A 461,373-nucleotide genomic window follows, 5' to 3' on the forward strand; every position below is an offset into this window, starting at 1 on the left:
TCTCTCCCCAGCAGAATTCAGCAAGTAGCCCCCTTCACCACGGCAGCCTTCTGTCATCAAGCACCCAGAACCATATATGCCCGTAGGGTGAAATTGCACAAATTCCATATCCTCAAGCGGAATACCAGCCCTTGCCGCCATTCCACCACCATCTCCAGTACATGTATGTGCGCTAGTTGCAGAAAAATATACACGCCCATACCCACCAGTAGCTAAAACTACTGCATGAGCACGAAATCTATGTAAAACACCATCGCACAAAGACCATGCCAACACCCCACAACATGACCGATTATCTTCACTCATTATCAAGTCTATTGCGAAGTACTCGACGAAAAACTTCGCATCAAACCTCAAAGACTGCTGATACAAAGCATGCAATATAGCATGTCCTGTTTTATCTGATGCAGCACATGTACGTACTGCAGGCTTACCCTTGCCGTATTCAGTTGTCATCCCACCAAAAGGACGCTGATATATCTTACCTTCCTTAGTTCTAGAGAAAGGCACTCCACAATGCTCAAGCTCCACAACGGACTGCATAGCATTCTTACACATGTACTCAATCGCATCCTGATCACCTAGCCAATCAGAACCCTTGACTGTATCGAACATGTGCCATCGCCAATCATCTTCTGCTATATTACCCAACGCAGCGCTAATACCACCTTGTGCAGCAACAGTGTGGCTCCGTGTTGGAAATACTTTAGTAACGCACGCAACCGAAAGACCCGCTGCCGTCATACCCACTACAGCGCGCAATCCTGCACCACCCGCACCAACAACAACCACGTCATACTCATGGTCCACAACTTCGTATGCGGATCTAGACACTTCAATCACACTGATAACTTAACTGGAACTACTTTTAGGCTACCACAATCCCCTATGGAGTCAACACAACTTTGAACTCGTTTAGAACTTAAGAAACGTTAGTCAAGCCCTTATACATAATATATAGCGTATTTTTCAATTCTGCGCATATGCAACTAAAATCGTGCTTCAGTAACAAAACAATATTCACCCATCTATCATGTAACCACCAATACCGTAATTGCACTAAGACTTGTCCCAAGGATCTGAATCCTGCTAAGGCGATAGCGAAAATAAAGCAGATAATAATAAAAGGATTGGAGCTCTAGATGGCGGATAAGGCTACGGGATATACGAAGCGTTTGGTAGTGCCAGTACTGTCACAAGGTGGTAATCCTATTATCCGACCTTACACGTAAATGTGCTTCTACTTTGTCAAAAGCTCAGCAGACATGCATTTACTCTATGGCATAACCCAAGATACCGAAGAGTATAGGCAACCTTATATTGATGTACTGCCTGCCCCTACTTTACACTGGAGTTTAAATAACCTAGCGTACAGGCTATCATCATCCTGCATAAGCGTAGCGTGTGTTCCTACTTCCTGTATAACACCGTCATGAAGAACGACAATTTTATCAGAATCTACAATAGTCGCGAGCCTATGCGCAACTGTTATCGTCAACTTATCCCGCATTAACTCACGTAATGCCCTATATACTTTGTCTTCATTATCAGAATCTAGCGCTGAAGTTGCCTCATCCAAAATAAGCACCTCAGGACGCCGAAGTATAGTACGAGCCACAACAATTCTCTGTTTTTGCCCCTCAGATAGGCATACTCCCTTTTCACCAACAAAAGTATGAATTTTATTAGGTAGCTCATTAATAAAATCTGCGATACTTGCACCTTCTATAGCATGGTTCAATTGCTCTTCAGTGTAATCATGGATTCCGTAAGTTATATTGTCCAAAATAGTGCCCGAGAATATAACAGGACTTTGCGACACAACACAAAAAAGCGTCCTCAAGCTTCTCAAGGAGATTTGCCTGATATCTACTCCGTCAATAGTGATGCTACCACTGCCAACATCGTAGAACCTCAATAATAGGTCGACTATAGTACTCTTCCCACTCCCTGAATATCCTACTATAGCTATTTTTTCTCCCTTCTTCATCGATAGGCTAATTCCCTTGAGAACAGGAATCTCCTTCTTACCTGCATAGGCAAAAGTTACATCGTTTATGTCAACTGATTCCTTGATTTCATAAACATCCTTACATTCCGACGCATCATTTATAGATGAGGGCATATTAAGCAGTGCATCAATATCCTCCGAAATCCCTACTGCTTTCTGAAGATCATGCATATTATCCCCCAAGCCATTGACTGAACCAGCCGCCAAGGCCGAATAGAAAACAAATGACAATAAGGCACCTCCACTCATATCATGCTCAGCTACTGCCTTAATTCCAATCCATAGAACAACCCCCACAGATCCAGCAACAGAAGCAATTATTAATGTGACTAACAGCGCCCTCAAGACCACATATTTACTCTCAGAATCAGAAACTTCTTCCAATAAACAAGAAAATTTCTGCTGAACCCTTTTCTCAGCCACCAAAGACTGAATAACCTTCAGACCTCTGCATGTCTCCTCACTAAAATGTGCCAGTGCGTCCTTCCTCATCCGCGAAAACACCCCTGCACGCTTAACGCGCTTACCCAAAAAAGCAACTATCAGGAGCAATAAAGGCACTACCCAAACAATACGCACAGTTAAAAGAAAATTTGTATAGATTAGCATGCCTACACTGCTGAGAAACACAGTAATGTTACGAAATATAAACAAAACACTACCGCTTAGAATAGAATGCAATGCCGCAGTATCCGCCATAAGACGCGACATCAATAATGAAGTACTAGTTGTCTCGAGTGCGCTAGGTGATAGACTAACTATCTTATCGTATAACCGACGCCTCAAATCCCGTATAACAAATTCTGCCCCCATTCCACAGAGCCAAAGACGTAAATACGAGCCTGTAGCAATTACTAAAGTAAGCAAAAAAACCCAAATCAGAGGCCAAACCCCTGCATCTCCGCCGAACAAGCCATCATCTATTAAAGCACTCAAACCACGTCCAAAAGCCAGTATCGCTCCCGAACTGATGATTACAACAGCCGCCGCAGATAAGAAATACTTCTTATAAGGCTTAATATAGGAAAGAAGCAGCCTCATCTAATACCTACTTCCCTAACAAAAAATCTCGCAAATCTCCTGCCTCACGAAAGCGAACAACTCACGTCCACTCCTTTGTTCACACCACAGACCTTGATCCGCATCATATACAAAGCGCACGGACCCACTTACCGGTGACGCCACCCATATCTGCTGGGTCTGCGCATGCCAGCTGATCAAATAATCCGAATCCCCATCAGAGATTTCAACAACATCCCCATTACTGTCACAAGAAAGCAAAGACCCCGCAGACGAGCTTTTCTCCTCTACCATCGACACCAAGGAATCCAACGCCCCACGAGCTAGATCTAGATAACTAACGCCCGAACCTTTATCTACCATTAACAATGCCCTGATTGCAAAATCCTTACTGCTACTAGCAAAGCAACCCAACGACCTAGGCACTCCCAGATAAGCTACAACAAATCTATGTAAAAACTACAACCAATTGCGTACAAACATGCGCTAGAACGCAATCTAACCGCAGAGAACTAACATCCGACAAACAAGCGCATACCCAAAACCAACAATACTTAAGCTCACGCCAACAACAGCTAAAACACCTAGCAAGCCAAAGTATCGTACGGCACTACCCTAACAAGAGTAGCAACCTCTTCTCTAACCCCCGACTCCACTACGGACATATCCGCTCCAGCCCTCATAGAGTCCACAATCTTCAATACAAGCTGCCCTATCTTCTCAAAATCCTTGACCACCAACCCTCTAGAAGTTTCAGCAGCAGCACCTAACCTAATACCAGAGGTTACCCACGGCTTTTCAGTATCAAATGGAACAGCATTTTTATTACATACAATCCCAGCTCTCTCCAACGAAGACGAAACATCCCTGCCAGTGAGCCCCTTGGAGCGCAAATCAACAACCACCATATGGCTATCAGTCCCACCAGTTACTACATCCAACCCTCCAGTAGCTAAAACTGCTGCTAAAGCACGAGAATTATCAAGAATCTGGCTAACATATACCTTAAAATCCGGACTCATTGCCTCACGAAAAGCAACCGCTTTCGCCGCTATTACATGCATCAGAGCCCCTCCCTGCATGCCAGGAAATACCGCCGACCTTAACTTTTTGTGTATTTCCTCATCATCTGTCATTATCACGCCTCCGCGAGGACCACGTAGCGTCTTGTGCGTAGTCGACGTCACTACATGCGCATAGCCAAATGGCGTCGGATACTGACCTCCTGCTATTAACCCTGAGTAATGCGCTATATCCGCTAGGAAATATGCCCCCACCTTATCAGCTATAGCCCTGAAGGCCTTGAAGTCTATTCGTCTAGGATACGAGGAAGCACCTGCTATGATCAAATTAGGCTTCACCCTCAAAGCAATCTCTTCTATCTCATCCATATCCAGAAGGTTTGTGTCACGCCTAACATTATAGGGCACAGCATTAAACCACTTCCCCGATACATTAGGCCCCGCTCCATGCGTTAAGTGCCCTCCCGAGTCCAATGACATCCCTAGCACGGTGTCTCCGGGCTTTAATAACGCCATGTACACTTGCTGATTCGCCTGCGACCCTGAGTGCGGCTGAACATTAGCGTACTTACAGCCAAATAACTTACATAGACGCTCCACAGCCAAAGTCTCCGCAACGTCTACCTCAGAACAACCACAGTAATACCTACTACCGGGATAACCCTCCGCATATTTGTTGGTTAGGACCGATCCTTGAGCCTGCAGAACAGCACGGCTAACAAAATTCTCCGAAGCTATCATCTGCAGAGACGTATTCTGCCGCTTATACTCAGCAGATAAACACTCAGCAACCTCAGCATCACTCTCACTTATATGGATGTCCCCAATGTACCCAACCATAGACAAATTCCCTCAAAATAACCTAAGCAGTACCACCGCTAGCATCGGCACCACCATCTTCAGCAGCAACCGAATCAACAGACACAACCTCATCTCCCCCGTCTTCCACAGGCGCATCTTGCACCTCTGAAGCGGCAGCAGCATTTCTACTTTTCCTATCCCGAGCAACCTGCAACCTTGTCCGCTCAGCCTCTGCCTCATTCCTCACAACGTACAGCTTAACTACCGCTACCAGATCAGCGTGTAACTCGACATTAATCTCGTACTCGCCTATGCGCTTGATCACCTCACTGAAGAACACTTCCTTAGGCTGCACATTGTAACCAAGACTACCAAGCAACTTCGCAACATCTCGCACAGCAACAGAACCAAAAAGCTTCCCATCATCCGAAGCCTGCCTAATCATAACAAAGCACTCTCCCGCAAGAGCCTCCGCCACCTTTTCAGCCTCCCTCAGCTTCTGATTACTCTCCTCTTCCATGACAGCAAGCTTCTCCGCCAAGAGCTCCATGTTCCTCTTCGTAGCCCGCATTGCCTTTCCATCTGCCAAAAGATACCTAGCATACCCAGGCCTAACTTTAGCAACTTCACCAGCCTTGCCCAGCCCTCTTATGCTAGACTTAAGAATTACCGATAACATCAAAGACCCACATTTCACTTAATTTAGCAATAAGGCAGCAAAGCAAGATATCTAGCTCTCTTGATAGCACGCGCCAGCAACTTCTGCTTCCTAGCAGATACAGACGTTATCCTACTTGGAAGAATCCTGCCGTACTCAGAGACAAACTTCGAAAGCAATACCTTATTCTTGTAATCTATATCCTCATCAGGACACTGCGCTAAAGGACACGATCTAGATTTCCTAAAATATGGCCTCTTCAAGTACACTAAAGGAGAATATGAACTCCCTTCAGAACCCCCATCTCCACTACGTCTTTTACCCCCATGCGACACAGAAAACCTCCTAATCCTGATCCGAACCCATCATAGCAGAACGCCCCTCAGGGACCTTATCCACCTTTAAACACAAAAATCTCAGTACATCCTCGTTCAGCTTCACCTTGCGCTTAAATTCATCCATAGCAGCAGGCTCAGCCCGTATGTACATCATACAATAATGCCCCTTATTATTCTTGGCGATACTGTATACAAAATCCAGAAGCCCCCAGTACTCATATTTAACGAGCTCAGCCCCCATCTTCACCAACAAAGCGGTCAATCCCTTTGAAAGCCCTTCCAACTCATACTGCGTAAGACCTTGCTGCGCTATAAAAGCAAACTCGTAAAAAGGCACTATAAAACCTCTCATGAACAAAAAAATCACTCAGGTATTATATACCAGAGCAAGACACAATCAAGAACTATAACATCTAGATTTCATCCGAATATTCGTATTTACCAGGCCTATGACTGGCACGCTTTTTATCCAGAAAACTCCGTACAATCAGAGTAATCTTTTCATACGTATCATCAGATACCACATTGCCTACGTATTCACTAGCTACAGAAAAGACGTTATACGAATACGTCTCCACAAACCAGCCAGGCAACTCAATACGAGTGTCTAGATCATGCTTGGGATACGGAGCAAAAATGTACAAAAAGGTCTCCATGGCCAAAAACAGAAAGTACGATAAAACAAGCCCTTTAGCCATCCCCAAAATAGATCCCGAAACCCTATCCAATAAACTGTGCCTCAAGGGAGACAATATTCGAATTATTATTCCATTTACAAGAATTACACAGGCCATAGAACCAATGAATACAGTAACTCTGGAAAACACCTCAGCTAGAGTCTCAGAACGTACCCGCGCTCCATACATTTCAGAAAAATAATCACCGTGAGATATGGTAACGAAGATAACCGCAACCAACCCCGCAATTCCCAAGGCCTCCTTTACAAACCCCCTTACACAACCCAGAACCATTAAAAGCAACGCAAGAAGCAGCACTGTAATGTCTAAAACCATAGACGCCCTTCACCGCCCAATGTTATCCCTAGTACGCGCCTGGAAAAATGCCAACAGCACCAACATTAAAATAGCCGCCATGCTTACATAATCACCATTTTCATTCTTTCTAGATATCACCAATCCAGTTATTACATCACCACTCTCGATATCTTCCGCAACGTAACTGCCTTGGTAAACACTCTGCACGACCATTGCTCCGTCAATACGCTCTACTACCAGCCCTACCCTGTCTTTGAGCATCCTAAATACACTACCCTCAAAGCCATCACGCACCGGCACCACAACGTACCCACTCTTCACCTTTTCACCTATGGTCCTATCAAAATTCACCGTAATAGCATCACCCTTACCCATATGCATAGTACTCTGCTCAAACGTAACATCAGTACGATTACTAGATATCACCCCAGCAATATAGTTAGGAGCCATCAGCGCAAATGCCAAAACAAGCAAGATCATAGATTCATAAAACCTATTACGCCTTAGGAAAAACCCCTGCATACCTGCAGAAAGCACGATAATACTAAGCAGCGCCTGCGCTATAGCTAAGGCCGCTCTCCACACATTTTCTACACCATACAGAATGAGGTCATTATTGAACACAAACATGAATGGGATAACCATAGTCTTGATGTTATACAAGAACGACTGCACCCCCGTTTTAAAAGCATTAGCCTTAGCTATAGCCGCCGCAGCATACGACGCTATCCCCACAGGAGGTGTTACATCAGCCATAAGACCAAAGTAAAACACAAACAAATGCAATGCTATTGGAGCCGTAGATAACCCATTCTTATGAGCCATAATTCCCAAAACAGGAACAACTAGCGTTGAAACTATTATATAACATCCAGTCGTAGGCATTCCCATACCTAAAACTATGCAGATAGCCGCAGTGATCAATAGAGCTACAAATACGCTATTACCCGCCAAAACATCGACAAAAGAACCCATTGCCAAGCCAAAGCCAGTCAAGCCTACAACTCCAACAACTATACCAGCCGTCGCAGTAGCAACCGCTATGGGCAGCATATTTCTTGCGCTATTCAACATAGCAGCACATATCTTCTTCGAAGCATCAATAAATGCAGGTGCCATGCCTGAAAAATCACGTCTACGCACCGCTGCAACAACACCATCTACCAGTAACATGTACATAAGAAAGATGTTAGTCCAAAAACATGCTAATGAAGACGAAACCCTCTCTACCACCAATGACCACACCAGTATCACTACCGGAATAAAATAGTGTAACCCCTGTTGGAAGATGCTCCACACACTCTCAGTGCCATCCCCATATACATCATCGTCATCCTTGGCAGTACTTGCAGGCTTATAAAGAAGGACTGCAACGTAAACTATCGCCAAAATAACTGCAATGGCATATATGCTCGCACCCTGAAAGATATCCTTAATTCCCGCAATATGGAAATTAGCTATAGACACCCCATCAATGACGATATGAACGAAGCCAAAAAGGAGAACAACAGAAACCGAGGTTATCAAGAGTCTAAGTATAACTCCTCGAATTCCTACACCGGGTGCGCGCACACCGGGAGTACTACCTTCTAACCTCCGTGCCTCAAAATGCACGATGACAAGCAACCCTATATATACCATTAGCGCCGGCACAAACGCATGCTTAACTATACTGGAGTATGAAAGCGCTAAAAACTCGGCCATCAAAAACGCTGCTGCTCCCATGACTGGCGGGGTTATCTGACCATTTATTCCCGCTGATACCTCTATTGCTGCTGCCTTTTCGGGTGTCATCCCCATCTTCTTCATTAGCGGTATGGTGAAGGAACCGACAGTTATGGTATTGGCCACCGAAGACCCTGACATCATACCCATAAATCCCGAGCCTATTACGGCCGCTTTCGCTGGTCCGCCCACTGAACCTCTGAGCAGCGCAAACGACAATCTCATAAAAAAGCTACCTGCACCAGCCTGCTCCAGTAGAGCTCCAAAAAGCACGTATAAGAATACAAAATTACACGACACACCTAGTGCTACACCAAACACGCCTTCGGAAGTCAACCACTCATGCGAGACTATAGACGCAATATCGTGTCCCTTATGAGCAATCACTTCAGGCATAAAGTAGCCAAAAGCAGCATATAGCAGAAAAACACTGGCCACTACTACTATGGGAAATCCTATGGCGCGCCTTGCAGCTTCTAGCAACAGAAGCATGCCTATTACTGCTGCAATTATATCCATCCCGTTGGGGACAGCGACTCTTGCAGCCAAAGCATCATAAAATATCAATACATAGGAAACAGCCCCCATACCTGAAATAGCTAATATCCAGTCAAGAGTGCTACGATACTTTGCTGCCTTACTAAAAGAAGGCATAACCAAATACAGCAAGAATAATGCGAATGACAAATGTACTGCCCTTGCCTTCAAGCCTGTGAGCACCACCCACCCGATGCCATATTGCGCCGCCAACCAAAACGGTAGCGGTGATGCTATGAATAACTGAAATAGAGTCCACATAAACTCCGCGCACCCTACTACTCTCCCGCGGATCGTGGACTCTGTACCGTATTCTAAATTATCTCTATCCTGATGCAGTTTCATACCCTCAGCATTTTGCAATTTCATCAATACTTTAACCAAATAGCTACGTGCCCAAATAACATCCCCGAGTCTCACAGTCAATGAAAATGACCCAAAGGACGCTACTTCTCCATGACATATCGCATATCAATAGCACGTTATTGATAATAGCCACGAATGTCATACAATTACAAATATCTTCCGTACTATAGCAATTATGACAACATATAAAGCCACCTAACTACTCAATATAGTATGCGTTGAAGTGCTGATTACATTGCGTCGTCACAAATAATTACATGAATGTATGATACCTCAGTAATGACGGTATCAAGATATTACTTCTCACAATCTCCATAAAATGTACATGCGCGGTAACGTGTCATTATTTCAAGATAAGTAAGAAAGGCTGTATACTTGCCTCTAAAGCGGTGTTTAGTTTGCCTACTCACCATACTACCAGCGCACAACATCTGTAGCAATGTTGTACAAATATAGCTGCTGATGTGTAGCATAATTTAAAAGAGTAGTTTTCGAAACAACAGGCACTAAAAATGTAACTCAATAGCTGCGCACTACTGCTCTACTATCTTGTTTTGCCGCACATAACTGTAGCTTGAGATCGCATTATAAATGCATGCATAGAGCATACGCACACCCATCAATATAGTAATTCCATCACAACCCGAGCAGCAAGGAAAGGAGAGAAAGAAGGGAAAGACTACTATTTTGTAGATCGGGAAGAATTTTTAAGACTATGCAGCAACGGGGAGATAATAGAACATGCAGAAGTATTTGGTAATTTCTACGGTGTTCCCCGCAAGAATCTAGAAGACAATGTAGATAAGGGAGTCAGCACGTTACTAGTAATTGACTGGCAAGGAGCTTTCAAGTTCATGGAGATGATGAGAGAGCACGTAGTGAGCATATTCATAATGCCCCCTTCTATGGAAGAACTGCGTAGGAGATTATGTGGTAGAAGAGCTGATGATTCAGAGGTTGTGGAAGCAAGGCTAAAAGGAGCAGCGTTTGAGATCAGTCACTGCGAAGCTTACGACTACGTAATAGTAAACGAAGATATAGAGGAAACAGCAGACAGAATTAGCAATATCCTGAGGGCAGAACAGATGAAAACTTGCAGGCAAGTTGGGCTGAGGGAATTATTAGAGAGTAGGTTCCCTATAGAAGATTAAGCAATCTGTAGAATAGAATGCTGGTTGCACATTAACTGATATGTAGAACTCTATATTATTGGTCTCTGTGTTTTGCTTTTAGTATCATAAAATGCGTATATAGAGGCTCTGGGGGTTCTAGTATTCTTTAGAGTCTTTGGTGTATCTCATCTTCTTCTGGAAACATGGAGGGGGTTATATTTGTATGAATATGGAACCCAAGAACCAGGAAATCCGCAGGGATCCAGTGTAGGAATGGTGATATCACCTATCCTCTTACACAGCTTGCTGCTTTGGTGCCGGGGTTTATGGCATTCTGTCCATACCATTCTGAGAAAATTAGCATCTTATGGGGGAGAGCAGCTTCATGTATTTCTAATACGGGTCACAGTTTTGAAGCATAAAAAGCAATTATGGAGATAGAAGCTAATATCGTACAACACGTATTACGGTATACCGCCTAATAACAATTGCCTAAAAGGTTTGCAGAAATTACAGCTCTCTTAAAAGGGAACACTTAGATGTACTAACTTGTTCTCGCAAGTAAATGTGTAACTGTTCTTAATTAATAATTTATATCCTTAGAACCATAACCATATAAGCCTATTTAGTTGTGCATTCGGTGTTAGGCTCACGTTTTGAGGTAGTCCGTGGTAAGCTGGTATAGAAGATCTGGAAGTAAGCTATTTTTAGGGAGCGTGATGTCATTAGCCATAGTAATGGCGGGACAAGATGCTAAGGCTCATGGTGATGGTAGTGCTTCAGGGGTCTGGTAGAGCGGGATATTTCTATGTTGGCTTGGATTACAGTCCAGCGTTTAGCAAGATAAGAGATTTTAGTATAAGGGAGAGTAACGGAGAGACTAAGGCAGTATATCCATACTTAAAGGATGGAAAGAGTGTAAAGCTAGAGTCTAACAAGTTTGACTGGAACACACCTGATCCTCGGATTGGGTTTAAGGACAACATGCTTGTAGCTATGGAAGGTAGTGTTGGTTATGGTATTGGTGGTGCCAGGGTTGAGCTTGAGATTGGTTACGAGCGCTTCAAGACCAAGGGTATTAGAGATAGTGGTAGTAAGGAAGATGAAGCTGATACAGTATATCTACTAGCTAAGGAGTTAGCTTATGATGTTGTTACTGGACAGACTGATAACCTTGCTGCTGCTCTTGCCAAAACTTCGGGTAAAGACTTTGTTCAGTTTGCTAAGGCGGTTGTGGTTTCTCATCCCGGTATTGATAAGAAGGTTTGTGCGACGAAAGCCCAAAGTTCTGGAAAGTATGGTAAGTATGCTGATAAAACCGGTACGAAGAGCAGTGACAACAATACATCGTTATGTAGTGATGATGGGGGAAGTCATAGCGGTAGTAGTAACAACGCAGAGGTTTTCGAGCATTTTATAAAGAAAACTCTTTTGGAAAATGGTAGTAAGAATTGGCCGACATCTACGAAAAATGATGGAGCGCCATCTGATAATAAAAACGACAATGCAGACGCCGTAGCGAAAGATCTAACAAAACTCACTTCCGAAGAAAAAACCATAGTAGCAGGGTTACTAGCTAAGACTATTGAAGGGGGTGAAGTTGTTGAGATCAGGGCGGTTTCTTCTACTTCTGTAATGGTCAATGCTTGTTATGATCTTCTTAGTGAAGGTTTAGGTGTTGTTCCTTATGCTTGTGTTGGTTTAGGGGGTAACTTCGTGGGTGTTGTTGATGGCTCACGTCGCACAATACGTTTTTGATCCTAAATACCCGAGGCAAGTGACTAGACAAAATTAGTGCCGTATCACTCACGAAACAAACTACGATCAGCGATTCTCCATACTTAGCAGGTCCGTACAGTGGCTTTACACTCTTACCCAGCATGAAATTACATGCCATCTAGGAATCTTCACTGCGGACTTTATAAAGGCTATCTACACTTCGAGAGCAACCTAATATGGAGACAATCAGTATGGTGTTTGGCATATCACTCCTAAACTTGCTTATAGGTTAAAGGCTGGGTTGAGTTATCAGCTCTCTCCTGAAATCTCTGCTTTTGCGGGTGGCTTCTACCATAGGGTTGTTGGAGATGGTGTTTATGATGATCTGCCTGCTCAACGTCTTGTAGATGATACTAGTCCGGCAGGTCGCTCTAAGGATACTGCTATTGCTAATTTCTCCATGGCTTATGTCGGTGGGGAATTTGGTGTTAGGTTCGCTTTTTAAGGTGGTTTTATACTCTTACCCAGCATGAAATTACTTGCTATCTATGAATCTCCCCACGGACTTTATAAAGGTTATCTGTACTCGAGAGAAAGCTAATCTGTGACTAATAAGGATGGTGTTTAGAATATGACACCTAAGCTTGCTTATAGGTTAAAGGCTGGGTTGAGTTTCAGCTCTCTCCTGAAATCTCGGCTTTTGCGGGTGGTTTCTATCACCGTGTTGTTGGTGATGGTGTTTATGATGATCTTCCGGCTCAACTACCTTGAATCGCCAGGTATATCAAGATCCTATGCAATAACTCTTATTATTAAGATGCAAGACCAAGGGTATTAGAGATAGTGGAAGAGTATTATTAGAGAGTATGAAGTAGATACAGTATATCTACTAGCTAAGGAGTTAGCTTATGATGTTGTTACTGGACAGACTGATAACCTTGCCGCTGCTCTTGCCAAAACCTCCGGTAAGGATATTGTTCAGTTTGCTAAGGCGGTGGAGATTTCTCATTCCGAGATTGATGGCAAGGTTTGTAAGACGAAGTCGGCGGGAACTGGAAAAAATCCGTGTGATCATAGCCAAAAGCCGTGTAGTACGAATGCGTATTATGCGAGGAGAACGCAGAAGAGTAGGAGTTCGGGAAAAACGTCTTTATGCGGGGACAGTGGGTATAGCGGGCAGGAGCTAATAACGGGTGGGCATTATAGCAGTCCAAGCGTATTCCGGAATTTTGTCAAAGACACACTACAAGGAAATGGTAGTGAGAACTGGCCTACATCTACTGGAGAAGGAAGTGAGAGTAACGACAACGCCATAGCCGTTGCTAAGGACCTAGTAAATGAACTTACTCCTGAAGAACGAACCATAGTGGCTGGGTTACTTGCTAAAATTATTGAAGGAAGCGAGGTTATTGAGATTAGGGCCATCTCTTCGACTTCAGTTACAATGAATATTTGCTCAGATATCACGATAAGTAATATCTTAATGCCGTATGTTTGTGTTGGTCCAGGGATGAGCTTTGTTAGTGTTGTTGATGGTCACACTGCTGCAAAGTTTGCATATCGGTTAAAGGCAGGTCTGAGTTATAAATTTTCGAAAGAAGTTACAGCTTTTGCAGGTGGTTTTTACCATCACGTTATAGGAGATGGTGTTTATGATGATCTGCCATTGCGGCATTTATCTGATGATATTAGTCCTGTGAAACATGCTAAGGAAACCGCCATTGCTAGATTCGTCATGAGGTACTTTGGCGGGGAATTTGGTGTTAGGCTCGCTTTTTAAGGTTGCGACCTAAAAGCACTTAGCTCGCCTTCACTCCCCCTTAAGCAATATGATGCACATTTGTTGCCCTACAAATCTAATATAAGGTTTGTTGCCTATAAGAGGGGCACTCAACGTTCCCTATAACTTACTTTCCACTAGGTTCTATACTTATTTTGCCCGTCTTTGTCCTGGCTTCGATCACTTGTGGGTGTCGCGCTACATAAGGGGAACTTTATCCCCTTATAATATTAATTACACAATACCGAGATACATGCCATCCCTTTGATAGGGCAAGGTGTGAACTGTATCCCGCTCCGCCGTCTAAGATTGTATATGACATATAATTAATGACCATGTAGCAAAATTAAGCTTTCCCTAGTGATCTGTTGCGAAAACTATAAAGTCAATGCACACTGCATGCACTATCCCGTAACATGATCAACTTAGGGAGTATTACATGCGCATAGTAGTAATAAGCGTGCTGTGTTTATTTTGCGCTTTTTCAGCCATCGTATTTTTTACTTACTACAGGCGCAACAGTGCCACATTTTCTTACGATATAGTATTGCCTACCATATTCGGTAACAGTACAGAATTTAACACCTCAGAGATCAAGAAAAAAAGACGTGCGTTTGTGGTGAATGTGTTTGCTTCCTGGTGTACTGTTTGTATGCAGGAGCACCAAACATGGAAAGAAATCTCTAAAAGAACCCCCATCGATCTTTATGGCATAGACTACATAGATATAGAGGATAACGCACTGGCTTGGCTGCAGGAACCTGATAACCCTTATATTGCAATTGCGGCCGATTACTCCGGAAAAGCAGCAAAGGCATTTGGGGTTACGGGAGTACCTGAAACTTTTATTTTCAACAAAAAAGGTGAATTAGTGCTCCATATAAAGGGTTCTATAACCTGGGAACTATGGCAAGAACGTGTCGCAAAACTCATCTCATAAACGTATACATACAAAGCCTCGGTAAGTAAGAGTTTTGTGCTGCTAGCATAAACAATAACCATTCAAATAAGACAGGCAGTTCAACTTATGCAATTAACTGCTACACGCACCCATTGCCGGTAATCGCTTATGCAGACTCGACAATGTTATGAGACAACTACTGTTGTACCGTCATTGTTTACCAAATCTATAAAAAGTGTTATACATCTGGTCTCTTTTAGGGGCTTTGGTAATGGCTGTAGATCTTTTAAAGCTGAGAGAATTGTTGTGTAACTCCTTTCCTGATGGAATTGTTGATGTAACTAGCTTAGCTGATGACAATGATCACTATTCCGTGCGAATTGTTTCCAAAAGATTTGCTGGTAAGTCAAAACTTGAGCAGCACAGAATGGTTTATGACGCACTCTCAGGAGTGGTTGTGCACGCATTACAAATACAAACAAGTGTGGGTAGTAAGCAAGATGGATAACAACCTCGTGAACAGAATTAAACATGATATAGAGAACAATGATGTTGTGTTGTACATGAAGGGTACTGCTACAGCACCTCAGTGTGGGTTCTCGAGTGTGGTGGCATCCGTATTGGTTCATCTGGGTATAGCATTTAAAGATGTAGATGTTTTGAGAGACCCAGAGTTGAGAGAGGGCATTAAGGAGTTCTCCAATTGGCCTACAATTCCTCAGCTATATGTGAAAGGCGAGTTCATCGGAGGATGTGACATAGTACGTGAAATGTACCAAAGCGGTGAACTACAAGAGCTTTTGAAAAAGAAGGGCGTGATAACTGGATAGGTCACATGTCTGACAACGACAGTCGGCGGCGTCTTGCTGATCTAAATGCGCAGCTGAAGCTTCACGATGTTCTATATCATGAACATGATGCACCGGAGATCTCAGATGCTCAGTATGATGCGCTCGTGCAGGAGAAACGTGAGTTATTGGAAAAGTTCCCCGAGCTTAGCGCCTATAATGATTATGAAGGAGTAATTGGTGCACTCACAGTAGATGCCAGATTGCCCAAGATTGCCCATCGTGAACCCATGTTATCTCTGGAAAATTCCTTTACTATACAGGACGTAGAAAAGTTTATCTCCAGGGTAAAGCGTTCACTTAATATGGATCCTGAAGTCTCTATCACCATAGCTTGTGAACCTAAAATTGATGGTTTGTCATTTGCTGCATTATACGAAAAGGGCTCTCTTATACGGGTTGCAACTAGAGGAAATGGCCATTTAGGGGAAGATATTACGAACACCGCAAAAGTAATACGTAAGCTCCCTCACAAAATCGCAAATGCTCCTGAAGTTCTGGAAGTCCGAGGTGAAATATACATGCACCACAGCGACTTTGAAAAACTGAAGGACGTATGTAACTTTGCGAATCCACGCAATGCCGCAGCTGGCTCTATCCGTCAACTAAATCCTAAAATTGCAGAAGAGCGGAATCTTCGCTATGTGGCATATTGTATAGTCAATAGCGCCTTAGCTTCTCAAGAAGCAATATTAAAACAGCTTGCCGAATGGGGGTTTTGCACTCATACAGAGGTACTTTTCGCTGATAATATGGACGACGCGCTGTCGTTCCATACCAGAATGTATAATACACGCAGTACTCTAGGGTATGACATTGATGGAATAGTGTATAAAGTAAATGATACGCACCTACAAAAACTGCTTGGCTCCACAAGTAAGTATCCTAGATGGGCCACAGCTCATAAGTTTCCTTCAACTGAGGCCATCACTAAATTGCGTGATATTTCTGTGCAGGTTGGAAGAACAGGAGTTATAACGCCCATAGCGGAATTGGAGCCCATAAATATAGGGGGCACCCTGGTATCGCGGGCAAGTCTTCATAACCTTAACGAGATTGCCCGTAAAGATATACGTATTGGCGACAGTGTTATAGTAAAAAGGGCTGGCGAGGTCATACCACAGGTAGTAGGCGTAGACCATACCGCACGTTGTAATTCTGCTGTGCCTGAAGAGTATGTATTCCCCTCGCATTGTCCATCATGTGGAAGTACACTTAGTAGAGCACCTGGAGAAGTAGCGATGCGCTGCACGGCTGAATTATCATGTCAAGCGCAGGTGCTGGAGCGAGTGAAGCACTTTGTATCTCGGGATGGGCTAAATATAGTAGGTCTAGGAGAAAAACAAATAGAGTTTTTCTGCAATGCATCATACATCAGCAACGTTGCTGACATTTTTTCGCTCAGAGAAAAGATAAGTCACATGAACTTAAGCGCTGAACATGGATGGGGAGAGAAGTCTATAGCCCTGCTCATTAACGCTATCAATGCCAGTACCACTGTGAAACTGAGTAATTTCATTTTTGCCTTGGGAATCAGGTTCATAGGAAAGGGTGCCGCAAAGCTGATCGCGGAACACTATAGATCTTATAGCGCCTGGGTACGTGCCATGACATCACTGGCGAATGGAGAAGATCCTGATAATATACATGGTATTGGCCTCAAAAGTATTGAGTCCTTACGTGCGTTTTTCTCAAGTGAAGACAATTTGAGAGTACTCCAAACGCTTGAAGAAAAACTCAATATCTTGAATGAAATCGCAAATACAGAGACTGCGTCTCCCATTTCTGGAAAGACTATTGTATTCACTGGCGTGTTGGAAGATATGTCCCGTAACGAAGCTGCGAAATATGCGGAAACTCTAGGGGCTAAAGTTGGGAATACTGTAACTACTAAAACTGACATACTTGTTGCTGGAAGCAACTCAGGAAGTAAGCTAGACACTGCTAGAAAACTCGGTATTCAGGTTATGAATGAGTCGGAGTGGAAAGATCTACTGAAAACTGTATCTAACTCCGAGTAATAGCCTACTTTCGTAATGTCTTCTTATTTACTATGGAGCATATGGTGCTGTGTGCATCTAAAAAATCCGCAAATCAAGAGCCGTCGCTTACGTTAGCCGCTTAATCTACAGGCAAATTAATGACTGTCTACAAGAAGCTGTACATCGCCTCCATTGGTATCGACAGAAAACACCAACTTGGCTTGTCCTTCGATAAAAGCTTTAACCTTATGGCCAAAAAACTCATATCTCCACCCACGCATTATGTTGCTAGGAAGGCGACTTATGGCTCTAACCAAATCTCTCTTAGATGCTACTAATTTCTGTGACACACCATCTTCTATGCACACGCTATGCAGCAATATAGACAGTAAACTTAGAGTATCACGTTCTTGACTCGCTTTATTATACACATCTTGCTTTATATGCTTGTTATTCTCCACTATCTCAGTCAAACTGAATGGAAGGTCTTGTAGATATAGCTCGCGCACGTATTTTCTGAGGGTACTGTCGCTGCCATCCGCTATAAAGTCTTTTGTAATATTCAAGACATCTCTGGCATTCATGATAATATTTCGATTTATATTTAGTAGACGTGCTACACGCTCTCTCCACTCTACCACCGATCTTGCTATATTAGCTTCTTGCTCAGTTAAGTCTGCATAACACTCCATACTCTCTAAAATCGTAGTGTAGTTATCGGATACCGAATCTACAATGCAATCCATCTCCTCCATATACCACGATAACCTACCCTTGGACGTCAAAATATCCCGAAGGATTCCGTACAGCTTATATAGATAAATAACATCATCAAGTGCGTAACGTACCTCACTTTCCGTTAAAGGCCTTTTTGACCAATCCACACGCTTGAAGGGCATCTTATTCAGTTTCACGCCTAGAAACTGCTCAACTAATTTAGAGTATCCCACTGAATTTTCGTGATACTCACACAGCATAGCCGCTATTTGCGTATCAAATATAGGCCTAGGGAGAGACTCAAATAACAGGGATAACGCGTCAAGATCCTGCCTACAATCGTGAAAAACCTTGAAAATCTGTGTGTTATCAAAAATTTCCTGCAGAGGAGTAAGATCAATACCCTCTGCTAAAGCATCAATTACACACTGCTTATTCTCATAAGCTATCTGCAGTAAACACAATTTTGGGTAATAGTCGTTGAAGCTACGCAAAAACTCCGTGTCTATTGCCACACTTTCGGGGTTATCACGTAATAACTCCGTACAAAACCTAGATAGATCATTTGTTGAACAAATAAACACATTTTTCTCATTTCAAAAAAGTAATCCGTACCACACCACCTTCCTCTGAGTTACGGAAACCTATAGATGCGCCATGCTCTTGCAGGATCTTCTCTACTATCGCTAACCCTAACCCAGTACCCTTTTCACGTGTAGTAACATAGGGTTCTGTAAGCCTTCCTATAATATCCTCCGAAAACCCTATACCGTTATCTCTCACTTCAACCAAAACACTCTTTTCTTCCTTTGTTACAGTAACAACGATGCGCCCCCTATCAGCATTAGGACTTGCGTTTATCGACTCGCAAGCATTCTTAAATATGTTCACGAATACTTGAGAAATCTGTTCCTGATCTATAAAAACAAGGACCTCTTCCTCAGGAAAGTGCAAATCGTAAGAAACAAAGGCTTTACCGAACTGTCCCAGAAAACTTATGTCCCTAATAATAACAGAAATGTAACACATTTTAAAGGTCGGGCTGGGCATTCGCGCGAATTGTGCAAACTCGTCCACTATACAGCTAATATTTGATACGTGCTTAATTATGGTATCTGTGTACCGCAAAAAGGTCTCTCTTCCTGATACTATCTGCTCAGCATACTTGCTCCCAAGGCGCTCTGCTGCCAGGTAAATGGGCGTAATAGGATTTTTTATTTCGTGAGCTATCCTCCTAGCTACATCTGACCACGCTGCCTTCCTTTGAGCTTCTACCAAACCAGAAATATCGTCAAATGTAATAATCAGTCCCTGAGACTTCAACCGTTCTATATTCACCGATAAGGTAAGTAACTTATGATTACGAATAATAGTGATATCACCCTTACATTTGACCATGTTTACCAGCTCCAAAACTTCTGGCAACACTTCTTCTATTGGTTTGTTGAGCTCATAGCATGACAAAAGCTCCATTGCCCTATCATTCATCAAAGTTACAGATTTTAACGGGGATAAAGCCATAACCCCCGACGATACTCCTGACAAAACAGTTTCGACGAACACTTTTCTAACATTTATTTCTCTATATGCATTTTCTAACTGCATACGTTGCTCACTTAGCCGTTCCACCATTTGATTGAATGCCTTGATCACCGTAGCGATCTCTTCACCCATAATTTTTCCTTTGTACTCTATCCTACAATCAAAATCCCCATCTTGAACCCGCTTAGTGGCTGCAAATAACTCAGATAAACGCCCCACTATACCTTTGGCAAAACCTACCCCTAACCACACCGACACAAACAACACAACCAAAAATAACAAAAGAAATGCCAGTGAAAATTGGATTTGTAATGCAGACATCTGCGTTCGCAGATTATTTAGATGCTCATGCATCTCTTCAAAGCGCAGCATATTATGCTCCAAAGCGTCGTCTGGAGGCCGAACTGCTATAAGATAAATACCAGACAAAGAATCTAACAATTGCACAGTATAGTCCTTCTGTCCTTTAGAAAAAACTACTGGCTTGTCATTAATTTCATAAAGCTCATCTTCAGTTACGTAATTAGTCCAAGATGTAGAACTAGGGTTTGCGCTAGCCAAAATCTCTCTATGACTGATAAGTAGAATTTCCGAAAAACTAAATAGCTCAGCCCCTAATGAGATCTTTTCTGACGTCCACTGCGCAGAATCTGTACCCAAATAGTTGGCAAGATGCACAGCATCCGAAACCATGACAGCAGTACTGCATTCGTCTGCACACTTCAAAGTCTCTTCAATATACCGAGTGAACGCAGGCCGTATGTTATTGTAATACCAGGCCCTCACACCATAATCAAAGAAAAGATATGCAAACCCCGAAGCAACTACAGCCGGGATCATCCCCACCAGGGTGAACACTATAACAGCCCTGGCTTGCAGCTTAAAACCTAGCTCTCCCCTATTGCACTTTATCCAAGCATGCATCGTCCAACAAGACAACGAAGCTATGCAAAGCAAGAACACTAACAGCACCCATAGGAGCAATTGTATATTCTCCTCAGTCGCAATGTTCCATGATTCCTGAACATCTAACAACGACAAAATGAGGGAAAAATCAAGAGACGCCAATCCCACAGAGCAAAATCCGGACGATAATAAGTCAACCAGAATACCCCATAGACGACGCCTCTTTCTAGCGCCTAGCCATACCATACATCCTGACAAGGCCCAAACATAGTGTTACTCCGAAAGCACCTCTAGGTTCACAGCAGAAACCTTTCCGTTATTTTCATCCAACTGGTACCTAACCTTCTGTCCTTCTCTGAGGTTATCTATTCTGCTCCTCTGCAGCGATGTAATATGTACGAAGACATCCTTCTCACCATGCCCCATAGCAGAACCCTTACTGCCTTCGGAGCTGTCCTTACAAATAAAACCATAACCCTTCTCTACGCTAAACCACTTAACATGACCGGTGTAGAACGCCTTCCCATCCACTAACTGAGACATCAAAAAACCCTAAATATTCAGACAACAAACCGCTACTCTCAAGTACCCAAGCTATCGCCTGAGTTGTAAGATACACGGCGCTTTGAGCCTATATTTTAATGTTTTACATTGCAAGAGAAATATTCTTAAAGGAGCACTTTGCCCATTAAGTTACTCACACACTAATAATATGTAGCAATTCATCAATTATACTCCCAACCACAGGGATTTACTGCCCTCTATTCATTATGTCTATGCCTAAACAGGTATAATTTATAACATACCATATACAGTATGCAAAATAATAAAAACAGAAAAAGCCCCGTATAATGAATTAATTCCCCTACTATATTAGATATCAGAGAATCTCAGGCCTATATTAAGTTAGAGGGCATAGCCTAGCATGTAAGGTAATATTTTTTCATGAATTTCTGTAATATTTTAGGATATTACCAATTATATATGCGAGAAAAAAATATTATGAACCATCAATGTAATATTTTCATATACTGTATATGCACATAGCACATCCCTCAACGGGAGTATACGTCAACTTTGAAGTGCAAACGAAATGTCACTCACGTTCTGTCCCGCGGGGCAGCTTTAGTACCATATAAAATGGAGTAGGCAGTATGCTAATCCTGCACCTTCGCACTGATATATGCTCGCTCGTACGTGTTTAAGTACACCTACAGTGCCATTAACCTTTTCTGACCTACTATAATGCGCACTACATAAATGGAACATTGAACTGCCACTAAATCAAGTAACAGCAAATGTAAAATACAACCGTATCCCCTGTTCAGATGGGATATGCATGGCATATGGTTTTAGCATGCCATATAAATCTCTCTTATTAGATCAGGGAAGGACATTGTTCACTTTGCTAAGGCGGTTGAGATTTCTCATTCCGATATTGATGGAAAGGTTTGTAGGACGAAGAAAGGCGGCTCGAGTAGCGCACCGTATGGAAAGTATGCTGAGAAAACTAATAATGGTTCGGACGGAAGTGGTAAAAATGAAGTAACAGTTTGTGGGGCTACGGCGAGGGCAAGTGGTGGTTCGTCTGGTGCAGGCGCTGCAGAGACTTTAAGAACTTTGTCGCTGGAGCTCTCATAGATGGTAGTAAGAACTGGCCTACTTCTACAGCTATTGACGGTAATAGCAATACGGCAAGAACTCCTGCACCTGACAGTAACGACAACGCCAAAGCTGTAGCCACAGACCTAGTACAGGAGCTAACCCCTGAAGAAAAAACCATAGTAGCTGGGTTACTAGCTAAAACTATTGAAGGGGGTGAGGTTGTTGAGATATGCGTATCTCCATAACGAGCATGGTTAGCTCAGGAGTAGTAGATTGTACATATAGTCTGTGCTGTGGAGGTTCGTTACAGCAATCTGAGACTTTTGGTGCTATTATCAGACACTTGGTTTATACCAGGGTAAGTAAGCTGTTTAAGATATTATCTCAGATGTGAGAGAGGTTACATGTTGCTCATGTCGGTGAGATTAGGGCAGTTTCTTCTACCTTCATAAGAATATGAGATGAGTTACTATCACCATTTCCACGGTTAGCTTTGGATGTGAGGGTTGTTTTCTAAGATATTTGGAAGTTGCAGCAACAGAATCTCATATCGAAGGCATTATCCCAATATGCACTATGAAGATCTCTTCCAGTTTCAAAAACACTGGTAAGTATGCCCATTACCTATGAATCTCTATGTAGATGTAATAAGAGCATACACAGTAACTCTTATTATTAAAAGGAAGACCAAGGGTATTAGAGATAGTGGTAGTAAGGAAGATGAAGCTGATACAGTATATCTACTAGCTAAGGAGTTAGCTTATGATGTTGTTACTGGACAGACTGATAACCTTGCTGCTGCTCTTGCCAAAACTTCGGGTAAAGACTTTGTTCAGTTTGCGAACGCTGTGGAAATCTCTCATTCCGAGATTGGTAAGAAGGTTTGTGTGACGAAGAATTACGACAGTGGGAGCAACTTTGCGAAGTACGGGACAGAATCGAATGGACAAAGTACCACAAGTCACAGGGTTGCTTTGTGTGGTGGAAAGGGTGTAGCAAGCACAGGTTTCGGAACGGCAGAGGTTTTAAGAGACTTTGTTAGAGAAACGCTACTGAGTAATGGTAGTAAGAACTGGCCAACATCTACAGGAACCGGATCTTCTAGCAACGATAATGCCACAGCTGTAGCGGGAGACCTAACAAAACTGACTCCTGAGGAAAAAACCATAGTAGCAGGGTTGCTAGCTAAAACTATTGAAGGTGGTGAGGTTGTTGAGATTAGGGCGGTTTCTTCTACCTTCAGCATGGTTAACCTTGGGTATAGAAATTGGGGTTTTATAGTTATAGGGAGCCTCACCATGCAGAGTTCGGAAGTTACTTTCGAATACTCTGTGAAGTATAAGTATGCGTATTACATATAGATCTCTAGGTAGACAAAAAGCCTGCACAATAAACCTTACTTTTAGCATAAGACTAAGAAATTAGGAAAAAGCTCAAGTGTTCTTCCTTTAGCAAAGAATATCGAATGGGGAGATTAAGCGTTGCGGAAGTGCATTACACAAACCATCTTTCACTCTGAGTACCCTAGTTAAGGTAAGTTACTAGGCAAAATTAGTGCCGTATCACTCACGAACAAACTACGATCAGCTATTTTCCATACTGAGCAGGTACGTACAGCGGCTTTATAATCTTACCTACCTTGTAATAACATTCTACCTCATGAACTCCCCACAGACTTTATAAAGGTTATCTGTACTTCGAGAGGAAGCTAATCTGTGACTAATACGGATGGTGTTTAGTACATCACTCCTAAACTAGCTTATAGGTTAAAGGCTGGTTTGAGTTATCAGCTTCTCCTGAAATCTCTGCTTTCGCGGGGGTTTCTACCACCGCGTTGTTGGAGATGGTGTCTATGATGATCTGCCTGCTCAACGTCTTGTAGATGATACTAGTCCGGCGGGCCAGCGAAAGCGGCCGTAATAGGCTCGGGATTTATGGGTATGATGTCAGGGTCTTCGGTGGCCAATACCATAACTGTCGGTTCCTTCACCATACCGCTAATGAAGAAGATGGGGATGACACCCGAAAAGGCAGCAGCAATAGAGGTATCAGCGGGAATAAATGGTCAGATAACCCCGCCAGTCATGGGAGCAGCAGCGTTTTTGATGGCCGAGTTTTTAGCGCTTTCATACTCCAGTATAGTTAAGCATGCGTTTGTGCCGGCGCTAATGGTATATATAGGGTTGCTTGTCATCGTGCATTTTGAGGCACGGAGGTTAGAAGGTAGTACTCCCGGTGTGCGCGCACCCGGTGTAGGAATTCGAGGAGTTATACTTAGACTCTTGATAACCTCGGTTTCTGTTGTTCTCCTTTTTGGCTTCGTTCATATCGTCATTGATGGGGTGTCTAGAGGCTGCAATACGCCGTATGCTCGCGTATAACCATCTCCAGTTGTATCATGTTCCTCATGCGTACTGTGAGAGTTTCTACTTGAAGGAATGTAAAATTGGGTATAGGGTTGGAGGTTAGTTTGTTCTTTATTATTGCATAGGGGTTTGCTTATGTCAGTCATGCCTGATCACTGGATCAAGGAAAGGGCCCTAAAAGATGGTATGATCTCCCCGTTCGTAGACCACAAAGAAGGCACGGGTGTTTTGTCGTATGGTTTGTCTTCCTATGGCTATGATGCTCGGCTGGATAATAAGTTCAAGATTTTTGCCAATACACACTCAGTGGTAGTGGATCCTAAGAACTTTTCGCAAGATAGCTTTGTTGATCGTGAAGGAGATTTCTGCATCATTCCACCAAACAGCTTTATGCTAGCCAAGACTGTAGAGTACTTTAACATCCCACGAGACGTTATGGTTGTTTGTGTTGGAAAGTCAACATACGCTCGCTGTGGCATCGTAGTTAATGTGACGCCTCTTGAACCAGGGTGGTCAGGCTACGTAACTCTGGAATTCTCTAATACATCTCCGTTACCTGTGAAGGTATATGCGTTTGAGGGCGCATGCCAGTTCCTCTTTTTTTCAGGCAAGGAACGTTGCAGCAAGTCTTACGACGAAGCTGGGGGCAAGTATATGGGGCAAAGTGACGTAACATTGCCAATTATTAGTTAGAGAACTTTGTAATTTACCGTCATCGATCCTTAATGCGCGCAGTTTTGCTGTGGCTTCAACAGGTGGTAATATATCGAATTTTAGAATAGATAGCGCGGGAGATTGCTCTTCACTTGTTATGGTGTGACGCCAACCTTACAGTACGGACTCTTAAGAACACAGTACAGTATACGGGCGTGCGTGGTATCACAGACTTAATGGTTATGCCAGGGTTGATAAACCTAGACTTCGCTGACGTTAAGGTTGTCATGAGTGAGATGGGCAAGGCCATGATGGGTACGGGAGAGGCAGAGGGTGAGCATAGAGCAGTTGCTGCTGCCGAAGCTGCTATCTCTAATCCTTTGCTGGACAATATATCTATGAAGGGTGCGCGGGGTATTCTCATAAATATAACCGGTGGAATGGATATGACGCTGTTTGAGGTTGATGCTGCCGCAAACCGGATACGGGAGGAAGTTGATGAGGAGGCGAATATAATCTTCGGATCTACCTTCGATGAGAATAGTGCTGGTAGAATTAGGGTATCTGTTCTGGCTACGGGTATAGATAGTACTCATACTTCAAATCCCAAGGGTAGAATGACTAGGGGCTCGGAAAGTGATCTGGGTGTCTCGGATGTTGGGGGAGATTCCGCAAGAGTTGGGGTCTCTGGTTATGCTAGGGCTGGACAAGAGAGTAGTGGTGCTCCGGCAGAGGCTGATTTGTTTTCTCGTGGCTCTGGAAATCGCAATTCCTCTTTAAACTGGAATAGTAAGTCGTTTGATGTCCCTGCGTTTTTAAGAAAGAAGTAGTGCAAGAGAGAAGGTTTTGGCTCCTAAAATCTGAGCCAGCAGATTTTGCCTGGGGTGCTCGCTACTGTTGGATTCGGTGTCAGGGAAGGCCATAATATAGAGCTAACGCTCTTCCTACGGTGCGTGGACATCTATAAATCGGTGCCTATCTACACTCATGCTCCTACTTATTTCATACTGCTTTTTCTTCAATCTCCCATCCCTGGTTTTTATAGACCCTATCACAACATATTTGTCTCCTTGATTCGCGAAATCCTGCTCACTTTTTTGCATCACAGAATATTAGTACTTAAAATCTGGAGCACTCAGAGCTATAAATGCCTCACGGTAGACATAAAGGCTCCTATGGATTCGCTGACGTTCATGGCACTAATAATGCCTTTCCACTACGAGCGACACGCAAATGAATGAAGAAGCAGTATATGGGCTAACAACTTCACTATATCACGCAGCACTCATGCTCTATAGGGGCACAGATACCTATACTGTCTTATCTATGTATAAAGCGGTACATATGGATACATAGTGTTGGAAAACGGGCTGGATAGTGAACTTTTTTCCGTTTCAAAGGATAGTTATGCAAACGTAACTCGCTTCATGTCGTGTTGCACTACGGCTTTAGATCGTAATGCGATATGTACAGCAATGAGAGTCATCCCGACGGGCAGTATACTGGCTATAAGGGGGCCACCAGTTCCGCATAATTCTATGGTGCTTTGTTTCTTCGTTAACTAAAAATGTGAGCTAGAACTCCTTCCTAAACATTTACTGACTCTGCGTAATAATGTCTACAAATTGCTATAGCCGCCGCCATAGCGCTGCTATCTTTATCTAGCGCCTATAATGGAGCGGTGACTCTGTGTCTGCTTTCGTCATGACTCGTATTCCATTAGTACTGCCACTACTATATAGCTTCAAATAACTTAAACCTGCACGGTTAAAGCAAGACTTAGGCGCATATATTGACATAACGGCCCCTATATGCACTAACATATGGCCTGGAACTTGCCATTTGTTTGGAAGGATGCTAGCAAAGTACTCAGGTTGACAGCTATCAGTGTTTGTGGTGCTTTAAATGATAGAGTGCTCTAATGTAACGTGTGTAAGGGGAGAGCGTGTTCTGTTTCGGAATCTCAGTTTTATCGCTAATCAAGGATCGATAACGGTTATTGCGGGAAAAAACGGGAGCGGGAAAACCTCGTTACTGCGCTCTATGGTAGGTTTAGTTCCCGTAAGATTTGGGAAAATAACTCTGAATGGCGAGGCTATAACAATATCTAGCACGTGTATTTCTGACATAACGTACATAGGCCATAAGAATGCATGCCACGAGCATCTGATGGTGGTTGATATCCTTGAATTTTGGGCCAATACACGGGGTAATGATAACCTCATCCTTGCCGCAGTAAACTTCTTTGAGTTGCACCGCGTATTGCACACCAAGTTTAGGCACTTATCTTCAGGTTGGAAGAGAAAAGTGGCTTTGTCTAGACTATTGATATTCAATACACACGTTTGGATGCTGGACGAGCCTTTTGCAAATTTAGACTCTGCATCTGTAGCAATGCTAAAGGAGCTCATTCTGACACGGGCAGAGCGAGGTGGCACCATAATACTTGCAGACCATAACCATGAGAACACATTTTCACAAGCACAAGTAGTAAACTTAGCGCCAGAGCCTCAGACACAACCGTAAAAGACAGGTAAATCCGCAAGAGGAAAGTTATGGTTCCTTCAGATAGATATGAGCAGGTGCAGAAGGAGGCAAAGAAAGCGTGTTCAACAAGGCTTTTGCGTATCACAATGAGGGCAACCAAAGGAAGCTAAGTATGTGGATCCGCAGCTTATAAAAGTGAGAGTATCAGGGGGAATTCCTATAAGTTTCGGGCTAGATTATAAAGCATGTATCAATCAACAAAGATATTGCGTATTAGAGTGTGTACCAGATGTCTTTTCAGCTTATACCTTCTTAGAAAACACCAATGCAATCCGCATGTGAGAAGTCATATTTATGCAGGATAAGGATTGTCAAACACGGAGAAGAGCACAGCAACTGATGATATGCCTGCAGCACTGCCTTAGATAAGAGAGTGAACACGTGAGTTTTTTGCATCTTCCTGAGCAAGACTCTAGCCCTAGTGGACGCTAAACATTTGTGAATCCACCTTCTATCTAATACTAGCCTCTATCGGGTACAAACGACGTGAGTGTTAGGAACGCGTTATACCATTAGTACGGCTACACTTTTCTGATCACTTTCAGTATATAAACCTCCAAAGCCACTACTACAAAACTCCATATTTGATGCAAAGACGCCAGATACAGTGGTACTCCATGAACCAAAGTTGCCACGCCAAACAAAAATTGCAATACGATACCAAAACACAGCATCCACGACTCTTTGAATCGCATCAGTAGGGGTATAGCCACCGCTCCCACCAGCACAACAGTAGCAAAAAACCGGTGCAGAAACTGTACAACAACTGCATTGTATAGAAATTTACCGGTTAATAGCTCTCCAGAAAGTATTTGGCTCGGAATTATGTCTCCATCCATTAGAGGAAAAGTGTTGAAGATAAGACCAGCGTCCAAGCCAGCTACCAACGCACCTAATACCATCTGCAACACTGTTATCACAAGCATAAATATCGCAAAAATATATTTGCCATGTGTAACTTTATGTACTGCAACTACACCTCTACTTTCTAAAAAGCTATGCCATAGCAGAGAAAACAGCAAAATTGTTAGAAATAAGTGTGCGGCGAGCCTGAAATGGCTTACATAAGGTACATCTACCAGACCACTCTTCACCATAAACCATCCCATTGCACCCTGTAATGCGCCCAATAATGCTACTATACCAAGTCGTGCAGCCAGGGCTCCTTTGATTTGCCTTTTTACTGCAAAATAAAGCATAGGTACGAAGAATATAATGCCGAGAATCCTGCCCAGTAATCTATGCACATATTCTGTCATGTATATGCGCTTGAAGTCACTCAGTGAGATTCCAGAATTAATGTAGAGATACTCAGGGGTCTTTGCGTATTTCTCGTGTTCTTTCGCCCAATCGGCGTCACTGATTGGGGGCAGCACACCAGTTACAGGGCGCCATTCAGTAATAGATAATCCAGAATTTGTCAGACGCGTCACACCACCAACAAAAACCATAAGAAGGACCATGATGCAACAAGTACCTAACCATGTTGCAATGTGTGATGTGCGCATATCTCTGCCTTTAAAACCGGAATTATAACGCCGTCCCTATATCTCTCACAATAAAACAGTCGTTTAACCTAGTAAACCATGTCCATAAAATGCAGTCACACATTCCCTTTGGACCAACATATATGCGCTACGATCCGAGTTTATATAACTGCAAGATTAGAGCCCATGGTTTTTAAATTACTCAATTTTGTACCTACAACGTGGGCATGTAATAGGCGCATCAAGCTGCCTGTATTTGAGGAAATTGTTATTGACATTTTCATACACTAGTGTTAGCTGTGGTGGTTGCATGAGTGGTCTGGAGTTTAAGATGGGGAGAGTGTTCTGCCTGTTGAGTCTGGTGGTTTTGGTAGCAAGTTTCCCGCTAATAAGTCGCTGGGTCTCTGGAGTTAAAAACCAAAATCAGCAGGAAATCGAGGCCATGATAGAGGAGTATATATATAAAAATCCTCATAAGGTCGTGAGCGCTTTGAGCAAAGGACAGGTTGCACTAAATAAAGCCGAGATGCGTAAGAGGGTGTTGGAGAACAAGGATCTTCTTGAGGATACCTCTTATCCACTGTTTGGTAATAAGAAGGGGGAAGTGTTCTTAGTAGAGTTCTTCGATTATTCGTGTGGATATTGTCGCACGATGCTTCCTCAAATTAAGGAAATTTTGGCTGATGGTAGGGTAGGAGTGATGCTTAGGGACCTTCCTTTGTTGGGAGAAGCCTCTATGCTTGCGGCGCGTGCTGCGCTTGCCGTGCATTTTATCAACCCTGAAAAGTACATCGACTTTTACTATGCTGCTCTGGTACACAATAAGATGTTTAGCGAGACTGAGATAGCAGATATTGCGGAGTCTATTGGGATATCATGGGAAGAGTTGGAAAGGTCTTTGGTGCAGAATGACGAAAGAATTTCTAAAATGCTGGCAGATACCAAGACTCTAGCTGCGAACCTCAATGTCAGCGGTACGCCTACTATTGTTGTTGGTGATTCTGTATTTGTAGGAGCAAGTGATCTTCAGTCACTTCGTGACATGATTCAAAGTGCAATTGATGCAAAGAATAAATAGCTTGTAGGGCTGCTGTTGTGTCAAGATCAGTAATCTGTGGTTACTTTGTAGCTTGGTCACAAGTACTATGGACGAGAAAAACTGGTAAAGTTGTTCTTGTATCAAAGCCCAAGGAATCTACAGTCACCTCGTAGCATGATCCAAAGTGCAATGGGTATACAGAAATGCCGTTAGGGTTGATCTAGAGGAATCAAAGTTAAATGATATTCAGTCACACTTCGTGACATGACCCAAATTTATACAGATAAGTAACTGGCGAAGTTGTTTCCTGAGCCAAAGTTGTCTTCAGTTACATATCCAGAGTGTGAAGAAGAGGCATGAAAATGGACCACTGCTAGAATTTTTCCACGAGCAAAATGCGGAATTAGCAGGTTTTTATAGAACATACTCAAATCTTTGGCGTAGCTTCAACACATAGCGCGCGTTCCCCAAAGACCATACCCGTGGCCTTTTTCTGGTTCGTACATGGTGAACTACTGTCTCTCTGCCATCATCGCTTTAAGATATTCCGTAATGTTGCTTATGCTGATTTCTTCTTGTTTTCCTGTCAGCATGTTCTTGCATGATACTGCGTTACGGTTTACCTCTTCATCTCCTAGAATCAGTGCAATATCAGCTTTCTGTCTATCTGCCCGTTTGATGCCCGTTTTTAATCTGGTCACTATGTCGCAGATCACTTGGACGCCGGATAAAGTCCGTCTAATCTCATAGGTGATACGCATTGCATGACTTACGACTTCCTCAGAAATCGGTAAAATAAATACACAGAACTTTCGTGTCCTAGAATAGCTCATCAATGCCGCAAGTCTTTCCACCCCACCAGCAAATCCTATTGCGGGTACATTTTCACCGCCCATAGCTGCTACAAGATTGTCGTATCTACCACCAGCAATTATCGCATCCTGTGCCCCCAGGCTCGATGTTTTATACTCAAAAACGGTGCCGGTATAGTAGTCCAACCCCCTCACCAATCTTCGATTCACTGCATATGGTATACCCAAATTCGTGAGATGGTCCTTCAATCCTTCAAAGGAAGCTCTAGTCTCAGCATCGTAAAAATCCTCGATTGAAGGCGCAGTACTGAGTATTTCTTTATCAGTAGCATCTTTCGAATCTAGAATTCTCAGAGGATTAGTCTGCAACCTTCTCCTGCTATCCTCAGAAAGCTCAGAGCGATACTTCTCAAAAAAACTAAGTAAGCTAGCCCTGTAGGCGTTCATGCACTCGCTACTTCCCAGGGAATTTATTTCTAGCGTGACATCACAGTGCAACCCAAACACTTCCAGAACACAATATGCTAGAGAGATAATTTCAGCGTCAGCTTGGCTTCCACCTGCGCCAAAGCATTCATAATTTATTTGGTGAAACTGTCTCTGCCGACATTTCTGCGGTCGCTCATAGCGAAACACTGGGCCTGCCGTGAATAGTCGTGCCGGTGGCTGCATTTTTTCGCTCAACAATAACCGCACGATTGCAGCAGTAAATTCCGGACGCAACGCAAGTACATCCCCACCACGATCCGCAAAAGTATACATTTCCTTGCCGATAACGTCTGTAGAGTCCCCCAGAGTTTTGCAAAAAACCTCTTGGAATTCAAATATAGGGGTTTGCACAGGCATAAAACCAAAGCGCTCTCCTATTTCTTGAGCAACATTTTGTATATGGAATAATTTGTAATATTCTTCAGAAAGTAAGTCCTTTGTACCTCGCACCGGTTGAAATCCACCTACTTTCATATTCCCCTATCCCTAAACTTGTTTTTATGGTGTCCCGAAGACAGCAAATGTGTACATTTTTTTTGCAAAATTATCTACCAAATTGGTACAATGCTGCAAAGTAAGAGGAACACAATGGAAAATACACGAGAAGTTCTATATGAGGGTAAGGCCAAGATTATTCTGCGCCACCCGGAAAATGAAAGGGCGGTGATACAGCATTTTAAAGATACTCTTACAGCGTTCAATGCACAAAGAAAGAGTGAGATACAGGGAAAAGGTGCATTAACTAACAGAATAAGTTCTCTTCTGATGGAACACCTTGAAGCGAGTGGCATACGTACACACTTTTTGTCATTTTTGAATGACAAAGAACAGTTGGTCAGCAAGTTGAACATGATTCCTCTAGAAGTGGTAGTTAGAAATATCGCAGCTGGAAGCATGTGTAAAAAGTTCGGAATTCCTAAGGGTAAGGTTCTGGCTGAACCCATAGTGGAGTTCTATTATAAAAACGACGAACTGTCAGACCCGATGATAGCAGAGGATCATGCAACTTGCTTTGGTCTTGCTTCAAAAAGCGAGCTCGCACGCATGCGGGAAATAGCACTGCAAGCTAATAATATTCTGAGTGCACTCTTTTCCGAAGTTAAGATCTTACTCGTGGATTTTAAGCTGGAATTTGGTAAAGATTCGCATTCTGAGCAGGAAATTGTTCTAGGAGACGAAATTAGCCCTGATACTTGTAGGCTTTGGGATACATCTACCCTTACGGTGCTGGATAAAGATCTGTACAGGTTCGACATAGGCAACATAGAAGATGGGTACAAAGAAGTTTTACAAAGGCTAGAACAGCACTTTAAAAACAAATAAAAGACCAACCTGCGCTAAGTTTTGTAAGGCGGTATTGCGTGATAACCCGGAAGGTCTAGCAATAGACGTGGAGTTTTCATGTACCGCATCTAACATACTGATACTGGATGCAACGGTGGCGCATCACAACGGCTTACTCAGCAGGCAGAAAACCCCCGTGCTCTAACCTTGCAACAAGGAAGCTCGAGCCTACTCATGCACTACGGCACGATATGGCCTACAACAGCATACATTCCTCGGTAAAACACTATTACATACACCCTCGTTAGAATTGTGGGACTCCAAACACCTCTCACGTAGCACGAGCATCTGTGTATCATGCTCATCATGTTTTGGTAAACTTTTTTATAAATTTAGTAAATTTTTTAAAATTTATTGACTTTTATTCAAAATGCAGTGCCTATTCTGAGTAATACGTAAAGATTTTTACCAATATAGTGCGTATTGTTTTGAGTTGAGGGATGATATGGGACAAGCTGAAGCAACGCGTATCAGTATACTAGAGCATGCACGCCTTTTAAATTTTTATATGTTAGAGGAAGTCTTTAAGCTTTCTCGGCATTTATCAGCAACCTGCACAGAGGAGACTATACTATCCGTAAAAGAAGAAATAGAGAGTGTATATTCTGCTTTAAGTGTCGAAGTGGCATGTCATGAGAAGGAATATTACCATGGAGCTCTCAAAGCATTAGAAGCTATTAGAGTACTCATTTGCCTCAGTAAGCTAAGAATGCATGAGAACGATGTGTACACATCCACGTATAGTGATCTGAATGCTATAGCTTCCTCTCAATTGCTAATCACAACCGAGAAACTTCGCGACGTGCTGTACATACTAATGGAGACTCTAAAACCGGTTAGAAAAAGGTTTTTTACTAACAGCGATCTCGAAGAGTGCGTAGGAAGAGTGAGAAAAACCGTGCTCAGCAACCTGACAAAAATTTGTCTTCCTAACATGGCTGTGTATTATCCCCTTATGACGCTTTTGGAGAAGATCCCATACGTTCTAACTGTTGGTGAACGTGCGATATGGTTGCGGATCTTAATAAAGTTCTCACATGAAGCCGTGGTGACACGTGAATTATTCAACGATAGTCATGTGCTACACAAGTGTCTCACACTCTTAAAGAACGTAAGAAACGCCTTACTGAAGAGAAGTCGTATAGCCGCTGCTGGGAGCGTACTGGAACCGGAAATGAACCCAGAATACATCAATATTCTACACACTGAAATCTTACGAATCACATCGAAAGCACTTCATTTCCATAAATTGTACTATCCAACCTTATCCAATAAGGTAAAACGTCTTGTAGTCTTAGGAGAGGAAATTGAGCACTTTGAGTGTTATCAAAACCACCAGCTTCTTATATTCCAAACTACACAGCATCGCCTTGTTTCACTACTTGATGAATTCCTGACTCAGAGTGCTCACTACGAAACTCAGCGTACCTACAACTCTATCGCTACTCCGAGCGAGCTACCAGCAATCTTGCATGATGTTTTATGTAGAATATCGCAAGCTGCATGTTCAATCCAAGAACTACAAAATACTGCTGATATTCCTAAACAACTCAAATTACTTGGAATAACACGTCCTTTACAAATTGATCTAATAAACAGACGCATAGGTCCCGCTATGCTGCCTGAAGCGCTAGCTGTTACTCAGGAGTTTCATGATGGTCTGAAATACATCATAGACAATGTTCATTACTTGGACCGACTAGTGCTACGTGATTTCAAAAGAATCATAACAAGAACAACCGGAAGACAAACAAAAACACCTGAGGTGTGGCATATGAAAACTGAAAAAAAATCATCTACAGCAACCTTGGTTGAGGAATATGTAAATATTGTACTTAGCTCGATGCGTTATATCTTTTTACCACGTCGTGTAGGTGATCCTCCTCAAGACACTATGCTAAACGTCTACGTATCCCTACTCACGAATGCTTTAGCATTTAACAGCAGGTATTTTGGCGTAGAAAATACTCATGTGAACAGTAAAAATATATTTGAGTTTCAGTCATACTTTGCAACAAAGAAATTGAGTTCCAGGGGAGAATTTTTGCATTTCTATGATGAACTGGAGCTCATCATAGTACAGAATGTTTTAACAGCGCCTGCCATAACTGAAAGTGCTGCCTTTATATCTTCGGAGGTGGAACCTAGTGGGGCCAATATGCCTGTACCCGTGCACTCAGATGCAGCATGGACAAACAATACATCTAGTATCAGTGTAATTGCGGAAAACAGCCGGAAAGACATCCCAAAACCTCACGCTAAAATGGTATATGAATCATCTAGTGAGGCTGGCAGTACCAAAGGATTGCAGCAGCGCCAGAGCACACTTACTAATAGCACAGAAACAGCACTAACAATGGAAAAAAATTGCACATTACTTCAAAAGCAGTACATGATGGATACAGGTAAGAGCAATGTGGGCATACGTGCACTTGAAAACTTCATCCATAGCTTTTTTGCGCACGTACCTGACGCAACAATACACAATACTCCTCATAGCACCAGTAGTGCATTAACAAGAAGTATGGCGTCTCTTGTGTCTCCGCCGCTAATTCTAAGAGCGCCCACCGTAATAACCTCTAATTACCTGTCACAAAGCCAGAATTCATTTCTACAACATTACCGTGGCCCTACTTTATCCACACCTACAAACCATGGTTATTGTCCTGTACATCTTACAGATAGGCTTTCTGCCGTGCACTTAATGCAGAATTATAACATGTCATATATAGTCAAGCATCCAAGTACGCACGCGTGCCCTACATGGTCATTACAACATGCACCCAGCGGGAATAGTTTGCAGCAAAATAAGGCTACTACTTTGGCATCCGAACAAGGGGTTAGAATGCCGCTACCCAGTGTCTTACAATCATTGCTGGCACCTAGTAGTGGTCATAGACCAATCGCAACGCATACTCATTATACGTATGGGGTTAATGCTTACAGACCTCATTTTCTCGCTTCGCCATACAATAGCAGTAATTTATACCCAGGCTATCATGGTACATATGTTCGCTATGCTGCACCAAGCCCTATGTACATGGGGCATTCAGTAAAATGCAATGAGTCTGTGGCCCGAAATATTGAACACGTAAGCAGCAATGTGGGATGTGGGCACAACTCGACTGCAGGGGAAAAAACGCTCAAAAAAGAACAGAAAAAAAGGGAAATCAAAACTAACACATCACCTTATGAACGCAATTTTTTTAGAAATCCGCGTACTACTATGGTTCCTAAACCTTTTTCTAACCAAAAGGACACATATACCTCTTGCTTGCCCCTTCTAGATTCAGCAACATCTGTCTCTATTGAGACTATAGCTAACCGCTCGTTTGCTGGCATACAACCCGCAACCAACACTACTTCTTGCTATCTTGGAGAGAACCTATTTGCCAAAAGAGGTACTTTAGCTGAGAAAAGATATAGCAAACGCGGACGTGGTAATGCTCTACACCTTGAAAAAACACAAGATACAGCACACTCACCACTACATTATGTCAGCAATGCACAAGAATGCGACATAAAGAAACCGTATCAGGGCGACACTCCTGCGACAGTAGCACATACTTCTCTGCCTTCTTCTCTAGTACATGATGCGTCCACGCAATGCATGGCGATGACAGAATGGAACACTAAGATCTGCATAGATAGCTCCTGTCAAAAAATTTCCGAACTTGTTTTAGCTAATAAACATGTGTCAGATGATATAATTTCAGAAATCCTCGAGGACGAGCCAGATCAACTTCTTGATCTTAGTGTAAGGACAAAAAGTTACTTAACAGGCAGCTTGCAAGCGACAAATCTTGAGGCATCTACCAGCGCTACTTCATTATTAGAACCTTCGGCAGATACTGTGAGCAGTGATCTTAATCAATGTGTTACCACTGGCCCAGAGGCTATAGAAGGAGCAGGACAGAAACAACATGGTACTTAATTTATATGGATCGTTGTTTCTGTGTGTCTCGCTACAAGAGATGCCTATAGCAAGATTCTCAATGCACAGTGTGTTCGGGGACCCCATCATAAACGGACCTGTGCTTTTGCTTAGGGCTACAAGATAAAGAAATTACATCTTGTATGTGGCGTGTTTTGAGCATTTTTACTAACGTCTTAGACTAGACAGCTGTGATAAGTCTCCACCCATATCTGTTGCGTTTTTGAATTCTGATGCATTTATTAGCGGTATAGTTATCGGGTGTCAGAACAAGGGCAAATACTTGTTACGGGCTTTAGTTTTGTGTGCAACGCTTAGACTGCAAGATATTCTGCAGAATAGGCTATTACATAGATTTGATATACAACGCTTGGTAACATATGCATAACACCAAAAGTTGACCAAGCACGCGCGGTAGAAACGCACCTGGAAGTACTTGTGAAGTCAAAAGAAAGCGCACACTAACTTCTCAACAACATAATTCATTACCCTTATCCTGAAATGATATCCTAGATAACTTATCCTGGTATCAACCAAGTGCCTGATAATAGCACCAAAAATCTTAGATATTAGATGTCTGTAACGTAAACGTATTCACGCAACCCTGAACTAATTCCATACATGAAACTCCTGAGTAACAGCACCTCAAATCCAGCACTAATTTCGCCGTTACTTAGCTAGGGTATTCAGGATAAAAGACGGATTGGATTGCGTTGTGCTTACTCAACACTTAATCTCTCCGTTCTTAATAATTGAATCCTAAGCAACCCATCACAGAAGTGGAAGATACCGCCCCAATCTCAACAACCCCAGCAATGATCTAAAATAGGGTCCTAGTTATAAACCTTTAACACTATAATAGAGGACTAGGAGGCTGCACGTTATGCTACTGTAACGTACCTACACAGCACATACTCTATGCATAATCATCATAATACCCAAAGTGGACCACGACGGAAGCGTTAGCAACTATTTTTAGGTTTTTGCGAAAGTAGAAGAAACCGCCCTGATTTCCACAACCTCACCCCCTTCAATAGTTTTGGCTAATAACCCTGCTACTATGGTTTTTTCGTCAGAGTTGAGCTTTGTTAGGTCTCCAGCGACAGCTTTGGCGTTGTCATTAGTTTCTGGCTTTGGAGTTCCAGTGCCGCTTGATGTGGGCCAGTTCTTACTACCATCTCCTAACAGAGTTTTCTCCGCAAAGTCATGCAAAACCTGTGGAGTGCTTGGACTTCCACTCTGACTATTGTGCCCTGCAGCACCACATCGTGCCCTTGGATATGTTGATGAATCATCGGTAGTCGCTCCGTAAACACCGTATTTATTACCACTCCCACCTTCGCGATCTTTCGTCGCACAAACCTTCTCATCGATCTTAGGAGCAGAAATCTCCACCGCCTTAGCAAACTGAACGATGTCTTTACCGGAAGTCTTGGCAAGAGCAGCAGTAAGCTTATCAGTCTGTCCAGTAACAACATCATAAGCTAACTCCTTAGCTAGTAGATATTCTGCTCCATCTTTTTCTAATAATACTGCCGCAATGCAATAGATATCGGGGTTAAATAGCTAAAAACTATTGCAGCATTGTAATTAGTATTGGTTTAGATGAATAATTCACGACCAGACATACGATTAGTGCTCAAAGCAATGTGCACTATGTCTTACCTTAGAAATCCAATAATAGAATACTAGATAACCAATCTACAAAATTCCAAATTTATCTGTAATAGCGCCATGAATAGCTGCGATGATAGAACCTGAATATCAAGCCTACCCAATAATAAATCCCGGGGTAAACACAGTACAAGAGCTCCAAATATAAAAACCTGTACCCGATTACAAAACTCAAGGCATATACAGTATAAAGAGCCTTAGATATAAAAACACAAATTACGTACAGCGCTTCAAGTTAAACTCAACAGCCGCTACCAGACATATAAAAACTTGATACTGCATTCTAAGATCTAAGACTGCTAAACAAAACATGCATAGAGACTGCTTCTAGATATATGGAAAAGCGTGGTTACTTAGTCAACTCGTAAATTAAACCCGTTCCTAAACAATATCGGGCTAATAAAAAACGAGCTACCTAGCTAGTAAATACACTGCAGCTCACCAATCGTGCTTCCATAATTCAACACATCTTAGAGAAAAAGCAGCCGAAATTATCAAAGCCCCGGAATAAACTTTAGCATGAACTACCTACCCTACGTGCACCCGTTACCAAAGCAAAATGTACTATGTACTTGTTTCTCAATAGTAGAACTCTAGTGTATCAATATACGAAACTCCAAATTCACCTCACAATAAATTCCGGGGCAAGCTTGATAGGAGTATCTTAGATAAACTTAATACCTAGCTACAGCACTAAAAAGTAACTAATAATATCTCATATATGGCTCTAGATAGACGTAAATCACACTCTCGAAGTAAGTAGAAAAGCTGCACTAAGTAAACTAAAGCCCCCGGATAACCACCGCCAGGTCTTTAGATTCCAAATTGCAAAACGTCACCTTGTGATAAGGTTTGCAAGACGACGAATGGGCATTGCTTGATGCACCCCTCTCACTAAAAGACACTGCAAAATTATCATCACTACTCGCTTTAGGAAATCTACGAGCATTCCTAGAGCAGATTCTCAATGGCATCTCACAAATATAGTTCAATTAAAAACTTTGGAACACTGCTTAAATAAACAGGAACACTAAAAACCATACTACCAAACCGTATCTTTGCCCTGACAACAGTTTCAGATGTTTTGTGCATTGCACAGCAAACGCACATTTTACGTGCTACTCTCCCAAATGATCGGACGCAATACACACTTTAGAAAATTACTTTATCAAACCAACAGCTAAATCCCTATACCACCTAAGATGCTGTTGCTTTCTTGATCTTGTCTACACGCAGCAAGCAATGTCCTCCAACATCCCTGGGATTCAAAAGACCATGAGCCGACCATATACACATAAGAATCTCTCTCACACTATATGACCAACACCCGCACCCTTCGAGATGTAACAAAAACACCTACCGGCCTAATAAGCAAATGCCACTTAGCCTGCTTAACTATGTGAGAAGGATTTGATACCCATCATACCTATCCCACACCAGTGAATCACAATACACTAACCGATAAAGAACTTAGAAAAGTGCTTCACATAGTATGCCACAAGCGGCGCAGTGAATATGAACCCATCCATTCTATCCATCACCCCACCATGCCCCGGTACAATAAACCCACTATCCTTCACTTTACACATACGCTTCACGGCTGACTCTGTAACATCACCACACTGTGCCACTACCGCTATTACAGCTCCTATCAGAATTGAGTGCGGCACATAAAATATGCCAAAAATTACAGACATAACCAAAGTGCTCACCGCACTAAAAGCTATACCAGCCCATAAACCAACCCAGGTTTTACCAGGGCTAATAGCCGGAATGATCTTACGAGTGCCTAAGGTCCGCCCTAGAAAATACGCCGCAGTATCCGTGCTCCAAATACTCAGTATTAACCAGGACAATATTATAGTTCCATGAGGAAGAGTATATATATACGCCATAGAAGCATACGGCAAAGCTATCATTGCTACAGCAGGAATGTAAAACCACCTGTGACCACAAGTCATCTGATGCCACTCAAAAGACGATACCATCGCTAAAGAAAATAGCAAAAGGTAAAATAGTACCCCACCATAACTTAACCCAACTACGAACGCTCCTCCCCAAAATCCCGCAGTTACCAACCTTATAAGAAAGTTCCTATCTACTGCACGTACTTTACAACTCGACAAACGTGTCTTTAACTTTTCAATGCAACGCTTAGGCATTTCTCGAACTCCACTGACCTTCACCACACCCCCGAAACAAGTTTATCCCCAGCAAAGAACATCGCCTATGCCGCCGTATTAAATTTACTATCCGCACCTTGTCACACGCGCTCACCAGAGTACTATCTAGCACATTTCTCGTATCATACCAATAGCATCCTACATACTAGAACAGCTCCCTATTAAAATAATCTCCACAAAACGGCCATACAAGCTGCTGACAAGTTATCATCTCAAGACTTTTACAGCAAATGTTACACCCATGTTATTACATCTTGGTTACGTACCTGTCCTATGCAACAACTTCGCCCCTATACCACCGCTTCAATCCTTAACCACAACTTACACTTACCACTACTAATAACTGCGTCCTCCCGCAACCTACATAAAATAACACGCAACCCTGGCACAAAGAACTGTATATCACTTTTTCGAAGGATTCTGGCCAGCAACACCCGCGCGCTTTGAAGCCATATTGCAATGCAATACACCTAAGCAACCTATATAACCCAAGGATAAAGAATACTCCTCGCCCTTCTAACCTAGGATCTCACTTTCCTTGCTGGTATAAGCATCGGCAATTTTCTTGATAAAAGAATCGGTAATTTTCTGGATTTCCGCACTAACACCATGCATGTCATCTTCTGATATTTCTTTGTTATCTTGCAGAGACTTCAGCCTCTCTATGGCATCTCTCCTGATGTTACGTATAGAAACCTTGCTCTCCTCAGCGAGTTTGTTCAGCATTTTAACCAAGTTCTTCCGCACATCATTCGTGAGCTCAGGAACGACAAGCCTAACAGTACTTGACTCACACGTCATACCAAATCCCATGTTAGAAGCTTCAATAGCCGACTTCACCTCTCCTAGAATACTAGCATCCCAAAGAGAAACCAACAGCGTACGACCATTTACCGATATGCTAGAAACTGTGTTCAATTTCACCTTATTGCCGTAGTAACTGACAGAAATACCGTCCAACAACGACGCACTCACCCTTCCTGTCCGTATACCCGATATGTCATTCAAGAACATGGCATAAGTCTTGTCCATCCTCTCTTGAGCATATTGCCTAATCGCTCCAGTAGCCACTTCCCCTCCTATCCAGATATAGTAGTAAACGTACCCCTTCCCTTCATCACTTCCGAAAAAGCATTCTCTTTCCCTAGATCAAACACAATTATAGGAATAGAATTCTCCCTCGCGAGCGACACCGCGGCAGCATCCATTATCTTTAAATCTGACGCAAGTAAGTCATGGTAGGAGATTTTGTCGTATCTTGTAGCAGAACAATCCTTCTTTGGATCTGATGAATATACACCATCCACCTGTGTGCCCTTGAATATAGCATCACAACGCATCTCTATGCTTCTCAACACAGCAGCGGTATCCGTAGTAAAGAAAGGGCTACCAATCCCTGCAGCACATATAACCACTCTGCCCTTCTCTAGATGACGTATAGCACGCCTTCTAATGTACGTCTCACACACAGCAGTCATCGGAATAGCAGAAAGCACCCTACTCGCTATCCCCATATCCTCAAGTGAATTCTGCAACGCTAAGGCATTGATCATAGTAGCAAGCATACCTACATAATCATTACTAGCTCTTTCAAAGCCAAACGAGGTAGATGAGCCACGGAAGATATTGCCACCACCAACCACAATACACAGCTCCACCCCAGATTCTCTCACCTTCTTCAAGTCACACGACAACTTTCCTATGACATCCTGATCGAACCCAAAACCTCTCTCTCCGGCAAGTGCCTCTCCCGATACCTTCAGCAAAACCCTAGAATAACGCACATTCTCCACAACATTACAATCGATTGACATAATCCAAGCGTAAGTTCCACCCCCGTGGGCACAGTCAGCGTTGATTATACTACAATACACTAAATAATCAATCTAGCTAGATACGGAGCCCCCAAAGCGCAAATTGATACACAACACAAAGCACTATGCACACCGCAGGAGGAACAAAAAGTCAAAAATACCCAGCTATAACACCACATGCTCTTTCAAACAAAATTACATACCTAGGCAACTTTATCATGCTGATGTGAAGCAGAAGACTCGCTCTCCTGCTTCATCTTGTAATCTAAGACCTTTAACACTCTCTTGAGCAAATTCGGCGTTAAGATGGAGAGAAAGTTTACCGATATATCATGCTGCTTAGCAGTACCCTTCACTTTGTAGTCTATGGCAACTATACCACGACTGTAACCACCCGTAAGTATCTTGCCTATAATCGGAGCACTCCACACCATTTTGTTCACAGCATATGCAGGAACTATTTGACCTCTTATATCAAAGTCATTACCCACAAGGTCTATACTACCATCCAAGCTTATCCCAAGCTCAGCACCCTCCATCCAGGATTCGCCGAAGCTTATTACATTGTTTTTATAATTAAAAGGAACATTCAACTTACTGAAATGTATACCACTACCACTCAACGTATTGCTTATTCCTTTTAAAGAGGAGAGAGTCAATATCTGCGCAAGAATCGGCGCACCCACAATATTAAACCGCGTGATAGAAAACATGCCATTTGTCCTACCACTATGAGTATCTGGATACATGTATATCGACAAACGCCCGCCATCCACCGTATTTAGAACGTCTATGGCGCGTAGAAACTTGCCTGCGTTTCCCGTCACTACCTCCAACCCCATGGGACCGTAGTCTATACTAATGGGCATCATATCACCCGCGAAATACCCCCTCACCTTCGCATTTGTCCCACCTCGATCTCCAGTCGCTAGTTCAATATCCAACTTTTCTATAAGCACACCATTATTCATAAGCGCCTTGTCAGATTCTATACTGACAACAACATCACGGGACGCTGATTCTCCCTTCAGAAATGCACCTAGATTCGCCTTACTCAGATCTAAAAACTCCCCACGTAGCTTTAGATCTATGTTGCTACCATCAGATTTGACACGAGCCCAAGCATTCGTCTTCAAAAACTCTATTTTGTCAGCCACAAGGTCAATGTTACCATCTTTCACCTTCCCAGAAACACTAACATCCACCCCATCGCCTTTAACATCTACATAGGCAATATCTATATCACCACCAGAACCCATCTCCACAAGAAACGATAGCTCCCTATGTAGATCCCCAATATCAAAATAGCCCTTCTGATCGCCCCCTAAAGACAAATGCGTAATATCTACTTTACCCCCAATGGTAGTATTCTCAGCCGCAGAACCACTAATCCACTCTATCTCCGCCGGGGCATATCCGTTTACACCCAGCATCCTTGCCGTAGAACTTAAACCTTGCAAATTCTCACCCGAAACGTATCCATCAAATTTACAATGCAGCCCCTTGTCACCCTGCCAATCTTTAGTTACAGACAAAACCATATCGTGATCATTCAATGTGCCAGTTCCATCAACTCTAAGAACCCCACCACTAAAATTAACATTCATACTACCGTTCTTGACGTGCAAGCTGTTTAGTATTCCCTCAGCATCAAGATCCTCAACCTTTGATGCTATCGACACCTTGCTGTATACGTCAGCATCACCCAACAAATTGTACACTTCTATGTTAAAATCCGTAGTAGCCACTCCAGATATGCTCTCCCTACTCCCTCCTATGCTTAGCAGCGATTGCACCCCAGTAGCTTCGTATAACTTTTCCGCACCATCTACAGAATACCCCTGTACCTCTAATTTGGCAGCTCCACTGCTAATACCCTTGATGACAGCTTTTCCTTCCAAGGCATGAACACCACGGTAACTATAGTCACCCGACCTTATTATTAGATCACCCCTACTAAGCAGTAATCCACCATCGACAACATTTATCTCGCCTATGTCATCGTTTATAAAAACAACTGCATCCTTCAAATGAGAACTGACCCTATAATTTAACAAATTTGTAATATCACTAAAAGGGCCGTGATAGAATACTTGAGGTTCACGAAAGTACCCGCCCAATACGTGATTACAATACCACTCACGCGCACCTGCATACATCTGCTCTGGCCAATATGCACACACATTTTTTGCACTTATCTCATAGCCGACCACATTCACATCTAAGTAATCGGTGGAAGAATCAAAGGAAGCACGCAATCTCAGGGCTATGTCATCATCCGCCAATAAGTTAAAGTTTATAACCTGCAATTTACCGTCACTGTACTTAGCACGCACTTTAAAGCTCTGCACAACTAGCTCCTGCCCCGAACCATAAGGCATCACACCCTTAAGGTTTTGCAGGTTTATTTCCCCATAGTCGATACCATCGTGCGCATTCAACACAATATCAGCAGTACCAGAGAGTACAAAATTTTTGTACCTGGCAAGCCTTGCATCCAAAAACTCCAAATATCTTAGTAGATTTGTATTGAAGTTATCATACTCTACATGAAGAGAAAGCACCCCCTTATAGTGCTCCGATAGACGCACCCTCACTGCAGACTCGTCACTACTAAATTCCAGATTGAATACTCGCCCATCGTATTCGTTTTCCTTGCCAAAGCGTAAAGAATCAACAAATACCCTGCCCCCATTATCGTCTTGTAAAAGCAATTTTCCGATTTTTACCGGAATATTAGATCGAACAAAGACTAGAAGCTTCGAACGCAGCGCCTCTACGGAAAATGGAACTCCCTCCGTTTGCACCACCCCCTCAGAATGCAAAAAATCAACGCTGACCTTTTCTATCTCAAGACGACTGTCTCCCCAGTCACCCCATAGAAACAAAATACCGATTTTAGAATAAATCGATGCCTCAGGCGCCTCTACTTTCACACCTAAGTTTTTGTCAACTACAGTTACTCCCTGCGCTGACAAAACAAAATTTTCATCAGCCCGGCGCCACGTAAGCTTTACGTCCCGCATACTTACATCTGCCCCGAAGAAGAATTCAGATAACTTGTGCTCTAGATATAGATTTATAAGTTTTGAGCGGAACTCCAACGTGTCTTTAGTGCTGACATTATAGTACAATACCCCCCCAAACAGCAGTACTGCACCTATAAACAAAAACTTTATGCAAATCCACGCTATAGAATTCATCAATCTAATCAACACCTCAACGCTGGCAAAGTTCCCCCTCAACGCTTCATAACTTGGCGCTCTACTTCAGCTCTTGCCAGTGCATCAGCCTCAACATTATACCTGTTACCTGCATGAGCCTTAACCCATTCCCACGTCACATTATGCTTCAGCGTCAGTGCCTCAAGCTGCATCCACAAATCTACATTTTTTACAGCAGACTTACTCGCAGTTTGCCAGCCATTTGACTTCCACTTGTGTATCCACGTAGTAATACCATTCTTCACATAGACACTATCCGTACGCACACAAACGTTACATTGCCTATCTAAAGCACCTAAAGCTTCTATCACTGCAGAAAGCTCCATCCTGTTGTTTGTTGTATCGCTACAACCACCTGATATCCTACGCTCCTCACCACCCGAAAAAAGAAAGACCGCACCCCAGCCGCCAGGGCCAGGATTACCAGAACAAGCTCCATCAGTGTATATGACAACCTGCCCACTATCCATAAGTACCACAAATCCACCGTTTTTGATTGTATTCCAATACCCTGCATAATACAATGACATTCGTGTTGGTACCTACAGCCTTGCGTAGAGAGGCTATTCACATAAGCGTTGTTGATTCCTTGGTCATGCATCTTAAAGTACCATTGGCTAAGCTGCTTGGTTATGTAACCACCGAGTCAGCTTTCTGTATAATTTAGTATTTATGGATATGGGTTCCTCGGAAATAGTCACGGGCATAGCTCCGGAATTAGAAGATGCGCTGATCACTGAGATATGTCGCAATAATCCCAAAAAATCTTTTGTATGCGTGCTGCAGGATGATAAACCCCTGGAGCTTTTGGTAAAAACTCTAAAATTCTTCGATAGCACACACAATATACTATTATTTCCCGCATGGGATACGTGCACATATAAGCACACTTCCCCTAGCAGTTATGTGATGACTCATAGAGTAAAGTGCTTACTGGATTTGTTATCAGTAGGCTCCAAACCCTACATACTGCTAACAACTATCAGCGCTTTAATCCAAAAAGTATTACCGAAAAATGCCGTATCTTCTTCTACATTGCACATAGAAGCTGGAAAAAGCTTATCGATGGACGAGCTGACCCTACATTTGATAGAGCATGGGTACGTGAAGTCATCAACTGTAGTACAAGAAGTCGGTAGTTTTGCTGTGCGCGGAGATATAGTGGACATCTTCCAAGCAGTGAATGAAAACCCCGTCAGAATATACTTTGACTATGATATTGTAGAATCAATAAAGTTCTTCGATCCAGATACCCAGATTACATGCAGTGAACAAATTCTGGATATAGTGATCTTTTCCGCATCTGAATTGATAAAAAATGACGGAAACATTGCTAGATTCTCTGAGAAATGCTCCCATCTACGAAGCAACAACCCTCCACTTTACGAAGCCGTCGTACATCGGCAAAAATTCGAAGGTGAAGAACAATTACTACCGTTACTACAAGCTGATGCTTTAGTAACTCTTTTCGACTACATACAGGAAGCAGAGCTTGTTCTAAGTGAAGCAACATTTTCCAACATAAAACAGCGAATTGAGAACATTTGGGAACAAAATGATACGCAGGATTGCACAACTCACTGTACATCGCTGTTTCTTGATTTACAAAGCTACGAGCAAGTTCTAGCACGATTCCACAAAATACTATTATGTCGCTTTGATTCAGCACCACAAAGTATAGTACAAAACCCCGCTACAGTAGCGCTGACGAAGAGCACACTAGCGCTGTTACCTGACCTCAAATTACAAGCTCGCGAAAGAGGCTGTAATATTTTCTCGGTAACTGCAAACCATATGCAAGAAGCAAAAAAGCAAGTGCTATTGGCGTGCTATAGCGAAGAATCCATGCAGTATCTTGTTGAGAAGTTCAAACACTTCGACATGCATATATCGAGAGTATCAAGTTTCTCCGACATAACCAGTAAATATAGTACAGCTATACTGCCATTCCAACATGATGTCGAAACTGAAGATTTCATAATCATTACAGAACATAGTTTACTCGGTAGGCAATGCTCCATAAAAAAAGCGAGACGCACGGTTACAAATAATGCTTCTGAGCTTACTATTGGGGACGTTGTCGTACATAAAGACTACGGTGTAGGTATTTTCATCGCTCTCAGAACGTTAACCGTTTGTGGGAGCTGTCATGATTTCGTTGAGATTAAGTATCGTAACGATGACAAACTATTTGTTCCCGTAGAAGATACTGACCTTATAACAAAGTACGGAATTAATACGGATGTAGTCCTAGATAGACTGGGCAGCTCTGCATGGCACGACAAACAAAACAAGCTGAAAAAGCGCATAGATGATATCGCAAAGACCCTCTTACATGCAGAGGCCATGCGTAAATTAGCCGACGGAAGCAGATTTCTACCCAGCTCATTGTATATAGACTTCTGCAAAGAATGTCCTTATGTCGAAACAGAAGACCAACTAAAAGCTATAGCAGATGTTGAAAATGACCTTGCACGCGGCAAAGTCATGGACAGGCTAATATGCGGTGATGTTGGATTTGGTAAAACAGAAATTGCACTACGCGCTGCTTTTCTTGTAGTCAACGAAGATATAACATGCCAAGTGGCTGTGCTTGTACCGACAACTTTACTATGTCGCCAGCATTTTCTCGCCTTTAAAGAAAGATTCAAGAATTACAAAGTCAATATCCAACAGCTTTCAAAAGCAACTGCGAAAAAGAAGCAACAAATCCGGGAAGGACTTGAAGAAGGGAGTATCAACATCATTATAGGTACGAGTGCCCTACTATCGGATAGCATCCAGTTTTTAGACCTCAGATTACTGATTATTGATGAAGAACAACATTTTGGCGTACAACAAAAAGAAAAACTCCGGCTATTGAAGCATGACGTTCATGTACTATCGCTCTCAGCCACACCTATACCTAGGACGCTACATATGTCACTCTCCAATATAAAAGACCTGAGCATACTCCGCACACCCCCTATTGGGAGAACTACTGTAGAGATTTCTATAACACACTTCGATGAGAAGACAATAAAAACAGCCATACTTAACGAGGTCAACAGAGGTGGTAGGGTGTTTTTTACATGTCCTCTTATCGCCGATATTGAGCCAGTGCTAACGCGACTACAAAAGCTTGTTCCGGAAGTCAAAATAGCAGTAGCCCACGGAGGCACCGCACCCCTCGCGTTAGATAAAATTATGAATGATTTCTTTGATGGCAAATTCTCCCTTCTCCTGACAACGTCGATAATAGAGAGCGGAATAGATATTCCATTTGCTAATACCATAATTATATATAATGCCGATATGTTTGGCCTTGCGCAGCTATATCAATTAAAAGGACGCGTTGGCCGCAGCACCACACAAGGATATGCGTATTTGATACTCTCAAATAAAGCAACTTCTAATTCTCCCGGCATGAAGAGGTTAGAAGCACTGAAATCTCTAAACAGCGTTGGTTCAGGTTTTGCACTATCCCTACAGGATATGGACATGAGGGGATTTGGCAATTTAGTCGGAGAAGAACAATCTGGAAACATAAAAGAAGTTGGCATTGAGCTCTATCACCGCATGTTAGAAGAAGCCTTAGAAACATGCAAAATGACCACAGAAAGCTCTGCCGTAAGCTGCCATAATATAAAGGTGGATATAAATGCAAATGTACGAATTCCCGAGTCATACATACAAGAACTCGAACTCAGAATGCAGGTCTACAAAAAAATTAGTAGCTTAAAGACACCCGAAGAGATAAGTCGCTATTCTGAGGAACTAAAAGACAGATTTGGCATGCCCCCACGTGAGGTAATCAATCTACTGGATATAATACACATAAAACATCTCTGTGCCCGCATCGGCATTGCTGAAATCACCCATTTCAAAAATCACCTTACCCTACTATTTGGACGTAGTTTTACACCCCAAGAGTCACTCCTAAAATACTTTGTAAACAATGCCGGCATTTTCACCATGCAGGGGAACAGTGTGAATGTGCTAATATCCGCAGTACATGCCAATAATGTGACTAGATATCTGATAGCATGTCTAAGAAAAATAAACAGTTTACTTACTCATACACCCGTATCAAAAGAGACGAAAACAGACTAGATCACATGCACTGGAAAAGAACATAGCTGCAGTACACAAAAATACTCTGCCCTCAACATACGCACACCCTTATCTCTAGGCGGAAGCCATGGATATTTCATCTATACAAATGCATCACTGCCTGATGCGTATCTATCTTATAAAAATCCCCACACTTACACCTCATCAGTTTGCGCTTTGCCATTTTAGCCTAGTAACACACTTTATAGCACCACTACCCAGCTAACAGTGTACTGGTAGTTTTATTCTCATAGGGTGAGTAATATCACTACAATTGCCCTACGTTCTCATTTACATGATAGGGTCATAAGCTGTCTCCTCTTAACTTACTCTTGGCGCAAAATCACACTAAACATTCTCAGTAACCAGAATGATACTGGCAGCACACAATTGCTCGCATGCACTTACTGAAAGATGAAGAACATCTTTGAAATTCTGGTCTTTAATAAGCAAATTATATGAATCTATCTACTCACACCGCAGAAAATATGTAACAATCATAATGTTCGTGGATACATAGAAGCCTCATCAACCATCGAACTTGTAGTAAAAGGAGAAATGTATATGTTCAACGGCATAGTTACTCTAATTGGACGTGTGGAAGACATACAACACGACGGAGATACTGATGTTATTGCACGTATCAGTGTGCAAAGCGAAGAGTTCTTATCGCAAATTGTCATAGGAAGTTCAATCGCCTGCTCCGGAGTATGCCTGAGCGTAGTCGAAAAAGGAGCAACTCACTTTGTGACTAACATTTCAAAAGCCACTTTAGACATTACAAATTTGCGATTTTGGACCCTTGGCACCAAGGTGAATCTAGAACCTGCTTTAAGAGCAGGCGCTCCTTTGGATGGACATATGGTGCAAGGGCACGTTGATTGCATAGGTGAAATCCATTCCATAACACAGGTTGCTGGTTCGCACGTTATGGAGATATGCTGCGATAGCTCTACATCAAAGTACATAGCGAAAAAAAGTTCTATAGCTTTGGATGGAGTATCGCTCACGGTAAATTCTACAACACCTGGGCTGTTCAGCGTAAACTTGATACCGTATACCTGGAACAATACCACATTCCAATACAATACGGTGGGTGATTTTGTGAATATCGAAACAGATCTTATAGCGCGATATTTAGAAGCTCTGCTTGCCCATCGCACATATGGCCTATAGGCACTTGTGCCCATATACACCGTCTATTACCTCTAAGTATATCTGGATCTTCTGGTTCTATGTAGCTCGCCGGCTGCGTCAACGAGCATTATAAAAATGCCTTACATACAGGATATACAATGCCTTATATTACAAACTGTGAACGCTACACATCGTCTACAAGCTGACTACCGATTTGCTCATCGCGTTTCTCACTCACTAGCTTCCCCATACTTACGCCCATCTGCACTGTATAGTCCATACACGATATTTTGCTGGACCATAGCACAAAAGTATGCACCCCAAAGCATAAGACACGTCTAACCTATGCGGAGGTCATATACTATTGAGTTATGTACTAAAAATGCCTTTTCCCGCTCGTAAATGTGCTACGCGTAATCCGCCATATTACGTAACAGCTATACCCTTTATGAAACAAGGCATTTTTCTATACCGGCTCCAGTTAACTGCTCTCGTTGTAAGCACACAATATGTATAGCTGTTCTCTAGCTCTTGTTTACAGACATAAAATAAGCGCTTTTCCCCTTCCAGAGCATTCCCAGTGATGTAACTGATGATTCATTCCCCCCCCTGAAGGAAAACTCCTTACCAACATACAGAGAAATAAACCAACAGCAAACCCAATCCCTTTGTAGCAGCATGTAATTTCGTAGCGTATACATTTTGTCCGCTGCAAAAGAATCATTTCAGCACTTCACTGACGTCCACACACGATATTTTGCTAGATCACACAATATGAAGCACAAAACCCCAAGAATAAAACGCGTATAACCGGTTCGGGAGATCATGTACTACTAAGTCACACAGCATAAAGCAGCGCTCTTCCAAAGCAGTAATGTAGGTTGGGTCACGGAAAAGAAAATGCTATCTGTTTATTCTGGCATCCCACTCTCCACCAACTATTTTAGTGAACAAGGGATAGAAAGTTGTCCTAAAAAAGCTGACATCGCAGAGCAATACTCCGTAACTCCTATGTCTTGACTTTACAAGCTACTATCGCCAAACAATCGCATATACAGACACCTACAGAATCATTATATGCATATGGATCAACCGATTGTAATGTTGTGGAGAATGTGCGTTATTCTAGGGTTTTGCTGAAGGTATCGGGAGAGGCACTTGCTGGAGAGAGAGGCTTCGGGTTCGATCAGAATGTAATAGGAAAGTTATCGTGTGGCTTGAAGAATATGAGAGAGTCTGGAGTGAAGCTGTGCATTGTGGTTGGTGGTGGCAATATCTTCCGTACTAAACTAAAAAGCAGCGCTCATTGAAACCAAAACTATGAAAAACACCTGTCTCTACATATGGAACATATAGCAACTTGCTCCAACACATAGGCCGCAAAACAGCCATAATAGCGCTACTATCAGGTAAAAACAGTGTATATCACTTCCTCGATCAAGCAAGAATCCACGCACGAACCCAACACGCTACCGTAAAGCTCCGCCCTATGTGCCGTGAGCACTTTAAGTGATGCAAGATAAAAAATTACAAGCCTAGCTGTGAATAACAGAATCCCCCTGAACCGCAACTCAATTGATTGACATGACAAACCCAGGAAGCCCAACATTTACGTCCATAGCATGGAACTCGCGCCTGCCTACAAAAGAAATTACAAGCCTTGCTCGCGAGAACTAGTATCCCGTCAAGATTCTATTCACTAACTCTGCAACCGTAGGAATGTTACCATTACTATAAAATTCATCGCTACCAAACCTGTAGGCATTATGGCCAGAAAACATTAGCTCTCTTTCACAATCCCCACCATAAGCAATATTTTGCAAAGTCTTCTGAATACAGAAACTTCTAGGATCCGGCTTCTGCCCGGTGTTATAGTCATCGTGGTCCTTCCAGTTACTAAACTTACAGTGACTTAAACACCCCATGCAGGCTATCTGATCTGCACGAATTTCACGCGCTTTTTCTTCTGTAACAAAAATCGCAGTATTGTCTGGCGTCTTCATAAGCGTACTGTACCCAGATGCCATCCATGCGTCTACTCTCTCCTTATCAGCCGCCCTTACGTATACCTTGCGGCCTCTAGCCCCAAACGTAACTTCCGTATCAAAGTCACCCACACACTCCTCACTAAAAGGCACCTGACGTTCGCTTCTTCGCTGTAGCTCACATATGAACTCGTTTTTCACTGCTGAAGAATAAAACCCCGTAGGGCTAAACCTATTTAAAAACACATCACCCGTCTTGAGAGATAGGAGTTTCTTTTTCCAAGATGTAGATATAGGACTCTCTGCCGTTACCAAAGGACGTGTTCCAAACTGGAACGCTACTAGACCTATGCGATCATTATCGAGCCAGGATTCCCACTCCTTCAAATGCCATACCCCACCAGCCATTATGACAGCAATGTCGGACATGCCAACTTCATTCATAAACGCCCTAATCTCAGCCACCCTCTCAAATGGCGACTGCGGAACCTTAGGATCCTCACTGTTGCTAAGACCATTATGCCCCCCCGCTAGCCAAGGATCTTCGTATACAACTCCACCCAATAAATCTCGCGGAAATTTACGGTAAGAGCGATTCCATAAAATCCTAAAAGCTCGCGCAGATGACACTATCGGATAGTAGTATACACCATATTGCTGCGCTACCTCAGCCAGCCTATAAGGCATCCCAGCCCCACAAGTTATACCGTGTATCATGCCTTGAGTGGCGCCTAGCACCCCGTGCAATACTTCCTCAACGTTCCCCATCTCCCACAGGACGTTCATATGTATTCTACCGCGCCCCTTAGATATATCATGAGCTATACGTGCCTGGCTTATGGCAGCTTTTATACTGTATTCTATAAGCTCTCTATTACGTTCAAGTCTGGTCTTGCCCTTATACACCAAGGGAACATATTCACCATTTTCATCTATCAACCCAGGATTAGCACCAGAAAACGTTCCAATAGCGTCTGCGGCTGCAAACGCCCCGAACTCCTACCATCACTGACACTAATTCCCTTGCCACCTTCCACTATGGGCCACACATCACGACCCGACATATGAATTTTTCTAATTCCTTTAAGCAAAAACGCAATCCCCCCTTAACTAACTAGTATCCTAATAATTCGTGGGCTTTTCAACCACAGGACCACGACCTGTCCGAAAGTTTAGCACCCCTGTGGGATTTCCGTCAATTGAAATGCGGACACCTCCACTCTACATCTAGCATAGCTGCCATTATTCCCTGCACTATACCAAGTATAACAGCGGGCATACGTGCACGCTCTTCCAATTTCTTGATTCGCAGTAAAGTATCACTCCATGGGAACCCCTGCTAACCCCCATGAAGCACTCTCAGTGGTCGACTCAATGATAGCATTATACAATAATTAACAGAATAAACCATAATAATGGATAGCAAAATGTTCATTACCCGCTCTCAGAGAGCGAATAAATTGACGTGTTGTCGCATGGTAATATACATCACTCCCTATAGATCTAAGGTAACTAGTCAAATCAGCCGATGAAATTAATTTCTACTTTCACGGCACAGCATAATGCGGTACCATCGACTGCTTATAATCTGTCTGTAGATCGCGATGGTTACACTGCCTGTAGTTACGAAGCTGAAAAATAATCTTTCTGTTATTACTGAACACATTGGCGGGGTAAATTCGGTAGGAATCAATCTTTGGGTCAAGGTGGGAAGTAGACATGAAGTGCATGAGAAGATCGGGCTTGCACACTTCCTTGAACATATGGCTTTCAAGGGTACGACCACAAGATCTGCCTTAGACATAGCAAAAACTTTCGATGCGATCGGCGGAAACTTTAATGCTTACACAGATAAAGAACATACTGTGTATCACCTAAAAGTGATGAAAAAAGATGCACGTCTCGCCCTTGAGGTTCTCACTGATATAGTGCTAAGATCGTCATTTCCCGAAGAAGAAATGGAGAGGGAAAAAGACGTAGTACTGCAGGAGATTTACCAAACAAATGATTCTCCTAGCAGTATAATATTTGATAAGTACCTAGAAGCTGCATACGAAGGACAGATCTTCGGTAAATCTATTTTGGGCTCTGTGCATACGGTGCAAAACTTTTCTAAGGAAGACTTGGTCTCTCACATGGACAAGCATTATTACGGAAGTAATATGGTGCTCTCCTTGGCCGGAGATATAGTACATGATGAGGTTTTGGAAATGGCGCAAGGCTTGGAGCAGCTTAAAGATCGGCAACACTGCTCCCCTGTCCAAGTGCCACAGTATACAGGTGGGGAATATCTAGAAGAACGCAACCACCTAGAGCAGGTAAACATAATAATAGGTTTTCCCGGTGTACCTTACGGAGATGAACGTTTTCACGCAATGCAAGTGTTGGATACTATACTTGGCAGCGGGCTTTCTTCGCGGTTGTTTCAAGAAGTGCGCGAGAAGCTAGGTTTAGTGTACAGTATCTGCTCTTTCAATTATAGCTACTCTGATAGCGGCCTTTTCTCAGTGCATGCAGCGACTGACAGCACAAAGCTACCTATTCTGCTTCAAACCGTCACCACGGAGTTAAAGAAGCTTCCTGATACCATAGAAGATGAAGAGCTCCAACGCGCAAAGAGTAAATTGGAAGCTGAAATTTTAATGTCTCGAGAAAGTCCAGTAGCGAAGTCTGAAGCACTGGGCTATTACTACTCTCACTATGGCAGATACATACAAAAGCAAGAACTTATAGAAAAAATTCGCTCTATAGACGCACGCAATGTTCAAGACGTAGCGAACTTTTTACTGCAAAGCAGTTCTAATATAACACTAGCTGCAATAGGCAAACTTGACTCTTCTATAAGTCGGGTTGAAGTTGCTTCAATGCTTGCGTGAAGTACGTTGTCGTAATAGCCTACACGCTATCGTTGATACGCCAGTACGGGGAGCACAACATACTAGAAATAGAACTGCTGAAATAGCTCACCCTGTTGGGTATATAGCAGTATGCATCACACGCAGACAAACTTCCCGTACAAGTTCCCCACCTTTTTACTGCAAAGCAGTTCTAATATAACACTAGCTGCAATAGGCAACCTAATTTGCCCATAAATCGTGCTGAAGTCGCTACCACTCCCGCATGCACACGTTGCCTCAACGAGTGCTCTCCATGTTTTGCTATATCATTGGTGTGCAGCATAGAAAACTGCCACATTCTTGAAATCAACTGTTAGCGCAGCTTCGCTCTGAATAATAGCAGCACACATCATCACAGAAAACTTCCCCGATAAGTAAGTTGCTCGCAAACGTACAATAACTAGTGCTAGAAACCATACGCGCCACAATATCTCAGCAGTCGCTACGAGGAGAAGACGCCAAGTAAACCACAGCAGATCAGCACTCAGCACACGAATAACTCAACAAAAAGCGCTATTTACCAAACGAAACTCCTATGTTAGCGCACAACCTCACATACATGCGTCAAGCCATAACCTGGCCACACCCATAGACCCAACACACAGCACAAAATAACCCCGCTGGGGTTCACAAGCCCTTATCACTTAAGGGATATAAAGCAATACACACGTGCATCCAGCAATGAAGTATGATCACTATTCTCTCTTACCTATGAAGTTGCAGCGCAGTAACTCTGTCTATCTCTGCTGCAATACTATCAAAGTCATGGCCACCGGAATATCTCTCACCATTAATAAAGAACGATGGAGTAGCATTCACATCAAGCGTGTTAACCGCAAGAAACTTCTGCTGCACAACACGATCCATAAGCTCTTCATCCGTAGTACATCTCTTGAAATCTTCATCAGAGATATTGCTGATCTTCGCAATATTCACCAATAACCCAAGGTCTTTATAGGTAGCTATTAGGGTATCGTACGAGCCAAATACAGCCCGAACGTACGAAAAAAATGCTGTATTGTCCTTGTAACACGAGCCCAACATCGCCGCTGAAAGAGATAACCTGTCTAACGGAAAATCCCTGTATATGTACAGCAGCCTTCCCGTATCTATATACTCCTTCTTAATGCGCGGGAATACCTTGGTGATGAAATCCGCACAGTGGGCACATGAAAAGGAAGCATATTCTACCATGACAACTGGAGCATCCTCATTGCCAAGATACCTGTCTTCAGGTAGTCTCATCAAAAGCTGCTGCGCCGTTAGCTCAACAGCCTCGCCTCCAGAGAGCAGATCTCCACCCTTTGCCTCAAGCATCGTACTAGACACTGAGCAAACAAAAACCACAAGAACCGCGAAAATCCCCAAGCACAACCGCAAGAATCCCATAGCCCCCACCTAAATATGAAAGTCAACAAAAAACACCAATGTACTTCCCCACTTAAGCGAAACACATTAATTATTTCTCACCATCCGCATTCTCAGCGAGCTGCTTCTCATACATGGCTGAAAAATCTATGACCTCCAACATTAGCGGAGGAAAGCCCGCAGAAGAAGTAACCTTTGCGATTACTTCGCGCACAAATGGAAACAAGATACTAGGTGCATTTATTAAAAGCGCCCTCTTGACCTGCTCCTGTTCCAACTCCTCATCTTCCTCTATGGAAAACACACCACAGTATTTTATTTCACAGATAAATGCAGGAAGCTTCTCTACCACCGACTCTATGTTGATTTGCAAAGCCACCTCGTATAGCGCAACACTTGCTTGCTCCCCCTCTGGAGGCTTTACAGGTAACGCTGCAGAAGAAACATTAACCGAAATATTAATCTCAGGAGGTGTCTTACTCATCATGAGAAACACCTTAGGAGCATTAGGATTCTCAAAAGATAGATCCTTAATGTACTGCCCTCTTACTCTAATTTTTGGCTGCACTAAAACCTCCTCTGACGGAAATACCGCAATTAATTGTTGATTAACGCTGATCAAACTATAATATGGTTATGTATTCTTGTACATAGCCTTTGTGAAAAATTGTGGATAGGTATGGTTGAACTGGCAATATACGCATTCGTCGCGGCCTTCATTTTTTTCCGTCTCTATAGCTCCCTAGGTAGGGCGTCAAGTATAAATTTCCAAGGTGCCTGTGCTACTCCTGAAAAGCCTGGTGATGATAGAATTGCGCTGGATGCTAAGAATGATCAACAAGATATACCGCTTACATCGGTAACCGAAGAAGAGCATTTTGAAGAGGTCTCTCCCGGTATTGAGGTCATGCGTGCTAGAAGCATGGACTTCTCGTTGAGAAATTTCATGGCAGGGTCCGCCGCGGCTTTTGAAGTGATAATGAAGGCGCTGAATCGCGGGGATACTGAGTTATTGTCATCTTTGCTTAGTGACGACATATATAAGTCGTTCGAAAAAGAAATCATGCGCAGAAATAGCGAAGGACACATTCACGAAGATGTAGTTGTGTCTATAGTGTCTCAAAAGATAACGGCTGCTAAGGTAATTGGTGATGTTGCAGCAATCACGGTTAAATTTCTAACTGAACAAATAAATGTAGTACGCAACGCTGCAGGAGACGTCATTGCTGGAAGTACCTCTAAAATAAATGTCGTTGAAGACTTTTGGACTTTTGAGAAAAACGCTAATTCCCCTAGTAGGAAGTGGTACTTGTCTGCTACATGTTGACGCAATTAAGAGCAGTAACGTGTGGCTGTTGTTCGCTCGGTATCTCTTGAAAGAAAGCTTCTGTCGCTACTGCGGACTATTGCACAGCAGCTCGTGGTTCTACATCTAGTAGAGCTATATCTTGAACATTTTGTATCTTTCATGAAAGAAAAAGGCCTTGCACGTCGTGTATTCTCTAACACACTTGTATTCGCCTTAATAAACAGCAACACCTGCTCGGATAATCTAAATTAGTGCAGCAACTACTATTGCAAAGTAAGAATCCACACTAAAACAACACGAAATAGACGGTGAATACGCACTCAGGCACAGACCCCATAATACATATGTACACAACTATAATTACGATAATAGCATAAGATACACAACAGGATAGCACCCACTAACGACTCAACACGCAGCAAGTTCTCTCGCAGACGTCGCTGTAATATCTTCTATGTCAGCAAAAAACCCATTTCTCTTTCAAAGTAAACACTCCCACACTACTAGCGGATACTGCTTAGCATGATTACGCAGAGTACCCCTTGAGCGAACAAAGATACCGACCATTATACTACCCAAGAACTAACAGATACTAAGGCTGCAACCCATGACACCTAAATAAAAAACATACGTTTCTGCCACCCTACAAAAAGCCACGCTATGATAACGTGAACCTTCCTTATACTAAATCAGCCTGCGCCACGCCCTCATGTGTAGATTTGAAGTTCAAGCTAGGACTACATACTCCACTTACTCGGCCTGCTTTTCCCGTAATTTAAAAATCCATACGCCTAACATGCCTATCAAGGCCCCTAACGGTACTACGGCCATAGACTTAACTAACACATCACTACCGTATATCGCATGACCGTCGCTCGTAGCACCATCCCAGTATGCATTAACAATTGCTGCGATAGCCGTGTGGAAAAAGTACCCAAACACCATAATTATCATGTTAGATACTGCAGTTGCTAAGGCAACAGACTCGGGCCCTACGTAGCTTATAGCTTGGCATACTGTAACCAGTTGATATGCAGAAGAAATACCAATAATCAACAGCAATACAAATGCGCTGATTCCAGTACCGCAATGCCCCATTAACATTAATCCAAATGCCAGAACCGTAAAGCCTCCGCAGTAAATTATGATTTTGAAACCATCCACAGACCTGTTTAACATAAAGCTAAATGCTAACGATCCAAGACATGACCCAACAAATACCGTAGACGGTAAAATTGAGGCATACTGGTAGCTGATTCCACATACCTCCGTCAAAAACGCAGTAGCCCATCCATCAGCAAAGCCCTCCAATGAGCCTATCATGAATCCACCTAACAAGCTTATCACCAGTAGTTTTTTGTTGCAAAGTACCTGCTTTATCTGCTTTATAAAACCAGATTTCTCCTGAGAGCTTTGAGTATCATAAAACACGAAAGCTGAAAGCATTGCCAAGGCACATCCACTTCCAATAAGAAACAGTAATACTGTTTTCCATCCGTGCTCTTCTGTTAAAGACAGTACGGGCATGCCTCCATACATAGCACCCAAAAAACCTATAACCATAGCTATGGACGTCATTATGGCAAACCTTTTGCCAAAATACATGTTGGAAACCTTAAAGACCGACAGCGCAGCGGCGGCTGACCCCAATCCCGTAACAATTCTACCACATTGCACTAACTCCCATGAGTTAAACATCAGGGGTAGCACACCCAAAACAGTCAGGAACATACAAACTGGCACAATCCTCTTAGGACCATACCTATCTATCAGTATACCCAGAGGTATGTGAGCTGCTGTATATCCCAAATAGTAAAACGCTGAAAATTGGCCTAGAGAAAACGCACCTACACCATATTTTTCCATGATGATACCAGAAAAAGTGTTTGGCATCACCCGAAATACATACTGCAGAGCATAGAACATGGCTATCAAAAACCATGCAAAAAACCCCCTACTGGCTAAACCTGCACCCTCTCCTCTCACAGCCAATCTCCACCATCAAAAATAAACGTAGGGACATGGTAATTCATAACACCGCATTAGTACAGCGCATCTCTCTAAAAAACCCTTAGAAGCATTGTATGGATATACTAAACCTTTACACTAGAGGAGGCGGCATCCATCTTGTTATGAAGCACCCCCTGCAAAAGCCCCACTATTTTGTTGTGTACGGAATAAACATCACAGATACCATTCTCCTCGTAATCATCACAACGGAGCAATACACATCTATGTTTCTCTTCCTCAGCTATACGTTGAAAGCCCTTCCGCACCTTGTGATAAAAATCCATGCTATTGCTCTCATAGCCATTACGAGTAGCCCTTGATAAGGCCTTTTCTATATCGATGTCTATGATGAACGTCATATCTGGAACTATTCCCATAACCAGGGAATTAAGCTTGTATATTAGATCCAGGTCAATACCACAACCGTACCCTTGGTAAGCCACAGTAGAGTCTACACAGCGGTCACTAATTACTATCTTATTCGCTCTCAGAGCACTCTCTACCACCTTAACAAAGCTCTCTCTGCGCATTGCTAGAAATAGAAATAACTCTGTGAGCTTATCAACCTTGTAGTCTGAAACTGACAAAAACACGCTACGCAGCAGTTCATTAAAAGAAGTGCCCCCAGGTTCTCTAGTCAACACCACATTGTCTTCTCCGTACAGATCAGACATATACTTCGCTAGTAAAATAGACTGCGTGGTCTTACCACACCCATCTATTCCCTCAAAAGTTATGAACATATTACCCAAGGACACTCTAGCAAAACTCACGAACTTCAGCATATTGCGATAACTCTCGCATCGCATCTACTGCACAAACACTAACACAACGCACAGTCCTATCTATGCGACGTAACAAACCGGTTAAAACCTCGCCAGGACCCGCTTCTACAAATTCAGAACACCCATGCCCCAGAAGATACTCTATGCTCTCACGCCACCTAACCCTGCTAACCACTTGCCGTGCCATTAAATCTTTGATGACATCACAATCCTCATGCTCTGAGGCAGAAACATTATAAACTATACCAATCTTCGGTGCTTTGAGCTCCAACGTACTTACAAAATCCCTGAGCTCTTCATACGCAGGATGCATAAGAGAAGAATGAAACGGGCCACTCACACGCAGCCTTATTACACGCCTTACAGCAGTCCCTACAACAAGCTCCGGCAACGCTTCAAGAGCTTCATTCGTACCACTAACTACTATTTGCCCATTACAATTGTCATTTGCTATTTCACACACACCAAATTTAGAAGCAGCCTGCACAACAGCCTCAACGTCCTCTACACAACCACCTATGAGCGCAGACATTCCCCCCTGACACATTTCTGAAGCCTTGCCCATAGCCCTGCTACGAACGTCAAGAATCCTAACTGCAGTAGGTAAATCAATAACACCCGCAGCACACAGTGCCGTATACTCACCAACAGAGTGCCCTATAACATACCTAGCATACCTATCCAAAGGCATGCCAACAACATGTTCCACTGCACGTACCACCGCTATGGAAACAGTCATAAGTGCCAATTGTGCATTACAAGTTGATGTCAGAACCTCTTCTGGGCCATTGAAGATAATATCAGATAGATTCCGACCAAGAGTTTCATCAACTTCGTGAAACACTTCCCGCGCTACAGCAAAGTTCTCATATACCTCTTTTCCCATACCAACAAACTGTGAACCTTGTCCGGGAAACATAAACACAGTAGACACAACTCCACCCCCTAGAGGCTACATGCAATATGGCAATTATTACTCAACACAACCGTAGTAGTCAAAATTATTATAAAAGCTCAAGAAAAATGGCGCGGTATAATTTTCATGGATCGCCCTACTATTCTGCCTCGCACATTAAATCAAATATTCTCCCTCAAATACTACACCTGATTATGCTGCTGAATGCTGTAAGAAGCAGCTTCGATAGGAGAAAGGCCGTACCAATCATTTAAGGGGTGAAAGTTTTTGAGATGTAAGAGAGAATGGTGAAGTAGAGAAGTGTGGTTAGTGTGAAATTCATGAACTTCGTCATTAACGGAGTACTTGTAAAGCACGTAACCATTTTTAGAAGCTATTTCTACTCTATCAGGACGCAGAAGATGTAATTCCTGAATTACATCTTCGCTATTTTTAATGGATAAGATGTATGAATTACCACTGATAAGCCTATAGGTTATTATTCCCTCTATTAGTTCTGAGCGTGTCATGCTGCTGTTTGGCCTTGCAAGCAATTGCAATATCGGGTGGTTATTTATTTGAAACACTCCTCCTTTTGTTATTTTATTCAATGTCAATCTTACTGACCCTGCCGCTGTTGCTATCATGTGGATTGCTCGAAATGCTATTACATTTTTTATGTATCCATTTTGGGCAAAATTTTCGTAGTTCCTATCTTCCCATATTGCTCCTCTTATACTTTCCAAAAACGATAAATCTCCGCTGTTGGTGCTGCATAGGATTCCCTGTATAGCGCACAGGTTTGGGAGTGGCGTCAAGATTGACAGAATGCTCCTGAGATGGTAGGCTCGAGGCTGATTTCGTTTTTACAAAAGGGGCCTGAAAGCTATGAAGAAGGGTATACACCCTGGAGTCTATCCGATTACAGTAATTTTTACTAACGGGGAAGAAAGGGAAATGCTTTCCACTTCTGGAAAGTCTGAAGAAATGGTACGGGTGCATCTGGAAAGCGATAGGTTTAATCACCCTGCCTGGAATCCGGGTTTAAGAACAAGTGGTACCCGCAACAGTAGAGCTGCTAAGTTTGTTAGTAAGTTTGGTGATTTGTAAGGGCACCATATGCAGGACATTGCTTCCCCACGTGGTTGCAGATTTAAAACGGTTGGGTATGTAGCCGCTGCGGGAGGCGAAGCGAAGGTTGCTTGTCTTCGTAATTTTTATGGAGTCGTGAGGATGGAAGAGGCCTCATGCTCCGATATTGACTTGCTTGTTGTCGTCGGAGGCGATGGTCTGATGTTACATAGCCTCCATAATTATGTTATTAGTTCCGCAAAAAGTGTACCTGTATATGGCGTACGTTACGGTACAGTAGGTTTCTTGTTAAATGGCTGTGCTGAAGGGAGTTTGCCGTTCAAAATAGAGAATGCTGTTGCCACAGAATTGACGCTTTTACGCATGGAGGCCGTAGATGTATACGGTCGTAGCCATAGTGCCATAGCTGTAAACGAGGTTTCTTTATTCCGTGGAACTCACCAGGCAGCAAAACTCAAGATTTGTCTGGACGGGAAAACGGTCATGGAAGAGCTGGTTTCTGATGGAATCATAGTGGCGAGTCCAGCAGGTAGCACCGCATATAACTTCTCTGCAGGGGGGCCTATTCTTCCCTTTAACTCCAACGTTATAGCCTTAACATCGGTGAACTCTTTTCGGCCGCGAAGATGGCGTGGTGCTTTGTTGCCTAATAGTGTTGAAGTGGAAATAGAAGTACTGTCACCTGAGCTTCGCACGGTTAGTGCTGTGGCTGACTATACAGAATTTCGAGATATAAAAAGCATTAAAATCCGTCAAGACTGCAATGCTAAGGTCACGCTAATGTTTGACCCAGAACATAGGTTGGAAGAAAGAACCATTGCTGAACAATTCTTAGCATAGGGTCATGTTTACACTATTGCGCATTACTGCTAAAGAACCTATACTCTCCGCAGTGTGAAATCGGCGTAGACGGTTGTGGAGATTGCTTACTCATTTGACGATATCTTGATTATCCCCTCGTTTTCTGATGTCCTTCCCGCTGATACAGAGGTAAGTACATATGTTACGAAGAGCCTTCAGCTCAATATACCAATCATGTCAGCTGCTATGGATACGGTAACCGAGTCTAGGTTAGCCATATCTGTTGCACAACACGGTGGGATTGGGTGTATACACAAAAATATGTCCATAGAACGACAGGTAGCTGAGGTTCAGAAGGTAAAGAAATTTGAGAGCTGGATAGTTAGCAATCCAGTAACAGTGTCCCCGGATGCCACATTAAAGACTGCTCTTTCAATAATGCAGCAGCATAGTTACTCTGGAATCCCAGTAGTTGAGGAAAATAAGAAGCTTGTAGGTATCATTACAAACCGGGATGTGCGCTTCGTTGAAGACATGAACTGTCGCGTGTGCGACATAATGACAAAAGAGAATCTAGTCACCGTACGCGAGGGCGTCAGTCAATCTGAGGCAACCCGCCTCCTCCACAAACATAAGATTGAGAGACTGATCGTGACTGATGAGTATGGTTGTTGCATCGGGCTAATAACAGTCAAAGACATAGAAAAGTTCAATAAGTTTCCAAATTCATGCAAGGATAAGAAAGCTCGCCTTAGAGTAGCCGCGGCAGTGGGAGCAGGGCCACGGGAAGGTATAAAACGAGCAGAGGCATTGATCCACGCAGAAGCTGATGTAATAGTAGTTGATACTGCCCACGGTCACTCTGAAAGAGTAATAAATACTGTAAGAGAAATAAAAACTCTATACCCTGAGGCACAAGTCATCGGAGGCAACGTTGCCACTGCAGCAGGTGCATTAGCGCTTATAGAAGCAGGTGTTGATGCTGTAAAAGTTGGGATTGGACCGGGCTCGATATGCACAACTCGCATAGTAACCGGGGTCGGAGTGCCGCAATTTACTGCTATACGCAATGTTGCTGCTGTCTGTAAAGATGCCGGAGTCGGAGTAATAGCAGATGGTGGCATTAAACACTCTGGCGACATAGCAAAGTCCATTGCTGCCGGCGCGGATGTTGTGATGATAGGTTCCATTTTCGCTGGAACTGATGAAAGTCCTGGAAATACCGTCATATACAACGGAAGAGCATATAAATGCTATAGAGGCATGGGATCGGTAATGGCCATGAAGGAAGGTGCTAGTGATCGCTATTTCCAAGACACTAGTAGTAAATTCATTCCTGAAGGCGTTGAAGGCAGGGTACCGTTTAAAGGAGCTGCTTCAGAAGTAATTTATCAGCTTGTAGGCGGCCTGCGCTCCTCTATGGGTTATACTGGCAATCGTACTATCGCTGAGATGAAACAAAACTGTCAATTCACGGTGATTACTTCCGCGGGCCTGCAGGAAAGTCACGTACATGGCGTGACGATAACTCAGGAGACTCCTAACTATCACCCCCCATTTCAGCAATCACAGTAGCTAGAGTATCTGTTAGTACTGAACATGGTTTTTAGGAGAGCTTATAGAATCTCACGCAGATCTCTTGACCTTTGTTGTTAGGCGGAAACCGCTGGATATAGAGCACATCAGTACAGTACTAAGGGAGCACGATGTAGGTCTAGTGTGCCTTGCAGGATTCATGAGCATACTGCCTGAAAAGTTTGTCACAGATTGGCATCACAAGATAATTAACATTCACCCTTCACTTCTCCCATCTTTTAAGGGATTAAATGCTCAGGAACAAGCCTATAAAGCAGGTGTTAAAATAGCGGGGTGCACCCTACATTATGTATATCAAGAGCTTGATGCCGGTCCTATAATAATGCAGGCTGCAGTGCCTGTGCTTAGAGAAGACACTGCTGAGAGTTTAGCTAGTCGTATTCTAGCTGCTGAGCACGTATGTTATCCCAAGGGTGTGAAGCTCATTGCTCAGGATAAAATCAAGCTTTGCGATGATGGCACTGTGCAATGTACGGGCGAGGATGAGCTCTTCTTATTTCAGGAGAATTTCTAACAAAAAGTTGTGAAGGAACTCTTGCTCACCTTCTATGAACAAAAATCACACTATAAGTCGTCACATAGAATAGAAGGCAGTCAGCCTAGCTCATATAAGGCCTGAAGTTCTTCAATAGGAATCCCACCGTTATCTCGTGAGATCATAACAAAGCCTAGAGAAGGCTTCGGGAAAGGCCAAAAACGTACCGCAACAGCACAATATTTGCATCGGGCTAATAACAGTCAAAGACATAGAAAAGTTCAATAAGTTTCCAAATTCATGCAAGGATAAGAAAGCTCGTCTTAGAGTAGCCGCGGCAGTGGGAGCAGGGCCACGGGAAGGTATAAAACGAGCAGAGGCATTGGTCCACGCAGAAGCTGATGTAATAGTAGTTGATACTGCCCACGGTCACTCTGAAAGAGTAATAAATACTGTAAGAGAAATAAAAACTCTATACCTTGGCAGCACACATCGGAGGAAACGTTGCCACCGCACATGGGCATCAGCACTTATAGAAGCAAGTGTATGCAGAGTCTGTAAAAGTTGGAATCGGATCGTGCTCGATATGCACGACTCGCATAGTAACAGGAGTAGTAATACCATACCAACTGCTTGTCTTGATCGCAAATATCATAAAAACCTAGCAATAGCCTAGTCAAAAGCCGTTAACATGCTACCGCAACACAATATTGGTATCAGACAAAGAGTAAATTGCCCGAGGTGCACAAAAAGTATAGAAGAAAGCCTTCTAATCAGTAAAAGATCACAATTGCCCTAAGATACTCTGCTACTGTGAGAGAGGCTTACGAGAGGTAGAATAATTATTAAGATTTTCGATCTCAAAAACTCTGAAATGAAGCGTAGAATAGGCTAAATAAAAAGCCAAAACGCGCCTTAATAGCACAAAATTTGCATCAGGGAAAAGAGTATATTACTGCAGCATAATAAGAATAGTAGAGTGCAATAAGCTCGATCTGGGACACAAAGAAGTAGGCAAATACGATATCTCTTCCTTATTTCTCCTAAAGCAACTAGTTGTTGATGAGACGCGAGAAAAAGCTTTTAGCACGCTCATAAGATAAACACCATGGCCTGCATACATCCAAGATACAACGGCATTTACAAAGGAAATCACACTAAGGAAAATAAAATTGGCTGGCAGCGACCCTCTCTCCCATGTCTTAAGACAAAGTACCACAGGCGCTAGGAGGCTTAACTTCCGGGTTCGGAATGTTACCGGGTGTTTCACTCCTGCCATTACCACCAGCCAAATATTTCACGACAAGTATTGTAGAAAAACCAATAAAGTTCAATAGTGCAGCCTTAACACTGCACGCACACGCAATGAATAAACCAATCGGGCTATTAGTACCGGTTAGCTACGTGCGTTACCGCACTTACACACCCGGCCTATCAACGTGATAGTCTCTCACGGCCCTGATGGGGAAATCTAATCTTGAGGGAGGTTTCTCGCTTAGATGCTTTCAGCAATTATCCCGTCCATACGTAGCTACCCAGCTATGCCGTTGGCACGACAACTGGTACACCAGAGGTATGTCCAACTCGGTCCTCTCGTACTAGAGTCAGATCCTCTCAAATTTCCAACGCCCACGGAAGATAGAAACCGAACTGTCTCACGACGTTCTAAACCCAACTCACGTATCACTTTAATCGGCGAACAGCCGAACCCTTGGGACCTGCTCCAGCCCCAGGATGTGATGAGTCGACATCGAGGTGCCAAACGGTGTCGTCGATATGAACTCTTGGACACCATAAGCCTGTTATCCCCGGCGTACCTTTTATCCGTTGAGCGATGACCCTTCCATTCGGAATCACCGGATCACTATGACCGACTTTCGTCTCTGCTCGGCCCGTCGGCCTCGCAGTCAGGCAGGCTTCTGCCATTGTACTATAAAAGCTGATTTCCGACCAGCTCTAGCCTACCATCGCACGCCTCCGTTACTCTTTAGGAGGCGACCGCCCCAGTCAAACTACCCACCATACAATGTCCTAGCTCCAGAAAAATGGAGCCTAGTTAGATGTCAAAAACACAAAGGGTGGTATCTCAAGGACGACTCCCCTGGAGCTGGCGCCCCAGTTTCAAAGTCTCCCACCTATCCTGCACATCGCATCCCTAACACCAATGTAAAGCTATAGTAAAGGTGCACGGGGTCTCTTCGTCTACCCGCGGGTACCCCGCATCAGCACGGGGAATTCAATTTCGCTGAGGTGATGCTGGAGACAGCGGGGAAATCGTTACGCCATTCGTGCGGGTCGGAACTTACCCGACAAGGAATTTCGCTACCTTAGGACCGTCAGTTTTACGGCCGCCGTTTACTGGGGCTTCAACTCGGAGCTCTCACCCCTCATATTAACCTTCCAGCACCGGGCAGGCGTCAGGCCCTATACATCCACTTACGTGTTAGCAGAGCCCTGTGTTTTTAGTAAACAGTCGCTACCCCCTGGTTTGTGCCACCTACAAATGGTTACCCACCCATAGGCCACCCTTCTCCCTAAGTTACAGGTGCAATTTGCCGAGTTCCTTCAGCATCATTCTCTCAATCGCCTTAGTATTCTCTACTTACCTACCAGTGTCGGTTTACGGTACGGACTTATTAACTTAAGCGCTATTTCCTGGGACCTTTTTAAGGCATGCGTCAATCCGATAAGACACATACCGGCACAAGATCCGTCACGCTTAAAAGGTTCAGGAATATTAACCTGATTCCCATCGACTACTCCTTTACGGCCTCGCCTTAGGGTCCGACTAACCCTGCGCAGATTGACTTAACACAGGAAACCTTAGGTTTTCGGCGAGAGTGGTTTTCACACTCTTTTACGCTACTCATGTCAGCATTCTCACTTTCGATACCTCCAGCAATCCTCACGGATCACCTTCACAGGCTTACGAAACGCTCCGCTACCGCACCCGGTAAACCAGGTGCCCGCGTCTTCGGTGCATGGCTTTAGCCCCGTTACATCTTCGGCGCAAGAAAACTTATCTAGACAAGTGAGCTGTTACGCTTTCTTTAAAGGATGGCTGCTTCTAAGCCAACCTACTAGCTGTATTGGTCTTCTCACATCCTTCCACACTTAGCCATAACTTTGGGACCTTAGACGGCGATCTGGGCTCTTTCCCTCTCCACCACGGACTTAGCACCCGTAGTGTGTCTGCTGTAAAACTGCATACTGGTATTCGGAGTTTGATTGGATTTGGTAAGATGATGAGTCTCCCTAGTCCATTCAGTGCTCTACCCCCAGTAGCATATGATACAACGCTCTACCTAAATAGATTTCGCGGAGAACCAGCTATTTCCAAGTTTGATTGGCCTTTCACCCCTAGCCACAACTCATCCAATACTATTGCAACAGTAACAGGTTCGGTCCTCCAATGTACTTTACTACACCTTCAACCTGGCCATGGCTAGATCACTTGGTTTCGGGTCTAATCCGTTAAACTTAACGCCCTATTCAGACTCGCTTTCGCTACGCCTACACCTAACGGCTTAAGCTTGCTCAACAGATTAACTCGCTGACCCATTATGCAAAAGGTACGCTGTCACTCATAATCAAAGCTCCACGGCAAGCCGTAGCTCTCATTTTATAAGCTCCAACTGTTTGTAAGCACTCGATTTCAGGTTCTATTTCACTCCCCTCACCGGGGTTCTTTTCACCTTTCCCTCACGGTACTTGTTCACTATCGGTCGCTAAGGAGTACTTAGGTTTAGAGGATGGTCCCCCTATATTCAAGCAGGGTTTCACGTGCCCCGCCCTACTCAAGGATCTATAATCTTCTTACCTGTACGGGACTATCACCCACTATGGTTGCTTTTTCCACAGCATTCCAGTTTCTCAATCACAGACCACTGACCTGTTCCGCGTTCGCTCGTCACTACTAACGGAGTCTCATTTGATTTCCTTTCCTCCAGCTACTTAGATATTTCAGTTCACTGGGTTAGTTTTGCACACCTATGTATTCAGCGTACAATGACCAATAAATTGGCCGGGTTTCCCCATTCGGACATCTGCGGATCAAAACCTGTTGACAACTCCCCGCAGCTTATCGCAGCCTACCACGTCCTTCATCACCTCTTAGCGCCAAGGCATCCATCAAGTGCTCTTATTTATTTATTCATTCGCAGCGATACGTGCAGTATTAAAACCACACTATTTACACTTTATCAGCTAATTGAATCGAGACCATCCCGGAAATTTTTAAGGGACAATCTCTACACAATTGATCTTTCTACAAACTTGTCAACCATCGAACGCCAGACCTAAAATCTAACGCTCTACAGAGCCATAATTGTTAATCAATAATCTCATGCATGTCAACACATTACTTTAAATTTTCTATAACTTTTTTTTACATGCCTCAATTTATAACCAGTAACACCACATATTTTGCTCCAAAATGCCACAAACACTGAGAACATGTTGTGGTTGCGAGATACACTATAACCTAGTATAGGTATGGGGCTTGTAGATGCGAACATACTTTCCTGATTGGCCGTAGCAAAATGACACAGATTACAGAAGGCAGAATCACAATTCCTGCACACACAAAATTTGACCTCTATTATCGCGTGCATAATGTAGAACTCTTACATAAAGGCTTGCCCCTAGTCTGCGTACACGGCATCTCGGGCAACTGCATGGATTTTGAATACTTAGGAAAAGCGGTTTCGAATTTCGCGGTTATCACACCCGATATGCCTGGACGTGGTTACAGTGATTGGTTTGAAGAACCAGAAAACTACAATTACAACACGTATTGCACTAGCGTGCTGCATCTTATGCGACATCTTTGCATTCGTACTTTCAATTTTTTAGGCACATCCATGGGGGGAATTGTCGGTATGTTTCTTGCCGCCCGCTTCCCCAACATGTTAAACAGCTTGATCCTAAATGACGTAGGTCCTTGCATGAGAGAAAGACCATTACGGGGTATTGTGCAATTTCTGTTACAGCCGACGGTATTTAAAGATCTTTTAACCGCAAAGCAATACCTTAGAAGTTCTTTTGCTCATTTTGGGATAGAGAAAGAAGAGCATTGGGAACATCTCGAGCAGCACTGTATCATAGAGCGTGATGGAGATTACGCGTTGCGTTTTGACCCGAAAATCGGGATAGCCTTACAAGACGAAGCAGAACGCGTTGGGTACGTAATGAATCTTTGGGATGTGTGGGATAAACTCAAGTGCGCTATTCTAGTGTTGAGAGGAGAATGCTCCAACATTCTAACTGCAGATATCCTGCGCAAAATGCTCTCAAGTAAGGAAAATATAGACTATATCCTGTACAAAAATGTCGGTCATGCTCCCGCACTTTTTCAGCAAAACAGAATAGATGACGTTTTGCACTGGCTTAACAAAACGTCTACTATCCACAATATGTAGTATTAGAAAGCGTCGGGGTGGAATGCGCTTGAAAAGGGAAGCTTTGCAGAGTAGTATAGCAGGCACTAAAGACATCGGGCGTAAGGAGGTTTTGCACGTGAATTTGACTAACGAATCTGTACTGTCCGCCTATAAGCACATGCTATTTATGCGTCGACTGGAAGAGAAAGTTGGCCAATTGTACGGTATGGGCTTGATTCGAGGGTTCTGCCATCTATATATTGGCCAAGAAGCCGTCGCTGCTGGAATGTATAGCGTATTACAACCTTCGGATTCCGTAATCACAAGTTACAGAGAACATGGGTTTGCGTTATCATCTGGCGAAAGCCCAGGGAAGATAATCGCGGAACTACTGGGAAGAAGCGCAGGTTCTTCCAAAGGAAAGGGTGGTTCCATGCATATTTTCAACGTGCAGAAAAACTTCTACGGTGGCCATGGAATCGTGGGAGCCCAGGTTCCCATAGGTACAGGAATAGCATTCGCCAATAAGTATAAAGCGAACGGTGGAGTCGTGTTCACTTGCTTAGGTGACGGCGCTATAAACCAAGGACAAGTGTACGAGGCCTTTAACATGGCAGCACTGTGGAAATTGCCTGTTGTATACGTAGTAGAAAATAATGAATATGCCATGGGGACTTCAGTAGCCAGATCTTCCTATGTTTCTGATTTGTATAAACGTGGTGAAAGCTGTGGCGTACCGGGTCGCAGAGTTGATGGCATGGACTTGTTTGAAGTAATACGCGAGGTTTCGCAAGCTGCTGCGCATTGCCGTGAGGGCAATGGACCGATTTTACTGGAGATGAAAACCTACCGTTACAGGGGGCACTCTATGTCTGATCCTGCGAAGTATCGTACACGGGAAGAAGTGGAAGAGATACGAAATAATAGAGATCCCCTATGCATTGTAAAGAGCCACATATTAGAGCATAACATGGCTTCAGAAGAGGTTCTTACAACGTGGGAAAAGGAAATACGAGACGAGATAAAGAAGGCCGTTGAGTTTGCAGAGGGTTGCCCTGAACCCAGTGTAGAAGAGCTATATACCGACGTATACAAATAGCTGTAACTCTGAGCTCTACCTGTACGTGAAAGACATGTTCTTTACTCGCTGCGGGCAATCTTGATGCCCAGTTCAGTGCTGAGTGGTAGCTTTTTCTCACAATGAGGTTGTTGTCCACATTTGGTGCTCTTTGGAATTTTTACATACCACCTGAACAAAGCAAAAATACAGATGTATCCTATGGATTTATCCGTATTAATAGACAATGTGCGCAACAAAACAAAATGTACTTTACTGGGAAAGTTACCAAATCGTACATAACGGAAGTGCTCTGTTGCGTAATTTTTCATACTAACTAGTTTCCAGACGGATACATTAGTGTTAGACTGCGGTGTGCGAGTTTTGGATAAAGTGGTTTATGAGAAGTGCTTTACTGATTTTCGTTGTAGTGTTGCTCTACAGTTCGGCTGGACTTTCTAAACAAGAGCCACGTTCTATAGCGGCTGATGATCACATTAAGACCTTGAACTATAATCCCCAGTCTATTCACAAATACACCGGATTTTACGGGTATCAGTCTAGTATCTTATTTGAGGCAGGGGAAACGATTTCCACAGTGTCTATGGGTGATTCAACAGGTTGGCAGCTTGTACCACAGGGTAATAGGTTGTTTATCAAACCTGTCGCTGACAACGCAGATACAAACGTTACTATTCTGACCAATAGACGCGTTTATTATTTTGAGTTACACGCTGAAGAGGCTTCCGGGTTGGACGATCCTAGGCTGGCTTATGAAGTTCGCCTTGTATACCCTAGCTTGGAGGGAAGTATCGGCGGCAACGTCTCTGCTGTTGGTGGAGATGTATTATTTCCATCGTACCAAACTGATGTACCGGACTTAAGGAATCCAGACGTCGCGAGGAAGGGGCTGAATTTTAATTACACTGTATCTCATACTCCGGGCTCAGAGGATATTGTGCCCCTTAGGGTATTTGACGACGGTAAGTTTACGTATATGCAGTTTTCTGGCGTTAATGGTGATTTACCATCAGTCTTCAACGTAGATGCGCAAGGATATGAGTCCTTGATAAATTTTAGAATGGTCGGAGATTATGTGGTCATTGAACGTACATCTAGAGCATTTACTCTACGGTACGGCTCTAGCACAGCTTGTATATTCAATGAGAAAAGGGCATTCCCTGTAGTGAAGGGTGCTGAAAGACGCCGGAAATAAATTGGAGGTTTTATGGCTCATGTGACTGAGATTGGTGATTCTGATTTCGCTGACAAGGTTGAGCGGAAGAGCGGTATAGTGGTTGTTGACTTTTGGGCACCGTGGTGTGGCCCTTGCGTCGCGTTTGCTCCACAACTTGACAAAATTGCAGAGCGCTACTCTGGCAAGATAGATGTTTATAAGCTCAATGTACAAGATCATCAAGAGACACCCATAAAATTTGGTGTCAGTGCCGTACCAACATTGATTGTTTTCAAAAATGGCGTTGAATCAGCCCGTATAGTAGGCGTAAATCTGCAGCAGTTACTGAGTGCTATTGATGGTGCTATAGGTAGCCAGAATTAGTCTGAGAGAGGAGCTAGTTGTATTCGCGCGCGGCGGAAGTCTGATTTTTGTGTTTAAGTGGTGCTGTCATACACAGAGTTTAGGTGCGGTTCTTTGTGCATGTAGTGTGTGTTTGAGACACTAAAGTGCGATGGTGTGCCGCATTGTGTGCATACGCTTATTTTAAGTTTGGGACTGAATAACATGTAGTTTCACAAGTGTATGTTATGTAGTCAGTCGAGAATTTCTTGTTGCATGTGTGTTCTTGCCCTTATAGTTCTAGCCAGTTTGGGGAGCAGGTAGGTATTTAGGTTTTTTCCACATATTGTGTGCGTGTAGTTTCTTGTAAAAGGGTGAAAAGGTCGCTTTGTCAACGATCTAGACAATTTCACTACAATATACGGTTATTTACTGTTCTGGTATAGAATAGCGTAGACAAGAAAATAAAGGTTTGTTAGTCATCACTGAATTTTGCACTCAACTCTTTGTCATCAGGGTCAACAGATTCAATATGTAGTGAAATTTCTTTTATTACTTTATCACAATATTTATGGAGTTCTTTACCTTTATTGAAAAGCTCTACACTTCGTTCTAAGGGTACATTACCAGACTCCAACTCTGCCACTATATTTTCCAGTTCTTTCATCGCTTCTTCGAACTTACTACTGATATGAATGGACATTTAGGCAATACCTGTTACACTTAATGTATCGTACTCTGTTCGTAAATGATTACAAGTGAATAAGAATGGGTCACGTGCACTGGTCCATCGGCCTGCTAAAAACGCGATGCAGTCTGGCACGTTTCGTGGTGATCTTTGGTATGTAGAGTTTGAGCCATCACGCTCGCAGTATGTTGAGGGTTTGATGGGGTGGACAGGTTCAGAAGAAACATTGCAACAAGTACGCATGTGCTTTGGGAGCAAGGAAGATGCAATTGCTTATGTAGAAGCGCATGGTATACCCTATATTTTGCTGCAGGATGCTACTGCTTCGAGAGTTCCTAAGTCATATGCCACAAATTTCTTAAGAAAGAGGGGCTTATAGCCTATCTTCGGCGTTTAAGTTTATAACTAATGTGTTGTGAGAAGATTCTGACTTGTGGTAAAGTACCTCCGTAAATTGCTGTCCTAGTGGGTTTGAAGTTCAGTTATGTTCTTTACTTTGCTGTCCAAGGTCCTTCCTTTGTACACAACTATTCTACTGGGGTTTGTAGCCGGAAAGTTCATCAAGCTTGACAGTTCCACGCTCGGAAAATTGTTGTTCTATATTATAGGACCCTCTGTTGTATTCTTCGGGATTATAAAAACCAAAATCAGCCCGGAGTTTGCGTCCCTACCACTCATAACGTTTGTGATCTGTTGCATAATGTCCTTTGTGGTATACAAGGTCTCCGCACTCGTCTTCAGAGATCACACAAGGAACATGCTAGCTTTTAGTTCTGGAAGTTCTAGTATGGGCTTTTTTGGACTTCCCGTAGCTATAGCGTTGTTTGATGAGGAAACTGTATCTGTATATCTGTTGTGCTACATTGGAATGCTGTTTTTTGAAAATAGCTTTGGGTTTTATATTGTAACACAAAGACTATATTCTCCTCGTCAGTGCGCGAAAAGGCTAATCCTTCTTCCTGCTTTTCACGCGACTATTGCTGCTTTTTTATTAAACTACTTTCATGTGCCGATACCCACATTTTTGTTTGGCATAGCGAACAGTATGACCAACTCTTATATGGTTTTAGGCACGATTTTGCTGGGCATAGCTATAGCTAATATCAAAGATTTTGCGATAGATTTTAAACTTATCGTACTTACAGTATTGATAAAATACGTGGCTTGGCCTCTTGTTATACTTCTGCTAATTTTCCTCGATCAGATTGGACCGGGTTGGTACAACACGCAGGCTTACCAGGCGCTAATTCTGCTTGCGATTATACCAGTATCAAGCACGGGAGTGATACTTGCTTCAATGTTCAATTATCAGCCGGACAGAGCAGCAATGATTTTGCTCATAAGCACTGTAATTGGAATGTTCTACGTTCCTCTTATGATCTCGTTATTGTTGCACGTGCATCCGTAGAACATTGGCATAACTGTAAGATGTTCTTTTCTGGTATGAATGCTAGAGTCCTGCTATGGCGCGCGTGTCTGCTTTATTATGACGCCTGCTGTATAAAAATCGGAAGAAGACGCGCTCTATTTCTTTTATCGGCATAAAGGCCTTAGAAGAAAATAAAAATGCACTGCGCACAGTGTAAGATAAGATGACGTGTTTGTACTTACATAGGTAAGACGATCTACAGTATCAAGTTATAGGCACTGAGTGCCGCGTTGTCTACACAGCAAAATTACCATACTTACTATACGCTCCCGCAATCCTGAACAGCACGTGGGCAGTGTGAAGGTAATGGGATTTATCTTCCTTTGCAAAATCTACGTAGGGCTTCCGAATACTTCTCTGATGGGTATGGCACTTGAATATAAATATGGCATAGGAATCACAACCAAAAATCTAAAAACAGGGATTTTGACACGTAGGGTGAGGGTGCTATAAAACGGACCTATTCAAATGTAGGTAAAAAGAAACCGCCCTTATTTCAACAACCTCACCACCTTCAATAGTTTTAGCTAGTAGCCCAGCCATTATGGTTTTTTCGTCACGATTAAGAGCTACTAGGTCTTTAGCTACTGCGTTGGCGTTGTCGTTAATTTTCGGTGCCCTCGCATTATCTTTACTTCCTGATGATGTTGGCCAGTTCTTACTACCATCTTTTAGAGTTTCTCTAACAAAGTCCTTTAAAACCTGCTGCGTTGTACTTGAGGTGCTGTCGCTCGCGCCGGCTGCACCACCACACAATGCTGTGTCTCTAGAGCTAGCCGTTCCCGTCTCTCCAGCGTACTTCCCGTACGGATTGTTACTTCCGCTCCCCCTCTCCGTCTTACAAATCTTCCCATCAATACTAGAATGAGAAATCTCCACGGCCTTAGCAAACTGAACGATGTCTTTACCAGAGGTCTTGGCAAGAGCAGCGGAAAGCTTATCAGTCTGACCAGTAACAACATCATAAGCTAACTCCTTAGCTAGTAGATATACTGTATCTACTTCTTCCTCTCTAATAATACTCTTCCTCTATCCCTTATACCCTTGGTATTGCTTTTTAAGAGTTAGAGTTATAGCGTAGGCTCTTAGTATGCCTAGAGATCCATAGGTCATTTGGATGCTTGCAAGTGTATTCGAAAGTAACTTACTAATACTCAAATAGTACAGCTCTCTATAACTACAGAACCTTAATTTCCAAAAATCACTATCCTGTTCTGAAGCTACTTCACACTTAAATATATTCCCACAGTGCGGTATTGGGATAACGCCTTTGCCATTAGATTTATCGGTGTAACTTCCCAATATCTCAAAAACAAACCATCATACCTGCAAGAACATCAATTCTGAACATCCGTATACTCGCGTTTGCATCAGAGTATACTCTTGCGGAATCGCGAACTGCTTCTCGCCTTTTCTGATACGCAACACAACTATGCTGCCATCGACGCACCACATCTTCTCACTTAACGCTTTCAGAGTCACCTCTACCAACTCTGGCCTGCAATACGGAGGATCTACAAAAGCGAGATTATATTGCCGCTCAGCATAAGAAAGATACTGCACATCACAACATAAAATACTTAGTAACTTCTCTACTCCTAAACTTGTAGCAGTCCTTCTCACTAATTTCAAATTTGCAGCATTGATATCAACTAAACATGCATGTTTAGCACCCCTAGAAAGCGCTTCAAATGAAAGAGAACCGCTACCACAGAAGATATCACATACCTGCGCATCCTCTATGGAGATGTAAGCACGCAAAATATTAAATATTGCTTCGCGAATAATCGACATCGCAGGCCGGGCATCCAACGAATTTCCGGTGAATATCCGCCTCCCTCTATATTTTCCTGAAGTTATACGTATCATGAAAGCACAGCTAGAATCTCTTAATGAAATGACGCTTTCTCATATTTTCCATCAAACGCGTACTAGCAACAACTAACTTATTAGTGTAGGCAGCATGCTTGATTCTCGCTATTTCATCAGCAGTTAGCTCTCCACCCTCAGATATACCACACAACATGATCAGATCTACCCTGCCATCGCCGCTATCTGAGCGCAAAACCTGATCGGGCTTAGCACCTTCTAACATCAACTGAAGCTTCGATGAAAGATCCCTAACACGCACTACCACGTCCCCAGGTTCAAACCCTAAAGTCTTTACAACATCTGCAAAACTAGAACACCCAACACCGCGCACTCTAAGATCATCCAGTATACTCCCCGCCTCTTTTACCGGCACAGAAAGCTGCTTCATGCTAACGACGCTATTCATGAACCTCTTCTTCACCCGCACCTTACTTAGCAGCTTGAGTAATAAATGCCCCTTATCTATCCTAACAGGGCCAATTATAGACCCCTCTTTCGCGCGCAGCAGCGAGACTTTCACATCATGCACGAAGCCAACTGCAGATGCACCCATGGTACGATCTACGTATACACCGTGCTCCCGATACCTCTCCGCTATCTTGGTCAGCTCAACACCCTTGTGTAGCTCACTAGCCACTGAATCAAGTACCGCACCCGCCCTAAAAGGAACAAACACCTGCTCTAGGTCTAACACTGTTTCTAAAGCATCTGACTTCGCTTCAGCCACATATTGAGAAACCTCATCATCCGCAACAGACAAAAACGGCGCCACCCTAGTGGAAAGTATCTTGCTCCAAATTACCCTGGACCTAACATGTGATTCAATGGACGCAGCATCCAAACCGTTACCAGCAGCACATTCGTCCAAACTCAGCCCACTGCACAGACCTAGCACAGAAAACAACCGCTCCACCTCCTGCGCTACTTCTTGCTTTTCGACGGTAATGCCAAGTTGCTTCGCTTCAAGCTCGAGGATAACCTCATCTATCAGCAGCCCCAATACCTCCCTTCTGTTACCCTCAGCGTAAGCAGTCTTATAAAAAAAACCATTCGCATGCTCCCTCCTATCTACATCAAGACTAGTCAGGACTTTATCATCTACTACGGCCTCTATCTTTACGGAAGCACACCCCTTGCCACAAGGTATAACCAAACACAAGAAACACAGCCAGGGAAACCAGCGAGACATCATTACAAACTACACATAGGCTAGGGTAGGGATTCTACTAGTAAAACATCCCTGTGTCAAAACCCTAATTTTCCAGGAATACACCGCAAGGCACACATTATGTACCGGCAGCCAAACATACCACATACGCGTGGGGCGAACGACCAGGATCGAACTGGCGACCTTCAGTGCCACAAACTGACGCTCCACCGATTGAGCTACGTCCGCCGCAGGCTAAACAACTACCATATCTCTCCCATGGGAGTCAAGCAAGACATGTAAAGCTAAAGCATCTGAGATAATTGCTGTAAAACAATTTTACATGAAGGCTGAAACAATGGCACCCTACTCTCCTTCCAATACAGCTGCCACACTCACCATCAACATACCTAAACAACCAAAAGCCCCTGCAAAGCTCCCCTTCTGCAATATCACACCACTATACTCTCTTAAATTGCTATAGGATCTTACCCCATATCAATTGGCATTATGCCCTTTACTAGCACATTCAAGCCTTCTTACTACCTCTGCCCTGCCAATAAACGGTAACAGCTGAGCTAACCCCGGACCAGTAGTAACCCCAGTGGTGGCAAGTCTCAGTGGTAAAAGTACATCCCGCGTACTGCGATTAGACGTCTCCTTTATCCTCTGCAACCAAGCCTTACAAACTTCTTCATCAAGCTCAGTATCAGGTAAAAGTGCCTTGGCCTCAGAAATAAAAGTCCTATCTTTATCATCTATCGCAGTTGTGATTTGAGAATTACAGATGTTAATCCACTCTCTCACATCTTCTACTGTGTTAACATTATCTCGTATCAGGTACCAAAACTCCTCTGTGCACTCCAAACCTTGCTGCACAAACCTATCTTTCACTTTATCAAATGATAAACACTGTACTATTCTGCTGTTCAATCTGCTTATATCATCAAGCGAAAACTTAATTGGGGCTTGGTTGAACGTGCGTATATCGAACGACTCTACCAGAACATCATGATTCTCCTGTGGTTCCACTGGTAATGATGTCCCCATCCTAGCTAAGTAGCTTTTTATAGCCATAGGTTCCATACCAATATCCCTTAGGTGCCGTATTTCAATATCGTCACTACCTACTCTCTTAGAAATTTTTGCATCACGAAAATGGACAAGAGGTAAGTGCACAAATACGGGAACTTTTGCTTTTAAGATATCGAAAATACATATTTGTGTTGCCGTATTGCTTACGTGGTCTTCACCCCGAATAATATGTGTGATAGCAAAATCTATATCATCTACCACTGACGGAAACATGTATGTGTATGTACCATCTGTACGCTTAATTATCGGATCACTTATATTTTTCGCTTGAAATGATACCCTACCCCGCACTTCATCTTCCCAAGTGATTTCCCTGCTTTGATCAATCTTTAACCTAAAGTACGGCAATCTGCCACTGCAAGCTTGCATTTCCTGCTCCGTCATCTTGAGAGCACTTCTGTCGTATATAGGAGGTAATCCCATCTTCAACATCATACTTCTCTTCATATCCAATTCTTCCTGAGTTTCATAGCAGGGGTAGATGACACCCTGATCTAGCAACAAATCGAATACTTCTTGATATCGTTCAAGCCTCGTGCTCTGCTGAAAACAAGAATCCCAATCCAGCGCAAGCCAATCCAGATCCTGCTTTATTCCCTCAATGTATTTATGCTCAGATCTACTGGCATCCGTATCGTCAATGCGCAGCAGAAACTTCCCCGATTTACTTCTTGCATACAGCCAACATATCAAAGCCGTTCTAGCATTTCCCACATGCATGTATCCAGTGGGACTTGGAGCAAATCTTGTTATCATATCTAACCTCTATAGCAACACAGCAACGTCCGGCTGTAAATACCAGAATTTCATCCCGTAATCACAACAACCTGAAAAACCCTGGCATTTATATCACCCGTTCCTTTATCAAAGTGACTACATATAAGCAACTTGAATCTTTATGATTTACCGACATGTGTTTTCATTTTAGAATGCTTGCCTTGCAATGTCTTTGCGGTTATACGTGCGCTTTTTCAATGTTTACACTCATGAATCAAGAAAAGCTGAATACGCTGGTGAAGGGTTTTGCGTAAAAGCGTTTCTCTTTGCGTTTTTATTTGCTACCTGTAAGGGGCTGTGGCTCTTCTCGTGTATAGTCTTTCTAGCATCTAGCGTTGCCTATGCTTTATATGCTGCCAAAGTGCTTTCCTTTCCTTTTTACTTCATCACAGGGCTGGTGATTAAGCTGTATGCAGGATATTCATATAACGACTGGTTGCATAGAAAGCTAATACGAAAGAAATACGTTCTGGCAGATGTAGTGCTCGCGAACAACGTAATGCACGCTAAGTTAAAGTTCATGAAAAGACAGAATGCTTCAAACTGCAGTGCCGCTGATGCGCCGCGTAGCACAGGCTCATGAAGCCGATATGTTCTGCTTTTAGGCTGTTTTTTTTGGCTCCTTTGCCGTAACTTGCACGCTGGAATGGTAGTAAGCATGCATCCTCGTGCTTAACCTCCATACATAACTCGTAGCAAGCAAAAAATTCACACTAATGTGACGTATATGCGCACAACCTATACCTGAAGATTTGCCCCTGTGGTTTCGAACAGACCCTGCATAAGACAAGCGCCTCGCTCTCTCACTGCAAGTAGCAAAGCTCTATGATTTATTCCGGTGCCAAAAGGGCGTATCAACCAAATTTGTACTGGCTACTGCTAGATCCCGCTTGGTGATGATCCCAGCTTCATAACCAAGCCTACCGCATTCTATCGCATATCTGAATGCAGATGCCATTTTTGATGGATCAATGGCTCTTGCTACTGCACTATTGAGTAACACACCATCGATCCCCTGTTCCATCACTACAGACGCATCTGAAGGCCTTCCTATTCCAGCATCTACAATAAGAACTATATCCTTATACCTGTTACGCAATAATCGTAACCCATGCATATTCAGCACTCCCAAACCCGAACCTATGGGAGATATTCCCGGCATAATTACGCGACACCCACAATCAATCAGGCGTCTGCATACTGTGAGATCATCCGTGCAATAGGGGAAAACATCAAAACCCTGGGTAATAAGCTCCTTAGCAGCCTCACACAATGCCACAACATCAGGGTGTAGGGTATAGTCATCCCCAATAATTTCGAGTTTTATCCAAGTAGTATTAAAAATTTCTCTCGCCATTTGTGCCATGAGTACAGCATCCTTGACCGTGTAACAACCGGCAGTATTAGGTAAAACTCTGCACTTACTCTGCTTAATTATGTCCCAATAATCCTGCCCACCGCCGATTTCTGGCATCTGTCTCGATAATGACACAGTTACTACTTCTGCACCTGAATTATGCAAGGATCTTTGTAAAATCTCTGGAGACGCAAATTGCGCAGACCCCATAAGCAATCTACTCCTTAGTTGTACACCATATACATCCCACACAGTAATGCTCCTACAATACAAAACTTCGCTACATCATCCACCTTGCATAGGATACACTATATCTATAACATCGCCTTTCTTCAGCTTATGTTCTTTATAGTTTGCCTTTGTAACTAGTACCCTATTAACCGCCACTGCAAAAGGTTCTCGTACATTACACTGCGCTATAGCATCTGATAGCGTACACCCTGCGTTTAGTGTCTCACTTTTGCCATTTATCTGAACATCAATAAAATCTTCCATCGTTCTGTCAATAAAAATTCAATTTTGCAACACATAGCATGGTCTTATCAACCGATAATCCTTTCTCTAATAGCACATAGTAAAAAAGCCCGAAAGTTATTTATACCATACATGCGAGTCACGTATAGCAGAGCCCATTGCACACTTACAATATTATGTTTATCTTAGCATAAATTTGGTACTCAAGATGCCGCCGCAATACCAAAACTCAACAAAAAACGTCAGCTTTCTCAATGATAATACTCCCTTTTTCTCAACACCAGAATTCTATGACTTCGCTAAACACCTAGTATACAAGGGCTCTCTTTCCTCCTTGTTCGGATTCCTATTAAGCTCGTCAGGTACAAATTCTGCTATGATGGATACTCCATATATTGGCATACTTTACAGCAATTTAAAGCTCACTGAAGAAGCCAAAAGTATCCTCTTTCAACACCAAAACGAACATTATCTCAGTCTATGGAGCACTGAAATATTCACAAGGATATTATCTACCCTAGCGAGGGAGCTGCATACAGATATAGACCCATCAATTCCAAACCTTGTGCAACTTTTCTCATCACAACTTATGTCACATTTTAAAAAAGAGAAAGTTTGCTGCATATATCGCACACAGTACCTTTCTGATGTACAACAAATACTAGACCAATACTTCCAAAATTCACAGATCAAAATGCCTCTGATCGATGCTAATGTAATCGCTAAAACGCACCTAGACGTACTTGACGACTTGTTAAAGTATTATTCTTCTAGAGACAACAGAAGATGTTGTATATTACTAACGTTTTTCGGTGCAAATTTCGAAGAACTATCGCAATCACGTCCTTCGGATTCACTGCGGGAGATATTACTCTGCAAACAGAATGTTTCTTCCATATCTGAGTTTAGCATCAATGCTACAGAAGCAAAATGCAGGCAGGCAATTTCTTCTGCTATCCACGACGAAGTTTCACAAATCAACACCGAGTTAGAAAAAACCTTAGCTTTTGTACATGTACCGTCTCCATGGTACTGTCTTATAAGAAAGATAAAACAGCTCTTCCACCGCTTTTTTTCCATACCAAAACTTGAATGTCTATTAGATGCTTTTAAACAGATTGACGCAAGTTATAAAGCCAGTATCAGTTTTGGAGATTGCTCAGAATTTTTTTCCTCTTTGCATGATATCAGTAGCACTTTTAATAGTACTGGAAAGAAACGCACAGCGGGGCTTTTCTTGGCTTTAAAAGACATTCAACGCTCTTACCCCATACCCACTTGCAGCGAATACGTTTCTCATGTAAGGAATTGCGAATCTACCTACCATCCGGTAAACCTTAACGATGTGAGAGTACACTCTAGTAACAAATTACAACGCATAAAACAAAAGTTATGCGTGTACGTTAAGTCCATGAAAAATACTGTCATACAAAAGCGCTATATCCCCGCTTCAGATGCACGACCTACAGCATGTTCTGAAAAAACCACGGCTCAAGAATCGAACGTACTCACAAATCCTGCTGATGTACACGCTTCTATAAACGACACGTCTTCTTCAAGTATATCAATTGCATCCAGTAATGACAATGCAGCAGTACACACTAAAAAACACAAAAAGCGTACAACAACTAAAAAGCGGAGTTTATTCAAGAGTGTACACGATATTTTGCATAGATCCCGTTCAAGATCGTTACGCAACATATATCTCAAAAAATCACACAAAATGCACCACGCACTGTCGAAAAGCACCAAAAACATCTCACACACAGGCAAAACTCATCCCCTCCTTAATGTCCCAACTGAGCAATATGCTTCTTGTAGCAGCATAGGTGATGTCCTGGAGTCTCAAAATCTCCAACCCACACAAATACCCTCAACAAGAACTCCTGAATCTTCCGATCTCCCAGCGTCACTTCTCTCACAGGAGTTACCCAACCCCTTACCCGGCAATACCTCTAAAAAGACAAAATTTAAACTACGTTGGAGCTTTAAAAGCAAAAAAATTGCACAACCAAGTGCTAACGCTTCCCATACTGAGCATAAGGAGATCAGCCATAATCTAGTACCTAAACTAAATCGAGATGAAAAGAAAGCAGCACCCGCACTTCAAAGCGAGACATGCTCTGAACAAAATATGAAACCTAAAAAGAAAAAGACTTTTTTAAAATTGATTATGAGAAAAAAAGACACGAAAAAAGCATCCACTATAGCAATGTAACGCTAACAACTTTTATAAGAAAAAGAAGCCTCATTCACTTGAGGCTTTCGCCTCATCAAAAATTCTTTTTTCCGCATTAAACCCGAAAATACTCCTAATCTGCTCCTTGTAGTAAAAAGCAATCTGTCAAGCCTCACCGCTTAAAAAACAACCAAGGCTTAGAACAACTGTACCCCTACTAAAGATGCAAATTCTGCTCATGATACAAACAATCACTAGAGCTTTTATCACATGCACGTAGAAGCCTAAGCGTCCACGTCTTTACAGCACAAACAGTGTCATATAAACGTTACTTTTACAGCACAAATAGCCTAGATAACAGGATATACAGTACTTCTTAAGATCAGCAATTGCACTACTAGTTACTAGATCAATTGCTATCCAAACGATATATCTAGCAAAAGGTTGTCATATGCTTTCGACAGCCTTTATAGCGGGAATATAGTAACTCAGCATTCCATACACACCATCTTTGAGAGTCACTGCAGCACTAGGACATCCAGAACAAGCACCTCTGAGTTTGACAAACACAACCCCTTCTTTATATCCCCTAAACTTTATGTCACCACCATCCTGGGCGACCGCAGGTTTTACGTAATTCTCTATCAGCTCCTTGACCTGCTGCACTATTTCTGAGTCTTTCTCATCAAAAAACTCTTTTTCCTCATCTTCTGCACTAGCCTGAACGTGTTCCTTATCTGTCCCTTGCAGCAAGCAGTAATCTGTCATAACCACAAGCACTTCTGGTTTCAACACCTCCCACAATATGTTTTCTGCCTTTGTGATTGACACAAAATCTCCGCCAAAAAACACCTTTTCTACACCCTCAACTTCAAATAATAACCTTGCTAAAGGAGAGGCTTGCGCATCATCAGCACTTAAAAACTCAGCACCACTATTTATTCCCACTACTTCAGCGCTCAATAGAAACTTTAACGTATCTGGATTTGGAGTGCTCTCAATCTGTATAAACATAAACAAACCTTGCAATTATCTGAACCCTTAGGGTATAATTCCTGCTCCTGCGCAGGCTGAATAGTGCAGTATAGGCAGTGTAGTGTAGTATATAGCGCAAATCAAGTTTCTTAGTGGCATGCTTCTGGCATTTGTTGTTTTCATGTGTGTTCTCGGTGCGCTGTTGCTCGTACCAGTTTTGTTAGTGTTGGCGTTGTTTTTTTTCAACAAAAACGTGCTGATGCGCGCGAGTTTCGGCGAAGATTTCCGGGTAATTCTCAATAAATTCATGGCTGATATGCAAAGTAGAGCTTCGGCTCATACGCAGTCAAATTCCCGTGGAGGCATATCGCAAAAAGAGGCTTTGGAAATTCTCGGTCTAAGCCCTAACGCTTCTCGCGAGCAAATAATTGCAGCCTATCATAGACTGATGAAGAATTCTCACCCAGATAGAGGCGGGTCAGCATACTTTGCCCAAAAGTTGAATCAAGCTCGTGATAGTTTGCTTGGTAACAAGTAGTCCCTGCATTCTTCATGGTCCGGCTACTATTCGCGCCCCATGTCATTGTATTTATCCGTATCCACATGCAGTAAAACAAACCTGATTTACGTATAATTTCCTTTCCCTACTCACATGGACAAGTACGAAGTAGTAATAATCGGGAGTGGACCTGGAGGATATATAGCTGCTATTCGCGCAGCGCAGCTCGGATATAACGTGGCTATAGTGGAGCGTGAAGACAACCTGGGAGGCGTGTGCCTAAATTGGGGTTGCATTCCCACAAAGGCTTTGCTCAAATCTGCCCAACTGTACAAAAAGATCCTGTCTGCTAGTTCCTTTGGTATTAAAATTACGGGAGATGTAGAGGTAGACATTCAGTCAATCGTGGCACACTCTAGAGACGCTGTGGCTAAGCTGAGCTGCGGTGTATCTATGCTCATGAAAAAGAACGGCGTTAAGGTGTATAAAGGATGCGCGCGTATTGCCGGTAAAGGAGAGATTCATGTTGATAATGACGGAGTAAAAAGTGCCCTCTCGGCTAAACATATAATACTTGCCACCGGTGGAAGGCCAAGAATTGCTACCAATTTAGATACAAAATTGCTTTGGTCCTCCAAAGATGCCATGCTCCCTGAAACGTTGCCTAAATCTCTCTTGATCATTGGTAGTGGCGCAATTGGTATTGAGTTTGCCAGTTTCTACAGCACCCTTGGTAGTAAAGTTACCATTGTAGAAATGCAAGATAGAATTCTGCCATTGGAAGATCGTGACATATCGTTGTCTATGCATGAGATATTGAAAAACCAGGGAGTAGATATATTTACTGCTTGCTCAGTTATGGATTTAGTCCAGAGTGCTTCTTCCATTACAGCTCAGATCGTCAACAGTGGCACAAAAGATACTGTAACTTCTTCTTTTGAAAGGGTAATTTGCGCCATAGGTATTTTGCCTAATTCCGGAAACCTAGGCTTGGAGGATACTAAAGTACAGCTCGATAAGGGGGGCTTTATCATCACAGACGGTATGTGCCAAACATCAGAGCCCGGAATATACGCCATCGGAGATGTAGCAGGGCCTCCATGTTTAGCTCACAAAGCTAGTCACGAAGCTGTGATTTGTGTTGAGGGTATTGCTAAAAAAGACGGTCGTATATCAACAGCACCCTCCACTCTACATAAAAATAATATACCCAGCTGCATTTATTCGATTCCTCAGATCGCTAGCGTGGGATTGACTGAAGATGCCGCTAAAGCCCAAGGCCTAGAGATAAAAGTTGGTATCTCACGCGCTAGCTGCAACGGTAAAGCCATTGCCTCTGGGGAATCTGAGGGTTTCGTAAAGGTTATTCTGTGCTCCAAGACTGGAGAACTACTCGGAGCTCACATGCTCGGAAGTGAAGTTACAGAGATGATCAACGGATACATAGTAGGGCGTCAGCTTGAGGCTACAGATCTCGATATAGCTCATACCATATTCCCTCACCCCACACTCTCTGAAATGATGCACTCTGCCATACTCTCCGCTTGGAACGAACCTCTGGATAGTTAACCATACCCAGTCTTTCCTAGGTGTAGACACCAAACGATGCTGCAGCCATCGTTACGCCTAATCGTACCCGTACAGATAACCGTTAGCTATTCATCATTTCAAAAAAGTCGTTGTTATCCTTAGCCATGCTAAGCTTGTCTCTCAGAAACTCCATAGCCTCAACTGGACCCATGGCTGATAACAACCTTCTCAGTAACCATACCTTCTTCAGAAGCGCTGATTCTATCAGCATGTCTTCCTTTCTTGTTCCAGACTTAGATATATCTATCGCTGGGTAGATTCTCTTATCTGCTATCTTCCGATCAAGTATTATCTCGCAGTTTCCTGTACCCTTGAACTCCTCGAAAATCACTTCATCCATTTTCGATCCCGTCTCTATTAGAGCAGTCGCTATTATCGTGAGCGATCCCCCATTCTCTATATTCCTAGCTGCTCCAAAAAACCTCTTAGGCCTCTGTAGCGCATTAGAATCTACCCCACCTGTAAGCACCTTTCCTGATGATGGCATAACCTCATTATATGCCCTAGCTAATCTTGTTATAGAGTCTAAAAGGATTACCACCTCCTTCTTATGCTCTACCATCCTCTTAGCTCTTTCTATCACTATCTCTGCCAACTGTACGTGCCGGTACGCAGGCTCATCAAATGTAGAACTTACAACTTCTCCCTTTACTGACCTCAACATATCCGTGACTTCTTCTGGCCTTTCACCTATCAAAAGCACTATCAGTTCCATGTTGGGGTGGTTTACAGCTATAGAGTGCGCGATTTGCTGCAAGATTACAGTCTTACCAACCCTTGGAGGTGCTACTATTAGCGCACGTTGCCCCTTTCCTAGTGGCGCTATTATGTCTATAGCACGCATGCTTATATCTTTCTTCTCGTTCCCAGCACCCTTATTGCACTCGAGCAATATTCTATCTTCTGGGTATACTGGAATCAGATCGTCAAAGTGTACATACCTCTGTAGCTTACCTATCTCCGTGTAGTTTATGCTGTACGCCTTGACTAAGGTAAAATACCTTTCCTTATCTCCAGGTGCACGTATCTCACCACTTACTATGTCACCCGTTCTCAAGTTAAATTTCTTTATCTGACCAGCCGATATGTAGATGTCATCGCTACTTGCCGCGTAATTTGCTTCTGCTGATCTCAAAAATCCAAATCCATCCGGCAATGTTTCTACTACACCACCACCTATTGCCACTCCTCCTTCGCTGATTACTCTCTTCATCAGCTGGAATATTATCTCTTGCTTCAGCATCCTGCCGTTGCTTACTACACCTAGCTCCTCCGCTATTGCTAGTAGCTCCCCTGTGCTTTTTCTCTTCAGCTCACATAGGTTCAGGATTCTTCCTTCTTCGCTGCCACTCCCTGTCGCCTCTTCTGCTACTACAGCACTAGGAACAGCCTTTTTCCTTCTCCTAACCTTGCCACACACAAGACGACCTTCAAAAATTCACAATCAGAAGAAGCCAGATCCTGGATAGAACCCAGCATATAAACAAACCTGCACTGCGAAAGTATGCTTACTTCTAAAGATGCACCCCTCACACCTTCTGGCGCTGGAGGTCATCGTTCATGTTTTTGACTCTCCTTTCCCTTTCGGAGACAATCTGCGCACGCATTATAGCTTCGTCAAGATCAGCCTGCGTACATAGCCCCAACAACACGGGGTCACGCGGCTTAATATTGCTAGAGTTCCAATGCTCCTTGTTACGAACTGCAGCTATCGTAGCCTTGGTCGTGCCTATAAGCTTCGCTATCTGAGAATCGTGCATCTCTGAGCAGTACTTGAGAATCCAGCACACTGCATCGGGTTTATCACGGCGCCGCGCCACAGGCGTATAACGAACACTTCTCCTGCGCGCTACCTTGCCACCTATCCCCGTGCAAGAAACAAGCTTTGGAATCCTGTTGGAGTCATTCTGGCATGCCTCTATCTCTTCTTTTGTCACCTGCCCCATAGCTACAGGATTACAACCCACAACACCCTTTGCAACTTCTCCGTCAGCTATACCTTTGACTTCTAGTATGTGCAATCCGCAGAATTCAGCTATCTGCTTAAATGTCAAGGAAGTATTATCCACCAACCACACGGCAACCGCCCTAGGCATCAACGGAGCATCCTCATTGCTTGATGACATGTCTCAAGAATCCCCAAACTTAAAAAACCGCACAGACCCAAACACTAGGCTACAACCACTAAGATTCAGTTAACCCAGGAATATGATCATGGTCACGCATGGTAGCACACACACTATACGTGTCAAGAATTTTCAGGCCTGTTTAGACACTTCTAGTTGCATTGTAGGCACTTTTTATAACTTTCTAAATGACCAAATTTACAGAAGTCTAAGCACACAAATACGGAAGCACCATTCCCCTCACAAAGCATGCCGCATGTCTATTCCTTTGTGAAATGCACCAAGACTGCCCGATATGAGTTGACACTGTAGGCATAAGTATATAAGCTGAGAAGCTGTTGTTGTCGTTAGGCATGGGGTTGTATGCCAAAATTGAAGACTAAGTCTTCTGCTAAGAAGAGGTTCAAAATTACCGCTAGTGGGAAAGTGGTTGCTGCGCAATCCACTAAGCGTCATGGCATGACAAAACGGAGTAAGCGCAGTTTGCGGACTCGCAGGGGGACTGCTCTCATGAGTGCGGCTGATACACGTATCGTTGCTCCTTTTATGCCGTATGGTCTTTAGGTTGATTTGTATGCGAGGAATTAATGGCTAGGGTCAAACGTGGTGTCACTACTAGAGCTAGGCACAAAAAGGTTATAGCTCTTGCCAAAGGTTATAGAGGGCGTTCTAAAAATTGCTACAGGGCCGCGCTCCAGAGATTAGAGAAGGCTCTTGCTTATGCTTATCGTGATAGGCGTGCTCGTAAGCGTGATTTTAGGTCTCTGTGGATAGTGCGCATTAATGCTGCTGCTGGGTTGTATGGTCTTAGGTATTCTGAGTTCATGCACGGAGTTTCTCTGTGTGGCATTGGCTTAAACAGAAAGATGTTGGCGGAGATGGCTGTCAGAGACAAGGGAGCTTTTGAAAAGATTGCTCATGCTGCAGCACAAGCTTGTGGGCGAACCTGTGTCGTTGCTCAGTCAAATTCATGATCTAGGAAAGGAAGCGTTTGCTTCTGTTGCTGATTGTAGTTCTCGAGAAGAGCTTGATGAGGTGCGGGTAAAGTATCTTGGAAAGTCAGGCCTTCTTACTGCCCTTCTTAAGCAGATTTCCAAGATTGAAGATCTTGAAGAGCGGAAAAAAGTCGGAAGTGAGACTAATGTCTTGTGCTCAGAGTTCAAGGCGTTGCTGCATCAGAGAGAGGCAGAATTCGAGCGAGAGCTGCTGTATGCTAGGTTGCGTAAAGATAGCATAGATATTACTTTGCCGTCTAGGCCGCGTGTATATGGGAGGTTGCATCCTGTAACAAAGGTAGTCAAGGATATCGAAGATATTTTCATCGCGCTGGGGTTTGCTACTGTTCGTGGTCCAGATCTTGAAGATGAGTTTCACGTCTTTGACGCTTTAAACACACCTGTACATCATCCAGCCAGAGAAAAGAACGATACTTTCTATATGGCTCGTGATAATCAAGGCAAGCGTGTTGTCTTAAGGACGCACACGTCGTCGGTGCAGATTCGGACAATGGAAACTAGTTCTGAAATGCCTATCAAGATAATATCTTCGGGTAAGGTGTATAGAAATGACTGGGATGCTACGCACAGCCCGATGTTTCACCAGGTCGAGGGGTTATACGTTGGCAGCGATGTTACGATGGGGCACCTAAAGTATTGTATCAATCACTTTCTTGAGAAGTTTTTTGGACGCAAAATCAAAATGAGAATGCGCGCAAGCTTTTTTCCTTTTACGGAGCCATCTGCCGAGATAGACATAAGGGATAGTCGCGGTCAGTGGGTTGAGGTGCTAGGCTGCGGTATGGTGCATAACAGGGTATTGGAAAACGTAAATATAGATAGCTCTAAATACAGTGGTTTTGCTTTCGGAATGGGTGTTGAGAGAATGGCAATGCTTAAGTACGACATTGGAGACCTCAGGGATTTATATTGTAGTCGCATTGACTGGTTAGGGCATTACGGCTTTTGTTTTACAGATCTTGTATAGTATTTCTTTGTATTTTCTTCAAAATTTTGAGATAGCTTAAACTAGAAGAATATTCTGCAAAGTTAGTCTTGCATGCAAAGTCCTGCTTTTCACACCATTGAGCGCGGTGGAATATCGCTGATCTGCCCTAGGTTAACGGGTACACACACAATACTTAGTTGCTTCGTGTAATCCACTGTACCTACGCCATGAGTTTTATCTCCACCAAATTTCACGGCGTTTCTCTTACATTCATAGTATCTATTTGTTTTTCTCCTCAGCAGCGTTTTAACAGTACTGAACTTTGCAACAACGTACATTATTCACTACTTGACTCTCACAATCTGTTAGGGCCTTAGTGGGGCAGAATTAAACGCGCCTATAGTCATGAATACCTATGGTCGTGGATCCATTATGAGACTGCAGAATAGTCCTGTAGTAGATGTCGCGCGTGTTTTATGCACATACGAAGTTGTTTGCATGTGTAGTTCGTAGTTTCAATATCCTACTGATTGTTTAGTTATTTTTATACTTAATCCCGTCACAACAAAAAGCCCTGTGAATCGGCTTATTTTACTGTGGGTAGTTATATTACATTAATTACAAGAAAACTCTCTATTGAGAATTAGAGACAGGTCTAGCTTTTCCCATGAAAAACTATTCTCATGAGTCCTTCCAAAATGTCCATAACATGACGTAGGGCTATATATTTGTTCATATAGCGACAGCTTTTCACATATTCCTGAGACTGAAAGATCAATATTACTTATAATACACCTTTCTATCTCCTTTACATCAACCACGCTGGTTCCAAACGTATTGATTGCAAAAGTCAGTGGAGCTGGTACACCTATTGCATATGACATCTGTACCAAACATTCACTAGCTAGACCTGCATGTACTACATTTTTAGCTATGTATCTTGCCATATACGCTGCGGAACGATCTACCTTACTTGGATCCTTTCCTGAAAAAGCGCCTCCGCCGTGCGGTATGTGGCCTCCGTAGGTATCAACCATTATCTTTCTACCAGTGATTCCTGTATCACCCACTGGCCCTCCTACAACGAACCTTCCTGTAGGATTGACTAGAAAATTCTCTTCTTTACACATCCATCCTTCTGGTATCGATGATACGAAGTATGGATAGACAAGATCCCTGACGTCTTGTTGTGTTCTACTTTCATCATGCTGCACTGAAAGTACTGCTCTCAACACTTTTACGGGCTTATGGTCAACATACTGGAGGGTTATTTCTGTCTTTGCATCTGGTCCTATACCGGTAATGCTTCCTTGTTTCACTGCATCTGACAAATTTTTAAGAACACGGTGGGAGTAAAATATTGGAGACGGCATGTATGATTCTGTCTCGTTTATGGCATAGCCATACATTACTCCCTGATCTCCTGCTCCCTTCTTTTTACGACCACGATTCACTCCCAACATTATATCATGAGATTGTTCCTGGAGCATGATCCTCACTTTAACCTCTCTCCAGTGAAATCCTTCCTTTTCGTATCCTATTTCTCTCAGTGTCTTACGAACTACTCCGTCAACCTTTTCCTCCTCTACTATTACTCCGCTTACTTCTCCTGCTATAGTTGCTGCTTCACTTAGTGGCATGACAAAAGTGTAAGTGGGGCTTGGAGAAGATATAGACTCGTAATATCAAGGTGCGGTGAGGAACATGTTTTTTGCGCTACCGATGGCTATATGGCTGATATTGATTTTGCTGTGCTTTTCATTCTGCTTATATGCGTAAAGAGAGCTCATACAAATGAGTATTCTTGAAATGATTGCTGCTATCGTGGATCCTATTGAATAGACACGTCTTCTAGTAGCTGGTCGATCTGCTGTTACCATTGGTATGGATAAAGAACCATCATAGAATAAAGACATCTTATACTTACAGTACGCGTAGAGGTATAAGACTATGGTATTACGAATTCTTGAGGTTCACGATAGCTGCTCTAGATATGCACATTTGAAAAAGAATTCATATGACGGGGACAGTTATCTATTTTTGCAGTACGTGGTGTCAAAGACTTACACGTTTGTGCATCATCTGCGCTTCCTCTCCTATAAATACTCCACAGTGGCAAGCCTAAAGAAATGATTATGTTAAAACCAGCATAATGCGCTTCAGGCTTGGTTTTGAGCTCCAAAGTACCATATATTGACCTGCGAGATCATGTGATTTACAGTGCTATATCTAAAAACAAACGTATAATGTTTTTTACGAGATTCTGAAATGTCTAGGGGCCACGAGCGAAAAAAAGCTGTACTGATAACTGGTGCTGCTAACAGAATTGGCAGAGCTATAGCTGTTTTTCTAGCAGCTAGGCACGGGTACGATATTGCCGTTCACTACAACACCTCATATGAAAAAGCGCTAGAACTACAGGCCGCGATTCGCGAAGTATATGGAAAAAAATGCGAGCTCTTTCAAGCAGATCTAAGAAATTTCTCAGCTCTTGAGGCCTTGATGAAAGACGTCTTCGCCGTTTTACCGCACTGTAACGTCTTAATAAACAACGCTTCAGTGTTTTATACTGATAGTTTAAAGGAATGTAACATTCGAGATTTCGAAGAAAATTTCGATATCCATGTGAAGAGTCCCGTATTCTTAACTCAGTACTTCTCTAAAGGCTGTGTACATGGAGGCAAAGTAATAAACATTGCTGATGCTAGAATTACTAGAACTTCAACAAAGTACTTTTCATATTTGTTGTCAAAAAAATCGCTTATTGATTTCACAGAATTAGCCGCCACAGAATTAGCTCCTAATATATGTGTCAACGCTATCTGTCCAACAAAAGTCCCAGATGACGCAATTGATAACATAGAAGCATTAAATAATATTGAGGCACATCCTCAGCTATTAGAGCTCCTTAAATTAGTTGAACTTCTTTTGGACTTTGATGGTAACAGGACTGGAGAAATACATTTCATGAACTCCTAGATAAATTTTATACCTGACATATAGAACATGGAACTGCTAGTTATAGGCAATACAAGATAGTATCCGCACCTACAAAATTAACCTTACATAGTCAGTGCCACTGCAGCGCAGTGTTCAACCTATGATGATAAAGCAACGGGTACCGTCTTGCCAGATTCCCTACTCATCAGTTTGCACTTGCACACAATTATCACTTCTTCAAACTTTACTGTAGCAGAAGTTCTAAACTCCATCTTCATGCCCAAGATGCCCGATTAGATCGTCAGCACGCACCCGTTATACAAATTTCAGTTTTAACTTAGGATAAAGAGAATGCTCACACTATACCGCAACATAACACCTCTCACAACCCTGCGCGAACTCACACAAACTTCAAGAGTATACAAACAACAAGAGTCCTCTCTTGAATGAGAGGTCTTATAGAAGAATAAAGTTATACCTGCCAAAGAAAAAAAGAACACGAAAACAAGAAACTACACTTGTTCGCCATTACGACACAACGGTATTCCACCGTTGCAAAAAACTTGACCACTGGAAATGAACTAAAAAACGGCTACCACAGGGTAGCAGCACTACCCCGAATAACCGAATAAACAACACCTGCAATAGCAAAGCAGGCCCCATACCGATTGGTACATGCACAACTCAGAGTACTGAACAACGAACCAGCACCGCGCTGCAACATCCACTTAACAAAGAACCTGCACTGAAGCCGGCAACGCTCGAAAGAAGCGCGTTTCTCAAGCCTCTATTACGCTTCCTGCGCTGTAGAAGCCGCAGAACCGCTCTGAGCCTCTATGAAACCCTTTTTAATGAACCAAGACACCCTATCAGTCGGCTGCGCACCCACACCCAGCCAATAGCCAAGACGCTCAGCATTCACCTTCAAAAAACCAGGAGCGCCGCATTCAACCATAGGGTTGTAAAATCCGATCTGCTCTATGCACTTCCCATCCCTTTGTACCCTGGAATCAGCAACTACAATCCTATAGAACGGCTTCTTCTTCGCACCTAGTCTCATTAATCTTATTTTTACGGACATCCCTAACTCGAAGTCTCCCTGAACGAAAGAAGATTTGATTGTAGCACTACATATACCGGAGTCAATTCAATTTTTTTGTAACAGTTTGCTGACAAACGCGCTATTGTGACATAGAATTGCTCGCTTTGCGGTGCTTTTGGCGGTAGATGCGCTGTATCTGATATTTGTTGTTTGTGCTGTTTTTTGGTATGGTCTAGTAGTGCTTGCCGTCGCGTGCGTGCAATGGCCGTGTTTGTGAGCACCTAATTTGTCATGGAATGGGGGTGGCACTGTGGAAAAGCCTGAGTGTTATTAGCATTTAGCGTGACTACATAAGTTGGAGGTTTTATGAAGAAGGGAACAGTAAAACGCGCCGTGTTGTCTACTATCCTATGTAATACCTTAGTATGGTATGATTATATACTTTTTGGAAGCTTAGCCAGTACTATCGGCGACTTATTCTTCCCTCAAGAAGACAAATACTTGTCCTTGATGAGCAGTTTCTCTGTTTTTGCTGTTGGTTTTTGCATGCGCCCATTCGGTGCGAGCATATTTGGACATATCGGTGATAAATATGGTAGGAGGACAGCGCTCGTCATATCCATCATTGCGATGTCAGTGCCTATAGGATTCATGGCTGTAGTGCCGACCTATGCTAGTGTGGGGGTACTTGCCCCTATCTTACTCGTAATATGTAGATTGGTACAAGGTTTCTCCCTGGGAGGTGAGGCAGGAAATGCTACTTTCCTTATAGAACACTCAAAAGCAAATCAAGCTGGGCTCTTCGGGAGTTTCGAGGTTCTGAGTGCGGTTTTGGGATCTGTGTTTGCGTTAGCCGTTAAGATGGCATCATTTTATTTCACAGGCGACGAGTTCAAGGTCTGGGGATGGAGAATCCCGTTCATAGTGGGATTTGTTATTGGTATCATCAGCATATTCATAAGGGTTAGGGCCGGCGAAAGCCCTGCGTATACAGAGCATGCGTCTAAAGAGAGTGGCGTAGTGAAGTCACCTGTAAAACATCTGTTTAAGTACTACAGAAGGCCTTTGATACTAGCGATTTGCATAGACTGTATAGAGAACTGCTCTTTCCACATTTTTATGGTTTTCTTCATAAGCTTTGTAGGTAACTTTTCTCTATCATCTGCAGTAAATCCGCAAATTGGCGAATTTATAGAAATAGTAAACGTGATGATCAGTGGGGTGATGACTGTAGGGTTCGGTGCATTATCTGACGTGATTGGTCGAAAGAAGGTGATGGGTGGCGCATCTATTGCGCTCTTCTTCCTTGCTATACCTGTGTTCTGGCTATTGAGTCAGGAAAGTTTCTGGTATGTAGGGTTGGGTTACTTTCTGTTTGCGATTCCGTTTGCTGCTACACTTGGTCCATCCAGTGCTGCGATGTCTGAGCTATTCCCCACAAAAGTGCGTTATACTGGCTTTGGAATAGCCCGTAACATATCTTCAGCTCTTGGTGGAGGTATGGCTCCTGTGCTTTGTACATGGCTTATGCAAATTACAGGTTGGAAGGTTGCACCTGGTTTTTGTGTGATGTTCTGGGCGTTGATTGCATGTATTGCATTGAGTAGGATTACCCCAAAGGACATTCATAGAGACTGGGTCAAACAGTAGTACTCTACTGCTGGGGTTTCTTACTAAAGTCTAGCAGCCATTGTTAATGGCTGCTTGTTAGTTTCCTGAGTAATAAGTTATTGATTGTCCGATGATTGGAGCTCAGAGCCTTCTTTCGGCTCTTCTGGTTGTAACTTTCTTGCTTCATCAACAAGCATGATAGGAATGCCATCACGTACAGGATATGCAAGCCCTGCTTCATGGCTAATAAGTTCAGCACGTTCTGTATCATACGAAAGTTTACCCCCAGTGAGGGGGCAAACTAAAATTTCCAAGACCTTTTTATCTAACACCTATTTCCAACCTTCTTCATCAGCAATTTGTACAGATTCGCCAAGGTATTTTTCAAGTTCCTGCAAAGGCAATTCGCTCTCTTGAAACTCACCCCAAGATTGCAGTATCTTCGAACGAGCAGCACCTAAAACTATTGGATACTCTTGGTTTGAATTCGCATATATGCTTTGCGCCTCTTCACCAGACAAAAACTCCAATAATTTTAAAGCATTGTCTTTGTTTTTAGCACTTTTTGCTACGGCACCACCACTGATGTTTATCATGGCACCTGTGCTCCCTTGGTTCGGAAAGAAGATCGCAAGCTTAGCAGCTGCTTCCTTGTCTACTCTTCTCTCAGAAGAACAAACTCTACCCCAGTAATAGCTATTTACTATCGCTATACCACCTTCTCCAGCTGCAGCAGCATAAATTTGATCGGTATCACCCCCTGCAGGCTTCCTAGCAAAATTGCTCACCAACCCGCGAACCCACTCTCTTGTGGCTTCCATGCCATTATTGGCCACCATAAATGCAATCAATGACTGATTGTACGGGCTGTTAGAAGAACGCACTAGAATTTGATTTCTCCATTTTGAATCTGCTAAGTCTTCATATGTACTAAGCTGCGAAACGTCTACAAGATCTTTATTATATACTACAATACGGGCACGCTTCGTTAACCCAAACCAGTAGCCATCATTATCTCGATATCTCGCAGGAATTACTTGTTCTAATATTTCTGATCTAACTGGCTGCAGCAAACCCTTTTTCTTTGCTAGTATAAGATTTACAGCATCTGCAGTCAGAAATACATCTGCTTCACTGTATGCTCCTTCGCTTTCCATTCTAGCAATCAGCTGCGCAGCTTCATCATTTATATACCGTACTTGAATACCTGTATCAGCGGTAAACTTCTTGAACAAATCACGCAGCAACTCTTCCTTCCGAGAAGAGTAAACATTGACCACCTTTTCCTGAATAGAACTGTGCTTGTTGTATGCTATAACACCGAAGCATATAGCAAGTACCATAATAACTATTCCAAGAGCTTTCATATGAAACACCGAATACACACATGTATCCAATCATAGGAAAACTTCCTAACCAAGAAAAGACAATATTTCCTAAGGCCCTATGTAAGACGATACATTCAATTTTTGCTGTACGAGTTATAGTTTAGTAACAACTTTTGGTTTCTATGCACACATATGTGCCAATCACCGCGGCACATACGTTCGTACAAAGTTTGTGTACGCATCTAAATCTTGTAAAGCCTGCATCATCCGCAATGCGGATCGCACATGAGCCTGCTTGTATTCAGCCAACGTACACAAAACAACCACTGATCATGCTATTGAAGAGTGAGAAAAACCTAGAAGAATGGCAAATTAGAAAAACCGCCATTACACCTCAAGGAAACCATCTGCATTTCTCGCAGGGTAAGCATTAACACTGTAATCAATTACAACGTCACTAGAGAGCTCTTGGTCACCACCTGTCTTTCTATCATATACATATGCTTCAGAGCGTACACTTGGTGCTCCCATATCATTTTCCCCTTCATCATTCACACGATGCGCTCGTGCTTCGTTGTCAGTATCTTTGTACCGCATAATGGTACCAACATCTAATAGTCCACTGTCATCATCTTTGACGGGGTCATCGTCATCAACAAAACTCCTGCGTTCTTGTGCTTTATGTGCGACGATATTCACACTCCTACCAGACGCAGTGTAAGCAGAAAGGATACCAACTTCTTTACCGCTTCTATCATATAAGTGAGCATGAGTCGTAAGGCGAGCAGGTTTATCAGGCTCAGAAGCATTTGGGTACCTATCTCCGTACGTGAGAGTACTTGCATATGATAAACTGCCTCTGGGCCTTAATTCAAACATATACCCATCTTTATATGCATTTAAGTCCATAACTTCTAGTGCTGCTAGCACCTCATCATTAAAGGCACGCAAAGAGATGCCATGATGTACTAAAACAGGGTTGATGTACACTTGTTCAACTTTTCCATCATCAGATATGCCTTTCGGAGATATATCGCCATCTGCAGTACTAGGTACCAAATGCTTCTGTCCATTGTAGGTAACAACCTTTACGTGGGTAATAGATTTTGGAAACGAAATATGGTGCCCTGTTTCTACGTCAGTAATGCGAAACCCTACCTGATTCATGTACAAAAATTTACTATTTAACAAAGCGAGCTCAGCAGTATTTAGCGTTCTAACAACCGTAACATCTTCAGGCCGCACAGTATCCCCTGGCAAATCACCTGGTTTATTAGAAGAATTGTCGCCTCCATTTCGCGCGTTTCTTGTTGTATGGCGATGCATTTCCTCGGTAAATTCTTGAGTATCTTGCCTTGTTCTTTGATTGAAAGAAAAGTAATCACTAAAACCTCGATCAGTACCTAGGTCTGCTTCACCACTAAGAGATACTCGTTTTATACCATCTTTAGACTCCCCAACAGTTGTTACATCTACATCTTGCTGGTACATAGATGAAACAAAATCGCTATAACTGTAACTAGTATCTAATGAGATAAATACTTTACCTTGAAAAAACGATGCAGCACTCGCAAGTTCCCCAATTTTTTCCCCTGTAGGTGTAAATATACCAACCCTGCTTCTATATGACTGATCATTAACCCTGACAACGTTACCATATTCATCCTTAGGAATACTAGGATCATTTGGGTCATACCGCATCTCAAATAATGTTCCTGATGGATATCTACTCAAGTTAACCATATTGAATGGAGTATTGCTATTCACCCATTTGGATTCTACTCGATCATACACATGTATAGGGTCAATATAAGAGTATCCTTCCATATTCTTTGGCATACCTTCAGGATCTACTTCACCGGTACTGGTACAAGGTACTAATCTAATAGTACCACCAGAAGTTTTAACGAGCTTTAGGTGAGTTATACTCTCTGGAAACTGCAGCACTCTATCAGCCAGCATATCAACAATCATTAACTCAGAGCGGTCAATATAATTACCTGCAGCATCTTTCCTCCCCTCTGTAATATGAAACTGCAAACTAGACATTTTTTCTATTAGCAACTTGTTGCCAATAGTGACATTGGCTGCATATCTATCGTCATCTTCTCTGTCTGTACCACGGTTATCTACCTTTATACTCCTCTGTACCACAGCTTGATTACTGTCTTTGTTCTCCGGAACGTAGTGCACAATTCCAATACCTTTCGTAAGTGGATAACTTGCTCTTGCCTTAACTCCTGAAGACGCCATGCTTATGAACTGATTCACTGCAACTTCTACCTCGCTACTATGAACAGTTCCCGATTTAGTACTTGCAAAGAAGTTTGCGACTTTACTACCATAAGCATCTTCCGTCACAATGATTACTGGCGCAGAGCCATATGCAGTATGAACAGCCTTAAGTACATCATTGACATAGAACGTGCTAGTCGTTCTACCCAACTCGTCAGTGGATCTGGTAAACTCTTCTGTATTGGTTGGTAATTCCCCAATCTTGTGCCCCTTCATGTATATTGAAAGACCACTATAATCACCTTGACCCGTACCACGAATCTCCAAAATCTCTCCGGGATGATGCTCCGAAATTTTCGCGAAGCCTGCAGCGTCTATTGCTATAATCATATCCGGATTGATATAAATTAAAGTTTTGAGTATCCTACTCAGCATGGCCTCGTCCGAGGACCCAGTAGATGGACGACCAAGAAGGTACTGCGTTTTAGCTGTGACATAAGAACTATATACTTCTTGTATTTTATGTGCCACTTCGCGTGCATCTCGAGTGTCACTAATATGCATAGGTATTTTTTCAAGTTCCTTGATGACACCCTCACTGTAATGAGCCAATTCATCTTTATGTGTTAGGAAAACAAGTACACGCTCTACTGCCTTGACAAATTCCCCTTGAGTTTCCCGCGTTGTATTAAAGACATAACTCCGCAATTTTTCTTGCAGATTTTGTATAGAGGTATGTAAAAGAGTAAAATTCTTGTCGTACTTGGCAAATATTTTGGAAATGTGAGATACAGCAACCGCATTACCACTTGAAAAGTACTCCTTACCATCCGAATTACTGTATACATATCGCTTACCGTCTACAGTATTAATAAGCTTTAGGTTTTGATAATCCTTATCTATCATAATCTTGTCTGTAGTATGAGGATTCAGAACAGTAGGATTTCCATATGCTGAAACGTGCGCTGTAGCTGACAACTCACCAATAAGTTTATGATGGGCACCTTCTAGCTTAGCGGCATAGACCTCTGTCCGACCTACTTTTCCATTATGAATACTATCTCGAAATCCTAACTGCTCCCCACCGAAGACAGTGAGTGTATCGTGTTTTTCCATAAACTTCTGCAGGCTGTTTTTATGAAGCCACGTGTGAAATTTTGGAGAAATAAAACTTATGCTATGGGGTAGCTCATCAGGGATTTCTTCAATATACCCGAGGCTTGCAGCCCGAAAATAAGTCTTCAGGAGGCTTTTCTCCGTATCTTGTAAGTATTTAACGAACGCAACACCCATACTATATTTTAGGGATTCATAATCCCTATCTTGAGCATGTCCCTCCACAATACTTGCGACTTCCTTTAGAGTTTTTGCATTTCTCAACGCAGGATCACGCTCATATAGGTTCACAACTGAGCTTATTACACTACTCAATTCTAGTGTTACGCCTTTACCTCTCATAACTATATTTTGTACGTAGTCTGCTACACCTTCTCGAAGAAAATCCGATGCTTTTGCACGATTGAATTCTGCACCGGTAGTATAGTACATAAGCTGATGCGTTATCTCGTGGGGTAAATTCTCAATCTTATTTTTCCCCTGCTTAGCTACATATATCTTTCCTAATGAAGGCCATGCCATACCGCCGGCATTTTTATCCTCATTTATGGTTTCTAGTGCAGCAGAAAGAGTATTCTTATGGGAAAAAAGATATATGTCCAGCTTACGTTGCTCCTGCGGAGGGTGAAGATCCCCAAACTCTTCCTCGTATACACTTATGGTATTCTTTATGAGCTTCTTGATCTTCTTAACATATGATACTGATAGTGGTTCCTCGCTGTGCAAATTTATCTGCATACACCTATTTACATTTTCTAGAACCTGCAGTTTGATTTGATATGTATTATAAAAATTCTTTTCTACGGCATAAAATTTGTTCCTCTCATCATAGTCATGTTCTGGTTCTATCCATTCATCCTCACGTTCAAGATTTTGTGAAGAATTGGCACGACCCCGTGTAGCTACAGGCCCCAATCCTCTTGACTGTGTTACAGGAGACTGCATCTCTCCATCACCACTCGGAGCATCAAGATATGACGCTGTACTAAGCTGAGCACTCCTGTTCCCAGAATCAGAAATTATTGGCTCCTGCAAATCACCTATTACCGCATCAGTAGGAGATTCTAGATGAGAAATATCAGGCTCACTACGTCTGATTTGACCCTCTACTCCCCGCTGAGACAGACTACTATTATCGTTGAGTTTTTCGCCATTATCGTCACTACCCACGGACTCATGCTCCTTGGGTGCAGAATAACTTTTCTGGGCTAATCCCGAATAACCTCTTATACCATTCTGGTCCTGCGCATGTTGCTTAACACCGTTCTCCAGTACATAACCATGAATGTTTTCAGCAGAAGATACACGCTCTCCATGGTCTGGAGACCGAATAACACCTGTCGACCTATGCGGTAAATACGCTATTTTGAATGGCTTTTTCATAAAATGCGCTTTTTTTAGAGAAGGCGCGGAGTAAACCACAAATAGAACAGAAAAGTCAAAATTTAATTTTTCGGACCCACTACATAAAAGCCACAGTAGAAGCTTTTGATCCTATAATCTTTAGGACATATAAAATATGCATGCAACCACATAGGTGAACGATAACCAATACTTGCACGGAAAATGCAAAGGCAAATTCTGAATACCAAGAGCGCTTTATTAACTAGTACTTACATATTAGGAATCATTGCAGCAGACTTTACAACTTCTTAACAAATAGCACATATCAATTGCCGGCTTTATTTCCAGCTGCAGGTATAAAATGTCACATCAAGGTAAGCAACGCTCCACATCACTATATATTTCCCCGGGAAAACCAATTGGAAAATCGTTAGAAAATCAGCTGTTGTATTACGAAGCATTAGTTGGTGATGGAAAAAACGCAGATAGTGCTTTGCCAAGTGCTCAGTACTACTTCAGAAACAACACCCTGATATACGAGGACTTTAAAGTTATGATGGCGGTACCAAAGGAGTACCAATATCTAACGCGCTCATCAAGTGAAGCAGGTCCACATGCAGGAAAAAATCTCTTTTTATGCAATGCTGCAGGGGATCCGTTAGACATAAAATCCGCCATATTATTTGAAACCAAAGTTAAACCTGAAGATGGTCTGACCAGCAAGGATGCTTTTTTCGATCATGCTGAACACAGTAAAGCATTTGTAGTTAATAACAAAGAAGCTTTACTACGTGAGCCATATCCTGTAGCAACCGTAAATCAAGCATTACAAATTCCTGAAAATAGGACGTTAGAAGAGGCGTTTCCCGAAAAAGAAATTTTTAGAATAGAACCCGTAAGCACCCTTCTGTACCCTGAAAATGAGAACCCTGCACATCGCCCAACAATCAAAAGGGCTGGTATATTTGCTGAAGAAAATACATCACCAATAGCATGCCTATCCTCAGATAGTATGATATTTCGTCTAACAAACTCAGACTTGGAAATAGTATATTCACCACTCCCAACAGACATACAATTAGCGAAGTTACAGGAAGCACCTGGTGTAAAAATCGACTTACGCGAAATCTTCAATGGTCGAGATATTGAACAACTCTTAACCGATACGTTTAGTAAAAATCCTTCGTACTTACTAGTAAAAGGTGACAAGCACTATATAGCTAGCGCTGACCAATTAAACGATCATCATGAGATTAATGCAATAACGTATCCATCCGATACGCAGACTGTAGAACAGGTTCTAGCGCATGTAGGTCTTATACCTAAAAACGAATCACTATCCCCACCAAGTGATAAACTGTATGCGTTCAGAATACACGTAAGCGGAAAGCATCCTAACACTCTGCTCTCAATCGAGACTGATAGTTATTCTATCCCGTTAGTACAACACGCAAACAGCAAATTCCTTATAAAACTAGGAGAACCAGACTACTCAATAGGCACTCACGCTGTAGATGCCGAAGAGGACTCAACAAAGACATTATTCGATAAAATAACGCACTCTCACCAATCGCACTATTTTGAAATACTAAGAATGTTTGCAAAAGAAAATATTCAGTGTACCAACTCAATAAGCGATTCATCTCCTCTGCTACACGTACCTCAAGGTGAAAGTTATTCTACAAAGCATGCTCATTATTATAACAGGTCTGGAGTATTTTATCGTATATCTAATAACAGCCCCTTCATAGAAGGAATGAGAATTTTTCACGGTCCATCCTTACTGCACACCGTACACGCAAACCAAAATGGCTTTGTTCCCCTAGCTTTAGAAATAGCACCTAATGCAAGATCATATACCAACTGGATTATAAGCAAGTCATTTCTGGAGAAAAATCCCGCTACTGGAGATGGAAACCCTGATACACACACCACTCAAGAAGCTGAAGAAAAGTCTGACTCACACGGCTCAAATAATACTTCTGATAATAGCAACAAGACAAACGCTACTAAGAAAGATGCTGTAGACAAACCTTATGTCCACACCACTCAGAAAGCTGAAGAAAAGTCTGACTCAAGCGGCTCAAATAATACTTCTGAGAACAGAAACACGGTACACCTTTCTAAGAAAGATGCTGTAGACAAACCTCATGTCAACGTCACTCAGAAAGCCGAAGAAAAGTCTGACTCACACGGCTCAAATAATACTTCTGAGAACAGAAACACGGTACACCTTTCTAAGAAAGATGCTGTAGACAAACCTCATGTCAACGTCACTCAGAAAGCTGAAGAAAAGTCTAACTCACACGACTCAAATAATACTTCTGAGAACAGAAACACGGTACACCTTTCTAAGAAAGATGCTGTAGACGAACCTCACGTCCACGTCACTCAGAAAGCTGAACAGGAATCTGAAAAATTTTTACCCGGTCCAACAACCTTCATATTTCAATCTCCCAAAACTGATGCTGACGAAACATACCAAATCAGTAGCGTACACTCCTCTTTGCGGGAAAGCCCGTACGGAATTATCGGAGTGCCTATGCATGGATGCCATTTTACAACAGATAATAAGCTGCTCTGCGGGGATGATTTTGCTACCACACTCGTCATACCCCCAGAATATCATTTCCTAAAAGTTGTAAAGAACACTGATGATACTTATGGACTTACATTCTGCAATGCAACCAATCAAGCAATCTTACCCAGTCAACTAGAAAACTTTTCACCCAGACCGCCACTATTGGCAAAATTAAAGTCTCTAGTTGCTGCTGATGGTAAACACACTCACCCAACAACAAAAAACACCTTGGGAGCAAACTTAGAGATTGTGAATAATTTACTCTTACATCCCAATCATCCTGGACCAGCAGAGTTACAACAAATATTCCACACACAAAAAGGCAATAAACCAGCCTTCAAAATTGTTAATGAGGAGCACGCTGCGATCGTCTCTCCGCTAAACAGTATTAGCAGTGATGAAAAAAGGTGGCTAAGTGCAGGCACTGAATACTTTTATAAGAATCAAGATTATTACTACCTAGTCCAAAACGGAGTGCTTATTAAAAAAATACCTATAATCCACGAACCCCAATCAAATCCTGTCATAAAATATACAGGATTTATTATTGTAGACTCAAACGGTGTTTCACTACAACACTCACCTTCCAGTGACAAAGATGCACATCTAGTGCGTACAAACGCTGACATACAAATGCTTCAAAATACAATAATTAATATAGCGTATGGATCAAATTCCATGCAAACTAGAGCACCCATCATGGCAGAAGTGTTCCTTCCAAGCAATCTAGTCAATGCAGAAGGTCCATCAGGAATATACTTAATTCTTTCTGACAATAACCGCATAATATCTGCAAGTATGCCCCTAGAATATGTAAAATTCTTCCCTGAAATATTTACACTGGTATATCAACCTGGGGATGGCTCAGCATCGGTAGTACTCGCAACCGACACAAATTCTTTATTAAGAAGCGCGTCTGGCACCCCTATTCCGGTACGGGAAAGTGTAAGAACTATAGAGAAGTTACTAGCTCTAGAAATGCAAGATGTAGAGGCACCTACTACAACGACTGAGACCACCACACCTACCGATGATGGTGCTTCAGGTAAAAAACCTACATTCGTAGATCCAGACCAGCCCAAAGTTCCAGGAGAACCCACAGTTACAAAAGATACAAACGTGCCAGGAGTGCCCACAGTTACAAAAGATACAAACGTGCCAGGAGCGCCCACAGTTCCAAAAGATACAAACGTGCCAGGAGTGCCCACAGTTCCAAAAGGACCCACAGTTCCAGAAGAGCGCAAGGTTCCGGGCATACCTATCGAGCGCTCACTACCATTACACATGGGTGAAAAGGTATATACCGACCCAAAATCTGGTAAATCCCTTTTTACAGCTTATGCACGCATTGCACAAATATCCAAGGATGGAGAAGAAGATAGCACATATATACAACTGCCAGCTCCTAGGTATATTTCCACCTCGGATGGTATTTTACTTACTCACCCAGCATTTTCATATGTGTACAATCTTGCTCCTCATCATAGATTCGTCAAAGTAGTGCGTGACGCAGATACATACACATTGAAAGCATGCGATCAATTCGGAAATGATCTACAGGGATTGACGTTCTCGGATACCCAACAACGGTGTTATTCCTTAACCAAACCCTGTTCCATAGTTCACCCCAAAAGGCTATCGTTCTCTAAATTCCAAAGTGATATAAATAATACACTCTTTAACCTAGAACGTACAAAAATTGGTGATGCTACCGATGATTATGAAGTATTAAAAGCGCTATACAGAAAGCAAGCAAGTGGTCATGCATACGAGCTCAAATCATTAAATACTCTATCTTCTCATGTCAACTTAGTCATAGATAAACATCAAGTTGAGTCACCTACAGTCAAACTCATAACACCACATGTGTTATTTGAAGTTGATAGCAACCTTAAGACCCTAAAATTACTATGCCGCTCTGGTACAGGTGCAGAAGACTACATACAGTTCGATTTTGCAGATGAATGTAATACAGCGAAGTTAGATGATGCAAGAGCGAAAGTTTTAGAGAAGGTTCCGTTCTACATCATCACTGACGGCACATCGCTGTTTTTTTCGTCTGATAAAAATGGCGCTGAACTTATAGAAGACCAACAACAAGTGCGTGACATACTGACGATGGCTAGACTGGCTAGCGACGATCAATACATAACAGCAACAGCTGAGAAGAAGTTTTACGCCCTAAGAGTCAGTGCAATACCAGAACACGAAGATGGCATACAAGCAATAGGCGTGCGCACAAAAGATGGAATCCTTGCAATACCAACCCAAGACATCGCAGCATGCTCGACCTTGGGATTTCAACGTAATGAACTATTTACAATAAACCACACTGCCTTACTTGATGAAAGATCTCACAAGCAATTTCCATTATTGCAATATCGAGTACTCGCAGAATTCGTAAAAAACAATACTGAATTACATATAGAAGCGTCACCTTATTTCAGGGTTGTCTCCCCAAGCATTAGAGGAGACAATAAGATCATTAAGGCCTCTACATACCTTCTAAACGATATCATCGATATTAATCCAGCAGGTATTGTTGGAAATTCTAAAAAAGAGTTCATGAAGAAAGTACTAGAACATCATGTAAAAGTAGCAGTAGACGATCCTGCTGAGGCATACATTCCATACTTAAAGAAAGCTTTGTCAAACCCTGAACCTAGGGAAACAACTTCGGGCAATGCAGCACATGAACTTTTTTCTACCCTTCCAGTATATATGGGTGACAAAATAGAGGTCCCAAGCAATTACTATACGGTTGGCCATTCTGTGAAATCCAAAGTGAACGGAATAGATGTCGCATTACCCTATGCGAGCTATGGCCTCATTAATGAAAAAGATGTTGTTATCTATGATATTATTGCCGATAAGGAAGTAGCGCTACCACGTAACACTGAATATTTCTTAAAAATAGTGCGCGACCCTTCCAGTGACGGATACGTATTTAAAATATGCAACGCATCTGGAGAGATACCTAAAAATATACACCCTCATCTCTTAACCCCTGAAGTAATAGTCGATATTCCTATTAAAAACTGGGATCTAGAACGCATGTATGAAGAAACTGCGGATTACGTCGCTTTCAAACTATCGCCACAACACACAAAAGGATCTAGCTTCGTTAGTGGTATAAACATTATTCCTACACCAGACAATTACCTAAGTAACTCTTATGCCCCTGGACAACCTGTAGCACATTTAAGTACCTCCAGTATAGGGGTTTTACATGGCATCCCTGGCATAATACTAACCCATCACTCTTTTCTAAATGCGACCCCCGTGACAGATATTGTAATATCTAATAATGATGCCAAGAGTAGTTTCGACGCGCGTATGCTAACAGTTCAAACTGCAGCAAATCTGCACCCTTTATTCTTAGTAGTCTCTGGAGATAAAGTAGCCTTTACCGCTGATAAAAATGATAAAAACTTGCAATTTCAACCAGCTACAGAATATCCATACTCCCTACTCATGGAGTGGTTGCATAAAGTTGTAACCTTTCCGTACAACAATGAATTTAAGCTCATGCTTACCCTAGCAGATACACCAATAAACGGGTATGCGATACCGTTTAATATCACCCCCGTAGATGATTCTGTCCACCTCGTGACACAAAAAGTTATTCAAGAATCAAAATTGTTCTTCGATCTCAATGATTATTCAATCTTCTTTGCAGGCACAAATAACACGGTGTTAGTAGAAAATCTGCCATGGATGGAAGATTACATACTAAGTGCAATAGTACCCATGTTCTTCAAAATAGGGTTACAAGCCGATATTCAAGAATCCCAAACCACGTATCAATTTGCTGGTACTAACAAAAAACATATTGCAGCAGAAGAACTCGGAAAGGTAATCGAGCAACATCTAAGAAGTATAAAAGCTATACCAGATCTGCCAGAACCATCTTTCTCACCAGAGAAGGACCCTACTGAATGCTTAGTACCAGAGGTTGTACACGTAGATGATAAATCACATAGTGGCACGGTTGACCCTGTACAAGAAGGAAATAATATCTCTTCATCAAAGACTCCTAAAGATACCACATTATACCCTTTCCATACTCATGTAGAAGAAGAGAATCACAAGGATATTGTTGCTGACCCTGTGAAGAAAACTAACTCAGATGGCACATCATCTAACCCGCCTGCAATATTAACTACGAATGAAGAGCAAGATGCACCATTGGACCTCCGGGAACTGAATAGTCATGCAAACATAGCTTATTATCACCCTCTAGATCCCAATCATCCGGAAAATTACCCCCTCTGGATAAATGCAACATACGACGAAATGCAAAAGTTCTATACCAACGTTAATTCCAAATACATGAGTGGTGAAATCTCATATGAGAAAGCAATGATTCTATATGACAATATAGTCCTAGATTCATGCCAAAGAGAGGACTTCCAAGTACGTGACGGAACAGTATCACGCGAAGGATCAGTGGTGACGATAGGAGACCACAACTTCGGCAACATACAGCACCTAACCCAGATGTTCTCGTAGTAACCCTGTATGCCTTTGTGCAACGAATACAAACAACCAGCCTCGCTTCAGAGGCTGGGCACAACCTGTAAGAGAAACCGCAAAACCCCTACAGAGCCGGAAATGTGGAGGCAAGCGGGGTCGAACCGCTGACCTTCTGTGTGCAAAACAGATGCTCTACCAACTGAGCTATGCCCCCAAAACCACTCTTGAGGCTAACATAAGCTCCACACGAACTCAAGAAAAAATATCCGTACTTATGTCACTTATCGGATCCCTCTTTAATCTTTTCTACTAAACTACAGAAGTCATCCGCATCGCTAAAGTCCATATACACGGAAACAAACCTGATGTATGCAACCTTATCCAAAACCAAAAGGTTGTTTTTTACTATCTCTCCTATCACCCTAGCAGGAATAACATCCTCTTTCACCGACTCAAACTTATACAGTATCTTGCTTAGCACCATATTTATTTGTGCAGGGGTAACTGGACGCTTGTTTGTAGCCAACATAATAGATGTAAGTAACTTCTGCTTGTCAAAAGGCTCCATTCTTCCATCTTTTTTCAGAACCATGATAGGCTTAAGCAACAACTCCTCAAGAGTCGTGAACCTAGAGTTGCAAACTTCACACAACCTACGTCTTCTCACAGACATATTATCATCGGAGTGCCTAGAGTTCTTCACTCTTGTATCCGCACTGTTACAAAACGGACATTTCATAAAAGCTCAATTTTCACTAAGAATTTCTGCCAACTACCCACAGATAACCAGTTAGCAGTTGTGTTTCATATCATAGACCTTATAATTGGGCAACGTAGGATAGCTAGGATTTTATGGGAGTTCGCGCATTTTTCCTGAAAATGTTTAATTTTTTAACTAGAAAGCGAGCTTGCCTTGTGTATACCGATCACTTAGGCAATTCTTACTATTCCCGAGTTGTAAGGGGAAAAGAGCGTAGGTGGGTTGTATACGCTAGCAAAGCGGATCCTTCTACTGTTCCTGCAGGATGCCACCTTTGGCTCCACTACACCAGTGATCATATAGTGGCGGATCGCTCTAAGAGCGTGCATATACCCAATTTTACGGGTACTAATCATGCTTACCACCCGCACAAAACGTCGCCTATCAAGGTGTCCTAACAACATGTGTAAACTTGTCTTTAAATTATGTCGGTACACAATAGGGGTCGTGTGTTCGAGCTTGCGGTGTATATCAGCTTATGGCGATTGTTGTGTATCGTGGGGTTTGTAGCAGACGTGCACTTCACTTTATACAGATTTGTGTATCGCTTGTTAGTGCTTCGCTTTAACGGGTTTAGCAGATTAGGTAAATATGTCCAAATGCAGTATAATAGAGGTGCTCGTAGGGGTTTTTGTATCGGTTGTTGTAATAGCCCTGGGTAGCTTCATGCTCAACCGACTCTCCCATCAGGTACGCTTTTACAATAGGTGTAACCTCGTCACCGCCTCGTTCTCTGACGTCAATGGCTTGAGGGTGGGGAGCGATGTGCGTGTTTCTGGTGTCAATATCGGCAGCGTTACTGCCATGTCTTTGGACTCCGATAACCTTCCAGTAGTTACGTTGTGCATACATAAAGGCCTGCTGTTACCTGTAGACAGCTCCGCCTCCATTACTTATGCAGATCTACTAGGAAAGAGGTACATAGATATAATTCCTGGAGCTGACGACAATGTGTTAGAAGATGGTTCTTCACTTGCTCACACCAGTACAGTGGCTAGCCCAGGCATCATTATAAACAGCCTTATAAGTAATGCACTGAAGTAGTGCAAAACCTCAATATCAATCCTAATTTAGAAACATGAATTTCAGAAACTTATAAAAATATGAGAGAAGAGCATGCTCTTCTCTCAACAGCGCGGTGCCTGCCCAGGAATCAATAAACGGTCTTATAAGCAACGCTCTAGGTAGTGAGAAACCTCTCAAAACATCAACTCCATGTGTTGGTTTTATAATTGTTCTGTATCTTGTTTAAAATATGAAGCTACACCGGAAAAAGTAGTCCGTGATTCTAGTACGACATCCACAATAAACTTTACAGTCTTCTTAAAAGATGTAGGTGCTAAAAACCACTACTGCTGGTGAAACCATCACTCCCCCTGGCAGAATTGCTACAATCTTGCTATGAATGCACAATACGATTGCCATACATACTGCTTTAAATACCTGCTACAATTCCAGGCATGGCTATGCTGGTTTACACAAAATACTCCTTTTTTCCTATTGGCAACAAGAAAACTGGTAGTCTCCTTGCGATCTTTTTACCCACTGCTGTAATCGTGTAGATAGCAATAATTGCCATTTTCCTTTTACACACTAACCAGGGGATTCCTGTCCTATCCTATACTTATCATCGTGATCAATACATATGCTACTATTTACTTCCCGCGTACTTTGTTATAGAATGTACGTGTGGGGTGTTGTGTGGTGTCTTGCATTACTGGTTGTTTGGGGAACACTCAGCATTTTTCACCGTAGGTGTTAGTTTGTGATGTGGTGTTGTTATGCCCAGCATTTCCAGTGTTATTTTTACTGTAATATTTGGCATAGTTTTATACGTTCTTCTGAATAAAGCTATAGACTGGACATTGTCGCGGCTAAGAAGACGTCGTGGGGATTACAGTAGAAAAGCTGCTCCAGGTGCTTCTCCTATAACAAATTCATCTAGGGCTGCTCCCAGGGCGGCTTATGAGCTACCTAAGCGCTTCATGTCGGCATACGCTCAAAAGGATGCTCCAACAAGGATTTCCACTGTTGAATCAGTTTCTCAAGTGTTCCAGGAAAGGGGCAGAAGCAGATAACAAGGTTTGCTTTGAGAAGTTTGTCGTGTAAGCGTGTTGCCTCGTAATCTACGTAAATTCTGTTGTGTTACCCGCGCAGAATGGGTGTTTGCTGCTTTTTTTGCCTAGCTAATCTGACACAGAGTAATTGCTATTTGTTCTGATATGGCTGTTAGAGGTATAGGATATGCCCCTACGGCTAACCCAATACATGCCATTACCCACATACATAAGGTCATTGCCTTGGGGGTTTTTATCGCAATATCGTTAGCGCATTTCTCTACCATACGAGGGGTGAAATACAAGTATTCTATCACCTTCCATGTGTATATTACAGAACACACAGATCCAACAGACAATGCCAATATACCCTCCCATGCCCGTGCGCTGACAAACGAACTAAGCATATGCCACTTGGCTACAAACCCCATGGTAGGAGGCATCCCCACCAAACTAAGAGAAAGCAGCACATAAGCCGCAGTAATGCCCGGAAGCACTCGGCTCAAACTCAAACATTTCTCAACATTGCCCCGACCAAAGTGATAGGATATCCCTCCAGATACCATAAATAATGCCGACTTTGCCACGCTATGGCTAACCATATAAGTTACCGCAGCAGCTAACCCCGCATACGTATTTACGCTAATCGCAAATATGACACATGCTATATTCGCCACACTGGAATAAGACAACACATCACTTATGCCCTTGCTCATCGCTGCCAATACCGAGGCAACAATAATTGCCAACGCAGCAACAGCCAACAGCATCTTGCCAAAAGGTAACTCTGTAAATACCAGATTCGCTCCAAATACGCCGTATACTATCCTTATCATAAGGTAAATCATCACCTTTGTTGCAGTGCCTGATAAAAACACCGCAATAAATGCCGGTGATGATGAATATGCTCTAACCAACCAGCCGTGAAACGGATACAAAGCCGCCTTCATCACCAAGCCAAGCATCACGAAAAAAACACCAATATATACAGTCCTATCTACCGGTAACTCCTGCAGCATCATAAACATATTTCCCATGTTTAGCGTGCCGGTAGCTGCATACAAGAAGCCTATACCCAGTAGGTAAAAGGTTGCACCTACAGTTCCTATGATCAAGTACTCAAACGACGATACCAGAGACCCTTTGTGCACCCCCATTGCAACTAGTACGTACGCAGATATTGATGCTACCTCTAAAAACACATAGACATTAAAAGCATCATTGGAAACCAAAATGCCTAGTAGGCCGCCAAACGATAATAAAAAGGCTGCATAAAACTTTGAGACCTTTTCAGCCGGTATTTCTTTTCGGCTAGGATAAATACCGTAAATCGTGCTCATCACCCCTATAAAGGTAACTAACAACATCATAGTAGCGCTTAGTAAATCTACTCGAAGCTCTATGCCATAAGGCAAACCCCATCCCCCAACCTTATATACTATGGGTTGTCCCGAATAAACCTGGAAGAACAACAGAAGAGATATCAAAAAAGAGCCTGTAACCACCCCGCAAGTGAACATCTGTATAAGACTCACCCTGCAGCGTAACAAGGAGCACACAGTTGCGGATAATAACGGCAACAATACCTGTAATATCACCAAATGATCTTTCATAGCGTAAATCACACGTTCCTTTCACCTGATAACAACAAGCATCGCTGCAGTTATACTGAAAAAGAAAAGCTTCTACAATATATTACTTTTTGTACTTCTTTTGGTGGTAAATGTCTCTCGTAACACATCAAGCAGTTATTATGGTTTAAGTGTTGCGACTACGTTAATCGCGGTGAGCGAAACTACACTAACGAGAATATCTTAGCTACTCCCTATAGCAAACTTCTAATCAATCTATAACTTCAGAGTAAGTGATATGTAAAAACACACAGGATATCTTCTCGCCAACCCCGTTTAATAACATCACATACTAAACAACAGCCCTATCTCACAAAAGCGATAGATAATAAGCCTAATGTTTCCTATGCTATCTGCTGCTTTTTACAAGCTCAAATAGTCTATCAATATCGAAAGTAGGCTTAGGCTGCCATACATACCCCTGCAGCGACATGTCTATACTAGCAGGACTGTTTCCCCCAGGAGGTACAAATGCAAATCTGCAAAGCGACGTTACCGTAAACTGAGGGATCATGAAGTTAATGGACGCCGCTCCAACTGCATTGTTGAGCCTAAACTGCAAAGAAGACACAGCTGTTCCCCTTTCTATCTGCATTTCACCATCAAACTTCTCAAAAACTGTATTACCTCTGTATAGATAAACACGAGACAATGATGCTATGTCAGCCTTGCTTTCTGTATTGAAGAGATCCGTAATAAAGCCATCAAAATCCACACCACTCACGTCGAGACGCCTTGCAGCAAATTTTAGTTTACCCTTCACAGAATTCATCAGTTCAAGAACATTTCTTCCATACATTTGCAACGTTCCACTAACACTTATATTGCCCTTAGGATTCATACCCTTGGGCTCCTCTACATCTTCATCATCAGAATCCTCACTCCCTATCGCAACATTGGAAGCGGCAATCACAACTGACAGCGATGTTACATCTCCCATACCTACATTGCCACTAATCTTTACATTCCCTTCACCCTGATTGAAGTGAAGATCATCTATAGACATTACCCCTTCTTTAAATGTAGACGACATAACCAAGTCCGTTAGAGACCTCCCCAAAAAAGTCATGTTCTTTAATTTGACATTCACATTTCCGTCTATCCCCTCAAGACTTGAGAGATTTATAGGCTGGCTTGACCACACATATTTTGAATATCCTTCCTGGGAAACCCTCCTTCCTCCTTCAGCTGCTATGCTGTTGCGGGCAATCAATTTTGGTGCCCACAAAAACTCCGAACTATATTGATCCCCTACAAGATTTAAAAACACTTTCGGCCGCACTCCTTGACTACTCAACGTAACACTCGCGGAACCTCTTACGTCAGATACGTGACCCTTACTATCCTGTGCAGAAAAACGTATTTTTTCTATGCTCATACGACGACTTGATACGTCTGCTAGAAAACTTAGCTCGTCGATCGCTCGTCTTCCTATAGTGAAATCCCGAAATTTCACAGCCACTTGTACAGGAATCGCGATATTCCTGAGCCACATAAAACTTAAAATATCATTATCACTCTTTGAATCAAGGTGTACCATTTTATAGTCGCTAGAAGCAAAATTGCTGACTGTAATTCCACCTATAACAACACCACCCCCTCTACCGTATTTGTACTTAAGATTACCTGCAATATTAGCCCTGCGCGAATTCAGATTTATGTCAGGAAATGCAATAATGCGGGGCGCAACGTAAAACCCACTTTTTAGCACAAAACTTCCATCTCCTTTGTCATCACGTACCTCCTTGGCACTAAAAGGAAATAGCCAGCTAATGAGCGTATCTATATCTTCTCCTGCAACATTAATGGTCCCCATAAATCGAGGTATTGTATTCCCCTCAGTATTAACAGCAGTACCACTAACTTGCAGCACATTATTCTTACCAGGAAGATCAAGAAGCAGTCTATCAACAACTATCTTCCCGGCGCTTATGGTAGCGCTAGATGAAATGTTCCTAACAACACCACCTTTGTAACGCATTTCTTTTATGTCTAGTTCAGCCTGAGCATCCATCCCCAAAACTATCACTGGAAAGGAAATACTGCTACTTCCCCGCACCGGAGTATTGTATATATTCACATCAGGATCATCGTGCCTTACCAACGCATCTATATCCATGAAAGAAAAAGCCAACTGTGCATCACAGGACATCGATGCATTGCACTTGCCCTTAACATTCCCTGTAAGGCTACTACCCTCAATATCTAAGCGGTTAACCTCAAATCCATGACCAACATCGTGCTTGAACTCAGCAAGTAACGATAGTTCCTCTGTAGAGTGAATATGTTCTAACGCATCAATCCGGGTTACCACAGACAAAGCTTGAGAAAATTCACCAAGATTGCTAGTTTTAGCGTCTAACAACCACTCAAAGCCACCAAATACCTCTAAAAGAGTCCTATCACCCGCGCCAACATCGTATCGCCCCTTTCCTGAAAGCGATACCCTGGTATTCCCAGATGTGAGCTCTACAGTGGCAGTCTTATCCCCACTGTCTTGCAGTTCAACCTTTGCTACAAGACTATACTTTCCTCTGCCTATCCTAAACTCTGTGTTAGTCCTATATAAATTGCCACGCGACCTTATTTCGCTTTGCTTTACATGTACCGCATTGCGTGGTGATGGTTCAAAGGTTTGACCGGGCACTATAACCGAGTCGAATATACGTACTTTACCAACCCCAGCGCCAGCTTGCGTGGTTACAACATCACCCAAACTTTTTGCGTCAGTGCGTAGCCCATACAGATCGATATACTCGACCTTTCTTTCCCCTCTAAGCAGGAACCAGACAGATAAACCTATCTCCAGCCTGTCTACCGCAATAACTCCTGAACACCCCTTGGATTCTTCGTCACATCCCAAATACAAATTACGCACTATAAGCTTCGGAGGGAGAAATTTCCCACGAATATCACCAAGAACCTTTATAGAAACACCGCTGTTCTTGACGGCTACCCCGAGCTGCTCAAATGCATAATCACCGTAACGGGCATCCCAGTCAATTAAGTACGGCACACCAATTATTGCAGCCAGTGCTATAATTGCTGCCCCACACAAATATCCCAGAAACTTCATCGATACACCACGGACGTTCCCCTTCTAAAATCTATTCACCAAAAACTAAGAATATATAAAATAGTAGAGCAAAAACACTTGTTACTCCACAATATCCATATATTCTTACAAGCTAGAGTACACTCAACCTAACAGCTTTGATAAACCCCGTCATCCACGCTCGTAGGTTTCCCCCGACTTGTTCCAGGTGATAAGTGCAGAACCTCTTATGCAAAACGAGATATTCCTAACAATCCTCTACAACTGCGTAGGAGTGTCAAGCCCTTCCTCCGCTTATGGAAAGACTAACACCCCCATATCTTAACCCTACAATGCATTATATAGCGTTGAGAGCACCGCAAGATTCAATATCTCAGAGACAGATGCTGTCATTTGTACAATCTGCACCGGTTTTTCCATACCCATAAGAATAGGCCCTACAACTGCAACACCTCCTACCTCCTGTAGCAACTTGGAAGAGATGCTGGCACTGTACAGACTAGGCATTATCAAAACATTAGCAGGTCCACCCTTTATGCGGTTAAAGGGATATAATGCCAAAGACTCCTTCCTCAGTGCAACATCTATGGACATCTCTCCATCATACTCAAAGCCTACACCAAGGCGATCGAGAATCTCTATGCTCTCTCTTATCCTTTCAGTTCCCTCCTGCGCATGACTACCAAAATTAGAGCACGATACAAACGCCACCCTAGGTTCATGCCCCATCTTTTTCGCAGCAGCCGCTGCTGTTACAGCTATATCTGCCATCTGCTTAGATGTTGGAAATTCATTAATCGCAGTATCAGCAATAAACAATGTTCTATCTTCCATAACAATAACAGATAGCCCCATAATCTCACTACGCGCTCCTATCACCTTACTTACATCAGATAGCGATTCTCTATATCCTCGAGTTACACCTGTAACCAAAATATCCCCATCACCACACGCTAACATACACGCAGCAAAGACATTTCTATCTGTTTTCACATCCCTAACGCACCTGCGATGTAGGTATCCTTTTCTCTGGAGCTTACTGTACAGATAATCTATGTATACATCATTGCGAGTAGAAACCGCCGCATTGGCTATCTCTATACCATCCAGGCTATCAACTCCTATACGCTCCAATCCCTCCTTAATCTTATCAGCGCGCCCTACCAAAATAGGCACACCATATCCCTGACTCCTCCACTGCAAGGCAGCCTTAATGACCTTTATCTCCTCACCTTCAGAAAAGATAACCCTTTTAGGAGTCTGCTTTACGGAACCATAAATAAGATTAAGCACGTTCGAAGTAGGTGATATTCTAGAACCTAATGCACGCGCATACTTGTCCCAGTCATCTATTCCCTTCTGCGCTACCCCTGTTTCTATCGCAGCTCTTGCTACCGCTGGGGAGACTACCGATATGAGACGTGGATCAAACGGTGTAGGTATTATATAATCCCTTCCATACCTCATGCCTCGGCCACCATAAGCCTCCAACACTTCATCACTCACCACTTCTCTTGCCAGCATCGCTATGGCCTGCGCAACAGCTAATTTCATCTCATTGTTAACTCTCTTAGCTCGCACATCCAACGCTCCCCTAAATATGTAAGGGAAACCCATCACATTGTTTATCTGGTTGCTGTAATCTGATCTTCCAGTTGCTATGATCGCATCTCCCCTCACTTCTCTCGCAAACTCTGGATTAACCTCTGGATACGGATTAGCAAGAGCGAAAATTACAGGGTCTTTATTCATAGAAAGGAGCATTTCCCTGCTGAGAACATCCCGCACAGACAAACCTATGAAAATGTCTGCACCTTTTATCGCATCTTTCAAGTCTCTTGCGTCTGTCTCAACAGCATGCTTCAACTTCCACTCATTAACGCCAAGTTGGCGCCCCTTGTATATTACACCATTTTGGTCGCACAATATGATATTGTCGTTAGGTATCCCAACAAACTTAAGCATCTCAACACAAGCAATGCCTGCAGCACCTGCACCATTTACTACTATCTTAACGTTCTTGAGGACCTTTCCCGTAATATCAAGGGCATTTATTATACCGGCAAGCACAATAATCGCCGTTCCATGCTGATCATCATGGAACACCGGTATATCCATAAGTTCGCTCAGGCGTCTCTCTATAACAAAACATTCGGGCGCACGTATATCTTCTAGATTGATACCCCCCCAACTATGCCCCAGATATTTAACAGCATTAATGAACTCATCTACGTCTTCTGTGTTCACTTCAATATCCACTGCATCTATGTCAGCGAAGCGTTTAAACAGAACAGCTTTACCCTCCATAACCGGCTTAGCAGCCAAAGTGCCTATATTTCCTAAGCCCAAAACTGCTGTGCCATTTGATATCACAGCAACGTAATTACCTCTTGCCGTATATTCGTATACCAGATCGGGGTCCGACGCTATCTTGATACACGGTACAGCAACCCCCGGAGAGTATGCTAGAGACAGATCTCCCTGAGTCAACAAAGGCTTCGTTGGCAACAAGGCTACTTTACCCGGCCGTCCCCTGCTATGAAACTCAAGAGCCTCCATGTCTTTTTCTGAAAAATCGCTCATTGCACTCAGAGTCCCCCAAACTTAAATGATCCTGAAGGGTATACACATTGGTCTTTTTGCGCAACTGTTTCCTCCCCTACGACGGCTACAGTGCTCTAGCATGCTAATACGAATATCACTAGACTTTTCGAGGTAATGATTTTCAGCAATACTGGCAGTACTTTAAAATTCACAATGTATTTAATCCCCTTAAAACCCTACATCAATGATTAAGTATCACGTCTCTCTATTCGCTACACAGATTAAAATACTTGAAGTAAAACTTTTTTATTATCGCCATAACTATGGAATTGTGTTTTAAACAAACCTTAATAATGCACTTCCGTATTTACTGCTGCATATACGGAGCTATACTTGAACGCCAGTACCTACCCCAGGAGCTTCTGTGAGCACAGTATTAAAACTATGTAACGTGAGTAAGCGTTACTCAGAACAGCAGAATTGCGTCTTCTCAGATGTTAACTTAGAGATCTTCAAGGGGGAGTTTGTAGCCTTGATAGGCAATTCTGGTGCTGGAAAAAGCACATTGCTACATATTGCTGGGTTGTTAGAAGTGCCATCACAAGGCAAAGTCATAATAAACAATGTCCAATGCTCCCCTGAAAGCGATAAAGTCAGAACTAAAATGCGTCGCAGCTTCTTGGGTTTTGTATACCAATCTCCAAATTTGCTGCATGAGCTTACAGTTTTGGAAAATGTTATGCTCCCCTTGAGAATCGCTGGCAATAGTTTTAGTCAAGCAAAACATCAAGCAATGGTAACGTTATGCGAAGTGGGGTTAGAGGGCAAAGTGAACCAGCACATCTCAACTCTCTCAGGTGGGGAAAAGCAAAGAGTTGCTTTCGCTAGAGCCATGGTAAACCACCCTAATCTGTTATTGGCTGACGAACCCACGGGAAGTCTAGATCCCCAAATGTCAGAAACCATTTTTTCTATAATGTACCAAAACGTAAAATCCAAAAACCTAGCAGCACTTGTGGCAACACATAACCTAGCCCTCGCTAAAAAAGCTGATGCCGTAATAGAATTGCGTAATGGAATTCTCAGCAAGGTAGATCTATAAACTATATCGGAAGAGATGGTCTCCCACACATAGAATTCTAATTTCCGCCAGCTAATACCGTGGCTTAGAGCAAACGCTTCCTCGAGTTCCTAAGCGCTTTAAACAAATTTCATACTCCTCATATGACAAATACTAGAGCATGACTTGCCCCAACATCAGACACATTCAGATTACGCCCCATCTATACTATTTTCTCCAAGTTAGCCAATGATATAACTTTATTCCTAAACATAATTCACCATTTGGATTTTGCACATCCAGCGACTTATTCAGCATCTCAAAACTTATCACCTAGCAAGTACGGTAATTGAGAAAATTCTAAGCTGCGAAGCGTAATTCTGGACACCTCGCCATACACACATTTCAGTTTTTGGATTTAGACATAGGATGAAATCTACTCAACACATCCCTTAGCTGTTCACTAGCGACGTGCGTATATACCTGTGTGGTAGACAGATTAACATGCCCGAGCATCTTCTGTATAAAGACTATATTAGAGCCGTTATTGAGTAAATGTGTTGCGAACGAATGCCTAAACTTATGTGGCGAAACCTTTTCTGGATCTATTCCCGCAGAAATTGCAAGTTCCTTCAATAACTGCCCAACTCTCTGCCTGCTAATACACTGATCATACTTCGCCCCCGGAAATAACCACCTGGACTCCGTATTCTCTCCTGCAATGAAGCATTTTCGAACTTCTAGGTAGGCTCTTATGCTATCCATAGCCACCTCATTGAGTAGCACAAGTCTCTCACGGTTCCCCTTGCCTTTTATGATAATGTACCCGATATCGCCTACGTGCTCATGCAACATCGCATCAATTTCGAAAAAGCCCAAATGTATAAGTTCCGATATTCTTACCCCAGATGAGTATAATATATTTACAATGGCATATAAGCGCTTCCCCTCTGCTGAAAGGTCTGCCTTGGCAATATCTAATAACATGCCAATATCTGACTCACTTATCACCCTGGGCAAAGTGCGACCTAACCTACAAGATTCCAGACTGAGCGACAAATCACTATGAACAATGCGATCCTTGTATAGAAAGCTACACAATCCTTTAATTGCTGATACTCTTCTGGCAACGGTAGCAGCACTGTAAGCTCTTCCGTTTAGGTTTCGTATATACTCACATAGGTCACCATAGCTAGCATCAACAATTTTTAACCCATTACGCCTTAAAAACTGACTTAAATCTTCGAGATCACATTTGTAACTACAGACCGTATTCTCAGATACCCCCTTGCTAGAAACAAGAAACTCCAGAAACGAACGTATTATGTAGTCATCACCCACTTGAGCCTCTACCTTGAACGCAATAACGTATGTAGCTTAACAAATAACATTTAGGTATTCCCAAAATTGCACAGTTCATGAACAAACCACTACCCTACAGCGCATAATTTTACAATGGTATTAACACTCAGATTATTTCACAGAGAAAGCTACAATTACATATATGCACCTGCATAGGTACATTCAGGGACTAAATCCAGTAATGCTAATTAACGAATTCTTGACTCATTACTATAAATGTCATACCATTTAGCGGTATTATTTGTCCACTTGCCTTATGTTTTTGGTTACCGTACAAGTGTTGCTAGCGGTTCTGCTGGTGGTGCTAGTTTTGCTTCAGTCTCCAGAATCTGATAGTCTTGGCGGCTTTGGTGGGGCACAGTGTAATCTTGGAGCGATATTTAATCGGGGTTCTCCTTCCGGTTTGATGGCAAGGTTGACCGCAGTAGTCGCCACTGTTTTCATAGTAAATACTCTTCTGTTAGTGGGTACCGGGTCTCAGGGTGTGCCTGGGGTTGATTTTGCTGGAGAGTCCGAATTGGTTTCAGGCCAGGATGCTGGTATTGGTGAAGTTCCCTCTGAGTAGTAGCGTTTACATATGGTGGGTAAGTTAAATCCAACACGTTTTATATTTGTTACTGGTGGAGTGGTCTCTTCGCTAGGTAAGGGTCTTGCCGCAGCATCTATAGGTGCGCTGCTGCAGGCACGCGGGTTTAGTGTGCGCTTAAGAAAGCTCGATCCGTATTTAAACGTGGACCCTGGCACTATGAGTCCTGCCCAGCACGGTGAGGTATTTGTGACCTCTGATGGTGGCGAGACGGACTTAGACCTCGGACATTACGAACGTTTCACTGGCGTAATGAAGACAAGGGCAGATAACGTAACTGCTGGTAAAATATACCATGAGCTTATAGTAAAGGAACGTCGGGGAGATTATCTTGGGCAGACGGTACAGGTGATACCGCATGTGATAGATTTGATAATCTCATGTATCCTTCATAATGATGCAGGGGCTGACTTTGTTATATGTGAAATAGGCGGTACTGTTGGTGATATAGAAAGTCAACCGTTTCTGGAAGCGATACGTCAGGTCAGTTACAGGTTGAGTAAGAATCTAACGATTTTTGTACACCTAACGCTAGTGCCGTATATAGGTGCTGTCGGGGAGCTAAAAACAAAACCTACTCAGCACTCTGTAAAGGAGTTGAGTTCTTTGGGGATACAGCCAGATATTGTTTTGTATCGTAGTAGGGCGCAGTTGCCGCAGTACCAGTGTGCTAAAATAGCCAACTTCTGTAATGTGGCAGAGGACAACATCATAGCTGCTCTTGATGTTAGTAACATTTACATGTTGCCTGTGATGTATCATGAGCATAGGCTTGATACGCAAATTCTCAAACATTTTGATGTAGACAGTCCTGAACCTGATCTTACGCAGTGGGAAAATGTGCTAAGAATGTCTGAGACTGCGTCAGACAGGATTGTCATTGCTATAGTTGGTAAGTATGTTACCTCCTTGGATGCTTATACCTCTTTGGAGGAAGCTTTGCGTCATGCAGGGTTGCATAGTGGTATCCGTGTAGAGATAAAGTGGGTAGATGCGCGTTTGCCTGCTTCTGAAATTGATCTTACCGATGCGGATGCAATATTAATTCCTGGTGGATTTGGTGACAACGGTATAGGGACAAAGATTTGCGCTATAGAATACGCTCGCGTGAACAATATTCCGATGTTGGGAATATGTTTGGGGATGCAGTTAGCAGTAATTGAATTTGCCCTTAACGTTGCAGGAATTGAAGATGCGAATTCTACTGAATTCAAGTCTGATTGTAAAAACCCCGTGGTTTGTGAATTGCCGGGTTTGCAAGTGGGAGATGAGTATAAGATGGGCGGAAGTATGCGTCTGGGATCTTACACATGCAATTTAGCGCCGGGTTCTCGTATAATGTCTATATACGATTCTTCAACAGTTGTGGAGCGTCGTAGGCATAGGTATGGGATAAACCCTGAGTATAGGGATGTGCTTTCTAAGTGTGGCCTTGCGTTTACTGGTGCTGCCGAAGATCGAGATTTGCCTGAGGTACTTGAGTTGCCTGATCATCCTTGGTTTATTGGTGTACAGTTTCATCCGGAGTTTCAATCTACTCCTTTTAAATCTCATCCTCTGTTCCTTTCTTTTGTAACCAGCACTTTGCAGGTGAAAAAGGCTTCGTCCCGGAGTTAGGAAGTTCCTCAACGAACACAGGAGTTCTTGTGGCTATTCTTAATTTTTGTCATTTAGTGTCTCTTAGAGGTTGCTTCCTAATTGAGTGTATTTAACATCGAAAAGGTCCACTGTATCGTCAAAAAAAGATAGCGTATCTGTCTTTACAAACTTACAGCACTGGCCAAACTGCGCATCAATGTCGGTAATGGAATTCAATCCTTTACTGCCACTTATTTTATTTGCCCTAGTCCATATAAAACGGTCTATCAACTTTTTTTTTAGCAGCTCCGTGATCAAGATACCCCCTCCCTCAACAAACAGCCTAGTAATGCCTAACTGAGCGGTGAGAGCACGTACCATGTTTTCCAAAAATTCTGTTCCTCCATCAACTTTAATATATTTTACATTCTCGAAAACGCACTGAGGATCGTTATCCGTAACAATGTATGTGGGAATGGTACCTGCTGTACAAACTATTTTATGATGCGCCAACAATTTACCAGACCTATCAACGACTACCCGTATTGGAGAATGCTTTTCCAGCCCCGGTAACCTACAGTCTAGCATTGGATCATCGGCTACAACGGTATTGCTACCCACCAAGATAGCGTCATACATTGCACGCTGCTTATGCACCCATTTTCTGGTAAGATCGTTTGTTATCCAGCGATCACACCCTTCATCAAACGATATTTTCCCATCTAGAGTCGTTGCCAGCTTAGCCGTAATTAATGGTCTATGTAGTACTTTGCTGTAGAAAAAACCAGCATTTAAGGCCTCTGCTTGCTGCTGCAAAACCCCGTATTTAACCTCTATACCAGCAGCTTCTAGAGAACTAATTCCCTTGCCAGATACTCTGTAATCCGGATCCTGCACTCCTATAACAACTCTACTAACCCCAGCATTGATTAATGCCGAAGTACATGGCCCTGTTACACCATCATGACAACACGGCTCAAGTGTGACATATACCGTAGCTCCTATAGCACGATTCCCTGCATTTTGTAGTGCTACGATCTCAGCATGAGGTCTACCTCCCGCAACAGTCCACCCTCTGCCTACAACCACACCATCACGTATTACAACACATCCTACCGCAGGGTTTGGATAAACATTACCCAATCCTCTGCGCGCTAAGGTCAAGGCCATAGCCATGAATCTCTCGTCAGGCACCATCGGTAAATGCTTTTGCTCTTGAAATTTACTTATAAAGCTACTATATACCTAAATGTTCTTGTGTAGAAGTTTTTGTGCCATGACAGAAGAGAAACGCGTAAATTCTAAGCCTGAATCTGATGACGTGGTCGGCGCGTGTGCTGGCGCTGCGGAATCGCATAAGGAAAAGAGTTCAAAGGTTGAATCTGGTAAAAATGCAAAACCGGAAGTCGGTAAGTTTGCAGCTAGTGTTGGAAAGACACAGAGTAGGATAAGTGCAGACCTCGCTGAGGTAGAAAAGTTGCGTGCAGAGGCAGAGCTACTTCGCAATCAACTTCGCCTTGCAGTGGCAGATAGCAAAAACTTGGAGCGCTTAATGAACAGAGAGATTAGTGATGCTAAAGTTTTCTCAATCTCTGGTTTTGTACGCGATCTGGTACCTTCATTTGATAATCTAGAAGCATCTTTGAAGAATCTCAATGCTGATGATAGCATTCATGCTGGAATAGAGATGACATGGAATAGCTTAATGGCGGTGTTGAACAGCCATGGTGTCACGAGGATATGTCCTGTTGGTGAGGCGTTTGACACAAAGTTTCACACAGCCGTTACACAGGTTATAGATAATGATAAGCCTGCGGGTACTATAATTGAGGTGGTTCAAGCTGGCTATGTGCTTAATGGTAAAGTGTTAAGACCTGCTTCTGTTGTGGTATCAGCACAGGCTAATAACTAGTTCACCATGATTTTTTCTGCCGTACAGCCCAGTGGTGGCTCGTTACATCTGGGCAATTATCTTGGAGCAGTGAAGAAGTGGGTTGCGTTGCAGGACGCCGGCAAGTGCGTGTTTTGCATCGTGGACATGCATGCTTTAACCTCGGGAAGTGCAGAAACACTGAGTATACGGGCAAATACGCTCAGTTTATTAGCTTCTTATATCGCTTGTGGCATAGATCCTGCAAAAGCGGTAGTTTTTTTACAGTCGTCTGTTCCTGAACATGCAGAGCTCTGCTGGATACTAGGATGTTTGACGCCCGTGGGGTGGTTGAATAGGATGACACAGTTCAAGGACAAGAGCCGTTCAGATTCCTACCGGGCTAATTTGGGTCTATACAGTTACCCTGTGCTTATGGCTGCAGACATTCTTTTGTATAAAGCGGATTTGGTTCCTGTAGGAAATGATCAAAAACAACACTTGGAGCTTGCACAGAGTATTGCTAGGACGTTCAATACTATTTATGGAGTTGACTTTTTTTGCATTCCGGAAGCAATGCCTTTTGATTCCGCCGCTAGGATCATGAGCTTGAAAACGGGTACAAAGAAGATGAGCAAGTCCGACCCTTCTGACTTCTCTCGTATAAATTTGAGTGATGATAACGATGTTATAGCCTTGAAGATAAAAAAGGCTACAACCGATTCTGCAACTGGCTTTTGCTATGGAGGACTCAACCAGCGGCCAGAGGTGAACAATCTCGTAAACATATTTGCAGCACTATCTGATTCAGAACCCAGGGAGGTGTGTGTAAGGTTTACAAACAGTAGCAATAAAGATTTTAAAGATGCGTTAACGGAGTTACTGATCGAAAGAATATCGCCCATTAGAACCAAGACCAGGGAATTACTGGACGATCCTGGTTATCTCAACTCCATACTTTCCTCTGGAAATGAACAAGCTCGGTCAATCGCGGGTAAAAATCTGCGGGAAGTGAAGGAGATCATAGGTTTGTACAGTGTGTAGCACGCTCTGTTAGTGATGTCTCTAATAATGCTGTATTTTTCTGTGACATATTAGCTGCTGTGATACTTCGTAACCTACTTAATTCAGCAGCACAGTAATTTACTAACTTGTCTCAGTTTCGGGATTGAGTACGACGTGGCCAGGCCCGTCGTTTATATATTGCGACCGATAATACAGCGTATCAAAAACTCTTTTCTTCACGCAGCGCACAGCGCAAAAACTTTACTACAAGTGCACACGGTGGATTGAGTTACATACGAGCGGACGGAGTGGGATTCGAACCCACGGTACGTGTTAGCGTACGTCAGTTTTCAAGACTGGTGCCTTAAACCGCTCGGCCATCCGTCCGCATTACTTCTAACACAATAATTTTAAATTCGCAATTCGTATGTTGCTATATTGATGATTTTGCCATTTCTACGTTGTTTATTTTCTAACTTAGCTGCATGAATATCGTTAGTCGCTTATCGTGCACATACAATAATTAATGCTTAATTATTACCTCCCTATATTTCGTACAGGTTATTTCGCAGTCTAGCTATGATGCTTTACCAGGATACGTTAAACGTTGACGTTCTACGCTGTCATAGCCTTTTATTCTGCAAAAATAGCTTAACTGTGTCACTTCCTGAGAAAGTAAGATACATATTTAGTTTTTGCACAGCCAAAAAACTTCTAGTGAACTGTGGTTTCTCTGGAATCAATAACCTGTTTTATATTCGTGCGTTCTATAACAATCTACAGCTGTGGTTATTAGGCGTGGTTTCGCCTGATAATAAAGATACTTTAGAGGGTATAAACTTGGAAAAAATAATGAAAAACCCTCCTTAGTGCCTCCCCGTTTTTGACAACATACTCTTATGGAAAAGCGTTAGGGAGTTGCTTCGCTTGTCACGCGTGCGTTAGGTTTTACGTATACGTGTCTGGGACTTCACGAAAACTCGACGCAGGCGGATTTTGTACTATGTTTCACTTAACAAGGTATTATAAATGTTTGAACACAATATTCCTGATACATACACAGGAACAACTGCAGAAGGTTCTCCTGGCTTAGCAGGCGGGGATTTTAGCTTAAGTTCTATTGACTTTACAAGGGACTTTACAATTGAATCACATAGAGGAAGCTCAGCTGATGACCCAGGTTACATCAGCTTTAGGGATCAAGACGGAAACGTCATGTCACGTTTTCTTGATGTGTACGTAGCTAATTTCAGCTTGCGATGCAAGCATTCTCCCTATAACAACGACAGAATGGAAACAGCTGCGTTCTCTCTAACTCCCGACATAATAGAGCCTTCTGCTTTATTGCAAGAATCACATAGTACACAAAACAATGTAGAAGAGGCAGTACAAGTTACAGCTCTTGAGTGCCCTCCATGTAATCCAGTCCCTGCCGAGGAAGTAGCTCCTCAACCGTCTTTTCTAAGCAGAATAATTCAGGCGTTCTTGTGGTTATTCACGCCTTCTTCTACTACCGACACTGCTGAAGACAGCAAGTGTAATAGTAGCGATACTTCAAAATGTACCTCTGCTAGCAGTGAGTCATTAGAGCAGCAACAAGAATCAGTGGAAGTGCAACCATCTGTACTTATGTCTACTGCCCCTATAGCAACAGAGCCTCAAAATGCGGTTGTTAACCAAGTAAACACTACTGCAGTACAAGTAGAATCATCCATTATTGTGCCAGAATCGCAACACACTGACGTTACCGTGCTCGAAGATACTACTGAGACGATAACTGTTGATGGGGAATATGGACATTTTAGTGACATTGCTTCAGGTGAACACAATAACGATCTGCCTGCCATGTTGTTAGATGAAGCAGACTTCACTATGTTATTAGCGAACGAGGAGTCAAAGACCCTGGAGTCTATGCCTTCTGATAGCCTAGAAGACAATGTTCAAGAACTAGGTACATTGCCTTTACAAGAAGGTGAAACAGTTTCTGAGGGCAACACACGAGAGTCACTACCCACTGACGTTTCACAAGACTCAGTTGGTGTAAGTACAGATCTTGAAGCTCATTCTCAAGAAGTTGAAACAGTTTCTGAGGTCAGCACACAAGATTCACTATCCACTAACATTTCACAAGACTCAGTTGGTGTAAGTACAGATCTTGAAGCTCATTCTAAAGGAGTTGAAATAGTTTCTGAGGGCGGCACACAAGATTCACTATCCGCTGATTTTCCAATAAACACAGTTGAAAGTGAAAGTACAGATCTTGAAGCTCATTCTCAAGAAGTTGAAACTGTTTCTGAATTCACACAAGATTCACTATCCACTAACATTTCACAAGACTCAGTTGGTGTAAGTACAGATCTTGAAGTTCATTCTCAAGAAGTTGAAATAGTTTCTGAGGGCGGCACACAAGATTCACTATCCGCTGATTTTCCAATAAACACAGTTGAAAGTGAAAGTACAGATCTTGAAGCTCATTCTAAAGGAGTTGAAATAGTTTCTGAGGGCGGCACACAAGATTCACTATCCGCTGATTTTCCAATAAACACAGTTGAAAGTGAAAGTACAGATCTTGAAGCTCATTCTAAAGGAGTTGAAATAGTTTCTGAGGGCGGCACACAAGATTCACTATCCGCTGATTTTCCAATAAACACAGTTGAAAGTGAAAGTACAGATCTTGAAGCTCATTCCCCAGAAGGTGAAATAGTTTCTGAGGTCAGCACACAAGATGCGCCATCCACTGGAGTAGAGATCAGATTTATGGATCGTGATTCTGATGATGACGTGCTCGCGTTGTGAAGTGATCATGGTAGGGGAAACAGTTATGGCGTAAAGACATCTTTGATGACTTGTCTTGCGTGAATAAGTAGTGCAAGTTTTTTATGCATTGATGTGCATGATCATTGCCCCTAAGGAAAGCAGTACTAATGGTAGTCTAAGATCTTATACAGGGTTTCGGACTACCACTTTTGGTGTTTTAAAACGTCTTATTCGCGTTGGGTGCTTGCTTACAATGTACCTGTACGTGCCCAACACTAAAAATGGTCAGTATTACTTAGGGGAGTTCGTAGACGAGGCATCTCGATTTACTCTAAGTAAGCTACAAATAACTCAGTCATATCAAGGTAGTTCAAGATGAAAGCAGTGCTATGCTTATCATGGAGAATTCCTGCGGTTCTCTTCAAAATTCTCTTTTCCCGCAAGGGCAGACTCTTATTTGTTAAAATAACAAAATTTCTCTACAGGAAGCGACATTTCATATCAAAGCTGATTGTGAAATAATGGCATTGAGTATTTTTCTCGCCCTAGAAGATAATCATTTCGGCACTATCAAAGCATTTACGATATTCTCCATTATCTTGTAATCAGATGGCTATCTTGAAAGCAACCAAGGATATCCGTACATGGTAGCTTACATACTGCTATCAATCTCCTATACGACCTTCAATGAAACGGTAACTGTTGCTGACAGCTTGCACATGCTGTGACTCAATTCCTGGTTCCTAGATGTTCTACTACGTTTATCCGGTACTAATATTATTCTTTGGCGCTCTATTATCTAGCAACTCAGAGTCCATTATTGGATCTCTAATACCAAGGGTATAAGGGAAAGTGGAAGAGTATTATTAGAGAGAAGAAGCAAATACAGTATATCTACTAGCTAAGGAGTTAGCTTATGATGTTGTTACTGGGCAGACTGATAAGCTTGCTGCTGCTCTTGCCAAGACCTCCGGGAAAGATATCGTTCAGTTTGCTAAGGCAGTTGAGATTTCGGCTCCTAAGATCGATAAGCAAGTTTGTGTGACTAATAAGAATGGGGATAGCGGAACAAGATATGCTAAGTACCTCGAAGAAGCTGGAACGTCTAGCAATGCTGGCACGTCGTTGTGTGGTGGTAAAAACCTAAAGACGACTGACTCCAACACAGGAGTAGAGAAAGGACAGGTGTTACATGACTTTGTTTCTGGAACGTTGAGTGGGGGTACTAAGAACTGGCCGACATCTAGTGAAAGTACTAAAGAAAATAACGACAACGCAGGGAAGGTAGCTAAAGACCTGACAAAACTAACCCCTGAAGAAAAAACCATAGTAGCAGGGTTACTAGCTAAGACTATTGAAGGGGGTGAAGTTGTTGAGATCAGGGCGGTTTCTTCTACTTCTGTGATGGTTAATGCTTGTTATGATCTTCTTAGTGAAGGTTTAGGTGTCGTTCCTTACGCTTGTGTTGGTCTTGGGGGTAACTTCGTGGGGGGTTGTTGATGGCACGGCGCAGCGTTACACAATCCGTCCTTGACCTGAATACTCTAGTTAAGCACTAGGCAAAATTAGTGCTGGATCACTTACGCAACATACTACGGTCAGCGATTTTCCATACTGAGCAGGTACGTACAGTGGCTTTATACTCTTACCCAGCATGAAATTACTTGTTATCTAAGAATCTCCACAGCTGACCTTAGAAAGGTTATCTGTCCTTCGAGAGAAAGCTAATCTGTGTCTTATGCGGATGGCGTTGAACGTATTACAGGTCCCAAGCTGTCTTGCAAGTTTCTAAGGATATTATAAGGGCACACCTATAAAACTGCGCAATATATCACCTGCAATACGGTCCCGATTCGAAAACACTGGGAAGTGCGCTCATTATCTATGAATCGCTAGCTAGGCATAAATAAGAGTATACGCAATAACGCTTATTATTAAAAACAAGACCAAGGGTATTAGAGATAGTGGTAGTAAGGAAGATGAAGCTGATACAGTATATCTACTAGCTAAGGAGTTAGCTTATGATGTTGTTACTGGGCAGACTGATAACCTTGCCGCTGCTCTTGCCAAAACCTCCGGTAAAGACATCGTTCAGTTTGCTAAGGCGGTTGGGGTTTCCCACCCTAGCATTGATGGGAAGGTTTGTAGGACGAGATCAGGTAGCAGCGCCAGCGGGACGTATGGGGTGTATGCTGGTAAGACGGAAAACAAAAGTAGTGGAACAAAAGGGAACAAGGTAGCGGTATGTGGGGCTGAAGGTCTAGAAAACACTAGTAGCGCGACGAGCCCACAGGTATTAAGGGACTTTGTACGTGCAACACTGGGAGAGAATGGTAATGGGAATTGGCCGACGTCCACGGCAGATGGTAGTGGGTTACCACGACCTGTGACGAACGATAACGCCAAAGCTGTAGCTACAGACCTAACAAAACTCTCCTCTGATGAAAAAACCATAGTAGCAGGGCTACTAGCTAAAACTATTGAAGGTGGTGAGGTTGTTGAAATTAGGGCGGTTTCTTCTACTTCCGTGATGGTTAATGCTTGTTATGATCTTCTGAAGGGAAACCCATCACATTATTTATCTGGTTGCTGTAATCTGATCTTCCCGTTGCTATGATCGCATCTCCCCCTCACTTCTCTCGCAAACTCTGGATTAACCTCTGGATGCGAATAATGTTTATCAGCTTTGAGAAAAACATATTAGAGTTTTATACAGCACCAATGATAAGCGTGGGCACTTAAATAAAGGTTCATATCCCTAGAAATTTATCCCAGATCATTTAAAGAAAAAACTCCTCTTTGGGAAGATCAAAAACTTCCCTCCTACTCCGACTAACGGAAACCACAAGGAATACGCTATTCTCCTGCTCTTTATTAATATTTAGACTATTATCTTTGCTCCCAAAGCTCGAGTTAGGTATTATTACAATTGTATTGTTCGGCTTCTTTTGTATGACACACTTTGTTACCGACCGCTGCATTCGCTGTAAGTATACTGACTGTGTAGAAGTATGCCCTGTTGACTGCTTTTATGAAGGAAATAACATGCTAGTTATAGATCCTGATCAGTGTATTGACTGTGGTGTATGCGTTCCTGAATGCCCAGCCGACGCCATTGTGAGCGATGAGTTCATCGAAGACGTTCTTGCCTCTGATGATAGTGCATTAAATGATGAACAGAAGATGCTCAAAACTTTTTACAAGATCAACGAAGACTTTTCAAAAAAGTGGAAGAACATCACATCAGCACAGCCTCATCTTGAAGATGCCGATACATACAAGTCAATGGCAGGAAAGTATCAATTCTTCGACGAAAATCTTAAGGAAGAATAGATAACCTTCCCTACCTCATAGTTATACTTAACGATTATACAACCGCAGGCTCTCTCGCAAAGGAAAAGTCCATCATTGCATTTACTGATCTCCTTGCCGCAAATATTATGTCTTCATCTAATGTCACTTCAGGTAGTTCCTCAGCGATGCATTTGTAGAGCTTTTCCATGGTGTTTAATCGCATATAAGGACACTGGCTACAGTACTCACATCCAGAACTATGCTCAGCACCTACTACATAAAAGGTGCTGCCAGGAGAAGATTTCTTCATTTGGTATACTATGCCTTCTTCCGTCAACACAATGAACTTATTACCAGGCCTGTCTTTGACATATTGAAGAAGATTTTTCGTAGATCCAACACAGTGAGCATGCCTAAGCAAATTTCCAGGACATTCCGGATGGGCAACAACATGAGCATCTTTATGACGCACCATCAAGTTCACCAAAGCCTCTTCAGAAAACCTCTCATGAACTATACAGCTCCCATTCCATAAAAGCATATCCCTGCCTGTTTTCGAAATGAGAAACTCCCCAAGATAACGATCAGGCGCAAATAATATCTTTTTCTCCTTTGGTATTCTATTGATTATGCTTACCGCATTTGAAGAAGTACAAATTATATCTGAATAGCACTTAACTTCTGCTGAGGAGTTTATATATGTAACGGAAACATGGTCACTGTGAGCCTGTCTGAACTTCTTAAAATCCTCTCCTCGGCATGAATCCGCCAACGAACATCCTGCGTTTAAGTCAGGAAGTATGACCTTTTTGCTGGGGTTCAAAATCTTCGCCACTTCTGCCATAAAAAAAACACCACAGAACACTATAATGTCAGCGTCTGTAGTCGAAGCCTTTTGCGATAAATCAAGAGAATCCCCAACGAAATCTGCCACCTCTTGGATTTCATCCTCTTGATAATAATGGGCAAGGATCACAGCCTTCTTCTTCCTAGCTATATCCCTAATTTCGCGTAATAAATCGCGATGTTCCTGCAGCATGACAATTGCCTAAAACATCAGTATCAATGAAAAACTTATTAACAATATCAGTAAAATTATTTTTTGATAACTAAATAAGCTATATTCCATGAACTAACTACTGAATCTTCCCTAGAAAATAGCCTGTTATATACGCGACACACATCCATAATGCTAACTTTGCAGTCAGTACCATATTTGTGTGCAGAAGAACCCATTTTCACTAAGGAAGACAGCATGTCAAAAAAAGTTCTGTGGTGTATCTCTAACTTTTCACACTCTATATGCTCAACTTTACAACCTAGAGAAGTAATAGCATGAGTGATGTGAGACACGTCGTAATACTCAAATCTCCTATTTCTTCCGAGCAGTTTATTACAGATGCACAACTCTTCCAGAGTTCCAGTAACTGGAATACTAATGAAGATACCACGCCCTGATTTTTTTTGGACTCTGCATACGCTACGGAGGGCACCTAATAGATCTACTGCCCAATGCAGCGACATAGATAGTACTACAATATCAAAAGAGTCAGGGGCAAATGGAAGAAATTGCATATCGCAGTTGATAGTACTAATAGCCTTAACCTTTCTTGAGGCTGTGCAGCACATCTCGTGAGAAATATCAACCTGATATAGCTGGTCATCAACTCCTAATTGTTGGCCAACATAACCTGTTCCACAACCAACATCTAAAACTAGATTATTGTTCTCTATATCGCCAATAAAAGAACATATTTTCTTTGCTACTTTACTCTGTAAAGACGTGCTGTAATCATAGGTTAATGCGGCTTTGTTGAAACAAACCTTCACCCTTTTAACATATTCCTTTTCCATAGGATAAAAACACCTCTAGAAATTATCACATTGTCCCTTTATGCAAAAAATGCATAAAAAACCGTGTACTTTATTCTAGATCTTTATAGTGGTTATAACACAGGTAACTCCCTAGAGAATAATATTGCTTCCGATACCTTAAAGTCAACCGTTAGCATAGGGCTATCTTATGCAAATAAGGTCGCTAAATGAATGAATCTTTTAGCCTTTACTGCACCAACAGCGGAGATTTATCGTTTTTGGAAAGTATAAGAGGAGCAATATGGGAAGATAGGAACTACGAAAATTTTGCCCAAAATGGATACATAAAAAATGTAATAGCATTTCGAGCAATCCACATGATAGCAACAGCGGCAGGGTCAGTAAGATTGACATTGAATAAAATAACAAAAGGAGGAGTGTTTCAAATAAATAACCACCCGATATTGCAATTGCTTGCAAGGCCAAACAGCAGCATGACACGCTCAGAACTAATAGAGGGAATAATAACCTATAGGCTTATCAGTGGTAATTCATACATCTTATCCATTAAAAATAGCGAAGATGTAATTCAGGAATTACATCTTCTGCGTCCTGATAGAGTAGAAATAGCTTCTAAAAATGGTTACGTGCTTTACAAGTACTCCGTTAATGACGAAGTTCATGAATTTCACACTAACCACACTTCTCTACTTCACCATTCTCTCTTACATCTCAAAAACTTTCACCCCTTAAATGATTGGTACGGCCTTTCTCCTATCGAAGCTGCTTCTTACAGCATTCAGCAGCATAATCAGGCTGGTGCCTGGAATCAGGCGATGCTTCAAAATGGAGCTAGGCCCAGCGGAGCCTTAGTAGTAAATAACAAAGATGGTAGAAATAACTCTCTTTCCGCAGAACAATATCAGCGTCTAAAATCCCAAATTGAGACTTTCTACTCAGGACAAAAAAATTCTGGACGCCCCATTCTCCTTGAAGGCGGGCTTGAGTGGAAGGAAATGAGCCTTACGCCAAAAGACATGGACTTTATAGAATCCAAAAACATTTCCTCCCGAGAAATAGCATTGGCTTTCGGAGTTCCTCCGCAGCTAATAGGAATACCAGGCGACAACACATACAGCAATTTGTCAGAAGCGAGGTTATCGCTGTGGGAACAAACTGTTATCCCCCAGTTAGAGAGTATATTGTCCCATTTTAACTCATGGCTAGTTCCATGCTTTGGGAATAACTTGTTTCTGTCATATGACAAGGAATCAATAAGTGCTCTCACGGAAAAAAGACAGCGTTTATGGCAGTACGTTCAGAATGCCTCATTTATGACAATAAACGAAAAACGATCTGCGTTTGGATTACACCCTATAGAAGAGGGAAATACTATCCATAAGTAAAACAAACTTTTAAAAAAGCGGAAAAGTATATGTATTTAAAACAAGAAAAGAATAAAGGTACTGATGAAGGTGTATTCTGCGGCTATGCCAGCGTATTCAATAGACTAGATAACCAAAAAGATATAATAGCACCTGGTGCATTTACTGAATCTCTGAAGAGAAGAAAAGTCGCTCTTCTATGGCAGCACAATACCGTAGATCCAATAGGAAAAATTCTGAGACTTACAGAAAATTCATTCGGTCTCATGGCCACTGCGCAGTTGAATCTTGAACTGCAAAAAGCACGTGATATCTATTCCATGATAAGAAAGGGAATTATAAACTCTCTTTCCATAGGCTACAGAGTAGTAACATCAAGAAAAGATAAACGCTCTGGAATACGTATAATCACCAAAATAGACCTTTGGGAAATTAGCTTAGTAACCTTTCCAGCCAATAGGCATGCGCTAATATCTCGAATAAAGCAAGATTCCTGTAAAAAAGAGCACAACACAGCATAGATAAAAAGAACACTGCTGTCTTGACTTTACAATGTCGCAATCAGCAAGCAGTATTCCTATTCACGCCTGATAGATCAATAATAACCCTATATATGCAGCGATTATCAGCCTCTTTTATTGTAAAGACCGCACCACTTTTATGTTGGAAAACCTCATCTACAACTGGTACCCTGCCTACCATAGCGAAAATAAGCCCCCCTACAGTGTCATAATCTTCTTCAGCAGACGAGTCTCTTAACACCACTCCCAAAGTGCGCTCCAAGGTTCGAACCAAAACTCTGGCATTCACCTCAATTGTATTGTCTGAAATGTTTACAATATCAGGAATAGCAGTCTCATCGTTTTCGTATTCGATATCACCTACTATAGGTTCTATTATATCTTCCATTGTTACAAGACCATCAGTACTACCATACTCGTCAAGCACAATAGCCATGTGAACTCTAGAAGACTGCATTTTAACAAATAGGCTGACCGCCTTCATAGAATGTGGAACATAAATAACATCGCGTATAACGTCTTTCACATTAAAATCTGAACCACCCTTCATCAGAATATCTCTAATGTGAATAAACCCGACAATATTATCCAGATTGTCTTTATATACAGGGACTCTTGTATGTTGGCTTTTAAGGACACTATTAACTAAGTCACTGTCATCTATGGCAAAAGCCCTAATTTCCGACCTTTGCACCATTATTTCCTGAAGTGAGCAATCATCAAAACTTACCAAATTACCCATTATGTTGAAACAATTGAAGCCAAATATGTTTCTACGAAACACCGCATCTTTCGCAAAGTCTTTAAATCCAGGAAAGTTGTTAAAGATAAAAGAGTAGAGACGCGCTTTCCAGCGATTGAAGAAAGTCAGGTTACTTCCCTCATCTTCTTCAAAAACTCCAGCACCCATATTCTGTGCAACCGGTAAATCACTTGATCAGAACCAAGAGTATACGCAGCTAAATTTTATTTTCCATACAAAGTTACTGGATAACTGTGTGAATAAATGTGCAAACTATTAGTGAATAAAAGATATTCACACTGTCACCACATGTTATACACAGAGTTTTCACAAAAAAACATTCCTAGGATAATTTTTGTTACCGACCTATGTTGTAGTTATCAACATAATTAACAAACATTTTATACACATAAAATCCCCGAGAAAACCAGTATATTACATACTTTACTAACAAAATTATTCACAAAAAGAAAATTTATGAGTCATGTGTTTTTCAACACAGAAAAAGTTATCCACGCAATTAACAGGTATAAATTACTTATATTTATATATAATGAAGATTATTATATATAACAAAAAGACAATAACTGTGTTACGAGAGATACTGACCACCAGAAGAAGCACACAGCGCTTACCAATATGGTTCATGAGACAAGCTGGAAGGTATCTACCAGAATATCAAAAGGTTATGGCGCATGTACAAGACTTCCTAGAAGCGTGTTACACCCCAGAAATCGTTGAAGAGGTTACATTACAACCCATACAAAGATTCGACCTAGACGCAGCAATCATATTTTCAGATATTATGACTGTACCAGACGCGTTAGGATTCGAAGTAGTATTCAAAAGAGGCTATGGACCACAAATAAATGCTAAAACGAGAAGAGAAGTAACGCTAGAATGGTCACTAGAGAAGGTGTCTCCCGTCTTGGAAAGTATAAAAAGGGTGCGAAAATCTCTATCTCCTAACAAATCACTAATAGGGTTCGCAGGATCGCCTTGGACGGTAGCCACGTACATATTGGAGCAAGAAAAAAAGATAACTGACATATTCGCTCTACACCGTTCCGGAGATAATTCCGTGGCAAAACTTATCGATGAAATCGTATCTTTCACCACTGTTTACTTGAAAAAGCAGGTTGAATATGGAGTTGATATATTACAATTGTTCGACAGTAATGCTTCAGGGCTTCCTGTAGACTTGTTCGAGACATTCATTGTTGAACCAACTCAGAGAATAGTAAAAGAACTTAGAAAACACCATCCTTCAATACCTATTATAGGCTTTCCAAAAGGAGCAGGAGTTCTTTATACACATTATGCTTTAACTACAGGAATATCTGCAGTAAGCGTGGACTATAGTATCCCCTCTCAATGGATAAAGAACAATATTAGTGGAGTTGTTCAAGGAAATTTAGATCCATTTCTTTTAGCTTATGATGTAGAAGGTGCCCTTAAATGTGCCGGAGAAATCATCGCTGACTTACGCGATAAGCCACTAATCTTTAACTTAGGGCATGGCATAATACCGCCTACACCGGTCGATAACGTTTATAGATTGGTTGACTTTGTAAGAAGTTTTTAACCGCGTGTTTGCTTTATATTCACCATTAAAGCTTGACACTTTTACACCTTACTCTGTAAGTTTTGTCTACGCTCTTTGTATTATGCGCTTTTTTCGGGATGAAGAAACAACACGACCATCATATTCTGTCTAGTAGTCCTTGGCCCATATTTCTTTCTATATGTGCTTTCATCACTGCTTTTGGCCTTGTAGGTGTAATTCACAAAACTGTTACAGGATTGGTGCTTTTCTCCTGCGGTACAGCCGCAACAATTTGCGTTCTATATTGTTGGTGGAGAGATGTTGTTGTAGAAGCAATTAGAGACAAATGCTTCACTTTTATTGTAAAAAAGGGGCTTCGGATTGGGCTAAGTATGCTAATTTTATCCGAAACGATGTTCTTTTTTGCATTCTTTTGGTCTTTTTTCAAGGCTTGGCTATTTCCCGCATATCAACTAGTTGATTATTCACAAAAAGTAGCAACAGTATGGCCACCTGTAGGAATAGAGACGGTTTCTGCATGGTCCTTGCCATTTATGAATACGGTGACGTTATTACTATCAGGGTGTACCATAACTTGGTCACATCACTATCTTATGATAGACGACATAAAGTCTTCTCTGAAAATGCTTGCTTTTACTATTGGTCTTGGTCTTGTTTTCTCTACATTCCAACTTATAGAGTATTTACATGCTGGCTTTGCTTTTAGCGAAGAGGGACTGAAGGCTGTTTATTCTTCTAATTTCTATATGGCTACTGGATTCCATGGGCTTCACGTGCTTATGGGTATAGTCTTCTTGATTGTTTGTTGGATTAGGATGTTTAGAGGTCAAATGTCTTCGGACTGTCACATTGGCTTCGAATGCGCTGCCTGGTACTGGCACTTCGTTGACGTGGTCTGGTTGTTCTTATTCCTTTTCATGTACGTTATTAGTTCTTAGCATCATGCTTGTTTTTGGCCTTGATCCCGGTCTTAATTACACTGGTTGGGCTGTCGTACTCAAAGAACCGTCTGGTTCTCTTTCTCTCCTCGATACTGGTACTATTTGTACTACCTCCTGTTCTGATCTCAATGATAAGCTCTTTTGTATCTTTTCTGGCCTTTCGGCTATTATTCAGAAGTTTTCTGTATCTGTAGCTTCTATTGAAAATGTTTTTGTTAATTTAAACCCAAAGGCCTCTATGTTCCTTTGTTATGCTAGGGCTGCTTCATTGCTTGCTTGTCTTTCATCTAATGTCAAAATATTTGAGTACTCTCCTACTAAAATCAAAAAGTGTGTTTTCGGGAATGGTAGGGCTTCAAAGGAGCAGATTGCTTTTGTAGTTAGATCTTCTTTGGGTTTATCTGAAGACGCTTCTTTCAGCTCTCACGCTTCAGATGCTATTGCAGCAGCTCTATGCCATATCTTTTCAAGTGGGAATAGGTACGGCATCTGATCTATATAACTTTCTTTTCCTCTCTTTTTATAAGCCTAACAATGTTTTCTCTGTGTTTGAACAAAATCAATATACTTTGCACCGTGTATAAGAGCGCTACAACACCACTTTCTGTTAGATAACATACTATCATAGTGGCTATTATAGACACTATCGACGAGAGAGAAGCATAGCGTGTATTGTTAAATGTAAATAGCCAAGATATAAAAAACACGCACAGCATGAGTGGATTTAATGGGATAATTACTCCAATACCAGTAGCTACTCCCTTGCCGCCTTTAAACTTCAACCATATTGGGTATATATGACCCAAAACGGACAATAACCCTACTATACACAGCTCTTCTTTTGTACTTACGATATCATATTCCTTAAGCGAGTATATCAAAACTGCAGATTTTGCTATGTCTAACAGAAGCACTAATCCCGCTAGCCCTTTATTAACCCTAAAAACATTAGTAGCTCCAACATTCTTAGAACCTACTTCCCTTATATCTCTCTTTGCCATAAGCTTTGTAAGAATGTATGCAAAAGGAATCGATCCTAACAGATATGCTCCCATTAGTATTGCTATAAACACAGAGCCCCCATCACAAGCAAATTCACTAAATAGTACAAAGATGATACAATCTATATCGTGTTATTGTATACAATAGTTTGGAAAGTATACCATGTTCGAATATATTATTCAACGTGCATTAGAAGAGGACTTAGGCACCATTGGAGATATTACTACTGACTGTATTATTGGAGATCAAAGGATTAAGTTCGAGGTAAATGCTAGAGAAGAACTTATAGTTTCTGGCATGCTGTTTATTTCTGATTTGGCAAACGTTCTACACAAAGAAGATATCTCTTTTTATCCTATGGAAGTCGATGGAACTCCAGTAAAATCTGGTACCTGTTTGCTTAGAGGAGAAGGTAGTGCTTCGAAGATTTTATCTGTTGAGAGGGTTTTGCTTAACTTTATTCAACGTGCTTCAGGAATTTCCTCTTTGACTAGACAGTTTGTCGAAATCATACACGGTACCAATGCAATCATTCGCAGTACTCGAAAAACATGTCCTGGTTTGAGGAAGTTTGACCTGTATGCAGTGCATGTAGGGGGAGGAGAAAGTTTTAGGACTGGATTGTTTGATGGAGTATTGATAAAAGACAACCATATAGCAAGCTGTAGCGGTATATCTGAATGTGTTCACAAGGTTAGGGCAAAATTGGGTAACGTCGTTATTCTAGTTGAGTGTGATACTACAGAGCAAGTTGAGGAATCTATTCTAAACAACGTGGATACAGTAATGCTGGATAACATGTCTCTGGATAATATAAAAAAGTCAGTCAGCATCGTTAATTCACGTGCAAAAATAGAAGTTTCTGGTGGAATAAATCTGAACAACGTGCGACCTATTGCTGAATGCGGGGTAGACTATATATCCGTAGGCTGTATTACAAATGCAGTAAAATGCAAAGACATAGGCCTGGATGTTATAGAGCAGATATAGCTAAAAAGGATCGCAACCTTTCCTAAGAGCTTATATCCTTCCAAATTCCTTTTATCTTTTGAAAGAATCCTGAGAATTTTGGACTGCTATTCGCATTAGACTCATCTTCAAACTGCTTGAGAAGCTCTTCTTGTTTCTTTGTTAACTTTACAGGAGTCTCTACTGTCACCTGTACATACATATCTCCACGTCTTTCCCCACCTTGTATGTCAGGCATACCCTTACCACGCATACGCAGTTTATCATTACTCTGCGTCCCCTCAGGTATCTTGAGCTTCGTCCACGTTCCATCAATGGAAGGCATCTCAATTTCTCCACCTAAGGCAGCTAAAGTCATCTTAATTGGTACATTACAATACAAGTCCATTCCCCTTCTTGTAAAAAACTTGTGATCTTTTACCACAACGTAAACGTATAGATCTCCGCTTCTAGCTCCTCTATAACCAGCTTCTCCCTTACCGTTTACCCTTACTTTGTTTCCATTTTCTATTCCCCTCGGAACAGTAACTAGGATTCCAACTTCATTTCTAACTCTTCCACTTCCAGCGCAACGTTTGCACTTATTTTTTACTACCTCTCCTTCACCACTGCATGTGTGGCATAATTCTTCTATTGTAAGGAACCCTTTCCGTGTCCGTATCCTTCCAGCACCATTACATGTTCCACATTTAACAGACTTTGCAGTTCCCTCACCGCCACTACCACTACAATGGCTACACTGCACATGGGTTACATAGCTGATAGGAACCTTCACTCCCTTAAACGCATCTTCCAAGGTTACTTCAATATCGTATCTTAAATCAGAGCCACGCATATTCTCACGACTGCTCTGGCGTGAGGTTTTACCAAACCCTCCTCCGAAGAAGTCATTAAATATGTCAGAAAAATCAGTAGAGAACCCTCCGTCAAAGCCTCCAGTAAAACCCTGATTCCCACCCATACCGTTGGCAAAGGCATTGTGCCCATACCGATCATACGCTGCTCTCTTATCACTATCCGTTAGAACATCGTATGCTTCGCTAATCTTCTTAAACTTCTCCTCGGCTTCTTTATTTCCAGGATTTCTATCAGGATGGTACTCAAAAACTTTTTTTCTATAAGACTTCTTTATCTCTTCTTCACTAGCACCCCTACTTACTCCTAGTAAATCGTAATAGTCATTACTTCCCATCTTATTTTCTTCACACCATATAAAAAAGAAGCCAGTCTATATGTAGACATCAAAGTTGCGATATTCAATATCACAATTTAAGATTCCTTAGGTATTTTACTAAAATCTATAACAGAATTATACAAACTTACGACCCATAAACTCAAATTTACTCTATTCTTACGCGTCTCAATACTTCCATCATCGTGAACTCTAACCTTATCTAAAAAGTCGTTTACCACACTACTCATGTTAGCAAGACAATCCATGGCTTCCTTAAAACTATGAGCCTTAAGTACCGAGCTAATTACCCCATCGCAGTGTTTCGCCTTTCTATATAACTCTATTTCACAACTCTCAATACAAAGCTTCTCACTACACCACTTATACCATATCCTCTTTTCCTTTACAGGAACACTACTACCCTTCAATAGTACGTTTCTTATTCTCCTATAAGCGGCCAGTATGTTTTTACCATCCTCTGTTTTCAGATATTCACTCAATATAACTGCTTTTTTCTTTACCAATAATATATCATGAAACTCTCCCACAACGATATTTACGATATCTCTATCCAACCCTTCTTCCCGGAGAATTATCTTCAATCTTTCATAACAGAAATCTAATATTAAAGAAGTTATACAATCAACATCAACACTTCTGAATACTGACTTTAAATCCTTATTCTTCTTCGCATCGCAAAGATAAAAAGATACAGACTTCGATACCATCAGATCTAACGGTATCGATATACAGTTTTCCTTTATTACCCTCAGCAAAGCTATTGCAGTTCTACGTAGTGCAAAAGGATCACGAGAACCACTTATTCTCTCTGTAGCCATTAACCCCACTAAAGTGTCTACCTTATCCGCAATTGATAAAGCAATTCCTACCGGAGAAGAAGGACATCTATCCTGTTGACTACTAGGTAAATAGTGCTCTTCCAACGCATCACACACTGCACTTTCTTCACCAGCATGTTGCGCGTAATACCTCCCCATTTTTCCCTGTAATTCAGGGAACTCCTTCACCATCAGCGAAGCAAGATCAGCCTTAGAAAGCAAAGATGCTCTCTCAACTTCCAACATATGCGCCCTAGGTACCCATACTGAAGCGTATTTTGCAAGAGCAGATATTCTGTTAACTTTATCAAGTACCGAGCCCAAATCTCTCTTAAATACTATATTCGCAAGCTGCTCCCGATACCTATCCAAACCATACTGCTTATCCTTTTCTATTAAAAACATGGCATCTGAAAGCCTTGCTCTCAATACCATTTCATGAATTTTTATTACCCTTTCATTGATAACACTAGCTACAGAAGCGAATTTGACTATTCTTCCACTACTATCATAAATAGCCAAGCATCGTTGGTGTTTAGTTAGTACACATGCTACCACCTCTCTAGGTAGTGACATGAATTTTTCATCTACACTTCCTAGTAGTACCTTAGGATACTCAAGCATTCCATTGAGCTCCTCTATTATTTTATCGTGAACATCATACTTAAGAAGGGTACCAGCAATTTGCTCATCCAATTGCCTCAATATACTTCTTCTCCTTTCCTCATGGTCCAACATGACCATGTTCTCAGACAAGAATGATAAATAGCTATCCACTCCATTTATAGTATGAGGAGTCTTTGCAAACCTAATATTCCCGTAAGTTATATTATTAGCTTTACTTCCAGCTACCGTTACAGGGACTACTTCCCCACCAAGCACGCACGCGACGTTTAGAACAGGTCGCACCCATTCCCCTATACCGCACCCCCACTTCATTCTCTTATGTAGAGGAAAATTATCTACAGCATCCTGTAGTATTTCACATACCTTTTCATTGAGATTATTTACACCTACGGATTCCCGTACAGAATAATAAAACTCAACTCCACCTATATTACGTACCTCTAGCTCTCCAACTTCTGATTTTCCAACCTTTCTCAAGAATCCTGCTATAGATTCCTGAGAAGACGATACTCGCGGTCCTTTAATTTCCTTATTTTCAGTTGAATTCCCTTGTTCCAATCCTTCAGCAATGAAACATATGCGATTTGCCGAGACTAAAGTTCTAGAGTTACGACTCTCTATAGCAAACTTACTAAACCCAGAACAGATGGTATTTTTCAGATACCCCAATGCAATATCCATCATTTTAGATGGCATCTGTTCGCATAATATTTCAAAAACTAAATCAAGAGACATATCACGCTACTTTGTATAGCTTTACATAAGATTGGCAGCACATATTAGTCATTTTCCTAACTCTGAGTATGTAAGAGGCCCGTTCATTGACGCCAATAACCCCCCTAGCCTCAAGCAAGTTTAGAATATGACTAGCTTTAAGACATAAGTCATACCCAGCAATGGGTAGATCATTTTGTACCATCACGAGGCACATTTCTTCATTTTTCTCAAAGCTATGGACCAAGAAATCTGTATCATAATGTTCGAAAGAAAGAGCTGAAAATTCCCTCTCTCTATCTTTAAATATTTCCCCGTATTTAACGCCAGCACTATTCCAGACAATATCGTATACGTTATCTACCCCTTGGAGTACCATGGCAATTCTTTCAAGGCCATAAGCTATTTCTCCAGGAATGACAGAGCACTCTATTCCCCCGACTTGCTGCATATAAGTGAATTGAGTAATTTCCATACCATTACAAGAAACTTCCCACCCATAACCATATGCACCTATGCTAGGGTTTTCCCAGTCATCTTCAATGAACCGTATATCAAAGTCAGTAGTAGATATTCCTATTTTTTCCAGGCTCCGAAGATAATCATCCCGCAAGGTAGTCCTAGAAGGCTGTATTATAACTTGATACTGATGATGCTGGTACAATCTATTGGGGTTATCCCCATACCGTCCATCGCATGGACGGATAACAGGCTGTACATACGCTACCATGGTGTTCTTTCCAGAAAGAACCTCAAGAGAAGTTGCGGGGTGTAGAGTTCCTGCCCCGAGTTCTGTGGTATAAGGATGTACTATCGAGCACCCATAGTCCTCCCAGTATCTCTCCAAATTTCTTACTATGCTCTGGAAGTTCACAAGATAAGATAAAAATCATGACAACCGCCCAGATGATGCTACGAAAACAGAACTTTAACAAGATATTTTATTACTTAGTACGAAGTTCAAACCTTGAGTAGTTTTGTGTTTTTCATTGCATTTTTACTATTTTTTATTACTATCCTTCATGCGTGTACTTTATTACTTTTGGGATGTCGCCAAGCGGTAAGGCAACGGTTTTTGGTACCGTTATGCGGAGGTTCGATTCCTCCCATCCCAGCGCTTTTTTTGGGTTCTGAATTTTAGTGGTAAAATAGAGAAGTTATAAGCACATGCCGATATTCAGACTCATGATGCTTTCTTATTTTTTACTTAACTTCGATAAGATTTGTGCAAGAATATTTTATGTAGCGATTTACACCTACATAGTTTCCATTGCTCTAGTTTTGTGTCATGAGGGGGCAGCTAGCCTTGTGTATTCTAAAAATCCCCTTTATCTATATCCCAGGGTTTATCAAATACTAAAGTGGTACTATTTTAATAGGGATTTAATCACCACAGGTATGATAATCCGTGCGGTGATGATTATGTTTTGTACGCATCTTGTACAAAGTTACATATGGGGTTTGAAGTGGCGTTCATTACCTAATGTTGTTTTTCGTTACTTGTCTTCAAATATTTTTAATTCGAAAGGTGGTTTAGTTTCTAATAATACCAGAATGGTGTTTCCTGCAGAAATAGAGCATGAAAAAGACATATTTATAAAAGGAGTAGAAGAGAGTACAGAAGAGCTCATTGTTGATTTACTCAACTATCATGTTTCTGAGATTACTAGCGATGATCTGATAAATCTCAAGAAGGTTTGTGCTATAAAAATTGGATACGCAATGGAAGATATGATTAGGAATTTAGTCAAGATCAAGGCACAAACTAGTGATACAAAACCTAAGGATTAGAAGGTAGACTAAAGATTTATTATTACGGCAAATGAAGCTTTTAAAGTGAACTTCTGCTTATATGTAGACTATTGTTCAATGAAATTCCCGTTTATGTAAAACGAACCATTATATATCCTCGCAGCACCTACTGATATAGATAGCGCTATAGGTATCACTTCTATGGCATGCAAATGAATTGCAGCGCATATCCTAATGTAGGACTGCTTTTTATAGTACTATATCGCACGAATATCTAAGGGAGTATGAGAAATAGGCCCGTGAATGCTGCTCAATCTGTACGCATTGTTCATGTTTTTATACGGTATTCAATCAGGGAAAGTACTTCTTAAGATGGAGTCAATAGGCACTGACTCCGTTTTCAAAATAACGCTAGTTCTGTCTAATAATACATGCTGCATGAACGGTATGTCACCAGCAGTGTTGATATACTAGACACACTTTTCGCTATCATCTTGATGTATGCGGAATAACTATTGGTGAAGTAGATATTTTCAGCACTATGCTATGAGCAACTCTTCTTTTTATTCTTGTTTTGTCTTCAGATTTTAGAGATGCGACACTATACCTATGAGATTTTTTTCAATTAATGCATGTTACATTCTTGCATTCTATTTTGTTAATGATACCAGAATTTTGCTTTTTAATATCGTATTCTAAGATTTGTTATAGCTAATCAAACTCCTTTCATATTATGGGTTATTTCCCAGACGTTGATACTTTTTTGCCAAATGTCATATAAGTAAAAGCATTGGATTTTTATCATTATTTTGCGCTTATTTATGGATATATTTAAGTTTTTATCCACATATTGTAATTAGGTAATATGTGCTGCTATGCGACAATACATACTTTTTTCTCATTCAAAATGTAGAGTTTTAGGTATAGGAAAAGACAAAAAGAATTCAGCTTTCGTTATTTGTTAATGGTATAAAATCCATTACGTGTTTATTTGAATAAAAAGTACTCAACTTAAATATACACACCTACTTACAGATTGAGCTAATGCCCATAGCATGGCTCATAAGAATTTTTTTTAGTGTGGGCGACATTTCAACCACAGACATTGTTGCTCTTCTAGCGACTTTTAAAATCGCAGAATCATTTGAGAATATCGAATTTATTCCAGTGCACACAAATGACATAGAAACATTATCTAACAGCCTTCTGTTATCTATTTCCTGTAATATAAACCTCTGCCCTATATCCGAACCTAATTTGTGGTATTTTTCTATTATTTCTACCAAAATACCAACATCTCTTATACCTAGGTTCAATCCCTGACCAGCTACTGGATGTATTGCATGAGCTGCATCACCAATGATTATGGCTCTATTTATAAATATTTTTTTTAGGAGCGACATTGAGGTTTTATAGCAATTTATTTTGCTGTTTACCTCTATTTTGCCTAGGAAATCGCTGCATTTTTCCTGTAGTAGTTTTGTAAACTCTTCTATAGGTAGATTTTGTATTAGTTGTGCCATTTCATATTTTTCAGTCCAAACTATGGAAGAGGAATAACCTCCATACATTGGGAGAATAGCAAAAGGTCCATTTGTACAAAAATGCTCTATAGCCGTGTTTCTATGATGTTTTGAGTGGTTTATGTTACAAACTATGAATCCCTGTTCAAAAGCGTAGTTTATAGTCTTTAGAGATAAGCTATTTCTAAACCTAGAATTTTTTCCTTCGGCACACACTACAAGTTTAGTATAGATTTTTTTTCCACAGGACAGATATATTTCTGCAAATCCGTCTTTAACTGTAAATAACTTGCAGGAAGAGGATGTAATAACATCGAAATTTAGCTTTTGGTGCATGAATTTTGCGATCTCGCTTGCCTCAACCACGTACCCCATAGGTTGATCATCAACCAAGACACGATCATAATGCACAGAGGAGCAGCTATTTCCATCATAAATCATTATATGATCTATAGGAGATGATCTGATTTCATCATTCCATACAGAAAAATTTTCTAGTATTTCTTTTGAGCGTTTTGAAAAGGCGTACACCCTACCTTGATTACCATCAAGTATTGCGTCCCTTTCTTCAACTACTAACACTGATATATCTTTATGCGATAAACCTATCGCACACAAAACACCGTTTATCCCACCACCGAGAATTACAACATCGTAGTAATTAGACACTATATCAACCAATACTCAGTGCATGGTGTGCCCGAAGGGATTCGAACCCCTGACCCACAGCTTAGAAGGCTGTTGCTCTATCCAGCTGAGCTACGGACACAACATACTGAGAAAATTGCATATTTAATGGGTTTAGTCAATACGTCGATGGTTTAGGCCATGTAGTTTTACCAGCACTTAACTTATTGTAAGGAGTAAAATTTTTATGTATTATCGCATGTCTATTATATTCTATTATCCTTAATAATCCGTCATAAAAGTGTTTCATCTAGATAGATACTACAACAGCTATTTTATTACGAGTGAGTCAGTTGCTCATGGGCATCCAGATAAGGTTGCCGATAGGATATCTGATGATATTCTCGACTACTTTATGTCTATAAATCCTGAGGCTCATGTTGCGGTAGAAGCCCTTGTAACAAGGGATAATGTTATCATAGCAGGAGAAGTAAGCGGAGTAATAGTAGAGGAGGAAAAGGTTGACGGAGTAGTTCGTAAGACACTGAGAGAAATAGGATACGAAAAGGAAGGATTTCACTGGAGAGAGGTTAAAGTGAGGATCATGCTCCAGGAACAATCTCATGATATAATGTTGGGAGTGAATCGTGGTCGTAAAAAGAAGGGAGCAGGAGATCAGGGAGTAATGTATGGCTATGCCATAAACGAGACAGAATCATACATGCCGTCTCCAATATTTTACTCCCACCGTGTTCTTAAAAATTTGTCAGATGCAGTGAAACAAGGAAGCATTACCGGTATAGGACCAGATGCAAAGACAGAAATAACCCTCCAGTATGTTGACCATAAGCCCGTAAAAGTGTTGAGAGCAGTACTTTCAGTGCAGCATGATGAAAGTAGAACACAACAAGACGTCAGGGATCTTGTCTATCCATACTTCGTATCATCGATACCAGAAGGATGGATGTGTAAAGAAGAGAATTTTCTAGTCAATCCTACAGGAAGGTTCGTTGTAGGAGGGCCAGTGGGTGATACAGGAATCACTGGTAGAAAGATAATGGTTGATACCTACGGAGGCCACATACCGCACGGCGGAGGCGCTTTTTCAGGAAAGGATCCAAGTAAGGTAGATCGTTCCGCAGCGTATATGGCAAGATACATAGCTAAAAATGTAGTACATGCAGGTCTAGCTAGTGAATGTTTGGTACAGATGTCATATGCAATAGGTGTACCAGCTCCACTGACTTTTGCAATCAATACGTTTGGAACCAGCGTGGTTGATGTAAAGGAGATAGAAAGGTGTATTATAAGTAATATTGATCTTTCAGTCTCAGGAATATGTGAAAAGCTGTCGCTATATGAACAAATATATAGCCCTACGTCATGTTATGGACATTTTGGAAGGACTCATGAGAATAGTTTTTCATGGGAAAAGCTAGACCTGTCTCTAATTCTCAATAGAGAGTTTTCTTGTAATTAATGTAATATAACTACCCACAGTAAAATAAGCCGATTCACAGGGCTTTTTGTTGTGACGGGATTAAGTATAAAAATAACTAAACAATCAGTAGGGTATTGAAACTACGAACTACACATGCAAACAACTTCGTATGTGCATAAAACACGCGCGCAATGTTTTATGCACACTATATTAAGTATTGTTCTAAAGTTGCTCTTTCTTTTTAACAAAATCCACCATAGCTCCGACCATTTTATGTATTCCAACGTGAATTTTGTGTAAGCTGTCCTTACGCATATATGCTGGAGTGGAAAAAACACCCATATCAATATCAGCTACATAATCGTCCGTTTCGCAAAAAACATGCTCTCCGCCGCACCTTGATATTATAGAATCTATGTCTTCTCCAAGTGTCACTTTTACCTTTGACACACTACTAAGAGAAGCAGCAACGATAGCAGGAGCAATACATATAGCTCCGATGGCCTTCTTTTCCTTATGAAACTTTACGATTGTCTGCTTTACTTCCTCTAACACACTTACGGGACTTTCACCTTTCAAAATATCGGAATAATTTTTAGCAACTCCAAATCCACCAGGCAAAATTAGCATATCAAAATCATTAGGGGAAATATCCTTTGGGTCTACAACGTTTCCTCTAGCAATTCTTGCAGATTCCGACATTATATCCCTTTCTTCTTCAAGAGTAGAGCCACTCAAGTGGTCTACAACATCTACTTGCTTAATATTAGGAGCACAGCAAGTAACATTTATTCCATAGGAATCAAGCGCTAACAGAGCAAGCACAGCCTCTCTTATCTCTGAGCCGTCCATGTGCCCGCATCCACATAAAAGTACAGCGCAATTCATAACTCCTCATAAAAAATGCTAACAGTGATACATAATATCACAAACCATGTTCCATATAACCAAAACAAGACCTTACGTCATGAGTGCTTAGTCTGCTTACCACTTCATCAGCATGTTCGCCACTCTCTACGATACGAGTCAACTCATCACACTTTCTTGAGGTATTAGCCATTATCATGCACATACTTACAGCACATAATATTATCCCAACAGTTCTCGCTAACCAACCTAATGGCAGCGTTCCTCCGTTTGGCAAATATATAGTAGGAATTTTACCAATAGACTCTAATGCACATACTATCTTTCCACCCCATACTAACAAGTTACCGGCAAACATTAAGCACATTAGCTTAGTCTGGGAGGATAGATTTTTTGAAAAACTTTTCTCATTTCTATGAATAATACAGTGCGATATAGCAAACAAAGTTGCTGTCATGAAAAAAGCTGTATTAGTAAATAAATCTACGCAATGCGTTACTCCAAGATCTCCGACTTTGACAGATGATGACAGAGAAACTCCATTCAGAAAAAGGAACGTCAGGGCTGTCAGCTGTAATAGGGTGTTACCCAAAGTACCCAGAAAATCAATCTTATTGGCATTCCTTTCAATAAAATCACTGATTTTATCTAGCGTACCTTTCTTTTCCTTCAACTCCTTCAACCCACCACGGTACTTACCTAGTCTACGAGCGTGCTCAAGTTTTTTGTTAATATCCCTCTTCTCTCTTTCGATATAGAAAATCAATAACATTCCGCATACTAGAGACAACATGGCGAATATTACTGATACGAAATCACACGTAATCCAAAAATTACTTCTTCCTCCACCTAACCACTTCATCAATCCGCTTTGTGACAACGTGAACAAAACGAATAGAGTAAGGGTAAATGCCATCGAAGCCATTGAACAACATTGTCTTCTGTAGTTCAATTTTTCTATTGAAAGCATTCTTCTTGGGATGCTGTAGTTAAGCCTCATAAAACCATTACCGAATATGGATCAACAAGCACTCAGTTGTCATGCAAGCATGAAAAGCACTTAAAACATTGTAAACATTATTGATTGTAGAGTGTTAGTAAATATTTTTTAAAGGTAATTAATCAACACAATAGGCTTATTTTTTATTCCCCTTTCAAAAACAATACTATTACTTAATGTAAAGTGCTGTACCCTAGTTTATAACCTGATCTGCAGTAGATTAAAGAAATTTTAAATTTATTTTTACTCAACTAATTTTTCAAAAGTGGTACACGTGTCTACAACGTGTAATGCAACCTATTCTACTACATTAGAACGTATCTTATCATGAGCATAAGGCTCTATCGTGCTCTAACGATCTTCTTAATTTTAAGCAGTTATTTCCGCTATATCATTTTTCTTCCCGGCAGGAAGGCACGGCATAGATAGGAGAAAACTCCCTATTGAGATAGATGAGTTACGAGTATTTCCAAATAGCTATAACAAGTGATTACTCTAATACAGTGCCTTAGAAGAGCTAGAACCATAGCGTAATAGAAATCAGAATAAAGAAACATATAAGAAGAATGTGAAGTCCTGATAGAGGCAGGGTTAAAGTTCTAGAGGGCATGCCCATTCCAGTCTCCAAAGCGCTAACGTCATCATGAGCCCTGACATCATTCCCAGCCATGACTATAGCCATAGACATCATTACGCTTCCTAATAATAGCTTACTTCCAATAATAACCGCAGTGCTTAGATTTGGATGCCAACTTTGTAAGCACACTCACATGTATATTCAAATCTGGACGATACCCCTGACCGTTCAGCTAAGTTCTACATAAAGTACATACTTCGTCGTATTTTCTATGTAGTGCTGCCCAATGTAGAAAAAGGGAAAATTTTCACAGCTTAGATATGATCCAGGTGCCATACTTATACACAGCCACCCGTGTTTCTACAGTGCTTTCAGCATATTCCCATCATTGTAGAGACGTTACGTGTGCATTCCGAATTTCATAAACTTGGCTACATACGGATCAGTACTCTTTTTTATGTTCTCTACTCCATCACATGCAATGATTTTACCACCCCGTAATACAGCAATTTTGTTAGCAACGTGAAATGCACTGCTAAGATCATGCGTAATGGTAATAATAGTAAGGTTGAAATCCCTGTGACATCGCGCAATTATGTCACTAACCACTGAAGACATTATAGGATCCAATCCCGAAGTTGGCTCATCCAAAATTAGAATTTTGGGACTACCTATAATAGCTCTTGCCAAAGCTACGCGCTTTTTCATCCCGCCTGATAGCTCCACAGGATACACGTTCATTACACTGGCGTCCAATCCCACAAGCTCCAATCCCCGTAAAGCCAAAGCCTTGGCATTATCCTTATCTAAACGAAGCCTCCTACGGAAATTGAATACTACATTTTCCCAAATCGTAAGACTGTCAAATAACGCACAGTTTTGAAACAAAACACTAAAATTCTTGATGCCCTGCCTATTCTCAAGAATATTGGTGCCATCTACAGTAACACTTCCCTCTTGGGGCACTATTAGACCCAATACAACCTTTGTTAGTACAGACTTTCCACTACCAGATTCTCCCAGTATAACCAGGGAATCCCCCCATGCTATGTCCAAGTCAACACCTTTCAAAACCTCCTTGTTGTTGAAAGAGAGATGCAAATTTGAAAGAGATACAGCGTACATACTACACTACGCGTAAAAAACAGTAATTATATAGTTTAACAAAATTATGAGCATAGAAGCTGCTACCGAAGTTTTTGTTGTCGCTGTTCCTACACCCCTTGCGCCTATCTCACAGTGATACCCGTTGTAACACCCAACTAGCGAAATTACCAGCCCAAACGATACAGCTTTTACCAGACCCTCTATTACATCTTGCAGGAGTAAAAACTCCATTACTCCTCCCAGATACTCTTCCTGCCCATAGCCTAATCCCAAAGTACCTACAACAAAGCCTCCAAACACTCCTAAAATATCGGCATAAATCATGAGTACCGGCATAGCCAATACCAAAGCTATCACCCGCGGTGCAATAAGATAATGAAAAGGATCAGTATCTAACGTAGTCAACGCATCTATCTGTTCTGTAATGCGCATAGTGCCTATCTCCGCCGCAACAGCTGCCCCTATACGTCCAGCAACTATAAGGCCTAGCAGTACAGGTCCTAACTCCCTGACTATCGCCACAGTAACTATACCAGCCATGAAATTGCCTGATACTTTAGCGCTTCCCACGAGGGTATCCTGAAGGGCTAACGCGCCTCCCGTAAACAAAGATGTAACTGCTACTATAGGAAGAGAGAAAAACCACACCTCAAAAAACTGCTTTGTAGTTATCCATAGATAGTATGGCGGTACAAGACTATGAAAGACTGCCTTTACACAAAAAATAGCCACCCTGCCTACAGGGATGAGCAGTCCCACAAAATACCTGCCCACAGCAGCAAAAAAAAATAGGGGAATGTTCTTACACAATTCCATCCTCATAAGTTACTTCCTTTAAAATGATTTTAAAGTTCTTACAACTTTACTCATATCGTCAGCAGCAAACAGCGCCGTTCCAACAACGAGTATATTCGCACCTGCCTCGATAACAGCCCGGGCATTATCCGTTGAAACACCACCATCAACAGCGATTTTCGCGGTTGATGAGCTTTCCTCTATCATCTTGCGAATGTGCTCTATCTTTTTTAACTGTGGTTCCAAAAACGCCTGTCCTCCAAAACCAGGATCAACTGACATTACCAATACCACATCTAAATCATGTATAATGTACTCTAAGACGCTGTGGTGAGTCTTTGGAACTATGGATACCCCAACTTTTTTACCATAAAGCTTAATTTGCTTTATTAACCTGCATAGATGCACTTCTGACTCAGCATGCACTGTAATCATATCAGCTCCAGCATCTACCACACTCTTCAGATGATCGCCTGGGCGATTAATCATCAAATGCACATCAAGAAACATATTTGTACATTTCCTAATGCCGGAAATCACCACAGGACCCATAGTCAAACTGGGGACGAAGCACCCATCCATCACATCAATGTGTAACCAATCTGCACCAGCCGTACTAACCGCTGCTATCTCTTCTCTAAGATTTGAAAAATCCGCAGACAACATGGATGCAGAAACTACAACTCCACCTGTTCCTGCAGAGCCAACACCATTACCAAAGGTGTGAAAGTCTTCCTTTTTAGCTAACAATGTAACCAGTCACCAAACAAGAATTCACGTATTATATAGGCAGAACAAGAGGCTTTCAAGCTGCAACAGGTAAAACGCCAAAATTGTGCATACGCATTTAACTTATCGATTAAAAGTATAAATCTTAAAATCGCATGCACTTCGTGATACATCCTTATACCTCGATTTCAACCATGTCTCCCCAATTATCTCCAACGCTTATATTAACATCCAAAGGTAGAGAAAACACCACAGCACTCTCCATTACTTCTTTCATCAAACGTGCAACTGAGAGTACGTGCTCTTCTGGGACTTCTACCAATAATTCGTCATGGACTTGGAGAAGCATTGTTCCCTGCGTGAGTCGATCTTGCAACCTTACCATAGCCTTTTTTACAATATCAGCTGCAGTACCCTGGATTGGTGCGTTAATTGCAGCTCGTTCTGCAACACTACTTAAAGCTCGCTTTGGACTATTAATCCCTTCAATAAAGCACTTCCTCCCAAAAGCAGTAATAGTATATCCATGCTTTTTTGCATATGCCTTTGTTGTTTCCATATAACGCTTGATTTCAGGATAGTATTGAAAATACTGTTCCACGTACTCAGAAGCTTCCCTTCTGCTTATGCCTATATTTCTCGCTAATCCATAAGATCCCATACCATAGATTATCCCGAAATTGATAGATTTTGCCCTTCTTCTGAGCTCATAATCAATTTCATAATACTCACCAAAAATTTGCTGTGCTGTAACGACGTGAATGTCTAATCCCTCAGCAAAAGCCTGTCTAAAAGCTTTTACATCAGCAATATGTGCCAAGATTTTGAGTTCCATTTGTGAATAATCTGCTGCTATCAATTTATGGCCTTTCTCAGCAATAAATGCACTGCGAATTTTTTCCCCATCTTTGCTCCTGATAGGTATATTCTGCAAATTTGGGTTACTTGAACTGAGCCGTCCTGTCGCCGTAGCAGTCATGGAATATTTTGTATGCACCCTTCCAGTATTAGCATCAACCTGCCGGACTAAAGCGTCTGTGTACGTGCTCTTTAATTTAGTAAAGTGACGCCACTTCAGAATTTTATCAGCAACTTCAACTCCATCTAATGCCAGTGCAGTAAGAACTTCCGCATTGGTGCAGTAGCTGCCAGAAGGCATTTTTTTAGCTCCCCCAATACGCATATGCTCAAAGAGGACTTTACCCAACTGCTGTGAGGAAGCTATGTTAAATTTACATCCTGCAAGGCCGAATATTTCTTCTTCCAAATTACTTATGGATAGAGAAAACTCATCAGATAATTGCTTCAATAACTCAGTGTCTATTTTTATCCCTGTTTTTTCCAATTCGTATATTACAGGTACTAACGGCCTTTCGAGTGTGTAATAAACGGTGTACAGCTTAGCTGAGAATAATTTTCTCATTATAACTCGATGCAACCGTATCAATATGCACCCATTGGTAATACCAAAAATTTGACCAAGATGACGCTGCGACATGCTATCAAAGCCGTGATCGTGATGACCTGTATCAAGGCTGTACGACATAATCATAATATCGTCAAATGCCCGCAACTCAGGAAAAAACTGCATCATGGATTTGGCATCATAAACAACTTTGAGCACCGAATCTGAATGCAGAATTGGTGTTACTGCCGCCACAAACTTTTGCACCTTTTCAGGACTGCTGACAGTAAAAGATCTAGTCTCATCGCACGCAGCAAATATTGTACTGATAAAACCTTGCTCTACTTCTATGTATAACCCTAATAGCCCACTGCGCTGACATTGCTCCAGGAACTCCTCCAACTTGTCTATGCATTTTTCGTTTTCTTTCTTGACTACTTCACTGCTCTGGATGGGTGCAGCAACCATCTTGCAGTACTTTGCCACTTTGCCTTCTAGAGAAGTTAGTTCATACTTTTCTAAAAAGGCCATAAGCTTTACCGGATCTGGCACTCTTTTAGCATACTTCTCCAAATCACCCTCGACTTCTACATCATGACACAGAGATATCAAGTCACGTGATAAAATTGCTCGATCAGCGTACTCGGTTAGCATGTCGCGACACTTTTTCTGAGCCACCTGTTCTACAGAATTCAGCACATTGTCTAGTGATCCAAACTCGTTAATCAGCTTTGCAGCAGTTTTTACTCCTATGCTAGGCACGCCAGGAATATTATCCGATGCATCTCCTGTAAGAGCCATGGCATCAAGCAACTTATCTGATGAAACACCAAATTTTTCTAAAACGTATTCATTGGTGAGGTATCTGCTTTTTATAGGGTCGTAAACTTGAACATTATCATTTAGGAGTTGTAGTAAATCCTTATCTGCTGACAGTATTCTCACTCCAACATTACTAGATGCATATTTTGTACAGAGTGTAGCTATTACGTCATCTGCTTCGTAGTTAAGCACTTCTTCACTTACAATATTAAACGCTTCAACAGCCTCACGTAGCGGAGCACATTGTAGTGACAGATCCTCTGGTGCTTTAGGGCGATTAGTTTTGTATTCGGAATACATAGTGTGACGAAAATTTTTCGACCCCGAATCAAATACCACAACTAAATAATCTGCATCGTGGAAAGAGAGATGTTTCAAAAGTATGTTTATAAAACCATATACACCTCCTACAGGAAAATTGTATGAGGTGCTTAATCCAGGCAGCGCATAATACGCGCGAAAAAGAAACCCATATGCGTCGACGATAACAAAACTTTTCTTTTCCATCACACTGTTTTATGACTAAAACCCTAGGATATGGTAAAACTCAAAACTTCTCTAGTACGAAGAATTATTACTTACAACATTGAGAAAAAATTCCGCTGTAGGTACCATCATGAAAACTTATACTTCTGCCTTTATAATTTAATAATAAGATGTGATTACAATTCCGGGTTGTAAGTTAGTTAGTTCGGACCCATGCAGCAAAGTATAAGCACTGATACACTGGGCTCAAGCGAGGTCAGACAGCCTAAACCCAGAAAAATCGCTACAGGTGCCAGGGCAAGCAGAGCAACCACGGCAGCGCGCAAATCTGTATCATCAACTACAAATAAGAATGTAGCAGTAGATGTTCGTTCCCGGAGTTCAAAGTCACATAATGACGATAAAGTAGCTATCGATTCCCATGCTGAGGCAAGGCAATTGCCAGAAGAGGATCGCAAAGAATCCCTGAGTCCCGATGTATCCACTGTAAAAAGTGAACATGCATCTCGCTCTTCGGAAGACATTCAATCACCAGTTGATAACTCAGGTCCAGAGGTATCTGGTGGGCTTAAAACACGCTACAGTGCTTGGATCGCACTATTGTGCAAGCAGTACGGACGTTTTACGGCGTTTTTTAGCAAGAAAAGGGAGAGCTAATAGCGTTGTGCAGCTGACACCGTGTCTCATACATACACACACACTCACACACGGTGTCTCGTTGCCCCTGGTCTTATTTTCAATTGTGATAATGTCGCGTTATTAGGATAGTGTCTACCATACAGCGATACAACGCTGAGTGTGAATTGGCAATTGCTGAGTTTAGTCACACCTTTCCTAGGTTTGTGAGATTATTCCCTACTGCTAGAGCGTATTTTCGGTAGCCTCTTTAGTAAGAGCAGTTTTTGTCGCGAATGCTCTTTAATTCAGTATTCCAAATGGCTAAATACGCCCCATGTTGATTTACAATGTGGTGGGCTACTGTTTTTTATGCTTAGACCGCGTTAGAGCTTGCTGCTATTATGGCAGAAACTCAAAAACTTTAGCTATACAAGGTATAAAATTAGACTTGCGCTCGAATGCCGTAAAAGGTTGTACTGTAACAATGAGGTGTTCCAACTTTTTTTCCACCGGGGTTTTGTGTTCATGGAAGTGCATATTACGAGATGCAGCCTATATACTGCTATGACCTCTTGTCGTATCAATATGCGGGAATTAGAAATTTTCTGTTGTATTCAGCGTTAATTCAGATGATGCCTGTGATAAGCTTTACACTTTTGCTTATTACCCGAGAGCAAAAACTTGCTCCAAGAAAAGCTATTATGTCTTTTGTACGTGCTACACATCAAGACTACTGCTGGATTTCCGTAACAACATAATCTTGGTTTAACGTTTTATGTAAGTGGAACTTTCTGGCTGTGTTACAGTTTTAGTAGTCACACCTTTGCCTAGGATCAATCTTAATCATGAATTAAGCAAGACAACTTACTTGACTTACTGCAAGGAAGTAATCCAACGAAGGTAATTGCATTAAGTAGTCATCTTAGTATGTTGGATCAACATTTTAGAGGTGCTTTTCATGCACACTTCAATGCTACTGATGGTTTATATTTATGTATCTTGCTCATAATGCCCAGCTATTCCCTACATAATGACGTGTCTATTATGGAAACATCTTGATATTTTAGATACGACATGCTGAATAATTCCTAGTATACTCAGCAGATCTAAGTAAAGCTTTGGGGTATTATCTTGGTAGAAGAGTCTAAGTTTAAACGTGCGCGCAGAGGGAAAAATATATTTCTTTTCGTGTTGCTTCTCTTGCTTGTAGTGATGCTATTCTTTGTGGCCACTATAAAAACTAAGTTCTAGTGTGAATATTTGTGCAGGATGGTATCTAAGTCTTCGGGTACAATCTGTGTTTATATTCTCGTCATAACAAAAAAATTCACTATATTACACTTAGGTGGGGTATAACACCCTGTGGGTGAGGTAGATTTCTCTGTATGTCTTGCAAATTTCAGTCATACGTACAAGTTGTAAAACTTGTGAATTTCCGTAACTATTCCAAAGTAGAATTAGAAAGCAATGGCAAATCGGTTGTACTATTGGGAGAAAACGGTGTAGGAAAGACCAACATCCTAGAAGCAGTATCACTGTTATCAAAAGGCCCTGGTTTGCGCAATGTTAGTGCTGATTGCATGCAGAACAGCGGGACAACAATACCGTGGTTAGTGCATTACAACATAGTTGGCAATGGAGAGTTTTTCTCCGTAGACATAACTAAAAAAAACAATAAGCGTTCTGTTACTATAGATGAAAAGGCTAGTCTCTACAGTACATTACATAAGATCCTATGCATACTGTGGCTAGTGCCTCAATTGGACCATATTTTGTTGAAGGCACCTACTGAGCGTCTCAGGTTTTTTGACAGAATGGTTCATATATTTGACAAGGACTATTCACTTCATATGGTCAAGTATGAGAAGGCGAAACGTGACCGAAAAAAAATCTTACAGGAATCACCACATAATCACCATTGGCTTAGCAGTCTGGAGGAGATCATGAGCATCAGTGGTGTACATATCGCCAAAGTAAGACAGCATGTATTAGAAACATTGCATGCCACATTGGCAGAAAATTCTTCAAGGTCCACATTTTTCAAGTTCATTATACGCTTAGAGAGTAAAGTTTTTGAACTACTAGATAACCCTGATAAAGCAGTCGATGCATATGCAGAACGCTTGAGAAGTAATCGTAATATAGACGCTGCAAGACAATGTACTACCTTTGGTGTGCATAATGACAATTTTCAGGTTTTTAATGAAAAAAAAGACCTTGTTGCAAGTAGTTGCTCAACTGGTGAGCAAAAGATCTTACTGTTATCACTTTTGCTAACAGCTGCAACAGCGAAACATAAAATTGATGGCCAAGCACCTATAATGCTTCTAGACGATATAATGTCACACCTAGATCCACAGCATCGAAAGGAACTGATGTCTATTATTGAACACTTAGGTTGCCAAGTATGGATAACAGACGTGGACGAGAAAAATTTCGAGGGATTCCGGGAAAATTTTCAATACTTTCACGTTGCTAACAACAACGTTTGTAAAATGTAGAAATGCTGTTAATGGGTGTTTCTTCCAGCTCCTGCTATAGCTCAAGGTGCGGATTCTATGCAAAAAAGCAGTGTCCGTAGTACTATGATGCTTTCTTTATAGCTATCTGTAAGTATAAGTGCCCTACTTAGCCGCCATTGGCGATATAATTATGCACAGGGTTTATATCTATGGTTCATATAGTTACCCTAAGTTTTATAAGCGTGTATGTTCTGAGTTCAATTATCCTAGCCAACCATGGATTTAGATAAATTTGGAATTTTGGAGACCTGTTATCTAGGATTCTATTATTAGGAATCTATTATTTAGATATATAAGGATATAAGGGAGAGTAACGGAGAGACTAAGGCAGTATATCCATACTTAAAGGATGGAAAGAGTGTAAAGCTAGAGTCACACAAGTTTGACTGGAACACACCTGATCCTCGGATTGGGTTTAAGGACAACATGCTTGTAGCTATGGAAGGTAGTGTTGGTTATGGTATTGGTGGTGCCAGGGTTGAGCTTGAGATTGGTTACGAGCGCTTCAAGACCAAGGGTATTAGAGATAGTGGAAGTAAGGAAGATGAAGCTGATACAGTATATCTACTAGCTAAGGAGTTAGCTTATGATGTTGTTACTGGGCAGACTGATAACCTTGCCGCTGCTCTTGCCAAGACCTCGGGTAAGGACATCGTTCAGTTTGCTAAGGCGGTTGGGGTTGCTCATCCTAATATTGATGGGAAGGTTTGTAGGACGAAGGCGAACGGCAGCAAGTTTGCTACCTATGCAGTGAAGACGGAAAACAATAGTAAGACCGACGGTGACAAGCTTGATGTGGCTGTGTGTGGGGCAAAGGCTGGTTTTGGTTCGGGTACGGGGGGATCAGCTAAAGCGGAAGTATTAAAGGACTTTGTGGAGAAAACGCTAAAAGATGGTCGCCATAATTGGCCAACATCTACGGCTGTTGACGGTATTACGAAAGGAGAGAGGAATCCTGCGCCTGAAACAAACGACAACGCAACCGCCGTAGCTAGAGACCTAGTAGCTCTTAATAGTGACGAAAAAACCATAGTAGCTGGGCTACTAGCTAAAACTATTGAAGGTGGCGAGGTTGTTGAGATTAGGGCGGTTTCTTCTACCTTCATAAGGATCAGAGACGAATTGCCATCACTTCTGCCTTGTTAACTTGGGAATGGATGAAAGATTGTACATAGGATAAGTGCCGCGGGAGTACGTTACAGTAATCTGCAATATCTGAAGCGGTTCTGTTATCAGGCACTTGGTTTATTTCGGTGTAAGCTATTTAAGATATTATTTCGGATGTTATGGGAAATCACATAACTCTATGGAGATTAGCGTGCTTTCTTCTACCCCTAATTAGAACCTGAGACGAGTTGCTGTATCTTCCTATATGGTTCACTTTTGGGCGGTAGATTGTAAAGTCATTATCAATACTAGACGTAAGTTACAGTAGTCTAATGAGTTGCTTTATAATTCTCCATCATGGAGTGAAAGGTTCATATCTAGAACTTTACTATTAGACAAATAAGGAAAAGATTAAGAGTTGGCACTGACGATTGTACGTACTTTCAGAATCAACGATTGATGTTGATATATACACCCATGGGGATTATATGTGTGAAGATATAGTATAGCGTTGTTGCTGAATATCCTAATAATAGCTTTAAAAAAGATTTCTTTCTTACGAATCTTGCAAATCCTTCAGTAAAAGCCTCTATTCCGCGTTGTATGAACGATATAGCGTTACACAAAGACCGTAATGGAAAAGCTATACTAGACGTTGCTGTTGTGCTAATAAGAAGTGATTTTTGTGTTAACTTGATGTAAATAAAAGAATAGTAGGTTCTGATGATGTTTGGGCAGCCTTGCAATGGGGCTGGTTTCTCCACTGCTTGGTTTTGTTTCAACTAGTTGGTATTGGATATGTTTGGTCTTGGAAAGGAAAAAAAAAAGCCCGTGACAGGTTCTGAGCGCGATTGCGTGTCGGGAAAGATCGGAGATTGGTATCATGACAGATACGGTTCCGTGGTCGTGCAGCGCAATATACTCCTTCTTCTTGTAGTGTTGTCGGTATTTTGTATCGCTGTAAGTACTTTCGTCATTTTCAGAATAGGGAAAACAAGAACAATAGAACCCTTCGTTGTAGAAATAGAAAAGAAGTCAGGGATTACAACGCTAGTAAACCCGATGACTGTAAAACAGTATTCTGCCGACGAGGTATTAAGTAATTATTTTATAGTGGAGTACATAAAGGCTCGTGAGCTCTATGATCCCAACAATTTCCAGTATAACTACTATACGAGAGTACGTCTCCTTTCGTCCCAAGAAACCTATAGCGAGTTTCGTAGTTGGATACGTCCTAGTAACCCTTCTAGTCCTATGACGCTTTATTCGGATGTTGTATCAGGAGCTCTAAAAGTGCGCTCTCTGCAACATCTAGAAGGAGGGCAGGTTCAGGTGCGGTTTACTATGGAATTCGTTAATCATAGCGGCTCGATTGTAAAGAGAGATAGAATTGCTACTCTTTCCTTTAGGTATTCCTCTCTTGAGATGACTGAACAAGATAGACAGGTGAACCCTTTGGGCTTCCAGATCACTTACTATAGGGCGGATGATGAATTTCTATAAAAATTTTTATGTTGCTTTGGTAACGGCTTTCGCGCTGTTCTCTATGAGTAAAGCATGCTTTGCCAGCACAAATATTGGCGTACCAGTTTCTGTAGATAGTAGAATAAAGACATTTGTCTACAGTCAGAATGAGGTTTTTCCGGTTGTGTTCAACTATGGCTATCATTCCTACATAGAATTCTCGCAAGGTGAGACGGTGCGAGTTATGGCTTTAGGAGATAATGCAAATTGGAAGATAAGGCCGGTGGACAACAAGTTATACGTCATGCCCTTGGAAAAAGAGGGGCACACTAATATGCTCATAGAAACGAGTAAGGGGCGGAGTTACGCTTTTGATTTGATATCGACTGCGATTCCTCTGAGTGGAGGTGCTGCATCTAGTATTAACAAGTTGGGAAAGACTAATTCTGCATTAGCAGACTTAGCTTATGTAGTGCGTTTTTACTATCCGCAGAGTGATAGAAATTTTGATATCATGGGACAGAAACTTGAGATATCTCCTCCTAGCCTGGCTAGCAGTTTAGATGCTGATGATGTGGAAATAGAGCCAAATGCCACTAGAACCAACTATATGTTTACTGGTGGAAGTGCTCACGTTTCTCTAGCTCCTACGCAGGCTTTTGATGATGGATATCTGACATACTTTCAGTTTGGTAAAAATAACAAAGAAATTCCCAAAATCTACGTTGTGAAGAAGGATGGAAAAAAAGTTCCATGTAAAATGCTGCTTCTTAGGGACTATGTAATAGTTGAGGGGGTGCATGAGCTGTTTTACCTTGATTTTGGTGATGGCAGGAGTGTAGAAGTTGTGAATCAGGCTCTTAGTTAGAATTTGTCGATAGTAGGTGCAGGATGGCTGACGAAATAAGGGGTTCTAGCAGCGGGGAGAACATTGAGGATAATGTTAATGTAGTAGGTGTAGCAAAGAGTAAGAAGCTCTTTGTTATCATAGTGGTGCTGATTGCTACTGGACTTATGTACTATTTTTTCTTCTTCAATAAGGAGTCTTCGGATAATGAGGAAGATACTCAGATTCCTCGTGTTATCGAAGAGAAGGAAGTAGAAAAATTGAGGAAGGATGCGGGAAGGCCGGCTCAGGAGACTGCTCCTAGAATCTTGACGCCACCACCGAGGTTGCCTGAGTTGCCGCCGCTTGTAATGCCTACTGTACCTGATATTCCTGTGGTAACAAAATTGCTTAAGCCGCCTGTAGAGGAGGAGTTTGTTGAAGAGTATAACGTTCAAGAGGTTCCTTCACCAATGGGTAATATTGCTCCTCCTGAACGCGAGGAGATATCTTTACCTTTGCCGTATAAGACGATAACAACTGAGCAGCCGTCGTTTCTGGGGTATGATAAAGAAAAAAGAGGAGCCCCTATGATCGCATTTGGTGGCGGTGGTGGCGAAGCTGCTGGTAGTGAATCCGGTGATGGTTCTGTTGGCGGGAAGGAAGATGCTCGGTTTACTGCGTGGCAAGGGTTAGAGGGTACTCAATCTCCTAGTGTTAGAGCGACAAGAGTGGGGGATACGAGATATATAATACTGCAAGGTCACATGATTGATGCTGTTTTAGAGACAGCAATAAACTCGGATATTTCAGGGGTGCTCAGGGCTGTGGTATCCAGAGATGTATATGCTTCTTCTGGAGATGCGGTTGTAATACCGAAGGGGTCTAGGCTTATTGGTAGTTATTTCTTTGATTCTGCTGGTAACAATGTAAGGGTTGATGTTAATTGGTCCAGGGTCATTTTACCTCATGGCGTTGATATACAGATAGCGTCTAGTGGAACTGATGAACTAGGAAGAAATGGTATTTCTGGTGTTGTAGATAATAAAGTGGGCTCCATATTGACCTCTACTATCTTTTTGGCGGGTATATCTTTGGGGACAGCTTATGTGACCGAGCAGATACCGTCGTTGCGGACTGAGACTGTTAAGGTTGAGACTCCTGCGGATGGTAAAGACGGGAAGAAAACTACTTCATCATCTCTTTCAACAAAGATAGTTTCTGATGCTATTAAGGATTTCTCTGACTCTATGAAAGAGATTGTGAATAAGTATTCTAATAGGACTCCGACTGTCTATGTAGATCAGGGTACTGTGATGAAGGTATTTGTGAATCAGGACGTAGTATTTCCTCGTGATGCGGTGAGGTAGGTATGGAGGTGAAACGTTGTTTTGGTAGGGAGGATTTAGGTAGGATATGACTGGGGGTGGTGCAGCTTTAGAAACTTATCTTGAACCGCTTCGGGATATATTTGCTGAAGAAGGAGTAAATGAAATATCAATAAATAACTCATGTGAAGTATGGGTTGAAAATAGGGGAAATATTAGGTGCGAGCATATTGCAGCATTGACGACTTCTCATCTCAGGGGGTTAGGGCGTCTTATTGCTCAGGCTACGGAGCAAAAGTTAAGTGAGGAAACGCCACTGCTTTCTGCGTCTTTACCCAACGGGTTTCGTGTACAGGTAGTTTTTCCTCCGGCATGTGAGGGTGATAAGATAGTGATGTCGATTCGTAAGCCTTCTGCGATGCAGTTGTCGCTTGATGATTATGAAAAAATGGGGGCATTTTCTCATGTTGCTCAGCAGAATGACAAGCTCAGAGATGAAAATAGCGAATTAGGTGAGTTGCTATCTAAGGGTAAAATAAAGGAATTTTTAGAAACGGCGGTACAAAAAAAGAAGAATATAATTGTGAGTGGTGGTACCTCTACAGGGAAGACTACATTTACTAACGCTGCCTTGAGAGCTATACCTTTAGAAGAGAGGATTATTACTGTTGAAGACTCGAGGGAAATTGTCCTATCTCATCCAAATCGCGTACATTTACTTGCTTCTAAAGGTGGGCAAGGTAGAGCACGTGTTGGTACGCAAGATTTGATCGAAGCATGTCTTCGTCTTCGTCCGGATAGGATTATAGTGGGGGAGTTGAGGGGTGCTGAAGCCTTTAGTTTTTTGAGGGCTATTAATACTGGGCATCCTGGATCTATTTCTACGTTGCACGCTGATACTCCAAGGATGGCTATAGAGCAGTTAAAGCTTATGGTAATACAGGCAGGAACGGGATTACCAGCAGATCAGATTGTGAATTACATAATGAATATTGTGGATGTGATAGTGCAGCTGAAGAGGAGCTCTGGTGGAGTGCGCCATGTTTCAGACATTTTGTTCACTAAGTGTTCAGAGGGTAATAAGTAATCTGCGGTTATAATTACTTGTGAGCACTTTTGTTTTGTAGTAGCGCTAGATATGCATAGTTCCAATCATATACGAAATATTTTGGTATTCTTTTGTGGGCTGTTTTGCCTGTTGGAGTTTTGCTTTTATATTTCTGGCGTATTATTTGTGCTTCTTGTATGGGGAGTAGATTATTTAGATTTTAATGCAATAAACCCCAGTGTGTCAGATTTTCCCATGCGGCTGTGGCCGACTATTTTTCAGTATATTAGTAAATGGTGGGGGGATCCCAAGCTGTTTGGAATTGCTAATTCGCTAAAGTTGTGGGGTTCATTTTTTGCTCCTATTGGTCTTGTTTGTCTTGTGGCGTGGAATCTTCGACATGTTCTTATTGATTGGCGACCTTTTAAGAAGAAAGAATCTTTACACGGAGATTCTCGGTGGGCTTCAGAGCGGGATATTAGAAAAATAGGGTTACGCAGCAGACGTGGAATTTTATTAGGGAAAGATCAGAGGGGTTATTTGGTAGCAGATGGCTATCAACATGCTCTTCTTTTTGCTCCAACTGGGTCTGGTAAAGGTGTAGGGTTTGTAATTCCCAATCTTTTATTCTGGGAAGATTCTGTAATTGTGCATGATGTGAAGCTTGAAAACTACGACCTCACGAGTGGTTGGCGTAAGAAAATTGGGCAGGAAGTATATGTATGGAATCCTGCGCAGCCAGATGGTATCAGTCATTGTTATAATCCGCTGGATTGGATAAGCAAAAAACCTGGGCAGATGGTAGATGACGTACAGAAGATTGCTAACCTTATCATGCCGGAGCAAGACTTTTGGTACAACGAAGCAAGGAGTTTATTTGTTGGGGTGGTGCTCTATTTATTGGCAGTTCCGGAAAAGGTTAAGTCATTTGGCGAAGTTGTAAGAACAATGCGTAGCGATGACGTAGTATATAACCTTGCGGTTGTATTGGACACGATAGGTAAGAAAATACACCCTGTTGCGTACATGAACATTGCTGCATTCTTGCAGAAGGCGGATAAGGAACGTTCTGGTGTTATTTCTACCATGAACTCTTCTTTGGAATTGTGGGCTAACCCTCTTATTGATACTGCAACAGCTTCTAGTGATTTTAATATACAAGATTTCAAGAGGAAGCGTGTTTCTGTGTATGTTGGAGTTACACCTGATAATCTCACTAGGTTAAGGCCTTTGATGCAGGTTTTTTATCAACAGGCAACGGAGTTTTTATGTCGTACTCTACCTTCTGATGATGAACCTTATGGTGTATTGTTTTTGATGGATGAGTTTCCAACTCTTGGAAAGATGGAGCAGTTCCAGACGGGGATAGCTTACTTTCGTGGGTACAGGGTAAGATTATTTTTGATAATACAAGATACAGAACAGTTAAAGGGAATATACGAAGAAGCAGGGATGAACTCTTTCCTATCTAATTCTACTTACCGTATAACTTTTGCTGCAAACAACATAGAGACTGCAAACTTGATATCGCAACTTATTGGAAATAAGACCGTGAGTCAGGAGTCTCTAAATAGGCCTAAGTTTTTAGACCTTAATCCTGCTTCACGCTCACTGCATATTTCTGATACACAGCGGGCGTTGTTGTTGCCTCAGGAAGTTATAATGTTACCTAAGGATGAGCAAATTCTCTTAATTGAATCTACTTATCCGATAAAGTCTAGAAAAATAAAGTACTTTGAAGATAAAACGTTTACGCGTAGGCTATTGAAGAGCACGTTTATTCCTACGCAAGAGCCGTACGATCCTGAAAAGATTCGTGGTGGAGTCGAGGGGGAAGCAGGTATTGTGTCTGAGGCTTCGGAGAATAGTGAAGATCTAAAGGCGTTGATGGGTAGTTCTAGTGCAGAAAATCCTCCTGAGCGTGCTGAATATGGATATGAAGATGATGGTGATCTTGTGGACAGAGAAGAATTTGAAGACCTATACGGTATAGGTGAAGAACCTGAAGATGATTTAGAGGACTTGGATGAGTCTGATGATTACTTTCACGACGAAGATGATGTTCTTAATGATGAAGACTACGACGATCCTTATGAAGATGACATGGAGTTAGAAGGGGACGGAGATTGGGATGAGAATGAAGCTTTTGAGGATGAGCTTTTAGATGATGAGGTTGTTGACGACGAGTTTGATAGCTTAGAGCCAGAGGAGGACGAAGACTTTGAAGAAGATGATTCTTTAGAAGAAGAGGATGAATTTGGAGAAGATCGACCTACTGATGACAATGATAGCAGTAACGGAAGACTAAAGTAGATAGTTTTAGGTTTGTATTCTCTCAGTTATTTGATCAGGGTATGTGCTATTTGCAGTTTGTGAGTTAACGTGAGCACTTATTGTTTTTTAAGGATCTCTGAATGTCGGTAGGCGTTCATGAGTGCTAAATTGGGGACAGATGTAATGCAAATGTCCTCAGTTTGGTAGTTTTGAGAGTAGTATTTGTCTGAAAACCCTAGGTTTCTATTTAAGAGATTTTGGAATGCAATTTTCGACTGTGTGTGTTTGTCACTATGGTTTGAGTGCCAATCTGACAGCATGCTAGAGTACAGAAGCTTGGTGTATTTCTTTCCTTATTCCTTTGTTGAATAGCCTAAAACACTTTAAAGGACTACATATATGCTTCCATACGTTCAGTGATCTTGGAGCTTTGGCTAAGTACTAGGTTTTCATAGCATATGACTCATATAGTTACCCTAAGTTTTATAAGCGTGTATGTTCTGAGTTCCATTATCCTAGCCAACCATGGATTTAGATAAATTTGGAATTTTGGAGACCTGTTATCTAGGATTCTATTATTTGGATGTACAAGGGTATAAGGGAGAGTACTTAAAGGATGGAAAGAGTGTAAAGCTAGAGTCACACAAGTTTGACTGGAACACTCCTGATCCTCGGATTGGGTTTAAGGACAACATGCTTGTAGCTATGGAAGGCAGTGTTGGTTATGGTATTGGTGGTGCCAGGGTTGAGCTTGAGATTGGTTACGAGCGCTTCAAGACCAAGGGTATTAGAGATAGTGGTAGTAAGGAAGATGAAGCTGATACAGTATATCTACTAGCTAAGGAGTTAGCTTATGATGTTGTTACTGGGCAGACTGATAAGCTTACTGCTGCTCTTGCTAAAACCTCCGGTAAGGATATTGTTCAGTTTGCTAAGGCGGTGGAGATTTCTGCTCCTAAGATCGATAAGCAGGTTTGTGTGACGAAGAAGCATAGTGGTAATAGCGGGAATAAGTATGGAGCATACACGGACAAGGGGAGTACGAAGAGAAGTGATAATAACACGGCGTTGTGTGGTGACGACGGAGGGAGTACACATACGAGTGGTGCCAATGATAGTCCTCAGGTTTTTCGGGATTTTGTTTCTAAAACGCTGCTAGGTGATGGTAGTAAGAATTGGCCAACATCTACTAAAGGTGAAAGTGCGACTGAGCCTAAACAAAACGACAATGCCAAAGCTGTAGCGGGAGACCTAACAAAGCTCACCCCTGAAGAAAAAACCATAGTAGCATGGTTACTAGCTAAAACTATTGAAGGTGGGGAAGTTGTGGAAATCAGAGCAGTTTCTTCTACTTCTGTGATGGTCAATGCTGATTGAGATTATAAGGTTGTTCAGGAGAGAGAGCTAGTTCTAGAGTGTAATATTAGTGGAATGATCTAGGGATTTATAATCCAATACCTAGAGTTTTATATAAAGCTATTCAAAGATCTATTATTAGAGAGGAAGAAGTAGATACAGTATATCTACTAGCTAAGGAGTTAGCTTATGATGTTGTTACTGGACAGACTGATAAGCTTGCTGCTGCTCTTGCTAAAACCTCTGGTAAAGATATCGTTCAGTTTGCTAAGGCGGTGGAGATTTCTCATTCTGATATTGGTAAGAAGGTTTGTGAGACGAAGAAGGGGAAACAAGCCACCAATAAATGGGCACAGTATGCGGAAGCTACGGAGGGGGCTGCACTCAGTGCTAATACTTCAGTTTGTGGAGGTGAGAACTATAAATCCGACGACAACGGCGGTATGGGGCCTGAAGCTCTGAAGGAGTTTGTAGGAAAAACGCTCCAAAATAATGGTAATAAGAACTGGCCTACATCTACTGGAAGAACTCCCACAACTAACGACAACGCCAAAGCTGTAGCGGACGACCTCACTAAGAAACTCACCCCCGAAGAAAAAACCATAGTAGCTGGGTTATTAGCTAAAACTATTGAAGGGGGTGAAGTTGTTGAGATTAGAGCAGTTTCCTCTACCTCTGTGATGGTCAATGCTTGTTATGATCTTCTTAGTGAAGGCTTAGGCGTTGTTCCTTATGCTTGTGTTGGTCTGAGCGGTATAAAAGAAGCATAAAAAGTGCTGTAGCTCATAATTAAAATAGCACTTCGTTGGATGTAGGCTCTTTCATACTCGCCGATGAACTAAAATCTGTGCTCTGCTTCTCGAATAGGCACCTCTCCCGTGCTGTTACATTGTAGAGCAACCATCTAGCGTAGCAAATTTATCGAATGCCCTGCATTGGGTTGCTATCTTTCCATATAACTACGCAGCATAAGAGCTCTCTCCGAATAGAGCCATACGTTGGCGTGTATAGACCCTAGCAGCCATTGCTTTTATAAATCTTCGTCATACGGGTCACTGCTGTTGTATAGCTTTTGCTGTCTTTCTCGGCGTTCTTGTTCTTCTATGCAATACAAAGTTACAGGATTTGCCTTTAATCTTCCTAATCCTATTTTTTCTCCTGTCTCTTCGCAGTAGCCGTATAAACCCTCATCTATTCTCTGAAGCGCCTTGTCGATTTCCAAAGCAAGTTCGTCATTGCGATTACAAGCCTGTAATGTAAGATCAGTGTCGTATTCCCGTGTAGCCATATCGGTTAAGTCTGCGTCTACATGAGATTGTAACACTTCCCTAGTTTTTTCTTCCGACTCCTTTTTCAACGCCGCCTTCCACTGAATAAGCTTCTGCCTAAAGTAGTCTAATTGTCTATGGTTCATGTAATTTTCATCGTCTTCATCGTCGAAGACATAGTCTTTCGGTAACACCACTTCCGCCCTCGTTAATGCATAACTGAAACACAGATCCTAAGAATGCTTGATTAATATTTGGTGTATTACTATGCTGCAAAAAAGCAATATTGTGTTTCGCTAGAGTGTCATACTTAAAAGCATTTGTGCATGAACTACGAGTTATTGCCCGTCGAGGAGGGAGTTCAGCACATGTTGCAGTGTTGTTTGCTATTGTAGTAGGAACTGCACTATTTGTATTGCCACCGGAATGTATCGCAAGTGTTATGCCATCTCTTTTTTGGGTATGTGGTGTTTCGGTGATGCAAATCTCTATAAGGGCACTGTTTGAAGAGGATTATTACAGCGGAGTCCTGGAACAATTGCTAATACAAAACTTGCTTCCGGAGATTATTTTATTTTTCAAGATACTGGCAAATTGGTTTTGTGTCGCAATACCAATCAGTATCGTCGCAATGGTTATAGATTTTGTTGTCTTGGGAGATGGCTTTACACATGTGCTTGTATTTGGTGCAATATTGAGTGCAACGCTGCTGATAGTGAATTTTATCGCTGCTGTGGGGCATGCATTAGTTCTAGGTGGTGAAGGAGGATTGGTAATTGCGCAGGTCTTAATATTCCCTATAGTCGTTCCCGTAGTAGTGTACTTTAATCTCCTTCTTCAGGCATTGAAGGGTGTAGTATTTTATACGTACACTATGACGCTTCTTGGAGTGGGTATGATGTGCCTCATACCTATTAGCATATTTTTCGTTCTCTCAGCTATCAAGTTAGCTGTAGAGCAAAATTGACTTTTAGTTGATATATCCTATTATAGCAAATATTGGGTGATTAGCTCAGGTGGTAGAGCGTTTGCTTGACGTGCAAAAGGCCACTGGTTCGAGTCCAGTATCACCCACTCTTGATGTGGTGTGTAATGACAAGTTGCGATAGTCAGTATTCTCCTAGCATGCACAGACGGATGGTAATGGCCATTGTTGTAGTAGCGTGCACGTTGGTAGTCGAGACAATCGGTGGTTTTGTATCGCACTCATTGGTTCTTCTTTCTGATGCAGGACATGTATTTATTGATTTAGTGGCGCTTATCCTGAGCTTTGCGGCGTACAGGTTGGCCACTAAAGAGGCTGATGAACAGAGATCTTACGGTTATCATCGGTTTCAGGTTATGGCAGCATTCGTCAATGGAATATCCTGGTTCGTCATAGCTGCTCTAATAGTAATTGAGTCTATCAAACGTTTTGTGAACCCTGTGGAAGTGCACGGACATCTGATGCTACCCGTGGCTGTAGTAGGGTTTGCTGCAAATATCTTTGTATTTTGTATGATGTACAGAAGGGGGGAACATAATCTCAATATCCGCAGTGCTGTTCTGCATGTTATTGGAGATCTCCTTTGTTCTGTGGCTGCTATTGCTTCATCGATAATCATCAGGTTTAGCGGGTGGCAGATAATAGACCCAATGTTGTCTTTATTGGTCAGTACCGTGATGTTGATCAGCGCATTTAGTATTGTAAAAAACTCAAGTAACATTTTGCTCGAGGGCAAGCCGTATAATATCGACGTAGGTGAGCTGCAAAGGAATATCACAAGTGCAATACCGAATGTAATTGATGTGCACCATGTGCATCTTTGGTCATTAACTGCAGAGTATCCAATAATGACTATGCACGTGCGTATCGCCTGCGGTTCTTCTGACGTGGCAAGTTCTGTACAAGTAGTTAAATCGATCAAGAAGTTGTTACAGGAAAGGTTTAGTATCTCGCATGTTACGATAGAGATCGAACATGAAGAGTGTTCAGACGCTAATTAAGAAAAGTAGTCTAAAGGCGTATGTATTAATCTTACGATAATCACTACTGATTAGTATATTATACGTCGGTATTGTAATGGTAGAGATGTTCTGGAAGTGCAGGAAAACGTTTTGCCGTGTTGTGACGTTGTCTCTTTTTATGTTTGTGGCATTTTCTAATGCTAGTCACGCATGCGAGCAACAATATCGGCATATATGCCAATTTGTGGAAGAGTTGAAGACCAGAGTACGTGTCATTGTTTTAGAGGACAAGGCGGTTAGAGAATCTTTAGGACAAGCGGTGCAAGAGGTTCTTGATTTTCCTAGACTTTCTAAGTTTGCGATGGGGCAATACTGGAAAGATGCAGATATGCGTCAGAGAGATGAGTTTCAGGATGTATATAGTCAATACATAAAGAAAGTATACGTGACGCAGTTGAAGGAGTTTGCACATCACGGGATGAAGATTCTGTCTGTTCGCGAGCTTGGTGAAGGTAAGTACGCGGTTCGTGTTCGGTTAACCCATCCTGAACATAGGGATGATTTTATAGTGCTAGAATTTCATATTGTGGAAGCAAGCACTCTTAAGATCAGTGACATAAGAATCAACAATTCTTTGAGTATCTCTGTAAACCAGAGGACCATGGTGAACGAAGTAATTCAAAAATACGGTATTGACGGAGCAATATCTCATTTTAGACGATAGCTATGCTGTAAAAAAGACAAATAAATCAAGCTACTGTCCTTATTACGCTATTAGACATGATTATTGAGAGTTGCACCTCCTCAGAAGGTGAATAAAAAGACATACGGAGTTGCGTAATAGAAGAGATATTGTATTTTGAGCTGTTAATGCAAGACTTCGCAGAATGCGAAAAATAATTCCGTGCGTTACGATCAAAACTATTCGCTATAGAGCACTATATGGTTACACCTTATTGAATAAGGTACAGCCTGCAAGATAGTGGTCCCATATATCAAGTTGCTATAGCTAAAAGCCGCTATGTTCTGAAATCTGCAAACCAAATCTAAGCACCGCGGTTACTATTGGAAGTAAGCTATTATTAGGAAGCGTAATGATGTCGATGGCTATAGTTATGGCTGGGAATGATGTCAGGGCTCATGATGACGTTAGCGCTTTGGATACTGGTGGTGCGGGATATTTCTATGTTGGCTTGGATTACAGTCCAGCGTTTAGCAAGATAAGAGATTTTAGTATAAGGGAGAGTAACGGAGAGACTAAGGCAGTATATCCATACTTAAAGGATGGAAAGAGTGTAAAGCTAGAGTCACACAAGTTTGACTGGAACACTCCTGATCCTCGGATTGGGTTTAAGGACAACATGCTTGTAGCTATGGAAGGCAGTGTTGGTTATGGTATTGGTGGTGCTAGGGTTGAGCTTGAGATTGGTTACGAGCGCTTCAAGACCAAGGGTATTAGAGATAGTGGTAGTAAGGAAGATGAAGCTGATACAGTATATCTACTAGCTAAGGAGTTAGCTTATGATGTTGTTACTGGACAAACTGATAAACTTACTGCTGCTCTTGCCAAGACCTCTGGGAAAGATATCGTTCAGTTTGCTAAGACTCTTGGAATTTCTCATTCCGAGATTGATAAGAAGGTTTGTGCGACTAAGAGCGGTGGCAGCGGTAGTAAATACGGTGAGTATGCTATTGAGACGGACAACAATTCGACAGGTGGAAACGGTAAGGTAGCCGTTTGTGGAGGACAAAACACAAGCAACAGCAATGGAAGCACTGGGCAACAGTTTTTACGTGACTTTGTTAAAGGATCGCTGGAAGATGGTAGCAAGAACTGGCCAACATCGAAGCATAAGGCTGGTACACCGGCCTCTGAAACTAACGACAACGCCAAAGCTGTCGCTGGAGACCTAACAAAGCTCACTTCTGACGAAAAAACCATAGTAGCAGGGTTACTAGCTAAAACTATTGAAGGTGGGGAGGTTGTTGAAATCAGGGCAGTTTCTTCTACTTCTGTGATGGTTAATGCTTGTTATGATCTTCTTAGTGAAGGTTTAGGTGTTGTTCCTTATGCCTGTGTTGGGCTCGGTGGTAACTTCGTGGGTGTTGTTGATGGGCATATCACTCCTAAGCTTGCTTATAGGTTAAAGGCTGGCTTGAGTTATCAGCTCTCTCCTGAAATCTCTGCGTTTGCGGGTGGCTTTTACCATCGTGTTGTGGGAGATGGTGTTTAAGATGATCTTCCGGCTCAACTGCCTATAAATCGATAGGTATATCAATATCCTATGCAATAACTCTTATTATTAAAAGGAAGACCAAGGGTATTAGAGATAGTGGTAGTAAGGAAGATGAAGCTGATACAGTATATCTACTAGCTAAGGAGTTAGCTTATGATGTTGTTACTGGACAAACTGATAAACTTACTGCTGCTCTTGCCAAGACCTCTGGGAAAGATATCGTTCAGTTTGCCAATGCTGTGAAAATTTCCAGCCCTGAAATTGATGGGAAGGTTTGTAGTGGGGATCATGCTGCTATAACTAAGGCTAAGGGGAAGAAGTATGTTGCGGAGTTGTCGACGACACACGGCAACGAGGAGACAACACAGTGTAGCGGTTTGGGAAATACGACGGGGGCGACAGGACCAAAGACGTTGAGTGGTTTTGTTAATACTGTGAAAGTCGGTGAAGGTAAAAACTGGCCTAGGGGACGAGGTAGTAATGGCAGCAGTCAAAACGTCGAGGGAGAACCTAATAGTAATGCAAACGCTATGGCTAAAGACCTATTAGGTCTTAATCGTGATGAAAAAACCATAGTAGCAGGATTACTTGCTAAAACTATTGAAGGGGGAGAGGTTGTTGAGATCAGAGCTGTTTCTTCTACATCTGTAATGGTTAATGCTTGTTATGATCTTCTTAGTGAAGGTTTAGGTGTTGTTCCTTATGCTTGTGTTGGTTTAGGCGGTAACTTCGTTGGCGTGGTTGATGGCACGGAGCGGCGTTACACATTCCGTCCTTGACCTGAATACTCTAGTTAAGCACTAGGCGAAATTAGTGCTGGATCACTTACGCAACATACTACGATCAGCGATTCTCCATACTTAGTAGGTCCGTACAGTGGCTTTACGCTCTTACCCAGCATGAAAAATACTTGCTATCTAGGAATCCTCCTCTAAAACTTTACAGAGGTTATCTGTACTTCGAGAGGAAGCTAATCTGTGGCTAATGAGGAGGGTGTTTAGAACATCACTCCTAAGCTTGCTTATGGGTTAAAGGCTGGGTTGAGTTATCAGCTCTCTCCTGAAATCTCGGCTTTTGCTGGGGGATTCTATCATCGCGTTGTTGGAGATGGCGTTTATGATGATCTGCCGGCTCAACGTCTTGTAGATGATACTAGTCAGGCGGGTCGTACTAAGGATACTGCTATTGCTAACTTATCCATGGCTTATGTCGGTGGGGAATTTGGTGTTAGGTTCGCTTTTTAAGTAATGGCACCATTGAACCTAGATAAGCATTCCTTACTTTCCTTTAAGGTCTAAGGCTGGTTTAGTATACTTGAGTTTTAATGCTTCATGTTTTTATTGTGTTTAACTTTGAGTATAGTTCTCTAAGATGCTAGAAAGTTATACTCTTAAAATCTCTAAAATGTGAAAATATATAACCGCGATGCTATAAGACATCTTTCAGCATGCAACAGCTCCAAAACAGCATAGTTATTCTTAGGGATTGGGATAATAGATAGTTTCAGCATACGCTATTAGTACGTTACCTTCGAAATACGCAGGTAAGTACTCAAATTACACGTAAATCGCTAGGTATACCAATAGCTTGAGTAATAAATCTTTTATGAAAGCGGAGAACAAGGCTCGCGCATCACTGGTATATAAAACCGCTGGTATGCCAAGACACCATGACCATTGATAATGCTATGCATTACCCATGTCATGTAACAGCATTAGGACATATAGAGGAAGTTACTGCATCACTTTTGACAGATTGCAGCGCAATTAACAGCGTATAAGCCACAATTACTTCTATGTAATCTAAACACTGATTCGAAAAGTCGCCACATACACGATTTACCTGGCTTGCGTATAAAGAAAATAATCAGGAGCTCTATCAAGCATGGAAAGCACGTACCACAGACATGACAAGCACCACCTTCGTCCAATAATCAGAAGAAAAACTTCGTGATAATACGCAACGTACAACCCAGTTGCAGAGCTACAAGAAATTCCTTCTCACAAAAAACATAGGAGAGTTTTACCTCTTTTTGAAGAAATCTTAAAGAAAAAGCATGGGGCACGGTCCAACACATCGAACCTTCCCCATACTTTTCACGAGAAAGATATCCTAATAACTTAGAACATCTTCATCGTCAGGATCCTTTAACGGCAAAGCAGTCGGAACATCTACTAACTCTTGCTGCATACCAGCATCAGCTTCTACAGATACTTCAACCTTCTCAACTTCTTCAGTTGCTTGTGTCTCTTGATCAGAGATTCCTGCTTCTTGCTGCATACCAGCATCAGCTTCTACAGATACTTCAGACTTCAGATCACCTTCAGTAACACCAAGAACTGTAGACTCAGGTTGTACTGGCGCAGAAACTTCAGGAGCTGATTCTAGTTGTTGCGCTTCTGGAGCAACTACCACTTCTTGAAGCTTATTTTCTTCTAGTGATGGTACAATCGCTTCTGCAGCTTCAACACCAGGTAATTCTGCTTCAGCTACTACAGGTACTTGCGCTACAGGTTGCTCAAGATCTATCAAAGTACCTTCTTCTAGAATAACTTCTGGCTCTTCCGTTTTTGTTTCTACAGATACTTCAACCTTTTCAACTTCTTCAGTTGCTTGTGTCTCTTGATCAGAGATTCCTGCTTCTTGCTGCATACCAGCATCAGCTTCTACAGATACTTCAGACTTCAGATCACCTTCAGTAACACCAAGAACTGTAGACTCAGGTTGTGCTGGTGCAGAAACTTCAGGAGCTGATTCTAGTTGTTGCGCTTCTGGAGCAACTACCACTTCTTGAAGCTTATTTTCTTCTAGTGATGGTACAATCGCTTCTGCAGCTTCAACACCAGGTAATTCTGCTTCAGCTACTACAGGTACTTGTGCTACAGGTTGCTCAAGATCTATCAAAGTATCTTCCTTTAGAAGAACTTCTGTTTCTTCTTTTACTTCTACAGGAGCTTCAGTTCCCTCTAGTGCTTCTGCAATTTCTTGCTCTTGTTGACCAGAGATTACTTCTTTTTGCGCTACATCAGCATTAGCTTCTACAGATACTTCAGACTTTAGATCACCTTCAGCAACACCAAGAACTGTAGACTCAGGTTGTGCTGGCGCAGAAACTTCAGGAGCTGATTCTAGTTGTTGCGCTTCTGGAGCAACTACCACTTCTTGAAGCTTATTTTCTTCTAGTGATGGTACAATCGCTTCTGCAGCTTCAACACCAGGTAATTCTGCTTCAGCTACTACAGGTACTTGCGCTACAGGTTGCTCAAGATCTATCAAAGTACCTTCTTCCAGAATAACTTCTTGCTCTTCTGTCTCAACTTCTTCAATTGCTGGTGCTTCTTGATCTATTTCTTGTTCTTCTTGCGTATCTACACCCGACCCTGTTGCTGACTCAACTACACTAGGATCTACTGTTTGAGGTTCCTCTGCTGCACTCTTTTCTATCTTGAAAAACCTTACGACCGCTTTTTCTGGTGCGTTTATCAAGTACATACCTGTACCCTCTTCCTCTTGCACCAGCGATAATGCCTCCACAACGGTAGTATAAACACCACCTTCAGCAGTAGCAGCTCTGCCCGCTTCTGCCTCTATAAAATACACCTTCCCTGGCAAATTACCATGATGCATACCCGAAGCAACATCTCTACATGCCACATGCTCATCACCAACATATAAAACCAGTTCGCTCGGTCTCCACGTTCCCCGTACTACCCTACACTTGTCATACGAGTACGCATTAGTGCTGGCATCTTTGTCACAAGCACATCCTTCGTAGTAGCCATCATCTCCACTGGAAATGGTTTCACTACCAATTCTGTAATCACTTAGCTCTATATCTATACCATACATATACGCAAATCCTCCTTTAATCCCTCTACGTTCACCAGCATTTGTTTAAGTGCTACACGATACACCTAAAGAGATGATATCTTGCACACCTATACATACAATATGCATATTTTACAACAACTTGCACAAATATCCGACCAACTAAGCACAAATAAGGACGATGATAACAAGTATGCGAAGAAATCCCCTAAACCATATTGCCTACTATCCTCTAAAATACTATCAAGCTTTATCATGAGTGCTTTAGTTGCAAATTAGCAAATTGTTCAACGAAATCTAGCAATGCTGTTTCGCATTCGCAAACTTTCGTTTTTTTTCATCAGAGAGCTACATAGAGAAGTAATAGTTAATAAGCACATAACACCGTAGTTTTGAGAAAAATACTGGAAGCACAATTCTCGCGCTAGTTGGCGATATTACATATCTGGATATACAGTGATTAAGGTATAATTGCTTTGCAAAATTGGAATAATTATTATAAAGTTAAGGACTTTAAATCATGCACTGAAAAATCATACGTATGTTTGATATATTTACCAATCCTACAATAACAACTGTGACTATATCGTTTAATCCTGTGCTTTATCCTTATAGTGCCTTTTTTATGAATGATATATTGGTTGCTGTAGCTGAAATGTCAAACACATCCTGCAATTTAGGATTTGGTACCTTCTGTAATGACGTAGAACAACTCCGCACTTTCCGTCGCAATGTGTGCGTAGCAGTCACTAAGTATAGGACTAAAGCCTTAAACGCCGATAATGTAGCGCAATACCTTGAAGTTACAGAAACTGTTGAAGATGTTCATTCCCAAAACGCAAGTAAGCATATTTGTGATCTCATTGCTCATTTAGAGTTAAAGTCTGATGCTGGTAACTACAAGATAGTTCCGACTTCTACAAAATGCTTAGTAACACTGAAGAGATTTTCAGGGCATAATGTCAAATTATAACATACTCAAAGCGCAGCTTTTGCGCGCTGATTGGCGAAATCACGCCAGCACAACGTCTCTAGTATATTTCTTTCATACTAGGGTGGTTACCGCACAGCCCAATACCTGAAATTATACATTAAGAGGACGCATATGTTTGATATATTATTTAACGATACTGAAATCCCACCTGTTCCCAGGGAGTGTATCGAAAGATTTCAAGATGCACCAGGTTATTGTGAAGACATTCTGAAGGAAGATTATCCATGGGATGCATATGCTGTGACAGCATCTGTGACCGCGGTATGCACTGAAGAAAATACACCTTGTTCAAGAGCATGTAGCGACTTTTCTATGAAAAATTTGCCATTGTCTAGCGTGAAGAGTGATAAACAAGATGCACTCACGGGCTATGAATACTACACTTTAGTATTTGATGATTTCGAACAGGTAGGTCACGAACTGCATGATCGCTCTTTAGTAGCGAAAGTTCAGAAAAACTCTGATGGCACTGATGTCAGCTTATCTGGTGCAACTCTACATGAATTGATAGAAAGCGAGTCTATGCGATACGACGGATCTGCAAGAGTTGAAAATGCTTATTCAATGGAGAGGTACTTGCATATCGGTAAGCTCGAAGGTGATTTTAAACCTGTGCACGCCGGGGATGATAACAAGCTAGTGCTGACTTCTACCAGCGATTCTGCAAAATGTACAGTAACTGTAACATTAGAAAGGGTTCCTGCAGCCAAATAACCTGAGTGTTGAGATACATGTACAACGCAGTCTTCACGCTCGATTTTAATTAACACCTGAAATTATACATCGGAGAATTATACATATGTTTGATATATTTAATGATGCTGTAGTAGCATCCGTATCTACTGCACCTACCGGAACGCATTTATCTTTTCCAGGTGCTTGCGGCGACTTTTCCTTGGAGAATTTGCCACTTATTAAGTCTCATTCTTTTGAATACGACCTTGTAACGGGTTATGAATACACCGTTTTGAGATTTGGTAGTGAAAAACAAGAAGATCAAAATTCTTCAACATACATGCTAGATGTCTTCTTTCGGAGAGTACCAGATAGCAATGATATAAGCTTGTATAGCGTAGAATGGGGTGAAGTGTTATCTAATGCAAATACTGTGCACGAAAAACAGAGCGAGGATCTTCGTGAAAAAGGACGGAGCATGGCTATGTGTGGTCTCATGCCTGATTCAACAGTAGAACAAGATGGGGCACTAGTGCTCACTTCTACTGGCCATGCTGCAAAATGTAAAGTAACCGTAACACTAAAAGTAGCCTCTGCGTCCGAATAAACTGAGTGTTTAATTGTCGACACTTATAAGACAATTCTCGCGCTAGTAGGTGATGTTATGCTAGCGCGATGTGCAAATATTAGTATATTTACTTTGCAAAACTTGAGTGATTCTTATACAGTCTGGCACTTAAAATTATGCTCCGGAGAATCACATATATGTTCGATTCATTTAATGACTTTGCAACAGCATCTGTAACTATATCTTGTAATAAGGAACATTCGTCTTTTCCAAGTTCCTACTGCGACTTTTCTGTAGAAAATTTACCGTTTATTAGAGCTACTCCAGTTGAAGCACACAACCTCACTGGTAATGAATCTTATGCTTTAACATTTGCTAACTCTGATCCGGAAGCGCCAAAGGTTGATGATTACTTTTTAGAGACCATTCTTGTTGAGCGCAAGGTAGGTAGGTCAGATGTAAATTTCTATAGCGCAACCTTGCACGAAGTAACAGTAAGAGATTCTGAAGCACACCAAAGCGAAGATAATGGCAAGAATGACAATGATGTTCATGCACGAGCAAGACAAATGTTTATAGCTGAACTAAAAGCTAATACGACATCAGAAAATGACGATACGCTAGTGCTTACTTCTGCAGAAAACTCCTCAAAATGTTCAGTAACCATAACACTGAAAAAAGCTTCTACATCCGCCTAGATTTAGCAAAGTACCTACAACACAATTTCCGCGCTAGTAGGCAATGTTCTGCTAGCGCGATATTCAAATATTAGTATAAATTTACTTTGCAAAACCTGAGTGATTATTATACAGTCTGGCGCCTGAAATTATGTTCAGGAGAAACACACATATGTTTGATATATTTAATGACTTTGCAACGGCATCTGTGACTATAACATCCTGCAATGCAGAACTTGCATCTTGTGCAGGTAACTGTAGCGACTTTTCTTTAAATGATATGCGTTTTGCAACAGCTAATGCCATATCACGTGACGATACAACAGGAAGCATATCCTACGATTTAGAATTTGGTGATTCTCACAGTAGCGATGAACTAAACACTCTGGATCGCGATTTTCGCGTGGTAGTTATTAAACCCCAAAACGATAGCTCCGATATCAAACTGTCTCACATAACCCTGCGTGAAATTCTTACTAACAAACCAGCACTATACGTTTATAACGGGCCACCGGGAAGTATTAACGATGTTTGTGCACAGGAAAGACGGCAGTATGTTTCTGGTCTTATGGAGCAGTCGACATCAGAATACAATGAAAATGATGGTACGCTAGTGATCACTTCTACCAACACTCATTCAGGATGTGTAGTAAAAGTAACACTGCAAAAACCTAAATATCCAGACGACCATTGGTGGTGCCATTATTGTGAGGTGTAGTACTATACCCATAACACAATTTCCGCGCTAGTAGGCATTATCACGCTGGTGCAATACGCCTAAATTAGGTAGATTTATTTTGCAAAATCGTCATGATTATTATATAGTTGAGCACCTGAATTTATACACCGGAGAACGGTACATATGTTTGATATACTGAATGACTTTACAACAGCTTCTGTAGCTGCAACCTCGTGCACTACTTGTCCAAGCACATGTAACGACTTTTCTATGGAAAACTTGTCACTTGTTAGAGCTACTTTACTTGAAGAGCGCACTGACTTGGGAGGCGAGGTTTATGCTCTAGGATTTGCTCATTCCTCTCGAGACAGTGAGAGACATGATACGCAAGGAAGACTTTTCGAAGCAGTAGTTGTAAAAAAGAGTGGCAGTGATGACTCAGATATTGCTATAGCTAGTGCAAACTTGCAAGAAATGTTAACTAGTGAATCTCTACTGTACATTGAAGATGACAACGAAAATGCTTATGCACATGAAAGAGACCTTTATATTAGTGGGCTCAAGGATAGCTCGAAATCAGAGTACAACGACGGTGACGGGACATTAGTAATAACTGCTAAAAATGATGCTTCGGGATATACAATAAAGGTAACACTGAAAAAAGCTGCAGCAGAAAAATCAGTAGAAGCATAGTCTAAAACAGCTTGATTTAAGAAAGTTGCTTTAATACGTGGACGATAAGGGAAGTAAGAGGTGGTGTGTTGTGGCATGCTATCACCTCTTTCTCCTCAGCTCCTAGGTACGTCGTTATTTCAGTGCAGCTGTCTCTCTGCACAATTATCGATGCTCAAATCAGCCTCTCCTCTTCGCTAGTTACGTAGAGAATCGCTTTCAATGCTGCAATGAGCCGGTTTTATAGGTCACACACAAACACGTAATAGATAGCAAAGTACTTGAACTTTACTCAGCTAACTATATCTGGACTAAAATCTCTTCTGCCTTCTGCCTTCTGCCTTCTGCCTTCTGCCTTCTGCCTTCTGCCTTCTGCCTTCTGCCTTCTGCCTTCTGCCTTCTGCCTTCTGCCTTCTGCCTTCTGCCTTCTGCCTTCTGCCTTCTGCCTTCTGCCTTCTGCCTTCTGCCTTCTGCCTTCTGCCTTCTGCCTTCTGCCTTCTGCCTTCTGCCTTCTGCCTTCTGCCTTCTGCCTTCTGCCTTCTGCCTTCTGCCTTCTGCCTTCTGCCTTCAGGACGCGCATAGCAAAACAATCCTGCACCGCAAATAAGCCGTAAAAATGCTATTCTATGTTCAAATGTATAGCAAAGAGAGACACGCCGAGCTGGATGTACATCTGTGTTAAAATACGTTAGTCTCTCAAGTGAGATTGCACCCAAAAGACAAGTACCAGTCATGACCTGGAATACCGCATACAGAAGAAACCGTAAAGCTCCATAGCAGTGCTAGATATTATTGCGTTTCACATAACCGTATATGTACTTCTTAGACACGCACATTGCCCGCAACCGAGATACAGCTAGCGGCATGATGTTACGATACCACCGCTACGTATACTATACTGACTATAATATAATCACCCCGGTTACACGCAACGCCCCGTACTAGAGCTCTGTACTACTGTACACGCTTCTCAGAGCCAATTATATTCTCCAGCTGTCCATTGAAATCGCGGTTCAGCTTTACAAATCCCTTAGTCAAAACCGAAGGCAATGCAGAGAACTCACCCTTGCCCTCAAGTGCGTCTTCTAACTGCCCCAGTACCACAGCATCCAAAGTTTTGTTGCTCAAGCACGTCAAGATATTCTCAATAGTCCTCGCTACACCCTTGTACTTACTCAGAGGATGTGCCACAGAACAACTAGCGATGTTACGCACGCTCCTGATTTCATTACCCATCAAGTCAAGAAAGGCCAACCTCACCAACTTGACCAATACAGCACCCTTTTCTTTGGCCTCTATAGCGCCAATTGTAATCATAACATTACAAAGCGTACCGAGAGCATCACACACATTTCCTCTAACTAAAATAGTTATAGAACGATTTTGTGCATCTACATTCACACTACTGATTGCACTTTCCGTACGCAGTAACTTCACTAATCGCTGACTAGGGCCTGATTCCAAGTCCAAATACTCAGAGGTCAAAGGAGATACCGTGACTGTATCCTGATATACCCCTACAATATATGAAGACCTTTCCCCTGCTTTCAGCACCACAAAATTCTCAGTTGCAAGAGCGCTAGCCTGCTCCAAAATCGAAGAGAGGACTTCCTGTTTAAAGGTAAAACCATGACGAAGCATATGCCCTACCATAGTGTTGACATCACAGTACGTGAATTCTCCTTCAGGAATTAACTCCACAAGATTTTTATCACTATACTTAATGGCAACACTCATGGAAAAAATGGCTCTAGACGCTATGCCCGCATCCAAGGTTGTGAACTTCCCCTTGAAATCTTCAACGCATCTCGCATCAGAAAACGATATTACTATACTTTTACTACTAATAGTGGCGTATATTATCACAGTTGTACTTGTGTAGGTTGTGTTGCTGCATTGTGAACAATTTTTATTAAGAAAACAATAATTCCTCAGGTAAAATCGATGTACAAACCAACAAAATGTCCGCAACCCCTTGCTTTAGCAAGAGACACCTTCGCTATGTAAATGCTACATATCTCCAATAGAAACTTTCTGCTTAAATATGACACATAGAGTTCCAAGATAAACTGATATACCCGCAGCCATAAGGAGAATCAAAACTGGTATTTTCACTACAGGTCCCAAAAAGAAGTATGGCTCTAGTAAAGTCTTTCCCATGATCAATACCGCAACCATTGAGGTTGCAGAAAGAAACACATACCCTAGCTTTATTCTTAACGCTTCGCATCCAGCATACAAATTATTCACTTTAAGATACAGCAACAGCAACATAGCATTTGACCATGTGCCTATTGTTCCACCTATAGCTATTCCAACATGTCCGTAAACTTTCATCAACAGATAAGCACATAAAGCATTTGCTCCTAGAGACATTACAGAAAACAACGCTGGTATGGTGAATTCTCCTCTTGCATAAAAGAATAACAAAAGGATCTTACTTATCACAAATGCCGGAAGTGACACAGCCAATGCAGCTAACACAGGCACTGTATTGCCGATAGCCCAATAGTCAAATTGGCCATAATTCAGTAGAGCCATGAGAACTGGCTCAGGAGAAGCTATAAGAATCGCTGCAGATGGGATGATTAGCGTCATACCTAAGTCTAAGGCACTGTTTTGCTTCTCTATCATTTGGCAAGTATCACCGCTTCTAGCAAGTTTTGCGATTGTGGGCATTAACACAATGCTCATTGATATGCCCACCAACGCCTGCGGTAGTTGATTTACTCTATCAGCATAGTAAAAATACGATATTGCCCCAGGAATGTAACTAGCAAATATAGTATTAATCCATATACTGATCTGCTGCATACAACCGCTGAAGAACGACATACAAGACCTTTTAGCAAAGATCTTCATGTCCTTGTTCCTACGAGGAATAACCAATTTTACAGATAGCTTCTTGCGTGTTGCTATAAATACTGACAAACAAAACTGTATAATCGCTGCGGTAGATACGGCCACAGAAAAGTAATAAACTGGACTAAACCAGTGTGGAAGCAAAGCACTGATTATTATACATGAGTTCAGGATAACAGGTGCAGCTGCTGTCACATAAAAACACTGATGTGCCTGCAATATTCCACCTATTACAGACATCAACGACACAAATAGCAGGTAGGGTAGCATTATCCTTGTCAGTTCTACTGACAAACCAAACTTATAACTGCTCCCTAAAAATCCTGGGGCAAATGTACCTAGTACCTGTGGAGTGAAAATAGCGAGCGATAGACAAAAAAGCGTCAAAAACCAGAACAATAGCGAAAATATTTGATTAGCAAACTCCTGCGCTTCCTGCGGGTCGGATAGCTTCTGGGAGTATTGTGGTACAAAACTTACACTCAATGACCCTTCGGCAAAGTATGCTCTAAACAGGTTAGGTAGACGAAATGCAGCAAGAAATACGTCTGATAGCCCTTGAGCTCCCAGGTGATAAGCTACTAGCGCGTCTCTCACAAGCCCCAAAACCCGTGAAAAAAACGTTATAAAACTGAACGCAAAAATCTTCTTGAGCATAGTTTGACTTTGTTACTTAAAATCCCAACAATACGCTGAGACGGCCCCTAGGCCTATAGCGCGATTATAGAATAACAGGCCTTTATGTCAATTTGTTTCAAAATACACACAATAGTTGAGTGGATAGCCAATATTGATCCTGTCGCTTTTAGGTTGTGGTTTTTCAAGATACACTGGTATGCTCTTTCCTACATTGCTGGTATATCGTTCGTTTATTGGTACCTTGGTAAGGTGGGAAAGTACCTGCCTTCGCATAAGGAGCTATTGGAATCCCTTCTATCATGGGCAGTTTTGGGAGCCATCATAGGTGGAAGAGCTGTATATGTTTTGGTATACAACCCAGACTTTTACTTTCAATTTCCTCTTGAGATTATCAAAATCTGGCATGGCGGTATGTCCTTTCACGGAGGGTTTATAGGTTCAATCACTTGTACATTTGCTGTATGCAAGAAACGAAAAATAGCTTTTGCCCCGCTTTTAGACTTATGTGCGTGTTCTATACCACTGGGGCTTTTTTTAGGTAGATTGACTAACCTAATTAATGGTGAACTTTATGGTAGAGTCACTAACTCTTGCATAGGGATAGTATTTCCACGAAGTGGCGATATGCTCCCTAGGCATCCTTCGCAACTATATGAAGCCCTCTTTGAAGGACTGATACCCCTAATACTTTTTAATGCACTGCTACGTCTTACACACATAAAACAATATCCAGGTATGATCGCATGTGCTTTTTGTGTCTGGTATGGTACAGCAAGATGCGTAATTGAGTTTTTTAGGGAGCCAGATATTCAAATTGGATCCGTAGCATTTGGATGGGTAACTATGGGCATGCTTTTATCAGTACCCATGATATTGATCCCGTTGATAGTATTTATCGTACTCGTGTACAAAAACGTAAAATATAAAACTGCATAGGGATATGCTCATTATTGCAAACCAGATACTGTTTTTTTGGGTATAAAGAACACTAAATCCTTAGAGAGTTAGTAGAACCATCGCCGCTCACAGCATTTTATGCATTTATATCCTTTCTAGTACCTATTAAATAACTATACTAATACTAGTATGTGGTGTATAGTACACGCATCTCGGTTTTGCGTCTTTATCGTCATGAAATTGCAGAAGCCTAACTCTTATATTGAGGACACAGAAAAAGTTCGCTACACGCCTCAGCTGCAACAAAGTATATTTCTCAGTAAGTACAATAGTGCCAGGCGTCCTGATACCTACGTAAACGAAATATGTGCAGTGACGTGGTGCGCAATGCTAGGAGACACTGAAAATTTTGCGACAAAATTGAACTGAGAATCTGCTACAACTGTTCTCTTTGAGCTATGATATCTGAAATTCTGCAGTCCGTACACATGGAACCTAGGTGTTAGGTGTTGTAAAAGAGGCTTGCCAGGCAGAGGTCTTACATACGACGCAAGTTAAGTAAGCTTCTTACTTGTCATAACTGCCCTTCCACGCAAAGGTGACTTAAACGAATAATTCATTCTAGAGGGAACGCTGTTAGCCTTTGTTCTAGGTGTGGTCAGTTTGTATCATATATAAATGCTGTGGGGCCAAATCATAAGATCTTAACCCGTACTTTTGATAGAAATAATCCATGCGCACTTTCATCTGTACTACCCCGTCTTTATAGCGAAGCACATGTATTTGCCATTCTATTTCTGGGAGTTAGAGAATGATAAACTCCTTTGATCTGGTCTCCATGGAGGAAGGGTGCTTATCTGTGCCTAATCAGAGAGAGTTGGTTGTCCGTCCAGAGAGAGTCGTGATGCAGTACACTGACTTACACGGCAAGCGCAAGATCTTAAAGGCGCAGGGGTTACTTTCTAGATGCCTACAGCACGAGATCGACCACTTGAACGGTACCGTATTTATCAAGCACATCTCAAAGCTAAAACGCGATCTGGTGATGCAAAAAATGAGAAAGGCTGCTTCACTCAGGAAGAACTAATCATAACGCAACACGAATTTCTTTGAAGATCCTTAGTACAAATTACAATAATGGTGCTCTTTATGTAAGGCTAGTGATCTAATGTGGGTATAAACATACATTATTGCATTTTTGCCTGTAGCGGTTTTATAGTGCATGGGGTACAATCGTACGCTCAGAGGAGTGACAGTCTCATCAGGAAACGCTCTTACCAACCTGTTTTCGAGGGTACTTCTCCTGAGCCGAGGTGGTATCTTACAATCCGCACAGCCTGAGACCAAATAGCTGGTTTAATTGAAAATTTTTCTGCACATTTACTTTATACTACTGCAGCGGCTTCGACCAGGTAATGAGTTTCTTAATTACTGTGACTGCTTAGCATAGTGATTCGCACTAAAAAAACTAAAAAGTGGCACTTCGTTAATGTCGTTTAGTCAATCTTGTTCCTTTTTACCACTCTCAGTGCTAATTTTTCACCTCTGGTTCTAGATACCATCACTGGAACGGATGCCCAGTGGTAAGTGGTAGTAGTAATACCACCTTTCATACTTGGGGTAGATTCGCAGTTGTATGAGCCTTTAGTTATGCAGAGCTAGTGTGACGTACAGTGAATGCTTTTATGTTATAAGCATGATTTACATATACATAGATTTCCCACAGCTCGTCATTGAACTTAAATAATAAGCCTTTTCGCTATTACGGTACTATGTATTAGTCTCAATCACAGCTATTTCGTACTTGTCATTTGCTAAATATACTTGGGTAGTTTTGCTAAAAACACGACTGCATACTATCTGACCCATGTCTTGATTTGTGTTGTATGAGTCTTTAGTTATGTCAGAGCAGGTGTGATATACAGTAATGCTTTGTAGTAGTAGCATTATTTACTACATACATAGATTTCCCAAAGTTCATAGTTGAACTGAAATAATAAGCCTTTTCACTTCTACTGTATTGCGTATTAGTCTCAACCACAGCTATTTTTGTGCTTGCACTGGGCTAAACAATACCTGGAGCAGTTTTGCTAAAAATACAATGGCATACCACCTGATCCATGTCCGGATTTGTGTGTGCTGTATGAGTCTTTAGTTATGTCAGAACAGGTGTGATATACAGTAATGCTTTGTAGTAGTAGCATTATTTACTACATACATAGATTTCCCAAAGTTCATAGTTGAACTGAAATAATAAGCCTTTTCACTTCTACTGTATTGCGTATTAGTCTCAACCACAGCTATTTTTGTGCTTGCACTGGGCTAAACAATACCTGGGCAGTTTTGCTAAAAACACAATGGCATACTATCTGATCCATGTCCGGATTTGTGTGTGCTGTATGAGTCTTTAGTTATGCAGAGCTAGTGTGACGTACAGTGGCTGCGTTTATGGTAGAAGATTGGCGGGTATGACTTATGCGGGGCAGTTTTCAAAACACACTTGTATGTTTCGATTCTTAAGATACGTATACACGAGAGTTTTCTAGAAGCTAGCCGTACGCCCACATAACAGTACAAGCAATGCAGAATACATCTTTCCTCACTTACGCAGCAGCACTACAAAGTATCCCAGTTTACAGTCCTGTAGACGTCCTAATACCACTTCGGGAAACCCGCACCACTAACGCATCAACTCATACATTAAAATAGGGATAAAAGTACTCTCTCAACACCACCCAGAAAAAGCAAGAGAGACCACAAAATATAAAACCGGTGAGATACTGCACGACTATGTGAACGCTTATATCACATACACTTTAACCACGTATGCACCCCGAAAGAGCCGATACCAGAAAAGAAATCAAAAAATGCTGCAAGAGGTGTAAGCGCTAACCCCCTAAAGCAGCATCAACTCTCACACAAAACCCGAACTCTATGCGTTACTGCTCGTTTTGCAAGCGAGCGAGATCATAAGCCTTTAGCTTACCCGAGAGCGCACTAATCTTACGCGCCGCCGTATTTCTGTGAAATACACCCTTATTGACGCATTTGTGGATGTTAGACTCAGCCTTACGGAACGCAGCTATAGCATCTTCTATAGGAGAATTAGCCTCCAAAGCTGCCACAAACGCCTTTACGGAGTTACGAACCCTACTCTTGCGTACACGATTAGAAAGTGTGCGCTTCCCGATAACCCGTACCATCTTCTTTGCGCTAGCGTGATTTGGCATCCCGTCTCAATCCTCGTCTTACTACTACCACGGCACTCTACAGGAAATTCGTCAGAAATGCAAGTCAGTTTCTCCCCCTTGGACAAAAGACGGGAAAAGAAAGACCCCTGTTTATACCCTATATTCTACTCATTTCTCAACTGTCTACCGCCCTCTATCATACGGTTTTTCAACGTCTCCATGAACTCCTCTTTCCCCAAATCAGGCTCGATTGGAGAAAGAATTTTGATTGTGACTGTACCACGCTTCTTTTTAAATGATACAATGCCGGCTGGCCAATATTTTCCAGTATTCATTACCACAGGTACGACAGGTACCCGTAGCTTTTGATATACCATTGCTATTCCGACATGATAATCTTTACTACCGTTCTCACCGTACCGCACTCTAGTGCCCTCTGGGAAGATTAAAATGGTTCTTCCATTCTTAGAACATGCATCACACTCCCTGACCATTTTTCGTAACGCAGCAACTTTCTGATTTCGGTCTATAAATACCATCTTCAACAGGTTTAGATAGAGCCCTATAAATGGTATGAAACGCACCTCTTGCTTTAACACGTAAGAAACGTTGGGAAACTCTACAAACAATATGATAGTTTCAAGCGGAGATTGGTGTTCTGAAGCTACTATGTAGGGTTGTGACGGCATATTGTCCTTACCAACCACTTCATAAGTAATACCATCAAGCACTTTGCATAAAAATAATATCCCCTTACACCACTTAGTAGCCAAGACGATCCTTAACGAAACCGGAATAAAAAGAAGTACGGGAGCTGTTATTATGAAATAAAGAATTGTAAACAACGTAGAAAGAACATAGAATGACAAGGCTTTGCCCTCGCAGTACATTGTGATGTACAAGGGTACCAGCGCTCTTGATAATGTAAAGCTTTATCGGTTTGAGGAAAAAGGGTGTGTCCGTAAGACCTTTGGTTGTTTTGCCTGATAGCCGGTTGTTTCTGTGCTCTGAAGAGGTACGGGAGACTGACTTCTGTGAGAAGTTCAATTCATTAGTTGAAGACATGTTTGACACCATGTATGCCGAGCAGGGTATAGGTTTAGCCGCAGTTCAGGTAGGTGTCCATAAACGCATTTTTGTAATTGACTTGGGTCTTAAAACCGAGGAATCTAGCGAAACCGCTGATGACCCTGATGGTTATCATTCTACCTGTGGCCCTATGGTTGTTATCAACCCCGAAATTGTAGAAAAATCTGTTGATCTGGTCTCCATGGAGGAAGGGTGCTTATCTGTGCCTGATCAGAGAGAGTTGGTTGTCCGTCCAGAGCGAATCGTGATGCAGTACACTGACTTACACGGCAAGCGCAAGATCTTAAAGGCGCAGGGGTTACTTTCTAGATGCCTACAGCACGAGATCGACCACTTGAACGGTACCGTATTTCTCAAGCATATCTCAAAGCTAAAACGCGATCTGGTGATGCAAAAAATGAGAAAAGCTGCCTCGCTTAGGAAGAACTAGTAAATTTGAAATCATAACGCAGCACGAATTTCTCTGAAGATCTTTAGCGCAAATTACAGAGTATGTGATCTAATGTGGGTATAAACATACATTATTGCATTTTTGCCTGTAGCGGTTTTATAGTGCATGGGGTACAATCGTACGCTCAGAGGAGTGACAGTCTCATCAGGAAACGCTCTTACCAACCTGTTTTCTGGGGTATACCTCTACTGAGCCGAGGTGGTATCTTACAATCCGTGTACGGCTATGACAGACGAACATAATAAACCCAATGTCGAAGATATTAAAATGTTCGCGGAGGTCTTGAGGTTTTATCATGATAGCGGGGTAACACATACGCTAAACGATGACCTGCACCCAGATGATACTTTAAGTCCTGCAAATTTTGAAAAATCTCCCGTCGTACCTGACCGCGCAAAAACCCGTGAGTCTCAAGAGATCGTCCTGAATAAAACAAGTAACAAGAAGAGCTCTTCCAATGCCAATATGCTTCAATGGGTGGAAGAAGCAAGAAAGGCAGCTGCTAACTGTGTAGATTTGGCTGAGCTGAGAGCTGCTGTATGTGCATTTGAAGGATGTGAGATAAAAAAAGCAGCTGTGAACACCGTTTTCTCCGATGGTAACCCAAAATCTAAGATTATGTTGATAGGAGAAGCCCCTGGAAGTACGGAAGATAGAGAAGGTATACCATTTTGTGGAGCCAGTGGACAATTGCTTGATAAAATGTTTGCAGCCATTAATCTAAATCGCTCATCAAACATCTATATAAGTAATACTGTGTTCTGGCGCCCACCAGGCAATCGCAAACCCACAGATTTTGAGCTAGAAGTGTGTAGACCATTTGTGGAGAAACACATATCGTTAGTGGATCCAGATGTAGTCGTAATGGTAGGTAGCACAGCGTGTTATTCACTGCTGCAAACGCCTGACAATATTTCACGACTCAGAGGAAAGTTCTATGAATATACAAATAGCTTCCTCTCCCGTTCCATAACTGCAATGGTCATATTTCACCCGGCATATCTCCTGAGACAGCCTCAGCAAAAACGGCTTGCCTGGGAAGATTTGAAGATGTTGCGCGCCTATATCGAAACACACAAAATTCAGGTGAATACCTAGAGTACTTGTAGGGCGTTTCTTGTTGTTAAATATGCACTTACAAATTTAAGCAACAAGTTGTACCTTATAATACGCTACTGTTAAGGAGTTTATTGCTATCTATGCGTAGAAATAAGACGAATACACATGCTTTGTTGCTAAAGACAGGGGACGGTCAAATGAAGGCATGGTCTCGTTAGCAACACGTTAAAATCTGATGATCGTTAATTACGCGCTGACCGACTTTATGACAGCTTGTACTTATCTGAAGCGTTTTAATGCACCGTGCAATACCCATGAAGTTTGCTTCCCTACACAAGAAACTCACTTAAGATGCTCATATAGCTAATCTGATAACATGTTAAATCGTGTTGAAAGGCAAAACGCTGGATTTGAGTTAAGTAACCATAGCCATCTATAAAGCACACTATCTGTAGCAGTCCTTGAAACAGGAAACTCAAGAGTTGTACCCCTCATGCTTTACGCGCGTGTAGGAAAACAAGTTTCGATAACCTATAGCACGAGAGCGTTGGACGGTTACTACTCCAGCGCCCTGATCACATATTTGTAGTGGGTTGCGATACAATATCACTCATGGAATCACTCTTCTAACTTAAGTGGGGTAGCACCGCAACAGTATTGTAGTTGATAAGATATTCCTGGAGTTACTCTCTATAATTTCGATCTTTAGCAAACCGCAGTTGCTACAGGATTTTTATTTGCGGGACATTATACCTGCAAGTGGTCACGCGCACCTGTAACAACAAAAGCCTCTTCCATTTCCTGAATACTGCCTATAAAAACAGGAAATAATACGTTATGCAAATACGTATTTTGGTTGCAGTACATCATCTGCATATCTCCATGACGGTAACTATGATAATTTGAAAAATCATCATAGAATAAGCTCGTAGTATCTATATAATCTCCCATAGCATGTCCTCCATAGTTGCTTGATATAACATACTTGAGACCTCCTGCCTGACGCAATTTTGGCAACTTCACTGCGGTATTTCAAGGTGCCCATGTACACTCGGAGTCACAATAGCTATTGGTAAAATACTTGATGCATATTCATGCTTCGTGATTTCCCTCCTCTTTTCCGCTTTCGCTTGATGCGATTTCCATCACCATAGGACTGACACTCTGCAAGCAATGATCATTTTCATCTTTTGTACGCGAAGATTGTCCGTCGTTTGACGATATATCATTATCTTTCTTCTTATGGTTTATGTTTTCAAAAAATGCACAAATTTCTCTCAAAATTTTCATAAGTAAATCTCCAATCAATTTTCCAACATTGTCAAAACTCTCCGCATATAGCTAATGTTCCGACATTTAATAAATAAGTGTCGGAATAGAAAAACTCTATTAGGATGTAGAAGCATTATTAAAATGCTCTTCCCTAAGCATGAAACAATATATTAGTATTATATGCTAATATATTAATATTTAAGAACTAAAAAACTTGATGGATTTTAAAAATGCAAATCAGCATATTACATCACTGAAGACACAAAATCGCCATAGGATGCACTTACCCATTCCGTCATAATATTTTCTCTAGTAAGCAAAGGCACTTTCTTCACTCTTTCTACTACAACACTTATAAATTTTACCTTACCTACAAACCGCAATGACTAAGAAATTGCTCTAATATCCGCAATTTCATAATTATAAATAATTTAATAGCAATAATGATATGTTATATCCTATTCTTAATAATACATAGTCTTTCACTTGGTTATGATCGTGGCACTCAATCAAAAATAAATGCCGGTAAGATTTTACATATCTATCAAAGGACAATCATCCGGTTCATAACATACATATATGCGGTATTTTGTGAAAATGCGCTTACGTTACCGGCAAACTAATCTAATTATTAGGTAGCCCCCAGAGTGAATGTTATTCATAAAGGACTAGTAACTTTTAGAAGAAGGATAGAAACTGCCAGCAATGCCTGCTCCAACGTCTATATTTCTATGTGAAAGTTCCCATAATGGCCAATCGCACACGCCTTGTTCAGTATGTATAAAAAATAGTGAGATGACCATTTTGCATGGTCAATCTTAATCAACATACAGAGCAGTACATGTATACACGAAGAACGCATCATCAGTGCTACCGTATCCTCGTGGGGAAGCATAAGAGCATAAACTATATACTATGAGGTATTTGCAGCACCACAAATGGAAAAGGCTAAATAAGATAGCGGGGAGCCTAACTCTCTGTATGGCTATGTTAGACAAATGGAAAGGCAATTCAGTAGCATATATATAATACTCCAGCTCAAGATTCTAAAAAGGGAATGACAGAAATGACATACAAACACTGTGTTATTACTGTATCGTTCTAGGTACTTGTATACATAATGGTGTAAGCCGCCATAAAAGGGTTATGAAACTCTCCTATGGGATTTGATCATGCTGCTACAGCATCTCCTTACTCTGTCTACAATGGAGCTTAAGAGCCTTAAAATCTATTCGTGCACTTAATGCTACGTTTTGTGCTGAGAAAGTTTGTTTATCTGATTACGTATTTCCAGAGCTTTTTCGAATTCAAGATTCTCTGCATGCAGTAGCATTTCTTTTTGCAACTTTATTATGTCCTCTTCCGTAACTGCTGCACTCTTAGACTTACTGCCCTTTGTACCTTTTACGGTAATCCTATCCTTCAAACTTGTCGCAACAGATTTACTGATACTTTTTGGAGTTATACCGTGTGCTTTATTATAGGATTCTTGTACTGCTCTTCTACGATTTGTCTCATCTATAGCTGCTTTCATAGATTTAGTTACTCTATCTGCATATAGAATAACTCGCCCATTCATATTTCTAGCTGCACGGCCTATAGTTTGCACTAATGAGGTTTCGGAACGCAAAAATCCTTCTTTATCAGCATCTAAAATACATACCAACGCGCACTCCGGGATGTCTAACCCCTCACGCAAAAGGTTTACTCCTATAAGAACATCTATTTCTCCTGTGCGCAGTTGAGCAATTATGTCCATTCTCTCAAGGGTTTTAACATCAGAATGCAGATATGCAACCTTAATACCAATTTCCCGCATGTGCTCAGACAAATTTTCGGCCATCTTCTTGGTCAAAGCAGTCACAAGCACTCTATATCCTTCGGAGATTGTGGCTTGGCTTTCGTTTACAACATCTGCTATCTGTCCTGAAGCCTTTTTTACTATACAAATTGGATCAACCAACCCAGTGGGCCTTATTAACTGTTCAACTACAACACCGGAAGTTCTTTCTGTCTCGTATTTTCCAGGCGTTGCAGAAACGTACACTAATGTTGTCTTCCTACTTTCCCACTCTTCAAAAGTGAGAGGACGATTATCTAGAGCAGACGGCAACCTAAACCCATGCGTTATCAGGTTTGCCTTTCTCACCCTATCGCCATTGTACATAGATCGTATTTGTGGGATTGTGATGTGACTTTCGTCAATGAACATCAACGAATCCACTGGTAGATAGTCTAAGAGTGTATTAGGGGGTTCGCCAGCAGCCTTACCACATAGATACCGGGAGTAGTTCTCTATGCCCTTGCAGGTGCCTGTTTCCTTCATCATTTCAATGTCAAATTTTGTGCGCTCTAATATTCTCTCTGCCTCTATTATCTTGTTATTCTTGCGATAGTTGATAACGCATTCTTGCAGTTCCTCTTCTATTCTTGACAAAGCCTGCATAAGTGTGGGACGAGGAGTGACATAGTGGCTATTGGGAAAAACTTTTACTTTCTCAAGATTGGCAACTGCTATTCCGAGATTGTTATCTACTTCCTGTATTGATTCTATAACATCCCCAAACATTGAAATACGCCATACATGGTCTTCGTGGTGTGATGGAAAAATGGTAACAATATCTCCCTTGACGCTAAAAGTTCCCCGCTCGCACTGTGAGCCACTTTTGTATTGCAGTTCCACCAATTTCTCTTTCAACTGACACAGGTCTATCTGCATACCTACAGACAATGGGATTGTCATCTCTGAGTACAGTTCTGGGGAGCCTAAACCGTATATGCACGACACACTAGCTACAACTATAACATCTCTTCTTTCCAGTATTGACCTGGTTGCAGAATGCCGAAGCATATCTATTTTCTCGTTTATAAGGGCGTCTTTTTCGATATACACATCACTGTGCGGAATGTACGCCTCTGGCTGGTAGTAGTCATAGTAAGATACAAAATATTCAACTGCGTTATTAGGGAAAAATATGCGCATTTCTTCATAAAGCTGCGCTGCAAGCGTTTTATTATGAGCAACTATTAGTGCGGGACATTGTCTTTTTTCTATGACAGAAGCCATAGTGAACGTTTTTCCAGAACCCGTTACTCCTAGCAATACCTGCTCCCGAACACCTCGCTCAATACCCTCAGACAACTTACGAATTGCTTCTGGCTGATCGCCTGCTGCATCAAACTCAGAAGTAATTTTAAAATGTCGCATCAAATCACTATCCCGATTGTCCTGGATCGAATACAATGTACCTTATATTGTATAGTAGTGACATATGCAATTAGTAGGTAAGGCTGTAGCCACATTCTTGTTGTGTGCCCTCTCTATATACTTTGTGTTGCCCAATTTTGTGGACTCAAAGTTTTTTGTGTCTCAAAAGAAAGCCAATCTTGGATTAGATTTGCGGGGAGGCACGTATTTACTATTAGAAGTTGATTTTCAAGAATACCTCAAGGAGAGGTTGTATGGCTTGAGCGATGAGCTTCAGGATTTTCTGCAGAGAGAAAAAATACCGTATGATAAGCTGTACGTGAAAAATCGAACAGTAGTTTTGCATCTTGGCGATCCTGCAGATCTTGCTCGCGTGAAGGCATTTAACAAAAACGTGGACTTTACTGGCACATCACCGCACCTCCTGATTTCCTTCACAGAATCATATACAAAATCCTTGCTCAAAGGGGTTATCGACGACTCTACAAATAACATACTACGCAGGCTGGATAAGTCTGGAACGAAAGAAATCACGATAAAGAGCCAGGGTGAGAATAAAATATCACTACAGGTTCCAGGAGTGCACAATGTTGATAATATAAAGTCACTTATAGGTAAAACAGCTAAACTTACCTTTCACCTGCTAGAAGATGTTAAAAACCTAGCTGATATTAATCCTTTGACCACACGTCTGTTGTACGATGCATCAGGGAATGCTTTTCCTGTTATGAAGCGTGTGGAAATTAGTGGCGATTCCCTGGTGGATGCAAGCGCCGGGCTCAACAGCGTAGGAAGAGCAGTTGTGTATTTTAAGTTTGATAGTGCTGCCACTAAAAAATTCGCCGACATTACCAAGCAACATGCAGGCAAACCATTTGCTGCTGTTTTGGATAATGTTGTCCTCACTGCCCCTGTGATACGGGAACCCATTCTCGGGGGAAATGGAGAGATCACTGGTAGATTTGACTTGGAAACGGCTAAAGAGTTAGCCATTTTACTAAAGTCGGGAGCGCTTCCAGCCCCGTTGAACATTATTGAAGAAAGAGTTGTGGGTCCGAGTTTAGGAGCAAGATCTATAGAGAAAGGTCGGCTAGCGACAATATCGTCTATAGCTGTCGTTTCTATTTTCGTTATTATGTCTTACGGAGTACTAGGTCTTTTTGCTGTTATAGGTCTAGTTTTCAATATAGTGTTCGTCCTGCTGGCTATGACGTTTCTAGGCGCTACTCTAACCTTGCCTGGTATTGCAGGAATTACTCTAACGGTGGGTATGTCCATTGATGCTAATGTTCTCATTTTTGAGAGAATTAGGGAAGAAATGCGTGCTTCTGGTAAGCTCAGGTTAGCTGTGGAGCGTGGCTTTAAGAATGCCATGTCGACTATTTTTGACTCTAACATGACGACACTGATAGTGGCGGTTATCATGCTGGTATCTGGGAGTACTTCAGTTCAGGGGTTTGCTGCGACCTTAGGCATTGGTATACTATGCTCTATGCTTTCGGCAGTAGTCTTAACTAAGGTTTTGATAGACGTTGGTGTGCGTATGGGCTTGGTAAGCAATTTAGGGTTAAGAATGAACAGTGGTTTTTAGAGGTTGCCATTGATGAGTAGTGCTGAAGAAAAGGGAGAAAAAATATTATCGTGTAACGGGAATAATAGTGATGATAATTTCTTCGGGCATCCCAAAGTATACCTCAAGGTTGCTCCTGATGAAGAACGTCCCTGTCCGTACTGTGGAAAAATACTAAAGTAAAACCTGCTAATGTGCTTCACATTACATCTTTTATAGATGAAAGATAATCATGTGATATACGCCAGTGTAAGTAATATCACAGTGTAGAGGTGTGTATTTAGCTAAGGCTTCTCTAACGCGGGTGTGCTGCGTTACATTCACATATGGCGAACGCCATAACTTCACCGAAAAAAAGTTGTGTAGTCACTTTTAAATGTGAAAGTATAGTACATGGCTTTGCTCAGAGGAGCTGCTCCCATACAGTACAAAAGGGAATGTTTTATTATCCACCTTAAATTGGCACTTAATCTTTTAAATATAACCGTAGCTAGAGATTAGATATGCATCTATATGTGACATCTAAGTTCAACATCAAATCCCTTTTAAAAACCTGTATCCGCATTGTGCGAGGCAGTGTTACATGAGACTTATGAATTCTGACCATCGCGTACAGTCGTCTGTCCGGAGAGGTTAAGCTAATCGTGATGCAGTACGCCGAATAGTGCATGTCTTTCTAGATCACTGCCGGAGGTAGCGTTTACGTATTAAAGATGAGGGAGTGAATAATATTACTGGTCTATAGCTGCTTGATTATGTGATGCACAAAGCAGAATCCTGGGAAAATAACAATTCACGGCGCTAGAAATGAGTGTACGCTTAGTGCTATGGCATGCAGGATATGCTGCTATGCGCAGGACTGCTCTCTCAACAGAGTATAAAAAGTGTATGAACTCATCTAACGTAATCTAGACTGGCGTTTATCTCCATCATGATAAGTGCATAATATAACCGGACTATAGCCAGATATATCACAAACAGTAACTTCCGTTCCAGTACATGGTGTTGGCTCACATAAAAATTATGCTTATAGATGGGGCAGTGCGGTATAGGGCTGCTAAGAGGAACTACCCTCTCTCGATAAAGTATGGAAAGTTTATGGACGCATCTACCATAATCTAGACTAGCGTTTATCTCTATTATGATAAGGACATGATACAACTGGACTATAGCCTAATATATCACAAACAGTAACTTCCGTTCTAGTACATGGTTTTTACTCACATAAAAATTATGCTTATAGATGGGGCAGTGCGGTATAGGGCTGCCAAGGGGAACTGCTCTCTCGATAAAGTATGGAAAGTTTATGGACGCATCTACCATAATCTAGACTGGCGTTTATCTTCTAAATACGGTGTGGACGGGTATATAAACTGTATTACTCAATACTCTTGTCTAGGGCTCATGCTTGCGTACTTAACAGGCAAGCTTTGACGCAAAGCTAAGAACAGCACCGTTTATTAGAAAGTAACAGTCTTATTTATAAAAGATAACGTAGTCTACTTTGTTAGCACCATAAGCACTATTACAAACAAATTCTTTTAGCGCAGCAGTCAGTGAGCCATGTATAGTAACACACTAACTGCTATCTTCGGTGATCCACGCTCCATCACACCAAAAAACTTTGAAAACTTTTCAGAAAGATACACGTGCGCCCAATTCTAACCCAACGTACTGTAATCCAAACCCCACACTCGTTTTCTCTCTAACGCTGTTGGTTGGGCTGATATCGTCAACCAACCGCTTTAGTGGCACATTATAGTACTCCGACCCTAAAACTTTCTGATATGAAGTACCTATATATGCCACAGCATTTGAGAGGAAACGGTAATTTAAACCAAGTTTGAGCTTGTATGAAAGTTGTAAATTGGCGTGCCCTTTTGTAATACCTATAACGCTTCCACCTATTCCGGCGCATGTGTAAGGTGAAATGTTGAGTTTAACCAACTCCATGCTAGGAAAGTCATAACACAAATTCAACGTAGCAGTGGTATTCCTTATGGCCATAATCTCTATCACTTCAGCACCCTCAACCGTCAAAGCAAGAGCTTTTGTGAAAAGAACGCTTTGCACAATCATCAGATCCAGTAAATTAAAAAAATTATCGCTCCTATTTCTGGGAAAAGCCCCAACAACTTTCTTAGTTTTATTAACTCTCTTGAGTTCTTCTTCCTGCATTACCGAAAGTCTTCTCAGTTGATCATATCCTAGTTCTGCCACCATGTATTTTTCTATAGCGATAACATTTTCACGCGAAAGACTTCCGATTAAATCAATACGATCATAGCCCCTCTGTAAAGACACCATCGCTTTGTGTTTTCCTAATACAAAGGGCATAGCACCACCTTTGCGGCCCTTATGTAACCCAGATTTTAGAATTTCGGATCTTTCGTGTGTAAGATCAATTTCTAACCGTACAGCAGAGAATAAATATCCAGCACTCCCCCGAAAGTAGTGTTACCTCTCTGAAATCTTATCTCCGAAGCAACCTCTGGACCCCAATAGAAATTTGCAGAGTGCAATTCCTCTCTGTGCACTCGCTCATGAAAGGGAAACAGCCAACGCGTCTCTCCGCCATCATCGATTTTAAAATTATGTACCTGGCTCACGGATAGTCCATATCCCAAGCCCACAAAAAAGCCTGACTTGTCATTATCTGCATGTGCAGATGTTACCGCTGTACCAAGTAGTACAAATATAACAACTATTCCCATGCCCAAAGGCCTAATCATAAACTCCCCTCATTCCCGTAAAGATCGATAACACAATAGAAATATCTATCGCATGACCGAAAAATTGGCTTGAGAGTCGTGCATTATACTTAAAAAAATATTTAAACTACGGAAAAATCAAAATTATATTATGATGCAATAGAGAACATTGCAGGATCTACGCCACAAAACGCAATTCCCACAAAACAGCTAACCCAAGCTTAGAGCTTAATACACAAAAATATAGGCAACTATGTGGCCAACCGCCGCCCATAAGATGTCATACCACATCATACGCAAGACAATCTACTGGCTTTTTTCCTCAAAGCCATATTGTCCCCACCTTGAAGTGACTTTATCTATAATCTCCTTACTCATCTCAATTTTTACGCCCCACTCCCTCTTAGTTTCCGGATAAATCTTATTGGTAGCATCAAAACCCACTTTACTACCAAGACCCGTTTCCGAAGACGCAAAATCCAAATAGTCGATAGGAGCATCCTCAATGTACATCATGTCTCTCGAAGGATCCATTCTAGTGGAGATAGCCCATATTACATCCTTCCAATCTCGTACACATATATCATCGTCTACAACTATCACAAATTTCACGTACATAAACTGACGAAGGAATGACAATACACCCATGACAATCCTACGGGCATGCCCCGGATAAGCCTTCTTTATAGATACTATAGCAACACGATAAGAACACCCCTCAGGAGGTAACCAGAAATCCACAATCTCAGGATATTGAGAAATCATCATGGGAATTATAATCTCGTTAAGCGCTTCGCCTAACACAGAACATTCATCCGGCGGGCGGCCAGTGAACGTACTATGGTACATTGGTGAATTCCTCATAGTGATAGCCTTTATCACAAATTTCGGAAACTTTTCCACAGAATTATAGTACCCGGTATGATCGCCATACGGCCCCTCATCCAGTAACTCACTTGCACTAACGTACCCCTCCAGAACTATCTCTGCATTAGCAGGAACACGCAGCGGAACAGTAATACAATTCACCAATTCTGTCGGTCTCTTACGCAATATCCCCGCAAATTGATACTCGGATAAAGTTTCTGGAACTGGCGTCACAGCGGCTATAGTTGTAGCAGGATCAGCCCCCAACACTACCGCAACAGGAAAATCTCCCTTACCTTCTTTTTTCCATCTGAAATACTGCTGCGCTCCTCCTCTATGTCGCAACCACCTCATTATGGCGGTATTTTCGCTTACAACCTGCAGACGATATATACCCAAGTTGAAGTTATCCTCTCGTGTATTAGTAGGACCATGCGTTACAACTATCGGCCACGTTATTAAAGGAGCAACATCTCCAGGCCAACAAGTCTGTATCGGAAACTTACGTAAATCTACATCATCCCCTGTTAACACCACCTCCTGACATTTTGCTTTCTTGACTACAGTAGTTCTGGCAGAAACCACATTCCTGAGTATTGGGAACATACCCAGCAAGTCACGAAAGCTCTCAGGAGGAGTTGGCATCCTAAGAAAAGCTAGTAGCCTTCCAACATCACGTAATCCACATGACTCTATCCCCAAACCATAGGAAATCCTCTCTATAGTACCAAACAGATTAGCTACTACAGGTATACCAGAAGAGCCGTACTCATTAACTACATTCTCAAACACAACAGCAGGACCAGCCGATCTTATCAGCCTGCTATGTATTTCAGTTATTTCTAGAACAGGGGAAACCTCCTCCCCAACGCGTACTAGCTCCCCCTTCTTCTCAAGAAAATCTAAAAAGCCCCTAAGATCCCGAAACGACATATACTACAGTTCACCAGCAGAGCAACACGCAAAGCTAACACAAAAGCCACAGCACCACTAGAATCCTGTCCTCGATTACCAAAACTACCTACTCAACAAAGAGACTGGATAAATTCTAACACCCAACTCAAAACCAAGGTACGCCACATCTGTACGCAACACAGGATCTACAGGAACAACACTCTTCTTAGAAGTAACACGTTGTCCCTTTATTAAAACATCACGCTCCCTAGGAGCAGGAACCTTACCACTACCACCTAGATCATGATAATAGATGCCACAAAACCCCTCGAGGCCCCTACCTAACTTAAAACTAGCACCACCCTTTATTTGGTACGCAAAGCTATATACCTCAGCCCTAAATGTACGCAAACGCTCGATACCAAACCCTGCACATACATAAGGCCTCACTACAGTCCATTCAACGTCTTTACACATGCTCGCAACACTACCCACAAGCGACATCCCATCGTTACGCAGCACCAAGACATCACTATCCCCTGCATCCTTGTTTACCGCTATACGTGCCAACGAGTATCTAAACCTGTCCCCGTGCTGCTCACTAAAGAAACCTCTAGATATATCAAATTTCTCACGGAGAAACTCAAATTCTAGCCTCACACCATTGCCTGAGTAACCCGCAACAAAGGCATGACCCAGCATATTCTCATTGTAACTATTCGAACTAGCCACCAACGATAAATCATCAAACTTCCTGATATTGGCAGATAAATTACTATTCGCCACTTCCGAAGAAGAAAACCTCTCAAGAGGAGCAACTCTAACCGACGCCCCAAACGCCCCCTGCAACGTGACATCATCTAGAAGAGGTGAAGCAGGCTTATAAACACCTCCAAAGTACAAAGATCCCACTCCAGAAACAACATGCAACCCAGAAAAAGCTGCAAGTGGAAAGCACAAAAACAACGATGCCAAAAGAGTACCCACAAACCTCACGAGAGCCCCCAACGCTAAAGAAACCTTCAAGTACGCATTCTAGCGTGTATGCACTACAAGTCAAGCACTTAACTAAGCACTATTTGTGTATCATATTAGCGCACGGGCTCATGTTTTGAGAATATTGTTACCTTCACTACCTTAATTCTTTGTTTTTGAAACAACACAACCATGCATAGCACTCTAAAAAGAGTATCTGAGGCTCATTTCTACTCCAAGATATGCAATATCCATTTTAGCATGGGCTGAAGTAGGCGCAGGTCTCATCTCCCTTGCTGTTGCGGCCGGTATAAATAGTTTGAGTCCACTAAACTCATTAGCATGTAATCGATGATAATATCCTCCTACCGATAACAGAATATCTCGTGTAACCAGAAATCCTGCGCCTATTCTACCGTAATACCCGTGGGTTAGCTTCCGTGTTTCCAATAAATCAACAGCATTTCCACTCACACCAAAGCATAAGTACGAAATTACAATATCGCTTAGTGACTTAATGTCATAACATAGACTTAACGCCACAGAAGTCACAGCTACGCTCTTATTTTTTACCACGACGTAGTTATTATTTGAAATAGTTCTCTCGCGCACCAACGCGATGTAAAATGCATCGTCTTTATGAACGGAACCCTTGCCTGCCTTAATTTTGAACTCACTGTTCATTCCCTCTACTTCTATTCTGAAGTTATTTATTGCGTAACCAATGCTTCCAGAAAAACCAAAATAATCATTACTGTAAAATTCCTCTTTATAATACGCATCGAATGATTTATGTTTTCCGGTGTTCACTAGTACATTGCCCTTCATACTCTTTCTGAGAACTGTACCAACGTTAGGTACATGAGAATTGCTTTCCTCAACCTCTAAGCTACCAAAATTTGGAACACTAATCTTGTATGTTCCTGCAAAATATAGGCGATTTTTGGACTTAAAATTATCAGTAGATTCATGAGAAAATGCCTGGAATGGTACACATAAAATCGTACAAAAAATTACCAATGCCGAAACGCTCTTCCGTCCTACTATCCTCTCTACTAGCTTCATAAATTTACCACCTCAAATTAGCCTGCATCGTATATGAAGCTACGTATAGATTGGTATCTACCGTGCCCCCTAATCTGCAGGACAGCGTTTTTAAGGAATAAACATTAATTAATAACTAATGGAAAGGAAGTAATATATTCCAGAAATATCATGAAAATGACGTAAATATTGCTTTAATGCATAAAATAACAATGTATTTTATCTTTTATCATTATAGCATCTGATCATATCATTTGTAGCATTATGAAATTAGGGATAATCCCCCTTGGTTCAGCAATGCGAATGAAGGTTTGTAATTCTTTGTATAAAATACAAATAAAAATTCTACCACCACGAGCGTGTAGATCTACAACTTCTTCCCCGTAAAACTCCCAGGTTTTGGAAAGTATAAAACCGCAGCCTAATCTATTTACCTACCCCAACCATCGGCAGGAGCTTACAATATTTACATAGATTCCCGTGTACTACTATGAGGCTATGATACCCAACAATCTTGAGCCTTCTATGGGAAACCTTGGCTAAGATATTCTGATACCGGAGTTATCCTGTGTTGTTGACATGGCAAATAAATTATGAACATATGCGCCATGTAGAATGGCCTTCTTTATGCAAGGTGCGTACTTTGTGTTCATGAGTTGCCTTATTATCTAGACTACCATAAGCGCCTGGCACTGCATCTGGTACTTAAAGAAGACTATGTGAAAAAACTCTTAAACTGTACGCTCTGATATGCTTGATGCGCCTGAAATTCCCAAAGTTCCTCAAATACCAAGAATACCTGAAATACCGAGAATACCTGAAATTCCTGGGATACCCGAAATTTCTGAAATACCTGAAATGCCCGAGATGCCTAGAATTCCTGAAGCTCCCAAGATGCCGAAATTCCCGAGATCCCTGATAATGCCATCATTTGGTACTTTATGTTATAGTAGAAGGGTCAATGATGTTTGCACCTTTTACACTCTTAATAGTATTGAGATAGGCATCTTCTTGCATTACTGGTGCTGTGGTGCAGAACTATTTATCCACAACAAACTTTACATGTTTTGCACATTAAATTCTAACTAGGTTCTATGATATGCACTGCATGTCATGGATAAGGCATGGTTTGTTCTCTATAGAAAAAGCTAGCTCGTAATTTGTTATTTTCCGCATATCAGCTAGTAGATTTCACGGAGGAAGTATCCACAGTATGGTCACCTGTGGGAATAGAGTCCGCATGGTTTCTGCCATTTATGAACACGGTGACATTATTACTATTGGGGTGTACCATAACTTGGTCACATCACTATCTTATTATAGATGACATAAAGTCTTCGCTTGCTTTTACTATTGGTCTAATTTTCTCAACATTCCAACTTATGGAGTATTTACATGCTGACTTTGCTTTTAGCGAAGTGGGTTTGAAGGCTGTTTATTCTTCTCAAAAATCTCGATAATGTGCTCAATATCACTAGTATTACCGCGACCATAGCGCATAACTTATCGTTACCATTAAAAATAGGTTAATCTGTGAGTCACAACCACTGCTTGTATGTACGTGGTAATAGCAAAGCATTTTTTTTTGCCAATACCATGACAGCGTTTTGCATGCTGAGGCTTCTACAACAGGAGACATTGCTTTCTGGAGTGTGTACAAGATCTTGTAGTGGGTGCTTTTTGGTGCGTGCGGGGCTGAGGCGTATTACCTAGTGTACAGGTAATATCTCTTGTTGCTGTGAGGGAATTGCAGGCCTTAGAAGATGGGGGTATGTGAAGTGGTTCAGGTTGGGTAAGCCATAACCACGGGAAATGTACCCTGTGATGGGTTGAAGACGCGGGTTGGGCTGTTTATTGGGGTTTGATTTATGAAGGCTCTAAGTTATGGCAAGCTGTTTTGGCGAGTATGTGTGATCTTGTCGTTAGCTATGCTCATGACAGGTAATAGTGCATATGCCGAACAGGATTCTAAAATTAGTTCTCACTCTAATAGCAAAAGGGATGGTTATTTCTACGTGGGGTTAGATTACAGCCCTACATTTGTGAATATAAAAAATTTTAGTATAGGAGAAAGTAGCGGGGGAACTAAAGGTATATACCCATACCTGAGGGACGGAGATGTAGTCAAGCTGGAAGCTGGCAGATTTGATTGGAATAGACCTGATCCTTGGATTGGTTTTGATGACAACATGTTTGTTACCATGGGCGGAAGCGCTGGGTATGGCATGGGGAACACCAGAATAGAAGTAGAGATTGGTTACGAGCGCTTCAAGACTAAGGGTACTAAAGGTAGTAGAGATACAGAGGATTACGCTGATACAGTGTATTTATTAGCTAAAGATTTAGCATATAATGTCGCCTCAGGAAAGGCTAGCAATCTCGCGGTAGCCCTCGCCGGGGTTTCTGGAAAGGAAATAGTTGGTTTTGCTGACTCTCTAAAGGAAAAGCATCCTGGAATTGATAGGCAAATTTGTAAGGGAGTGAAAGGCGCTTTGCGCAGAGGGCTGCTACAAGGCGACGAAAAAGCAGGAAATTGTGATACTGGGGTGGGAACTCATACGGTAGTGATAAAAAAAACAGAAGGCGCACAACAACAGCAAAGAATATCACTACAGCCATATAGCGGGCCTTTAGGCCTTAGAGCTTCTTTAGGTGGTAGAGGCGTTGAGAAATGGCCGCGCATTAACAATCGTCATCCTGGTCATGTGTACTCAAGTTCCTTCCTAAAAAAAGCAGGGATTGTACAAAAGGACAGCAGCGGATATAGCTATCAACGAGATGCTTCAGGTACAGTTGCTAATGACATAAAAGAACTTTACAGCGAAGCTAGAGAGATAGTTGCTAAACTATTTCTGACAGCTATTGAAGGTGCAGAAGTTATAGAAATAAAAGGCATTTCTTCGACTTCCTTCATTGTTAATGTGTGCTCAGATATCGTTGCTGACGACTTTGTAGCAGTTCCATATGCTTGCTTGGGTTTAGGAGGCAACATAATTGAATTTGTAGAGGGGCGTAGTGACCTTAGACCCGCATACAAGCTGAAAGTGGGCCTAAGTTATCAGCTTTCACAGAAAGTTAATGCATTTGCTGATGTATTCTACCATAGAGTTTTAGGTAACGGGGAGTACTCGGATTTACCAGTAAGACACTTGGTTGATGATCACAGCCCCGAGGGAAGATCAAAAAACGCAGCCACTGCTAATTTTAGCATGAAATATACTGGCGCAGAACTTGGCATACAACTAAGGTTTTAATTTGCATCAGAACCCTTATATAAAGCGATTATACTAGAAAGATTCCTCTATTTCCTCGGAAGGCGCGCGTCCATCAGAACCAAAAACGTCGCTGCTACGCATGCTTTCCAATAATTTCGCCCTAATCAACCCTTCTAACTTATGAGAAAGATCAGCATTGTTCTTGAGATAACTTCTAGCTGTCTCCCGGCCTTGTCCAAGCTTGATACCTTCATGTGAATAATAAGAGCCAGCTTTTTCTATAAAGCCAAATCTTACACCCATATCCAGAATCTCCCCAACTTTGGAGATACCTTCACTATACATGATATCAAACTCAGCTTGCTTGAAAGGAGGCGCAACCTTATTCTTGACTACTTTTACGCGCGCCAAGTGTCCAGTAACATTTTCTTTTTCCTTCAGTGCACTAACCTTGCGAATATCAAGACGTATAGAGGTGTAAAACTTCAGCGCACTACCACCAGTAGTGACCTCAGGATTACCGTACACAACCCCTATTTTCATGCGAATTTGGTTAATAAACACGAGCAAGCAGTTGGCTTTAGAAACTATAGAAGTCAATTTCCGAAGCGCGTGACTCAATAGACGAGCCTGCAAACCCATGTGCTGATCTCCCATATCCCCTTCAATTTCAGCACGAGGAGTTAAAGCAGCAACAGAATCCACAACAATAACGTCCACCGCACCCGAGTTCACAAGATGCTCAACAATGTGCAACGCCTGTTCTCCGGTGTCAGGCTGAGATACGATCAAATCTCCTACAGATACCCCTAGCTTTCTCGCGTATAACGTATCCAAAGCATGTTCGGCATCAATAAAGGCGCAAGCTCCACCGTTTTTCTGAGCCTCAGCAATAACATGAAGAGCTAAGGTAGTCTTACCCGAGCTTTCAGGGCCAAAAATCTCAATGATACGGCCCCTAGGAAGCCCCCCAACACCTAGAGCTGCATCTAGAGCAATAGACCCAGTAGAAACACACTCAACAGCTTCTACAGGGCTATTCTGCAGCCTCATAATAGATCCACGCCCAAAAGCGCGTTCAATCTGACCAATAGCAGCATCAACAGCCCGCTGCTTATCAGAGGGGGAGTCCTTCATTTCAACCATGGGGTATCACAAGAATTTTAACTGCTCAACAATAGACATTGAAGCCAAAAGTGTCAAGATTTGTACAAATGGGAGCGATGCGATTTGCACTATAAAAACACGCCAAATCCCCATCAAGCACTGATAGAAACCTTCTAACCTGAGCAGCAAGAAAATAAATAATAGGAACGGTCACGGAGTAATAATTAATGGTAGCAGAACCAGAAGAAGTCAGGAAGAGGGTGAAGTACCGCAGGAAGTAGAATTAAAGTAGAAAAGGGGAGCCCTTAGCCCCCCTCTTTAGATAAGCAAGCTTAAAAAGCGAACCTAACACCAAATTCCCCACCGACATAAGCCATGGAGAAGTTAGCAATAGCAGTATCCTTAGTACGACCCGCCGGACTAGTATCATCTACAAGACGTTGAGCCGGCAGATCATCATAAACGCCATCTCCCACAACACGATGGTAGAATCCACCCGCAAAAGCGGAGATTTCAGGAGAGAGCTGATAACTCAACCCAGCCTTTAATCTATAAGCAAGCTTAGGAGTGATATGGCCATCAACCACGCCCACGAAGTTACCACCGAGCCCGACGCAAGCATAAGGAACAACACCTAAACCTTCACTAAGAAGATCATAACAAGCATTGACCATCACAGAAGTAGAAGAAACCGCCCTAATCTCAACCACTTCCCCACCTTCAATAGTTTTAGCTAGTAACCCAGCTACTATGGTTTTTTCGTCACGATTAAGGTTTACTAGGTCTTTGGCTACGGCGTTGGCGTTGCCATTCGGTGTACCATCCTTTGTATTGGTGCTATGTATGCGTCCCGTGGGCCAGTTCTTATTCTCCAGCTCTACATCCTTAACGAACTTACTAAAGGATTTCCCACTCTGCCCACTACTGGCTAGATTGCTGCACTGTGCCGTCTTTGTGTTTTCATCCGGCTCTGCCTTGTATTCCGTTACGCTTCCTCCCGTGGAGCCCGCGGCATGAGTCCCACTACAAACCTTCCCATCGATCTTAGAATGAGCAATTCCAAGAGCATTGGCAAACTGAACGATATCTTTCCCAGAGGTCTTGGCAAGAGCAGCGGCAAGGTTATCAGTCTGCCCAGTAACAACATCATAAGCTAACTCCTTAGCTAGTAGATATACTGTATCAGCTTCATCTTCCTTACTACCACTATCTCTAATACCCTTGGTCTTGAAGCGCTCGTAACCAATCTCAAGCTCAACCCTGGCACCACCAATACCATAACCAACACTGCCTTCCATAGCTACAAGCATGTTGTCCTTAAACCCAATCCGAGGATCAGGAGTGTTCCAGTCAAACTTGTTAGACTCTAGCTTTACACTCTTTCCATCCTTTAAGTATGGATATACTGCCTTAGTCTCTCCGTTACTCTCCCTTATACTAAAATCTCTTATCTTGCTAAACGCTGGACTGTAATCCAAACCAATATAGAAATATCCCGCACCACCAGTATCCAAAGCGCTAACGTCATCATGAGCCCTGACATCATTTCCAGCCATGACTATAGCCAACGACATCATTACGCTTCCTAATAATAGCTTACTTCTAGATCTCATATACTAACTCCCTAATAGAAGCGGGGTAAGTTTGACTTACCCCGCTTCCAACAAACCACCTTAAAAAGCAAACCTAACACCAAATTCCCCACCGACATAAGCCATGGAGAAGTTAGCAATAGCAGTATCCTTAGTACGACCCGCCGGACTAGTATCATCTACAAGACGTTGAGCCGGCAGATCATCATAAACGCCATCTCCCACAACACGATGGTAGAATCCACCCGCAAAAGCGGAGATTTCAGGAGAGAGCTGATAACTCAAGCCAGCCTTTAACCTATAAGCAAGCTTAGGAGTGATATGCCCATCAACAACACCCACGAAGTTACCACCGAGACCAACGCAAGCATAAGGAACAACGCCTAAACCTTCACTAAGAAGATCATAACAAGCATTTACCATCACAGAAGTAGAAGAAACCGCCCTGATTTCAACAACCTCACCACCTTCAATAGTTTTAGCTAGTAACCCTGCTACTATGGTTTTTTCTTCGGGGGTGAGCTCCTGTACTAGGTCTTTAGCTACCGCTGTGGCGTTGTCATTGTTAGAGGCTCCGGTTCCTGTCGACGTGGGCCAGTTTTTACTTCCATCTCCTAGAAGTGTTCCACGGACAAAGTCCTTTAGCACCTGTGGTATCGTTTGGCCCGCGGGCTTGGTTGTGGTATTCCCGTTAGTTCCAGCACACACAGCCACTTTTCCCTCCCCGCTCGTAGCTACGTTATCCGTCCTCTCAGCATAAACGGCATATAAATTGCTACTGTTTGTCCCCTTCTTCGTCACACAAACCTTCTTACCAATGCCGGAATGAGAAATCTCCACCGCCTTAGCAAACTGAACGATGTCCTTCCCGGAGGTCTTAGCAAGAGCAGCGGCAAGGTTATCAGTCTGCCCAGTAACAACATCATAAGCTAACTCCTTAGCTAATAGATATACTGTATCAGCTTCATCTTCCTTACTACCACTATCTCTAATACCCTTGGTCTTGTTTTTCAATAATGAGAATTATTGCATAGGCTTTTGGTATACCTGTGATTTAAAGTAGTTGAGCCGGAAGATCATCATAAACACCATCTCCAACAACACGATGGTAGAATCCACCTGCAAAAGCAGAGATTTCAGGAGAGAGCTGATAACTCAAGCCAGCCTTTAACCTATAAGCAAGTTTAGGAGTGATGTTCTAGACACCATCCGCATCAGACCACAGATTAGCTTTCCTTGAAGTACAGATAACCTCTGTAAAGTTTTAGAGGAGATTCCTAGATAGCAAGTATTTTTCATGATGGGTAAGAGCGTAAAGCCACTGTACGGACCTACTAAGTATGGTGAATCGCTGATCGTAGTTTGTTTCACGAGTGGTGCAGCACTAATTTTGCCTAGTTACTTTCTACGGGCATATAGGGTTAAAGACGGACGGATTGTGCTGTACTCGTCAACAACACCAACGAAGTTTCCACCGAGCCCAACACAAGCATAAGGAACAACGCCTAAACCTTCACTAAGAAGATCATAACAAGCATTGACCATTACAGAAGTAGAAGAAACCGCCCTAATCTCAACAACCTCACCACCTTCAATAGTTTTAGCTAGTAACCCTGCTACTATGGTTTTTTCTTCAGGGGTTAGCTCCTGTACTAGGTCTCTAGCTACAGCTGTGGCGTTGTCGTTTGGCGTAGCCTTTTGGACCGCATCAGCAGCAGCCGTTGATGTTGGCCAATTCTTACTACCATCTACCAACAGTGTTGCCTTCACAAAGTCTCTAAATACTTGTGGTGTGTTCTGCGCTTGTGTCTGTGCGCCGTTAGCTGTTGAACCGTGCCCACCACAAAGAGCAGTTTCCCCATGCCCTGCGCTGCTCTTCGCGTTCGTTTCGCCCGCATATATTCCATGTGTTGATATCTGACTCGTATGTCCCCGTTTTGTCCTACAAACCTTCCCATCGATATTAGGATGAGAAACCCCAACCGCCTTAGCAAACTGAACAATATCTTTACCGGAGGTCTTAGCAAGAGCGGCAGTAAGCTTATCAGTCTGCCCAGTAACAACATCATAAGCTAACTCCTTAGCTAGTAGATATACTGTATCAGCTTCATCTTCCTTACTACCACTATCTCTAATACCCTTGGTCTTGAAGCGCTCGTAACCAATCTCAAGCTCAACCCTGGCACCACCAATACCATAACCAACACTACCTTCCATAGCTACAAGCATGTTGTCCTTAAACCCAATCCGAGGATCAGGTGTGTTCCAGTCAAACTTGTGTGACTCTAGCTTTACACTCTTTCCATCCTTTAAGTATGGATATACTGCCTTAGTCTCTCCGTTACTCTCCCTTATACCCTTGTATATCTAAATAATAGATTCATAATAATAGAATCCTAGATAACAGGTCTCCAAAATTCCAACCACTGTTACTGCAAAAATTTACCCCGTGTTGAGATGTATAATTAGTTGCATAAACATTGTGTGAGTGGCAGACTAAAATGTTATCTAGTTGTTAATAATTTGTGATGATTAGAGTGGGAATAAATGGCCTTGGTAGGATAGGTCGCTGTTTGTTTAGGTTGTTATGCAGTTTAGATAGTTCTTCAAAGATTGAGCTTGCTGCAGTGAATGGTTCTTCAAGTATAGATTTGCATAGGCATTTGCTAAAAAATGACTCAGTGCATGGTGTATATGAGCACGCGATAGAAAAGATAGGAGAAGACTTTTTTTCGGTTAATGGGAAGAAAATAAAGTTTTTCTGCGAAAGAGACCCTGAAAATGTCCCTTGGGATTCATGTGGGGTGGATGTCGTTTTTGAGTGTACGGGTAAGTTTAATAAGAAGCCTCTCGCAGCAAAGCATATTAGGGGTACTGTAAAAAAGGTTATAGTTTCCGCTCCTGTGGATGGTGCTGATTTACAAGTGATCTATGGTATAAATGAGGGCAGTATCACCAACGATCATAAGGTTATTTCCGTAGGATCATGCACTACAAACTGTGCTGCTCATGTTGTGGGAGCTATTGATCGTGAATTTGGAATAGATGGTGGTTTTATAACCACTGTTCATGCGTACACTAATGACCAGAATCATGTAGATGGAAGCCATAAGGACTTCCGTAGAGCTAGAGCATGTGGTTTGTCCATGATACCTACTTCTACCGGTGCATCTAAGGCATTATCACTACTTTTCCCTCACTTAGATGGCAAAATTTCCGTTGCTGCGGTAAGGGTTCCTACTCCTAATGTATCTATGGTTGATTTCACTTTTGTTCCTTCTGTAAAAGTGCCACGCTCCTCCATAAATGATGCATTATCGAAAGCTGCTGATATTAGGAAAGATGTGCTCTTAGCCACTGAGGAGATGTTAGTGTCAGTGGATTTTAATCACACTACTTATAGTGCAATTTTTGATCTCTGCGAAACTCACGTAAATGATGCCAACTTCTCTCGCGTGGTTGCTTGGTATGATAACGAGTGGGCTTTTGCTAATAGAATGCTGGATGTCGCCCTAATAGCGCAGAAATTTTTATAAATTCCATATGTACTTTAAACATTGTTGGAATTTCTGAGCGAATTGTGCTAAAAGGTAGTGGGCAGTGCGAGCGGGTTTCGTGTGAAGTCGGTCAGGTTAGAAATAAAGCAGCCGTAGCATTGAGTATTCGGGTTGCACTGTCCACTGGGTTCTGCTAAGGGTGGTGCACTGGTGAATTTGGCGCTAAAGTACAGGCCGAGCAACTTTGATGATCTTGTTGGTCAGGATGTCTTGGTCCGGATACTGAGAAATTCTTTTTCCGTCGGAAATCTTAATACTCCTTTATTAATGGTGGGTGCTAGTGGCGTTGGTAAGACTACGTGCGCAAGGATAGTCTCGCTGTGTCTTAATTGTGAGAATGGGCCTACTTCGTCTCCCTGTGGGACATGCGCTACTTGTACTTCTATTAAAAACTCTCATAACCCAGATGTTGTGGAGATGGATGCTGCTAGTAATACCAGTGTGGATGATATTAGAGTGATCTTGGAGAGTTCCAACTATCTCCCGGTAAGCTCTAGGTTTAAAGTCTATATCATAGACGAAGTGCATATGCTCTCCACTAGCGCATTTAATGCGTTATTAAAGACTTTGGAAAGTCCAGCTCAGCATGCAAAGTTTATTATGGCTACTACGGAAGTTAGAAAGGTTCCTGTAACCGTAGCTTCTAGGTGTTTAAGATTGGATCTGGGTAAGCTACCGATAAAACAGTTATACGATCATCTTGTAAAAATATCGGCTAAGGAGAATATAGCTCATGATGAAAGTAGTCTGATGCTTATAGCTGAGAATTCTTCTGGTTCTGTTAGAAATTCTCTTTTCCTGCTAGAGCAGGCTCTTATTTATTCTAACAATAAAATTTCCCTGCAGGAAGTTAGGGAGTTGCTTGGTTGTGTTGATAAGAAGATTCTTGAGGGCATTGTAAGAGATATTATAAGTAGTGATGTCAAAAGCGCTATAGATGGCTTTAGAGAGTTATGTAATGCTAGTACGCCGGTCATAATTTTTGAGGGGATGCAGAAGGTCGTTTATGGGCTTTGTATGTATTCTATTGATAAGGATTTTCACCATGGTCTAGGGGAAGAGTTATTTACTGCTGAAAAGTCTGGTTCTACTCCTTTTCTTTCTAGATTGTGGCAGTTGGTTCTACATGGAATTCAGGAGATTAAGAGTTCTGAGAGTCCGGAGCAAGCTGGTGAGATGCTAATAGTTAGGTTATGTTACTTGAGTGATTTACCTTCTCCTCAAAAGATAGCTTCTTCTATATCTTCGAAGTATGGGGATATGCCTCCTTCTGGAGGGCAAGGAAGGAGTGAATCTTTAAATGCAGGAAGTATGTCTGCGCGCAGTAGACCTTGTTTTATGGGAGCTGCTAGTAGTCCTACAAATGCTGTAGGTGGTATTTCTGTTTTAGGAGATAAGAAAAATAATGATGTCAATGACCGGGGTAAGGTGTACAATCCGGATGATGATGAGGCTGTAGTTGATGTTGTGAAAAACTTCGATGGTGCTTCTGTTGTGAGCTTTAAGAGTTTTGATGTCTGAGGGGTATCTTTATGTCTTTTGATGATCAGAAATTTGCAGATTTGCAAGATGCTCTGAAGAAAAAGCTGTCTGAGCTAAAAGTGTATCAGGAGCCGAAGTCTTTTGAGGGGCAGTCTCTTGGTGGGAGGGTATCTGTTAAGATACTCTTGTCAAATCTTGTGGAGTATAAAGTACAAGAAGTAAAGGTGGATCCGGCGCTTCTTGGGGAAAAAGCTTTTGTGGTTGAGGACTTGATAAAGGCAGCCTTTGATGATGCTTTTAGAAAGTCTATGGACTACAACAAGGGCTTTATTAGTTCTTTGATGTCTTTTTATTTCTAGATATGGATCATATTATAGCTGTAGTTGGCGCTACCACTATGCTGGGGCGGGTGGTTTTGAATGCCCTTAGTGAGGCTGATTTTTCTTATAGTAATGTTGTTGCTCTTTCTTATTCTGACTCTGTTGGAAAGAGTGTTAGTTATGGAGAGAAATTTAATCTCACGTGTGAGAGTTTGGATAAGTATGACTTTTCTCAGGCTTCTATAGCTATATTTACTGCTACTGATGCGATATCTGAGAGGTATGTTAGAGAAGCAGCTGGTAGAGGGTGCGTTGTTATAGACAGCTCTTCTTTTTCGCGCATGGAAGCGGGGGTTCCGCTCATTGTTCCTGGGGTGAACAGTGCATGTATAGGCATGTATAAGGATGGAAATATCATAGCAACGCCATGTAGCATGGCATCTCAGTTGATAGAAGTGTTATTTCCTTTGCATAAATTGGTGAAGATAGAGCGGGTGGTTGTATCGACGTATCATTCTGTATCTCATGCGTGCAGGAGCGCAATGAATGAACTTTATGATCAGACCAAATCTATTTTCATGAATGGCAAGGTGAAGCCACGTGAGTTTCCTAGGCAGGTATCTTTTAATTGTATTCCCTGTGTTGGAGAATTTGCCGATGGTGATTTTACTCAAGAGGAAGTAAATATCTCTAATGAAACTGTAAAGGTCTTGGGTGGTGGAATAGGAGTAACTGCCACTTGCGTATTTGTTCCTGTTTTTGTAGCGCACTCTGCGGTTATTAACGTTGAATTTAGTGGCTATATATCTAAGGATGAGATATTGGAAGCCTGGGGTCAGGGGTCGGACGTTTTGGTGATAGAGAAAGATAGTGAAATGAGCTATACCACCCCTATAGAGTGTGTTAATGACAGTGAGGTTTACGTCTCTAGGTTTAGGGTAGATGACACGGTTCCTTATGGCTTTAGTATGTGGTTAGTTGCTGATAATATGAGTCGTACAGGGCGTGGTTTGGTGCAGATTGCCATGGTTCTCATTGAAGAGTATTTACTTTAGGGCCATTTTAAATTGTCTTTATTTATCTAAGTTGAGAAGGGAGAAGTTCTATTAGAGAGCTGATTATTCGTATCTCTTGTGGTTGCGGTATTCTGTAGTTATTTTCAAGTTCTTGGTATGTTAGCCATACCATATTAGTTGAGCAATAGTTAATGCTTTGAATGGGGGTGGGGGTGGATTGTTCCTATTTTCATTGCGTGCAAGGTGTGAGTATGTTAGAATCCCGGGTTATTGTCACTTAGGTAGGGGACTTTATGGATAGTTATAACGTTAGGTATGAGAGTGCCTATTATTGCGCGGGGCTGAGAAGCTACCTGGTGCGCGTTTATAACTATATGGCATTGGCTTTGGGGATTACTGGGGCTGTTGCATTTATAGCGTCGCTTTCCGGGGGATTAATGGCTGCGATATATGGAACTCCTTTGCATTGGGTGGTTTCATTAGCTCCTGTTATTACTGTTTTTGTTATGTCTGCTAGGGTTCATCAGATGAGCTATCAGACGATGATGATGGTGTTTCTGGGGTTCTCAGCGATGATGGGTTTATCGCTGTCGTACGTTTTCATGGTGTATACGTCTCATAGTATTGCCAGGGTTTTCTTCATTTCCTCTGCTATGTTTGGGACTATGGCCTGGTATGGTAATACTACTAAGAGAGATTTATCTAAGTTTAGCACATTTTTGACTATGGGTGTTGTGGGCTTGATAATAGCTTCAGTAGTTAACTTGTTTATGCGGAGTGGACCTCTTTATTTCGCTATTTCTGTTGTTGCTGTTCTTGTATTTACGGCTCTCACTGCAGTAAATGCACAGGAGATAAAGGATATGTATTACCGCTTTAATGATGGTGATAGTAACACTGTAGGGAAGATGTCTATTCTAGGTGCTACTAGCTTGTACTTCTCTTATATCAATATATTCGTCCATATGCTGCATCTTATGGGTGACCGCAGGTAGGGGTTTTCGATAGTAGGCGATGTTATCTTGCCGATACGAAGGTCTAGACCTGTTATCTCTTAGAAGGGTAGCCAGGGAATTGGCTGGAAGTCTTCGGGGAGGTATGGTTGTTGCCTTGAGGGGAAACCTTGGAGTTGGTAAGACGGCTTTTAGTAGGGAAATAATAGATTGCTTTTCGGGGGAGGATTTCCTCGGTAGTCCTACTTTTTCTTTGGTTCATGAGTATAGCACTCCTGCTTTTTCGCTGTATCATGTGGATTTATATAGGCTATCCACTTTGAAGGAAGTGCAAGAAGTGGGCTTTTTTGATTTTTGTGATAACAATCTTGTTCTAGTGGAATGGCCTGATATTTTGGATGGGGTGGTACCATTTGATGTGAATGTTCGGATTACGCACTCTTCGGATATTGAGGAGATGGTTAGGGATGTGGAGATTGAGTGGAGTAAAGCCTAGTTATATTTAAGTCCTTCCCAAGATACTGTAGAGCAATCTAAAAAATAGAAAAGTCAGCTGGTATGGTTGTAATGTTTCTGGAACTGAGACCGAGCGCCGAGGTGATTATGGGGTTTTATGAAACCACAAGACTGTAGCTAGCAGGGGCTAAGACAACATGTCATATTTGGGGATCTGCTGGTAATAGCTGAAGCGGAAGAACCTGTCAGAAGGAATTTTCTGGGGATCCGTTTGGTATGATAATAAGGATTGGCAAACGTCCACAGTGGTGGAGGACAGAAGAAGAAAGGGTTCCATAACCCATAGCTTACGACAAACACGACAGTTGTAGCTCAAGACAAGTGCAACAGCTGTTGCTGACGACCTAACTAAAAAACTCACTCCTGAAAAACCATAGTAGCAGGGCTACTAGCTAAAACTATTGAAGGTGGTGAGGTTGTTGAAATAAGGGCGGTTTCTTCTACTTCTGTGATGGTTAATGCTTGTTATGATCTTCTTAGTGAAGGCCTAGGCGTTGTTCCTTTATTAGAGAATATAGAATGGGGAGATTAAGTGTTGAGGGAGTACATTCCACAAACCACCTTTGACTCTGAATACCTTAGTTAAGTCACTACTCACGAAACAAACCACGATCAGCAATTCACCATACTGATAAGGTCCGTATAGTGGCTTTATGATCTTACCTAGCATGAAATTACTTGCTATCTAAGAATCTTCTCTAAAACTTTACAGAGGTTATCTGTACTCCGAGGAAAGCTAATCTGTGTCTGATGCGGATGGTATTGAACGCATTACAGGTCAAGCTGTCTTGCAGTTTCTGGGGATACGATAAGGTTGTACCTATAAAACTCTGAAACATATCACTGCAATACGACCCTAATTAGAAAACACTGGAAAGTATGACAACTGCCTACGGAGCGCTAGCTAGGTATAAACTAGGAGTATACGCAATAACTTTTATTATTAAAACAAGACCAAGGGTATTAGAGATAGTGGTAGTAAGGAAGATGAAGCTGATACAGTATATCTACTAGCTAAGGAGTTAGCTTATGATGTTGTTACTGGGCAGACTGATAAACTTACCGCTGCTCTTGCTAAGACCTCTGGGAAAGACTTTGTTCAGTTTGCTAAGGCAGTGGAGATTTCTAGCCCTGAAATTGATAAGAAGGTTTGTGCTGGGAGTCATGCTGCATTGTCGCAGTCGAAGAGCTCGGCGACGACTTATGTAAGTGAATACACAGGAAGTGGAAACGAGAATACTAAAACGTCTCAGTGTAGTGGTTTTAAAGACCTAACGACCGAGAAAGAGAATAGAGGTTTGTATAAGTTTGCGAGCATAACAAAGGTTGGGGAAGGTAAAAACTGGCCGACGGGGAAGGGGGGACATGGCAGTGCTAGTCCTGAAACCGGTGCTACTAATAGTAATGCTGCAGCCGTAGCCACAGACCTAGTAAACCTTAATCGTGACGAAAAAACCATAGTAGCAGGGCTACTAGCTAAAACTATTGAAGGTGGTGAGGTTGTTGAAATAAGGGCGGTTTCTTCTACTTCTGTGATGGTTAATGCTTGTTATGATCTTCTTAGTGAAGGCCTAGGCGTTGTTCCTTTATTAGAGAATATAGAATGGGGAGATTAAGTGTTGAGGGAGTACATTCCACAAACCACCTTTGACTCTGAATACCTTAGTTAAGTCACTACTCACAAACAAACTACGATAAGCTATTTTCCATACTGAGCAGGTACGTACAGTGGCTTTATACTCTTACCCAGCATGAAATTACTTGCCACCTAGAAATCTCCACCGCGGACTTTATAAAGGTTATTTGTACTTCGAGAGTGGATGGTATTGAACACATTACAGGTTAAGCTGTCTTGTAGTTTCTGGGGATATTATAAGGTTGTACCTATAAAACTCTGGAACATATCACTGCAATACGATCATGATTCGAATACACTGGGACTTACGAATCTATATAGGTATACCAAGATCCTATGCAATAACTCTTATTATTAAAAATAAGACCAAGGGTCTAAGGGATAGAGTAAGAGTATTATTAGAGAGTATGAAGTAGATACAGTATATCTACTAGCTAAGGAGTTAGCTTATGATGTTGTTACTGGGCAGACTGACAAGCTTACTGCTGCTCTGGCCAAAACCTCTGGGAAAGATATCGTTCAGTTTGCTAAGGCCGTGGAGATTTCTCATCCTACTATTGATGGGAAGATTTGTAAGACTAAGGATGGTGCTTCGAGCGGAGACAAGTATGGTAAATACGCTGCTGAGTCAGATAGGGATGGTTCAAGCAACTATGGTAATGTAGCGCTTTGCGGCGCTGCTGGTAATAGTAGTAATACTGGCGGATCTTCTCCTCAGTTTTTGAAGGACTTTGTTAAGGCCACGCTGCTAGGGGATGGTAGCAAAAATTGGCCTACGTCTACCGCAAAGAGCGGCACGGGGCAGCCGACTCCTAAACCTAACGACAACGCCAAAGCCGTAGCCAAAGACCTAGTCAAGGAATTAACCCCTGAAGAAAAAACCATAGTAGCAGGATTATTAGCTAAAACTATTGAAGGTGGTGAGGTTGTTGAGATGTGTCTATCTCCATCCACTTAGACATAGTGCACTTGGGGATAAGATTATGCATAGAGTATGTGCTGTGGAGGCGCGTTATAGTAGCATAACGTGCAGACGCCGAGTTCTCTACTATACTGTTCAAGGTTTATACCTAGGACCCTATTTAGATCATTGCTGGGGCTATTGAGATTAGGGCGGTTTCTTCTACCTTCATAAGGATCAGAGACGAATTGCCATCACTTCTGCCTTGTTAACTTGGGAATGGAAGATTGGACATATAGTTTGTGCTGTCTGTGAATACGTTTACGTTACAGCAATCTAATATCTGAGACTTTTGGTACTATTATCAGGCGCTTGGTTTATACTAGGAGAAACGCTCCAGGAGGTCATTTCAGATGTTACGGGAAATTACATAGTGCTATGGAAATTATGGCGGTTTCTTCTATCCCAAGCATGGTTGACTTTGGATATGCTGGTTATTTTCTAAGATGTTATAAAAGTTGACCTACCTACAGCAGGAGGCCTAACAAAGCTAATCTCCAAGAAAAAACATATACTCTTACGTGTCTTGTATGCTTCATAGTGTTTTTGGGAAGGTATCTGTAGTATTCGGATATACAGGGAAAATTGTAACCATACTGGAAGCATGATATAGATGGTTCTGCAATGTACAATAACAACGCCAATGGGTTTAGAGTGGTTACTCGCGCGTAGGTATCTGAGTTCTAAAAAAGGGCGATTCTTGTGTTCTCCCATGAGCGTATTTTCCATCCTGGGAATCTCTATAGGAGTAGCTACCCTAGTCTCAGTCATGGCAGTTATGAGCGGTTTCTCTGCTAAGTTATTGCATAACATTCTTGGGATGAATGGACACATTACTGTTCATTGTCAGGATGTGGATTATCACACAGTCATCCCTGAAGTAGAGAGCACAGCGGGTGTAGTGTCTGCCGTAGCTGTGTTGGAAGGACAGGTTATGGTGAAATCAGAACATGCAGCAGTCGGTGCAGTGCTTAGGGGCATGGAAATGCCTGATATTAGCGATAAACTGTCGCAATATGTAGTCAGTGGAGATACCGAAGAGTTAGAAGCAGGAATAATCATAGGCTCTAGACTAGCTGAAAGCTTAAATGTTTACTACGGTGATGAGGTGGTTGTGATTTCCTCGTCCAGCTTCTCGACTATGCCACGAACGCATGAGTATAAAGTTACGGGGATTTTCAATGTGGGTATGTACGAGTATGATAGCGCATTTGTGTATGTGCCCCTAGAAAGTGCTCAGACTCTCTTAGGATACGATGGCGGAATGCAATATGTAGAGGTTAGAGTAGATGATGCCTTGCACTCTTCTAATATCGTAAAAGAACTCATTGAGAAGACAAAGATGCGAGTGGAAGATTGGAAAGTCCAGCATGGACAGTACTTCTACGCATTGGAATTAGAGCGTGATGCCATGTTTTTTATTCTGACGTTAATTATTGTTGTGGCTGCCTTTAATATAATTTCAGGAATTTCTGTGTTAGTACAGGATAAGACAAAGGCTGTGGCTGTGATGCGTACTATGGGATTGAGTAAGTTTGCGGTGGCTAGGATATTCTGCATGTGTGGTGTGTGTATAGGTGCTATAGGCACTGGAATAGGATGTTGCTTGGGTGTCTTGTTTTCTTTAAACATGGAGAGGGTGAGTGACTTTTTGATGATGTTCGGCCAGGGTGCATTTTTTGAATCTATCGCATATTGTTTGGAAGGTATTCCGTCCAAGATGGTGTTCTTAGATGTTGTGCGAGTGGCATCTTTGTCGTTGTGTATTTCACTAATAGCAGCGTTGCTCCCAGCGCTTAGAGCAGCGTATCAAAATCCTGTAGATATTCTTAAATATGAGTAAGCAAATGCGAAGAGAAACATGTTGTTGGATGAGTATATTCTGTATTTTTGCGTTATGGATGGGAGGAATTGTATACTTTGTTCTTGATATGAGGCAAAATTTGTTGCTCGATATGAAGCAGGATTTAGCATCGGTGCTTCAGCATGTAGAGAAGCTTTCTAGTGCTGGTGCGTCCTTCAATAACAAGCTTTCTGACACTTCCATAAAAGCCGAGAAAGTTATTTCTCTTGTAGAACAGATGAAGGCTTCTATGCCTCCCAAGACAGTGATTGTCAATAAAGATGGTTGTATACCACAGGAGTGTTTGGCAAGGGTGTTGTTGATTGTATGGGATTTGCGGAGATCTTTTGCTTTAGGGGCGATGTCTAGTGACACTGTAAGGGCTGTAAAGCCTATGCTAGCAGAGCTGCGTGATCGGGAAATTGACGAAAGTTTGCAGGTTTTAGAGAATTTTACCCATCGTAAAGGTTATAGGGAGATAAAGGAAGAATTGCGCGCGATCAAAAAGTCGTTGCATTTCGGGCATAACGGACCTGTGATGAAGTATTTATCTAAGTGGATTTCCATCGAAAACCATAATGACCGGGTGTGGCAGGATTTTGCGAGTTTAGAGAATTTAGTGGATTCAGGGGCGTGGACCGATGCATTGGAGCTTATTGGTAATAGTGAGTTGAAGTCTGTTCCTAGGGTCCAGTTGTGGATGCGTGATCTAGAATTTGTTCTGAGTGTAGAAGGGCATCTTGCTCTGATATACAATAAACTGATTGAGCGTGTTAATAGAAATCCCGAGGGCATATGATTACGTATTTTCTGATTTTCATAGTTGTATCCCTAGCGTGTGGTTTTGCCGTTCAAGGATACGAAGGGCTAGCGCTGAAGCTGGAGGTATTAGGTTATAGCGTAGAGGCTAATGTTGTATTTGTAGTCTTCATGCTGTGTGTGCTTTTTCTCTTCATTGTACTGGTTGGACGTGCATGTTTTGCTTGTGCACTGTGTATGTATAGGGTTCGGCGCGGTAGTGTATCGAAAAAGTATGACGAAGTTGGAAAAAGCTTTGCATTTTTGAGTGTAGGTCACGTTGATAATGTAAGAAAAATTGTAGGAATATCTGAGAGATTTGCGAAGTTTGATAGCCCAGTATTACAACTTTTAGAGGGATGTGCTAGTTTTCGTATAGGGCAATATGAGATAGCTGAGAAGCATTTTTCTCTTATACCGTCAAAGGCCTTGCAGGAAGTAGATTTGGGTGCGTGGCTTGTTGGGATACTGGCAAACGAGAAGAGCAGAGATTGCAAGCTCAGAGTTCTAAGTAGGTTGTATGACGTTTTCCATTCAAGACGGTGGTCAGTATTGTTTAGGTTGGAAATTGCTCGTATGGAAGGTCAGTGGGACGAAGTGCTCACTGCGTTAAAGTTAATAGAGAAGTACGGTGTTTCTCATCCATATGACCTAAATGACTTGGAGTTGATTGCGCGTTGTAAGCTTGCGGAATTGCACTACATGCAAGGTGATTTTAAAGAAGGGTTGGGAGTAATTAAGGGGAGCTCAGGTCTCCAAGCAACATTATGGCGTGCAAAATTTAATGCAAAATTGAATAACGTAAAAAGGGCCATGGAGGAGTTGGAGGCATACTACAGGGTAGATCCGCATCCGGATGTAGCGTCTCTTTATCTATCTATGGTTCAAGATAAAAATCTTGCTGTAGAAAAACTTAATGCCTTAAATCCGGATAGCTACATGAGTTTCTTGCTGATGGTGAGGAAGTACATGGATCTAAAGCAATATAATGCTGCAGAGAAGCATCTGAAGCAGGCGCTAACGCAGTATAAGTATGCTGGGCTATATGGTATGATGCTTGAAATCATGGTGCGTTTGGGCAATCTAGACGAAATTGAGTATTGGATTGATATGATGCGCAGGGATTCAGTGCCTGATATGCACTGGGCATGTGAGAAGTGTTGTTATTCGCCCAAAGAATGGTGCCAGGAATGTGACGAATGTGAGGGATTCAACACGATAAAGTGGCGGGGATAGAGGATAGTTTAATAGCGACGGATGCTATTTTCGTGCAGATAGTGCTTAATCCTGAGGTTGCAGTACATAAAACGGGGTGATTGTGATAGCGGAGGCATTGCTTGTATTTACGGTGACGTGGTGGATAGCCTTATTTATTTCCCTGCCTATAAATGTTGAGATGAATGAGACTGAAGGTCCCGTAGTGGGATGTGCTAGTAGTGCACCAAAGCGCGCGCATTTGGCAATAAAGGCTCTTATTGTGACGGCTATAGCATCGCTTATGACGTGTTTGTACTGTTACTTCAAGTATAAGGGATACGTTGATAAGGTATTTGCCGTTCTGTATGACCTTGCTCCATGATCTTAGGAACACCCGCGGACTTTTATGATGTTTTTGTAGTATATAGCATAATAAATTTTATTAGTGTTAGCGTGTGCACATGGTGCATACATGCCAAATGGAAACTACTTGACTGGATATGAGGTGTGCGTAATAATACGGCTGGTTTTCCTTATTCGTTGTTTTGGGCGTTGTGAGGCAGCAAGTGAAAGGGCGCGCTGAGTATGTCTACGCGCGTGTCTTAGTGGATTTAGTTAAGGATAATTCGGAAGAAGTTTCCGCGGGGATCCGTTCGTTGCTTTGTGCATGTGAGGATCGTGACGTGCGTGCGTTTTTTGTAGATCCTACTGTGCCATTTGGGGTGAAGGTGGCAGCTTTGCGGGATGTTCAAAAGGCGTGTGCGTTGGATGATACTCTGGTGAGCTTTGTCTGTGTTGTGGTAGAGGACGGATTGTTTGCTAGTCTCGGTGGTATTTTTGAGAAGTTTTTTGCTCTTCTGAGGCGGAAGCTTGGGAAGTTTAATTTGGAAATAATTTCTGCCGCTCCTTTGACAGAGAAGGAAGAGAGTAAAATATTGCGTATGTTGCGGGCGCAGTATGGTGATCCTGAGGCCATTATTAGGCGTACGGATCCGGGAATTTTGGGTGGCTTTGTTGCTAAGGGTGACACTTTTACGGTGGATGCCTCTTACGTGGGGCAGTTACGTGAGCTAACAAGGATTAGTAAGGAAGCTGTTTTTAGTATCTAGTGATTTATTGGATGAAGCATGAGTGGTGTATCGTCGGGTGAGGTTCTCAAGATTCTTAGAGAGAGAATAGAGAACTTTGGTGGTCCTGTAAAAGCGGGTAGCGTAGGGGAGGTTCTTTCTGTAAAGGATGGGATTGCTGTAGTCTACGGGTTGCATGGAGCGGGATTTGGAGAGACTGTAGCTTTTGCTTCTGGTGTGCGCGGTGTGATATCTGGGCTGGAGAGTGATATTGCAAGCGTTGTTATCTTTGGTGAAGACAGAGAAGTAAAGGAAGGGGATTCTGTCGAGTGCACTGGTGAGTTGATGAAGGTGCCAGTGGGATTCTCGTTGTTGGGGCGCGTGGTAAGTCCTTTGGGTATGCCTTTGGACGGTGAAGGTGCGATATCGGGATGTGATGGTGAGAATCCGGTAGAAGTGAAGGCGCCGGGTATTATGGCTAGACAGCCTGTTAGTGAGCCTTTGCAGACGGGGATAAAAACGATAGATATGCTTATTCCTATCGGGCGTGGGCAGCGTGAGTTAATTATCGGTGATAGGAAGACGGGAAAAACTGCTATAGCGCTGGATACTATTATAAACCAAAAGCGGTATAATGACCGTGCGGCAAGTGAGAAGGATAAGGTATATTGCATATATGTTGCGATAGGGCAGAAGAATTCTTCTATTGCTAGAGTGGTGAGTAAGTTGTGTGAGGCTGGTGCGGCTGATTATACGATCGTTGTTGCTACTGGTGCGTCAGACTCTGTGCCGTTGCAGTATTTAGCTCCTTATGCTGCTTGTGCTATGGGGGAGTTTTTCCGTGATAACGGCATGCACTGTTTGATAGTATATGATGATCTTTCTAAGCATGCGGTGGCATACAGGCAGATGTCTCTATTGTTGAGGAGGCCACCTGGTCGGGAAGCTTATCCGGGTGATGTGTTTTATATACACTCTAGGCTTTTGGAGAGGGCGGCGAAGCTGTCGGATGCGCTTGGTGGTGGGTCTTTGACTGCTCTGCCTATTATAGAGACGCAAGCTGGGGATGTGTCTGCGTATATTCCTACCAACGTTATCTCCATAACTGATGGTCAGATTTTCTTGGAATCAGAGCTATTTCACAAGGGGTTTAGGCCTGCGATAAATGTAGGATTGTCGGTATCGCGTGTGGGTTCCGCTGCGCAGGTAAAGGCTGTAAAGAAGGTTGCGGGCTCTATGAAGCTGTCTCTGGCGCAGTACAGGGAGTTGGAGGATTTTGCTAGGTTTGGTTCGGATCTTGATGCAAGCTCTCAGGCTATGCTTGAGAAAGGTAGGAGGATGATAGAGCTGTTGAAACAGGGGCAGTATTCTCCTTTATCTGTTGAGGAGCAGGTAGCGGTGATGCTTGCGGGGTCTGACAGTTGTATTGATGCTATTCCTGTAGGTGATATGTGTCGATTTGAGAGGGGTCTGCTGGAGAAATTGCGGATTGACCATGGGGATCTCATGGCTTGCTTGTTGGAGGATGATGTACGAAGTAAGCTGTTGGAGGTTATCAGGGGGTTTGCGGTGAGTTTTTGACAGTGAATGTTAGAGATTAGGTACTGTATGAGCGACTATGTGACTACTAGGTTTCCTATTACGAAGGGGGGCTACCAGAAATTGGAGTCGGAGCTGGAAGCTCTAAAGAGTGAGAGACCGAAGATTATTAAATCTATTTCTGATGCTAGGGAGTTGGGTGATCTTTCGGAGAATGCTGAGTACCATGCTGCGAGAGAGCGTCAGGGTCTTGTAGAAAGCAAGATAATGGAGCTTGAGTCTAAGAAATCTAGGGCTGAAGTCATAGAAGTATCAGAATTATCGGGTGATACGGTTATGTTTGGGGCAACTGTTACTGTATCCGTGTATGATGAGCAGAGTGATACTACTAGCGAGGTTAAGTATCAGATAGTTGGGGAATATGAGGCGGATGTTTCGAAGAATATGATATCAATTAAGTCGCCGTTGGTCCTGGCTCTATTGGGCAAGCGAGAAGGTGACAGTGTTGAGCTGAAAACGCCGCGTGGAGACTATAAGGTATATCAAATTAACAAAGTTGAGTTCATATAGGTATTGGGTTTAGTATGAGTTTTGAGCCGAGTGCGGCTGTCTTTTCTTCCATTGAAGAAGTTGTTAGGGATGCTGCGGAAGGGAAGGTGTTTGTGCTTCTCGATGACGAGGAGAGGGAGAACGAGGGTGATTTGGTAGCTTTAGCGGATAGGGTGAGTCCTGAGGCTATCAATATGATGATCAGATATGGAAGTGGGATAGTGTGTCTTGCATTTTCTGAGTATCACGCTAAGAAGCTTGGTTTGGGTTTGATGTCTCGTAGGAATGCGAATGATGGTTGTCCTGCCTTTGCTGAATCTATTGATGCTAGGCATGGAATAACTACGGGTGTATCTGCGAGTGACAGGGCTGCTACTATATTGAAGGCTGTATCTGATGACAGTAGTGCTGATGATATAGTCACGCCTGGGCATGTCTTTCCTATAGTGGCGAATCCTGGTGGTGTTTTGAAGAGGGGTGGTCACACTGAGGCTGGTGTAGACATTGCCAAATTGGCAGGTGCGGCTCATGCCGCTGTTATCTGTGAGCTTATGAATCCGGATGGTACTATGGCGCGATTGCCTGAAATCATGGAGTTTGCAAGTGCAAATGGGATTAAGGTGACTACGATTAAGAAGCTGAGAGAATATCTTAGTAGCTCCTGACGCATGTATGGATATTGTAGCGGAAAATCGGAAGGTTAGGTTTAATTACACTATTCTCAGTGAGTATGATGCTGGTATTGTGTTGCTAGGTAGTGAGGTGAAGTCATTGCGGCAACACAAGGTTAGTATGGGTGATGCTTATGTGCTAGAAAGTGGTATGGAGTTATGGGTTCATAATCTACACATATCTGAATACAATAGGTCGAGTTATAAGAATCATAGCCCGTTGCGTGTGCGCAAGTTGCTGCTGAGAAGGCGTGAGATAAACAAGATTGCTGGTAGTGTTAAGGCTTCGGGTATTACGGTTGTTCCGAGATTGGTTTACTTCAACGAAAGGGGATTGGCTAAGGTAAGAATAGCGCTGGTAAAGGGCAAGAAGCTATATGACAAGCGAGAGGCTATTAAAGCTAGGGAGTGGGAGCGGGAGAAAGGCCGTACTATGAAACGCGATATATAGGGTAACGGTCGCTGGGCATGATTTGGCTCTGCTTTATATGGGTATAGTCTGTATATAAACATTGCTCCGCTGTTCCTAAGCGAGGTCAGCAAGCTTTTTCTAAGTATACATCAGGCGACTAATATAATATGGATATTTGGCTAAGGGCACGCTGTTGCTATGCGCTAGTGTTATGGGTTGCGATCATGTAATCGTGGTGCATCTAGATGTGGTAAATAGTAGAAAAATCGCTAATCGTTTTACTATCCGGTGAGCCAGGTTATGGGTTCGGTGATTGTGAAGTAATGTCCATAATTTTGGTACTCAGTATTGAGATGTTGCGCTGGTTACTCAAGATATGTGAGATTGCGCTTTTTCAGCGTCCGTCATTTGATGTCTGGAGTTCTCTGATAAGGCTTACCCAGAAATTTATTGTTAGATAGAGGAAGAGTATTATTAGAGAGAATGAAGTAGATACAGTATATCTACTAGCTAAGGAGTTAGCTTATGATGTTGTTACTGGGCAGACTGATAACCTTGCTGCTGCTCTTGCCAAGACTTCTGGTAAAGATATTGTTCAGTTTGCTAAGACTCTTAATATTTCTCACTCTAATATCGATGGGAAGGTTTGTAGGAGGGAAAAGCATGGGAGTCAAGGTTTGACTGGAACCAAAGCAGGTTCGTGTGATAGTCAGCCACAAACGGCGGGTTTCGATTCCATGAAACAAGGTTTGATGGCAGCTTTAGGCGAACAAGGCGCTGAAAAGTGGCCCAAAATTAACAATGGTGGCCACGCAACAATTTATAGTAGTAGCGCAGGTCCAGGAAATGCGTATGCTAGAGATGCATCTACTACGGTAGCTACAGACCTAACAAAGCTCACTACTGAAGAAAAAACCATAGTAGCAGGGTTACTAGCTAGAACTATTGAAGGGGGTGAAGTTGTTGAGATTAGGGCAGTTTCTTCTACTTCTGTGATGGTTAATGCTTGTTATGATCTTCTTAGTGAAGGTTTAGGTGTTGTACCTTATGCTTGTGTTGGTCTTAGTGGTAACTTCGTTGGTGTTGTTGATGGAATTCATTACACAAACCATCTTTTACTCTGAGTACCCTAGTTAAGGTAAGTTACTAGGCAAAATTAGTGCTGGAGCACTTACGAAGCCAACTATGATCAGCGATTCCCCGATTCCCAATACTGAGCGGGGCAGTCAGTGGCTTTACACTCTTACCAGTATGAAATTACTTGCTATCTAGGAATTTTCTCTAAAACTTTACAGAGGTTAGCTGTCTTTCAGTTTCTGGAGATATTATAAGGGTGCACCTATAAAACTCTGGAACATATCACCGCAATACGATTCCGATTCGAAAACACTTGAAAGTATTACAACTGCTTATGAAGGTACATCCATGGGAATATTAAGAGTCTAAATAATAAGCCTATTATTTAAACCAAGGGTATAAGGGATAGAAGAAGAGTATTATTAGAGAGGAAGAAGTAGATACAGTATATCTACTAGCTAAGGAGTTAGCTTATGATGTTGTTACTGGGCAGACTGATAAGCTTACTGCCGCTCTTGCTAAGACCTCCGGTAAAGATATTGTTCAGTTTGCTAAGGCTGTGGAGATTTCTGCTCCTAAGATTGATGGGCAGGTTTGTGTGACGAAGAAGGGGACTAGCGGGAGTAGCTACGCTGAGTATGACCTGGAGACGGATGTGCAAAGTGGTACGAAATTGAAGGTGGCGCTATGTGGAGGTGCCGGCGCGGGAACGGGCAATGGAGGGGCTTCTGCGCAAGTTCTACATGACTTTGTTTCTAACACGTTGAGTGGTGGTAGTAAGAACTGGCCTACATCCACGGTAGGTAGTGGAAACAGTACTGGTCCTGTACCGGTGCAAAACGACAATGCCGAAGCCGTAGCTAAAGACCTAACAAAACTCACCACCGAAGAAAAAAACATAGTAGCAGGGCTACTAGCTAAGACTATTGAAGGTGGTGAGGTTGTTAAATCAGGGCGGTTTCTTCTACTTCTGTGATGGTTAATGCTTCTTATGATCTTCTTAGTGAAGGTCTAGGTGTTGTTCCTTATGCTTGTGTTGGTCTTGGTGGTAACTTCGTTGGCGTGGTTGATGGGCATATCACTCCTAAGCTTGCTTATAGGTTAAAGGCTGAGTTGAGTTATCAGCTCTCTCCTGAAATCTCCGCCTTTGCTGGCAAGCATGCCAGTTACCTATTATAGATCGCTAGGTATACCAAGATCCTATGGTAAGTAATAAATCTCATTATTAGACCAAGGGTATTAGAGATAGAGGAAGAGTATTATTAGAGAGAATGAAGTAGATACAGTATATCTACTAGCTAAGGAGTTAGCTTATGATGTTGTTACTGGGCAGACTGATAACCTTGCCGCTGCTCTTGCCAAGACTTCTGGGAAGGACTTTGTTCAGTTTGCTAAGGCGGTTGGGGTTTCTCATCCTGATATTGATAACAAGGTTTGTGGGACGAAGCCCCATACAAATAAATATGCACAGTATGCGGGTAAAACAAATAACAAGAACAGCACGGATAATGATCTAAAGGTAGCTGTCTGCGGTGCGACAGCAACGTTTGCCGGAAGCAGTGGGCGGAGCACTGCTCACGTTCTGAAGGACTTTGTAAGAGAGACGCTGAAAGAGGATGGCAATGGGAATTGGCCTACATCTACAGCGGAGACAGATGGAACACCGCAGCCCAAAACTAACGACAACGCCAAAGCCGTAGCTGGAGACCTAACAAAGCTCACCACTGAAGAAAAAACCATAGTAGCAGGGCTACTAGCTAAAACTATTGAAGGGGGTGAAGTTGTTGAAATCAGGTCGGTTTCTTCTACTTCTGTGATGGTTAATGCTTGTTATGATCTTCTTAGTGAAGGTTTAGGCGTTGTTCCTTGACGTTCTGTAAGTCAATTGCCTGGCAGTAAATTTTCGGGCTTTTGAGACGAAAACAACTCTTACACCACTCTGAGAGTGCCTTTTATACTCCCACTAAACATGTTTCATGAAATCCGTGACTTTGTTGCTAAGTATGTAGTGTTACAACAGCACATGTACCGTCCGGTATGCAGCAAGAATCAACACCATCTAGAAAAATCTATATCGTTTATAAATCTGTAAAAATCTCATGGCGAATGTGCTCTATGTGTTTGCTAAGCGCATTTTTAGAAGTTGTGCTGTGTTTTAACATGTGTATTTTCGGGGTAGAGGTACGGAAAAAAGTTAGAATGTGTCCTCCCATGCGTTTTGGATTATAGTAATTCCATGTTTGATTGACAGACGATAGACCTCGAAACTCATTTGGTAATCAGCAAATTTTGGATGACGAACTAGGAAATATTTAGCAGCTCTCGTGATTGAACGGCGCTGCTTCGCACTTAACGGTATTTCGTTAAAACTATTTCTTATACTTGTCTTGACCTCTATAAAAAATAGCAGATTTCTCTTTTGTGCTATTATATCCACTTCGCCCACAGGTGTTCTATAACGGTGGTACAAGATCTTCTGTAAACGTATTTTAAGCAATAACATAACGAGTAACTCCCCAGTGTAGCCTATTAAGTTGCTAGAGAGTTTGAGCATTTATTCTCCTGACAAATTGCATATTCTTCGGCCATGGTACATGCTGCAGCGCACTATTATATAAGAACGTACTGAGATTTAGGGTATTATTATTTCTTGAACAGGTATACAAAACATCATAGACTCGCGAACAAGTTTCATATGGTCACTCGTGATTCTGCGCATTATTCCAGATGGAGTTAACTTTAATTTTGTTAAATGGGGCAAAGTTGCTCTTATTATGAGTGTATTGCTCACGTTGGGGTCGCTTGTATTGATTTATGTCAGGGGCATAAATCTGGGCACTGACTTTGCTGGAGGTGTAGTAGTAGATTTTCAGGTAGCGGATACCTCAGTGGATGCTGAGCGCATAAAGTGTGTGCTTGCAGGGGCTGGATTAGGAAGCGTTTCAGTGCAAAATTTTGGGGAAGATCCCCAGGAATTTATGGTAGTCTTCAAAGGAGGGGCCTCTTCCGGAAGCCATGTCGCTGTAGACAAGGTAAAAGGTGCACTAGGAGAGCTTGGTGAGATTAGCTACAAAAAGGTAGATTACGTAGGTGCTCAGATTGGGTTAGCTCAGGTAAAAGAGGGAATCATAGCCGTGTTGGGTTCTTTGCTCTGCATGTTTTTCTACCTGTGCTTAAGGTTTAGATGGCAGTTTGCAGTGGGGGGAGTTTCAGCTTTGGTGCATGATGTCATTATTACCATGGGTATGGTAAGTGCTACTGGTCTGGAATTTAGTCTGCCTGTTATGGCTGCTATTTTAATGGTTATAGGATATTCAGTTAACGACTCTGTGGTCATATACGACAGAGTACGGGAACTCATGGTGCGATCTGAAACTAAAGATATGGTGCAGATTGTCAATACAGGAATTAACACGACTTTATCTCGTACTCTTTTGACCTCTGGTACTACAATGCTCGCGGCTCTGCCGCTGATGTTATTATGTGAGGGTGCAGTACAGGATTTGGGCATCATTGCGTTTTTTGGGGTCGTAGTAGGAACATATTCTTCCATATTCGTGTCCACAATTCCGTTTATAGGAAGTATACAAAAAGCGCTAAAGTTGAGTAATCCCGCCTCTTAGATAAGTGTATATTCACCCGTAATTGCGGTTTTGTCCCGGCGTTTTTCCTCATGGGTGGTGTTATTTTATTGCTATGCACATTGTGTTCTAGTATTCTTCACTGTGCGCTATGGCTTTGGAGATGAAGCTTACTGTTTTAGGAGTTCGCACGGCGGTGATGCTGTAATAGTATGATATTTCCAGACTCGCAACTACACGTTTGTTTACCACTACGCCCTATGACAAAGTCTCTAACACAGTCTTATGCTTCCCCAGAACTTTTTACTGAATCATAGTAGACGCTGCATGCGTTGTATATGTCCGTAATTAACAGAAAGAAGAGACTACACACCTCAATCCCGGATCTTCAACAGCAGTACAGTCCTTCCACTATGTTTGTTTTTTCTTCACTGTCTGATCCTCTTCTTTAGAGAGCAGAGGACTCGCACGTATAAGCTTTTCTCACTCTGGAATGCTTAAGAGAAGATAGACAAAATCACCATGTCCGCACCATTTCCTACTTTTACTTAAAAGCTTATAAGATCAGACGTATGCCACACTCAGCGCCAATGTAATCTAAGCTCAGGTCTACTTTTCCAGTTTTCACAGGTCTTTCTCCTGTTTTTTCGTCAAGGAATACAGTGCGCATCGGAACCCTATCATACCAACTATCACCTATAATATGATGATAAAACCCCCCTACAAACGCGGTAACTCCTGAAGCAAAATTATAACTCAGACCAGCCTTTAATCTGTAGGCAAGTTTAGCTGCCCTATGTTCATCCACTATTTCAACAAACGTGCTACCTAAACCCACGCATGAATATGCGGATGCGCGCTTTCTTGTTAGAGAAACATTGTGATCATAACAAGCGTTAACCATTACTGAAGTTGCAGCAACAGATGGTATTTCCACAACTACACCATATCCTGTAGCAGCAGCAAGAATTCCTGCAAGTATTTTTCTTTCCTCTTTAGGGAGCTCTTTAATATCAGATACAATGTCCTTACTATTTACACTCCTGCCTCCACGCTCAAGACCATAACGATCACTACCTCCGTTATATCTCCACATCAAGTATGTCCCTATAGCTTTCCTCATGAAAGCTCCAAACCCTCCTACATCTGCTCCTTTGATGGAGTCTCTACATGCAGTTGGTGCAGCAGTCCCCCTCTCATCTCCACCGAGACGAGCCTTCTTGCAAATCTTTTTATCAAGATCAGGACGTTGATCAGCAACACCATTCGCAAAAGCCAAAATTTCATCTTCCGTCAGGTTAGCCAGTCCTGAAATCAATTTTTCATACTGAGCACTTACTAAATAATATGGTAATAATCTGGAGAAAAACACGTACGCAACATCAGAATTCTCCTCTCTATTTTCCCCAGAGCTTACTCTAGCACCGAATTTTTCATGTCCAACTTCTAGTTCCAACCTTCCGCCCATCATCTTATATCCGATACTTCCTACCCAAGACATGAGCACACTGTTCTTGAACTGCACACTGAGATTAGGAGCATCCCAATCTATAGCTTCTGCGTTGAACCGATCTTCCTGATCATTTTTTAAGTAAGGCAATGCTATATGTGTCTTTCCATCACCCACTATGTCGAACGTGCTTACCCTGCTTAATGCGGGAGCATAATCTAAGGCTACGTAGAACTTCTTAGAGTTAGGAGGTAGGTCATCTTTATAAATTGCGGCACTAGCATCTTCTCCCATAATCAACATGAGCAATATCACAGATGCTATGTATAATACTACCCTACTAACACAGCATACCATTAAGTGTTCTACCACATACCCTCCGTAGTTGTTATTTACAACACGTTCATAAGCTCACTCTAACCAAATACTGGAAAGGCACACTCATCAGAACAACACCAATCGCGTATGGTTCACAGCACTTTTATAAGCGCCCATTCCAAATACGTCGCAAGGTTATATGTATGATCATATTTTTCCACTAGATATTCATCCATATCTTCAGTTGCATAACTGCTGTTAATAACTACTTAATAGGATACATAACTACTATACTTGTGCCCAAAGCAAGCTATAAAAGCACTAAGAAATAAAGTATGTAGCATAAAGACTAAGAGGTCATTGTCGCAAGATCGCACCACCAGTCTCCAAAGCGCTAACGTCATCATGAGCCCTGACATCATTCCCAGCCATGACTATAGCCATAGACATCATTACGCTTCCTAATAATAGCTTACGTCCAATAATAACCGCGGTATCGAGATTTGGTTTGCAGCTTTTTGAGCTCCTTAGCAGTACTTTTGAAACTGCAAGACAGCTTGTGAACTTGTAATGCGTTCAATACCATCATTAAACACAGAACAGGTTAGATTGCTTGCTAAGCGTATTTGCAAGATGGGATTTTTGCTCTCTGTTATGTTCTGTATTCGAAAAACAGATGTTTCAGGGTTATGAAAATCGTTAACCTCCCTTTTAATAATTCCTTTTCCGACTTCTAATTTAAATTGATGTTGGAAGCGTAGAGCACAAAGAGAATATCTAAAATCGTCCACTATTTGGCTTCCAGTAAATACCTCAATCTGGACATGTAATAGAAAATACGGTATAACAGAACCTGTTTTTCTCCTGCATACTAATATGATTAGGGTCGTTTGCACAAATTGCAGTGCTGTGTATAGCGTAGCGGGTGCAAGAATTCCTAAGAAAGGGAAAGAGGTAAAGTGTTCTCACTGTCACCACACGTGGCTTTTTATGCCAGAAAATGTGAGTATACCTTCTAAAGGTCCGCCTGGTGGTAAAAAAGAACGGGTAGAGAAGTTCTTTTGGGGGAAGACTTTGATACAAATGATAATTTTATTTCCCCTTTTGTTCTTCTTTTCGTCCTCCTTTCAAGATCGTTTCTCATACACCTTTAGAAAGATTTATCGCTTAACCGAGATCTATGACACTTCTGACATTAAGTTGCGTAGCTCCGGGGTGGAAGTATTAGAAGTGCATGGTGATGGTACCATGCAAGTGAGAGTCAGGTGGATCATAATAAATAACGCGGACAAGGAACGATTTGTGCCTGATGTGCGCTTTACTTTCTATGATGAGAACCAAAAAAGTGTATTCTCAAAAAAAATAGAAGTAGATAAGTACAATGTGATAAAAAGCAAGACAGGTATGCATTTCGAAAGGGTCATTGAGGGAGTGCCCAGTTCAGCAAATACAGTTCAGGTTCGTGCAGGTAACGCTTTTGAGATCTTTTTCTAACGATATACCGGAGTTTACCGTAACAGAAATTACGGGTGTGCTGCAAAGATTCATGCAGGAAACGTTCTATAGCATAAAAGTTAGAGGGGAAATTAGTGGCTTATCTAGACCCAATTCGGGACACGTATACTTTACGCTAAAGGACAGCAACTCTGTAATCAACGCCGTATGTTGGAACGGCACAAGGCTCAAGGTACAGTTTTGCGATGGATTGGAAGTAGTGTGTACCGGTTATTTAAGCGTGTACCAATCAAAGTATCAGTTGATTGTAACCGATATGACATTGGCAGGTTATGGGAAATTGGCTGCCATGCTTGCAGAACTGAAGAAAAAGCTGGAACTCGAAGGGCTTTTTAGCCCTGCACGGAAGAAAAAGCTTCCGTTTTTACCGACAAAGATAGGAGTGATAACTTCTCCTACAGGTGCCGTTATTAGCGATATTATAAGTCGAGTAAAGCAAAGATTCCCGAGCAATGTTGTTGTATGGCCTGTACAAGTGCAAGGAGATAGAGCCAGCGCCATGGTTATTGAGGCCATTAAGGGATTTAATAGCTTTGCAGACCCTCCCCATGTGATAATTGTGGCGAGAGGTGGAGGAAGCTTCGAAGACTTATGGCCGTTTAATGATGAAGAACTAGCTAGAACTGTTGCGGCATCCAAAATCCCTATTGTCTCAGCCATAGGGCATGAAACAGATTTTACAATAATAGACTACGCAGCAGACTTGCGTGCTTCGACTCCAACAGCTGCTGTGGAGCTGGTGTTGCCGGAAAAAAGTAAACTAGTTGCTAGCATAAACGAAAAATTTGTTCGCACTAAAATCTCCTTTGAGCGAATAGTGAAAATGCAAGAATATCGCCTGTTGAGGCTACACGGTATTCTAACAGAGAAGAAAAATAGTCTACTACAAAAAAGTAGAGTTGCTTTGGAATATCAGCAAAAAATCCGATACCTTCTGCAGGTTTCCTTACTAAGGAAAAGACAATACCTAGAAAGTTTGATGCAGAGACTTTCCTACTATGACAGCAAACATATCTTGAGTGTTGGTTATGCTATAGTACGCGATGAACACGAAAAGCAGATAAGCTCCGTAGAAGCTCTTTCGACTAATGACACAATAACCATAGAGCTCAAGGATGGTAAACGCCGCGCTATCATCATATGAACCAACTTTTCTTCGTTCTCTCCGGTCTCGATTCCCTTTACGTAGTGCTAAAAATACGTGTACTACCTCTACAATGCAAGGAAGTGCAGAAGTGCTCCTCCGCCAGTAGAGACATATGAAAAATCTTGTTCACAATAACCAAACGATCGCATAGCGAATATACTATCGCCGCCCCCTATGATAGTTTTAGCTCCGTTTTCCTTATGGCAAGATACGAGTGCTTTGGTTAATCTCTCAGTTCCTCCCTTAAAAGACTCATGCTCGAAAACACCTAATGGCCCATTCCAAAATATGGTTTTACACTTCCTGATGGTTTCTTCTATGATGCGGGAAGTTTTCTCCCCAATATCAAATATTGAGTCTTCCATTGTTACATCGTTATTATCTTTTACCGTAACTGGACCTTCTAGGTTTTGCGCGACTGCGTGATCTACAGGTAATATGATCTTACAACCACTCTCTTTCGCAGCTTCTATAACTGCCAAGGCTTCTTCAACATTTTTCTCAAAAAACGAATTTCCAACCTTGAATCCCATGGCATCTAGAAACGTGGTGGATAAACTTCCTCCCAATATTAGAAAATCTAGCCTGCTTGCGAAATTTCGGAGCATAGGTATCTTTACAGAAGTTTTCGCTCCACCTATTATGGCAGCCCCGGGGCTTTCACTCACGATACCATCTAAGTAATTTAGTTCTTCTTGTAGATTGAACCCCGCAAATGATGGCAGTAGATTCATAATGGCATCTACGGAAGCATGCTTTCTATGGGAGCAAGAAAACGCATCATTAACATACATGTCTGCCAGAGATGCGAGCTGCCCGGCAAACCCTAAATCGTTCTCTACTTCACCAGTAAAAAATCTAAGGTTTTCCAGCAAAACTACAGAGCCCCAAGGTAGGGAATCTATCACGCTATCAACTTCTTCTCTGGTAATATCGGGAATGAAAGTAATTTCAACTCCTAAGACTTTGCTTACAACATCTACTACCTGCTTTAGAGAAAACTCCTCTTCTTGTGCCTTAGGTCTTCCAAGGTGGGAAATCATAACAACCTTTGCCTTAGCCTTTACCAGAAACTCAACTGTAGGTGCAATCCTCTCTATTCTGGTTTTATCATGAACCTCTCCATTGCTAATGGGAACATTGAGGTCAACACGCAACAGAACCCGACTGTTGCTTATATTAGCAGCATCTATTACTGGTAAATCCCGGATATCTCCCATACGCAAAAATCATCTCCCAAGTTTTGAAAAAAACGTGATATAGGCACATTAATGCCTCACCGCAGAAGTTTACACACGTGTAGTATACGATACAAGCAATAACTATACGTACATAGCAACATAAACGCTGCAGAAAATTAAGTGATTCTGGAGATACTTTTGGCCATGTGGTGTTAAACTGCATTTGTCACGTATGATCGCGACGCTACGAGGTTGTATTTATGCTCAAACTTTAACCCTTTCTTTCTAATGCGATGACAATTTGTGCAATCGCCGTTTTGATTCGTGCATGTTACCAATATGGGTAACATTTCCTTACAAGAAATGGGGTTTCATACTTAATGGAGTTTCTTATATTGTTATCAAATAGTTATCTGAGTTACACCAGAAACTAGAACAAATGCCGTCTAATTTCACCATTATTCATTATTTAACTATGCAGCATGTATAATTCAGCACTGCTAGTGTTACAGGGAGGATTGTATGGAGCAAGTGCCTGATGCCACACAGGGAAGTACCGGGCCTTCGGGAATACAGTGGGAGGTAGTCAAACACAAAAAATACGGCAGCCGTAGTTTATCCCGCGTATCCTGCTTATACTCCTTGAAGATATATGGTGTAAACGGTGTTCTTGCTTTTGATACTGAACCCATTAGGAATGTGTTACTAAGAATTAACCTATCGGTAGACTGTGTATTGTTGAACAAAGCCGTCAGCATAGAAATACTGGACGGTATATCTTTTGGAAAGTTTGCAAGTAAGAAGAAAAATTACTCTTCACGCCTACAAGATTTGTCTAAACACTTCGAAAGTGTGCTGGGTATTATCCTGCCAGAAAGCCTAAAGAAAAGCTTCTATGAAGAATTTGATGAAGCTGCAAAATTATTGAGAAGCTCATTCAGCATCTAGAATATTACAGTTTTTCCATCATCGCCGTTCTTGGTTTAGAGCTACATTTCCTCACACAGACAGCACTAGCAGATATGACAATTTCATGGTCTTTAGTACAAGTATTGTGCTAGCATTTTACTATGGGAGAGTCAAAAAGCTTCAGATGTTACAAGTGGTAAATCTCACGATATATTTGCTCACTTGTTACTCTACGAGAATCAGTCAGGAGATAGGTACCTAGTGGATCGGTGATGCGGCTTCAAGCAGGTAGTTTTTGTTTGAAGTTGCTAGAAAGAGAACACAATTCAAACCACTGCTGATAGGAATTACATCCTCTTGTTCACTGGTACAGTGCCCAGCAGCAAACTCATAGTTCTGGCGTAACTGTGCACTTATTAGTTGCCAACATGATAGAGCAGTACAGCTTGCTCGTAGAAATGCTAACCATTCCATCTCGCTTCAACAATGCGGAGGAGAACTACGCAAGATCCGCCGTCGATCCTAGTTTGTATGCCCCAAACGGGTCTGCTTGGTTTTAATATAATTTCCGTTATATTCGTTGATCTCCATGTGAAAAGGGATAGTTTTCGTCACATCAAATCCATACTTACCTATCTCCTGCACTTTGTGAGGATTATTGGTTAGCAACTGGAGACTCGATACTCCCAGGTTCCTTAAAATCATGGCTGCAGGTAAGAATATGCGTTCATCGTCATCAAATCCTAGAAACCTGTTAGCATCCACTGTATCTAGGGAATTCTGCATCTGCAAACTGTATGCCCTGATTTTGTTAGCAAGACCAATTCCGCGACCTTCTTGAGAAATGTAAAGAATGATACCCCCAGCCTGTTCAGCCAAAAGCTTTACTGCTGTGAGTAACTGACTGCGACAGTCACACGATAGACTCCCCAATAGGTCTCCTGTGTAACACGAAGAGTGCAGCCTCACTACAATGTTTTCAATTGCTGGCTCACCTATAACTATTGCGTAATGTTCTGGCTCACCAATTTTAGACCGATACACTATGATCTTTGATTTAAGTGAATCCTGGAGATATAGATCAGATCGACACACTTCTTGTAAGACGTACTCCTGTGTGTAGTCTGTTAGCGCCTTTCCGGCTAAATGCAATATTCCATTACATTTGCACCAATCGTACATCTCTTCTATGTTCCCAAATCCCATATCTATCACTAGCGCTGATGGTAGCAATTTTGCCATCTTTACTAGGTCTATTGCTAGACTATCTAGTGGACTCAAGCTCTCTTCGACAGGTACACTACGTGTCTCTTCTGGTAAACCACTCATAAGAGTTCTTATATCTGCGAGTGACAGGGTGTTAGCTCCTACTCGTGATAACTTATCGTTCGTTGTTACATACGATGCTCGCTGTGCCGTGAGGAGGATATATAAAGAGGTTATATAAATCAGTGGAAGAGTTTCCAAAGTGATGCGCCATCTATATGCACTCTCACAAACGTATATCCTGAAAAACTGAACACAATTGTCTGCCAAGGTCCTTCTTGGAAACTGTGTTGCTAAATAGATATTTGCATCGTGTAAGTGGTAGCTATGTTACTAGGTCTTATACTGTATTTTCACATTTGAGATTGCAACGTAGCGTGAATGTTTCCAGAACGCGTAATACATGAAGGAATCTCCTTCATGGTAGCACTGGAGTGAAACATACCATAGCGTTTCCATCCACAAACGAGAAGTTTAGTTACACTTGATGTAGTGCATCTTATAATTTTAGGCACAACCAACGTGAAAATCATTCATGGATACTCTCGTAATATAAAATTGGGATTTCATTGAAGTTAACAACAGTTTTTGTCAAAGCATTACACATGTACATGTGTTCTATTAAGTAAACCTCTTATGGAAGCGGTGTTTTATAGTGTGCTTATAAACTTGGATTGCTTATATCTCACGCGCCATCTTCTAAACAATGAGAATATCTGCAAACTGGGAAAAACAATCGACCATATTCGATAGGAAGAACGCTCCTATATGAAGTAAGTGAAATTATTCTTCAAAATTGTGAGTATATAGAGTGTATTCTCTCGAAAAGTTGTAACGGTTGTGCTACAAGGTAGGGGGGGTTTGTCTTTATAGGGAAGAGTAGCACCACGTAAACAGTAGTTAATACAAAGTAAACGGTGAGCTGCTACCGTGTCGAGGCTTAAGCTTGACTAGTGCTTCGTCTGCTAAGTTTTGGGTTACTACTCGTAATGAATGAGTTATTATTGCGTGGTAGTGTGTGGTGGATTGTGTATTATGCGTATGCTTCTGATGTACAGCAGTGCGGTAATGTTGCTAATGGTCTATCGTAGTTTTATTACGGCTTGCAGGATTGCTTTGCTTGCATGTATGGTTGGTATGGTTTGCGTAGACGAGGATGAGCTTAGAGGATGGAATACGGGCTCACCGTTTGTTGGGGTTTCTGTTTCTATGCTGTGCTGCCTAGTGATGTTTCTTTTTTTGTTGTTACAGGTGGTTATACTTGCTTGTCTTGTGGCTTCTGTGTCGAGATACAAAAGTTTTGCTGCTGTGGTTATGTGGGTAGCGTTTGCTATGCATCGTAGGGTGTTTCCTTCTACTCGTGAGCGTGATGCTCATGTTGTATTACCGAAAGGTAACGTCTCTTCCATAAGTAATGATGAGGAAGTACGTAACCGTGTGGTGGGGAGTATTATGTGGCTCCAAAAAGTATCTAGCATGTCAGCTGCCGAGATGTTACCTCTAGGTAGTTTTTGTCCTAGGAAGCAGTTAAGATAGTACAGATGGGTCTGCGAAAAGTTTTTTGACTATGGTAAGCTATGAGGAATATTTTTGCTTGTTGTAGTAGAGGAATGGGGTCTATATTATCGAAGATTTCTGCTGCTATTCCTGGTGTTGAAGAGATATTTAGACTGATGAAGCAAGGATGTCTTTCAGTCAGAGAAAATACTTCGGCAATACGAGATAAAACCGGCAATTTACTTGCCACAAATATAGATCTAGGACTATATCATTTTTACCGTGGGAGCATATCTGATGCCAAAACGCGTTTTTGGTTGATTAGCTTGGTGCGTCCTCGTTTACCTGAAGTGCACTACAACATTGGAAGATGTCACTTAGTGCTTAAGCGTTTTGATAGTGCTATAGTAAGTTTTAAGAAGGCGCTTTCTCTTGATGGTAATCATAAGGAGGCACGTTACTACTTAAACAAAGTGCTTAGCCCAGAGTCAATTACAGAAGTTCCAGAAAATGTGGTTAAGCAGTATTTTAACTACACCAGTGAGTATTTCGTTGAGCATTGGCTTATATCTAAGAATTACCGAGGGCATGAGCATGTACGCTCTCTTGTGATGAATTTTTTTGATGATAGGCTGTCAGATATACGAATTTTAGATTTAGGTTGCGGAACAGGGGTATGTGGCCAATTTCTCAAAATGCGTGATATAGGCAGTCACTTAACTGGGGTTGATATATCAAGAAGAATGCTCGACATAGCGCGGCAATGTTTTGTCTATGGCAAGCGAGCATATAATGCACTTGTATGTATAGGTATGCATGAGTTTCTGCGTGATAATACGGAGGAGTTTGACGTAATCATCATGACGGAAGTGCTTCACTACTTTGGGGATTTGAAAGAAATACTCACTTTAGTGAGTAAGGCTCTTAGTTCCACAGGAATGGTGATAGGATTGGTGCGAGAAGCTGGTTCAAGCGGTTATCAGTTCATCAAGGAAGGGGACTTCTTCTGCCACTCATCCAGTTACATATCACAAACTGTAGCGGCAACAGGATTTCGCTTAAGTTACATGAATCGCTGTGAGATTTATGGAGATAAGGTACAGGGATTGCTCTTTGCAATATCTAAGGACACAGAAGAGTAATGTGAGGGTGCTTATACATTCAACTTGGGCGCCTATATGGAGCTTATTCTGTAGACTTTATTGACAAGTAATTTACCTTTTCATTATCATGATCAGGTATATTCTGTGCGGTTATGGTGGAAATGGTAGACACGCAGCGTTGAGGTCGCTGTGGCTATATCAGCCTTGGAAGTTCAAGTCTTCTTAACCGCACCATTTCATGAGTCTCAAAATGTTTGGCCCAATTGGCAATTTTTTTGGTTTGGGGAACAATTTATTGAGTCGAGCTGTAAATGAAATACGGCGTTGTGCTCCAGTTATTCTCCACGAAGATGATAAATATTTGTTGGTTTTCGCTAGCGAGTTATTAGAGGAGCCATCTCTTGCCGTGTTCAAGTCTTTTTCAGACAATGTATATATCCTCCTCACGGCACAGCGAGCATCGTATGTAACAACGAACGATAAGTTATCACGAGTAGGAGCTAACACCCTGTCACTCGCAGATATAAGAACTCTTATGAGTGGTTTACCAGAAGAGACACGTAGTGTACCTGTCGAAGAGAGCTTGAGTCCACTAGATAGTCTAGCAATAGACCTAGTAAAGATGGCAAAATTGCTACCATCAGCGCTAGTGATAGATATGGGATTTGGGAACATAGAAGAGATGTACGATTGGTGCAAATGTAATGGAATATTGCATTTAGCCGGAAAGGCGCTAACAGACTACACACAGGAGTACGTCTTACAAGAAGTGTGTCGATCTGATCTATATCTCCAGGATTCACTTAAATCAAAGATCATAGTGTATCGGTCTAAAATTGGTGAGCCAGAACATTACGCAATAGTTATAGGTGAGCCAGCAATTGAAAACATTGTAGTGAGGCTGCACTCTTCGTGTTACACAGGAGACCTATTGGGGAGTCTATCGTGTGACTGTCGCAGTCAGTTACTCACAGCAGTAAAGCTTTTGGCTGAACAGGCTGGGGGTATCATTCTTTACATTTCTCAAGAAGGTCGCGGAATTGGTCTTGCTAACAAAATCAGGGCATACAGTTTGCAGATGCAGAATTCCCTAGATACAGTGGATGCTAACAGGTTTCTAGGATTTGATGACGATGAACGCATATTCTTACCTGCAGCCATGATTTTAAGGAACCTGGGAGTATCGAGTCTCCAGTTGCTAACCAATAATCCTCACAAAGTGCAGGAGATAGGTAAGTATGGATTTGATGTGACGAAAACTATCCCTTTTCACATGGAGATCAACGAATATAACGGAAATTATATTAAAACCAAGCAGACCCGTTTGGGGCATACAAACTAGGATCGACGGCAGATCTCCATAATGCCTTATGTACAAGATGATGATGGCTCAAGGCAGGCTGAATTCCATGTAGCGCCGACAAGACCTAGATTGTCGATGGGAGAGCTCATTATACTTAATGAAAAATTAGCGTAACAATTAGTAGTACGGAACATGCTTTACTTCTTTTGTCTATACCCAGCAATCCCTGCATTTTTGCATGTACGTAGCACGTGATGTTAGTTGTTAACTTCAGGGTGCGCTATGAACTTTATAAGCATCTACAATCGGGACCCAAGGTTCTTTATTGCTGGCTATCCATGGCTTTATTTTAGATAAATTTGGAATTTTGTAGATAGGTTATCTCGGATTCTATTATTAGATGTAGGGGTATAACAGAGAGACTAAGGCAGTATATCCATACTTAAAGGATGGAAAGAGTGTAAAGCTAGAGTCACACAAGTTTGACTGGAACACACCTGATCCTCGGATTGGGTTTAAGGACAACATGCTTGTAGCTATGGAAGGCAGTGTTGGTTATGGTATTGGTGGTGCCAGGGTTGAGCTTGAGATTGGTTACGAGCGCTTCAAGACCAAGGGTATTAGAGATAGTGGTAGTAAGGAAGATGAAGCTGATACAGTATATCTATTAGCTAAGGAGTTAGCTTATGATGTTGTTACTGGGCAGACTGATAAGCTTACCGCTGCTCTTGCCAAGACCTCCGGTAAGGATATTGTTCAGTTTGCTAAGGCAGTGGAGATTTCTCATTCCGGTATTGATGGGAAGGTTTGTGTGACAAAGGAAAGTTCGAACAAGTCTAAGTACGGGAAATACGCTGAAGAAACCGGGACAAGCAACGCGGATGAGACGGCCATATGTGGGGGAGCAGCTAACGGAACCGGAACGAGTAATACGACTAAGGAGGTTTTGAGGCACTTTGTTAAGGCAACGCTAAAAGGAGATGGTAGTAAGAACTGGCCTACATCGACTAAAACTGGCGGGACGCCTTCTGATACTAAAAACGACAATGCCGAAGCGGTAGCTAAAGACCTAACAAAGCTCACTTCTGAAGAAAAAACCATAGTAGCAGGGTTACTAGCTAAAACTATTGAAGGTGGTGAGGTTGTTGAGATTAGGGCGGTTTCTTCTACTTCTGTGATGGTTAATGCTTGTTATGATCTTCTTAGTGAAGGTTTAGGCGTTGTTCCTTACGCTTGTGTCGGTCTCGGAGGTAACTTCGTGGGCGTTGTTGATGGGCATATCACTCCTAAGCTTGCTTATAGATTAAAGGCTGGCTTGAGTTATCAGCTCTCTCCTGAAATCTCTGCTTTTGCTGGGGGTTTCTACCATCGTGTTGTGGGAGATGGTGTTTATGATGATCTGCCAGCTCAACGTCTTGTAGATGATACTAGTCCGGCGGGCCGTACTAAGGATACTGCTGTTGCTAACTTCTCCATGGCTTATGTCGGTGGGGAATTTGGTGTTAGGTTTGCTTTTTAAGGTGGTTTGTTGGAAGCGGGGTAAGTCAAACTTACCCCGCTTCTATTAGGGAGTTAGTATATGAGATCTAGAAGTAAGCTATTTTTAGGAAGCGTAATGATGTCTATGGCTATAGTCATGGCTGGGAATGATGTCAGGGCTCATGATGACGTTAGCGCTTTGGAGACTGGTGGTGCGGGATATTTCTATGTTGGTTTGGATTACAGTCCAGCGTTTAGCAAGATAAGAGATTTTAGTATAAGGGAGAGTAACGGAGAGACTAAGGCAGTATATCCATACTTAAAGGATGGAAAGAGTGTAAAGCTAGAGTCACACAAGTTTGACTGGAACACTCCTGATCCTCGGATTGGGTTTAAGGACAACATGCTTGTAGCTATGGAAGGCAGTGTTGGTTATGGTATTGGTGGTGCCAGGGTTGAGCTTGAGATTGGTTACGAGCGCTTCAAGACCAAGGGTATTAGAGATAGTGGTAGTAAGGAAGATGAAGCTGATACAGTATATCTACTAGCTAAGGAGTTAGCTTATGATGTTGTTACTGGACAGACTGATAACCTTGCTGCTGCTCTTGCCAAGACCTCTGGAAAAGATATCGTTCAGTTTGCCAATGCTGTTAAAATTACTAACTCCGCTATCGATGGGAAGATTTGTAATAGGGGTAAGGCTAGTGGCGGCAGCAAAGGCCTGTCTAGTAGCAAAGCAGGTTCATGTGATAGCATAGATAAGCAGAGTGGAAGCTTGGAACAGAGTTTAACAGCGGCTTTAGGTGATAAAGGTGCTGAAAAGTGGCCTAAAATTAATAATGGCACTAGCGACACGACACTGAATGGAAACGACACTAGTAGTACACCGTACACTAAAGATGCCTCTGCTACTGTAGCTAAAGACCTCGTAGCTCTTAATCATGACGAAAAAACCATAGTAGCAGGGTTACTAGCTAAAACTATTGAAGGGGGTGAGGTTGTTGAGATTAGGGCGGTTTCTTCTACTTCTGTAATGGTCAATGCTTGTTATGATCTTCTTAGTGAAGGTCTAGGCGTTGTTCCTTACGCTTGTGTCGGTCTTGGAGGTAACTTCGTGGGCGTTGTTGATGGGCATATCACTCCTAAGCTTGCTTATAGATTAAAGGCTGGCTTGAGTTATCAGCTCTCTCCTGAAATCTCGGCTTTTGCTGGGGGTTTCTACCATCGTGTTGTGGGAGATGGTGTTTATGATGATCTCCCGGCTCAACTACAGTGTAAATCTCAAAAGCAATAAGGAAAATAATCTTCTCTCGCCTTGAACATTTCTCCATCAATCGGACAGACAGCTTGAGAAAGCATTATGCACTCTCTAGAATTGCCGACCCATACAATTGATCTTCTAGAGGTTATCATTATCCCGCTGGGAATGCTCCAGTCAAGCTCCTAGCATGTAACTAGAGCACGCATAACTCCTATTCAGCACCACCGGTTACTACTACTCTATAAGCCTCCCAGTGGCGTTTATTAACGTTCTTTAAGTAAGATTGGTGGGTAATTGCAAAATTACATAGCAGTTCCACCAACTGTAATAGAGTCAATCTTCAGAGTGGGTTGCCCCACACATACCGGAATGCTTTGTCCGTCTTTTGAGCAGGTTCCAATGCCGGGGTCAAGTGCCAAATCATTCCCAACCATGGAAACTTTTTTCAAAATTTCAGGACCACTGCCCACGAGTGTTGCTCCCTTCAACGGACTGCCAATTTTACCATTTTCTATTAGGTAGCTTTCAGATGCAGAGAAGACAAATTGTCCAGATGTTATATCAACCTGCCCACCACCAAAATCTGCAGCATATATGCCCCGCTTAACGCTGGAAATTATGTCGTTTGGAGTATACGTTCCCGGAAGCATGTATGTATTCGTCATGCGCGGTATCACCATGCTTTTATAGCTCTCCCTGCGACCGTTTCCTGTGGAAGTAACACCCATCAACTTTGCATTCATATTGTCGTGCATGTATGAGACAAGAATACCGTCCTCAATTAGCACATTATATCCCGAAACTGTGCCCTCATCGTCGATGTTTAACGACCCTCTGCGACCCTGCATTGTGCCATCATCTACCACCGTAATTCCTGCTGCGGCTACTCTCGTTCCTATGGCATCAGAAAATGCAGAAACCTTCTTGCGATTGAAGTCGCTTTCCAAACCATGCCCAACAGCCTCATGAAGTAGTACTCCAGGAAAACCTGGGCCTAGAACAACTGTAATCTCTCCTGCGGGGGCTGCTACAGCTTCCATATTAGTCATAGCTTGGCGTAAGGCTCCATCTGCGATCTTTTTCCACTGATCTTCCGTAATAAACTCAGAACACAAAGCCCTACCACCGTGCCCTCCTCGACCATGCTCTTTTCGGCCACCTTTTTCTACAAGCACATATATGTCTAATCTCACCAAAGGACGCATATCTCCAACAGTGTTACCGTCATTCCTGATGATTTGCACAACTTGCCACTGTGTACTAATAGAAACCTTTACTTGCACTACGTGTGGATTAGCGCCACGCAAATATGCATCGATGTCTTGCAGGATCTGTACCTTACTCGCAAATGGAATTTCACCCACAGGACTCTCTGTAGGGTAAAGTCGCCTACTACCGGATTGACAGAGCTGTACTACATCAACGCTTCCTTGCCCAATGTGTTTTAGCAACGACGCAGCCTTTTGAATTTCAGAATCGCTAATTTCCGATGAACACACCAAAGAGGCCACACCGTCACGAAATGCACGAAATCCAAAACCTTTGCGAAAACTGAAATCTGCGTTTTTTATGATTCCATTTTCGATACTCAGAGATTCAGAATGACAAAATTCCAAGAATAACTCACCGCCATCCATACAAAGCAGTGTGTCTGTAACTAAAGTTTTTAATTTATTTCTATCAGCCCTCGCATAAAATACTTTATCGACATCGAATTCTTCCATTCTGGCTCTTTTTTGTATATAACTTCACAAATATACTTGGTGAACCTTAATAATCAACTGAATTCGGGGACCTGTGTCGCCCGCAGTATAGTTGGTCCGAATGGCGGAATTGGTAGACGCGCTAGCTTCAGGTGCTAGTAACCTTACGGTTGTGGAAGTTCGAGTCTTCTTTCGGGCACTCCAGGTATTTTTAGATCAGCCTTCTCTAAAGGCCCAATACCATTACGAATGTGCAAATGCTCATGTAGTGTTTTCTATTCATCTGCCAGACGTGATCTGTACATGGTGCATACACTGGATGTATATAGTAAATGTGCTTTTTGGGATTTGCTCGGGTTCATAGCGTCGTCCAGGGCGGGAGAAAACGTATTGTTTTCATATATTCTTTATGTTTGATGTAGTTTCATCACATGTTCATGACTTAATAGTGAACGTCTTGTCGCAAATAGACCGCAGCACCAAGTTCTAATACTACTGAACTCTATAAACAGGTATGGGAAGTATGGCTGCGTAATATCAATGAGCTAAATCACGAATACAGAAGTTGCAGCTATGCGGTAAGCCTGCTTTATTACTCCTTTACGTGAGAGTGTGCGAGAGCAAATGTATTTGCATTCTTGCTCCTTTTAAAATAAGATGAGCGCTGCAGTTTTTACCTCTGGGGATATATGGAAGTTATAACTGTAAGGGAAGCATTACGCTTGGCTATGGAAGAGGAGATGGAGCGTGACCAGAGTGTTTTTCTTATGGGGGAAGAAGTTGGAGAATACCAAGGTGCGTACAAAATAAGTCAGGGGCTTTTAGAGCGCTTTGGGCCACAAAGGGTTGTCGATACTCCTATTAGTGAACACGGTTTTACTGGATTGGCCGTAGGGGCGGCTTTTTGCGGATTAAAGCCTATAGTAGAGTTTATGAGCTTTAATTTCTCTATGCAGGCTATGGACCAGATAGTTAATTCCGCTGCGAAAACAAATTACATGTCAGGGGGGCAGCTAGGTTGTCCTATAGTCTTCCGTGGGCCTAATGGTGCTGCAGCAGGTGTTGCAGCTCAACACTCCCAGTGTTTTGCATCGTGGTATTCACACGTGCCTGGTATAAAGGTTGTTGCTCCATATTTTGCTGCGGATTGTAAGGGGTTATTGAAATCTGCAATACGCGATCCAAATCCTGTAATGTTTCTAGAAAATGAGATTGCGTACGGACACTCGCACGAGGTGACAGAAGAGCAGTTGAGCAAAGATAGTTTGGTTGAGCTTGGTAAAGCGGCAATTGTGAGAGAAGGTAAAGATGTAACGATTATAACATTCTCTTTACAGTTGAAGTATGCTCTTGAGGCTGCTGAGATTCTGTTGAAGGACAATATCAGTGCGGAGGTTATAGATCTTAGGACATTGCGTCCTCTGGATACTGAGGCTATTTTAAAGTCTGTCAAAAAGACGAATCGTGTCGTTACTGTTGAAGAGGGATGGCCGTTTTGTGGTGTGGGAGCAGAGATTACAGCGTTGATAGATGAATGTGCCTTTGATGATCTTGATGCACCTGTCACGAGGGTAACTGCCAAAGATGTTCCGTTACCTTATGCAGCCAATTTGGAAAGTCTCGCCCTCCCTGGCGTGGAAGATATAGTCTCAGCAGTGCATAAGGTGTGTAATTATTCTATAGCTTAGTTGTGCTGGCACAATAGAGGCTTGCTCTGCGGTGGGGGTGCATTATCTTTTTATTTGGTCTTTTGTTTCGTTAATTGGGTCGGGGATACGCGAGCTCCAGATGCTTACAAGGCATGTGTCTCCTTCGTCTGATTGATGTATTTTTCTATGGTTGCTACTGAAAAATTCTTTAGGGTGAGGCTTTCTCATCAGTCTCCTACACCTCTAAATTGTTGTAGTGGAAATTGTACACGATACGAAAAGTACAACTAGCTATTTAGTAGTGAAATCCTTTACTATAGCCATTTACATAGAGAACTAAACTCTGGAAAAATTGTAGTTTTATTGCGTCGAGAATACATAATTGCTAACATATTGATAATTTTTTAATCATTACCGGTGTGTTATGCTTTTGTCTCGGGAGCTCCATAGGTGGTTGGAAGCATTTCATGTAATTTCAGTAGTTATGTGGATGGCGGGCATGCTTTATCTTCCTAGGTTGTTTGTTTACCACGCAAATACGAAACCTGGTTCTGAGACCAGTGCTCTGCTCGCGACTATGGAACGTAGGTTATTGTTCTACATAATGAATCCAGCCATGGCGACTGCTATACTTTTAGGGCTTATCCTTGCTGTTACAAGCGATGCTCATTTGTTTGTGTGGTTTAGAATCAAGTCCGTATTGCTGGTCTGTATGATATACATGCACTGTCTTTTCGTGAAGTATAGGAAGGATTTCTCGTTGGATATACGGGTGCATTCTAGTTTTTTCTTTCGAGTGCTTAATGAAATAGTCACAGTTTTGCTCATCGGTATAATAATTATGGCAGTGGTTAAGCCATTTCGTTGATGCGTACGATGCGTGTCTTAGGTTTGCTGATGACCCTGATAAAGTAACGTGCTAGGAAGTGTTGAGTCCGGGAGTTATTGGGATTCTACTGTACGCTTGGTGAATACATTGTAAATTTTGTGCTACTGAGGCTTTGTTCCTATGCAAGTTACTAAGCTTTGTGCATCTTAAGATTACGGTGCTCAGAGTATGTTAGATCTTGTGATGGTCTTGAGGCTTCAACATGTTGGTAGGATTCGGTAAGACATTGTAAATTGGCACCGTGTATACTAGGTACTGCGTTGCAATTTCTGCGCTGCTATGGCTAAAGTAGAACAGTATGCCTGCAGTAAAACTGTTTGACTTTTAGCTGCGCGAAAGCTTAGAATGTACAACATTCTTGTTTCCGGGTTGATGCTTCATGGCGGCTGTTAGTACACCAACATTAGATGAGAAATTTGTTGCGCGTGATTTTTCCCTTAGGTCTGTAGACGGTAATTTTTACGGGCTAGATGCCCTGAAGGGAGGAGCAGCATTGTTGGTGATGTTCTTGTGCAACCACTGTCCGTATGTAAAGGCGATTATAAAGCGTCTTGTTGTTGATGTTAAAGAACTCATGGAAAAGCATGATGTCCGGGCTGTCGCGATTATGCCAAATGATACAGTTGCATATCCTGAGGACTCTTACGACAAGATGGTGAGTTTTGCTGCTGAGCATGGCTTTCCGTTTCACTATCTCATAGATGAAACACAAGACGTGGCTCGTAGCTACGGGGCCGTGTGTACGCCTGATTTTTTCTGCTTTAATAGAGATTTGCAACTATGTTACCGTGGGCGTTTTGATGATCAAAAGGCCGTAGAGGGGGCATTGGGCGCTAGTGAGTTGTATGAGGCCGTAAAGTTTATCGCTACTACGGGTGGTGTGCCTGAAAATCAGAAGCCTAGTATTGGGTGTTCCATAAAGTGGCGTTGCGTTGATGATATTTTAAGTTAGTTTGTTCTTCTATGCACCATTCTAGTTATCTGTTGGATGTCATAGTGCTATTAGCTGCTGCGGTAGTGGTGGTGGTGCTGTTCTGGAAGTTGCGTATCAGTCCTGTGCTTGGATATTTTGTTGCGGGAGCTGCTATTGGTACGCATGGGCTGCAACTAGTTGAATCTTCGTCTATTATCAATAGTTTAGCTGAGTTTGGGGTTGTATTTCTTCTATTTTTGATAGGGATAGAGTTAACCTTTGAGCGACTGTCGGCCATGCGAATGCATGTCTTTGGTTTTGGGACATTGCAGGTAATAGTTACGGCCACGTTGATATGGTGCGTGGCGCGTGGGCTTGGTGTTGATTCCGAGAGCTCTGTGGTTATTGGGGGTGCACTTGCGCTTTCTTCCACTGCTATTGTGTTGCAGGTATTGCAGGAGAAGGGTATGCAATCCTCGCAGGTTGGTAGATTGTCCATAGCTGTGCTGCTATTGCAAGACTTCGCTGTTGTGCCTTTGATAGTGTTGCTACCGTTGCTGGCGGGCGAGTCTAATAGTCTCGTGGGGTCCTTATTTATTGCTTTCCTGAAGGCTGGGGTAGCACTTGCTCTTATATTTGTTACGGGAAGGCTGTTGTTGAGGCCATTGTTCGGCACTATAGCTGCTATGAAGAGTAATGAGGTATTTATTGCCTCTACGCTACTTATAGTGTTGGGAGCTGCTTTCGTTACTGAGAATTTTAATCTCTCTATGGCGCTTGGGGCTTTTGTATCTGGTTTGCTGGTTGCGGAAACGGAGTACCGCTACGACGTAGAGCAGGTTGTATTACCATTCAAGAAGTTGCTCTTGGGTCTGTTCTTCATGACTGTGGGCATGTCTATAGATACGGAACTGCTGTTGAGCAAGCTACCTGTTGTTGCGGCTTTGTCGCTTTCTTTGATGCTATTGAAGTCATTTATTGTTTGCGTCCTGTGTAGATGTTTTCGCTTCTCGTTGTCTGCGGGTTTACAGGCGGGTCTATTGCTTTCACAGGGTGGTGAGTTTTCTTTCATATTATTTGGGTTGGCTGCCGAAAAGAGCGTGTTGTCACATGATCTCGCGCAAGTGCTGATGATGGCCACTACGGTTACGATGGCATTTACGCCTCTTCTAGCTACTCTAGGGAATTGGATATCTGGATTTCTGACAAAGAACAAGGTTTCTTACACTTCTTCGGCGCTGGTGTTAGATACTAGCGATTTAGATCAGCACGTGATAGTGGTTGGATTTGGTAGGGTAGGTCGCCTTGTAGCTAAGGTTTTGATGGCAGAACATGTTAACTATATAGCCTCTGATATTCAGCCAAGTGTTGTTACTGAGGGGAGGAAGGAGGGGTTTCCTGTATACTTAGGAGATCTCACGAAGTTAGAGGTGCTTACCGCTATGGGGGCTTCTCGTGCTACTGCGATTGCTATTGCGATAAATAATGAGGTCACGGCGAAGAAGGTGATAGCGCTTGTTGCTAAAAACTTCCCTGATACGATAATTGCGGTGCGTATACCGGATTTAAGTAATGCTGACATGTATAAAAAGCTGGGGGCTCATTATTTGATTCCTGAAACCTATGAAGCAGGTTTGCAGCTGGGTGGTATAGCTCTTAGTATCAGTGGGTTCAGTGATAACGCGATTTTATCTTTGCAGAATGCTTTTCGTATGGAAGATTATCAGCGTCCGGTGAAAAAAGAAAGCTCGGATGACGTCCGATAGATATGCCTTCTGCTATACACTAGGGGCAAGCATTGCTATTAATTTAGTTTTGGTGCTTAGGTAATGTCTGTACTGTAGGGAAGCGTTTGTACAGCGTTGTATTTTGATTGCACTTCCCCTAGGAAGAGGTGTTGGTGTCCTTTTGCAGTTTTGTGAAGCGCTGCTACTGCCGTGTAGGCTGTATATTGAGAACTACTGCTCAGAAGTTTATTGAGGTTTTTTTTCCGCGTTCTTGTGTGAATTGTGGAATTTACACAGTAAGGGATGCGGCATTATGCGTTTCCTGTATAAACAATATAAAATTTTTACAGGGCTATTTCTGTATAAAATGTGGGAAGAATTTAGAACAAAACGCCGGCGTATGCGTAAGATGCACAGCATTTAATTCACATCTTTCAGCACTGGAGTCTGTGTTTGAGTACGATAATACAAGTAAGCACATGGTTTTACAGTTCAAATTTTATGGTGATATATCAAACATTAAAACTTACGCGGGTTGGATGTTTGAAAAGGGAAAGGAGTTGCTTGCAAGAGCAGAGCTAATAGTCCCGGTTCCTATGCATTGTATGCGGTTACGGCGACGCAAGTACAATCAATCTGTGTTATTGGCACGGGCTTTGAGTAAACTTTGCGGAATCCCGTTGGAAGTTTTTACACTGAAAAAAGCAAAAAATACTACTCCTCAGAGTTATTTATCGGCTTCAAAGCGGTCAAAGAATGTTTGGAACTCTTTTAAAGTGACAAATTCCGTGCTTTTTAGAGGCAAAGTGGTTGTACTTATAGATGACGTTGTAACTACAGGGGCATCACTTCAAGAATGTGCGCGAGTCCTTAAGAACTCCGGGGCTAAAGAAGTTCTTGGCCTCACTCTTGCTAGAACGATGTCATAAATAATAAATAAAAGAGAAAACGCCTGTAGTTATTTAATAGTCTTCGTTTCCGTTCCGCAGATAGATGTTTTGACTTCCAACTCTGTGGATCGTAAGTCATTTTTTGATCCATAAGAATGTACTATTTCAGTGATGTATAAAAATTTGTGGCGCAATGGGCGTTTTCACCTAGGAGCGTCTCTTCAAGAGTGTGCTAGAGTCCTTAAAATTCTGAGGAGAAAGTGATTCTTTTAGCTTCAAGAGCGTTGACATTGATACGTAGAAATCTGTGTGTCATATACAAGACGTTTGTCTATCTCAAAAATATACCTTTTAGTGCTTTTAGTATTGTTATATCCTGAACAATGCCCTAGTAATGAGTGTGGGGTTTGAAGTTTTGAGAGGAGTTCGAGATGGATCATGAAGACATGATAAAGGTAGATGCCTCCGTTCGTGAGAGGTGTGGTACAGGGAGTGCCCGCGCTTTACGTGCAAGGGGACTAATACCTGCCGTGATATATGGGAAAAACCGTGACCCTATAAATATCTCTTTATCGCAAGTAGATTTTTTGAAGAAGTGTCGCACGTTTCCTATTTTTTCCAAGCTGATAGAGCTTTGTATTGGCGAGAAAAAAGAGTACGTAATTACTAAAGATATACAAAAGCATCCGGTAAGTGGTGCAATAGCGCATGTTGACTTCCAGTTTGTAGATCAAGATGCGGAAATGAAAATGGAAGTACCACTAGTGTTTTTGAATGAACAAAAATGCGTAGGGGTGAAGCGTGGTGGTGTAATAAACATACTCCATAGGTCATTGATAATTCGTTGTTCACCGCATCATATCCCAAAAAGTCTGGAAGTGGATTTGATAGATGTGGCAATTGGGCACTCTTTGCACGTAAGTGATTTAAAGCTGCCTAGCACCATTAACGTTGTCATGAAAGAGGAAGACCCAGTAATTGCTACTGTTGTTGCTTCTGGTGGGGGAATTTCTGAAGATGCAGAGGAAGCTGCTCCTGCTAGTGATATCCCAGAGGCAGGTAAGTAGTATTCAACTGTGTTGCTTTTAGTCGGATTAGGCAATCCGGGGAAGCGGTATGCTGAGACGCGTCACAATGTTGGTTTTATGATCATTGATGCTGTGGCGCGTGGCTTTTTCTTTCCCGAATTTTGTAGTAAGCACGATGCTTTGGTATCTATTGGGAACATTGGTACCCACCGTGTGATGTTGATGAAGCCGCTTTTATACATGAATAGGTCTGGCACTTCGGTGTTGAGTTGTACTAGCATGCACAAAATAGCGCCGGAACATATCACGGTGTTTCATGATGATGTAGAATTGCAGCCAGGAACGATAAGAGTAAAGCTTGGTGGAGGAAGTGGAGGACACAATGGTCTTCGTTCTATCGATTCCGCGATAGGTAAGGCATATTGGAGAGTCAGATTTGGGGTTGGACGGGCAGAACTCTGTAATTTGTCGGATTATGTGTTGTCAGATTTTGAAAATATTGCTCAAGTTACCGACCTAGTAAACAGTGTAGCAGCGAATTTACAGATGCTCTTGGACGGAAATGCCGCAGGGTTCGTATCAAAAGTCACCTCAGTGTAGTATACGCGAGCATTTTTCGCATATATCATCCTAGCATTTTGCTGTTGAGTTGTGCTAGCATGCAAAAACTGGAACGCATAACGGTGTTTCATGATGATATGGAATTGCATTCAGGCACCATAGAGTAAATCTTGGTAGAGGACACAATGGTCTTCGTTCTGTTGGTTCAGCGATAGGTCAGTCCTACTGGAGAGTCAGATTTGGTGTTGGACGGGCTGAGCTGTGTAATTTGTCTACCAATGCGAGTATTGTTATGCACACTTGAGGCCAATAATGCAATTATTACTAGAGGGAACTATTCCTAAATGTTAAAATGCTTAATGGTAGAGTTTGGGGAGGCGCATGCCGTTTGCCAGTATATATGAGGAATGCGGAATATTTGCCGTGCAAAATCACAGCAATGCTGTGCACAAGTGCCTGTTGGGTTTGCACGCACTGCAGCATCGTGGTCAGGAGTCATTTGGTATTGCAGCGTCAACACCGGGCATTTCGGAGCTGGTTTCGTTTTATAGTGGAGGCTGCGTTAGCAACATATTTTCTAACCCCGAGGTTCATACTCTTACCGGAAGGATGGCGATTGGACATGTAAGATATTCCACAAGTGGGGGTCTAACAGCTTCAGGAGCGCAGCCTTTTATTGTGCAAGGGAGGTTCGGGCCGCTTGCCGTGGCACACAATGGCAATTTGACAAATGCCCGAAGTTTGAGGGAAGAACTCATAGACAAGGGCTGTCAATTTACCTCCGAAATAGATACAGAGGTTGTTGCTCATTTAGCGGTAGTAGACGAAGCAGAAACTTTTGTGGATTGTGTGATCAATGCACTAAAAAGGACAAAGGGAGCCTACTCGTTTGTTATAATGGTACGTGACACACTTATAGGCGCGCGAGATCCTGCGGGGATCAGACCGTTGGTATTAGGAATGGTAGAAGGTTCGTACGTCTTAGCTTCGGAGACCTGTGCTTTAGACATTGTAGGAGCAACATTTGTACGTGATATTAAGCCAGGTGAACTAGTAGTTATAGATAAGTCAAATAATATAACTAGTTTGTTTCCGTTTAAGCCTCTGAAGTATAGTTTCTGCATTTTTGAGTACGTATATTTTGCGCGTCCTGATAGTGTGGTAGAGAGCAAACCTGTGTATGAAACACGTAAAAACATTGGTGCGATGCTTGCTACAGAAAGCCCTCCTCCAAGTGATGTAGACATGGTAGTGCCGGTACCGGATTCTGGCATTCCGGCGGCTATGGGTTATGCAACAAAATCAGGAGTGCCATTTGAGTTCGGCATAGTAAGGAACCGTTACGTAGGGCGCACGTTCATACAGCCAACGGATAAAGCAAGGAAGCTTGGTGTTGAGCTAAAACACAATGCAAACTCGGCAATTTTAAAAGGGAAGAGCATAGTATTGGTGGATGACAGCATAGTACGTGGCACAACACTGCGTGAAGTTATAGTTTTACTTAGAAAAGCCGGTACCAAAAATATACATCTTAGGATATCGAGCCCTCCTACAGTGTACTCATGTTTCTATGGGATAGATACTCCACATAGGTCAAGTTTGGTAGCTAATAACATGTCTATAGCAGATCTAGTGAAGATGCTAGATTGCGACAGTCTCTCATTCATCAGCATAGACGGGCTATATAAAGCCATAAGGGGCGCAAAGCGAGACAGTGACAATCCTCAGTACTGTGATGCATGCTTCACCGGGTATTACCCCGTGGGTGAAATGGAGTGTAATAGCTAATCATACCGTACAGGAGCGATTGTTCGTGCATGTTCTACTGTAGGTGCGGTTTTAATAAACAGGCTGGATACATGGGTATTGCGCTTGTGTTTAATTAGATGCCTTCTCGTAAATCTTCAGGTATTCAGGAACGATTTCTTCTATAGTTGTCTTTCCTTTTCTCACATTGTTGGAATCTGGCAAAATAATATCATACTTCATCAGCTCAATCTGGTCTCTTGTCACTATTGGTTCGGACGATCCTGTTGCTGGTTGCAAGATAAAAGACACGATCTTTATTTCACAGATATAAGCTATAAATTTGGCCATTTTGCTTGGAATAGATAGCATCGGCTTCTTCCTTCCCGTCGCTACAAGAACAAACTTTATCAGGTCCTTCAAAGAATATACTGTAGGGCCAGCAACTTCATATGTTCCAGATGATGCCTGATTCACTATCAAGTCCATAGCAACGTTGACAACATCATCGACATGTACGGGTTGTAGTAAATTTTTTCCTCCACCGAACAACGGCATAAATGGAGCTACTCTTGCTAGGTTAGCAAACTTATTGAAGAAATTGTCACCGTCTCCGAATACTAAATTAGGCCTTAGTATTACCGCGTCTTCGCATACATCTCTGATGCGCTTCTCCCCCTCTAACTTGCTTTGTGCATATGAGGATGTTTTTGCTATATCTGCTCCCATGGCTGAAAAATGTACAAACATTTTCCCGTGCTTCGTCGCGAGTTTTGCTATATTGCTGGGAAAAGTTACGTGTAGATACTGCAACACAGCGCCTCTAGGATCACTGATTGTACCTACAAGATTTACTATCACATCGCAATCAGCTATGAGCTTTTGTATCAAGGCAGCATCTGAAAGTTTACCACATACGATGTCAACTTGCCCTAACCTTCCAAAAAGTTTTAGCCGTGCAGCTTTTTCATGATTACGTGTGTAGACAGTAACAGAGTATTTGCGAGCTACTAGTTCGCATACCAAATATCTGCCTATAAATCCACTGCCTCCAAACACCAAAACTTTTTTCATGATGGCCTCCGCGACCCCTTAGTGAACTTTACATTATTCACACTTTTACATGCTGCGCAATCCCAAGTATGGTACCAAACCTCTTTACAGTTTAGATCTCGAAAAAAGACATGATTTTTATCGTAAAATACCTATGTGTATCATACAAAACTCCACTGCAACTGGGTGAAAAACTAGTACTTGATGTGGGGCAACGAGTGCCCAAATATTTGAGTCAGTCTATAGGCTAACTTACGACCATCTTCGTTTTTAACAATATCACTAACAGCAGCATGGGCTTTCACCATGGCATGAAAATCTTGAGCATCTGCAAACTTGAAAGCTGCAATTCCCGATTGACGACAACCTAACATATCGCCGCCACCGCGTAATATAAGATCTTGTTCTGCAATGTGAAATCCGTCATGAGAGTCGCGCAAAACGCTAAGTTTACGATATGCAATTTTGCTCACAGGACCATGTAGCAATATACAATAAGACTGCTGGTGGCCTCTGCCAACGCGCCCGCGCAACTGATGTAACTGGGATAAACCAAATCTCTCAGGATTTTCGATGACAATGATGGTTGCGTCAGGGACGTTTATACCCACTTCGATAATGGAAGTAGCAACTAGCACCTTAATATTACCAGCGTAAAATGCTTGCAAAGCGCTTTCATTGCCGATTTGCGTCATGGCTCCATGCGATACACCAACAATGTTGTTGCCGAACATGTTTTTTAGAAACTCAAATCTTTCTTCTACAGAGGCAACATCGTTATCTTCTGAACCCTCAATATAAGGGCATATCCAGTAAATTTTATGCTCTCGTGATATCATGTTTTTCAGCCTTTTGCACAAATCATCTATCATGCATACTTTCACGATACTGGTTTTCACAGGCAATCTGCATGCGGGCTTATCTTTCAAAGTAATGCGATCCATATTGCCATACAATATCTGCTCTAGTGTTCTAGGTATGGGTGTTGCAGTGATAAACAATATGTCTGCTGAATCTCCCTTTTCTATCAACTTCATGCGTTGTAACACACCGAAGCGCTGTTGTTCATCTATAACCACAAGCCGTAAGTTATGAAATTTTACGGATTCTTGGAACAAAGCATGTGTTCCTATCAAAATGTGAATTTCACCTGATAGCAATCTAGCATGTATCGTATTTTTGTTTTTTGTTTTACCAGTCAATAATTCGATACATATATCCATGCCTTCTAGTAACTTTTTTATCCAGGAGCAATGCTGTTCTGCTAGCATTTCTGTGGGAACCATAACGGCCACCTGCCCGCTGCTCTCTACTGTGTTGAGCATTGCAAATAGCGCAACAACTGTCTTTCCGCTTCCTACATCTCCTTGTAGAAGTTTTGCCATTTGTTGATCAGATGTCTGCGCCCTAGTAATCTCTCTTATCGCGGATTTTTGCCCTGCAGTGAGTTCGAAGCCCAGCCTTTTTAAGACCTCCTGATAATTAGTACCCTTCACTTCGAGTGCAACACCTTTTCTCCTACCATGTTGTCGAGCAAAATATACTGCTGCGTGGTAAGCCATGAGCTCGTCGTATGCAAGTCGTCCCTTTATGCGTCGTACTTCTTCAACGTTTTCAGGAGTGTGCATTTTATAGACACTTTCTTGCCAGCTTAGCCATGAATTTTCTTCTATTAGATCTGCGGGAAGCCACTCATGTTGTGCTTGAATAGACTTTAGCGCAACTTTTATTAACTTGTGTATAACCCTGGAATGTAACCCTTTTGTTACGGAGTATACAGGTTCCAGTGCACATATTTCCGTAAATTTTTTGAGATTATTAGTGCAGTAATCCGGATGCGTGATCTGCATCTCTCCACAATGTATTTCAAGTTTACCACTTACCAAACACTGCTTGCCTACTTCTAATACACTCTCAAGATATGGCTGTGAGTAATTGAAAAATATTAGCCAAATATCCCCAATTTCCGTACCTAATTGCACTTTGTAGGGGGATTTACTGGATTTCCTTCTTTTGTAAGGAGGAACGTGCTTCTTTGCGACACCTAGGAATGTAACAACACTGCCTCTGCGGGATAAAGGAGTTAACTGAGAATTTCTTCGATCTACATAACTATATGGGGCATATAATAGCAAATCTACGATCCTTGAGCCTCCACAGAGTTTTTCTAGAAGCAGGCCCTTCTCGTTGTCTACTCCTTGTATATCGTATATGCTGGAAAACATCCCAGGTACTTCAGGTAATTTTGCAGTTTTGCCTACACGATTAGAAGGACTTGATGAAGAATTGTGTATTATTGCCATAGGTTAGAGATGGATATACTACTAATAATAACAGGCAGCGTTGCTGCTTATAAAGCACTTGAGGTTATCAGAGAGTTAAGAAGAAGAAAATACAATTTACGTTGCGTTTTAAGTAAGGCGGGAGAACAATTCATCACACCGCTGTCTGTCTCAGCGCTTTCTGATGCTAATACTTACACTGAGAGTGACTCCTTTTCTCCGCAGGAGTGTATGAAGCATATTTCTTTGTCCAGGGGTACAGACCTAATATTGGTTGTTCCCGCAAGCGCTGATATCATGGGAAAGGCGGCTCATGGTATATGTGATGATCTGCCTACTACGATTCTTATGGCGGCTAATGTGCCTGTGATAATGGCTCCGGCTATGAACACTGTAATGTGGCAATCTCCAGCTATGCAGCGTAATTTAAATACTTTAAAGCAGGACAAAGTCTTTATTATTGAACCGGAAACAGGGATACTTGCTTGCGGTGAGGAAGGCCCGGGAAAAATGGCAAAAGTTGAAGATATAGTGGCATTTGTGGAAAAATTTCAGAAATGTTAGTAGCGCTATAACTGCAACATTTCGGTTTCTGAACCTATCGCAATCAAGCTTCACATTTTTCATACAAATTTATGAAAGATGTCATGAGCCCGAAAGGGAATAACATCCAGGTGAGATGATAGACGTATTAAATCACCAGTAAAATAAACGGAGATGCCGTAAGGTATTTTGATTATCTATAACTAAAACACCAAAGCTAGAAGGAAGTGGAGCTGAGTAATGCAAGTCTTTATAGTGCCATGATGAGACGTCGATATATAGCCTATAACCAAAAGAAAAAAGTATCTCAGGATAGGTCTATACTTCTAGACGTTAAATGATCTTCAGAATAAATAAGGAGACAGCGTATCGTAACACTTCACTTAATAACCAGTTTGCGTCTTCTACCAATACTGCGAATAGCTATGTCAACGTAGTTCTTAGCCACCATAGTATAAAAGATGCATAACATCTCTACCACCACGAGCGTGTAGATCTACAACTTCTTCCCCGTAAAACTCCCAGGTTTTGGAAAGTATAAAACCGCAGCCTAATCTATTTACCTACCCCAACCATCGGCAGGAGCTTACAATATTTACATAGATTCCCGTGTACTACTATGAGGCTATGATACCCAACAATCTTGAGCCTTCTATGGGAAACCTTGGCTAAGATATTCTGATACCGGAGTTATCCTGTGTTGTTGACATGGCAAATAAATTATGAACATATGCGCCATGTAGAATGGCCTTCTTTATGCAAGGTGCGTACTTTGTGTTCATGAGTTGCCTTATTATCTAGACTACCATAAGCGCCTGGCACTGCATCTGGTACTTAAAGAAGACTATGTGAAAAAACTCTTAAACTGTACGCTCTGATATGCTTGATGCGCCTGAAATTCCCAAAGTTCCTCAAATACCAAGAATACCTGAAATACCGAGAATACCTGAAATTCCTGGGATACCCGAAATTTCTGAAATACCTGAAATGCCCGAGATGCCTAGAATTCCTGAAGCTCCCAAGATGCCGAAATTCCCGAGATCCCTGATAATGCCATCATTTGGTACTTTATGTTATAGTAGAAGGGTCAATGATGTTTGCACCTTTTACACTCTTAATAGTATTGAGATAGGCATCTTCTTGCATTACTGGTGCTGTGGTGCAGAACTATTTATCCACAACAAACTTTACATGTTTTGCACATTAAATTCTAACTAGGTTCTATGATATGCACTGCATGTCATGGATAAGGCATGGTTTGTTCTCTATAGAAAAAGCTAGCTCGTAATTTGTTATTTTCCGCATATCAGCTAGTAGATTTCACGGAGGAAGTATCCACAGTATGGTCACCTGTGGGAATAGAGTCCGCATGGTTTCTGCCATTTATGAACACGGTGACATTATTACTATTGGGGTGTACCATAACTTGGTCACATCACTATCTTATTATAGATGACATAAAGTCTTCGCTTGCTTTTACTATTGGTCTAATTTTCTCAACATTCCAACTTATGGAGTATTTACATGCTGACTTTGCTTTTAGCGAAGTGGGTTTGAAGGCTGTTTATTCTTCTCAAAAATCTCGATAATGTGCTCAATATCACTAGTATTACCGCGACCATAGCGCATAACTTATCGTTACCATTAAAAATAGGTTAATCTGTGAGTCACAACCACTGCTTGTATGTACGTGGTAATAGCAAAGCATTTTTTTTGCCAATACCATGACAGCGTTTTGCATGCTGAGGCTTCTACAACAGGAGACATTGCTTTCTGGAGTGTGTACAAGATCTTGTAGTGGGTGCTTTTTGGTGCGTGCGGGGCTGAGGCGTATTACCTAGTGTACAGGTAATATCTCTTGTTGCTGTGAGGGAATTGCAGGCCTTAGAAGATGGGGGTATGTGAAGTGGTTCAGGTTGGGTAAGCCATAACCACGGGAAATGTACCCTGTGATGGGTTGAAGACGCGGGTTGGGCTGTTGTACTAAAAAACCGTCTGGTTCTCTTTCTCTGATTGACTCCGGCACTATCTGTACTCTTTCTTCTGCTGATCTTAATGATAAGCTTTCTTACATCTTCTCTACTCTTACTGATATTATTCAGAAGTTTTCCATCTCTGTGGCTTCTAATGTTTTTGTTAATTTAAACCCAAGGCCTCTATGTTCCTTTGTTATGCTAGGGCTGTTCCTATCCTTGTTTTGAAGATTTTCCTTTCATAACACGATGATACATAAACAAGAATTGCATTACACCACCTAACTCCAAAAGACTTCAATACAAGACAACAACTGCACGCGCCTTTCTAACTTGAAAGGCACCCTATAACTCCACAAATGAGAGGCAACTTTATACCCTTCGCAGTATCAAACTGGTTTTTCCTCCATCAACTTCGATAAGCTCGAGGACCTTCTGATCCTTTTTCAAATTTACCTGCTTTAGATTTATGGAACCACTACGTGCTTGGCGTTCCCCGCAATCTATGCTTGCCCTATATACTCCATCATCAACAAATAGTTTGCCACTGAATGACTCGAACGCACCCAGGCCTCCACACAGCCAAAAAATGCCGCTAAACTCGTCACTCACAGTCAAATTCACTCTTCCACAATAGCGCACGCACGACCCAACACACAACTGTTGGATCTCCACATCAAATTCTCCTAGAGGTTCAACCCTATTCATGTTTTCTCGGTGCATCAATAAAAACTTGTTCCTACCATCTGCTTATTATACAGCTGTACAATACTGGCGCAAAAAGTGCCCTTGCCAGCTGATGATAATATTACTACTTTGGAATATTATCAACTTAAGATTTCTAGGCTAAACAATACTTTATTAAAAATCATTTCACAGTACTTTCCATATCGCATACTCAGGCAAACTTAAACTATTTACATTGGTGGACTAAAGTTGTACCATTCGGGATGGTGTAAGTTTTTATACGTTGATGTCGCTGCATGTTTATCTGCCTGATCAGTCTGTGATAAGGCCTCGTATTACCGTTTTAGGGGTTGGAGGCGCGGGAGGAAACGCAGTAAATAACATGATACAGTCTTGTTTGCAGGGCGTTAATTTTGTTGTGGCAAATACTGACGCTCAGGCGTTGGATTGTTCATTATCAGAGAAGAAGATCCAGTTGGGAATGAACCTCACAAAAGGTTTGGGGGCTGGTTCTCTGCCTGAGATTGGTCGTGGAGCGGCTGAGGAATCAATAGAGGAGATAATCGCAGAGATCTCAGATAGCAATATGCTATTTATAACTGCGGGTATGGGTGGAGGCACTGGAACTGGTGCAGCTCCTGTTATCGCTAAGGCTGCAAAAGACAGCAAAATTCTAACTGTGGGTGTGGTCACTAGGCCATTTCATTTCGAAGGTGCCCACAGGATGAAAACTGCGGAATACGGTCTGGAGGAGCTGCAAAAGCATGTTGATACCTTGATCGTAATTCCTAATCAGAATTTGTTTCGTATAGCTAACGAGAACACTACTTTCGCTGACGCGTTCAAGTTGGCCGACACTGTGTTGCATACAGGCGTGCGTGGTATCACAGACTTAATGGTTATGCCAGGGTTGATAAACCTAGACTTCGCTGACGTTAAGGTTGTCATGAGTGAGATGGGCAAGGCCATGATGGGTACGGGAGAGGCAGAGGGTGAGCATAGAGCAGTTGCTGCTGCCGAAGCTGCTATCTCTAATCCTTTGCTGGACAATATATCTATGAAGGGTGCGCGGGGTATTCTCATAAATATAACCGGTGGAATGGATATGACGCTGTTTGAGGTTGATGCTGCCGCAAACCGGATACGGGAGGAAGTTGATGAGGAGGCGAATATAATCTTCGGATCTACCTTCGATGAGAATAGTGCTGGTAGAATTAGGGTATCTGTTCTGGCTACGGGTATAGATAGTACTCATACTTCAAATCCCAAGGGTAGAATGACTAGGGGCTCGGAAAGTGATCTGGGTGTCTCGGATGTTGGGGGAGATTCCGCAAGAGTTGGGGTCTCTGGTTATGCTAGGGCTGGACAAGAGAGTAGTGGTGCTCCGGCAGAGGCTGATTTGTTTTCTCGTGGCTCTGGAAATCGCAATTCCTCTTTAAACTGGAATAGTAAGTCTTTTGATGTCCCTGCGTTTTTAAGAAAGAAGTAGTGCAAGAAAGAAGGTTTTGGCTCTTGAAATCTGAGCCAGCAGATTTTGCCTGGGGTGATATGCTTGCGGTGTGTGTCACTACGTGGGACGGTGTGAAGAATTATCAAGCCCAAGGTAATCTAAAAGCAGCATCAGTTGGGGATTTTGCTTTTTTTTATCACGCAGGTGCAGAGAAAGCTATAAAGGGAATAGTGAAGGTTTGCAGGGAGTTCTATATACCTGAAAATGATAGGTTTGGGTGTATCGATGTTGAATTCCATAGTGCTTTGAAGCGTAGTATCAGTTTGCAGGAAATCAAGTCAGTTGAGTCTTTAAGCAGTATGGCGATACTAAAACAACCTAGACTTTCCGTCTCCGAAGTTACTCCAGCTGAGTGGGATACGATAATAGAGATGTCAAATCAATAATTCAACATGCCTGTAGAAGTAAGCACTATTGATAGGAAATGGTATCGTATTATAAGGAAGCCCAAGGCTACGTCACAAGAAATAGTGTTGTTTGCTTTGCGCGAGCTTAAGGTAGATAGGTACAATCCCATTGTTTCTGTTGTTCTTGCGCATGATGCTCTTCTATTGGAGTTAAATCACAAATATAGAAACATAAACAAACCTACGAACGTTTTATCCTTCAACTATGAGGCTCTTTCGCACAATTGTTGTTTAGGTGAAATATTTTTATCCATAGATAGGCTTACGTACGAGTCAAAAACCTTGGGAGTAGAGGTCCACGCTCATTTCACTCACATGTTAATACATGGAGTGTTGCATATATTGGGTTACGATCATGAAGTTCCCGAAGATGCCCAAGAAATGCAAGCTCTTGAAATTGATTTGTTGAGTAAGCGATCTATAGAAAACCCGTATTTAATACAGGAATAACTATCAAGCAATCTGACAAAATACTCTGGCATTATTGCATGAGCATTTATGATGCACAGGGTAGGGTATCGAGAAATACTAGTTTATTGCAAGTAGAATGCTCAGTACCAGTATGATAAGCCTACATCGCTTGACTGCGTGGCCATGCAGATATGTACCGTATATCCAAAATTTTTTCCAATTAGAAGAAAATGCTGTGAGCCCGAAAGGGAATAACATCCAGGTGAGATGATAGACGTATTAAATCACCAGTAAAATAAACGGAGATGCCGTAAGGTATTTTGATTATCTATAACTAAAACACCAAAGCTAGAAGGAAGTGGAGCTGAGTAATGCAAGTCTTTATAGTGCCATGATGAGACGTTGATATATAGCCTATAACCAAAAGAAAAAAGTATCTCAGGATAGGTCTATACTTCTAGACGTTAAATGATCTTCAGAATGAATAAGGAAACAGCGTATCGTAACACTTCACTTAATAACCAGTTTGCGTCTTCTACCAATACTGAGAATAGCTATGTCAACGTAGTTCTTAGCCACCATAGTATAAAAGATGCATAACATCTCTACTACCACGAGCGTGTAGTTCTACAACTTCTTCCCCGTAAAACTCCCAGGTTTTGCTGAGAAAAAAGAGTACGTGATTACTGAAGATATATAAAAGCATCCAGTAAGTGGTGCAATAGCGCATGTTGACTTTCAGTTTGTAGCTCAAGATGCTGAAATGAAAATGGAAGTACCACTAGTGTTCTTAAATGAACAAAAATGCATCGGGGTGAAGCGTGGTGGTGTAATAAACTTACTCCGGTCACTAGATAATTCGTTGTTCACCGCATCATATCCCAAAGAGTTTGGAAGTGGATTTGATAGATGTGGCAATTGGTCACTCTTTGCACGTAAGTGATTTGAAGTTACCTAGCACCATTAACGTTGTACGGATTGTAGTAGAGTTTTTCCTCTTCCGAGTGGTGACATCAATATAAAACTTACGCTTAGAATTTGCAATTTTCTTGGTAGCACGCTCTTGTTCCCATGGGTATCTCTTGGATTATTCATTTTCAGTCCATTTTTGTGTGTTGATACTTCCCAGGATGCACGAAACTTTAGTACTGTGTATTGTGGGACCTCTACCAGTGCATTTCCTTATTCCTAGGTGCGGATGCGCTTGGAAACAATAATAAATTGTGCCTTTTTTATACCAGCTGTTACTGTGACACACGAGTATCTGCTCGTAAGAACTCTTCACACTTTCACGCTCAACCCAGGTATTTCCCTTGATACTTCACCTACGTCCGGTCCATAAAAACAATAGTTAACTACCGGTACCTGGTTTATTTCCCAATACAAAATTTACTGAAAATGTCGTCCAGAATGTCATCACCACTAACAGCACCTGTAACCCTTCCCAACTCATATGCGGCTATTCTGAGGTGCTCTGCTACAATCTCAATAGGCATCACCTTAGAAACAGCATCCACAGCCTGCAGAGCTTTCTGTAAGTGGCTTCTATGCCTTTGAGAAGTGATAAATACATCTCCTTCCTGGGGAAAACTGTCCCTCGACTTTTCTTGTATTAGAGTTAGTAGCTTGCCAATTCCCCTATCTTGATGCACTGATATAAGGTGAAACTCCTTTCCGTCTATACACTTGGATTCAGGTAAATCAACATTATCAGCCTTGCTAAGTACCAAAATGGTTTTTTCATCTTGTAGATCGCATATCGGGTCAATTCCCTGCATAGATGTTGTTTCATAGGGGTACATCACAATTTTAATATCAGCTTCTTCAGCCGCCATTTTTGCACGTTTTATGCCTTCTTGTTCAATTCCATCACAGCTTTCTCTAATGCCTGCTGTATCCAATACTATGTAGGGATATCCCCCAATATCGATGGCAACTTCTAACACATCTCTTGTTGTTCCTGGGTGTTCGGACACAATTGCTGCATTGCGCCGTGCTATACTATTAAACAGGGTAGACTTACCTGCATTTGGAGGGCCAAGAATAACAACCCTTACACCACTACGTAGTCTTTCTCCTCTATGGCCATCATTAAGGTACTGCCCAAGGACAGCACATAACTTTTCGATGTTATTATATATACCACCCAGCACACATGAAGAATCAACATCTTCTGGAAAATCTATACAGGCTTCAAGATCCGTGAGTATATCAAGAAGAATACTCCTCCACTGATCATACTGCTTCTCTAATTTGCCTGTAGACTGTGCCAAAGCTTGTCGTAATTGTGCATCCGTTTCGGCATTAATGAGATCTGCTATTCCCTCAGCTCTAGTAAGGTCTATCTTACCATTTAGATATGCACGTAGGGAGAATTCCCCTGGCTCGGCTATACGAATAAATGTTTGTAATTCTTCATATAAGAGACGAATAACGGCTCTACTACCATGAACTTGTAGTTCAACAACGTCTTCTCCTGTAAAACTGCCAGGTTTTGGAAAGTATAGGACAACTGCCTGATCTATTAGTCTACCCTTACTATCATGTAGGAGCCTACAATGCGCTACTCTGGGACTAATATCATCTTTTACACCCAGCAATCTTAAGGCTTCCATAGAACTTGGCCCTGAGATTCTTATCACTGCCACTCCTGACTTCCCCTGCGCTGTAGACAGGGCAAATATGGTATCTGTTTGCCGCTTTACCACTCATTCCTCCGCCTTATAGAATGTCGTTACGAATTGACATTCCATTTATCAATAGTACCAAAATAAAATCTATTTCAATAAAATACATGCTTCTTGTTCTATATAAGTGTGCTTGCAAGGGAGTTATGCTCGTTTCTAACACGGAGTATACATTTTAAAGAACGCTAGAATGACCTGTTCTAAAGAAATTTATAAGGCGTATTAAAAAGCGAACCTAACACCAAATTCCCCACCGACATAAGCCATGGAGAAGTTAGCAATAGCAGTATCCTTAGTACGACCCGCCGGACTAGTATCATCTACAAGACGTTGAGCCGGCAGATCATCATAAACACCATCACCAACAACGCGATGGTAGAAGCCACCTGCAAAAGCCGAGATTTCAGGAGAGAGCTGATAACTCAAGCCAGCCTTTAACCTATAAGCAAGCTTAGGAGTGATATGCCCATCAACAACGCCCACGAAGTTCCCACCGAGACCAACGCAAGCATAAGGAACAACGCCTAAACCTTCACTAAGAAGATCATAGCAAGCATTGACCATCACAGAAGTAGAAGAAACGGCCCTAATCTCAATAACCTCACCACCTTCAATAGTTTTAGCTAGTAACCCTGCTACTATGGTTTTTTCCTCGGGGGTTAGCTCCTGTACTAGGTCTTTCGCGACGGCTGTGGCGTTGTCGTTCGCAACTGGATCACTTGCCCCCTGTTGTTTGCCTGTGGACGTTGGCCAATTCTTACTTCCATCTCCCTTCAACGCACCTCTCACAAAGTCCTTGAGAACTTCCCCATTGACGGACCCGTTGTTCGTCCCAGAAGTACCAGCTCCGTGGGCTTTCCCACCACACAACGCAACACCCCCATCGTTGCTTCCGCTTTCCGTTACCTCTACATATTTCGCGTAGTTCGTGCTCCCCTTCTTCGTCACACAAACCTTCCCATCGATATTAGGATGAGAAACCCCAACCGCCTTAGCAAACTGAACGATGTCTTTACCAGAAGTCTTGGCAAGAGCAGCAGAAAGCTTATCAGTCTGTCCAGTAACAACATCATAAGCTAACTCCTTAGCTAGTAGATATACTGTATCAGCATCATCTTCCTTACTACCACTATCTCTAATACCCTTGGTCTTGAAGCGCTCGTAACCAATCTCAAGCTCAACCCTGGCACCACCAATACCATAACCAACACTGCCTTCCATAGCTACAAGCATGTTGTCCTTAAACCCAATCCGAGGATCAGGAGTGTTCCAGTCAAACTTGTGTGACTCAAGCTTTACACTCTTTCCATCCTTTAAGTATGGATATACTGCCTTAGTCTCTCCGTTACTCTCCCTTATACTAAAATCTCTTATCTTGCTAAACGCTGGACTGTAATCCAAACCAACATAGAAATATCCCGCACCACCAGTCTCCAAAGCGCTAACGTCATCATGAGCCCTGACATCATTCCCAGCCATGACTATAGCCAACGACATCATTACGCTTCCTAAATAATAGCTTATTTCCAATAATACCCGCGGGATCTAGATTTGGTTTACAGCTTTGAGAGCGCATTCACTAATGTTTTCGAAACTGCAAGAGATGCCACAGAACAGTATCTCAGTGATATCTTTGCTATGGGATTTTATAGGGTAACTCTCCCAATACCTCAGGAAACAATTATAGCGTCTATCCAATAATCGATCCATAAATAGCGCAATCATAGAACCACTAATATAAGTAATCCTACCTGAGAATAACACTCAAGGCATACACAGTATCAAGGGCACTAGATATAAAAACTCCTTCAAAACACCGTAAAACGCGCATAATGGTATCAACTTCCCGGATGTGGCCGAGAGAAACTTGTTCCCCGAAACCTTCTCCCGCACCGCAGCCATACGACTCATAACAGACATATCTGAGAGGGTACAACATTTTGGTGACTGTATTTAAATGCTCAGAACACCATAATGCGCATTTTCCTATGTGAAAACAGGATGATAAGATTGAGAGTAAGTACATTTCCTACGATGATATAGAAAACACTGACGCACTTCACACTTCCCCATGCATCTACTCTACATACGGTAGAGCATCACCTAGAAAACCTGAACCACAAGGGAAAAGATTACATGGTGCCAATATGCCTACGCACTCGCATAAACTCACCACAGATAGTTCACGCCATCGAAAAAGCTAAGGTGTACACTACACCTTAGGGAGCAAAGTACTACCTCATCGCAAACACAACTCATGCCTACTCAGCAGCATTCGCCCACTTCTAAGCTAATGCCTACGCCACTTAGAAACTCTCTTCGCACAATGTTACTTGTTGACTCTAAAGTGCATTATGTCCCCATCTTGTACTATATAATCTCTGCCTTCAAACCGTACCTTACCAGCCTTTTTACATTCAGCCTCACCCCCACATTGAATGTAGTCCTCAAAGCTTATAGTTTCAGCCTTTATGAAACCCTTTTCAAAGTCGGTGTGTATAGTTCCAGCAGCTTTATCCGCGGGCGTATTGCGCATTATAGACCACGCACGCGCCTCCTTGGGGCCTAGGGTAAAGAAAGTTATGAGATCTAATAAATTGTAAATTGTTCTTACCGCTGTATCGATACCCGATTCCGCCATACCCAGCTCTTCAAGAAAATTACTTCTCATCTCTTCATCTTCGAAGCTGAGTATATCTGTTTCTAGCTTCGCCGAAAGATAACAGCAATGGCTGCCAGAGCGTTGCGCCATCTCTTTTACAGCCTCAACTAGGGCATTACCAGTAGCCGCATTAGTGTCCTCCACATTACATACGTACATAACGGGTTTGCTAGTTAAAAGCTGCAAGTGCTTAAGCTCCTGGGGAGCAACATCCGCTACAGATCTTGCAGGTCTACCGTCCTCCAAAGCTGCTAAAATCTTTTCTAGTAGTTCCTTTTGACTATGTTGTGTTTTGTCGGACTTAGCTGCTTTGGCAACGTTCATAATGCGACGCTTCACGCTTTCCATATCAGCCATGATCAGTTCCATTTCCACGATTTCTGCATCATGCACTGGGTTAACAGCATTATTCACATGCTGTATATCCTCATCTTCAAAACACCGTAAAACGTGCATAATGGCATCAACTTCCCGGATATGGCCGAGAAACTTGTTCCCCAAACCTTCTCCTGCACTCGCCCCACGCACCAAACCCGCAATATCAACGAATTCTACCTGGCTGAAAATAGTATTCTGCGAACCTGCCATGGATGCCAAGGTTTTGAGTCTAGCATCTCTGACAATAGTCCTGCCCGCATTAGGCTCTATCGTACAGAACGGATAGTTAGCCACCTCTGCAAGCGTGGTTTGTGTTAGAGCATTAAATAATGTAGACTTCCCAACATTAGGTAGGCCTACTATCCCGCAGTTTAGTCCCATCTGGCTCAATGATACGTACTATATAAAAGACGCCTCATTTTAACATCGAATACGTGTTTGCGATACAACATTTGTGAGCATTTTGGGTGCTTATAGGAGTAATTACAGCGTAAGTCTTTCAGAAGTTCATGTCTCCGTAAAAATGGCCATATCTCATATCTTCAAGGCCTTGGCACTCAAAAGTGATAGTATACGCCTGCGGGGAGGATGCATGATAGCAATGCCAAAGAGGGTACACCGATCAATAATGCCGTAGCCACGGACCTAGTAGCGCTTAATCGTGACGAAAAAACCATAGTAGCAGGGCTACTGGCTAAAACTATTGAAGGGGGCGAGGTTGTTGAGAGATGCCTATCTACCTCCACTTAGACATAGTGTACTTGGGGATGGAAGATTATGCATAGAGTTCGTGTTGTGGAGGCGCGTTATAGTAGCATAACGTGCAGACGCCGAGTTCTCTACTATACTGTTCAAGGTTTATACCTAGGACCCTATTTAGATCATTGCTGGGGCTATTGAGATTAGGGCGGTTTCTTCTACCTTCATAAGGATCAGAGACGAATTGCCATCACTTCTGCCTTGTTAACTTGGGAATGGAAGATTGGACATATAGTTTGTGCTGTCTGTGAATACGTTTACGTTACAGCAATCTAATATCTGAGACTTTTGGTACTATTCAGGCGCTTGGTTTATACCGGGAGAAGCTATCTAGGATATCATTTCAGATACAATATGAAGTGACATATTACTCATATCGGTGAGATTAGGGCGGTTTCTTCTGCCCGCAGCATGGTTAGTTTGATACGAGGCTGTTCAGGATAGGTATGGCGCTCTAAGGTATCGTAGTTAGTGATGTGCAGTACTAATGAATGGTCTCAACAGAGTTGCGCTGTAAGAGAACGGGACAGGAGCCGACAGTACAAAAACTATCTAAGTGGTCAACTCAAATGGTCGGAATGACGGGATTCGAACCCATGACCTCCAGTCCCCCAGACTGACGCGCTAACCAGGCTGCGCTACATTCCGTTCAATTTTTTTGTAAGCATTTCTCGCATAGCCAACATATTCTCAAGCAACTGAGTAAGTGCGATATCGTTTGTTTTCGCAACCTTTGAAACACTGTGCTGCTTTTTTAGCTCTGCCTGTGCGCCCTTGATCGTGTATCCAAGGTCATATAGCATATGCTTTATTTTCTTTATGATCTCAATATCATTTTTGCCATATAAGCGCCTTCCTCTCCTTTTTATAGGGCTTATTTGTGAAAACTTGCTTTCCCAGAAACGCAGCACATACTGCTCAACACCTACTTCTTTGGCTACTGTACCTATTGGAACAAACACCTTGTCCGAGCTTTGTTTATGGTCCGATATGTTATCAAGATCACTATAAATCACGTTTCATCACCGTTTATAAATCTTTTCACCGTTACCGAAGGACAAAAAGTTACAGTATTATGCTCTTCTACCACAAACTTTTCCAAAGTTTTAGGATTTCGACCAACACGTTCCTTCTTTCTGATCACCTTGAAAATACCAAACGAAGATATCTTAAGGGAGCCACAACGGACAAGAGAAGATGACATCTCATCCAATATCTCTCCCACAATGGCCAAAGAATCTTCTCTTGATAAACCTATTTCCCTATTAATCATGGAGGCAATTCGGGCCTTTGTGAGTGTCTGAACCATAGAATACCATGCACAGCAGACCATATTGCGCTAAGTCTACACAATAAGAAGAAAGTATCAAGCCTATATGTGTGCGTAAGGCTGCTCAATAAATGACAGTACCGACCATATTGTATCCAGAAAATTCAACGGCAAGCTACGTACTACCCTTCTCATTCAATTCCCAGTTAATATAGATGTATTTTTGTTGTTTGGCATAGTTCGGCATCCAAACGCAATATTTTACTGCCGGGGCTCATGAAAATTCTTAATTCATGTACCAAGCTACGTCAATAAGACGAAGCCTCAACAAAAAACCTTGTAGGTTAGTAAATGCATACCCATAATTGGGCTGTGTTTATCGTACTGATTAGAGGAATTCATGGTTCCCAAGATACTGTATAACAAGTACTTCATAGCAGTATTTTGTGTTATTGCGCTTGCATCCTTTGCGCTCATAGGTAGCATTGATAACGCTGAGTATGAGCTCGAAAAAGCCGAAATACACATTAAAGAAATAAACTCAGATGAAGCTCTATATAAGTTGGTTTCTGACATAGGTTCAGGGCCTACGCTCCTGGTATTGTATACGTCGTGGTGTAGTAACTGTATAGAAAAGATGCCTGATATTATTGAAGCTCTTAGCCGCTATAGAGATGTAAAGCCAATGATCATCTCCCTTGACACTAGTAGAAGTAAATTGGCTGCTTTCCTGCGAGATCAGAAAATTATAAATTTTGAGCCGTATAACGTCTCTTCCGAGTATCACGGCAAATTGGCATATGCACTCTCTGGTAAGGGAGTATATTTTTCTGGGAAGATACCGTTTATTGCCATAATCGGGGATAATACTGCACCAATTACAAATGTATATAACAAGCGTGCGCTTTTTGCCGCAATAGCGTCTGTATCGAAGGCTAACAATGAATGAACCTAAATTGCCTCCTGTGCCCGTGGCTGTGATAATGGGTAGTAAATCAGATCTTCCTACTATGAGTGCAGCAATTTCTGTGCTAGATGAGCTCATGATAGCCCATGAGGCGCTTGTTGTGTCTGCTCATAGAACACCTGAAAGGTTATTTAATTTCGCCAAGTCAGCTCATGAAACAGGGTTTAAGGTCATTATCGCCGGAGCAGGTGGAGCAGCTCACTTGCCCGGTATGGTAGCAGCACTTACTCATATTCCAGTAATAGGTGTGCCTGTAATGAGTGAGTGTTTGAAAGGGATGGATAGCCTGCTTTCTATAGTGCAAATGCCTAAGGGGACGCCTGTGGCAACTATGGCTATTGGCCCCGCAGGGGCTTTTAATGCTGCAGTACTTGCCGCGTCTATTATTGGACTGTGGGATGAAAATGTCTCTTTGCGACTACAAAACTGGAAGCAGAAAATTACTGATTCTGTCTCAATAACACCTTACTAGACCTGTTTTGTGTAGATAGTCCGGAAAGTATACTACCAAAGTTCCAGCGTGTGACAGCAAATGGTTCGGTTTATTGTGTGTTGGTGCTGAAGTTGCAAGTCAGTAACCTGTTGCCTGATCTATGAATCTGGAGGTTTATGGGTATGTCGTCGGCAGGTTACCGAGGGAGTATACTGCACAGGTGTGGGGAATGCAGTACGCGTACCAACTGTGATTCATTGGAGGTAGGGTTGCCAGATTTAATTGCCAGGGTCAAACGTTCTTCTAACTCTGGCTATTCTATCTGCTTTGTGCAAACTGTGGGTGTGTACATAACGCGCGATATTATCGCGCATTTTCAGATATGATCTTGCCAACATGTAAAGCTTTCTGAGCAATAACGGGCTGTGATGTAACGTTGGTGCTCTGCGATAAAGCTGGAGGTATATCATCAAGAGAAGCAAAAACACTATTCAGCACGCCGCTCATACAATTGATATCTTTGTGCGCACTTTCCGGACTTTGCATTAGCTTCATCATATACGGTATCAAGATTAGGCGTGAAGCACATGACTTGATGTTTTCCAGCTCTTCGTACCCCTTCGCGTTTTCTTCCAGGCCATTTTGCACGATGGAGAACATGCTCCTGTAAAAACATTTTTGTTTTCCTTCATGATTGAGTACACCATTTTTGCCGAATAGTGCCATGACACAATTTCGTGAGATGTTTTTACAAATATCTCGGTACTGGTGAAGAGATGATGACTCTTTTTCTATTATGTTGCAAAGTGTTTCAGAGAGCCCATATATAGGTGCAAGTTCCTTAGTTAAAGCATCATAAATGTCAGCTAGTACCTCATGAACAGCTAGGTTGTCATTAAAAAGGGTCTTGCTCAAACCTGGGAAACTATTCTTAAGTTTTTTCTTTGCTCTTTCATATACACAAGCTGATTTATAGTGACCAGTTGCTTGCATTCGGGCGTGCGTTTCTAGAAGTATAACACACGTAGCAATAGGCTCTGCATCTACTTCTGAAACTACCACAGTACGTAAGACTGCTTGCAAACAGTTCCCGTGAAGCTGTAGACACTGTTCTATAGAAATCTTAGTTTCCGTTACGCTATTTTGTAAAATGTCTGCAATGCTTGCATAGCAGGCATTAAGAATACTTTTGTAGTTTAATAGTTTTCTTGCATTTTTCCTCTGATCGGCTTGCAAAATGGTATGAATAACATCAAGATGCAATTCCAAATATTGCCTCAGGTCTTCTGATGTATCTTTGAACTTTGTTTCATTAAGGCGCATACGCTCTGCCAATGCTGCAATCTCGTCACGTGTTGTTTTTGATGATGCCTGAGAATTGTGGAGCATATTCTTGAGAAAGTTCCGCATGCATTCATCCATTTTTTCTAGATGTGCAGTCACTCTAGAGCCCAAAGTATGGATGAGGTTTTTGTTATCTCTCTGTATTTTCTCTTCTATATGTCCAAGACTTCCAGACGAAATACTATTGGATTCTAGCAAATCTATGCGCGTTTTTATGAACTCAGATGAGATACGAAGGTTTTTCTGAGCCATTAGTACTTGGTAGTCTATTGTAGGCCTTAATTCGGCGTAAATTCTCGTATTCTGGCATAACTGGGATGACAATTCATCCTGCGTTTTTTGCGCTTTACCATGGATAGTAGCGTATGTAAGACAACAAGCGGTAAATAAAACACAAGATATAATTAAGATCGCGAGAGTCACTTTAGTTGATAGAGATTTGCTACTAGATTGGAAAATGTTCCATAGCGCATAAAAAACGTTACCCTCTTCATGGCATTCTGGGTTAATCGCTATAGCGCATAATGTTATTACCGTGGATAGAAAGCTAAGAAAAATTACAAGCATGGTTAGGAACTCGAGCCAGCTGTACCATACACTGGTAGACGTATACTCACGATTCTTTATCTCGCGTTGCTCATTCTGCAGCTTCCTTATGAAACGCAAAAGAACATCGATATCTGTTTTGGTAGCACAAATGATCTCAGCGGCATCATCCTGCATTTCAGCATTCAACTGCGCCGCAACCCTTTCCGCTGCTAAATCTGTTCTTAGTAATGTCTCAATTGTTGATTCTGCCTCGATCGCAGCAACTGAATTATTCCCCGCAATATCGTCTTCTATAGACATATAAACCCATCTCACAACTCTTTTCTTTCAAATGAGCTCTTTTGATGAGTAATAGCGAGACGCATTGGAAAACACAACGCTTGTGTACTAAAACCCATGCACCATAAGTAGTGTAATTATATGACAGCAGCCACAATCTTTGTGTAGCTCAGACACAACAATGTGTGACATCTAACTTACAGTATGTCCATATCAGAAAATCAGGACAAATTTACAACCGAACATGCTACCCCGTATATTACATTTGCTTTTGCATAAGAGCAACATTACTATGATACTAACTGTAATAATAGTGGCAAAAGTTGTATAACGCGCTACTAGCCGGCTTTATATGCATATCAAAGTGTAGTATGTTGCTATAAATTGCCAGATTATCTTTTGTTTGCTTGGAGAACTATGATGCCTCTTTTCGTTGTACTTATAGTAGCTGCTGGAGAAAGCAGGAGATTGGGAAATAAGAACCAACTGAAGCAATATCTCAGGATTCAACGTCATTCTGTGCTTGCGCATACCATCACTCAGATGGTTACTTCATTTGTACATTCTGTGAAGGTTGTGATCGGACAGGGGCAGGATGCTTTCTACGAACATTCCCTCTTATCTCTTCCTAAAAAGGTGACGGATTTGCTTATACCACCAGTATATGGTGGAGCTCGCAGACAAGATTCTGTGCGCATAGGTTTGGAAAGCATTGAACACATTAATCCAGAATTTGTAATAATACATGATGCCTGTCGCCCTTTTGCTAGTTTGCCAAGTGCTGACGTTATAACTTACCATCTACGGGATCATGCTGGGATTGTACCTGTTTTGCAGCCTAGCGATACCATAAGTCGGGTTGAAAACTCAGTTATTATGGAGGAAATAGCGAAGGATTCCGTTAGAATAGTTCAGACACCTCAAATATACAGGTACAAGGATATTTTGAGATGTCACAAAGAAGTTTACAGCACAGATCCGGAGAAATATTTCTCAGATGAGTCATCAGTAATGGTAGCGTGTGGGATGTCAGTTATCACTACAGAGGGAGATTATAACAACTTTAAGATTACTACCGCCGAGGATGTTACTAGGGCTGAGTTGTATATGCAACACATGGGTAGTTAGAAGTGTGCTAGTTTTGATAGGTTGTGGGGCCTTTAAATGGTGTGATTTTATTGTTCTGCTATGCTACCACGACTTGGATTTTGTGCATCATGTGTAATAAACTGCGAACGTGGGATGTTTGCGCCTGCATTTACTAAACAGTGTGAGTAGTGGTAGAGCGGTGTAAATTGCTTATTGAGTCTGTATGATTTATACCGGCGGGGTGTTTTGTCATATTGTAAGTGGGGTACTTAGGGATGCCGTTCAGAGTGGGAATGGGTTTTGATGTACATAGATTTACCGAGTCAAGAGAGGAAGGGCAGTACATACCCATATGTGGAATAAAGGTAGCGCATACACAGGGAATAGTTGCGCATTCGGATGGGGATGTTGCACTTCATGCACTTACAGATGCATTATTAGGCTGCATGGGAGAGGGGAGTATAGGGCAGCATTTTCCTAATAGTGATCCTCAATGGAAGAATGCAAGCTCATCTTATTTCTTGTTGGAAGCACAAAAAAAGGCTGCCGCAAAATCTTATGCGATACTAAATTTTGACGTGACTATAGTGTGTGAGCAACCAAAAATAATGCCCCATGTACCTAAAATGAAAGAGTTTCTGTCTAAGCTGTTAGATGTTGATGTATCACAAATGAACATTAAGGCAGTAACGACGGAAAAGCTTGGGTTTTTGGGTCGTGGTGAAGGTATTGCAGCACATGCCGTGTTGATGTGTTATAGGGTGTAACTCAAAACCAGCTCTTAATCTTTGGAGTTCTATAGGCACAACTTCCTAACGTCTCAGGAAACTACAAGATATCAGTGTAATATACCGCAGCTGTATAGAGACCAGTCAGAAAGCAGTAATACCCGGAGTTGAGTATAGAAGAAGCGTTAGTAGCTTGTTTTGGGTTCTTACAGAGATAGAAGAAACGTCCCAACCCTCAAACTACCTAACACCAAATTCCCCACCGACATAAGCCATGGAGAAGTTAGCAATAGCAGTATCCTTAGTACGACCCGCCGGACTAGTATCATCTACAAGACGTTGAGCCGGCAGATCATCATAAACGCCATCTCCCACAACACGATGGTAGAATCCACCCGCAAAAGCGGAGATTTCAGGAGAGAGCTGATAACTCAACCCAGCCTTTAATCTATAAGCAAGCTTAGGAGTGATATGGCCATCAACCACGCCCACGAAGTTACCACCGAGCCCGACGCAAGCATAAGGAACAACACCTAAACCTTCACTAAGAAGATCATAACAAGCATTGACCATCACAGAAGTAGAAGAAACCGCCCTAATCTCAACCACTTCCCCACCTTCAATAGTTTTAGCTAGTAACCCAGCTACTATGGTTTTTTCGTCACGATTAAGAGCTACTAGGTCTTTAGCTACGGCGTTGGCGTTGCTATTAGGCGCGCCAACCTCTGGACCGCTCGTGCTCTTTCCCGCCTGACCAGTAGGCCAGTTTTTATTCTCCGACAACCCTACAGCACTCACAAACTTACTCAAAAACTTTTGGTCTGCTCCCGCGCTACCGTCGCCTAACCCGCTACATTGCGCAGAATTGTCTTCAATTGTGCCCGGTTTTTCATGATACGTCTTTCCTTTACCAGTTACCAACGCTGCATGTTTTCCACTACAAACCTTTCCATCGATAGTGGAGTTGGTAATTTTCACAGCATTCGCAAATTGTGCTATGTCCTTCCCAGAGGTCTTAGCAAGAGCAGCGGCAAGGTTATCAGTCTGCCCAGTAACAACATCATAAGCTAACTCCTTAGCTAGTAGATATACTGTATCAGCTTCATCTTCCTTACTACCACTATCTCTAATACCCTTGGTCTTGAAGCGCTCGTAACCAATCTCAAGCTCAACCCTGGCACCACCAATACCATAACCAACACTGCCTTCCATAGCTACAAGCATGTTGTCCTTAAACCCAATCCGAGGATCAGGAGTGTTCCAGTCAAACTTGTTAGACTCTAGCTTTACACTCTTTCCATCCTTTAAGTATGGATATACTGCCTTAGTCTCTCCGTTACTCTCCCTTATACTAAAATCTCTTATCTTGCTAAACGCTGGACTGTAATCCAAACCAATATAGAAATATCCCGCACCACCAGTATCCAAAGCGCTAACGTCATCATGAGCCCTGACATCATTTCCAGCCATGACTATAGCCAACGACATCATTACGCTTCCTAATAATAGCTTACTTCTAGATCTCATATACTAACTCCCTAATAGAAGCGGGGTAAGTTTGACTTACCCCGCTTCCAACAAACCACCTTAAAAAGCAAACCTAACACCAAATTCCCCACCGACATAAGCCATGGAGAAGTTAGCAATAGCAGTATCCTTAGTACGACCCGCCGGACTAGTATCATCTACAAGACGTTGAGCCGGCAGATCATCATAAACGCCATCTCCCACAACACGATGGTAGAATCCACCCGCAAAAGCGGAGATTTCAGGAGAGAGCTGATAACTCAAGCCAGCCTTTAACCTATAAGCAAGCTTAGGAGTGATATGCCCATCAACAACACCCACGAAGTTTCCACCGAGACCAACACAAGCATAAGGAACAACGCCTAAACCTTCACTAAGAAGATCATAACAAGCATTAACCATCACAGAAGTAGAAGAAACTGCCCTAATTTCAACAACCTCACCGCCTTCAATAGTTTTAGCTAGTAACCCTGCTACTATGGTTTTTTCTTCAGAAGTGAGATTTGTTAGGTCTGCGGCTACGGCTGCGGCATTACCATTCTTAGTACCATCTTCGGCCCCACTGTTGTATATCCTGCCCGTGGGCCAATTCTTCTCACTAATCTTTACATCCGTAACAAACTTGCTAAACGTTAAACCATCTTTTTTAGCCGCAAAACCGCTACACTGTGCCACTGCACTGGCTGTAGCCTCCGCAGCAAACGTCGATGGGCTACTCTGCCCTGAGCCTTTTCCGCCACGAGTCCCATTACAAACCTTACCATCGATGGTAGGGGCAGAAATCTCAACTGCCTTAGCAAACTGAACGATATCTTTACCGGAGGTTTTGGCAAGAGCAGCGGCAAGGTTATCAGTCTGTCCAGTAACAACATCATAAGCTAACTCCTTAGCTAGTAGATATACTGTATCAGCATCATCTTCCTTACTACCACTATCTCTAATACCCTTGGTCTTGTTTTTCAATAATGAGAATTATTGCATAGGCTTTTTGTATACCTGTGATTTAAAGTAGTTGAGCCGGCAGATCATCATAGACACCATCTCCAACAACACGATGGTAGAATCCACCTGCAAAAGCAGAGATTTCAGGAGAGAGCTGATAACTCAAGCCAGCCTTTAACCTATAAGCAAGTTTAGGAGTGATGTTCTAGACACCATCCGCATCAGACCACAGATTAGCTTTCCTTGAAGTACAGATAACCTCTGTAAAGTTTTAGAGGAGATTCCTAGATAGCAAGTATTTTTCATGATGGGTAAGAGCGTAAAGCCACTGTACGGACCTACTAAGTATGGTGAATCGCTGATCGTAGTTTGTTTCACGAGTGGTGCAGCACTAATTTTGCCTAGTTACTTCACTTACCTTAACTAGGGTATTCAGAGTTAAAGATGGTTTGTGTAATGAATTCCATCAACCACGCCGACGAAGTTACCCCCAAGACCAACACAAGCATAAGGAACAACGCCTAAACCTTCACTAAGAAGATCATAACAAGCATTGACCATTACAGAAGTAGAAGAAACCGCCCTAATCTCAACAACCTCACCACCTTCAATAGTTTTAGCTAGTAACCCTGCTACTATGGTTTTTTCTTCAGGGGTTAGCTCCTGTACTAGGTCTTTAGCTACAGCTGTGGCATTGCTATTTTGTGGACCAGACACTATCGCAGTGCTTTTCCAATAACTCCCAGTAGGCCAATTCTTATTATCTTGTAAACCTACACCTTCAGCAAAATCACTAAATTTTTTTGTCTTCCCTTCATGTAATCCACTACACTGAGCTGTGTCCTTAGCACCGCTACTAAGCGTTACCCCGTATTTTTCCGGCGTATTATCCGCTCCTCCTTTCGCATGACTCCCACTACAAACCTTCTTATCAATACTAGGATGAGAAACCCCAACCGCCTTAGCAAACTGAACGATATCTTTACCAGAGGTCTTGGCAAGAGCAGCGGTAAGCTTATCAGTCTGTCCAGTAACAACATCATAAGCTAACTCCTTAGCTAGTAGATATACTGTATCAGCTTCATCTTCCTTACTACCACTATCTCTAATACCCTTGGTCTTGAAGCGCTCGTAACCAATCTCAAGCTCAACCCTGGCACCACCAATACCATAACCAACACTGCCTTCCATAGCTACAAGCATGTTGTCCTTAAACCCAATCCGAGGATCAGGAGTGTTCCAGTCAAACTTGTGTGACTCTAGCTTTACACTCTTTCCATCCTTTAAGTATGGATATACTGCCTTAGTTTCTCCGTTACTCTCCCTTATACTAAAATCTCTTATCTTGCTAAACGCTGGACTGTAATCCAATATTTCTATCTTATAAATAATAACCGTGGTGTTCGGATTCGAATTACAGTTTTTGGAACATACTCACTAATGTTTTCGAAACTGAAAGAGATTCCACAGGACAGTATTGCAGTAATATCTTTGCAATGAGCGCTTATAGGTGAACTCTCCCCATACCTCAGGAAACAATTATCGCGTCTATACATAATCGATCCATAAATAGCGCGATAATAGCACCACTAATATAAGCAATCCTACCTGAGAATAACACTCAAGAAAAACACATTAGAACAACCATAGATTTATAAACCAGGATTGCTAATCTTGTATCTAGTACTTAGAGGACTAGAAGGATATAATGGCGTATTCCTAATTCTATTCCTATGCCATAATGCAGTACTTCGTTGATGGTTTCGTAGCCTTTCTCATACTTCCTTGTATATTGTCGTTACTATACCCCGTATCAGTGAGATTATCTGCTGCCCTTGGTGCATACATGTCTTATGCAGTTGCGGGGTTATTAAGCGCTTCTGTAGGCTTTCTTATATACTTAAGGATTGTGGATGACTTCTCGTTCGAGAACGTTTTCAATAATTCACATTCTCTACAGCCAATACTATACAAGATTACCGGTGTATGGGGGAATTATGAGGGGTCTTACCTTCTATTTTTGTGGCTCCTAAGTGTGTATACTGCCGTCATGGAATTTGCTCATAAGAAGGCTGATAACCTTAAAAGAATAGCTCTTACTGCACAGCACCTCATGCTAGCAGGATTTACAGCTTTTGGTGCGATATTCGCCAATCCCTTTTTGCGGGTGTTTTCCCTTACCGAAGATGGTCTTGGGTTTAACCCTTTATTACAAGATATTGGCCTTACTATACATCCCCCCATTTTGTTTAGTGGCTATACGGGGTTGGCTCCAGTGTTATCAATTACCATTGCAGCTCTCATACTCAATTACGATCCCGTAGAGTGGGCTAAAATAATTCGAGTGTGGGTGCTGAATGCGTGGTCATTCCTGACACTTGGTGTCGCTCTAGGTGGTTGGTGGGCCTATAGAGTCCTGGGCTGGGGTGGTTTTTGGGCCTGGGACCCTGTGGAGAATGTTGTGTTGCTACCTTGGCTTCTTAGTACAGCGCTAATCCATATGTTGCCAATTGTCAGGAAGAGTAGAGTATATTGTAACTTCACATATTTTCTTGCGGTGTCTACTTTTCTAAGTAGCTTATACAGCACATTTTTAGTGCGTTCCGGATTATTAATTTCTGTGCACACTTTCGCTTTTGACGATACACGCGGTGTTTTCATCCTCGTTTTCATAAGTGTTATCGTCCTAATTTGCTACACAATATTTATAATGTATTGCATAAAAAGAGATGAAAGCTGTGACTTCCGTTATGCGTCAAAAATAACGCTTTTGGTTGGTCTCGCAGTATTACTTCTGATAGCTTTTTCTACCATTATCACTGGCACGGTATATCCAATTTTATGGGAATTCTTCACAGGAGAGACGATTTCTGTGGGATATCCTTACTATAGTAACATTTTTAGCGTTTTACATACCGGACTGCTAAGCATGTTAATTGTGTTACCTTGTATAGGTTGGGATGGCTATAAGACATTTAAGCTAAGTTTTAAGATTTCTACGGCCTTTGCCGCTATTTTATCACCCTTGGCTATATATTACGGAATTTCGGGAATACTTATTCTGCTTGCATGTTTTTTATTTTCTTCCATTATCGAGGACTTTTTCAGCAAATTACATGATCCCCTATCATGGACTGCTATTAGGAGCGCTCTACGTCCTGGTAGGTGCGCAATGCTCTCAGGGCATCTCGGAGTAGCAATATTAACTGCAGGAATCATATACTCTAGCACCTATCAGGCTGAAAGTTATCAGTATATGAAGGTGGGTGATACTATTAGCGTCCATGATTTTCAAGCTGTATTTGAAGATATTTCTATTATTTCTCAGGAGTATTACGATGCTTTAGTAGGAAGATTTTCTATTACTAAAGCTGATTCCCCAAAAGTACTACATACACTTTTTCCAGAAAATAGATTCTACCACGTAGAAGGCACGCGCAATGTGATCAGCAGCACGTATCATGGTTTTTTAGCCGATATATACATGGTAATTGGTGATACAGATCTTGAAAAAGGTATCTCAGTCCAGATGCGATACAAACCTCTTATTAGCCTTGTCTGGATTGGTTGCACAATGCTAGTTATAGGGGGTACTTTTGGAATATACAATGCATGGCTAAAAATACGGCCTCAAAGAAAAAGAGACACGTTATAGATGTGCAAAGCATTATTTGAATTATATTCCATGTGTCAGTATCATCCACCTCATAGAAGCGTGGAGTACACGGAGGTAAGATGTTTTTGAGTCAAAGTCGTGGTGTTATAAAAGTTTCAGGAGCAGACGCTGCGAAGTTCTTACATAACATCACAACCAACGATGTGCTCCAGATGGAATCTCCTTCGGCGGTATACAATTTGATTCTCAACTCAAAGGGAAGATTTTTGTTTGATTTCTTTTTGATAAAATGTGACAAGCACTTTCTTCTGGACTGTGAGCGCGAAGCTATAATGCCGATAATAGAGCTTTTGCGACTATATCGGGTAGTATTAAAAGTAAAAATCAAGAGCTGTGACGAGTATTCTGTAGCTTTGGACACTAAGCAACGTTTGGGAGACCCTGGTTATACGAAAACTTTGGAAGATGGTACTATTGTTTTTCAGGATCCACGGTGTGTAAATATGGGTGTGCGATACATAGTACCTCATACAAGTTCCGTACAATATGACATGCCCACATCACAAACCAACACTGAATACAGCATGTTGAGAATGGTCAATACTATACCCAACTGTGCCACTGATATGGTAAGCGGGGAATCATTCCCTCTACATTTTGGATTAGATAAGCTCAACGCTATTAGCCACACAAAAGGCTGCTATACAGGGCAGGAAGTGGTTGCGAGGATGCACAGAATTGGTGCGAAAAAAACACTTCGCACTGTCTTTTCTGAGAGTGGTATAAGTCTTCCACAGACGGGAGAAATTTTTGTAAATCAGCAATGTGTCGGTGAAATGATAACATCTACAGAAAATTGGGGACTATGCATGTTAGAAACATCGAAATTACCGACAGGTTACGTAGACTTGAGTATAGGTGACATAAAGCTCACTCTGCAATCTTAGTCAATTAGTATATACGTGTTGCTGTAGCTAAAATGTAATCCAAGCACCGAGGTCATTATTGGACGTAAGCTATTATTAGGAAGCGTAATGATGTCTATGGCTATAGTCATGGCTGGGAATGATGTCAGGGCTCATGATGACGTTAGCGCTTTGGAGACTGGTGGTGCGGGATATTTCTATGTTGGCTTGGATTACAGTCCAGCGTTTAGCAAGATAAGAGATTTTAGTATAAGGGAGAGTAACGGAGAGACAAAGGCAGTATATCCATACTTAAAGGATGGAAAGAGTGTAAAGCTAGAGTCACACAAGTTTGACTGGAACACTCCTGATCCTCGGATTGGGTTTAAGGACAACATGCTTGTAGCTATGGAAGGCAGTGTTGGTTATGGTATTGGTGGTGCCAGGGTTGAGCTTGAGATTGGTTACGAGCGCTTCAAGACCAAGGGTATTAGAGATAGTGGTAGTAAGGAAGATGAAGCTGATACAGTATATCTACTAGCTAAGGAGTTAGCTTATGATGTTGTTACTGGGCAGACTGATAACCTTGCTGCTGCTCTTGCCAAGACCTCTGGTAAAGATATTGTTCAGTTTGCTAAGGCGGTTGGGGTTTCTCATCCCGGTATTGATAAGAAGGTTTGTGATGGGGGTCATGCACGGGGAAAAAAGAGTGGAGATAATGGCTCACTGGCCGACTATACGGATGGTGGCGCGTCACAGACGAATAAGACGGCTCAGTGTAGTGGTATGGGAACCGGCAAAGCCGGCAAGAGAGGATTGGGCTTGACTGAGTTTGTTAACAAAACAAAGGTTGGAGAAGGTAAGAATTGGCCAACGGGGTACGTTAATGATGGCGACAACGTTAATGTGCTCGGCGATACGAATGGTAACGCCGAAGCCGTAGCTAAAGACCTAGTACAGGAGCTAACCCCTGAAGAAAAAACCATAGTAGCAGGGTTACTAGCTAAGACTATTGAAGGGGGTGAAGTTGTTGAGATCAGGGCGGTTTCTTCTACTTCCGTAATGGTCAATGCTTGTTATGATCTTCTTAGTGAAGGTTTAGGTGTTGTTCCTTATGCTTGTGTTGGTCTTGGCGGTAACTTCGTGGGCGTGGTTGATGGCCATATCACTCCTAAGCTTGCTTATAGATTAAAGGCTGGGTTGAGTTATCAGCTCTCTCCTGAAATCTCCGCTTTTGCGGGTGGATTCTACCATCGCGTTGTGGGAGATGGCGTTTATGATGATCTGCCGGCTCAACGTCTTGTAGATGATACTAGTCCGGCGGGTCGTACTAAGGATACTGCTATTGCTAACGGTTTCTACCATCGCGTTGTTGGTGATGATGTTTATGAATCTAGGGGAATCAAAATAGTAGGAGTGCAACATCATGCATAGTAAAGTTGCCTTTGAAGGCTATTTTTAGCATGCTGCTTATAGCTTTCTTGTGTAAAAAATTGATAAGTTAAGCATACAGGAGTAGAATTGTCTTCTAGTCATGAAAACTCTCTGAGATATTGTGAATATTGATGACACGTTTATTCTACTTGGTGTGATTTATGCCGCGCATGGGGTGCGGGGGTGTGTCAAGATCAAGACTTTTACTCATGATCCATCTGATATAGCTGCGTATGGCCCTCTTACCGATGGTTCTGAGTCCTTGAAAGTGTCTGTAATGTCAGTCATCAAAAATGGTTGTGTTATTGCTAAGATTAGCGGAATAGATGACAGATGTTCTGCTGAAGCGTTGAAAAACAAGAAGCTTTATGTATCTTCTTCCTGCTTGCCCAAACTGAAAAATGACGAATTCTATAAGGATGAGCTCATAGGATTATCTGTAAAGCTGCCGGATGATACAATATTTGGAATAGTAACCGAAGTGTTCAATTTCGGCTCAGGTGATATAGTAGAAATATCTACTCCTCAAGGAAAGAAGGAGATGTTCTCTTTTACTTCAAATATTTTTCCATCCATAGATATGAAAACACGAGAAATGACTATCGTGCCTCCAGAAATTGTTGGAGTATACAAATGATCTTCAACGTTCTAACAATCTTTCCGCAAATGTTTCCCGGCCCTCTTGGCGTATCTAATCTGGGTTCTGCTCTGAAAAAAGGGCTGTGGACGTTGAACGTTTTTGATATTAGAGCCTTTGCGAATAATAAACATAATACTGTTGATGATACCCCTTATGGAGGGGGGCCAGGCATGCTTCTCAGGGCCGATGTGTTGGGAAGATGCATAGATGAAGTTTTGTCTCTGCATCCGAATACTAAACTTATGTTTACTTCTCCTCGAGGTGTAAGTTTTACTCAAGATATCGCTAGACAAACTATGAATTTTGACAATATAACCTTACTCTGCGGGCGCTTTGAAGGTATTGATGAGAGAGTGGTAGATTTTTACAAATTGCAGGAAGTTAGCATAGGAGATTATGTTCTCTCTGGTGGTGAGTTAGCTGCAATGGTAATTATCGACACGTGTGTTAGAATGGTGCCAGGAGTTATAGGTAATGCAGAGAGCTTAAAGCAGGAAAGTATGGAGGGTAGCCTTGAATACCCCCAGTATACTAGGCCAGCTTCCTGGAAGGGGATGGAGGTTCCAGAGGTCCTTCTTACTGGGAATCATGGAGAAATAGAAAAGTGGAGACGAAATGCTTCTCTTTCGATTACTGCTGCAAGACGACCGGACTTGCTAAAAGATAGATATGGTGAAAATGACGTGGAATAGGAAATGAGTGGGTTACTTGAAAAGTTTAATAATAAACAAATAGAACAGTTACGCCTTGCTACGAACCTAGATATACCTGAGTTTCGTCCAGGAGACACTGTAAAGGTCAACATTAACGTGTTCGACGGTGTTGGCTGGAGGATTCAGACTTTTGAGGGAGTGTGCATAAAGAAGCGGAATAGAGGGTTACATTCTTCTTTTACACTGCGTAAGATTAGTCACAATGAAAGTATACAATTGCAGGTGTTTACGCATTCTCCAAACTTGAAAAGTGTGGAGCTCGTGCGTACTGGTAAGGTCCGTAGGGCTAAGTTGTACTACTTGTTAGAGTTGTTTGGTAAAGCTGCTAGGATTAAAGAGAGAACTACAACACGCAAGAAGACTGCTTAGTTTGGTTTGTGGTGTAGTTATTCCTTGGAGGTTTCTAGTAGTATTATCTCGAGGGCTTTTTCTGCAGTTTTATGTTGGATTTCGTGCCGTGTTAGGTTGCCGAACTGGAATGGGAAGATTTCTGTCTTATCATCTCGTCTCGCGTATCCTATAAACACGGTACCTACTCCTTCTTCATTTGTTGTGTCGTGCATATGCTTTGCATGTCCTGCTATCCCTGTTATTGAGATGGCCATTTCTACTCTTTTTCTTGCTTTTATTATTCCTTCTGCCATGCGTGCGGCTACTTCTTTACTGACAGCTCCATAGTTTTTTATATATTCCTCTGGAACATCTAGGAAATCAGTTTTTGCTGAATTTGAATATGTAACTAAGGAACATTCTAATACTCTGGAAGCACCGGGAACTGCAGCGAACAAATAGGAAAGTAAGCCTCCTGTGCATGATTCAGCAAATGCTATTTGTATTTTTTTATTATGAAGTAACCTTACACACGTTTCTGCTTTTTTTATGAGTTCAACACTAATATTCATATAAAACGTGCCCATACATAGAAATGTACTATTATACTAGTGTTTCCTTTGAAAGATGCCAAAGATGATAAATATTACCACTTCTTATTATGGAGATGATAGATCATGTAGCTTCTCTGAACCCATAACTGCGTCGGTAGTGGTTTCAACCATATTTTCAGACATTGTAGAGTCTGTAATAGCAGTTTACATAGATGGGGAAGTGTGTGATCTTGCGAGCACAATAGCTGCCAGTGCCGTCGTTAATCCTGTGCTGATCGATTGTGAAGAAGGAATAAATATCTTACGCAAGAGTACTGCGTTTATAACCGCCATGGCAGTGAGCTCAGTTGTTCCGAATATGAAGTTGGCTGTATGTACTGAAACGTCAGACGGGTTTTATTTGGATTTCGATTCTGAGACTAAATTGTCAGAAAAGAGCTTCGAAGACATTGAGAAAAAGATAGAAGAGATCGTACGCAAGGACGAGAAGTTTGTACGGGAAACTTGGTCAAAGAAGGAAGCCATTACTTTTTTTGAAAATAACTCTGAGACTTATCAACTAGAAATCCTAGAGCAGAACACTCAAGAGAACATTATTGTTTATCGTTGTGGTAGCCATATTTTCCAGAATCATAGCCCTTTAGTTCCATCAACTAAATATATAGGAGCTCTAAAGCTTACAAAGTTGTCGGGTGTATATTGGCTTGGAGATAGCAAAAATAAAATGCTGCAGCGCATATCTGGGGTTGTTCAGGAAAACAAGGAAAAACTTGATGCATATTTCAAACTTTTAGAAGAGGCAGAAAGAAGAGATCATCGCAAAATAGCGAAGGATTTAGAGTGGTTTCACATACAGAATGAAGCGCTGGGGCAAGTGTTTTGGCATGATAAGGGATGGACATTGTACCGTACCATAGAGGAATATTTAAGGAAAAAGCTTCGGGAGAACGGATATACGGAAATAAAGACGCCCATAATGTTAGATCGCAAGCTTTGGGAGAAGTCAGGGCATTGGGAAAAATTCCGTGAAAACATGTTTATAGTCAGTGATCAAAACTCGCAAGAGTTAGCCATAAAGCCTATGAACTGTCCTTGCCACGTTCAGATATTTAAATCAAAAACAAGGAGCTATAAAGATCTGCCTATCCGTATGGCTGAATTTGGAATGTGTCATAGAAACGAGCCTTCTGGTTCTCTATATGGATTGATGAGAGTTAGGGGATTTACACAAGATGATGCGCATATTTTCTGCACACATGATCAAATACGTGACGAGGTAAGAAAATTTTACAAGCTTCTAGTGGAGGTCTACAACGACTTTGGTTTCAAGAACATAGATGTAAAGCTATCTGACCGTCCTGAGGAGAGAATAGGCAGTGATGAGATGTGGGATATGGCAGAGCGTTCTCTCATGGATTCCATGGATGACGAAGGTGTTAAATACACTATAAACAAGGGAGATGGCGCATTTTATGGTCCAAAATTGGAATTCACCTTGAAAGACGCTCTAGGAAGAAATTGGCAGTGTGGAACCATACAGTTAGACTTTGTACTACCGAGTCGTTTAGGTGCATACTATGTTGGTTCTGATGGAAATAAGCACCATCCTGTGATGATCCATAGAGCGATACTGGGAACTTTGGAACGTTTTATAGGGATTTTGATAGAAAGTTATGCTGGTAATCTTCCGGCTTGGTTGGCCCCGGTACAATTGGAAATTCTAACAGTGAATAGTAACGCTTTAGAATATGCAACTACTCTTGCAAACAAGGCACGGGAGCATAATATTCGTGTAGAATTGAATAGTGGAGAGGAGAGTATCGGGCAAAAAATACGTAAATCCATTTTTAACAAAATTCCTGTATTATGGGTGGTTGGATCGGCGGAGACAGCTGACTGTACTGTGTCTGTGCGTCATTACGGTACGAGCAATGCGTGTAGCATGGAGGCTGATAAAGCGTTGAAAACGTTAGTGACTTATGTTAGCATCCGTCAGGTGCTTTAGTGTTTAGGTAAGTGGGTTAAAAGTGGATAAAAAAGGTCCTAGAATAAACGATGCTATCACTACGAAGAGGGTTCGTCTCGTTGACGAGACTGGAACTATGGTTGGGGTAGTAGACATAGAAGAGGCTTTGGCTGTTGCAGCTCGTGCTGGTATGGACTTGGTTGAAGTTGTCAGTGAGGGCGAGTATCCAGTTTGCAAGGTATACAACTACAGTAAGCAAAAGTACAACAAGAAAAAGCATGGTGTAACGAAAAAGCAGAGGTCTTCTGCTGTCAAGGAGCTTAAGTTCAGGATAAACATTGAGGACAATGACTACAATATCAAGTTGAACAATTTGAAATCCTTCATAGAGAAGGGAAATAAGGTCAAAGTTTCTCTGAGGTTTGTGGGTCGTGAGCTACAGTATAAAGAGGTAGGTCTTGATATATTGGATCGCCTTGTTAGTGATACAGAGGGGATTGCTAAGCCAGAATCTTCACCAAGAATGGATGGTAATGTCCTGAGTATGATGTTTGGCGCTAAAACTGGTGGTGGGTCTTAATCGTCTTCTCTAAGAGCAGCTTGTCTCCTTTGTTCACATGTTTCATTCTGTAAGGATATAGGCATGTAGGTCTCTCGTGCTTGTGTCACAGTGTGATGTGGCTGGAATGGTTAAAGAGCATTATATTTGTCTTGTAAATCAATATGGGAATCTTTTGGCGCTGAGCCATCAGCATTATGTGTGCTCTAGTTCCATGCTAGTAGCTTGACTGGAGCATTCACAGCGGGATAATGAGAATCTATGGTGGAACGATTGTATGGGTTGGCAATTCTAGAGAGTGCATGATACTTGCTCAAGTTGTCTTACTGATTGATGGAGAAATGTTCAAGGCGACAGAAGATTATTTTCCTTATTGCTTTTGAGATTTACACTGTAGTTGAGCCGGAAGATCATCATAGACACCATCTCCAACAACGCGGTGGTAGAAACCCCCCGCGAAAGCAGAGATTTCAGGAGAAGCTGATAACTCAAACCAGCCTTTAACCTATAAGCTAGTTTAGGAGTGATGTACTAAACACCATCCGTATTAGTCACAGATTAGCTTCCTCTCGAAGTACAGATAACCTTTATAAAGTCTGTGGGGAGTTCATGAGGTAGAATGTTATTACAAGGTAGGTAAGATTATAAAGCCGCTGTACGTACCTGCTCAGTATGGAAAATAGCTGATCGTAGTTTGTTCGTGAGTGATACGGCACTAATTTTGCCTAGTAACTTACCTTAACTAGGGTACTCAGAGTGAAAGATGGTTTGTGTAATGCACTTCCGCAACGCTTAATCTCCCCATTCGATATTCTTTGCTAAAGGAAGAACACTTGAGCTTTTTCCTAATTTCTTAGTCTTATGCTAAAAGTAAGGTTTATTGTGCAGGCTTTTTGTCTACCTAGAGATCTATATGTAATACGCATACTTATACTTCACAGAGTATTCGAAAGTAACTTCCGAACTCTGCATGGTGAGGCTCCCTATAACTATAAAACCCCAATTTCTATACCCAAGGTTAACCATGCTGAAGGTAGAAGAAACCGCCCTAATCTCAACAACCTCACCACCTTCAATAGTTTTAGCTAGCAACCCTGCTACTATGGTTTTTTCGTCTCGATTAAGATCTACCAAGTCTCTAGCCATAGCGTTGGCGTTGCTATTAGGAGCACCCTTCTTCTGTGTACTGTTCGAATTTGCTCTGCCTGTTGGCCAGCCTTTACCTTCAGCAATCTTCACAGTGTCGACATAAGCACTAAGTAACTTCGGCCCCGTTATACTACCTGTAGTACTATGTCCTAAACCACTACACTGTGTCGTATCCCCGTCTGTGCTTAAATCGCCTCCTGTATCCTCAACAAACTTTTTCCCCCCATTCGCACCAGGCGCTAGGTCAGCATGCTTTCCAGTACAAACCTTCCCATCAATGGCAGGGCTAGAAATTTTAACAGCATTGGCAAACTGAACGATATCTTTACCAGAAGTTTTGGCAAGAGCAGCGGCAAGGTTATCAGTCTGCCCAGTAACAACATCATAAGCTAACTCCTTAGCTAGTAGATATACTGTATCTACTTCATTCTCTCTAATAATACTCTTCCGCAATTCTACATGCAGCGGAGACACATCACTCAAACTATCGCAGCATTGTGGAATTTGCACTAGTCGACTTATCCACTGCATGTACGCTTCGTTCTCAAAGCAATGCGCCTTACATCCTTACTAGAAACCTTTTTGCCAATAACTAAGAAGATATTACCACACAACATCTCCTAACATTGCCGCAGCTCCCAACAATAACAACCTTGTATCCTACGCAATACGAAAGCTGCAGAGCATGCACATTGTAGAACCATCACATAACCAAGCATGTCGCAAGAAAGGAAGGAAAAGAATATCGACGCAATCCAGCAACCCGCGCCAATAAAATCACACTACTATGCGCTCTTCACTCTGGATCTTCAGGAGAGGCCGGGACCGGAATCGAACCGGTATAAAAGGATTTGCAGTCCTCTGCATAAACCACTCTGCCACCCAGCCTGAACTAGCTATATAGCTTTACTATACTAGAAATTAGAGAGACAGCATCCTTCTCGGATCTCTGGAACGTGTTGCGGCCTATAATAGACCCATCACCTCCACCTGCCCTCACAGCAGCTACTTCTTGGAACAAACTTTCATCGTCCTTAGTATCCCCACCAGAGAACACTACCATTCTTCGCCCCGCGAAGCAACACCTCTTAACATATGCCACCCTTTGCGCCAAAGAAGATAGCATATCAGGTTCAACATTATCACGTTCTATACGTGCAGTAGGTAACTTCACCTTGATAATGTGCGCTCCAAGTGAGGCAGCAACGTGCGCTGCATACGATATAATATCCAATGAAGTCTCGCCTTCCTTAGATATATCGCCACCGCGCGGGTATGACCATACAACAACAGCCAACCCACACATCTTCGCCTCATGTATTAGCTCTTTAACCTCCCTTACCATCGAGAAAAACGATTCTGACCCTGGATATATGGTCAAGCCTATAGCAACACATCCAAGACGCAGGGCATCCTTAACCGAAGCCGTAATCACCTGCGTAGGGGGAGTACTTTTAGGAGTTAACGCCGTAGAACCATTGAGCTTCAGTATGGTTGGAATCTGCCCTGCATACATCGCCGCGCCACACTCCAACATACCCAAAGGCGCCGCATAGGCACTAAATCCACAATCCCTCGCAAGCCTATAATGGTAATGCGGATCGCAAGCACTAGGATTTACGCCAAAACTGCGCACAGGACCATGCTCAAACCCTTGATCTACCGGTAAAATAAGCAGCCTACCCGTACCAGCAAGAGCGCCATGCGTCAGCATCCTCACAAGGTTAGTTTTAACACCTGGGTTCTCACTGTCGTAAAAATCCAAAACACTCTCAACCGGTTCACTCAAGCCCATAATGCCACTGCAAATCATACAAAAGACAAATGTACACCCAGCGCTGCGCCGAGTGCTCACTCTCCAATTATAGGGCAGAGATCTCTAATTTCAACAATGAAATACAATCATACGACAAGAGATAGCTCAATATGCCCCTCACACACTACGGCACAAAACCACCACAACAGCACTATGACCATGCATAACGCCGTTATAAGGGTTTCTACCCTAAGCCAGCATAGCCAGCGGATTTTCAATGTAGAATTTGAATCTGTTCAAAAACTTAGCTGCCAACGCTCCATCTATTACCCTATGATCCACCGACAAGGTAACTGACATAACATCCGCAGCAACCACACAATTATCCACAACCACAGGACGCTTCTCAGACTGCCCAACAGCCATAATACAGGACTGAGGAGGATTTATTATTGCATAAAACTCCTTGATACAAAACATACCAAGGTTTGAGATTGTCAAACAGCCCCCTTGGAACTCATGAGGCAGGAGTTTACGGTCCTTAGCACGGGCAACAAGACTTTTCGCCGTCTTAGAAAGCTCAGACAAAGTCATCTTATCAGCACCAGCAATAACCGGGGTAAGTAAACCATCATCCAAAGCCACAGCAAATGCAATATCCACATTCTGATGGTATACTATTTTATCTCCCGCCCATAAAGCGTTAACCTCCGGAAACTCCCGCGCAGCTAATGCAGTTGCCTTTATCACAAGGTCATTAACAGTAATTTTGGTCCCCAAAGCTTCAGCGTTGCTATTGATCCTAGATCGTACCTCTAAAAGCTCACCCACCATACAATCTATTGCTAGATAGAAGTGTGGTATATTGCGCTTCGACTCTGCAAGCCGTTCAGATATAACCTTGCGCATGGTACTGACTTCAACAACGCGACTACCCTCTTGTATAGTCGTATCACTAGTGGGCACAGAAGCACCCAGCACATCCGCTTTCACTACTCTGCCATATGGCCCAGAACCAGTTATCTTACTGATATCCACTGACAGCTGAGCAGCTAGCTTCTTCGCCAATGGACTAGCCTTAACTCTATCACTACCAGATGTAATATGCGCTGTTTCACTCGCCTTGTTAGCAGAACTAGGAGCAACCATATCGCCCGCAACCTTGGCTGGCGTAGCTTGCAACGCTGCCGAAGCCGCTTCATTCGAAACACTACCTGACGCGCCTTCCGCAGAATGCACCATCTCCAGCAACGCCGCTTCCTCATCTCCATCTACTTTAATAACAGCAATGCTCTGGTTTACAGCCACATTTTTGCTACCTTCCTCTTTGAGGATTTTGTACATTACACCAGGTTCATCCGCGTATTCAAACTCTATCACCGCTTTGTCGGTCTCAATATCCGCTACTATATCCCCGGGTTTTACTGCATCTCCGGCATTTTTATGCCACTTCGCTATTGTACCACTCTTCATAGTAGGCGAGAGGGCAGGCATTAAGACCTTCACTGGCATATCAACAACTCAAAATTACATCGTAAAGTAAGAACCTCGTTTACAACATAGCAATGTTGGTGTCAATTCAATTGGGACGTAACCCTAGTACGTTAGTGATGATACAACGTTGCAATAATGCTTCTACAGACCTTGATTAAATGCACGCTTGCAGCAGATATGCTCGCATATTCCCTGTGCTCATCACAGGAAGATCTCTTAATATCTCCTTGAAGAAACGGCAGCAACAACCTGATGGTAGAAACCCCCAGCAAAAGCAGAGATTTCAGGAGAAAGCTGATAACTCAACCCAGCCTTTAACCTATAAGCAAGCTTAGGAGTGATATGCCCATCAACAACGCCCACGAAGTTCCCACCGAGACCAACGCAAGCATAAGGAACAACGCCTAAACCTTCACTAAGAAGATCATAACAAGCATTAACCATCACAGAAGTAGAAGAAACCGCCCTAATTTCAACAACCTCACCCCCTTCAATAGTTTTAGCAAGTAACCCTGCTACTATGGTTTTTTCGTCAGAGGTGAGCTTTGTGAGGTCTGTGGCTACAGCTTTGGCGTTGCTATTAGGGTCACCTTCTATGTTCTTGCTGCTGCCGTCGCTTGCTCGCCCTCTAGGCCAGTTTTTACCCTCACCGACTTTGACAGTGTTGACAAACCCACTCAAAGATTTAGGTCCCGTTGCCTGTGATGTGTTTCCTAAACCGCTACACTGTGTAGTCTCTTCATTGCTGTATGTACTCGTTAATTCCGCAACGTATGCTTTTCCCTTCGTAGCCTTTATAGCAGCATGACCCCCATCACAAACCTTCTTATCAATACCGGGATGAGAAACCCCAACCGCCTTAGCAAACTGAACAATATCTTTACCAGAGGTCTTGGCAAGAGCAGCAGCAAGGTTATCAGTCTGCCCAGTAACAACATCATAAGCTAACTCCTTAGCTAGTAGATATACTGTATCAGCTTCATCTTCCTTACTACCACTATCTCTAATACCCTTGGTCTTGAAGCGCTCGTAACCAATCTCAAGCTCAACCCTGGCACCACCAATACCATAACCAACACTGCCTTCCATAGCTACAAGCATGTTGTCCTTAAACCCAATCCGAGGATCAGGTGTGTTCCAGTCAAACTTGTGTGACTCTAGCTTTACACTCTTTCCATCCTTTAAGTATGGATATACTGCCTTTGTCTCTCCGTTACTCTCCCTTATACTAAAATCTCTTATCTTGCTAAACGCTGGACTGTAATCCAAACCAACATAGAAATATCCCGCACCACCAGTCTCCAAAGCGCTAACGTCATCATGAGCCCTGACATCATTCCCAGCCATGACTATAGCCATAGACATCATTACGCTTCCTAATAATAGCTTACGTCCAATAATAACCGCGGTATCGAGATTTGGTTTTCAGCTTTGAGAGAACATTCACTAATGTTTTCGAAACTGAAAGATATTCCACAGAACAGTATCTCAGTGATATCTTTGCAATGGGTTTTTATAGGTTAATTCTCCCAATACCTCAGGAAACAATTATCGCGTCTATCAAATAATTGATCCATAAATAGCGCAATAATAGAACCACTAATATGAGCAAGACTACCTGATAATTACATTCAAGACATACATAGTATCAAGGGTCCTGGATATAAAACCCCCATTATGGTACCTCAAGGTTAACCCATAGGCAGAACAAGACATACAAAAGCTGACACTACATCCTAAGATCTAAAATTACTAAACAAAGCATACCTGAGACTGCTTCTGGATATGCGGAATAGCGTGGTTACTTAGTCAACTTGTAAATGAAGCGCGTGTAATCAAGATCGGATGAAACTTGCTCTTTACTATTAAGCGAATAGACCTCCACGATAGTTTTTTCTTCAGGAGTGACTTACTTTACTAGGTCTTTTTCTGCTATAGCTGCGGTGTTGTAGTTTCTAACAGGCCTAGGGGGTTCCAATACTTGCAGCTGGCGAAATGAGACAATTCTTCTACCATCTCCTTTTAGCGTTGCAAGCACAAAGTCACTCAACACTTTTGGTGAAGAACAGCCCACTCTACAGCTTCGCTTGACCTATCACGGGTAGTATCGGCGATAGCCTCCAATCTTGATTGCTGTTACCAAGCTTCGTCTTGCCACTGATATCAGGGCGAGCAATCTCCCTCAAGAGCTGTAGCAAGATATACTTTTTAGGTATGCGTCTATTTTTCTCTTCACTCAATGTCACAATACCAATATCATTTCATGGGTCTGTTGGCCTAGGAACCAGTGCTTAGGAAAATCACCGAAGAGGAGTTACGTGAAAGTCACTGCATCAAAACTGAAGGACTTTTTTAGTAATCCTGGGGCTTATGGCAGTGTGTTATTGTATGGTAATGATTACAGCAGAATAAGCCATTACACACAAAAAATCATAAATCTTCTTACATGCAAAGAAGAATTTTCAGTATTGCGTACAGAATTCTCACATGCCAGCAAGGAACCTGAGCAATTGTTTGTAGATTTATCAACTGTACCCATGTTCCATCAAAAGTCTTTGGTGATCCTAACAGACGCGAAAGATTCCTTGAGCCCTGATTTAAGGACTGCTGTTGATAACTTAAATCCCTGTCACTGCTACGTAATAGTGCAGGCTAAAGAACTATCTAGCACGTCTTCGCTCCGCACATATTACAACAATCATGTAATGTACGCAGCCATTGCTTGTTACAAGGAAGATAACATCAACAATATAGTAGCAGAGTTTCTTGCTGAAAATCAGGTTACTTATAATACTGAGACATTTGCTCTTTTGTGTAACTTGCTGCAGACAAGCAATGCTTGCATACAACCTGAGTTGGAAAAGCTACTACTGTATCTGGGCACGAAAAGAAATCTATCTATAGAAGATCTTCAGGAGAGCTTTGCTGCGGACTTTGACCCTGCACTGGACGACATCTGTGTTGCGATAGCCGACGGGAATTTAAAGAGCTTTAATAGAGCTGCTGATGCGCTTCTACAAAACAAGATTGCAGCGGTGCTTATAATAAGGTCAAGCATCAAATACTTTATGACGTTAGAGTACTTGCTAAGGAAAGTTAGAAGTGGATGTGATATTAATACGGCAGTAAAATCTGTCCAGCCTCCCATATTTTTTCGCCTTGTGGCTCAATTAAAGAAACATGTTTCTACTGTTCCCTATCAGATGGTACAGTTAATCTTACGCAGGTTACATGAAGCTGAGGTACAGTGTAAACTTTCAGACTCGTCACAGGAATCCATGTTCCGATATCTAATGTATTCTCTAATACTCAGCATACAGCAAATCCGTAGGTAAGGATAAAAGCCAAGAGCAGCTTATCCTACTTGTTATTTGTGCGTACAGTACTATCAACAATGAGCTGACATAATTAGGTCTTTACTAAGTACATTGTTCACTATGTATACCAAGATCCCATGCAATAACTCTTATTATTAAAAAGGAAGACCAAGGGTATTAGAGATAGTGGTAGTAAGGAAGATGAAGCTGATACAGTATATCTACTGGCTAAGGAGTTAGCTTATGATGTTGTTACTGGACAGACTGATAAGCTTACTGCTGCTCTTGCTAAGACCTCCGGGAAGGACTTTGTTCAGTTTGCTAAGGCGGTTGGGGTTTCTCATCCTAATATCGATGGGAAGGTTTGTAAGACTACGCTAGGGCACACGAGTGCGGATAGCTACGGTGTGTATGGGGAGTTAACAGGCCAGGCGAGTGCGAGTGAGACATCGTTATGTGGTGGTAAGGGTAAAAATAGTAGTGGTGGTGGAGCTGCTCCCGAAGTTTTAAGGGACTTTGTAAAGAAATCTCTGAAAGATGGGGGCCAAAACTGGCCAACATCTAGGGCGACCGAGAGTTCACCTAAGACTAAATCTGAAACTAACGACAATGCAAAAGCTGTCGCTAAAGACCTAGTAGACCTTAATCCTGATGAAAAAACCATAGTAGCTGGGTTACTAGCTAAAACTATTGAAGGGGGCGAGGTTGTTGAAATCAGGGCAGTTTCTTCTACTTCTGTGATGGTCAATGCTTGTTATGATCTTCTTAGTGAAGGTTTAGGTGTTGTTCCTTATGCTTGCGTCGGGCTCGGTGGTAACTTCGTGGGCGTTGTTGATGGGCATATCACAATCCGTTGGGCTTCGACCCTATATGCTCACAGCAAGTCACTAGGCAAAATTGGAGCTGCATCACTCCGAAACAGACTACGATCAGCGATTCTCCATACCTAGTAGATCAGTACAGTGGCTTTATACTCTTACCCAGCATGAAATACTTGCTATCTAAGAATCTCCTCTAAAACTTTCCAGAGGTTATCTGCACTTTGAGGAAAGCTAATCTGTGTCTGATGCGTATGGTGTTGCATGCATTACAGGTTCCAGCTGTCTTACAGTCTCTGGAGATGTTATTAGGGGTGCATCTATGAAACTCTGGAACATATCACTGCAATACGATCTTGATTAGAAAACACTGATAAGTGTGACAACTGCCTATGAATCGCTAGGTATACCAAGCCTACGTACGTAATAAATCTTATTATTAGATAAAGAGTATAAGGGATAGAGGAAAAGTATTATTAGAGAGGATGAAACAGTATATCTACTAGCTAAGGAGTTAGCTTATGATGTTGTTACTGGGCAGACTGATTAGCTTACTGCTGCTCTTGCCAAAACTTCCGGTAAAGACTTTGTTCAGTTTGCTAAGACTCTTGGAATTTCTCATTCCGATATTGATGGGAAGATTTGTAAGACGAAGCCGAAAAGCGGGGCTGCGGATAATTTTGGGAAGTATGGCGCAAAATCTGATATAGCTACGGATAGTACGACCACACTATGTGCTGGTGAGGGACACACGAGTGGGGGTACGGGACCGCAGTATTTGAGGGACTTTGTCGAGAAAACTCTAAAAGAGGATGGAAACGGGAATTGGCCTACGTCTACTGCTAAAGCGCATGATAAGAAACCTCCTCCTGAAACTAACGACAACGCCAAAGCCGTAGCTAAAGACCTAGTAGATCTTAATCGTGACGAAAAAACCATAGTAGCAGGATTACTAGCTAAAACTATTGAAGGGGGTGAAGTTGTTGAGATCAGGGCGGTTTCTTCTACTTCCGTGATGGTTAATGCTTGTTATGATCTTCTTAGTGAAGGTTTAGGCGTTGTTCCTTACGCTTGTGTCGGTCTCGGAGGTAACTTCGTGGGCGTTGTTGATGGGCATATCACTCCTAAGCTTGCTTATAGATTAAAGGCTGGCTTGAGTTATCAGCTCTCTCCTGAAATCTCTGCTTTTGCTGGGGGTTTCTACCATCGTGTTGTGGGAGATGGTGTTTATGATGATCTGCCAGCTCAACGTCTTGTAGATGATACTAGTCCGGCGGGCCGTACTAAGGATACTGCTGTTGCTAACTTCTCCATGGCTTATGTCGGTGGGGAATTTGGTGTTAGGTTCGCTTTTTAAGGTGGTTTGTTGGAAGCGGGGTAAGTCAAACTTACCCCGCTTCTATTAGGGAGTTAGTATATGAGATCTAGAAGTAAGCTATTTTTAGGAAGCGTAATGATGTCTATGGCTATAGTCATGGCTGGGAATGATGTCAGGGCTCATGATGACGTTAGCGCTTTGGAGACTGGTGGTGCGGGATATTTCTATGTTGGTTTGGATTACAGTCCAGCGTTTAGCAAGATAAGAGATTTTAGTATAAGGGAGAGTAACGGAGAGACTAAGGCAGTATATCCATACTTAAAGGATGGAAAGAGTGTAAAGCTAGAGTCTAACAAGTTTGACTGGAACACACCTGATCCTCGGATTGGGTTTAAGGACAACATGCTTGTAGCTATGGAAGGCAGTGTTGGTTATGGTATTGGTGGTGCCAGGGTTGAGCTTGAGATTGGTTACGAGCGCTTCAAGACCAAGGGTATTAGAGATAGTGGTAGTAAGGAAGATGAAGCAGATACAGTATATCTACTAGCTAAGGAGTTAGCTTATGATGTTGTTACTGGGCAGACTGATAACCTTGCCGCTGCTCTGGCCAAAACCTCCGGTAAGGATATTGTTCAGTTTGCCAATGCTGTGAAAATTTCTAGCCCTACCATCGATGGGAAGGTTTGTAGTGGAAAACATGCAGCGTTGCAAGCTGGTCAAGGAACGACGTATCATGAAAAACCACACCAAACTGATAACAATACTGCGCAATGTAGCGGGTTAGGCAGCGGAAGCGCGGGAGCAGACCAAAAGTTTTTGAGTAAGTTTGTGAGTGCTGTAGGGTTGTCGGAGAATAAAAACTGGCCTACTGGTCAGGCTGGGAAGAGCAGTAGTGGTCCTGTGGTGGGTGCTCCTAATAGCAACGCCAACGCTATGGCTAGAGACTTGGTAGATCTTAATCGAGACGAAAAAACCATAGTAGCAGGGTTACTAGCTAAGACTATTGAAGGGGGTGAAGTTGTTGAGATCAGGGCGGTTTCTTCTACTTCTGTGATGGTCAATGCTTGTTATGATCTTCTTAGTGAAGGTTTAGGCGTTGTTCCTTATGCTTGTGTTGGTCTTGGGGGTAACTTCGTCGGCGTGGTTGATGGGCATATCACTCCTAAGCTTGCTTATAGGTTAAAGGCTGGCTTGAGTTATCAGCTCTCTCCTGAAATCTCCGCTTTTGCGGGTGGATTCTACCATCGCGTTGTGGGAGATGGCGTTTATGATGATCTTCCGGCTCAACTACTTTAAATCACAGGTATATCAAGATCCTAAGCAATAACTCTTATTATTAAAAGGAAGACCAAGGGTATTAGAGATAGTGGTAGTAAGGAAGATGAAGCTGATACAGTATATCTACTAGCTAAGGAGTTAGCTTATGATGTTGTTACTGGGCAGACTGATAACCTTGCCGCTGCTCTGGCCAAAACCTCCGGTAAAGACATCGTTCAGTTTGCTAAGACTCTTAATATTTCTCACTCTAATATCGATGGCAAGGTTTGTGTGACGAAGAAGGGAAGCAGTAATGCTAATAGCTATGGGGTGTATGCCGAAGAAACTGACGCTAAAAACGATCAAGCGAAAAGGGGGACAGCACTATGTGGTGGGCATGGCTCTACTCACACAAGTGGACAGACTGCCGCACAGACTACTCCACAAGTTTTAAGAGACTTTGCAGAGAATACTCTAAAAGATGGCAAGAACTGGCCAACATCAACAGCTGCTAAGGATGCAGTACAACAGGCTAAACAAAACGACAATGCCAACGCCGTAGCCACAGACCTAGTAGCTCTTAATCGTGAAGAAAAAACCATAGTAGCAGGGTTACTAGCTAAGACTATTGAAGGGGGTGAAGTTGTTGAGATTAGGGCAGTTTCTTCTACTTCTGTGATGGTCAATGCTTGTTATGATCTTCTTAGTGAAGGTTTAGGTGTTGTCCCTTATGCTTGTGTTGGTCTCGGTGGAAACTTCGTTGGTGTTGTTGACGAGTACAGCACAATCCGTACGTCTTTAACCCTATATGCCCGTAGAAAGTAACTAGGCAAAATTGGAGCTGCATCACTCCGAAACAGACTACGATCAGCGATTCTCCATACCTAGTAGATCAGTACAGTGGCTTTATACTCTTACCCAGCATGAAAAATACTTGCTATATATAAATCTCCCCGCTGACCTCAGAAAGGTGATCTGTACTTCGAGAGGAATTTAGGATAGTGTTTAGAACATCACTCACTCCTAAGCTTGCTAGGTCAATAACTAATATTTTTAGCACCAAACCCCCATGTAGTGTACCAGCTTTACGTATCACACATGTCAACAGTTGCTTTCACTTAGATGTTTGCCCGATATAAATCTAAAAACTCATAGATTGTTCAAACATATTCTCCCCAAAGTATGCATCGCTCTATACACGTTAATGAATGCAAAAGCGTTTATCCATAATGCTTTTGACAAGCTAGTTATGGACATGCATTTGTAGAGATGCAGAATATATCTGCATTTGATGTGGTTATACGAGCAACGTAAACCCTGATTAACCATCAACGCTACTCTCCATAGCTACGCATGTTGCACGTAAATTCCATCTTGCTTGAGAATTAGTAGGGTTTGCCGTTAAAGTGTGAGTGAGTACACCCCATACTCTACATTATGTCATGAGTATCACGATAAAACACCCTAAAGGGCGTACCCGAGCTAATACGCAATACGATGTACGATAACCAATGAACCGGAGAACTCAATCCTTAGCCAAAAACAAGCCCTTAAAAACGTCTGTTCACGGCACTGTTAAGTAGGTTGAGCAGCTTTTGTTTGTACGCTGAATCAGGAAAATGAGAGAGCTGCTTCTCAGCAATAGCTATGTACTCCTTTGCAAGTCCTACAGATTTTTCTATTGCGTTCTGTGCCATGATATAAGAAAAAGCAAGATCCGGATCAGGGCGCTCTCTAGACAATGCACCGCGTAATCCTATGCGATCTTTTTCCGATGCACCTTCGTAAGCTATAATTAATGGAAGAGTTACCTTACCACTCACGATATCATTGTACGTGCGCTTTCCTAATTCATTTTGATTCGCTGTATAGTCCAAGATATCATCCAAAATTTGAAATACTATGCCAAAATTAAATCCCCAATCCCTCAGAGCATTTCGCTGCAGCGTTCCCACATCGTGTAAAACAGCGGCAGATTCACACGCTGCCGAAAATAAGACAGCAGTTTTGGAAGATATAATCTCTAAATACTTGGTACGCGAGATATCTAAACTAGAGCTATGTACCAGTTGTTGCATTTCTCCAGAAACTATAATACTCGCAGTGTTCGAGAGCACAGATAGCAACTGTATGCTATTACACGAGACTATCCACTGAAAAGCAGTCGCGAAAAGAAAATCCCCAACCAAAATGCTCGCCTTGTTGCCCCAGATACTGTTCGCAGTTTCCACTCCACGACGCATGTCACTCTTGTCCACAACATCGTCGTGCAGCAAAGTTGCACTATGTAGAAATTCTATAGCGGCAGCAACCACTATTCTTCTCGCATCGGTACAACCCAACATACCACATGCAGCCAAAAGCATGACCGGCCTAGTCCTCTTTCCACCAGACAATATGAGATGTTGTATTATGTCAGCAATAAGCTGAACCTCACTATGCCGCTGTTTCACAATAAGACTCTCCATCTCCTGTAACTCAGAAGCAACGAGAAGCTTCAAATCATCTAACGCACTGGAAAAAGTATTTGGCACTCCCATCCTCTCCACTTACTCGCGCGTGCCGCCCAATGGAAGGCAACTAAGCGTAACAAACCTGCACCCAGACGAAACCACTAAAAGGATACCACGCCACACAATAACACATCGGGCGCACAACAAAAACTCAGCTCACAGGCTAGCGCATCTGTCGTGCACAAAACTCAAACACCTAAGGCCATGCCCCAGTACTACCCCTACACCCGATCGGCCACCAGCGCTATAACGCGTAATAATTAGAAAACTCCACTGGATGCGGATGAATACGTAACTCATGAGCTTCCTGCCTCTTCAGCTTGATATAAGCATCTATTTGGTCATTAGTGAAAACACCACCTTCTACAAGAAACCCTCTGTCCTTGTCTAGAGCTTCTAAAGCCTCTTCCAGCGAGAAACAAACTGATGACAAACCTCGAACTTCGTCCTCACTCATGTCATATAATGACCTACCCTGCACCTCTGGCGGCATAATCTTGTTCTTTATACCATCCAACCCAGCCATCAGCTGCGATGCAAAACACAAGTATGGATTCGCCAACGGATCCGGAAATCTCACTTCTATACGACGCGCTGCAACACTATTACTCGGCACAAAAGGCACCCGTACAGCTGCCGAACGATTTCCATGAGAATACGCAAGCCACGTTGGAGCCTCAAAATTCGGCACAAGACGCTTGTAACTGTTAGTAGACGGATTAGCAAAAGCATTCAGCGCCTTTCCATGGGCAAGAATACCCCCAATATAGTAAAGACACGTATCTGAAAGCCCAGCTGTACCGTTATCACCGGCAAATATGTTATTACCATCCTTCCATAATGATTGATGGCAATGCATACCGCTACCGTTATCACCAACCACCGGCTTAGGCATGAAAGTGACGCTTTTTCCGTATGAGCCCACCACATTTCTAAGCACATACTTACACTTCTGCACACTATCCGCAGCAGCAACTAACTCGTTATGATGGAACCCAACTTCACACTGCGATGAAGCCACTTCATGATGGTGAAGCAACGGCTTAACGCCTACTTCATCTAGCATAGAAAGCACTTCAGAACGCATGTCGTGAGAAGAGTCCATCGGTGAAGAACAGAGATAACCACCTCTTTCCTTTAAGCCATATCCATGACTTGAGTCAAACCTCTTCGACGCTCCAGATGAGCTCTCTACCGATGTTAATTTGAAAAACGAATTATGTGACTCTGCTGCAAAGCGCACACGATCAAAAACAAAAAACTCAACTTCGGGCCCAAAAAAGCACTTGTCAGCGATGGACTTTGACACCAGGTAGTGATGAGCCTTACGTGCCGTATACCTTGGATCACGTGAATAGTCAGTCCGGTCACCAGGACAAACAACATTACAGATTACAGACAACGTCGCCTGCGCAGAGAAAGGATCTACAAACGCAGTGCTTATATCAGGCACCAGAAGCATATCAGACGCCTCGATGGGCTGCCATCCTGGAACTGAAGAACTGTCAAAAGCAACACCAGATGTGAAAACTCCTGGATCTAAGAAATTGGTGCTATGAGTGATATGATACCACCTTCCTAGCAAGTCAGTGAACCGCCAATCTATGAATTTTATTCCGTGCTTTTCTACATAGTCCAGCAAGTCTTTTGTGAATAGGAACATAACCAAGGTCCCGAAGATATTGGTAAACGAAATTCCTTAGAGCTTAACAAATTTCTAATGACGTGGCAACATTGGTAAAGAGTCACTTGATAGCAATATTTTTTCAGAAAGTGTGTAGCATAAGGTTTTTGACTTTATGCTGCAAAGGCGTTACCATGGGGGGAATGTTTTTGCTTACAGGGTCCTGTAGCTCAGTGGTAGAGCAGGTGGCTTTTAATCACCGTGTCGCGCGTTCGATTCGCGCTGGGACCACTCTACGTTATTGTTGTGCTTGTGACGGCTTCTTAACAGATGGAATTTAATTCAGAATTTCTGGCTACTCTTTGTGCGCGGGGTTACCTGCACCAACTCACTGATGCTACAGCTTTAGACGGTATAATGAGCTCCGGGGCAGTCACCGCGTATATTGGCTTTGATTGTACGGCTAATAGCCTACATATTGGAAGCTTGATGCAGATTATGCTTCTCAGGTATCTTCAAAGATTCGGACACAAGCCCATCGTGCTTTTGGGAGGTGCCACTACCAAGGTAGGTGATCCTTCCGGGAAGGAGAAAACAAGAGCCATGCTCTCCGAAGATAACATATCTGCAAATAAAGAGGGCATACTAAGAGTAATTAAAAAATTTCTGTCAGAGGACGTTGTAGTTGTAGATAACGCCGAATGGCTTGGTAACTATGGTTATCTGGATTTTTTAAGGGAAATTGGTAGTAAATTCTCAGTAAACGTGATGCTAGGGCTTGAGAGCGTAAAGAGTCGCCTCAGCAGGGATCAACAATTAAGTTTTTTGGAATTTAGCTACGTGCTGCTTCAGTCATACGATTTTGTGGAACTACACAAAAGATATGGTTGTATTTTGCAGATAGGTGGGTCCGATCAATGGGGTAATATCGTCAGTGGTATTGATCTGGCAAGAAAGATGGGGTGTCCACAGCTCTACGGAGTGACCACTCCACTGCTGCTTAATAGTTCTGGAGCTAAAATGGGGAAGACAGCCGATGGCGCCATCTGGTTGGATGAAACTTTGTATAGTCCCTATAATTATTGGCAGTATTTTCGTAATGTTCCCGATCAAGACGTAGGCCGATTGCTTAGATTGTTTACGGAACTGCCTCTTAGTGAAATAGAGAGGTTGGAAGCCTTGAAAGGAGAGGAACTGAATGAGGCAAAAAAGATATTGGCCACAGCGGTAACTAGTATATGCCACGGTGCTGAGGTGGCTCTGCAAGTTGAGAATCAAGCACTAAAAGTTTTCGAACACAACGATCATGATGAACTGCGCAGTATTACCTTTAGTAGAAAGACTCTAGGCCAGGGAATCCCTATTTCCAAGTTGCTCCATATGTGGGGGCTTGAGGAGAGTATTAGTGCTGGGCGAAGGCTCATCAGGGGAGGTGGATGTAAAATTAATGGTGGTGTTGTCTTAGATGAAGAGAAGCTCTTGAATTGCGGAGATTTTGACGATAACGGTGGATATGTTGCTGTATTTTGTGGTAAAAAACGTCGTCTTAAGGTAGTATTAGAAGACTAATAGCAGCATCGCGTCAGTAAGGCTCTTTTTCACGCATTTAGATATGCATTTATGACCTGCAATGTGGAGTATAGCGTAATTCAGCTGTGGTTTCGCAGGCTTTCGTGTCTGAGTGCAGGTTTTGAGGTTGTGTTCAATACCATAGTTATTAGTAGCTGAAGTGAGAAGTGCTGTGTCGAACTGAAGGATACGTTTGCATTATGCGGGATTAGTTGCGGTATATTGCAGCGATTAGTAGTAAAGCGCAGCATGTAGTTGTATTATCATAATAAATGTCGAGTTAACTCCTATGATAGATTACGAGGAAGTGTTTCGTGAGAGAATCAATGGCATAAAAGAAGAAGGTAGATACCGAGAGTTTACGGGGTTTCGTCGTGTTCCTGGTAGGTTTCCATATGCTATTGAGTGCCAAACAGAGCGGGTAGTTACGCTATGGTGCAGTAATGATTATCTAGGAATGAGCCAGCACGAAAGCGTGTTATCTGCTGCTAGGAACCTAAATGTTAATGTGGGTGCTGGGGGCACTAGAAATATTTCCGGTACTACTGAGGAAGTTATTGAGCTCGAACGTTCTCTTGCAGATCTACATAACAAACCTGCAGCATTGGCCTTTGTGTGTGGTTACGTTGCGAATCAGACAAGTATAAGCACTATTTTGGCCACAATTCCGGATGTTGTGGTTTTTTCAGATGAGAAAAATCACTCTTCCATGATTGAGGGAATACGCGCTGGTAACAGAGTCAAACACATCTTCAGACATAATGATGTAGAACATTTGGAGAGTTTGCTAAAGGCCGCAGGGGCTAGTCCTAAGATTATACTCTTTGAGTCCGTATACTCTATGGATGGGGATATAGCTCCTATCAAGGAAATATGTGACTTGGCCAGCAAGTACAATGCTATAACGTATCTCGATGAGGTACACGCTGTAGGGTTATATGGTGCTCGTGGGGGAGGCATATCAGAGATGGAAGGCCTTGCAGATAGGATTTCCGTTATACAGGGCACCTTATCTAAGGCTTTTGGAGTTATGGGAGGCTATGTTGCGGCATCAAAGAGCCTTGTGGATGTTATCAGGAGTTTTGCTCCTGGATTCATATTTACTACGGCTATATCACCGTTGATAGCTGCGTCTGCTCGTGCAAGTGTTGAGCATTTAAAAAACAGTAATATAGAACGAGAGAAGCATAGGGAAGTTATAGCCAAAGTGAAGAGTGCTTTGCTGCAGGCTGGTATTGAGTTTCTTATGACGGACACTCATATAATTCCTGTTATCATAGGGGATGCAACGATATGCAAGCAAGTTTCACAAGCTCTGTTGCGTGACCATGGAATATATATTCAATCCATTAATTACCCTACTGTGCCATTGGGGACTGAGAGGCTCAGAATCACACCTACCCCGTACCATACTGATGAAATGATAGATCACTTAGTCAAAGGGCTACAGGAAGTGTTTTCGAGGTTTTCGGTACCTGCGGGAAGGAGTTATGCATATTTTGAGGCATTAGGTAAGTTAAAAGAAAGTCGTTAGTCATGTGTATGGGCAAAGGGTATTCAGATACGTGGTTAGGCTTACACTAGCGAATAAGTCAGGGTGGCGCTAGGCAAGTATATCCATACCTAAAAGGATGAAAAGAGTGTAAAGCTTGAGTCTCATGGTATGACAGTTGCACAGCCACCACGCTAGCATAGCAAGAAGACTCACTATGAGTCATCCATGAGATATACGTAATTCCACGGAATATTATCGTGCTAATATATATGTAATTTAAGCAAGTTTATTGGGAGCAACGGAGATCATTATACTTCTACCTTCTTTTACGAAGGGTGATCTTCCTTTTTCGAAGTAAGCTATTTTTAGGAAGCGTAATGATGTCGTTAGCTATAGTCATGGCTGGGAATGATGTCAGGGCTCATGATGACGTTAGCGCTTTGGAGACTGGTGGTGCGGGATGTTTCTATGTTGGTTTGGATTACAGTCCAGCGTTTAGCAAGATAAGAGATTTTAGTATAAGGGAGAGTAACGGAGAGACTAAGGCAGTATATCCATACTTAAAGGATGGAAAGAGTGTAAAGCTAGAGTCTAACAAGTTTGACTGGAACACACCTGATCCTCGGATTGGGTTTAAGGACAACATGCTTGTAGCTATGGAAGGCAGTGTTGGTTATGGTATTGGTGGTGCCAGGGTTGAGCTTGAGATTGGTTACGAGCGCTTCAAGACCAAGGGTATTAGAGATAGTGGTAGTAAGGAAGATGAAGCTGATACAGTATATCTACTAGCTAAGGAGTTAGCTTATGATGTTGTTACTGGACAGACTGATAAGCTTACTGCTGCTCTGGCCAAGACCTCCGGTAAAGATATCGTTCAGTTTGCGAATGCTGTGAAAATTTCCAGCCCTGAAATTGATGGGAAGGTTTGTAGTAAGGGATATGCTGCGGTAGGTACAGCGCAGGGAAAGGAGTACGCGAGAGTACCGGATGATAGTAGCAGCGCGGGGAAAACTGCACAGTGTAGTGGGCTGAATAAAAGCGATGCGAAAAATGAGCACAAGTTTTTGAGTAAGTTTGTCAGCCTTACAGGCGTGAACGAAGGGGAAAACTGGCCGACGGGAAGTGGGGCAACGAGTAGTAATACTACGGTTGTTAAGGGCTCCACTAATAGCAACGCCAAAGCCGTGGCTACAGACCTGATAAATCTTAATAGTGACGAAAAAACCATAGTAGCAGGGTTACTTGCTAAAACTATTGAAGGCGGTGAGGTTGTTGAGATTAGGGCCGTTTCTTCTACTTCTGTGATGGTCCATTTCTGTGATGGTGCTTGAACTTTGGTTATACTGGTTATTTTGAGGTATTGGGGAGTTATTCCACAATGATATAATTTCAATACTCCATTGTAAGAGCATCCTTCAGTTCCGAGATACTGGTAAGTGTTCCCATTATCTATGAATCGCTAGGTATACCAAGCCTACGTACGTAATAAATCTTATTATTAGATAAAGAGTATAAGGGATAGAGGAAAAGTATTATTAGAGAGGATGAAACAGTATATCTACTAGCTAAGGAGTTAGCTTATGATGTTGTTACTGGGCAGACTGATAAGCTTACTGCCGCTCTTGCTAAGACCTCCGGTAAAGATATTGTTCAGTTTGCCAATGCTGTGAAAATTTCTCATCCCAAAATTGATGAGCAGGTTTGTAGTAAGAATCATACAGTTTTGAACCCGAGTCAGGGAACGACTTATGACTCAGATCCAAAACAGGAACAGAACAAGATTGCTCAGTGTAGTGGTTTCGGAGGAGCTGCTGGAGAAAAACAAGCTCTTTTGAGTACGTTTGCGAGTGCTGTGAAGTTGGGAGAGGGTAAAAATTGGCCTACCGGTCAGGCTGGGAAGAGCGGTAGTGGTCCTGTGGTGGGTGCACCTAATAGTAATGCCAACGCAGTAGCTAAAGACCTAGTAGCTCTTAATCGTGAAGAAAAAACCATAGTAGCAGGGTTGCTAGCTAAAACTATTGAAGGTGGTGAGGTTGTTGAGATTAGGGCGGTTTCTTCTACTTCTGTGATGGTTAATGCTTGTTATGATCTTCTTAGTGAAGGTTTAGGCGTTGTTCCTTATGCTTGCGTTGGTCTCGGTGGTAACTTCGTGGGGGTTGTTGATGGCACGACGCGGCGTTACACAATCCGTCCTTGACCTGAATACTCTAGTTAAGCACTAGGCAAAATTAGTGATGGATTTGAGGTTATGGAATTAGTTCAGGGGTAGCAGATTGTCCATAGCGTCCGTGCTGCGGGTGTACGTTACAGTAATCTAATATCTGAGACTTTTGGTGCTATTATCAGGCACCTGGTTTATGCCAGGATAAGTTATCTAAGATATCATTTCATATGTTATGGGAAATCACATAACTCTATGGAGATTAGCTTGCTTTCTTCTGCCCCTCATTAGAACCTGAGGTGCGTTTATACCCCTTCTGCTGAGATCAACCTTGTGATGGTTATTGCTGACACGTTGTGAAGTTTCATCTGTGCGACCTCTAAAATATATGGCTGCAGTACTGTAAAGCTGTTCGGAATATAGATTTGGTTCCGATACTACAATAGATAGTGAGTGGGTAATCTCAAGCTCCTCCATTCAGTGATCTTGTACCCTATTATCAGGTACATTGGCGTCTTTATATAAATTATCTGACCCTAAAGTGTGTACCACAGGCTGCAAGGCTCATGTCTAGAGTACCTGCGTTATGTTTACCTAGTGAGTTTTCATCACCAAGTATCATGTTTATTTTATAGGAATGTATTATGAGATAAATCAGGAAAAAAGCTTAGGGGTTGTTCCGTATACTTGCAGAATATACTCACAATTTAAGTTATGAAATATACTTAAGATACTATAAATTTTAGGAATTTAATCCATGAGTCTTCCACACCATCGGTTTATATGTTAAACTCCAGCGTATTTTTTATGATTAGTCAAAAGGATTACTATGAATTACAGAGAATTGCTTGTAGGGAGCCTATCTGCGGCCGCAGTATGTGCCTGCTCCCTTTTAATTAGTGGATCCTCATTTGCGTATTCAGGCAATAATGATGCGTCTGATGTTAGCGGTGTTATGAACGGCAGCTTTTACGTAAGTGGTAGCTACAGTCCGTCATTTCCTTCTATATCTTCATTTGCTATTAGTGAGTCTGACAGGGGAGGATCTTACGTAAAAGGTTATAACAAGAATTTGAGCACGTTGAATGTTTCAGATCCTGCCAGCTTCACGCAACATGATCCCTCATTCAAGTTCGCTAAGAGTTTACTAACATCTTTTGACGGTGCAACTGGCTATGCTATTGGCGGAGCTAGAGTGGAAGTTGAAGTTGGATATAAAAAGTTTGAAACGCTCGCTGAAAGTGACTACAAGCATGTAGAATCACATAATTTTGTTGCTGTGGGTCGTGACGCGACATTAACTCCAGACAACTTCTTTGTAATGAAAATAGACAGCGTCAAAGATATATCTGTAATGCTTAACGCTTGTTACGACGTTATGCATACTGACTTGCCTGTATCTCCTTACATGTGTGCTGGGTTAGGGGCGAGCTTTATTAATATCGCCGATCACGTTACAAGTAAGTTGGCTTATAGAGGAAAGGTAGGCGTAAGTTACAAGCTTACTCCTGAAATATCTTTAATAGCTGGAGGTTTTTACCACGGAATTTTCGATGAACAGTATGCAGGTATTCCCGCTAGTAACCGTGTAAACATAGCAGGTGGTGCTGCAGCCAAGGTAAAGGCAAATATAGCTAGTTACGGCTTCAACATAGGAGCAAGATTTGCTTTCAATTAACTGATGGTGAACATGTGGTAAAGAACTGGCAAAGCTTTACCACATGTTAGACTAAATAAGCGCACTACAGAGCCTTAAGAGATGTCATAATTGTGCTGACGGCATGATCGCATTTGTTTCAATATCTAAGCAGCTGCTGAGGTTTTTGCAATAAGATATTCCCTTCCCAGAAACACTGATTAACATTCAACCTTATTAAATAAGAGTGCATCGGGTAAGCTGCAAGCATGAGGAACAACACTGAGGCTTTTTCCTTATACCATTGGTCTTGTTTTTAACAAGTAAGAGTTACTGCGTATACCCTTATTTATATCTACACAGAGATTCATAGATAATGGGAATACTTTTCAGTGTTTTCGAATCGGAATCGTATTGCAGCGAAATATTGCATAGTTTTATATGTGCACCCTTATAACATCTCCAGAGACTGTAAGACAGCTGGAACCTGTGATACGCTAAATACCATCCTCATGAGCCACAGATTAGCTTCCTCTCGAAGTACAGATAACCTCTGTAAAGTTTTAGAGGAGATTCCTAGATAGCAAGTATTTTTCATGATGGGTAAGAGCGTAAAGCCACTGTACGGACCTACTAAGTATGGTGAATCGCTGATCGTAGTTTGTTTCACGAGTGGTGCAGCACTAATTTGCCTAGTTACTTCACTTACCTTAACTAGGGTATTCAGAGTTAAAGATGGTTTGTGTAATGAATTCCATCAACAACGCCCACGAAGTTACCACCGAGACCAACACAAGCATAAGGGACAACACCTAAACCTTCACTAAGAAGATCATAACAAGCATTGACCATCACAGAAGTAGAAGAAACCGCCCTGATTTCAATAACCTCACCACCTTCAATAGTTTTAGCTAGTAACCCTGCTACTATGGTTTTTTCTTCAGGGGTTAGCTCCTGTACTAGGTCTTTAGCTACGGCTTTGGCGTTGTCGTTCGTGACAGGTTTTGGAGTTCCCGTGCCGCTTGAAGTTGGCCAGTTTTTACTACCATCCTCTTTCAGCGTTGCCCTGATAAAATCCCTAAAAACCTGCCCAGTTTCACTTACATTCGCACCACTGTTTGTTATCGTAGAACTACCATTGTCACCGCACAAAGACGTTCTCCCCTCACTTGCCCCCTTCGTGTGCGTTTCGTCACTATATAACGGAAATTTCTTCGAGCTATCCGCCTTCGTCTTACAAACCTTCCCATCAATAGTAGGATGAGAAACCCCAACCGCCTTAGCAAACTGGACAAAGTCTTTCCCGGAGGTCTTAGCAAGAGCAGCAGCAAGGTTATCAGTCTGCCCAGAAACAACATCATAAGCTAACTCCTTAGCTAGTAGATATACTGTATCAGCTTCATCTTCCTTACTACCACTATCTCTAATACCCTTGGTCTTGAAGCGCTCGTAACCAATCTCAAGCTCAACCCTGGCACCACCAATACCATAACCAACACTGCCTTCCATAGCTACAAGCATGTTGTCCTTAAACCCAATCCGAGGATCAGGAGTGTTCCAGTCAAACTTGTGTGACTCTAGCTTTACACTCTTTCCATCCTTTAAGTATGGATATACTGCCTTAGTCTCTCCGTTACTCTCCCTTATACTAAAATCTCTTATCTTGCTAAACGCTGGACTGTAATCCAAACCAACATAGAAATATCCCGCACCACCAGTCTCCAAAGCGCTAACGTCATCATGAGCCCTGACATCATTCCCAGCCATGACTATAGCCATAGACATCATTACGCTTCCTAAAAATAGCTTACTTCTAGATCTCATATACTAACTCCCTAATAGAAGCGGGGTAAGTTTGACTTACCCCGCTTCCAACAAACCACCTTAAAAAGCAAACCTAACACCAAATTCCCCACCGACATAAGCCATGGAGAAGTTAGCAATAGCAGTATCCTTAGTACGACCCGCCGGACTAGTATCATCTACAAGACGTTGAGCCGGAAGATCATCATAAACACCATCACCAACAACGCGATGGTAGAAGCCACCCGCAAAAGCAGAGATTTCAGGAGATAGCTGATAACTCAACCCAGCCTTTAACCTATAAGCAAGCTTAGGAGTGATATGCCCATCAACAACGCCCACGAAGTTACCTCCAAGACCGACACAAGCGTAAGGAACAACGCCTAGACCTTCACTAAGAAGATCATAACAAGCATTGACCATTACAGAAGTAGAAGAAACCGCCCTAATCTCAACAACCTCACCACCTTCAATAGTTTTAGCTAGTAACCCTGCTACTATGGTTTTTTCGTCTCGATTAAGATCTACTAGGTCTCTAGCCATAGCGTTGGCATTACTATTAGATGCACCCACCACAGGACCACCACTGCTCTTCCCAGCCTGACCAGTAGGCCAATTCTTATTATCTTTCAAACCTACACCTTCAGCAAAATCGCTAAACTTATTCGTTCCCTTCGTGTTCAACCCACTGCACTGCGCTGTATTATCTTCGGTTGTCTTGGGATCTGGATTAAAGGTTGTCCCTTTTCCCGTATTCAACACTGTATGATTTTTATTACAAACCTGCTCATCAATTTTAGGGTAAGAAATTTTCACAGCATTGGCAAACTGAACGATGTCCTTCCCCGAGGTCTTAGCAAGAGCAGCAGTAAGCTTATCAGTCTGTCCAGTAACAACATCATAAGCTAACTCCTTAGCTAGTAGATATACTGTATCTACTTCATTTCTCTAATAATACTCTTCCACTATCTCTAATACCCTTGGTCTTGAAGCGCTCGTAACCAATCTCAAGCTCAACCCTGGCACCACCAATACCATAACCAACACTGCCTTCCATAGCTACAAGCATGTTGTCCTTAAACCCAATCCGAGGATCAGGAGTGTTCCAGTCAAACTTGTGTGACTCTAGCTTTACACTCTTTCCATCCTTTAAGTATGGATATACTGCCTTAGTCTCTCCGTTACTCTCCCTTATATCCCTATATATCTAAATAATAGATTCCTAATAATAGAACCCTAGATCGCCTATCTCCAAAGTTCCAAATTTATCTATAATAATGCCATGAATAGCTGCGATGATAGAACCTGAATATCAAGCCTACCCAATAATAAATCCCGTGGTAAACACAGTACAAGAGCTCCAGATATAAAAACCTGTACCTGATTACAAAACTCAATGTAAATACACGAGCCATAGATACAAACCCAGTACCTGCCTATAAGGCTACAAAGGCACTGAACGTATGGAAGGAAGCACAGATTTAAAATCTGGAATCAATGGTAATGTACTCACAAGACTTACAGAGCGAATCCTGTGATGCCAATGGAGAATCTCTTGCACAAAGTACATACTTGAATGGTTAAAATAAGCTACTTCATAGTAAAATGCGACGTTTATGACGCTACATGAAAGCTGTGTCAACCTAATGATAGAACTGTGTGTGCACGCTCACTATCAATACAGACGTGATCTATGTAATAAACGCACTTGATATACGCCTTGTTTTGTTAGACCTCCACCGATATGCCTATGGTAGCGCTCGCAGCACACACTTGCATATCGGTAAAGGTACGGTGCTACTACCTATGGGAGATTAGGAGATTTAGCACCGCTCTACACACACACTAAAACGAGAAGCAGCTGACTAATATATAGATATCCTTTGTGGAAAAAAGAATCTGAAGAGAATTGCGAGCTTGGAATGGGAGAGATGCCTGGGGCGATGCTACTAGATATGCTCCAGGCATCTATCAAACAACATTTACTGACTGTGCATGCAGCACCTGCTGCCGGTTAGGCGCTGTGCTTGAACTGCAGCAGTCTCCTGGGCTAAACCTAACCTTGGGTCGATGCCACAATTTTCTGCATATGCGGCAACATAATAGCCATGAATGTTTTCACCCATTCTTCTTGCAGCTTTCTAGAGCTTGAATCACTATCACTAGCAGATGCTAATAATGGTATAAGCGCTCTTGTCAATTCTGGCACAGCTGTAGAAATTTCTTCACGCATTGATTTCTTAAGCTCACTGCTAAGCTTTTGGCCATATTCCTCTTCTAGGCACCGCATTACGCTCTCAATATCCTCAGATGAGAGTATGCTGCTGTTGTCGCTAGGTGCTTGAGGATGAGTTTTAGAAGCACGAATACGTGTGCTGTCATCCGAACTCCTGCTATCGTCTGAAGAAGATGTACGTATTGAAGAAGACGTACGTATTTCAGAATCTGACTTTCCTTTCATAACGTCACTCCTTGTTCTAGATGAAGAAGTAGTATCATTTACTGTTGTAGAATTGTGGCTTTGCGGTTCAGTTTTCATACCATTCACCAAAATATTGTCACTACCGAGGTTATGGGAAATTCATTAATAAATTTATAACTTTAGTAAATTGATGACAGAACTAATGAAAGTGGTATTCCCTATAGGCGCACTCTACGTAAAGTAGTAAAAAAAGAAAATTTTAATATTTATACTATCAATACACCAAATGCTATTGCATGCTTCGCTTGCGTCTAAGTGTGGTAACACTCAAGGTGACATACCCTGTATCTTCCGTGGTAGCCTCTTCCCTATACTAAGAGGGAGATTACTTCTCCTTTTGAACAATAAGCGTTGCTCTTCCCTGTGTATGTGCATTGTCCACTGAGCACTAATGTCTTACAATGTGTGTGAGTATATTGGAGTAGTAAGTGTTAACGATTGCCATAATTGACTTTGGTTCACAGGTTACCCAGCTGATTGCACGCAGAGTAAGAGAACTTGGAGTGTATAGTGAGGTTTTTTCTGTAGATACTGACTTCCCTGCTTTACTTGCGCAAGGGAAAAAAATAGCAGCTTTTATACTGTCCGGAGGGCCGAATTCAGTATCAGAATTGCAAAACATACCGAAAGTGGTTTCAGATGTATTAGAAATAAATTTGAAAACTGGAACCCCAATTATGGGAATATGCTACGGATTCCAGTTACTTGCACATAGCTTTAGTAGCACGGTAGAGTCAGACAAAGCACGCGAATATGGTCATGCACAGCTGCAAATTGTCGGTGAATCTGCTATCACGAAAGGTATATGGTCTGTAGGTCAAACAGCTTGTGTATGGATGAGCCACTCCGATAGCGTTGTTGATAATGTTCCTCAGGGTTTTAACGTAGTTGCTCGCAGTATGAATACCCAAGCTATAGCCTTTATTAGCAATGAGGAAAGGAAAATTTATGGCCTGCAGTTTCATCCAGAGGTCTCTCATACACCTGAAGGTAGAGATATACTAAATAGCTTCTTAACTACTGTTGGCTGCGCTAGAAACTGGACAGTTAGCTCCTTCTTGAACACTCAGATTGATGATATAAGGAGGACAGTTGGCAATGGTGTGGTTGTAGCCGCCATCAGTGGCGGAGTAGATTCCTCTGTAGCATCTGTGCTATTGCATCGGGCAATTGGCGATCAGTTGAAGTGTGTGTTCGTTGATACAGGGCTTCTGCGTAAAGGAGAAGTTGAAACAGTGCGGGAGTTTTTTGTAGACAAACTTAAGATGTCAGTCTCAATCGTGAGTGCTGCGTTCTTGTTCATAGAACGTTTGAGAGGGGTTGTAGATCCTGAAGAAAAACGCAAGATCATAGGCAACACATTTATCGAAGTGTTTGAGCAGGAAGCAAAAAAACTGGGAGATGCACAGTTTCTAATGCAGGGGACAATCTATCCCGATGTTATTGAATCGGGAGCTAGTGGTTTAGGTGTCAAAATCAAGTCGCATCACAATGTTGGGGGGCTACCTGAAAATATGAATCTCTCACTGGTAGAGCCACTAAGATGTTTATTTAAGGACGAAGTTCGCGCACTTGGCAGTGAATTGGGGTTACCTGACGTAATTTTGAAGCGCCATCCATTCCCAGGACCGGGGCTCGCAGTGCGAATTATTGGGGAGGTAACTGAGGAGAAACTTCAGTTATTGCAGGAAATAGACAATATATACATAAGTATGCTCTATGAGAGTGGTCTCTACCATGATATATGGCAAGCGTTTTCGGTTTTGATCCCTGCGCGCACTGTTGGTGTGATGGGTGATAGCAGAACTTATGGACATGTTTGCTGTCTTAGAGCTGTGACCTCTTCCGATGGTATGACAGCAGATTGTTTTCCTTTTGGAGAAGCTAAAGAGAAGCAGTTAAAGTTTCTGGAGTTTTTGCAGAAAGTTAGCGTGGCGATAGTAGGAAGTCTGCCGAGAGTAAATCGGGTGGTATACGACGTAACTTCAAAGCCACCAGCGACGATCGAGTGGGAATAGAAACAGTAATAAATTGTATTATCAGAGTATTATATGGTAGAAAAAGCTGTTTTGGAGTGTGGAGACCGTAGGATTAGTTTGCCGGTTTTACGCGGCACGGACGGGACCCCAGTGGTTGATATCACAACCCTATATAGGGAGAACAATGTGCTCACATATGACCCGGGTTTTATGTCCACTGCTGCTTGCAGATCAGAGATAACTTTCATTGATGGAAACAAGGGAACTCTACGCTACAGGGGTATTGATATAGAAAATCTGATCGGTACACCCAATAGCTTCAGTAGTATAGTGTATTTGTTATTGAAGGGTACTCTGCCTTCTGAAACTGAGCATGAAGAGTTTGTGCGGATTTTGGGCGCTGAATACGATGTGCCTGAACAAGTTATGAACGTTATTAGATCATTCCCTCGAGATTCGCATCCTATGGCTATTCTCATAGCTAGCTTTTCTGCTTTAGCTGCTAATTACCACGCAAGTCGCATTGATCCGCTTACAGGTGCTATCATCGCAATTGCGAAAGTACCCGGCATTGTTGCAAGTATTTATAGGCACACTGCAAATCTAGATTTTATACAAGCTGACGCAAACTTAGAGTACACGCATCACTTTATCAGGATGATGTTTGGCGACATGGATGATGCACATCGTGATATTATGCACAAAGCTCTAGATGCAATTTTTATAATGCACGCAGATCATGAGCAGAATGCCTCTACTTCCACTGTGCGTATGACAGGATCTTCTGGAGCAGGTTTATTTGCATGTTTGTGCGCAGGAGTGGCCACTCTGTGGGGGCCAGCGCATGGGGGCGCAAATGAGGCTGTTATAAAGATGCTTGCTGAGATTGGTTCACCAGAAAATGTTTCGTCATTTATCGACAAGGTAAAAAACAACAAGGGCAAAAGTCGTCTTATGGGGTTTGGGCACCGTGTTTATAAAAGCTATGACCCTAGAGCGCGTGTTTTGCGTACAATCTGTAAAGATGTATTAGATTCTCTAGGTAGAGATGAGAATTTGCTAGCTGTTGCAGAAGAGTTAGAAAGTCAGGCTTTGCAGGATGAGTATTTTATTGAGCGCAAGTTGTACCCAAATGTCGACTTTTACTCAGGTATAGTGCTAAGAGCTATGGGGGTTCCGGTAGATATGTATACTGCATTCTTTGCCTTGGCACGGACGTCTGGATGGGCATCTCAATGGTATGAGATGATTCAAAGTGATGAAGGGAAACGGATCAGCCGCCCACGCCAGTTATACACAGGAAAATAAGTGGTTTCAAACTCACGTATTGTATACAGTTCCTGCAAAGCACCTGTAGGGGTGTGTATTGCTTGTGTTTTCAGTAGTTATAGGGTTACGAAAGCGCACAAGATCACTAGGTTATGAGTGTTTGTAGATCAGCCACTGTGCATTTATGTGGGCATGTTTATGGTGTGCAACTAGGAGTGCTATGATCATTATATTGTAGACATTGTCTAAATAATGCTATTATGAGGCGCAGATACGACTGATATTGTTCTTACTTCTTCTAAGGAAGCGCCGATTATAGTGACATATATTATAGAAGCTGGTTGATTTCTATGGAAGTTACGTAAACACTGCACTTGAGTTGTGTTATACGTCCGTATAAATTGGTTGCTGCTTCCATGGAAGGTACGTATAGTCGCTGCGAATTTTTGTGATTTGTCGGGTTTGCTTTGGATATTGTCAAAATACTACAGGATATACTAGAATGTCGTAAGGTATTGATAAGGGAGTGGTTTGCAGATAAGTTTTCAAAATTCCCTGCTGTTCTTACCTCTTCCGTAGATGTACGGTGCGCTAAATACAAGGTTGCACCTATTGATACCAACTTTTTCCCAGCTGGATATAACAACTTAGGAGAATCTGGAAAACGCAAAGCTGAGACATTTTTACTGAAGCGCTTGTCTCAATATACAAATGGCAAGGTACTTATCATAATAGAAGGCCATACTCGTAATAAGAAGTATATAGATAGCGTGATCGTGCTACGTGACATGCTATGCAATGTTGGGTTTGATACAGAAGTGGGTGGCTGCTATTTACTGGAAAATCTTGTTGTTGAGTCCTCAAAGAATGGGGCATTAAACGTACAGAAACTCGTAAACAACTCAGGGAAGATAAGTACAGAGACTGGTTTTACCCCGGACGTCATTATCTTAAACAATGATTTAACCAGTGGAATACCTGAAGTATTAAAGGGAGATTTGTTACAAGACGTTATGCCATCGCGGTATTTGGGTTGGTTTAATCGACGCAAATCGGGTTATTTTGACATCTATGTTAGAATAGCAGAAGAATTTTGTAATGAGTTTGATATTGATCCATGGCTTATTACAGCACTGTTTTCCCATTGTGATAATGTAGATTTTGTGAAGGGAGAAGGCATAGAACGTATTGCCTCTGGTGTTGAGGATTTGCTATCAAAAATTCGGGAAAAGTTTGTTTTATATAATATTAGTGAAACTCCATACGTTTTCATCAAGGCAGACAACGGCACTTATGGAATGGGAATAGTAAGTGTTTGTAGTGGTGAAGATGTGCTAAAACTAAACAAGAAAGATCGCAACAAGATGCGTTGTGTAAAGGAGAGAAACCCCATTAGAAGCGTCATATTGCAGGAAGGCATTCCTACCAACGAAATGTTTGGCAATAACGTAGCAGAACCAATTCTGTACTATATCAGCGAAGACCTAGCGTGTTACTTATGCAGATACAATGGTGCTAGGAGCTGCTTTGAAAATTTGAACGTGCCTGGATGTGGATTTGCAGACATGGAGTTTTCAGTGCCTCAAGAGAAAAAATGCATTTTGGATGTTGTCGGCAAGTTGGCTATTCTAGCATCTGCTATGGAAGGCGCAGAAATCCTGAGACACGCCTCTAATACATTGAATCACGAATGAGAAGTAAAAATTAGCCAACAAACCACCTTAAAAAGCGAACCTAACACCAAATTCCCCACCGACATAAGCCATGGAGAAATTAGCAATAGCAGTATCCTTAGTACGGCCCGCCGGACTAGTATCATCTACAAGACGTTGAGCCGGGAGATCATCATAAACGCCATCTCCCACAACACGATGGTAGAATCCACCCGCAAAAGCGGAGATTTCAGGAGAGAGCTGATAACTCAACCCAGCCTTTAACCTATAGCGTGATATGCAAAACACCATCCTCATTAGTCACAGATTAGCTTCCTCTCGAAGTACAGATCACCTTTCTGAGGTCAGCGGGGAGATTTATATATAGCAAGTATTTTTCATGCTGGGTAAGAGTATAAAACCACCTTAAAAAGCGAACCTAACACCAAATTCCCCACCGACATAAGCCATGGAGAAATTAGCAATAGCAGTATCCTTAGTACGGCCCGCCGGACTAGTATCATCTACAAGACGTTGAGCCGGCAGATCATCATAAACGCCATCACCAACAACTCGATGATAGAAACCACCCGCAAAAGCAGAGATTTCAGGAGAGAGCTGATAACTCAACCCAGCCTTTAACCTATAAGCAAGCTTAGGAGTGATATGCCCATCAACCACGCCCACGAAGTTACCACCGAGCCCGACGCAAGCATAAGGAACAACACCTAAACCTTCACTAAGAAGATCATAACAAGCATTAACCATTACGGAAGTAGAAGAAACTGCCCTAATTTCAACAACCTCACCGCCTTCAATAGTTTTAGCTAGTAACCCTGCTACTATGGTTTTTTCGTCACTATTAAGATTTATCAGGTCTGTAGCCACGGCTTTGGCGTTACTATTAGTATCACCCGTCTTCAGTGATGTGTTCGATTTTGCCCTGCCCGTCGGCCAGTTTTTATCCTCAGCAATCTTCACAGTGTCCACAAAAGTACTAAATAACTTCGGATTCTGTGTAACACCACTACTATGCCCTAAACCACTACACTGTGACGTATCCCCATCAGTACTCCCGCTGGCTTCCGGGTTCACAACGAACTTTTTCCCCGCATTCGTACCAGGCGCTAGGTCAGCATGGCTACCAGTACAAACCTTCCCATCGATGGCAGAGCTAGAAATTTTCACAGCATTCGCAAACTGAACGATGTCTTTACCGGAGGTTTTGGCAAGAGCAGCAGTAAGCTTATCAGTCTGTCCAGTAACAACATCATAAGCTAACTCCTTAGCTAGTAGATATACTGTATCAGCTTCATCTTCCTTACTACCACTATCTCTAATACCCTTGGTCTTGAAGCGCTCGTAACCAATCTCAAGCTCAACCCTGGCACCACCAATACCATAACCAACACTGCCTTCCATAGCTACAAGCATGTTGTCCTTAAACCCAATCCGAGGATCAGGTGTGTTCCAGTCAAACTTGTTAGACTCTAGCTTTACACTCTTTCCATCCTTTAAGTATGGATATACTGCCTTAGTCTCTCCGTTACTCTCCCTTATACTAAAATCTCTTATCTTGCTAAACGCTGGACTGTAATCCAAACCAACATAGAAATATCCCGCACCACCAGTCTCCAAAGCGCTAACGTCATCATGAGCCCTGACATCATTCCCAGCCATGACTATAGCCATAGACATCATTACGCTTCCTAAATAATAGCTTATTTCCAATAATACCCGCGGTATCTAGATTTGGTTACAGCTTTGAGAGCGCATTCACTAATGTTTTCGAAACTGCAAGAGATCTTTATTGGACAATAGAGGAAATGCCTGCGCTGTTAGATTCTATCGGTGTAGCATCCTAATGTCTCAGAAGACAACCACCATACCCAAAGTTCACCATGGCAACAGCGGTCGCAACTCGTATTAGGTCATGGCGTATTCGATACCGCAAGCCCGTCCTATAGATCTGCATCACATTTACTCAGATCTATCTCATGCTTTATCTTGTTATGTCAACGGGAGGACCGTGATTCCTCAGATTCAACTATAACTTTCAGGGATAGCAGTTCACCGCTAAATAACTATGTGAAACACTGTATAATATGCGGCTATAAAAAAAGAGCCTACTACCTCTGTAAGGCAGTTTCTTTCCTAATGTCACAACCCTTAAGGGCACTCTACTATGCTGCAATCTTGCTATTATGTTGTCTAGCCGTTGGTTTTACGATCTTACCATTAGTGACACAATTGTACGTCAATTCATGTTCTGTGGTTGCGGTATTATATGTGAACCTCTAGACAATGTGTGCCACGGTGGCTTTGAAATCAACATGGCAAATGATATGATCTGCTGCGCGCTAATTTGGGCACGATACCCAATTCTACCTTAAAAGAAAATGTGCTATCTCTGGGGAAGTATGCGTCCATGGAGCGCGTAAATTTCTGCTTACATGTTCCTGTATATAAACTGTGCAGTTGTAATACTGGTTCACGTATTCTACCACATCACGGGCGCATGGGTTCTCTTCCTCTTTCTCAGACAAAATGACGTGTATTCGAAGGCCTTGCAAAACTTTCATAGCAGTCAGTGTATGACTAATACTCCCAAGATATGATCCGATCACCAGTACCACGTCTATTCCTAAATCATGTATTAGTTCAAGGCAGCTTTTGTTCTCGGTAATCGGGGACATCACTCCACCAACGCCCTCAATAAATGTATAGCTGTCAAGTGTTTGAGAGCTTTTGCGACAAAACCGCAGAATCTCTTCATAATCTAAGTGTGCGCCAGACATATCGGCAGCCACATTAGGTGCACGAGGTGCTTCAAACCGCCATGGTGAGACTCTTGATATGCTTTGTTCCGATACTGTGCATTCTAAACTTTGGATGATTTTTACCGTATCGGACTCACCCTCTGTAGCGCTGTTCCATCCCGTAATTACAGGCTTTATAGCTTGCACGTTGTGGCCAATTCTTCTAAAATGCCAGCACAATGCTGTGGTCACGAAGGTTTTTCCGACGTCTGTCCCTGTGGACGTAATGAAATATGCTGGCACTTTGGTTTATTATTCATGTCACCGTCGCAGTATAGCATTCTTGCTTGAAATGAAAAACTTTTAGGTTCTCGTCATGTCGTCAAATGAGAGTTTCTGGCAAAGCCTGAAGAGAGGGTTGTCCAAAACTTCTGCTAGGTTAAGTGAAGGAATTAGAAACATATTTGGTGGAAAAGCCGATGTTGATCAAAGCACTTTAAAAGCCTTACGTGATCTACTTATCTCTACCGATATGGGGCCTGACGTAGCTGATTTTTTTACTCAAAAAATTTCCACCCTGAAATTTACTGATTCAGTTGCAGAAGAAGTACGCCTAAAACTCGCTTCTGAGATTGAGAATTTTTTGCAACCAAGATCTGCCCCGATTACCATAACTCATACACCTCATATTATTCTTCTATGTGGAGTAAATGGCAGCGGTAAAACAACTACTGTTGCGAAATTAGCGCATAAGTTTATGAAGAAAAATATGTCTGTCATAATAGGTGCGTGTGACACTTTCCGCGCTGCAGCCGTGGAGCAACTTAACGTTTGGGCTGAAAGAATATCTTGCCCCATAGTAACGGGCACTATTGGTGCTGATGCAGCAAGTGTGGCTTACAAGACGGTTGAAAGAGCTGTAAAAGAGCATTTTGATGTTGTGATTATAGACACGGCCGGTAGGCTGCATAATCATAAAAACTTAATGGAAGAGTTGGCGAAGATATGTCGTGTTATTCGCCGCCATGATGAGAAAGCCCCCCATGATATTATACTGGTATTAGACGCTACTATAGGGCAAAACACTTTCACTCAGGTAGAAATGTTTTCCAGTTTTGTGGATGTAGGCGGTCTAATTTTGACTAAGTTGGATGGCACAGCTAAAGGTGGTGTAGTTTTGCGTGTATCACAGAAATACAACTTAATGATACATGCTATAGGAACTGGCGAGGGAATAGAAGATTTGGAAGATTTTTCTGCTACTAATTTTGCAAAGAGTTTACTGGAAATATAGAATTGCTAAGTCTGCGTCTCTAGTTCCACGGTCCCTCATCGTGATCATTCAGGGTCTAGTCCCATAAATCTGGGGATGATATTGGTCACATCACTAGATTAGAATCCAGACACTTTCGTGGAGTTTTAATACCGTATGCACATGAAATGATGGGCATCGAGTGCATTACCCAGTGGACTACCTGCAACTTCTATCTTTCATAACGATGAAATGCTTCCGGAAATTGAGTAGATGCTCATTAGTATGAAATAGACAGTATTTGTCGACATACAATTACACTAGCAAGCACATAGATGCGATATTTAGAGGCAATCACGTGATAAGCTTCTCTCAAATAGCCGCAACGTGCATACTGCATAAGCACGTGGAAATCGACTGTATGTTTCTACACAACAATTTGGAGCCTTAGTTTACCTTGGAACCATTATCAGGGAAAAGAAATAGGAATATTAAGAGTCTAATAAGTTTATTATTGAGACCAAGGGTATTAGAGATAGTGGTAGTAAGGAAGATGAAGCTGATACAGTATATCTACTGGCTAAGGAGTTAGCTTATGATGTTGTTACTGGACAGACTGATAAGCTTACCGCTGCTCTTGCCAAGACCTCCGGTAAAGATATCGTTCAGTTTGCTAAGGCGGTTGGGGTTTCTCATCCTAGTATTGATGGCAAGGTTTGTGTGACGAAGTCTGGTACTAACAACACTAGTAACTATGGAGCGTATGCTGCGACAACGCCTGCTAGCAAAACGAGCGATGGAAATACTTCGTTGTGCGGAGGTAAAGGAGGTAGCAGTAGCGGCGGTGGGAGCAGTGCGCAGGTGCTAAAAGACTTTGTTAAGTCCACACTACTAGGGGATGGTAGCAAGAACTGGCCTACTTCTACAGGTGGAGCTACTACGCCAGAGACTAACGACAACGCCAAAGCCGTAGCGGGAGACCTAGTAGCTCTTAATAGTGACGAAAAAACCATAGTAGCAGGGTTACTAGCTAAGACTATTGAAGGGGGTGAAGTTGTTGAGATCAGGGCGGTTTCTTCTACTTCTGTGATGGTCAATGCTTGTTATGATCTTCTTAGTGAAGGTTTAGGCGTTGTTCCTTATGCTTGTGTTGGTCTTGGGGGTAACTTCGTAGGTGTTGTTGATGGGCATATCACTCCTAAGCTTGCTTATAGATTAAAGGCTGGCTTGAGTTATCAGCTATCTTCTGTAATCTCTTCTTTCTCAGTATGAGGTGCTTAGGACGAAGGATGGTCAGACGACTAAGAGGTGCCAAGGTAATGGTGTATATGAGTAGATCACAAAAGCTAGAACGTCGTGAACGAACACGGAAAATGTGTCAACGTTGTGCGTGTAAACATAACTGTCGATAGCACACTTAGTCTTAAGTAATAGTGTCTAATGTCATTTGTTGCAAAAACCTTAGAGAAGACGGCAGCAATAGAGGTATCAGCAGTAAAAAAAGGTCAGATAGCACCACCAGTTATGTTAGAGTCAGCGTTTTTTATGTCCGAGTTTTTAGCGCTTTCAAACTCTAGTATAGTTAAGCATGTGCGTTTTTCCGAGCTCAAGTTTTTATCTAGATCGTGGGTAACTCAAGCCTCGTTTTTTATTTTCTTAGATTCTGCGCAGTTATCCCCACGTAAGTTCATCGCAAAGATTTTCCACAACACTTTTCTTATTCTGTCGCACATATAGCCACAGACCATCCCGCGGTACAAAAAGCACCACGTGTATTAAAATGTACAAGCCGCCCTTCATATAGAGAAGTTGACTTATAATATAGAGTCTTCCAGAAACGCAACTACGGAACTAATAATAGTAGAGAGCCGTTTTTAGGTTTGTGACGAACGTTACTTATCCCAAGCAAAACCATCTCCCGCATACCTAAAGTACCCCAAGCCCTTATTTCTGATCTTCAAACGTACATAGATGTTCCCCCGCGACCTTCGTTAAGATCGTTGTGTTGCCACAGACAATTTTTTATACTTCCCAGATTGAGCGACAAAAATATGTGTGGACAGTATTATGACAGAGCAAAAGGCAGGTTATAACCATCAGGTCATTGAAGAGCAATGCCAAGATGCATGGACAAAATCGAAATCGTATATATGGAAAGGCCGCAAAGACGCAAGCTTTGTCATAGACACCCCACCACCAACAGTATCAGGAAGCCTACACATGGGCCACGTATTTAGTTACTGCCATGCCGACTTCATAGCCCGCTACAAACGTCTGGCCGGTTTTGACGTTCTATTCCCCATAGGGTTCGATGATAACGGGTTGCCCACAGAACGCCTCATCGAGAGGGAAACAGGTGTAAAAGCCTCTCAGGTCGACCGAGGTGAGTTTATAAAGACATGTACTGCAGTTTCAAAAGAATACAGGTTAAAATACCGACAGTTATTTCAAACTTTGGGAATAAGTTTCGATTGGTCCCGTGAGTACCATACTGCAAGCCCCACTATCCAAAAGCTTTCACAAGAGTCGTTCATAAGTTTGTATAACAAAGGTGATGCGTACCGTAAACAACAGCCGATATTGTGGGACGTTGTAGATCAGACAGCAATATCTAACGCGGAGATCGAAGACAAAATTTTGCCATCTACAATGTATACGGTTCGGTTTCAGACAGAATGTGGTGAGAGTATACTAATAGCCACAACCCGTCCAGAACTCATGCCCGCATGTGTAGCAGTGTTCTATCATCCTTACGATAGCCGTTATAAGCATCTTGAAGGCAAACATGCTATCGTACCAGTAGGCGGAAATAACGTCAGAATTCTGCCGGACGATAAGGTAGCCATAGATAAAGGAACTGGCTTGGTAATGTGCTGCACATTCGGCGATGAAACTGATGTATATTGGCGGCAAAAGCATGCGCTTGACACCAGAATAATTATAGATAAAACCGGACGCCTTACAGGTCTGGAGAAATTGGCAACAGAGAAATCTCTCATCTCCCCAACACAATTCAATGGTTTAAGAATAAAAGAGGCCAGGAAAGCCATAAGCGAGACCCTGGCAGCAAGCGGATTGATATCATCCCAAGCAGATATAGTTCATAGCGTCAGATGTGCAGAGCGTTCTGGAGCTCCAATAGAGATTTTGCCGAGTGAACAGTGGTTTATCAAGATTAAGGATCACAAAGATATATTTAAGAACCTAGCAGAACGTATTAAGTGGCATCCTGACCACATGCGAAAACGACTATATACGTGGATCGAGAACCTGAATAGCGATTGGTGTATATCTCGTCAGCGATTTTATGGAGTCCCAGTCCCAGTATGGTATTCAAAACGAAATGGTGAAGAGGGTAGGGTGATCTTACCCAATGTTCAAGATTTACCTATAGATCCCATTAAAGACTTTCCTAGGGGCTATGGCAAAGATGAAGTGATACCCGATGTTGACGTTATGGATACATGGGCAACGAGTTCACTATCTCCAATGTATCACACTATGATGTTGGAAGGTACATGTCATGAAGGAAATATACCTACCGATCTTCGTACCCAAAGTCATGAGATAATACGATCCTGGGCGTTTTACACCATAGCCATGTCCCACCTTCATCGAGCAGAGCTGCCGTGGAAAAGCATAATGATAAGCGGTTGGTGCGTTGCAGAAGATAAGACTAAAATGAGCAAATCTAAAAACAACGCCAAGGATCCAAGCGAATTACTAAAAACTTACGGAGCAGATGCGATTAGATACTGGGCTTCCAAAGCCCGAAACGGCGTAGACACCGTGTTTTCAGAAGAAGTCATTAAAACAGGTAAGCGTCTAGTTACAAAATTATATAATGCGCATAAGTTTGTACAGCTTGTAGCCGGTAATATTAAACCAAGTTTTGAGGCTATAACAAGTCCTCTCGACCAGTGGATCGTGACACGCTTAAGTAAAATTGTAGAAATAAGCACAAAAGCATATGAAGAATGTGACTATAATACAGGACTAGGTGTTGTCGAGGAGTTTTTCATTAAGCAGTTCTGTGACAACTATATAGAGTTATCCAAACATCGAGCATATAACGAGGAAGACTTACAGGGTCATAAATCTGCTCTAAGTAGTCTGCAAATCGTACTACAAACTGCCATAGCACTCTTCTCACCCATCATACCGCACGTAACTCATTATATAAGTAGTAATAGTGAAACAGAAAGTCCAAAGTGGCCATTATACGAAGAAATACCACGTTATGAAGCCATAGAACAAATGTGCGAGGAAGCAATGAGAATAGTTCACGAGATTAGACGTTATAAGTCAGAAAATTGTATCGCCATGAACCATCCCCTTAATATACTTTCTATATCTAGTAGAGCAGTACAACAAGATATGCATCCGCAAATCTTAGAGGATATTAGAAATGCTTTGAAGATTTGCAAGATAACTATAGAACAAGAGCAGGGAGAAGACTTTATTATTCAGCAATAACATGAAGAGCTAAGGTAGTCTTACCCGAGCTTTCAGGGCCAAAAATCTCAATGATACGGCCCCTAGGAAGCCCCCCAACACCTAGAGCTGCATCTAGAGCAATAGACCCAGTAGAAACACACTCAACAGCTTCTACAGGGCTATTCTGCAGCCTCATAATAGATCCACGCCCAAAAGCGCGTTCAATCTGACCAATAGCAGCATCAACAGCCCGCTGCTTATCAGAGGGGGAGTCCTTCATTTCAACCATGGGGTATCACAAGAATTTTAACTGCTCAACAATAGACATTGAAGCCAAAAGTGTCAAGATTTGTACAAATGGGAGCGATGCGATTTGCACTATAAAAACACGCCAAATCCCCATCAAGCACTGATAGAAACCTTCTAACCTGAGCAGCAAGAAAATAAATAATAGGAACGGTCACGGAGTAATAATTAATGGTAGCAGAACCAGAAGAAGTCAGGAAGAGGGTGAAGTACCGCAGGAAGTAGAATTAAAGTAGAAAAGGGGAGCCCTTAGCCCCCCTCTTTAGATAAGCAAGCTTAAAAAGCAAACCTAACACCAAATTCCCCACCGACATAAGCCATGGAGAAGTTAGCAATAGCAGTATCCTTAGTACGACCCGCCGGACTAGTATCATCTACAAGACGTTGAGCCGGCAGATCATCATAAACGCCATCTCCCACAACGCGATGGTAGAATCCACCCGCAAAAGCGGAGATTTCAGGAGAGAGCTGATAACTCAACCCAGCCTTTAACCTATAAGCAAGCTTAGGAGTGATATGCCCATCAACAACGCCCACGAAGTTCCCACCGAGACCAACGCAAGCATAAGGAACAACGCCTAAACCTTCACTAAGAAGATCATAACAAGCATTGACCATTACGGAAGTAGAAGAAACCGCCCTGATCTCAACAACTTCACCCCCTTCAATAGTTTTAGCTAGTAGCCCAGCTACTATGGTTTTTTCGTCACGATTAAGCGCTACTAGGTCCGTGGCTACGGCTTTGGCGTTGTCGTTAGTCTTCAACCCAGTCCCGCTTGAAGTAGGCCAGTTTTTACTTTCATTTTCTACTAGGGTTTTGGCTACAAATTCCTTAAGAAACTCTTGTGTATTATTCGTGCCGCTCGAGCCACCTTCGTCTCCACACAGTGAGGTTTCAGGGTTGCTGCTCTTATTAGTCGTGGCAGCATACTTCGCATATCTAGTACCACCACTGTCCTTCCTCGTCGCACAAACCTTCTTATTAATATCGGGGTGAGAAATTCCAACAACAGCATTGGCAAATTTAACAAAGTCCTTACCGGAGGTTTTGGCCAGAGCAGCGGCAAGGTTATCAGTCTGCCCAGTAACAACATCATAAGCTAACTCCTTAGCTAGTAGATATACTGTATCAGCTTCATCTTCCTTACTACCACTATCTCTAATACCCTTGGTCTTGAAGCGCTCGTAACCAATCTCAAGCTCAACCCTGGCACCACCAATACCATAACCAACACTGCCTTCCATAGCTACAAGCATGTTGTCCTTAAACCCAATCCGAGGATCAGGAGTGTTCCAGTCAAACTTGTGTGACTCTAGCTTTACACTCTTTCCATCCTTTAAGTATGGATATACTGCCTTTGTCTCTCCGTTACTCTCCCTTATACTAAAATCTCTTATCTTGCTAAACGCTGGACTGTAATCCAAGCCAACATAGAAATATCCCGCTCCACCAGTATCCAAAGCGCTAACGTCATCATGAGCCCTGACATCATTCCCAGCCATGACTATAGCCATCGACATCATTACGCTTCCTAAGATTATCTTTCCTTTTCTCATACTTTTCAACTTCTCCAAATTCCTTCTTTTTCTTCGTCTCCTCACTTCAGCCGGTCCACTCAAGGGCTAACCCCCTCTAACATCTCCAGCCAAGCTTTTCATCGAACTTCAATATGTCCGGGATTCAACACTCCCCAAGACAGCTCAAAAGTCCAATCTCTTCCTCCCACTAGGGTATTTCTTCTCCGTATTACCTCTTACGCACATCTTTCTCTAGAACAAATAACGTACCCCGCACGCATTCCCTACGTAGCTAACGTTCATTCCAGATGAAAGCAGAGTGTCAACACCCTCAACCGCAGCCACCGAAAAAACGCGTACCTTCCCCCGCAACACTCCAAATCCGCGGTAATACACCTCTCCGAACATAGTTAAATTCTTAGTAAATTGCAGTTCAACGCCTATCTTCGCGTTCCATAAGGCCCTTAGTCTCCCAAGCCCGCCAAGGTAATCCGTAGCAGCGAGTCCAAGCCCAAGACAGGAATAGATCCCATTCTTCTCGTCCAGCCGCAACCCAGAGTAGCATCCGTTCAGCAGTACAAGACCAAGGTGCACTCCAGGGTTCTCTCCCACAAACCCACTCACTTCTCCTTTAGCCCCACTCTTTCCGGTAGTGAACGCGAAGTGCACCGCATTCCCTTCAATCTTGTAACCCGCAGCGCTAGGGTGAAACTCCTGCTCACTTCCCTCTATCTCTATACCCAGATTTCCGAAACGATAGCCGAAAGAACCACTCAGTCCAAAATCTTCTGTGTACACAGGTCTGTATTTATCACCGAACTCCCCGCTTCCGACTCCCCCAATTCCCTTAGAAAAAGTATCGTGACCATACTTCACGGCATCGAGCTCACTCTTACGAGGCCCCATCACACTACCAGTTATACCCCTAACTTTTAAGTGCTCCACCCCGAAGTCTACTACACTCTCTCCCCATCCTAGAGATGCATAGAATCCACCGGCTTCACCCCTCTCCACCAAACAAAAAGATACGAGCAAGCAATAGGTAAAAAATAAGCAGCGAAGACTCCCGAACACCATAAGTCACAACACCTAAATCTAACCAGAGCACTCCCTTCCATATACTACCAAGGGCGGCTCTACAACCTGTACAGGTAAAGTTATACTAAAAAAGAATTAAGTCAAGAGGACTTAGGATTTATTTTGCATATTCTGCTATGCAATTTAAGAATTAATTAGGAATCACCATTCTCAACCGAGAATATATGTGACCTAACCATACTATAAGATTTCAAGATATGCCGGTACTGACATACTAAAGTGTTAGTCGAACACCACATTCCAATCCATAATAGAGTAATGATAGGTGAGCATCAGGATATAGTATAGAATCAGTGCTGATACTCTGACTTGTACCGCCACTACTGGAGCTTCTAGTTCCTATATTATGCTTTACACGCACGTTCTTAAATTTCTCCCCATTTACCTTATCTACATAGGCAGAGAGAAATACTGACGCCTTTCTAGAGAGAAAATACTGCACACCCACCTTAGCCTGATAAGCCCACCTTTGCTCCAATACACCAAAGGCCTTAACATATCCAATTCCAGCCCCCACGCAAATATTGGGCGATAGACGCGATTCCTCAGGAATCATGTCATAACATAAATTTGCAACAAGAGATGTGATGATCAGATCTCTATTTTCAAGAGAAATGTAATACTTTTCATTAGGGTGTGTAGCAGTAGGCTGCCCCGTACCGCCAGATGAAGCGGAAGCGGCAAATCTGTAGGCTTTGGCTTTATCACGCTCTTTATACCGTTTTGGATCTACGAGAAACTTCTGATGCATACCCTCTACTTCAACTCTCACGTATCCTGTAGAGTATCCAGCTGATGCAGAGAGAGCCTGCTTGCTATGAAGATATGAAGGATTATACTTCCCTTGAAAGTTTTCGGCATCACTAGTAGATGTGCTTGCCACAGACTGTAAGAGAGTAGCTATCCCGCTAGAGCTTTCAGCATCTTTAGCAGAGAACACGTCCAGAGGGTTACCTCCATGCACTAAAGAAAAAGCTCCAAAGTATGGTACTGCATACTTGTACTGGATGCTGGAAAAGAACCCTTCTATGCCAGCTTGTCGTGAAAAATCCACAGGTTTTGGCGAAGCAAACGACAGCGAAGGCAGCATAAACATTACAGTGGGTAGGGCAAATACACAGATTTTCTTCTTCATAGCGGATTACAAATACTTTTAAGAGTCCATACCTTAGCGTAGAATAGGCGAACCGATACATCATGTCAAAGTACATTAAAGCAATTTTTGCAAATAAAGGACTGGATAAAGGAGTTATTAAAGAATTTTAAGAGGTGGAATCAGGGCGTGTATTGGGTGATATGTATCGGGAGTTGTAATGAAAAAAAGATCTGTGAATTACGGTATTTATCTGCAAAAAAAAATGCATAATAAGTGATGCGGGCAGCACTAAAACAGCACGAAGCTGCCCGCTCGCAAACTTATTCGACGCAGAAAGGCAAGGCCAAACTAGCAATTTTTTTTTGCGAATTGTATATTAATCTTCTTGGTTTGTTACGATAACATACTCAGGACCCCTATAGGAAGTCTCATAATCATCATTAGATTGTTCTGCGCACATAACTTTTACTAGTGTATGAATTGCACCACGCATTTTTTCACTTTTTATTCTACGGTATGCCCTAACAAGCATTAGTACTTCTTTGCCATCATTATAATTATGATCAAATTCCTCTAATGACGCTTCATCTCCTTCTTGAAGACAAGTTATTGATATGTCGGTACCCTCTGTTATAGACCGTATGTCATTTTGCAACTTAGACATGAGGTCATTAATCTCAATGCCTAAAACACGAGCCAGCTCATATAACCTGCTTATCACTATACGGTTAGTACCCTTTTCGTATTTTTGTACTTGTTGGAATGTAATCCCTAACCTGCTTGCAAGCTGATTTTGGCTCATGCCCTTCATGATGCGCTGCTTCTTTATTTCTCGTCCCACATACTCGTCTACTGGATGAGGCTTTGCTTTCCCTTCTATAGTTATGGGGATGGAATTTTGGTTTTGTGCTTGAGAAGTCATAAACATTATCCCATATGTTACTCAGATAACTTAGGATAAATCATACATAATAGTAATGCAACAGTTATTTCATGTGTGATTGAGATCCTAAAACCGTGAATAGCATGCTAGATTAGTAATAATCATACTGATAATTCGCAAGCATAGGTTATAGCAGTTGTTTATTGCGTTATACACTTGCGATAATGTACTGTTGCGTGTTAACATATTTGGTTGAATATAAAGGGGGCACAAGAGTGCAAGAGAGGACGCTTTCTATCTTAAAGCCTGATGTCGTTGAGCGTGGCATAATAGGTAATGTTATTTCCTATATAGAGGCTGCGGGGCTTAAAGTTGTTGCGCAAAGGATGTGTAGATTAACTGTCTCTCAGGCCGAAGAGTTTTATGATGTGCATCGTGACAGGCCGTTTTTTCCTGAGCTTGTTAAGTTTATGACTTCAGGACCCGTCGTAGTGCAGGTACTGGAAGGGGAATCGGCTATAGCTGTATACAGAGATGTTATGGGTGCTACGAATCCTAAAGAGGCTGCAAAAGGGACCATAAGGGCTGATTTTGCTGAGAGCATAGATGCAAATTGTGTGCATGGATCGGATAATGCAGATAATGCGAAGAGGGAAATCATGTTTTTCTTTGGAGAATGTGAGATTTTTAAACGGTAGCCAGTAATTGGGCAGCGCTTTGTTCCAGAAGTGTCTAAGAAGTAGAGGTAGGCTTTTCTTCGAGTAATCTCTTAGCGGTAGTTAGCAGTTGATCACGAGATACGTTGCGTATGTCTTCTTCCCACATTGTCTGTAGAGTTCGCAGTGTTTGCCCGAGAACTCTTCCTGTTGGATAACCCAGTTGAATTAGGTCTTTTCCAGAAATAGGTAAGGTTACTGGTGTGAAGTCTTCGCTGGAGGCAAGATGGGCATGCAGTATGCTTTCGGGTAATGAAGCGCTTTTCAGGGAGTTGATGATTACTAAATCCTTGTAGATTTCCGTACCTAGTGTATTCATATATTTCTGTTGTTGTGCAACGGTTAGGGGTAGCTCTAGCTTAGTTAGGAGCAAGGTCTCTAGAAGATTCTTCTCTTTTCGTGATAGGCGCAACGCAGCGGTAAGGTTCTGTGCTATTTCTACAACAGAGTATGCGGGGTTTTCTGTATGCAGTAGCGCTGCGAGTTTAGCTATTGGTGATCTTGTTGCGATTTGGGGCGATGAGAGCACCCCCACGTTAATGTGGTATGGTATAATTTGAGCTAAAATATCGCACCGTTCCATGATATGCAGGGTTCCTACGCAGTTTCTACACGCTAAGAGTTTAAAAAACTCACTTCTAATGCGCTCCTTTGAGAGTAGTGCTAGTTTACTCGCGTGCTTGCTGCATACGTTGATTATTTCTTCGCTGAGCGCGCTATCACTGCATATTGAAGCATGAAACCTAAATACCCTAAGTATCCTCAAAAAATCTTCATTAATGCGTTGTTCCGCATCGCCTATAAAAGCAACGGTCCTGCTTTGTAGATCCCGAATTCCAGTAAAGTAATCATATATTTTTCCATTCTTGTCGCAGTATAGAGCATTAAACGTAAAGTCTCTCCTAGACGCATCTGCTTCCCAATTGTCTGTAAAAACTACTGATGCATGCCTTCCATCACATTTAGTATCGAGTCGTAGGGTTGTAATTTCATAAGGCACACCTGCTACAACTGCCGTGACGGTTCCATGCTGCATACCGGTGGGGATGGCCTTTATGCCCGCTGCTTTTAGGGATGTAAGCACCGTCTTTGGTAACAAATCTGTTGCCAAATCTATATCCGTGGTTTCGCGCTGAATTATACTATCCCTTACGCAGCCACCAACTAGTCTAACGCTACCATTAAAGCTTTCTAACACTTTTATTATACGCTGAACACCAGCATTGTCTATTAATTTATTAAGCATTTTCTGCCTATCTTCACTATAACTGATATTAGCAAACTTATAAGTGGAAAGCAGCAACTTGCATCAAGGGGGTGTATTATCAGCTCATGGTGTTGTTCTTTAAAATATCCGAGAACATTGTAATATGATGTCTATGGCTATAGTCATGGCTGGGAATGAAGTCAGGGCTCATGATGACGTTAGCGCTTTGGAGACTGGTGGTGCGGGATATTTCTATGTTGGTTTGGATTACAGTCCAGCGTTTAGCAAGATAAGAGATTTTAGTATAAGGGAGAGTAACGGAGAGACTAAGGCAGTATATCCATACTTAAAGGATGGAAAGAGTGTAAAGCTAGAGTCACACAAGTTTGACTGGAACACTCCTGATCCTCGGATTGGGTTTAAGGACAACATGCTTGTAGCTATGGAAGGTAGTGTTGGTTATGGTATTGGTGGTGCCAGGGTTGAGCTTGAGATTGGTTACGAGCGCTTCAAGACCAAGGGTATTAGAGATAGTGGTAGTAAGGAAGATGAAGCTGATACAGTATATCTACTAGCTAAGGAGTTAGCTTATGATGTTGTTACTGGACAGACTGATAAGCTTACCGCTGCTCTTGCCAAGACCTCCGGGAAGGACTTTGTCCAGTTTGCTAAGGCGGTTGGGGTTTCCCACCCTACCATTGATGGGAAGGTTTGTAGGACGAAGAATGGACATAGTACACCAACGACGTTAACTGCCTACGGTAAGTACGCTGTAGAGTCAGACGTAAAGGCAGGAGACAACAATAATGTTGCACTATGCGGTGGTGCGGGGTCAACGGGTGGAACTGGGAGTAGCTCACCGCAGGTTTTACGCGACTTCATTAATGCCACAATGTTGGGAGATGGAAGTAAAAACTGGCCTACGTCGACCTTAAAGGCGGGTGGCTCAAATGGACCAACGCCTGTACATAACGACAACGCCAAAGCCGTAGCCACAGACCTAGTAAATCTTAATCGTGACGAAAAAACCATAGTAGCAGGGTTACTAGCTAAGACTATTGAAGGGGGTGAAGTTGTTGAGATCAGGGCGGTTTCTTCTACTTCTGTGATGGTTAATGCTTGTTATGATCTTCTTAGTGAAGGTTTAGGCGTTGTTCCTTATGCTTGTGTTGGTCTTGGCGGTAACTTCGTGGGCGTGGTTGATGGCCATATCACTCCTAAGCTTGCTTATAGATTAAAGGCTGGGTTGAGTTATCAGCTCTCTCCTGAAATCTCCGCTTTTGCGGGTGGATTCTACCATCGCGTTGTGGGAGATGGCGTTTATGATGATCTGCCGGCTCAACTACCTTGAATAGCTAGGTATATCAAGATCCTAAGCAATAACTCTTATTATTAAAAGGAAGACCAAGGGTATTAGAGATAGTGGTAGTAAGGAAGATGAAGCTGATACAGTATATCTACTAGCTAAGGAGTTAGCTTATGATGTTGTTACTGGGCAGACTGATAACCTTGCCGCTGCTCTGGCCAAAACCTCCGGTAAAGACATCGTTCAGTTTGCTAAGGCGGTTGGGGTTTCTCATCCCGGTATTGATAAGAAGGTTTGTAATGGGGAATATATGTCCGGGAGCGACGGCGGGAGTAATATAGCTTATGCGGCTGACCCGACAGACAATACAAAGACGGCGCAGTGTAGTAATTTGAAAGGCACAGGCAAGACTGATGGTAATGCGTCTTTTAGTAAGTTTGTGGAGAAAGTGGAGTTACATGATAAGAACTGGCCTACGGGGATGATACATAGCAGCAGTAGTAAAAAGGCCGGTACCACTAATGGGAATGCCAAAGCTGTAGCTAAAGACCTAGTACAAGAGCTTAATCATGATGAAAAAACCATAGTAGCTGGGTTACTAGCTAAAACTATTGAAGGTGGGGAAGTGGTTGAGATTAGAGCGGTTTCTTCTACTTCTGTGATGGTCAATGCTTGTTATGATCTTCTTAGTGAAGGCTTAGGTGTCGTTCCTTATGCTTGCGTCGGTCTTGGTGGTAACTTCGTGGGCGTTGTTGATGGGCATATCACTCCTAAGCTTGCTTATAGATTAAAGGCTGGGTTGAGTTATCAGCTCTCTCCTGAAATCTCCGCTTTTGCGGGTGGATTCTACCATCGCGTTGTGGGAGATGGCGTTTATGATGATCTGCCGGCTCAACGTCTTGTAGATGATACTAGTCCGGCGGGTCGTACTAAGGATACTGCTATTGCTAACTTCTCCATGGCTTATGTCGGTGCATCATTTAAGCCATATTACGCAGTTCTTCTAGTAGAACTGTATGAGTATCGATAAAAAGATATACGACGCAGCATGCTCTGAAAAAGTGACAGGGTGAACAGCAGTGCAGCATACATTAGCCTGTCTGTATCAGTGTGCAATCTGTTACAAAACTACTAGGATCATTCTTTTAACACCTATCGGGTTTATCAAGAAAGTGAGTGCATACGTGACGGCAAGCGATAAGACGCTAAAGCATCGAGCATAGTGTCTAACTGCATGGGTAGTAGAAACACGGTGCGTCAGTTGCTAGGTTTTTGTTATTGACATTGCTCTGGGCATAGTACTAGTATGACTCCCCAATTCTGTTTCTTGTAAAATCTATGCGAGCAAGTCTTGGTCTTCTTTTATTTAAAGCGTTTATTTGTGCTTTGATCTTCGTTCTACCCGCGCATCCAGATGCATCAGGGCTGCGTACGAAAGCGCCTCACGCTATTGTGTTTGAATGGGGTTCGAAAACAATACTTTTTGAACATGATGTAGATGCACCGACGCCTACTGCTTCCATGAGTAAGCTTATGACTCTGTACATAGTGCTGAAGAACTTGAAGGCAGGGAATATCAAGCTTGAGGATAACTTGCGAGTTAGTGAAGGTGCCGCTTCTGCAGGTGCGCCAACAGCGTTTTTAAAGACTGGGCAACTCATCTCTGTCAACGACCTTATAAAAGGTGCTGCTGTTGCTTCAGGGAATGACGCATGTATCACTCTTGCAGAAGGTTTGTATACGTCGCAAGAAAAGTTCGTTGAAGAAATGAACAGGGTAGCGAAAGAATTGGATCTCAAGAACAGCCGCTTTGTAAATGTTACAGGTTGGCCAGATGATAATATGATGTCGGTACGTGATCTACTTATCCTTTCAGCACGGATATTACAAGACTTTCCAGAATACTATTACTTTTTTGGCGAAAAGCAGTTTACCTATAATGGGATAACACAGAAGAATTATAATGCATTGTTGAATTACAATAATATAGAAGTTGATGGTATAAAAACTGGGCATACAAGAACAGGAGGTTACGGTATGGTAGCCTCAGCACTGAAAGATGGACGACGCGTTTTAGTGGTAATCAATGGATTGAGCACCGAAACAGAACGTGCTTATGAGGCAAAAAAACTTATCTTGTACGCCTTGAATCACTTCAGCACGAAAACAATATTTCCTGCAAATGGGGTCGTTGGGGAAATATCTGTGAAACACAAAAAGGGCACATCTTTGCAAGTATTCCTAAAGGAAGATGCTGTAGTTACTTACCCAAAGGACTTAGAACATGAACTGCATGCGTTCTTACTATCACAAGAGAGTTTAAAAGCACCAATCAAGAAAGGTCAACTAGTAGGGAGCTTGTTAGTTAAGACAAAAAACTCAGTCCAGTACTCTTTTCCCGTATATGCAGCAACCTCAGTGCGTGCTCCGTGTGCCGTGTGTGATTATATACGCTCTCTCTACAGAACTTTGTATTCGCATTATACGTCTGATGATTAATCTGTAAGGCTTCGTAAGAGAAAGTCTGTCAGCTTAGCCTCGCTGAATATTTGAGGTATTGGTTCTGTTGTAGGCTTTCCATGCACATATAGCACGTAAAACGGAACACTGCTGCTTCCCATACTATGTAGATACTGCGCTATTCCAGAGTCCATATTTGTCCAGTCCGCCTTCATCTGTTTCACACCATGTGTGTGGAAGATCCTCTGTATGGCCTCAGAATTTATGATTAACTCATTTGTTTTACACGTTAAGCACCACTCTGCGCCTACAGCGACGAAAACTGTTTCGCCCTTATCTAAGAGGTCCTGTAAGCTATCCTCTGAGAATGCAACAAAACCCTTATGTATGGGTGTATCTTCTGCTACCTCTAACTTGCTTATGTACATAGCAGAAGTGACTACAAAGATTATGGTGAAACATAAAGCAGCGGCATCTCTTAGAGTAGAGCCAGATTTTACGACATTCTTAATTATCCATGTTAAGAATGCGATTGCAATTATGGAGCATATTGTGGGAAACAAAGCAGCAACGCCCTTTTGACTTACCAAGACATGTAGAAGCCACGCTGCAGTTAGGTACATAGGAAATGCTAGCAGCTGCTTTAGACACTCCATCCATTTTCCAGGTTTTGGTAAGAGCATTATGGCGCCTGGTATGCAAGAAAAAGCTAAGTATGGAAAAACCATTCCCAAGCCCATGAACTGGAAAATAAATATAGAATGCAACCCGGGTTGTAGTAATGAAAAACTAACTGCAGATACCATAAACGGCGCAGCACACGGAGTCCCTATAAGAGTGGATAACACTCCCGTAAGAAAGCTCTCCAAATTTTGTGATCCTGCTCTTCCTAAAATGGATATTCCAAACGTAATTTCATAGTATCCCGAGAAAGACAATCCAAGGAGAAAAGTTACATAAAGCAAAAGGGTTACAAGAAAAGGCGACTGTAATTGAAATCCCCATCCTAAGAGGTTACCAGTTGTGCGAAAAATAAAGAGCACTCCTGTGAGCACTAACATGGTGGCAAGCACTCCTACCGTGTAGAAAACACAGTCCTGTAATATTCTATTGTCTCCGGCGCTCTTTTGACGAACTACAGAAATGATCTTTAATGAAAGTATGGGAAAGACACAGGGCATAAAATTCAGCAGCACCCCTCCTGCGAAGGCGAGCACTAACGCATCTAATAATGTAGTATCCATACGATTCTATCCCCTCCGTTATAGCGAATGCATAAAGACGGTGTCATTTTCTTGAGGCGAAACCACTTATTAATTCTATTAGTGCGCTATCTATCCCCTGAGGTATTGGTACTCTTCCTACCACATAGGAGTAAAGAAGTGCATCATCCAATTCAACAATAGCTTCGTAATTTGCAACTTGCTCATCGCTTAATAGGTGTAGATGGTGCTGTGCAAAGCTTCCTAAGAGTATATCCATTTCTTTGCAGCCTCTATGTACACTACGGTACAATAACCTTCTCCTTATTTCACTAGTAGGGGTATCGATCATAGCAATGTACAAGCTCACTGTGGCTCCTATATTGAAACTTTATACGGCACAATAGTGTTGTCAAGGATATAAATATAGTATAACATGCTCCTGATTTTTGAGCTTGTTGAGTGGGCTTATGTTGTCCTTAGCGCGGGCTGTGAGCGCTTTTCAGGAGGGTTCTTTCTATGTGGCCTCTTTCCTCCTCGTGCTTTCTGTTGTTGTCTTTATACACGAGTATGGGCATTACTGTGTGGCTAAGCTCTGCAAGGTCAAGGTTGAGACTTTTTCTCTAGGGTTTGGGCCTGAGCTGTTCGGGATAACCGATGGATCTGGGACCAGGTGGAAATTTAGCCTGGTGCCTGTAGGGGGTTATGTCAAGATGTTTGGTGACGCTCTAGACAGGGAGATGTCTGAAGAGGAGAAGCTTTGTGCCTTAAATGAGAAGCCTTTGTGGCAGAGGTTTCTTATAGCTTTTGCAGGTCCGGCAGCAAATTTACTATTCTCTCTACTGGTTTTCTTTGTTCTTTTTAGTACTCGTGGGGTTTTGAGCCCTATGCCAGTGGTGGGTAATGTGCTTGCGGGGAGCACTGCAGAGCTTGTAGGTCTTGAAGCTGGCGATAGGATAGTATCAATAGATGGTAACGAAGTCGCTTGGTTTGAGGAGATAAGGCATTACATAGCTGGGGGGCAGGGTGAGTATCTAACTATAGGGTTCTTGCGTAGTGGGGTATTGCATCATGTCACGATTGGGCCAGAGGAGTGGTCTAGTGGGGCGCGAAAGCTAGGTATTTCCGCTAGTTCGTTACCGATGGATAGTCAAAGTAGGCGCCTTCCGGTTCTTAGTGCTGCAAACGAGGCTTTTTTGTGTACTTACAGGATTGTAAAGATTACTCTTATGGCTGTTGTTCAGCTGGTTACGGGTTCCCGCAGTGTTGATGAGCTTGGTGGGCCAGTCCGTATAGCAAAGCATTCTGGTGATGCGATACGGCAGAAGGAAGGCCTTCGTTTTGTAGGTCTTATATCTGCAAATTTAGGTGTAATAAATTTATTGCCGTTACCAATGCTAGACGGGGGCTTCATGTTGCAGTATGCTCTGCAAGGGATTTTTCGGCGCAAGACCTTTAACCCTAGGCATTGTAGTATAGTGATGGTCGTAGGGTTTATTCTTCTTGTATCTCTGATGGTTTTTGTAACCTTCAATGACGTCAAGAGCATTTTGAAATGAGACATATGAGATATTTTTTTGTTTTAGTCCTGATGGCAACGATGTTTGCCTCGGTGAGACCGGCGGTTGCAGATAGTGTGCAAAAAGTACGTATAGAGGGAAATGAGAGGTTGGATAATGCGACCATTGAGTTCTATGCAAAAGTCGCTCTGCCGGAGGAGATAACACAGGGAAGATTGCATGAAATAATAAGTAACCTTTATGGGACGTCCTTATTCAAGAAGGTTGAAGTTGATATCGTAGAGGATGAGCTTGTTATTAGCGTGGAAGAGAATCCTGTTGTGCGCAACGTCACAGTGAAGGGTAATCATGCTTTTAGTGCTAAGACTTTGGCGGAAGATCTGCTGAAGTTAAAGAAGATGAGTATTTTTACGGAATCGAATTTAAATCAGGACTTAGGCAAGCTGCATAGCTTGTATGTAAGCAGGGGTTACTTAAAAGCTAGCGTATCATATGTGATAAAGCCTGCTCCAAGGAACAGTGTTGATGTGGAAGTGAAGATAGTAGAAGGGCCGCTTACTCGGATAGGTAATGTCAGGTTTGTCGGTAATACTGTATTCACTGAACTGGAGCTGCAAGAAGTAATTGCATCGAAGAGAAGGTCTTTGACTGATATTTTTGGCTTTTTTGGCGACAGTACGAAGTTGTTTTCTGAAAGGCTAATGGTGGATCAGTCGCTTCTACGGGATTTTTACACCAGCAGAGGTTATTTAGATGTTAAGATTGGTACGCCTTCCGTTGAAGTAACTTCAAAAGATTATTCTTATGCTACGGTGGTATTTTCGATAGAAGAGGGTAAGAAATATCGCTTTGGGGATTATATTGTAATAGTTGATGATGTTAAAACGTGGGAAGACGTTGAGCAGGAGCTAACTAACATAGTTCTGACTAAGAAGGGTGAAGTTTTCAATATGAGTTTAGTTGAGAAGACGTCAACTTTGCTCACTGCGTTTTTAAATGAAAAAGGTAAGCTCTTTGCGACTGTGAAGAATGATTACGATATTCATGGTGATGTTGTAAACGTAAAGTATAAGGTGTCTTTGGGGCAGAGTGTCTATGTAAGGCGCATAAACATATTGGGTAATACTAGGACCTTGGATAGTGTGATCAGGCGTAAGCTTGGCGTTTCTGAGGGAGATGTTTATAGTACGTTTGCTATGAGGCAATCTCGTAGAAGATTGTTGAATCTTGATTTCTTTGAATCTGTTGATGCGGATACGCAGCGGATTAGCGATTCTGCTGTTGATATCAATTTTACAGTCAAGGAGCGTGGTACTGGGTCATTTGATATCGGTGCGGGTTTTTCTCCTGCTAGTGGTTTGGTTGGGAAGATTAGTATAAAGGAGAGAAATTTATTAGGGACTGGTAAGGTTATCTCTTTTGATTTAATGAGATCTCTTTCGGGTATGTCTAGTGTGCTCGATTTAGTCACTCCGGACATTTTTGATAGTGAAGTGTCGTTTGGGGTAGGGGCGTTTTATTCTAGGCAAGGTGGTGTTCCGGCAAAAGGTTGGAAGGGATTGTTTGCTACTGATGGTCCTTTTGGTAGTACTAACGCAGGGTTTTCTTCGCGCTTGTCGTGCAATCTGACTGATAGCTTGGCTGCATCTGTGCAGTATTATTACAAGTATCACAGTATTCATAATATAGGCGAAGCTGCTTCTAAATTTATTAAGGAGCAGGAGGGTACGTTCTTCGACTCTTCTGTGGGTTATTCTCTTGTTTATAGTAGTATAGACAATCCTTATAAGCCGCGTAGTGGTATATATGCGAGGCTTAGTCAATCGGTTTCGGGTGTAGGTGGAAATCTGCATTACGTAAAGACAGAGGCGTCAAGTGCGCATTTTTATCGCGTCTTTCAGCGCATTAACGATGATATAGTTTTGAAAATTAAGCCATCTTTTGGGTATGTTTTTGCGTATTCGGGAGAGAAGGTGAAGATTGGACAGAGGTTTTTCCTTGGTAGTAATGAAATCAGAGGGTTCGCTTCTTCGGGTATAGGGCCGAGAGATATCGCTACGCAAGAGGCGCTGGGTGGAAAGTTTTATTATGGTGTTATAACTCAGTTAGATTTTCCTGTAGGATTGCCTGAGCATTTGGGGATACTAGGTTCTTTGTTCTTCGATGTTGCGAGTTTGTCTGGGCTTGACTATAAGAAGGTTGAGGGCTACAAGACTAGTGATTTGCTTAGAATGTCTGTTGGTTTTGGTTTCTCATGGAGATCGCCGTTTGGTCCTGTGAGGGTCGACTTTGGATTCCCTATAGTGGCTGAGAAATTTGATGTGAAGGATATGCTTAGAATATCCACTGATTCGGGTATTTAGTTATGAAGATTGTGAGAATTGTAGTATTGGCTTTAGCGCTAGTAGTTTTTTTGAATTGTTCTGTGGGTGTGAATGCCGCATCAGGAACGGAAGATAGGCCAGTGTTGTTTGTAGATTCCGATAGGGTTTTGAGTGAAGCTTTGGTGGCTAAGGACATCCGGGCGCAGCTTGACAGGAGGCGCACTGAAATGCAAGGGGCTTTTGCTCATCGTGGTGAGAAGTTGCGTAAAGAGGAAGAGGATCTGGTAAAGCAGAAGGGGATTTTGAGTTCTGAGGCATTTGAAGCCAAGGTTATGGAGTTCCGTCAGGCAGTCGAGGCTATGAATAAGGATGTTGAGACAAAGATGTCTGAGTTGGAGGTTATGTACGGGAATGCTATTGCCCAGGTCTATGATAAGATACAGAAGATATCAGAATTACAAGCCGCTGAAAAAGGGGCTTCGGTTGTCCTGTTTATGTCCAGGGGGCAGGCATCGTATGTAGATGAGAAGGCTGATATTACTGAGAAAATATTGGAGACGCTTAATAAAGATTTGTCGCGCGTCAGCCTGGGTAATTAGTGAAGACAAGGTGTCTATGCAGATGGATCATAAACAGGTAATGCGAGCATTGCCGCACTCTTATCCATTTTTGTTGGTGGACAAAGTGACGGAGTGTATTCCTGGAGAGTGTATCGTTGCGGTTAAGAATGTTACGTTCAATGAGCCGTTTTTTGTGGGGCATTTTCCTGGTAACCCCATCATGCCGGGGGTGCTTATTGTAGAGGCTTTGGCGCAGGCTTCTATGTTGTGTGTTGTGTGTGATGCTGATGGGGAGAGTACGGGTGATACGTCTGTTCTTTTTATGTCCATTGATTCAGCGAGATTTCGCAAGGTTGTAGTGCCGGGGGATGTTTTAGTGTTGAAATCAAGTGTGTGTCATAGACGTGGTAACAGCTGTAGGTTTGACTGTCGTGCTTATGTAGAAGATGTCTTGGTGACTGAGGCGCAGATCTTGGCAATGATGAATAAATAGTGGATAAAGCAATGGATATGCAGAAAACAAAAGTGGCTCTTTTATCCGTAACGGATAAGGAGGGAGTAGAGGAGTTGGCTCGCTTTTTGGTGAAAAACGGTTTTCGTATCCTTGCTACAAAAAATACAAATCTTTTGCTGAGGGATTCTGGCATAGAGTCAACAGAGGTGTCGGAATACACAGAGTATGATGAAATTATGGGAGGGCGTGTTAAGACGCTGCATCCGAAGATTTTTGCTGGAATTTTGTGCAACCGTGGGTCGCACATGCAGGAGGGAGAGAGGCTTGGTATTGATAATATAGATCTCCTTGTGGTGAATTTGTATCCTTTTGCGCAGTGTGTGGCTCGTGCTGATGCTACGGAGCATGATATTATAGAAAATATTGATATAGGTGGTGTGGCGCTTTTAAGGGCTGGTGCGAAGAATTTTCAACATGTCACTGTTGTTTTGAGTGCTCAGGACTATGATGAGTTGAAGGGCGAGATTGAGAATAATGGGGGCAATACTTCCCTTGAGTATCGTAAAAAGATGGCTGCTAGGGCTTTTGCATTGACTGCTGCTTATGATGCGAGGGTGCATAGCTGGTTGTTGTGTGATAAGCAGGATGAGGTATTACCGAGTGAGATCGTTATACATGGGAAGAAGGTTCAGGATCTGCGTATAGGTGAGAATCCGCATCAAAAGGCTGCGCTTTATTGTGTGGGAAGTTATGGTGATGCGCTTCCTATAGAGCAAATACATGGGAAAGATCTGAGTTATAATAATATCGTTGATATAGAATCTGCCATAAAGATAGTGGCAGACTTTGATGTTCCTGCGGTTTCGGTTATCAAGCATGGTAATCCTTGCGGGGTTGCCATTTCTAGTGAAGGTATTGACGATGCGTATGAGAAGGCTATTTCGTGCGATCCACGTAGTAGTTTTGGGGGCATAATAGCGCTAAACAAGGCCATGACCATGGATATTGCTAGAAAGGTCATGAGTATATTTATAGAAGCTGTAGTAGCGCCTGACTTTGATGATGGGGTGATAGATACTCTAACAGCGAAGAAGAACATGCGCATTATGAGGTATAAGCCGTATACTCCTGATAGGTTAGTGGTAAAGAGCACATTGTCTGGTGGGTTGTTGGTGCAGGAGTGCGATCGTAGCGTGGTTAATATAAGTGATTTCAAGTTGGCTACGGAGGTTAGTGCTTCTCCTGAGGTGTTAAATGATCTTTTGTTTGCTTGGAGAGTGTGTAAGTACGTACGCTCGAATGCGATAGTGATCGCACGAGATGGTCGCGCAATTGGTGTAGGGGCAGGGCAAATGAGCCGTGTTGATAGTGTGGAAATAGCGATACGTAAGGCTGGGAATTGTGCAGGTGCGGTTTTAGCTTCTGATGCCTTTTTTCCGTTTGCGGATAGTATTCAGCATGCTGTTTCTGCTGGTATAGAGGCTATAGTGCAGCCAGGGGGCTCGCTGCGGGATCAGGAAGTCATAGATGCGGCGAATGCCAGTGGTATACCTATGTATTTCACGGGAGTGCGCGGTTTTTGCCATTAGAGAGTTGTCTAGTGCGCCATCAAATTGATGGGGAGCGGAGCTATTGCCTTGGTTAATGTTGGGGTTCTGTAGATTGTTTCGGCTAACAGTTTGATTGAAAGGTTGTTGTTACGTTATTGTGGCATCATCTGACCTGTGCTGGATTAGGGTAGTGTGCGCTTTCTGCTATTTGGGTTATGTTTTTGTTTTTCCAGTAAATTTCTTACAGAGTTCTGTTTGATGCTGTAGGCGTGTTGTGTTGCCACTCTAGGGGAGTGAGTAATTTGTGTGTGCATGCAAAGAGTTATGTGAATTTGTACTAGAGGAGAAGTGCTGAACGGCTTCTAAGGCGTTGTCTTTAGTACTGTAATATATGTTCGAAAGGTTTACGACTGCTGTGTCATGAATTACAGTAATTACAGGATTGTGAAAGAGGGTGTATTGCCTTCTTAGTGAAGCAGTGCAGGTTTTTTTGGTAAGTTTTTACAATTGATTGCTGTTATGTGGAGTTGTAGGTGTCCGGTAAAGTTTCACGGCGAAGTCATCCTCTGGTGCCATACTGAGCTGAGGGTTTATGGCCGTTGATTCTATTGTAATAGATATGGTTAAACTTTGGGTATAGAAATTGGGGTTTTACAGTTATAGAGAGCCTTACCGTGCAGAGTGTAGAAGTTACTTTCTAATACTCTGTGAAGTATAAATATGTGTGTTATATACAGATCTCTGAGTATACCAAGCCTCAGAAGATTATTTTTTATTCGTTTCCATGATAGCGTTGCGTGTATATAAGCACATGGAATGCAGAGATAGTATGGCTGCTATACACAGAAATATCTCACCCAGACGCACAATAAATTCATAGTTAAGAATCAGCAATGCGGTCGCAATCATCTGCATGACAGTCTTCACCTTCCCAACTTCACTTACAGGTACACTTATGTTGGCTGCTATGAGAAACTCCCTCATACACGATACAAGCACTTCCCTGCACATGATGATTATTACGAACAATACGGGAATACCAGTGATTTTATTTGTATAAACAAGCATTACGAAAGTAGACAATACTATGAGTTTATCAGCTGCGGGATCAAATATTCTACCAAACCGTGACTGCACACCCCACATGCGAGCTAGATAACCGTCGAAGAAATCTGTGACACAAGCAAATATAAAAATGAGCAGCGTTACATACTGTGTACACGCCCCGTAATTTATATAGAAGCTTGCCACAACTGCAGGTATTGCTAGTACCCGAAAAATAGTCAACAAGTTAGGAAAGATTTTCCTCAAGCTACTACCCTACAAAAATTCACAGAACACCCTTTGCTGGCGACAGACAACTATGTCTTGTTCCCAACTCTTTACGCAGTAAAAACATGATGTACAGAGAGCTCCCATTGTACATACACAGCGAGGCCAACTCTACTTATTACGCAGATTGACCACAAGGCATTTCAACTGAGATGTTGGAACGATACCTCAATATTGCACCGTTCATGACAAAAAACTCCAGCCACTGCCTAAGGAGAGCCATGTTGCACACAAGGAGGTATTCTACATGTAACAAATCCCAGTCTAACTACGTACTAGGGAAGATTAGAAGCAGAAGCCTTTACATGTCAAGCTCTAGCTCTGAAAAATGGATCTTAAAAATTCTCAAGTAGGTATAAATATATTTAATCGTTCATCTCTTATTAATACTTTATGCTGCTGAACGCTCAACGCCTCTATGAGTACGGTATGCAATTTTAGAGGTTTTCTACCTTTTTTATTTGCATGTCAGCTAGGCTACTTGTACCATACCCATTTACCGCATAGCTCTGTGTATGGTTGCCATTAACAATGCTAACAAGGAACTGTGTCGTGGATGGTTGATGGTAGCTGTTCATGCTTTGGGTATATCGGGGATTTTATCCATATTGATTGTATTTCTCAGGATGCCATTTCTGAAATCTGTGATTCCTGAACCAGATAGGATATTTGACCTATCTCTGGTAATACATGTTAACTTTTCAGTATTGGTATGGCTATGTTCTATATCTTCTATATTGATAAGTATGGCCGTTCAGGAGAAAACAAAATTTTTTAGCTATACCTGGGGATTATCTGCAGTGGGTACTGTACTTATAGCGCTATCAGCCATAAGCAAGGATTCTATACCGATTAAGAGTAACTACATACCGGTTATAGATAACAGCACTTTTTTTGTAGGCTTAACCCTATTTTTTGCAGGTGTTGTACTAAATACTTTGCCGCTACTCTACCGCAGGAATGCTCTCACTTCATCTCCTATATCGGCTGGGGTATATGGGATATCTGCAATGCTTACAGCGGTTCTTATATGCTTTACTTCGGCGCATGCTGTTACAAGTAACACAACAGACCGTTTATATTTCTACGAACAGATATTTTGGGGTGCGGGGCACATGCTACAGGGTGTCTTCAGTCAGGCTTTTCTTGTGGTTTTGCTACTTGAAATGAAAAATTGCAAATTGACACATCCATACTTACTGAGCGCGGTGTTTCTATTAAACACAGCATCTATTCTTATAGCTTCGGCTTCGCATGTTATCTATCCATCAGATTTTGACGCTTTAGCGACATTCTTTACCTGGCACATGCGCATTGCAGAAGGAGTCATACCGCTATTTCTGGTATTTTTTGCTTTGTGTAATACAAGAGCGATAATGCAAAGCAGCAACCGCCACTTGCTTTATTCAACGGTTATGTTCATCTATGGCAGCATACTGGGGATTTTGAGTATGCATGGTACTGTGACGATACCAGCACATTATCACGGCTGTGTTGTGGGGATGACGGCTGCATTTATGGGGTTTGTATACACTATACTTCCGAGTTTGGGTTATAGGGAAGTATCTCTCAAGTGGCGAAATGCTCAACTAGGTCTCTACAGCATAGGGCAAATACTTCACATAACGGGTTTGGAGCTACTAGGTGGTTATGGTGCCTTACGTAAGGTTACTTATTTGCCGGACACTGCTTCAAAGATAGCGAAACATTGTTTTTCGTTTGGCGGAGCTTTGGCGATATTAGGGGGTTTTTTGTTTGTATTTCTTGCACTTTTGTGCATTTATCGCGGACAACAGGGCAAAGGTGCTTCTTTAGCAAGTGTGTAAGAAGCTTCAGTATGCATTATGAATGTTTTGTGTAAAACATTCCGTTGTAAAGCCCACCAATTGTCATGCTAGGTAACAACGTGAGAGAAGAAGTTGGCATCATTAATGTGAGTTTTTTCAAAGATCAAAAATTACAGTATGTATCGTGTGGTTAAATCTGCTGGTGCTATCATCTCATGAGTAGCCAGGCGCAAGGGAGCAAAGGGCTTATAGCTCTATAGTATAAGCATGCTAAGGAAGGGTCCATGGCTGAGATGGATAGGTAATTAACAGTGCTATGTAACTATTTATACGATATGTCTTGAAGGAAAGGAGGAAAATACTTTTGAAAAAATCACACCAAAAACCGTAAACCTCACTAGAATGGGGCGCTAAAAAGTTTTTCAGGTTATTGCCTTATGAGCAAATTCCATGACGGCAGTATACACACTTAGGAGCCACAAAAATAGAAGGTAAGACCCCTCATAATTCCCCCATACACCGGTAATCTTGTATAGTATTGGCTGTAGAGAATGTGAATTATTGAAAACGTTCTCGAACGAGAAGTCATCCACAATCCTTAAGTATATAAGAAAGCCTACAGAAGCGCTTAATAACCCCGCAACTGCATAAGACATGTATGCACCAAGGGCAGCAGATAATCTCACTGATACGGGGTATAGTAACGACAATATACAAGGAAGTATGAGAAAGGCTACGAAACCATCAACGAAGTACTGCATTATGGCATAACCATCAACGAAGTACTGCATTATGGCATAGGAATAGAATTAGGAATGTGCGCCATTATATCCTTCTAATCCTCTAAGTACTAGATACAAGATTAGCAATCCTGGTTTATAAATCTATGGTTGTTCTAATGTGTTTTTCTGGAGTGCCATTATCAGGTAGGTTATCTGAGAATCTGTTATTGTATTTCCACAGTATTATTAGAGAGTATGAAGTAGATACAGTATATCTACTAGCTAAGGAGTTAGCTTATGATGTTGTTACTGGGCAGACTGATAACCTTGCTGCTGCTCTTGCCAGAACCTCCGGTAAAGATATCGTTCAGTTTGCTAAGGCTGTTGGGGTTTCTCATCCTTCAATTGATGAACAGGTTTGTAAGACACAACCAGCAAGCGGGAACACTAAATATGGTGTGTATGAGGCTACGTTTCAAGACTCTAATCCGTATACGAGGACATTATGTGGGGCTAAGGGAAACGCTAGCCAAAGTGGTACAGGTACAAGCCCGGAATATTTAAAGCACTTTGCAGAGAGAACACTAAAAGATGGTAAGAATTGGCCTACTTCTACGGATACTGGATCTTCAAGCAATGATAATGCGAAGAAGGTAGCCGGAGACCTAACAAAGCTTACCACTGAAGAAAAAACCATAGTAGCAGGGTTACTAGCTAAGACTATTGAAGGGGGTGAGGTTGTTGAGATTAGGGCGGTTTCTTCTACTTCTGTGATGGTTAATGCTGAATTTGAGATTATAAGGTTGTTCAGGAGAGAGAGCGAGTTCTAGAGTGTAATATTAGTGGAATGATCTAGGGATTTATAATCCAATACCTAGAGTTTTATATAAAGCTGTTCAAGGATCTATTATTCGAGAGTATGAAGCAGATACAGTATATCTACTAGCTAAGGAGTTAGCTTATGATGTTGTTACTGGGCAGACTGATAAGCTTACTGCCGCTCTTGCTAAGACCTCTGGTAAAGATATTGTTCAGTTTGGTAAGGCGGTGGAGATTTCTCATTCCGGCATTGGTAAGAAGGTTTGTGTGACGAAGAAGAATGGTGGAAGCGGGGGATACGGGGTGTATGCGGCTACTACAGGAGCTAAGTCGGGTGACGATAACACGTCGTTGTGTGGTGACTCGGGACGAGCGAGTAGCGGTGCTAGCACGGCACAGTATCTTAAGGAGTTTGTAGAGAACACTCTGTTAGGAAATGGAAGTAAGAACTGGCCTACCTCTACAGACGGAGGGAGCGGGTCTCCAAAGCCCGTAACTAACGACAACGCCAAAGCTGTAGCTGGAGACCTAACAAAGCTCTCCCCTGAAGAAAAAACCATAGTAGCTGGGCTACTAGCTAAAACTATTGAAGGCGGTGAGGTTGTTGAAATCAGGGCGGTTTCTTCTACTTCTGTGATGGTTAATGCTTGCTATGATCTTCTTAGTGAAGGTTTAGGTGTTGTTCCTTATGCTTGTGTCGGTCTTGGGGGTAACTTTGTGGGTGTTGTTGATGGGCATATCACTCCTAAGCTTGCTTGTGGTTTCTAGAGACAGGGAAAGGCTTAGAAGTTGTTACTATGCTTCTGCCGGTCTTGGTGATAGTGGCTGCTTCTGAGATGATTCGCTCAAGGTTATAGAAGCGCTCAGATTTCTGTCGGAAATCAATATAATATTACTATGGCTTCGCCATTTGTGAGCAAATGACGGAGTAGGAGTTTTGTCGTGATGCTTACGAAGAAAATGGCATTACGTCTCAAATCATCATGTCACAATAAGACTCTTGTGTTACGTTTTTATTCCAACATAGTATCATATGATTAGTGTAGCCTCTTAAATACAACACACCTAGGCTTTGCTGCCAAATCATAAACATAATGGCAAAATTTCATACCATATCTTAAAGCCTCAGTGCGTATTGCATGCTGATCTTCCCCAATTTCCAGTATAGCCTTGCCATCAGGCTTTAAACACCTGCGTAATATCTCAAAAATCTGTAGGTACTTTTCCATACCCCTCACACCACCGTCTAATGCGACCATTGGTTCGTATAATCTCACTTCTGGTTGCAGTCCGGAAATCTTACACCTCTTGATATAGGGAGGATTGCTAACTATGAGGTCAAACTTTCCATTGCACTTTTCCCAGCTTGCTCTGTGTAAACGTACCCGTCCTGTCATGCCATGTTGCTGCAGGTTTTGATGCGCAATTCGATAAGCCTTGGTACTTTTCTCAAAAGCTACCCCCACTGCATTTTTGTAATGCGATAGTAACGCTATAATTATACATGCCGTTCCCGTGCCTAAGTCTGCAATAGTTATTCTACGATTTCTGTTATGCAGCTTTATAGCTTCAGATATTATGGTCTCTGTGTCTTGCCGGGGATCTAGGACATCAGGGCCTACAGCAAAATCAATACTCCAGAATTCTCGTCTGCGTAAAATATGCGAAACTGGTACCCCGGCTAAACGTCTTGCAATAACTTCAAAAAATTCTTTTGTTTTAGCAGCAGTAACAACTAAATCTGGATTTATTAGCACCTCATGCTCACTTAAACCCAAAACATGTCCCGCAATTAGTCGAGCGTCTAACCCCGGTGTATCTATTCCTACTCTTTTCAAAACTGAAGCGGCTTCGCTTAATAACACAGCAAGCTTATTAGCACTCATAAGTACATATTCCTAACTTCCAACGCAGTATGATTGTACAATTTCTTATCAGCACACATCGTCAACAGAACATGCACCTAACATTACCCTGCCACACGCTTTACACATAACAAAAATATCCTACTTAAAGGTATGGCGGACAATGCCAATTTTTTGGCGACATAGTAAAAATCTCAACGCCAGTTTCAGTTACACCCAAGGTATGTTCAAACTGCGCTGAAAGGGAAAAGTCTCTCGTTGTAACTGTCCATCCGTCTTTCTTATCTAGCACAGTATGATACTTTCCAGCATTGATCATTGGCTCAACAGTGAAAAACATTCCCTCCTGAATCGTAACATCATCCTCTTCGTCATAGTAGTGAACTATGTTAGGAGCAGCATGAAATTCGCGACCTATCCCATGTCCGCAGTAATCTCTAACAATGGAGTATCCATAACCTCTGATTTCTTCCTCTATAGCTAACCCTATGCTATTGAGCTTCTTACCTGGCTGTATTACACCAATCGCCGCCATCAATGCCTTATAACTTGCCTCACAAATGCGCTTAGCCTTAATAGAGACGTTATCACCAACCCAATACATCCTACTAGTATCCCCGTGCCAACCATCGAGGATCACAGTAACGTCTATGTTAACTATATCGCCGTTTTTTAATGCAATATCATCTGGAATGCCATGGCAAACCACAAAATTCTTCGAAGTACAAATAGACTTAGGATACCCTCTATAGCCCAAAGGCGCTGGAATAGCCCCGGCAGAAATGATGAAATCGTGACATAGATCATTCAGAGCATTAGTAGTCACACCAGGAACAACATGCGGCGTTATAAAATCAAGCACCTTAGCTGCAAGCATCCCAGCCCTTCTCATACAGGCAAAATCCTCTTTGGAGTGGATGGTTATTGTACCCCGCCCCATAAAAACCCCCTAAATTCCTAGAGCCAATCTGTTAGGATCTTCTATGTACTGCTTCACTCTTACCAAAAACGTCACAGCACCTTGCCCGTCAACTATTCTATGATCATATGATAGCGCCAAATACATCATAGGCCTTATCTCTACCTTACCATCTACTGCCACAGGACGCTGCTGTATAGCATGCATACCCAAGATTCCAGATTGAGGAGGGTTGATTATAGGGGTAGACAATAGCGACCCATACACACCACCATTGGTAATAGTAAAGGTTGCACCAGACATATCAGAAACAGAGAGCTTGCCACTTCTTGCTTTTGTACTTAAGTCAACAAGTGCTTGCTCCATTTCAGCAAGTGACATAGTTTCCGCTCTTCTGATAACAGGCACCACTAACCCCTTATCGGTACCTACCGCGACTCCAATGTTACAATAGTCCCTGTAGACTATATCATCGCCTGAAATCTCCGCATTCAGCACAGGAATTTCGGAAAGGACTAGCACAACCGCTCTGATAAAGAAGGACATAAACCCAAGCTTAACATCATACCTCTTCACAAAGGCATCTTTGTACTTAGCTCTGAGCTCCATCACTTTGCTCATATCAACTTCATTAAAGGTGCTGAGTGTAGCAGAGGTATTTTGTGACTCCTTAAGCCTAGCAGCTATAACTTGGCGGATTTTGCTCATCTTCACGCGTCTTTCACCCACCACGTCGCCATGGCAACTCATCAGATCCTTAGACGGCTGGCTAGCAACTATCTTCTTGTCTTGTTCACTCTTAGCACTCATACCCAAAGCTCTAGAAGTAGGAGTTGTGTTGATTCCTGCAACAAAATCTTCTACAGTAGGAGTTACTAGACCTTTGCCTTCAATAATTGTCTTTTCCTGCGGTTTTTGAGTGCTCACTGCCTGTGCAACAACGGGTTGAGCAGGCACCTCCTCCTTGCTCTCTGGCTCCTTATTAACACCCTCTGCAGTAGCCTCACCCTGTGGCCGTATGATAGCCAAGACCTGCCCCTTGGTAATCACTTCTTCATCTGCAACTCTCAACTCTGTGAGAACACCAGCAACAGGGGCTGATATTTCAAGAGAAGTCTTGTCTGTTTCAACAATGAAGAGCACATCTTCTGCAGATACAGTATCTCCCACCTTTTTCATTACCCGAATCGGAGCTTCTAGAATGGATTCGCCACCAAGATTCTCAGCCCTAACTTCTACAGCATCACCCATAAATACAAACCAGAACTAAAACAAAAAACACAGATTGAAAGGCAGTGTAATCACCAAAAGACACTAATGTCAAACCATAGATGAATACCTTGTTATAAGTATCCACGCGATAACGCTATGTAATTTTCAGCAGATTTTTGTAGGTATAAAATCTCCTCTTCAGTCATCATACGTAGAAATTTTGCAGGCCTACCTGCCCATAACTCTCCAGATTTTACAATCTTACCCCTAGTGAGCAGTGAACCTGCAGCTAACATGCTGCCCTCTTCCATCACTGCACGATCCATAACGATTGATCCCATACCCACAAAGGCGTTATTCCCAAGAGTACAAGCATGCAATATGCAGCTATGGCCAATAGTAACGAATTTACCTATTACAGTATCACCATGCATGCTATCTGTATGTACTACTGTATTATCTTGAATGTTTGTACCTTCACCCACTTCAATTTTATCCACATCGCCCCTGAGTACGGTTCCATACCATATGCTGGCATTCTTACCTATACAAACATCTCCTATGATACGGGCATTACCTGCGATAAATGCAGTGCTATCTACAGACGGTGATACTCCTGCATAAGGCACCAGTACTTCCCTCATAACTTCACAACCTCCAGTGTTCTTTAAACGGCACAGCATGATAGTGTTTTTAGCACACCATAACGGAGTACACCACCACTCTTAACAGATTTGGCTCTGGCACACTAGATGCACACATATCTTGTATAGGACTTATATATTGTTGTTCATGAAACGTGCGTAATGCTATGGGAGATTACTATTCTTATGTATGTAAATTAAGCAAATTTAGCACGTGCTACTGCACCCAGCATGTTCTCATTTTCTTTAAAAGGCAGACCTTCCTTTTTCGAAATAGCCTTTTCTTTAGGAAGCGTAATGATGTCTATGGCTATAGTCATGGCTGGGAATGATGTCAGGGCTCATGATGACGTTAGCGCTTTGGAGACTGGTGGTGCGGGATATTTCTATGTTGGTTTGGATTACAGTCCAGCGTTTAGCAAGATAAGAGATTTTAGTATAAGGGAGAGTAACGGAGAGACTAAGGCAGTATATCCATACTTAAAGGATGGAAAGAGTGTAAAGCTAGAGTCACACAAGTTTGACTGGAACACTCCTGATCCTCGGATTGGGTTTAAGGACAACATGCTTGTAGCTATGGAAGGCAGTGTTGGTTATGGTATTGGTGGTGCCAGGGTTGAGCTTGAGATTGGTTACGAGCGCTTCAAGACCAAGGGTATTAGAGATAGTGGTAGTAAGGAAGATGAAGCTGATACAGTATATCTACTAGCTAAGGAGTTAGCTTATGATGTTGTTTCTGGGCAGACTGATAACCTTGCTGCTGCTCTGGCCAAAACCTCAGGTAAGGACATCGTTCAGTTTGCTAAGGCGGTGGAGATCTCTCATCCTAATATTGATAGCAAGGTTTGTAGTGGGGATCATGCTGCTATAACTAAGGCTAAGGGGAAGAAGTATGTTGCGGAGTTGTCGACGACACACAGCAACGAGGAGACAACACAGTGTAGCGGTTTGGGAAATACGACGGGGGCGACAGGACCAAAGACGTTGAGTGGTTTTGTTAATACTGTGAAAGTCGGTGAAGGTAAAAACTGGCCTAGAGGGCGAGCAAGCGACGGCAGCAGCAAGAACATAGAAGGTGACCCTAATAGCAACGCCAAAGCTGTAGCCACAGACCTCACAAAGCTCACCTCTGACGAAAAAACCATAGTAGCAGGGTTACTAACTAAAACTATTGAAGGTGGTGAAGTTGTTGAAATCAGGTCGGTTTCTTCTACTTCTGTGATGGTTAATGCTTGTTATGATCTTCTTAGTGAAGGTTTAGGCGTTGTTCCTTACGCTTGTGTCGGTCTTGGAGGTAACTTCGTGGGCGTTGTTGATGGGCATATCACTCCTAAGCTTGCTTATAGGTTAAAGGCTGGCTTGAGTTATCAGCTCTCTCCTGAAATCTCCGCTTTTGCGGGTGGATTCTACCATCGTGTTGTGGGAGATGGCGTTTATGATGATCTGCCGGAGCCTATGCAATAATTCTTATTATTGAAAACAAGACCAAGGGTATTAGAGATAGAGGAAGAGTATTATTAGAGAGAATGAAGTAGATACAGTATATCTACTAGCTAAGGAGTTAGCTTATGATGTTGTTACTGGGCAGACTGATAACCTTGCCGCTGCTCTTGCCAAGACCTCGGGGAAGGACTTTGTTCAGTTTGCTAAGGCCGTGGAGATTTCTAATTCCGGTATTGGTAAGAAGGTGTGTGAGACAAAGCGGAAGGATGGTGATACTACGAACAGGTTTGCAAAGTATATAGTTGGTGCGGGTGATAGTAGCAATGCTGGTACATCATTGTGTGGTGGTAAGAACCAAAAGAGTTCGGACACAGACACCGGGGTGGAGAAGGCTCAGGCTCTGCATGACTTTGTTTCTAACACATTGAGTGATGGTACTAAGAACTGGCCTACGTCGAGTGAAACGTCTAAATCGAATAACGACAACGCCAAAGCTGTAGCGGGAGACTTAACTAAGAAGCTCACCCCTGAAGAAAAAACCATAGTAGCAGGGTTACTAGCTAAGACTATTGAAGGTGGTGAGGTTGTTGAAATTAGGGCGGTTTCTTCTACTTCTGTGATGGTTAATGCTTGTTATGATCTTCTTAGTGAAGGTTTAGGCGTTGTTCCTTATGCTTGTGTTGGTCTCGGTGGTAACTTCGTGGGTGTTGTTGACGAGTACAGCACAATCCGTCCGTCTTTAACCCTATATGCCCGTAGAAAGTAACTAGGCAAAATTAGTGCTGCATCACTCACGAAGCCAACTATGATTCAGCCATTTACAAATACAGAGCGGGTCTGTACAGTGGCTTTACAATCTTACCTAACATGCAATAACATTCTATCTCATATATCCCCACAGACTTTATAAAGGTTATCTGTACTTCAAAGGAAGCTAAACTGTGTCAGATGCGGATGGTGTCTAGAACATCACTCCTAAGCTTGCTTATAGGTTAAAGGCTGGCTTGAGTTATCAGAACCTAAGAGATCGATATTCCTGCGTGGTGGGCTATGTCTAGAAATGTGAACCTGTCTCTAGTGGCAAAAGCCATGTTAGCTATCGAGTAGTATTGCTCTGTAGACCACCTAACGTGTTCTGGTTCTGTCGGGGCTTCCAGGTATTCTAGTATGCTGTACAAGTGTACATGGTCTATGACTTTGCCTTGAACCATTGCTGAAATCTTACACCACTGCTTCTCCATTATGTGGTTGAGGTGTTCTGCTTTTTCCGCGTCTATCCACTTCTTTGATAACGTCTTATAGAATTCATGTACATAGTGTTGGGCAAAATGCTGTAGTAAAGTATTCTTATCCAACAGGGTGGATCTTAAAAAGGGCCTATGACCATTGCATATGCTCTTCTGTAGCCTGGCCATGCACAAGGTAGAGACTCCTATTCTCTCTCCATGTAGAAAGCTGTGCTTGTCTAACAGCTCTGTTACTCCTGCTATAATGTGCTCGCCTTGACTAGCAGGTTGGCTGCTGCCCACTATTAGCATACCTATTCCCGACAATATCAAAGCCTGCATTAGTACCATTATTGTGGCGCTGTCTCTAAGCTTTAATCCCCGGTAATTCTCCAATAACTCTTGTGAGCTGGCTTCAGTAATAAGGAATGGCAACTCATTGTATGGTGTTCCTAACAATATGCTCGAGATAAGCCAATCGGCGCGGGCAGTAGACCGACATATAAAATCGGCAAATCCGCTATTTATCATCCTTTGCGGTGCATTAGTGAGCACGTCAACGTCTATATAAATTGCTTTTGGTAACTTTGCTGAAAGTGATTTTTTTATTCCATTGCCCATGGTAATAGAAGCGTTTGGTGATGTATACCCATTCATTGATGGCGCCGTGGGAAATGAAATATACTCCTTGCCTGTAATGAAACTTACGTACTTGCAGATGTCGTTTATAGAGCCACTGCCCAAGGCGATCAGAAAATCCGCATTCTTTGAAGCATTTTTTATGTCATTAACCAATTTTTCAGAGGCGTAATATTCTTCTTGAATGACATAGGAGTCAAAATGTTGAAGTACCGCTTTGTTCAATAGAGCTACAGTATTTGAATCTGCCACTATAAATCCGCGTCCCGCATACTTGGAGGCAATATCTGGAAGATCTGATAGTATGCCTCTATCAACGTATATAGAATGAGTAATATACTCGGAAATCTCAGAGTATCCCGCAGAATGGATTATAGGCAAGGCCGCATCAAGAAACTGAGTAGTCATAGCAAATAACTAAGCTCTATGCTGATAGTATACATGTGACCCAGAGACATGGCAAACTTGTGTAGGGTATGGCTGGATGTATCGTTACGATCTCTCATTTTCCGTGTGTTGAATATATACTACTACCCCAAGCAACAACATAGGACAGCATATCTTTCTTAATGATGCTATGAAAACACTCACAACCTGATTGACTACAAATTTGTTCTGCACGATACTGTAGCATATAACAAATTTTGGATATAGCTTGAGTCCGCTAGAGCAGTTTAAAGTGGTTAGGTTGCTTGAGATTCCAATGCCGTTCGGAATGGATATAAGCTTTACTAATTGCGCGCTTTTCATGATTCTGGCATCGCTGGTTTCTGCGGTGCTGCTGTGTTGTGCACTACGCAAGAGGACTGATGGGTCTTCGAGTATGTCGCATACTGCAGTTGAGTTGATTTACAACTTCGTTGTGGGTGCTATAGAGAGTAATGCAGGGGTTGGTGGTCTCCGGTATATACCTTTCGTTCTTAGCATATTCCTATTTGTGTTGGCGTGTAATATTATAGGTATTCTGCCGCTTGGTTTTACCGCAACAAGTCATGTCTCTGTTACGTTGGCTTTGTCTGTGGTTGTTTGCGCAAGCGTGACGGTACTTGGGTTTAATCACCAAGGGTTACATTTTTTGAGGATTTTTCTTCCAGAGGGTACTCCCCTGTGGTTGGCGCCTATGATGGTATTTATAAAGCTGTTTGCGTATTTGGCTAGGCCTGTGAGTTTGGCGATACGGTTAGCTGCTAACATGATCGCTGGTCACACTATCATTGCAGTTATTGCAGAATTTGTTCTGAAAATGCATCCAGTATTAGCGCCGTTGCCGTTCGCGTTCATAATGGTGCTAATAGCGTTTGAGATTTTTGTTGCGATTTTGCAAGCGTATATATTTACGGTCTTGACTACTGTATACCTTTCTGATGCAGTTGCAGGGCACTAGGTGAAGTGTGAATTCTGGGTAGAATAATTCACTATTGGTTGGCGGGAGCTACTTGGAGTGTGTTTTATGTGGCCTGTAGTTTTGAAATCTTAGTATAGGCTGTGCGTCTTGGGTTCTCATTGGGGTTGGGAGGCTAATTACTCATTGACTTCACATAGCTAGTTCTTATAATTCATAAGGTTGAAATTTGCACTGGTGGTGGTTATGGACTCACTTAGGTTTTTGGCTGTGGGGTTAAGCGTTCTTGGTATGGTGGCATCTGCTTTAGGTGTAGCTGCTGTTTTCTCTGCTATGCTTAATGGTATTGCGCGTAATCCGGAAACGGAAGAAAAGCTCAAAAAGTATGTTTATACTGGCGCTGCGTTGGTGGAAGCTATGGGGCTATTCTCCTTCCTTCTTGCTTTGTTGTTGATATTTGTTGCTGGCTAGTTAGTCATGGATGTAGTACCGCAGCTAGATTTTTCGGTCTATCCTTCGCAGATTTTTTGGTTTGTTTGTTCGTTCCTGCTGCTCTATGTTGTAGTAAGGTGTGTTGTTGTTCCGAAGGTCGAGTCTATTATCAGTAGCAGGTTGGTGGAGCATAATGGTGCTCTCGGTGTCTCTCTTGAGTCTTGTGATTTTCTTCAAGATAAGCTTGTAAAGCAGATGGTAGTGCTTGAGGCTGCGCAACAGCGTGCTCGAGAGCTGGAGCAGAAGGTGGTTAGTGACCTTGGAAATGCTGTTGAGCTAGCTAAGGAGCTCCTGAAATCAGGGGTCAATGAGATGCTCACTGAGGTTGATGAGCGATTGGAATCTCTGAAGCGTGAAAAGAAGGAAGAGTTGATCTCGTTGTCTATAGATGTTGCGTCGATGTATTGTGCAAAAGTCAGTGGTGTTGGAAGGGTCAAGAAGAGTAGAATAAGGGAGTTAGTTACGGGAATATACGAGAAGAGGTTATGATAAGTGCGCACATAATTGTGGATCTTGCTTTTTGTGTGGGGTTTGCATTGGCTTTTAATCCGGTGCGTAAATTCACAAAAAAGTTCCTTGCTAAGCGTGCTTGTGGGGTAGAGGGGCCGGTTCGGAAGTCGGTGATGTTAGCGGGTAAGTTGGATGCTTTGGTATCCGGTGCGTCACGTGGAGATGCGGAGGTGGATCGGGTCATTTCTGAAATGATCCGGGAAACGGAAGGGCGGTGTCAGGACATCCTGGAGAAGGGAAAGAGGGAGATAGAAGCTCTATTAGAAGATTATATTCATGTAGCGACCGGTAAGCTTGAGCTCAGAATAGAGAGCTTTATTAGGACTTTGCGTGTATCTGCTGTGGAGACTGCGGCTAGTGCAGCATTTACTCTGATGAAAGAAGAGCTGGAAAATGGCAAGGTAGATGCTGGAGAGGCTGTTAGCGCTTCGGAGCAAGATGGCGTTGCGTCGAAGAAGTTGCATTAGTGCGCCATGTATCATTGGCTTGACGCTGGGTATTAACTAGGCCATTGAGCATTTAGTAGTGTGGTGTGTAGTGGTTCTTGACCTGTGTGGGTGGGTTTTTCGCCTATAACTTCCAGTTGTTGTAAGTTTTTCGCGGTATGTAGAGATGATAACTCTCGCTATGTACCGAGGGGCTAGTGTTTTTGCTGTGATAGTTATTGTGGTGCTCGAGTGGGTTGGCTGTTAGCTGATGGTAGGTTTATTGTCACATAAATGAAGGCTAAGGTAGCTCCGCCATTTATGTGAAGTCGCAATAGTTGGAAACATGTGCATAAGAAGTATAGCGGTGCTGATAAAGTAAGTCTGAAGTAGAAAAAGAGGGCTAAGGGCTCTTCTTTTAGGTAAAAACCTTAAAAAACGGATCTCGCGCCAAATTCACCGTCAACATAACCCATGCTGAAGTTAACAATAGCGATATTATTAATACGTCCCGCGCGGGGCTAGTATCATCTACAAGGCATTGAGGGGGCTTCGGTTGCTGCTTGGGTCTCTAGGCTATTTGGAGAAGTATGTAGTTGTCAGATATATCATTTGTGGGTTATAAGAGATGTTTTAGGCTTTGTTTTTGAGAAATTACAATACTCTGGCTGGTGCCATAACGTGACATCTAGTAATTGTTTTATTCCATGGATTTGTCTGTTGTTTTTGGGTGCTTCTTATTACATCTTCTAGGTATAGTCCATATGCCTTTTATGGGAGAGCATGTTTTCGTTGTTTTAGATTCCGTTGCTTATGCTTAGTACATACTAATTCACAGCAGGTTCACACAAACAGAACGCTTTTGCTTATAGAAGATGGTATATGTTAGGGGAGCAGCTTGTCTTCTTGTATATTTATGAACATGTGGTTTTGCTCTGCAAGAAAAACAGCGGATGTATAGATTGAAGAAAGGAAGTAAGGAATTACTACTGCTTTAGACAAATACATTAAACCGGGTGCTTATTAAGGGATAATCCGGTCCATCATGGTGCTTAAAAGGAGCTAAAAGCGTGTAGTAGTCTAGAAAGTTTGAGGAGAGATTCTTAGGCTTACTACTGAAACAGACTGCTGTTGCTGCTTGTTTTAGAGTGTTTACGAGCGTTGCATTTATTTGGTATCCTGTAAGTGGTTGATATGGGTATCTGTATAGTCATTTTGAGCACTATGCAGCTATCGAGAGTCATCTCCTTCAAGAAAAATCCAATTTACCTTGAGTACTATATCTGGTTCGTATTGCAGGTTTTTTATTGTTTTTACCACAAGTTTTATTATTGGTTATCATGCTTTATATTCCAGGTTACACATCAATAGCGAACCCTGGATTTATTATTAGATAAATTCAGGAGATAGGTTATCCAGTAATCTATTATTGGATAAGAACATAGGGTGCATTGCTTTGAGAACGAGGCGCACATGCGATCAGGAATTCGTCTAAACCAATGCTCATTACATGCTGCAATAGTTTTTAGCTATTTACCTCGAGATATATTGCATTGCGACAGTATTATTAGAAAAAGATGAAGCTGATTCTGTGATGGCGCTTGAACTTTGTGTGTGCTGGTTATTTTTGAGGTATTGGGAAGTTATCCCGCAAGGATATAACTTCAATACTGCATTGTAAGGATATTGTTCCATTGCGAATACACTGGGAAGTATGTCAGTGACCTACGAATCGCTAGCTATACCAGGGGCTTATGCAATAACTCTTATTATTAAAAAGGAAGACCAAGGGTATTAGAGATAGTGGTAGTAAGGAAGATGAAGCTGATACAGTATATCTACTAGCTAAGGAGTTAGCTTATGATGTTGTTACTGGACAAACTGATAAGCTTACCGCTGCTCTTGCCAAAACCTCAGGTAAGGACATCGTTCAGTTTGCCAATGCTCTTGGAATTGCTCATTCTAAGATCGATGGGAAGGTTTGTAGTGGGAAGCATGCTGCGTTGGTACCGAACAAGGGTAAGGACTATGATGCCGACGCGAAGGAAAGTAACACGAATGCGCACAAGACGGCGCAGTGTAGCGGACTGGCAGACTCAGCTGCGACGGGGCCTAAATCGTTCAGTGGCTTTGTTGGGGCTGTGAAGGTAGGAGAAGGGAAAAACTGGCCGACGGGTAGAGCTGCATCCGCGACAAGCAACGAAACCGTTGTTGGGCCTACTAATAGCAACGCGACAGCTGTAGCTAAAGACCTAGTAGCTCTTAATAGTGACGAAAAAACCATAGTAGCAGGGTTACTAGCTAAAACTATTGAAGGCGGTGAGGTTGTTGAGATCAGGGCGGTTTCTTCTACTTCTGTGATGGTTAATGCTTGTTATGATCTTCTTAGTGAAGGTTTAGGTGTTGTTCCTTATGCTTGTGTTGGTCTTGGCGGTAACTTCGTGGGCGTTGTTGATGGGCATATCACAATCCGTTGGGCTTCGACCCTATATGCTCACAGCAAGTCACTAGGCAAAATTGGAGCTGCATCACTCCGAAACAGACTACGATCAGCGATTCTCCATACCTAGTAGATCAGTACAGTGGCTTTATACTCTTACCCAGCATGAAATACTTGCTATCTAAGAATCTCCTCTAAAACTTTCCAGAGGTTATCTGTACTTCGAGAGGAAGCTAATCTGCGACTAATACGGATGGTGTTTATAATATCACTCCTAAACTTGCTTATAGGTTAAAAGCTGGGTTGAGTTATCAGCTTTCTCATGAAATCTCGGCTTTTGCGGGTGGCTTCTACCATCGTGTTGTTGGTGATGGTGTTTATGATGATCTTCCGGCTCAACTACCTACAAATTGATAGGTACACTAAAAGCCCACGTAATAACTCTCATTATTAAAATGAGGAAGATGAAGCAGATACAGTATATCTACTAGCTAAGGAGTTAGCTTATGATGTTGTTACTGGGCAGACTGATAACCTTGCTGCTGCTCTTGCCAAAACCTCGGGGAAGGACATCGTTCAGTTTGCTAAGGCCGTGGAGATTTCTCATTCCGAGATTGATAAGAAAGTTTGCGTGACATCCGGCGGTAAGAAGTATGGAGGCTCGACAAGCAGTGATGGGACTGAGAAACATTGTGGGGAAGGAACCTCAAGCAGTGGCGTAGGAGATGGGCAGCTCAAGGGTTTTAGGGCTGCCGTGTTGGAGCTAGGAAAAGGGTGGCCTGGTTCGGGGAAGGCGAGTGCTGATCATGACGACAACGCGAAGAAGGTATCTTCGGACCTCGTAGCTCTTAATAGTGACGAAAAAACCATAGTAGCAGGGCTACTAGCTAAAACTATTGAAGGGGGAGAAGTTGTTGAAATCAGAGCGGTTTCTTCTATCTTCATAAGAATATGAGATGAGTGACGATCACCTTTTCCATAGTTCGCTTTGGATATGCCAGTTATTTTCTGAGATGCTTGGAAGTTACACCTATGAGATCTCTCAATATATAACTGTAATACTACACTAACATCTTTCCTGACTTTAATCCGAGGGTATCTTCTTGTATGAAATAACTGCAGAACAAGATAATGATCTTTATAACCTGGGTTCAGGACATGCTTGGGTTTAATGCCTATGCCTCAACTTTGGTAATTATCCAGCGTAGGACCTTCTCCAAGCTGCCCGGATGATGAGAATTGTTTTTTGTACATTGTCTCTTATAAAATGTACGTGCTATAAGCATAGCAGAACCTACAGCTGCTGACATTTCAGGCTTGCCTACATATTCCGGCCACATACCCTTAAGATTAATAGGAGTTCCAACTCTGACTTGCCGGTTAAGTATAGAACTAGCTACCTTTTCTATTCCCAGCAATTTGCTGCATCCTCCAGTGATGACAACCTTACTTACTACATTCCGATGCTCATCTACCCGGCTTTTTACAAACTCTAAGATCTCCTCAACTCTTGGACGAATGATGCTAGCAATGTCTGCTCTCGTAACACATTTCAACTCTCCATCTACATCGCATATCTCAATCGGATAATCGTCGTCCGATGAGAAAAGCATCGTGCTGCCGTGCGTGACCTTTATGCTCTCCGCATCTTTTAAGCTTACACATAGTCCATAAGAAACATCACGCGTTATGTGATGCCCACCAAATGGAATGCAATCTGCGTGTTCGTACTTCCCCTTATAGAAAAACCCCATGGAAGTGTAATTGCTTCCCATGTCGATGACCAAAGTACCCAACTCCCGCTCATCGTCAGTCATGCAAGCTAATCCCGACGCATACGACTCCGCTACGCACCCACCCATCATTAAATTGTTGCTAGTTATGCATTGCTCAATGTTCACCAACGCCAACTTTGATACCGTGACAGCATGTACATCTGCACGCAGTTTACTGCCATACAGACCTTCCAGTTCTGTGATGTTACTTAAATTGTCCAAATGATATGCCATCGGAACATTGTGAATTGCTATGTCTTCACCAGAAAACTTTTCGTAGGTTTGTAACATGATCCTTCTAATGTCACGCTCAGAGATCTCATGAACATTTGACAATACTTCGTTAGAGATGTTGGATGATTTTACCCCGCAGCCTGATACAGTGACGTATACTTGACTTATAGTTTGTGCTGAAACTTGTTCCGCAAGATCAATACTAGACAGCACCGAGCATCCTGCGCTTTGTTTATTAACTATTGCACCGCCGTTAATGCCTTCCGAAGGCTTGTAGCCCACTCCTATAACTTCTGGTACACCTTCGTCGTTTACTTTGACCGCAAGACACACTACCTTCGTGCTTCCCATGTCGAGAACAGCGAATACACTCCTTCTGGGTGCCATAATAACAGCAGAATGCAACAACCTACTTGACCCTCTATTCGAACGATACTATAAGACAAGATAATGGGATTACTAGCCCAGTACATCTTATATAGCCATCTGGACCAAGCATCAAGTTTTTTCACACGCGGCCTGCATACTCTTCACGCGGTGAATACCAATCCGTAACATTGTGGATAGTAACACTATGACTGGAACTATTTCTAGCCTGCCCAAAAGCATAAGAGCTGTTAGCAAAAGCTTCGTTCCTTCAGTTAGCAAAGAAAAATCACCTTCTGGCCCCACTACTGCTCCAACTCCTATACCAGTATTCGATAGCGTGCTAGAGACTGCTGTAATAGCTGTAGTTAAATCATACCCCAACCAAGAAGTACATAAGCACGCTAGTATAAACACAAACAAGTATAAGAACAGGATATATCCTGCCTCATTGCGTACATTATCTGGGATATGTATGTTCTTAGTTTCTGAACATCCTCTTAGCAAAATATTTCGAATGTTATCGTATGCACTGATGGCTAAAATTTGCAATCTCAACACCTTGAGGCCACTATTCGTCGAGCCGGCGCATCCGCCACACAAGGTAAGCATAGTTACTAAAATCACCATAAAAGAACAATCGCTGAAATCGCCTATACTGTATCCAGTAGACGTACTTAGCGAAACTACGGTGAATACTGTAAACCTAAACGCACTCCAATATCCATCTGTATTGGCATAGTTTTGAAATTGAACGGTACTCAACAAAACGCTCGCTGTAAGTATTCCCATATACAGCAAGAACTGAGAGTTTTTAAACCTCCTCTCGAACACAATATGTATATATGCAACAAACGGACAAGAAGATAGCAGCATGAAGACTATTGCCACTATCTCTATCTTCACATTATCAAAGTGCTTGAGTGAATCATCGTAATTGGAGAAACCTCCCGTGGAAACGGTAGTCATTGCGTGGCATATTGCGTCAAACATCGACATGCCAACAATATTGTAGGACGCGTAGCACAAAATCATTAGTAGAATGTATATTGCTGTAACATACAAGACTGTTCTCACAACTCCAGATTTACATTCGCGACCAAGTGCTTCTGTGTTGTAGATTTCTCTTAATCCTGCCATTTTAAGATTGGGTAACAGGAATATACCAATCGTGATTACACCCAATCCCCCCATAGCATTCAACATGGCCCGCCATAACAAGACACCATGAGATTTCTGGCTTAAGTTGCTCATCACCGTCGCACCTGTGGTTGTAAGGCCAGACATTGCCTCAAACACTGCCCCCACATAGGACAGCTTAGTAGTATCTGCTAATACAAAGGGCACTGCAGCAACTAATGTGAGTGCAATCCACACAGAGCAAGCGAGGTATATAGCTTCTGTACCCCTGATAGAACGCGGTCTTTTGCCGTTCAAAATACACAATACACCAGCGCTTGATGCAATAGCAAACGCGCCCGCAAACCCTACCCAGTCGGTGCTACCAGTCAAAAAGCTCACTGTCATTGGTATTAGTAGAAATGCCGCCATCAACGCTGTGAACATCCCCGTGATGAAAGCTACTGAGCCCACGCATAAGCCGCTTTTCCTAACTTTCATACCACTACACCGCTAGCTATAATAACCGGGTCGATAACAATGCTACTTATAGCAAATCCTGCCACGCTGTTCTTAACACAGGCTTGATAGAAGGCAAGAGCTTTCTAAACGTTCTATAAATTGTGATACCGCACTATTGTACAAATATTGCCTTTTCTGCTAGAATCCAACCCGGGGAGAGATGGCTGAGTGGTCGAAAGCGCACGCCTGGAAAGTGTGTACACAGCAATGTGTCGGGGGTTCGAATCCCCCTCTTTCCGTATTTTGGGATGTCTGTGGGATTTGAATCTAGCTCTTTCCGTAAGTTGCGCGATATCGTTCCCAATGCACAGTATGCTGTTGCTGTCTCAGGTGGTGTAGATAGCATGACGCTTATGCGTCTTGTCGCGCTATTTCATAAGAGTTCAGCATCTGTTGGTTCGCCGACTATTCTTACCGTAAACCATGGGTTTAGACCTGAAGCTAGAAATGAAGTTAGCTTCGTGCACGAGCAAGCCACTATGCTAGGGCTGGAGTGTCACATGCTGCACTGGGAGAACCCTATTCGAAAAAAGTCTCAAGTTGTTGCTAGAAATATACGGTACCAATTGTTGCTGCAATGGTGCTCTGCACATAACGTGAAGGTTCTTCTTACAGCGCATACGAAAAATGATCAGGCAGAAACAGTATTAATCCGCTTAGAGAGAGGTAGTGGCATAGATGGGCTTGCTGGTATAAGGGAGCGCTCTGTGATTGGGGATGTGACAATTATTAGACCTTTGCTAGATTTTACACGTCGGGAAATACAAGAATATGCTATTCAACATCAGCAACCATGGATTGAAGACCCTAGCAATAGTGACCCAAAATACAGACGAACTTTTTACCGGAACTTTATAAATAACTGCAAGCATCCGGAGATACTGATAAGCAGGCTAAGCAGCACAGCTCTGCATATGCAGCGGTCCTTAAGCTGTATCTTACACTATGTACAGAATGCTTTGGACAGCTGTTTGGAATTTACTCCCTTCGGATACGTAGTAATCAAGCACGATGTTTTTCGTAATTTGCAGGATGAGATCGCCAGCAGGTTGTTTCTGCTTCTCATCATGACTATTGGCAACAAACCTTTGAAGCCCAGGTTTTCTAAGTTCTCTTCTGCGCTCTCTAAGGTACGTTCTACTGCTGGTTTTGCTTCTTTTACCTTGCATGGCTGTATGATACTCAAGACGTGTGATAGTAACATTATTGTTGCTAGGGAAGTATCCAGTATAGTCCCTAAAACTTATTTGCACGGTGAGACACGTCTACTGTGGGACTCTAGATTTGAGTTACATATTGAATTCTCAGATTGCTTTGACACGTCTTTACCTTCTACCTCTGAGATGTCGGAAAAACAGGAATCCACGTGTGGTAGTGTAACAGAACGCAAGGCTGCTTCTGCGATGCAGGTATGCATCAGCCCGCTAGATTCTAATCCTATACCGGAGCATTTGCGGGGTATAAACAAATATGTAGTACAAGGGTTGCCTGTGTTGATCTGCGGGGATAAAGTTCTTGCCTACCCGTTGCAAAAGCATAATATAAATGGTGTCCCTGTCGTTAGCATAGAGAGGGTCTTGCTAAAGGAGAGGATGATGAACCTAATTTGTAATCAGCTAGATCAATAGAGGTCGCTTATCGTGAACTTTAGGAGAGTGGTCGAGGGCTTAATTGTGTGGTCCGCAGTGATCGCACTTGCTGCTATGCTATATGCCCATTTTGGTGACAGGATAATAGGAAGTAAGGAAGTTTCTATACCTTTTTCCGAGTTTTTGGTAAGGCTGGAAGATGGTAGTGTTGAGAGTGTAAGCATTACTGAGCACGAAATTTCCGGAAAATTTCACAATGGTGTTAAGTTTCGCACCCATGGGGTAGTTTATGATGGCCTGATTAAGACCATGCATGCTCAGAAGGTAATGTTTGAGTTTGTTTCAGAAGTAACCTTACTGAGTGTCATTGGTAGCTTATTCGTTTCGTGCCTGCCCATGCTATCTTTGGTGGTGATTTGGTGCCTTTTTCTCAAGCAGATGCAACTGGGTGGGAATCGAACCATGGGCTTCAGTAAGTCTCGCGCTCGTTTAATGACTGATAGCCGCGGAAAGGTAACGTTTGATGACGTAGCGGGTATAGAAGAAGCAAAAGAGGAGTTAATAGAGATAGTTGACTTCTTAAAGCATCGCCAGAAGTTTACAAAGCTTGGTGGTAAAATTCCCAAGGGATGCTTACTTATAGGGTCTCCGGGTACCGGTAAAACCTTATTAGCCAGGGCTATAGCTGGTGAGGCAAATGTGCCGTTTTTTAGCATATCGGGTTCCGATTTTGTGGAGATGTTTGTTGGTGTGGGTGCCAGCAGGGTGCGTGATATGTTTGAGCAGGGTAAGAAGCATGCTCCTTGTATAATTTTTGTAGATGAGATAGACGCAGTAGGCCGTCACCGGGGCATTGGTCTTGGGGGAGGTAATGATGAGCGTGAGCAAACGCTGAATCAGCTGCTAGTAGAAATGGATGGCTTCGAGTCAAATGAAGGAGTTGTGATTATAGCTGCGACGAACCGTCCTGATGTGCTAGATCCTGCACTATTGAGGCCTGGGAGGTTTGATAGGCAGGTGACTATATCGATTCCTGATATCAATGGTAGAGAGAAAATAATAGCTGTGCATGCGAAAAAGGTTCCGTTAGCTCCTGATGTTGATTTGAGAGTTATAGCTAGAGGAACACCGGGGTTTTCGGGAGCTGATTTGGCTAATCTGGTGAATGAGGCTGCGTTAATAGCTGCGCGGTTGGATAAAAAGATCGTCACTATGTGTGATTTTGAGTACGCACGCGACAAGGTTATGATGGGTGCTGAAAGAAAGTCCATGGTCATGCGTGAAGAGGAGCGTAGGCTGACTGCATATCATGAAGCGGGGCATGCTGTAGTGGCTTTTCACAATCCAGCATCTGATCCAATACACAAGGCGACCATAATACCACGTGGTAGATCTTTGGGGTTGGTGATGAGGTTGCCTGAAACAGATAGGGTATCCCACACTAGGGAGAAGATGCTTGCGGATCTGACGGTTGCTATGGGTGGTCGGGCTGCTGAAGAGTTGATATTCGGATATAATAAAGTTACGAGCGGGGCTTCCTCTGATATAAAGCAGGCTACAGATCTCGCAAAGTCCATGGTTATGAAGTGGGGTATGAGCGATAGTGTAGGGCCGTTGTATCATAGTGATGAAGCCCATGAGCGCATCTCTACAAATTTGGCAAATTTGATAGATGATGAGGTAAAGTCGATCGTATCTACGGCTTTGGCTGAAGCAAAGGATGTTTTAACAAAGCATTCGGATGCATTACACGCGATTGCTGCGAACCTTCTTGAGTTTGAAACTCTTACGGGAGATGATATTGCTGATATCATTGCTGGTAAGAAGTTAGAAAAGGACGGAGGTATCAGTACTCGTCCTCTGAAGCGGTCTGTTGTACCTAATTAGCATCACATTAATGTAATTTGTTGACTGGGTAAATATACAGTTAATGCGTTTTGCGTTGTTCTGTGTCGAGCTTAAAATTGCGGTAGAAGTGCAGTTGATTACCGAGTCAATTCTGTTGTGCTTTTGAAGACTTGAGCATATAATTCACCCTCCGATATTCTTGAGTCGTGCTTATGTTGAGTATAGCGAAGCGTGTATTCTGGCCTTATAGTAGCAGAGCTAAGGGTGCTTCTGTACATAAGATAGTAAAAAGTATCAACGCGCTGGAAGGGGAGATGGCGGCCCTTTCATCTGAAGCCCTTTTTGGAAAGACCGGTGAGTTTCGGAAAATGTTGTCTGAGGGCACTGTTACGCTGGATGATCTTCTTGTGCCGGCGTTTGCTGTTGTGCGTGAGGCTTCGCGTAGGGTGTTGGACATGCGTCACTTCGATGTGCAGCTCATAGGGGGCATTGCATTGCACAGGGGCATGATTGCTGAGATGAAAACTGGTGAGGGGAAAACGCTGGTTGCAACGCTTGCAGCATATCTAAATGCTCTTGAAAGTAAGGGAGTGCACGTAGTTACTGTGAATGACTACTTGGCGGAGCGTGACTCAGAGTGGATGGGGAAGTTGTATAGTGCTCTGGGTATAAGTGTAGGTTGTATCACTAGCAGTTCGTCTGATGAGGCGCGGAAGGCTGCATATAATTGTGATATTTTGTACTCTACTAATAACGAACTGGGTTTTGATTATCTGCGTGATAACATGAAATTCAGTAGGGAAAATATGGTTCAACGTGGCTACAACTACGCTATCGTTGATGAGGTTGACTCCATATTGATAGATGAGTCGAGAACTCCACTCATAATATCGGGTCCGGTAGAGCGCGACAGCTCGTTATATGGAAAGGTAGATGCTCTTGTAAGAGATTTAGAGCAGGAAGATTATGACATTGATGAAAAGAGTAAGACGGCATTTTTAACTGAAGATGGTGCTCTTAAAGTTGAGCAGTTATTGATATCGCACCAGTTAATCCCTGAGGGTTCTTCGCTATACAGCGCGGAGAATATTATTATGATGCACTATGTAGGGCAAGCTTTGCGGGCTCATAAGCTGTACTTTGCGGATAAGGACTACATCGTAAAAAACGGTAGTGTCGTAATAATTGATGAGTTTACCGGTCGTATGATGGATGGTCGGCGTTATTCTGACGGGTTGCATCAGGCCTTGGAAGCAAAGGAGGGTGTGCGTATTAATAATGAGAACCAAACTCTTGCGTCTACGACATTCCAGAATTACTTCCGCATGTACAAAAGGTTATCTGGTATGACAGGTACTGCTGAGACGGAAGCTGATGAATTTCTTGGAACGTATAATTTACAAGTTATGCAGATTCCAACCAATGTGCCAGTGCAGCGTGTTGATCTTGATGATGACATATACTGCACTGAGGAAGAAAAATATGAAGCGGTTATAGATTTCATTATTGAGTGTCACAAGAGAAAGCAACCTACGCTTGTAGGCACTATAAGCATTGAGAAATCTGAGCTTCTCTCAAAGTTACTCACGATGCGTGGTATAAAGCATTCCGTACTTAATGCACGATACCATGAAAAAGAAGCTTACATAATAGCACAGGCGGGGAAGCCGGGTGCCGTGACTATAGCAACTAATATGGCGGGGCGTGGTACTGATATTAAGCTTGGTGGAAACCCTGAGATGTTGGCCAGAAATGAGCTTGCAGGGATTACAGACGAGGAAGAGAGGGCGAAGAGGATAAATAAGATTATCGAGCAAGCGAAGCATGATAAAGAGATTGTAATGCAGGCAGGTGGGCTTTGTATTATAGGGACTGAGAGGCACGAAAGTAGGCGTATTGATAATCAATTACGCGGGCGGTCTGGTAGACAGGGTGATCCTGGCTTGTCGAAGTTCTTTCTTTCGTTAGAAGATGGTTTGCTGCGTATTTTTGGCTCTGACAAGGTACGAGGCATGTTGAAGCGTCTTGGAATGAAGAGGGGTGAAGCTATACAGCATAAATGGATTAATAGGGCCATTGAGCGTGCGCAGAAAAAGGTAGAGGCGAGAAATTACGACATTAGGAAATCGCTACTCAGGTTTGACGATGTAATCAATGAGCAGCGCAAGGTAATATTTGCGCAAAGGAATCAGATTCTCGATAGAGAGACATATGATTTGGTGCCCTTTTACAGTAATCTTAACTGTGATATCGTATCGCGCATTATCAAAGAGAAGTATTGCGATTTAGGGCATAGAGAAACTGCTGAAGAGTTATCCGCAGAGGTTACCAGGATATATGGCATAGAGCTTGATATAGGTGCTCTATCAGCTCTCGAGACAAGGGAGGAGGTTATAGCATATTTGGATAAGGTTGCAGATGATCTTCTGAAGAAAAAAGCAGATGGGTTTGTGCATAAGGATGAGAATCTGTGGGATTTTGCGGCGAGGCGCGTGCTAATTACTTCGTTAGACCATCTATGGACTGATCATCTAGCGGCTTTGGATAGTCTTAAATGCGGGATAAATTTGAGGTCTGTTGGTCAGAAAGATCCGCTTAATGAATTTAAGATTGAGGCTTTCTATCTACTTGAAAAAATGCTTTCTCGATTTTATGAGATGGTAATCCAAAAGCTTGCTCATATTGAGTTGGAAGTGCAGCAACAACCTGATGATGGAATGATTAATTTAAATAACTCAACAAGTCAGTTATTTGGTGGCATAGCGCGCAATGACAGATGTCCTTGTGGTTCTGGGAAAAAGTTCAAACATTGTCACGGGATGATCAAGGTATAACTGTGAGAAGCTGTTCTATGGTTCTGGCTAGTAATCTAGCCACATGAGGCCAATATTCTCAAAGTTAACCATGGCATAGGTTGGAGAAACTCATCTGCGATTCTTAAGCAGGTAGAAACCTCCAGCAAAAGCCGAGATTTCAGGAGAGAGCTGATAACTCAACCCAGCCTTTAATCTATAAGCAAGCTTAGAAGTTATGTTCTAAACACTATCCGCATAAGACACAGATTAGCTTCCCTCGAAGTACAGATAACCTTTATGAAGTCCGTGGGGAGATCATGAGATAGAATGTTATGCATGCTAGGTAAGATTATAAAGCCACTGTACAGACCTGCTAAGTCTGGCAAATCGCTGATCGTAGTTTGTTTTGAAGTGATGTAGCACTGATTTGCCTAGAGACATTTTGGGATCATACAGGGGCAGAGAGTGAGTGGTTTGTGATATGCCCATCAACAACGCCCACAAAGTTACCGCCTAAACCAACACAAGCATAAGGAACAACGCCTAAACCTTCACTAAGAAGATCATAACAAGCATTAACCATTACGGAAGTAGAAGAAACCGCCCTGATCTCAACAACTTCACCCCCTTCAATAGTCTTAGCTAGTAACCCTGCTACTATCGTTTTTTCTTCAGGATTAAGCGCTACTAGGTCTGTAGCTACGGCTTTGGCGTTGCTATTTTGTGAGTTTGCAACACCAGCACTTCCGGTAGAATAACTCCCCGTAGGCCAATGTGTCCCATCTTGTAGTTTTACAGCTTCAACAAAGGTACTAAACTTGTTTTCCCCCGGACTAGCTAATCCACTGCACTGTGTAGTATTAGCATCAGCGCTGGACGTAAGGTTTGTGTCGAATTTAGTAGCACTATCCGTCCCCTTCATATGACTCTTGGTACAAACCTTCCCATCAATGGTAGGGTGGGAAATTCCAACAGCCTTAGCAAACTGAACGATGTCCTTACCTGAGGTTTTGGCCAGAGCAGCAGCAAGGTTATCAGTCTGCCCAGAAACAACATCATAAGCTAACTCCTTAGCTAGTAGATATACTGTATCAGCTTCATCTTCCTTACTTCCACTATCTCTAATACCCTTGGTCTTGTTTTAATAATAAAAGTTATTGCGTATACTTTTATACTGAGCTAGCGATTTATAGATCATGAGAATACTTACCAGTGTTTTTGAAACTGGAATAGATCTTCATAGTGCAATATAGAGGCAACATCTTCGCTGTGAGATTCTATTGGTGTAACTTCCTAATACCTCAAAATAACCAGCATACCCGAAGTTCACAAGCCATCACAGAAATTAACCATAACGGAAGTGGAAGAAACTGCCCTAATCTCACCGACATGAGCAACATGTAACCTCTCTCACATCTGAGATAATATCTTAAATAGCTTACCCCGGTATAAACCAAGTGCCTGATAATAGCACCAAAAGTCTCAGATTGCTGTAACGTACTCCCGCGGCACAGACGCTATGTACAATCTTCCATTCCCAAGTTAACAAGGGCAGAAGTGATATCAACTTGTCTCTGATCCTTATGAAGGTAGAAGAAACGGCCCTGATTTCCACAACCTCACCGCCTTCAATAGTTTTAGTTAGTAACCCTGCTACTATGGTTTTTTCGTCACTATTAAGAGCTACTAGGTCTTTAGCTACGGCTTTGGCGTTGTCATTAGTTTCAGGCGCTGGTTTGTGCGTGCCTGTGTCACTTGCACTAGATGTAGGCCAATTCTGGCTACCATCTTTTAGTGTATTAGCCACAAAGTCCATTAAAACCTGAGGTGTTGTCTGGTCTTTGTCGTAGCCGCTGCCACCACTAACCGCACCTCCTTTACCTCCACAGAGTGCCGTTTTATTCTTCGTGTCGGCTGTCCGATCCGTCTTATCTGCATATACTCCATGACTTTTCGCATGAGTATCGTTTCCCTTCTTTGTCACGCAAACCTTCCCATCGATAGTGGAATTGGTAATCCCAACCGCCTTAGCAAACTGAACGATATCTTTACCGGAGGTCTTGGCAAGAGCAGCGGTAAGCTTATCAGTCTGTCCAGTAACAACATCATAAGCTAACTCCTTAGCTAGTAGATATACTGTATCAGCTTCATCTTCCTTACTACCACTATCTCTAATACCCTTGGTCTTGAAGCGCTCGTAACCAATCTCAAGCTCAACCCTGGCACCACCAATACCATAACCAACACTGCCTTCCATAGCTACAAGCATGTTGTCCTTAAACCCAATCCGAGGATCAGGTGTGTTCCAGTCAAACTTGTGCGACTCAAGCTTTACACTCTTTCCATCCTTTAAGTATGGATATACTGCCTTTGTCTCTCCGTTACTCTCCCTTATACTAAAATCTCTTATCTTGCTAAACGCTGGACTGTAATCCAAGCCAACATAGAAATATCCCGCACCACCAGTCTCCAAAGCGCTAACGTCATCATGAGCCCTGACATCATTCCCAGCCATGACTATAGCCATCGACATCATTACGCTTCCTAATAATAGCTTACTTCTAATAACTGCGGTGCTTAGATCAGAATTGCAGCTTTGAGGACGCACCTACCAATGTCTCCGGAATCAGTGTACTTACAACATCTCACATGGCTGCCAGCTTATAGTTCTAGTTTTCCTGACTCATATAGCTCGTACAAATCGTCACATCCCCCAATGCTTTCTCCGTCGATGAATATCTGTGGAACTGTCTTCCTACCAGAGCGTTCTACCATTTCAAGTTGCGCTGCTGGATCGTTAGTTATATCTATCTCTTTGAGTTGGAGATGGCATTTATGACAATCTGTCGGCTCAACGTCTGCTATCTACCACATGTAGCTTGTAAAGCGGGCGCAGATTTAACAAAGAAATACTTTTTTCGCACGAAGCCTCAGTTTGTAGAAACTCAATGCATCCGCCTGTAGGATAAACGGCCGCTGTTACTTACGAAACCATAGCTAGCACTGCATATACCTCGTAACTAGCATGTGACTGCATAAGCTTCACTTTTGCTATAAGAGCGGATTTTACAGCGAGCAGTTTTATTCATGCTGCCTAAGTTTACCTTCATAACTTTCTAAATCGTATGGGTCTGTGGTACTATCTGTCCCACAACACATACATTTTGGATTTTTAGAAAACTCATATGTAGTAAAATTGTGATTAAGCAGATCAATCCTATGTAGCTTGCCTGTATTGGGCTGTGAGACTCCAATTACGTGCTTAATCACCTCACCAGCAGCCATGCTTCCCACCACTCCAACTGTAGCACCAATAACGCCTGCACGAGCACAATTGAGATCCGTACTTACAGGTTGCTGCTCAAAAAAACAACGATAACATGGGCTTTTTCCTGGATTGATAACCATTAATTCACCGACAAACCCTATTGCCACACTGTGTATAAGCACTTTATTTTTTGCAACACACGCATCGTTTAGAAATAGTTTCACCGCTAATCTGTCGACGCAGTCTACTACGATATCTACATCATTAAGTACGGTATTGAAGTTGCGTGGCCCTATAGCAGCCTTTAACCCTATAACTTCCACGTCTCTATTGAGTTTGTTCACAAATCGTGTGGCCACATCAACTTTACTCAACCCAATGTCTTCCTCTCTGTATATCGTTTGCCGGTTGAGATTAGAAATCTTGACTGTATCGTCATCACATAGGACAAGACGTCCAATTCCACTTGCTGCAAGAATTGGAATCGTAGTGCTACCGAGGCCTCCACATCCTACAACCAAGACTGAACTACTCAGTAGTCGCTTTTGTCCCTGTGCGCCAACTTCAGGAACCAATACCTGCTGAGAATACCTTTCTTTCATATTCCTAAAGTTCCCTACGTCTCTCATCTTGCCAATACAATATGTTGACGAATAGTGTCAATCTACACAAAAACAGCTTATTTGATAAAACTACTGCCAGGCTTTGAGATAGGGATTTGTGCTAAAAAGTCAGGCACTTCTTCTTCGCGGTAATTCTTTATGTCTAATGACAGCAAACTGACTACTGGCACAGGCATGTCCACATCTTTGGCGCGCGTAACAATACTCAATTCACCTGCGACCTTCCCCCCAAGAGCAGTTACTGCATTAATAACTGCAAGAGAAGATTTACCGGTGGTAATAACGTCTTCCACAATTAGAACCTTGGCATTCTCAGCAACGTTAAAGCCTCTACGTAAGGTGAAACAACCATCAACACGCTCAAAAAATACAAAATTCACGCCAAGCTGCCGGGCTATTTCATATCCAAACATCAGCCCTCCTATTGCGGGAGACGCTACAACATCTACATTGAGCAAGTCTTCATGCCCACTGGCGCGTGCCTTTTTAAGCAAAGCCTCACACAAAAGCACACACACGGAAGGTACCTCATGTAACTTTGCACACTGTATATAGGTATCGGTGTGCAGACCTGAAGTAAGGAGGAAATGACCCTTTAAGATCGCAGATCGTTCCATCAAAATATTCAATACATCATTCTCTGAGTTTATACACGTTTCGGAAACCCGCACAAAACACCTCTCATATACCTAAATGCCAAGACCACTGCGGCGCAACTTTACACCACATGCCCCTGCTATAGAATATACTATATACCTATGACCTTTATGAGTCAAAACCGTACTGAAGTCTTAAATATCTACAAGACTGGTACAGTGGAGATACTTTTCAGGGGTATGTTCAAGTATAAATACTATTTGTAATAAGGTGCATAATACAAAACTAGGGATATACATAGTACTGCAATAATTGAGGTAGTGACGGTTAAATATTACGGCCGTTTCTTCTACTTAGGTTATGGAGTGCACTTTGGATGTCCGGGTTATTCTCTGAGATATTAGGAAGTTATACCGATAGAATCTCGTAGCGAAGACGCTATCCCAATACTTAACTGTGAGGATATCTTTAAGTGTGAAGTAGCTTCAGAACAAGATAGTGATTTTTAGAAATTGAGGTTCCTGTAGTTATAGAGAGCTGCACTACTTGAGTATTAGTAAGTTACTTTTGAATACTCTGTGCAGTATAAGTATGTGTATTACATATGGATCTCTGGGTATACCAAGATCCTATGCAATAACTCTTATTATTAAAAAGGAAGACCAAGGGTATTAGAGATAGTGGTAGTAAGGAAGATGATGCTGATACAGTATATCTACTAGCTAAGGAGTTAGCTTATGATGTTGTTACTGGGCAGACTGATAAACTTACCGCTGCTCTTGCCAAGACCTCTGGGAAAGATATCGTTCAGTTTGCCAATGCTCTTGGAATTGCTCATTCTAAGATCGATGGGAAGGTTTGTAGTGGGACTCATGCCGCGGGCTCCACGGGAGGAAGCGTAACGGAATACAAGGCAGAGCCGGATGGAAACACAAAGACGGCACAGTGCAGCAATCTAGCCAGTAGTGGGCAGAGTGGGAAATCCTTTAGTAAGTTCGTTAAGGATGTAGAGCTGGAGAATAAGAACTGGCCCACGGGACGCATACATAGCACCAATACAAAGGATGGTACACCGAATGGCAACGCCAACGCCGTAGCCAAAGACCTAGTAAACCTTAATCGTGACGAAAAAACCATAGTAGCAGGGTTACTAGCTAAAACTATTGAAGGCGGTGAGGTTGTTGAAATTAGGGCAGTTTCTTCTACTTCTGTGATGGACAATTCATCAGGCCATACGTAATCTCATCATATACGGTAGTTTTTTTGGGGTTTGGAAAGCTTCTTATACCTCTGTAGGAACCCAAAACAAGTTACTTAACACGTCTGCGCTTAATTTCGGGTGTGATTGAATGTTTTGCGAGATATAGGGAACCATATTATGCGAGAGTTAAGAATAGAATCTCATAGCAACCTCAATACTTTCAATACGAGGATATCTTCTTATATGAAATAACTTTAGAGTAAGATTGTGCTTCTTAGAGACTGGTATAATCACATAGACCATCACCATGAAGAGTTAGGAAGTTACTTTCGAATACTCTGTGAAGTATAAATATGTGCATTACATATAGATCTATGTATCCCAAGAGCTTCAGTAATAAATCTTATTATTAAAGCCAAGACAGGGGTATCAGTGAGAAGACTATACATTGTTCCTTATGCTTGCGTTGGTCTTGGTGGTAACTTCGTTGGCGTGGTTGATGGGCATATCACTCTGGGTTATGAGGTCTACTGCGCAACCGCTGCCTTGTTCTCAGAAAATAAATATAACCCCCTACCCATATCATAGCCAGGGTATACCAGGTGATCGCGTACTCTAGATGATCATTTCTGACTTGCGGCATCTTATTAGGCTGTAGCCCATCCAGCAGTGATGTCTTATCCCCCCATATTATACAATCTTCTAGGGGCACCCCTATGTGCTTTGACATACTTTCGATGTCATACCAAAACCAAAGATTTTTATCGGCATTGTTAGCAGCAACCCACTTTGTTTTACTACTCAATGTGCAGTATAAAGTGCCGCTGACCTGTTCGTCCATTGAAGCATCCTGTATATCAATTTTTGCATACTCTGATAATGTGCCTCGATTGATTAACACATGTCTTCCGTCGGTGAGCTCCATAGGCTGCAGAAAATAATATCCCGCCCGTCCAGCAAAAACTCTGAAATACGTAGTTTTAAAAGTGCCTTGTACCTGAATACGCTTATAGTTATGAGATTGCAAATCATCCCCTTCAGGTAAGGGAACAATGGCACCGCTCATAGTATGAATTATATGCAACTTCTCTTGTAAACGTAAGATCTGCCATGTGCCCAACGTTAGCAATATTGCACACGGAAACACGCAACCAAAAATTTTAAAAATTATCGAGCCAAATCGCACTGTTCTACCCTATGATTGACAATGCTATCGTATGCCAAAAGACTCAACGGTGCACAACGTTACAATGTAAAATTATTCTTGGAGTTTGTGCAATGCGTTATAAATGTGCAAGTGACAACATAGTAAAATTGTGATTGCTGCAGCATTCCTTGTATCTATAAATGCCAAATTGAGGTAATCATGCTGGAGAGTCTTTGTTGTATGCACATTTTTCCATGTGGCTCTGTGTGCCCGTGAAAGGGGTTAATACTTTTTGAGCTTTTGCGCACTACAATGCGTGTGATTTACAAAAGTATTGTTTTGGTGTTTGCTATGGGTGAAGTAAATTTTGGTATATACAGCTGGATGTTTTGCTCGTTACTTTGCCGCATAAGCCGCACCGCAGTCTGCATTGTTTTGTCGGGTATTTTTATATACACCAATGCATGTGCCTCTACGGCAGAGGAAGATCCGAGGAGTTCTTTCATTAAAGACGTAGAGGGGATGAAGAAAACTCCGTACACCCGTCAGGATTTTCAAGATTTCATTACGAAATGTGATGCCAAAGGGATTGCACCTAATTTCTCTAAGGAATTTGGAAACAATTTCTACGGGGCGGATTTTAGTGAATTGGACATGAGAGGATCGATCTTTGAAGATGTGAATCTCATGCAGGCTAGCTTTAGGCACAGTAACATTTCGAATACCGTCTTTACCAACTCGGATATGCGTGGCACGGATTTCTCTAATACGGACCTCAATAAATCACGCTTTGAAAATGTGGATTTGAAGTTTGCCAATTTAGCGCTAGCTGACTTAAGTGGAGTTAAGATTACGTCTTCAGATATAGGATACTCCTCATTCATAGGCTCTGATATGCAAATGGCATCTTTGGATAAGGTGACGGGGTATGGTGCGACCTTTTCTAATGCGGAGCTTACGTTGGTTTCTATAACGGAGTCCACACTACGCAAAGCAAACTTCCAGGATGCAGAAGCGTCTAACGTTGTGATTCAAAATAGTGACTTAACAGAGGTGAGCTTTTTTGGTGCAAATTTACGGAGTGCAAGAATACAGCAGTCCTTATTGCAGCACTCTATGATGTACGCTGTTAACCTGGATTTTGCAGATTTAACAGGAAGTGATCTCAGCTTTTCCAACCTTGAGATGGCCAGCATCCGTTCCGCAAGCTTATATAAAGCCAATCTCAAGAATGTTAACATGTATTCTGCTGATGTTTATTACACTGATCTACGTGATGCAGATCTCAGCAGGGCTACGCTGGAAAACACGTCTTTGGTTGGTGTTAACCTCAAAGATGCGATATTGCAACATAGTGTTCTAAACGGTGCATCTATAGAAGAATCTATACTACAATCCTCAGATCTTCGTGGAGTATCTTTAGATTCAGGACGTGTTTCTCACAGCGAAATGAACTTAGCCATACTTAACAATGCGGTCATTAGAAATTCTAACATAACGAAATCAAATATGCGTTCCGCATCACTACATGGTGCGATGTTAGAGGGTGTGAACGTGTCAGAGGTGGATTTTACCAGTGCTAATATGAAAGGGGCGAAGGCGTCAAAATCTGTTTACAGCGGTATTATAGCTCGCAATACCAGATGGGCATATGCGCAGCTCAATGACCTGATCATATACAATAGTCAGTTTGATAAAGCTAGGTTTTACAACAGTAATTTGAACAAGGTGAATTTCTTTCGCAGCGACATGGCTGGCATTCTTTTCTCAAAGTCAGCATTTATAGGGTCGAGTATACACGGCAACACGATGAGTGCGGCTAAGTTCCGGGATTGTACATTCAAGAATACTCTTGTGGTCGATAATGGAATCAGTGCGCCTGTAGGGGCTATAGGTTCAATAGATGCTTTAGAGCAGTTATTCTCAAGTGAGCTAGTCTTTGACGTGAATTATTCCTACTTTGACTTTAGTGGTATGAGTTTACACGACATAGACTTTTCGAACGCTGTATTAGCTGGAGTTAAATTCAATGATGCACACTTGTCAAAAGTGAATTTTACGGGTGCAAATCTTTCTTTTACCGACTTTACCGATGCAAGGTTAGAGGACGTAAATTTTGCGAATGCAAATCTTTTAGGAGCAAATATTGCTGGACACGATGCTTTTGAAGAGAAGGATGAAGTCCCTGGAGAACGCGACAGTCTTCTTTCTAGATGACGAACAAATCATACCAAGGCTAGTTTTGTTAGCTGCACTGTGGAGTAGATATCGCACTTCGGAATTCGGAGTTAAATACAAAGCGCATGCCGTATTTGGAGATAGGTTATCTAGAAATCTATTATTAGATATAAGGGTATAAGGGAGAGTAACGGAGAGACAAAGGCAGTATATCCATACTTAAAGGATGGAAAGAGTGTAAAGCTAGAGTCACACAAGTTTGACTGGAACACTCCTGATCCTCGGATTGGGTTTAAGGACAACATGCTTGTAGCTATGGAAGGCAGTGTTGGTTATGGTATTGGTGGTGCCAGGGTTGAGCTTGAGATTGGTTACGAGCGCTTCAAGACCAAGGGTATTAGAGATAGTGGTAGTAAGGAAGATGAAGCTGATACAGTATATCTACTGGCTAAGGAGTTAGCTTATGATGTTGTTACTGGGCAGACTGATAACCTTGCTGCTGCTCTTGCCAAAACCTCAGGTAAGGACATCGTTCAGTTTGCTAAGGCGGTTGGAATTTCCCACCCTACCATTGATGGGAAGGTTTGTAGTGGGAAGCATGCTGCGTTGGTACCGAACAAGGGTAAGGACTATGATGCCGACGCGAAGGAAAGTAACACGAATGCGCACAAGACGGCGCAGTGTAGCGGACTGGCAGACTCAGCTGCGACGGGGCCTAAATCGTTCAGTGGCTTTGTTGGGGCTGTGAAGGTAGGAGAAGGGAAAAACTGGCCGACGGGTAGAGCTGCTACCGCGACAAGCAACGAAACCGTTGTTGGGCCTACTAATAGCAACGCGACAGCTGTAGCTAAAGACCTAGTAGCTCTTAATAGTGACGAAAAAACCATAGTAGCTGGGCTACTTGCTAAAACTATTGAAGGGGGAGAGGTTGTTGAAATCAGGGCTGTCTCTTCTACTTCTGTGATGGTTAATGCTTGTTATGATCTTCTTAGTGAAGGTTTAGGCGTTGTTCCTTATGCTTGTGTTGGTCTCGGTGGAAACTTCGTGGGTGTTGTTGATGGGCATATCACTCCTAAGCTTGCTTATAGGTTAAAGGCTGGCTTGAGTTATCAGCTCTCTCCTGAAATCTCGGCTTTTGCGGGTGGCTTTTACCATCGTGTTGTGGGAGATGGTGTTTATGATGATCTCCCGGCTCAACGTCTTGTAGATGATACTAGTCCGGCGGGTCGTACTAAGGATACTGCTATTGCTAACTTCTCCATGGCTTATGTCGGTGGGGAATTTGGTGTTAGGTTTGCTTTTTAAGGTGGTTTGTTGGAAGCGGGGTAAGTCAAACTTACCCCGCTTCTATTAGGGAGTTAGTATATGAGATCTAGAAGTAAGCTATTTTTAGGAAGCGTAATGATGTCTATGGCTATAGTCATGGCTGGGAATGATGTCAGGGCTCATGATGACGTTAGCGCTTTGGAGACTGGTGGTGCGGGATATTTCTATGTTGGTTTGGATTACAGTCCAGCGTTTAGCAAGATAAGAGATTTTAGTATAAGGGAGAGTAACGGAGAGACAAAGGCAGTATATCCATACTTAAAGGATGGAAAGAGTGTAAAGCTAGAGTCACACAAGTTTGACTGGAACACTCCTGATCCTCGGATTGGGTTTAAGGACAACATGCTTGTAGCTATGGAAGGCAGTGTTGGTTATGGTATTGGTGGTGCCAGGGTTGAGCTTGAGATTGGTTACGAGCGCTTCAAGACCAAGGGTATTAGAGATAGTGGTAGTAAGGAAGATGAAGCTGATACAGTATATCTACTAGCTAAGGAGTTAGCTTATGATGTTGTTACTGGACAAACTGATAAGCTTACCGCTGCTCTTGCTAAGACCTCTGGGAAGGACTTTGTTCAGTTTGCTAAGGCGGTTGGGGTTTCTCATCCCAGTATTGATGGGAAGGTTTGTAAGACGAAGAAGGAGGGATCGGGCAGTAACCAATTTGGGAAGTATGCTGGGGAAACTGCTAATGGTTCCAGCGCTAGCAAAGCTGAGGTTGCAGTGTGTGGCGCTGCGGGTAACCACAGTAGCGGTGGCTCAACTGTCGCGGAGACTTTAAAGAACTTTGTCAGTGCAACCCTGAAAGGAGATGGTAGTAAGAACTGGCCCACATCTACGATAGCCGCGAGCAATGGGGGGACACCAACTCCTGTTACAAACGACAACGCCAAAGCCGTAGCTAAAGACCTAGTACAGGAGCTAACCCCTGAAGAAAAAACCATAGTAGCAGGGTTGCTTGCTAAAACTATTGAAGGGGGTGAAGTTGTTGAGATCAGGGCGGTTTCTTCTACTTCCGTAATGGTCAATGCTTGTTATGATCTTCTTAGTGAAGGTTTAGGCGTTGTTCCTTATGCTTGCGTTGGTCTCGGTGGGAACTTTGTTGGCGTTGTTGATGGAATTCATTACACAAACCATCTTTAACTCTGAATACCCTAGTTAAGGTAAGTGAAGTAACTAGACAAATTAGTGCTGCACCACTCGCGAAACAAACTACGATCAGCGATTTGCCATACTTAGTAAGTCTGCACAGTGGATTTATAATCTTACCTAACAGCAATGACAGTCTATCTCATAATCTTCCCACGGACTTTATAAAGGTTATCTGCACTCCGAGAGGAAACTAATCTGTGACTAATTTTAAAAAGGTACAGCTACGGGATAGTCGGTCGTTATATGAGAAGTGAAGTTTACTGCCATGATCAATATACTTGCCTTTTGAGGATGATATTGAACGCATTACAGGTTCAAGCTGTCTTGCAGTTTCTGGAGATGTTATAAGGGTACACCTATAAAACTCTGGAACATATCATTGCAATACGATCCTGATTCGAAAACACTTGAAAGTATTGCAACTACATATGCCTCGATATGTATACTAAAATCCTACGTAATAAATCTTATTATCTAGCATAAGACTAAGAAATTAGTAAAAAGCTTAGGTGTCGTTTCTTATGCTTGCGTGGGTTTAGGCAGGCACCGTGCCCCATCATGTTTTTGTTTCTTGTGATGTGTTAAAGCATTACGTTACGGAGTTTCTCACAAGGGATAGAACATCAAATCCCCGGGTGCCATCATTTTCATGTTGTTTTGATGCATGCCCAAGGGACGACACTATTATAGTGTGCAAAAATGGACCGGATGAAATACCATGCTTCTTATGCCACTGATCTGGTAAAAGGCGGTTAGACTCGTGCGCAAACCTATCTTACAGAAATCACCAAGATCTATGATGATATGTCACCAAGTGCGAGGCTTTCGCTATTTCCACTGGAAGAGATCTGTAAAAAAACGGGGATAAAGCCTGAAGAATACACCTCAGTGCTGGATGCTCAAGGAGATAGAAGGGAATCTTTCTGTAAACTCAAATTGATGTTTGAAAGGGCTAACGCAGTTGGTGAAACTGGTAGTGCAGGCATACCAAATCCATTACTGTTAGAGGAGCTAGTCAGCACCCTCAATCAATCTTGTGTCGAAGGGTATCCAAACGCAACCACCTGTGCTATTGCACGTATGGCAGACAAAGATAATGAGTATCTTCCATTTGAAAGCAATTATAAGGATCTTCTGAAGCATATCCCTAGAGATAAAAACGAAGTACCTATAAAGCATTCAGTACACATGCGCTGTACTGAGCCTAATAAAGTTTCCGTATATCTTCACTTTTTTCCTTATCCATGGATAGGAGGATTCGTATCTTCAAATTTTCGATACGATGTTTATATCAACGAAGCCACTGGATGCATAGAGTATAGTGACGTATATACCTGCATTGCATTACCATCAGGGGATGATCCTCTGCCAGAGGATAAATGGCACTTCTCCAGGCCAGATGATTTTCTGGATATACAGAGATTGAAAAGTATACTTGCTGATAAAGCTAATTTTCAGCACCAATTCGAGCACTTTCCTGAAAAGTATCCACTTAATCAGTTCACAATCTCTGGTAAATTAGATGATTTTTCCATAAAAATACAGGAGATGCTGTCATTTATATCTATACAACGGTGACACCTAGAAGATAGGACACACTCTGCGGCTCCCACATGTCAGAGATCTTTTTGAACTGAATTTCTCTAAGTTTAATCTATATAGCGATTACCGTTACTATAATGTTGTAGCTGTCCGTAATGTTGCGGTATTAATATCACTCGCAGTTATATTTCATAAGTTAAATTTTCGTATAGAACGGAAAATACAGTCGGGTTCTTTGGGCTATACAATCTTAGGTACTTCCTGATTCTACAAAGATGCGCTATACTACTGCGTTTTTTGGACAGGGAAGAAAATGTCGGTACCGATAACAGTAGCTTATGGAGATGGTATAGGACCGGAAATTATGGAGGCTGTACTTCTAATATTAAAAGAAGCACAGGCGGATATAGCGGTTGAAACTGCGGAGATAGGTCATGCACAGTATAAAAGGGACTGGCCCTGTGGTATCGCTCCGTCTTCTTGGGCTTCTATCCGTAGAACCAAAGTCTTACTGAAGTCTCCTACTATGACTCCTCAAGGTGGAGGCCATAAGAGCTTAAATGTCGCGTTACGTAAGAGCTTAGGTTTATACGCAAACGTGCGTCCCTGTGTCACGTATTCTCCTATCATAGATACCGGAAGTACTAATCTCGATATCGTGGTAGTCCGCGAAAATGAAGAGGACACGTATTGTGGTGTAGAGTATAGGATATCTCAAGATGCCTCGGTATGTGATAAAATTACCACAAGATCTGCTTCCGAAAGGCTCTGTGCGTATGCGTTTCGCTATGCCCGAAGCCATAATAGAAAGCGGGTGACCTGTCTGATCAAGGATAATATTATGAAAATGACGGATGGGACATTTCGCAGTGCCTTTCAAAAAATTGCTGCGATGTACCCTGACATATCTTCAGAGTACTGCATAGTGGATATAGGCATGGCAAGGATTGCTGCACATCCTGAAGAATACGATGTAGTGGTAACTCCTAACCTGTATGGTGATATATTATCAGATGTTGTGGCTGTAGCTTCGGGCTCCATTGGACTGTCAGGTAGTGCAAATCTCGGAGAAGAATACGCAATGTTTGAAGCAGTACACGGTTCTGCTCCAGATATAGCCGGACAAAATATAGCGAATCCGTCAGGGCTACTTAACGCTGCAGTGCAGATGCTGGTGCATATTGGACAAGAATCCACCGCCCAGGCCATATATAATGCGTTTTTGAAAACTTTAGAAGATGGTGTACATACTGCCGATATTTACAATGCAAAAACCAGCTCTAGTAGGGCTTCTACCACTGAGTTTGCGCAAGCTGTTGTAAATAATCTTGGAACTTCCCCAAAGTATCTACGCAGCATGTTGATAAATAAGAATACCGAGGAGGCTATGCACTATGAGCGTGTGCAAGATACCTCTAAGAAGGTATTAGTTGGAGCGGATGTAACAATCCATTGGTCTGGTGGTGACGGGTTAAATGAGTTGGTGCAATCTTTAGCGGCAGCCCTGCCTCCTTCTGTCAAACTACGTCTCATACACGCGAAGGGCCTGGAGTTATGGCCTAATGCCCCATGTGTTTGTTCGTATATTGATCTTTTGACATGCCGATTCGTCTATGATGCACAGGAAGGTGCGGATTCTACTTCTATTAGTCAATTATTGCTTTGCCTTGAAGGGCTTGGTCTTGACGTTGTAAAACTGGTCAAGCTATACACATTTGATGGAGTGGAGGGCTTTTTCACGCCATAGATAGTAAAGGATTTTATCGATTATCCACCGCGTTACTGTTGGTAAGAAGTTGTGTTACGCAGGATATGCTCTACGTGAGCGAGTTATGGGGTGTTGCTTCTTATAATAAATAATCATTGCTTCTGAGGGGTAGTGTGCACAAAATTGACGGCCTATATTAGGAATTTGGTGCAGTATGCTACAAAGCTCAGCAGAAGAAGCAGTCTTATGTACGGGAGTAAGTGGAGCCGTATGGAAGGTGCATAACGCTACATATAGGGATGTACTCACGATAAAGCAGAAGTTCGGACTTTCTGAAATCGTAGCGCATGTCTTAGCTATAAAACGCATACCTCTAGATGATATTAGAGATTTCTTGTTTCCCACTTTAAAGCTGCTTCTGCCGGATCCCTTCCATCTGTTGGATATGGGAAAGGCTGTTGATAGGATATTAAAAGCCATTTATGAGAAAGAAAGAATAGTAATTTTTGGTGACTATGATGTTGATGGGGCGACCTCTTCGGCAATGCTCAAGAGGTATTTCAAAAGCATAGGAGCTACTGCGGAAGTTTACATTCCCGATCGCTTAAAAGAGGGGTATGGACCAAATCCAGAAGCTCTAATAAAACTTAGAAAGAAGGGATGTAGTTTATGTATCACAGTAGATTGCGGTACTGTTGCGCATGAACCAATATCAGTTGCTAGGGCTGCGGGATTAGATGTAATTGTTGTGGACCACCACATAGGGTCTCCCACATTACCGGATGCGACGGCCATTATAAATCCCAATCGCCTTGATGAGACGTCGACTTACACGTATTTGTCGGGTGTAGGGACTTCCTTTATGTTGTTGATTGCATTGAATAAGACTCTGAGACAAGCAGGGTATTTTCAGCAAGAAAATGAGCCAAATTTAATGAATTATTTGGACTTGGTAGCTCTTGGTACTGTTTGTGATGTCATGCCAATGCTCAAGTTAAACAGGGCATTTGTAAAACAGGGACTAAAAGTGATGTCAGAACGAGGAAATATGGGGCTTAGAACTCTTGCCGATGCGATAGGTATTGAAGAAAAGCCTAGTGTTTATCATCTCGGTTTTTGCATAGGTCCCCACATCAATGCAGGAGGCAGAATCGGGAATTCAAGCTTAGGGGCGCGGCTTTTATCAAGCAATGATGCTATTGAGTGTAATAAAATTGTCACGATGTTGCTTGATTTGAATAATGAGAGAAAAGAAATAGAGAATAGAAGCCTTGCTGAAGCACTGGCGCAGGCAGAACTCCTTGTTGATGAAGGTAAGAATATCATCATGGTCACAGGAAATTGGCATGTTGGGGTTATAGGAATCATTGCTGGTCGCATAAAAGAACGTTTTTTCTTACCAACAATTGTAATTTCTCTAGATGGGGACATGGGGAAAGCTAGCGCGCGTTCTGTAGCGGGTATTGACATAGGGGCTGCTGTTCTATCCGCTAAGTTTGAAAAACTAATTCCTGAAGGTGGTGGACATGAAATGGCTGCAGGATTTTCCGTGCATAGAAGCCAGATCGAGCCACTATATAAGTTCTTTTTAGAGAGATTTAAAGATGTAAATATACAAAAGGCTTTACATGCGAGTGGTATTTTATCAACTGCGGGCATTTCTTCCGCGTTGTGCAGAGAATTGCAATTATTAGAACCGTTCGGGCCTGGAAACCCGGAACCGAAATTTGTACTCAGAAATGTTCGTATAAAAAATCCCGCTATTATAGGAGAAAGTCACATAAAATGCTTAATTGACGACGGCAGCGGTGCTTCTGTGCGGGGAATGTGCTTTAAATGTGTAGGAACAGAACTAGCTCTAGGGTTACTACAGGGAGGCATAGCTGTACATTTACTTGGCAAAGTCAGCATGAATCAATGGCGGGGTAATGAATATGTACAGTTTATAATAGATGACCTTGCGTTTGCGTAAAAAAGTGAGAGTTTTTTCCTTATTATTCCACGTCAGAGCTCTTGATAATGTGAGTAGCGAGCGTGTAGTGCTCATTTTTTGAAGACAAGCATGATTCTTACGGGCTGTGTGCCAGTTTTCTCGACATGGGAAGCACGAAGGTAGTGTGTCTTGCGGTCAAAGTAAACGACGAAGGTGTACCAGAAGTTATAGGAGTGGGCTACAAGCCTTCGGAAGGCATTAACGGCGGTGCAATAGTTAATAAACAAAGCGCAGGATGCTCGGTGCTGTCTAGTATTGATCTTGCGGAACAAGTTTCAGCACAAACTATAAGTCAAGTATACGTCACTGTATCAGGCTGCGGGGTAAAATCATCCAACATCTCTAACGAAGTATTGTCAAATGTTCATGAGATCTCTGAGCGTGACATTAGAAGGATCATGTTACAAACCTACGAAAAGTTTTCTGGTGAAGACATAGCAATTCACAATGTTCCGATGGCATATCATTTGGACAATTTAAGTAACATCACAGAACTGGAAGGTCTGTATGGCAGTAAACTGCGTGCAGATGTACATGCTGTCACGGTATCAAAGTTGGCGTTGGTGAACATTGAGCAATGCATAACTAGCAACAATTTAATGATGGGTGGGTGCGTAGCGGAGTCGTATGCGTCGGGATTAGCTTGCATGACTGACGATGAGCGGGAGTTGGGTACTTTGGTCATCGACATGGGAAGCAATTACACTTCCATGGGGTTTTTCTATAAGGGGAAGTACGAACACGCAGATTGCATTCCATTTGGTGGGCATCACATAACGCGTGATGTTTCTTATGGACTATGTGTAAGCTTAAAAGATGCGGAGAGCATAAAGGTCACGCACGGCAGCACGATGCTTTTCTCATCGGACGACGATTATCCGATTGAGATATGCGATGTAGATGGAGAGTTGAAATGTGTTACGAGAGCAGACATTGCTAGCATCATTCGTCCAAGAGTTGAGGAGATCTTAGAGTTTGTAAAAAGCCGGGTAGATGAGCATCGGAATGTAGTAAGTAAGGTTGTCATCACTGGAGGATGCAGCAAATTGCTGGGAATAGAAAAGGTAGCTAGTTCTATACTTAACCGGCAAGTCAGAGTTGGAACTCCTATTAATCTTAAGGGTATGTGGCCGGAATATGTAGGCAAGCCTGAAATGTCAGCAGCTGTAGGTTCTGCTATGCTTATAGCACGTACATTTTATAAGAGACAATGTACAAAAAACAATTCTCATCATCCGGGCAGCTTGGAGAAGGTCCTACGCTGGATAATTACCAAAGTTGAGGCATAGGCATTAAACCCAAGCATGTCCTGAACCCAGGTTATAAAGATCATTATCTTGTTCTGCAGTTATTTCATACAAGAAGATACCCTCGGATTAAAGTCAGGAAAGATGTTAGTGTAGTATTACAGTTATATATTGAGAGATCTCATAGGTGTAACTTCCAAGCATCTCAGAAAATAACTGGCATATCCAAAGCGAACTATGGAAAAGGTGATCGTCACTCATCTCATATTCTTATGAAGATAGAAGAAACCGCTCTGATTTCAACAACTTCTCCCCCTTCAATAGTTTTAGCTAGTAGCCCTGCTACTATGGTTTTTTCGTCACTATTAAGAGCTACGAGGTCCGAAGATACCTTCTTCGCGTTGTCGTCATGATCAGCACTCGCCTTCCCCGAACCAGGCCACCCTTTTCCTAGCTCCAACACGGCAGCCCTAAAACCCTTGAGCTGCCCATCTCCTACGCCACTGCTTGAGGTTCCTTCCCCACAATGTTTCTCAGTCCCATCACTGCTTGTCGAGCCTCCATACTTCTTACCGCCGGATGTCACGCAAACTTTCTTATCAATCTCGGAATGAGAAATCTCCACGGCCTTAGCAAACTGAACGATGTCCTTCCCCGAGGTTTTGGCAAGAGCAGCAGCAAGGTTATCAGTCTGCCCAGTAACAACATCATAAGCTAACTCCTTAGCTAGTAGATATACTGTATCTGCTTCATCTTCCTCATTTTAATAATGAGAGTTATTACGTGGGCTTTTAGTGTACCTATCAATTTGTAGGTAGTTGAGCCGGCAGATCATCATAGACACCATCTCCAACAACACGATGGTAGAATCCACCCGCAAAAGCGGAGATTTCAGGAGAGAGCTGATAACTCAAGCCAGCCTTTAACCTATAAGCAAGCTTAGGAGTGATATGCCCATCAACAACACCTACGAAGTTACCGCCTAAACCAACACAAGCATAAGGAACAACGCCTAAACCTTCACTAAGAAGATCATAACAAGCATTGACCATCACAGAAGTAGAAGAAACCGCCCTGATTTCAACAACCTCACCACCTTCAATAGTTTTAGCTAGTAACCCTGCTACTATGGTTTTTTCTTCAGGGGTTAGCTCCTGTACTAGGTCTTTAGCTACGGCTTTGGCGTTGTCGTTCGTGACAGGTTTTGGAGTTCCCGTGCCGCTTGAAGTTGGCCAGTTTTTACTACCATCCTCTTTCAGCGTTGCCCTGATAAAATCCCTAAAAACCTGCCCAGTTTCACTTACATTCGTACCACTGGTTGTTATCGTAGAACTACCATTGTCACCGCACAAAGACGTTCTCCCCTCACTTGCCCCCTTCGTGTGCGTTTCGTCACTATATAACGGAAATTTCTTCGAGCTATCCGCCTTCGTCTTACAAACCTTGCCATCAATACTAGGATGAGAAACCCCAACCGCCTTAGCAAACTGAACAAAGTCCTTCCCCGAGGTCTTAGCAAGAGCAGCGGTAAGCTTATCAGTTTGTCCAGTAACAACATCATAAGCTAACTCCTTAGCTAGTAGATATACTGTATCAGCATCATCTTCTTTACTACCACTATCTCTAATACCCTTGGTCTTGAAGCGCTCGTAACCAATCTCAAGCTCAACCCTGGCACCACCAATACCATAACCAACACTACCTTCCATAGCTACAAGCATGTTGTCCTTAAACCCAATCCGAGGATCAGGAGTGTTCCAGTCAAACTTGTGTGACTCTAGCTTTACACTCTTTCCATCCTTTAAGTATGGATATACTGCCTTAGTTTCTCCGTTACTCTCCCTTATACTAAAATCTCTTATCTTGCTAAACGCTGGACTGTAATCCAAACCAACATAGAAATATCCCGCACCACCAGTCTCCAAAGCGCTAACGTCATCATGAGCCCTGACATCATTCCCAGCCATGACTATAGCCATCGACATCATTACGCTTCCTAATAATAGCTTACTTCTAATAACTGCGGTGCTTAGATCAGAATTGCAGCTTTGAGGACGCACCTACCAATGTCTCCGGAATCAGTGTACTTACAACATCTCACATGGCTGCCAGCTTATAGTTCTAGTTTTCCTGACTCATATAGCTCGTACAAATCGTCACATCCCCCAATGCTTTCTCCGTCGATGAATATCTGTGGAACTGTCTTCCTACCAGAGCGTTCTACCATTTCAAGTTGCGCTGCTGGATCGTTAGTTATATCTATCTCTTTGAAGGGAATACTTTTTTTGTTGAACAAAGCCTTAGCCCTAGTACAATATGGACAGGGGACTTTGGTGTATATGACAACATCGCGCATATCACCTCCTCTCTCAATTCATTTGTATGCGCTTGGCTAGCATAGCTTCGTTTGTGTGTAAAGATATTTGTATGGAAGTGCTTTGTGAGCGTCCTAGTGCCAGAGAAGTGGTGCTAACGTTCGGAAATTTTGATGGAGTGCATCGTGGGCATATGCACGTATTTTCTGAGGTTGTGCGTTTAGCCCAGGAACACAATCTGGCCTCTGCTGCATTAACGTTTTCTCCTCATACAGCAGTGTTTTTGAAAAAGCGGGAGAATTTTTTGTTATCAGACTTTGAGCGCAAAGTTCAACTTATAGAAAGCTGCGATATAGATTACCTGCATGTTGTAGAATTTGATGAATTATTCGCTAAAATGTTGCCAGAAGCTTTTATCGAAAACATCTTAGTACAACGCTGTAAAGCACGGCATGTAGTTGTGGGGGAGGATTGTGTTTTTGGTTATCGATGTATGGGTAACATCGATACGCTCAGATCATATTCTCAAAGCTATGGTTACAAAGTTATGGTAGTTGATCATCTTTCTATCAGTGGAAAGAAGATATGCTCGTCCTCTTCCATCAGAAAGTGTGTGGAAAGCGGGGATATCCAAGCTGCAAATTTGCTACTCGGCAGGTGTCATGCCATCAGTGGTAAAGTGATGCGGGGCAGAGCTCGGGGAAGAACGATTGGTTTTCCCACTCTTAATCTCAGTCTAGAGCATACTATCATGCCCTGTAGGGGCGTGTATAACGCTAGAGTGCTCATTGGACAAGAGTGGCTCTTAGGAATAGCTAATATAGGGGTAAGACCTACGTTTTCTGAAGTGGAGTTGCCCATATTGGAAATGCACATTTTTGATTTCGATGAAGACATATACGGACGCAAAGTGACTGTAGAGCTTCTGGACTTCATAAGGCCAGAGCAAAAATTTCAGAGCATAGAGCAGTTGGTAGAACAGATCAAAAGAGACATAGCAGTGGTAAAGCGCCAAAAACACTAGTCATAATACATATATTGTGCCAATAGAGTTCTTCTATTCAAAGAAAATTGTTTCTGCTATTATGAGCGCGACAATGATACTGTAGGTTGTGTTATGAGGAAATCTATAATCGGAATAATAGTGCTGCACGTTGTGATGGCATTAGATCAGATAAGCAAGTTGTATATGTCCAAGCTGTACGCGGCACACGGCGATATTACTGTTTTTGAATATTGTAATTTGATACAGCTTTGGAATAAAGGAATAAGCTTCGGCCTGTTTAGTACCTTGGAAAATGGAAACACGGTTTTTATGGTATTATCAGCAGTCATTATAGCAATCCTGTCATATACGAAGATCAAAACGAAAAGTATGTCAAGAAGTTGCTGTTTGAGCGTTATAGTGGGCGGTGCGCTTGGGAATTTAATGGATAGACTAAGATTCGGTGCTGTGTATGACTTCATAGATTTACACATTGGAGATTGGCACTGGCCTGCGTTTAACTTGGCAGATCTCACTATAACGTGTGGAGTGATTGTCTTTTTAGCTATGGAACTCAGAAAACGCAGCCAGCTTAATGCTTAGGAAACAAGGGATAGTTCATGATATTGTTAAGATAGTTGAAACTATTTACGGTAATATTTCGGATAAAGTTGTTTCATTTTTGGATGAAAAAAAGGATGAGAAGTTTTTTTGTGGTTTGTTTATGTATCTTTTTGCTTTTTGGGCGTGTTGCGCATGCGGTAGATCAGCAAAAAATGCGTTCTACTGAACTAAAAAATGGCATGAAGGTTTATGTAATACAAAACAACAGCTTGCCTATAGTTATGCACATGCTGATATACAAGGTAGGAGGCGTTGATGACCCTCCTGGTTTGTCAGGTATTGCTCATTATTTTGAGCACATGATGTTTTCGGGGACAAAGAAGTTTCCGAAGTTTTCAGATGTTATCGATGGACTTGGGGGAGATCTAAATGCGGAGACCTCCTCCTCGTACACTGCTTACCATGAGTTAGTGCATAAGAAGCACCTTCCTCTGATGATGGAGATGGAAGCAGATAGAATGCAGTCGCTGCGTCTGGTGGACAAATATCTAGAGCGTGAACGCAATGTTGTGCGTGAAGAGCGTAAGATGAGGGTTGAGAGTACAAAGCAGGCTTTGCTTGCGGAAGAAGTATTCAACGTGTTCTACAGGAATGGTTATGGTAGACCCGTTATAGGCTGGGATCATGAGATTTCGAATTACAATAAAGAGGCAGCCAACGCTTTTTATCGTAAGTATTACAACCCTAATAATGCCATATTGCTCGTGGTAGGGGATGTTGATTTTGGTGAAGTTGTACGATTGGCCAATCAGCACTACGGTAAGATAAAAAACCGTCATGAACGTATTGAGAAAAAGTTTGCAGCAAACATCGAGCCTCCCCACAGAAGTGAGATTATTGTAAAAATGTCGCATCATACAATCTCAGATCCTGAGGTAATGATGTTATACAAAGCTCCAAGTGTGAGTACTGAGTCAGACAATAAGGTCCTGCTCGCTGCGCATATTGCTGTAGATATAGTTGCGGGAGACGCATTTGGTGTACTGTATAACGAATTAGTCAAAAACAGGTCCTTGGCGACAAGTGTTTTTGGGGAATACAGTGAACTAGTGGGAAGCGATGGTGTAGTATCGGTCGAGTTGCTGCCAAAACTTGGTGTTTCACCTGAAGATATCAATAGGGAAGCTAAGGAAGTAATAGCAGATTTGATGGAGCAGGGCGTAACCGAGGAGCTTGTTAATAGTGCAAAATACAGGAGCATGGCGCACTTCACATATGGCTTAGATGGTGTAGCGAGTATGGCGAGGTTCTATGCTGATACTTTAGCTGCGGGGGCAGAGCCGTTAGCTCCTGAAGATGTGCTAGGAGCAATCAAAAGCGTGACTGTAGAGGATGTTAATTCTGTGCTGAGGCGTATATTTAGTGAGGCTTCTGTGACAGCCTACCTTACTGGTGATGAGCACGATGGAGACGACGAATATGATGAAGAAATGCTAGGTTCTCAAGATATATCTCAGCCTGAAGAAGGCTTTGATATAGCAACGGAATTTCCGCGCGAGGATGAGGCTATGTGGTCTCCAGATGATGAAAGTATAGTGTCTGTAACGGAGGCATAAAATGAGGAATAAGCTATTTGGTCATGTGCTATTTTTTATTAGCGTTTTGTTTTGGGGTACTCATTGCTTTGCCTCCGATATGAAAATTGACATTCGCGACGTGAAGACTTCTGCAGGGATTGGTTACTGGTACAAGCAAAAAGAAGGGCTTCCTCTGGTGTCTATGACTATGGCATTTAAAAATGCTGGTTTCATTTATGATCCTATAGACAAAAAGGGTTTGGCGTTGTTAGCAACCTCGTTGATATCGCGTGGTACGACGAAGGATGGGGAAAGTATTGCTAAGCTGTTTCAAGAGAAAGGAATAATTTTTCATGTTTCTGTAGACAGCGACAATGCTTATGTAACGTTGAAGACTCTTTCCGAGAATTTAGATTTTGCACTAGGATTGATAGGGGAGGTGTTGGTAGATTCTCCTATTGATGAAGAGGTTTTCGTCATAGAAAAGGAGCGTCAAAAATCAGACATAAGACGTGATTCTAGTGATCCGGGACAGCTAGCGCATAACATGTTGAACAAAGTTGTATTTGGTGATCAGCCGCACGCTTATGACGCTTCCGGCACATTAGACGCTCTTGAAGGGGTTACCATTGAAGACGTGGAAAATTACCGACGTGAAAATTTTGACTTAGACAAACTGGTAATAGGTGTTGTTGGAAATGCATCTGAAGAGGATGTTTCACGCATGCTGGATAGAGCTCTTGCCCGTCTTGGTAGAGGACAAAATTCCAAGGTAATTGGCGATGCAGTTCTTAACATAGGGTTGCGTGGATATGTTGCGTATGATTCGCCGCAGAGTGTTATAGTTTTTGCGGCGAAGAGCATACCTCGTAAAGATCCAAAGTATCATGTGGCGGAGGTTCTTAGCAGTGCACTAGGTGGTATGGGTCTAAGTTCGGTTCTTATGCAGGAGCTACGTGAAAAGTTGGGCATAACGTACAATGTACGCAGTGGTCTGTATAATGTAGAAGGTGCAAGTCTGTTCCAAGGTATTTTGTTTACCGATAAAACAACTGCAAGAAAAGGTGTAGAAGCGTTTTTAAGGACTGTGCAATCTGTTAAGGAAAAGGGGCTAGACAAACGTGCGCTTGAGATTGCGCGTGCAAAAATAGTGAGTTCTACTCTCTTTTCACTCTCCAGAACTTCTTCTATGTCTCAGGTATTGGTATATCTACAGCTGCATGGTTTTGGTGCAGACATTCACAATTACAGTGCTAGGTATGAATCTGTCACTCTGGAAGAAGTTAACGAGTTTGCTAAAAATTTCTTAGGAGACTTTACCATTGTAGAGGTTGGCGCAGAAAATAATATTGATGCGACTATTACTTCGTGTGAAAATCTAATTCCAAATGATTGTGCAGCTATGAAACCCGCAGAAAGCCGGGTTTCGTAGCTGGCCAACCTAGTGTGTGCTTGTGTGTGTGTTACAAAGGTTTTACAATTGACTAGTGTTACTTGGGGTTGTGCGTGTTCGGTGCAATTTCACGGCGAAGTCATCCTCTGGTGACATGCTGCAAGGAAGATAGCTGAGGGTGTGTATGGCTGTTGATTCTATTGTAGTAGATAATGATTTAAAATCTTCAATAAATAAAAGGGCGTTTAGTAAGTCTTATTACAGGGCGGGAATATTGTGCGCTGCGTTGTGTGGAGCGGTCGCTATATTCTCACTTTCATACGCTGTTGCGACTGGGCTCGTCATCTCTCTGCATACGACAATGTTTGCCGTAGCTATGGCGGCATCGGTAATGTTTTTACTCAGCGTATTGTACTCTGCTGTTGTAGCAGCACTAGAGCACAATAGCGCTAAGATTTGCATTGCAGACGGTACAGTCTCGCGTAATAGCAGCCCAAGTAAGGTCAATTTTTATCTTAATGTTATCAAGAGATGGGGTAGTAGCGGGTACACTTCATATCAGACTACTCTTGTGTATCTGATGATATCGTCACTGTGGGTTGCGTCAGGGTTTTTGGGAGCGATAATAGGTCAAGGTGGAACTATTGGTCAGTTGCTTACTGTTCCGGCTACGGGGGTAATGGTTGCAGTGTTTCAAGCTTCCCTTATCATTTTTCTGGCATCATCAGCGCTCTTGTTTCTTGCAAGGCTCTTTGCTGAGGAGTACAAAGTCGAGAATAGGGTTTTTATATTTCCGGATTGCAAGCTTCCATGCAGAATGCAGCCTGAGCAGTTTGTTGAGGTGTCGGGCGCTACTAAGGTTGCAGCGGGTGTTACACATGCTGATTTCTCTGGTACGACAGAACCAAGACCTGCATTGGATACAGTATATTATGCCTGTGTACAGGAGGGTGTGGAGGTAATAGAATCTGTACTAAATGATAGTATTGCTGGAAATGTAACTGAGATAACCACGGTGAAGTGCGTTGTTTCATCTCCGGAGCCTGGCGTTATAATGCGTTAGAGCTTGGACGGCAAGCTTTGAGTAGTGATGTGGTATGTGTTCAGGTATGGACGCGCTGTATCGTTTCCGTGTGCTACTGGCAGGGCATAGATGACGGCATTAGGAGGTGCTACTTGCGATTAAAGAGTATGAAGTCTTATATAGTGGCTTATGTATAATACTCTTTTATATAGTCTTGGGAGCATTGCTTGTGCACGGTCGCTTTACTCTGGTTCGTATAACATCTGAGGGTATATAGCGCGTGTCCATATGGTATGGTCAGGTGTAGCTCACCGTGCATGTGGACCGTGCGGGAATTAATTGGGTATGTGAACGTTGCTAAACTACAAGTTTGTGTAGGTATAGGCATAGATTCTTTGGTGCAGAGGATAAAAATCCGTATTTCGCCCCGCTGGGTGGCATTATCAACGTGACTAACAAAGAAATTGCAACATTATAATACTAAATAACGAGTTACGGTGTTTGCAGCAAAAACATACGATAGAAAGCTGCGGGAGTTGGACGAGATATGTTACACAAGCAAGAGTGGTGAGTCCATCCGGTGGTAAGAATCCATACGGCTTCTGTAACGCTTCAGAGCGTGATTATGTGGTTATCCTGGAAGATTTAAGAAAGGCTTTCAAAAAGTATATTTGCGGTGAGTTAGAAAGGATGCTGTATTGTACGTCGTTCCCAAAAGTATCCTGTCTGGTTTATCTATTTTCTACTTTGAGTTCTATTGTTACAGCTGATCATGGATTGTTATTGGATAAATTTGGAATTTGTGTACTGGTTATCTAGGAATCTATGATTATATATGTATTATAGGGAGATATTGCCAAGGTTGTTGAAATGAGGCGATCTCTTCTATCTTAGAGTCTGGGACGAGTTGCTACCGCTGTTGCCATGGTGAACTTTGGGTATGGTGGTTATTTTCTGAGACATTAGGAAGTTACACCTATAGAATCTAACAGGGAAGGTGTTGCCTCTATGGTCCAATGAAGATCTCTTTCAGTTTCAAAACATTGGTGAATGTGTTTTCTAAGCTGTAAACCACACCCAAGCACTGCGGTTATTAGAAGTAAGCTATTATTAGGAAGCGTAATGATGTCGATGGCTATAGTCATGGCTGGGAATGATGTCAGGGCTCATGATGACGTTAGCGCTTTGGATACTGGTGGAGCGGGATATTTCTATGTTGGCTTGGATTACAGTCCAGCGTTTAGCAAGATAAGAGATTTTAGTATAAGGGAGAGTAACGGAGAGACTAAGGCAGTATATCCATACTTAAAGGATGGAAAGAGTGTAAAGCTAGAGTCACACAAGTTTGACTGGAACACTCCTGATCCTCGGATTGGGTTTAAGGACAACATGCTTGTAGCTATGGAAGGCAGTGTTGGGTACGGTATTGGTGGTGCCAGGGTTGAGCTTGAGATTGGTTACGAGCGTTTCAAGACTAAGGGTATTAGAGATAGTGGTAGTAAGGAAGATGAAGCTGATACAGTATATCTACTAGCTAAGGAGTTAGCTTATGATGTTGTTACTGGGCAGACTGATAACCTTGCTGCTGCTCTTGCCAAAACCTCCGGTAAGGACATCGTTCAGTTTGCTAAGGCGGTGGAGATCTCTTACCCTAGTATCGATGGGAAGGTTTGTAGTGGAAGTCATGCGAAAGGTTCGGATAGCGGTGCGACAACATTTAGTACGAGTCTGACCACCAACACGAATACAGCACAGTGTAGTGGCTTTGATAGTGTACAGAAGGCTCAGACATTTGGCAAATTTGCTCGGACTTTGCGCCTGGAAGATGGTACATACTGGCCGACAGGTAGCTATGCCGCCACTTCAACGCCAACGCCTAATGAGCAAAATAGTAACGCCACAGCTGTAGCGAAAGACCTAGTAGATCTTAATCGAGACGAAAAAACCATAGTAGCAGGGTTACTAGCTAAAACTATTGAAGGGGGTGAGGTTGTTGAGATTAGGGCGGTTTCTTCTACTTCTGTAATGGTCAATGCTTGTTATGATCTTCTTAGTGAAGGTCTAGGCGTTGTTCCTTACGCTTGTGTCGGTCTTGGTGGTAACTTCGTGGGCGTTGTTGATGGGCATATCACTCCTAAGCTTGCTTATAGATTAAAGGCTGGGTTGAGTTATCAGCTCTCTCCTGAAATCTCTGCTTTTGCGGGTGGCTTCTACCATCGCGTTGTTGGTGATGGTGTTTATGATGATCTTCCGGCTCAACTACCTACAAATTGATAGGTACACTAAAAGCCCACGTAATAACTCTCATTATTAAAATGAGGAAGATGAAGCAGATACAGTATATCTACTAGCTAAGGAGTTAGCTTATGATGTTGTTACTGGACAAACTGATAAGCTTACCGCTGCTCTTGCCAAAACCTCAGGTAAGGACATCGTTCAGTTTGCTAAGGCGGTTGGAATTTCCCACCCTACCATTGATGGGAAGGTTTGTGTGACGAAGTCTGTTGCAACGAGCAGTGGGCTGAATACGAGCTTTGGAAAGTATGCGGGCAAAACAACCGCTAAGAATACGCAGAACGAAAATGGGACAGCGTTGTGTGGTGGACATGGGTCAACACACAGTAGCGGCAGTAATGGGAGTCCAAGAGCAGAAACCTTGAAGCACTTTGTGAATGCTACCCTTGGGATGACCGGTTCAAATTGGCCTACTTCATCGTCAGCTGAAGATGCACAGCAAAAGGCTACGCCAAACGACAACGCAACAGCCGTAGCCAAAGACCTAGTACAGGAGCTAACCCCTGAAGAAAAAACCATGGAATGGGCTTTGAATATTAGTGGTCTATAAAAACCTGTATAGCGTGGAGACTATATCTCGGAGCCCAAGATTTTTATTGCGTGATTTGGCGAATTTAATATACACACACGTACATATGAGTCATAAGAAAATCTAATAGGATATAACAGCAAAAAGCCTGTTTCTCCTGCAGGAAACTTTTTAATATTAGGATATGAATAGATATTCTAAGTTGATATTAATATTTTTTTAAGTAAATTCGTATGAACTTGTGATTATTGCCCGAAATATGCTAATACACTTTACACAGTAGCTGGTCGTGTCAGTATGTACGTAAGAAATACAAGCAAGCATCTGTCTTCAATTCCCAGGGTAAAGCTTCTTAAATCACTGCTCCTTTTTTTCTGTGTCATTTTAATGAATGTGCCAAATAGAGTAACAGGGGCGATATCAGCGGGGCTGACCATTGATGGCCGTTTCGAGAAGCTAGATAACAAAAATGGTGATTCTGGCGGTATGTTCGAAGTGCCACGTATAGAAGCTGGTATGGGTAGCAACAGGATGCGTTTTTGGTATTCATTAGAAAGATGGGAGTATCAATCACAGGACATTGGTACTGCGGTTGCATACGTTAAGCGTGATTCTGATGGGCAGCTAAAACTGTGTGCATGTGGGAGGTATACCCAGATAATCCCTGTTGAGATGCAGAACGAAGCGGCGAGAATGCGTCTGGAGAAATACAATGAGATTACCAATTATGCAGACTTAAGTTTTGATAAAAAAATCGAGAAGGAATGCTTATATGATCCGGGCGTCTTAGAATTTCAAGTTTATCACGGTTGTGTCCCAATCGATTCTTCCACTCCTGCTGTTCCAGGGTTTTGTAATGTCTTTGCTAGAGATGTATACATGAAGGCTCTACCTATGGAGTTTGGTAAGCAGTCTTATTTTCTGCCGGGATTAAGGGTATTGCGTGTAAAAGATCCAAGTTCTGGACAGACGGATCAGAAGATCAGTGTTTATATTGGTAATTATGATGGAGCGACGGGGAGTGTAACAGGTATTAATAAGTATGTTAAGTGCGAGAAAAACTATTTGAGCAAAGATCCTCAATCGTGCGCCGTTAGCGTTAGTAATGCTTCTGATTCTGGATATTCAGTGACGCAATCAGGTGACGGAGTGTGCTTAAGCTACAACTCTCAAGGACGGAGATCTGTCGAGTGCGTGCCATCTCCAGAGCTTCCGGATCCTGCTGTTAGTAATTCAGATCAAGGTTTAGGTTTAAGAATACGGTTTTCTGATTGTTACGATAAAAAAGATAACAAGCCAACCAAATACTGCGACTTTACCATGATGCCTGGGGAGAGAGATAAGGAATTTGGTTTTTCGGTTGTAAAGCCCAAGTTGGACAAGGACAAGTATGCGTTTGAAGAAAAAAAGAAGTGTTTGGACAGGGATGGTAATGTCTTGAGTGACATACATAGCGGTGATTGTGCGCATGTGCAAAAGTTCTACATTGAAGATCCAAGTAGCAATGTAACTTGTTTTACTCGTCCAGATAATGCAACAAAGAAATTCTATGTCAAAAGAGGTGATAGATATCATTGGATTAGCGAGTTAGAAAAAGTTTTGGTCGCAAGTAGCTTTCAACCCAAGCAGAAAAAATATGCTCAGTGCCCAGATAGTCAGTCCATAGATCTATCAAAGCTGAGTCAAGCAGAGATAGATAAAATGGAGAAAGTAGGTCGCGGTACCTATGTTATGTCTTCCAAAGTTAATGACTTCCGTGGTGTCCAAGTATTATGTAGGGATAATATCTCATATAAATATGACAACTATAGGGCATTTCCTCGCAAAGATTTTTGCAGTGCGGATAGTAGTGCGGGTGTGTTTGCGGGGCACTGTAAAACCCGCTACAAGAGTTTAGATAATTTTCAGCCCATATTCTTGAAAGATAGTGACTCAGTTCCACCTGAGTATGTTATTCCACTAAATCCTATATTTCAGGGTATGTGTGTTAGCAATTTTCCGTCTCATGAATACGTGTATGGGGAACAAGAGGGTGACATAGTCAAGAAAGGTGACGGGTATGTAGAGTATGTTTTAGAAATTGGAGAAAAAAACGCTACATGTGACTTTTTGAAAATCGAAATGTGGGGTGCTGGTGCGGCTGGATCGTTGTCTTCTGGAGCTGCAGGTAAGCAAGGTGAATACGTGATGGGGCTGCTAAAGCCTGATCTAAAGAATGTACAATACCTTTCGATAAAGGTGGGGAAAGGTGGAATAGCTAGTGCAGCACATGATGATGCGAAGAAATCCCTGGGTTCCAATACACTTGTATCTTTGTGTGATGATTTTAACGCTATGACATGCACTATGGAATTAGGAGCAAGAGGTGGAGGTCAATCGGAGAAAATAGCTACTAAGGGTACGTCTACTCTTATGCATTACAGAGTTTCAGAAGGGCTTACAGAAGCTATTGGGCAAAGCAAGGTATACACACCATATCACGGTCCATATCAATCTTCGGGGGTGCTGGATGCTGATGAGGCCGGGTGCATCAGGGATCCTAATGATAAGAGTAATAACACTCAAGTAGTAGCTCCTAGCAGTTTTCCAGGAACAGGTGGATGTGCAAGGTCAGATATAAATGTTGTGCAGGATGGTGCACATGGGCGTGTTAAGATTACGTGTGAGAAATGGTCTGGTTCTGTAGGAAACATCAAAAAATGGCGTGCAAATTTGGTGTGTGACCAAAAGACGTTGAACGCATTGAAGGCGCTAAGTCAGGAAGCGGATAGTGTTGATGTTAGTGATGCAACAAAAAAATTCTTTCAAGAAATATCTACAGAGCAATTTTGCAATTACATTGCTGACTCACCTTTATTTTCGAATACAGTAAGGCGACTAGCGAACATGGAGCATTTTTCTACATGGTATATAATAGAAGCTCAAGCACGTATAATATATGCGCTTTTCCATCTTGAAGAAGCACTGAACCGCGAGAAGAAAGTTTTAAAGTATGAGGGAATTAAACCATCCAATATAGCTGATAGCCAAAAACGTGATTATAAGAAAGATAATATCTTAGAGAGAAAGGAAATATTCTTGTCGAGTTTCAGGGAGTTGCTGTTTAAGAGCAAAGTGTCCGTGGTCGATCAACGCTATGAGCAGCTATGGAAAGACCTGAGTATTGAGGCTAAGAAGCAAGGTAAGCAGCTTCATGGTATTTTCGAAATCCTGAGTCGTAAAGGAATCCGAAATATAGAGAACGGTAGCCAAATGTTGGGGATTTATTTGGAGAGCCTTCTCGATATTTTCCGTGGGCATAAGCCTGTTTGGGCTATAAGAGACATTGTGGATTACAATTTGATGGCTTTACTGCGAGGTGAGAGAGAAGTATTGGAAGCGTATGAGGAGGAGTATGCCTCAGCGCAAGCTATGAGTCCGAGCAGTGCCCACTACATGAAAGTTTTCGAAAAAGAGTTAAGGGAGGTGATAGATAGTGCTCAGTGTGTTTCAAATGGAGGAAGTACTTCTGAAAGAGGATGGCAAGAGCTTCGAGATGTTTTAAGTGATCACAACAAGGGAAAATGGTTGCATCTTGGGCAGCTTGTTGAAGTCATGAATAGGAATCGGTCTAAGAGTTTTGAAAATGAGAAGTTTCTTAAAACCTACCTGAATGAGATTGCAAATATTATTGAGAAAGGTAAATCAACTAGAGATGCAGATGAGCTAGTATCAGAATGCACAGAAAGATTTCTAAGAACACTGACGTATCCTGCAGATGTATACAAGGAATATACGGCGGAGTATGCTACAAAAGTCAAAGATGCAAGTTCGTGGGACGCCATCGCTGCTCTTCAACGAGACTTAGTTAAGATCATTAATGATGCAAGATCCTCGAAGCTTGATAAAAGCGTGAGCAGTGATGATAGATTGAGGAGTATGCTTGCAGCTTTAGAGAAACACACTAAGAATGGTTGGGAGAATATCAATGGGCTTGTTGGGTCCATGATAAAGCATGATCATAAGTATGAAACTGAGAAAAGGTTCTTAGAGACATATGTTGGAAAGCTTTTAAGCGCTGTTGAAAATAAGGAAAAAGATGTAGAAACTGACGCATGGGGGAAAAGGTATACGGAAAGGTTTTTACAGGTTCTAGAAGGTCACTACTCAAAGGTGATGCAAGCATACACAGAAGCGTATGATAATAAAACAGCTGGTAAGGCAGGGGCTGGTGCGCAGAAAGCGCGGGAAGTTGTAAAACGTGAATTAGAGGATTTGCTCAGTGTTGTATCGGGAGAGCAATTCAAAAAGATTTTGGCTGCATTGACTCAAAAAACCAAGGGAAAGCACATCAGTGATCTTTTTAAAGTTATGCAACGTGATGGGCTTAAGGATTCTGGGGACAGGAAATTTCTTGAAGGTAACCTCAAAAGGCTTTTAGGAGCTTTGGACAAAGGAGAAAAACGTCCGAAGTATGGTAAAAGGGATGTGGAAGAATTATTACGGGTTTTACAGAAGAATTATCCAGAAATCTTAAAAGCATTCGAAAAAGAGCATGCTCCAAAAAGTGGCTCTGATGCGCAAGACACTATCGAATTATTGAGAAGTGAACTGAGTGAGTTACTTGGAGTTCCCTCTATTGAAGATCTTCTTGAGACTTTACGTGATTTCACTGAGGGAAGATGGTCCAATGCTAATAGGCTTTTCTCATCCATGCTTTCGGAGGCTGGAAAGTATAATAACGAGAAAGAGTTCCTAAGGTCATATCTTGGCAAGATTGTAGATATCGTTGAGGGAAGAAAGTATGGTATTGCTGCAGGTTATGATGTAATAGCGCAGACGGACCAGTTCTCTAACGTGTTGCAGCATCATTATCCGCAAGCGATGCGGATGTATAATGTGTGGTGCAATAGGGGTGCTGGGGGTGATTCAAGATCAAGTATGAAAAGCTGTTTTGAAGCTTACGAGCGAGAACTGGGTGAGATCTTCCGTTGGTTATTAACCGAGAGATTCAAAAAGCTACTGGACCTATTGATAGCAAAAACCAAGGGGAAGCACTTAGATGTTCTTTTTTCGCTCATGAAGGAGAGCAGGATTAGTGAGCCTGTAGTTGTAGAGTTTTACGTGAATACGCTAGGCAAGCTTCTCAGAGTTTTGGAAGGAGAACAGTCGGTGCAATATACGGAGCAGGACATAGAAGAATTTATCAAGATGATGCAGAATTCTTGTTGTAATGCAATATTGCAGGAATACGCAAATAATTATGTTAAGAAACATGGGTCTTTTAAACGCAGTGACTCGCTTTATGGGGGGGCCGACACTACAGAATTTTTAGCGCGAGCATTTAGGAGGGTGGCGAATAAGAGGTCATTTGAAGATCTTGTGTCTGATGTGTGTGACTACACGTATGGAGGTGGATGGGCTTACTATGTTTTTCAGATTATGGAAAAAGTGAATGTTACGCAGGCTGCGAAAAAAAAAGAAAAAACAAACAATCTTTACTATAGTTGGTTCACGCAGGACTATGTGACCAGGCTTGTAAATGCCATTGAGGATGATACGGCAGCAAAAGATAAAAGGTATGTTATTGAGCAAGCGGAGCGGTTTCTTACAAAGCTCTCATTACACGATGGTTTTTTTAGGCATGGTATAATTGCCGTCCACAAAGATTTGCCAGAATCTAATACTGTCCTTTTTGAGGAACACCTTAAAAAGGTTGTTAAGACAAAGCCGGGAGTGTAATGAAAATATTGAATATGATCATTATTGCATTTATGCGCCCACTTATTAGGTATTAGGTGATCTCGCGTATTATTATCGGTGTTTACCACAAGTTTTATTATTGGGTATCAGGCTTTATATTCAGGTTCTATCATCGCAGCTATTCATGGCATTATTATAGATAAATTTGGAATTTTGGAGATTGGTTATAGGGATCTATTATTGGATTTCTAAGGTAAGAACATAGGGTGCATTGCTTTGAGAACGAAGCGTACATGCGATCAGGAATTCATCTAAACCAATGCTGCAATAGTTTTTAGCTATTTACCTCAAGATATATTGCATTGCGACAGTATTATTAGAAAAAGATGAAGCAGATACAGTATATCTACTAGCTAAGGAGTTAGCTTATGATGTTGTTACTGGACAGACTGATAACCTTGCCGCTGCTCTTGCTAAGACCTCTGGGAAGGACTTTGTCCAGTTTGCTAAGGCGGTTGGGGTTTCCCACCCTACCATTGATGGGAAGGTTTGTAGGACGAAGAATGGACATAGTACACCAACGACGTTAACTGCCTACGGTAAGTACGCTGTAGAGTCAGACGTAAAGACAGGAAACAACAATAATGTTGCACTATGCGGTGGTGCGGGGTCAACGGATGGAACTGGGAGTAGCTCACCGCAGGTTTTACGCGACTTCATTAATGCCACAATGTTGGGAGATGGAAGTAAAAACTGGCCTACGTCGACCTTAAAGGCGGGTGGCTCAAATGGACCAACGCCTGTACATAACGACAACGCCAAAGCCGTAGCCAAAGACCTAGTACAGGAGCTCACCCCCGAAGAAAAAACCATAGTAGCAGGGTTACTAGCCAAAACTATTGAAGGGGGTGAGGTTGTTGAAATAAGGGCGGTTTCTTCTACTTCTGTGATGGTTAATGCTTGTTATGATCTTCTTAGTGAAGGGTTAGGTGTTGTTCCTTATGCTTGTGTTGGTCTTGGGGGTAACTTCGTGGGCGTTGTTGATGGGCACATCACTCCTAAGCTTGCTTATAGATTAAAGGCTGGCTTGAGTTATCAGCTTTCTCCTGAAATCTCTGCTTTTGCGGGTGGTTTCTATCACCGTGTTGTTGGAGATGGCGTTTATGATGATCTGTCAACGGCTGCTATTTGCCACAATAGTGTGTAGCTCCGTCAACATGTTTGTGCATACCCTAGTATTAAATCTCTGTCTTCAACCTCCAACATGGTCAACTTTAGGTACAACGGTTGTTTTCGAAGGTATAGGAATGGTGCACTTTAAAATCTAAAATATATCACAGTGATGCCAGGAGAAGCAGCGCGAAATATAATACGAAAAACAGCTTTGCCTTTTACTCTGATGATTTAACGGAAGGTAATATGGTGACGTAAGGTATTTGTTGCCATTGTTTTAATTTTGCCCACTTTTAGAGTTGGCAATGATGGTGCATAAGAGCTGACGTGTCGTACGTTGAATATTAGACGCTTAGTGCTTTGATCGCTGATTTATGTAGATTAAGGAAATGTTTATGTATGTTCAAGCAGAGAAACGTAAGAAGAAACTTATACTATGTTAGCGCTGCTATGAACGTGTAAAATAAGGCGTAGGTGTTGTGGGCTCGTAAGCTACCTAAGCTTCGAAGGCTAGGTTGTTTTTTTTACTATGCTTTTTTTGTTGTGATATTATTGCTTTAAGCAGTTTGAAGATTCCTGATTACACAAGTCGTATTAGATGTATTAAGAGGTGGGCATTTTATGTGAAATTTTTCTCTTTTTCGGAGACGCTCATGTGGGTCTGGGAAAAGTGTGTAGTGTGCACCAGAGTCAGCGTATCAATTCCTAAAGTATAAATTTTAGGGACGTTTTTTGGTTGTGTGTTTATGTAGCACGAAAAGTCTGACGCATAAATGGCAAGGAAGAAATATAACCTACTATAGCTAAGACTATAGTAATAATTTGCTTGTGTACTATAATACATAGTAGGGATTTTGCGGTGTTGTCTTAGGTGACATTTGTTGTAGGTGATAGTATATTTGTTGACTTCCCGAGATTGTTTTTTTAGGATAGCATGTGTGGTGTTCTACTCTGGGTTGTGTATAAAACCTTGAAGCGGGTGGGCGCGCAAACCCTGTTTCGATGTTTATTCGGTCGCTGTGTGTGGCCTAGTTGAGCTGGGGCTGCTGTGATGTCGGTGTGTAGATGAGGGGGTTGTAAAGGTGTCTGGGCAAGGAGATTTGGAAAATATAGAGTACGGTGGGGCCGGCATAAAGGGTTTGGGTAAGGCAAGGTTGTACATCAAGCTTGCTGTATTGTCTTTTATGCTTGCAGCGGCAGTTTACGGATACTGCGCCGCATACGTATTTGCATCAGGAGTATCATTGCTTACACCCCAAGCGGTAGTGATTCTGTTTTTTGTTTCGTTAGCAGCGGTTCTTTTTTCTTTGGTCTGCGCAATAGTTTGTGCGGCAAAATTGCGTACTGTAGGTAAGCATGATCTTCCACTAATTCTGCCTGAGGGTAGCTTTGATCATGGTAATTTGTTAGCTAGGGATGATAAATACGTTTGGAGTAGTAGAGTAAAAGCTGAGATTAGTGCTGCGTATCTTGGTAATAGAAGGCTGACTTCGTTTAATAAGGTGTCGGCGGCTATGGTTGCGTTACAGTGTATCTCGTTGTGCACCGCAGCGGCTACGTTCGGGGTGCTATCTGCCTTAAGTACTGACAGTTTAGTAGTCGTATCGTCGGACAGCCTGGTAGGGACAATATGCTTGTTTGCATTGACCGTTTTTATTGCTACTCTTGTGATAAATTCTGTTCGTCATGGGTTGCTGGGCGAAGAGTCTCGTATCTTTGTGATGAATGAAGGTCCGAGGCGTGTTTCTGATCGCGATGTTCAGGTTGTGGCTCAGCGTTTGAATGTTGAACCTTCTGATATTGTGCATGTTAATGTGCATAGGGTAGTGAGCCATAGTGAGAGTGTTAACTGGAGATAGTGTGTTTAGGGGCAATGTCTATTAGTTTTTTATAGCTGATTCTGCCTCTGATGAGTCAAAGAAGATGTAGGATAATGTTATCTCTCTTATGTGCGCGGTGGAAACGTCGTTCTCTATCTCAGGGTCGATGAAAAACGATACGGGCATTACAATGGATGTGTGCGGCTCGAAGGTTTGTTGTGTGAAACAGAAGCAGGCTATCTTATTAAAGTATTTGCCAGCTTGAACTGGAGAAACATTGTACACAGCCATTCCGGTTATAGGTTTTTCGGTAGTGTTTTGAGCTCTGTAGAAGATGAGCTTTTGTGTACCTGGTCGAACGGTTACGTAGCTCTGCTCTGGAGAAAATAGTATCGGTATATTGTTTGTTGTTGCGCTGAATCTGACCTTTATCTCATGCTTGCCCAGTGATTTGTTAATGGGAGCAGTGGATTGCTTTGTGGTTCCGCCATACCCGGTTACTTTGCAAAATATTCTGTAAAGTGGCACTGATGCAAAGGACAAGCAGAGCATTGAGAGGACTAGTGCTATGAGTAAGTATTGCAGGCTCGAGTTTTTGTTCATATTAGCCATGACTAGCACCTGGTGAATTTGGGTACTTGGTACATAGAGTACTATGGATCGTTTTGTTTTGTAACCTTTTCCAACATAAGTTTAGCGGCAGCGATTTCAGCGTACTTTTTTTTACAGCCTGTAGCATGTACACGCTGGCCATTAACGGTTACTTCAACAGTAAATACAGGCGCATGTTCAAGGCCAGATTTGTTTATTAGCCTATATGATGGTATTGCAAAATTATGTCCTTGTGCCCATTCTTGCAAGGCAGTCTTAGCATCCTGAAGCGGTGTATCGGCAAGGTTTGTAGCCAAGGGCTTCCAATGCTGCAATATGAAGTGACGTACTGATTCTAAACCACCATCAACGTAGATTGCTCCTATAAGAGCTTCTAACGCATTTTCTAAATTGCTATTGTTCGATATTCCTCCAGAAGTCAATTCCCCTTTAGACATCAAAAGAATGTTTCCTAAATTCAGGGATTGCGCAATTTCCACGACTTTGCTTCCACGTACTAGAGCGATGCGTTTTTTCGTCAGTAAGCCTTCGCTATCATCCGGAAAAAGTGTGTATAACATTTCAGAAACTACTAAACCCAGTACTGCATCGCCTAAGAACTCAAGGCGTTCATAACTAGCGTACCTCTCAGCAGCAATGCTTGGGTGTGTCACAGCTGTTTTTAAGAGTTCATGGTCCTGAAATCTGTAACCAGAAATCTTAAACACCTTCTCGGTCAGAGCAAGAATACTGTCTTCAGAATAAGGTTCCACTTCTATTTCCTAAACTTACATAACACCATATACAACGCAAGTAGCAAGGGCTGTACATACGTAATTACTATCAGTCAAAGCAGCACATTGCAAACGCAAACCACTAAGTTAACATAGTCTCCGCACCATTTACGGTACGTACAGAATACATGAGCTATATAACACAGTTTATCTTCCTAGATGTTGTGCGCATACCTTCCGACGTAGAACATATCCCCATGAATCCTTCCGAGAATGACAAATATCAGTGTTGTCAATCTTCTCCAGTAAAATCTGCTGCCACTTAAAAGGCTTGCCACAAACTACTAAGCTACTTCAATGCGTAGGCTATAGTAAAGCATAGATCTTTCATTTGGCACTCAAAATGTGACTTTTAGGTTGTAGTAGCAGAAAACCTACGACGTTACGTTGAGGTATGTATTTATTATATCTTTCCACAGGGAACTACTCTAAATCCATTTCTCAAGGATTGCAATGCAGTACTCCATGTGCGATCTCATCTCAGCTACTACCGCAGGTAATATTCCTAAATATATTGCCAAAAAGCAGGAACACAGAAGCGAGGTGTTGCTCTTCCTCTCTTAGCTATACTCTTGGGCAAGAAACGGCGTAAACAAGTGATTCAAGCCTTATAGAGTACCACAATAAGTACTATCTCTAATAGTTTCAATTCTCGAAAATTATATGCATATACCAATCCTCAGCATCTAGATTCCACGAGATAAGCATTTTACATACGACCTTCAGATAAATTTCCAGTTTCGTATTTTCCTCAATGTATTACTATGTTCAAATTCCGACCAGTTATAGTCTTTGGCAGAGACCAATCCACTTCTCCGTACACACAATTTCCAATTGGCCTCGATGCATTATTGTGTTCAAACTTCTCAATTAGCTGTATTTCTGTGAAACATTAATATATTTCTCCGTGCAGCACAATTTGTAGTTAAACCCATCTCACAGCAATACTCTTGTCGCATATGCAGTATAAGGTTTCGGGCCGTTCTGGTGGACATAAAGAAAAGGGGCAGGTTGTATACTACAGACGTATGATCCAGCGAGTGCGGTTATAAAATCATTGCTGTCCAGTAATCGAGATGATTTTTTAAAAACAAGAAAAGTAGCTGAAATGCCCCCGTACATGAGGTTAGCATCAGTTATAATCTTAGTGAAATAAGAAGTAAATGTGACTTGCGGTGGCTATGAGATTGTCACAAGCATGCCGGAAAAATAACAATACCACATGCCCCCGGAAAATAACCCGAGGGCATGCTAGCTGTAATACAAAAGCCTCTAACGCTTTAGTTTGACAGCTACATATATAGGAGGAGAATCTCCGCGCTGTACTAGTAACAATACTGAATCCTTCTTAGTACTCTGTAGTATCTTTTCTAGCTCACTCGTGAAGTCAGCCACGTTGCGTACTAATACTGCATCTATTCCTACTATTACATCACCCCTACGGATGCCTTCAGCAAAAGCAGCACCTCGATTATCAACGCGTAGCACAACTACTCCGTCACGTTTTTTACCATCGCCCTCAGGCATATCACCTACGGTTATCCCTAAGCTTTCAGTTCCTGTTTCTAGGCTTCCATTCTTACCTGATGCACCGTCGGCACCTTCCTCTAACTTACCTATCGTTATTTTTAGAGTGACCTGCTTTCCGCCCCTTAGCACAAGAAGCCGTACTTTCTCATTCACAGCTGTTTTCGCGATTAGGTTCGTTAGCTGCGACATATCCTCAACTCTTTTACCGTTGTACTCAAGAATGACGTCACCAACTCGCAATCCACCCTTTTCAGCTGGACTACCCTTTACCACATTAGATACAAGAGCTCCATGAGCGGAATCTAGTCCTAGCGGTTCAACCATGCCTTCAGTCACATGCTGTACGATAACCCCAAGCCAGCCATGCTCCACCTTTTCACCTTTAGACAGTATGCTTATAACACGAGCAGCATTGTTAGAGGGTATTGCAAACGCAACTCCCACGTTACCACCCCCCTGCGGTGAGATAATCGCGGTATTGATACCGATAACCTCCCCATCCGCATTAAATAGTGGGCCTCCAGAGTGTCCACGATTAATCGCAGCATCAGTTTGCAAAAATTCACTCGCGGTCCCTATGTTAATATCGCGCGCTCTGCCGGAGATTATCCCTACACTAACAGATCCACCCAAACCAAACGGATTACCTATAGCCAAAACCCATTCTCCAACCAGAGCATCGTCGGAATTACCCAACTTTACACTAACCAGCTCTTTCGCTACATCTACTTTCAGCACAGCCAAGTCAGTTTTTGGATCTTGCCCTAAAACTTTCGCCTTAGCCGTCGTACCATCACTGAACTTTACCTGTATCTCTTGTGAATTTGCAATGACGTGATAATTAGTTACTATTAATCCCGATTCATCTATTATAAAGCCAGAACCCAGGGATATCACCTTTCTTGGCTTTGGAGGCTCAACAAATAAAGGCTCTATACTATTGAAAAACCCCTCAAAAAAACCTCTAGGAATACCAGGGAATCCAAATATAGATCCTCCACCACCATCTCCCGCGAGATCATCCCCTTCTACTGTCTGCTCTGTAGATATATTCACAACTGAAGGTAGCAACTTACTTGCGAGATCTGAAAAACCCCTCGTTGAAGGACCGTTATTTTCACTAACGCGCAGTGCAGAAGACGCTACCTCAGACGCAAAAGCACAATGTCCCCAAACTAAAGCACAAAAGAAAAAAAACGATAAGAATCTACGCACTACTACCCTCCATTTTTCTTATTGAAAAGACTGATAAAATCATTATTGGGAGATAACACTATCTTCGTTGAGTCCTTCCCAGCAAAGACCTGTCTATAGGCCTTGAGAGTATGGTAAAAATTGAAAAAATCTGGATCCACCGCCAGTGCATCATTGTATATTCGAGACGCTTCTGCATCTCCTTCACCTCGTATAACTTGAGCCTCATTCATGGCACTAGCTACAATGACACGCTTTTGTAGATCTGCATCCGAACGAATCTTCTGCGAAATCTCTTCACCTTCTGCGCGTATTTCCCTAGCTTCCTTTTCCCTATCAGTTTGCATACGACGGAAAATGGCAGCGCTGTTTTCCTCCGGTAGATCAGCTCGCTTTATCCTAACATCTACCATCTCTATCCCAAATTTTTCAGATTCCGAACTCACTCCCTCCAGTATCTGTGTCATAACGCCTGAGCGTGCTTCATTCAAGAAATTGATCAACGCCACACGCCCAACCCGCTCCCGTAAATTAGACTCTATTATGGAGCCAAGCCTATTTTCTAGCCCTATCTCTCCCCTAACAGTACGATAAAACTTCACTGGATCCGCTATCCTGTACTTTGCGTAAAAATCCACCACAAATCTCTTTTGATCTGCGGCTATAACCTCACAAGAATCAGATCTGATTTCAATGATCCTCTTATCGAAATATATTACCTTACTTATTATCGGTGCCTTGAAGAAAAGCCCGCTATTCTGCACACTCTTCGATATACGTCCAAACTGCACAACTATAGCCTGATGAGCCTCATCTACCACAAAAACTGATCCTGAAACAATAGCGATGACACACGCAAGCCCAACACCTAGCACAAACTTGGCGAACCCCGTCCTCATGATTTACCTTCCATAATTGCACTTCTGCCACTTGACCCTATAGCACCATTAGTCAGAGGAAGATAAGAAAAAAGACCCTTCATATCATCAGTCACTATAACCTTATCCATATTGGATAATACTTCTTCCATAGCCTCTATGTACATACGGCTTCTTACAGGCAAGGGTTGATTGATGTATTCCTTATAGATAGCTTGAAACTTCGAGGAATCACCCTGGGCCCTGTTTACAACTTCACTTTTGTATGCCTCAGCATCAAGCTTTATACGTATTGCCTCCCCCTTCGCTTTTGGCAGAACCTCATTACGATAAGCAAAAGCCTCATTTATTGACCGTTCCTTGTCAGCCCTCGCGCTTTGCACATCTCTAAAGGAACTAATTACCTTCTCCGGAGGATCTACCTTCTTCAGCTGAATAGACAACACTTCGATACCCATATGGTAACGATCCAATATGTTTTGCAAAAGCTTCTTGGTTTCATATGCTATAGCTGCTCTACCTTCACCTTCTATCGCAAAGGCTAGAGTACTCTTACCGATAATCTCACGCATGGCACTCTCAGCCGCATTCTTGACTGTCGCTCCCGGCCTTGCATCTCGTACATTGAATAGGTAATTATATGCGTCTGAAACCTTCCATTGAATATCAAAATTTATGTTCACAATGTTCTCATCTCCGGTAAGCATAACTCCATCGTTATTACCACTGGGATTGCTTTTAAACGATATTCCGCCTACTTCTTCCTTGCTTACCATCTCCACCCTGACCTTGAGAACTTGCCCAAAGGGCTTGGGGAACCAGTAACGCAGCCCAGGCTCTTGAATACCGCTGTACTTTCCGAAGAGCAACTCCACTGCCTTCTCTTCAGTATTAACTGTATAAAATCCAGTACACGCGTACAGCAGCAAAGCCGCACCGATTAGAAAAAACAGGTGTATCTTACTGAGGGATGACTTGCCACCACCTTCGGGAAATCCACTGAAGGCAGTACGAATTCCAACAAATAAAGCATCAAATTGTGGGTCCGAAAATTTTTTATTACTTTTGGACTTTTCAGGTCCAGCATTTTCGCCGCCACCCCAAGGGTCGCCTTCATCGCGCATAAAAACCTACCCGAACTTTTTGCACCCGGAGTCTATAGCAGAATCTATGTTATATCAACACAAAATACCGCTAAAAACTCTGAAATGTGAGCATATGTACATGTGTAATAGACGACATATAGCGGCTTGTAAAATTTACACGTATACTTCTTAAATCAGCGATAAAAGCACTAAGCGCCTGATAGCAGCTCTCACGTTTTAGGTTAAATAGGTGCTGTGACACAGTAAACAGCTTTTGATTTTACTGTAGTGCTTATCCGAATAACAGAATGCGGAATCATCAAATTTTTTATGTATGCCATATGTAAATGAGAGAGGGTTAGGGCATACACCTACCAAAATAGGTGTAGTGCTCTATCACTAATCATATAATCGCTTGTTGCAAGGCTATTGTAACGTGTAAGAACTTTGATCAACCATACAAGATATCGCGTAACAAACTTTTGTATTGAGGTGATTGCTCTGGTCTGCTCAGCATTTGCAAAATCAATCTTTATTGTAGTTCTTACAGGGTAATACACCTTTGCGCCATACAGATTCCCACGCGCTTCCAAAGGTTATTACAGGTATTACTAACAGAGACCTTTTCCCACAGTCACAGATTGTTGTTTACGCAACATTAGCAATTCTGTGTTGTACTTAGTCTGCTTTGCACTTTTGTAGCGTGTGTGCAGTTGGTGCGTGGATTCAAGTGATGTTGGGATTCTTGCGTGCAGGGGCGGTTATGATGTCGAATCTGACAGGTTTTGTTGCAGTGCTATCAGTCATCATGATGTTCGGAGTCGCAGGTGCTATAGACGCTTGCGGCGTTGAGCCTACTGCTGAGAAGGATCACACTGTAGCTGTTCCTATAAAAGGTGATGTGGCGGTGAAGTCTGTAAGTGGTGTTTTGCAGACGGTACGGAGGTTTTGCTTGCCAGTCATGATAGGGGTTGTGTCGGGCGCTGTGATTATAACGGTGTTTGGCAGGTCTGCGTGGTTTGCTATCGCGATGTTGATTGTGTTTAGTTGCATATTTTTGGGTGGCAGTGAGTTCATTCAAAAGTTTACAGAAGGGGTGGGTGATTCTGCTGGTACAAAGCACTCCAGGGTCATTGCATCAAGATTATGATTTTCTCAGGAACTAGAGAGTGCAGTAATTTTCTATCAGAAAGGAGAGGGTGTTTATGTTTGGTCTCACGAGATTTATGGCTGTGCTTGCCTTAGTAGTGGCATTAGTAGGTTTTGGTACGTCAGCTTTTGCTAGTACTACAGGTTCGGATGACGTTGCTGCAAAAGTCATCTGTAATGTTGTTGTTTTCGTACAAAGGTTGGGCTTACCGATCATGACTGGGGTGATCTTAGGTGCTAGCATCATGGCGATATTCGGTAAGTTAGCGTGGGCTGCTATCGTGATGTTGGTTGTGTTTACAGCGATATTCTTTGGAGCTGGTAAGCTTATCCAGAAGTTTGCTGCTGGTGTCGGTTCTGATATAATAGGGAAAGCCGATAGCTTTGAGTGCAAGGGTAACGGTGCAACTACTCTGTCGTAATGAGGGCTCGCTTTTAAAATAAGGAGTTCGCTGTGTATGTGTATAACGCCAGCCAAAGTATACGATATTACACAACGTGGCTGATGCAAGCAGGCTGCTATGCTGCGGAGCAGTACTTTCCAGAATTGGTCCAGGTTATATTGATGCTGGATAGTGAGGTTTCTGGCATGCAGTATATGAGCAGCTTTGCGTGGGCCGCGTGGGTTATGTAGGTAGCTGTTGTTTATAACCCCTGATCCTGTGAAGTACAGATCTGGGGTATTTTAAGGCTTGGCTTCGGTGAAGCGTTGAGTGTGCGTACGGATGCTGGGTCAATTGCCATAGCTAGCAGGTGCTTTGTGCCGTGTGCTGCTGACTTCCATGTTCTTGTATGATGCGCCACGTGGTTCATGCGTTCAGGCTGTTCTTCAGAGCGGTTTTGCAGTATTGCTGCAGGTATGTGCTGCTGTGTTGTGAGGGTTATGGCAATACAAAGTTGAGCGCTTCAGCGTCTTGTGATACGAGCGTCTGCTAATAGCATTTTGTATCGCGTTTAAGAGCGTGTAACGGCATTTTGGATTTGTGACATAACTCCTCTTGGTACGTGGTTAATGATAATAGAGCGGTCATGCAATATTGTCGTATGGTGCACTGATGCAGATGGCTATTGTTGCTCTTTCAAAGAAGGCAGCGGCGTTACCTCATGGATTGCCCAGCACTGTCATCAGAAGCTAGAGTGACTTCAGGTAACTACTGGCTGACTGCACTAACTCCTATCAGTGGGGCGATCACAGCAAGTGCTGCTATAGATCTTGAAGACCACAATCTATATACTTTCCGTAGTGCTATTACACGTAACAAGCGCTCTGCATTCATGCTTGCATAAAACTATTCACACAGCACACATAGTACTTACTGTTGCCATTAGCGCCCAGCCAAACACGAAATATTGTACCAAACGTATCCTTAAGTGCTCCAGAATCCGTGCAAAAGGTAGACAGTAGCGCTGCATACGCTATTGCATAGTAGACTCCTATTGGATTACAAGATATTAGTACATGTATTTTGCGGAGATGTTGCATCACTCCAAGTATTACTTATTGTTCAGGGGAGTGGCAATGTTGGAGCTGCCGTTTGAGATGTGTCATCTAGAGTATGATGTTGTCTGACTCTTCTCCGCAATTCTATGATCATAAATAATGCCTCGGCTATGGGGCACTCTGATAAACATTTAGATTGTTTCTAGGAATAGCATGATCCTTAGGGCTTCCGACACTGTAGTAGTATCTTCTTTGAGAAGTTCTTTCTGTCATTTTTCTGGTGTGGTATTGCATTGTAGTCGTGTTAAGAAAAGTTGAGTGGGGTGTTTTTAAGTAAATCTTTTGAAGTTTAAGTAGTGCGGAGAGTTGGTACTGTCTCCCGCTATGGAAATTTGTCTAGTCTAAGATATAACACAACTTTGTCATGTGTTTGTGTTATGTCATTTACCAGAGTCTAGTTTTGCACGCACCGCATAGCATCATGAATTTTCCTAAGGATGTTAAAAATGTACAGGTGACTCTGTGTGTATGGGGCGATAAGAAGAGGTGCAGCATTAGCTGACTTTGAAGATTAGAAGCATTAATAACGTGTTTTTACTGGCGCATGCTTCATTATATCATGAGTAGCTATGGGGCTATAATTACAGCAATATCTGCTATGTTAGGGTGGTTTGTTGATGTTGTGTAGTAGTCTCCTAAGGCATTTTTGGAAAGTTTTTCAGCCATAAAATAAGCACTGGTGGGGTAAGCAGTGGATGTGTAAAAATGCACTTTTTCCTCCAGCGCATATACTACGCAATCAATGTGTTGTTCTGACATAGATGAATATAAAGCTATTGCAGTATGTAGTTTTGCGCACTGTGCATGCCGGAAAACACATTAGGTTAGTTTGAGAACGCGTATGTGATGCGACAAGCTTTTTACTATCATTGGTTACTTTCTGGGTTCAGCAGTCAGCACGTAATTGAATTATGGAGATTGGTTTTATTAAACACTGGTTTTTGCCTAGTTTATCAGCTTAAAAAGAGAGTTTTGGTATTTTCCACTACTGGTTTCTATGAATGATAGGCAACACGTACATGTAATATATGCAGTAATATCATGATATTTTGTGCGGTAACATATAGATAGAGATTTGGGTATATGAGTGGTTTTATGGCTTACACTCTGCTGAATTACTGAAAATTCTTTGTTTTTCAAAAGCCTACTCATAGGGGCATATCTGCTAGGTGTACATGATCAGGTAATTACATTTTTAGTACTTTCTACTACGTCAAGGTTCTCTGACATTGTGCCACTTTCTAAAAGGAGATTTTCTCAGTGACATTTAATATTTACGCTACCATCATAACAAGCAGGATAGCTCAGGTGTTTCTTGAGTTCTGTTTTCATCGCGTAATGCAGCATTCAAGAGTGGTTATAGCATTTGATGGTTATAGGGAGAGGTGCAGGTTGTGTTGTTGTATGCACGGCGACATTTTGTATCTTCAACTGGTGTTGGTTGTTAAGTTGCCAAATGTTGATGTCGTAGGTGCTAACTGCAATATTTGTGCATTGCATGCAGAATCTATTACGCTCTTATCCAAGGTAGAAGAATTTTCACGAACAAATTTCCGTAAAATTTGTCGGTAGGCCTTTTCTCTTCTTTGGTACAGAAGGTTGTACGGGGTACACATTACTAGAGTGGATGGAGTAGGCATACGTCTTCGTCTATTGCGTGTATCCGGCATGTCAGCAGTTATGCTGCTATGAGAGGAGATTTTATGGATACGCAAGGAAGAGCAATTGCCGAAGATAGAAGAAGTTTTGCGCGAACCTTTTTTAATAAGAAAGTATTTTTTTTGATAATACAAGGCTCGCTATTTTTTGTCTTACTGCTGATATTAGACGAAGCATATGCTGGGGTCGCTGAAAGTAACTTATTTCCAGCAGTTGCTCAACATGGAAGTGCTACCAATGAGGATGTTACTAGTAAGGTAATATGCAATGTTGTGAAGTTTGTGAGAGGTATAGGATTGCCTATAATGACGGGAGTAATTTTAGGATCTAGTGTAATGGCAATTTTTGGCAGGTTAGCGTGGCCTGCGATCGCAGCATTAGTAATATTTACTGCAGTGTTTTTTGGAGCTGAAAAGGTAATTAGTAAGTTTACTGATGGCATTTCCGTGATGCAAACCGGAAACTGTGACACTATATAGGATAGGATGTCTTTTAGAGGACGCGAGGCTTTGTGCACTAGTTATTGAGTTAACAACAACTAGTGCATGCTTTGTAGACTGTCTATAGGAATTCTGGATTATGCTTGGAGGCTTACGCGAAAAGGCATGCATTAGAACACAGCTCTTAGGTGTTCAGACGGCATTAACTGGATTACCTAGATACCATAGCTGCACTTTCATAGATTTTATTTTCATCATGTGTATAAAGAGTCATACGAAAATATGTGTGCCATGGAGGTCTATATTATTTATGTAACTTTGCTAAAATACAGGTGCATAAATCAATCCGAATTTTCTTTTCATCGATCATATTCAAATATGCCACGTGGGAATACCGAGAGCTTCCAGAGATAGCAAACAGATAACGAACAACAGGCTGATATTACAATAGCCTAAATGTAGCATCACGAATTGCAATACTCAAAAGCTCTGTACCGTAATTACGCGCATTTATAGAAAGTGCTAGGCGTTGCTTTAGATGCATGTACAAAAATGTTCAAACTAGGAACTTACGTTCATTCAAGAAATACATATTATAAGAGACCCTGGCTAAGACCAGAGACCAACTTCAGCATAAAAGATGGTGGAAGTTGTTGAGATTCGGGTTGTTACTTCTAGTTCTGCCAAAGAAAATGATGTTTATGTTTAGGTATACGTGAATATACTACTACTCCTAGTATGCAGAGAGTTGTGTATAAATTCGTTGCGTATATAAGTTGCAAGGACATAGATACATACCTCAAGGATCACAGGACAATTTCGAGGAGAGTATAAACAACGGTGGGTTTAACTTCCGCACTGAAAAGATGTTACTAATGTACGTAGTGATATTAGACATTTTTCAGTATTTTACCCGATATACTAAAGATAATCATTCTGTAAAAGGATTAGAATATCCGCATATTATGGGTATACAGCTAAAATACAATCAATATTACGATATTTACATAGAATAACACTGATTTATCATAAATTAACTCATTATCGAATAATATGCATAGCAAATAGGTTGCTCATTGAGCACACAGCATGGTAGTCATGGTGTATAAGTAATAGAAGAAAACCACGGTTACTAGGGTCTAAGGGATGTTCTGCTGTGTAGGACTCAGTGCAGTAGCTGTTCTCCAGTAGAGGTTAACTATGGCAAAAATTGTAAGATTTTTTACGAGCACAGCAGGTATGTTTCTATTACTACTGTTATGTAGTCAAGGTGTTGCTGCAGGTGCATCAGCAAATGACGAACATAAAAAAGAAGAGACATCCAAGGTAATCTGTAATGTAGTGTTGTTTGCACAGAAACTGGGTCTACCGATAATGACGGGTGTTATTTTAGGCTCCAGTGTAATGGCAATCTTTGGACGTCTTGCATGGCCTGCTATAGCTATGTTGATAGTATTCACGGCGATATTCTTTGGGTCCAGTAAGATAATAAGTAAGTTTGCTAATGGTGTTGGGGAGATAAAAGCTAATGACTTCGATTGCAAGGAGGTTGCTGAGAAGTAACAAGCGACTTTACATTATTATTAACTAACACAAAACACGCCGCAAGTAGCAACTTTTAGTCTTACTACTCGCGGCGTGTTAATAGTGCAAGCAAAAATAACCTTCAGATAAGTAGAAGGTGATTGAGCATACTCAAGGTACTACTGTGAATTACAATAATTGAGGCATAGTAATTAGTGCATTTATGAAAGTGCGTAGAGTACTTTCAGATGCATGTACAAGAATGAAGAACTTACATTAAAAAAAGACACACTGTCAGGGTCCCTAGCACAGACTAGAGGGCAACTTAAGTATAGAAGATGGTGGAGTTGTTGAGATTCGGGTTGTTACTTCTAGTTCTGCCAGAGAAAATGATGTTTATGTTTAGGTGTACGGGAATATGCTACTACTCCTAGTATGCAGAGAGTTGTGTATAAATTCGTTGCGTATCTAAATTGTAATGCCCTAGATACATCCCCCAAGGATCACAAGTACAATTTTGAGGAGAGTATCAACAACGGTGGTTTTAACTTCCACACTGAAAAGATGTTACTAATATACGTAGTGATATTAGACATTTTTCAGTATTTTACCCGATATACTAAAGATAATAATCCTGTAAAAGGATAGGAATATGCATGTATTCTGGATATATATCTAAAATACAATCAATATTACGATATTTACATAGGAACAACACTGATTTATCATAAATTAACTAATTATCGAATAATATGCATAACATGTAGGTTGCTCATTGAGTACACAGCATGGTAGTCATGGTGTATAAGTAGTAGAAGAAAACCACGGTTACTAGGGTCTAAGGGATGTTCTGCTGCGTAAGATTCAGTGCAGTGGCTATTCTCCAGTAGAGGTTAACTATGGCAAAAATTGTAAGATTTTTTACGAGCACAGCAGGTATGTTTCTATTACTACTGTTATGTAGTCAAGGTGTTGCTGCAGGTGCATCAGCAAATGACGAACATAAAAAAGAAGAGACATCCAAGGTAATCTGTAATGTAGTGTTGTTTGCACAGAAACTGGGTCTACCGATAATGACTGGTGTTATTTTAGGCTCCAGTGTAATGGCAATCTTTGGACGTCTTGCATGGCCTGCTATAGCTATGTTGATAGTGTTCACGGCGATATTCTTTGGATCTAGTAAGATCATAGGTAAGTTTGCTAAAGGAGTTGGGGAGTTAAACGCTAATGACTTCGATTGCAAAACAGTAACTGGCTAGTAGTAAGCTAAGTTGCAGTATTATTCCTAAGCATCACGCCGCGAGTAGCAGACGAAAAGTTGCTACTCACGGCGTGTAAAAATAAATTGCAGAAGAAGCAAGGGTGACATCTTATTACAGATGTACATATTTAAGGTACTAATATGAATTACAACAGTTGAAAACACTCTGCATAGTAATTATGCGCATTAAAGTGCTTTGGGTTCTTTCAGAAGCATGTACAAAAATGTTCAAACTAGGAACTTACGTTCATTCAAGAAATACATATTATAAGAGACCCTGGCTAAGACCAGAGACCAACTTCAGCATAAAAGATGGTGGAAGTTGTTGAGATTCGGGTTGTTACTTCTAGTTCTGCCAAAGAAAATGATGTTTATGTTTAGGTATACGTGAATATACTACTACTCCTAGTATGCAGAGAGTTGTGTATAAATTCGTTGCGTATATAAGTTGCAAGGACATAGATACATACCTCAAGGATCACAGGACAATTTCGAGGAGAGTATAAACAACGGTGGGTTTAACTTCCGCACTGAAAAGATGTTACTAATGTACGTAGTGATATTAGACATTTTTCAGTATTTTACCCGATATACTAAAGATAATCATTCCGTAAAAGGATTGGAATATCCGCATATTATGGGTATACAGCTAAAATACAATCAATATTACGATATTTACATAGGATAACACTGATTTATCATAAATTAACTAATTATCGAATAATATGCATAACATGTAGGTTGCTCATTGAGTACACAGCATGGTAGTCATGGTGTATAAGTAGTAGAAGAAAACCACGGTTACTAGGGTCTAAGGGATGTTCTGCTGTGTAGGACTCAGTGCAGTAGCTGTTCTCCAGTAGAGGTTAACTATGGCAAAAATTGTAAGATTTTTTACGAGCACAGCAGGTATGTTTCTATTACTACTGTTATGTAGTCAAGGTGTTGCTGCGGATACAGCAACAAATGAAGAACATAAAAAAGAAGAGACATCCAAGGTAATCTGTAATGTAGTGTTGTTTGCACAGAAACTGGGTCTACCGATAATGACGGGTGTTATTTTAGGCTCCAGTGTAATGGCAATCTTTGGACGTCTTGCATGGCCTGCTATAGCTATGTTGATAGTGTTCACGGCGATATTCTTTGGGTCCAGTAAGATCATAGGTAAGTTTGCCAATGGTGTCGGGGACCTAAAAGCGACAGAATTTGATTGTAAGGAGGTTACGAAGTAATAATTTACTCGTCAGTATTATTCACGAACGCAAAACACGCCGCAAGTTGCAAGATTAAAAATTGCTACTCACGGCGTGTAAAAATAAATTGCAGAAGAAGCAAGGGTGACATCTTATTACAGATGTACATATTTAAGGTACTAATATGAATTACAACAGTTGAAAACACTCTGCATAGTAATTATGCGCATTAAAGTGCTTTGGGTTCTTTCAGAAGCATGTACAAAAATGTTCAAACTAGGAACTTACGTTCATTCAAGAAATACATATTATAAGAGACCCTGGCTAAGACCAGAGACCAACTTCAGCATAAAAGATGGTGGAAGTTGTTGAGATTAGGGTTATTTCTGCCAAAGAAAATGATGTTTATGGTTAGGTATACGAATATGCTACTACTCTTAGTATAGAGAGAGTCATGTATAAATTCGTTGCGTATATAAGTTGCAAGGACATAGACACATACCTCAAGGATCACAAGTACAATTTCGAGGAGAGTATAAACAACGGTGGGTTTAACTTCCGCACTGAAAAGATGTTACTAATGTACGTAGTGATATTAGACATTTTTCAGTATTTTACCCGATATACTAAAGATAATCATTCCGTAAAAGGATTGGAATATCCGCATATTATGGGTATACAGCTAAAATACAATCAATATTACGATATTTACATAGGATAACACTGATTTATCATAAATTAACTAATTATCGAATAATATGCATAACATGTAGGTTGCTCATTGAGTACACAGCATGGTAGTCATGGTGTATAAGTAGTAGAAGAAAACCACGGTTACTAGGGTCTAAGGGATGTTCTGCTGTGTAGGACTCAGTGCAGTAGCTGTTCTCCAGTAGAGGTTAACTATGGCAAAAATTGTAAGATTTTTTACGAGCACAGTGGGCATGTTTTTATTACTACTATTATGCAGTCACGGTATTGCTAGTGCTGCAGCAGCAGGTACAGATCATAACGGAGTAACAGCCAAGGTAATCTGTAATGTAGTGTTGTTTGTGCAGAAATTGGGTCTACCGATAATGACGGGAGTAATTTTAGGATCCAGTGTAATGGCAATCTTCGGACGTCTTGCATGGCCTGCTATAGCTATGTTGATAGTATTCACGGCGATATTCTTTGGGTCCAGTAAGATCATAGGTAAGTTTGCTAAAGGAATTGGGGAATTGGACGCAGACAACTTCGATTGTAGCAAAGTGCAGGCTGAAGAATCAAGCTCTGTTTAATCATAAATAGAGGTTAACTATGGCAAAAGTTGTAAGATTTTTTACAAGCACAGTGGGCATGTTTTTATTACTACTATTATGCAGTCACGGTATTGCTAGTGCTGCAGCAGCAGGTACAGATCATAACGGAGTAACAGCCAAGGTAATCTGTAATGTAGTGTTGTTTGTGCAGAAATTGGGTCTACCGATAATGACTGGTGTTATTTTAGGCTCCAGTGTAATGGCAATCTTTGGACGTCTTGCATGGCCTGCTATAGCTATGTTGATAGTGTTCACGGCGATATTCTTTGGGTCTAGCAAGATCATAGGTAAGTTTGCTCAAGGAGTTGGAGAATGGGAGGCAGAGAAATTCGATTGCAAGGACATAAAAGCCGGGTAATTAGACTTATTTCAGCATCATTCATAGAAACACTAAAACACTCCGCAGATATAAGTACTCCATCATATCTGCGGTAGGATTACTACAATGCATTTTTCATAGAGACGCAATTGCAAAAACAGAATGAAAATTTTTTCATTTATGTTTGTATCTCAGTTAATTATAAACCCAGACATAGGTAATAACCTAATTTTTTCCATATTTTCGGACAAACTTGCACGCATTCTGTGCGGTACAGGGACCTTATAGTTAAAAATATAAGAAACATAATTTATTAGATGAGCGAAGTAGATTATTATATAAAGATATGTAAATAAATTTTTAAGAAAGGTCTCTGAAATGTTTACGAATATATTACGTAGCTGTGTAATAAGTATTATTTTTTTTATATTTTTAATATTACCAGCTGTTTCCGTAAGTGCTGCGCCTGTCGCGCATGCTGCGGGGGATGGAGAAGTGATTTCTAAGGTGATATGTAATGTTGTAGTTTTTGTGCAAAGGTTGGGATTGCCCATAATGACAGGAGTAATACTAGGCTCCAGTATTATGGCGGTGTTTGGTCGATTGGCATGGCCAGCAATAGTTATGTTAGTTGTATTTACTGCTATATTTTTTGGTGCTGGCAAGCTGATATCTAAATTTGCCGGGGGTATTTCAGAGCTAGGTGCAGAAGACTTTGATTGTCGTGTATTAGCTGGGAAGAATATCTAGAGGTGGCTTTTTGTTTAGGTAATAATGTTTTGCTTGCTGATACGCGTCGCGAGTCCGTACTCTGAGTTCACAGAATGTTAAGTGTGAGAATGTACTAGTACTTTCTATCGATGCGGAGTTGCATGAATTTTTACAGGGGCTTTGCCAGTGTCTTTTGTGGATAATTTGGTCTTGAGATTCAGATCTAAAAGAGGAGATAATTGCTCTGTGGAAGCGGAAAAGAGTGGTGGTGCTGAGAGGGCTAAATCCTCTTATGCGGAGTATGTTACTCCGGCCTGCCACTATGATGATAATACGCTTCTGAATAAGGGTGGGGAGCTTGTCCAGATCATAGAGGTTGTGGATAGTGCGTGTGCTGATGGTGTGCAGTCTCTTAGAGATGGAATAAGAAAATGCATTTCCAGTGTTAAGGATCCTGATGTTGCATTTTGGGTGTACACAGTACGTGAGAAGAAGAAGTTTGATCTAGAATGGAGAAGCACTGGGGATTTTTCGGATACTCTGCACGATGTGTATAAGTCTTACATTGATGAGAAGTATGAGACTTATGACAATAAAGTATACGTAGCTGTGGTAGTGAAGCATCTAGCAGAAGGTCTAGATGGTATGGTAAATGCATTGTTGTTTAGCCGAGTGATGAGCAAGCACAAGAGTTATTTGGCGAAGCGTGCATCATACCTGACAACAGTGACAGATAAAATAATGGGGGACTTATCGGATTTTTCTACTAAGAAGCTTGGACTTATAGATTGTGGAGATGGACGATGGAGGTCGGAGTTACTGGAGTTTCTTAGCTATCTGGTAACATTCAGACACAGGGAGTGCTATCTGGAGACATGCGATAACGCGCATACTGTTTCCGCGGGTTGTGACCTGCACATGGGTTTTAATGCTTTTAAAGTGATAGACAACGAGAAAGTTAGGTATGGTGCAATACTAGGGGTCAAGGTTCATGCTAGTGAGAATTTAGATGCCGTGGACGCGTGTTTGCAGCAGGAATGTGAGTTCATAATTGTTGAAATAATAAAGTTTACAGAGGGTAGGGAGCTAAAGAAGCTGTATGGTAGGCAGGCAGCATTGCTTGAGATTAGTGGAGATGAAGATTTGGCAAAGCTAGGGCATTTGCCTACCATCATGCAGCTTGAAGACAGTGCGTATGGAGACTGCTGTGAAAGACAGGTAAATTGTGTTGTAATAGCAGATGGTCTGCGGTCATTAAGGAGTGGAATCAACGGAATGGTTTCGGCGTTTTCTACGATAGGGGCGCTGGCAGTGAGGTTGGACTTAGCTATGGAGGACAGCTTTTGGGCGTTGATGCCTGGGAACTTCCGGTATGTTATTTACATGAAAGCTGCGTTGATGAAGAAGGCTTGTACTTTTATTGTTTTGCACAGTTATCTATCTTTTTCCGCTAGCAGTACTAAGTGGCCTGATTCTATTACTGTCTTTTTCTCTAATCGTGGGTTGCCGTACTTCTTTAATTTTCAGTGCACAGGTAAAGGGCATACGGTGTGTTTAGGGCCGCATGACTCGTCTATGACCACGCTCTCTAATTTCTTACTTTCTGAGGCAAGACGGTTGCAGATCAGGTCTGTTGTTTTTGACTATAGTGGAAAGTCGATAATATACGCAAATGCAATTGGAGGTAGCTATCACCGGATAGATGATAGGCCAGAGTATGTGAGTGCTACGTTTAATCCATTCAATGTTGAAGATACAGCAGTAAATCGTGATATAGCTGCGGGAGTATTGTACAGGATGGCTAGGCCCACAGCTGATACTTGTGATGCAGTAAGGCAGGCAGTATTGGGGGTAGTGGATGCGATCTTTGCGATCCCGATGCAAGAACGCACTAAAGAGAAAATTGGTGAGTGCGTTAAAGTTTTGGGTGGGGGAATAAACAGTTGGTTTGGCAGTGGAAGATTTGCACATTTACTGACGGATTCTACGAGCATACAGTGGCATGCGGAGTTTTTGGGCATCAACGCTGCTATGCTTGTCAGTAAGACGGAATGTCTATCGGTGGTGCTATACTATATAGTACGCAGTATGGAAAATCATCTCGACGGTAAGCCACTGATTTTGGTGATGTATGAGGCTTGGCTTCTTGACTTTGTATTTGAGACGGAGCGTGAGTTTGATAATTGGGTCAACGGTCTTAGCAAGCTTAATGTTGTGGTAGTTTTCGCTTCTGAAAATATTAAAGCGATATCTTCTAGCAGGGTTATTAAGTACGTCAGTAAGCATGCTGATACAAGGATATTTATGCCAAACTTCATGATGGGTAGCAAACAGCATGGACGTATGTTTGGCCTCACACAAGAGGAGCAGGACGTTATGTTGCAGATTTCACAGGCTGAAGGGCATTTCTTTTTAAAGCAAGGGAATGCATCGGTGGTATTATCTTTGAAGTTGCCAACACGAGAGAGCCGTATTCTAACAGCAAATAGGACCAGCATACGGATGATGTATGAGGCTATTGCGGAAAAGGGTAAGGATTGGATAGAGGCTTTTCATGATAAATGTGATGCTGCTAAGTAAGTTGGTGGTAATGCTGTGAGAAATATATCTGCGCGTATGCAAGGAAGCATATGTAGTGATTATTTGTCTTGAGGTGTTTGTAGCTGCTTCGTTATTAGCTAAGACTATTGAAGGGGTGAAGTTGTTGAGATTAGGGCGGTTTCTTCTACTTCGGTTATGATCAATTTCTGTGATGGTTTGAACTTTGGGTATGCTGGTTATTTTGAGGTGTTGGGAAGTTATACCGCAAGAACATAACTTAAATACTCCATTGTAAGGATATCCTTCTGTTTCTGAGACACTGGTAAGTATGCCCATTACCTATGAATCTCTATGTAGATGTAATAAGAGCATACACAGTAACTCTTATCATTAAAAACAAGACCAATGGTATAAGGGATAGAAGAAGAGTATTATTAGAGAGGATGAAACAGTATATCTACTAGCTAAGGAGTTAGCTTATGATGTTGTTACTGGGCAGACTGATAACCTTGCTGCTGCTCTTGCTAAGACCTCTGGTAAAGATATTGTTCAGTTTGCCAATGCTGTGAAAATTTCTAGCTCTGCCATCGATGGGAAGGTTTGTACTGGTACTCATGCAAAAGATGCAAGAGATAGCAGTGGTAGCCCCGCATCATATAAGGAAGAGCCTAGCAGCGGAAACAATGATACAGCGCAGTGTAGTGGTTTTAGTTCAAAGCAGGAGGATCATCCATTTAGCGAGTTTGCTAGGGTGCTGGGGCTACGAGAGGGAAAGAATTGGCCTACTGGAAGATATTATGAAAGCGGTGTTAAGGATGGTGCTCCTAATAGCAATGCCAAAGCTGTAGCGACAGACCTAACAAAGCTAACCACCGAAGAAAAAACCATAGTGGCTGGGTTACTAGCTAAAACTATTGAAGGGGGTGATAATTAATGTATTAAGCGTGTGCAAAGGAGACGTTATTATCGCTGTTTTGCTGGTATTCTGATGCGAGGGCTCTTAGACAATTAAGCTCATGACCTAATCGAAGTGTTTCACTCAAAGCTGAAGATAGTGGTTTGCTATATTATACATTATATCTGAGATTGCAGTGTGAAGGGTATCGCACTCATATAACGAATTGTAGCATACAAAAGCATTTTCCCCGCTCGTAGCTTCCATAGCAGTTGTTACGCATGATACAACTTTATTGTTGATGTAACATAAGTATTCTCTCGTGTGGATAGTTACCCATTAGCAAATTTTTAATTATGCTGATGTACCGTGCAAAGTGCATTTGTATGGGTTATCATGTTGCGTGGGTTTGCATCTCGAAATGCAGCAGCTGTGCTTACGGGCCTGTTATATTTCGGGATAACTGCGAGCAGTTCTGCAAGTGACTGTAAAGCTGTTTATCAGGGTATTAGCGACCAACCCATGCGTGAGTATTCGCACTTGTTACCTGAAGAAGACCTACCGAAACTACGCGTATGTGGGGCTTCACCTCAGTGCGAAAATTGCTTTAATATGGCTCCTGGAGATTGTCGATATCTCTTCCCTACAAATGTTATGGTATATACTGAAAAGCGCGATAATAACGCCGAAAGAGTATGTGCGTGCCAAGTATTTGCGTGTCACCTTCCATGGGATCCTTTGGGATGGGCTAGAAAATGTACTACGCATCTTGGATGCTTTTCTAAACCCTTGCGCACTTCCGTAGGGGATCTTCCGCAAGCACTAGTAGGGCGCTCCAGTAGAAACGTAAGTGTGACTTTTAGTCCCATGTCATTTTTGTATCAGAGCTATGGTACACCCGGTGTTGTAGCAAATATACATCGCGGAGATACAGTTGAGCGAAAATATCTGTTTCCGCAAGTGCAAAAGTACAGTACACGAGGATTTATCTCTCACGGATGCAACACCAGTGGGGATTACAATAAGAAACGCTGTAGGCTATTATACGCTCCAAACATCAAGAATACCTTTTCGAATATGGTCCTATCACCAGAGAAGATAAAAGAAGGCCTACAAAGCTTTGTTTACCGCGCCGTCAGGAAAAATGATGAAGTATGTATTCATCATTATGAAGAAAAGTCTTCTTCCGCTGTTGCAGCACAAGAACAAGTACAGTGTTTTCCTATACCTGAGTTACAAGCTCCCAGGATGTACGCACTTAATGGTGATATAAAAAAATTAAAAAACATACTTTTAGACATAGAACTTTCGCAGATGGGGAGGGTAGATCCTAATCACAGAGTACTGAAACAATGCATCACGATGGGCTATGGAGATGGTAACAGTGATAATAAGCACGAGTGTCTCCGTGATTCAATTGCAATGCTGAAAATGCCTACGCATATGGAATATACTAAAAATGGCAGTAGTGATTGTGTCCTAAACACGATAAGTGCTCATCAAGATGCTGGGAGTAAGAGTGTTGGGGATGAGGGAATAGTAGAGTTTGATGGCTATTCTATATTGGCATATAAGTACGCTTCTGAATTTCAGAAGACTTGGGTGCAAAAGGGTGTGTGGTTCGATCATCCACGCAGGATGTGTAGATTTGCTATGCAGCATAGACAACCAGGGAATTTAATTGATGATGTTTCGAAAACTCCTTCTATAGAATGTGAATATGCTTCTCAAAAGAGTGTGGAGCAGCCACTGACAGCCAATAGTCTGTCCGAAGGCATCAAGAGATATTATAAGAATAGTTCCACATGGCATGACTTTATAAGAGAGGGAATGGTATTGTGCCCTGTAGGCGCTCATAATGATGACAAAGAATATGAAGTTTTACGGGTTGTAGATTGTAGCAAGGAGGAATGTGAATCAAAAATTACGAGTAAACTACATCCTAAAGCGACACGTGTAAGGGTTAAGAAAAAGCCTAAGATGCTACGGCGTTATGCAGAGGTTAATGTAGGTGGCATAACTAAACGCGTGAGGTGTGATGACAAGTACTCTATTTCCCTGCATAGCGTAGGGCAAAAGGTTTTAAATGAGTCTAAGGTTTCTGGTAATAGGTTTAAACTGCCACGATATTACTTAGAGAATAGTGTTGTAGATAACAGTGAAAATCCCTGCACCAACGCAGAAGCTGTGGTGTATTACTATGAATATGGAGGATTTATAGAAGGCGCTGATAATCAGGGATGCGGCAATTACGTTGAAGAATATTATGCCCCAGGTAAGAAAATTGTGGGTTGTGAGTACGAGTATGTGAGAGCGGACAACTATAAGCCGTTTCTTTCTGGAGTAGGGGGTGTTGAAAGTCTCTCGTTGGTGCCCCTAAGTAGGTATGAACAAGGCTTTTGCATTGACAACTTCAGTAAAACTTGGTTTAGACCGTCGTATAATAATATGAAGATTGATGTAGAAGCGTATGAAAAAGTAGATGTATCTCTGATTGATAAGGTAGTGCAGCATGTTACATCTGGAAAACAGGATATTGAGATTGAAGCTTTAGTGGGGGAACAACCCGAGTTGAAGCTATCGGAGACAAAAGATAAAGTGTTGGCTGAGTTGAAAAGCATTCAGGAAAAGATAAAGACAGCGAAAAACGGAAGTAGTAGCAATTGTTGCATTTGGCAGGCGAGGGATGTGACGGTAACCAATAAGACGCTCTCTTATGAGCAAGTGAGGTCAACATATAGTTATCCTGTTCCGATGGTTATGCAATCCAATGTGAATGATGGCAAAAACCGAGAGAATAAGTGTACTTTGTATAAAGTTGAGATGTGGGCAGGTGGTGAAGCTGCATCTGAGACTGCCTTAGGTAAGAAGCGTTCTGGACGTCCAGGTCAGTATGCAATGCTGGTGTTGGATTTTGAGAAGTTGAAGTCTCAAACTAGAACGAGTACAGAAAATTCACAATCCCAGGGAAGCAACAAACCATGGTGGAGTGCTGCAGTGGAATCCATAAACAAGGCAGAGCATCACTCGTTAATCCTGGAAATAGGTGAAGGAGGGCAGCCCAGCGATGATAGCGCAGTTTCTAAAGGGGGTGACACTGTACTGAAGCTGTGTAAGGATAATAGCCGCTCTAGCACGGGGCAATCTGGTACTGATGCGTGGCCAGATGTGGAAAAGACAATAACTGCGCAAAGTTCTTCTCAGGGCTCAAATTCTCACTCTTGCTATGAGGTAGCGAGAGTTGTTGGGGGAGGCAGCAGTGTTATTGGTGAGCCGCAGTATGAGATAGCAAAGGATTTAATTGTTTATTACAGGACAATCACAGGAGATGTATTGGCTAATGACAATGGTGGCGATAGTTTTCTGGCGAACAATAACGCTATGTTTACGAAATTCTCATTCGAGATGAATCTGCCTACACAAAGCGTCACTAGAGATGATGAGTTTCTCAAGGGACTACTAGAGAACAAGCATTACGTGGAAGGGCGTAGTCTACCGAAGCGACTTTGTACGTGGAAAGAAACGCGTAGTACAAGTACATCTCAGGAAAGAGATAAGAACACCGCATTTATTCCTGGTATGGGTGGGTGTTGGCAAAGCGATAAAAACGGACAAACGATCTTTTCAGAGATACCTGGAGTAGGAGAAAACGGTGCAGTAATGATAACGTGCGAGCGTTGGGGTACACCTAGTACTAGTGGATCAAAGGTCACAAATAAAGCTCCATCTCAAGCACGTGGACCACGATAAAGAAAAATATGAACTCTTGCTAGTTTGCAATATAAAAGCTTGTGTTAAGACACCCAGTTCAAGCCCGTGGATGCTAAAGATCAAGTGTTGACTGTATTGAAAGGCATTGACAACACCATTGTTGAGTAGATCTCTGAAGGATTTAGAAAACGTGCCAGGCTTATGCAATTTATTGCCCGATGTCTGGCATACGTTCAGAATTATACGCAAAAATCAAAAGCAGCCCTGGCTACCCTTACGTAGCTCTCGCTGGCATAGGTGTGTACAACGTCCTCTCTTGCTATACGAGCAGAAATACAATTGGCAATATTTAAACGTTGTAGCAAATTTTGTATATCAATTCCTTCGTCATGCTTCCTCTGCTCGTCCCTGTGTCGTATGCTCCGACCCCGCACACCGCCACATCCTTCGCTCGCATTGGCGCCACTGGCGTTATCCGTCTCTTCAGCATACCTCTGCCTTAGCAAAGTGTTGGCCTACAGCATCATGTATATATTTTTTATATTGAGTGCAAAGAAGGCATGAAAGAGGACATACAGAAAGTAAGCGGTTTCGTGTTTTTCAAGGACGGTCATACGCTAGGGTATAATGCAAAGAAGTATTTGATACTCTATTCACTGTCGCACAGGATGCTCACATTATTATGAGAGCAGTGCTACTGTTGTGTTATTGGATGTTGTTGCAGATGTAAAAATGGGGGTTTGCAACTCGGTAATTATGGTTTTATATCTGTTTTTAGGATTATGGCGAAAAAGTTTCCTCTTCATATCAGTAGAGTAAGTTGAGAAAGCATGGATCGCCTTCCACTCCCCTAAGAAAGCAAGTGACCTACCTCAAAAAAAGCGAACCTAACACCAAATTCCCCACCGACATAAGCCATGGAGAAATTAGCAATAGCAGTATCCTTAGTACGATCCGCCGGACTAGTATCATCTACAAGACGTTGAGCCGGAAGATCATCATAAACACCATCCCCGACAACACGATGATAGAAGCCCCCTACAAAAGCCGAGATTTCAGGAGAGAGCTGATAACTCAGGCCAGCCTTTAACCTATAAGCAAGCTTAGGAGTGAGTGATGTTCTAAACACTATCTGCATCAGACACAGCTTAGCTTTCTCTCGAGGCAGATCTAACCTTTGTAAAGTTTCTGCAGAGATTCCTGGATAGAATATAGTTCATGTTAGGTACCAGTATGGATCTGCTATACGGACCTGCTAAGTGTGGCAAATCGCCAATCGTAGTTTGTTTCGAAGTGATGCAGCACTGATTTTGCCTGTGACTTGCTGTGAGCATCCAGGGTCTAAGACGGACGGATTGTGCTGTACTCATCAACAACGCCCACGAAGTTACCACCAAGCCCAACACAAGCGTAAGGAACAACACCTAAACCTTCACTAAGAAGATCATAACAAGCATTGACCATCACAGAAGTAGAAGAAACCGCCCTGATTTCAACAACCCCAGCAATGATCTAAAATAGGGTCCTAGGTATAAACCTTTAACACTATAATAGAGAACTAGGCGGCTGCACGTTATGCTATCTGTAATGCGCCTCCGCAGCACTCTATACACAAACCTGCAATCCCCAAGTTAACTATGTCTAAGTGGATGGAGATAAGCACATCTCAACAACTTCACCCCCTTCAATAGTTTTAGCTAGTAGCCCTGCTACTATGGTTTTTTCTTCAGAGGAGAGTTTCTCTACTAGGTCTTTAGCTACGGCTTTGGCATTGTCATTTTTAGTATCAGATTCTGCCCCAGTACTTTTAGTAGACGTAGGCCAGTTCTTACTACCATCCTCTTTTAGCGTCACTCTTACAAAATTCTTTAAAGTCTCTGCAGCAGTTCCCCCACCACTAGATGTACTGCCTTCACCCCCACATATAGCAGTTTTAGCCTCCGTTGACCTCGAGCCCACAGGTGTTGAATCAGAATATGTTCCAAACGTGCTCGGGGTCGACCCATGCTGCTTCGTCACACAAACCTTCTTACCAATCTCGGAATGAGAGATTTCCACAGCGTTCGCAAACTGAACAAAGTCTTTACCCGAAGTTTTGGCAAGAGCAGCAGCAAGGTTATCAGTCTGTCCAGTAACAACATCATAAGCCAACTCCTTAGCTAGTAGATATACTGTATCTGCTTCATCTTCCTTACTACCACTATCCCTAATACCCTTTGTCTTGCTTTTAATAATAAGAGTTATTGCGTATACTCTTATTTATACCTAGCTAGCGATTCATGGATAATGGGAATACTTACCAGTATCTCAGAAACAGAGGGATATCCTTACAATACAGTATTGAAGTTATATCATCGCGGTATAACTTCCCAATACCTCAAAATAACCAGCATACCCAAAGTTCAAGCCATTACCGAAGTAGAAGAAACCGCCCTGATCTCAACAACCTCGCCCCCTTCAATAGTTTTAGCTAGTAACCCTGCCACTATGGTTTTTTCTTCGGGGGTTAATTCCTTGACTAGGTCCTTCGCTACAGCTGCCGCGTTATCGTTTTGAACGGGTTCCGGAGTGCCTGCATTGCTTTCCGCCTTTTTCGACGTGGGCCAGTTCACACTGCCATCACCACTTAGCGTTGCACTGACAAAGTTCTTTAAAGTCTCCTCACCAGTGCCCCCATGAGAACTATTGCTGGCGTAGGAGGCTGCACTACACACAGCTACATCCGCTTTCGCTGCACCCGAGCTATTAGCAGTTTCCGAAGCATACTTACTATAACGAGAACCCCCATTCTTCTTCGTCCTACAAACCTTCCCATCAATGGTAGGGTGGGAAATTCCAACCGCCTTAGCAAACTGAACGATGTCCTTACCTGAGGTTTTGGCAAGAGCAGCGGTAAGCTTATCAGTTTGTCCAGTAACAACATCATAAGCTAACTCCTTAGCTAGTAGATATACTGTATCTGCTTCATCTTCCTCTCTAATAATAGATCCTTGAATCACTTTCTGAGAGCACTATAAGTATTGAACAACAAAGCCCTAGTCTATCCACTATTATTACACTCTAGAACTTACTCTCTATCCTGAACAACCTCCATAACCTCAAATCTAGCATTAACCATCACAGAAGTAGAAGAGACAGCCCTAATCTCAACAACCTCACCGCCTTCAATAGTTTTAGCTAGTAACCCTGCTACTATGGTTTTTTCTTCGGGGGTTAATTCCTTGACTAGGTCTTTAGCTACGGCTTTGGCGTTGTCGTTTTGTTTAGGATCTTCTCCATTCGTATTCCCCGACTTCGCTTTCCTAGAGGTTGGCCAATTCCCGTTACTACCCTCTTTCAAAGTTTTGGCAACAAAATCCCCTAACGCCTGTCCTGCGTTGTTAGTCGTTGATGCCTCACTACCTCCATCATCCCCACATAAAGATGTTTTATAACTACTACTACTCTTCTCAGTTTCCTCCGCATACTCACCATACTTCTTCCCACTTTGGGCCTTCGTCTTACAAATCTTCCCATCAATACCGGAATGAGAAATTCCAAGAGCATTCGCAAACTGAACGATGTCTTTACCGGAGGTTCTGGCAAGAGCAGCAGTAAGCTTATCAGTCTGCCCAGTAACAACATCATAAGCTAACTCCTTAGCTAATAGATATACTGTATCAGCTTCATCTTCCTCATTTAATATCAAGACTATGAAACTGGTCTGCTATCAACTCACAAAAAGATGAATTAGGACCAACAAAGCGTCGGGACCATAAAGGCACCATTGCTGCGAGACTTACAAACACAAGCCACGTCCGCGTGCCCTGGATCGAAAGTTTATAACACAATCACGGATTACTACACACAGCTAAACGCTGCTCACAATCTACTAGGTTAAAAGTGCGTGCTTTACACAGCGCACCACTGCTTGTTCTAGTGCTTAGTTCAGCCTCAAACTATCGTAGGGGCTATCTAATGAAAATGCCGGCACATCCACATAAAACACCTGTGCCTTATCCTCATCCACAAACTGATACCAGCCGTTCATCACTCCCGAAGGAGTACTTAAACACGTACCACTTGTATACTCGAAAAAAGCTCCCGGCTTCAGTACCGGCTGACTGCCAGCTACTCCGGATCCGCTGACCTCATTCACGACTCCTTTGGAATCTATGATCTTCCAACTGCGCTTAAGCAGCTGAACTGTAGAATCACTTCTATTGTTTATCCGTACACTATATAGCCATATGTAACAGTTCTCATGCGGTATAGAATGCTCTTCTAAATAACTTGGGGTTACTTCTACCTCTATTAGTCCTGCTTCTTTGCCACACTCTAACACTGTCATCGCACAGCTCCCGATATCTTATTACCTCTTCCCCTAAGCAAAGTAATCCACTTTCTTAACATTTGCTGATACTTCACTTATGTCTTATAATCCATTATAGTTGTTTTTCTTCGCTACATCAATTTCTATAACATGCGAACATCTGTCTCTCATAATATGCTATCCGCCACCAGAGTCGGTATTATAGGAGGTGGTCAGCTAGGAAAAATGCTTTCTCTATCCTCTTCTAAGTTAGGCTATCAAACCAGTATCTTTGCAGAAAGCGCAATTGATCCAGCTGTTTTCGTCACGAACTCTTCAGTAATAGGCAGTTTCAGTGATACAGAGAAATTGCGGACCTTTGCTTCAATGGTTGACGTAGCAGTTATAGAATTTGAAAATATTCCAGTATCAGCGGTGCATACACTTCAAGAAACTATCCCTGTGTATCCTGGAGTTAAGGCGCTGCATGTTGCACAGAACAGAATACGTGAGAAAACTCACATACAGTCACTAGGTATTGCTGTAGCTGATTTTGCCGTTATACATAGTCATACAGATTTGCATAAGGCCGTGCAAGATGTTGGCGTGCCATCTGTGCTAAAAACTGCTGAATCTGGATATGATGGAAAGGGGCAATACGTCCTACGCAGCACTGAAGATGTGGGGTCACTAGCCCATTTACCTTTGGAGCAGGGATACATATTGGAAAGATTGATCGAGATAGAAAAAGAGATATCTATAATCATAGCTGTCGATCGCAACGCTTCTCATACGTTTTTTCCTGTAGCAAAGAACACACACGTAGATGGCGTACTGAGTGAATCAATTGTTCCTGCTGGTATATCGACAGACCTCCAGAAACAAGCTCAAGAGATCGCTTATGCTATAGCAACGTCATTAGAAATGGTGGGCATACTTGCAGTTGAATTCTTCATCTCGAAAAGCGGTAAGTTGCTAGTGAATGAAATTGCTCCACGTCCACATAATTCAGGTCACTGGAGCCAGGATGCGTGTAATGTTAGCCAATTTGAACAGCTGATACGTATTGCTTGTTGGCTTCCCATGCGTGTTGTACACCTACTAACACCGTGCGTTATGCGAAATGTTTTTGGAGATAACATCATTGATGAGGAAATTCACCAAGACCATCGCAATAGCATCTCTCTGTATGGGAAGCAGCCTCGCGCTAAAAGAAAGATGGGGCATATAAATTCACTGTTATATTAAGGAACTGTCTTCGTTTTTAAGCACTTGTCTGTGTGCTAAAGACATTGTTGCGAGTCTGCAGCGTGTACTGTAAAGGTGTATATCGAAAGATGCACGCTAGAAATCCCACAGTATGTAGTAGTACAGCCTCCCTATGTAACAGTGTAGAAAAATTAGTGTGTAATCAGAAGCAGCACCGGGATTTAAGGCATAGGTCAACATCAGGAATAAGGACTGCTGTTCCTATGTATCTTCTTAGTAAAACCCTAATAGTCTATATCGGCACGCTGTTAGTTTACCACAGCATACGGTTTAGAATTGAGTACCTGTTTTTATTTTAAGTACGTTATCAGCATGTGATGGTCCATAAGATGCTTCGCATTAGTAAATTGTACATCAATGCCTCTTTATTATGGGTGATGATAGTGAGCGATCACTGAAATGTACTCAACCCCACTTACTGTCAGTATTTCTCATTAGCTGCACGTATAACCTGCACTTGATTATCTAGAAGCCTATTGCAGGTATTATCTTGTGTACAGATGGAAAATATCATTTTCCTTCCGTAACCATCCCACTTTCAAAAAGAAACAACCATTTGCTACTGCAGAACGCATTACATGAAAAACTCTGATACAGCGGCAAGTAATAATAGTTGCGAAGCGATGCGATGTTAGACTCGGTTGTTAGGCATGGATGTTCGAAATTGGGTTTCTCTACACATGGGCAACACATATGAATATGCTCTCAAAGCTGTAAACCAAATCTGGATACCACTGTCATTATTAGACGTAAGCTATTATTAGGAAGCATAATGATGTCGATGGCTATAGTCATGGCTGGGAATGATGTCAGGGCTCATGATGACGTTAGCGCTTTGGAAACTGGTGGAGCGGGATATTTCTATGTTGGCTTGGATTACAGTCCAGCGTTTAGCAAGATAAGAGATTTTAGTATAAGGGAGAGTAACGGAGAGACAAAGGCAGTATATCCATACTTAAAGGATGGAAAGAGTGTAAAGCTTGAGTCACACAAGTTTGACTGGAACACACCTGATCCTCGGATTGGGTTTAAGGACAACATGCTTGTAGCTATGGAAGGCAGTGTTGGTTATGGTATTGGTGGTGCCAGGGTTGAGCTTGAGATTGGTTACGAGCGCTTCAAGACCAAGGGTATTAGAGATAGTGGTAGTAAGGAAGATGAAGCTGATACAGTATATCTACTAGCTAAGGAGTTAGCTTATGATGTTGTTACTGGACAGACTGATAACCTTGCCGCTGCTCTTGCTAAAACCTCGGGGAAAGACTTTGTTCAGTTTGCTAAGGCCGTGGAGATTTCTAATTCTACGATTGGGGACAAGGTTTGTAGGACGAGATACGATACGGCCAAAAAAGATCATTATGCAAAGTATGCCAAGACTACTGACAAGGGAAGTGCATCTAAGAATGATACGTCACTTTGTGGGGACATAGGTCACAGTACCGTGACAAGTGGTCATAGTACTACGCCACAGGTTCTAAAAAACTTTATTAGTGCAACATTGGGTAATGGTAGTCAGAACTGGCCAACTTCCACAGGAACTGGATCTTCTACTAACGACAACGCCGAAGCTGTCGCTAAAGACCTCACAAAGCTTACCACTGAAGAAAAAACCATAGTAGCAGGGTTACTAGCTAAAACTATTGAAGGTGGTGAGGTTGTTGAAATCAGGGCGGTTTCTTCTACTTCCGTTATGGTTAATGCTTGTTATGATCTTCTTAGTGAAGGTTTAGGTGTTGTTCCTTATGCTTGTGTTGGTTGAGGTGGTAACTTCGTTGGCGTGGTTGATGGCACACGTTGCACGATCCGTCCGTCTTTAACCCTGTATGCCCACAGCAAGTAACTAGGCAAAATTAGTGCTTTCTCACTCACGAAACAAACTACAATCAGAATTCTCCATACTTAGCAGGTCCGTACAGTGGCTTTATAATCTTACCTAGCATGAAATTACTTGTTATCTAGGAATCTCCTCTGAAACTTTCCAGAGGTTATCTGTTCTTAGAGAAAAAGCTAATCTGTGTCTAATACGGATGGTGTTTGGCATATCACGCTATAGATTAAAGGCTGGGTTGAGTTATCAGCTCTCTCCTGAAATCTCTGCCTTTGCGGGTGGCTTCTATCATCGCGTTGTTGGTGATGGTGTTTATGATGATCTGCCGGCTCAACGTCTTGTAGATGATACTAGTCCGGCGGGTCGTACTAAGGATACTGCTAAAACCAACATCTTCCATAGTTAACGAAGAAATGTAGTATTTATTTCCTCAAGGTCTTGTCAGGTAGCGTGGTAAAGCTCTAAGCCTCTAATAGTAAGCCGCTGTACCCATACCCAGTAAATATAGGCCATTCACTTATAACAATGTAAATATGTGCCCGTCAATGAGAGCAACCAAATGTTTGGCGCTTTGGGAACACTGTGACTCAAGTATTGACGCTGTGCAGCAGCTCTCCACACTTCCTGCTGTACTTGCCACAACGGAATTTAGCTTGGTAGAGTATCATCTTTCTCAAGACCCTTTGAAGATGTACTGCACCTAGGTTATCCTCCTTTGTCTCTACACTTTTATTGCACCATACGTGCACTAAAACCGTACCCATTTGGATTATTAGGGAACACCTACAATACGTCGGTCATGCTCTTCTTGAGTGCAATACTATCGAGTCAGTCCTTCTACGTAACAGTTTCGATACAGAATAATGTAGTTACTGATTTGAAGAAAGAAGCAGCATATCTCCTCACCGTTGTGTCATGTTTAATAGTTTCTGATTCGCATGCCATCTTCCCTACACAAAATATGAAAGAGGCAACCACTACTGCTGATTGGATGAATTAAGGATAACACTAACAAAGAAACAAATATCCTGCTTTCTACTTATCAGAGCATATTTCCCTGAACTATCGCCGTTTTTTTATATTAAAGCCAATGGAACGCGCGGCCAACATTATTTGTGCTTACACATATATGCCAAAATATGAATCACAAGTACTGCACACACCTCACAATTCTACTACGTGTATACACTGTGCCATATAAAGCAGCGACTATACATATCTGTATCTAAAAACGCCCTTATATTCTAGTTGGTAGGACGTCACAATATCTAGAAATTCAAAATTCCTTTGCTAATAATCGCTTGATGTCTTTCTGATACATAGAAAGAATACGAGCTTGCTTACAAGAACTACACCACCAAGGTTTTTGATATCCCTGTCTAATCTTTCAGGATAACCGCATTCTCATAGCCACTGGCATGACATACTTTTCATTATGCGTTATATCTAATAGCATTTTAATACTACTTTTTTCTCCATGCCTTATTCGCTATTTGAATATTTTCTGCTACTGTACCAGAATTTTTGTCCATATCATTTTTAAATATAGCATCAGATTCTCTGACGTCCCACTACGCTATAAGATCACTAAGATTTTTAATCACTGCATGTGATGCAAAATATATGGTTATGCTCCGTGTTAAGTGACATCAGCGCCCCTTCACTGATACCTTTTTGTGTACTCCGTATTGCGCAATTACCGGAGTGATTTTAAGCCCTTCTGGGCTACGTCGTCATTACGTGACGTCTATGACCTAGTGGGTGCAGGAAAACCGTACCACTGCTCTGAACAAACAGAGTTGAGTGCACTTCAAATGTATTTCGGTCTGCTTTTTAGGTTTCAGGGAATTTCTCACTTATGTAACCCACCCCATGAGTGAGATCATTATAGTAAAAAAGGTGCGCGACCATAGTCACACTTTCTGCATGACTGCATCACATCTCCTCTAATTTGTGTCTTGAGTTGAGACAGCCTCAAATGCTGGTACGTAAAAAGTGCTTTAGCAACCCGTAAGGGAGTGTGAAACAAATGCTGAACTCAGGTCCTGCTCCGATCATTCACACCTATACACGGTGCTCACAGTTGTATTACAGGATACTTTTTTCTCCCGTTAACACTACGCACTTTCATACCACCATATCAGCCACAATTGTACCTCAGCATCCCCTTACGTGTACATATTTGTACTACATTTTTGACGACATTACATTTGACCTGTCACCATCCTATTTAAAACATAATGGAGCACACCACCGCAAGAAAGATAATCAACTTCTATCGCAGTATTCACCGCGCATACAAGTGCTATAGTTTTCACAGTCCCATCGCTTTTTCGCACTTCACACTTTATCTCCTTTCTTGCTCCTATTTCACCATACAAAGTCAGAGTCTCGTTCCCTGAAAACATACTCCGGGATTCATCCTTGAAAATTAGTGGCAAAACACCCATCCCGACAAGATTTGACCTATGTATACGCTCGAAGCTTTCGGCTATAACTGCGACCAATCCCAAAAGTAAAGTACCTTTGGCAGCCCAATCCCTACTAGATCCAGTACCATATTCCTTACCTGCTATTATAACCAGAGGAGTATTTTCCTCGGAGTAACGCATGGCCGCATCAAAAATTGGCAAAACTTCCTGTGAAGGATAATGACGTGTAAATCCACCCTCTACACCAGATAACATCTCGTTTTTTATACGTATATTTGCGAATGTACCGCGTATCATTACATTGTGATTCCCGCGTCTTGAGCCATAAGAATTGAAATCACCCTCTTTAACCCCACTCTGCAGGAGAAATTTACCCGCTGGACTCTCAGCAGCAATATTCCCTGCAGGAGAAATATGATCAGTGGTTATGCTATCACCCAATAGCATGAGCACTCTTGCAGAGTTACATTTTAACGCGTTACCTTCAATATTCTTCTGCTTCGTTTCAGCCTCTGTGAAGTACGGAGGTAGCTGTACATAGGTACTTTCAGCGCTCCAACTATAGGTGACATCTCCCTTTGATTCTACTCTCTGCCATATAGCATCTCCTAAAAACACATCGGAGTATTTTCTGACAAACATATCACGAGATATAAACTTATTCACTATCTCAGCTATTTCCTCAGTAGTAGGCCATAGATCCTGCATATACACCGGTTTGCCCTGCGCATCTTCACATATAGGATCCTTGGTAACATCGATTAATACTGTACCACTCAAGGAAAAGATCACAACCAAAGGAGGTGACGCCAAAAAGTTAGCTTTTACTGAAGGATGTATCCTACCTTCAAAGTTCCTATTCCCAGATAACACTGAAGCAACAAGCAAATTATTGCTTTGCACACATTCTTCTATTTCCTTTGATAGCGGCCCCGAATTACCTATACACGTAGCACATCCATAGCCAACAATGTTAAATCCTAGAAGATTCAAATCGTCTTGAAGACCCGAAATCTTAAGATACTCAGCTACAACCTGAGAACCTGGAGTAAGAGAAGTCTTCACCCATGGCTTAGTCTTTAAACCCAACTTTCTTGCCTTACGTGCAACAATTCCCGCCGCCACCATGACATACGGATTGGAAGTGTTGGTACAGCTAGTAATAGCCGCCACTACAACATCACCATTTTTCACAGGCAAGTGCGAGTCTTCTCCAAATGTGCTCACCGGCAACGAATTTGGTATTTGAGCCAGGAAAAGCTTATCCTGGGGCCTTTTAGGTCCCGCAACTACAGGCAGTATATCTTCTAAGTTTAGGGTTAACTTTTCCGAATACGATACCTCGCAATTATCGCACCACAGACCTTGCGTCCGCATATACTGCTCTACGACACCCAGATACTCCCTATCACGACCAGTGACATAAAGATAATCTAATGTACTTTGATCAAATGGAAAGAATCCACAGGTTGCACCATATTCAGGCGCCATATTTGCGACGGTAGCCCGATCATACGCAGACAGATTTTTCAGTCCTTCACCATAAAACTCAACAAATTTCCCTACTACCTTCCGGCTTCGCAGTATTTCTGTAATGGTCAACACCATATCTGTAGCAGTTACACCCTCTTTGAGCGCGCCGAGTATTTCAAACCCTACAACTTCAGGGACAGACATCACAATGGGCTGCCCAAGCATCGCTGCTTCAGCTTCTATGCCACCGACACCCCAACCAAGAACTGATATCCCATTAATCATCGTGGTATGGCTATCCGTCCCAATCAGAGTATCTGGATACAAAACGCCCTGATGATTCCACACAACTTTGGCTAAATATTCAAGATTTACCTGGTGACATATACCAGTACCTGGAGGAACAACTCGTAAATTTCTGAATGCCTGCTGGCTCCATTTGAGAAATTGATATCGCTCTAGATTACGTGACATCTCAAGCGCAACATTTTCAGCTAATGCGCCTTCTGTCCCAGAGAAATCCACTTGCAATGAGTGGTCTACAACAAGATCAACGGGTATTCTAGGATTTATAATGCTAGGATCTTTCCCCTGCGCCTTCACAAAATCCCGCATTGACGCAAGATCAACCAAAGCTGGTACGCCTGTAAAATCCTGCATCATTACCCTAGCGGGCATGAAGTTCACTTCACAAGAATCTCCCCCACTTACACACGCAGCAAACCGTTCTATATCAGGGAGTTTAACATGTAGACCGTCTTCATTTCGAAGTAAGTTCTCCAGCAAAATCCTGTAAACAAATGGCACGCTAGCGATATCCAGACCCAGCTTCTGACATGCTAAATCTAGCGCGTAATAATCGTAGGATACCCCAGCAACACACAACTTTTTTCGTACTTGCAAAGTATCCAAACACGTCATATGCAACCTCCTTTCACGCAACACCTGAGTATTCCCCCGCGGTTAAGTAACCCTGAAGACAGCAACCACCTGCTCTACCTGGCGGAAACATATTACAACGGCAACATGAAAGTAATTTCCTTAGGCCTACCATGAGCACACACCGCACACTAGCGCCTACCTGGAATGCAGCACAACCCAGAGGATGAGATTGACAAACACTTATACAAAGTCAAGCCATTACCCACCTCCACACGCAAAAACACCCAAGTACTCGCTCGCAGCTCTTTGTGGCGAATATCAGAACAACAAAACAAAAACCACCGCATTTTGTTCTTCTATACCTAGCCAAACGGTTTATGTCCATCTTTTCCGCGTACTCACCGTTATTCCTGTATATAAAATCTCATAAATTTCTTAACTTATATTCTAATATTCTTTACTTACCATTAATTTAAAATATCATAACAAGCATTAACCATAACAGAAGTAGAAGAAACCGCCCTAATTTCAACAACTTCTCCACCTTCAATAGTTTTAGCTAGTAACCCTGCTACTATGGTTTTTTCTTCAGTGGTAAGCTTTGTGAGGTCTTTAGCGACAGCTTCGGCGTTGTCGTTAGTAGAAGATCCAGTTCCTGTGGAAGTTGGCCAGTTCTGACTACCATTACCCAATGTTGCACTAATAAAGTTTTTTAGAACCTGTGGCGTAGTACTATGACCACTTGTCACGGTACTGTGACCTATGTCCCCACAAAGTGACGTATCATTCTTAGATGCACTTCCCTTGTCAGTAGTCTTGGCATACTTTGCATAATGATCTTTTTTGGCCGTATCGTATCTCGTCCTACAAACCTTGTCCCCAATCGTAGAATTAGAAATCTCCACGGCCTTAGCAAACTGAACAAAGTCTTTCCCCGAGGTTTTAGCAAGAGCAGCGGCAAGGTTATCAGTCTGTCCAGTAACAACATCATAAGCTAACTCCTTAGCTAGTAGATATACTGTATCAGCTTCATCTTCCTTACTACCACTATCTCTAATACCCTTGGTCTTGAAGCGCTCGTAACCAATCTCAAGCTCAACCCTGGCACCACCAATACCATAACCAACACTGCCTTCCATAGCTACAAGCATGTTGTCCTTAAACCCAATCCGAGGATCAGGTGTGTTCCAGTCAAACTTGTGTGACTCAAGCTTTACACTCTTTCCATCCTTTAAGTATGGATATACTGCCTTTGTCTCTCCGTTACTCTCCCTTATACTAAAATCTCTTATCTTGCTAAACGCTGGACTGTAATCCAAGCCAACATAGAAATATCCCGCTCCACCAGTTTCCAAAGCGCTAACGTCATCATGAGCCCTGACATCATTCCCAGCCATGACTATAGCCATCGACATCATTATGCTTCCTAATAATAGCTTACGTCTAATAATGACAGTGGTATCCAGATTTGGTTTACAGCTTTGAGAGCATATTCATATGTGTTGCCCATGTGTAGAGAAACCCAATTTCGAACATCCATGCCTAACAACCGAGTCTAACATCGCATCGCTTCGCAACTATTATTACTTGCCGCTGTATCAGAGTTTTTCATGTAATGCGTTCTGCAGTAGCAAATGGTTGTTTCTTTTTGAAAGTGGGATGGTTACGGAAGGAAAATGATATTTTCCATCTGTACACAAGATAATACCTGCAATAGGCTTCTAGATAATCAAGTGCAGGTTATACGTGCAGCTAATGAGAAATACTGACAGTAAGTGGGGTTGAGTACATTTCAGTGATCGCTCACTATCATCACCCATAATAAAGAGGCATTGATGTACAATTTACTAATGCGAAGCATCTTATGGACCATCACATGCTGATAACGTACTTAAAATAAAAACAGGTACTCAATTCTAAACCGTATGCTGTGGTAAACTAACAGCGTGCCGATATAGACTATTAGGGTTTTACTAAGAAGATACATAGGAACAGCAGTCCTTATTCCTGATGTTGACCTATGCCTTAAATCCCGGTGCTGCTTCTGATTACACCATAATTTTTTATACGTCAGTAGGGACGTATTTGTGCTATATGGACTTTTGTGCATCTACAGTAACAATATATAGGGCTGAGTATACAGAGGCGTATAGCTATTGCTTTTCTAGCAATGGTGGGTTTTATATACCATTTTTCAGGGCACATAGAGGTTTTTGGAGTTAGTGTTGCTTCAAGACGTTTCAGGTATCTCCTCTTACGACTCTGCTACTTTGAGAGTAAGATGTGCTTGAATCCGTAGTTTTGATGTAAAACTATATGCACTGTACCGCCCATAAGTGAGAAACATGGTGATAGATTTACATGAGCATACTTGCGGCATTTACGATAAAGCAAGGCGAAAGATTGACGCAATAACACTGTATGCCACCTATCTTTTCGGCTTTTAGATTCTATACCGAACCTTTTGTCGCTTGCGCCGCCTATGCATATGCAGCTACCATTTTCTGCATTAACACGACATCTGTAATTGTTTGAAAGACAACGTTGCCAGTAATTATCTAAGGCACTACATTGATGACT

General features: G+C 42.2%; 356 protein-coding genes, 12 tRNA genes, 2 rRNA genes, 1 other RNA gene and 55 pseudogenes (1 of these 426 cut by a window edge). 249 read left to right on the forward strand and 177 right to left on the reverse strand.

Annotated elements, in window-relative coordinates; genetic code table 11:
- Window positions 1-834 carry the 5' end (the start) of a succinate dehydrogenase flavoprotein subunit gene (gene sdhA / locus APHWEB_RS01385; RefSeq protein WP_021798993.1) on the reverse strand. It extends 972 nt beyond the left edge of the window, so only the first 834 of its 1,806 coding nucleotides appear in the window; it begins with the start codon at window positions 832-834; its stop codon lies off the left edge, out of view.
- A gap of 206 nt (window positions 835-1,040) precedes the next feature.
- On the opposite strand from sdhA, the pseudogene APHWEB_RS07055 reads away from it, so the two are divergent.
- A pseudogene (locus APHWEB_RS07055) lies at window positions 1,041-1,142 on the forward strand (succinate dehydrogenase iron-sulfur subunit); the annotation flags it as partial.
- A gap of 173 nt (window positions 1,143-1,315) precedes the next feature.
- On the opposite strand, the gene APHWEB_RS01390 reads toward APHWEB_RS07055, so the two are convergent.
- The 8 genes from APHWEB_RS01390 to APHWEB_RS01425 form a co-directional block, all read right to left on the reverse strand.
- Complete coding sequence (locus APHWEB_RS01390) at window positions 1,316-3,052, reverse strand: ABC transporter ATP-binding protein (RefSeq protein WP_011450307.1); 1,737 nt, start codon at window positions 3,050-3,052, stop codon at window positions 1,316-1,318.
- 15 nt (window positions 3,053-3,067) lie between these two features.
- On the reverse strand, window positions 3,068-3,445 hold the full coding sequence (locus tag APHWEB_RS01395) for a frataxin domain-containing protein (RefSeq protein ID WP_011450306.1): 378 nt from the start codon (window positions 3,443-3,445) through the stop codon (window positions 3,068-3,070).
- A gap of 170 nt (window positions 3,446-3,615) precedes the next feature.
- Window positions 3,616-4,893 carry a serine hydroxymethyltransferase gene (gene glyA / locus APHWEB_RS01400; RefSeq protein WP_020849225.1) on the reverse strand — a complete coding sequence of 426 codons (1,278 nt, stop codon included), beginning with the start codon at window positions 4,891-4,893 and terminating at the stop codon, window positions 3,616-3,618.
- Between the two features lie 22 nt (window positions 4,894-4,915).
- A complete protein-coding gene (rplI, locus tag APHWEB_RS01405) occupies window positions 4,916-5,533 on the reverse strand; it encodes a 50S ribosomal protein L9 (protein ID WP_011450303.1) in 618 nt (205 codons plus the stop codon).
- Between the two features lie 23 nt (window positions 5,534-5,556).
- Complete coding sequence (rpsR, locus tag APHWEB_RS01410; RefSeq protein ID WP_011450302.1) at window positions 5,557-5,847, reverse strand: 30S ribosomal protein S18; 291 nt, start codon at window positions 5,845-5,847, stop codon at window positions 5,557-5,559.
- A 10-nt stretch (window positions 5,848-5,857) separates the two neighbouring features.
- Window positions 5,858-6,187, reverse strand: a complete 330-nt coding sequence (gene rpsF, locus APHWEB_RS01415) for a 30S ribosomal protein S6 (RefSeq protein WP_011450301.1) — start codon at window positions 6,185-6,187, stop codon at window positions 5,858-5,860.
- A gap of 76 nt (window positions 6,188-6,263) precedes the next feature.
- Entirely contained in the window at window positions 6,264-6,863 is a 600-nt protein-coding gene (locus APHWEB_RS01420; protein WP_011450300.1) for a CvpA family protein, read from the reverse strand.
- Window positions 6,864-6,872: 9 nt separating this feature from the next.
- The gene (locus tag APHWEB_RS01425) at window positions 6,873-9,491 is read right to left on the reverse strand and encodes a TRAP transporter permease (protein ID WP_021799265.1); all 2,619 of its coding nucleotides are present in this window, start codon (window positions 9,489-9,491) and stop codon (window positions 6,873-6,875) included.
- A 569-nt stretch (window positions 9,492-10,060) separates the two neighbouring features.
- On the opposite strand from APHWEB_RS01425, the gene gmk reads away from it, so the two are divergent.
- From gmk to ligA, 11 genes and pseudogenes are all read left to right on the forward strand, one after another.
- The gene (gmk, locus tag APHWEB_RS01430) at window positions 10,061-10,624 is read left to right on the forward strand and encodes a guanylate kinase (RefSeq protein ID WP_264357586.1); all 564 of its coding nucleotides are present in this window, start codon (window positions 10,061-10,063) and stop codon (window positions 10,622-10,624) included.
- A gap of 629 nt (window positions 10,625-11,253) precedes the next feature.
- Entirely contained in the window at window positions 11,254-11,379 is a 126-nt protein-coding gene (locus APHWEB_RS07120) for a hypothetical protein (protein ID WP_011450296.1), read from the forward strand.
- Window positions 11,336-12,343, forward strand: coding sequence for a P44/Msp2 family outer membrane protein (locus APHWEB_RS01435; protein ID WP_011450295.1), 1,008 nt, complete (start codon window positions 11,336-11,338; stop codon window positions 12,341-12,343). The genes APHWEB_RS07120 and APHWEB_RS01435 overlap by 44 nt, the downstream gene beginning before the upstream one ends.
- A gap of 217 nt (window positions 12,344-12,560) precedes the next feature.
- A pseudogene (locus APHWEB_RS01440) lies at window positions 12,561-12,809 on the forward strand (P44/Msp2 family outer membrane protein); the annotation flags it as partial.
- A 123-nt stretch (window positions 12,810-12,932) separates the two neighbouring features.
- Window positions 12,933-13,075, forward strand: a pseudogene (locus tag APHWEB_RS06250) (P44/Msp2 family outer membrane protein); the annotation flags it as partial.
- Window positions 13,076-13,212: 137 nt separating this feature from the next.
- Complete coding sequence (locus APHWEB_RS07060) at window positions 13,213-13,491, forward strand: hypothetical protein (RefSeq protein ID WP_341476093.1); 279 nt, start codon at window positions 13,213-13,215, stop codon at window positions 13,489-13,491.
- Between the two features lie 257 nt (window positions 13,492-13,748).
- Window positions 13,749-14,084 carry a P44/Msp2 family outer membrane protein gene (locus APHWEB_RS07065; protein ID WP_341476094.1) on the forward strand — a complete coding sequence of 112 codons (336 nt, stop codon included), beginning with the start codon at window positions 13,749-13,751 and terminating at the stop codon, window positions 14,082-14,084.
- 439 nt (window positions 14,085-14,523) lie between these two features.
- Window positions 14,524-15,024, forward strand: a complete 501-nt coding sequence (locus APHWEB_RS01455; protein ID WP_011450292.1) for a redoxin family protein — start codon at window positions 14,524-14,526, stop codon at window positions 15,022-15,024.
- A gap of 232 nt (window positions 15,025-15,256) precedes the next feature.
- Complete coding sequence (locus APHWEB_RS01460) at window positions 15,257-15,493, forward strand: BolA/IbaG family iron-sulfur metabolism protein (RefSeq protein WP_011450291.1); 237 nt, start codon at window positions 15,257-15,259, stop codon at window positions 15,491-15,493.
- A complete protein-coding gene (gene grxD / locus APHWEB_RS01465) occupies window positions 15,486-15,815 on the forward strand; it encodes a Grx4 family monothiol glutaredoxin (RefSeq protein ID WP_011450290.1) in 330 nt (109 codons plus the stop codon). Before APHWEB_RS01460 ends, grxD begins: the two co-directional genes overlap by 8 nt.
- Window positions 15,816-15,820: 5 nt before the next feature.
- Window positions 15,821-17,854 (forward strand): NAD-dependent DNA ligase LigA, encoded by a 2,034-nt coding sequence (ligA, locus tag APHWEB_RS01470; RefSeq protein WP_011450289.1) that lies wholly within the window; start codon window positions 15,821-15,823, stop codon window positions 17,852-17,854.
- 116 nt (window positions 17,855-17,970) lie between these two features.
- Here ligA and APHWEB_RS01475 read toward each other — a convergent pair whose 3' ends face one another.
- The 3 genes from APHWEB_RS01475 to APHWEB_RS01485 are packed head-to-tail and all read right to left on the reverse strand — an operon-like array spanning window position 17,971 to window position 21,523.
- Complete coding sequence (locus tag APHWEB_RS01475; protein WP_011450288.1) at window positions 17,971-19,116, reverse strand: ribonuclease D; 1,146 nt, start codon at window positions 19,114-19,116, stop codon at window positions 17,971-17,973.
- A 7-nt stretch (window positions 19,117-19,123) separates the two neighbouring features.
- Complete coding sequence (locus tag APHWEB_RS01480; RefSeq protein WP_020849222.1) at window positions 19,124-21,226, reverse strand: sensor histidine kinase NtrY-like; 2,103 nt, start codon at window positions 21,224-21,226, stop codon at window positions 19,124-19,126.
- Window positions 21,227-21,253: 27 nt separating this feature from the next.
- Window positions 21,254-21,523 carry a cold-shock protein gene (locus APHWEB_RS01485; RefSeq protein ID WP_011450286.1) on the reverse strand — a complete coding sequence of 90 codons (270 nt, stop codon included), beginning with the start codon at window positions 21,521-21,523 and terminating at the stop codon, window positions 21,254-21,256.
- Window positions 21,524-22,319: 796 nt separating this feature from the next.
- Between APHWEB_RS01485 and APHWEB_RS01490 the strand changes: the two genes are divergently transcribed.
- The 7 genes and pseudogenes from APHWEB_RS01490 to APHWEB_RS01515 form a co-directional block, all read left to right on the forward strand.
- Window positions 22,320-22,529: a hypothetical protein gene (locus APHWEB_RS01490; RefSeq protein ID WP_020848773.1), complete on the forward strand. Its 210-nt coding sequence runs from the start codon at window positions 22,320-22,322 to the stop codon at window positions 22,527-22,529.
- Window positions 22,530-22,533: 4 nt separating this feature from the next.
- Complete coding sequence (locus APHWEB_RS01495; protein WP_020848772.1) at window positions 22,534-22,830, forward strand: hypothetical protein; 297 nt, start codon at window positions 22,534-22,536, stop codon at window positions 22,828-22,830.
- 438 nt (window positions 22,831-23,268) lie between these two features.
- Window positions 23,269-23,847: pseudogene (locus APHWEB_RS01500) on the forward strand (P44/Msp2 family outer membrane protein); the annotation flags it as partial.
- Window positions 23,848-24,324: 477 nt separating this feature from the next.
- Window positions 24,325-24,505 (forward strand): annotated as a pseudogene (locus APHWEB_RS06770) (P44/Msp2 family outer membrane protein); the annotation flags it as partial.
- A pseudogene (locus tag APHWEB_RS01505) lies at window positions 24,481-24,927 on the forward strand (TRAP transporter large permease subunit); the annotation flags it as partial. The pseudogenes APHWEB_RS06770 and APHWEB_RS01505, both read left to right, overlap by 25 nt.
- Window positions 24,928-25,086: 159 nt before the next feature.
- Window positions 25,087-25,644, forward strand: a complete 558-nt coding sequence (gene dcd, locus APHWEB_RS01510; protein WP_011450283.1) for a dCTP deaminase — start codon at window positions 25,087-25,089, stop codon at window positions 25,642-25,644.
- A gap of 149 nt (window positions 25,645-25,793) precedes the next feature.
- Window positions 25,794-26,435 (forward strand): annotated as a pseudogene (locus APHWEB_RS01515) (cell division protein FtsZ); the annotation flags it as partial.
- A gap of 114 nt (window positions 26,436-26,549) precedes the next feature.
- On the opposite strand, the gene APHWEB_RS06255 reads toward APHWEB_RS01515, so the two are convergent.
- Window positions 26,550-26,711, reverse strand: coding sequence for a hypothetical protein (locus APHWEB_RS06255; protein WP_011450281.1), 162 nt, complete (start codon window positions 26,709-26,711; stop codon window positions 26,550-26,552).
- Window positions 26,712-27,510: 799 nt separating this feature from the next.
- Between APHWEB_RS06255 and ccmA the strand changes: the two genes are divergently transcribed.
- Complete coding sequence (ccmA, locus tag APHWEB_RS01520) at window positions 27,511-28,131, forward strand: heme ABC exporter ATP-binding protein CcmA (RefSeq protein WP_011450278.1); 621 nt, start codon at window positions 27,511-27,513, stop codon at window positions 28,129-28,131.
- Window positions 28,132-28,673: 542 nt separating this feature from the next.
- Here the strand turns inward: ccmA and APHWEB_RS01525 are convergent.
- Window positions 28,674-29,603, reverse strand: coding sequence for a COX15/CtaA family protein (locus tag APHWEB_RS01525; protein WP_230468223.1), 930 nt, complete (start codon window positions 29,601-29,603; stop codon window positions 28,674-28,676).
- Window positions 29,604-29,949: 346 nt separating this feature from the next.
- Between APHWEB_RS01525 and APHWEB_RS01530 the strand changes: the two genes are divergently transcribed.
- Entirely contained in the window at window positions 29,950-30,717 is a 768-nt protein-coding gene (locus APHWEB_RS01530; RefSeq protein WP_020848768.1) for a DsbA family protein, read from the forward strand.
- A 473-nt stretch (window positions 30,718-31,190) separates the two neighbouring features.
- Here APHWEB_RS01530 and hisS read toward each other — a convergent pair whose 3' ends face one another.
- Window positions 31,191-32,453 (reverse strand): histidine--tRNA ligase, encoded by a 1,263-nt coding sequence (hisS, locus tag APHWEB_RS01535; RefSeq protein WP_011450273.1) that lies wholly within the window; start codon window positions 32,451-32,453, stop codon window positions 31,191-31,193.
- Between the two features lie 114 nt (window positions 32,454-32,567).
- On the opposite strand from hisS, the gene purC reads away from it, so the two are divergent.
- Together purC and APHWEB_RS01545 are read left to right on the forward strand one after the other, a co-directional pair.
- Entirely contained in the window at window positions 32,568-33,302 is a 735-nt protein-coding gene (gene purC, locus APHWEB_RS01540) for a phosphoribosylaminoimidazolesuccinocarboxamide synthase (protein ID WP_011450272.1), read from the forward strand.
- 454 nt (window positions 33,303-33,756) lie between these two features.
- On the forward strand, window positions 33,757-37,257 hold the full coding sequence (locus APHWEB_RS01545) for a hypothetical protein (protein WP_155370090.1): 3,501 nt from the start codon (window positions 33,757-33,759) through the stop codon (window positions 37,255-37,257).
- 990 nt (window positions 37,258-38,247) lie between these two features.
- Here the strand turns inward: APHWEB_RS01545 and APHWEB_RS07125 are convergent.
- The 9 genes and pseudogenes from APHWEB_RS07125 to rnhA all read right to left on the reverse strand — a co-directional run.
- A pseudogene (locus tag APHWEB_RS07125) lies at window positions 38,248-38,763 on the reverse strand (P44/Msp2 family outer membrane protein); the annotation flags it as partial.
- Between the two features lie 950 nt (window positions 38,764-39,713).
- Window positions 39,714-39,923, reverse strand: coding sequence for a hypothetical protein (locus APHWEB_RS01555; RefSeq protein WP_011450268.1), 210 nt, complete (start codon window positions 39,921-39,923; stop codon window positions 39,714-39,716).
- A gap of 205 nt (window positions 39,924-40,128) precedes the next feature.
- The gene (locus tag APHWEB_RS06260) at window positions 40,129-40,287 is read right to left on the reverse strand and encodes a hypothetical protein (RefSeq protein WP_155237120.1); all 159 of its coding nucleotides are present in this window, start codon (window positions 40,285-40,287) and stop codon (window positions 40,129-40,131) included.
- Between the two features lie 98 nt (window positions 40,288-40,385).
- Window positions 40,386-41,120, reverse strand: a complete 735-nt coding sequence (locus tag APHWEB_RS01560) for a phosphatidate cytidylyltransferase (RefSeq protein ID WP_226988824.1) — start codon at window positions 41,118-41,120, stop codon at window positions 40,386-40,388.
- Between the two features lie 284 nt (window positions 41,121-41,404).
- Window positions 41,405-41,584, reverse strand: a complete 180-nt coding sequence (locus APHWEB_RS06265; protein ID WP_020848763.1) for a hypothetical protein — start codon at window positions 41,582-41,584, stop codon at window positions 41,405-41,407.
- A 46-nt stretch (window positions 41,585-41,630) separates the two neighbouring features.
- Entirely contained in the window at window positions 41,631-42,146 is a 516-nt protein-coding gene (gene frr, locus APHWEB_RS01565; protein ID WP_044104153.1) for a ribosome recycling factor, read from the reverse strand.
- 47 nt (window positions 42,147-42,193) lie between these two features.
- The gene (gene pyrH / locus APHWEB_RS01570) at window positions 42,194-42,928 is read right to left on the reverse strand and encodes a UMP kinase (RefSeq protein ID WP_011450265.1); all 735 of its coding nucleotides are present in this window, start codon (window positions 42,926-42,928) and stop codon (window positions 42,194-42,196) included.
- A gap of 203 nt (window positions 42,929-43,131) precedes the next feature.
- Entirely contained in the window at window positions 43,132-46,131 is a 3,000-nt protein-coding gene (locus APHWEB_RS01575; RefSeq protein ID WP_011450264.1) for a YhdP family protein, read from the reverse strand.
- A 38-nt stretch (window positions 46,132-46,169) separates the two neighbouring features.
- Entirely contained in the window at window positions 46,170-46,622 is a 453-nt protein-coding gene (gene rnhA / locus APHWEB_RS01580; protein ID WP_011450263.1) for a ribonuclease HI, read from the reverse strand.
- 202 nt (window positions 46,623-46,824) lie between these two features.
- On the opposite strand from rnhA, the gene mfd reads away from it, so the two are divergent.
- Window positions 46,825-50,244, forward strand: coding sequence for a transcription-repair coupling factor (mfd, locus tag APHWEB_RS01585; RefSeq protein ID WP_020849217.1), 3,420 nt, complete (start codon window positions 46,825-46,827; stop codon window positions 50,242-50,244).
- A gap of 564 nt (window positions 50,245-50,808) precedes the next feature.
- Entirely contained in the window at window positions 50,809-51,420 is a 612-nt protein-coding gene (locus APHWEB_RS01590) for a riboflavin synthase (protein WP_011450260.1), read from the forward strand.
- A gap of 145 nt (window positions 51,421-51,565) precedes the next feature.
- Here the strand turns inward: APHWEB_RS01590 and APHWEB_RS06985 are convergent, their stop codons facing one another.
- Window positions 51,566-51,700 (reverse strand): hypothetical protein, encoded by a 135-nt coding sequence (locus tag APHWEB_RS06985; protein ID WP_268915752.1) that lies wholly within the window; start codon window positions 51,698-51,700, stop codon window positions 51,566-51,568.
- 205 nt (window positions 51,701-51,905) lie between these two features.
- Complete coding sequence (locus APHWEB_RS06775) at window positions 51,906-52,082, reverse strand: hypothetical protein (RefSeq protein ID WP_155237392.1); 177 nt, start codon at window positions 52,080-52,082, stop codon at window positions 51,906-51,908.
- Window positions 52,083-52,487: 405 nt separating this feature from the next.
- Between APHWEB_RS06775 and pyrH (APHWEB_RS01595) the strand changes: the two are divergent.
- Window positions 52,488-52,664, forward strand: a pseudogene (gene pyrH, locus APHWEB_RS01595) (UMP kinase); the annotation flags it as partial.
- A 390-nt stretch (window positions 52,665-53,054) separates the two neighbouring features.
- On the opposite strand, the pseudogene APHWEB_RS01605 reads toward pyrH (APHWEB_RS01595), so the two are convergent.
- Window positions 53,055-54,457 (reverse strand): annotated as a pseudogene (locus tag APHWEB_RS01605) (NAD(P)H-dependent flavin oxidoreductase).
- Window positions 54,458-54,970: 513 nt separating this feature from the next.
- Here APHWEB_RS01605 and APHWEB_RS01610 point away from each other — a divergent pair.
- The gene (locus APHWEB_RS01610; protein ID WP_011450255.1) at window positions 54,971-56,242 is read left to right on the forward strand and encodes a M16 family metallopeptidase; all 1,272 of its coding nucleotides are present in this window, start codon (window positions 54,971-54,973) and stop codon (window positions 56,240-56,242) included.
- A 287-nt stretch (window positions 56,243-56,529) separates the two neighbouring features.
- Here the strand turns inward: APHWEB_RS01610 and APHWEB_RS06650 are convergent, their stop codons facing one another.
- The 3 genes from APHWEB_RS06650 to secB form a co-directional block, all read right to left on the reverse strand.
- The gene (locus APHWEB_RS06650; protein ID WP_011450253.1) at window positions 56,530-56,754 is read right to left on the reverse strand and encodes a hypothetical protein; all 225 of its coding nucleotides are present in this window, start codon (window positions 56,752-56,754) and stop codon (window positions 56,530-56,532) included.
- 214 nt (window positions 56,755-56,968) lie between these two features.
- Entirely contained in the window at window positions 56,969-57,652 is a 684-nt protein-coding gene (locus APHWEB_RS01620; protein ID WP_011450252.1) for a DsbA family protein, read from the reverse strand.
- Window positions 57,653-57,722: 70 nt separating this feature from the next.
- Entirely contained in the window at window positions 57,723-58,199 is a 477-nt protein-coding gene (gene secB, locus APHWEB_RS01625; RefSeq protein WP_011450251.1) for a protein-export chaperone SecB, read from the reverse strand.
- A gap of 111 nt (window positions 58,200-58,310) precedes the next feature.
- Between secB and APHWEB_RS01630 the strand changes: the two genes are divergently transcribed.
- Both APHWEB_RS01630 and APHWEB_RS01635 read left to right on the forward strand, forming a co-directional pair.
- On the forward strand, window positions 58,311-58,958 hold the full coding sequence (locus APHWEB_RS01630; protein ID WP_021798985.1) for a Tim44/TimA family putative adaptor protein: 648 nt from the start codon (window positions 58,311-58,313) through the stop codon (window positions 58,956-58,958).
- Window positions 58,959-58,979: 21 nt separating this feature from the next.
- Entirely contained in the window at window positions 58,980-59,192 is a 213-nt protein-coding gene (locus APHWEB_RS01635) for a hypothetical protein (protein ID WP_020848754.1), read from the forward strand.
- A 498-nt stretch (window positions 59,193-59,690) separates the two neighbouring features.
- On the opposite strand, the gene APHWEB_RS01640 is transcribed toward APHWEB_RS01635, so the two are convergent.
- The 4 genes from APHWEB_RS01640 to APHWEB_RS01655 all read right to left on the reverse strand — a co-directional run bounded on the left by APHWEB_RS01640 (window position 59,691) and on the right by APHWEB_RS01655 (window position 63,376).
- The gene (locus APHWEB_RS01640; protein WP_020849214.1) at window positions 59,691-60,926 is read right to left on the reverse strand and encodes an MFS transporter; all 1,236 of its coding nucleotides are present in this window, start codon (window positions 60,924-60,926) and stop codon (window positions 59,691-59,693) included.
- Window positions 60,927-61,033: 107 nt separating this feature from the next.
- Window positions 61,034-61,693, reverse strand: coding sequence for a dTMP kinase (tmk, locus tag APHWEB_RS01645; protein WP_011450247.1), 660 nt, complete (start codon window positions 61,691-61,693; stop codon window positions 61,034-61,036).
- Window positions 61,694-61,709: 16 nt separating this feature from the next.
- Window positions 61,710-62,669: an ACP S-malonyltransferase gene (fabD, locus tag APHWEB_RS01650; RefSeq protein ID WP_011450246.1), complete on the reverse strand. Its 960-nt coding sequence runs from the start codon at window positions 62,667-62,669 to the stop codon at window positions 61,710-61,712.
- 164 nt (window positions 62,670-62,833) lie between these two features.
- A complete protein-coding gene (locus APHWEB_RS01655) occupies window positions 62,834-63,376 on the reverse strand; it encodes a phage portal protein (protein WP_020848751.1) in 543 nt (180 codons plus the stop codon).
- A 142-nt stretch (window positions 63,377-63,518) separates the two neighbouring features.
- On the opposite strand from APHWEB_RS01655, the gene rpmE reads away from it, so the two are divergent.
- The 5 genes and pseudogenes from rpmE to APHWEB_RS05935 form a co-directional block, all read left to right on the forward strand.
- Window positions 63,519-63,740, forward strand: a complete 222-nt coding sequence (gene rpmE, locus APHWEB_RS01660) for a 50S ribosomal protein L31 (protein ID WP_011450244.1) — start codon at window positions 63,519-63,521, stop codon at window positions 63,738-63,740.
- 9 nt (window positions 63,741-63,749) lie between these two features.
- A complete protein-coding gene (locus APHWEB_RS01665) occupies window positions 63,750-64,562 on the forward strand; it encodes an NAD kinase (RefSeq protein WP_011450243.1) in 813 nt (270 codons plus the stop codon).
- A gap of 75 nt (window positions 64,563-64,637) precedes the next feature.
- Window positions 64,638-66,098 (forward strand): IMP dehydrogenase, encoded by a 1,461-nt coding sequence (guaB, locus tag APHWEB_RS01670; RefSeq protein WP_011450242.1) that lies wholly within the window; start codon window positions 64,638-64,640, stop codon window positions 66,096-66,098.
- Between the two features lie 34 nt (window positions 66,099-66,132).
- Window positions 66,133-66,633, forward strand: a pseudogene (purN, locus tag APHWEB_RS01675) (phosphoribosylglycinamide formyltransferase); the annotation flags it as partial.
- Window positions 66,634-66,835: 202 nt separating this feature from the next.
- A pseudogene (locus APHWEB_RS05935) lies at window positions 66,836-67,217 on the forward strand (IMP dehydrogenase); the annotation flags it as partial.
- Window positions 67,218-67,768: 551 nt separating this feature from the next.
- Here the strand turns inward: APHWEB_RS05935 and rrf are convergent.
- Both rrf and APHWEB_RS01690 read right to left on the reverse strand, forming a co-directional pair.
- Window positions 67,769-67,883: ribosomal RNA gene (gene rrf, locus APHWEB_RS01685) — 5S ribosomal RNA — on the reverse strand.
- Window positions 67,884-67,959: 76 nt separating this feature from the next.
- Window positions 67,960-70,749, reverse strand: a 23S ribosomal RNA gene (locus APHWEB_RS01690).
- A gap of 386 nt (window positions 70,750-71,135) precedes the next feature.
- Between APHWEB_RS01690 and APHWEB_RS01695 the strand changes: the two genes are divergently transcribed.
- From APHWEB_RS01695 to trxA, 4 genes are all read left to right on the forward strand, one after another.
- Window positions 71,136-72,014, forward strand: a complete 879-nt coding sequence (locus APHWEB_RS01695; protein WP_020849213.1) for an alpha/beta fold hydrolase — start codon at window positions 71,136-71,138, stop codon at window positions 72,012-72,014.
- 22 nt (window positions 72,015-72,036) lie between these two features.
- Window positions 72,037-73,074 (forward strand): pyruvate dehydrogenase (acetyl-transferring) E1 component subunit alpha, encoded by a 1,038-nt coding sequence (pdhA, locus tag APHWEB_RS01700; RefSeq protein ID WP_011450239.1) that lies wholly within the window; start codon window positions 72,037-72,039, stop codon window positions 73,072-73,074.
- Between the two features lie 358 nt (window positions 73,075-73,432).
- Entirely contained in the window at window positions 73,433-74,248 is an 816-nt protein-coding gene (gene virB9 / locus APHWEB_RS01705; protein WP_011450238.1) for a P-type conjugative transfer protein VirB9, read from the forward strand.
- Between the two features lie 12 nt (window positions 74,249-74,260).
- Complete coding sequence (gene trxA / locus APHWEB_RS01710) at window positions 74,261-74,593, forward strand: thioredoxin (protein WP_011450237.1); 333 nt, start codon at window positions 74,261-74,263, stop codon at window positions 74,591-74,593.
- A gap of 433 nt (window positions 74,594-75,026) precedes the next feature.
- Here trxA and xseB read toward each other — a convergent pair whose 3' ends face one another.
- Window positions 75,027-75,254, reverse strand: a complete 228-nt coding sequence (gene xseB / locus APHWEB_RS01715; RefSeq protein WP_011450236.1) for an exodeoxyribonuclease VII small subunit — start codon at window positions 75,252-75,254, stop codon at window positions 75,027-75,029.
- Window positions 75,255-75,309: 55 nt separating this feature from the next.
- Between xseB and APHWEB_RS01720 the strand changes: the two genes are divergently transcribed.
- Both APHWEB_RS01720 and APHWEB_RS01725 read left to right on the forward strand, forming a co-directional pair.
- Window positions 75,310-75,618, forward strand: coding sequence for an ETC complex I subunit (locus APHWEB_RS01720; RefSeq protein ID WP_011450235.1), 309 nt, complete (start codon window positions 75,310-75,312; stop codon window positions 75,616-75,618).
- Between the two features lie 105 nt (window positions 75,619-75,723).
- Window positions 75,724-76,647 carry an AEC family transporter gene (locus APHWEB_RS01725; RefSeq protein WP_011450234.1) on the forward strand — a complete coding sequence of 308 codons (924 nt, stop codon included), beginning with the start codon at window positions 75,724-75,726 and terminating at the stop codon, window positions 76,645-76,647.
- A gap of 501 nt (window positions 76,648-77,148) precedes the next feature.
- Here the strand turns inward: APHWEB_RS01725 and APHWEB_RS07130 are convergent.
- From APHWEB_RS07130 to gltX, 5 genes and pseudogenes are all read right to left on the reverse strand, one after another.
- Window positions 77,149-77,717, reverse strand: a pseudogene (locus APHWEB_RS07130) (P44/Msp2 family outer membrane protein); the annotation flags it as partial.
- A 271-nt stretch (window positions 77,718-77,988) separates the two neighbouring features.
- Complete coding sequence (gene rsmD, locus APHWEB_RS01735; RefSeq protein WP_011450233.1) at window positions 77,989-78,537, reverse strand: 16S rRNA (guanine(966)-N(2))-methyltransferase RsmD; 549 nt, start codon at window positions 78,535-78,537, stop codon at window positions 77,989-77,991.
- A gap of 10 nt (window positions 78,538-78,547) precedes the next feature.
- Entirely contained in the window at window positions 78,548-79,693 is a 1,146-nt protein-coding gene (locus APHWEB_RS01740; protein WP_230473095.1) for a hypothetical protein, read from the reverse strand.
- A gap of 167 nt (window positions 79,694-79,860) precedes the next feature.
- A tRNA-His gene (locus APHWEB_RS01745) sits at window positions 79,861-79,936 on the reverse strand.
- A 249-nt stretch (window positions 79,937-80,185) separates the two neighbouring features.
- Window positions 80,186-81,538 carry a glutamate--tRNA ligase gene (gltX, locus tag APHWEB_RS01750; RefSeq protein WP_011450231.1) on the reverse strand — a complete coding sequence of 451 codons (1,353 nt, stop codon included), beginning with the start codon at window positions 81,536-81,538 and terminating at the stop codon, window positions 80,186-80,188.
- A 187-nt stretch (window positions 81,539-81,725) separates the two neighbouring features.
- Here gltX and APHWEB_RS01755 point away from each other — a divergent pair, with 187 nt between their 5' ends.
- Window positions 81,726-82,142 (forward strand): Erum7620/ECH_0207 family putative T1SS effector, encoded by a 417-nt coding sequence (locus APHWEB_RS01755; protein WP_011450230.1) that lies wholly within the window; start codon window positions 81,726-81,728, stop codon window positions 82,140-82,142.
- 240 nt (window positions 82,143-82,382) lie between these two features.
- On the opposite strand, the gene APHWEB_RS01760 is transcribed toward APHWEB_RS01755, so the two are convergent.
- The 6 genes from APHWEB_RS01760 to APHWEB_RS01775 form a co-directional block, all read right to left on the reverse strand.
- Window positions 82,383-83,168, reverse strand: a complete 786-nt coding sequence (locus APHWEB_RS01760) for a thiazole synthase (RefSeq protein WP_020849210.1) — start codon at window positions 83,166-83,168, stop codon at window positions 82,383-82,385.
- Between the two features lie 33 nt (window positions 83,169-83,201).
- Window positions 83,202-83,411, reverse strand: a complete 210-nt coding sequence (gene thiS, locus APHWEB_RS01765; protein WP_011450228.1) for a sulfur carrier protein ThiS — start codon at window positions 83,409-83,411, stop codon at window positions 83,202-83,204.
- A gap of 741 nt (window positions 83,412-84,152) precedes the next feature.
- On the reverse strand, window positions 84,153-84,470 hold the full coding sequence (locus APHWEB_RS06780; RefSeq protein ID WP_155370094.1) for a hypothetical protein: 318 nt from the start codon (window positions 84,468-84,470) through the stop codon (window positions 84,153-84,155).
- A gap of 411 nt (window positions 84,471-84,881) precedes the next feature.
- Complete coding sequence (locus APHWEB_RS06785; RefSeq protein ID WP_155370095.1) at window positions 84,882-85,163, reverse strand: hypothetical protein; 282 nt, start codon at window positions 85,161-85,163, stop codon at window positions 84,882-84,884.
- Window positions 85,164-85,235: 72 nt separating this feature from the next.
- Entirely contained in the window at window positions 85,236-85,388 is a 153-nt protein-coding gene (locus tag APHWEB_RS06790) for a hypothetical protein (RefSeq protein WP_155370097.1), read from the reverse strand.
- Window positions 85,389-86,016: 628 nt separating this feature from the next.
- Entirely contained in the window at window positions 86,017-86,583 is a 567-nt protein-coding gene (locus APHWEB_RS01775; RefSeq protein WP_011450226.1) for a NifU family protein, read from the reverse strand.
- Between the two features lie 118 nt (window positions 86,584-86,701).
- On the opposite strand from APHWEB_RS01775, the gene APHWEB_RS05940 reads away from it, so the two are divergent.
- Window positions 86,702-87,082 carry a J domain-containing protein gene (locus tag APHWEB_RS05940; protein ID WP_020848746.1) on the forward strand — a complete coding sequence of 127 codons (381 nt, stop codon included), beginning with the start codon at window positions 86,702-86,704 and terminating at the stop codon, window positions 87,080-87,082.
- A gap of 114 nt (window positions 87,083-87,196) precedes the next feature.
- On the forward strand, window positions 87,197-88,612 hold the full coding sequence (gene lpdA / locus APHWEB_RS01785; protein WP_020849209.1) for a dihydrolipoyl dehydrogenase: 1,416 nt from the start codon (window positions 87,197-87,199) through the stop codon (window positions 88,610-88,612).
- Between the two features lie 82 nt (window positions 88,613-88,694).
- On the opposite strand, the gene rho is transcribed toward lpdA, so the two are convergent.
- Window positions 88,695-90,053 (reverse strand): transcription termination factor Rho, encoded by a 1,359-nt coding sequence (gene rho / locus APHWEB_RS01790; RefSeq protein WP_011450223.1) that lies wholly within the window; start codon window positions 90,051-90,053, stop codon window positions 88,695-88,697.
- A gap of 109 nt (window positions 90,054-90,162) precedes the next feature.
- Complete coding sequence (locus APHWEB_RS01795) at window positions 90,163-90,729, reverse strand: cell cycle transcriptional regulator TrcR (RefSeq protein ID WP_011450221.1); 567 nt, start codon at window positions 90,727-90,729, stop codon at window positions 90,163-90,165.
- Window positions 90,730-91,122: 393 nt separating this feature from the next.
- Between APHWEB_RS01795 and rpmI the strand changes: the two genes are divergently transcribed.
- The 3 genes from rpmI to pheS are packed head-to-tail and all read left to right on the forward strand — an operon-like array spanning window position 91,123 to window position 92,742.
- Entirely contained in the window at window positions 91,123-91,323 is a 201-nt protein-coding gene (gene rpmI, locus APHWEB_RS01800) for a 50S ribosomal protein L35 (RefSeq protein ID WP_011450220.1), read from the forward strand.
- A 23-nt stretch (window positions 91,324-91,346) separates the two neighbouring features.
- A complete protein-coding gene (rplT, locus tag APHWEB_RS01805) occupies window positions 91,347-91,733 on the forward strand; it encodes a 50S ribosomal protein L20 (RefSeq protein ID WP_020849208.1) in 387 nt (128 codons plus the stop codon).
- Window positions 91,714-92,742: a phenylalanine--tRNA ligase subunit alpha gene (pheS, locus tag APHWEB_RS01810; protein WP_011450218.1), complete on the forward strand. Its 1,029-nt coding sequence runs from the start codon at window positions 91,714-91,716 to the stop codon at window positions 92,740-92,742. Before rplT ends, pheS begins: the two co-directional genes overlap by 20 nt.
- Window positions 92,743-93,317: 575 nt before the next feature.
- Here pheS and metK (APHWEB_RS01820) read toward each other — a convergent pair.
- A complete protein-coding gene (metK, locus tag APHWEB_RS01820; RefSeq protein WP_011450217.1) occupies window positions 93,318-94,343 on the reverse strand; it encodes a methionine adenosyltransferase in 1,026 nt (341 codons plus the stop codon).
- A 628-nt stretch (window positions 94,344-94,971) separates the two neighbouring features.
- Between metK (APHWEB_RS01820) and APHWEB_RS01825 the strand changes: the two genes are divergently transcribed.
- Entirely contained in the window at window positions 94,972-95,682 is a 711-nt protein-coding gene (locus APHWEB_RS01825) for an SDR family NAD(P)-dependent oxidoreductase (protein WP_011450215.1), read from the forward strand.
- A gap of 751 nt (window positions 95,683-96,433) precedes the next feature.
- Here APHWEB_RS01825 and rpsP read toward each other — a convergent pair.
- On the reverse strand, window positions 96,434-96,724 hold the full coding sequence (gene rpsP, locus APHWEB_RS01830) for a 30S ribosomal protein S16 (RefSeq protein WP_011450213.1): 291 nt from the start codon (window positions 96,722-96,724) through the stop codon (window positions 96,434-96,436).
- Window positions 96,725-97,051: 327 nt separating this feature from the next.
- On the opposite strand from rpsP, the gene APHWEB_RS01835 reads away from it, so the two are divergent.
- Window positions 97,052-98,335: an MFS transporter gene (locus APHWEB_RS01835; protein WP_011450212.1), complete on the forward strand. Its 1,284-nt coding sequence runs from the start codon at window positions 97,052-97,054 to the stop codon at window positions 98,333-98,335.
- A 77-nt stretch (window positions 98,336-98,412) separates the two neighbouring features.
- Here the strand turns inward: APHWEB_RS01835 and APHWEB_RS01840 are convergent, their stop codons facing one another.
- The 3 genes from APHWEB_RS01840 to APHWEB_RS01850 all read right to left on the reverse strand — a co-directional run bounded on the left by APHWEB_RS01840 (window position 98,413) and on the right by APHWEB_RS01850 (window position 104,358).
- Window positions 98,413-98,628, reverse strand: a complete 216-nt coding sequence (locus tag APHWEB_RS01840) for a Trm112 family protein (protein WP_011450211.1) — start codon at window positions 98,626-98,628, stop codon at window positions 98,413-98,415.
- Window positions 98,629-99,639, reverse strand: coding sequence for a Fe(3+) ABC transporter substrate-binding protein (locus tag APHWEB_RS01845; protein WP_011450210.1), 1,011 nt, complete (start codon window positions 99,637-99,639; stop codon window positions 98,629-98,631). It abuts the gene before it with no gap.
- 372 nt (window positions 99,640-100,011) lie between these two features.
- On the reverse strand, window positions 100,012-104,358 hold the full coding sequence (locus tag APHWEB_RS01850) for a hypothetical protein (RefSeq protein WP_021798980.1): 4,347 nt from the start codon (window positions 104,356-104,358) through the stop codon (window positions 100,012-100,014).
- 514 nt (window positions 104,359-104,872) lie between these two features.
- Between APHWEB_RS01850 and APHWEB_RS01855 the strand changes: the two genes are divergently transcribed.
- Window positions 104,873-111,412 carry a hypothetical protein gene (locus APHWEB_RS01855; protein ID WP_207759918.1) on the forward strand — a complete coding sequence of 2,180 codons (6,540 nt, stop codon included), beginning with the start codon at window positions 104,873-104,875 and terminating at the stop codon, window positions 111,410-111,412.
- A gap of 105 nt (window positions 111,413-111,517) precedes the next feature.
- On the opposite strand, the gene APHWEB_RS01860 is transcribed toward APHWEB_RS01855, so the two are convergent.
- A tRNA-Ala gene (locus APHWEB_RS01860) sits at window positions 111,518-111,590 on the reverse strand.
- Between the two features lie 63 nt (window positions 111,591-111,653).
- On the reverse strand, window positions 111,654-112,115 hold the full coding sequence (gene nrdR, locus APHWEB_RS01865) for a transcriptional regulator NrdR (protein ID WP_020849206.1): 462 nt from the start codon (window positions 112,113-112,115) through the stop codon (window positions 111,654-111,656).
- Window positions 112,116-112,255: 140 nt separating this feature from the next.
- Between nrdR and APHWEB_RS01870 the strand changes: the two genes are divergently transcribed.
- From APHWEB_RS01870 to APHWEB_RS01880, 3 genes are all read left to right on the forward strand, one after another.
- Window positions 112,256-112,534, forward strand: coding sequence for an NADH-ubiquinone oxidoreductase subunit NDUFA12 family protein (locus tag APHWEB_RS01870; RefSeq protein ID WP_021798978.1), 279 nt, complete (start codon window positions 112,256-112,258; stop codon window positions 112,532-112,534).
- A 193-nt stretch (window positions 112,535-112,727) separates the two neighbouring features.
- On the forward strand, window positions 112,728-113,180 hold the full coding sequence (mlaD, locus tag APHWEB_RS01875) for an outer membrane lipid asymmetry maintenance protein MlaD (RefSeq protein WP_011450205.1): 453 nt from the start codon (window positions 112,728-112,730) through the stop codon (window positions 113,178-113,180).
- Window positions 113,181-113,917: 737 nt separating this feature from the next.
- On the forward strand, window positions 113,918-114,214 hold the full coding sequence (locus APHWEB_RS01880; protein ID WP_020848738.1) for a hypothetical protein: 297 nt from the start codon (window positions 113,918-113,920) through the stop codon (window positions 114,212-114,214).
- A 104-nt stretch (window positions 114,215-114,318) separates the two neighbouring features.
- Here APHWEB_RS01880 and APHWEB_RS01885 read toward each other — a convergent pair whose 3' ends face one another.
- The 3 genes from APHWEB_RS01885 to APHWEB_RS01895 form a co-directional block, all read right to left on the reverse strand.
- Window positions 114,319-115,806, reverse strand: coding sequence for a proton-conducting transporter transmembrane domain-containing protein (locus APHWEB_RS01885; protein WP_011450204.1), 1,488 nt, complete (start codon window positions 115,804-115,806; stop codon window positions 114,319-114,321).
- Window positions 115,807-116,173: 367 nt separating this feature from the next.
- Window positions 116,174-118,900, reverse strand: coding sequence for an AsmA family protein (locus APHWEB_RS01890; RefSeq protein ID WP_011450203.1), 2,727 nt, complete (start codon window positions 118,898-118,900; stop codon window positions 116,174-116,176).
- 306 nt (window positions 118,901-119,206) lie between these two features.
- Window positions 119,207-121,462, reverse strand: coding sequence for an NADP-dependent malic enzyme (locus APHWEB_RS01895; RefSeq protein WP_011450202.1), 2,256 nt, complete (start codon window positions 121,460-121,462; stop codon window positions 119,207-119,209).
- A gap of 385 nt (window positions 121,463-121,847) precedes the next feature.
- Between APHWEB_RS01895 and APHWEB_RS01900 the strand changes: the two genes are divergently transcribed.
- Window positions 121,848-122,525 carry an ABC transporter ATP-binding protein gene (locus APHWEB_RS01900; protein ID WP_011450201.1) on the forward strand — a complete coding sequence of 226 codons (678 nt, stop codon included), beginning with the start codon at window positions 121,848-121,850 and terminating at the stop codon, window positions 122,523-122,525.
- Between the two features lie 363 nt (window positions 122,526-122,888).
- Here the strand turns inward: APHWEB_RS01900 and APHWEB_RS01905 are convergent, their stop codons facing one another.
- Window positions 122,889-123,824: a tyrosine recombinase gene (locus tag APHWEB_RS01905; RefSeq protein ID WP_011450200.1), complete on the reverse strand. Its 936-nt coding sequence runs from the start codon at window positions 123,822-123,824 to the stop codon at window positions 122,889-122,891.
- A 277-nt stretch (window positions 123,825-124,101) separates the two neighbouring features.
- Between APHWEB_RS01905 and secG the strand changes: the two genes are divergently transcribed.
- Together secG and APHWEB_RS01915 are read left to right on the forward strand one after the other, a co-directional pair.
- Window positions 124,102-124,410 (forward strand): preprotein translocase subunit SecG, encoded by a 309-nt coding sequence (secG, locus tag APHWEB_RS01910; protein ID WP_021798976.1) that lies wholly within the window; start codon window positions 124,102-124,104, stop codon window positions 124,408-124,410.
- A gap of 12 nt (window positions 124,411-124,422) precedes the next feature.
- Window positions 124,423-126,048, forward strand: a complete 1,626-nt coding sequence (locus APHWEB_RS01915) for a CTP synthase (protein WP_011450198.1) — start codon at window positions 124,423-124,425, stop codon at window positions 126,046-126,048.
- A gap of 63 nt (window positions 126,049-126,111) precedes the next feature.
- Here the strand turns inward: APHWEB_RS01915 and ribD are convergent, their stop codons facing one another.
- Complete coding sequence (ribD, locus tag APHWEB_RS01920) at window positions 126,112-127,206, reverse strand: bifunctional diaminohydroxyphosphoribosylaminopyrimidine deaminase/5-amino-6-(5-phosphoribosylamino)uracil reductase RibD (RefSeq protein WP_011450197.1); 1,095 nt, start codon at window positions 127,204-127,206, stop codon at window positions 126,112-126,114.
- Between the two features lie 79 nt (window positions 127,207-127,285).
- Here ribD and APHWEB_RS01925 point away from each other — a divergent pair, with 79 nt between their 5' ends.
- On the forward strand, window positions 127,286-127,921 hold the full coding sequence (locus APHWEB_RS01925; RefSeq protein ID WP_011450196.1) for a nucleotide exchange factor GrpE: 636 nt from the start codon (window positions 127,286-127,288) through the stop codon (window positions 127,919-127,921).
- A gap of 6 nt (window positions 127,922-127,927) precedes the next feature.
- Entirely contained in the window at window positions 127,928-128,923 is a 996-nt protein-coding gene (gene trpS / locus APHWEB_RS01930; protein ID WP_011450195.1) for a tryptophan--tRNA ligase, read from the forward strand.
- A 261-nt stretch (window positions 128,924-129,184) separates the two neighbouring features.
- Here trpS and APHWEB_RS01935 read toward each other — a convergent pair.
- Window positions 129,185-129,271, reverse strand: a tRNA-Ser gene (locus APHWEB_RS01935).
- 642 nt (window positions 129,272-129,913) lie between these two features.
- Here APHWEB_RS01935 and APHWEB_RS01945 point away from each other — a divergent pair.
- The 5 genes and pseudogenes from APHWEB_RS01945 to APHWEB_RS01960 all read left to right on the forward strand — a co-directional run bounded on the left by APHWEB_RS01945 (window position 129,914) and on the right by APHWEB_RS01960 (window position 134,974).
- Entirely contained in the window at window positions 129,914-131,680 is a 1,767-nt protein-coding gene (locus tag APHWEB_RS01945) for a vacuolar membrane-interacting protein (protein WP_045895531.1), read from the forward strand.
- Between the two features lie 877 nt (window positions 131,681-132,557).
- Window positions 132,558-132,686, forward strand: a complete 129-nt coding sequence (locus APHWEB_RS07135) for a hypothetical protein (protein ID WP_410517939.1) — start codon at window positions 132,558-132,560, stop codon at window positions 132,684-132,686.
- Window positions 132,683-133,141 (forward strand): P44/Msp2 family outer membrane protein, encoded by a 459-nt coding sequence (locus APHWEB_RS05945; protein ID WP_020848735.1) that lies wholly within the window; start codon window positions 132,683-132,685, stop codon window positions 133,139-133,141. The genes APHWEB_RS07135 and APHWEB_RS05945 overlap by 4 nt, the downstream gene beginning before the upstream one ends.
- A 442-nt stretch (window positions 133,142-133,583) precedes the next feature.
- A pseudogene (locus APHWEB_RS01955) lies at window positions 133,584-134,198 on the forward strand (P44/Msp2 family outer membrane protein); the annotation flags it as partial.
- A 395-nt stretch (window positions 134,199-134,593) separates the two neighbouring features.
- Window positions 134,594-134,974 (forward strand): ferredoxin family protein, encoded by a 381-nt coding sequence (locus APHWEB_RS01960; protein ID WP_011450190.1) that lies wholly within the window; start codon window positions 134,594-134,596, stop codon window positions 134,972-134,974.
- Window positions 134,975-135,008: 34 nt separating this feature from the next.
- On the opposite strand, the gene nadA is transcribed toward APHWEB_RS01960, so the two are convergent.
- Both nadA and APHWEB_RS01970 read right to left on the reverse strand, forming a co-directional pair.
- The gene (gene nadA / locus APHWEB_RS01965; protein WP_011450189.1) at window positions 135,009-135,974 is read right to left on the reverse strand and encodes a quinolinate synthase NadA; all 966 of its coding nucleotides are present in this window, start codon (window positions 135,972-135,974) and stop codon (window positions 135,009-135,011) included.
- 56 nt (window positions 135,975-136,030) lie between these two features.
- A complete protein-coding gene (locus tag APHWEB_RS01970; protein WP_011450188.1) occupies window positions 136,031-136,789 on the reverse strand; it encodes a methyltransferase domain-containing protein in 759 nt (252 codons plus the stop codon).
- A 188-nt stretch (window positions 136,790-136,977) separates the two neighbouring features.
- Here APHWEB_RS01970 and APHWEB_RS01975 point away from each other — a divergent pair, with 188 nt between their 5' ends.
- A complete protein-coding gene (locus tag APHWEB_RS01975) occupies window positions 136,978-138,156 on the forward strand; it encodes a phage portal protein (protein WP_011450186.1) in 1,179 nt (392 codons plus the stop codon).
- 29 nt (window positions 138,157-138,185) lie between these two features.
- Window positions 138,186-138,656 (forward strand): HK97 family phage prohead protease, encoded by a 471-nt coding sequence (locus APHWEB_RS01980; protein WP_011450185.1) that lies wholly within the window; start codon window positions 138,186-138,188, stop codon window positions 138,654-138,656.
- A 40-nt stretch (window positions 138,657-138,696) separates the two neighbouring features.
- Here the strand turns inward: APHWEB_RS01980 and APHWEB_RS01985 are convergent, their stop codons facing one another.
- Window positions 138,697-139,566, reverse strand: a complete 870-nt coding sequence (locus tag APHWEB_RS01985) for a hemolysin family protein (protein WP_011450184.1) — start codon at window positions 139,564-139,566, stop codon at window positions 138,697-138,699.
- A 385-nt stretch (window positions 139,567-139,951) separates the two neighbouring features.
- Here APHWEB_RS01985 and hemE point away from each other — a divergent pair, with 385 nt between their 5' ends.
- The 3 genes from hemE (at window position 139,952) to ruvC (ending at window position 142,399) form a co-directional block, all read left to right on the forward strand.
- Complete coding sequence (hemE, locus tag APHWEB_RS01990) at window positions 139,952-140,983, forward strand: uroporphyrinogen decarboxylase (protein WP_011450183.1); 1,032 nt, start codon at window positions 139,952-139,954, stop codon at window positions 140,981-140,983.
- 98 nt (window positions 140,984-141,081) lie between these two features.
- Window positions 141,082-141,903 carry a cytochrome c oxidase subunit 3 gene (locus tag APHWEB_RS01995; protein WP_044108154.1) on the forward strand — a complete coding sequence of 274 codons (822 nt, stop codon included), beginning with the start codon at window positions 141,082-141,084 and terminating at the stop codon, window positions 141,901-141,903.
- Window positions 141,904-141,907: 4 nt separating this feature from the next.
- Window positions 141,908-142,399 carry a crossover junction endodeoxyribonuclease RuvC gene (gene ruvC, locus APHWEB_RS02000; RefSeq protein WP_011450181.1) on the forward strand — a complete coding sequence of 164 codons (492 nt, stop codon included), beginning with the start codon at window positions 141,908-141,910 and terminating at the stop codon, window positions 142,397-142,399.
- A 1-nt stretch (window position 142,400) separates the two neighbouring features.
- On the opposite strand, the gene plsY is transcribed toward ruvC, so the two are convergent.
- Window positions 142,401-142,961 (reverse strand): glycerol-3-phosphate 1-O-acyltransferase PlsY, encoded by a 561-nt coding sequence (gene plsY / locus APHWEB_RS02005; protein ID WP_044104138.1) that lies wholly within the window; start codon window positions 142,959-142,961, stop codon window positions 142,401-142,403.
- Window positions 142,962-143,070: 109 nt separating this feature from the next.
- On the opposite strand from plsY, the gene nadC reads away from it, so the two are divergent.
- A complete protein-coding gene (gene nadC / locus APHWEB_RS02010) occupies window positions 143,071-143,898 on the forward strand; it encodes a carboxylating nicotinate-nucleotide diphosphorylase (RefSeq protein WP_011450179.1) in 828 nt (275 codons plus the stop codon).
- A gap of 22 nt (window positions 143,899-143,920) precedes the next feature.
- On the opposite strand, the gene dnaJ is transcribed toward nadC, so the two are convergent.
- From dnaJ to APHWEB_RS02025, 3 genes are all read right to left on the reverse strand, one after another.
- Complete coding sequence (gene dnaJ / locus APHWEB_RS02015; RefSeq protein WP_020849202.1) at window positions 143,921-145,069, reverse strand: molecular chaperone DnaJ; 1,149 nt, start codon at window positions 145,067-145,069, stop codon at window positions 143,921-143,923.
- A gap of 77 nt (window positions 145,070-145,146) precedes the next feature.
- Window positions 145,147-147,252 carry a glycine--tRNA ligase subunit beta gene (gene glyS / locus APHWEB_RS02020; RefSeq protein ID WP_011450177.1) on the reverse strand — a complete coding sequence of 702 codons (2,106 nt, stop codon included), beginning with the start codon at window positions 147,250-147,252 and terminating at the stop codon, window positions 145,147-145,149.
- A gap of 1 nt (window position 147,253) precedes the next feature.
- On the reverse strand, window positions 147,254-148,105 hold the full coding sequence (locus tag APHWEB_RS02025) for a glycine--tRNA ligase subunit alpha (protein ID WP_011450176.1): 852 nt from the start codon (window positions 148,103-148,105) through the stop codon (window positions 147,254-147,256).
- 169 nt (window positions 148,106-148,274) lie between these two features.
- On the opposite strand from APHWEB_RS02025, the gene APHWEB_RS02030 reads away from it, so the two are divergent.
- Both APHWEB_RS02030 and APHWEB_RS06665 read left to right on the forward strand, forming a co-directional pair.
- Window positions 148,275-148,346 (forward strand) — tRNA-Gln (locus APHWEB_RS02030).
- Window positions 148,347-148,653: 307 nt separating this feature from the next.
- Complete coding sequence (locus tag APHWEB_RS06665; protein ID WP_133121433.1) at window positions 148,654-149,022, forward strand: hypothetical protein; 369 nt, start codon at window positions 148,654-148,656, stop codon at window positions 149,020-149,022.
- A gap of 986 nt (window positions 149,023-150,008) precedes the next feature.
- On the opposite strand, the gene APHWEB_RS02040 is transcribed toward APHWEB_RS06665, so the two are convergent.
- Together APHWEB_RS02040 and APHWEB_RS02045 are read right to left on the reverse strand one after the other, a co-directional pair.
- Window positions 150,009-151,175: an FAD-dependent monooxygenase gene (locus tag APHWEB_RS02040; RefSeq protein WP_021798970.1), complete on the reverse strand. Its 1,167-nt coding sequence runs from the start codon at window positions 151,173-151,175 to the stop codon at window positions 150,009-150,011.
- Window positions 151,176-151,198: 23 nt separating this feature from the next.
- Window positions 151,199-151,275, reverse strand: a tRNA-Arg gene (locus tag APHWEB_RS02045).
- 159 nt (window positions 151,276-151,434) lie between these two features.
- Here APHWEB_RS02045 and metK (APHWEB_RS02050) point away from each other — a divergent pair.
- Window positions 151,435-152,613 (forward strand): methionine adenosyltransferase, encoded by a 1,179-nt coding sequence (gene metK, locus APHWEB_RS02050; RefSeq protein ID WP_011450172.1) that lies wholly within the window; start codon window positions 151,435-151,437, stop codon window positions 152,611-152,613.
- Between the two features lie 183 nt (window positions 152,614-152,796).
- Here metK (APHWEB_RS02050) and elbB read toward each other — a convergent pair whose 3' ends face one another.
- From elbB to polA, 7 genes are all read right to left on the reverse strand, one after another.
- Window positions 152,797-153,462: an isoprenoid biosynthesis glyoxalase ElbB gene (elbB, locus tag APHWEB_RS02055; RefSeq protein ID WP_011450171.1), complete on the reverse strand. Its 666-nt coding sequence runs from the start codon at window positions 153,460-153,462 to the stop codon at window positions 152,797-152,799.
- A gap of 37 nt (window positions 153,463-153,499) precedes the next feature.
- Window positions 153,500-154,357 carry a hypothetical protein gene (locus APHWEB_RS02060; protein ID WP_011450170.1) on the reverse strand — a complete coding sequence of 286 codons (858 nt, stop codon included), beginning with the start codon at window positions 154,355-154,357 and terminating at the stop codon, window positions 153,500-153,502.
- A gap of 601 nt (window positions 154,358-154,958) precedes the next feature.
- Window positions 154,959-155,123 (reverse strand): hypothetical protein, encoded by a 165-nt coding sequence (locus tag APHWEB_RS06740; protein ID WP_202901749.1) that lies wholly within the window; start codon window positions 155,121-155,123, stop codon window positions 154,959-154,961.
- A 294-nt stretch (window positions 155,124-155,417) separates the two neighbouring features.
- On the reverse strand, window positions 155,418-156,143 hold the full coding sequence (locus tag APHWEB_RS02070; protein ID WP_020849200.1) for an ABC transporter ATP-binding protein: 726 nt from the start codon (window positions 156,141-156,143) through the stop codon (window positions 155,418-155,420).
- A gap of 6 nt (window positions 156,144-156,149) precedes the next feature.
- Window positions 156,150-156,941: an MlaE family ABC transporter permease gene (locus APHWEB_RS02075; RefSeq protein ID WP_044108168.1), complete on the reverse strand. Its 792-nt coding sequence runs from the start codon at window positions 156,939-156,941 to the stop codon at window positions 156,150-156,152.
- An 18-nt stretch (window positions 156,942-156,959) separates the two neighbouring features.
- A complete protein-coding gene (gene rpe, locus APHWEB_RS02080) occupies window positions 156,960-157,670 on the reverse strand; it encodes a ribulose-phosphate 3-epimerase (protein ID WP_011450167.1) in 711 nt (236 codons plus the stop codon).
- A 154-nt stretch (window positions 157,671-157,824) separates the two neighbouring features.
- A complete protein-coding gene (polA, locus tag APHWEB_RS02085; RefSeq protein WP_021798967.1) occupies window positions 157,825-160,383 on the reverse strand; it encodes a DNA polymerase I in 2,559 nt (852 codons plus the stop codon).
- A gap of 192 nt (window positions 160,384-160,575) precedes the next feature.
- Between polA and APHWEB_RS02090 the strand changes: the two genes are divergently transcribed.
- The 10 genes and pseudogenes from APHWEB_RS02090 to APHWEB_RS02135 all read left to right on the forward strand — a co-directional run.
- The gene (locus tag APHWEB_RS02090) at window positions 160,576-161,019 is read left to right on the forward strand and encodes a hypothetical protein (protein WP_011451409.1); all 444 of its coding nucleotides are present in this window, start codon (window positions 160,576-160,578) and stop codon (window positions 161,017-161,019) included.
- A gap of 1,346 nt (window positions 161,020-162,365) precedes the next feature.
- Window positions 162,366-163,481, forward strand: a complete 1,116-nt coding sequence (gene recF, locus APHWEB_RS02095) for a DNA replication/repair protein RecF (protein ID WP_020849521.1) — start codon at window positions 162,366-162,368, stop codon at window positions 163,479-163,481.
- 321 nt (window positions 163,482-163,802) lie between these two features.
- Window positions 163,803-164,615: pseudogene (locus APHWEB_RS02100) on the forward strand (P44/Msp2 family outer membrane protein); the annotation flags it as partial.
- A 786-nt stretch (window positions 164,616-165,401) separates the two neighbouring features.
- Entirely contained in the window at window positions 165,402-166,112 is a 711-nt protein-coding gene (locus APHWEB_RS02105) for a VirB8 family type IV secretion system protein (protein ID WP_370882748.1), read from the forward strand.
- Window positions 166,099-166,941: a P-type conjugative transfer protein VirB9 gene (virB9, locus tag APHWEB_RS02110; protein WP_021799173.1), complete on the forward strand. Its 843-nt coding sequence runs from the start codon at window positions 166,099-166,101 to the stop codon at window positions 166,939-166,941. The genes APHWEB_RS02105 and virB9 (APHWEB_RS02110) overlap by 14 nt, the downstream gene beginning before the upstream one ends.
- Window positions 166,942-166,964: 23 nt before the next feature.
- Complete coding sequence (locus tag APHWEB_RS02115; RefSeq protein WP_011451402.1) at window positions 166,965-168,269, forward strand: TrbI/VirB10 family protein; 1,305 nt, start codon at window positions 166,965-166,967, stop codon at window positions 168,267-168,269.
- A 46-nt stretch (window positions 168,270-168,315) separates the two neighbouring features.
- A complete protein-coding gene (gene virB11 / locus APHWEB_RS02120; RefSeq protein ID WP_011451401.1) occupies window positions 168,316-169,314 on the forward strand; it encodes a P-type DNA transfer ATPase VirB11 in 999 nt (332 codons plus the stop codon).
- Window positions 169,315-169,365: 51 nt separating this feature from the next.
- Complete coding sequence (locus APHWEB_RS02125) at window positions 169,366-171,588, forward strand: type IV secretory system conjugative DNA transfer family protein (RefSeq protein WP_011451400.1); 2,223 nt, start codon at window positions 169,366-169,368, stop codon at window positions 171,586-171,588.
- A gap of 486 nt (window positions 171,589-172,074) precedes the next feature.
- The gene (locus tag APHWEB_RS02130) at window positions 172,075-172,926 is read left to right on the forward strand and encodes a P44/Msp2 family outer membrane protein (protein ID WP_020849519.1); all 852 of its coding nucleotides are present in this window, start codon (window positions 172,075-172,077) and stop codon (window positions 172,924-172,926) included.
- 95 nt (window positions 172,927-173,021) lie between these two features.
- Window positions 173,022-173,675: pseudogene (locus tag APHWEB_RS02135) on the forward strand (P44/Msp2 family outer membrane protein); the annotation flags it as partial.
- A 260-nt stretch (window positions 173,676-173,935) separates the two neighbouring features.
- On the opposite strand, the gene APHWEB_RS02140 reads toward APHWEB_RS02135, so the two are convergent.
- On the reverse strand, window positions 173,936-174,367 hold the full coding sequence (locus tag APHWEB_RS02140) for a TraR/DksA family transcriptional regulator (protein WP_021799171.1): 432 nt from the start codon (window positions 174,365-174,367) through the stop codon (window positions 173,936-173,938).
- 128 nt (window positions 174,368-174,495) lie between these two features.
- Here APHWEB_RS02140 and APHWEB_RS02145 point away from each other — a divergent pair, with 128 nt between their 5' ends.
- The 7 genes and pseudogenes from APHWEB_RS02145 to APHWEB_RS02175 all read left to right on the forward strand — a co-directional run bounded on the left by APHWEB_RS02145 (window position 174,496) and on the right by APHWEB_RS02175 (window position 179,601).
- A complete protein-coding gene (locus APHWEB_RS02145; RefSeq protein ID WP_011451398.1) occupies window positions 174,496-175,140 on the forward strand; it encodes a heme exporter protein CcmB in 645 nt (214 codons plus the stop codon).
- Between the two features lie 34 nt (window positions 175,141-175,174).
- A tRNA-Val gene (locus APHWEB_RS02150) sits at window positions 175,175-175,247 on the forward strand.
- Between the two features lie 18 nt (window positions 175,248-175,265).
- A complete protein-coding gene (locus APHWEB_RS02155) occupies window positions 175,266-176,159 on the forward strand; it encodes a cation diffusion facilitator family transporter (RefSeq protein ID WP_044108167.1) in 894 nt (297 codons plus the stop codon).
- 121 nt (window positions 176,160-176,280) lie between these two features.
- Entirely contained in the window at window positions 176,281-176,844 is a 564-nt protein-coding gene (locus APHWEB_RS02160) for an MlaC/ttg2D family ABC transporter substrate-binding protein (RefSeq protein ID WP_052943159.1), read from the forward strand.
- 370 nt (window positions 176,845-177,214) lie between these two features.
- Window positions 177,215-178,354 (forward strand): P44/Msp2 family outer membrane protein, encoded by a 1,140-nt coding sequence (locus APHWEB_RS02165; RefSeq protein ID WP_011451394.1) that lies wholly within the window; start codon window positions 177,215-177,217, stop codon window positions 178,352-178,354.
- 77 nt (window positions 178,355-178,431) lie between these two features.
- Window positions 178,432-179,136: pseudogene (locus APHWEB_RS02170) on the forward strand (P44/Msp2 family outer membrane protein); the annotation flags it as partial.
- Window positions 179,137-179,361: 225 nt separating this feature from the next.
- Window positions 179,362-179,601 carry a P44/Msp2 family outer membrane protein gene (locus APHWEB_RS02175; protein WP_080651086.1) on the forward strand — a complete coding sequence of 80 codons (240 nt, stop codon included), beginning with the start codon at window positions 179,362-179,364 and terminating at the stop codon, window positions 179,599-179,601.
- A gap of 868 nt (window positions 179,602-180,469) precedes the next feature.
- Here the strand turns inward: APHWEB_RS02175 and ampA are convergent.
- Window positions 180,470-182,206 (reverse strand): SUMOylated effector protein AmpA, encoded by a 1,737-nt coding sequence (gene ampA, locus APHWEB_RS02180; RefSeq protein ID WP_011451392.1) that lies wholly within the window; start codon window positions 182,204-182,206, stop codon window positions 180,470-180,472.
- A gap of 604 nt (window positions 182,207-182,810) precedes the next feature.
- Here ampA and APHWEB_RS02185 point away from each other — a divergent pair.
- The 6 genes from APHWEB_RS02185 to APHWEB_RS02210 all read left to right on the forward strand — a co-directional run bounded on the left by APHWEB_RS02185 (window position 182,811) and on the right by APHWEB_RS02210 (window position 186,471).
- Window positions 182,811-183,158, forward strand: coding sequence for a hypothetical protein (locus tag APHWEB_RS02185; RefSeq protein ID WP_133121369.1), 348 nt, complete (start codon window positions 182,811-182,813; stop codon window positions 183,156-183,158).
- 132 nt (window positions 183,159-183,290) lie between these two features.
- On the forward strand, window positions 183,291-183,893 hold the full coding sequence (locus APHWEB_RS02190) for a hypothetical protein (RefSeq protein ID WP_011451390.1): 603 nt from the start codon (window positions 183,291-183,293) through the stop codon (window positions 183,891-183,893).
- An 85-nt stretch (window positions 183,894-183,978) separates the two neighbouring features.
- Complete coding sequence (locus tag APHWEB_RS02195) at window positions 183,979-184,461, forward strand: hypothetical protein (protein WP_011451389.1); 483 nt, start codon at window positions 183,979-183,981, stop codon at window positions 184,459-184,461.
- Window positions 184,462-184,619: 158 nt separating this feature from the next.
- A complete protein-coding gene (locus APHWEB_RS02200) occupies window positions 184,620-185,120 on the forward strand; it encodes a hypothetical protein (protein ID WP_011451388.1) in 501 nt (166 codons plus the stop codon).
- 151 nt (window positions 185,121-185,271) lie between these two features.
- The gene (locus APHWEB_RS02205) at window positions 185,272-185,817 is read left to right on the forward strand and encodes a hypothetical protein (protein ID WP_020849188.1); all 546 of its coding nucleotides are present in this window, start codon (window positions 185,272-185,274) and stop codon (window positions 185,815-185,817) included.
- Between the two features lie 144 nt (window positions 185,818-185,961).
- Window positions 185,962-186,471 carry a hypothetical protein gene (locus tag APHWEB_RS02210; RefSeq protein WP_020849515.1) on the forward strand — a complete coding sequence of 170 codons (510 nt, stop codon included), beginning with the start codon at window positions 185,962-185,964 and terminating at the stop codon, window positions 186,469-186,471.
- A gap of 290 nt (window positions 186,472-186,761) precedes the next feature.
- Here the strand turns inward: APHWEB_RS02210 and APHWEB_RS06295 are convergent, their stop codons facing one another.
- From APHWEB_RS06295 to murJ, 3 genes are all read right to left on the reverse strand, one after another.
- Complete coding sequence (locus APHWEB_RS06295; protein WP_045895532.1) at window positions 186,762-187,184, reverse strand: hypothetical protein; 423 nt, start codon at window positions 187,182-187,184, stop codon at window positions 186,762-186,764.
- A gap of 220 nt (window positions 187,185-187,404) precedes the next feature.
- Window positions 187,405-188,316, reverse strand: a complete 912-nt coding sequence (locus APHWEB_RS02220) for a hypothetical protein (RefSeq protein ID WP_020849185.1) — start codon at window positions 188,314-188,316, stop codon at window positions 187,405-187,407.
- Window positions 188,317-188,460: 144 nt separating this feature from the next.
- Window positions 188,461-189,969: a murein biosynthesis integral membrane protein MurJ gene (murJ, locus tag APHWEB_RS02225; RefSeq protein ID WP_020849513.1), complete on the reverse strand. Its 1,509-nt coding sequence runs from the start codon at window positions 189,967-189,969 to the stop codon at window positions 188,461-188,463.
- Between the two features lie 84 nt (window positions 189,970-190,053).
- On the opposite strand from murJ, the gene lgt reads away from it, so the two are divergent.
- Window positions 190,054-190,887, forward strand: a complete 834-nt coding sequence (gene lgt, locus APHWEB_RS02230; protein WP_011451381.1) for a prolipoprotein diacylglyceryl transferase — start codon at window positions 190,054-190,056, stop codon at window positions 190,885-190,887.
- A 772-nt stretch (window positions 190,888-191,659) separates the two neighbouring features.
- Window positions 191,660-191,935 carry a peptide deformylase gene (locus tag APHWEB_RS02240; protein WP_020849512.1) on the forward strand — a complete coding sequence of 92 codons (276 nt, stop codon included), beginning with the start codon at window positions 191,660-191,662 and terminating at the stop codon, window positions 191,933-191,935.
- Window positions 191,936-193,787: 1,852 nt separating this feature from the next.
- On the opposite strand, the gene rpsT is transcribed toward APHWEB_RS02240, so the two are convergent.
- Both rpsT and APHWEB_RS02250 read right to left on the reverse strand, forming a co-directional pair.
- The gene (gene rpsT, locus APHWEB_RS02245) at window positions 193,788-194,078 is read right to left on the reverse strand and encodes a 30S ribosomal protein S20 (RefSeq protein WP_011451379.1); all 291 of its coding nucleotides are present in this window, start codon (window positions 194,076-194,078) and stop codon (window positions 193,788-193,790) included.
- Between the two features lie 125 nt (window positions 194,079-194,203).
- On the reverse strand, window positions 194,204-194,908 hold the full coding sequence (locus APHWEB_RS02250) for a lysophospholipid acyltransferase family protein (RefSeq protein ID WP_162009663.1): 705 nt from the start codon (window positions 194,906-194,908) through the stop codon (window positions 194,204-194,206).
- Window positions 194,909-194,994: 86 nt separating this feature from the next.
- Between APHWEB_RS02250 and def the strand changes: the two genes are divergently transcribed.
- Window positions 194,995-195,558: a peptide deformylase gene (gene def, locus APHWEB_RS02255; protein WP_020849511.1), complete on the forward strand. Its 564-nt coding sequence runs from the start codon at window positions 194,995-194,997 to the stop codon at window positions 195,556-195,558.
- Between the two features lie 246 nt (window positions 195,559-195,804).
- Window positions 195,805-196,677, forward strand: a complete 873-nt coding sequence (locus APHWEB_RS02260; RefSeq protein ID WP_011451376.1) for a uracil-DNA glycosylase — start codon at window positions 195,805-195,807, stop codon at window positions 196,675-196,677.
- A 708-nt stretch (window positions 196,678-197,385) separates the two neighbouring features.
- Here the strand turns inward: APHWEB_RS02260 and APHWEB_RS02265 are convergent.
- From APHWEB_RS02265 to uvrB, 3 genes are all read right to left on the reverse strand, one after another.
- Complete coding sequence (locus APHWEB_RS02265) at window positions 197,386-197,661, reverse strand: hypothetical protein (protein ID WP_011451375.1); 276 nt, start codon at window positions 197,659-197,661, stop codon at window positions 197,386-197,388.
- A 69-nt stretch (window positions 197,662-197,730) separates the two neighbouring features.
- On the reverse strand, window positions 197,731-197,928 hold the full coding sequence (locus APHWEB_RS02270) for a hypothetical protein (protein ID WP_020849183.1): 198 nt from the start codon (window positions 197,926-197,928) through the stop codon (window positions 197,731-197,733).
- Window positions 197,929-199,156: 1,228 nt separating this feature from the next.
- Window positions 199,157-201,118, reverse strand: coding sequence for an excinuclease ABC subunit UvrB (gene uvrB, locus APHWEB_RS02275; RefSeq protein WP_020849510.1), 1,962 nt, complete (start codon window positions 201,116-201,118; stop codon window positions 199,157-199,159).
- Window positions 201,119-201,182: 64 nt separating this feature from the next.
- Here uvrB and secD point away from each other — a divergent pair, with 64 nt between their 5' ends.
- Entirely contained in the window at window positions 201,183-202,709 is a 1,527-nt protein-coding gene (gene secD, locus APHWEB_RS02280) for a protein translocase subunit SecD (RefSeq protein ID WP_011451371.1), read from the forward strand.
- A 12-nt stretch (window positions 202,710-202,721) separates the two neighbouring features.
- Window positions 202,722-202,871 carry a zinc-finger domain-containing protein gene (locus APHWEB_RS05955; protein WP_020849182.1) on the forward strand — a complete coding sequence of 50 codons (150 nt, stop codon included), beginning with the start codon at window positions 202,722-202,724 and terminating at the stop codon, window positions 202,869-202,871.
- Window positions 202,872-204,323: 1,452 nt separating this feature from the next.
- Here the strand turns inward: APHWEB_RS05955 and APHWEB_RS02285 are convergent.
- The 5 genes from APHWEB_RS02285 to APHWEB_RS02305 all read right to left on the reverse strand — a co-directional run bounded on the left by APHWEB_RS02285 (window position 204,324) and on the right by APHWEB_RS02305 (window position 209,200).
- Window positions 204,324-205,094: a P44/Msp2 family outer membrane protein gene (locus tag APHWEB_RS02285; protein WP_080943510.1), complete on the reverse strand. Its 771-nt coding sequence runs from the start codon at window positions 205,092-205,094 to the stop codon at window positions 204,324-204,326.
- Window positions 205,095-205,096: 2 nt separating this feature from the next.
- Window positions 205,097-205,420 (reverse strand): hypothetical protein, encoded by a 324-nt coding sequence (locus APHWEB_RS02290; RefSeq protein ID WP_045895534.1) that lies wholly within the window; start codon window positions 205,418-205,420, stop codon window positions 205,097-205,099.
- 285 nt (window positions 205,421-205,705) lie between these two features.
- A complete protein-coding gene (locus APHWEB_RS02295; protein WP_011451365.1) occupies window positions 205,706-207,199 on the reverse strand; it encodes a UbiD family decarboxylase in 1,494 nt (497 codons plus the stop codon).
- 84 nt (window positions 207,200-207,283) lie between these two features.
- Window positions 207,284-208,186: a P44/Msp2 family outer membrane protein gene (locus APHWEB_RS02300; RefSeq protein ID WP_020849180.1), complete on the reverse strand. Its 903-nt coding sequence runs from the start codon at window positions 208,184-208,186 to the stop codon at window positions 207,284-207,286.
- A 153-nt stretch (window positions 208,187-208,339) separates the two neighbouring features.
- Window positions 208,340-209,200: a P44/Msp2 family outer membrane protein gene (locus APHWEB_RS02305; RefSeq protein WP_011451363.1), complete on the reverse strand. Its 861-nt coding sequence runs from the start codon at window positions 209,198-209,200 to the stop codon at window positions 208,340-208,342.
- Window positions 209,201-209,929: 729 nt separating this feature from the next.
- On the opposite strand from APHWEB_RS02305, the gene APHWEB_RS02310 reads away from it, so the two are divergent.
- The 3 genes from APHWEB_RS02310 to APHWEB_RS02315 all read left to right on the forward strand — a co-directional run bounded on the left by APHWEB_RS02310 (window position 209,930) and on the right by APHWEB_RS02315 (window position 212,433).
- Window positions 209,930-210,268, forward strand: a complete 339-nt coding sequence (locus APHWEB_RS02310; RefSeq protein ID WP_020849492.1) for a hypothetical protein — start codon at window positions 209,930-209,932, stop codon at window positions 210,266-210,268.
- Window positions 210,269-210,339: 71 nt separating this feature from the next.
- Window positions 210,340-210,639 carry a cytochrome c oxidase subunit 3 gene (locus tag APHWEB_RS05960; protein WP_011451316.1) on the forward strand — a complete coding sequence of 100 codons (300 nt, stop codon included), beginning with the start codon at window positions 210,340-210,342 and terminating at the stop codon, window positions 210,637-210,639.
- Window positions 210,640-211,047: 408 nt separating this feature from the next.
- A complete protein-coding gene (locus APHWEB_RS02315) occupies window positions 211,048-212,433 on the forward strand; it encodes a P44/Msp2 family outer membrane protein (RefSeq protein WP_020849508.1) in 1,386 nt (461 codons plus the stop codon).
- A gap of 33 nt (window positions 212,434-212,466) precedes the next feature.
- On the opposite strand, the gene recA is transcribed toward APHWEB_RS02315, so the two are convergent.
- From recA to APHWEB_RS02335, 5 genes and pseudogenes are all read right to left on the reverse strand, one after another.
- On the reverse strand, window positions 212,467-213,540 hold the full coding sequence (recA, locus tag APHWEB_RS02320; protein WP_020849178.1) for a recombinase RecA: 1,074 nt from the start codon (window positions 213,538-213,540) through the stop codon (window positions 212,467-212,469).
- A 293-nt stretch (window positions 213,541-213,833) separates the two neighbouring features.
- Window positions 213,834-215,114 (reverse strand): P44/Msp2 family outer membrane protein, encoded by a 1,281-nt coding sequence (locus APHWEB_RS02325; protein WP_045895536.1) that lies wholly within the window; start codon window positions 215,112-215,114, stop codon window positions 213,834-213,836.
- A 60-nt stretch (window positions 215,115-215,174) separates the two neighbouring features.
- Window positions 215,175-216,098, reverse strand: a pseudogene (locus APHWEB_RS02330) (P44/Msp2 family outer membrane protein); the annotation flags it as partial.
- A 49-nt stretch (window positions 216,099-216,147) separates the two neighbouring features.
- Complete coding sequence (locus APHWEB_RS05965; RefSeq protein ID WP_080502925.1) at window positions 216,148-216,288, reverse strand: P44/Msp2 family outer membrane protein; 141 nt, start codon at window positions 216,286-216,288, stop codon at window positions 216,148-216,150.
- A 203-nt stretch (window positions 216,289-216,491) separates the two neighbouring features.
- Window positions 216,492-217,448 (reverse strand): annotated as a pseudogene (locus APHWEB_RS02335) (P44/Msp2 family outer membrane protein); the annotation flags it as partial.
- 173 nt (window positions 217,449-217,621) lie between these two features.
- On the opposite strand from APHWEB_RS02335, the gene APHWEB_RS02340 reads away from it, so the two are divergent.
- The 23 genes and pseudogenes from APHWEB_RS02340 to APHWEB_RS05990 all read left to right on the forward strand — a co-directional run.
- Window positions 217,622-218,629, forward strand: coding sequence for a type I glyceraldehyde-3-phosphate dehydrogenase (locus APHWEB_RS02340; protein WP_011451359.1), 1,008 nt, complete (start codon window positions 217,622-217,624; stop codon window positions 218,627-218,629).
- Between the two features lie 53 nt (window positions 218,630-218,682).
- Window positions 218,683-218,781, forward strand: an RNA gene (gene ffs / locus APHWEB_RS05975) — signal recognition particle sRNA small type.
- A gap of 19 nt (window positions 218,782-218,800) precedes the next feature.
- Complete coding sequence (gene dnaX, locus APHWEB_RS02345) at window positions 218,801-220,171, forward strand: DNA polymerase III subunit gamma/tau (RefSeq protein WP_011451358.1); 1,371 nt, start codon at window positions 218,801-218,803, stop codon at window positions 220,169-220,171.
- An 11-nt stretch (window positions 220,172-220,182) separates the two neighbouring features.
- On the forward strand, window positions 220,183-220,491 hold the full coding sequence (locus tag APHWEB_RS02350; protein WP_011451357.1) for a YbaB/EbfC family nucleoid-associated protein: 309 nt from the start codon (window positions 220,183-220,185) through the stop codon (window positions 220,489-220,491).
- A 2-nt stretch (window positions 220,492-220,493) separates the two neighbouring features.
- Window positions 220,494-221,507 carry an aspartate-semialdehyde dehydrogenase gene (locus tag APHWEB_RS02355; RefSeq protein WP_011451356.1) on the forward strand — a complete coding sequence of 338 codons (1,014 nt, stop codon included), beginning with the start codon at window positions 220,494-220,496 and terminating at the stop codon, window positions 221,505-221,507.
- A 254-nt stretch (window positions 221,508-221,761) separates the two neighbouring features.
- Window positions 221,762-222,463 (forward strand): Bax inhibitor-1/YccA family protein, encoded by a 702-nt coding sequence (locus tag APHWEB_RS02360; RefSeq protein ID WP_011451355.1) that lies wholly within the window; start codon window positions 221,762-221,764, stop codon window positions 222,461-222,463.
- Between the two features lie 19 nt (window positions 222,464-222,482).
- The gene (gene tsaE, locus APHWEB_RS02365) at window positions 222,483-222,917 is read left to right on the forward strand and encodes a tRNA (adenosine(37)-N6)-threonylcarbamoyltransferase complex ATPase subunit type 1 TsaE (RefSeq protein WP_045895537.1); all 435 of its coding nucleotides are present in this window, start codon (window positions 222,483-222,485) and stop codon (window positions 222,915-222,917) included.
- Window positions 222,918-223,257: 340 nt separating this feature from the next.
- A pseudogene (locus APHWEB_RS06865) lies at window positions 223,258-223,439 on the forward strand (P44/Msp2 family outer membrane protein); the annotation flags it as partial.
- A gap of 448 nt (window positions 223,440-223,887) precedes the next feature.
- Window positions 223,888-224,523: pseudogene (locus tag APHWEB_RS02370) on the forward strand (P44/Msp2 family outer membrane protein); the annotation flags it as partial.
- A gap of 412 nt (window positions 224,524-224,935) precedes the next feature.
- Window positions 224,936-225,528: pseudogene (locus tag APHWEB_RS02375) on the forward strand (P44/Msp2 family outer membrane protein); the annotation flags it as partial.
- A 649-nt stretch (window positions 225,529-226,177) separates the two neighbouring features.
- Window positions 226,178-227,377, forward strand: a complete 1,200-nt coding sequence (locus APHWEB_RS02380) for a lipoprotein-releasing ABC transporter permease subunit (RefSeq protein ID WP_011451353.1) — start codon at window positions 226,178-226,180, stop codon at window positions 227,375-227,377.
- Between the two features lie 58 nt (window positions 227,378-227,435).
- Window positions 227,436-228,176 (forward strand): hypothetical protein, encoded by a 741-nt coding sequence (locus APHWEB_RS02385; RefSeq protein ID WP_048651635.1) that lies wholly within the window; start codon window positions 227,436-227,438, stop codon window positions 228,174-228,176.
- A complete protein-coding gene (locus APHWEB_RS02390; RefSeq protein ID WP_011451351.1) occupies window positions 228,173-229,411 on the forward strand; it encodes a hypothetical protein in 1,239 nt (412 codons plus the stop codon). Before APHWEB_RS02385 ends, APHWEB_RS02390 begins: the two co-directional genes overlap by 4 nt.
- 82 nt (window positions 229,412-229,493) lie before the next feature.
- Window positions 229,494-229,754, forward strand: a complete 261-nt coding sequence (locus tag APHWEB_RS02395; RefSeq protein WP_011451349.1) for a DUF1467 family protein — start codon at window positions 229,494-229,496, stop codon at window positions 229,752-229,754.
- A 172-nt stretch (window positions 229,755-229,926) separates the two neighbouring features.
- Complete coding sequence (locus APHWEB_RS02400; RefSeq protein ID WP_020849169.1) at window positions 229,927-230,481, forward strand: ATP synthase delta subunit family protein; 555 nt, start codon at window positions 229,927-229,929, stop codon at window positions 230,479-230,481.
- An 18-nt stretch (window positions 230,482-230,499) separates the two neighbouring features.
- Window positions 230,500-232,020, forward strand: a complete 1,521-nt coding sequence (atpA, locus tag APHWEB_RS02405) for a F0F1 ATP synthase subunit alpha (protein WP_011451346.1) — start codon at window positions 230,500-230,502, stop codon at window positions 232,018-232,020.
- A gap of 27 nt (window positions 232,021-232,047) precedes the next feature.
- On the forward strand, window positions 232,048-232,548 hold the full coding sequence (gene greA / locus APHWEB_RS02410) for a transcription elongation factor GreA (protein WP_011451345.1): 501 nt from the start codon (window positions 232,048-232,050) through the stop codon (window positions 232,546-232,548).
- A 14-nt stretch (window positions 232,549-232,562) separates the two neighbouring features.
- Window positions 232,563-233,192: a 3,4-dihydroxy-2-butanone-4-phosphate synthase gene (gene ribB, locus APHWEB_RS02415; protein WP_011451344.1), complete on the forward strand. Its 630-nt coding sequence runs from the start codon at window positions 232,563-232,565 to the stop codon at window positions 233,190-233,192.
- 7 nt (window positions 233,193-233,199) lie between these two features.
- The gene (smpB, locus tag APHWEB_RS02420; RefSeq protein WP_011451343.1) at window positions 233,200-233,649 is read left to right on the forward strand and encodes an SsrA-binding protein SmpB; all 450 of its coding nucleotides are present in this window, start codon (window positions 233,200-233,202) and stop codon (window positions 233,647-233,649) included.
- A gap of 284 nt (window positions 233,650-233,933) precedes the next feature.
- Window positions 233,934-234,071 carry a hypothetical protein gene (locus tag APHWEB_RS06675; RefSeq protein ID WP_155375815.1) on the forward strand — a complete coding sequence of 46 codons (138 nt, stop codon included), beginning with the start codon at window positions 233,934-233,936 and terminating at the stop codon, window positions 234,069-234,071.
- An 18-nt stretch (window positions 234,072-234,089) separates the two neighbouring features.
- Window positions 234,090-234,734, forward strand: a pseudogene (locus APHWEB_RS05985) (P44/Msp2 family outer membrane protein); the annotation flags it as partial.
- A 377-nt stretch (window positions 234,735-235,111) separates the two neighbouring features.
- Window positions 235,112-235,866, forward strand: a pseudogene (locus tag APHWEB_RS02430) (P44/Msp2 family outer membrane protein); the annotation flags it as partial.
- A 50-nt stretch (window positions 235,867-235,916) separates the two neighbouring features.
- Window positions 235,917-236,554: pseudogene (locus APHWEB_RS05990) on the forward strand (P44/Msp2 family outer membrane protein); the annotation flags it as partial.
- 327 nt (window positions 236,555-236,881) lie between these two features.
- On the opposite strand, the gene APHWEB_RS02435 reads toward APHWEB_RS05990, so the two are convergent.
- Window positions 236,882-237,241 (reverse strand): YraN family protein, encoded by a 360-nt coding sequence (locus APHWEB_RS02435; RefSeq protein ID WP_020849165.1) that lies wholly within the window; start codon window positions 237,239-237,241, stop codon window positions 236,882-236,884.
- A 151-nt stretch (window positions 237,242-237,392) separates the two neighbouring features.
- Between APHWEB_RS02435 and secF the strand changes: the two genes are divergently transcribed.
- Complete coding sequence (secF, locus tag APHWEB_RS02440; protein ID WP_011451341.1) at window positions 237,393-238,310, forward strand: protein translocase subunit SecF; 918 nt, start codon at window positions 237,393-237,395, stop codon at window positions 238,308-238,310.
- A gap of 514 nt (window positions 238,311-238,824) precedes the next feature.
- Here secF and APHWEB_RS02445 read toward each other — a convergent pair.
- Window positions 238,825-240,033, reverse strand: coding sequence for a P44/Msp2 family outer membrane protein (locus APHWEB_RS02445; protein WP_162183395.1), 1,209 nt, complete (start codon window positions 240,031-240,033; stop codon window positions 238,825-238,827).
- A gap of 879 nt (window positions 240,034-240,912) precedes the next feature.
- On the opposite strand from APHWEB_RS02445, the pseudogene APHWEB_RS07140 reads away from it, so the two are divergent.
- The 3 genes and pseudogenes from APHWEB_RS07140 to xseA all read left to right on the forward strand — a co-directional run.
- Window positions 240,913-241,008: pseudogene (locus APHWEB_RS07140) on the forward strand (zinc-ribbon domain-containing protein); the annotation flags it as partial.
- 18 nt (window positions 241,009-241,026) lie between these two features.
- Complete coding sequence (locus tag APHWEB_RS02455) at window positions 241,027-241,530, forward strand: hypothetical protein (protein ID WP_226988847.1); 504 nt, start codon at window positions 241,027-241,029, stop codon at window positions 241,528-241,530.
- A complete protein-coding gene (gene xseA, locus APHWEB_RS02460) occupies window positions 241,499-242,695 on the forward strand; it encodes an exodeoxyribonuclease VII large subunit (protein ID WP_011451338.1) in 1,197 nt (398 codons plus the stop codon). The genes APHWEB_RS02455 and xseA overlap by 32 nt, the downstream gene beginning before the upstream one ends.
- Before the next feature lie 68 nt (window positions 242,696-242,763).
- Here the strand turns inward: xseA and APHWEB_RS02465 are convergent, their stop codons facing one another.
- Entirely contained in the window at window positions 242,764-243,918 is a 1,155-nt protein-coding gene (locus APHWEB_RS02465; protein ID WP_011451337.1) for a phosphoglycerate kinase, read from the reverse strand.
- A 483-nt stretch (window positions 243,919-244,401) separates the two neighbouring features.
- On the opposite strand from APHWEB_RS02465, the gene APHWEB_RS02470 reads away from it, so the two are divergent.
- Entirely contained in the window at window positions 244,402-244,827 is a 426-nt protein-coding gene (locus APHWEB_RS02470; protein WP_011451336.1) for a hypothetical protein, read from the forward strand.
- Between the two features lie 483 nt (window positions 244,828-245,310).
- Here APHWEB_RS02470 and APHWEB_RS02475 read toward each other — a convergent pair whose 3' ends face one another.
- Window positions 245,311-246,117, reverse strand: coding sequence for a GTP cyclohydrolase II (locus APHWEB_RS02475; RefSeq protein WP_226988818.1), 807 nt, complete (start codon window positions 246,115-246,117; stop codon window positions 245,311-245,313).
- A 945-nt stretch (window positions 246,118-247,062) separates the two neighbouring features.
- Between APHWEB_RS02475 and APHWEB_RS02480 the strand changes: the two genes are divergently transcribed.
- The 6 genes and pseudogenes from APHWEB_RS02480 (at window position 247,063) to APHWEB_RS02505 (ending at window position 252,730) form a co-directional block, all read left to right on the forward strand.
- Complete coding sequence (locus tag APHWEB_RS02480; RefSeq protein ID WP_020849161.1) at window positions 247,063-247,590, forward strand: hypothetical protein; 528 nt, start codon at window positions 247,063-247,065, stop codon at window positions 247,588-247,590.
- 41 nt (window positions 247,591-247,631) lie between these two features.
- Window positions 247,632-248,693 carry a methyltransferase gene (locus tag APHWEB_RS02485; RefSeq protein WP_020849160.1) on the forward strand — a complete coding sequence of 354 codons (1,062 nt, stop codon included), beginning with the start codon at window positions 247,632-247,634 and terminating at the stop codon, window positions 248,691-248,693.
- Window positions 248,694-248,800: 107 nt separating this feature from the next.
- Window positions 248,801-248,888, forward strand: a tRNA-Leu gene (locus tag APHWEB_RS02490).
- A 61-nt stretch (window positions 248,889-248,949) separates the two neighbouring features.
- Window positions 248,950-249,996 carry a GTP cyclohydrolase II gene (locus APHWEB_RS02495; RefSeq protein WP_230597222.1) on the forward strand — a complete coding sequence of 349 codons (1,047 nt, stop codon included), beginning with the start codon at window positions 248,950-248,952 and terminating at the stop codon, window positions 249,994-249,996.
- Between the two features lie 373 nt (window positions 249,997-250,369).
- Window positions 250,370-251,476: pseudogene (locus tag APHWEB_RS02500) on the forward strand (P44/Msp2 family outer membrane protein); the annotation flags it as partial.
- A gap of 96 nt (window positions 251,477-251,572) precedes the next feature.
- Window positions 251,573-252,730, forward strand: coding sequence for a P44/Msp2 family outer membrane protein (locus APHWEB_RS02505; protein WP_230474290.1), 1,158 nt, complete (start codon window positions 251,573-251,575; stop codon window positions 252,728-252,730).
- A gap of 269 nt (window positions 252,731-252,999) precedes the next feature.
- Here APHWEB_RS02505 and APHWEB_RS02510 read toward each other — a convergent pair whose 3' ends face one another.
- On the reverse strand, window positions 253,000-254,421 hold the full coding sequence (locus APHWEB_RS02510; RefSeq protein ID WP_011451330.1) for a metallopeptidase TldD-related protein: 1,422 nt from the start codon (window positions 254,419-254,421) through the stop codon (window positions 253,000-253,002).
- A gap of 94 nt (window positions 254,422-254,515) precedes the next feature.
- Between APHWEB_RS02510 and APHWEB_RS02515 the strand changes: the two genes are divergently transcribed.
- The 9 genes from APHWEB_RS02515 (at window position 254,516) to purF (ending at window position 263,845) form a co-directional block, all read left to right on the forward strand.
- Window positions 254,516-254,599, forward strand: a tRNA-Leu gene (locus APHWEB_RS02515).
- A 490-nt stretch (window positions 254,600-255,089) separates the two neighbouring features.
- A complete protein-coding gene (locus APHWEB_RS02520) occupies window positions 255,090-256,088 on the forward strand; it encodes a pyruvate dehydrogenase complex E1 component subunit beta (protein WP_020849495.1) in 999 nt (332 codons plus the stop codon).
- A gap of 385 nt (window positions 256,089-256,473) precedes the next feature.
- Window positions 256,474-256,917: a CopD family protein gene (locus APHWEB_RS02525; RefSeq protein WP_011451328.1), complete on the forward strand. Its 444-nt coding sequence runs from the start codon at window positions 256,474-256,476 to the stop codon at window positions 256,915-256,917.
- 400 nt (window positions 256,918-257,317) lie between these two features.
- Window positions 257,318-257,890: a thioredoxin family protein gene (locus APHWEB_RS02530; RefSeq protein ID WP_011451327.1), complete on the forward strand. Its 573-nt coding sequence runs from the start codon at window positions 257,318-257,320 to the stop codon at window positions 257,888-257,890.
- Between the two features lie 11 nt (window positions 257,891-257,901).
- Complete coding sequence (locus tag APHWEB_RS02535; protein ID WP_011451326.1) at window positions 257,902-259,617, forward strand: cation:proton antiporter domain-containing protein; 1,716 nt, start codon at window positions 257,902-257,904, stop codon at window positions 259,615-259,617.
- A 134-nt stretch (window positions 259,618-259,751) separates the two neighbouring features.
- Window positions 259,752-260,507, forward strand: coding sequence for a ComF family protein (locus APHWEB_RS06680; RefSeq protein WP_020849157.1), 756 nt, complete (start codon window positions 259,752-259,754; stop codon window positions 260,505-260,507).
- A gap of 392 nt (window positions 260,508-260,899) precedes the next feature.
- A complete protein-coding gene (locus APHWEB_RS02545) occupies window positions 260,900-261,535 on the forward strand; it encodes a 50S ribosomal protein L25/general stress protein Ctc (protein ID WP_011451323.1) in 636 nt (211 codons plus the stop codon).
- A gap of 9 nt (window positions 261,536-261,544) precedes the next feature.
- Window positions 261,545-262,096: an aminoacyl-tRNA hydrolase gene (pth, locus tag APHWEB_RS02550; RefSeq protein ID WP_011451322.1), complete on the forward strand. Its 552-nt coding sequence runs from the start codon at window positions 261,545-261,547 to the stop codon at window positions 262,094-262,096.
- 342 nt (window positions 262,097-262,438) lie between these two features.
- Entirely contained in the window at window positions 262,439-263,845 is a 1,407-nt protein-coding gene (gene purF / locus APHWEB_RS02555) for an amidophosphoribosyltransferase (protein WP_011451321.1), read from the forward strand.
- Between the two features lie 90 nt (window positions 263,846-263,935).
- Here purF and APHWEB_RS02560 read toward each other — a convergent pair whose 3' ends face one another.
- Window positions 263,936-264,877, reverse strand: coding sequence for a complex I NDUFA9 subunit family protein (locus APHWEB_RS02560; protein ID WP_011451320.1), 942 nt, complete (start codon window positions 264,875-264,877; stop codon window positions 263,936-263,938).
- A 173-nt stretch (window positions 264,878-265,050) separates the two neighbouring features.
- Window positions 265,051-267,159, reverse strand: a complete 2,109-nt coding sequence (locus APHWEB_RS02565; RefSeq protein ID WP_011451319.1) for an ATP-dependent DNA helicase RecG — start codon at window positions 267,157-267,159, stop codon at window positions 265,051-265,053.
- Window positions 267,160-267,168: 9 nt separating this feature from the next.
- Between APHWEB_RS02565 and APHWEB_RS02570 the strand changes: the two genes are divergently transcribed.
- The 3 genes from APHWEB_RS02570 to APHWEB_RS05995 all read left to right on the forward strand — a co-directional run bounded on the left by APHWEB_RS02570 (window position 267,169) and on the right by APHWEB_RS05995 (window position 269,270).
- Window positions 267,169-267,702, forward strand: a complete 534-nt coding sequence (locus tag APHWEB_RS02570) for a phosphopantothenoylcysteine decarboxylase (protein WP_020849493.1) — start codon at window positions 267,169-267,171, stop codon at window positions 267,700-267,702.
- Between the two features lie 858 nt (window positions 267,703-268,560).
- A complete protein-coding gene (locus APHWEB_RS02575; RefSeq protein ID WP_020849492.1) occupies window positions 268,561-268,899 on the forward strand; it encodes a hypothetical protein in 339 nt (112 codons plus the stop codon).
- Window positions 268,900-268,970: 71 nt separating this feature from the next.
- Entirely contained in the window at window positions 268,971-269,270 is a 300-nt protein-coding gene (locus APHWEB_RS05995) for a cytochrome c oxidase subunit 3 (protein ID WP_011451316.1), read from the forward strand.
- A 756-nt stretch (window positions 269,271-270,026) separates the two neighbouring features.
- Here APHWEB_RS05995 and APHWEB_RS02585 read toward each other — a convergent pair.
- The gene (locus APHWEB_RS02585; RefSeq protein WP_011451314.1) at window positions 270,027-270,362 is read right to left on the reverse strand and encodes a hypothetical protein; all 336 of its coding nucleotides are present in this window, start codon (window positions 270,360-270,362) and stop codon (window positions 270,027-270,029) included.
- 265 nt (window positions 270,363-270,627) lie between these two features.
- On the opposite strand from APHWEB_RS02585, the gene ftsZ reads away from it, so the two are divergent.
- From ftsZ to APHWEB_RS06000, 4 genes and pseudogenes are all read left to right on the forward strand, one after another.
- Window positions 270,628-271,830 carry a cell division protein FtsZ gene (gene ftsZ / locus APHWEB_RS02590; protein ID WP_011451313.1) on the forward strand — a complete coding sequence of 401 codons (1,203 nt, stop codon included), beginning with the start codon at window positions 270,628-270,630 and terminating at the stop codon, window positions 271,828-271,830.
- Complete coding sequence (locus APHWEB_RS02595) at window positions 271,830-272,237, forward strand: EVE domain-containing protein (protein ID WP_011451312.1); 408 nt, start codon at window positions 271,830-271,832, stop codon at window positions 272,235-272,237. Before ftsZ ends, APHWEB_RS02595 begins: the two co-directional genes overlap by 1 nt.
- 6 nt (window positions 272,238-272,243) lie before the next feature.
- Window positions 272,244-272,708 (forward strand): rRNA maturation RNase YbeY, encoded by a 465-nt coding sequence (gene ybeY / locus APHWEB_RS02600; RefSeq protein ID WP_011451311.1) that lies wholly within the window; start codon window positions 272,244-272,246, stop codon window positions 272,706-272,708.
- 652 nt (window positions 272,709-273,360) lie between these two features.
- A pseudogene (locus APHWEB_RS06000) lies at window positions 273,361-273,640 on the forward strand (50S ribosomal protein L25); the annotation flags it as partial.
- A gap of 399 nt (window positions 273,641-274,039) precedes the next feature.
- Here the strand turns inward: APHWEB_RS06000 and mnmE are convergent.
- The 4 genes from mnmE to ychF all read right to left on the reverse strand — a co-directional run bounded on the left by mnmE (window position 274,040) and on the right by ychF (window position 278,777).
- Complete coding sequence (mnmE, locus tag APHWEB_RS02605) at window positions 274,040-275,377, reverse strand: tRNA uridine-5-carboxymethylaminomethyl(34) synthesis GTPase MnmE (protein WP_020849490.1); 1,338 nt, start codon at window positions 275,375-275,377, stop codon at window positions 274,040-274,042.
- Window positions 275,378-275,578: 201 nt separating this feature from the next.
- Window positions 275,579-276,856: a P44/Msp2 family outer membrane protein gene (locus tag APHWEB_RS02610; RefSeq protein WP_020849489.1), complete on the reverse strand. Its 1,278-nt coding sequence runs from the start codon at window positions 276,854-276,856 to the stop codon at window positions 275,579-275,581.
- A 264-nt stretch (window positions 276,857-277,120) separates the two neighbouring features.
- Window positions 277,121-277,276 carry a hypothetical protein gene (locus tag APHWEB_RS02615; protein WP_162183389.1) on the reverse strand — a complete coding sequence of 52 codons (156 nt, stop codon included), beginning with the start codon at window positions 277,274-277,276 and terminating at the stop codon, window positions 277,121-277,123.
- Between the two features lie 409 nt (window positions 277,277-277,685).
- Complete coding sequence (gene ychF, locus APHWEB_RS02620) at window positions 277,686-278,777, reverse strand: redox-regulated ATPase YchF (protein ID WP_011451307.1); 1,092 nt, start codon at window positions 278,775-278,777, stop codon at window positions 277,686-277,688.
- A 246-nt stretch (window positions 278,778-279,023) separates the two neighbouring features.
- On the opposite strand from ychF, the pseudogene APHWEB_RS06305 reads away from it, so the two are divergent.
- Window positions 279,024-279,143: pseudogene (locus APHWEB_RS06305) on the forward strand (P44/Msp2 family outer membrane protein); the annotation flags it as partial.
- A 582-nt stretch (window positions 279,144-279,725) separates the two neighbouring features.
- Here the strand turns inward: APHWEB_RS06305 and APHWEB_RS02625 are convergent.
- The 3 genes from APHWEB_RS02625 to APHWEB_RS02630 form a co-directional block, all read right to left on the reverse strand.
- Window positions 279,726-279,803: transfer RNA gene (locus APHWEB_RS02625), tRNA-Pro, on the reverse strand.
- Window positions 279,794-280,168 (reverse strand): MerR family transcriptional regulator, encoded by a 375-nt coding sequence (locus APHWEB_RS06005; RefSeq protein ID WP_080502941.1) that lies wholly within the window; start codon window positions 280,166-280,168, stop codon window positions 279,794-279,796. The genes APHWEB_RS02625 and APHWEB_RS06005 overlap by 10 nt, the downstream gene beginning before the upstream one ends.
- The gene (locus APHWEB_RS02630) at window positions 280,168-280,464 is read right to left on the reverse strand and encodes an integration host factor subunit alpha (RefSeq protein ID WP_021799148.1); all 297 of its coding nucleotides are present in this window, start codon (window positions 280,462-280,464) and stop codon (window positions 280,168-280,170) included. The genes APHWEB_RS06005 and APHWEB_RS02630 overlap by 1 nt, the downstream gene beginning before the upstream one ends.
- A 361-nt stretch (window positions 280,465-280,825) precedes the next feature.
- Here APHWEB_RS02630 and APHWEB_RS02635 point away from each other — a divergent pair, with 361 nt between their 5' ends.
- Window positions 280,826-281,374 carry a TlpA family protein disulfide reductase gene (locus APHWEB_RS02635; RefSeq protein WP_011451304.1) on the forward strand — a complete coding sequence of 183 codons (549 nt, stop codon included), beginning with the start codon at window positions 280,826-280,828 and terminating at the stop codon, window positions 281,372-281,374.
- Window positions 281,367-281,864 (forward strand): 5-(carboxyamino)imidazole ribonucleotide mutase, encoded by a 498-nt coding sequence (gene purE, locus APHWEB_RS02640; protein ID WP_011451303.1) that lies wholly within the window; start codon window positions 281,367-281,369, stop codon window positions 281,862-281,864. The genes APHWEB_RS02635 and purE overlap by 8 nt, the downstream gene beginning before the upstream one ends.
- 324 nt (window positions 281,865-282,188) lie before the next feature.
- On the opposite strand, the gene APHWEB_RS02645 is transcribed toward purE, so the two are convergent.
- A complete protein-coding gene (locus APHWEB_RS02645) occupies window positions 282,189-284,018 on the reverse strand; it encodes a hypothetical protein (RefSeq protein ID WP_011451302.1) in 1,830 nt (609 codons plus the stop codon).
- A gap of 396 nt (window positions 284,019-284,414) precedes the next feature.
- On the opposite strand from APHWEB_RS02645, the gene APHWEB_RS02650 reads away from it, so the two are divergent.
- Window positions 284,415-285,125, forward strand: coding sequence for an IspD/TarI family cytidylyltransferase (locus APHWEB_RS02650; RefSeq protein ID WP_020849152.1), 711 nt, complete (start codon window positions 284,415-284,417; stop codon window positions 285,123-285,125).
- A gap of 236 nt (window positions 285,126-285,361) precedes the next feature.
- Window positions 285,362-285,853 (forward strand): 2-C-methyl-D-erythritol 2,4-cyclodiphosphate synthase, encoded by a 492-nt coding sequence (gene ispF / locus APHWEB_RS02655; protein ID WP_044104377.1) that lies wholly within the window; start codon window positions 285,362-285,364, stop codon window positions 285,851-285,853.
- Window positions 285,854-286,054: 201 nt separating this feature from the next.
- Here the strand turns inward: ispF and APHWEB_RS02660 are convergent, their stop codons facing one another.
- The 4 genes and pseudogenes from APHWEB_RS02660 to APHWEB_RS02670 form a co-directional block, all read right to left on the reverse strand.
- Window positions 286,055-287,341 carry a P44/Msp2 family outer membrane protein gene (locus tag APHWEB_RS02660; protein WP_020849488.1) on the reverse strand — a complete coding sequence of 429 codons (1,287 nt, stop codon included), beginning with the start codon at window positions 287,339-287,341 and terminating at the stop codon, window positions 286,055-286,057.
- Between the two features lie 60 nt (window positions 287,342-287,401).
- Window positions 287,402-288,295, reverse strand: a pseudogene (locus tag APHWEB_RS02665) (P44/Msp2 family outer membrane protein); the annotation flags it as partial.
- A gap of 49 nt (window positions 288,296-288,344) precedes the next feature.
- A complete protein-coding gene (locus APHWEB_RS06010; RefSeq protein WP_080502925.1) occupies window positions 288,345-288,485 on the reverse strand; it encodes a P44/Msp2 family outer membrane protein in 141 nt (46 codons plus the stop codon).
- A gap of 236 nt (window positions 288,486-288,721) precedes the next feature.
- Window positions 288,722-289,654, reverse strand: a complete 933-nt coding sequence (locus APHWEB_RS02670; RefSeq protein ID WP_020849486.1) for a P44/Msp2 family outer membrane protein — start codon at window positions 289,652-289,654, stop codon at window positions 288,722-288,724.
- A 445-nt stretch (window positions 289,655-290,099) separates the two neighbouring features.
- Between APHWEB_RS02670 and APHWEB_RS02675 the strand changes: the two genes are divergently transcribed.
- The 6 genes from APHWEB_RS02675 (at window position 290,100) to rplS (ending at window position 295,960) form a co-directional block, all read left to right on the forward strand.
- Window positions 290,100-291,938 carry a heme lyase CcmF/NrfE family subunit gene (locus APHWEB_RS02675; RefSeq protein ID WP_162183397.1) on the forward strand — a complete coding sequence of 613 codons (1,839 nt, stop codon included), beginning with the start codon at window positions 290,100-290,102 and terminating at the stop codon, window positions 291,936-291,938.
- A gap of 80 nt (window positions 291,939-292,018) precedes the next feature.
- Window positions 292,019-292,846 (forward strand): CAF17-like 4Fe-4S cluster assembly/insertion protein YgfZ, encoded by an 828-nt coding sequence (ygfZ, locus tag APHWEB_RS02680; RefSeq protein ID WP_011451296.1) that lies wholly within the window; start codon window positions 292,019-292,021, stop codon window positions 292,844-292,846.
- An 87-nt stretch (window positions 292,847-292,933) separates the two neighbouring features.
- Window positions 292,934-294,238, forward strand: a complete 1,305-nt coding sequence (locus tag APHWEB_RS02685) for a P44/Msp2 family outer membrane protein (RefSeq protein ID WP_021799147.1) — start codon at window positions 292,934-292,936, stop codon at window positions 294,236-294,238.
- 121 nt (window positions 294,239-294,359) lie between these two features.
- Window positions 294,360-294,875 (forward strand): ribosome maturation factor RimM, encoded by a 516-nt coding sequence (rimM, locus tag APHWEB_RS02690; RefSeq protein ID WP_011451294.1) that lies wholly within the window; start codon window positions 294,360-294,362, stop codon window positions 294,873-294,875.
- Window positions 294,872-295,570, forward strand: coding sequence for a tRNA (guanosine(37)-N1)-methyltransferase TrmD (gene trmD / locus APHWEB_RS02695; RefSeq protein WP_011451293.1), 699 nt, complete (start codon window positions 294,872-294,874; stop codon window positions 295,568-295,570). The genes rimM and trmD overlap by 4 nt, the downstream gene beginning before the upstream one ends.
- 3 nt (window positions 295,571-295,573) lie before the next feature.
- Window positions 295,574-295,960, forward strand: a complete 387-nt coding sequence (rplS, locus tag APHWEB_RS02700; RefSeq protein ID WP_011451292.1) for a 50S ribosomal protein L19 — start codon at window positions 295,574-295,576, stop codon at window positions 295,958-295,960.
- A gap of 17 nt (window positions 295,961-295,977) precedes the next feature.
- Here rplS and APHWEB_RS02705 read toward each other — a convergent pair whose 3' ends face one another.
- A complete protein-coding gene (locus tag APHWEB_RS02705) occupies window positions 295,978-296,493 on the reverse strand; it encodes a CinA family protein (RefSeq protein WP_011451291.1) in 516 nt (171 codons plus the stop codon).
- A gap of 64 nt (window positions 296,494-296,557) precedes the next feature.
- Here APHWEB_RS02705 and thrS point away from each other — a divergent pair, with 64 nt between their 5' ends.
- From thrS to APHWEB_RS06990, 3 genes are all read left to right on the forward strand, one after another.
- A complete protein-coding gene (gene thrS, locus APHWEB_RS02710) occupies window positions 296,558-298,480 on the forward strand; it encodes a threonine--tRNA ligase (protein WP_044104371.1) in 1,923 nt (640 codons plus the stop codon).
- 22 nt (window positions 298,481-298,502) lie between these two features.
- Window positions 298,503-299,021 carry a translation initiation factor IF-3 gene (gene infC / locus APHWEB_RS02715; RefSeq protein WP_011451289.1) on the forward strand — a complete coding sequence of 173 codons (519 nt, stop codon included), beginning with the start codon at window positions 298,503-298,505 and terminating at the stop codon, window positions 299,019-299,021.
- A gap of 82 nt (window positions 299,022-299,103) precedes the next feature.
- Window positions 299,104-299,229, forward strand: coding sequence for a hypothetical protein (locus APHWEB_RS06990; protein WP_279311687.1), 126 nt, complete (start codon window positions 299,104-299,106; stop codon window positions 299,227-299,229).
- A gap of 141 nt (window positions 299,230-299,370) precedes the next feature.
- Here the strand turns inward: APHWEB_RS06990 and APHWEB_RS06315 are convergent.
- The 8 genes and pseudogenes from APHWEB_RS06315 to APHWEB_RS06325 form a co-directional block, all read right to left on the reverse strand.
- Window positions 299,371-299,531 (reverse strand): annotated as a pseudogene (locus tag APHWEB_RS06315) (P44/Msp2 family outer membrane protein); the annotation flags it as partial.
- A 477-nt stretch (window positions 299,532-300,008) separates the two neighbouring features.
- Window positions 300,009-300,581: pseudogene (locus tag APHWEB_RS02720) on the reverse strand (P44/Msp2 family outer membrane protein); the annotation flags it as partial.
- A 384-nt stretch (window positions 300,582-300,965) separates the two neighbouring features.
- Window positions 300,966-301,037 (reverse strand) — tRNA-Cys (locus tag APHWEB_RS02725).
- A gap of 4 nt (window positions 301,038-301,041) precedes the next feature.
- Complete coding sequence (locus APHWEB_RS02730) at window positions 301,042-301,944, reverse strand: class I fructose-bisphosphate aldolase (RefSeq protein WP_021799145.1); 903 nt, start codon at window positions 301,942-301,944, stop codon at window positions 301,042-301,044.
- A gap of 210 nt (window positions 301,945-302,154) precedes the next feature.
- Window positions 302,155-303,417, reverse strand: coding sequence for a pyruvate dehydrogenase complex dihydrolipoamide acetyltransferase (locus tag APHWEB_RS02735; protein WP_011451285.1), 1,263 nt, complete (start codon window positions 303,415-303,417; stop codon window positions 302,155-302,157).
- 198 nt (window positions 303,418-303,615) lie between these two features.
- Entirely contained in the window at window positions 303,616-304,767 is a 1,152-nt protein-coding gene (locus tag APHWEB_RS02740) for a P44/Msp2 family outer membrane protein (protein ID WP_044128637.1), read from the reverse strand.
- A gap of 541 nt (window positions 304,768-305,308) precedes the next feature.
- Window positions 305,309-305,473 (reverse strand): hypothetical protein, encoded by a 165-nt coding sequence (locus tag APHWEB_RS06320; RefSeq protein ID WP_020849140.1) that lies wholly within the window; start codon window positions 305,471-305,473, stop codon window positions 305,309-305,311.
- Between the two features lies 1 nt (window position 305,474).
- Complete coding sequence (locus APHWEB_RS06325) at window positions 305,475-305,645, reverse strand: hypothetical protein (protein ID WP_011451281.1); 171 nt, start codon at window positions 305,643-305,645, stop codon at window positions 305,475-305,477.
- Between the two features lie 72 nt (window positions 305,646-305,717).
- Between APHWEB_RS06325 and holA the strand changes: the two genes are divergently transcribed.
- The 6 genes and pseudogenes from holA to APHWEB_RS02765 all read left to right on the forward strand — a co-directional run.
- On the forward strand, window positions 305,718-306,734 hold the full coding sequence (gene holA, locus APHWEB_RS02745) for a DNA polymerase III subunit delta (RefSeq protein WP_020849479.1): 1,017 nt from the start codon (window positions 305,718-305,720) through the stop codon (window positions 306,732-306,734).
- A 146-nt stretch (window positions 306,735-306,880) separates the two neighbouring features.
- Window positions 306,881-307,666: pseudogene (locus APHWEB_RS06995) on the forward strand (P44/Msp2 family outer membrane protein); the annotation flags it as partial.
- A 109-nt stretch (window positions 307,667-307,775) separates the two neighbouring features.
- Window positions 307,776-307,898 (forward strand): hypothetical protein, encoded by a 123-nt coding sequence (locus APHWEB_RS07000; protein WP_020849481.1) that lies wholly within the window; start codon window positions 307,776-307,778, stop codon window positions 307,896-307,898.
- A gap of 99 nt (window positions 307,899-307,997) precedes the next feature.
- Window positions 307,998-308,891: pseudogene (locus APHWEB_RS07005) on the forward strand (P44/Msp2 family outer membrane protein); the annotation flags it as partial.
- A 60-nt stretch (window positions 308,892-308,951) separates the two neighbouring features.
- The gene (locus tag APHWEB_RS02760) at window positions 308,952-310,148 is read left to right on the forward strand and encodes a P44/Msp2 family outer membrane protein (protein WP_045895545.1); all 1,197 of its coding nucleotides are present in this window, start codon (window positions 308,952-308,954) and stop codon (window positions 310,146-310,148) included.
- Between the two features lie 48 nt (window positions 310,149-310,196).
- Window positions 310,197-310,934: pseudogene (locus APHWEB_RS02765) on the forward strand (P44/Msp2 family outer membrane protein); the annotation flags it as partial.
- 725 nt (window positions 310,935-311,659) lie between these two features.
- Here APHWEB_RS02765 and APHWEB_RS02770 read toward each other — a convergent pair.
- Window positions 311,660-312,643, reverse strand: coding sequence for a polyprenyl synthetase family protein (locus APHWEB_RS02770; protein ID WP_048651632.1), 984 nt, complete (start codon window positions 312,641-312,643; stop codon window positions 311,660-311,662).
- Window positions 312,644-312,866: 223 nt separating this feature from the next.
- The gene (glnA, locus tag APHWEB_RS02775; protein WP_020849477.1) at window positions 312,867-314,285 is read right to left on the reverse strand and encodes a type I glutamate--ammonia ligase; all 1,419 of its coding nucleotides are present in this window, start codon (window positions 314,283-314,285) and stop codon (window positions 312,867-312,869) included.
- Window positions 314,286-314,465: 180 nt separating this feature from the next.
- On the opposite strand from glnA, the gene APHWEB_RS02780 reads away from it, so the two are divergent.
- The 6 genes and pseudogenes from APHWEB_RS02780 to APHWEB_RS02810 all read left to right on the forward strand — a co-directional run bounded on the left by APHWEB_RS02780 (window position 314,466) and on the right by APHWEB_RS02810 (window position 321,149).
- Window positions 314,466-314,537 (forward strand) — tRNA-Lys (locus APHWEB_RS02780).
- Window positions 314,538-314,576: 39 nt separating this feature from the next.
- Window positions 314,577-315,815, forward strand: a complete 1,239-nt coding sequence (gene tyrS, locus APHWEB_RS02785; protein ID WP_011451277.1) for a tyrosine--tRNA ligase — start codon at window positions 314,577-314,579, stop codon at window positions 315,813-315,815.
- Window positions 315,816-316,104: 289 nt separating this feature from the next.
- On the forward strand, window positions 316,105-317,349 hold the full coding sequence (gene hemA / locus APHWEB_RS02790) for a 5-aminolevulinate synthase (RefSeq protein ID WP_011451276.1): 1,245 nt from the start codon (window positions 316,105-316,107) through the stop codon (window positions 317,347-317,349).
- Between the two features lie 338 nt (window positions 317,350-317,687).
- Window positions 317,688-318,641 carry a P44/Msp2 family outer membrane protein gene (locus tag APHWEB_RS02795; protein ID WP_080651083.1) on the forward strand — a complete coding sequence of 318 codons (954 nt, stop codon included), beginning with the start codon at window positions 317,688-317,690 and terminating at the stop codon, window positions 318,639-318,641.
- A gap of 191 nt (window positions 318,642-318,832) precedes the next feature.
- Window positions 318,833-319,507 (forward strand): annotated as a pseudogene (locus APHWEB_RS02800) (P44/Msp2 family outer membrane protein); the annotation flags it as partial.
- A 793-nt stretch (window positions 319,508-320,300) separates the two neighbouring features.
- Window positions 320,301-321,149 (forward strand): P44/Msp2 family outer membrane protein, encoded by an 849-nt coding sequence (locus tag APHWEB_RS02810; protein ID WP_011451275.1) that lies wholly within the window; start codon window positions 320,301-320,303, stop codon window positions 321,147-321,149.
- Window positions 321,150-321,836: 687 nt separating this feature from the next.
- On the opposite strand, the gene APHWEB_RS02815 is transcribed toward APHWEB_RS02810, so the two are convergent.
- From APHWEB_RS02815 to APHWEB_RS05780, 3 genes and pseudogenes are all read right to left on the reverse strand, one after another.
- Window positions 321,837-322,895, reverse strand: a complete 1,059-nt coding sequence (locus APHWEB_RS02815) for a P44/Msp2 family outer membrane protein (RefSeq protein WP_410516431.1) — start codon at window positions 322,893-322,895, stop codon at window positions 321,837-321,839.
- Between the two features lie 96 nt (window positions 322,896-322,991).
- A pseudogene (locus tag APHWEB_RS02820) lies at window positions 322,992-324,105 on the reverse strand (P44/Msp2 family outer membrane protein); the annotation flags it as partial.
- 861 nt (window positions 324,106-324,966) lie between these two features.
- On the reverse strand, window positions 324,967-325,371 hold the full coding sequence (locus tag APHWEB_RS05780; protein WP_011451271.1) for a hypothetical protein: 405 nt from the start codon (window positions 325,369-325,371) through the stop codon (window positions 324,967-324,969).
- A gap of 449 nt (window positions 325,372-325,820) precedes the next feature.
- Here APHWEB_RS05780 and guaA point away from each other — a divergent pair, with 449 nt between their 5' ends.
- The 3 genes from guaA (at window position 325,821) to gshA (ending at window position 330,334) form a co-directional block, all read left to right on the forward strand.
- Window positions 325,821-327,410: a glutamine-hydrolyzing GMP synthase gene (gene guaA / locus APHWEB_RS02830; protein WP_011451269.1), complete on the forward strand. Its 1,590-nt coding sequence runs from the start codon at window positions 325,821-325,823 to the stop codon at window positions 327,408-327,410.
- Between the two features lie 33 nt (window positions 327,411-327,443).
- Window positions 327,444-328,679 carry a citrate synthase gene (locus APHWEB_RS02835; protein ID WP_011451268.1) on the forward strand — a complete coding sequence of 412 codons (1,236 nt, stop codon included), beginning with the start codon at window positions 327,444-327,446 and terminating at the stop codon, window positions 328,677-328,679.
- A 428-nt stretch (window positions 328,680-329,107) separates the two neighbouring features.
- Window positions 329,108-330,334, forward strand: coding sequence for a glutamate--cysteine ligase (gene gshA, locus APHWEB_RS02840; protein ID WP_020849470.1), 1,227 nt, complete (start codon window positions 329,108-329,110; stop codon window positions 330,332-330,334).
- Between the two features lie 27 nt (window positions 330,335-330,361).
- Here the strand turns inward: gshA and APHWEB_RS02845 are convergent.
- The 3 genes and pseudogenes from APHWEB_RS02845 to bioD form a co-directional block, all read right to left on the reverse strand.
- A pseudogene (locus APHWEB_RS02845) lies at window positions 330,362-330,583 on the reverse strand (P44/Msp2 family outer membrane protein); the annotation flags it as partial.
- A gap of 135 nt (window positions 330,584-330,718) precedes the next feature.
- The gene (locus APHWEB_RS02850) at window positions 330,719-331,993 is read right to left on the reverse strand and encodes a P44/Msp2 family outer membrane protein (protein WP_020849468.1); all 1,275 of its coding nucleotides are present in this window, start codon (window positions 331,991-331,993) and stop codon (window positions 330,719-330,721) included.
- 683 nt (window positions 331,994-332,676) lie between these two features.
- Window positions 332,677-333,354 carry a dethiobiotin synthase gene (bioD, locus tag APHWEB_RS02855; protein WP_011451265.1) on the reverse strand — a complete coding sequence of 226 codons (678 nt, stop codon included), beginning with the start codon at window positions 333,352-333,354 and terminating at the stop codon, window positions 332,677-332,679.
- A 73-nt stretch (window positions 333,355-333,427) separates the two neighbouring features.
- Here bioD and ftsY point away from each other — a divergent pair, with 73 nt between their 5' ends.
- The 4 genes and pseudogenes from ftsY to APHWEB_RS02875 all read left to right on the forward strand — a co-directional run bounded on the left by ftsY (window position 333,428) and on the right by APHWEB_RS02875 (window position 338,779).
- The gene (ftsY, locus tag APHWEB_RS02860) at window positions 333,428-334,345 is read left to right on the forward strand and encodes a signal recognition particle-docking protein FtsY (protein ID WP_020849467.1); all 918 of its coding nucleotides are present in this window, start codon (window positions 333,428-333,430) and stop codon (window positions 334,343-334,345) included.
- A gap of 474 nt (window positions 334,346-334,819) precedes the next feature.
- A pseudogene (locus APHWEB_RS06020) lies at window positions 334,820-335,575 on the forward strand (P44/Msp2 family outer membrane protein); the annotation flags it as partial.
- Between the two features lie 168 nt (window positions 335,576-335,743).
- A complete protein-coding gene (locus tag APHWEB_RS02870) occupies window positions 335,744-336,040 on the forward strand; it encodes a hypothetical protein (protein ID WP_020849465.1) in 297 nt (98 codons plus the stop codon).
- Between the two features lie 318 nt (window positions 336,041-336,358).
- Window positions 336,359-338,779, forward strand: coding sequence for a valine--tRNA ligase (locus tag APHWEB_RS02875; protein WP_020849464.1), 2,421 nt, complete (start codon window positions 336,359-336,361; stop codon window positions 338,777-338,779).
- On the opposite strand, the pseudogene APHWEB_RS02880 reads toward APHWEB_RS02875, so the two are convergent.
- The 5 genes and pseudogenes from APHWEB_RS02880 to APHWEB_RS02900 all read right to left on the reverse strand — a co-directional run.
- Window positions 338,769-339,029 (reverse strand): annotated as a pseudogene (locus tag APHWEB_RS02880) (recombinase RecA); the annotation flags it as partial. The gene APHWEB_RS02875 and the pseudogene APHWEB_RS02880 sit on opposite strands and share 11 nt — an antisense overlap.
- Window positions 339,030-339,322: 293 nt before the next feature.
- Window positions 339,323-340,570, reverse strand: coding sequence for a P44/Msp2 family outer membrane protein (locus APHWEB_RS02885; RefSeq protein ID WP_045895585.1), 1,248 nt, complete (start codon window positions 340,568-340,570; stop codon window positions 339,323-339,325).
- A gap of 246 nt (window positions 340,571-340,816) precedes the next feature.
- The gene (locus tag APHWEB_RS02890) at window positions 340,817-341,578 is read right to left on the reverse strand and encodes a P44/Msp2 family outer membrane protein (RefSeq protein WP_207759931.1); all 762 of its coding nucleotides are present in this window, start codon (window positions 341,576-341,578) and stop codon (window positions 340,817-340,819) included.
- 298 nt (window positions 341,579-341,876) lie between these two features.
- Window positions 341,877-342,797: a P44/Msp2 family outer membrane protein gene (locus APHWEB_RS02895; protein WP_011451257.1), complete on the reverse strand. Its 921-nt coding sequence runs from the start codon at window positions 342,795-342,797 to the stop codon at window positions 341,877-341,879.
- Between the two features lie 337 nt (window positions 342,798-343,134).
- Complete coding sequence (locus tag APHWEB_RS02900; protein WP_011451256.1) at window positions 343,135-343,686, reverse strand: helix-turn-helix domain-containing protein; 552 nt, start codon at window positions 343,684-343,686, stop codon at window positions 343,135-343,137.
- Between the two features lie 230 nt (window positions 343,687-343,916).
- Between APHWEB_RS02900 and ndk the strand changes: the two genes are divergently transcribed.
- Window positions 343,917-344,339 (forward strand): nucleoside-diphosphate kinase, encoded by a 423-nt coding sequence (gene ndk, locus APHWEB_RS02905; RefSeq protein WP_011451255.1) that lies wholly within the window; start codon window positions 343,917-343,919, stop codon window positions 344,337-344,339.
- Window positions 344,340-344,373: 34 nt separating this feature from the next.
- Here ndk and APHWEB_RS02910 read toward each other — a convergent pair whose 3' ends face one another.
- A complete protein-coding gene (locus tag APHWEB_RS02910) occupies window positions 344,374-345,603 on the reverse strand; it encodes a CCA tRNA nucleotidyltransferase (RefSeq protein WP_021799132.1) in 1,230 nt (409 codons plus the stop codon).
- A gap of 124 nt (window positions 345,604-345,727) precedes the next feature.
- Between APHWEB_RS02910 and APHWEB_RS02915 the strand changes: the two genes are divergently transcribed.
- The 3 genes and pseudogenes from APHWEB_RS02915 (at window position 345,728) to APHWEB_RS02925 (ending at window position 349,369) form a co-directional block, all read left to right on the forward strand.
- Window positions 345,728-346,915, forward strand: coding sequence for a P44/Msp2 family outer membrane protein (locus tag APHWEB_RS02915; RefSeq protein ID WP_045895547.1), 1,188 nt, complete (start codon window positions 345,728-345,730; stop codon window positions 346,913-346,915).
- A gap of 49 nt (window positions 346,916-346,964) precedes the next feature.
- Window positions 346,965-347,900, forward strand: a pseudogene (locus APHWEB_RS02920) (P44/Msp2 family outer membrane protein); the annotation flags it as partial.
- Window positions 347,901-348,208: 308 nt separating this feature from the next.
- Window positions 348,209-349,369 (forward strand): D-alanyl-D-alanine carboxypeptidase family protein, encoded by a 1,161-nt coding sequence (locus APHWEB_RS02925; RefSeq protein WP_011451252.1) that lies wholly within the window; start codon window positions 348,209-348,211, stop codon window positions 349,367-349,369.
- On the opposite strand, the gene APHWEB_RS02930 is transcribed toward APHWEB_RS02925, so the two are convergent.
- Both APHWEB_RS02930 and APHWEB_RS02935 read right to left on the reverse strand, forming a co-directional pair.
- Window positions 349,366-350,574 (reverse strand): protein-disulfide reductase DsbD family protein, encoded by a 1,209-nt coding sequence (locus APHWEB_RS02930; protein ID WP_011451251.1) that lies wholly within the window; start codon window positions 350,572-350,574, stop codon window positions 349,366-349,368. The genes APHWEB_RS02925 and APHWEB_RS02930 overlap by 4 nt on opposite strands.
- 43 nt (window positions 350,575-350,617) lie before the next feature.
- Window positions 350,618-350,902: a succinate dehydrogenase assembly factor 2 gene (locus APHWEB_RS02935; protein ID WP_020849125.1), complete on the reverse strand. Its 285-nt coding sequence runs from the start codon at window positions 350,900-350,902 to the stop codon at window positions 350,618-350,620.
- A 100-nt stretch (window positions 350,903-351,002) separates the two neighbouring features.
- Here APHWEB_RS02935 and APHWEB_RS02940 point away from each other — a divergent pair, with 100 nt between their 5' ends.
- The 5 genes from APHWEB_RS02940 to purH are packed head-to-tail and all read left to right on the forward strand — an operon-like array spanning window position 351,003 to window position 356,979.
- Window positions 351,003-352,091: a M50 family metallopeptidase gene (locus tag APHWEB_RS02940; protein ID WP_011451249.1), complete on the forward strand. Its 1,089-nt coding sequence runs from the start codon at window positions 351,003-351,005 to the stop codon at window positions 352,089-352,091.
- 5 nt (window positions 352,092-352,096) lie between these two features.
- Window positions 352,097-354,415 carry an outer membrane protein assembly factor BamA gene (bamA, locus tag APHWEB_RS02945; RefSeq protein ID WP_011451248.1) on the forward strand — a complete coding sequence of 773 codons (2,319 nt, stop codon included), beginning with the start codon at window positions 352,097-352,099 and terminating at the stop codon, window positions 354,413-354,415.
- 2 nt (window positions 354,416-354,417) lie between these two features.
- Window positions 354,418-354,975, forward strand: coding sequence for an OmpH family outer membrane protein (locus APHWEB_RS02950; RefSeq protein ID WP_011451247.1), 558 nt, complete (start codon window positions 354,418-354,420; stop codon window positions 354,973-354,975).
- Between the two features lie 16 nt (window positions 354,976-354,991).
- The gene (fabZ, locus tag APHWEB_RS02955; RefSeq protein ID WP_011451246.1) at window positions 354,992-355,429 is read left to right on the forward strand and encodes a 3-hydroxyacyl-ACP dehydratase FabZ; all 438 of its coding nucleotides are present in this window, start codon (window positions 354,992-354,994) and stop codon (window positions 355,427-355,429) included.
- A 17-nt stretch (window positions 355,430-355,446) separates the two neighbouring features.
- Entirely contained in the window at window positions 355,447-356,979 is a 1,533-nt protein-coding gene (gene purH / locus APHWEB_RS02960) for a bifunctional phosphoribosylaminoimidazolecarboxamide formyltransferase/IMP cyclohydrolase (protein ID WP_101631122.1), read from the forward strand.
- A gap of 726 nt (window positions 356,980-357,705) precedes the next feature.
- Here purH and pgsA read toward each other — a convergent pair.
- Window positions 357,706-358,251: a CDP-diacylglycerol--glycerol-3-phosphate 3-phosphatidyltransferase gene (gene pgsA, locus APHWEB_RS02965; RefSeq protein ID WP_011451244.1), complete on the reverse strand. Its 546-nt coding sequence runs from the start codon at window positions 358,249-358,251 to the stop codon at window positions 357,706-357,708.
- A gap of 536 nt (window positions 358,252-358,787) precedes the next feature.
- Here pgsA and APHWEB_RS02970 point away from each other — a divergent pair.
- Complete coding sequence (locus APHWEB_RS02970) at window positions 358,788-360,098, forward strand: cbb3-type cytochrome c oxidase subunit I (protein WP_020849121.1); 1,311 nt, start codon at window positions 358,788-358,790, stop codon at window positions 360,096-360,098.
- Between the two features lie 383 nt (window positions 360,099-360,481).
- Here the strand turns inward: APHWEB_RS02970 and APHWEB_RS02975 are convergent, their stop codons facing one another.
- Complete coding sequence (locus tag APHWEB_RS02975; protein ID WP_011451242.1) at window positions 360,482-360,850, reverse strand: cytochrome c-type biogenesis protein, truncation; 369 nt, start codon at window positions 360,848-360,850, stop codon at window positions 360,482-360,484.
- Window positions 360,851-360,957: 107 nt separating this feature from the next.
- Between APHWEB_RS02975 and APHWEB_RS06895 the strand changes: the two genes are divergently transcribed.
- Together APHWEB_RS06895 and APHWEB_RS02985 are read left to right on the forward strand one after the other, a co-directional pair.
- Window positions 360,958-361,611, forward strand: a complete 654-nt coding sequence (locus tag APHWEB_RS06895) for a hypothetical protein (RefSeq protein WP_020849654.1) — start codon at window positions 360,958-360,960, stop codon at window positions 361,609-361,611.
- Window positions 361,612-361,693: 82 nt separating this feature from the next.
- Window positions 361,694-362,368, forward strand: a pseudogene (locus tag APHWEB_RS02985) (P44/Msp2 family outer membrane protein); the annotation flags it as partial.
- Window positions 362,369-362,637: 269 nt separating this feature from the next.
- On the opposite strand, the gene prmC reads toward APHWEB_RS02985, so the two are convergent.
- The 4 genes from prmC to APHWEB_RS03005 all read right to left on the reverse strand — a co-directional run bounded on the left by prmC (window position 362,638) and on the right by APHWEB_RS03005 (window position 366,240).
- Window positions 362,638-363,486 (reverse strand): peptide chain release factor N(5)-glutamine methyltransferase, encoded by an 849-nt coding sequence (gene prmC / locus APHWEB_RS02990; RefSeq protein ID WP_011451240.1) that lies wholly within the window; start codon window positions 363,484-363,486, stop codon window positions 362,638-362,640.
- A gap of 124 nt (window positions 363,487-363,610) precedes the next feature.
- The gene (map, locus tag APHWEB_RS02995; RefSeq protein ID WP_011451239.1) at window positions 363,611-364,405 is read right to left on the reverse strand and encodes a type I methionyl aminopeptidase; all 795 of its coding nucleotides are present in this window, start codon (window positions 364,403-364,405) and stop codon (window positions 363,611-363,613) included.
- 9 nt (window positions 364,406-364,414) lie between these two features.
- Window positions 364,415-365,635, reverse strand: coding sequence for a 2-oxoglutarate dehydrogenase complex dihydrolipoyllysine-residue succinyltransferase (gene odhB, locus APHWEB_RS03000; protein WP_011451238.1), 1,221 nt, complete (start codon window positions 365,633-365,635; stop codon window positions 364,415-364,417).
- A gap of 92 nt (window positions 365,636-365,727) precedes the next feature.
- Entirely contained in the window at window positions 365,728-366,240 is a 513-nt protein-coding gene (locus tag APHWEB_RS03005) for a gamma carbonic anhydrase family protein (protein WP_011451237.1), read from the reverse strand.
- A gap of 297 nt (window positions 366,241-366,537) precedes the next feature.
- Between APHWEB_RS03005 and APHWEB_RS03010 the strand changes: the two genes are divergently transcribed.
- Window positions 366,538-367,704: a P44/Msp2 family outer membrane protein gene (locus APHWEB_RS03010; protein WP_044128624.1), complete on the forward strand. Its 1,167-nt coding sequence runs from the start codon at window positions 366,538-366,540 to the stop codon at window positions 367,702-367,704.
- A gap of 17 nt (window positions 367,705-367,721) precedes the next feature.
- Window positions 367,722-368,449: pseudogene (locus APHWEB_RS03015) on the forward strand (P44/Msp2 family outer membrane protein); the annotation flags it as partial.
- A gap of 253 nt (window positions 368,450-368,702) precedes the next feature.
- Here APHWEB_RS03015 and APHWEB_RS03020 read toward each other — a convergent pair.
- Window positions 368,703-369,956 (reverse strand): iron-containing alcohol dehydrogenase, encoded by a 1,254-nt coding sequence (locus APHWEB_RS03020; RefSeq protein ID WP_011451234.1) that lies wholly within the window; start codon window positions 369,954-369,956, stop codon window positions 368,703-368,705.
- A gap of 226 nt (window positions 369,957-370,182) precedes the next feature.
- Between APHWEB_RS03020 and APHWEB_RS03025 the strand changes: the two genes are divergently transcribed.
- The 8 genes and pseudogenes from APHWEB_RS03025 to APHWEB_RS03050 all read left to right on the forward strand — a co-directional run bounded on the left by APHWEB_RS03025 (window position 370,183) and on the right by APHWEB_RS03050 (window position 375,712).
- Window positions 370,183-370,932, forward strand: a complete 750-nt coding sequence (locus APHWEB_RS03025; protein ID WP_080502917.1) for a F0F1 ATP synthase subunit A — start codon at window positions 370,183-370,185, stop codon at window positions 370,930-370,932.
- A 204-nt stretch (window positions 370,933-371,136) separates the two neighbouring features.
- A complete protein-coding gene (locus tag APHWEB_RS03030; RefSeq protein ID WP_011451232.1) occupies window positions 371,137-371,361 on the forward strand; it encodes a F0F1 ATP synthase subunit C in 225 nt (74 codons plus the stop codon).
- Window positions 371,362-371,367: 6 nt separating this feature from the next.
- Window positions 371,368-371,871 carry an ATP synthase subunit B family protein gene (locus APHWEB_RS03035; protein ID WP_011451231.1) on the forward strand — a complete coding sequence of 168 codons (504 nt, stop codon included), beginning with the start codon at window positions 371,368-371,370 and terminating at the stop codon, window positions 371,869-371,871.
- Window positions 371,868-372,359 carry a hypothetical protein gene (locus tag APHWEB_RS03040; RefSeq protein ID WP_011451230.1) on the forward strand — a complete coding sequence of 164 codons (492 nt, stop codon included), beginning with the start codon at window positions 371,868-371,870 and terminating at the stop codon, window positions 372,357-372,359. The genes APHWEB_RS03035 and APHWEB_RS03040 overlap by 4 nt, the downstream gene beginning before the upstream one ends.
- A gap of 1,739 nt (window positions 372,360-374,098) precedes the next feature.
- A pseudogene (locus APHWEB_RS06900) lies at window positions 374,099-374,887 on the forward strand (P44/Msp2 family outer membrane protein); the annotation flags it as partial.
- A gap of 137 nt (window positions 374,888-375,024) precedes the next feature.
- Window positions 375,025-375,171 carry a P44/Msp2 family outer membrane protein gene (locus APHWEB_RS06025; RefSeq protein ID WP_080651081.1) on the forward strand — a complete coding sequence of 49 codons (147 nt, stop codon included), beginning with the start codon at window positions 375,025-375,027 and terminating at the stop codon, window positions 375,169-375,171.
- A 92-nt stretch (window positions 375,172-375,263) separates the two neighbouring features.
- Entirely contained in the window at window positions 375,264-375,392 is a 129-nt protein-coding gene (locus tag APHWEB_RS07080) for a hypothetical protein (protein WP_329601247.1), read from the forward strand.
- Window positions 375,350-375,712: a hypothetical protein gene (locus APHWEB_RS03050; protein ID WP_020849450.1), complete on the forward strand. Its 363-nt coding sequence runs from the start codon at window positions 375,350-375,352 to the stop codon at window positions 375,710-375,712. The genes APHWEB_RS07080 and APHWEB_RS03050 overlap by 43 nt, the downstream gene beginning before the upstream one ends.
- Window positions 375,713-375,932: 220 nt before the next feature.
- Here APHWEB_RS03050 and ftsA (APHWEB_RS03055) read toward each other — a convergent pair whose 3' ends face one another.
- Both ftsA (APHWEB_RS03055) and APHWEB_RS03060 read right to left on the reverse strand, forming a co-directional pair.
- Window positions 375,933-377,153, reverse strand: a complete 1,221-nt coding sequence (gene ftsA, locus APHWEB_RS03055; RefSeq protein WP_011451227.1) for a cell division protein FtsA — start codon at window positions 377,151-377,153, stop codon at window positions 375,933-375,935.
- A 111-nt stretch (window positions 377,154-377,264) separates the two neighbouring features.
- Entirely contained in the window at window positions 377,265-378,752 is a 1,488-nt protein-coding gene (locus tag APHWEB_RS03060) for a TrkH family potassium uptake protein (protein WP_020849112.1), read from the reverse strand.
- A gap of 175 nt (window positions 378,753-378,927) precedes the next feature.
- Here APHWEB_RS03060 and APHWEB_RS03065 point away from each other — a divergent pair.
- From APHWEB_RS03065 to secA, 4 genes are all read left to right on the forward strand, one after another.
- Window positions 378,928-379,012: transfer RNA gene (locus APHWEB_RS03065), tRNA-Ser, on the forward strand.
- A gap of 9 nt (window positions 379,013-379,021) precedes the next feature.
- Window positions 379,022-380,401: a tRNA lysidine(34) synthetase TilS gene (tilS, locus tag APHWEB_RS03070; protein WP_044128622.1), complete on the forward strand. Its 1,380-nt coding sequence runs from the start codon at window positions 379,022-379,024 to the stop codon at window positions 380,399-380,401.
- A gap of 12 nt (window positions 380,402-380,413) precedes the next feature.
- Window positions 380,414-382,249 carry an ATP-dependent zinc metalloprotease FtsH gene (gene ftsH, locus APHWEB_RS03075; RefSeq protein ID WP_011451224.1) on the forward strand — a complete coding sequence of 612 codons (1,836 nt, stop codon included), beginning with the start codon at window positions 380,414-380,416 and terminating at the stop codon, window positions 382,247-382,249.
- A 173-nt stretch (window positions 382,250-382,422) separates the two neighbouring features.
- The gene (secA, locus tag APHWEB_RS03080; RefSeq protein ID WP_011451223.1) at window positions 382,423-385,044 is read left to right on the forward strand and encodes a preprotein translocase subunit SecA; all 2,622 of its coding nucleotides are present in this window, start codon (window positions 382,423-382,425) and stop codon (window positions 385,042-385,044) included.
- Window positions 385,045-385,134: 90 nt separating this feature from the next.
- Here secA and APHWEB_RS07145 read toward each other — a convergent pair whose 3' ends face one another.
- The 6 genes and pseudogenes from APHWEB_RS07145 to pyrE all read right to left on the reverse strand — a co-directional run bounded on the left by APHWEB_RS07145 (window position 385,135) and on the right by pyrE (window position 389,567).
- Window positions 385,135-385,242 carry a P44/Msp2 family outer membrane protein gene (locus APHWEB_RS07145; RefSeq protein WP_080502940.1) on the reverse strand — a complete coding sequence of 36 codons (108 nt, stop codon included), beginning with the start codon at window positions 385,240-385,242 and terminating at the stop codon, window positions 385,135-385,137.
- Between the two features lie 211 nt (window positions 385,243-385,453).
- A pseudogene (locus APHWEB_RS03085) lies at window positions 385,454-386,143 on the reverse strand (P44/Msp2 family outer membrane protein); the annotation flags it as partial.
- A 300-nt stretch (window positions 386,144-386,443) separates the two neighbouring features.
- Window positions 386,444-387,541 carry a P44/Msp2 family outer membrane protein gene (locus APHWEB_RS03090; RefSeq protein ID WP_080651082.1) on the reverse strand — a complete coding sequence of 366 codons (1,098 nt, stop codon included), beginning with the start codon at window positions 387,539-387,541 and terminating at the stop codon, window positions 386,444-386,446.
- Between the two features lie 125 nt (window positions 387,542-387,666).
- Window positions 387,667-387,870 carry a glutaredoxin domain-containing protein gene (locus tag APHWEB_RS06905; protein WP_080502913.1) on the reverse strand — a complete coding sequence of 68 codons (204 nt, stop codon included), beginning with the start codon at window positions 387,868-387,870 and terminating at the stop codon, window positions 387,667-387,669.
- Window positions 387,871-388,086: 216 nt separating this feature from the next.
- Entirely contained in the window at window positions 388,087-388,875 is a 789-nt protein-coding gene (locus tag APHWEB_RS03095) for a HesA/MoeB/ThiF family protein (RefSeq protein ID WP_011451220.1), read from the reverse strand.
- A gap of 77 nt (window positions 388,876-388,952) precedes the next feature.
- Window positions 388,953-389,567, reverse strand: a complete 615-nt coding sequence (gene pyrE / locus APHWEB_RS03100; protein WP_011451219.1) for an orotate phosphoribosyltransferase — start codon at window positions 389,565-389,567, stop codon at window positions 388,953-388,955.
- A 584-nt stretch (window positions 389,568-390,151) separates the two neighbouring features.
- Here pyrE and APHWEB_RS06910 point away from each other — a divergent pair.
- Window positions 390,152-390,718: pseudogene (locus APHWEB_RS06910) on the forward strand (P44/Msp2 family outer membrane protein); the annotation flags it as partial.
- 484 nt (window positions 390,719-391,202) lie between these two features.
- On the opposite strand, the gene APHWEB_RS03105 reads toward APHWEB_RS06910, so the two are convergent.
- A complete protein-coding gene (locus tag APHWEB_RS03105; protein ID WP_011451217.1) occupies window positions 391,203-391,880 on the reverse strand; it encodes an SURF1 family protein in 678 nt (225 codons plus the stop codon).
- 303 nt (window positions 391,881-392,183) lie between these two features.
- On the opposite strand from APHWEB_RS03105, the gene APHWEB_RS03110 reads away from it, so the two are divergent.
- From APHWEB_RS03110 to ftsA (APHWEB_RS03140), 7 genes and pseudogenes are all read left to right on the forward strand, one after another.
- Window positions 392,184-394,058 (forward strand): pentapeptide repeat-containing protein, encoded by a 1,875-nt coding sequence (locus tag APHWEB_RS03110; protein ID WP_245265810.1) that lies wholly within the window; start codon window positions 392,184-392,186, stop codon window positions 394,056-394,058.
- Between the two features lie 117 nt (window positions 394,059-394,175).
- Window positions 394,176-395,324, forward strand: a pseudogene (locus tag APHWEB_RS03115) (P44/Msp2 family outer membrane protein); the annotation flags it as partial.
- A 60-nt stretch (window positions 395,325-395,384) separates the two neighbouring features.
- Window positions 395,385-396,485 (forward strand): P44/Msp2 family outer membrane protein, encoded by a 1,101-nt coding sequence (locus APHWEB_RS03120; protein WP_011451214.1) that lies wholly within the window; start codon window positions 395,385-395,387, stop codon window positions 396,483-396,485.
- Between the two features lie 813 nt (window positions 396,486-397,298).
- Window positions 397,299-398,072 carry a hypothetical protein gene (locus APHWEB_RS03125; protein WP_020849451.1) on the forward strand — a complete coding sequence of 258 codons (774 nt, stop codon included), beginning with the start codon at window positions 397,299-397,301 and terminating at the stop codon, window positions 398,070-398,072.
- A gap of 277 nt (window positions 398,073-398,349) precedes the next feature.
- On the forward strand, window positions 398,350-399,783 hold the full coding sequence (icd, locus tag APHWEB_RS03130; RefSeq protein WP_011451212.1) for an isocitrate dehydrogenase: 1,434 nt from the start codon (window positions 398,350-398,352) through the stop codon (window positions 399,781-399,783).
- 175 nt (window positions 399,784-399,958) lie between these two features.
- Window positions 399,959-401,716 (forward strand): single-stranded-DNA-specific exonuclease RecJ, encoded by a 1,758-nt coding sequence (gene recJ / locus APHWEB_RS03135; RefSeq protein WP_011451211.1) that lies wholly within the window; start codon window positions 399,959-399,961, stop codon window positions 401,714-401,716.
- Between the two features lie 125 nt (window positions 401,717-401,841).
- On the forward strand, window positions 401,842-403,026 hold the full coding sequence (gene ftsA / locus APHWEB_RS03140) for a cell division protein FtsA (RefSeq protein ID WP_011451210.1): 1,185 nt from the start codon (window positions 401,842-401,844) through the stop codon (window positions 403,024-403,026).
- A gap of 223 nt (window positions 403,027-403,249) precedes the next feature.
- Here the strand turns inward: ftsA (APHWEB_RS03140) and APHWEB_RS03145 are convergent.
- From APHWEB_RS03145 to grxC, 3 genes and pseudogenes are all read right to left on the reverse strand, one after another.
- A pseudogene (locus tag APHWEB_RS03145) lies at window positions 403,250-403,747 on the reverse strand (P44/Msp2 family outer membrane protein); the annotation flags it as partial.
- A 40-nt stretch (window positions 403,748-403,787) separates the two neighbouring features.
- A complete protein-coding gene (locus APHWEB_RS03150) occupies window positions 403,788-404,972 on the reverse strand; it encodes a P44/Msp2 family outer membrane protein (RefSeq protein WP_044128601.1) in 1,185 nt (394 codons plus the stop codon).
- Window positions 404,973-405,097: 125 nt separating this feature from the next.
- Entirely contained in the window at window positions 405,098-405,340 is a 243-nt protein-coding gene (gene grxC / locus APHWEB_RS03155) for a glutaredoxin 3 (RefSeq protein ID WP_011451209.1), read from the reverse strand.
- A gap of 71 nt (window positions 405,341-405,411) precedes the next feature.
- Here grxC and APHWEB_RS03160 point away from each other — a divergent pair, with 71 nt between their 5' ends.
- The 12 genes and pseudogenes from APHWEB_RS03160 (at window position 405,412) to APHWEB_RS03210 (ending at window position 422,380) form a co-directional block, all read left to right on the forward strand.
- Window positions 405,412-406,323, forward strand: a complete 912-nt coding sequence (locus tag APHWEB_RS03160) for a bifunctional riboflavin kinase/FAD synthetase (RefSeq protein WP_044104334.1) — start codon at window positions 405,412-405,414, stop codon at window positions 406,321-406,323.
- A gap of 93 nt (window positions 406,324-406,416) precedes the next feature.
- A complete protein-coding gene (gene lspA / locus APHWEB_RS03165; protein ID WP_011451207.1) occupies window positions 406,417-406,887 on the forward strand; it encodes a signal peptidase II in 471 nt (156 codons plus the stop codon).
- Between the two features lie 83 nt (window positions 406,888-406,970).
- Window positions 406,971-408,464 (forward strand): M16 family metallopeptidase, encoded by a 1,494-nt coding sequence (locus APHWEB_RS03170; protein WP_021799113.1) that lies wholly within the window; start codon window positions 406,971-406,973, stop codon window positions 408,462-408,464.
- 1 nt (window position 408,465) lies between these two features.
- A complete protein-coding gene (locus APHWEB_RS03175) occupies window positions 408,466-409,857 on the forward strand; it encodes a M16 family metallopeptidase (RefSeq protein ID WP_011451205.1) in 1,392 nt (463 codons plus the stop codon).
- A 145-nt stretch (window positions 409,858-410,002) separates the two neighbouring features.
- Window positions 410,003-410,881, forward strand: a complete 879-nt coding sequence (locus APHWEB_RS03180) for a hypothetical protein (RefSeq protein WP_011451204.1) — start codon at window positions 410,003-410,005, stop codon at window positions 410,879-410,881.
- Between the two features lie 462 nt (window positions 410,882-411,343).
- Entirely contained in the window at window positions 411,344-411,661 is a 318-nt protein-coding gene (locus APHWEB_RS03185; RefSeq protein WP_133121406.1) for a hypothetical protein, read from the forward strand.
- A 303-nt stretch (window positions 411,662-411,964) separates the two neighbouring features.
- The gene (locus APHWEB_RS03190; RefSeq protein ID WP_044128600.1) at window positions 411,965-413,116 is read left to right on the forward strand and encodes a P44/Msp2 family outer membrane protein; all 1,152 of its coding nucleotides are present in this window, start codon (window positions 411,965-411,967) and stop codon (window positions 413,114-413,116) included.
- A 92-nt stretch (window positions 413,117-413,208) separates the two neighbouring features.
- Window positions 413,209-413,337 carry a hypothetical protein gene (locus tag APHWEB_RS06915; RefSeq protein WP_410516416.1) on the forward strand — a complete coding sequence of 43 codons (129 nt, stop codon included), beginning with the start codon at window positions 413,209-413,211 and terminating at the stop codon, window positions 413,335-413,337.
- On the forward strand, window positions 413,334-413,687 hold the full coding sequence (locus tag APHWEB_RS03195; RefSeq protein ID WP_020849447.1) for a hypothetical protein: 354 nt from the start codon (window positions 413,334-413,336) through the stop codon (window positions 413,685-413,687). Before APHWEB_RS06915 ends, APHWEB_RS03195 begins: the two co-directional genes overlap by 4 nt.
- 366 nt (window positions 413,688-414,053) lie before the next feature.
- Window positions 414,054-419,387 (forward strand): glycine-rich domain-containing protein, encoded by a 5,334-nt coding sequence (locus APHWEB_RS03200; protein ID WP_020849446.1) that lies wholly within the window; start codon window positions 414,054-414,056, stop codon window positions 419,385-419,387.
- 340 nt (window positions 419,388-419,727) lie between these two features.
- Window positions 419,728-420,555, forward strand: a pseudogene (locus tag APHWEB_RS03205) (P44/Msp2 family outer membrane protein); the annotation flags it as partial.
- Window positions 420,556-421,603: 1,048 nt separating this feature from the next.
- On the forward strand, window positions 421,604-422,380 hold the full coding sequence (locus tag APHWEB_RS03210) for a hypothetical protein (protein WP_020849445.1): 777 nt from the start codon (window positions 421,604-421,606) through the stop codon (window positions 422,378-422,380).
- A gap of 21 nt (window positions 422,381-422,401) precedes the next feature.
- Here the strand turns inward: APHWEB_RS03210 and APHWEB_RS03215 are convergent, their stop codons facing one another.
- The 5 genes from APHWEB_RS03215 to hflK all read right to left on the reverse strand — a co-directional run bounded on the left by APHWEB_RS03215 (window position 422,402) and on the right by hflK (window position 428,452).
- The gene (locus APHWEB_RS03215) at window positions 422,402-422,953 is read right to left on the reverse strand and encodes a cytochrome c oxidase assembly protein (protein ID WP_011451199.1); all 552 of its coding nucleotides are present in this window, start codon (window positions 422,951-422,953) and stop codon (window positions 422,402-422,404) included.
- Between the two features lie 41 nt (window positions 422,954-422,994).
- Complete coding sequence (rnc, locus tag APHWEB_RS03220; protein WP_044104328.1) at window positions 422,995-423,672, reverse strand: ribonuclease III; 678 nt, start codon at window positions 423,670-423,672, stop codon at window positions 422,995-422,997.
- Between the two features lie 1,326 nt (window positions 423,673-424,998).
- The gene (locus APHWEB_RS03225; protein WP_011451197.1) at window positions 424,999-426,471 is read right to left on the reverse strand and encodes a Do family serine endopeptidase; all 1,473 of its coding nucleotides are present in this window, start codon (window positions 426,469-426,471) and stop codon (window positions 424,999-425,001) included.
- A gap of 2 nt (window positions 426,472-426,473) precedes the next feature.
- Window positions 426,474-427,349, reverse strand: a complete 876-nt coding sequence (hflC, locus tag APHWEB_RS03230) for a protease modulator HflC (RefSeq protein WP_011451196.1) — start codon at window positions 427,347-427,349, stop codon at window positions 426,474-426,476.
- Entirely contained in the window at window positions 427,346-428,452 is a 1,107-nt protein-coding gene (gene hflK, locus APHWEB_RS03235) for an FtsH protease activity modulator HflK (protein ID WP_011451195.1), read from the reverse strand. The genes hflC and hflK overlap by 4 nt, the downstream gene beginning before the upstream one ends.
- A 724-nt stretch (window positions 428,453-429,176) precedes the next feature.
- On the opposite strand from hflK, the gene virB2-1 reads away from it, so the two are divergent.
- The 14 genes and pseudogenes from virB2-1 (at window position 429,177) to APHWEB_RS03340 (ending at window position 446,657) form a co-directional block, all read left to right on the forward strand.
- Window positions 429,177-429,563, forward strand: coding sequence for a type IV secretion system protein VirB2-1 (virB2-1, locus tag APHWEB_RS03240; RefSeq protein ID WP_011451194.1), 387 nt, complete (start codon window positions 429,177-429,179; stop codon window positions 429,561-429,563).
- A 55-nt stretch (window positions 429,564-429,618) separates the two neighbouring features.
- Window positions 429,619-429,984 (forward strand): type IV secretion system protein VirB2-2, encoded by a 366-nt coding sequence (gene virB2-2, locus APHWEB_RS03245; protein ID WP_020849444.1) that lies wholly within the window; start codon window positions 429,619-429,621, stop codon window positions 429,982-429,984.
- A 2,483-nt stretch (window positions 429,985-432,467) separates the two neighbouring features.
- Window positions 432,468-432,635, forward strand: a complete 168-nt coding sequence (locus APHWEB_RS06690) for a hypothetical protein (protein ID WP_157857209.1) — start codon at window positions 432,468-432,470, stop codon at window positions 432,633-432,635.
- 131 nt (window positions 432,636-432,766) lie between these two features.
- Window positions 432,767-433,201, forward strand: coding sequence for a type IV secretion system protein VirB2-3 (gene virB2-3 / locus APHWEB_RS03275; RefSeq protein ID WP_011451185.1), 435 nt, complete (start codon window positions 432,767-432,769; stop codon window positions 433,199-433,201).
- A gap of 1,161 nt (window positions 433,202-434,362) precedes the next feature.
- The gene (virB2-4, locus tag APHWEB_RS03285) at window positions 434,363-434,725 is read left to right on the forward strand and encodes a type IV secretion system protein VirB2-4 (protein ID WP_011451183.1); all 363 of its coding nucleotides are present in this window, start codon (window positions 434,363-434,365) and stop codon (window positions 434,723-434,725) included.
- Between the two features lie 396 nt (window positions 434,726-435,121).
- Entirely contained in the window at window positions 435,122-435,334 is a 213-nt protein-coding gene (locus tag APHWEB_RS03290) for a hypothetical protein (protein WP_020849441.1), read from the forward strand.
- Between the two features lie 251 nt (window positions 435,335-435,585).
- A complete protein-coding gene (virB2-4, locus tag APHWEB_RS03295) occupies window positions 435,586-435,945 on the forward strand; it encodes a type IV secretion system protein VirB2-4 (RefSeq protein ID WP_020849440.1) in 360 nt (119 codons plus the stop codon).
- An 874-nt stretch (window positions 435,946-436,819) separates the two neighbouring features.
- Complete coding sequence (virB2-5, locus tag APHWEB_RS03305) at window positions 436,820-437,179, forward strand: type IV secretion system protein VirB2-5 (RefSeq protein ID WP_020849439.1); 360 nt, start codon at window positions 436,820-436,822, stop codon at window positions 437,177-437,179.
- Window positions 437,180-438,045: 866 nt separating this feature from the next.
- Entirely contained in the window at window positions 438,046-438,420 is a 375-nt protein-coding gene (gene virB2-6 / locus APHWEB_RS03315; protein ID WP_011451181.1) for a type IV secretion system protein VirB2-6, read from the forward strand.
- 19 nt (window positions 438,421-438,439) lie between these two features.
- Window positions 438,440-438,799, forward strand: a complete 360-nt coding sequence (gene virB2-7, locus APHWEB_RS03320) for a type IV secretion system protein VirB2-7 (protein ID WP_020849437.1) — start codon at window positions 438,440-438,442, stop codon at window positions 438,797-438,799.
- A 339-nt stretch (window positions 438,800-439,138) separates the two neighbouring features.
- The gene (gene virB2-8, locus APHWEB_RS03325; RefSeq protein WP_020849436.1) at window positions 439,139-439,510 is read left to right on the forward strand and encodes a type IV secretion system protein VirB2-8; all 372 of its coding nucleotides are present in this window, start codon (window positions 439,139-439,141) and stop codon (window positions 439,508-439,510) included.
- Between the two features lie 147 nt (window positions 439,511-439,657).
- Window positions 439,658-442,051, forward strand: coding sequence for a VirB4 family type IV secretion system protein (locus APHWEB_RS03330; protein WP_020849092.1), 2,394 nt, complete (start codon window positions 439,658-439,660; stop codon window positions 442,049-442,051).
- A 359-nt stretch (window positions 442,052-442,410) separates the two neighbouring features.
- Window positions 442,411-442,940, forward strand: a pseudogene (locus APHWEB_RS06745) (P44/Msp2 family outer membrane protein); the annotation flags it as partial.
- A gap of 363 nt (window positions 442,941-443,303) precedes the next feature.
- Window positions 443,304-446,657 carry a hypothetical protein gene (locus APHWEB_RS03340; protein WP_133121372.1) on the forward strand — a complete coding sequence of 1,118 codons (3,354 nt, stop codon included), beginning with the start codon at window positions 443,304-443,306 and terminating at the stop codon, window positions 446,655-446,657.
- Between the two features lie 200 nt (window positions 446,658-446,857).
- Here the strand turns inward: APHWEB_RS03340 and APHWEB_RS03345 are convergent, their stop codons facing one another.
- From APHWEB_RS03345 to apaG, 7 genes and pseudogenes are all read right to left on the reverse strand, one after another.
- Window positions 446,858-447,124: a hypothetical protein gene (locus APHWEB_RS03345; RefSeq protein ID WP_011451176.1), complete on the reverse strand. Its 267-nt coding sequence runs from the start codon at window positions 447,122-447,124 to the stop codon at window positions 446,858-446,860.
- 344 nt (window positions 447,125-447,468) lie between these two features.
- Entirely contained in the window at window positions 447,469-447,756 is a 288-nt protein-coding gene (locus tag APHWEB_RS03350; protein ID WP_011451175.1) for a P44/Msp2 family outer membrane protein, read from the reverse strand.
- 203 nt (window positions 447,757-447,959) lie between these two features.
- Window positions 447,960-448,118 (reverse strand): annotated as a pseudogene (locus APHWEB_RS06050) (P44/Msp2 family outer membrane protein); the annotation flags it as partial.
- Between the two features lie 144 nt (window positions 448,119-448,262).
- Window positions 448,263-448,841 (reverse strand): annotated as a pseudogene (locus APHWEB_RS03355) (P44/Msp2 family outer membrane protein); the annotation flags it as partial.
- Between the two features lie 185 nt (window positions 448,842-449,026).
- Window positions 449,027-449,593: pseudogene (locus APHWEB_RS03360) on the reverse strand (P44/Msp2 family outer membrane protein); the annotation flags it as partial.
- A 116-nt stretch (window positions 449,594-449,709) separates the two neighbouring features.
- Window positions 449,710-450,297: pseudogene (locus APHWEB_RS03365) on the reverse strand (P44/Msp2 family outer membrane protein); the annotation flags it as partial.
- A 243-nt stretch (window positions 450,298-450,540) separates the two neighbouring features.
- On the reverse strand, window positions 450,541-450,948 hold the full coding sequence (apaG, locus tag APHWEB_RS03370; RefSeq protein WP_011451173.1) for a Co2+/Mg2+ efflux protein ApaG: 408 nt from the start codon (window positions 450,946-450,948) through the stop codon (window positions 450,541-450,543).
- A gap of 132 nt (window positions 450,949-451,080) precedes the next feature.
- Between apaG and APHWEB_RS03375 the strand changes: the two genes are divergently transcribed.
- The 3 genes from APHWEB_RS03375 (at window position 451,081) to APHWEB_RS03385 (ending at window position 454,412) form a co-directional block, all read left to right on the forward strand.
- Window positions 451,081-452,157 (forward strand): 5-(carboxyamino)imidazole ribonucleotide synthase, encoded by a 1,077-nt coding sequence (locus APHWEB_RS03375; protein WP_011451172.1) that lies wholly within the window; start codon window positions 451,081-451,083, stop codon window positions 452,155-452,157.
- A gap of 793 nt (window positions 452,158-452,950) precedes the next feature.
- Entirely contained in the window at window positions 452,951-453,937 is a 987-nt protein-coding gene (locus tag APHWEB_RS03380) for a P44/Msp2 family outer membrane protein (RefSeq protein ID WP_044128598.1), read from the forward strand.
- 268 nt (window positions 453,938-454,205) lie between these two features.
- Entirely contained in the window at window positions 454,206-454,412 is a 207-nt protein-coding gene (locus tag APHWEB_RS03385; RefSeq protein WP_020849083.1) for a P44/Msp2 family outer membrane protein, read from the forward strand.
- A 1,798-nt stretch (window positions 454,413-456,210) separates the two neighbouring features.
- Here APHWEB_RS03385 and acnA read toward each other — a convergent pair.
- Window positions 456,211-458,832 (reverse strand): aconitate hydratase AcnA, encoded by a 2,622-nt coding sequence (gene acnA, locus APHWEB_RS03390; protein ID WP_011451171.1) that lies wholly within the window; start codon window positions 458,830-458,832, stop codon window positions 456,211-456,213.
- Between the two features lie 431 nt (window positions 458,833-459,263).
- Window positions 459,264-460,211 (reverse strand): annotated as a pseudogene (locus tag APHWEB_RS03395) (P44/Msp2 family outer membrane protein); the annotation flags it as partial.
- Window positions 460,212-461,373 lie beyond the last annotated feature (1,162 nt).

Origin of the sequence: Anaplasma phagocytophilum str. Webster (assembly GCF_000964685.1) — a bacterium.
In the GTDB taxonomy this organism is placed as follows: domain Bacteria; phylum Pseudomonadota; class Alphaproteobacteria; order Rickettsiales; family Anaplasmataceae; genus Anaplasma; species Anaplasma phagocytophilum.

Bases quoted from the DNA above. Each gene is read 5' to 3' on its own strand.
- APHWEB_RS02510 (WP_011451330.1), bottom strand. From the start codon at position 254,421: ATGGAAGAATTCGATGTCGATAAAGTATTTTATGCGAGGGCTGATAGA.
- APHWEB_RS07060 (WP_341476093.1), top strand. From the start codon at position 13,213: ATGATGTTGTTACTGGACAGACTGATAACCTTGCCGCTGCTCTTGCCA.
- APHWEB_RS01925 (WP_011450196.1), top strand. From the start codon at position 127,286: ATGACAGAAGAGAAACGCGTAAATTCTAAGCCTGAATCTGATGACGTG.
- lspA (WP_011451207.1), top strand. From the start codon at position 406,417: ATGAGGAAATCTATAATCGGAATAATAGTGCTGCACGTTGTGATGGCA.
- APHWEB_RS01970 (WP_011450188.1), bottom strand. From the start codon at position 136,789: ATGGAAAAGGAATATGTTAAAAGGGTGAAGGTTTGTTTCAACAAAGCC.
- map (WP_011451239.1), bottom strand. From the start codon at position 364,405: ATGGGGCGGGGTACAATAACCATCCACTCCAAAGAGGATTTTGCCTGT.
- elbB (WP_011450171.1), bottom strand. From the start codon at position 153,462: ATGAATTGCGCTGTACTTTTATGTGGATGCGGGCACATGGACGGCTCA.
- APHWEB_RS02185 (WP_133121369.1), top strand. From the start codon at position 182,811: ATGAATGATATATTGGTTGCTGTAGCTGAAATGTCAAACACATCCTGC.
- virB2-3 (WP_011451185.1), top strand. From the start codon at position 432,767: ATGGATACGCAAGGAAGAGCAATTGCCGAAGATAGAAGAAGTTTTGCG.
- virB9 (WP_011450238.1), top strand. From the start codon at position 73,433: ATGAGAAGTGCTTTACTGATTTTCGTTGTAGTGTTGCTCTACAGTTCG.
- APHWEB_RS02315 (WP_020849508.1), top strand. From the start codon at position 211,048: ATGAAGGCTCTAAGTTATGGCAAGCTGTTTTGGCGAGTATGTGTGATC.
- gltX (WP_011450231.1), bottom strand. From the start codon at position 81,538: ATGATAACAAGATTTGCTCCAAGTCCCACTGGATACATGCATGTGGGA.
- APHWEB_RS02545 (WP_011451323.1), top strand. From the start codon at position 260,900: ATGGATCATGAAGACATGATAAAGGTAGATGCCTCCGTTCGTGAGAGG.
- APHWEB_RS02485 (WP_020849160.1), top strand. From the start codon at position 247,632: ATGAGGAATATTTTTGCTTGTTGTAGTAGAGGAATGGGGTCTATATTA.
- rnhA (WP_011450263.1), bottom strand. From the start codon at position 46,622: ATGGATAGTGGGCAGGTTGTCATATACACTGATGGAGCTTGTTCTGGT.
- APHWEB_RS01530 (WP_020848768.1), top strand. From the start codon at position 29,950: ATGAGTGGTCTGGAGTTTAAGATGGGGAGAGTGTTCTGCCTGTTGAGT.
- APHWEB_RS02190 (WP_011451390.1), top strand. From the start codon at position 183,291: ATGTTTGATATATTATTTAACGATACTGAAATCCCACCTGTTCCCAGG.
- APHWEB_RS02535 (WP_011451326.1), top strand. From the start codon at position 257,902: ATGCACCATTCTAGTTATCTGTTGGATGTCATAGTGCTATTAGCTGCT.
- APHWEB_RS02645 (WP_011451302.1), bottom strand. From the start codon at position 284,018: ATGTCTATAGAAGACGATATTGCGGGGAATAATTCAGTTGCTGCGATC.
- APHWEB_RS01755 (WP_011450230.1), top strand. From the start codon at position 81,726: ATGTCTTTGCGGTTATACGTGCGCTTTTTCAATGTTTACACTCATGAA.
- prmC (WP_011451240.1), bottom strand. From the start codon at position 363,486: ATGAGTGCTAATAAGCTTGCTGTGTTATTAAGCGAAGCCGCTTCAGTT.
- APHWEB_RS01665 (WP_011450243.1), top strand. From the start codon at position 63,750: ATGCAGGACATTGCTTCCCCACGTGGTTGCAGATTTAAAACGGTTGGG.
- lpdA (WP_020849209.1), top strand. From the start codon at position 87,197: ATGGACAAGTACGAAGTAGTAATAATCGGGAGTGGACCTGGAGGATAT.
- ftsA (WP_011451210.1), top strand. From the start codon at position 401,842: ATGGGAAGCACGAAGGTAGTGTGTCTTGCGGTCAAAGTAAACGACGAA.
- APHWEB_RS02295 (WP_011451365.1), bottom strand. From the start codon at position 207,199: ATGTCGTTTCGGGATCTTAGGGGCTTTTTAGATTTTCTTGAGAAGAAG.
- APHWEB_RS07135 (WP_410517939.1), top strand. From the start codon at position 132,558: ATGATGTTGTTACTGGGCAGACTGATAAGCTTGCTGCTGCTCTTGCCA.
- APHWEB_RS01695 (WP_020849213.1), top strand. From the start codon at position 71,136: ATGACACAGATTACAGAAGGCAGAATCACAATTCCTGCACACACAAAA.
- APHWEB_RS02975 (WP_011451242.1), bottom strand. From the start codon at position 360,850: ATGCAGTACTTCGTTGATGGTTATGCCATAATGCAGTACTTCGTTGAT.
- APHWEB_RS02385 (WP_048651635.1), top strand. From the start codon at position 227,436: ATGGGAGGAATTGTATACTTTGTTCTTGATATGAGGCAAAATTTGTTG.
- ligA (WP_011450289.1), top strand. From the start codon at position 15,821: ATGTCTGACAACGACAGTCGGCGGCGTCTTGCTGATCTAAATGCGCAG.
- APHWEB_RS02575 (WP_020849492.1), top strand. From the start codon at position 268,561: ATGCTTGATGCGCCTGAAATTCCCAAAGTTCCTCAAATACCAAGAATA.
- APHWEB_RS02530 (WP_011451327.1), top strand. From the start codon at position 257,318: ATGGCGGCTGTTAGTACACCAACATTAGATGAGAAATTTGTTGCGCGT.
- APHWEB_RS02240 (WP_020849512.1), top strand. From the start codon at position 191,660: ATGATAAACTCCTTTGATCTGGTCTCCATGGAGGAAGGGTGCTTATCT.
- APHWEB_RS01960 (WP_011450190.1), top strand. From the start codon at position 134,594: ATGACACACTTTGTTACCGACCGCTGCATTCGCTGTAAGTATACTGAC.
- APHWEB_RS01915 (WP_011450198.1), top strand. From the start codon at position 124,423: ATGGTGGGTAAGTTAAATCCAACACGTTTTATATTTGTTACTGGTGGA.
- APHWEB_RS02610 (WP_020849489.1), bottom strand. From the start codon at position 276,856: ATGATGTCGTTGGCTATAGTCATGGCTGGGAATGATGTCAGGGCTCAT.
- APHWEB_RS02155 (WP_044108167.1), top strand. From the start codon at position 175,266: ATGACAAGTTGCGATAGTCAGTATTCTCCTAGCATGCACAGACGGATG.
- glnA (WP_020849477.1), bottom strand. From the start codon at position 314,285: ATGTTCCTATTCACAAAAGACTTGCTGGACTATGTAGAAAAGCACGGA.
- nadA (WP_011450189.1), bottom strand. From the start codon at position 135,974: ATGCTGCAGGAACATCGCGATTTATTACGCGAAATTAGGGATATAGCT.
- hemE (WP_011450183.1), top strand. From the start codon at position 139,952: ATGAAGATTATTATATATAACAAAAAGACAATAACTGTGTTACGAGAG.
- bamA (WP_011451248.1), top strand. From the start codon at position 352,097: ATGAGATATTTTTTTGTTTTAGTCCTGATGGCAACGATGTTTGCCTCG.
- thrS (WP_044104371.1), top strand. From the start codon at position 296,558: ATGATAAATATTACCACTTCTTATTATGGAGATGATAGATCATGTAGC.
- APHWEB_RS03290 (WP_020849441.1), top strand. From the start codon at position 435,122: ATGCAGAGAGTTGTGTATAAATTCGTTGCGTATCTAAATTGTAATGCC.
- APHWEB_RS05940 (WP_020848746.1), top strand. From the start codon at position 86,702: ATGCTTCTGGCATTTGTTGTTTTCATGTGTGTTCTCGGTGCGCTGTTG.
- ftsA (WP_011451227.1), bottom strand. From the start codon at position 377,153: ATGGCACCCAGAAGGAGTGTATTCGCTGTTCTCGACATGGGAAGCACG.
- ampA (WP_011451392.1), bottom strand. From the start codon at position 182,206: ATGTATGGTATAGATATAGAGCTAAGTGATTACAGAATTGGTAGTGAA.
- frr (WP_044104153.1), bottom strand. From the start codon at position 42,146: ATGGACAAGACTTATGCCATGTTCTTGAATGACATATCGGGTATACGG.
- recJ (WP_011451211.1), top strand. From the start codon at position 399,959: ATGCTACAAAGCTCAGCAGAAGAAGCAGTCTTATGTACGGGAGTAAGT.
- APHWEB_RS01985 (WP_011450184.1), bottom strand. From the start codon at position 139,566: ATGGGTGCTGGAGTTTTTGAAGAAGATGAGGGAAGTAACCTGACTTTC.
- APHWEB_RS03005 (WP_011451237.1), bottom strand. From the start codon at position 366,240: ATGAGGGAAGTACTGGTGCCTTATGCAGGAGTATCACCGTCTGTAGAT.
- trpS (WP_011450195.1), top strand. From the start codon at position 127,928: ATGATTTTTTCTGCCGTACAGCCCAGTGGTGGCTCGTTACATCTGGGC.
- APHWEB_RS01945 (WP_045895531.1), top strand. From the start codon at position 129,914: ATGTTTGAACACAATATTCCTGATACATACACAGGAACAACTGCAGAA.
- APHWEB_RS02205 (WP_020849188.1), top strand. From the start codon at position 185,272: ATGTTTGATATATTTAATGACTTTGCAACGGCATCTGTGACTATAACA.
- APHWEB_RS02850 (WP_020849468.1), bottom strand. From the start codon at position 331,993: ATGATGTCTATGGCTATAGTCATGGCTGGGAATGATGTCAGGGCTCAT.
- APHWEB_RS01590 (WP_011450260.1), top strand. From the start codon at position 50,809: ATGTTCAACGGCATAGTTACTCTAATTGGACGTGTGGAAGACATACAA.
- icd (WP_011451212.1), top strand. From the start codon at position 398,350: ATGTCGGTACCGATAACAGTAGCTTATGGAGATGGTATAGGACCGGAA.
- APHWEB_RS01725 (WP_011450234.1), top strand. From the start codon at position 75,724: ATGTTCTTTACTTTGCTGTCCAAGGTCCTTCCTTTGTACACAACTATT.
- tilS (WP_044128622.1), top strand. From the start codon at position 379,022: ATGTCTGTGGGATTTGAATCTAGCTCTTTCCGTAAGTTGCGCGATATC.
- APHWEB_RS03215 (WP_011451199.1), bottom strand. From the start codon at position 422,953: ATGGCTAATATGAACAAAAACTCGAGCCTGCAATACTTACTCATAGCA.
- virB2-7 (WP_020849437.1), top strand. From the start codon at position 438,440: ATGGCAAAAGTTGTAAGATTTTTTACAAGCACAGTGGGCATGTTTTTA.
- APHWEB_RS02210 (WP_020849515.1), top strand. From the start codon at position 185,962: ATGTTTGATATACTGAATGACTTTACAACAGCTTCTGTAGCTGCAACC.
- APHWEB_RS03090 (WP_080651082.1), bottom strand. From the start codon at position 387,541: ATGATGTCGATGGCTATAGTCATGGCTGGGAATGATGTCAGGGCTCAT.
- APHWEB_RS03375 (WP_011451172.1), top strand. From the start codon at position 451,081: ATGCGAACATCTGTCTCTCATAATATGCTATCCGCCACCAGAGTCGGT.
- APHWEB_RS02900 (WP_011451256.1), bottom strand. From the start codon at position 343,686: ATGTTTATGACTTCTCAAGCACAAAACCAAAATTCCATCCCCATAACT.
- purE (WP_011451303.1), top strand. From the start codon at position 281,367: ATGAATGAACCTAAATTGCCTCCTGTGCCCGTGGCTGTGATAATGGGT.
- pyrH (WP_011450265.1), bottom strand. From the start codon at position 42,928: ATGTCAATCGATTGTAATGTTGTGGAGAATGTGCGTTATTCTAGGGTT.
- ybeY (WP_011451311.1), top strand. From the start codon at position 272,244: ATGCCTGTAGAAGTAAGCACTATTGATAGGAAATGGTATCGTATTATA.
- APHWEB_RS02635 (WP_011451304.1), top strand. From the start codon at position 280,826: ATGGTTCCCAAGATACTGTATAACAAGTACTTCATAGCAGTATTTTGT.
- APHWEB_RS02565 (WP_011451319.1), bottom strand. From the start codon at position 267,159: ATGGCAATAATACACAATTCTTCATCAAGTCCTTCTAATCGTGTAGGC.
- APHWEB_RS02125 (WP_011451400.1), top strand. From the start codon at position 169,366: ATGCATAGTTCCAATCATATACGAAATATTTTGGTATTCTTTTGTGGG.
- APHWEB_RS02390 (WP_011451351.1), top strand. From the start codon at position 228,173: ATGATTACGTATTTTCTGATTTTCATAGTTGTATCCCTAGCGTGTGGT.
- APHWEB_RS02585 (WP_011451314.1), bottom strand. From the start codon at position 270,362: ATGAATAGGGTTGAACCTCTAGGAGAATTTGATGTGGAGATCCAACAG.
- secD (WP_011451371.1), top strand. From the start codon at position 201,183: ATGCAATTAGTAGGTAAGGCTGTAGCCACATTCTTGTTGTGTGCCCTC.
- dcd (WP_011450283.1), top strand. From the start codon at position 25,087: ATGTCAGTCATGCCTGATCACTGGATCAAGGAAAGGGCCCTAAAAGAT.
- APHWEB_RS03035 (WP_011451231.1), top strand. From the start codon at position 371,368: ATGGATGTAGTACCGCAGCTAGATTTTTCGGTCTATCCTTCGCAGATT.
- recA (WP_020849178.1), bottom strand. From the start codon at position 213,540: ATGGTTGAAATGAAGGACTCCCCCTCTGATAAGCAGCGGGCTGTTGAT.
- rpsP (WP_011450213.1), bottom strand. From the start codon at position 96,724: ATGTCCGTAAAAATAAGATTAATGAGACTAGGTGCGAAGAAGAAGCCG.
- dnaJ (WP_020849202.1), bottom strand. From the start codon at position 145,069: ATGGGAAGTAATGACTATTACGATTTACTAGGAGTAAGTAGGGGTGCT.
- grxC (WP_011451209.1), bottom strand. From the start codon at position 405,340: ATGCGCGATGTTGTCATATACACCAAAGTCCCCTGTCCATATTGTACT.
- APHWEB_RS01895 (WP_011450202.1), bottom strand. From the start codon at position 121,462: ATGAGCGATTTTTCAGAAAAAGACATGGAGGCTCTTGAGTTTCATAGC.
- APHWEB_RS02925 (WP_011451252.1), top strand. From the start codon at position 348,209: ATGCGAGCAAGTCTTGGTCTTCTTTTATTTAAAGCGTTTATTTGTGCT.
- ftsZ (WP_011451313.1), top strand. From the start codon at position 270,628: ATGTCGCTGCATGTTTATCTGCCTGATCAGTCTGTGATAAGGCCTCGT.
- APHWEB_RS03125 (WP_020849451.1), top strand. From the start codon at position 397,299: ATGTCACCAAGTGCGAGGCTTTCGCTATTTCCACTGGAAGAGATCTGT.
- hemA (WP_011451276.1), top strand. From the start codon at position 316,105: ATGATAGATTACGAGGAAGTGTTTCGTGAGAGAATCAATGGCATAAAA.
- hflC (WP_011451196.1), bottom strand. From the start codon at position 427,349: ATGAGGACGGGGTTCGCCAAGTTTGTGCTAGGTGTTGGGCTTGCGTGT.
- APHWEB_RS02885 (WP_045895585.1), bottom strand. From the start codon at position 340,570: ATGATGTCGATGGCTATAGTCATGGCTGGGAATGATGTCAGGGCTCAT.
- APHWEB_RS02650 (WP_020849152.1), top strand. From the start codon at position 284,415: ATGATGCCTCTTTTCGTTGTACTTATAGTAGCTGCTGGAGAAAGCAGG.
- lgt (WP_011451381.1), top strand. From the start codon at position 190,054: ATGTCAATTTGTTTCAAAATACACACAATAGTTGAGTGGATAGCCAAT.
- APHWEB_RS06690 (WP_157857209.1), top strand. From the start codon at position 432,468: ATGCACGGCGACATTTTGTATCTTCAACTGGTGTTGGTTGTTAAGTTG.
- APHWEB_RS02465 (WP_011451337.1), bottom strand. From the start codon at position 243,918: ATGGGAGATATCCGGGATTTACCAGTAATAGATGCTGCTAATATAAGC.
- trmD (WP_011451293.1), top strand. From the start codon at position 294,872: ATGATCTTCAACGTTCTAACAATCTTTCCGCAAATGTTTCCCGGCCCT.
- ribB (WP_011451344.1), top strand. From the start codon at position 232,563: ATGAGTTTTGAGCCGAGTGCGGCTGTCTTTTCTTCCATTGAAGAAGTT.
- APHWEB_RS01575 (WP_011450264.1), bottom strand. From the start codon at position 46,131: ATGAATTCTATAGCGTGGATTTGCATAAAGTTTTTGTTTATAGGTGCA.
- virB2-5 (WP_020849439.1), top strand. From the start codon at position 436,820: ATGGCAAAAATTGTAAGATTTTTTACGAGCACAGCAGGTATGTTTCTA.
- rplS (WP_011451292.1), top strand. From the start codon at position 295,574: ATGAGTGGGTTACTTGAAAAGTTTAATAATAAACAAATAGAACAGTTA.
- APHWEB_RS06295 (WP_045895532.1), bottom strand. From the start codon at position 187,184: ATGACTGGTACTTGTCTTTTGGGTGCAATCTCACTTGAGAGACTAACG.
- APHWEB_RS06915 (WP_410516416.1), top strand. From the start codon at position 413,209: ATGATGTTGTTACTGGACAAACTGATAAGCTTACCGCTGCTCTTGCCA.
- APHWEB_RS02760 (WP_045895545.1), top strand. From the start codon at position 308,952: ATGAGATCTAGAAGTAAGCTATTTTTAGGAAGCGTAATGATGTCTATG.
- APHWEB_RS01460 (WP_011450291.1), top strand. From the start codon at position 15,257: ATGGCTGTAGATCTTTTAAAGCTGAGAGAATTGTTGTGTAACTCCTTT.
- APHWEB_RS02705 (WP_011451291.1), bottom strand. From the start codon at position 296,493: ATGAATATTAGTGTTGAACTCATAAAAAAAGCAGAAACGTGTGTAAGG.
- fabZ (WP_011451246.1), top strand. From the start codon at position 354,992: ATGCAGATGGATCATAAACAGGTAATGCGAGCATTGCCGCACTCTTAT.
- ruvC (WP_011450181.1), top strand. From the start codon at position 141,908: ATGCTTGTTTTTGGCCTTGATCCCGGTCTTAATTACACTGGTTGGGCT.
- tmk (WP_011450247.1), bottom strand. From the start codon at position 61,693: ATGTTCATAACTTTTGAGGGAATAGATGGGTGTGGTAAGACCACGCAG.
- rpsT (WP_011451379.1), bottom strand. From the start codon at position 194,078: ATGCCAAATCACGCTAGCGCAAAGAAGATGGTACGGGTTATCGGGAAG.
- APHWEB_RS02735 (WP_011451285.1), bottom strand. From the start codon at position 303,417: ATGCCAGTGAAGGTCTTAATGCCTGCCCTCTCGCCTACTATGAAGAGT.
- APHWEB_RS01455 (WP_011450292.1), top strand. From the start codon at position 14,524: ATGCGCATAGTAGTAATAAGCGTGCTGTGTTTATTTTGCGCTTTTTCA.
- odhB (WP_011451238.1), bottom strand. From the start codon at position 365,635: ATGGGTGATGCTGTAGAAGTTAGGGCTGAGAATCTTGGTGGCGAATCC.
- APHWEB_RS01975 (WP_011450186.1), top strand. From the start codon at position 136,978: ATGAATGAATCTTTTAGCCTTTACTGCACCAACAGCGGAGATTTATCG.
- rplI (WP_011450303.1), bottom strand. From the start codon at position 5,533: ATGTTATCGGTAATTCTTAAGTCTAGCATAAGAGGGCTGGGCAAGGCT.
- APHWEB_RS01850 (WP_021798980.1), bottom strand. From the start codon at position 104,358: ATGAAAAAGCCATTCAAAATAGCGTATTTACCGCATAGGTCGACAGGT.
- APHWEB_RS02355 (WP_011451356.1), top strand. From the start codon at position 220,494: ATGGATCATATTATAGCTGTAGTTGGCGCTACCACTATGCTGGGGCGG.
- APHWEB_RS01795 (WP_011450221.1), bottom strand. From the start codon at position 90,729: ATGCCTAGGGCGGTTGCCGTGTGGTTGGTGGATAATACTTCCTTGACA.
- mfd (WP_020849217.1), top strand. From the start codon at position 46,825: ATGGATATGGGTTCCTCGGAAATAGTCACGGGCATAGCTCCGGAATTA.
- APHWEB_RS01855 (WP_207759918.1), top strand. From the start codon at position 104,873: ATGATGGCGGTACCAAAGGAGTACCAATATCTAACGCGCTCATCAAGT.
- glyS (WP_011450177.1), bottom strand. From the start codon at position 147,252: ATGTCTCTTGATTTAGTTTTTGAAATATTATGCGAACAGATGCCATCT.
- APHWEB_RS01390 (WP_011450307.1), bottom strand. From the start codon at position 3,052: ATGAGGCTGCTTCTTTCCTATATTAAGCCTTATAAGAAGTATTTCTTA.
- APHWEB_RS03350 (WP_011451175.1), bottom strand. From the start codon at position 447,756: ATGCAGATAGTGTTTAGAACATCACTCACTCCTAAGCTTGCTTATAGG.
- APHWEB_RS02815 (WP_410516431.1), bottom strand. From the start codon at position 322,895: ATGATGTCTATGGCTATAGTCATGGCTGGGAATGATGTCAGGGCTCAT.
- APHWEB_RS02260 (WP_011451376.1), top strand. From the start codon at position 195,805: ATGACAGACGAACATAATAAACCCAATGTCGAAGATATTAAAATGTTC.
- APHWEB_RS01880 (WP_020848738.1), top strand. From the start codon at position 113,918: ATGCCCAGCATTTCCAGTGTTATTTTTACTGTAATATTTGGCATAGTT.
- plsY (WP_044104138.1), bottom strand. From the start codon at position 142,961: ATGGGAGCATATCTGTTAGGATCGATTCCTTTTGCATACATTCTTACA.
- virB2-8 (WP_020849436.1), top strand. From the start codon at position 439,139: ATGTTTACGAATATATTACGTAGCTGTGTAATAAGTATTATTTTTTTT.
- xseB (WP_011450236.1), bottom strand. From the start codon at position 75,254: ATGTCCATTCATATCAGTAGTAAGTTCGAAGAAGCGATGAAAGAACTG.
- smpB (WP_011451343.1), top strand. From the start codon at position 233,200: ATGGATATTGTAGCGGAAAATCGGAAGGTTAGGTTTAATTACACTATT.
- virB2-6 (WP_011451181.1), top strand. From the start codon at position 438,046: ATGGCAAAAATTGTAAGATTTTTTACGAGCACAGTGGGCATGTTTTTA.
- APHWEB_RS02200 (WP_011451388.1), top strand. From the start codon at position 184,620: ATGTTCGATTCATTTAATGACTTTGCAACAGCATCTGTAACTATATCT.
- APHWEB_RS03120 (WP_011451214.1), top strand. From the start codon at position 395,385: ATGAGATCTAGAAGTAAGCTATTTTTAGGAAGCGTAATGATGTCTATG.
- ychF (WP_011451307.1), bottom strand. From the start codon at position 278,777: ATGGGACTAAACTGCGGGATAGTAGGCCTACCTAATGTTGGGAAGTCT.
- APHWEB_RS02130 (WP_020849519.1), top strand. From the start codon at position 172,075: ATGGATTTAGATAAATTTGGAATTTTGGAGACCTGTTATCTAGGATTC.
- nrdR (WP_020849206.1), bottom strand. From the start codon at position 112,115: ATGAAATGTCCGTTTTGTAACAGTGCGGATACAAGAGTGAAGAACTCT.
- APHWEB_RS02630 (WP_021799148.1), bottom strand. From the start codon at position 280,464: ATGGTTCAGACACTCACAAAGGCCCGAATTGCCTCCATGATTAATAGG.
- APHWEB_RS01835 (WP_011450212.1), top strand. From the start codon at position 97,052: ATGAAGAAGGGAACAGTAAAACGCGCCGTGTTGTCTACTATCCTATGT.
- rsmD (WP_011450233.1), bottom strand. From the start codon at position 78,537: ATGATACGTATAACTTCAGGAAAATATAGAGGGAGGCGGATATTCACC.
- APHWEB_RS02505 (WP_230474290.1), top strand. From the start codon at position 251,573: ATGATGTCTATGGCTATAGTCATGGCTGGGAATGATGTCAGGGCTCAT.
- APHWEB_RS01485 (WP_011450286.1), bottom strand. From the start codon at position 21,523: ATGTCTCAGTTAGTGGATGGGAAGGCGTTCTACACCGGTCATGTTAAG.
- APHWEB_RS03170 (WP_021799113.1), top strand. From the start codon at position 406,971: ATGAAAAAAAGGATGAGAAGTTTTTTTGTGGTTTGTTTATGTATCTTT.
- APHWEB_RS03040 (WP_011451230.1), top strand. From the start codon at position 371,868: ATGATAAGTGCGCACATAATTGTGGATCTTGCTTTTTGTGTGGGGTTT.
- virB2-4 (WP_020849440.1), top strand. From the start codon at position 435,586: ATGGCAAAAATTGTAAGATTTTTTACGAGCACAGCAGGTATGTTTCTA.
- APHWEB_RS06740 (WP_202901749.1), bottom strand. From the start codon at position 155,123: ATGGCTATAGTCATGGCTGGGAATGATGTCAGGGCTCATGATGACGTT.
- APHWEB_RS02070 (WP_020849200.1), bottom strand. From the start codon at position 156,143: ATGTACGCTGTATCTCTTTCAAATTTGCATCTCTCTTTCAACAACAAG.
- APHWEB_RS02660 (WP_020849488.1), bottom strand. From the start codon at position 287,341: ATGAGATCTAGAAGTAAGCTATTATTAGGAAGCGTAATGATGTCGTTG.
- APHWEB_RS03150 (WP_044128601.1), bottom strand. From the start codon at position 404,972: ATGATGTCGATGGCTATAGTCATGGCTGGGAATGATGTCAGGGCTCAT.
- APHWEB_RS01610 (WP_011450255.1), top strand. From the start codon at position 54,971: ATGGTTACACTGCCTGTAGTTACGAAGCTGAAAAATAATCTTTCTGTT.
- ccmA (WP_011450278.1), top strand. From the start codon at position 27,511: ATGATAGAGTGCTCTAATGTAACGTGTGTAAGGGGAGAGCGTGTTCTG.
- rplT (WP_020849208.1), top strand. From the start codon at position 91,347: ATGGCTAGGGTCAAACGTGGTGTCACTACTAGAGCTAGGCACAAAAAG.
- APHWEB_RS02475 (WP_226988818.1), bottom strand. From the start codon at position 246,117: ATGAGTGGTTTACCAGAAGAGACACGTAGTGTACCTGTCGAAGAGAGC.
- recF (WP_020849521.1), top strand. From the start codon at position 162,366: ATGTCTTGCAAATTTCAGTCATACGTACAAGTTGTAAAACTTGTGAAT.
- APHWEB_RS02060 (WP_011450170.1), bottom strand. From the start codon at position 154,357: ATGGCATTTACCCTTACTCTATTCGTTTTGTTCACGTTGTCACAAAGC.
- APHWEB_RS01775 (WP_011450226.1), bottom strand. From the start codon at position 86,583: ATGTTTATACAGATTGAGAGCACTCCAAATCCAGATACGTTAAAGTTT.
- grxD (WP_011450290.1), top strand. From the start codon at position 15,486: ATGGATAACAACCTCGTGAACAGAATTAAACATGATATAGAGAACAAT.
- virB2-4 (WP_011451183.1), top strand. From the start codon at position 434,363: ATGGCAAAAATTGTAAGATTTTTTACGAGCACAGCAGGTATGTTTCTA.
- APHWEB_RS01825 (WP_011450215.1), top strand. From the start codon at position 94,972: ATGTCTAGGGGCCACGAGCGAAAAAAAGCTGTACTGATAACTGGTGCT.
- APHWEB_RS07065 (WP_341476094.1), top strand. From the start codon at position 13,749: ATGAATATTTGCTCAGATATCACGATAAGTAATATCTTAATGCCGTAT.
- pdhA (WP_011450239.1), top strand. From the start codon at position 72,037: ATGCGCTTGAAAAGGGAAGCTTTGCAGAGTAGTATAGCAGGCACTAAA.
- APHWEB_RS03175 (WP_011451205.1), top strand. From the start codon at position 408,466: ATGAGGAATAAGCTATTTGGTCATGTGCTATTTTTTATTAGCGTTTTG.
- APHWEB_RS06780 (WP_155370094.1), bottom strand. From the start codon at position 84,470: ATGGAAAAAAAGCGGTGGAAGAGCTGTTTTATCTTTCTTATAAGACAG.
- APHWEB_RS06665 (WP_133121433.1), top strand. From the start codon at position 148,654: ATGTTTTGTACGCATCTTGTACAAAGTTACATATGGGGTTTGAAGTGG.
- APHWEB_RS02360 (WP_011451355.1), top strand. From the start codon at position 221,762: ATGGATAGTTATAACGTTAGGTATGAGAGTGCCTATTATTGCGCGGGG.
- hflK (WP_011451195.1), bottom strand. From the start codon at position 428,452: ATGCGCGATGAAGGCGACCCTTGGGGTGGCGGCGAAAATGCTGGACCT.
- APHWEB_RS03340 (WP_133121372.1), top strand. From the start codon at position 443,304: ATGTTGCGTGGGTTTGCATCTCGAAATGCAGCAGCTGTGCTTACGGGC.
- mlaD (WP_011450205.1), top strand. From the start codon at position 112,728: ATGTCCAAATGCAGTATAATAGAGGTGCTCGTAGGGGTTTTTGTATCG.
- trxA (WP_011450237.1), top strand. From the start codon at position 74,261: ATGGCTCATGTGACTGAGATTGGTGATTCTGATTTCGCTGACAAGGTT.
- APHWEB_RS02075 (WP_044108168.1), bottom strand. From the start codon at position 156,941: ATGGAATTGTGTAAGAACATTCCCCTATTTTTTTTTGCTGCTGTGGGC.
- APHWEB_RS02525 (WP_011451328.1), top strand. From the start codon at position 256,474: ATGCTTTTGTCTCGGGAGCTCCATAGGTGGTTGGAAGCATTTCATGTA.
- metK (WP_011450217.1), bottom strand. From the start codon at position 94,343: ATGCCACTAAGTGAAGCAGCAACTATAGCAGGAGAAGTAAGCGGAGTA.
- APHWEB_RS02455 (WP_226988847.1), top strand. From the start codon at position 241,027: ATGCCAGAAAATGTGAGTATACCTTCTAAAGGTCCGCCTGGTGGTAAA.
- APHWEB_RS02325 (WP_045895536.1), bottom strand. From the start codon at position 215,114: ATGAGATCTAGAAGTAAGCTATTATTAGGAAGCGTAATGATGTCGTTG.
- APHWEB_RS02270 (WP_020849183.1), bottom strand. From the start codon at position 197,928: ATGAAAATTTTGAGAGAAATTTGTGCATTTTTTGAAAACATAAACCAT.
- APHWEB_RS05780 (WP_011451271.1), bottom strand. From the start codon at position 325,371: ATGAAAGGAAAGTCAGATTCTGAAATACGTACGTCTTCTTCAATACGT.
- virB11 (WP_011451401.1), top strand. From the start codon at position 168,316: ATGACTGGGGGTGGTGCAGCTTTAGAAACTTATCTTGAACCGCTTCGG.
- APHWEB_RS03060 (WP_020849112.1), bottom strand. From the start codon at position 378,752: ATGAAAGTTAGGAAAAGCGGCTTATGCGTGGGCTCAGTAGCTTTCATC.
- APHWEB_RS02940 (WP_011451249.1), top strand. From the start codon at position 351,003: ATGTTGTCCTTAGCGCGGGCTGTGAGCGCTTTTCAGGAGGGTTCTTTC.
- APHWEB_RS02115 (WP_011451402.1), top strand. From the start codon at position 166,965: ATGGCTGACGAAATAAGGGGTTCTAGCAGCGGGGAGAACATTGAGGAT.
- APHWEB_RS01420 (WP_011450300.1), bottom strand. From the start codon at position 6,863: ATGGTTTTAGACATTACAGTGCTGCTTCTTGCGTTGCTTTTAATGGTT.
- thiS (WP_011450228.1), bottom strand. From the start codon at position 83,411: ATGGAAGATTTTATTGATGTTCAGATAAATGGCAAAAGTGAGACACTA.
- tsaE (WP_045895537.1), top strand. From the start codon at position 222,483: ATGTTATCTTGCCGATACGAAGGTCTAGACCTGTTATCTCTTAGAAGG.
- APHWEB_RS02685 (WP_021799147.1), top strand. From the start codon at position 292,934: ATGATGTCTATGGCTATAGTCATGGCTGGGAATGATGTCAGGGCTCAT.
- purF (WP_011451321.1), top strand. From the start codon at position 262,439: ATGCCGTTTGCCAGTATATATGAGGAATGCGGAATATTTGCCGTGCAA.
- APHWEB_RS02560 (WP_011451320.1), bottom strand. From the start codon at position 264,877: ATGAAAAAAGTTTTGGTGTTTGGAGGCAGTGGATTTATAGGCAGATAT.
- polA (WP_021798967.1), bottom strand. From the start codon at position 160,383: ATGGAAAAGAAAAGTTTTGTTATCGTCGACGCATATGGGTTTCTTTTT.
- ygfZ (WP_011451296.1), top strand. From the start codon at position 292,019: ATGTTTTTGAGTCAAAGTCGTGGTGTTATAAAAGTTTCAGGAGCAGAC.
- APHWEB_RS02435 (WP_020849165.1), bottom strand. From the start codon at position 237,241: ATGCTCAAACTCTCTAGCAACTTAATAGGCTACACTGGGGAGTTACTC.
- APHWEB_RS02915 (WP_045895547.1), top strand. From the start codon at position 345,728: ATGATGTCTATGGCTATAGTCATGGCTGGGAATGAAGTCAGGGCTCAT.
- murJ (WP_020849513.1), bottom strand. From the start codon at position 189,969: ATGCTCAAGAAGATTTTTGCGTTCAGTTTTATAACGTTTTTTTCACGG.
- secA (WP_011451223.1), top strand. From the start codon at position 382,423: ATGTTGAGTATAGCGAAGCGTGTATTCTGGCCTTATAGTAGCAGAGCT.
- APHWEB_RS01885 (WP_011450204.1), bottom strand. From the start codon at position 115,806: ATGAAAGATCATTTGGTGATATTACAGGTATTGTTGCCGTTATTATCC.
- purC (WP_011450272.1), top strand. From the start codon at position 32,568: ATGGAAAATACACGAGAAGTTCTATATGAGGGTAAGGCCAAGATTATT.
- APHWEB_RS02930 (WP_011451251.1), bottom strand. From the start codon at position 350,574: ATGGATACTACATTATTAGATGCGTTAGTGCTCGCCTTCGCAGGAGGG.
- ispF (WP_044104377.1), top strand. From the start codon at position 285,362: ATGCCGTTCAGAGTGGGAATGGGTTTTGATGTACATAGATTTACCGAG.
- APHWEB_RS01870 (WP_021798978.1), top strand. From the start codon at position 112,256: ATGTTTAATTTTTTAACTAGAAAGCGAGCTTGCCTTGTGTATACCGAT.
- APHWEB_RS02570 (WP_020849493.1), top strand. From the start codon at position 267,169: ATGGATATACTACTAATAATAACAGGCAGCGTTGCTGCTTATAAAGCA.
- APHWEB_RS06775 (WP_155237392.1), bottom strand. From the start codon at position 52,082: ATGTATACGCTACGAAATTACATGCTGCTACAAAGGGATTGGGTTTGC.
- APHWEB_RS01980 (WP_011450185.1), top strand. From the start codon at position 138,186: ATGTATTTAAAACAAGAAAAGAATAAAGGTACTGATGAAGGTGTATTC.
- APHWEB_RS03160 (WP_044104334.1), top strand. From the start codon at position 405,412: ATGGAAGTGCTTTGTGAGCGTCCTAGTGCCAGAGAAGTGGTGCTAACG.
- APHWEB_RS03095 (WP_011451220.1), bottom strand. From the start codon at position 388,875: ATGAAAGAAAGGTATTCTCAGCAGGTATTGGTTCCTGAAGTTGGCGCA.
- APHWEB_RS02090 (WP_011451409.1), top strand. From the start codon at position 160,576: ATGCAGCAAAGTATAAGCACTGATACACTGGGCTCAAGCGAGGTCAGA.
- ribD (WP_011450197.1), bottom strand. From the start codon at position 127,206: ATGGTGCCTGACGAGAGATTCATGGCTATGGCCTTGACCTTAGCGCGC.
- rpmI (WP_011450220.1), top strand. From the start codon at position 91,123: ATGCCAAAATTGAAGACTAAGTCTTCTGCTAAGAAGAGGTTCAAAATT.
- APHWEB_RS07080 (WP_329601247.1), top strand. From the start codon at position 375,264: ATGATGTTGTTACTGGGCAGACTGATAACCTTGCTGCTGCTCTTGCCA.
- APHWEB_RS03200 (WP_020849446.1), top strand. From the start codon at position 414,054: ATGAATGTGCCAAATAGAGTAACAGGGGCGATATCAGCGGGGCTGACC.
- APHWEB_RS02290 (WP_045895534.1), bottom strand. From the start codon at position 205,420: ATGATTAGGCCTTTGGGCATGGGAATAGTTGTTATATTTGTACTACTT.
- APHWEB_RS05955 (WP_020849182.1), top strand. From the start codon at position 202,722: ATGAGTAGTGCTGAAGAAAAGGGAGAAAAAATATTATCGTGTAACGGG.
- APHWEB_RS02835 (WP_011451268.1), top strand. From the start codon at position 327,444: ATGGTAGAAAAAGCTGTTTTGGAGTGTGGAGACCGTAGGATTAGTTTG.
- APHWEB_RS03020 (WP_011451234.1), bottom strand. From the start codon at position 369,956: ATGACTACTCAGTTTCTTGATGCGGCCTTGCCTATAATCCATTCTGCG.
- hisS (WP_011450273.1), bottom strand. From the start codon at position 32,453: ATGAAAGTAGGTGGATTTCAACCGGTGCGAGGTACAAAGGACTTACTT.
- APHWEB_RS02165 (WP_011451394.1), top strand. From the start codon at position 177,215: ATGATGTCGATGGCTATAGTTATGGCTGGGAATGATGTCAGGGCTCAT.
- rpmE (WP_011450244.1), top strand. From the start codon at position 63,519: ATGAAGAAGGGTATACACCCTGGAGTCTATCCGATTACAGTAATTTTT.
- APHWEB_RS02310 (WP_020849492.1), top strand. From the start codon at position 209,930: ATGCTTGATGCGCCTGAAATTCCCAAAGTTCCTCAAATACCAAGAATA.
- secG (WP_021798976.1), top strand. From the start codon at position 124,102: ATGTTTTTGGTTACCGTACAAGTGTTGCTAGCGGTTCTGCTGGTGGTG.
- atpA (WP_011451346.1), top strand. From the start codon at position 230,500: ATGAGTGGTGTATCGTCGGGTGAGGTTCTCAAGATTCTTAGAGAGAGA.
- APHWEB_RS02870 (WP_020849465.1), top strand. From the start codon at position 335,744: ATGTCATTTGTTGCAAAAACCTTAGAGAAGACGGCAGCAATAGAGGTA.
- APHWEB_RS03010 (WP_044128624.1), top strand. From the start codon at position 366,538: ATGATGTCTATGGCTATAGTCATGGCTGGGAATGATGTCAGGGCTCAT.
- APHWEB_RS02615 (WP_162183389.1), bottom strand. From the start codon at position 277,276: ATGTCTGTTATGAGTCGTATGGCTGCGGTGCGGGAGAAGGTTTCGGGG.
- purH (WP_101631122.1), top strand. From the start codon at position 355,447: ATGCAGAAAACAAAAGTGGCTCTTTTATCCGTAACGGATAAGGAGGGA.
- virB2-2 (WP_020849444.1), top strand. From the start codon at position 429,619: ATGTTTGGTCTCACGAGATTTATGGCTGTGCTTGCCTTAGTAGTGGCA.
- APHWEB_RS02895 (WP_011451257.1), bottom strand. From the start codon at position 342,797: ATGAAGAAGAAAATCTGTGTATTTGCCCTACCCACTGTAATGTTTATG.
- APHWEB_RS02730 (WP_021799145.1), bottom strand. From the start codon at position 301,944: ATGGGCTTGAGTGAACCGGTTGAGAGTGTTTTGGATTTTTACGACAGT.
- APHWEB_RS02305 (WP_011451363.1), bottom strand. From the start codon at position 209,200: ATGAAGCTAGTAGAGAGGATAGTAGGACGGAAGAGCGTTTCGGCATTG.
- APHWEB_RS01995 (WP_044108154.1), top strand. From the start codon at position 141,082: ATGAAGAAACAACACGACCATCATATTCTGTCTAGTAGTCCTTGGCCC.
- APHWEB_RS01630 (WP_021798985.1), top strand. From the start codon at position 58,311: ATGGTTGAACTGGCAATATACGCATTCGTCGCGGCCTTCATTTTTTTC.
- APHWEB_RS02950 (WP_011451247.1), top strand. From the start codon at position 354,418: ATGAAGATTGTGAGAATTGTAGTATTGGCTTTAGCGCTAGTAGTTTTT.
- acnA (WP_011451171.1), bottom strand. From the start codon at position 458,832: ATGACGTGTTTGGATACTTTGCAAGTACGAAAAAAGTTGTGTGTTGCT.
- ftsY (WP_020849467.1), top strand. From the start codon at position 333,428: ATGTCGTCAAATGAGAGTTTCTGGCAAAGCCTGAAGAGAGGGTTGTCC.
- tyrS (WP_011451277.1), top strand. From the start codon at position 314,577: ATGGAATTTAATTCAGAATTTCTGGCTACTCTTTGTGCGCGGGGTTAC.
- APHWEB_RS03385 (WP_020849083.1), top strand. From the start codon at position 454,206: ATGGTGTTTGGCATATCACGCTATAGATTAAAGGCTGGGTTGAGTTAT.
- APHWEB_RS02470 (WP_011451336.1), top strand. From the start codon at position 244,402: ATGGAGCAAGTGCCTGATGCCACACAGGGAAGTACCGGGCCTTCGGGA.
- APHWEB_RS01525 (WP_230468223.1), bottom strand. From the start codon at position 29,603: ATGGTTTTTGTTGGTGGTGTGACGCGTCTGACAAATTCTGGATTATCT.
- APHWEB_RS02380 (WP_011451353.1), top strand. From the start codon at position 226,178: ATGGGTTTAGAGTGGTTACTCGCGCGTAGGTATCTGAGTTCTAAAAAA.
- APHWEB_RS01480 (WP_020849222.1), bottom strand. From the start codon at position 21,226: ATGGTATGGCTAGGCGCTAGAAAGAGGCGTCGTCTATGGGGTATTCTG.
- APHWEB_RS02740 (WP_044128637.1), bottom strand. From the start codon at position 304,767: ATGATGTCTATGGCTATAGTCATGGCTGGGAATGATGTCAGGGCTCAT.
- APHWEB_RS02350 (WP_011451357.1), top strand. From the start codon at position 220,183: ATGTCTTTTGATGATCAGAAATTTGCAGATTTGCAAGATGCTCTGAAG.
- APHWEB_RS03030 (WP_011451232.1), top strand. From the start codon at position 371,137: ATGGACTCACTTAGGTTTTTGGCTGTGGGGTTAAGCGTTCTTGGTATG.
- APHWEB_RS01490 (WP_020848773.1), top strand. From the start codon at position 22,320: ATGGCATATGGTTTTAGCATGCCATATAAATCTCTCTTATTAGATCAG.
- APHWEB_RS03180 (WP_011451204.1), top strand. From the start codon at position 410,003: ATGGCTGTTGATTCTATTGTAGTAGATAATGATTTAAAATCTTCAATA.
- APHWEB_RS02795 (WP_080651083.1), top strand. From the start codon at position 317,688: ATGATGTCGTTAGCTATAGTCATGGCTGGGAATGATGTCAGGGCTCAT.
- greA (WP_011451345.1), top strand. From the start codon at position 232,048: ATGAGCGACTATGTGACTACTAGGTTTCCTATTACGAAGGGGGGCTAC.
- APHWEB_RS01890 (WP_011450203.1), bottom strand. From the start codon at position 118,900: ATGAAGTTTCTGGGATATTTGTGTGGGGCAGCAATTATAGCACTGGCT.
- APHWEB_RS01620 (WP_011450252.1), bottom strand. From the start codon at position 57,652: ATGGGATTCTTGCGGTTGTGCTTGGGGATTTTCGCGGTTCTTGTGGTT.
- virB9 (WP_021799173.1), top strand. From the start codon at position 166,099: ATGAATTTCTATAAAAATTTTTATGTTGCTTTGGTAACGGCTTTCGCG.
- apaG (WP_011451173.1), bottom strand. From the start codon at position 450,948: ATGACAGTGTTAGAGTGTGGCAAAGAAGCAGGACTAATAGAGGTAGAA.
- APHWEB_RS02195 (WP_011451389.1), top strand. From the start codon at position 183,979: ATGTTTGATATATTTAATGATGCTGTAGTAGCATCCGTATCTACTGCA.
- glyA (WP_020849225.1), bottom strand. From the start codon at position 4,893: ATGGTTGGGTACATTGGGGACATCCATATAAGTGAGAGTGATGCTGAG.
- uvrB (WP_020849510.1), bottom strand. From the start codon at position 201,118: ATGCGACATTTTAAAATTACTTCTGAGTTTGATGCAGCAGGCGATCAG.
- APHWEB_RS02340 (WP_011451359.1), top strand. From the start codon at position 217,622: ATGATTAGAGTGGGAATAAATGGCCTTGGTAGGATAGGTCGCTGTTTG.
- APHWEB_RS02910 (WP_021799132.1), bottom strand. From the start codon at position 345,603: ATGCTTAATAAATTAATAGACAATGCTGGTGTTCAGCGTATAATAAAA.
- APHWEB_RS01845 (WP_011450210.1), bottom strand. From the start codon at position 99,639: ATGGTACTTGCTATATGCTTCGGTGTTATAGCATACAACAAGCACAGT.
- nadC (WP_011450179.1), top strand. From the start codon at position 143,071: ATGTTCGAATATATTATTCAACGTGCATTAGAAGAGGACTTAGGCACC.
- APHWEB_RS06675 (WP_155375815.1), top strand. From the start codon at position 233,934: ATGTCCATAATTTTGGTACTCAGTATTGAGATGTTGCGCTGGTTACTC.
- APHWEB_RS03190 (WP_044128600.1), top strand. From the start codon at position 411,965: ATGATGTCGATGGCTATAGTCATGGCTGGGAATGATGTCAGGGCTCAT.
- APHWEB_RS02810 (WP_011451275.1), top strand. From the start codon at position 320,301: ATGAATTACAGAGAATTGCTTGTAGGGAGCCTATCTGCGGCCGCAGTA.
- APHWEB_RS06895 (WP_020849654.1), top strand. From the start codon at position 360,958: ATGTGTTTTTCTGGAGTGCCATTATCAGGTAGGTTATCTGAGAATCTG.
- APHWEB_RS03380 (WP_044128598.1), top strand. From the start codon at position 452,951: ATGATGTCGATGGCTATAGTCATGGCTGGGAATGATGTCAGGGCTCAT.
- APHWEB_RS02970 (WP_020849121.1), top strand. From the start codon at position 358,788: ATGGTTGCCATTAACAATGCTAACAAGGAACTGTGTCGTGGATGGTTG.
- virB2-1 (WP_011451194.1), top strand. From the start codon at position 429,177: ATGATGTCGAATCTGACAGGTTTTGTTGCAGTGCTATCAGTCATCATG.
- APHWEB_RS01435 (WP_011450295.1), top strand. From the start codon at position 11,336: ATGCTAAGGCTCATGGTGATGGTAGTGCTTCAGGGGTCTGGTAGAGCG.
- APHWEB_RS02520 (WP_020849495.1), top strand. From the start codon at position 255,090: ATGGAAGTTATAACTGTAAGGGAAGCATTACGCTTGGCTATGGAAGAG.